Below are 456,530 nucleotides of genomic sequence, written 5' to 3'. Positions count from 1 at the left end.
GTCACCGTCGAGTCGGCCATGGTGTTGCTGTCACCGTTCTCCGAGGTGACGGTGACCTTCAGCCGGTACACGCCCGCCGTCGCGTAACTGTGCTGCACCGACGTGCCCGTGGTCACGGCCGGCTCGGAGCCGTCGCCGAAGTCGACCGTGTACGCGACCACCGGGGACCAGCTCTCCTGGTCGCGGATCTCGATCGTGACCGGCGCGCCGGTCGGCACCCGGTCCGCGCTGGGCTGCAGGAGGACCGACCTCGACGAGGTCGTGTACTCGGCCGCACCCCGGTCGTGGATGCCGTTGCCCGTACCGGAGTTGGCCACGTACGGGTCGTCGATCCGGCGGTAGCCGAACAGGTCGGTCTCCGCCGCGCCGCGGGCAGTGGCGTCCGCGGAGTCGATCGCGGGCGAGCCGGGAGCCGGCTGCAGGCCCAGCTCGGGGACACCCAGCTTCGGGTCGGCGATCAGGTCGTGGGCACCCTGACCGGCGTCCTTGAGGCTGTTGGAGAGCGTGCCCGCCCAGTCGTAGGCCACCGCGCCGTGGCCGTACGGGTCGGCGATGTTGTAGTCGACGGTGGTGCCCGCCCGGGAAGCGTCGGAGACCTTGAGCCGGGAGGTCGGCGTGGTGCAGAGCCCCGAGTTCCTCGCGTTGTACGGGTCCGCCGCCAGGAGGTTGTTCTCGACCACGGCCCCTGAGGAGTCGCCGAGCAGCGCCAGCGAGGGCGAGCAGCCCGCGCTGATGCTGTTGCCGGTGATCACGGTGCCCGGGGCGTCGGTCACGGTGATGCCGCCGGCGTTCCGCTTCTGGGTCACCGCGTTGCCGGTCACCACCGTGCCCTTGACGCCGGCCTCGATGCTGATCGACTGCAGGCCTTCGGTGTACACGATGTTCCGGCTCAGCGTGGTGTCCTCGGAGGCGCCGGTCACCCGGATCGCCGCGGGGGGCGCCTCGGCGGAGCTGCCGCCCCAGATGTAGTTGCCCTCGAAGGTGATCCGCTGCGCGTCGGTGAGCAGCACCGCTTCGGCGGTGGACGCGAACCGGAAGCCGGTCACCTTGATGTCGTGCGCCCCGGTGGCGCTGAACGCGTGGGTCCTGCTGGTGGGAAGCGCGATCACGGGCATGCCGGCCCGGTCGCGGATCGAACCGCCGACGAGGGTGATCGGCTTGTCGGCGGTGCCGGAGCGGTTCAGCTTGACCTGCTCCGGGTAGCTGCCGCGGACTACCCGGACGGTCTGGCCGGGCTGCGCCGCGTCCGCGGCGGCCTGGATGGTGCAGAACGGCTGAGCCGCGGTGCCGGAGCCGTCGTTCGAGCAGTTGGAGCTCTTGGTGTTGTTGACGTAGAGGGTGTCGGCATCGGCCGCGGCGGCCGGGAAGGGCAGGACGACCCCGAGGACGACCGCGGTGGCGGTGCCGAGGCCGGCGAGGTGGTGCTTGCGCACGGTGGACCTCTCTGAGGGTGGGGGCGGAGGCGGAGTGAACGGGGTGGGCCGGTGCCCCCGTCCGGGGAGCACCGGCCCGTTGCGCGGCTGGGTTACGGCTGCGGCTTGGTGAAGTAGCCGAAGAGGTCGGCGATGACGTCGGTGGTGCCCTGGAAGTTGTAGACGTCGAACTGCCCGTTGGCGCCCAGCGGCGTGGTGACGTGGTTCGGGACGATCTGCCCGGCGGCGAAGTTGACGCTGCTGGTGCCGGGGCGCTGCCGCCCGTCGGCCCAGACGGTCAGGTAGCCGCCGCGGTCCGAGCCCGCGCTGGTGACGTTGAGCACCGCACCCGTGGCCCCGGCCGGTGCGCCGGAGGCGACGGCGTGGAACGCGCCGCCGGCGATCGCGCCGGTGCCGTCGGAGCGGGTGTCGGTCAGCCGCTTCGGCGGGACGGGGGTGAACAGGCTGCCGCCGTCCGCCGCGTAGTAGCCGAAGACGTCGGCCACCACGTGGATGGCGCCACCGGTGTTGCAGATGGTCACCGTGCCGTCCGCGTCGATCGGGGCGGTCACCTGGTTGGCGACGGTCTGGCCGGCACGGAAGTTCAGGTTGGAGCTGCTCATGGTGTGACCGACCGTCAGGAACCCGTCCCGGTCGGGCTCGGTGACGGTGACGTTGAGCACCGCCGAGCTCGCCCCTGCCGGGACGCCGGCCTTGCCGCGGATCTGCAGCTTGGTGGCGCAGGCCGAGCTGATCTTCCCCTTCGGGACGCCGATGCCGTATCGGGTGTCCATCAGCCGCGCGGGTGCGAGGGGCGAGTACTGGTGGCCGTACTCCGGGTTGTACTCGCCGAGGGAGTCCACCACCACGTCCACCGAGGCTCCGGTGTGGCCGTTCCAGACGTTGACCGTGCCGTCCGAGCCGACCGGGACGGTCACCAGGTTGGGGACGATCCCGCCCGCGGTGTAGTTGATGTTGGAGCTGGTGGGCCGGTCGGTGCCACCGGGAGCGACGGCGAGGAAGCCGCCGCCGGTCGGCGCGACCGCGGTGACGTTGAGCACCACCGCGCTCGCTGCCGCGCCGGCGGGGACGCCGCCGTTGCCGACCTTGAGCGTGAGCTTCCCGCCCGGGCCGATCTTCGCGGGGTGGCTGCCGGTGCGCGTGTCGGCCACCCGGGTCGGGGAGTACCCGGAGAACAGGCTGGGACGGTAGCCGATGCCGACGGTCTTCGTCAGCGTTCCGGTCTGGCCGCCCGCGTCCGTGGCGGTCACCTTCACCGTGTAGTCGCCCGCCGCGCGGTAGACGTGCGGGACGGCCGGAGTGTGGCTGACGGGGCTGCCGTCGCCGTAGTCGACCGCGTAGTCGGTGATCGGCCAGGGGCTGGTGCTGCCGGTCGTGTCGATGACGTACGAGAGCGGCTTCAGGCAATCGGTGCTGCGTGACGTGGTGCAGGGCGTCGCGGTGAAGGCCACCGAGGGCAGGCCGGGCTCGTTGACCACCGCGAGCCGGTTGCCCTGGAAGGAGTAGGCGTGGCCGTCCTGGTCCGTCTGGGTCAGGGTGACGGTGAACTTCCCGCTCTTCTGGTAGACGTGCTCGGCGCTCGGGGTGGCGGAGGCCACGGGCGCGGTGCCGTCACCGAAGTCGACCGAGTAGCTGACCTTGGTCGGCCAGTTCTGCCGTGCGGGCTTCGCGGTGACGGTGACCTTCAGCGGGTACGGGCCCGGACCGCCGTTGACCGCGGGGGCGAGCAGGCCGAGGCTCTGCAGCTCGAACGCGCCGCGGTCGCGGTGCCCGCTTCCGCTCGCCGCGTCGGCGACCTGCGGGTCGTCGACGATGGGATGGCCGTTGAGGTCGGTGTCCAGGGTGCCGATCGCCTTGGCGTCCGCCGAGTCGATGGCCGGGGAGGTGGTCCCCAGGCCGTCGTAGGAGTAACCGTCCTCGGCGAGCTGAGGATCGCCGAGGAGGTCGGCCGTGCCGGAAGGCGGTCCCTGCTCCGGGCTCAGGAAGGGGGCGATGAACTCGGCCAGCTTCTCCGGGGTCTCGAAGGTCTTGTCGCCCCAGAGGTAGGGGACGGCGCCGCCCGCCGAGTGCAGCAGGTTGTGGGTCAGGTTGGTGGCGACGTACTCGGCGCCGTTCCCCTGCTCGATCGTGATCAGCGGGTCGGTGCAGCCCTCGCCGGTGGTGCCGGTGGTGGTGATGACGTTGTTGTGGATCTGCGAGCCCACCGCGTCACCGGTCAGCCGCACCACGGTGTGGCACTCCTGCTGGAGGGTGTTGTTGGTGACGGCGGTGTACGGGGCGTTGTCGGTCGCGACCGCGACCTTGGCGCTGGAGATGTCGTTGGTGCTGATGACCGCGCGGCTCGAGCCCTCCACCAGTACGGCGGCCTCGGCGCTGTTGATGGCGCTCCGGGTGAGCCTGAAGTCGTCCGAGCCGCCGCTGACCTCGACGGCCCCGCGCTGGTAGGAGGACGGGCTGAAGAACTGTGCCACATGGTCGATCGTGATCCGCGGGGAGTCGACGACGCGTGCCGTCTGTCCGCCGAGGCCGATCCCGAAGTTCCGCACGATGACGTCGTGGACACCGTTGCGGAAGCTGAACGCGGGCGCGCTTCCGGCCTCGATCTGGGCGGTCGTCTCGTCCGACTGCTCGGTCCAGGCCCCGGTGGTGATGGTGATCGGCTTGTCGGTGGTGCCGGAGCTGCGGACCTGTACGGCCTCCGGGTACGCCTGGGTCCACCGTGCGACGTACACCGTCTGCCCGGGCTTGGCGGCGTCGACGGCGTCCTGGATGCGGCAGTAAGGGTGCTCCGCGGTGCCCCCGCCGCCGGTGGAGCACGGGAGGTTCGGATTGACGTAGAGTGTGTCGCCTTCGGCCGCCGATGCGGTCGGAAGGGGCAGGACCGCCCCCAGGACGACCGTGGTGGCGGTGGCGAGGCCGGCGAAGTGACGCAGGCGCAAAGTGGTACCCCCTGGTGAAGTGGCCGATGCCGCCGCCCCTGCGGTCGGACCGGCCGAAGCCTCGCGCATCCTTTCGTGAAGATCTGCACAATGTCACCTGGGAAATTTGCCCGATTCCTGATGGACAGCCAGGTTCTGACCTGCGGCGTTTCCGTCGCCCAGGTTCTGAACGCGTTCAAATGACTGCCGAATCGTTATCTGATGATCCTTCAGAAACCTGCCTGGGGTGGGTCGCTCAGGCCACACCACGTCCGAAGGTCCGCCGGTACGCGGTCGGGGAGGTGCGCATAGCTCGGCCGAAGTGGTGCCGGAAGGTCGCGGCGTTCTCGAAGCCGACGGCGGTGGCGATCTCCTCCACCGTCCCGTCCGGCGATTCCAGCAGCGGCAGGCTGGCGGCGATGCGCTGGGTGATGACCCAGCGCATCGGGCTGGTGCCGTTGCGGGCGGTGAAGTGCCGCAGGTAGGAGCGGTCGGACATCCGGGCGGCCCGGGCCAGCATCGCGACGGTGAGCGGCGAGGCGAGGTGGTCGAGGGCCCACTGCATGCTGCGGGCGATGCCGTCGTCCTCCTCCTCGACGGGCTTGACCGCCGCCTCGATGAACTGGGCCTGCCCGCCGTCCCGGTGCGGCGGTACGACGAAGCGGCGCGCGACGGTGTTGGCCACCTTGGCGCCGTGGTCGCGGCGGACCAGGTGCAGGCACAGGTCGATGCCGGCCGCGCTGCCCGCGCTGGTCAGGACGTTCCCGTTGTCGACGTACAGCACGTCGGGGTTGACCCTCACCAACGGGTAGCGCTGCTGCAGCAGTTCGGCGTACCGCCAGTGGGTGGTGGCCTCACGGTCGTCCAGCAGGCCGGCGGCGGCCAGGGCGAACGCGCCCGAGCAGATCGAGACGATGCGCGCTCCGCGCTCGTACGCCGTGCGCAGGGCGGCGACCAGCCCGGGGGAGATCTCGCCGCTGAAGGTGTTGGGTACGGCGACCACGATCACGGTGTCGGCGGCGGCCAGCTCGTCCAGCCCGTGGCGGGCCGTCATCGAGAAGCCGCCGACCGCGTTGAGCGGCGTGCCCGGCCGGTCGGCGCAGACCTTCAGCCCGTACCAGGGTGCGGCCAGCAGCCCGCTCAGCTCGGGCCGGGCGAGGCCGAACACCTCTACCACCACGCCGAGTTCGAACGGGGCCATGCCGTCGAAGGCGTACACCGCGATGGTGTGCACCGGCTCGGGCCGCTGCCCGATCGTCACGGCCACCGGGCCATCGGCCATCGTCGCCCCCTCCTCATGCTCCTCGTGCTGGCGGAATCTTGGCGAGTGTAGTCGTCCACGCCACTGTCGGCGCCCGGTGTCCGGATTGGACCATCGACTCATCGCAAGGGAGCAGCGCAGCGCCGACAGAAGGAGCCCGAAGATGACCACCCTGACCACCTCCCCGGTGACCGAGATCCCCGCCGCCTCCCCCGAGCGCGCCTTCGCCTTCTTCGCCGAGCGCCTCGGCTGCCAGGCCGACCCGGCGGACGTCTGGTACGCGCTCCGCGACGGCCTGCAGGACTTCACCATCATCGACGTCCGCGCCGAGGGCGCCCACCGCAAGGCCCACCTCCCCGGGGCGATCAGCCTCCCGATCTCCGAGATCACCCCCGAGCGCGTCGCCGAGCTGCCGCCCGGCCTGCTGGTCGTCTACTGCTGGGGCCCGGCCTGCAACGGCTCCACCAAGGGCGCGATGAAGCTCGCCGCGCTCGGCCGCGAGGTCAAGGAGATGATCGGCGGCCTGGAGTACTGGGTCCGCGAGGGCTGGCCCACCGAGGGCCGCCGCCCGATCGACCCCAAGGCCGCCACCCCGGCCGACCTGGGCCTGGTGTGCTGATCTCGCTTGCCAAATAGTTTTTGAATCCACCTGCAACCTCCCGAGGGGTTGGACGTCTATCAGGGTGAGAGCCAGGGGAACCGGCCGGATGGCCGGCGGCTCTCACCACGAATCCGAGTACGTCCGCTCCTTGGGGGGTTGCGCCATGAATGCGTCCGTTATCAACCGTTTTGCCGAGAACGTCACCACCATCGCCCGCCCGGGCCGTTCGAGCTGGGCCCGCCGTGGCTACCGCCTCGCATTGGCCGTCCCGCTGGCGGTCATCACCGCCGCAGGCGCCGTCGGCTGCACCCCCGACAAGGCCGCCGGTACGGCTGCACACGCGGCCCCGGCCCCGGCGCAGAGCGGCTCGGCGACCTTCAGCCCGACACCTACCCGGCCTTCAGCTTCGTGTCGGAGCCGAACTGCGCACTGGAGAAATCCGACCTTGCCGCGAGAACGGCAATGTCTCCTGGAACGGCATCAGCATTCGCTGACTCCCAGGAATGCAGTGCCGATCGGAAGCCGAACGACCGGCTGCCCCGAGGGTGTGGGAGCAGCCGGTCGTCCGGTCGGAAAGGGGGCGGTCAGCCCGTCAGGCGGGCCATCCAGGACTCGACCTCGTCGGCCTGGCGGGGGAGGCCGGCGGAGAGGTTCTCGTTGCCGTCGGCGGTGACGAGGATGTCGTCCTCGATCCGGACGCCGATACCGCGGTACTCCTCGGGGACGGTCAGGTCGTCCTGCTGGAAGTACAGACCGGGCTCGACGGTCAGGACCATGCCGGGCTCCAGCAGCGCGTCGACGTACGACTCGCGGCGCGCCTGCGCGCAGTCGTGCACGTCCAGGCCGAGCATGTGCCCGGTGCCGTGGAGGGTCCAGCGGCGCTGGAGGCCGAGCTCCAGGACCTTCTCGACGTCGTAGACCGAGGCGTCGAGCAGGCCCCAGGCCAGCAGGCGCTCGGCGAGCACGCGCTGCGAGGCGTCGTGGAAGTCGCGGAACCGGCCGCCCGGCTTCACGGCCGCGATGCCGGCCTCCTGCGCGTCGTAGACCGCGTCGTAGATCTTGCGCTGCAGCGCGTTGAAGCGGCCGTTGATCGGCAGGGTGCGGGTGACGTCCGCGGTGTAGAGGGTGTGGGTCTCCACGCCCGCGTCCAGCAGCAGGAGCTCGCCGGGGCGGACGTCGCCGTCGTTGCGGACCCAGTGCAGGGTGGTCGCGTGCGGGCCGGCGGCGCAGATGGAGCCGTAGCCGATGTCGTTGCCCTCGACCCGGGCGCGGCGCCAGAAGGTGCCCTCGATCCAGCGCTCGGAGGTGGCCACGGCCTGGCCCAACTCCCGTACCACGTCGGTGAATCCGTTGACCGTGGAGTCGCAGGCCGCGCGCAGCTGGCCGATCTCCCACTCGTCCTTGACCAGGCGCAGCTCGCTCAGGAACTCCTTGAGCTCGTCGTCCTTCTCCTCCACCAGGACGTCGGTGAGCGCGGCCTCCAGGCCGGCGTCGTACCTGCGCACGATCCGGGTCGGGGCGGGGGCGGCGGCCTTGAGCTCGTCGGCGGCCTTGCGGACGTCGCGGCAGGGCAGGCCGAGCAGCTGCTCGGCCTCGTCCAGGCTGTTGCGGCGGCCGACCCAGAGCTCGCCGTTGCCGTCCAGCCAGAACTCGCCGTTCTCGCGGTTGGAGCGGGGGAGCAGGTAGAGGCTGAACTCGTGGCCGTCGGCCACCGGCTCCGCGACCAGGACGGCGTCCTCGGTCTGGTCGCCGGTGAGGTGGACGTACTCGCTGGCCGCGCGGAAGGAGTACTCGGTGTCGTTGGCGCGGGTGCGCAGGTTCCCGGCCGGGATCACCAGGCGTTCGCCGGGGTACCGGGCGGAGAGCTTGGCGCGCCGGGCCGCGGCGTACGAGGCCTGGGCGATCGGCTGCAGGCCGCGCAGCTCGGTGTCGGCCCAGCCGGACTTCATGGACGTGGCGAGCTCGTCGGAGACCTCGCCGTAGAGGCCGTTCTTCCGCCCCTTGATCGGCTGCTCGGTCTCGCCGTCCGCAGCACCTTCGGGGTTGTCGGCTGCCGCCGGGGTACGGTCCTCGGTCACGTACGTCGCCTCCTTGCGAGTGGTGCCACCCCGGACGCGTCGGATCGCGACGCGCGTGGGCGGCCGTACGTCCCATGGTACGGATGCCCGGCCGAACGATTGATCGGGTGGGTTGCCGGCCGCCCGTTCGAAGGATCACTCGAAGCGCGCGGCCATCAGCACCAGGTCGTCGGTGGCCGCCGCCGAGGCGTCGCCGAGGCAGCCGGCCAGCAGGTGGGCGCAGAGCTGGTCCGGGTCGAGCCGTACGTCGCGCGGGGCGTCCGCGGCGGCCCGGCGCAGCGCGGCCTGCCCGGCGTGCAGGGTGGAGCCGCAGCGGCGGGCCAGCCCCTCGGTGTAGAGGACCAGCAGATCGCCGCGCTCCGCACCGATCTCCACGCCGGGCGCCTCCCAGCAGCTCAGCATGCCGAGCGGGGCGGAGAGCGAGGTCTCGACGAAGTTGGCGCCGTACCTGGTCACCAGCAGCGGCGGGCAGTGCCCGGCCCCGGCCAGCGTGATCCGCCGTTCGTCGGGCTGCACCCAGGCGTAGACGGCGGTGGCGGAGCGGGTCGGCTCGGTGGTCTTGAGCAGCAGTTCCAGATCGCCGAGGACGGAGACCGGGTCCTCGCCCTCCAGCACCGCGTACGCGCGCAGGGCGGCCCGGATCCTGCCCATGGCGGCCGCCGCGCCCGCCGCGGAGCCGGGGCCGGCCCCCGGGCCGTCGCCGGAGACGCTGCCGACGGTCAGTGCGAGTGAGCCGTCCGGCAGCGCGATGGCGTCGTACCAGTCGCTGCCCGCCGAGTGGTCGAGACCGGCGGGTACGCAGCGGGCTGCGAGGCGCAGCCCCGGGACGGTGGGCAGCCGGTCGGGCAGCAGACCGCGCCGCAGTGCCTCGGTGGCCCGGTGGGCACGGTCCGCCTCCAGCTGCTTGGCCAGCAGCGGGGCGGCGAACTCGCAGTAGAGCTGTGCGAGGTGCTGCCGGCGTTCGTCCGGCTCGGCGGGTTCGTCGTAGAACCAGACGGCGGCGCCGAGCGGGCCGTCCTCCTCGGTGGCGAGCGGCAGGGCGATGCAGGCGCCGAGTCCGAGCTGCTCGGCGACCTCGCGGAAGCGCGGGCCGACCGACGGATCGGCGGCCAGGTCGGCGATCAGCAGGCGGCCCGACCGGGAGGGGCGGCTCAGCAGCTCCGCGAACGGGCCGTGCTCGGCCGGTACGGTCTCCAGGGCGCCCAGGCCGGCGCGGTCCAGACCGAGGCCGACGGGCCGGACGGCACCGCGCGCGGTGGTGGTGATCAGGCCCCGGCGGGCGCCGAGCAGCGCGGCGCCGGAGTCGAGCACGGCCTCCAGGGTGGCGGCGAGGGTGCGGGCCCTGGCCAGCTGTTCGGTGTGCTCGTGCAGGCTGGTGAAATCGGACAGCCATCCGGCCAAACGGTCCTGCAGGCTGGTGGAGCGCTCCGCGCCGAGCGCGAGGAAGGCCAGGTCGGGCAGCGTCAGATCTTCGGCCGGCAGCCCGGGTGCGGGCAGACCCGGGGCCGGTAGATCCGGGGCCGACAGCCCGGGGGCCGGCGGACCGGTCCGCGACAGGTCGAGCGGCTTGGCGTCGGTCATGTCCCAACTCCCCACACACTGGTACGTGTCACGCAGGACCCCCAAGACCGCACAAAACGTTTGCTATCTCACTACTCGGCATCAATCCACCACTTGTACACAGGCCGATCGGGGCATGTCCAGATTCGGGAGCGGGCCGGATGGCTGGTTCTCCGAACCGGGGAGGCATGGAAGCGGGGGGCACCGGGCAGAGTTGCTGGGACAGTGCCTGCCGACGGCCCCTCAAGTGGCCGTCCGGATCGTATGCTTCGGCCGCTCTGCGTCCGGCCCGGCCGGATGTCACTCACTCGTACGGTGGAACCAGCAGCTTCTGAGCAGCGTCCATCTGGTCGCATAAGGGATTCTCGTTCCAGGGGCCGACCTTCCAGGGGCCCCTGCCCTCTCATGTCGTGCCTGTCGTTCTTGTCGTGGAGGGTCCACGGCCGTGGCCGTTCACTGTCGTGGTGCCGCCTTGTCGTGGCGGCCCGCGGTCCGACGGCCTGACGGTCCGAGCCCAACGGTCGCGGAAAGGAACGAGCGCTCATGCAACGGACGCGCCCCCGGCGGACATGGCTGCGACGGAGCTGGCTGCGGTGGCCGGGGAGCCGGCGCCGGGTGAGGGCCGCGCTGCTGGGCACCGCCCTGGCGGCGGCCGGACGGGGGTGGCCGGTGGTCCCGGGCGCGTACCCGGTGGCGGGCCCGACCGGGCCGTGCTCCTGCGAGGATCCCAACTGTCCCGTACCCGGCGCCCACCCGCACGATCCGCCCCTGCTGGCGGCCACCACCGATGCGCGGATGGTGAGTTGGTGGTGGGAGCGGCGGAGCCCCGACTCGCCGGTGCTGGTCGCCACCGGCCGTACGGTCTGCGCGGTGAGCCTGCCCGCGGGGGCCGGGGCCCGGGCGCTGGAGTACTTCGCGGTGCTCGGGGTGCGGCTGGGCCCGGTGCTGGCGAGCCCGGGCCGGTACGTGCTGCTGGTCGCCCCGTACAGCCTGGAGGAGCTCGGCGAGCTGCTCGCGGAGCAGCCCTGGGTGCCGGGTTCGCTGCGCTACCACGGGCCCGACGGCTATCTGATGCTGCCGCCCTCGCGGACCGGCGCGGGTGCGGTGCGCTGGGTCCGCCCGCCGGTCGGGGAGGAGCCCTGGCTGCCTCAAGTGGGCGGTCTGCTCGACGCGTTGATCGCGGCGAGCACCGCCGCTCCGGACGACCGCCGACTGGCGTTCTGACCCGGAAAATTGGCGGGAAATGGAAGATCCGGCCGCTGGCGACGGGGGATGCACCAGCGACCGGACTGTTTAAATGCTAACAAAGATCCGTCTCCGCGCCAATTTGTCCACACGGTCCGCCACCTGGGAATATCCTGTGAGCGACCGTAATGTGACGCGGGTCACAATGGGCTTCGGCTAGTTGAGAGTCACCTGACGGTTCACCAGATTGGCGCGGGCCCGACGCTCCTCCGCGGTCAGCGGGGCCGCGCCGGACGAGGCCAGCTCCTTGAGGGTGTCGGCCAGGCGCTCGGCGAACTCCGCGGCGGGCTTCTCGCAGTCCTCCGCCGTCATCTCCGACGGCAGGTCCCAGACCGGCACGGTCAGACCGTGCGCGCGGAACGAGCCGACCAGGCGGGTGTCCGGGCCCAGCGAGGAGCGGTCGGCGGCGGTCAGCCGGGCCAGCGCGTCGAGCAGCTGCTCCTCCGGCACCGTCATGACCCAGCGCAGGTGGTTCTTGTCCGGCGCGGCGCACCAGTACGAGGAGTCCACGCTCGTCAGCTTCTGGGTCGGGATCGCCGAGGCGTTGGCGCGCTCGAGGGAGGCGGCCACCTCGCCGGTGGCGGTCTCGGCGTCCTCCAGCCAGAACTCGAAACCGGTGTGCACGTCGGGCGCGAACCCGGCGCTCACGTCCAGGAGTTCCTGCAGGCGGCGGCCGCCCGGGACGGTCCGGCGGGCCGGTACCGGCGTGCCGGGCTCGGTGGCGAGCGCCAGCTCCAGGGCGTCCGCGAGGTCGCGGCTCAGGTCACCGGAGGACGACTGGGTCTGCAGCCCGAGCAGGATCGAGCCGTCCTGGCGGCGCAGCGCGGGCCAGGCCAGCGGCAGTACGGTCGCCAGGGTCACCGACGGCACCTCGCCGGCCGCACTCGCCGCGACCTCGGGGAGCAGCGTCAGCGGCACCGTCGCGGCGGGCACCAGCTCGCGCAGCGCCACCCAGTCGGCCTCACCGGGCAGCCCCTCGAACGGGCGGTGCACCAGCTCCTGCACGGCGTGGGCGGCCTCGCGGCCGTGACAGGCCTTGTACCGGCGGCCCGAACCGCACGGGCAGTCCTCCCGCGCACCGACGACGGGGATCTCGCCCGCGGTCACGGTGGTGGACTGGCTGCGCTGCGGCGACTTCTTCGCGGCCTTCTTGGCCATGGTGCGGCTCTCCCGGGGACGGTGACGACTTGCTCCGGGCAGCCTACTGAGGTTTCCCCGCCGCGGAGATTCACGCCGCTCGCCTTCGGGCCGATACGGCTAGGCGCTCCTGGCGTCCGGTTCCCGCTGCTCGTGCTGTTCGTGCTGCTCGCGCTGGTCCCGGCGGGCGTGCCGGGCGCGCGCGGGCAGGGCCGCCCACACCGTCACCTGGCCGGGGGCGTCCCGTACGCCCCAGTCGCTCGCCAACTGCCCCACGATGCTCAGGCCGCGCCCGCCCCGGGAGGTCAGCGATGGCCGGGCGGGCAGTGGTCTGGTCACCGCGCCGCCGTCCGTGACCTCCAGGGTGAGCAACCCGTCGCCGTGCATCTGCCAACGGACCAGAATTCCACCGGAATCCGAGTCGTCCTCCTGGGCGCTGCTCGGCCCGCGCCGGTTCGGGGCGTGGGCCCCCACCAGAAGGGCGTCGATCAGTTCCGGGGCCGGCAGCTCGGCCGGTGCGCCCTCGTCGAGCTCCGCCAGCAGGCCGAGCGGGCGCGCGTACCGACAGGAATTGCTGAGCAGTTCGGAGAGGATCAGGACCGCATCGTCGATCACCGTGTCCGGCAGCTTGCGATCGCCCAGATCACGGCGCAGCCGTCGCCGCGCGACACCGACACTGGCCGGGCCGTGCGGCACTGCCATGGTCGATGAGGCCGGCCCAGCCTTTTCAGGCACAGTACGTACCACCATCAACGCCACCCCCGGACCTCCTTCAGCGTTTGCCGAGGGATGGATGCCCCCTGGGAATGCGTCGGAAACGACCGTCGGGCGATCGCACTCGGGCAATTCCCAGCTTCGCAACTCACGGTACGCAATTGGTGATTACTTGCTCACGGACCGTTGTGAAACGGTACGGAATTAGCCATCAGCGGCACTTCGCGCCCCCGGACCCGCGCCCGCGTACGCCAATTGGCCGGAAACCGCAGACGTCCTTCCGCTACGTCCCTCCGCCACCGTCGCCGCTACTGCCGCAGTTACCGGCCCAGTTACCGGCCGAGTTACCGGCCCAGTCGGGTCAGCACGTCGCGCGGGCGGTTGGTGATCAGCGCCTCCACGCCGAGCTCCAGGCAGAGTTCGACGTCGGCGGGGTCGTCCACCGTCCACACGTGCACCCGGTGCCCGGCCCGGCGGAGCGCCGTCACCAGACCCGGGTTGGCGCGGACCAGGTCGATACCGGGCCCGGCGATCCCCGCCCCGCCGGGCAGTGCCTTCGTCCGCCCGAGCAGGGGGAGCCGGCGCTCCAGCAGGTACACGGTGGGGATGGCCGGGGCGGCGCGGCGGATCCGGTGCAGGGAGAGCTCGGAGAAGCTCATGATCCGTACGGAGGACTCCGCTGGCGTGCTCGGCAGCAGGCCGTAGTGGCGCAGCAGGCGCAGCAGTTCGGCCTCGGTCCGGCCCGCGTACCGGGTCGGGTGCTTGGTCTCGATGGCCAGCTCCACCGGCCGGCCGGCGTCCGCGACCAGCTCCAGCAGCTGGGCCAGGGTGAGGATCGGGCTCGGCTCGGGCGCCTGCGGGGACTTCCACGAGCCGAAGTCCAGCTCGCCGAGCTCGGCCAGCGTCATCGCGGACACCGCACCGCGCCCGTCCGAGGTGCGCCGCACCGTACGGTCGTGCACACAGACCAGCTGCCCGTCGGCGGTCAGCCGGACGTCGCACTCCAGACCGTCCGCGCCCTCCTCGACCGCCAGGCGGTAGGCCGCGAGGGTGTGCTCGGGGAGGGCGGCCGAGGAGCCGCGATGGGCGATGACCCGTACGGCGGAGCGGTCGAGAGCGTCCGGCGCCGTCGCGGGGAGGTTGCGGGTGTCCACACCGACAACCCTACGAGGCCCCGGATGGCGCGGAGCCGTCGCCACGGCCAACACGGGGCGAAGAACACCCGGCGCCGGCCGTGGCAACGGCTCAACGGCTCAACGCCGCGTCGAGGTCAGCTCTCCTTGCGGACCAGCGTGAGCGCCCAGGTGACCAGCGCCGGGACGAGGAAGCTGAAGAGCGAGGCCGAGCTCCACTCCTGCGGCGTGAAGTGCACCGCGGACTGGGCGTTCGTCCAGAAGTCGGTCCACCAGCCGGCGATCGCCGTCGGCGCGAGGAACTGGTACGTGGCGAAGCCGAGCACCCAGGGCAGCAGCATCAGCCAGCGGGCCGGGGCGTCCTGCTCCAGGTTCCAGCCCCGGCGGCCGGCGCCGAAGAAGTAGTCCACCGCCAGCACGGCCAGCAGCGGCACGAAGACCGAGCCGATCAGGCCGAGGAACGCGTAGTACGAGTCGCTGAACTCGTGGATCTGCAGCGCGAGCGCCGTGGTCAGCACGCCGATCCCGCCGGTCAGCAGGCGGCGGTCGACCTTCGGGAAGAGGTTGTGGATCGACATCGCGGTCGAGTACACGTTCGCGAAGGACTGGTCGGTCTCGCGCAGCACCAGCACCAGCAGGAAGGCCCAGCCCGCGGCCACGCCGGTGAACGAGGAGAAGATCTTCGACGGGTCGCCCTCGGACTGCAGCAGCGCGATCAGGCCCAGCACGTAGCACCACACCTGGGCCACCGTGTAGCCGGAGAAGGTGCCCCAGAACGAGGCGCCGGGGGTGCGGGAGTGCCGGGTGTAGTCGGCTGCCAGCGGGACGAAGGAGATCGACACCGCGATGATCGCGTCCGTCGCGTGCAGGAAGCCGGTCCAGTTGCCCGCGCCGGGGTCGGGGAAGCCCTGGCGGCCCAGCTGGACGGTGAAGTACACCATCGCCACGCCAACGGCGGCGGCGACGTACTTGCGCAGCACCGCGATCGAGCCCAGCGGCCAGATGGTCAGCACCGTGGTCAGCGCACCCGCCAGCACCACGAACAGCCAGCGCCAGCCCTCGGTGCCGCTCACCGTCTGCGCGCCCATCGCGATCACGGTGAGCTCGTACACGCCCCAGCCGATGCACTGGGCGATGTTCAGCACCGTCGGGACGTACGAGAGCCGGGTGCCGAACAGCCCGCGAAGCACCGCCATCGCCGGGGCGCCGGTCCGGGCGCCGATCACCGCGGCCACGCCCAGCATCGCCGTACCGATGACCGTCCCGACCACGATCGCCGTCACGGCGGCGGTGAAGGACAGCTCGGCGCCAGGGGCGCCCAGCACGGTCGCGGCGCTGGTGAAGCCGATCAGGCTGACGCCCAGGTTGGCCCAGAGCGCGAACTGGTCGCGGATCCCGAGCGTGCGCGGCGGCGCGGTGTCCAGCGTCAGCGGCGCCTCGGGGCGCGCGAGCGCGGCGGTGGACGGATCGGTGAGGGTGGGGGCAGCCGTCATGGCCGATTCTCCCTACGCCGGCATTACCCGGACAGGTTCGAGCGGTCAGCGCTCCCTCGCCGCGACGCTCGGCGGCCCTGCATCGGATGCAGGGCCATGGCGTACGGTCGACCAGCGCACTCTCAGCCTGGACGGTCCAAGCTCCCGCGTGTCAGTTTGGAGCGTCAGGCTAACCGGCCGGGCCGGGAACGCCAAGGCCAGGGGGACGGGCGTCCGCATCGCGGGACCGCCCGGGGGTGCTCCCGGGCGTCCTCCGGGGGGTCCTCCGGGGGGTGCTGAGCGCGCTCTGTCAGGAGTGCGTAAGGATTCTTAAGAGTTCTTCAGAGAGCTCCTTACGGCATCCGAATCACGTATGCGAAAAACTATGGTCCAAGGTCCTGTCAGCTATGGAGGTCGTACGTGAGCACCGAGCACGCGAGTGGGTCCACCGGGCCGGAGGAGGAGCGCTCCTCCTCCGGTCAGGGGGTGGTGGGTCCGGCTCCTGACACCGCGTCGGCTGATGCCCCGCCGGTTGTCGAGTCCGCGCCGACGCTCGCCTTCACCAAGCTGAGCGCTCCGGCCCCCGAGGGCGCTCCGGCGCCCGCCGAGGCTGCGCCCTCCTACCTGGACGCGCCGCCGCCTGCGGCGCCCGCCCCTGCCCCCGCTGCACCTTCGCCTACGCCCACCTATGTGGACGCGCCGCCGCCGGTGCTGCCGCCCGCCGCCCCGGCGGCGGCCAACAACCCCTACGCCGCTCCGGCCCCGGCTCCGGCAGCCGCTGCAGTCCCTCTGGCGGCCGAGGGGCACCACCCGTTCGGCGCAGGCCAGCCGCTCGGCGGCTGGGGCACGCCCCCGGGCGGTGCCGGCGGTTCGGACGTCCCCGGCTACCCGGGCGAGTACCCCGGCGCGCCCAGCCCCGCCCCGGGCCCCGGCCGCAAGCGCGGCGGCCTGATCGCCCTGGTCGCGGCGGTGGCCCTGGTGGCCGGCCTCGCGGGCGGAGCGATCGGCGTCTCCGTGGCCGACCGCGACGGTGGGGCCGGCAGCTCCTCCACCAGCCACACCAGCACCACCGTCACCGCGGGTGACAACCAGAAGGCGATCGACCGTGCGCCGGACTCCGTCGCCGGGATCGCCGGCAAGGCCCTGCCCAGCACCGTCACCATCAAGGCCTCGGGCTCGCAGGAGTCCGGCACGGGTACGGGCTTCGTCTTCGACACCGAGGGCCACATCCTCACCAACAACCACGTGGTCGCCCCGGCGGCCAACGGCGGCAAGCTGACCGTGAAGTTCTCGGACGGCTCCTCGTACCCCGCCTCGGTGGTCGGCCGGGCCCAGGGCTACGACGTGGCCGTGATCAAGCTGGACAACCCGCCGAAGGACAAGCTCGTCCCGCTCCCGCTGGGCGACTCCGACAAGGTCGCGGTCGGCGACGCGACGATCGCCATCGGCGCCCCGTACGGGCTGGAAGGCACCGTCACCACCGGCATCATCAGCGCCAAGGACCGCCCGGTCGCCTCCGGCGACGAGACCGGCGCGCAGTCCTCCTACATGAACGCGCTGCAGACCGACGCCTCGATCAACCCGGGCAACTCCGGTGGCCCGCTGCTCAACGCGAGCGGCGCGGTGATCGGCATCAACTCGGCGATCCAGTCCAACACCAGCGGCAGCACCGGCCGGGCCGGCAGCATCGGCCTCGGCTTCGCCATCCCGATCAACCAGGCCAAGCGCGTCGCCCAGGACCTGATCAAGACCGGCACCCCGGTGTACGCGATCCTCGGCGTGCTGCGCAACGACGACTACAAGGGCGACGGCGCCCAGATCCAGACCAGCTCCGTCCAGGGCACCCCGCCCGTCACCGCGGGCGGCCCCGCCGACCAGGCCGGCCTCAAGCCCGGCGACATCATCACCAAGCTCGGCAATCACCCGATCGACAGCGGCCCGACCCTCGTCAGCGAGATCTGGACCTACAAGCCCGGCGACAAGGTCGAGGTCGAGTACACCCGCGACGGCAAGACCGCCAAGACCACCGTCACCCTCGGCGAACGCAAGGGCGACAACTGATCTCCGACCCGAAACGGTGTGCACCGAACCCCTCCGGACCCGTTAGGCTGGCCTCCGCCTGGAGAGCTGCCCGAGCGGCCTAAGGGAACAGTCTTGAAAACTGTCGTGCGGTGACCCCGCACCGTGGGTTCGAATCCCACGCTCTCCGCCGGAGAACGGCCCCTGACCAGCGAGAACGGTCAGGGGCCGTTGCCATGCCGTGGCACTCGTGACTGCCCGTCAGGCGCTGCGGCCTGTCCAGAGCGCTGCCGCCGACGCGGCTCGTGCGGCACTCGCTGAGGGGGCCGACTTCGTCGTCCGGGATGACGCTCCGGCGCAGTCTGCCCGGCACTACCGGGGCGGAGCTGGTCCACCTCGGCAGGATTCAAGGGGTCGGCAGGACGTACGTCGTGTTTCTGCGCCTTGATCTCAGCCTGTGCGTTGCTTGCCTCTGACAGGGCGTTGGCTCGCGGGCGGTGGAGCGGTTGGCACGTCGCGATACCGGCGATGGGCCGGAACGTTTCCGACGGTACGGGCGTCAGTGGTTGACGATACGTTTTCTCGTACACCGGCCGAACCACACGCCGGCTCCCCGGATCGCCCAGTGGATACCGAGCCCTGCTCGCCTCCCGCGACCGGCGCGACGAACCGCCAACCAGGAGAGACATGAGCCCCCGCTTCCGAAGAGTCCGCCTTGCCGTGTCCGCCGCCCTCGCCGCGGCCGCCATCGGAATGCTGACCGCCCCCGCCGCACAGGCTGACGCCGGCAGCTTCGCCAACCCCGGGTTCGAGGCCGGCGGTGGGAGCTGGAACCAGTTCTCCATGCCTTTCGGCGGAGTTGAGCTGATCAACAGCTCCTCCACCTACCCGGCCCACTCGGGCTACTGGAAGGCAGAGTTGGGAGGTCGCGGCTTCGCCGGCGTGAACCGCGTCTCGCAGCAGGTGACCGTCCCCGCGTACCGGGTTCCGGTGCTCAGCTTCTGGCTGCGCATAGACCCGCAGACGCCGGCCACCATGGGATACCGCGAGCTGATCGTCGAGGCCACCACGCAGGACGGCACCCCGTACCTCCTGACCAGCCGTACCAACAAGGACTCGAACGGCGAGTACCAGAAGGTCACCCTGACGCTGCCCGACGCCTTCTACTCCTCCTCCGAGCAGCGGGTGAACATCTCGTTCATGGCGGTCGAGGACGCCGCCAACAAACTGCCGTTCCTGATCGACGACATGACGATGACTTACAACCTCAAGATCTTCCGCCCCTGGATTCCACCGGTGCTCACGCGCCCGACCATCGGGCTCTGACGTGCGGTGGCCCTGTGCCGTGGGTTCGAATCCCACGCTCTCCGCGGGTGGGGAGAAACGCCAGTGAAGGGCGCCTGAAGTCCGCTCAGCTCCCCGCTTCGGTACGGGTGAAGACATGCGAGCGGCCGATCGGGCTGTGGCAACAACGAAGCCGCTCTCTCCCCGCGGCGCGGCGGAGAGAGCGGCTTCGGCCGGCCCCGGTTACTTGCTGAAGTAGCCGAACAGGTCGGCGATGACGTTCGTCCGGCCCTTGAAGTTGTACACGTCGAACGCACCGTTCTCGCCGAGAGGCGTGGTGACGTGGTTCGGGACGGTCTGGCCCGTACCGAAGTTGAGGTTGCTGGTGCCCGGCTTCGCCGTGCCGTCGGCCCAGACGGTCAGGTAACCGCCCGTGGCGGCACCGGTGCCTGGATGGCAAGTCTTACGCGGTTCGCGTGGTGCGGGATTCGGGCGACTAATTCCGTCAGCCGTCAGCCGTCAGCCGTGGCTGTCGGCGGTGCCACGTCCGAGGAGCAGCCGGATGCATCGGGCGAGCAGGATCACGGCTGCGCGGAGGGCCATGAAGACCGTGGTCAAGGCCAGGACGTGGGCGAGGGTGTCGGCGAGGGAGACGGTGGATGCTGAGGCGCCGAGAGTCCGTGGCAAGGCTGCTACCACCACGACAGCCCCGAACATGAAAGGTAGCCATTCCAGGTGTGATCGCCGCTGCCGCACCATCGTGCTGGGTCTCCGCTGTCGCCACCAGCGAGTCCCCAGGCTGAGGATGAAGCTCAGCGCGATCGCCGTCGCTCCCTCCCAGACGACCGACCACTGACCGGCTTCCTCCACAACGCTCTCCCTCTCTGTGGGCCGAGCCGGCGCCCGTCCTCCGCGTTGGGAGAGCGTACTCGTGGGCGTCGGAGTTCTGTTGAGGGCGTCACCGGCTGGGCGGACCGGCACGGCCGGGTCGGTCAGGCCAGGGCGGGGGTCGGGCGGCCGTGCATGGCTGCCCGGGCGCGGGCGGCGCCTCTGCGGGTGGCTGCGATGAAGCCGGAGGTGTCCGGTGTGGGTTCGACTCCGGCGCAGGGGCGGCAGATGCCGGGGTGCGGGATGGGGGCGCGGCAGTGGGCGCACTCGTGGCGTTCGGGGGCCGGCGGCTTCGGGGTGGGGACGGGTGGCATCTTCGACTGGAGGCGGGAGCGGAGCAGGGCCGCCGCGCAGTGGATCCGGCGTGGCAGGCCGGGTAGGAGGGCCGTGCGGAGGTCTCGTTCGGTGGCGCCGCGGGCCAGCCATTCGGCGGCGAGGGGTGCGAGGGTGGCGGCCTCGGCGACCCCGATCCGCAGGCGCGGTTCCGCGTCGGCGAGTCGGAAGAGCATCCCGGCGGCCTCGGGGGAGTCCACGGGGGAGTCCTCGGGGGAGTCCACCGGGGTGGCCGACGGCTCGGGCGGCTGCGGTGGTGGCGGGGTGAGGCGGGGCGCTTCGGTCGGCGGGAGGGAGGGTTCTTCCCCCTGGTTCTTTACCAAGGGGTGCTGGCCCGGCGTTCCGTCGTCTCGCGGTCCAGGGTCTGCGGTTGCGGGCTCCGGCGTGACCTGCGCGATGTCGAACACGGCGGTGTGGGTGGTGATCTGACCTGTCGTCGGATTCTTCTGGCGCCAGACGTGGAAGTACCCGTGCCGCTTGAGTTCGTCGAAGGCGGTGGCGATGCCCTGTCGCCCATCCGGGTTGTCCTCGGCGAGCGAGCGGATCGTCTCGGGGGAGCCGTCGGGCAGCGAGATCAGGTGGGCCAGCAGGCCGCGGGCTGCGAAGCTGAGGCGGCGGTCCCGCAGGGCGGCGTTGGGCAGGACGGTGAAATCGCGCACGTGCGCGTTACGATGAATCTGCATTGGGAGCCTCTACTCCTGGTGTCGGACCCCGGGGTGTTGGCGCACTGCCGGGGTCAACTATTTCTAAGCGCGGACGGTAGCACACGCACCGTCAGATATGCGTCAACTCCGTTGCAGAACCGGACACATGTGCAGTAGTGGGACAATCGGATCACGGCGTCCCATGCCCACCACGCGGCGGGATTCCGGTTGGTGCACCCACTCGCGCGGTGTTGGAATGAGCGGATGGATCACGATGAAGCACTCGCCCTGTTCGACCGCCAACTCCGCCGGAACGCGCAGGCTGACGGCCCCGGCACCCGCGTCGAGCGGGTCGGCGGCGTAGTACGGCAGGTCGGGGGCGCGAGCCACGACTGGAACGGCATCGTCTGGTCGGACTTGGACCCGGCCACGGCCGACGCCGAGATCGAAGCGCAGGTGCGGTACTTCACCGCACTGGGGCTGGAGTTCGAATGGAAGCTGTACGCGCATGACCGGCCCGCCGACCTCGCCGGGCGGCTGCGGGCGGCCGGGTTCGAGCCCGAACCCCCCGAGACCCTGATGGTGGCCCGGATCAGCGACCTGCACACCGACATCGAACTGCCCGACGGTGTAGGCCTGTACGAGGTGACCGACGCGGCCGGCGTGGATCTGGCGGCGGACGTGTACGAGCACGCCTTCGCCATGAGCGGCGGCCGGCTGCGGCAGCGGATGCACGCCCAACTGGCCGAGAGCCCGGAGACGGTGAGGATGACCCTCGCGATGGCCGGGGACCTGCCGGTGTGCGCGGCACGGATGGAACTGCACCCGGGCACCGAGTTCGCCGGCCTCTGGGGCGGCGGCACCATCGCCTCCTGGCGGGGCAGGGGCATCTACCGCGCCCTGATCGCCCACCGGGTCCGTACGGCCGCCGAACTCGGCTACCGCTACCTGCAGGTGGACGCCTCCGACCAGAGCCGTCCGATCCTCCAGCGCCTCGGGTTCGCCGCCCTGAGCACCACCACCCCCTACCAGTACCAGCCGTAGGGTCCTCCAGCACGGCGGGCGGGAAGGGCGAGGTCACGTGACGAAGTCAGCCCAGCGCGGTTGTCGGTGCTGACGGGGCTGCAGCAGAGTTCGAGCGGCCGTGACGGCGCGAACCCCCCATGCCACAGCACCCTGGAGAGGAGCCCTGAGCCTTCCGATGAGTACTCAGGTACACAGCACGCCCGGCCGGTTCGAGTGGACGGGGCTGGACCGCCGGACCGTCGACGTGGCCAGGGCCCTGGCGGTGGACGCGGTCGAGACGGCGGGCCACGGCCACCCCGGCACGGCGATGAGCCTGGCCCCGGCGGCGTATCTGCTGTTCCAGCGGCTGCTCCGGCACGACCCGGCGGACCCGCAGTGGGCGGGCCGGGACAGGTTCGTGCTGTCCTGCGGGCACTCCAGCCTGACCCTGTACATCCAGCTCTACCTCTCCGGGTACGGGCTGACCCTGGACGACCTCAAGGCGCTGCGCACCGCGGGCAGCCTGACCCCCGCTCACCCGGAGTACGGCCACACGCCGGGCGTGGAGACCACAACCGGTCCGCTGGGCCAGGGATTCGCCAACGCCGTCGGGATGGCCATGGCCGCCCGCCGCGAGCGCGGCCTGTTCGACCCGGACGCGGCGCCGGGCGAGAGCCCCTTCGACCACACCATCTGGGTCTTCGCCTCCGACGGCGACCTGGAGGAGGGGATCAGCCACGAGGTGAGCGCCCTCGCCGGGCACCAGGAGCTCGGCAACCTCGTGGTGCTGTACGACGACAACCACATCTCGATCGAGGACGACACCCAGATCGCCGTCTCCGAGGACGTGCCTGCCCGCTACGCGGCGTACGGCTGGCACGTGCAGCGGGTGGACTGGACGGCCTCCGGCGAGTACGTCGAGGACGTCGAGGAGCTGCACCGGGCGCTGGTCGAGGCCCGGGAGGAGAGCGGCCGGCCCTCCATCATCGCGCTGCGCACGATCATCGGCTGGCCCTCGCCGAACAAGCAGAACAGCGGGAAGATCCACGGTGCCGCGCTCGGCGCGGCGGAGGTCGCCGCGACCAAGCAGGTGCTCGGGCTGGACCCGGAGAAGTCCTTCGACGTGCCGGCGGAGCTGCTGGCGCACGCCCGCCAGGTGGTGGACCGCTCCCGGCGCGACCGCGAGGAGTGGGAGAAGACCTTCCGGGACTGGCGCACGGCAGAGCCGGTGCGGGCGGCCGAGTTCGACCGCATCTCGACCAGGACCCTTCCCGAGCAGTGGAGTTCGGCGCTGCCGGTGTTCCCGGCCGGTGGCGAGATGGCGACCAGGAAGGCCTCCGGCGAGGTGCTCTCGGCGCTGGCGCCGGTGCTCCCGGAGGTGTGGGGCGGCTCGGCCGACCTGGCCGAGAGCAACCTGACGACGATGGCGGGCGAGCCGTCATTCATCCCCGAGGAACTGCAGACCGGCACCTTCAAGGGCCACCGCTACGGCCGCACCCTGCACTTCGGCATCCGCGAGCACGGCATGGGCGGCATCCTCAACGGCATCGCCCTGCACGGCGGTACGCGCCCGTACGGCGGCACCTTCCTGGTGTTCAGCGACTACATGCGCCCCTCCGTGCGGCTGGCCGCGATGATGAAGCTGCCGGTGACGTACGTGTGGACCCATGACTCGATCGGTCTCGGCGAGGACGGCCCGACCCACCAGCCGGTGGAGCACCTGGCGACGCTGCGGGCCATCCCGGGGCTGGACGTGGTCCGGCCCGCCGACGCCAATGAGACGGTGGTCGCCTGGCGGACCATCCTCGAGAACACCGACCGCCCGGCCGGGCTCTGCCTGTCCCGGCAGAACCTGCCGGTGCTGGAGCGTACGGCCGAGTCCGGGCTGGCCGGCGCCGACGGCGTGGCCAAGGGCGGCTACGTCCTGGCCGAGGCGGGCGCCGGGACACCGGAGGTGATCCTGATCGCCACCGGCAGCGAGGTCCCGATCGCGCTGCGGGCCCGGGAGATCCTGGAGGGCGAGGGCACCGCGACGCGGGTGGTCTCCATGCCGTGCGTGGAGTGGTTCGACGAGCAGGACGCCGAGTACCGGGAGTCGGTGCTGCCGCGCGGTGTGCGGGCCCGGGTCTCGGTCGAGGCCGGTTCCTCGCTCGGCTGGTACGCCCTGGTCGGCGAGGCCGGCGAGTCGGTCGGCCTGGACCGCTTCGGCCTCTCCGCGCCGTACCAGACCCTGTACGAGCAGTTCGGGTTCACCCCCGATCGGGTTGCCGCGCAGGCCCGTAAGAGCCTGGAGAAGGCTCGCGCGCGCGACTGACCGAAAGGACGCGGCACCCCGGCGCCGCCCGGTTTCCACCGTCATGACGGAGGGAGACCGGGCGGCGCTTTTCTGTGTCCGAGGAGGCCTCAGAAGATGATGAAGTCAGGCTCCGACTTCTCGGGGTCGGGACATTCTGGCGGAGTGTCGGAAGTTCTTTCCGGGATCATAAAACTCTGACGAATTTTCGTGGTAATTCAAGGAATTGACAGAGTGTTCGATACTTGACGAAGTGGTTCAACGGCCGTTGACCGTCATGTTTCCGCTCCTCAGACTCGTGGAAAAGGTTGCCCCCCGCTCAGGTCGTCGGGCGGAGGAATTCGGTGATCTCGATTTCCGGGCAAGTGAAGAATTCATGACCACGGAGGTTCTGAGTGACTAGCGACGCAATCGCGACGCGACCGGTCCTGGCCGGCCCGGCGCTGGCGGAAAGCGGGATCGGAAGCGAGCTGGAGAGTGGGCTCGACTACTGGAAGTCGCTTCCGGCGCAGCAGCAGCCGGAGTGGGAGGACGCCGAACTCCTCGCCGAGGTGACCGCCGAGCTGGCGGACCGGCCGGGGCTGGTCAGCTCGGGCGAGGTCGCCGAGCTGCGCAGCCTGCTGGCCGAGGTGGCCGCGGGCAACCTCCAGGTGGTGCAGGCCGGTGACTGCGCCGAGGACCCCGCCGAGTGCGAGCCCGGCTACGTCACGCGGAAGGTCGGGCTGCTGGACGCGCTGGCCGGTGTGATGTCCCTGAACGCGCTGCGCCCCGTGATCCGGATCGGCCGGATGGCGGGCCAGTTCGGGAAGCCCCGCTCCCGCCCGACCGAGATCGTCAACGGTGTCGAGCTGCCGGTCTACCGCGGGCACATGGTCAACAGCCCCGAGCCCGACGCCGAGCTGCGCCGGCCGGACCCGCGACGCCTGCTGGCCGGCTACGAGGCCGCGAGCACCGCCCTGGACGCCCTGCGCCTGCGCGCGGCGGCCGAGCTCCCGGCCGCCGGGGCGCCGGTGTGGACCAGCCACGAGGCCCTGCTGCTGGACTACGAGGTGCCGCTGCTCCGCTGCGACGACACCGGCCGTACCTACCTGGCCTCGACCCACCTGCCGTGGATCGGTGACCGGACGCGCCAGCTGGACGGCGCCCATGTGGCCCTGCTGGCCTCGGTGGCCAACCCGGTGGCGTCCAAGGTCGGCCCGAGCATGACGGTCGACGAGCTGCTGGCCCTCTGCGAGCGGCTCGACCCGCACCGCGAGCCCGGACGGCTCACCCTGATCGCCCGGATGGGGGCGGCCACGGTGGCGGAGCGGCTGCCGGCCATGGCGGAGGCGGTCCGGGCGGCCGGACACCCCGTCATCTGGCTCACCGACCCGATGCACGGCAACACGGTCAGCGGGCCCGACGGCCTGAAGACCAGGCTGGTGGAGACGGTGATCCACGAGGTCAAGGAATTCCAGAATGCCGTCATCGCTGCGGGTGCGGTGGCCGGCGGACTTCACCTGGAGACCACCCCGGACGACGTCACGGAATGCGTCCACGATGCGCGGTTCCTGGCGAGCGTGGGCGACAAGTACACGAGTTTCTGCGACCCCCGGCTGAACCCGGCCCAGGCCCTCGAGGTCGCCGCCGCCTGGCGGGGTTAGCGGATACCAGCCCCGACGGACACCGGCCCGGCGCTGCGGATCGGACCGGAGCTGTGAACCGGCCCTTCGCCGTGAATCGGCACATCAGAAATTTTCGGCCCGCAGCGGCCGATCATCCTCGATTTGTGGGGTCGCTATGAATGGGATGGAAAACAAGGTCGCCCTGGTCACCGGTGCGGCCGGCGGAATCGGCGAGGCGGTGGTGCGCGCACTGGCCGAGCGCGGCGTCGCGGTGGCATTGGTCGACCGCAACGCCGATCGGTTGGAGCAGCTCGCCAAGGAGCTGCGCAACGAGGGCGGGCGAGCCGAGGCCTTCCCCGCCGACGTGACGGACAGCGCCGACGTCGAGGCGGTGATCGACGGTGTCGAGCAGCAGCTCGGCCCGATCGACTACCTGGTCAACGGTGCCGGCGTGCTCCGGCTCGGCCAGGCCCGGGCGCTCACCGACCAGGACTGGGCCACCACCTTCGCGGTGAACACCACCGGGGTCTTCTTCGTCTCCCGCGCCGTGGTCAACCGGATGGTGGCGCGGGGCAGTCGAGGCGCGATCGTCACCGTGGCGTCGAACGCGGCGGGGACGGCCCGGGTGGACATGTCCGCGTACTCGGCCTCCAAGGCCGCGGCGACCATGTTCACCAAGTGCCTCGGCCTGGAGGTCTCCAAGTTCGGGATCCGCTGCAACGTGGTGGCCCCGGGCTCGACGGATACGCCGATGCTGACCGCCCTGTGGGAGGACAACAGCGCGGCGCAGGCCTCCATCGAGGGCGTGGCCTCGGCGTTCAGGGTCGGCATCCCGCTGGGACGGATCGCCCAACCGGCCCATATCGCCGACGCCGTGCTGTTCCTGCTGTCCGACCAGGCCGCGCACATCACCATGCACGACCTCACCGTCGACGGCGGCGCGGCGCTGGGCCACTGAGAGCCCCGAGCGCACTCAACGCACCGAGCGCACTCAACGCACCGAGCGCACCGAGCGCACCGAGCGCACCGAGCGCATCGTGCGCGAGGCCAGGGCGCCCTGCCCGGTCATCTTCCAGCTGAGAGGAACACCCGTCATGGGAATCCCGGCCATCACGGCCTACCCGATGCCGGAGCAGGGCGACCTGCCCGAGAACACCGCGCAATGGACCGTCGACCCCGAGCGGGCGGTCCTGCTGATCCACGACATGCAGAAGTACTTCCTGCGGCCGTTCCCGGCCGGTGAGTCGCCGGTGACCGACCTCGTCCGCAACGTCACCCTGCTGCGGGAGCGCTGCGCCGAACTCGGCGTACCGGTCGCGTACACCGCCCAGCCGGGTGGCATGACCCCCCAACAGCGCGGTCTGCTCAACGACTTCTGGGGGCCGGGGATGACCATCGACCCCGAGCACAAGCAGGTGGTCGACCCGGTCCAGCCGGCCGAGGGCGACCTGGTGCTCACCAAGTGGCGGTACAGCGCGTTCCACCGCACCCAACTCCTGGAGTTCATGCGGGAGCAGGGGCGCGACCAGCTGATCGTCTGCGGGGTGTACGCGCACGTGGGCGTCCTGATGACCACCTGCGACGCCTTCACCTTCGACATCCAGCCGTTCCTCGTCGGCGACGCGATCGCCGACTTCTCCCTGGAGTACCACCGCTCGGCCCTGCAGTACGCGGCGGAGCGCTGCGCGATGGCGGTGACCACCAAGACGGTGCTCACCGAGCTCGGTTAGGCCCCAACCGGTTAGGCCCCACACACACTGCGGAGGGAAGCATCATGACGGACAACCCGGGGAGCGATGCACTGCTGGAACGGATCCTGGCGGCCGAGGCTCCCGCGTTCGCCCTGCTGCACCGCCCGGAGACGGGCGCGGCGGACCGGATCGACGTTCTGGTGGGCGAGGTGGCGGAGGTCGAGGCCCTGGCCGACATCCCGCTGCGGGCCGGGGCGGCCGTGACCGGCCGGGCCGAGCACGAGGTGCTGGCGGTAGTGCCCTACCGGCAGATCGCCGAGCGCGGCTTCGCCGCCGCGGACGACGGCTCACCGCTGATCACCCTGACCGTCCGGGAGCAGGGATCCGTCCATGTCGAGGAGGCGCTCGAGCGGCTGCCCGACCTGCGGATCGACCTGGTGGACGGCGACTTCGACGTCGACGACGCGGAGTACGCGCAGACCGTCCGCCGGATCCTGACCGACGAGATCGGCCAGGGCGAGGGCGCCAACTTCGTCATCCGGCGTTCCTTCGTGGCGGACATCTCCGACTACTCGACCGCCGCCGCGCTGACCTTCTTCCGCCGGCTGCTGGAGCGGGAGCGAGGGGCGTACTGGACCTTCGTCATCCACACCGGCACCCGGACCTTCGTCGGGGCCACCCCGGAACGGCACGTCAGCCTCGCCGGCGGCCTCGCGGTGATGAACCCGATCAGCGGCACCTACCGGTACCCCGAGTCCGGCCCCACCCTGGCCGGGGTGCTCTCCTTCCTGGCCGACCCCAAGGAGGCCAACGAGCTCTACATGGTGGTGGACGAAGAGCTCAAGATGCTGGCCAGGATCACCGACGCCGGCGGGCGCGTGACGGGCCCTCACCTGATGGAGATGGCCCGCCTCGCCCACACCGAGTACTTCATCGAGGGGCACACCACCCGGGACGTCCGGGACATCCTCCGGGAGACCATGTTCGCGCCGACGGTGACCGGCAGCCCGCTGGAGAGCGCGGCCAAGGTGATCAGCCGGTACGAGCCGGCCGGCCGCGGCTACTACAGCGGAGTGGTCGCCCTGATCGGCCGGGACGCGGACGGTGGCCGGACGCTCGACTCCTCGATCCTGATCCGGACGGCGGACATCGACGCGGGCGGCCGGATGCGGATCGGGGTGGGCGCCACCCTGGTCCGCGACTCGGACCCGGACTCCGAGGTGGCCGAGACCCGGGCGAAGACAGCCGGGCTGCTCGCCGCCCTCGGCACCCGGGACGCGCCGACGGCCACCGCCGCGGCGCCCGCAGGGTTCGCCGAACACCCCGACGTGCTGGCGGCGTTGGCCCAGCGGAACGTCTCGCTCGCGCCGTTCTGGCTGGAGCGGACCGACACCCGGGTGCGCCCGGTGCCCGAGCTGGCGGGCCGTCGGGTGCTGGTGGTGGACGCCGAGGACACCTTCACCGCGATGTGGGACCACCAGCTGCGGGCGCTCGGACTCGAGGTCACCGTCCGGCGGTTCGACGAGGAGTACACCTTCGACGGGTACGACCTCGTGGTGCTCGGCCCCGGCCCGGGGGACCCGCAGGAGGTGGACCACCCCAAGATCGCCCACCTGCACGGCGCGACCCGGGCGCTGCTGGGGAGCGGCACGCCGTTCCTCTCGGTGTGCCTGAGCCACCAGGTGCTCAGCACGGTCCTCGGCTTCGACCTGGTCCGCCGGGAGCTGCCCAACCAGGGCGTGCAGAAGAAGATCGATCTGTTCGGGCGGACCGAGCTGGTCGGCTTCTACAACACGTTCGCCGGGCGCAGCGACGCCGACCGGGTGGACGTCCCGGCCCTCGGCGGTGTGGTGGAGGTGAGCCGGGACGAGGAGACCGGCCAGATCCACGCGCTGCGCGGTCCCGGCTTCCGCTCGGTGCAGTTCCACCCCGAGTCGGTGCTCAGCCAGGACGGCCTGACCATCATCGGCGAGCTGCTGACCTCCCTGCTGGCCGGCTGATCCTCCCCCCAGCCGGCTTGTCCCGGACGGTCGTGGCGCGGTACCCCCACCCACTCCATGACCGTCCGGGCCCCCGAACTTCCCTAGGAGTCATCATGCGTGCCGTAGTCGTCTGGTGGGATCTGACCGCGTCCGGCCGGAGCATCGAGGAGCTGCGGACCTTCCTCCGGGAGGAGGCAGTCGACCGGTTCGCGGTCTTCCCCGGGCTGGTGCTCAAGACCTGGATCTCCGACCCGGAGACCAACCGCTGGGGTGCGGTCATGCTCTGGGAGTCGGCCGAGGCGGCGGCCCAGCCGATCCCGGCCCGCGCCGCCGAGCTGATCGGCTACCCGCCCACGCACCGCTCGGCCTTCGACGTCGAGGCGGCCGTCGAGGGTGTCCATCAGCTGGCGGGTTTGTCCCGCCTGGGCCTGGCCCTGGCCGATGACCCGGCGGTGGTCGGCCGATGACCAGGGTGTACGTGCTCAACGGGCCGAATCTCGGCCGGCTGGGCAGGCGCGAGCCGGAGGTCTACGGCTCGCTGAGCTATGCCGATCTGGTGGAGCTGTGCCGGCGGACGGCGGAGGAGCTCGGTCTGGCGGCGGAGGTCCGCCAGACCGACAGCGAGGCCGAGTTGATCGGCTGGCTCCACGAGGCGGCGGACGCCCGCCTCCCCGTGGTGATCAACCCGGCGGCGTTCACCCACTACTCCTACGCCGTCCGGGACGCGCTGGCGATGGTGGAGGCCCCGGTCATCGAGGTGCACATCTCCAACCCCCATGCCCGGGAGCCCTTCCGCCACACCTCCGTGGTCTCCCCGGTGGTCACCGGCACCATCGCGGGCCTGGGCCTGGACTCCTACCGGCTGGCGCTGCTGGCACTGGCCGCGCTGCTCGCGAGGGAGTAGGCGGGTTCGGCGGCCTGGGCCGGCCGGGCGGCGGCCTCGGCGGGTGCCTGCGGCAGCGTCCCCCACCGCCGCATCAGCGGCCGCTCGACCCCGATGTGCAGCAGCCAGGCGAGCAGCAGGCTGACGGCGGTGATGAGCAGCACCACGCCGGTGGCCACCGGTGCGCTGTAGTAGCCGTGGTCCATCAACTGCCGCATGTAGAGCAGGACCGGGACGTGCACCAGGTAGAAGGCGAACGAGACCTCCCCCAGCCAACGCATCACCCGCCCCCGCAGCGGCGAGGCCTGGGCGCGGACGTCGGCCGAGGCCGCCGCGGGGATCAGCAGGGCGAGCGGGACGACGGCGGCGGCGCTGAGCCCGTACAGCCACGGCACGGCGAGGGCCGCCAGGTAGCCGGCGCCGGCCAGCGCGGCCGCGGGGAGCAGGCGGAGGTTGATCCAGCGCCCGCTCATCAGGATCCGGGCCATCAGGATGCCGAGGACGAACTCCAGCATCCGTACCGGCGGGAACAGGTAGACGAACCAGTACTGCCCCACGGAGACCGGGAAGCCGTTGGGCATCACGGGCGTGTCGGGGAGCAGTGCCAGGGCGACGGCGGGCAGGCAGACGACCACACCGGCGACCCCGCCCGCCCAGGCCCAGAGCCGGGCGGCGTCGATCCGCCCGATCCAGCGGTTCAGCAGCGGGAAGCAGAGGTAGAAGAAGAGCTCGCAGGAGAGCGACCAACTCGGGATGTTCACGCTGAAGAAGGTGTCGAAGCGGGGCACCCAGGCCTGCAGCAGCAGGAGGTTGGGGAGCCATTCCTTCCAGGTCGCCGTCGCCGAGGCGTAGAGCACCATCGCCAGGGCGAAGGTGGCCAGGTGGTTGGGGTAGAGCTTGACCAGTCGCTGCCACCAGAACTGACGGGGCGTACGGTCCGGACGCGTGCTCCAGGTGAGCACGAATCCGCTGAGGATGAAGAAGAAGGAGACGCCGACCCAGCCGGCCTTGGTGAACACGGCCTCCAGCGCGTGGGCCGTCCCACCGCTGTACGGATTCAGTTCGAGCCTGGTCAACGTCATATGGAACAGGAACACCATCATCGCCGCGATGAAGCGCAATCCGGTGAGTGAGGGCAGCCGCGCACGGGCCGTTGCGATGGCGTGCTGCGATGTCCTGATGGTCATGAAGCGATATCCCCTGTTGTCCGAGTCATTGGAATGAACGAGTGCGGACGTGCAATCGACCTGGCCCCAGAGGAGTGGGGCCAGGCCGGGCTGTGCAGAAAGACGAGCTTCTCCCGGGTCCGGTCGAACAGCGGGCGTGATCTTACGGGATGTCAGAGACAGGCCGGTTGGGCGTCCGTGACCGGGGAGAGCCGGCCGGGTCGAGCGTCGGGATCCGCTCGGGCCTCACCAACCCGGGGAGCAGCAGGGTCCACCAGGCGCGGACGCGTTCGAGCAGATCGGCGCGGTCCGCCAGCACCTGGGAGGTCAGCTGGATGCCGGTGAAGGAGGACGTGATGGTCTCGGCCACCACCGTGGCGTCCAGCCCCGGGAGCATGTCGCCGGCCTCCTCGGCCTGCACCACCAGGGATCGGATCAGCAGGATGCTGGCCTGCCAGGCCTCCGTGTTGGGGTTCTCGAAGGCGCCGTGCTCGATCACCAGCCGGACGGCGGCCCGGATGAACGGGTCGTCCAGGAGCGCGCGGGCGTAGGCCGTGGTCAGGTCGATCACGGGCTGGAAGCCCGGGGCCGAGAGATCCAGGCTCTCCAGCCAGGGGGACTGCTCGGCGACGACCGCGAGGGCGAGCTCCTCCTTCGAGGCGAAGTGGAAGTAGACCGCACCCTTGGTCATGCCGGCGACCGTGAGGATGTCGGCCATGGTGGCGGCCGCGTACCCCTTCCGGTCGAAGACCTCCGCTGCGGCCCGCAGGATCTCCCGCCGGGTCTGTACTGCCCGCGCCTGCTGCGCCATTGCTCTCCTTGAATCGTTAACCAAACCCCACTACAAACCGACCGGATGGTACTCTACTCTTGTTCGAGGCGCCCTGGAGCGCCGGTCGAGCGGGTCCGAGGGACAGGGGAGAGTCCTGGTGACAGAGGGATGGCGTATGTGTCGTCGTAGGCAGCACCACCTAGCGCACAAGAGCTGAAGCACCGCGGGCGACCGACTCGCGGTCATGTCCAGCTCCATCGGCGAGCCGGCGTTTCCGGCCGCCTGATCATGTCCGACCGCCTGTCGGTGGCCGGACTTATTCGTCTCTGGGGGAAGACCATGGGGTCGCTACTGTCGGATGCCGATTGCCTGCTGACCGAGGAGGAGGCGGGCTCGCCCGAGCTCCATCAGCAGACCGTGCCACGCAAGTACGTGCACCGGGCGTCCGTCGCCGAGGTGCTGCTCACCGGGTGGCGGCAGGTGCAGCCCGATCATTTCATCCTGGGCGCTCAGTGGCCCAGGACGCACAGCTTCTACCGCCCGGTCGCCGGGGTGCACGATCCACTGCTGCTCGCCGAGACGATCCGTCAGGCCGGCATGCTGCTGGCCCACGCGGGTTACGGGGTCCCGCTGGACTACCCGTTCCTGCTGTGGGACGTGTCGTACCAGGCGGATCCGGCGCGGATGACGGTCGAACCGACGCCGGTCGACCTGACGATCAGGGCCACCTGCCACGAACTCCGGTTCCGGCGCGGGGTCCTGGCGGGCATGCGCTGCGACACCGACATCTACCGGGACGGAGAGCGCCTCGGCGGCGGCAGCATGCGGCTCGACTGCATGCCGCCCGAGACCTACGCCCGGATCCGCGGGCCGCTCCTGGCTGCTGCCAAGCGCCCGATGGTGCCGGCCCAGGCCGACTACCGGGGCGAGGCCATGGACAGGGTGCTGGAGCCGACGGGGGAGCCGTACCACTGGCGGATCCAGGCCGACCGGCGCCACCCGGTGCTCTTCGACCACCCGGTCGACCACGTCCCCGGCATGGTGCTGGTGGAGGCGATGCGCCAGGCCGCCGGCCGGGTCGCCGGGCGCCGGGTGGTGGCTCCGTTCGGGCTGGACGCCGACTTCGTCCGCTATGCCGAGCTGCACCTGCCCGTGTTCGTCCGGGCCTTCCCGGGGCCGTTGGACGAGAACGGCGGCCGGGTCGTCCGGGTGGTGGCCGAACAGGGCGGCGAGCCGGTGGCCCGCGGCGTGCTCAACGTCCGGCCGATCTCGGCCGAGCCCGGGCAGGGAGGCCGGTATCAGTGACCGCTCTCCGCATTCTGGTCACCGGCGGCACCGGCTTCGTCGGCAGTCAGGTGCTCCGGCTGCTCGACGGCGTCCCCGTACGGCTGCTGACGCACCGTCGGGCATCGGAGGGTTCCGATCGGGCCGAGGTGGTGCAGGGGGACCTCGGCGACGGCGCCTCCCTGCGCGGCCTCTGCACCGGGGTGGACACCGTGGTGCACCTGGCCTCCCAGATCGGCGGCGACCCCGAGCTGTGCCACGAGGTCAACGCCCGGGGGACGAGTGCGCTGCTCGCCGAGGCCGCCCGGGCCGGAGTCCGGCGCTTCATCCACCTGAGCACCACGGCGGTCTACCGGGACGGCGTCCACCGGAACGCGGACGAGCGCCAACTCGCCCTGGAGCCACAGTCGGTGACCAGTCGGAGCAGGCTGCTCGCCGAGCAGCAGGTGCTGGCGGCCGGCGGCATCGTGATCCGGCCGAGTCTGGTCTACGGGACGGGCGACGTCTGGGTCGTCCCGACCCTGGTCGAGCTGATGACCCGAGTGCCGCACTGGATCGACGGCGGCCGGGCCCGGCTCTCCGTGATCGCCGTGGACGACCTCGCCCGGCCGATCGCCGCCCTGGCGAGGGCGCCGTGGGAGCCGGCTTCCGGCGGGCAGGTGTACCACGCCTGCGATCCGGTACCGGTGCTGATGCGGGATCTGGTCACCGTGGTGGCCGAGCAGGTGGGGGCCGCGCTCCCGTCCGGAGAGGTCTCCCTGGCGCAGGCCGGGGAGATGCTCGCCGCGTCCGACGGGACTTCCTGGGGCAGGCGGCTCTCGCTCCTGGCCGTGGACCACTGGTACGAGAGCTCACGGCTGTGGCAGCGGACGGGGTGTACGCCCGGCCCCGGCTTCGCCGCGCGCTTCGCGGATCACGCGCCCTGGTACCGCTCGGCGCTGTCTCCGATGGGCGGGCCCGTCTCCTCGCGGGGCTGAGCGCGGGGAAGCCCCGCCTGCTCCGGCAGGTGGGGGCGGGGGTCGGTTCCGCTGCTTCCGGTGCGGAGCCGGCCCAGCCGCTCGGCCGCCACCATGGAGGGGAGGACCGCCTGCCAGAGACCGACGAGCACCTGCTGGCTCAGCCAGGTCCGGTCCCGGCGGGCCAGGACCTCGATGCCCGCGGTGGTGGCGGCCAGCAGGGTGGCGGTCTCGTCCAGCAGGACGTCGGCCTGCAGGTCCCGCTCGGTGGCCGCTTTCTGCAGCTGACGCCTGATCACCTTGGCCCAGCTCGGATGGGGAGAGGGACATCGGTCCGCGCCGAGCCCGGGTTCGTCGGTGAGCCTGAGCCCGGCGCGGAACACCACGTCGTGGTCGAGCCGGTGGGCCATGCCGTGGCACAGGTCGATCAGGTACTGCAGCGACGGCCCGCCGGGGTGACGCGCCGTCCGGATCACTCCCCTCAGGCCCTCCCTGGACTCGGCCATCACGGCCTCGGCCAGCTGCTCCTTGGAGCCGAAGTGGAAGTACAGCGCTCCCTTGGACACCCCGGCGAGCTGGGTGACCTCGGACAGTCCGGTCATGGCGAAGCCCATGGCGTCGAAGGAGGTGGCCGCGGCCTCGATGAGCAGCTGTCGCGTACGTTCGGCCCGTTCCTGGCGGGGCATCGCTTCTCCCTCGTGACGGGGGGTGGTAGGGGTGCCAGGGCTGGGTCGGGCCTGTGCCGCCGGGGGGAGGCCGACCGCCGGGGCATGCGCATGCGACCGGTGGGGGCGGGCGCAGGTACAGCAGTTGCCTCGCATCCTAACAAACCAACCAAGCGGTATCGACCGTCTTCGACGGATTCGGCCGGGCCGGCGACTATCTGACGAAGTCTTTCAAACCAACCAGTCGGTTCTGTATGGTGATCCTGTCAGTACCTCGCATCTGATCCTCCGCGCCGAGCAGGCGTCCCGGAGGTGTCAGTGGTTGCGATCGCGGAAGAGGGGACGGGGGCTGTGGAAGGTGTCATCGAGAGGGACGTCCCGGAGCACATCTGGGGAGACGTGGCGGACGACTTCGTTACGGAGTTCTCCCGGAAGATGCTGGCCTCGCTGAAGCGTCGCGACCAGCGCGCCCGGGGCGAGTGGTACATCTCCGGGCTGCTGTCCGTACCGGGCCGCAAGTCCATGCGCGCGCTCGCCGCCGTGGCCGGCTACGGCGCGGCCGAGCAGAGCCTGCACCACTTCATCAGCGACTCCTCCTGGTGCTGGGGCCCGGTACGCCAGGCCCTCGCCCGCCACCTGGACCGCGTGCTGCTGCCCCAGGCCTGGGTGCTCAACTCGATGGCCATCCCGAAGGCGGGCGAGCACTCCGTCGGGGTCGAGGAGTCCTTCCGCACCGAGCTCGGCCGGGTCGTCAACAGCCAGCAGGCGTACGGGGTCTGGCTGGCGAGCGAGGACATGAGCGCCCCGGTGAACTGGGGCCTGGTGCTGCCGCCGGACTGGCTCGACAACGAGGAGCGGCGCAAGCGGGCCAAGATCCCCGACGACGTGTCGGCGGCCACCCCGGAGTCGTGCGCGGTCGCCGCCGTGGCCGAGATGTCCGGCCCGGAGTGGGGACTGCGCCGCCGCCCGGCGGTCCTGGACGCGCGCGAGCTCGACGCCGTGGCGCTGATCGAGGAGTTCAACCGCCGCGGCATCCCGTTCGTCATGCGGGTCGGCGGCTCCACCCGGCTCGTCGGCTTCGACGCGAGCCTGCCCGGGCGCGGTGAACGGCTCCTCCAGGCCCAGCAGTTGATCGAGTGGGCCAAGCGCTACTCCCGCCCCGTGGGCTGGGTGGACCCGGACTACTCCATCACCCGCTCGATCCTGGTCAGCGGCACCAGGGTGACCCTGCCCGCGGTCCGCAGGCCCGGTGCCGTCCCGCCGCAGGAGCGGCCGCTGACGCTGGTGGGCGGCTGGTCCGGGGCGAAGGGCAAGCCCGCGGAGCTCTGGCTGTCCAACCTGGTCGAGGTGCCCCCGGTCGCCCTGCTGCGCCTGGGCCGGCTCACCCGCCGGGTCGCCAAGGACTTCTCCGAGGTCAGCGCCAAGGTCGGCATGCGGGACTTCGAGGGCCGTTCGTACGCCGGCTGGCACCGCCACGCCACCCTCTGCTCGGTGGCGCACACGATCTCGGTGCTCTCCACCGCGCGGCGCCAGGGCTTCGACAAGTCGCAGGAGCTCTCCGCCTAGCCGGGTCGTGTCCCGGGCACGGGCGCGCGGAGGGCTCCTCAGCCCGCCCGGCGGGCGAGTTCCGCGCGGCCCGCGCTGCGCATCGCCGCGATCGGCACGTCGGTCCGGCCGGTCATCAACTCGACCTGGCGCACGGCTTGGTGGAGCAGCATCGAGAGGCCGTCCACCACCGGGCTGCCGGCGAATCCGGCGGCCTTGACCAGCCGGGTCGGCCACGCCGCGTGGACCACGTCGAAGACCGCCGCCCGGGCGTGCATGACGGCCGCCGCGTACGCGTCCGCGGCTCCGGCGGGGAGGGTGGAGACGACCAGCCCGGTGCCCGGCAGCAGCTTCTCCAACTCGCGGAAGGTGTGCACCTCGACGGCGATGCCGAGCCGGCCCGCCGCCGCGCCGGCCTCCGCCGCCCGGCTGCGCTCCCGTACCACCAGGGCGGGTTCGCGGACTCCGAGCTCCCGCAGGGCCGCGAGAGCCGAGCAGGCGGTCGCGCCGCCGCCGAGCACCACGGCGGAGCCCGGTGCCTCGATGCCGGCCTCGCGCAGGGCGGTGACCATCCCGTACACATCGGTGTTGTCGCCGAAGCTGCGGCCGTCCCGGAACACCACGGTGTTCACGCCGCCCACGTCCAGGGCGAGGTCCGAGACCTCGTCGATCAGCGGGAGGGCAGCACGCTTGAGCGGCATGGTGAGTGCGAGCCCGGCCCAGGACCGGTCGAGGGAGCCGAGCAGGGCCGGCAGCGCGGTCTCGTCGCAGTCGACCGCCTCGTAGCTCCAGTCCAGCCCCATCGCGGCATAGGCCGCGCGGTGCAGGGTGGGTGAGAGCGAGTGCCCGATCGGGGAGCCGAGCACCGCTGCCCGGCGGACCGCCTGGCGGGGCGGTCCGAACCGGTCCACCGCAGGTGTCTGATCTGCGCGCATGTGGTGGCACTCCTTCTGCGGAGGGGAACGGGTTCCGGTGGTCTGGCCCGCCGTTGTCCCAGGTGCGGAACAGCTTATGTATCCGGTCGCGGTGGCGGTCGATCCCGTCGACACAGAGTCACCTTCGCCACTGACCTGACTGACCCCGTCGATTACTTCGTCATCGATGGGTCTCCGGTGGCGGTCCCCCGGACCTGACATCGTCCCGAATTGGTGTTTGAAGGGGCCTTCACAGATTCTGCACCCTTCCCTCGGGGCTGCTCCGGCTGATCCGGAAAGGCGACCCGAAGTGTCCGTCAACGGTTGGGAAACGGGGATTTGATGCTGTCACGTAGGAATGCTCTGAAGGCCGGTGTGGTCACCGCAGGAACGGTGGGTGGCGCGGGCCTGCTGGTGCCGGCGCTGACCGGGCCGTCCGCGGCCGCGGCGACCGACCCCGCCCCCACCACGGCGCCCGTCATCCCGCAGTTCGCGGTGCCGATGACCGTCCCGCCGGTGCTCGCACCGAGCTCCAGCTCGACCACCACCGACTACTACACGGTGACGATGAAGAAGGCCCTGAAGGAGATCGTCCCCGGGACGCTCACCGAGGTCTGGACCTACAACGGCCAGTACCCCGGGCCGACCATCAAGGCCAGATCCGGCCGGCGCGTCGTGATCAAGCAGATCAACAACCTGGACATGCCCACCTCGGTGCACCTGCACGGCGCCAAGGTCCCGGTGGACAGCGACGGTTCGCCGATGGACACCATCGCCCCCGGCGCCGCCAGGACCTACACCTACCCGAACGACCAGGCCGCGGCGCCGCTCTGGTTCCACGACCACGCCCACCACATGGAGTCGGAGCACGTCTACCGAGGCCTGTCCGCGACGTACCAGCTGAGCGACGACGCCGAGCGCTCGCTCCCGCTGCCCTCGGGCTCCTACGACGTGCCCCTGATCCTGCGGGACGGGCGCTTCGACGAGGCCGGCCGGCTGATCTACGAGATGGAGGACTTCCTCAACCGGAACACCATCCTGGTCAACGGCCGCCCGTGGCCGTACTTCCAGGTCGCCGCCCGCAAGTACCGGTTCCGGATCCTCAACTCGACCAACAACCGGTTCTTCAACCTGCAGCTGGCCGACGGCACCTCGTTCGTCCAGATCGGCTCGGACGGCGGCCTGCTGGAGAAGCCGTACAGCACCACCTCGGTGTGGCTCTCTCCGGGTGAGCGGGCCGACGTCGTCCTCGACTTCTCCCGGTACGCGGTCGGCACCCAGCTCGTGCTGAAGAACGTGGGCCTCCCCGGCCCGCCGGAGACCAACCAGGTCATGCGGTTCGACGTGGTGCGCACCGCCTCGGACTACAGCTCCGTGCCCGACCGCCTCCGTACGCTGCCGACGCCGCCCGTCGCCACCGTCAACCGCTCCTTCACCCTGCGGATGGACGAGGACGGCCGGCCCGGCGCCGCCGCGTACATCAACGACCAGACCTACGACCCGAACCGGATCGACACCCGGATCACCTGGGGCAGCACCGAGGTCTGGACGGTCACCAACGCCAACCAGCTGGCGCCGCACAACTTCCACCTCCACCTGGTGCAGTTCCGGATCCTGGAGCGCAACGGCAAGGCTCCGCAGCCCGGTGAGGCGGGGCTGAAGGACACCGTCAGCCTCCTGGCAGGGGAGACGGTCAAGCTGCTGGTCACCTTCAACAGCTACCGGGGTATCTACCTCTACCACTGCCACATCTTCGACCACGGGGCGATGGGCATGATGGGGACGATGGAGATCGTCTGACCTGCGGGTTCCGGTGCGGGCCAAGTCCGGTGCGGCGCAAGGTGATGAAGTCGCCGTCATCTGGTTGCCGCGCCGGACGGTCCTGCGGAAGAGTCATTCTGACGGGACATCACTGGATCCCGTACAGCCTGATACGTCCGATTGGGAGTTGCGCACGTGACCAACGTCGCCGTCATCTACTACTCGTCCACGGGACACGTCCACAAGCTGGCCCAGGAGGCCGCCCAGGCCGCCGAGAAGGTCGGTGCCGAGGTCCGCCTGCGCAAGGTCGCCGAGCTCGCCCCCGAGGCGGCCATCGCCGGCAACCAGGCCTGGGCCGACCACGTCGCCGCCACCAAGGACGTCGCCGAGGCGACCCTGGAGGACCTGGAGTGGGCCGATGTCATCCTCCTCGGCACCCCCACCCGCTTCGGCCTTCCGGCCGCCCAGCTCAAGCAGTTCATCGACACCACCGGTGGCCTGTGGTACCAGGGCAAGCTGGTGAACAAGGTGGTCTCCTCGTTCACCTCCACCTCCACCGCCCACGGCGGCCAGGAGAGCACCCTGCTGGCGCTGAACAACACCTTCTACCACTGGGGCGCCATCATCGTGGCCCCGGGCTACGCGGACCCCGTCCAGTTCGCCCCGGCCAACGGCAACCCGTACGGCGCGAGCCACGTCTCCAACAACACCAACCCTCCCGGCGAGGAGAACCTCGGCTCGATCGGCTTCCAGGCCCGCCGCGCCGTCGAGATCGCCACCGCGCTGAAGGCCGGTTTCAAGACCGCCTGATCCGCCTCGCTCCACCGCTTTGCAGAATGCTCCGCCAGTGCAGGGGATTCCGGTGTTCCCGGAATCCCCTGCACTGTTTTCGTTCCCTCAGCTGACGAAGTAACAAAAGCGTTGTTGCCCAGGCCGGAACGGCTGCAGCAGAGTCTGTCGAAGAGTTATTCCCGGTCAATTCCGTCGCAGGAGGAAACTGATGACCGCACGATTCGCCGGCAAGGTCGCCCTGGTCACCGGAGGCGGCTCCGGAATCGGCCGGGCCACCGCGCTGGCCTTCGCCCGTGAGGGCGCCACGGTCATGGTGGCCGGGCGAGAACCTCATGAACTGCGCGAGACCGTCGCACTCATCGAGAAGGAGGGCGGCGTCGCGGACTGCGTCCGGGCCGACGTCACCCACGGCATGGACGTGATCAGGCTCGTCAGGACCACCGTCGAGCGGCACGGCGGGCTGCACATCGCCTTCAACAACGCCGGGGTGATGGGCAGGCCCAGCCCGCTCGCCGAGGTCTGCGAGGCGGTCTGGGGCGACATCCTGTCCACCAACCTGACCGGCGTGTGGCTGCTGATGAAGCACGAGATCGCCCACATGAAGGCCAACGGCGGCGGAGTGATCGTCAACACCGCGGCCAACATCGGCATCCACGGCCGGGTCCCGGGCTTCGGCGCCTTCGCGGCCTCGAAGGCCGCCCTGAGCACGCTGACCCGCACCGCCGCGCGCGAGTACATCCGCGAGGGCATCCGGATCAACGCGATCAGCCCCGGCACGGTCGACACCGACCAGGGCCGGCACGAGGGGGAGACCGACGAGCAGCGGGACGCCCGGGTCAAGGCCGGCGTGCCGATCGGCCGGGTCGCCCGTACCGAGGAGATCGCCAACACCGTGCTGTGGCTGGCCGGTGAGGAGTCCAGCTTCGTCGTCGGCCACGACCTCGTCCTGGACGGCGGGGCCACCGCCTGATGGTCGCCAGCCTGCGGCCGGAGCCGGCCACGAGGAGCGCCCGGATACCGGGCTCGAAGAGCATCACCAACCGGGTCCTGCTGCTCGCCGCCGCGGCCGCCGGCCGGACGCGCCTGGTGGACCCGCTGGAGAGCGAGGACACGGTCGCCTTCCGCACGGCGCTGACCGCCCTCGGGGTCGACGTGACCCTGGACGGCGGCGACTGGGAGGTGCACGGCACCGGCCGGGCGCCCTCGGGCCCGGCCCGGATCTGGTGCGCGGACGCCGGCACCGCGGCGCGCTTCCTGCCGGTCCTCGCGGCCGCGGGAGAGGGCGAGTTCCTCTTCGAGGGCTCCGAGCAGCTGACCGCCCGCCCGCTGCACCCGCTGACCGAGGCGCTCGCCGAACTGGGCGCCGAGGTCGAGCCGGGTGCGGGCGGCGGACTCCCGCTCAGGCTGCAGGCCCGGGGCCTGCGCGGCGGCGAGCTGGCGCTGGACTCCTCGACCAGCAGCCAGTACCTGACCGGGCTGCTGCTCTCGGCCCCCCTGATGCGCGAACCGCTGACCGTCTCGGTGGCGGGCCTGGTGAGCCGCCCGTACATCGCGATGACCATCGCGCTGATGCGGCGCTTCGGCGCCCAGGTCTCCACGGACCGGGACGGCAGGCTGCGGGTGGAGCCGGGCGGCTACGCCGGCACGCGGATCCGGATCGAACCGGACGCCTCCACCGCCTCGTACGTCTTCGCGGCGGCCGCGCTGACCGGGACGAGCGTGACGGTGCCCCACCTCGGCACCGGCAGCCTGCAGGGCGACCTGCGCTTCGTCGAGGTGCTGGCGAAGACCGGCGCCCGGGTCGAGGTGACCGAGGACGGCACCACCGTGACCGGCACCGGCCCGCTGCGCGGAGGCTTCGAGGTCGACATGGGCGACATCTCGGACACCTTCATGACGCTCGCGGCCATCGCCCCGCTCGCCGACGCCCCGATCACCGTCCACGGCATCGGTCACGCCCGGCTCAAGGAGTCCGACCGGATCGCCGCGATCGCGGAGAACCTGCGGGCCGCCGGCATCCGGGTGGAGGACGGACCGGACCGGATCACCGTCCACCCGGGCCGGCCCCGGCCGGTGACCATCGCCTGCCACCGCGACCACCGCATCGCCATGGCCTTCTCGGTGCTGGGCCTACGGGTCCCCGGCATCACGCTCGACGACCCGCACTGCGTGGGGAAGACCTTTCCCGGCTTCCACCAGGAACTGCGACGGCTCTTCGGCGAACAGGCCCGCTAGGGCCGACCCCGACAGACAGAGAGAGGAAAGAAGACCCAAGATGGCACGGATACTCATAGCCGGCGGCGGCATCGGCGGGCTGGCGACCGCGCTCAGCGTCTCCCGGCAGGGCCACCAGGTGGTCGTACTGGAGAGCCGCGACAGCTTCACCGAACTCGGCGCCGGGATCCAGCTGGCCCCGAACGCCTTCCACGCCCTGGACCAGCTCGGCGTGGGCGACGCCGTCCGGGAGCGCGCCGTCCACATCGACGAACTGCGCTTCATGGACGGCACCACCGGCGAGAAGGTCGCGAGCATGCCGCTGACCGCCGACTACCGTGAGCGCTTCGGCAACCCGTACGTGGTGGTCCACCGGATCGACCTGTACGCGCCGCTGCTCGAGGCCTGCCGCGCGTCGGAGGCCATCGAGCTGCGGACCGGCGCCACGCTGGAGCGCTACACGCAGAACTCCTCCGGGGTGACCGCCCACCTGGCGTCCGGCGAGGAGGTGCACGGCGCGGCCCTGATCGGCGCCGACGGCATCAACTCCTTCGTGCGCCGGCAGATGATCGGCGACGGCTTCCCCAAGGTCTCCGGGCACACCATCTACCGCTCGGTGATCCCGATGGAGCGCGTGCCCGAGGACCTGCGGTGGAACACCGTGACCCTCTGGGCCGGCCCCAAGTGGCACTTCGTCCACTACCCGATCGGCGGCGGCAGGTACCTCAACCTCGCCGCCACCCGCGACGACGCGGCGACCGAGGCGGTGATCGGCGCACCGGCCGAGAAGGAGCACGTGCTCCAGGAGTTCCCCGAGCTCGGCGACATCCCCCGCCGGCTGCTCGGCCTCGGCGAGGACTGGCGGTCCTGGGTCCTCTGCGACCGCGACCCGGTGGAGACCTGGACCGACGGACGGGTGGTCCTGATCGGCGATGCCGCGCACCCGATGCTGCAGTACGCCGCCCAGGGCGCCTGCCAGGCCCTGGAGGACGCGGTGGTGCTCGGCGATCTCATCGGCACCGACGAGGCCGACTTCGGGCAGCGCTTCGAGAAGTTCAACGGCGAGCGCCGCGAGCGCACCGGTGCGACCCAGCTGCTCGCCCGGGAGATGGGCCGTCAGCTCTACCACCCGGCCGGAGAAGCGGCCGGAGAGCGCAACGCCATGCTCGCCGCGCTGTCCCCGGCGGAGCTGTACGACAAGGTCGAGTGGCTGCACGGCGCGAAGCTCGGCGGCCCTGCGGTGGACGGCGAGGGCCGGTGACCGTGGGCACCTTGCGCTGGCTCACGGCGGGGGAGTCGCACGGCCCCGCACTGGTGGCGACCTTGGAGGGGCTGCCCGCCGGGGTGCCGGTCAGCACCGAGGTGGTGGCGGACGCACTGGCCCGGCGCCGGCTCGGCCACGGCCGGGGCGCCCGGATGAAGTTCGAGCGCGACGAGGTCACCTTCCTGGGCGGGGTCCGGCACGGTCTGACCCTGGGCAGCCCGGTGGCGGTGATGGTCGGCAACACCGAGTGGCCCAAGTGGGACCAGGTGATGTCGGCGGACCCGGTGGACGAGGAGATCCTCGCCGGCCTCGGCCGCAACGCGCCGCTGACCCGGCCGCGTCCGGGCCACGCCGACCTGGCGGGCATGCAGAAGTACGGCTTCGACGACGCCCGCCCCGTCCTGGAGCGGGCCTCCGCCCGGGAGACCGCCGCCCGGGTGGCCCTCGGCGCGGTCGCCAGGTCGTTCCTGTTGGAGGTCGCCGGGATCGAACTCGTCTCGCACGTGGTCGAGTTGGGTGCGGCCAAGGCCCCCGCCGGGGTGCTCCCGAAGCCCGCCGACGCCGAGCGGCTGGATGCCGATCCGGTCCGCTGCCTCGACCCCGGCGCCTCCGCGCGGATGGTCGAGCAGATCGACCGCGCGCACAGGGAGGGCGACACTCTGGGCGGTGTCGTCGAGGTGCTCGCGTACGGGCTGCCGCCGGGGCTGGGTTCGCATGTGCACTGGGACCGCCGGCTGGACGCCCGGCTGGCGGCGGCGCTGATGGGAATCCAGGCGATCAAGGGCGTGGAGATCGGCGACGGCTTCGAACTGGCCCGCGTGCCGGGCTCCCTGGCACACGACGAGATCGAGCCGGGCCCGGAGGGCGTACGGCGCAGGTCGGGCCGGGCGGGCGGCACCGAGGGCGGGCTCTCCACGGGCGAGCCGCTCAGGGTCCGCGCCGCCATGAAGCCCATCGCGACGGTGCCGCGGGCGCTGGCGACCCTGGACGTCCGGACCGGCGAGGTGGCCCAGGCCCATCACCAGCGTTCGGACGTGTGTGCCGTGCCGGCGGCCGGAATCGTCGCCGAGGCAATGGTCGCGCTGGTCCTGGCCGACGCCTTGGTGGAGAAGTTCGGCGGTGACTCGGTGACCGAGACACGGCGCAACGTCTCCTCCTACCTGGACACCCTGGTCGTTCGCTGACCGATCAGGATCGGGCATCCCAGGGGCGCGGGGAACTGCGCGAGATCGGAAGGCAAAGGCCTGCAGTCTTCCGTTTCGCGCAGTTCCCCGCGCCCCTTGTGGTTGGCCCGCTGCCGCACCTTCCGGCGGAGCCATTTGCCGAGCTGACGAAGTATCGGCCGCGCCTTTCCCCGGCATTCCCCACCGCCCAGGATGTCTGCCATGGAGAAGATGACCGAGGCCGAGTGGCGTGCTTTCGTCGCCACCGGCACACGCACCGGCAAGCTCGCGACCGTACGCGCCGACGGCCGTCCCCACATCGCCCCGATCTGGTTCGTGCTGGACGGGGACGACCTGCTGTTCAACACCGGCAAGGGCTCGGTCAAGGGCCGCAACCTGCAGCGGGACCCCCGGGCCACGCTCTGCGCCGACGACGACCGGCCGCCGTTCGCCTTCGTGCTGATCGAGGGCGAGGTCACGATCTCGGAGGAGCCGGCGGACCTCAGGCTCTGGGCGGGCCGGATCGGCGGCCGCTACATGGGCGCGGACCGGGCCGAGGAGTTCGGCGCGCGCAACGGAGTTCCGGGCGAGCTTCTCGTCCGGCTGCACCCCACGAAGGTGATCGCCTCCCGCGGCATCGCCGACTGACGTCAATGGAGAGTGGACACGATGCAGTTCGGGATCTTCACCGTCGGAGACATCTCCGCGGACCCCAACACCGGCAAGGCGCCGACCGAGCAGGAACGGCTCAAGTCGATGGTCGCCATCGCCCTGAAGGCGGAGGAGGTGGGCCTCGACGTCTTCGCGACCGGTGAGCACCACAACCCGCCGTTCGTACCGTCGTCGCCGACGACGCTGCTCGGCTACATCGCCGCGCAGACCGAGCGCATCATCCTCTCCACCTCGACCACCCTGATCACCACGAACGACCCGGTGAAGATCGCCGAGGACTTCGCGCTGCTGCAGCACCTCGCGGACGGCCGGGTCGACCTGATGATGGGCCGGGGCAACACCGCCCCGGTCTACCCGTGGTTCGGCCAGGACATCCGCCAGGGCATTCCGCTGGCGATCGAGAACTACGCACTGCTGCACCAGCTCTGGCGCAACGAGCAGGTGGACTGGCAGGGCCGCTTCCGCACCCCGCTGCAGGGCTTCACCTCGGTGCCCCGCCCGCTCGACGGCGTGCCGCCGTTCGTCTGGCACGGCTCGATCCGCAGCCCGGAGATAGCCGAGCAGGCCGCGTACTACGGCGACGGGTTCTTCGCGAACCACATCTTCTGGCCCAAGGAGCACTTCATGCAGCTCGTCGAGCTGTACCGGACGCGCTTCGCCCACTACGGCCACGGCACCCCGGAGCAGGCGATCGTCGGCCTCGGCGGGCAGTTCTTCGTGCACAGGAACTCGCAGGAGGCGGTCCGCCGGTACCGCCCCTACTTCGACAACGCGCCGGTGTACCGCGGCGGCCCGTCGTTGGAGGAGTACATGGAGCAGACCCCGCTGACGGTCGGCAGCCCGCAGGAGGTCATCGACAAGACCCTGACCTTCCGCGAGAACTTCGGCGACTACCAGCGGCAGCTGTTCGTGATGGACGGCGGCGGTGTGCCGCTGAAGACCGTGCTGGAGCAGCTCGACATCCTCGGCGAGGAGATCCTGCCGGTCCTGCGCAAGGAGTTCGCCTCCGGCCGGCCGGCCTCCGTCCCCGCGGGCCCCACCCACGCGGCCCTGGTCTCGCGGTCCTAGAGGCTCCGCCGGCAGGCGCGGCGCCGGCCACATCAGGGGCGCGGGAACTGCGCGAAACCGGGAGGGCACAGGTCGTCGCCTTCCGATTTCGCGCAGTTCTCCCCCAGCCTTCGGCCGGGAGGTACCCCCACGCGCCCCTCATGTGGCTGCTCTTGGACGACATGAGTGTGCCCCGGCCGCCTGTGGGCGGCCAGGGCACACTCATGGTCTCTCAGCCTCGGATGACGGTCTTGGTCCGCATCAGGAACTCGCCGAGGTAGCCGTCGTGCGGCACCCCCGGCTCCATCCAGTAGGTGGGGTGGTCGCCGAGATGGACGTTCTTGATGCTGGGCTCGCCGACCAGCCGGTCGATCAGCTCCTCGTCGCCGGTGTGGGCGTTCAGCACCAGGGAGTTCCGGAGGGGAGCGATCCCGTCCTCGCGGCTCCAGCGGGCCACCCAGACGCAGGGGAAGGACAGTTCGATGTCCAGCTGCCCGCTGTCCAGACGGTCCAGCTGGTGCACCGCGGGCCGCAGGACGGCGCTGCCGTCGCCGAGTTCCTCGACGATGCCCTCTCCGCCCAGCCAGGCGCGGGTGCCCTTGGCCTGGCTGAGCAGGTACTGCTCGACCGCCCGTGCCGACGCGACCGGCTGCACCGGCAGGACCGCCCGGTCGTCCTCGGGCGGCAGGCTCGGGATGGCGGCCAGACGCTCGGCGATGGCCTCGGCGAGCGGTGCGGGGTCGCCCTCGACCAGCACTGCGGTGGTGTTGATGCACTTGACGCCACCGTGGTGACTGATCGAGTCGACGATGGTGTCCAGGTGCTCCCGCCAGTCGCTGTCGGCGGTGATCAGGACCTTGGAGCGGCCCGGGCCCTGCGCCAGCACGGTGGTGTCGGTGGCGTACTTGCGCACGACCTCGTCACCGCCGTAGACGATGCCGAGATCGGCGCCGGCCAGCACCTCGTCCGCGCCGTCGTGGTCGGTGGGCAGCAGCACGACGTGGTCGTTGCCGAAGCCCGCCGCCCGCAGGGCGGTGACCAGGCGGTGCGGGGTGAACGGCTCGCGCCGGGAGGGCCGGACGGCCACCCGGTAGCCGAGGGCCAGCGCCTCCAGCCAGAGCGCGTGCGGGGCCGGGTGGTTGCCGGCCGCGTGCACGGCGAACACCTCGCCGCGGCGGGTCCAGACCGCGCGGCCGGTACGGGTGAGGGGGTCCCGCCAGTCGGCCACGGCGCCGGTCGGGCGGGCGTGGTAGGCGCTGAAGTGCGCCTTGCGGGCGGCGTTGGCGATCTCGGCCGCCGCCGCCCTGACCGCGGTGACCGACACCCCGGAGACCCGGCTGACGGCGTGCTCGTACTCGGCGAAGGTCAGCCCGTCGACGGTCTCCTCGAGGAAGATCCGGGCGGCCCGGCCGAGGGCGGCGAGCCGCTCCTCGGCCGGCAGGTTGACGGCTTTGTGCAGGGCGGACAGCGCCCGGGTGACGAACAGCTTCGGCACGATGCTGAGTTCGGCGAGGGGAGCGCCCGCGACATCGCTGATGGTGAGCCGCTTGCGGGCGTGGTACGGCCCGCCCGGCCCGAGCGCGTCCAGGGCGATCAGCTCGGCGGTCATCAGTAGACCCCCTCGATGACCGTCTCGTTGTCGAACTCCTTGACCGGCGCGATGTCCGCGATGGCGTCACCCACCTGGCCGTCCAGCGGCCGGATGCGGGTGGCGTAGTCGCGCTCCAGGTTGTTCGGCAGCAGCAGGCTCTTGCCGATGTAGTGCATGACCACCCGGCCGCGCTCGCCGTACTCGACCGGCTCGCCGCTGTCGCCGTCGATCACCCGGTAGGTGATGTACGGCGAGAAGGGGTCGTAGACGCAGGGGTCGTCGTCGGTGAGGCCGGGGCGCTCGGTGACGTGGCCGAGCGTCATGGTGTTGCCGAAGCCGCTGACGAAGACGGTCTCGGGGAACAGCTCGGTGCGGTAGAGGTGGCGGGTGTCGGCGTCCAGCTGGGTGCCGACCCAGATGATCGCCTTCACCTTCTTGCGGACCAGCGCCACCAGTTCGTCGCGCCGGCTCAGCCGCTCCAGCGTCGGCGGGGTGAGGATCAGCACCCCGATGTCCTGGGACTCCAGGGTGAAGGCGAGCTGGTCGACCAGGTGCTCGGTGTAGGCCGCCGCCTCCGCCTTCTCGCCGCGGGCGATCAGCTTCTTGACCCAGCGGGGGTCCACGTCGACGGTGAACGGCAGACCGCCGCGGTCGTGCACCATGCGCTGGAAGGTCTCGCCGACCATGTGCGGGCCGGACGGGACGACCATCAGGTAGTTGAGGTCGCGCGGCACGCCGTGGGCGTCCAACTGCGCACTGCTGTGGGCCAGCAGCAGGTCCAGCCACTCGCGCAGCATCAGGACGCGCTTCGGGGCGCCGGTGGTGCCGCCGCTGTCGTACACGCCGACGATCTCGGGCTTCGGGCCGTAGCCGCGCGGGATGAGGTCCTCGACGGGTACGTCCCGCAGCCGGTTGGCCACGTTGGGGAACTTGGAGAGGTCCTCGAAGGTGCGGATGTCCGCGACCGGGTCGAAGTCCAGGGTCTCTGCCAGTGCCAGCCAGAACGGCGATCCGGTCTCCGGGGAGAAGTGCCAGCGCATGGCTGCGCGCAGGAACTCCTCGGGGTCGGGCCGGGCGCCGTACGGCAGTTCCAGTATCGGATCGGCAGCGGACGACATCGTGCTCCCTTCGGCGGGACCGCGGATCGCGGTCCCGGGTGGTGGTGGCGGCTGGGGTGGGGCGGGTCAGCCCTTCAGGGCGTCCAGGTCGCGGAGGTCCTCCTCGCCGAGGCGCAGCCCGGCGGCGGCGATGTTCTGCTCCAGGTGCGCCAGGGACGAAGTGCCCGGGATGCAGACCAGGTTGGGCGAACGGTGCAGCAGCCAGGCGAGGGCCACCTGGTAGGCGGTGGCGCCGTGGCGCGCGGCGACCGTGTCCAGCGCGTCGTTGCGCAGCGGCGTGGCCAGCGGCACCTTGGCGTCCGCGCCGGCCGGCTTCTCGTGGCGCAGGGTGTACGTGCCGAGCGGGAAGAAGGACATGAAGGCGATGCCGTCGGCGGCGGTCGCCTCCAGCAGGGCGTCGTCGTCCCGGCGAACCACGTTGTACTCGTTCTGCACGCAGACCACCGGGGCGATGGCGCGGGCCTCGGCGAGCTGGGCGGCGGTGATGTTGCTGAGCCCGAGGTGGCGGATCAGGCCCTGCTCGCGCAGCTCGGCCAGGGCGGTGAACGGCTCCTCGATGGAGTCGGTCGGGCCGAGGCCGCCGCCCTCCTCGACGATCCGCAGGTTGACCACGTCGAGCCGCTCAAGGCCGAGGTGGTCCAGGTTGTCGTGCACCGCCTGCACCAGCTCCGCGGGCTTCAGCGCGGCCGGCCAGTCCTTCTCCGGAGTACGGCGGGCGCCGACCTTGGTGACGATCACCAGGTCGTCGGTGTACGGGTGCAGGGCCTCGCGGATGATCCCGTTCACCACGTGCGGGCCGTAGTAGTCGCTGGTGTCGATGTGGTTGACCCCGAGCTCGACCGCCCGGCGGACCACCGCGATCGCCGTGTCACGGTCCTTCGGCGGCCCCCAGACCCCGGGGCCGGCCAGCTGCATCGCGCCGTAACCCATCCGGCGGATCGGCAGATCGCCGCCGAGAAGGAACTCACCGGCGGCACCTGCGTGCACAGCGGTGCCAACGCCGACCGTGGAACCCATGCCGTTTCTCCTTGCGATTTCGGTGACCCGACGGGCCGTGTGAGGCGATTCAAAGGCTTCGGCACGGGTAGCGGCCAAATGCGCGGGGAGATTCTGTCAAGTATTCGCCCGGCTCTACTCCCGGACCGTGAGGGCGAGTTGACGAAATCCCGAATTGTTTTCCGGCCGGTGCTTGACGAATTTCCGGCCTACGCGTTCTTGCCCCGGGCCGGGCGGGCGAGCAGAGTTCGGAGCAGGGGCACGAGGAGCGGAGGCTGCCATGAGTGATCTGACCGACCGGCTGCTGCGGGGGCTGCCGGGGGCGGCGGTCGTGGTGGATCCGGAGGTGACGGCCGCGTACCGCCATGACATGGCGGGGTTCTGCGAGGCGGGTGAGCCGGCCGTGCTGGTGTTCCCCGAGACGGTGGAGCAGGTGCAGCACGTGCTACGGACGGCCACGGAGCTCCGGGTGCCGGTGGTGCCCCAGGGGGCCCGTACCGGGCTGTCCGGCGGGGCCAACGCCGTCGACGACTGCATCGTGCTGTCGATGGTGAAGATGAACCGGATCCTGGAGCTGGACCCGGTGAACCGCATCGCCGTGGTCCAACCCGGCGTGGTGAACGCCGAGTTGTCACGGGCCGCGGCCGAGTACGGGCTGGCGTACCCGCCGGACCCGTCCAGCTGGGAGTCCTGCACCATCGGCGGCAACATCGGCACCGGTGCGGGCGGGCTGTGCTGTGTGAAGTACGGGGTGACCAGCGAGTACGTGTTGGGCCTGGACGTGGTGCTGGCCGACGGGCGGCTGCTGACCACCGGCCGGCGGACGGCCAAGGGCGTGGCCGGCTACGACCTGACCAGGCTGCTGGTCGGCTCGGAGGGGACGCTGGGCGTGGTGGTGCAGGCGGTGCTGGCCCTGCGGCCCGCACCCGCGCCGCAGTTGGCACTGGCCGCGGAGTTTCCGAGTACGGACGCGGCGTGTGCGGCGGTGTGCGAGGTGATGGCGAAGGGCTTCACGCCCTCGCTGATGGAGCTGATGGACGCCACGGTGGTCCGGGCCGTGAACGAGATGGCGCAGATGGGCCTGCCGGCGTCCACCCGGGCACTGCTGCTGGTGGCCTTCGACGGCAAGGACCCGGCCGCCGAGCTGGCGGCTGTGGGGGAGCTGTGCCGGGCGGCCGGTGCGAGCGAGGTGGTGCCGGCCGAGGACCGTGCCGAGTCGGAGCTGCTGCTGCAGGCCCGGCGGCTCTCGCTGCCCGCGCTGGACCGACTGGGCACCACGATGATCGACGACGTCGCGGTGCCGCGCTCCCGGCTGGCCGAGATGCTGCGCGGGGTGGCCGGGATCGCCGCCCGCCAGGGGCTCGTCATCGGTGTGGTCTGCCACGCCGGGGACGGCAACACCCACCCGACCGTCGTCTTCGACGCCGCGGACCCGGACGAGTCGGCGCGGGCGAGGCAGTCCTTCGACGAGATCATGACGCTCGGCCTGGAACTCGGCGGCACCATCACCGGGGAGCACGGTGTCGGCCTGCTCAAGCGCGAGTGGCTGGCCAGGGAACTGGGGCCGGTCGGACTGGACCTCCAGCGGCGGGTGAAGGAGGTCTTCGATCCGCTGGGGATCCTGAATCCCGGTAAGACCCTCTGACGGTCATCAGAAACAACTGTCGTACGTATTCTGCGCGCGGCTGAAAATGTCGACAAGAATGGCTCATTCGACCTCTTCGGGGCGTGAACGGGAATTCCCGCGCCCCGGGTGGTGCGGGTGAGTGCTGCGACACGGCCGGCGCGCCCTCGCGGACGCCGTCCCGGCTGCCGCCGTTCGATGGAACTCCCAGGTGGGCCGCGGTGTGTCTGCTCACGAACCGCGTATTCCCCGACTATGCGAACAGCTCGCAATGTCACGCTAACGGGCGAAAAGCCCCACCGGTGCTGGTGCTTTGTCGATTTGTTGCGGAAGTCTGTTGCCCGGCGTCGCAGCCCGCAGGGGTTCGTCTGGCCGCGAACTCCTGCACGCAGCTCCTGTATTGCGCAGTACCTACCTGGAGGCATTCATGGCTCGCACTCGCACCGCACGACTGGTCGGACTTCTCGCCGCCGCCCCGCTCGCGGCCGGCCTGCTGCTCGCCGGGGCCGGCGCGGCGGCAGCCGACAACGGCGCTCTGGCAGGCGACGGATCCAACAGCAGCGTGGTGTCCAACATCGGCAGCGGCAACATCTTCGGTTCGGTGGACGGCAACTACAACTCGACCCAGCAGACCGCCACCGGTTCCGGTGCCTCGAACCAGAACAACAACCTCCAGGTGAAGGACAACGCGGGGTTCGTCTTCACCGACCAGTCCAACAACAACGTCCACTTCGTGTTCGCGCCCCCCGTCCACTGACGGGCTTCCGCCGACGGCGGGGGCGCCGACGGCGGACGAGATACGGCAGGGAGCGGAAAGGGTCACCACGCTCCGGGCTTTCGTGGGCGGTGCCGGCAACGGCGCCGCCCACAGCCGTCCGCGCTGCTCGCGGCCGAGCGGGTGAAAGCAACCCTTCGCCCCGGCGTGCCCACCGGCCTATTTGATGACAAATCAGTAGCAAGAGAGGATGCGCTTACTAGGTCCGGCGGCCCTCACCGCAGCATCCCTCGTCCTGCTCCTCGCCACCGACCGAGGCCTCCTCGCGCAGGCCGGCGCCGCGCCCGCCCCGAGCCTCGCCCTGGCCCCGGCCGCGGCCACCGCCCCGCTCCCGCCGCCGCGCATCCGGCCCACCGTGCTGCCCGACTCCCCGGCACGCAGGGAGGCACTGCCCCGGAGGGTCTTCACGGGCGCCGGCTTCGACGCCTGCTCGGCCCCGCCCCTCGACACCATGAAGGCCTGGCGCGCCTCGTCCCCGTACGGCGCCGTCGGCATCTACACCAGCGGTGGCCAGCGGGCCTGCGACCAGGCCCGGCTCACGGCCGACTGGGTGCGGAAGGTCCGGGCGATGGGCTGGCAGCTGATCCCCACCCACGTCGGCACGCAGGCGCCGTGCAGCGCCGCGACGCACAAGCCCAAGCGCATCGACCCGGCGGATGCCGTCGCGCAGGGGCGGGCCGAGGCGGCGGAGGCGGTGCTCGGGCTGCGGGCCCTCGGTCTCGGCAGGGGCAGCCCGGTCTACCTGGACATCGAGGCGTACCCCCGGGGCGACGCCGGGTGCAGCAAGGCGGTCGTCGACTTCACCCTCGGCTGGACCCAGGCCCTGCACGGCGCCGGCTACCGCTCGGGCTTCTACTCCAGCTCCGACTCCGGCATCGCCGACCTCGCGGCGGCCGCCCGGGCGGGCAGCTCCCCGATGCCGGACGCGATCTGGTACGCCCGCTGGGACGACCGGTCGGTCACCGACGGGGCCGGCGCCGTCGACGCCGACCAGTGGGTGTACCACCAGCGCATCCACCAGCACCACGGCAACGTCCAGGAGTCGTACGGCGGCGCGGAGCTCACCGTCGACCGGGATCAGCTGGATGCGCTGGTGGCCACCTGAGGGTCACTCACTCGCCGCAATGTGCCGCCTGATTCCACCCGAACGACGGACACCGGGCTTGGGGTCCGGCGCCGTCCGTGGTCCGCTGGCCGGTATGACGACCACCGCAATGCGTCACCTGCTGACGACCGCGTGCCTCACCCTCGCCGCCACCGGCCTGGCGGCCGCCCCGGCCATTCACGGCCCCAAGCTGTCGGCGTCCTCCCTGCTGCTGACCGTCAGCGAGGGCGAGGCCCCGGGCCGGGCGGCCCAGCAGGTCACCCTGGACTGCCCGTCGGGCGGCACCCATGCCCACCCGGGCGCGGCCTGCAGGGCCGTGGCGGCGGCCGGCGGCGACCTCGACCACCTCGCGGGCAGCCCGGAGACGGTCTGCCCGATGATCTACGCCCCGGTCACCGCCTCCGCCGAGGGCGCCTGGCGGGGCCGGAAGATCAGCTGGAAGAAGACCTTCAGCAACGGCTGCGCCCTGCACGCCGCGGCCGCCCCGGTGTTCTGACCGGCCCGGAGACGCCGAAGCGTGACCGGCGCAACGGGGTGCGGGTGCTGACAGTGGCCCCGGCGGGCGGCACAATCAGGCACGGCTACCCATCGGTTACTTCTGGGTAGCCGTGGTCAGGAGAGCCGCCCGGTCAAGGAGGACCCGCGTGTTCAGCACGATGCAGGACGTACCGCTCACCGTCGCCCGAATTCTGATGCACGGGTCCACCATCCACGGCAGCTCCACCGTCACCACCTGGGACGGCACCGGCCCGGTCACCCGTACCTACGCCGAGGTCGGCGCCCGCGCCGGCCGGCTCGCGCACGCGCTGCGCGACGAGCTCGGGGTCACGGGGGACATGCGGGTCGCCACCCTGATGTGGAACAACGCGGAGCACCTGGAGGCGTACCTCGCCGTCCCCTCCATGGGCGCCGTGCTGCACACCCTCAACCTGCGGCTGCCGGCCAACCAGCTGGCCTTCATCATCAACCACGCCGCCGACCACGCGATCATCGTCAACGGCACGGTGCTCCCGCTGCTGGCCGGCGTGCTGCCGCAGCTGAACCCCACCCTCAAGCACCTCGTCGTGGTCGGCGAGGGCGACCGCTCGGTGCTCGACGGCTTCGCCGGCACGGTCCACGAGTACGAGGACCTGATCGCCGGCCGGCCCGCCGACTACCCGTGGCAGACCGACATCGACGAGCGCCAGGCGGCGGCGCTCTGCTACACCTCCGGCACCACCGGTGACCCCAAGGGCGTGCTGTACAGCCACCGTTCGGTCTACCTGCACTGCCTGCAGGTCAACGCGGGGGACACCTTCGCCCTGACCTCCCGTGACACCGCGCTGCCGGTGGTCCCGATGTTCCACGTGAACGCCTGGGGCGTCCCGCACGCGGCCTTCATGTCCGGCGCCAACCTGCTGATGCCGGACCGCCACCTCCAGCCCAAGCCGCTCGCCGAGATGATCGACCGGGTGAAGCCGACCGTCGGCGCCGCCGTCCCGACCATCTGGAACGGTCTGCTGGACGAGCTCGACGCGGGCGACTACGACACCTCCACCCTCCGGATGGTCGTCATCGGCGGCTCGGCCTGCCCGCCCGCCCTGATGCGCGGCTTCGAGGAGCGCCACGGCATCAACGTCGTGCACGCCTGGGGCATGACCGAGACCTCGCCGCTCGGCACGTTCGCGCTCCCGCCGGGCGGTCTGACGGCCGAGCAGGAGTGGCCCTACCGGGTGACCCAGGGCCTCTTCCCGGCCTCGGTCGAGGCCCGCCTCTCCGGCCCCGGCGGCGAGCGGATGCCGCACGACGGCGTCTCGGCCGGCGAGCTGGAGGTGCGCGGGCCGTGGATCGCGGCGGCGTACTTCGGCGGCGCCGGGCAGGACCCGGAGCGGCCCGAGGACAAGTTCAGCGAGGACGGCTGGCTGCGTACCGGCGACGTCGGCACCATCACCGCCGACGGCTACCTGACGCTCACCGACCGCGCCAAGGACGTCATCAAGTCGGGCGGCGAGTGGATCTCCTCGGTCGAGCTGGAGAACCACCTGATGGCCCACCCCGAGGTGGCCGAGGCGGCCGTCGTCGCCGTACCGGACGAGAAGTGGGGCGAGCGGCCGCTGGCCACCGTCGTACTGCGGCCCGGGGCCAAGGCCGGCCTGCGCGAGCTGCGCGCCTTCCTGGCCGAGCGGGTCGCCTCCTGGCAGCTCCCGGAGCGCTGGGCGATCATCGAGTCCGTGCCAAAGACCTCGGTCGGCAAGTTCGACAAGAAGGTCATCCGCGCCGAGTACGCGGCCGACCACCTGGACGTCACGGTCCTCGGCAAGGAGTGACCCCGGCCGGAGGCTGATCGGCCGTGGACGCGGTCACGCCGTCGTCCACGGCCGTCACTGATCAGCGATCGGCGACGGTGTTGCCGGTGACCGTCCCGTTCACGCCGTCGACGGTCACAAGGTGCCGCACCCCGTCGGTGCCCAGCACCTCGAGCTGCCAGGCGCTGCCGCCGCCCTGCTGGCCGACCACCCGCAGCGAGTCGACCTTGCCGCCCGGCACCGCGGCGGCCGCCTTCTCGACCGCCTGGCCGGCCGGCAGCGCGGGCAGCGGGGCGGGCGCGAGGCCCTCCGGCCCGTTGCCCAGACCGGCCCTGGCGCGCTTGCCGGCACCGATCTCCTTCCCGGCGAGCATGCGGTGGTCCTGCCCCTCCCGGCCGCGGCCGTCCCGGCCCTCGGCGGCCGCGTACCCGGGCCGCTTGTCGCCGAACTCGCCGCCGCGCTCGAAGGGGTGGTGCGAGGCGACCGCCGCGACGGCGGCCACCCCGGCGAGTACGACCACCGCGGCGCCGAGCGCCAGCAGGCGGGTCCCCCGGCGGCGGGGCAGGTGCCCGTAGCGCTCCCGGAGCGACCGCTTGGCCGCGGGGAAGCCGGCCTCCTCGGTGCCGGGCTCGGACGGTTCCGGGGTGTGGGGCTGGGTCATCAAGGGCTCCTCGCGCACATCCGGGACGTCCGCCCGGCGGTGCGGCCCAGCATCGCGCCACGGTGCTGAAGCAGACCTGAAGAAAGCTGAAGACCCCTTCAGCCGCCCGCGCCCGAGACCTGCGAGGCTGTACCGGTGCGTCTACTGGTGGTGGAGGACGAGAAGCGCCTCGCGGTGGCCCTGCAGCGTGGTCTCCGCGCCGAGGGCTTCGCCGTCGACCTCGCCCACGACGGCAACGAGGGCCTCTGGCTGGCGAGCGAGCACGACTACGACGTCATCGTGCTCGACATCATGCTCCCGGGCCTCAACGGCTACCGGGTCTGCTCCCGGCTGCGGGCCGCGGGCAACGAGACCCCGATCCTGATGCTCACCGCCAAGGACGGCGAGTACGACGAGGCCGAGGCGCTGGACACCGGGGCCGACGACTTCCTCTCCAAGCCCTTCTCCTACGTGGTGCTGGTGGCCCGGCTGCGCGCCCTGCTCCGGCGGACCGGCCGGAGGCTGCCGCAGACCCTGGAGTTCGGCGACCTCGTCATCGACCCGGCCCGCCACTCCTGCACCCGCGCCGGGGCCGAGGTGCGGCTCACCACCAAGGAGTTCGCCGTCCTCGAGTACCTCGCCCGGCACGCCGGCGAGGTGATACCCAAACGGGAGATCCTGGAACGGGTCTGGGACTCGGCCTACGACGGCGACCTCAACCTGGTCGAGGTCCATGTCAGCGCCGTCCGCCGCAAGATCGACGCGCCCTTCGGCCGCTCGGCGGTCGAGACGATACGCGGCGCCGGTTACCGGCTGGCGGTCGACGGTGGCTAGTTTCCTGCACCTGGTGAGACGTCAACTCCGCAGGGCGTGGCCGGGATCCGTACGGGCCAGGGCCACCGTGGCCGCCACCGCAGTGGTCGCCCTGGCGCTGGCCGCCGGCTCGCTGGCCCTGACCGGCCTGCTGCACGCCAACCTGCTCCGCAACGCCGAGGGAGCAGCGGCGCAGCAGGCCGACACCGTCGCCCAGTTGGCCGCGCAGGGACGCCTGCCCGCCGTGGTCCCGCTGGTGCCCGGCGCCGACTTCATCCAGGTCGTCGACGCCGGGGGCACGGTGATCGCGGCCAGTCCGAACCTGGCCGGCCGGCCGCCCGTCACCCGGGCCAGGTCCGGTGGCCGCCCCGCCCGAAGCGCCACCTGGGACGGCGCCCCGGTCGGCGCGGAGTACCGCCAGCGGGTGGTGGTCGCCGCCACCGACAGCCCCGCCGGGCGGCTCACCGTGTACGCGGGCACCTCGCTGCGCGACGCCGACGCGGCGTACGAGACCACGAGGACGGCCCTCGCCATCGGCGTCCCGCTGCTGCTGCTCACCGTCGCGGCCGTCACCTGGCGGGTGACCGGCCGGGCACTGCTCCCGGTGGAGGCCATCCGCGCCGAGGTCGCCGAGATCACCGGGCACGACCTGCACCGGCGGGTCCCCGTACCGCACACCGAGGACGAGATAGCCCGGCTCGCCGTCACCATGAACGCGACCCTGGACCGCCTGGAGGACGCGGGCATCCGCCAGCGCCGCTTCATCGCCGACGCCTCGCACGAACTGCGCAGTCCGATCACGGTCCTCCGGACCCAGCTCGAGGTCGCCCTGGCCCACCCGGACCCGGCGCTCTGGCCCGACCTGGTCAGCGACGCCCTGGAGGACACCGTCCGGCTCCAGGACCTGGCAGCCGACCTGCTGCTGCTCGCCCGCCTCGACGCCGCCGACCGGGTGCCCACCGAGGCGGTTGACCTGGCCGGTCTCTGCCGCGAGGTGCTGGCCGCCCGGGGCGCCGACCGGATCGCGGTCAGTACCGACCTCGCCCCGGGCGCCACCGTGACCGGCAGCCGGACCTGGCTCTCCCGGCTGCTCACCAACCTCGTCGACAACGCCCAGCGCTACGCGGACCGGCGGATCGAGGTCTCGCTGCGCACCGACCGGACGTCCAGGACCGCCGTCCTGGAGGTCCGCGACGACGGCCCGGGCATCCCGCCCGCCGATCTCGACCGGATCTTCGAACGGTTCACCCGCCTCGACGACGCCCGCAGCCGCGAGCTCGGCGGCACCGGCCTCGGCCTCGCCATCGCCCGCGACATCGCCGCGCACCACGGCGGCACCCTCCGCGCCGAAGCACAGCCGCACGGCGCCCGCCTGGTCGCCCGGCTGCCCCTGACCACGGCGGGCTGACCCCTCACCGGAGCCGCGGCGCGGCCCCTGCCCACCCGACCGGCGGGCTCGCGAGAATGACCGCCATGAGTGAGAACAAGCCACCGGGCAGCGCGGACCAGCACGAGCTGGTCGAGCAGCTGCACCGCCGGCTGGACCGGATCGAGAGCCTGCTCCAACCCGAGCCGGCCCCCGAGGCGCCGGCCTGGCGGGAGCCGACCGAGGGGGAGGAGCGCTGGGCGGTGACCCTGGCGATCCTGCTCGCGGTGGCTCTGCAACTGTTCCTGCCCGCCCGGCTGACGATCAGTCCGCACTGGCTGCTGCCCGCGCTCGAGCTCGCCCTGCTGGTGGCCCTCGCGATCGCGCACCCGCACCGCCACCTCGACCGCAGCTCGCCCCTGCTCCGCTCGCTCAGCCTCAGCCTGGTCGCCGCGATCAGCCTGGCCAACGCCTGGTCGGCGGTGAACCTGGTGCGCGAGCTGCTGCGCGGAGCGGGGGCCACCAGCGCGGTCGCGCTGCTCGCCACGGGCGGAGCGGTGTGGGCGACCAACGTCATCGCCTTCGCGCTCTGGTACTGGGAGTGGGACCGCGGCGGCCCGGCGGCCCGGGCCCTGGGCACCAAGGCCTACCCGGACTTCCTCTTCCCGCAGATGCAGCAGGAGGGCATCGCCTCGCCCGCCTGGCGGCCGTACTTCCTGGACTACTTCTACGTGGCCTTCACCAACGCCACCGCCTTCAGCCCGACCGACACCATGCCGCTCTCCGCCTGGGCCAAGCTGCTGATGATCACTCAGTCGGTGGTGTCGCTGCTCACGGTGCTGCTGGTGGTGGCGCGGGCGGTCGGCATCCTGCAGTAGCGCACCGCCCCGGCAACTCGCTCAGGGGCTCCGCCAGTAGGGTCAGGCAGCCGATCAGCCACAACAGGGGCGCGAGGAGTTGCGCGAGATCGGAAGGTGCGGCGGTGCACTCTCCCGCTTCGCGCAGTTCTCCCCCAGCCTTCGGCCGGGAGGTGCCCCCACGCACCCCTGGATGGTTGGCTGACCTTACGCCCAAGATCGGCTTCAGAACCCGCCGGCCCGGCCGACCGCGCCGACCTCGCCCATCGCGCCGATCCGGCCCAGCAGATCGACGATCCGGGACTGCACGTCCTCGGTCGTCGAGCGCTCGGCGAGGAAGAGCACTGTCTCGCCGGTCCGCAGCCGCGGCAGCTCCTGCGGGTCGAGGTCGACCGAGGTGTAGACGACCAGCGGGGTCCGGTGCAGGCGGTCGTTGGCGCGCAGCCAGTCCAGCAGGCCGACCCGGCGGCGGCGGATCTGCAGCAGGTCCATCACCACCAGGTTGGGCTGCACGCTGCTCGCCCGGGAGACGGCGTCGTTCTCGCTCTCCGCGTGCTCGACGTGCATGCCGCGCCGCTCCAGGCTGCCGATGAGCGCGGCCGCGATGTCCGGGTCGGACTCGACCAGGAGCACCCTGGGTGCGTGGTTCTCGCTGTCGCGCGGCGCGAGGGCCCGCAGCAGCACGGCCGGGTCGGCGCCGAACGCGGCGTCCCGGTTGGCCTGGCCGAGGCCGGCGGTGACCAGCACGGGGACCCGGCTGTTGAGCGCGGCCGTCCGCAGCGACTGCAGGGCGGTGCGGGTGATCGGACCGGTCAGCGGGTCGACGAACAGGGCGGCCGGGTACGCGGCCACCTGGGCGTCCACCTCCTCGCGGGAGCTCACGATCACCGGGCGGTAGCCGCGGTCCTGGAGCGCCTGCTTGGTGGACGGGTCGGGCTCCGGCCAGACCAGCAGGCGGCGCGGACCGCCGTCGACGGTCGGGGTGACCATCGTCGGGTAGTCGGGGGCAGCGGGCTGCTCGGCCGGCTCCTCCGCGCTGGAGCGGGCCAGCTCGGCCATCGGACGCGGAGGCGTACGCGGTTCGACGGGCGCCGGCGCCTCCGAGGCACCGGTCACCGCGGGCAGCGCGGGCCGCTCGGCCGGGACATTCGGCGTCGGTACGGCCTGCGTCGGTACGGGCTGTGCCGCTACGGGCTCGGGCTGCGGGAAGGCGTTCGGGAAGGCGCTGGCGAAGCCGCCGAGCGGGCGCGGCGGGGCGAGCTCGCCGAGACCGCTGCCGACGGGCTGCGGCTGCTCCGACGGCCGTTCGGCGGCCTCGGACGGAGCTGACGGCGGTTCGGGTGCAGGTGCCTTGGCGAGCTCCAGCTCCGCGCCGGGCGCCGGGTCCGCCGCCTGCGGCCCCTCCGCCTGCGCGGGCAGGGCAAGGCGGCGACGCCGTCCGGTCGGCTGGGCCGCGGTGGCGGCCGCATCAGTGCCGGGAGCCGCGGCGGGCTCCGGCGGTGCGGCGGGCAGCGCGTGCTCCAGGCCGGGGTAGACGGGTGTCCCGGGGTCGGGGATGCCGGGGATCGACAGACCGCCGGACGACTCCTCGCTCGCGGGCACCCCACGCCGCCGCCGCTTCGGGCGCCCGGCCTTGTCCTCGGCCGGGGCCGGGGCGGGCTCCGACGGGGCGTCAGCCGGCGGCGCGGCCTGCTCCGGCTCGACCGGACCGAGCGCGATCGGTCCGCGCGGGGCAGGCTGCTCGGCTCCGTCGCCGGCCGTACGCTCCGCCGCCTGCTCCTCGGCCGCCGCGGGTGCCGGCGGCACCTCCGGCAGGTCGGGCAGCATCGCGGTGTCGGTCTCCTTGGGGACGCTGCGCTGCCCCTCGGTCGCGGCCTTCGCCACCGCCGCCGGGTCGAGCGGCAGTTCCACCACGTACGTCGTCCCGGCCCGGCTCGGCAGCTCGTGCCGCTGCAGTACGCCGCCGTGCCGCTCCACGGTGCTGCGCGCTATCGGCAGGTGCACCGGGCCGGCGGTCCGCGAGGGCCCGCGGACCTCGATCCTGGCCACGTCGCCGCGCTGCGCGGCCGCCAGCACGACCATCGGCGCGTCCCCGCCCACCGGGGGCAGTGCGGGCACGCCGAGCGAGGGCGCCTGGCCGGTGCCGGGCGCGTCCAGCGAGAGGGCGACACCGCTGACGTCCGCCACCAGGTGGGCCAGCGCCTGCGCCAGCCGCTCCCGGTCGGCCGTCACCTCGACGGAGGCGGCGTGCACCGAGTACCGGACCCGCCCCGCGCCGACCAGCTCGCCGGCGTGCTCGACGGCGCGCTGAACGACCTTGTCCAGCCCGACCGGGTCGCGCTCGAGATCCTGCCGGCCGGACTCGGCCTCGCTCTCGAAGCGCTGGTGCGCGAGCACCCCGTCTATCAGGGTGCCGAACCGCCGGCACTCGTCCGCGAGCCGGCGCAGCGTCCAGTTGGCCTCGGGCCAGAGCTGCCCGGCCGGGTCGCCGGCCAGTGCGTCGATCCGCCGGTGGAGCGCGGTGAGCGCGCTGCCCAGTTCGCTCTCCAGCACGGCGGTCAGGTGCTCGTTGCGGGCGACCAGCGCCAGTTCCTTCGTACGGTCGGTGAAGGTCATCACCGCACCCACCAGCTGGTCGCCGTCGCGGACCGGCGCGGTGGTCAGGTCGACCGTCACCGGGCGGCCGTCCTTGCGCCAGAGCACCGCGCCGCGCACCCGGTGCTTGCGGCCGGAGAGCAGGGTGTCGAGCAGCGCCGAGCCCTCCAGGGCCAGCGGGCTGCCGTCGGCCTGGGAGTGCTGGATGAGCGGGTGCAGCTCGCGCCCGCCCAGCTCGCTCGCCCGGTAGTCGAGGATGTGCGCGGCCGCCGGGTTGACCAGCACCACGCGGCCTTCGAGGTCCACGCCGAGCACGCCCTCGGCGGCGGCCCGGAGGATCATCTCGGTCTGCTTGTGCTGGCGGCGGAGCTCGGCCTCGACCCCGAGCCGGCCGGAGAGGTCGCGGACGAGGAGCAGCAGCAGGTCGCTGCCGGAGGGGGACGAGCTGCCGTACGGGACGTAGGCGCCCTCGCTCGCGCCGTCGTCGGAGAAGTCGTTGCCGGAGACCTCGACCGGGAAGGCGGTGCCGTCGGTCCGGCGGGCGGTCATCCGGACCGGGCGCTCGAGGCCCTCCGGCTCGCGCGGGGCCGGGCGCATCGAGCCGGGGATCCGGCTCGGGTCGAACTCGGGGAGCAGGTCGAGCACGCCCATCCCGACCAGCGAGGTCCCTGGGGCCTGCAGGCTCTGCACGGCGGCCTGGTTGGCGTCGACGACGGTGCCGTTGCTGTTGACCAGCAACAGCGCATCGGGCAAGGCGTCGAGTATCGCGGCGAGGCGAGCAGCGCCTCGGATCGGCCTGCTGCTCACGTCGACAGGTCTCCTCACGGCTTGCGTCACGGCTTGCGACTCGCGGCTCGCGCTCTCCTCGGGAGACTGGAGTATCTCATTCTTCTTTGCGCTGCGGATGACCCGCCTAGTAACGTTGTCGGTGGTTGGTGTCGGGGCCCCCGGCTGTGGCATCATCACATTCGCACGGAGTGCGCCGCAGGTCGGCGTGGTCCGGGTGGAGGAGGCTTCGCCTAGTCCGGTCTATGGCGCCGCACTGCTAATGCGGTTTGGGCCTTAAAGCCCATCGAGGGTTCAAATCCCTCAGCCTCCGCCTCACGGGAGCCCCGTCGGCAGCATGCCGACGGGGCTCTTGCGTGTCCGGGGTCAATCGATTTCGTCCCACGTCGCAGGTCATGTAATGTTGTCCCCGCACCGCCCCGCAGGCCCAGGCCCACAGGGCGAGCGCTCATAGCTCAACGGATAGAGCACTTGACTACGGATCAAGAGGTTGCAGGTTCGAATCCTGCTGAGCGCACTGCAATCGCGAGGCTCCGGGCTCACGCTCGGGGTCTTGTCGCTTGCTACGCGCAGTACCAAGGGCGCTCATAGCTCAACGGATAGAGCACTTGACTACGGATCAAGAGGTTGCAGGTTCGAATCCTGCTGAGCGCACAGACCGAAGGCCCCGGGCAGCAGCCCGGGGCTTTCGTCGTCCCCGGGGTCACCCCAGCTCGGTGCGGTTGATCCAGGCCACGTCCCGCTGGTCGAGGAACCACTCGGACGAGGTCAGCGGCCGGGCGCGGTTGAAGGTCACCGGCACGGGGTCGTGGCGGATCAGCTCCGGTTCGGCGTGGAGGCCGAGCAGCAGCTCGGCGATCGCGGGGGCGAGGTCGGGCGGCCCGCTGAGGTGGACGTCGTGGCCCGCCCAGCTGTCGCGCCCGTGCAGACCGTCCCGGAGCAGCTGTACCGCCTCCTCCCGGTGGCCGCCCACGGCGGGCGCGGCGAGCAGCACCCCCAGCCAGGCGTGCCGGGCGACCAGCTCCCGTACGGCGGGCAGGTCGTAGTGGTCGGTGTCGTCCCGGGCGGCGAGGAAGACGGTGGCGGGCCGGCCGCCGTCCCGGGCCAGCTGCTCGACCAGCGCCTTGATCTGCGCCCAGCCGGTACCGCCGGCCACCGCGAGCAGGGGCCGTACCGAGCCGGCCGCCAGGACGGCGTCGCCGAGCGGCGGCCCGATCCGCAGCCGCTCGCCCGGCATGACGTCGTTGACCAGGGCGGTGCTCAGCAGCCCGCCCGGCACCCGCCGGACGTGCAGCTCCAGGGTGCCGTCCGGGCGCGGGGCGTTCGCGATCGAGTACGGCCGCCAGACCTGCGGCTGCCGGGGCGAGCAGAGCGAGAGGTACTGTCCGGCGGTGAAGGGGTAGCGGCGGTCGGGCGCCAGGGTGAGCACCACGACGTCGGACGCGGCCCGGTGGCGGACCGTCACCTCGGCCTCCCACCAGGCCGGCGCGTCCGCGGGGACGGCGGCTGCGGCGTCGGTCATGGCCTGCGAGATCACCGTGTACGCCTCGGTCCAGGCCTTCTCGATCTCCGGTGTCCAGTAGTGGCCGGAGAAGTGCCGTACGGCGGCGATCAGGCTCGCCCCGACGGCCGGGTAGTGCTCGGGGGCGGCCTGGAACTTGCGGTGGTCCCGCCCGAGCGCCCGGAGGTAGCCGGTGAGCTGCTCGGGGCTCTCCAGCCGGAGGACGAGCTGGGTCAGCGCGGCGAAGAGCCGGTCGCGCTGCTCGGACATCTCGGCCGGGAAATGCGCGCGGACACCCGGATTGTGGGCGAACAGGTGGGCGTAGAAGTACTTGGCCAGGTGGTCGGCGCGGCGCTCGACGACGGCGAAGCTGGCGCGGACGACCGCTGGGTCGAAGGGCACCGCGGCGTCCTCAGCCGGAGGTCTCGGCCAGCGCCTGGCCCATGGTCTCGGCGACCACTCCGTACACGGCGGTCCAGGAGGCCTCGGTCTCCGGGGTCCACTCCTCGCCGGCGAAGTGCCGCAGCGCGGCCAGCAGGCTGGCGCCGACGGCGGGGAAGTGCGCGGGGAGGGCGCCGTACCCGGCGTGCCGGCGGCCGAGCTCCTGCAGGAGGCCGACCACGGTCTCGGTGTCCTCGAGGTGGGTGACGAGTGCGCCGAGGGCGGACCAGAGCCGGTCCTGCTGCTCACCGAGGTGCTCGGCGAAGAGGCTCCGGACACCCGGGTTGTGCTCGAACAGGTGCCGGTAGAAGTACGCGGCCACCTCGGGACCGTGCGGCTCCAGGGCGGCGAAACTGCTCTTGATGAGAACGGGATTAATCGTCACGGACCCTGACTCTACTGAGCTCCCGCCCAATTCGAACAGAGATCGCTGATGAATGGTCAATCGCACGACAGTAACGATCGGTTGACCACTTCTCCCGATGGCTGAAATGCATCGATCGCCGGCACTTCCTACGCTGCCGTGAGGGTGGCCGCCATTCGGGTGTTACCCGGGCATCGATGTCGGTGTCGCGGTATGACGGACTCCAGATCGTGATTCCCTTTTGTCCGATGTTATGGCCGCGTCAGAACGCCTGCCGACACCGCCCGTTGGCGGCCGACACCGAAGGAGAGCCGGATGAGCCGACAGTTTCCCCATACCGTCATGGTGTCCGCCACCCGCTCGGGCCGGTACGGGCGGAGAGTCCTCGCACGAAGAGCAGCCGCCACGTGCGCAGGAGTCGGTACACGGAGGGGAGTCGGCCGGACGCTGGCCGCCGTATTGGCCACCGGCCTGCTGCTTGGCTGGAATTCGACCGTCGCCCCGATCGCCGCCGATGCACAGCAGACTCCCGACACCTGGACGGGAGAGCGCCGCGCCGTGCTGCCGTCCGGACTGGCCGTCCAACTCGATTTCGCCCCCCTCCCCGGGATCACCGCCGCCGCCGCTCCCGGAAAGCTCGCTGCCCCGACCGGCGGCGGAACCGTCTATGCGGACGGAGTTCACGCCGGCGACCCCGCCGAGACCTTCAAGGTCGCCGAGGACCGCCCTCGCGCGGACGGTTCCTGGCGTACCGCGGGCACCCTGCAGATCTCCTTCTCCCGGGCCGTCCGGAATCCCCGGCTGCACATCAGCGGCCTCGCCTCGCTCGCCACCGGAAAGGGCGGCACCACGGGCACCGTGAGCCGACTGACCGTCACCGGCGGCTCGCCGAGCGCCCCGACGCTGGTCGGCCGTACGGACTGGACCGGCTGGACGGTCGCCGGCAACGCCCTCGGCCCGGTCGGCGAGGGCGAGAACGACGGGTCCTCCGACGGGCTGGGCACGCTCGAACTCTCCGGCACCATCACCACCGCCACCCTCCGGGTCGAGCAGCGCAGCACCGCCCGCGCGGGCAGCACCACCGCCCCGGCGCCGCTGCGCCAGGCGTACACCGTCACCCTGGACGAGGGCCTCGGCACCGCACCGCAGGGGTACGGGAACGTCTCGCACCTGGTCTCGGACCTCTTCCTGGGGCAGGACGGCGTCACCGGCATCGCACGGAAGGTGACGACGGCTCAGGTGGCCCACCCGCTGGTGCCGGCGGCCGTGCCCGGCGTACGGGAGCCGGTCGAGGACGTGCCCGTGGTCGAGCTGGACCACGGCGCCGCCCGCCGCAGGAGCCCCTGGGCCAACCCGGTACCGCCCGGGCTCCAGCCGAGCCGGGGCGAGTACCAGGGCGCCGACCCCACCGTGACGTTCCCGGCAGAGGCGGCGATCGGGCGGTACTTCGACCTCATCGTGCCGGTGAGCCCCGGCAGCGGGCCGGCCACGCTGGCCGGATGGATCGACTTCGACCGCAACGGGCGCTTCGACGCCACCGAGCGGGTGCAGACCGAGGTCCCGGCCGGCGCCACCACGGCAAGGCTGGAGTGGACCGTCCCCGGCAACGCCTCCGCCGGGGAGACCTGGGCCCGGCTGCGGATCGCCCGGGACGCCTCGCAGCTCGTCGGCGCGGGCGGCTTCGCCGACTCGGGAGAGGTGCTCGACCAGCGCATCAAGCTCTCGGTCGGCGCCTCCAAGCCCGAGATCACCGGCCCGGTGGCCGGAGCCGTGGTCGCCGCCGCCCGGCCGGAGATCCGGGGTGACGGCGCCGTCCAGGGGGCGGCCGTCGCGATCGTCGAGGGCGACACCACCCTCTGCCGGGCCACCGCCGGCACCGACGGCAGCTGGTCCTGCCGTCCGGACGCCCCGCTCGGCCCGGGCGCGCACAGCCTCGTCCCGGTCGAGACGACCAAGGGCGGCGTGGTGCTGAAGGGCGACGCCGTCCGGATCACCGTCAAGACCGAACCGCCGGCCGCCCCCGTGCTGACCCTGCCCGAGTACACCAACGACCCCGGCCTGCTGCTCACCGGCACGGCGGACCCGGGCAGCACCGTCTCGGTCACCGACGTGCCCGCCGGGAGCCGGGCGGCCGGGGAGTTGTGCAGTACGGCGGTCGCGGAGGACCGGACCTGGTCCTGCCTCCCGGTGGAGAACCTCGCCGACGGGCGGCACCAGCTCACCGCCGCCGCCGTGGACGGCGCCGGGAACCGGACGGCGGGCAAGCCCGTGCCCCTGGTGGTGGACACCGTGGCGCCCGACAAGCCGGTGCTCGGCTCGCCCGCGGCGGGCGAGACGGTGACGACCGCGAGGCCCCGGCTGACCGGGCGGGCCGAACCGGGCGCGACCGTCACCGTGACCGCCCGCAGCGGGGCGGGGGCGGGGGTCGTGGTCTGCACGGCCGCGGTGGCGGCCGACGGCACCTGGGCCTGCACGGCTGCCCGCGATCTCGCGGAGGGCGAGCACTCGGTGGTCGTCACGGTCACCGACCGGGCGGGCAACGGGACGGCGGGGGAGGGGGTCACCGTACGGGTCAAGCCCACGGCGAGCCCGGCGAGCCCGGCGGGCCCGACTTCGGCCGGTCCGAGTGCCGGTCCGAGTGCCGGTCCGAGTGCCGGTCCGAGCGCCGCGGCGAGTGCGAGTGCGAGTCCCGCTCCGACTCCGAGCGCCTCGGTGAGCGCCACCCCGTCAGGCTCCCCGTCCGCCTCGCCATCCCCGTCCCCGTCGGCGTCGCCGGTGGTCACCCCGTCCGCAAGGCCCTCTCGGACGCCCGAGACCCCGGTGATCCTCCCGATCCTCGTGCCGACGGTCGCCCCGAGCCCGGCACCGTCGACCAGCACCTCCCCCAAGCCGAGTACGAGCGCAAGTGCGTCGCCGACCCCCTCCCCGAGCAAGGCCTCCGCGAAGTCCGTCCCGACCTCGGAGACCCCCGCCGCAGTAGAGGAGCTGGAGCACCGGACGCTTGCCCTCCCTCCCGCGGACACCGATGAGGCAGCAGCAGCCGCCGCGCACCGCTCGGCCACGGACGCCTGGCGCGTCGGCGCCTGCGGCTTCCTCCTCCTGCTCGCAGCCGTCGGTCTGCTGACCCGCCGGATCTTCAGCCGTGGGCCGGGAGGGCGCAGGCGCTGACGGCACGCCCTTCACCCAGTTGTGCGACACACCGACCCCGAGGATCCGTGCATGGACGTCACCCGCGATTCTTCTCCGCGACCCAACTCCTGGCCTCCGGCGCTGCCCGAGCGGCCGCCGGTCGGCGCCACCCAGCTCAGCCGGGTGGTGGCCGACGCCGTCACCAGGCCGCTGGTCAGGGCGTCGGCCATGCCCGCCGAGGACGAGCTCGAGGCCCTCGTCGCCGAGCCCCTCGCGGCCGAGCCACCCGTGGGCCGACCACCCGAGGCCCAGCCCGAGGTGACCCAGCCCCTGGCGACCCAGTCCGCCGCCCGTCGCCCGCCGCGCACCGACCCCGGCCTCCGCGAGCACCGCGCCCGCAGCATCCCCGGCTGGGTCGCGCTGCTCACGCTGCTCACCGCGGTCGCGGCCCTGGTCCTGGTCCTCGCCCGGACCGGGGTGATCCCGCGTATCGCGGCTCTCCCCGACATCCGCACCGGCGCCGCCAGGACGAGGGGCGAACCCGATGTCACCGCCGAGGCGATCGCCATCGCCTGCGCGGCCGGACTGCTGGCCGTCCTCACCATGGCCGGGCTGCTGGTCAACGCGGGCGGCGAGACCCGGGTGCTCACCCGGTGGGGCCGCTACCGGGGCACCGTGCGCCGAAACGGCCTGGCCTGGGTCAACCCGCTGCTGCGCCGGCGCAGGGTCGACGTCCGGCTGCGCCACTGGCGCAGCGACCCGGTCCACGTCACGGACCGTACGGGCACGCCGATCGTGGTCCGGCTGCTGATCGTCTGGCGGGTCAAGGACACCGCCCGGGCCCTGCTCTCCGTCGCCGATCACGAGACCTACCTGCGCGAGCAGGTCCACGCGGTGCTCACCCGCACCGCCGGCGCGCTGCCCTGCGACAGCCACGACGCCCCCGGCCCCACCCTCCGGGACGGCCAGTGGTTCGCCGACGAGCTCACCAGGGCGCTGGCCGCCGAGGTCGCCCCGGCCGGACTGGAGGTCTACTCCGCCCAGCCGCTGACCGTCGACTACGCGCCGGAGGTCGCCGACAGCATGCGCCGCCGCCGGGTCGCCGACCTGGACGCGGGCCTGCGCACCATCCTGGTCGACGACGCGGTCGAGGCGGCCGCCCTCGCCGTACGGCGGCTGGAACGGGTCACCGCCCACGAGCTGGACGAAGCCGCCCGCCGCTCGCTGATGGAACAGCTGCTGATCGCCTTCGTCGCCCCCGCCGGGCGCGTCAACAAGGGCGTCCGCCAGTAGATGAGGCAGCGGGCCAACCACAGGGGCGCGGGGAACTGCGCGAGGCGGAAGGCAACGGCCTGTGCCCTCCCGCCTCGCGCAGTTCCCCGCGCCCCTGGGAGACTCAATCTCAGGCCGAGGCCTCGTCCAGCAGCTTCAGGTCCTCCGCCGACAGCCGCAGCCACGCCGCCGCGAGCAGCGGGGGCAGCTGCTCGACCGTCCGGGCGCTGGCGATCGGCGCGGCGATCGTGGGCTGGGCGGCGAGCCAGGCCAGTGCCACGGTGGCGATTTCGACCCCGTGCGTCTCGGCGACCTTGTCCAGCGCCGCGAGCACCTTCGGGCCCCGCGGGTCCTGCAGGTAGCGGCCGGCACCTTCGGCGCGGGCGCTGTCCACCGCCGCACCCTCCGGCCGGTACTTGCCGGTGAGGAAGCCCGAGGCGAGCGCGAAGTACGGCACCGAGGAGAGCCCGTGCTCCGCGACGACCTCGGCCAGCGGGCCCTCGTACGTCGACCGCGAGACCAGGTTGTAGTGCGGCTGGACGGCCACGTACGCCGCGAGGCCCTCCCCGGCCGAGAAGGTGAGTGACTCAGCGAGCCGCTCGGCGCTGATGTTGGAGGCGGCGATCGCGCGGACCTTGCCCTCCCTGACCAGCTCGTCGAGCGCGGTGATGAACTCCTCGACCGGGGTCTCGAGGTCGTCCCGGTGGGTGTAGAGCAGGTCGATCCGCTCGATGCCGAGCCGGCGCAGGGACGCCTCGGTGGCGGACCTGATGTTCGCCGCCTTCAGCCCGCTCGCCTCGGGGTGCATACCGATCTTGGTGGCGACGACGATCTCGTCGCGGTTGCCCCGGCTGCGCAGCCAGTTGCCGACGATGGTCTCCGACTCGCCGCCGGTGTTGCCCGGGGCCCAGGCCGAGTACATGTCGGCGGTGTCGATGAAGTTGCCCCCGCCGGCCGCGTAGGCGTCGAGCACGGCGAAGGACTGCGCCTCGTCCGCCGTCCAGCCGAAGACATTGCCGCCGAGGGAGAGGGGCGAGACGGCGAGGTCCGAGCTGCCGAGGGTCACCTTGTGGGGAGCGTCACTGCGAATGTCGGTCATGACCGCAGTCAACCGGATCGCTCCGCGTCGCCATTCCGGGTCGCGGGAGGTTTCATGAGCTTGTCGCACGCCCGTTGCACGATGTGAGCAGCGTGTGGAGGGGTCACTCCGGCGGGGGGTCCGGGGTGTCCTCCGAGCGGTCGGGTTGGCTAGAGTCCCTGCCATGGCTGACAACGACTACGACCCCGCCGGCAGCACCCAGATGTTCCGGGCGTTCGTCGACGAGAGCCCCGCGCCCCAGGCCCCGGGCTCCGTCTCCACCTACGGCAGCACCGGTGGCAACCGGACGGGCCTGGTCGTCGGCATCGCCGTCGCCGCGCTCGTCGTGGTGGCCGCGGTGGTCTGGCTCGCCGTCAAGTAACCCGCCGGGAACTCACGGTACGCCTGGCGGCCGGGGCCTCGACGGCTCCGCCGCCGGGCGTCCGGCTTCAGGCCCCCTGGGTGCCTGTCCACCGACCCGAGCCCGACACCTTCACATCCCTCCCGGGAAGCACGCCGGCCGTACGCGCCTGCGGGCCGATCGGGCGTCGACCCGCCCCGCGTTCCGGGCGGCGAGCCGCCCTACACTGATCGCGTCCTGCGCATTTCGTACACCCGTGCCGTACATCCGTGCCCCTGGAGGACACCCCGTGACCCAGCAGCCCACCGAGACCGCTCGCAGCCTCGGCCTCCAGGGTGCGGTCAACGCCCGCGACCTCGGTGGCTACCGGACCGCTGAGGGCCGCACCGTCCGGCACGGTGTCGCCCTGCGCGCGGACGCGCTCAACCGCCTGACCGACGACGACCTCGCCCTGCTCGCCGGCAGCGGGCTGCGCCGGGTCATCGACCTGCGCAGCCTGGACGAGGTCCGGGAGGCCGGTCCGGACCGCATCCCCGGCCTGCCCACGGCGGAGATCTCCGCGGCGGAGTACTCCGCCAGCCCCGTCACCGTCGAGCCCGCGACGCCGGACGGCCTGACCCTGCACCACCTGCCGGTCTTCGCCGCCGACTTCGACATATACGTGGCCCTGCGCAACGCCCTGGCCGACCGGGATGCCGGCAAGCAGCGCGCCCTCCTCGGCGACGGCAAGGCCGAGCGGATGATGCTGAGCCTCTACCGCTGGTTCGTCACCGACCCCGTGGCCCGCGAGCGCTTCGCCACCGTGCTGCGCCTGCTGGCCGCGCCGGACGGCCCGCCGGTGCTCTTCCACTGCTCGGCGGGCAAGGACCGCACCGGCTGGGTGGCCGCCCTGGTGCTGACCGCCCTCGGTGTCGACCGCGAGACCGTCTTCGAGGACTACCTCCTCACCAACAAGCGTTCCGCCGCCCTGATCGAGCGCGTCGTGGACAGCTTCGGCACCCGCGGCCTGATGAAGGAGCCCGCCCTGCTGCTCCCGATCTTCCGCGCGGACCGCGGCTACCTGGAGGCGGCCTTCGAGGAGGTCGCCACCGGGTGGGCGTCCTTCGAGAAGTTCTGGCAGGACGGCCTCGGCCTGGACGACGACATCCTGGACGGCCTGCGCAGCAACCTCCTCCGGGACTGACTACTCGCTGATCAGGCCGGCCCGCAGCTGCGTCAGCGTCTTGGTGAGCAGCCGCGACACGTGCATCTGCGAGATGCCGATCTCCTCGCCGATCTGGGACTGCGTCAGATTGCCGAAGAAGCGCAGCATGATGATCCGCCGCTCGCGCGGCGGCAGCTTGGCCAGCAGCGGCTTGAGCGACTCGCGGTACTCCACGCCCTCCAGCGCCAGGTCCTCGTAGCCGAGCCGCTCGGCGAGCGGGCCGTCGCCGTCCTCCTCGCCGGGGGTGGAGTCCAGCGAGCTGGCGGTGTACGCGTTGCCGACCGCGAGGCCCTCCACCACGTCCTCCTCGCTGACGCCGAGGAAGACGGCCAGCTCGGCGACGGTGGGGGAGCGGTCCAGCTTCTGGGAGAGCTCGTCGCCGGCCTTGGTGAGGGCGAGCCGCAGCTCCTGGAGCCGCCGGGGAACCCGGACCGACCAGCTGGTGTCCCGGAAGAAACGCTTGATCTCGCCGACCACGGTGGGCATCGCGAAGGTCGGGAACTCCACCCCGCGCTCCGGGTCGAAGCGGTCGATCGCCTTGATCAGGCCGATGGTGCCGACCTGGACGATGTCCTCCATCGGCTCGTTGCGGCTGCGGAAGCGCGCGGAGGCGTACCGGACCAGCGGCAGGTTGAGCTCGATCAGGGTGTCGCGGACGTAGGTGTGCTCGGTGCTGCCGGTCTCCAGTGTGGCCAGCCGGTGGAACAGCGACCGGGAGAGCGTCCGGGTGTCCAGAGCCCGGTCCAGGGTCCTGTCCGGAGTCCCGCCGTCCTGCACCGTGCCGACCGCCTTGGCCGGCGGCGCGGCGGACCCGGGACTGTACGTCTGCTGCGCAGGGATCTTCTCGGCGACCGTCGTGGTGCCGTGGATCTCGGCACGGCCCAGCTCTCCGGACATGTGTACCCACCCCCTTGTGACTGACTGTTCAACGGTCACTACCGAGTGGCAGTTCCCGGCTGGCTGACCCTCCAGCTCAATACCGGATCACACGTCCCGGCAAACCCGAACGTCGCAAGATGTCACGCGGTGGTAACGCGTAGCAACCCACCGACCCGGCCCTGGGCGGCCTACTCCTCCCAGGAGTTTCCGGTTCGCAACCGGGTCAGGATTCTGGACAGTAGCCGGGAGACGTGCATCTGGGACATGCCCAGCTCGGTGCTGATCTGGGACTGTGTCAGGTTGGCGAAGAACCGGAGCATGATGATCCGCCGCTCGCGTTCCGGCAGCTGTACCAGCAGGTGCCGCACCATGTCCCGGTGCTCGACGTCGGCCAGCGCCGAGTCCTCGTAGCCGAGCCGGTCCAGCAGCGCCAGCCCGCCCTCGTGTTCCTGTGCGGCCTCCAGCGAGGCGGCGTTGTAGGCCCGCCCGGCGTCCAGGCAGGCCCGTACGTCCTCCTCCGGGATCCGCAGGTTGGCGGCGATCTCCGGCACCTTGGGCGCCCGGCCGTGCGCGATCGTCAGCTCCTCCATCGCGCCGCTCACCTGCACCCACAGCTCCTGCAGCCGGCGCGGGACGTGCATGGTGCGGACGTTGTCGCGGAAGTACCGCTTGATCTCGCCCAGGATGGTCGGCAGCGCGTACGTCGGGAACTGCACACCCCGGTTCGGGTCGAAGCGGTCGATGGCGTTGATCAGGCCGATGGTGCCGACCTGGACGATGTCCTCCATCGGCTCGTTGCGGCTGCGGAACCGCGTCGCGGCGTACCGCACCAGCGGGATGTTGATCTCGATCAGGGCCGCGCGGACGCGCTCCCGCTCGGGGGCGTCGGAGGGCAGCTCCGCGAGCCGTTCGAAGAGCACGCGGGTCAGCGTGCGGACGTCGACCGCGCTGCGCCCGCCGGGCGTGCGCTCCTTCGGCTCGCCCGGTGTCCCGACGGGGGCCGGCTCCTCGGTGGTGTCCGCGGGCTCCACCCGGGGTGACTCCTCCTCGCCGGTCTCCGGCGTGCTGTCCTGTGTCTGCACGGTCACGTCACCCCTCCCAAAGTCGACACCGGTAGTCCGAGCAGCTGCTCGCGGTACGTGGCTCGTGGGACTGGGCTCTCTTCCCGAGCTGGGCTCACCACCTCGCCAGGTCCGGCAAAACCGGTCATAGCATCACAAGTCGTGCGCAGTCCGGGCAAGCACCGCATAGAGGTGTGTTGGGCGGACCGCTGGGAGGACGGCCGGACATGCGACAGCCCCCCGGCTCGCACAAAGCCGGGGGGCCGAAGGGTCGTGCGGGTACGATCGGTAGGCCGACGGAGTGTCAGACCTCGATGTCGGCGATCACCCAGGTGGCGAACTCACGCCACTGTCCGGCGGCGGCCTGATGGGCCGGGTGGCCCAGGTAGGCCTGAAGGGTGTCCCGGTCGTCGACCAGGCTGTTGATCGCATAGTCGTACGCGATGTCGCGGACGGTGGTGTTCCAGCCGCACTCCCACTCGCGCAGCTCCGGGATCAGCGAGCCGAGCTCCTCGAAGGCCTTGGCGCCGGCGAGGGCGCGCTCGTCGTCCTTGGTGACGCCGTCGTTGAGCTTGAACAGGACCAGGTGCCGGATCACGATGCCGCTCCTAGCGGGTGAGGGTGGGTGCGAACCCAGCCACGGTAGCTCTCCTGCACGCGTCCTAGTTCACCAGTCCGGTCATGAACGTCCCGACCGCCTTCGCCGCGTCCGAGATCCCGACGAACCCCGACTGCACCAGCTCGGCCGCCCGGGCCGGGGATGTGATGACCGTGTAGATCACGAAAATGAGCAGGAGGTACATGCCGATCTTCTTCGCCTGCGCCATCGAACCGGCCTGCCTCCCTGCCATGGGGCCGCCCCGTCCCTTGTCCCCGGGCGCGCCTCCGCTCCTGCTCCTGCGCGCAGCTTATCCACCAGACGGCCCAGCGCGTGAGAGACGCGTTCACCCTCGGGGACGAAGGTCCCCACGACAGGGGCCTTTCTCCGGATGCCCGGCCCCGAGGCGTGCAAGAGGATGGTTGTTGTACCGACGGATCTGGCAGGAATCCCGGTACATGGATCCGGAGGCTCCCCGCTGTGGGACCGGACGCCGCGGCTTCCCCCCGACGCGGCACCGGTTGTGGGACCTCCGCGGGGGCGCGGTTCGTCCCCCCGGAGCCGCGCCCCCTCCGAACGGCGCGAACGACGAAGGGCCCGAGCTGAGATCAGCTCGGGCCCTTCGTGATGCTGGCGGTAGCGGTGGGATTCGAACCCACGGTGGAGTTGCCCCCACACACGCTTTCGAGGCGTGCTCCTTTGGCCGCTCGGACACGCTACCGAGGGAGACTCTACCGGACGGGTCGCGCGGTCACGAAATCCGTTCCGGGGGCGAGGGCTCAGCGCTGGGTGTCGAAGAACGCGAGGAGCTGCGCGGAGCACTCCTCGGCGAGGACACCCGGAACCACCTCGGGCCGGTGGTTGAGGCGGCGGTCGCGGATCACGTCGATGAGGGAGCCCGCGGCGCCGGCCTTCTCGTCGTAGGCGCCGTACACCACACGGTCGATCCGGGAGAGCACGATGGCGCCCGCGCACATGGTGCAGGGCTCCAGGGTGACCACCAGGGTGCAGCCGCTCAGCCGCCACTCCCCGACGGCCGCGGCCGCCTCGCGGATGGCCACCACCTCGGCGTGCGCCGTCGGATCGCCGACCGCCTCGCGCTCGTTGTGGCCGCGTCCGAGCACCTCCCCGTCCGGCCCGAGCACGAGTGCCCCGACCGGTACGTCGCCGGTGGCGGGCGCCAGTGCGGCCTCGGCGATGGCGAGGCGCATCAGCTCCGTCCAGCGGTCGCGTACCGGGTCGGGGCGTACGGGGGCCGGGAGGGGAACGATCTGCATGGCACCAGTGTCCGGCACCGGCACGGCCGTTACCGCACCGCCTCCAGCACCTCGCCGCAGCCCAGGGCCTCGGCGATCTCGGCCAGCGCGTCGCCGGGCACCGCGCCCTCGCCGCTCAGGTCCAGCAGATCCGGCGAGGCGAGCCCGAACTCCGTCAGCAGGTCGGAGTCGCCGAGCGGACCGACCGGGACCCCGCCGGGGCCGACGGCGGTGCCGGCGTCCTCCTCGTCCTGATCGCTCTCGTCGGTCTCCGCGTCCTCGTCCTCCAGCTCCGACACCAGGCTGTCGAAGTCGTCGAAGTCGCCGTCGCCGACCCGGTCGACCAGTTCGTCGGTGAGGATCGAGCCGTAGGAGCTGCGGGCGGCGGCGGCGCCGTCCGAGACGAAGATCCGCGGGTCCTCCTCGCCGTCCACGCGGAGGACGGCGAACCACGCGTCCTCCTGTTCGATGAAGACCAGGACGGTGTCGTCGTCCTGGGCGGCCTCGCGGGCCAGGTCGGCCAGGTCGGCCAGGGTTTCGACGTCGTCGAGTTCTGTCTCGCTCACATCCCACCCGCCATCGGTGCGAGCAAGCACTGCAGCGAAGTACGCCACCAGGGACTCTCCCAAGATTGGTCTCGGCTGTAGGCGATCTCGGGCGAACGCGGTCTGGCCGCCCCCGCGCCAGAGGCGGTCCGCTGTTCGGACCGTCCCACCGGCATCGTGACAGAAAGCCCGCCGCTGCGGGGGGTGTTCGGCAGCGCGTCTTTGCAGGTCGTGTCGGAAAGACCGGCCCGGGACCGAGGATGCAGCCGACACGCCGACCGGTACGCCGTCAGATCCGGAAGGTTCGCATTCGCAGGGCCTCGCGCATCCGGCGCTCCTTGGTGCGCCGGGGCTGCACCCGGGCGCGCAGCTCGCGGGCCTCCGCGAGCTCGCGGAGGAAGACGGCTCGCCGTCTGCGGCGCTGCGCCTCGGTCTCGGGTGGGGCCTCGGACTCTTCTGACGAGCCGCCCCCGGGGTCCGGGTTGCTCTTCATACGGTCCGACTTTCCCAGAAGTGTCCGGTTGATACCAGTGGAAAGGTCTCGGTTCGGACTCCCCCGTCCGCCGGTCGTGACGGTCACGGCGGTCGTACGTCTGTGCCGTTGCCCGTTATCGTCGAACCATGCGTCTCCATGTCGTCGACCACCCGCTGGTGGCCCACAAGCTCTCCACCCTGCGCGACGAGCGCACCGACTCGCCGACCTTCCGGCGGCTGACCGACGAGCTCGTCACGCTCCTCGCGTACGAGGCCACCCGGGACGTCCGTACCGACCAGGTGGAGGTCACCACGCCGGTCGCCGTCACCACCGGGACCAGGCTCAGCTACCCGCGCCCGCTGGTGGTGCCGATCCTGCGCGCCGGGCTCGGCATGCTGGACGGCATGACCCGGCTGCTGCCGACCGCCGAGGTCGGGTTCCTGGGCATGGTCCGCAACGAGGAGACCCTGGAGGCGTCCACGTACGCCACCCGGATGCCGGACGACCTCTCCGGCCGTCAGGTCTACGTCCTCGACCCGATGCTGGCCACCGGCGGCACGCTGGTCGCGGCGATCCGGATGCTGATCGAGCGCGGCGCCACGGATGTCACCGCGGTCGTGCTGCTGGCGGCGCCCGAGGGCATCGCGGTGATGGAGAAGGAGCTGACCGGGCTGCCCGTCACCGTGGTGACGGCCGCCGTGGACGAGCGGCTCAACGAGAACGGCTACATCGTGCCCGGCCTCGGCGACGCCGGCGACCGCCTGTACGGCACGGCGGGCTGAACCCACGCAGACCGGAGAGGGGCCCCCGGATTCCGGGGGCCCCTCTCTGCGTGCGTACGGGCCGTGCGGACGGCCGGATCAGCAGCTGCCCGGCGCCGGGGAGGCGGAGGGCGACGGCTTGGTCGCGATCTCCAGTGCGGAGGCCGCCTGGGTCGGGTCGAGCAGCGCGGCGAAGGTGTCGCCGAGCACGAAGTCCACGCTGGCGTCGGTACGGGCGTCCGCTGAGCCGGCGGACCCGGCGACCTGCGAGCCGAGCAGCGTGGCGGCGCCGAGCCCGGCCGGGCCGCTGACCACCTGCACGGTGCCGGGCACCTTCTTGTCGAGCGCGGCGGGGGCGTTGCCGACCTTGCCGATGGTGAAGCCGCGCTTCTTCAGCTCATCCGCCGTCCGGGCCGCCAGGCCGGCCTTGCCGGTGGCGTTGTACACGTTCACCGTGACGGCCTGCGGCTGCGGGATGGCGGTGCTGGTGGCGGCCGCCGCCGGGGAGCCGGAGGCCCCGGGGCCCGAGGCGGGTGCGGCGAGCGGCTTGCCGGAGGTGGTGGCGGCGGGCGTGGCACAGGCCTGGGCCGAGGAGTGCCGGCCCTTGCCGGTGAAGATGTCCACCAACTGCACGCCGCCGAGCCCGATCAGGGCCAGCGCGAGCAACGAGCCGATCAGGGCCAGGATCTTGCGGCTCCTGCGGGGCGGGCGTCCCAGGCGGGGGTACGAGTTGCCGGTGATCCGGTACTGCTTCCCCTTCAACCCCTGGGGAGTCAACATGCTCACAGTCTGTCTCCCCCTCGTGCCAGGGCAGGCTCGGTGACGGGTTGTGGCCAGTGACGACTGCGGCCGGGAGAGCGGAGTCGCCGGACAACTGCGGCCGTATTCAGCAGATTAGTGCCAGACCGCGTGCGAAGGTACTAAATGATCATCATCTGGAGTACGACGGCACTCGAAAGGATGTACCGGCGTCCGGCCGGGCCGTCTCGGAAGGGTGACGGAGGGACCTGGGCGAGGTCATTCCATCTCTAGGACGCGTGCGTGCAGCACCTGGCGCTGCTGCAGGGCAGCCCGCACCGCGCGGTGCAGACCGTCCTCCAGATAGAGGTCGCCGTGCCACTTCACCACGTGGGCGAAGAGGTCCCCGTAGAAGGTGGAGTCCTCGGCCAGGAGGGTTTCGAGGTCCAGTTGCCCCTTGGTGGTCACCAGCTGGTCCAGCCGCACCGGACGCGGCGCGACGTCCGCCCACTGGCGGGTGCTGGTCCGGCCGTGATCCGGGTACGGCCGTCCGTTGCCGATGCGCTTGAAGATCACACGGAAAGCCTACCGTCACGTCGGCCGGGGGCGCAGCAGGCGTGGCCTGGCCTGCGCTTGGCGATTTGAAGCGATTACATGGTGAATGTCGCATTTGCCGATCCGTGCCGCCCTGGGAGCCCGCCGAGATGACCGCTGAGACTCCGTCCGTTCCGGACACCCCGCCCACCGGCGGACCGCCGGCCGGACCGCCGGCCGGACCGCCGGCCGGACCACCCGCGGGCACCCTGCCCGCCGCCACGCCGCCGGCCGTTCAGGAGATCGCCGCAGGCTACGCCTTCACCGGCCCGGCCCTCGATCTCGGCGCGGTCCTGCACGGCAGCACCGCCTACCCCGAGGCGCAGGTCCGGATCCCGCTCGGTGTGCTCAACCGGCACGGCCTGGTCGCCGGGGCGACCGGCACCGGCAAGACCAAGACCCTGCAGCTGATCGCGGAACAGCTCTCGGCCCAGGGCGTCCCGGTCTTCCTCGCCGACATCAAGGGCGACGTCTCCGGGATCTCCCTCCCCGGCACCGCGGGCGACCGCGTCACCACCCGGGCCGCCGAGGTCGGGCAGCGGTGGGTGCCGCAGGGGTGCCCCGCCGAGTTCTACGCGCTCGGCGGCATGGGGGTCGGCATCCCCGTCCGGGCCACCGTCACCAGCTTCGGCCCGCTGCTGCTCTCCAAGGTGCTCGACCTGAACGAGACCCAGGAGGCCTCGCTCGGCCTGGTCTTCCACTACGCCGACCGGAACGGCCTCGAGCTGTACGACCTCAAGGACCTCACCTCGGTCATCGGCTTCCTCACCTCACCCGAGGGCAAGGAGCAGCTCAAGACCGTCGGCGGACTCTCCGCCGCCACGGCGGGGGTGATCCTGCGTTCGCTGACGGTGCTGGACAACGAGGGCGCGGGGGCGTTCTTCGGCGAGCCCGAGTTCGACACCGCCGAGCTGCTGCGCACGGGGGCGGAGGGGCGCGGGGTGGTCTCGGTCCTGGAGCTGCCGGCCGTGCAGGACCGGCCGAGGCTCTTCTCCACCTTCCTGATGTGGCTGCTGGCCGACCTCTACCAGGAGCTGCCGGAGGTCGGCGACCTCGACAGGCCGAAGCTGGTCTTCTTCTTCGACGAGGCCCACCTGCTCTTCAAGGGTGCCTCGAAGGCCTTCCTGGAGGCGATCACCCAGACCGTGCGGCTGATCCGCTCGAAGGGCATCGGGATCTTCTTCGTCACCCAGACGCCGCGGGACGTCCCGGCCGAGGTGCTCGCCCAGCTGGGCAACCGGGTCCAGCACGCGCTGCGCGCCTTCACCCCGGACGACGCCAAGGCGCTCAAGGCGACGGTCTCCACCTTCCCCAGGTCCTCGTACGACCTCGCCGAGGTGCTCACCCAGCTCGGGACGGGCGAGGCCGTGGTCACCGTGCTCTCCGAGAGGGGGGCGCCGACGCCGGTGGCCGCCACCCGGCTGCGGGCGCCGCAGTCGCTGATGGGGCCGGTCGAGGAGACGGCGCTCCGGGCGGCGGTGGACGCCTCGCCGCTGACGGCGCGTTACCGGGACGCGGTCGACCGCGAGTCGGCGTACGAGAAGCTGGCGGCGCGTACGGCGCCACCCGAGAAGGCTGCGGCATCCGAGAGACCTGCGGCTCCCGCGCCGGAGAAGGAGAGCGAGAAGGAGGAGGGCGGGCTGCTCGGGTCGCTGCTGAGCAACCCGGCGCTGAAGTCCTTCGCCCGCTCGGCCGGCACCCAGCTCGGCCGGGAGATCTCCCGCAGCATCTTCGGCACCTCGCGCCGTCGACGCCGGTAGGCGGGCAACCCATCAGGACGGGGTACCCCAAAGGGGCGCGCGGAACTGCGCGAGATCGGAAGGCAGCGACCTGTGCCCTCCCGCTTCGCGCACGCGGTTCATCAAGCAGGGCCTCGCGCCCCTGGGGTTACTCCGCTGCACTGGCAGATGCCCTAACCGGAACGCAGGGCCTCGCCGATCCGGTCGAGGGACGAGAGCCGCATCAGGCCGTAGTTGTAGAACTCGACCTCGGGGACGCCGAGTTCGCGCAGTACCGCGATCTTCGCCGCCAGGTTCGCCGGGCCGTCGCAGTCCTCGGCCATCGGGCGGAGGATCACGGCCATCTCCGCCGGGCGGACGCCGTGCAGAGCGAACGCGGCGATCTTCTCCCGGACGGCCTCCGGGGTCTTCGCGTAGCCGAGCGTCTCGACCTGGTGGGCGGCCTTGGCGAGGGCGGGGAGGTCGATCCCGGAGAGCCAGCCCTTCCCCGGGCCGCCGCCGTCCATGAAGGTCAGCCGCATGCCCAGGTGCGCCGCCGCCTCCGCGACCTCGGCGGCCAGTGAGGTGACGGTGAGTGCGGCGGCGTCGACGTACGCGGCGACCGCACCGCCCGCGAGCTCGTCCAGTGCGGCCGGCGCGGCGGCCCTCCGCTCGTCGGCGAGCCGGGTGCGCAGCTCCTCCCGGACGGCCTGGCCGACCTCGTCGGCCGGTACGCCGGCCGCGGCGGCGTTGGCCCGGCAGTGGGTGCAGAAGCATAGCCCGAGCAGCGCCTCCGTGACCGGGCCGAGCTCCTCGAAGTAGCGCTCGTGGTGGTAGCCGTGGCGCAGGCCGTGGAAGTGCAGCGACTCGGCGCGTACGGCATCCACGCCGTACCGGGCGAACTCGGCCACCAGCGTGGTGGCGTACTCCCTCACCTCCGGGTTGGCCGGGCAGAGCTCGGTCAGGTACCGGTCGCCGAAGGCGTTGGCGGGGGCGCAGTCGGGGTGCTGGAAGCCGAGGCGGTCGTTGTGGCAGAAGACCGTCCAGGCGTGCAGCTTGAGGCCGCGCCGCTGCGCCTGTTCGGCCGCCTCGGCGAAGGGGTCCCGCTCGCCGATCGCGGTGGAGGGCGTCGGGGCCAGCCGACGGCCGGCCCAGCGGGCGGGGTCGGGGCGGAAGTACGCCGCGCCCGGCTCCAGGTAGCGGACCACCCGGCGGGGGTTGTGCGGGAAGACGTCGCGGGCCTCGTGGTAGACGGAGGCCAGGGTGACGCCGCCGACCCCGGCGCGGTCGGTGAGGTTTCCGAAGAAGGTGTCGGCGCCCTCGTCGATCAGATCGGTGGCGAAGGCGAGGACGGACGACTCCACGGGGCGGCTCCGGGGCAGGTGGTGCGGGAGCTGCCCACGCTAGCCCGGCGGTCCGGCATTGGTCTATACCTGAGGCGCCGAGCGGCTACAGCCCCAGGTCGTCCAGCTCCTTGAGCAGCTGCGCCCGGTCGGAGCCCTGCCCGGGCACGGGGGCGGCCGGCGCGGTCTTCCGCTGCCGCTCGCGGAAGATCCAGGCTCCCGCGAGCCCGCCCACCAGACCACCCAGGTGGGCCAGCCAGCTGACGCCCGGGGTGCCGGGGACGGCGGTGGTGAGGATGTAGGCGAAGGACGCGCCCATGACCAGGCCGATCAGGCTGTCGATCAGGTTCCGGTCGATCACGCCGCGCAGCACCACGTAGCCGAAGTAGCCGTAGATCACGCCGCTCGCGCCGACCGTCACCACCTGCTCGCGTTCGAACAGCCAGACGGCCGCGCCGCTGGTCAGCACCACCAGCAGGGTCAGCCCCAGGAACCGCTTGACGCCCCGGTAGGCGGCGAGGAAGCCGAACACGAAGAGCGGCCCCGAGTTGCCCTCCAGGTGCTGCCAGTTGGCGTGCAGGAAGGGCGCCGCGAACACATCGGCCAGCCGGCCCGGGCGGTGGGCCATGATGCCGTGGTCGAGGGAGAGCCGGTAGTCGTCGGTCCAGTTGGCCAGCTGGACCGCCCAGACCACGCAGAGCAGCGCGAACATCACGAAGAACGCCTTGCGCGCCTCGGCGATCATCCGAGCGGGGTCCAGGGTGGTCGTGTCGTCCGCAGCCATGGGGGTGACTCTACGGCGGGCTCCTAGACTGCAGGGTGGATATTCACCACCCGAACCGTTGAAGAAGGTGCTGCGATGAGCGTCCGCCCGCCCCTGCCGTACGAGTTCCTGCCCCAGGTCCCCTCGTTCGAGCTGACCAGCCGTGACCTCAAGGACGGCGCCGAGCTGCCCGACACCTTCGCCTACGGCGGCGGCAACCAGTCGCCGCACCTCGCCTGGTCGGGCTTCCCGGCGGGGACCCGCGGCTTCGCCGTCACCTGCTTCGACCCGGACGCGCCGACCGCCAGCGGCTGGTGGCACTGGCTCGCGGTGAACCTGCCGGCCGACACCACCGAGCTCGCGCGCGGCGCCGGCAGCTCGGACGCGAGCCTCCCGGGCGAGGCCTTCCACGTCCGCAACGACTTCCCCGGCCACAAGTACGACGGCGCCGCCCCGCCGCCCGGCCCGGCGCACCGCTACGTCTTCGCCGTGCACGCCCTGGACGTGCCCGCCCTCGACGTCACCCCGGACACCCCGGCCGGGGTGGTCGGCTTCAACCTGACCTTCCACGCCCTCGGCCGTGCACTGCTCACCGCCGAGTACGCCGCGCGCTGAAGCCGCGCGCTGAAGCCGCGCACCGAAGCCGCACACCGAATTCCGTCCGGAATTCGGATCAGAACCGGCGGATTACACTGTCCGCGGCCGAGCGACACAGCTGAGCAGTACATACGAGGAAGTCAGAGCCGCCATGTCACTGACCGGAAAGCACATTCTCTCGAGCGATCTTTTCGATCGGGACGAGCTGGAGCGGCTCTTCGAACTGGCGGAGGTGCTGGTGCCGGTGGCCCGGGGGGAGCAGGTCACCCGGGCGCTGGAGGGCGCGGTGATGGCCAGCCTCTTCTTCGAGCCCAGCACGCGCACCAGGCTGAGCTGCGAGTCCGCCTTCCTGCGCCTCGGCGGCGCGGTGACCAGCACCACCGGCAGCGAGGTCAGCTCGCTCGCCAAGGGTGAGTCGCTCGCCGACACCAGCCAGGTGATCAGCGGCTACTGCGACCTCGCGGTGATGCGGCACCCCGAGGTGAGCTCCATCCACGAGTTCGCGGCGGTCACCAACATCCCGGTCGTCAACGCCGGCAACGGCGCGGGGGAGCACCCGACCCAGGCGCTGCTCGACATGTTCACCCTGCACCGCGAGTTCGGCCGGCTCGGCAAGAGCATGGACGGCCGCCGGATCGCGCTGATCGGCGACCTGCGCCACGGCCGGGCCCCGCACTCCCTGATGAAGCTGCTCGCGCTCTACGAGGACCTGACCATCGTCTGCATCGCCCCGGAGAGCCTCGGCATGCCGCAGGAACTCCTGGAGCTGGCGGTGAGCCACGGCCACCGGATCGAGGAGAGCCACCGGCCGAGCATCGCGCTCAAGGAAGCCGACGCGGTCTACGCGACCCGCCTGCAGACCGAGCGCTTCGCGGACAAGCCGCTCCCGTACAGCGACGAGTTCCGGGTCGACCGGGCACTGGTCAGCCAGGTCTGCCGGGCCGACGCGGTGATCATGCACCCGCTGCCCCGAGACAGCCGGCCCGGCGCCAACGACCTCGGCGCCGACCTCAACGGCGACCCGCGCCTGGCGGTCTTCCGCCAGTCCGACGCCGGCATCCCGACCCGGATGGCCCTGTTCGCCTCCGTCCTGGGCGTGGCCGACGAGGTGCGCAAGTCGCTGCGCCCCGCGGGCTGGTACCGCCCCGAGTACACCCGGCCGGACGACGCGCCGTTCTACAAGAGCTGACCGCTCGACACCTTGCGGGACTCTATGGGGGAGAGGGCTCGATGACGGAACGACTTGCCGTGGTGTCGGGAGGCGGGACGGGGATCGGCAAGGCGATCGCCCGGGAGCTCGCGGGCTCCGGCTACCGGGTGGTCATCCTCGGGCGGCGGGCCGAGGTCCTGGAACGGGCCCGCGAGGAGATCGACCTGGCCCTGGGCGAGCCCAGGGTGGTGCCCGTCGTCGCCGACCTCACGGACCCCGCGCAGGTGTCCGGGGCGGCGGAGACGATCACCGCCCTGGGCCCCGTCGACGTCCTGGTCAACAACGCCGGAGCCGTGATCACCCCGCCCGCCGACGCCGGCCTCGCCGCGCTCGCGGAATCCTGGCGGCGTGACCTCGACATCAACCTGCTGACGGCCGTCCTGCTCACCACCGCCCTCCTCGACCACCTGCGCCGCCCCGGCGGCCGGCTGATCGTCATCAGCTCGGCGGCCGCCCAGCGCGGCGGAGCCGGTCCGCACTCGGCCGGTTCGTACGCCGCCGCGAAGGCCGCCCTGCACGGCTGGGCCTTCGGCCTCACCCGGCAGCTGGGCCCGGACGGCATCACGGTCAACGTGCTCGCGCCCGGGTACGTGGCCGACACCGAGATCTTCGGGGAGGGCTGGAGCCCGGAGTTCCACGCCGCGAAGATCGCCGACACCCTGGTCGGCCGCGCGGGCACCCCCGAGGACGTCGCGGGGATGGTCGGCTACCTCGCCTCGCCGGCCGCCGGCTACCTCACCGGCCAGGTGATCGGGCTCAACGGCGGTGCGGTGCTCGGGCGGTAGAGGCCGCCAGGCCCGGGTAGGTCTCAGTCGGCGTCCGGCGGGGTCTCCTCCATGAGCCGCTCCGCGATGTCGTCGACCCAGGACTGCGCCCAGGCCCGCAACGCGGCGGTGGCGGCCGGGTCCAGCCCGGCGGCGGCGAACTCGGCGTCGTCGATCCAGTCCGCCCTGGCCAGCCGGGCCTGCAGCTCGGTGAGGTCGAACTCCTCGCGGGCATGGCGGCGGCCGAGTTCCTCCAGCTCGGCGTGGCTCCACCGGTCCGCGGCGGCGTGGACGTCGATCAGGTCCCGGGCGAGCCCTCGGTCGGCGAGCGCCCGGACCTTGGTGCCGATCACGTCCTCGACCGCCAGCACCGGCCCGAACTCGCTCTCCACCGGTGGCCGCCAGAGCGTCTCCTTGAGGATCTCGATCTCGCACTCCTCCCCGGCGTCCGGATCCGCCGCCAGCAGCACCGCCGACAGCGGCTCGGTCTCCAGCTCCCGCACCTGCCAGCCGAGCCGGCCGAGCCCGGTGCGTACGGCCGCCGCGATGTCCGCTATCGGGGTGGCGCTGTCGGTGGCCACGTCGACGTTGCGGGTCGGCCGGTCGGTGAGGCCGTGGAGCTGCACCGCGATCCCGCCGCCGAGGGCCAGTGCGTACGGGGCGCCGACCGCCAGGAGATCGGCGAGCAGCCGCGGGTGCGGGGTGGTTGCCATGGCGTCAGTATTGGGCAGTGGGCGGGGTACGCCCGGTATTGGCGGTGCGAAGTGTCATGGTGCGCGAAGACGTCGAGTCCTCGGCCCTGCGGTCGGTGGGGTACGACCGGGGCGGGCACGTGCTGGAGATCGAGTTCGTGAGCAGCAGCGTCTACCAGTACTCCGGGGTGCCGGGGCGCATTCACCGGGCCCTGATGGCTGCGGCGAGCCACGGGCGGTACTTCAACCAGGCCATCAGGGGGCGCTACACCTACCGCAGGATCACCTGAGCGGAAGGGGTACCCGGTTACCGCGCTGCCTTTGCGGCCCGTTTGGCCTCCTGTTTGTACGCCCGCACCTTGGCGAGCGACTCCGGGCCGGTGATGTCGGCCACCGAGCGGTGGCAGCCCGGCTCGCCGTACGAGCCCGCCGCCTCGCGCCAGCCCTCGGGTGTGACGTCGAACTGCTTGCCGAGAAGTGCCAGGAAGATCTGGGCCTTCTGCTTGCCGAAACCGGGCAGGGCGTTCAGCCGGCCGAGGAGCTCCTTGCCGGTGGCGGCGTCGCGCCACACCGCGGCCGCGTCGCCGTCGTAGTGCTCGACCAGGTCCTGGCAGAGCTGCTGGATCCGCTTGGCCATGGCGCCCGGGTACCGGTGCACGGCCGGCTTCGACGAGAGCAGGGCCACGAACGCCTCGGGGCCGTAGGCGGCGATCTCCCGGGCGTCCAGATCGTCCCGTCCCATCCGCTGGGCGATGGTGTACGGGCCGGAGAACGCCCACTCCATCGGGACCTGCTGTCTGAACCGTACGGACTCACACTCGGGAGTCCGTACCCATGGCTACTGCCACCCTGACCCGCGAAGCCGGGAAGTCCTTGCGCTCTGGCTCCGGCATGAGCGAGAACCTGACCCCTGCCGAAGCTGTCGAGACCCTGCGCGGTCTCAGCTCCATCCGACTGTCCGTCAAGACCGACGAGACCACCAGCCCCGAACGCCAGGAAGAGGCCAACGACCGTGTGGCCGCCCTTCTCAACATCGACTTCGGCACAGGGGATGCCCGCCGAAGCGCCGTAGACCTTGACGTGTCAGCGAGCAAGGTGAGCCCGTTCGATCGGCCCCAGCTCGGTAAGTGGCTTGCGCGTCCGGAAGAATACGACGTGATTGTCTGGTGGCGCTTCGACCGTGCTATTCGGTCCATGAGCGACATGAACGAGCTTGCCAAATGGGCAAGGAAACATCGGAAAATGCTGGTCTTCGCTGAGGGAATCGGCGGCGGACACCAGGTATTCGACTTCCGAAATCCCATGGACCCCATGGCCGAATTCATGCTCATGCTTCTCGCGTTTGCAGCACAGGTCGAATCGCAGAGCATCAAAGACCGCGTGACAGGCGCGAAGGCCGCCATGCGAAAGATGGAATACCGGTGGGCAGGCGGCAGGATTCCCTATGGCTACCAGCCCGAGCAGGTTGAAGAGGGTGACTGGAAGGGCTGGACCCTGGTCCAGGACCCGAAGGCAGTTGCGGTATACCTCTTCATGATCGGGGAAATCCTCAAGGGTCGCGCAGTCAACGCCATTGCCCAGGAACTCACGACACAGCGCATACCGTGCCCCGGCGACCACCAAAGGCTGAAGAAGGTCAAGGCAGGCAGCGCCGAAGAGGCAAAGATCCTTGCGAACCTGAGCCCTTGGCGCCCTGGGACCATTCGGGAACTTCTCGCATCGGAAAACATGATCGGCTGGAAGATGCACCAGAAGAAGCCCGTACGGAAGGACGACGGTTCGCCGGTGCTCATGACGGCCGAGCCGATCCTTACCCGTGAAGAATTCGATCACATCAATGGCATCCTTGACTCGCGAGCCAAGAATCCGGTTCAGCGGAAGGATACGCACGCAATGCTCATGCGAGTAGCGCTGTGCTCCGGATGCGGAAGCCGAATGTACCTGGGCGAAATCGACCCCGAGACCGGAGATGGCCGGTACCGATGCGGTGCAAACACGAGGGGAATGAAGTGCACGGCACAGGGTCTGGTCAAGAGCCTTTGGCTTGAGACCTACGTAACTGAGCTCTTCCTCAGCATGGCCGGACACGTGGAGTTCACAGAGACCCGGACGACACCCGGCTATGACCCTGAGCCCGAACTACGCGCCACCCTGGCCGAGTTCGAGGAACACCAGGAGCAGAAGGGGCGGCAAAAGTCGAAGGCCGCCCTTGCTGCCTGGCAGAAGAGGGCTGATGCACTGGACAACCGCCTTGCGGAGCTGGAGACCGCCGAGAAGGTGGAAGCCAGGACCGAGCGCATTGGAACGGGCCGCACGATCGCGCATGCCTGGCGGGAAGGAGACAGCGAGACGCGCCGCACCATCCTGCTTGAGGCCGGGTGCACGGTGCTGGTGGGCAAGGGCGGACGGGGCAAGCTGTCGCCATCCAACGAAGACCGCACCATGATGCTCGTGCAAGGCGACTTCGACCCATCGCTTGAGGCGGTAGGCGACCCCGCTGAGGACTCCGGCGAGCGGCCAGCCCCGAAGGCCGGTAGCAAGCTCCGCATAGTCGCCCCTGGTGGCGTGTACGAGCTGCCTGCCCGTCAAGACCTTGCCCAGGCCGCCTGACGGCCCCGTACGACCCCGAGACGCCCCGGTACGGCTCTGAGCCTGCCGGGGCTTTCTCGCGCCCGCTAACGGGCACTCAGGGACACGGACGGCAACGTTCAATTGCCCTGCCGCCCGTGCCACGAGCTCAAGAGCCGCGAGGGTCTCCATTCACGGGTGGGTGGCACCGGCTGAAGTGTCGGGGACCTGCCTCGATGATCCGCTACTGGATGACCTCGTAGATCTCCTTGTAGCCAGATGTCGCGTAGCTGTTAAACGTGTTGATCAGCGACTGCACGTTCTCATCCGAACTCGCGAAGAACCCTCGCTCCATGGTGAAGTACTGGTCGAGGCTGTCGAATTCCCATTGGCAGACGACCGTGTCCATGGGGCCAGCGTAGTCGACGTAGATGCGCCGGTTCGTATACCCGGCTTCTTCAAACACCGCAGTGAGGGTCTTGAACGCCGCCACGATCTCCGGCGCTTTCCCTCGTTCGGCTCTGTACACCTCGCGCATCATGTACACGACGCGATCACCTTTCCGTTGCGGGAGACGAATGAATTCCATGGACAGTGGCTGCTACCGCACCGGAGGAAGGCCGATACGGCTGCCGTCGCCATGGTGACAGTCACACTGCTGCGTGGCTTGTACGCCACGCGCAACCTGGTCGCAGAAGTGTCAATCCCCCGTAGCCATGCGTTCAAGCTGTGAGTGGAGGGAGCCAGGGGTTACCGGTGAGGGCGTCGCGGATGGCGCGCATGGCTGAGTGCCCGTGGGCGCGGGCGGTGGTCAGGTAGGAGCGGATGCGTAGGTAGCGGCGGGCGCCTTCGGTGGAAGGGGCTTCTCCGGCTGAGCGGACTCCCTTACGGAGTCCGAGCCTTCCGCTGTGTCCTGCTCGTCAGACATGCTGCTCCCCTCTCCCGGCCGGCTCGGTGGCGACTCGTCCGGATCTTCCCATGACAAAGCGTCAGCAAGCCATGACCGTCAATCATGTCATGTACGCGCTATGTCGCCAGGTGGACCGCTCAGCGGGGCGGGCTCTGACCAGCGGGAATGGTGTTTTGGTGTTTTGGTGCCTGATCTCAATCCCCCTCCGGAAATCACGAGGTAAACCGGTCGGCACTGCAAATCGCCAAACCGCCACACCAGACCGCCCAGGGTGGGAAGTCGTTGCGCTCTAGTTCCCCATGAGAGAGCAGCCGATCGGCCCGACGCTCACACGGGGGGATGCCGGGAAGTCGTTGCGCTCTAGTACGGGTAGAAGGCGGGGAGTTCCGCACACCCCTTCGTGGCTGGTGGTCAGAGAACCCCGCCTTCTGTCCGTCCCGTCCATGCTGCTCTGCCGTCGCGTTACTTCGGGGGAAGTGAGTCGACCTGAGCGCGGGACGTGCGGGGGACCGTATCGCCCATGAGTAACCAGTCCTTCGGGGCTGCCGAAAGGGGTTGAAGCCATACGGTCCCCCGTGCCGCACGCACACCCACCTGACCCAATCGGTAGAGGTGCGCGGTACCGGCCCCCTGGGGCATCGGCCGCAGAGTTCCCGGTCCGAGTCCGGGGGTGGGTACTGACTGGCCACCTACGGACGTCCGTAGGTGAGGGTGTCTCAAGGGGTACGGGGGTCATCCCCGGAAGGGGGGTGTCATGCGTACCCGGTGCCTTGACTGTAGGGGGTGGGCTACCCATGCGGGGCGGTGCGAGCAGCACTACCGGGCTTACGAGTCCGGCCGCACAGTGCAGTCACATCGCAAGCGGCGTGAGGCGATAGCGCGCGGCAGCAATGCAGCGGCTCGTCTGCGGTCTGCGGTCCGCAAGGCTGGGCAAGCGACGTGCGCCACGTGTGGTGGTTGCTTCCTGCCTTCGGGTGTGGACATTGACCACGTGGTCCCGCTGGCGCTCGGTGGTGAGGACGTTGAGACCAACGTTCAGCCCCTCTGCAAGAGCTGTCACAAGGCGAAGACCCGACGGGACTTCGATCACCAGCGTCCGCCGTTCTGACCCTGGCTGGGCGGGGCGGTCCGGAAGTTCCCAGCCTTGCCGCCCAGCGATCCCGGCCCCAGCTCAAAACACGCACGCTAGGTGTGACGCCGTTTTTGGGCCGGTCGATGCCCGCTGAGCTGCAATAACGAACCTGGGGGCATTCGAGAACGACCCCGTTAACGGTGTCTGGGGGTGCCCATGAGCAGGGCTAAGGCCCCCGGAGTGCGCACGGGGAACGCGAACGGTCCGGCCGACGAGACTGCCCCGGTGGTCTACGAAGGCCGTGCGCCCCGCGTACCGGCTCACCTCAAGCGCGTGGGCAAAGAGGTCTGGCGGACCGTCTGGGCTGCCGGTAGCGGGGCGTACAGCCCCGAGACGGACCGGTACATCATCCTGCGGTACGCCGAGCTTCACGACCGGCGCGCGCACCTTCTCGCTTCCGTTGATAACGACGGCCTGATGACGGTCGGGTCCACCGGTCAGCCGGTGGTGCATCCCGCGATGCGGTACGTCGAATCGACGGAGAAGGAACTACGGGCTATTGAGACGGTAATCGGCTTCACGCCGGAAGCCCGGATGCGCCTGGGAATCGTGGCCGCTGAGGCTCGCAGGGTGGCTGCCGGCCCAGAGGACTTCTAACTACATGTGGGGGTGATCGTGGCCGGTATTGATCCGGTGATCGCTCGCCACATCCCCGCTGACGCGCCGTTCCCCTCCGAGGGGTATCGGGTGGCCAACTGGATTGAGAAGTTCTGTTACCTGACTGGCTCGTTCGCCGGTCAGCCGTTCCGACTTCTCCAGTGGCAGCGTGACCTACTCGTTGACGCGTACGAGCTTCGGCAGCTCGCTGACGGCCGGTGGATTCGCAAACACCGCATGGCAGTTGTGTGTATCGCTCGGAAGAACGGCAAGAGCACGATTGCCGCCGCAATCATGCTGTACCACCTGATAGCCGACCGCGCCGATTCTCAGCGGCAGATCATCGCTGCCGCGAACGACCGGAATCAGGCGCGCATGGTGTTCGATGCTGCCAAGCAGATGGTCAACGCTTCGCCGAAGCTGTCGGCCGTCGCCACGGTGCAGCGTGACGTGATCCGCTTCAAGGACTCGACCTATCGAGTCGTCAGCGCGGACGCCGGACGGCAGCAGGGTCTCAACCCGTCGGCCGTCAGCTTGGACGAGTACGCGTTCAGCAAGAATGCCGACCTGTTCGACGCGCTGACGCTGGGCAGTGCCGCCCGCAACCAGCCCATGACCTGGGTGGTCTCGACAGCCGGCCCGGACCCCGACGGCCCGTTCGCGAAGCTCTGCGAACAGGGTGAGCGGGTCAACTCCGGTGAGGCCACTGACCCGACGCTCTTCTACCGGTCATGGGGTCCGCGCCTGGGCGACACCGTTGACCACCTGGACCCCGCTGTGTGGCGCGCGTGCAACCCCTCTTTCGAGATCCTGAACGAAGAGGACTTCCGCGCTGCCGCCCAGCGGAGCACCGAAGCAAGCTTCCGGATCTACCGGCTTTCCCAGTTCGTCCGTGGCGCGTCTACATGGCTGCCTCACGGGCTCTGGGACTCCCTGGCGATAGAGGACACCTTGAGGCCCGGCGACGCCGTTGTCTGCGGTTTTGACGGGAGTTGGAAGGGCGACAGCACAGCGCTTGTCGCCTGCCGGGTGTCGGACCTTCGCGTGTTCGTCCTGGGGCACTGGGAGGCCCCGCCGGATGACGCTCACTGGCGCGTGCCCATGGCTGACGTGCGGGACGCTCTCCGCTCCGCGCTGGACACGTACACGGTGCGCGTCCTGGTCGCCGACCCGTACCGCTGGGAGGAGACGCTAGACAACCTTGAGGCGGAGGGGCACCCGGTTGAGGCGTTCCCGACCAACTCTCTGGCGCGAATGGTTCCGGCAACTCAGGCCGTCTACGACGCGTGCCTTGACGGTCGCCTGTCCCATGACGGCAACCCCGCTCTTGCGCGCCACATCGGGAACGCCGTCCTTCGTGAGGACCACCGGGGCGCCCGGATCACGAAGGAACACGCCGGGTCGCGCCGGAAGATCGACCTAGCAATAGCCATGATCTTGGCCGTCCATGGGGCGGTCATGTTCCGGGACGAGAACCCCGGACTCATTGACTCTCCGATCCTCGCCACCTGGGAGCAGGACGGACAGGTCTTCGCCTTCGGCGGGTCCGCCGAATTCTTCAACGATCTATGACACCCACCTACGGACGTCCGTAGGTGGCACGGGGGGTGTGCCATGGGGTTTTGGCGTGCCCTGTTCCGGGGCTCAAGTTCCGGAAAGTCTGAGTCTCGCGTATGGGATGACGCCACGGGCGAACTGTTCCCGTATCCCGGCCTGGTCGGTCAGTCCGGCCAGCGAGTCAACGCGAGTACTGCACTACAGGTGTCGGCCGTCTTCGGGTGCGTCCGCCTTCTCAGCGAGACGATTGCAACGCTGCCGGTGGCCACCTACTCACGGCGCGGGGGTGCCCGACGGGAAGTCACTTCTCCGACGTGGCTCGACTACCCGACCGCTGAGCCGGGGGGAGTGGGCCGGATCGACCTTCTCTCTCAGGTGGTGCTGTCGCTGCTGCTTGAGGGGAACGCGTATCTCGCGGTTACGTGGGACGGCCCCAACATCGTTGCGATTGAGGTACTGGACCCCTCAAAGGTCCGGGTTCACACGGTCATCATCGACGGCCGGCGACGCAAGATTTTCGACTGTTGGGACGTCGACCGGGACGGCAACGAAGTCGCGTTGGGCTGGTTCACCACTCGGGATATCTTGCACATTCCGGGGATGATGCTGCCGGGTGATTTCACGGGGGTCTCGCCGATCGCCTACGCCCGTGAGTCCATCGGGCTCGCGCTGGCAGCACAGACCTACGGCGCGCGGTTCTTCGCCAATGGCGCCATGCCTGGGGCGGTAGTTGAGGTTCCGGGCGCCATGTCCGAAGAGGGGCTTGCCCGCGCTCGTGAGGCGTGGCGGTTGGCCAACTCCGGTGTGGAGAACGCTCACCGGGTCGCGCTGCTGACCGAAGGCGCCAAGTTCAGCAAGATCGCCATGAGCCCGGACGAGGCTCAGTTCTTGCAGACCCGACAGTTCCAAGTGCCGGAGATTGCAAGGATATTCGGGGTTCCGCCTCATCTGATCAGCGACGCGACCAACTCAACGAGCTGGGGCAGCGGGCTCGCCGAGCAGAACCAGGCGTTCGCGATGTTCAGCCTTCGCCCGTGGCTTGAGCGCATTGAGGCGGGGCTCACCCGGCTTCTCTACGCGGAGTCGGCGAACCGGCAACTCTTCGTGAAGTTCAGCCTTGACGGTATCCAGCGAGGTGCCCCGGCGGAGCGCATGAACATGTACTCCATCGGTTTGCAGCAAGGCATTTACTCCATCGACGAAGTGCGCGGGTGGGAAGACCTTGAGCCCCTGCCGGATGGCCTGGGCGCCGCGCACCGTGTGCCGCTGAACCTCGCTGACGTTGCCGCACCGGACGACGCGCCGAAGGCGATTGAGCCCCCACCTGATCAGCAAAGCCCGGACGACCAGGGCGACGAGAACGAGGGGGAGGCAAGTGAAGACGGAGCGCCGCAACCTGACCAGGCCGGCTGAAATCCGAACCAACGGCGACAGCGTGACCATGCGCGGATACGCCTACCGGTTCAACGAGTTGAGCCACAACCTGGGGGGCTTCCGGGAACGGATTCTCCCCGGTGCGGGCGCGAACTCGCTTCGGACCAACGACGTGTTCGCCACGTTCAACCACGACAACAACAACGTACTCGGCCGTCGGACCGCCGGAACTCTTCGGACCGGTGAGGACGACGAAGGCGGCTGGTACGAGATCGACCTACCGAATACCACGGTAGGCCGCGACCTTGCCGAGCTTCTGCGGCGGGGCGATATCAACGGCAGCTCGTTCACGTTCCGCGTAAAGGCCGATGGTCAGCGTCGGGCTTCCGACGACGACCCGGAGACGGGTCTACCCGTCCGGGAGATCACGGCCATGGACGTGATGGAAGTCGGACCGGTTCTCAACCCGGCGTACCCGACCACGGATGCCGCGCTCCGCTCCATTGAGCTGTGCCTAGGGGTGACGCTCGCGCTCGAAATCGAGAGCGAGACCGAAGAGTTGGCCGAAATCGCCACGGGCGAAGACGAGCCGGACGAGCCGGATTCCGGCGAAGACGAAGCGAAGAAGAACGCGCGTGCACTGGCTCGCGCACTTACGACCACGGGGGGCCGTTACTAATGGACGCTACTACTCTCGCCGCGAACTTTGAGGCCCGTGAGAAGGCCGTCAGCGAGCTTCGGGCGCTGACTGACGAGTTCGCCGGCAAGGACATGGACGCTGACGCTCGGGCGAAGGAGAGTCGCCTACTCGACTCGATCGCCGACTATGACGGTCGGGTGCGTCGGGGCATTGAGGCGGTCAAGTCCTCTGAATCCGTGACTTCCCTCATGGCTGGTCTCAAGGGGACCGGCAGCAAGCGGGAGGCTCAGGAGAAGCTTGACGCGACCGCTGATCAGCTCCGCTCGCTTGAGCTGGGCCAGGCCGCCGACTTCGCGCCCGAGCGCCGCGCGGTGGACACCACGACCGGCAAGAACGTCATCCCGCGCACGCTCTTCGGCCAGCTCCTGGCGGAGGCGGTCTACCGCTCTACCGTCATGCGGAACGGCGCGTCGATCCTGTCCACGTCGTCCGCTGAGCCGCTGGACATCGTGGTCATGACCGGCCGCGCGTCCGCTCAGATCACCGCTGAGAACGGCCAGATTCAGGAGTCCTACCCGACTCAGGTCACGCGCTCTCTCGGTGCCTACAAGTACGCATACGCGTCTGTCGTGTCGTCCGAGCTGATCCAGGATCAGGCGCTGGACCTGGTGGGCTTCCTGGTGGGCGACGCCGGTCCGGCGATCGGTCACGGCATGGGCACTCACTTCCTGGCCGGTGACGGCGTGGGCAAGCCGACCGGCATTCTCAAGGCCGCTCCGGCTGCCACCGCCACGTTCAAGATGCCCGGTGGCACCAACAAGGACACGGGCGTTTCCGACGGCCTGATTGACCTGTTCTACGAGCTTCAGCCCGCCTACCGAAGCAACGCCACCTTCGTTGTCTCGGACAAGATGGCTGCGGTCATGCGCAAGCTCAAGGACGTGAACGGTCAGTACCTCTGGCAGACCGCCCTTGTCGCCGGTCAGCCGGACCTGTTCAACGGTCGCCCCGTTGCTACCGACGTCGCGATGCCGGACAACCAGGTTCTCTTTGGCGACCTGAGCAAGTACAAGATCCGCTTCGCCGGTCCGCTTCGCGTTGAGCGCTCCCTTGACGCGAAGTTCCTGAACGACCAGGTGGTCTACCGGTTCATTCAGCGTGCCGACGGCCTTCTGACCGACCTGCTGTCGGCGAAGGTCCTGACCGTCACCCCGTAAGGGTTCTGATCGGGGGTCACCTACGGACGTCCGTAGGTGGCCCCTTGCCCGGAAAGGGGGTTCATGTCCTACGCAACGGTTGCCGAAGTCCGGGCGCTCGACGGCATGGAAGACGTGGCGCTCTTCCCCGATCAGACGGTAAGTGACGCTCTCGCGTACGCCGTTGAGACGGTCGAGACCTACACGGGTCGCAAGTGGGAGGGGACCGACGCGCCCCCGGAGACGATCCGGTGGTGTGTGCGGACGCTCGCCCGGCAGTACTGCCTAGATCTCGTGTCGCGGGTGCCGGACCGGGCGCTACAGCTTCAATCCGAGTTCGGCTCAATCCAGTTGGCCCAGGCGGGCGGCAACTGGCGTCCGACGAGCCTGCCGGAAGTCAATGCCCAACTGAACAGGTACCGCGTGCGGTTGCCGTTCTTCTTCCTGTAGGGGCTGCCGTGACGCTGATCTTTGAGGCGAAGGTTGCCCTGTTCGACCGGCTCAAGGTGCTCGTTCCCGCTGGGGTGCAATGCACCTTCGCGGACACGGGCAAGGCGGACAGGCGCTCTCAGGTGTGGTTGGGGGAGACCACCGAAGACGACCTTGAGCCTGTCGCCATGCGGGCGGGGGGACGCAAGCCGACGGCCGTGAGCGGGGTTGTGGAAGCTCACGCGCTCGTCATCTCGCCCGGTGGGCCGATCGTGGCGGAGCGGGCCGTTTACGGCCTTCGTGAGCACATCGCCGAAGCCTGCCGCTCCCTCGACCTGGGGGCCGTGCCTGGGCTGATCGACGTACGGCCGGAGTCCGCCCAGGTGGACACGGCGGAGACCACAGACGGCGCGTACAGCGCGCTGACAGTCCGCGTGAGGGTGCGCGGACGAGAAACCTAGGGGGGGCCATGGCGCTAGACGCATCCATTGGTATCGGCGCTGAGTCCGACTACGGAACTGCCGCTACCGCACTGACCGGCTACGAGGGCAAGTCCGATTCGTGGAAGGTGAGTCGGGAGTTCATTGAGTCGGTGGGCTTCCGTGCCGGCCTACAGACCGCCCGCGCCGACCGGCGAACGATCATCAACATGGGCGGGGAAGGCGAGCTTGAGCTAGACCTGTTGGACGTGGGCGCGGGGGACGTGCTCCGGGCGGTGTTCGACAAGCACACCGCGACGGACGCGGGCGGCAAGACGACTCACGTTCTCGAAACCGGCGTGTACTCCGGTGCCCCGTCGTGGACGGCTCAGATGGTCCGCCCGACCGTTGAGGGAACGCGGGTCGCTTACAAGCACATCGGTTGCGTGGCAACGGAGTTCACGCTGACGGCCGATCTCAAGGGGGCCGTCGGGCTCAAGGTCGGCTTCGACTTCCAGGACGTCTCACACACGAAGGTCCCGGCTCAGATCCTCGCCCCGGTCTACCCGGCGAGCGCCCGTGCCTACGACTGGACCCGTACCGCCCTGACGCTCAAGCGGGCAGGTGTGTCGGCCCCGGTTGACGCGTCCAAGCTGGAGATCAAGGCGGACTTGGGGCTCAAGACCGACCGCCGGTTCCTGCGGGGCAGCTCGCTCAAGCGCAAGCCCGTACGGGCCGCTGTGCCGACCTTTGAAGGCTCGTTCGAGGGCGAGTTCACAGACGCGACGCTGCCCCTGTACGAGGCGTTCCTAGCCGGTGAGATCCTGGGCCTGACCATCGACCTTGCGGGGCTCACTCCGGGCACGTCGATGCGCTGGGAGTTCCCGGCAATCCAGCTCACGGGCGAGTCGCCGGAAGCGTCCGTTGACGACGTGACCGCGATGAAGCTGCCCTTCCGGGTGCTCGACCCCGGCGACGGTTCACCGGCCATGCGGGTCACGTACGTTGAGCCGTCCGCGACCCCGCCGGCTCCGCCTTCCGGTGGCTGATTCCGCGTTCACGGTCCGCGTTGAGGGGCTGGACGACTTGAAGCGCGCCTTGCGGCAGCTCAAGGACTCCGACCTGAACAAGCGGGTCCGTGAGGTCAACAAGGCTGCCGCCGAGATCGTGAAACCGGAAGCGCGCAAGACCGCGCCGAGCGGTCACCGGTCCCGCAAGGACTCGAAGAAGTACAAGCCCGGAAAGCTGGAGAAGTCCATCACGGTTCTCGCATCTGCGAACAGCGCTGTGATCAAGGCGGGTTCGGCTTCTCGGGTGCCGTACGCCGGGGCAATTCACTTCGGATTCCCGAAGCGGCACATCAGAGCGAACCGGTTCCTATACCGGGCAATGGCGCGAACCTCCGACGAGGTGTCGGAGACGTACGAACGCGAGATCACCGACGTGATCCGCGAGAAGCTTGAGAGCTAGGAGACACCGAAAATGGCCAAGAACACCGCTGACATGGGCGAGCTTCTTTCCGTCGATATCGACTCCCTGTCCATTGAGGAGATCGAGACGATCGAGGAGATCATTGACGCGCCGCTCGATTCCCTCGCTCAGCCCGGCGTCCGTCGGGGCAAGATGCTCCGCGCTATGGCGGTCGTGATCAAGCGCCGGACCGATCCGACCTTTTCCATTGCGGATGCCGGTCGGCTCCGGATCTCGATTAAGCAGAAGAAGGCGGACCCTTCCGCGCTCAGCGCGTAGTGACGTGCGCTCGTCTGCTGGGGCATTTTCGGGGGCTCACCCTGGCAGACGTGCGCGCTATGCCGCTGAGGGACTTCAACGCTCTGGTGGAGCAGATGACCGACGACATTGAGGCACGGGAGCGGGCTGAGGGGCGCTCTTCCCGTGGTCGGTCGGGTGGGGGAAGTGGCGAGCGGAGAACGCCCGTCATGACATAACGCTCCGTATATTCCGCGGGAGGGATTTAATCAGCACAGAGTCACATTGTCACTCTGTGTCTGCGAAAACTCTCCCGCGGGCTATGCGGACAGTAACGGGGGATCGGGGGCCGGAGAGTGTCGGCTAAGCCGATCAAGATTACCCTTCTGGGGGACATTACCGAGCTGGCGCATTCGCTCGGAGAGGCCGCGAAGGACGTTGACACCTTCGGGAAGAAGGCCGGTGCTCTCGCTCTCGCCGGGGGTGGCGCTGTCGCGGCGGGGCTGACGGAAGGTCTGTCCGAAGCGATGGACCGCGCGAAGGGAAACAACCTTCTCGCCGCTCAGATCGGGGCGACGCCGGAGCAGGCGAAGACGCTCGGAGCGGCAGCGGGCAAGATTTTCGGTGACGGCCTGGGCGAGAGCGTCGAAGAGGTCAACGAGGGATTGAAATCCCTTTGGCAACAGGGGCTTGTACCCGCCGGAGCGACGGCCGATCAGATCGAAGGAATCGGCGCGAAGCTCATGAACGTCTCGAAGGTCATGGGCGAAGACCTCGGCCCGACCGCCAATGCGGCCGGACAGATGGTCAAGACCGGCCTTGCCAAGAACTTTGACGAAGCCATGGATGTGCTCGTTCGCGGAACACAGCTCGGGATCAACAAGAACGAGGATCTTCTAGACACGTTCAACGAGTATTCCGTTCAGTTCAAGAAGGTCGGCATGAGTGCCCCGATGGCCCTGGGGCTCATGAACCAGGCACTCGCTGCGGGCGCCCGTGACTCCGATCTCGCTGCCGACGCAATCAAGGAATTCTCACTTCGCGCTATCGACGGCTCAGCCGGTTCGGCAGCCGCGTACAAGGCGCTCGGCCTTGACGCGAAGAAGATGACGGAGACCATTGCCCAGGGCGGCCCGAAGGCAGCTGAGGCAACACAGCAAGTCTTCGACAAGATGCGGGCGTTGAAGGACCCCGTTGACAAGAACACGGTTGCCGTCGGCCTGTTCGGCACTCAGGCGGAAGACCTGGGCCAGGCCCTGGGCGCGATGAACCCGAGCACCGCCGTTGCCGGTCTGGGGCAGGTGGCCGGCGCGGCTCAGAAGGCAGGTGACACCCTCAACGACAACACGAGCACGCGCCTTGCGGCCTTCGGGCGGCAGGCTCAGCAATACCTGGTTGACCTGACAGCCAACTATGTTCTGCCGATCCTGGAGAAGGTCACCAGTCACTTTCACGACGTGGGCAGCGCGATCGGCGCGGCGGCCGGATTCGTGGATCAGTACCGGGTACCGCTGGGCATCCTGGCGGGCGTCATCACGGTCGTCCTGCTGCCCGCGCTGATCGCCTGGGGCGTGAACGCCACAACGGCGGCCGTTGCCAACGCCGTTGCCTGGGTGACCAGCACCACCACCGCGACGACGAGCGCCGCAAGTCAGGTGCTCGCTCACTGGGCCGTCGTGGGCGGCTGGATCAAGTCGGCTGCCCAGGCCGTCATTTCAGCGGCCCTGGTGGTTGGTAGCTGGATAGCCATGGGTGCGGAAGCACTCGTTCAGGCTGCCCGCATGGCCGCTGCGTGGCTCATCGCCATGGGACCGGTCGGAATCATCATCGCTATCGTGGTCGCCCTGGCCGCGCTGATCTGGGCCAACTGGGACAAGATCAAGCAATGGACCGCCGAAGCCTTCGAGTGGATCTGGCAGAAGATCCAACAGGTCTTCGAGTTCTTGAAGAACCTCTTCCTGAACTTCACCGGACCCGGCCTCATCATCAAACACTGGGACACGATCAAGAACGCCACGGTCGGAGCCTTCCAATACGTGGTTGATTTCATCCGGAGCTCGTTCAACACGGTCGTCAATTTCTTTGTGACGCTGCCTCAGCGCATCCTTGCCATGGCGGGTGCGATCGGCAATGCCGCGATGGATATTGGCTCGCGACTGATCAACGGCATTGGGTCCGGGCTGTCGAAACTCGCGAGTTTTGGCGGGGATATCGGCTCGGCCGTGCTGGACGCCGCGAAGGGCGCGATCAACACCGTGATTGATCTTCTGAACCGCGCGATCCCGGACCGGCTGGGCTGGGGCCCGGTGGCGATCAACCTTCCCGCGAACCCGATCCCGCGCATCCGCGCCATGGGTGGCCCGACGTCCGGCCTGACCCGCGTGGGTGAGCGCGGACCGGAGTGGGTCAACCTGCCGCGCGGATCGACCGTGATTCCCAACCATGCCGGGGGAGTTGGGGGCGGCGTGGTGGTCAACGTGACCAGTCAGGCCGACCCGTTCGCCATTGGGCGCGAAGTCGCCTGGGCGCTTCGGGTCGCGCCACGGTAGGCGCCTACGGACGTCCGTAGGTGCTCAGCTTCAAGAGGGGGACAGCATGGCGGAGTTGGATGAGTGGACGTGCGAGTACGACGGGCTTGTCATCGGCTCGTCCGACTCCGCCCTGTCCCTGGCGCAGGTTGACGGCTTGCTCGCGCTGCCGGAGATTCGGAGTTCGGACCTGGCCCTTGTGCAACGTGACGGACTCTGGCCCGGCGACGACTACCTGAACGGGCGGAGCGTGACCCTGACGGTTGAGGTGTACGGCAAGGACAAGGCGGAGTTCTCAAAGGCCCTGAACGGCCTACAGGCAGCCTTTCGGCCCGGTCGGGCGGAGATTCCCCTGCGGTTCCGGTTCCCTGGGCTCGCGGCGGGCGCCACAGCCTTCGTCAAGGCTCGTCCGCGCAAGCGCTCCGCTCCTCTTGATCTGAACTTCGCCTACGGGGTGTGCAACGTCGCGGTGGAGCTGTACGCCACTGATCCGAGGCTGTACGCCGACGCGCCCCGGAACGTCCGTGTCAGCACGTCCCCGACGCTGCCCGCCCCGGTCACCTACTTCACTCAGCAAGGTGCCATTCCGGCTCGTCCTGTGGTGAATGTGGCAAGCGCCAAGAACCCGGTGCTGATTGACGACGTGACCGGCTATCAGTTCGGTGTGACCTACACGGGGGCGTTCACCGTGGACAGCGCGGCTCAAACGGTCACGACCAGCACGGGGGCCGATATCACCGGGCTCGTCACAGCGGGTTCGGTGTGGCCGGAATACGCGGCAGGGGACCACCGGATCAGGCTCACGAGCGAGGACGCCACCGTTCAGGCGACCGCCGTACTCACCTGGCGCGAAGCCTGGGTGTAGCCGGCCAGGAAGTCCTTGCGCTCTAGGTCCCACTGACAAGGGGGTGCCCATGAGCGCAGCACGGTACACGGTGCTACAGACGGTCTTGAGGACCGGGACGGTAGTCGCCCAACTGCCCGTTACGGGGATCAGCTTCACGGAGACGCTGAACGCCGCTGGGGCGGCTCAGGTCGGCATTCCGCTGTCCTGTCCCCAGGCCGACCCAACAAGCCTGTACGCGGGCGGCAGCGGGCTCGTCGTGACCCGAGACGACGAACCGGTCTGGGGCGGGATTCTGTGGAACCTGGCGGCCGACCTTGCCGCCGGAACCCTGACGCTGGGAGCGTCCGGCTACCACTCGCACTACAAGGGACGGAACCTGGCGGACGGCTTCGCGGTGGTGGACTGGGACATAGCCGACATTCTCAAGGCGTGGCTGAACCGGCCCAACGCCGTAGGAACGGACCTGTCCGCAGTGATGCCGACTGGCCGCAAGCGCACCCGGCAGTGGACGAAGTACGAACTCAAGAACGTCGCGGATTCCGTTGAGGAGCTGGCCGACAACATCGGCGGATACAACTTCCGGTACGAGTCGTACTGGATCGACAGGGGCAAGACCCTGGGCAATCGGTTCCTGATCTCAGACCGGTCCGGTTCCCCGAACCCGCACGTTCTCACGCATCGCGAGAACTGCAATGTCACGAGCGTCACCTACGACTCAACGGCGCTGGCGACAACGGCGTATGCCGTCGGGGCGGACAACGGCGCTGGCGAAAAGCTGGTGGGAATCTCGTCCAACACGGATCTCGGTACGCGCATCCCGACGAAGAACATCGTGACGACGTACAGCGATGTGAAAGAGACTCAGACTCTGATCCTCAAGGCTCAGGCCACGGTGAACGCCGGTATGGCACCTGTGGCCATCCCGTCGCTGACGCTGTACCCGGACATGTTCCGGCCCCAGGACTTCGTGCCTGGAGACGCGTGCACGGTGAGTGCGGACAGTGGCTATGTCGCGCTCAGCCATGACTTCGTGGTGACGGAACGGAAGACCGACGTAGACACCAACGGGCGCGAGACCATCGCTCTCTCACTCGCCAATAAGGAGCTGTTCAGCAATGCCAACCCAAGCTAACGCGCTGCCGCCTTCGCTCGTGAACGAGCTGTCCGACCTGAACCGCCGGCTGACCAGCGTGGAGCGCGCGCCTGCCCCGATCAACACCTTTGACCGGTACCCCTCTTCGGAGTGGGAGCCGATTGACCGGGGCGTTGTGGGTGACAACATCTGGCACGCAATGAGCATCGCCAATGTGACCGGGCTCGTCTTCGACCGAATCGAAACGAAGTTCACCACGTACGGCGTGATCAAGGGGAAGCGGGAGCCCGAAGTCCGCCTTGCCGCCTACCGGCACACCCGTGACGGCAAGAAGCAGATCGTTTCCGCTTCGAATACGTGGCAGCTCAGCGGGGCAGATGACTACTTCCTGACCTCCGGCATGATCCGCTGGATTCACGGAATCCCGTTCGGCTGGAATTATGCGACGGATACCGACGTATACAGCATCGAGTTTCAAGTTCGGTACGCGATAGGTCCGGAAGCGATTCCGGCACGGAAGTATCTGAGCGTCGTTGGCGGCATTGATGACCCGTTTACCGGCCTCGACCTTCCGGAAGTGAAGAAGGACCCAAACGGGCAGTCGTGGCGTGAGCTCATCGTCCGGGACGGCGAGAAGTTCCATTGGGACTGGATCGACGTTGGGCCTACCGATACGGGCAACGCGAAGATCAGCGCAATGCAGTACTGCGTTGGTTTGCCGACTGCCCGCATTCCCGATGCCACGACAGTTGGAACCTTCTCCTACGGCCTTGCGTGGAAGGTTGCGCGCTCCCCCGATCTCAACGAGCAAGTTATGAACCTCTGAGGGGAGACCGTGAACTTTGCAAGCCTGCTGAACGGGGCTGAGATAGTCGTTCCCGTGCTCGTCTTCCTGACCTTCTCGTTGCAGAAGTGGAAGGCCGGGATGCACGACGCGTGGAAGGAAGAGGCGGAAGCCTACCGGGCGCGAGCCGAGCGCCTGGACGAGGAGGTTGCCAAGCTCGTCGCCGAAGTCAAGGCACTCAGGTCTGAGAACGCCGAACTACGCGGTCAGATCAGCGAGCTACTGAACCGCTGACGCAAGCCAAGGGGCCGCCTACGGACGTCCGTAGGCGGTCCTTCACATCGGGGGGCTCATTGTCTACAACACCGCTGAGCCTGCCGGCCAGCATTCCCACGGTCCGCGTGCACGGCCGCTACCTCGGGCCGGACGGACGTCCGCTCGCCGGGACCGTCACGTTCTCCGCTCCGAGCATGCTGACGTTTCCGGCCGCCGATCTGTTCATCGCAGGTCCGGTCGTTGCGACCCTTGACGAGCTGGGCACGTTCTCCATCGCCCTTCCGGCGACCGACGCGCCGAACATGAACCCTTCCGGCTGGGCGTATCTCGTCAAGGAAAACCTGTCCGGAGTGATCGGAGGACGCACCTTTGCGGCGCTGCTGCCGAAGAACGTCCCGGACGTCGACCTTGCCGACATAGCTCCGGCTGATCCGACCACACCCAACTACGTTCCCGTTCCGGGCCCGAAGGGCGATCCGGGTTCCGTCGATTCGGTCAACGGCAAGCATGGGCCGAACGTCGTCCTTGACGCCGACTCCGTGGGCGCTCTGCCGAAGTGGGGCGGAACGCTCACCGGCGAACTCAACATGAGCGGCCCGGCGGGCTCGTACCGAACGCTCAACTTCCAGACCGGCAACGTTGAGCGCTGGGTCTACCAGGTGGACAACGGGGCGGAGTCCGGCGGAGACGCGGGCTCAAACTTCGAGCTGTCCAACTGGAGTGACGCCGGAGCGTGGAAGTCCAGCGTGATCTACGGCGAGCGCTCAACGGGCAATGTCGGAATCGGCACGAGTTCGCTGACGCCGAATGCCAAGGTGACGGTCCGGGGGCCGACCTCGCTCATTCTCCCCACTGGATCAGTGGAAAGGCCGCTCACGGTAAGCGCCGTGGACAAGCCGGGCGTCAATCTCATGGAAGTTCGCTACACCGGCTCAGTCCGCTTCGCTGCCGGAAACGTCTACGCGGACAAGGGAATCCGCATCGGTGACGCTACGGCAGATCTGGGCGGGGGCTCTGGACTGCTCGCGCTCAAGGACGCGTCACCGGCCCCAACTGCCGCATCTGCCGGGGCATCGCTTCTATACAGCGAAGGCGGCATTCTCAAGGTCCGACAGGGGAACAACTCTGTCATCACCCTTGGGCGCGGCATCGCTGACGGGTCGTTGGCAACCGGCCAGTACGCCGGCCAATACCGGGACGGAACATCGGGCCTCTGGCGGTGGGACGGCTCCGCATGGCAGCTCATCGGCGGATGGCAGAGCTATACCCCGACCTGGGGCGGTCTCACGGCGCTTGGCTCTTCCACCTTCAGCGGTCGCTACCGCGTTCTCGGCAAGACCGTAACCGCCGTCGCGTGGCTGAGCTGGGGAACTGGAAGTTCCCTTGGGACCGGGAATATCACCGTGAGCCTTCCCATGGCGGCTGCCGACCCCGGCGTGAGCCCCCTGGGCTGGCAAGGGACCGGCAGGCACGTTGACGGCTCCAATCCATGGAAGAGCCTTCTTCCCGACGTGGAGCGTGCCGCAACGGTCGCCACGGTCTTCGCCGTGAAGCCTGCCGATGGTGGGTGGTATTCGCCTGGGGCGCTGGGCTACCTGTGGGGAGCATCAGGCGCGAGCATGCGCATTCAGGTCACCTATGAGGCTGCCTGACTTACGGATTACGTAATCCGCCAACTTGCCCCGTCCGGGCCAGCTACGCGACCTTGAGCGCCGGAAATACGACCTGCCGATTGGGGCAGTCTCCGGCGTGGTCGCGGCGGGCGTAACCATCGCCAACGCGACCGGCAAGGGATAACCGGTCCGTTCGGGTGACCCCTCGGCCCCCTGGTGGCCATGTTTGCGTCTCGCGCCTCTCGCGATACCTAGGCTCTGGTCATGCGATATCTCGCGACATGCGGAATGTGGGGACTGGACTGGGGCAGCGTGCCTGCGTGGATTAGCGCACTCGCGGTAGGCGTTGCCGTGCGGACATATTATGTGTCACAGCGGGATAGGAAACAGGAACTCGCGTACCAGGTGGGCGTCTGGGCTCAGCATGCCGAGCAAGAAGGCGAGCTCAAATACCAGGTCGTAATTAGCAATGCGAGTCAATATCCGATCTTTGAGGCGAAGGTTTTCGATTCGAAGTCCCGGACTGTGCTCATGGATGTTCCGGTCCTGCTGCCGGGGAGGGAGCAGAGCTCCGAGGCTGCCATTGACAAGGACTCGCTCGTCTCGGCGGATGTGCCGCGAGACATTCTCGTGAACGTAGGCGACAGTATTACCTATACCTGGAAAATCGAACTGCGCACAAATCCTGTCGAGGCGGAATTTCGGGATGCGCGGGGCGCACGCTGGTGCATCACTTCTGATCGAAATAAAATCAAGAAACTGGAAGCCCGGCCGCCCGGGAAATTCCAGTGGAGCCGCACAGATAAAGGCTAGAAATTCGAGCCCCGTCCGGGCTGAACCGGGCGGGGCTTTCGCATGCCCAAACGAGGGGGAGATATGGGAACTGCTGACGCAATGATCAACGCCGCTGCGGGGGATCTGGGCTACAAGGAAGGCCCGGACAACGACACGAAGTTCGGTGAGTGGTACGGGCTGAACTACAACCCGTGGTGCGACATGGCGCAGAGCCGATGGGGCCAGGACAGCGGAAACGCTGACGTGGTCGGCCACTTCGCCTACTGCCCCAGCCACGTGACCTGGTTCCGGGAGCGCGGCCAGTGGCACGGGTCGGACGAGACCGCGCGCCGTGGTGATCTCGTCTTCTACTCCTGGCACAACAACGGCGTTGCCGATCACGTCGGGCTCGTCGTTGAGGACTCAGCACCGGGCGCCGAGCTGCACACCATCGAGGGCAACACGTCTTCGGGCGACGAGGGAAGCCAGGGCAACGGCGATGGTGTGTACCGGCGGGTCCGTGGGCGGGGCAACGTCATGGGCTTCGGCCGACCCGCGTACTCCGGCGGCTCGTCCGGCACGTACACCGTGCAGCCCGGCGACACCCTGTCTGAGATCGGTTCGCGCCTGGGCATCCGCTGGCAGGACATTGCCGCCGCAAGCGGGCTGTCCAACCCGGACGTTCTGTCGGTCGGCCAGGTGCTCACCCTGCCCGGTGGTGGTGGTTCGCCGGCCCCGTCCGGACCGGCCTACCCCGGCGCCCTGACCCGCAAGGGCTCCAAGGGTTCCACGGTCCGACAGATTCAGTCCGCGCTGATCGACAGGGGATACGGCTCGTACCTCGCTCCGTGGGGCGCTGACGGCTCGTTCGGCAACGCCACTGACAGCGGCGTGCGGGCATTCCAGAGTGACCAGGGGATCGACTCCGACGGCATTGTCGGCCCGGTCACCTGGGGTCGGCTCTTCAACTGAGCGTCACGCTCAGTCAATTCCGCGGCGCCCGGCATGTCCGTTTCTGGACGGATTTTCGGCCGTGAGTTCTGTGGGAAAAGTTCACTGATAGTAACAAAGAGAGGGAATCTCATGCAGTTCGTCAAGGCCCATGCCGCCCGAATCTACGCTCTCGCTGTGGCGGTGCTGGCGCTCGTCGCACACTACGTGCCGACTCTCCCGTCTGCTCTCATCCTGGGTGTGGTCGCGGCTGCCCTGGGTGCCGGTGAGGCGGTGCAGCGGATCGCCTTCCCCGGTACCGGCGAGCACCGCGCGGCGGAGTAAGCGGGAAGTCGTTGCGCTCCCCTGGCGGGAGACAGTCCGCCCAGTCAGGGGAGAGCACCGCATGACCTACCCGAACATTGCCCTTGTCGGCCGTGCCCGCTCCGGCAAGGACACGCTTGCCGCCCAGCTCGTCAGCCGGTACGCCTACACCCGGATTGCCTTCGCCGACCCGCTCAGGTCGGTTGCGCTGGCAGCGGACCCGATCGTGAGCGCCGAAGCCGGCCATTTCGGCTACCTGCCGACCCGCCTGTCCGATGTGGTGCGGCGCCACGGGTGGGAGAAGGCCAAGACTGCCGTGCCGGAGGTTCGGCGGACACTCCAGAGGTTCGGCCAGTCCATCCGGGACGTTGACCCCAACTTCTGGGTGAACCTCGCCATGGACCGGCTGGACGTGGCCGAGACATGGGGGCTGCCCGTGGTGGTCACCGACTGCCGGTACGAGAACGAAGCCACCGCCCTTCAGGTGCGGGGCTTCAAGCTCGTCCGGGTGGTCCGCCCCGGATCGCCCGAGACCGGCGGAGGTGCCGCCGAGAAGGCCAACCGAGAGCACGTCAGCGAGACGGAACTAGCGACTTTTCCCGTCGATGCAACCGTGATCAACGCTGGCTCGCTGGCGGATCTGGCCACTCGGGCGGACCTTCTGGCGCGGGTGCCGCACGGCCCAATGGCCTGAGCCAACACGCGAATTGAACCAGCCCCCTGCTTCGGCAGGGGGCTTTTTGCGTGCCCTCACCTACGGACGTCCGTAGGTGCCACGGTCGAGTGAGAAAACGTGTTTTTGTTGCGCGCATCGCGGCGAAGCCCTAGTGTCGTTCTCGCAAGCACCGCACAGGGCGGAGCGGAAGCAGGAGGGGCAACACCGTGGCCGCGAAGGACAGCAAGACCGCGAAGCCGAAGACCGCGCGGGAGAAGAAGGTTGACGAGATCCGGGATGCGATCTCGCGTGCTGCGTCGGTCGTGGCGGAGGGGAACGCCGAGGCGCTGGAGAACCTCACAGCGGAGGTTCACCGGCTGATCGGCGAACTCAGGGGGACCGGCGTCGCTGCCGAGAAGGCCACGCTTCGCAACGAGTTCGAGAAGGCCGTTGCGAAGGCTCAGCGTGCGGCGAAGAAGGCCGCGAAGGCGAAGCCCGTTGAGGCGGTCGTCATCCTGCACACGGTCGACTACCGGACGAACCCTGAGACGGTCAAGCGTGTCGGGGAGACCGCTAAGAAGATCGCCGACGGCTTCGCGATCCAGCGGAAGGCTTCTGATCTCGCCCTTGAGATCGCACAGAGCAACTTCTCTGCCCGTGTGCTGATCGATGACAAGAACGGTGAGCCGGACTGGCAGGCGACCACCGCCCAAGGCAAGCAGATTTCCAAGGACGCGTACGCGGCTGCCGGTCAGGCCCTGGGTGTCGAGAACGACGAGGAAGCCCGCCTTCAGCTCGCCTCACTCGTACGCTCGGTTCAGGACCAGAGCCGCACGGCGGCAGTGCTGTACCACCGTGAGCTGAGCGAGAAGGGCGACCAGCACCCCGACGCCCCGCGCTGGAAGAAGGCAGCGGAAGCGTTCCCGGATGCGAAGCTGGGTGACGCGGTGGTTCAGTTCTACAAGCTGCCGGAGCTGACGAAGGCCGAAGAGCTTCGGGCGAAGCGTGAGCTTGAGGGCGGGAACGGCGGGGACGGCGAAGGCGACGGGGAGAAGGGACATACTCCCCGGTTCTTCGCGAACCTGAGTGCGCTCAAGGACGCTGCCGAGAAGGCTGCCGAGAACGCCCCGAAGCTCAAGGAAGAGACGGACAAGGCGACCGCCCGCGCGGAGCTCAAGACGCTCATGGAGAGCATGGCCGCGATCCTCAAGACGCTCTGACCGATCGGCGCCACCTACGGACGTCCGTAGGTGGCCCGTACAGCCTCGCCCTGGTCTCACCGGCCGGGGCGGGGCCCGTCCCGTAGGAGGAGAAGTGTTCAGAGCGACAGCCCAGAAGCTGGGCGGTCCGCCCGCCGAAGGCCGGACGTTCGAGACGGCCGACATTGCCGCGCACATGCTGTTCATCCTGATCAACGCTGCCGGGTGGACGGACAGCGAGGAGAGCGCGCTAGACGTGCTTCGCTCCGGTGAGCCGCTGGTCTTCAAGCGGTTCGAGTACCGGGTGACGGAAGAGCCTCAGGACGTCCCGTAGTCGCCCTGTGCAGCTACCCCAGCCCCGTTCGGCCCCAGCGGTCGGGCGGGGCTTCTGCGCGTCTGCTGACGGCCGTACAGCGGGTGCGCGGGCTCGGAGTGGTGAAGTGGTGTTTTGGTTCCCCTCTCCAACTCCCCATGAAAACTCCCGAGCTAGACCGGACAGCCCGACAAAGCACCAAACCGCCACCGGCCGCCCTGGGGAAGTCGTTGCGCTCTCCCTCCGTGTGACAGACACACGAGCCCGAAGGGGGCGCACATGGGCGCAGTACGCACTATCCAGCGGGGCGGCAGCAGGTTCTACATCGACCCGGACCGGCCGGAGATCAAGCTACCCGGCGTCACGTCGGTAATCGGCATGCTGCCGAAGCCCTTCCTTGCCTTCTGGTCGGCGAAGCTCACGGCCGAACTCGCGGTTGACTCCCTGCCGTTCGTGGCGCAGATGGCAGAGCGCGACCGGCAAGGGGCCGTTGACTACCTCAAGGGGGCCAGTCGGCGGTACACCAAGATCCGTGCGGACCTGGGCAGCAAGGCGCACGATCTCTTCGAGCGGCTGATCAGGGGCGAGTCCGTCGGCAGGGTGCACCCCGACCTTGAGCCGTACCGGGCGCTCTTCGTGGACTTCCTGGCAGCCGTGAACCCGGAGCTTGTCCGGGCAGAGGACTGCGCGTGGTCGGACTCGTACGGCTATGCCGGCTCGTTTGATGCGATCCTCCGAATCTGGGTGGACGCCGACCGGAAGCCGACCCCGGACCGGAGCGGCGTACCACTCCTGCTCATGGTCGATTGGAAGACGTCGGCCGACACCTACCCGGATGTGGCTCTCCAGATGGCCGCGTACGCCAACGCTGACCGGATCATCTCGCCGGACGGGACGAGCGAGCCCATGCCGGAGCTGGACGGCGCGGCGGTGCTGCACATCACGGCCGATCAGTGGGCGCTCAAGCCCGTCCGGATCGACGCCGACGTGTTCGACATGTTCGTGACGCTCCGGAAGGTCTTCACCTGGGATCGGGAGACCTCAAAGACCGTCATTGGTCGGGCAATTGCGTCGTCCGCTCAGGCGCTCGTCACGGGCACTCAGCGCCGCTCCCGCTAGGCGGGAAGTCACTGCGCTCTAGCGCAAGTAGAAGAGGCGGACGGGCGAGCACACCAGGAGAGACACCTACGGACGTCCGTAGGTGGGCGCCGTGGCCCCGTTCGCCTCTTCTCTCAACAAGCACACACAGGGGGAGAGTTCGCTTTGGCGATTCGCATTTTCGAGACCGACCCGGACGCGCGCCCGAAGGGCAATCAGTTCGCTGATGACGTGGTCGCCCGCTTCCACTCCGGTCGGCAGGTGGACAACATCCCGGTTGCGCTGCCGCACTGGCGGATCACGACCGGCGACCCCGAGGCCGCCCAGGCGGTTGCCCAGCTCTTCGGCGGTACGCCGGTCACCGACGAGGAGAGTGCCGCCGAGAACAACATTGAGGTCCAGACCGGCAAGGCCAAGGTTCTGGTCGTCATTGACGGTCCGGAGTCTGTGACTTCGGACATGAAGCTGTGGAACTCCGGCACGCTCGTGCATCACTGCGACGGTGTCGAGTTCCTGTCCCCGGATGACCTGGTCGGTCGGCCGTGCGGCTGCCCGATCCTCATGGAAGACCGCAAGGCGGCTCACAAGCGGAAGATGGGACCGGGGCCGTCCATCGCAGTCACGTTCAAGCTGGCCGACGATCCGGAGCTTGGGAAGTTCAGGTTCCAGACCGGTAGTTGGAAGCTCGCGGAGGTGCTTCACGAGCTGGACAACTCGCTCTCTCGCGTGGGCGGTCCGGCGCTGGCGGAGCTGACCATTGAACTGGTCGAGTACACCACGAAGAAGGGCCGTGACGTCAGCTACTTCAAGCCGGTCGTCAAGGTGCTCAAGTCGTGGAACGACGCGATTGCCGACCCGAAGTTCTAGCGGTGCCGATTCTAGAACTCTGTGCGGGTTACGGGGGGTTGGGGCGGGCCGTTGAGGCGCTGACCGGTGAGCGTGTGCGGTACGTGGCGGAGATTGACCCGTACGCATCGCTGATCACGGCGGCTCGCTACCCCCGTGCCCCGAACCTGGGGGACATTACTCAGGTTGACTGGTCCGCCCTTGCGGGCCAGGTGGACATCATCACGGCAGGTTTTCCCTGCCAGGACATTTCGAACGCGGGGAAGCGGGTGGGGCTCAATGGCGAGAGGTCGGGTATCTGGTCGAGTGTCCTTGAGTCCGTTCGCGTTCTTCGACCCCGGCTCGTCTTCCTGGAGAACGTTGCCGCTATCCGAAGACGGGGGCTCGCGGAAGTACTCGGGGGACTGGCCACGATCGGGTATGACGCACGATGGTGTTGCTTCCGCGCGTCCGGCACTGGAGCCGCCCACGTGCGCGATAGGTGGTTCTGCATCGCTACCCCTACTGCCGACCCCAACGGCGTCGGACGGATCACGGGGACCGGACTTCGCGAAGGCTGACCGGGACGGAGCCGGCGGGGACGACCTTGTGACCACGGTGGCCCGGCTCTTCGACAAGAACAGGGCTCACAAGCTCTTCAAGACCCCGACGGCGAACCTGGGCAGCAACGGCGCACCGCAGCACCCGGACAAGCGCCGTGCGGGCGGGCACGGCCCGAACCTTGACGACGAGGTGTCGTTCCTGCTGCCGGTCGATCCGGACGAAGCTGAGGAGACGCTGCCAGGGGTGTTCCACTCCCCGAAGGAGTGGTGGGCGGACTACGCCCCAGCCGTTCACCGCTGGGAAGTCATCTTGGGCAGTCCAGCGCCTATCCCCGTTGAGTTCGGTCCGCGCGGGGGACGTCGGCTCGCTGCGGTGTTCGGTGAATGGCTCATGGGGCTCCCACGGGGGTGGGTCACTCACATTCCCGGCCTGAACCGGGCGCGGCAGCTCAAGGCGATCGGCAACGGCGCCATGAGTCAGCAGGCTTTCACGGCCTATCTGCATTTGATGAATCACAAGGAACGGGGGGAAGGCGATGGGTAAGCGAGGAGTCGTCACCGACTATGCGGGCGAAGAGCTGTACGCGGGGGATCTGATTGCCTACGCCGCACGGCAGGGCAATCGGGTGCGCATGAGCGACGCCATCGTGAAGAAGGTGACTGCTCACCTGGTGGACGGCCGACTTCGGCCCATGCTCAAGGTGCAGCCGACCGGTACTGAGTCGGGCTTCACGAAGCGCAAGAGCCTGCGGACCGAATGGATTGCCGCCGAGCACGTGCGGCTAGTCCTGTCCGGCGTGGCGCTGCCGCACTGACAGCCCGGCAAAGGGCCGGATCACTCCAATTCTGGGGCGGTCCGGCCCTTTTCGTGTTTCCACCTACGGACGTCCGTAGGTGCTCTGAGGGGGACGGATGATCAGGACAGTAGAGAGGCAGAGCGCTCCGGCGCTGGGGGATCTACGGGCAATGGGCGAGCGGGACACGGTGGTTATCGTCCCTGGGGCGGAGACTCGCCCGGACTGGGCACGGTACGCGGAAGCCATCGGCGCGGCTGTCGGCCGTGGTGCCGAAGCCAGGTGGTCCCGTGGCTAACCCCAACAAGCAGAAAGGGACCGCCTGGGAGAGCAGTGTGCGCGACTACCTGAACGTGGAGCTGGGCCAGGTGGACGAGTACGGCAGGCTTCTCGACCCGTTCGACGGCATGAACGTCCGGCGACCGGCCCAGGAAGGCGCGCGTGACGTGGGCGACGTGCACGCCGTGCCCTTCGTCCTTGAGGCGAAGGACGTTGCGAAGCCCACCGTTCCAAGTTTCCTGAGGCAAGCGGAAGTTGAGGCCCAACACGCGGGATTCCCGTACGGGGTTGCGGTGGTCAAGGTCCGGCGGGCCAACGTCCGGGCGGGCAAGGTCCACTTCACGGTTCGCACGTGGACACGCGTACGGCTTGCCCTGGGGCTCAAGTCCCGTGATTTCGCGGACCGTTACGGCTTTGGCTTCTCGCTCCGAGGGCTGGACACCGGGCGGTGGTACGCGACCACCGACCTTGAGAGGTTCGCTCGACTACTGGGAGACGTCCGCGCGGCTCGTCGTCACACTCGGTGAGATTCCGCGGTTTCGTCGTGCTGGGGTGAACCTGGGCAGAAACGGACATAGCGACGGCCGCGGAGGTAACGGAAAGTGAGCAAGTCGGGAAGTTCTTGCGCTCAAGGGCAGGTGAGAGAAGGAGTACTCACACATGCACCTGAACGACCTACTTGCCCGCTTCGCCGATGTGCAGGAAGAGGCCGACGGGTACCTTGCCCGCTGCCCCGCACATGCCGACTCCCGCCCGTCCCTTCGGCTCTGGGTCGGGGATGACCGGAAGGTCCGCCTGTCCTGCCGCGCCGGGTGCGACACGGACGCCGTACGTAAGGCCGCACGGCTCAACTGGACAGACCTGTTCGACGTTGAGGGGGACGCGATCACGGTTCCCCGTGGGCGCCCGTCCGTCGTTGGCCCCGGTCCGACTGCCGCACTCGCGATGTACGTTGACCGCACCGCCGCATGGCTGCACGATCCGGCATCCCAGGTCGGGGACCAGGCGCTCACCTACGCTGGCGACCGGTTCGGCGTGGACGACGACCTTGCCCGTGACCTCTCCCTTGGAGCCGACGACGGATTCAGCGTCCCGAACTTCCCTTACCGGTCACGGGCGTTCACCCGCTATCCCCGGCTCACGGTGCCGCTCAGGGACTTCCGTGGGGTGGCCCGTGGTCTACAGGGGCGAGACCTCTCCGGCGGGTGTCCTGGGCGGTGGGTGTCGCTCCGCAATCCCGAAGGGCAGCGCTGGGGGCTGTACGGCGTTTTCCGGGGGCAGGGCGGCTACGGGACCACCATCGTCACGGAAGGCCCAGGCGACGCGCTCACGGCTGTCGCCATGGGGTACGACGCCGTAGCCGTCCGGGGCGCGTCGCTCGCCGGCTCGCCGGAGCTGTGCGAAGAGCTTGCCGCCGGACTCCGGGGCAGTCAGGTAGTGGTCTGCGGAGACAACGACCCTGCCGGACAGGGTTTCACCGCTCGTCTCACTGAGGGACTGGCAGCCCACGGGGTCACGGTCTACGCGCTCACGGTTCCCAATCAGGGCGAAGACCTCACGGACTGGCGAGCACGCGACCCGATCGGCTTCCCCCTCGCACTCCACCGCGCGGTGAAGGAAGCCCGCCCCGCCGGAGACTCCGCCGAAGCACAGGCCCGCGCGGTATCGGCGGAGCTGACTGACCGAACCGGCGCGGGAGTCGTCACCGGGGATCAGGGCATGGAAGCCGCGCGCATCCTCGCCGGACTGATCAGCCGGTACGGAGAGAGCGACGCCATGAACGCTCACGCCCTGGTCGCCTGGACGGACGGCAGGATCAAGTACGCGCCCGGCCTGGGCTACTACGTGTGGTCCGGGAAGACCTGGGAGCGCTCAACGGTCCGTGTGCGGCAGGAGATTCACCGCATGGGCGCCGCGCTCGTCCTGGCCGGCGAGACTCAGAAGGCGCGCGGTTTCACCATGACGTCTCGCATCGACGCTCTCATGACGGAGCTTCGGAGCGTGCCAACCGTCTACGTGGACGCTGCCGACTTCGACGCCCGGCCCGAGTTGCTGTCCTTCAAGAACGGCACGGTCCACCTGCCGACCGGCGAACTCCGCCCGCACGACAAGGCCGACATGCTGACGTACTGCCTTGATCTCGACTACCGGCCGGATGCCGAGTGCCCCAGGTGGGAGAGCTTCACGCGGGAGATCTTCCCAGGGAACCCCGACCTACCCGGCTACCTTCAGCGGCTCGTCGGCTACGGCATCACGGGCAGCACCGATGAACAGTGCTTCGTGGTCGCCTGGGGGAAGGGCGCGAACGGCAAGTCGGTCTTCACGGACACGCTGACCCGTGTGTTCCGTCAGGTCAGCAAGACGACGCCGTTCAGCACCTTTGAGGAAAAGTCGTCCGGTGGTATCCCGAACGATGTTGCCGCGCTCAGGGGCGCACGGCTCGTCATGGCGTCCGAAGGTGAGAGCGGAAAGCCCATGAGTGAGGCGGTGTTGAAGCGCACCACGGGCAAGGACGAGATCAGCGCAAGGTTCCTGCGACAGGAGTTCTTCACCTTCCGCCCGAGCTTCCTGCTGATCCTGGCGACCAACCATAAGCCGCGATTTCGCGGCCAGGACGAGGGGCTTTGGCGAAGGGTCAAGCTCGTGCCGTTCGTCCGGTGGTTCGCTCCGCACGAGCGGGATTACGACCTTGACCGGAAGCTCAGCGCCGAAGCCGAAGGCATTGCCGCCTGGGCGGTCCGGGGGGCTGTCGAGTGGTACCGCGACGGACTCAAGGACCCGAGCGTCATCACGAGCGCGAGCAAGGAATACCGGGAGACCAGTGACGCGCTCGCTGGGTTCTTCCCCGGTGCCCTTGAGCGCGGGACCGACGCCGACGTGATGAACGGGACGGAGGCTTTCAACCACTACTTGGACTGGGCGGAAGCCGAGAACCTGCCCGCCCGAGAGCGTTGGACACGGCGCGCGTTCTACGACGCCATGGAAGAGCGGGGGGTGGCCAGGAAGAAGACCGCAAAGGGGGTCGGGCTGGCCGGCCTTCGACTGCCCGCTGAGACCAGCACGGCACCCGGCATCTTCAAGAGCTGACCGGCCCACCACGGGGCACCTACGGACATCCGTAGGTGCCCCCTTGCGGCGGTATGCGGACCTACCTTCACGACGTGGCGGGCGAGACCGTCACCATTCACGTACCGCAGAACGCGGACGACCTTGCACAGTTCACCCAGTGGGCGCGCGAAGCGTCACGCCGGGGGCCGATCGCGCTGGACACGGAGACCAGCGGCCTTGATATCTTCGCCGATCACTACCGCCTTCGTACGGTCCAGTTCGGGGACCGGTCCGACGCGTGGGTGATCCACTGGGAGCGCGGCGGGCTCTTTCAGTCGGTCGCGCGTCTGGCCCTTGAGAACATCCGGCGATTCCTGATCCACAACGCGCCGTTCGACTGGCTGGTTTTGGATCGCCACGCGGGGGTGTCGGTCGAATCGCTGGCGCCCCGCACCACGGACACCCGGATCAAGGCGACCCTTCTCGACCCGAGGCAGCCCCAGGAAGGCGGGCTAGGAACAGCCCTCAAGCCCCTGTGCGGGTACTACGTCGATCCGTCCGCCCCCGACACTCAGGGGGACCTGACGTCGGTCTTCCGTGGTCTCGGGTTCACGAAGGCAACGGGCTTCGCCCGGATCGACCTTGAGCACCCAACCTACAATCTTTACGCGGGACTTGACGTGATCTACACGGCTCGTCTGGACCCGATCCTCACCAATCAGCTTGCCCATGTCGGGGTACGTGACGCACTCGCCGAGTACGAGCACGAGCTAGCCCGGATCTGCACCATCATGCAACGTCGGGGGCTCGTTCTTGACGAAGAGTTCACGCGCGAGCTTGACGCCACCCTGGCCGAAGAGGCATCCAACTACGCCGAGAAGGCAGCCCGTTACGGTGTCGAATCGGTCAACTCCACCCGGCAGATAGCCGAAGCACTCACGGGCATGGGGGAATTGCTGACGGAGCGCACCGGGGCCGGCGCGGTCAAGGTGGACAAGGCCGTACTTCTCGCGCTCGCTGATCGGGACTTGCAGTGGCAGCGCCTGGGGGCTCGCACTCCAAACCCTTTGGCAGAAGCGGTGCTTCACGCGAAGCGGTCGGGGAAGTGGCGGACGACCTACGCGCAAACCTTCCTTGAGACGGTGGATGCTGACGGCCGTGTGCACCCGTTCATCAACACTCTGGCCGCTCGCACCGGTCGAATGAGCGTGACCCGTCCGGCCGTTCAGACCCTGCCCAGCTCCGATCAGATGATCCGGCGTTGCCTGCTGGCGGACCCCGGACACGTGATGGTGAGCACTGACTTTCAGGCCGTGGAGATGCGCGTCCTGGCCGCTCTCGCCGGGGTCAAGCGGATGATCGAGGGCTTCCTAGCCGGTGAGGACATTCACGCCTTCACGGCTCGTCTGGTCAAGGGCGACGGCGCCACCCCGAAGGACCGGAAGATCTTCAAGGGGGCCGGTTTCGGGAAGGTCTACGGCGGCGGTATCAGCACGATCTCAAGGCAGACCGGAGCGCCAGAAGACGAGATTGCGCGGGCGGTTGCCGCGTACGACCGTCTGTACCCGGAGATCAAGCGGGCTAGCTCTCGCTGGCAGCGCGAAGCGCGCGGGTCGGGAATGGTCTACATCTCGGCTACCGGCCGACGCCTTCCCTTGGATAGGGACCGGAGCTATGCAGTGGTGAACTACGCGTGTCAGTCGGCAGCTCGCGACCTGTTGGGACAGGCAATGCTCAACGCCGAAGAGGCTGGGATCTTGGACGCGATGCGCCTGCCGATTCACGACGAGATCCTTGCATCCGTCCCGAAGGGCGAGGCGCAGGAGTACGCCCGCGAGTTCGAGCGGTGCATGACCATGGATCTCTACGGCGTGCCGATCACCGCTGAGGCGGAGATAGGCGGCCGGTCCTGGGGCTCGCTCTACGGGGCTGACTTCTAGCCAGGCTCTGGCACCTACGGACGTCCGTAGGCGGTCTCAGGTAACGACCGGGTAACGCTCGTCGGCTGGGGTCCTTCCCAGGTATGAGACGAGCGACCCGGCCGTATCGGCTCAGTGTCAGCCCATACCGAAACCGCAGGTCAGAAGATCAAGCGTGTCCGAACCATCGGGTTGGCCAACCCGTCCCGCCATAGCTTCGTATCAGCAACGACGAACGGCGCGAATCCGGGAAGTCCTTGCGCTCAAGGGGATTTGAAACCACATCTCATGGCCCAGGGGGACACTCGTGATCGACCTTACCGAGCAGCAGATTGCCGACGCGAAGAACAACGACCTTGAGGCGGTCACGGCCGTCGTCAAGGCGACCGAAGAGCGGGTGACTCAGCTCGCCGCCCGATACGCGTCCGGAGCCGGCAGGACCGATCCGGAGCTTGTTGAGGACCTGGCCCAGGTCGGCCGGATTGCCGTCTGGGAAGGGCTCGCCCGATTCCGTGGGACGACGGTCGCCGAGTTCTTCGCGTTCATGGACAAGACCGTCAAGGGCGCCATGAGCGACGAGCGCAAGGAAGAGACCCGGCAAGGGGTCAGCCGGGCCGTTGCCGCCGACTTTGAGCGGGCACTCTCGCTGTCCGCCGGAGACCCCTACGAAGCCGAATACCTGGTGACCACCACGGAAGCCATGGGAGCGCGCCGGATGACCTCTGAGACGGCCTACGCGGCTCGTCTGGCATACCAGGGGCTTGAGTACCTTGACGCGCCCGTGAAGGGCAGCGAGAGCGACAACCCCGGCGACTTCGCCACGCTCGCGGACACCATCGTGAGCAAGACCGGCATCCCCGAAGACCTACTTGAGTCCGCCGACTTCGTGTCGGAGCGGCGCAACCAGACCCGCGAGAAGGTTCACGGCACGCTCGGGAAGATGGGCGAGCAGCAGCGCCACGTACTCATGGCGCTGACCGGCATTGCCCCGGTCGGCTACTACGGCACCGACAACGACGACGAGCTTGCCGCCGACATGGGGTTGCCTCGGGCGCGAATGAGCGTCATCCGCAGCAAGGGCAAGGACCGGTTCGCCGCCCTGTGGGTCAAGGCCGCGTGACCCCCTGAGGTTCAGCACCGCAGATGGCGGAACCGTCCAAGTCACCCGGTACGCATGCCGCGTGGAGATGCACCTACAGGCCGCCGACGGCCGCACCGTGGCGAGCGTGGACATGAGCGACCACGACGCCGACGCACTCATTGACGAGCTTTACAACACCACAGACAACTAGCAACAGGAGCAACCGTGTTCACTGTCTCTCGTGAGACGAAGGCCACCCTTGTCACTCAGGCCGGCGGCAAGGTGGTTGGTTGGCACAACGACAAGGAAGCGCGACACGTCAGCATCGCGGTACCTGGCGACCGCGCGAAGCTCACCCCGGTTGAGGCAAGGAACCTCGCAGCGTGGCTGATCGACGCCGCGCGAGAGGCCGAGAAGGTTGAGGGAGACCGTTCGCCGCTCCGCACGGCAACCCTGGGAACTGCCGAACGGGTGGCGCGGTGGTGAAGCTCCGGGAGCGCTGGAGACGAAGGCAGGAAGAGCGCGGTTGGCTGCGACAGTGGCCGTGCTGGTGGCGCCACGGGGAAGGGGGCGGCATGTGAAGCGCCCGGCCTGTGTGAGATACGAGAAGGAGTGGCCACCTACGGACGTCCGTAGGTGGTCCAAGATGGCCCCCGCTACGGCGGGGGCCTTTTTTCGTTTCCCAAAAATGGCATGTTCCGGACACTTGAATACGTGACTGCCCGTCAGAAAATTCCCTAAAATCGCGTGCAACCTTCGGCGGGGATGCGCGTCTCTCTAGGTAAGGTCTCGATTACCGACGATGCGTCAGGTATGTCCTTGTCAAGGCTCTGACCTGCGAACTTTAGGTTCTCTTAAGTCGTGGCCGATTGTCAGTACTTAGGTGTACGTTCAACCAGTTGTCTGGATGCGAAGGAGTGTCCGGCCGAGAGATTGGGGGGTGGCGCGTACGCGCATGTCCAGGGGGAGCAAGCCGACAGTTGAGATCCGTACCGAGATTTTCGCTCGGGTGGCGCGGGGCTTGCGGGCATGGGTGCCTGCCGGTCGCGACTACCCGACAGAGCCTGAATACGTCTACACGGAGGATGAGTTGACCCGCGCGCTTTACGTCTACAGCTCAACTACGGCCAGATTCCTGCCTGTTGAAAGAGAGCGATTCCGGCTCGTCGCACACTCCCTGACGGTCGGGGGAGTGGTCGGCATGCATGAGTGGACTGTCTCGGCTGAGTCCGGCCGGTGGGTACCGACCGGCGCGCCGTGGGTGCTCTGGGATGAGTGGGTGCAGCTCGCGGCTTAGGTTCCCGCGGCGCATGATCATACATTGGAGTGCATATATGCAGTTAAAGGCGCCCCGCCGGCCTGGGGGTTTCAGTGACCGACTGTGAGTGTGGACAGACCCCGGTGAACGCGTCGCCGGGGTCTCTCTGCGTCTCAGGGCGGGCACTCCTGGCGGGGGAGTCTTCGCCATGGCCGACGAGTACCTACCGTGACCCTGGCCCGGCGTCAACTCGTACCGCACGGGTATGAGATAGCAGGGCTACGCTGATTACCACAGGAGTGCGTGTCACGGGAGAGGGCCAATGAGCGACCTATCCGCAGAACTCACGACCGGCGAGCGAATCCGGGCGATCCGGGAGCGTCGGGGCATGACCCGCGCCGTGACGGCCGGGCTGGTCGGCCGGTCGTCGGACTGGCTGAAGAAGATTGAGCTTGGGGAACGAGAGCTTCACGGCGTTCCGATGCTGCTGAAGTTGGCCCAGGTGCTCCACGTGGACGACGTGAAGGTGTTGACCGGCGGGGACATGAGCATCCCGGCGGCCGACATGGGCAAGGTCAGCCATGTGTCCGTTCCGGAGATCCGGAGCGCCATGCACACGGTGAGCTTCCTCCCGGCCCCACCGGAGGTTACGGCCCCGTCAGTACTCAAGGGCAGGGTCGAACAGGCGTGGCGACTCTGGCACACGTCGCCCGAGCAGCGCACGGCAGTTGGTGCGATCCTGCCGGACTTGATCCGGGCCGCACACGCAAGTGTCCGGTACCACCAGGGCAGCGAGCGCCGCACCGCGTATGCGGCCATGGGGGATCTGTACCGCCTGGTGCAACGCATGCTCGCGCACATCTCCGAACCGGAGTTGTACTGGATGGCGCTGGATCGTGCTCGGGACGCCAGCGAGAACGCCGACGAGCCGGTGAGCTTGGCTCTGGGCGCATGGACGGTGAGCATCGGTCAACGTGCGGCAGGCTTCTACGAGGAGGCGGTGAAGACCGCCGAAATGGGCATGGCGTTGGTCCGGCCGATGCTGGAGACCGGCGGGGCTGACGTACTGGCTGCCTATGGTCAGCTCAACCTTCAAGCCGCATGCACCCACGGCCTTGATGGACAGTCGGGGCCTGCTGAGCGGTACCTTGCTGAGGCCGAAGAGACGGCACGGAAGCTCCCGGCTGGGTACTGGCACGCTCAGTCGGCCTTCGCCATGTCCAACGTGGACGTCCACAGCGTCACCATCGGTGTCGGCCTGGTGAAGCCGGGAGAAGCGCTGGCGCGTGCTGAGAGCATCGACCCGGCGTCCATCGGCTCGCTCGAACGCCGGTCTCGTCTGCTGCTGGACATCGCCTACGGGCACCACCTGAAGAAGGAGACGGCGGCAGCAGTCCACTACCTGTCCGAAGCTGTCGGGGTCACCAACGAGGGCGTCAAGTACGTGCCTAACGCCAGGACGCTGGCCGCTGCCCTTGAGCGCAGCGCCAAGGGCCCGCTGAAGGCGTCGGCCGTCGCACTGGCGGAGTCACTGGGAGTGGCCGCGTAGTCATTTTAGGTAGGGGGACAACCAGTCCCCCTCTCGTGTGGTGAGTGCCCGTACCGTCTTTCGGACGTGACGGGCACTCAGCATTTCTCGGGAGGTGGAGTGGTGGCGACGCGCAGAGGGCCGCACAGGCCCATCTATCGGCCCCAGGTTGGGGAGATGGTCCGCGACGGCGCCCACAACGGCGCTCAGGGCGTCTACATGGGCGAGCAGAGCGGCAGGGTCTACCTTCGGCCGAAGGCTGGCGGGGTGGAGTGGGATACCTCTCCCTCTGATATCGAACCACTCTCTCCAGTACCGGAGTTGGTCCCGGTCATGAGGGCAAGCCGTCCCCGTGTCGCCCCAGGCAGGCCATTCGGGGCCCAGGCGCAGTACGCCCCCAATGCATCGGCGTTACCAGCGGAGTTGAGCGCGTGACCGCCCCGGTCTTCTACCGGATTCCGGGTGACGAGCTTCCGGAACCCGAGCCCCTGACTTGGGCGTTGGGCCGATGCTTCTGCTGCCAGCGCCCCAACATCGTTACCGCTGCCCTGACCTTCGACCTGAGAACTGGCACGGGGCCGGCGACGCTGCCGATCTGCCCTGACTGCGTTGGGCGAGCCGCCCGACAGGCTCACAGAGCGGCACTGCGCGCCAAGCTGGCCAATCCGGGGAGCCATCCGACGTGACCGACGACCAGGCCGAGTACCACGAGATGGCAGAACGGGCCCGGAAGGGGCTCCCGGACCCACCGCAGGCGCTCATGGCCTACGCGGTCTCCGTGGCTGGCCTCTTCGCCTTCGTCGCCGCCTTGCTGGCGTCCGCGCTTATGCACTGAACCTCACTGACTGCTGATCACTGGAGAGCGCGTTGCATCCGAACCCCCTCATGCCCAATCCGCCCGCTCGCCGTGTCGGGGGCGTCGTGATCGCCTTCAATGAGGCAGGAGACGTGCTCATGGTCGATCCGAACTACAAGGACGGATGGATCTTGCCCGGAGGCAGCGCCGAAAAGGACGAAGCGCCGAACGAGGCTGCCGCGCGACACCTGCTGATCGAAACCGGGCTCGTGCTCGATCTGTGGGAGCTCGTTGCGGTGGACTACGCACCGGTCGGCGAGTACCCGGAAGGGCTCAACTTCGTCTTCAACGGCGGCATTCTCAAGGCCCGGCAGGTGGACCGGATCAAGACCGGCGAGCACCTGAACGGCCACCGATTCGTGCCCATGACGGAGTTGCACGAGTACGCCCAGCCCTACCAGCGTCAGCGCATCGGGCAGGCGTGGGAAGCCCGACGGGACGGCAAGGGGCTGCCCCTGCTGATCAAGGGCGAGCCGGTCGGCTAACCCCTCCAAGACTCCCGCTCCGGTACTCGTCTACACAACAGGTGGTCTCCCCCACAACGAGCCGGAGCGGGGCACTACCCCGCCCAGTACCGGCAACTATCGGTCAGGCCGGACGGCTGGGATGGGCTGAAACACCCATTTGGGTACGGCAGCTTTCCGTACCCAACCGACAAGAGGAGGAACGCACGTGAGCAAGCCTGTGGACTTCGACCCGGCGTCGCACCCCGGCCTGAACTGGTCGGTGGCGATGGACTCGCACCTTGACGACAAGGTCGAGTGCGGGGCGTTCGCCGAGATGCAGAACGGCATGGTGGCGTTCGCCAACGTCAACAACGAGAACGCCGTGGTCGAGCTGACGCGCGGCGAGATGGCGAAGCTCAAGGCCGCCTTCGCCGCCGGTCAGTACGACCACCTGACCGTCTGACACGCCCCGGATGGGCAGCGACCGCCCCAACGCAACTGGGGCGGTCGCCGCTCCCCACGTTACGAGAAGGGAGAGCCACCGTGCATCAGACAGCCCTTTCAAGGCTGGTCGACAACCCGGACAGCTTCCGCGACGCATGGCCGACGGCCCCCACGGTGTACGAGCGAGACGCCACAGACCTACAGCGGCTCGCCAGCCGGCAGGCAGCCCGCGAAATCCTGGCCGACCCGGATATCCGCCCCGCTGGGTTCGGCATGGTCCGAGACGGCGTGCTTACCGCAGAACGCGCGTCCGCCGACCACCTGACGGACACCCTAGTTCTCAACGGCCTTCACCGGTCGTACCCGCCGATCGTGACGTTCTGCAAGGAACTGTCATCCATGCTCGGCCACCCGGTGACCGGCAATTTCTACCTCACCCCGGCAGGTCGGGCTAAGGGCTTCGGGTGGCACTGGGACTGCCACCACGTCTTCATCGCGCAGACCGAGGGCGCGAAGCTCTGGCGCATCTTCGCCCCGACGTTCCGCAACCCACTCGAACACCACAACTGGTCCAAGATCGGATTCGACCCGGCGGACAAGGAACGGTTCGAGACCAGCGCACCGGACTTCGAAGTCACGTTGCAGGCCGGGCAAGTACTGTTCATCCCTCGGGGATGGGTCCACGCGGGCCAGAGCACCGAAGAGCACAGCCTGCACATCACCTTCGGCGTGCAACTCCTGACCGTTCACTGGGCGCTGCGGAAGCTCCTGGACCTGGGCGAGGACAACGAGGAACTGCGCGAGGCCCTTCCGCCAAACCTCGGGGGACAGGACTTCTTGTCCCTTGCAGGCCGACTGCGGGGAACGCTCGGCGAGTGGCTGTCCGATCAGCCCGACGCGCCTTCCGCGTTGCGCCTGCGCTCAGCACAGCGGCTCTCGGTGCTCAACCAGGAACCCAAATAGAGAGGCCGAGGACGGCTCAGCATGTCGCGGAAGCGCACGACCGGAGGCAAGCACCGCCGAATGTGCCAGTGGTCCGGCTGTCAGCGTTACGCGAACCTCCGGGATCTCGACACCGGCAAGGACTTCTGTCTCACCTGTGCCGTAGCCATGCTGCACGCCGCCGACGACCCAATCACCAACTTCCGTGAGTTCGACGGCTCGACCGCGTACGCCGATGAACTGCGGAAGCGCCCGATCCTCGGCCTGTTCGGTTGGCCCGGCACTATCCCGCCGGACGACGCTGGCCGATAACCTCGGAGTGACGCCGTGCGAGAGGATCAGCCGTGCTCGAACCCGACGACGAGACCGTGTCCGACTGGTACGCCGCGCGGGCCGACGGCAACCGGCCGCCTGGCGTCCGAGACGCACTGACTCTTGACCCGACGGTCCAACGGGGCTGCCTGTTTCAGGACACCCCGCGCCTGGTGGTGGAGTGGGACGGGCAGGCATGGCAGCCGGTAGGCGTCGCCGACACCTACGCCGATGCATATCCGGTGATCGTTCGGCGCGGTTCTGATTTCGCCGCGCCGCAGGAAGACACCCCCGTTGCGTTGCTGCGCAAGGGCAGGGGCCGTCACCGTAGGAGCTGAGGGCTCGTTTGTGCAGACTCGCCCCGCCTGGGACCAACCTGGGCGGGGCTAGTCGCTTTCTTGGGCTGGTCGATCTTCGGGAGCGACTACGAAACTTCCGCGCCCCCACTCCGTGTAGACAAGGCCAACTTCGCGCAGCTCTCGAACAACCCGCCGGGCGGTCTCTCGCGCAATCCCGAACCTCGCGCAGAGCTGGGCTTCGGAAAGGAAGCGCCTCTTGCCCTTGTCGTACGCACCCGCGTTGATCTCCGCGACCACCACCGCAAGCGCCTGCCGGTATGGGGCGGTCGGTGCGTGCGGGTCTCTCTGCTGCTCGGGCATGGCGGAAGCGTAGACAACTGACCGGAAACCGACCACTCAGACAAGCTGTACCAGTCAGACGACCTAGACAAGTTGGCTGAGTCCGAATACGGTCGGACCACAACAACAAAGAGACCCCAGCGACGGCGCCAACCGTCCTGGGGCATGGCCGAAGCTTTAGGGAGCCTCGACATGACCGACCTTACTGCCTGGGCGTGCGCCTGGGTGCTGTGCCTGCTGTTTGCCGGCCTGCTGGCCTGGGTGATCTCCGGTGCCACCGACGAGCCCACGGGCCGACACCGGGCAGGGGACAGGGACATTCGCCCGATCCTTGTGGAGCTTGCCGGACAGCGCCGACCGTCCTGGGACCGTGACGAGTCCGCACCCGTGCGACCGCTCAACACGCTGCCGATGTGCTCCGCTCTCCAGCGCCCCATCCCCGTTCATCTGCTCCGCCGGACGATCGTCCCGAAGCCGCCCATCCTGCGCGGTCACGCCGTCCGAGTGAAGGTGCAGGAAGCCCCCTATGTGGAGATGCCCCCGCCCGCAACCGTCCGCGTGGTGCCCCTGTGGGTGGCCCGGCACGAAGAGCAGCAGCAAGCCATCCGTCGGCGGGCGCTCAACATTCCGGCAAACCAGCCCGACCCCGGCTACACCTACCCCGGTGCCCAGGTGCTCGCTGGGGCGGTGGCGTGATGACGCTCGCTGCCACTGAGAAGCCCACATGCGGCGCGCGCCGTCCCGGATGGGAGAACGGACCAGCCATCGGGATCAACCGCATCCCGTGCGCACTGGACCCGTTCCACCAGGGTGACCACGCGAACGCCTTCGGGCAGTGCTGGCCTCGGATCGAAACGGCTCCCGTGCGGTGCTGCCGCTGTGGTGCCACGACCACGGCGCCCGTTCCTGTGGGCTCCGTGGAGCGTGTAAGCGGTCCGCCGTTCATCCGATGGGCATGCCGACCGTGCACCGTCCGTAAGTCTCGCTAGCACGTCACAGCCCCGTCCGGGCCGATCCGGGCGGGGCACTCTCAGGCCCTTCGACCATTGCTAGTCCGTACGGTTCGGATGGTCGAGCAGCATGCCGACCAGGGCGGCCAGCGGGCTGCGCCCGAGCAGTTCGTCGGCCTCCGGCTGCTGCGCGAGCCGAACGGTGGTGCTCATGGGCTCCTCCTCTCCATCCGTCCACCATTTCAGCAGCGCCGAGGGCCCGGCGCACGCACCACGGGAGCGTGCGCGCGCCGGGCCCTGGGGCCGTGCGGGTGGGTCGGGCGGATCAGCCGCGCCAGGACTCGCCGGCCTCGAAGCCCTGGAGGTCGACGACGGCGTCGACGTACCCGCTGTGGTTGTAGAGCTCGATGCAACCGTCGTACCCCGATCGGCACCCAGGCCAGATTGGGCACGGTCGCTCCCGAGGTGAAGTTGACCACCGAGGTGGCCGGGCGCTTGTCCCCGGAGGCGTAGGCGGTGAGGAAGCCACCGGCGGACGGCCCGGTGGCGGTCACGTTCACCAGCACGGCGCGCGCGGTGTCGGGGACACCGGCCACGCCGCGGACCTTAACGCGTACCGTGCCGTCCGGCCCGATCTGCCCACCGGACCCGGCCCGGGTGTCGAGCACGCGGGTCGGGGTGGTGGTCAGGAACGGATTGGTGGCCCACATGTTGTCGCCGTAGTACGCCTGGACATCGGCGATGACGTGGACGCTTCCGTTGTGGTTGAAGAGTCTGACCGTGCCGTCCGGCTCGATCGGCACCGTGACCTGGTTGGCCACGGTCCGGCCCGCGGCGAAGTTCAGGCTGGAGTTGGTCGGCGGGGGACGCTGGCGTCGTCCACGGTCACCCGGCTGGAGTCCTGAACCAGTACGGCTTCCTGAGCGCCACGAGCATCAACGTGCTTGACGTTGATGTCGTGCACGCCGTCGAGGAAGAAGGCGTGGGTGTAACCCGAGGTCTCGTTGACCGAGACGGGACCGAGGCCCTTGCTCTCCGGCGAAGCCGGTCCCGTGAAGGTGATCGGGGCGCCGGGCTCGCCGGAGCGGGTGAGGTGGACTTCTTCCGCGTACCTTCCGCCGGCGATCTGCACGGTCTGGCCCGGCGTGACGACCTTGGCGGCGGCCGAGATCGTGCAGAAGGGAACGGCCGCGCTGCCGCTCCCGGGAGCCGTGTCCGAGCAGTTCGCGCCGGCCGCGTTGTTGACGTGGAGAGTGCCCGCATCGGCTTGCCCCGCGCCGAAGGCCGCGCTCACGGGCAGGCCGGCGGTGACGGAGAGGACGAGCGCGGTCAGTCCTGCTATGCGTGCTCTGCGCACTGCAAATTCCCCCAGGAGAGATGTTCGATGGCCGCTCGGGTCGCGAATCTCCCTGCTGTCGGGGCCGTTTCGCGCCACGCGGCAGCGTGATCTTGCCAGATCCGTCCCGGCGCGGCCACATTTTCCGCACCCGAAGCACACTCCGCCACACTGTGACGCGCGCCACAGGGAACGTACGGCCGCTCGCGGCACTCTTTCCTCCCGACGCCCCGTCAAGGAGGAAGCCATGCCAACGGCGCACGCCGACCCGCCTGAACTGACCGCGCTCGTACGGTCGGCCCAGCGCGGCGACCGGATGGCGGTCCAGGAGCTGCTGGACCTGCTGACGCCGTACGTCGGGCGGCTGTGCGGGCCGATCGCGCTGCAGGACGGGCCGGACGCGGCGCAGGAGGCGCTGATCGTGGTCTTCCGCAGGCTGGGTCAACTGCGCGAGCCGGCCGCGCTGTTCGGCTGGGTGCGGGTGATCGCCGTCCGGGAGGCGGTGCGGGTCGCACGGGCGGCGGCCCGGGCCGTCCCCGACCCGCTGGAGGACGTCCCGGCGAAGGGTGACCCCCAACTCGCCGCCGACGTACGCGACGTGCTGGAGCGGCTGTCTCCCGCGCACCGGGCCGTGCTGGTGCTGCGCGATCTCGAAGGGCTGGACGAGCACGCGGTCAGTGCGCTGCTCGGGGTGCCCGAGCCCACGGTGCGGACCCGGCTGTTCCGGGCCCGCCGTAACTTCCGGAAGGCGTGGGGACATTGAACGAATCCTGGCCGGTCGCCGAACTCGACGCCGTCCGCAGGCTGCGGGTCGTCGCCCGCACCACGCCGGGCACCAGCTACGCGGAGCACCTGCTCGACGCGCCCTTCGACCGGGTCTGGGCGCTCGCCTCCGACCTCGAACACCAACTTCCCCTGCTGATCACCGACATCAAATCCTTCACGGTGACCTCGGCGGCCGGGGAGCGCCTCGAAGCCCGGGCCCGGAGTCCGTTCGGCCTGCGGGCTCGCTTCGACGTCGTGCTGCGGCCCGGCTGGTGCCTGATGCAGAGCAGGTTCGTGCTCGGGGGCATGGCAGCCGTGCCGGAGGGGGAGGGGACCAGGTTCGCCTTCCTCGGCGGACTGCGCGTCCCCGGCATCCGGCTGGCCGACCGCGCCCTGCACTCGCTGCTGGAGCCGCTGGGCGGCCGGGCGCTCAGGCGGTTCACGGACCAGCTGGGTCCGTGAGGTTCCCGAGGAGGTCGCTGATCGCCATCATCTTCGGCACCTGCTCGTCGGCCAGGAAGTCCAGGACCAGACGGTTCGTCAGCTCCGGCTTCTCCATGGGCAGTGCGTGCGAGGCGCCGGGGACGACGGCCAGTTGGGAGTCCGGCAGGGCGCGCTGGACGGCGGCCGCGTGCTCGATAGTGAGGAGGTCGTCGTCGCCCAGGAGCACCAGCGTCGGGGCGGTGACGCCGGCGAGGTCGCTCACGGCGATCCCGGTCGGGTTGCGCCACAGCGGGGCCATCTTGTCGAAGACCACCCTGAAGTGCTCGGGCCCGTCGGGGGACACGGCCGCGTACAGGTGCTCGAGCATGGGCGGGAGGGTCTCGGGCGTGAACCGTGCCATGAGTTCCCGCCCCTCCGGGGTGGCGCCCTCCAGGCTGACGTACTGCCCGATGAGCACCAGCTTCCGCACCAGCTCCGGTCGGCGCAGGGCGACCAGCAGACCGACCAGGGAGCCGTCACTCCAGCCGACCAGGTGGGCCGAGTCGATGCCGAGGGCCGTCATGAAGGCGATGGTGTCCTGCGCCATCACCTCGTAGGTGATCGGACCCTCGACGTCCGGTGTACGGCCGTGCCCGCGCCGTTCCGGGACGTACACGCGGTACTTCTCGGCGAACACGGGTGTCTGGCCCTCGAAGGTCTCGACCGTGCAGAGGCCGCCGTGCAGCAGGATCAACGCCTCCCCGTCGCCCTCGACCTCGTAGTACGTACGCACTCCGCCGGCGTCGACGTATTCGCGCAGCCGTGCCGGGGCCGTCTGTCCGGTGGTAGTCATGACGACCTCCACCTCCTTCGGTCACTTACCTACGAGCCTAGTGACCGACACGGACCCGGTGCAGCACAGGACTGCCCGAGCCGAGGCCGGGTGTCAGTTGCCGTTGCACCACAGCAGGAGGCAGGTGGGGCGGCCCGTAGGGCTGGGGCTGGGCTGCGGGGAGTGCTGACCCGGCGGGGTGGTCGAGGGCGCGGAGCCGGTGGGGTGCGGGGCGGGGTGACTGCTCGGTGCGGTCACCCGGGCCGTGGAGCCGGCGGAACCGGGGCGTGAGGCCGTGGCGGACGGCGTCGGCCGGGCATGGGCCGTACCGGACGGCGTCGCGCTCGCGCTGGGCGAGGCGCTGGGGGAGTCGGACGCCGCCGTGGCGGCCGGGTCGGGCGCCGTCACCGGAGTACCGGCTCCGTCGGACCCGCCCGAGGACAGCGCCACCGCGCTGAGGCCTCCGACCAGGAGCACGGCCGCGGCCGCGGCGAGCGCGCCCTGCCACCAGGTGAGCCGGCGCGGGCGGTGCTCGGGCTCCTCCTCGTCCTGAGCGAGCTCTGCCTCCGGCTCGGCATCGTCGGGGACCGGTTCGACGGCCGTCGGCGTCTCGGCGGCCTCGGCGGGCTCGACGGCCACCACCGCAGGTATCGCCGCAGGCACCTCGGCCGGCGCCTCAGCAGACACCTCCGCAGTGGCCTCGCACTCCGGGCAGGACTTCGCGCCGTCGAGAGGGCGCCGGCAGGACGAGCAGCTGTCCATGTGATCTTTCCGTACGTGCTGCGCCACCGGACCGGGCCGGTGGTTCTTCTGGGATCACACGGGTCCCGTGTGCCCCCGGAGCCTAATCAGCGTGCCGGTGCGGAGAACAGACATCTTGCGTGAGGTTTCTGGGAAGATCGCACGCCCCCGGTGTGTCGATCGCTAAAATCCGCCCCCTCGTCATGGGCGTCAGGAGCACCAGAAGAGCACACGGGTGCAGGTGGGCGTCGGCGTCGGCGTCGGGCTGGGCGCGGCGGTGCTCGGCTTCGGCGGCGCCGGCGGAGCCGACGACGTGCCACCCCCGCCGGGTGCGGTCGCGGCGGTCACGGGTGCGCTGGCCGAGGCCTGGCCGGAGGTGCTCGGCGAGGCGGAGGCGCCGGCAGAGGTGGACGCGGACGCGGTCGGGCGGCCGGTGCCGGTCCGCTGCGCTCCCGGTGTTCCCTGGGTGCCGGCCCGGGTCTGCCCGGAGGCGGGGTCGGCGATGGCTCCGCCGCCAGGCAGCGCCTGCCCCGACTCGGGCGAGGATGCGGGGGTCATCGCACCGTCCGAGTGGCCCGAGGAGAGGACCGCCGCGCCCAGCCCTCCGATCACCAGACCGGCAAGGGCCAGCACCAGGACTCCGCGCCGCCGCTTCGGCCGGCGCCGGCTGACCTGCTCCCGGCCGACCTGCTCCCGGCTCGCCCGGCTCGCCGCCCGTCCGCCGTGCCCGGGCGAATCCGCGGGGGCTCCGGCCCCCGGCGGGGCCGGCTCGACCTCGGGCGCGTACCGGCCGTCGTCGCTCCACGGTTCCTCGCCGCTCCACGGTTCCTCGCCGCGCCACGGTTCCTCGCCGCGCCACGGCTGCTCGCCCTTCCACGGCTGCTCGGCGGCGTACGCCACCGCCTCGGCCCGGTAGGGCTCGGCGGGCCGGCGGTACTGCGGCGGGGCGCCCAGGGAGCCGTCGGACGCTCCACAGCCGGGGCAGGACAGAGCGCCGTTGAGGTAACGCCGGCAGGACGCGCAGTAGTCCATGTGATCTTTCCGTACGGGCCGTGCCACCGGTCCGGTCGATGGCATCGAGCGAGTCACACACGCCGTCGTGTGCACGCGGAGCCTAAGCAGCACAAGCGCCCGGGGAACAGGTGTTCTCTGTAACGCTTCTGGGAAGATCGGGCGCCGACCGGCAGAGCGGTGCGGTCACGCCATCGGACCCGTTCGGGCGTGTGTTGCTCTGCCGCGCGGGTTCGGCTGCGACCTATCTTCACAAACTAGGACAATCCGTCAGCGGTCTTTCGCCTTGCCGGTCGCAGCCCTGGGAGACCTCATGCCTTCGCCGAGTGACGGGAGCACCGGTACCGCACCGGACGTCCGACCAGGGCTGCTGCTGAGACTCGGCGAGTGGTGTGCTCGCCACTTCGTCGTGGTCATCGTCGTCTGGCTGGCTGCCCTGGGTGTGCTGCACGGGCTGCAGAACACGGTCGGCGGAACCTACGCCGACGACTTCTCATTGCCCGGGACCCAGTCGTACACGGGCCAGCAGGTCCTCAGCGCAAACGCCCCCGGCGCGGGCGGCATCAGCGCCCAGGTCGTCCTGCACGACGCCCAGGGCCCCCTGACGAACGTGCAGACCCAGGTCGGCCAGGCGGTCAACGCCCTGCAGCAGCTCCCGCACGTGCTGTCCGTGCAGAACCCGCTGCCGCCCACGACCGGAGCGCTCTCCTCCGACGGCACCATCGGCTACATCACCGTCCGCTTCGACAGCAATCCCTCCTCCTTCGGCGAGGACTACATCAGCCAGGTCGACACCGCGGTCGCGCCGCTGCGGGCCGCCGGCGTCGAGGTCGAGTACGGCGGACCGCTCGGCGAGCTCGCCAGGCCCGAGACCAAGGACCTGAGCAGCGAGGCCATCGGGTTCATCGTCGCGGTGGTGGTCCTCCTGATCGGGTTCGGCAGCCTCATCGCCGCCGGGCTTCCCCTGGTCAGCGCACTGATCGGGGTGATCGTCGGCCTGAGCTGCCTGAACCTGGTGGCCGCCGCCTTCACCTTCGCCAGCGTGTCGCCGACCCTGGCGACGATGATCGGCCTCGGCGTCGGCATCGACTACGCGCTGTTCCTGATCACCCGTCACCGGCAGCTCGTCATGGACGGCGCCGAGCCTGCGGTGGCGGCGGGCCGGGCGGTGGCCACCAGCGGACGCGCGGTCCTGGTCTCCGGCTGCACGGTCGTCGTCGCCCTCGCGGGCCTGTACGTGTCCAGGGTGAGCTTCATCGGGAAGCTGGGTGCCGCCGCCGCCGTCACGGTGGTCACGGCGGTCCTCGGTGCGCTCACCCTGGTCCCGGCGCTGCTCGGCCTCATCGGACGCCGGATCGACCGCTTCCACGTACGGACCCCCGTCGCGGAGGGCACGAGCGGGCCGGGCGGGGAGGCCCACGGAGGGTGGCACCGGTACGCCAAGCGGGTGGAACACCACCCCTGGTGGTTCCTGGCCGGGGGGTTGGCGGCGGTGGCGATCCTCGCGATCCCCCTGTTCTCCATCCGGCTCGGGCACGTCGGCAACGGGGCGGACCCCACCAGCTTCACCGACCGGCGTGCCTACGACCTCATCAGCGAGGGCTTCGGGCCGGGCGCCAACGGCCCGCTGACCGTCGTCGTCGACCAGACCGATGTCCCGACGGCCGACCGTGCCACGCTCGCCGCCAACGTCCAGAAGGCGCTCACCGGCGGCGTCGGCGCGGCGAGCATCAGCCCGCCCCAGCCCACCAGCAACGGCCAGGTGCTGATCTCCACCGCCATCTCCACCGTCGCGCCGCAGGACGCAGGCACCACCGACCTGTTCAACCACCTCAAGGACGACGTCCTGCCGCAGGCGGTGTCCGGCACAGCCGCCAAGACGTACCTGACCGGGACGACCGCCGCCCAGGTGGACTTCCTGGAGCTCATCTCCAAGCGGCTCCCGGTCATCATCGCCGTGGTGGTCGGCCTGGCCTTCCTGATCATCCTGATCGTCTTCCGCGGCCTCCCGGTTGCTCTGAAGGCCGCCGTGCTCAACCTGCTCTCCATCGCCGCCTCCTACGGCGTTCTGGTCGCGGTCTTCCAATGGGGCTGGGGCGGACCGGCGTTGGGGGTCAACGGCAAGGTCCCGATCGAGAGCTACGTGCCGATGATGATGTTCGCCATCGTCTTCGGCCTGAGCATGGACTACGAGGTCTTCCTGCTCTCCCGGGTCCACGAGGCCTGGAAGCGTACGGGCGACAGCAAGGACAGCGTCGCCCACGGACTGGAGATCACCGCGCGGGTGATCACCTGCGCCGCGCTCATCATGGTCAGCGTCTTCGCGGCCTTCATCCTCAGCGACAACATCGTGGTCAAGATGCTCGGCCTGGGGCTGGCGGTCAGCGTGCTCTTCGACGCCACGATCGTCCGCCTGCTGCTCGTCCCGGCCGTCATGACCCTGCTCGGCGACCACGCATGGTGGCTGCCCCGCTGGCTGGACCGGATCCTGCCCCACATCGACACCGAGGGCGAAGCGGTCCCCGCGCCAATGACGAGACAGCCTGCTGACACAGCCTCAGGACACCGGAGGAATTCGCCATGAGCACCGACCCGAATCCCGTCACCGGCGAGCGTGCCGATCTGCTGGAGACGCTGGCCAAGCACCGGGGTTTCCTGCGCTACACCGTCCGCGATCTCACCGACGAGCAGGCGGTGCTGCGCACCACCGCGAGCGAGCTGTGCCTGGGCGGCCTGATCAAGCATGTGGCCGGGGTCGAGGAGAGGTGGATGCGCTTCGCGGTCGGCGGCGCCGAGGCGATGCGGAGTGAGCCCGTCGACTGGGAGGGCCAGTTCCGGCTGCTCGACGGAGAGACCCTGGCCGGCATGCTCGACGCGTACGAGCAGGTGGCACGCAGGACGGACGAACTCGTGGCGACGCTCGACCTGGACGTGTTCCACCCGCTTCCGGAGGCGCCGTGGTTCGAGCCAGGCGCGCGGTGGTCGGTGCGCCGGGTGCTCCTCCACATCCTTGCCGAGACCGCCCAGCACGCCGGCCACGCCGACATCATCCGCGAGTCGCTGGACGGCGCGAAGACCATGGGATGACGACGCGCCCACCGGCACGGTGTTACCGCGCGAGTCGGCCGGTCACTGGCTAGCGTGAAAAACCGGACCACCTACCGAGTGCGAGGGAGTCAGAGTCATGGCCGCGCAACCTGAGGGCACGCCCTGCTGGGCCGACGCGATGTTCACCGACGTCGAGGGGGCGAAGCGCTTCTACGGTGACGTGCTGGGCTGGACCTTCGGCGAGGCCGCGTCGGAGTTCGGGAACTACACGCAGGCGTACTCCGGCGGCAAGGCGGTGGCCGCCGTCGTCCCCCCGATGCCGGGCCAGGAGGGGCAGGAGAGCCGGTCCGCCTGGTACCTGTACTTCGCGTCGCCCGACGTCGCCGCCACCGCCGCGAAGATCCGCGACGCCGGCGGTCAGATGCTGATGGAACCCGCACAGGTCGGTGACTTCGGCTCGATGCTGCTCGCGAAGGACCCCGGCGGCGTCGCCTTCGGCGTCTGGCAGGCGGGCAGCCACGAGGGCTTCGAGAAGCGCGGCGAGCCGGGCGCGTTCACCTGGGCCGAGGTGTTCACCCGCGAGCCGGCGAAGTCGGACGCCTTCTTCCCGGCCGTCTTCCCGTACAAGGTGAAGCGGATGGAGAGCGACGAGGTCGACTACAAGCTCTTCAACCTGGGGGACGACCCCGTCATGGGGCGGATGACGATGACGGACGACTTCCCGCCCGAGGTCCCGCCCTTCATCGGCGTCTACTTCGCCGTCGACGACTGCGACGCGGTGGTGGCGAAGGTGGCCAAGCACGGAGGCGTTCTCCGGTTCGGGCCGATGGACAGCCCCTTCGGCCGCTTCGCGGCGTTCACCGACCCCCAGGGCGCGGCGTTCTCCGTGATCGACATGACGACGACGGTGGGCGACATGCCCAAGATCTCCGACGCCTCCTGACCGGCGCGGGCCCGCCGAACGAGGGACGGCCCCGGCTGCATCGGCAGCCCGGGCCGTTCCGTCGTCCGGGGCACAACCGCGAGGAGCCCCGTAGTGCCCCGCCTGGAGCAGCAGGACGATGGGGGCATGGGCGGGCGAGAGACGATCGCCACCGACGGGTCGCCGGCCGGACGGGCCCCCACGGGCCTGCGCCGCGACCTGGCGGGCCCGCTGCGCGGGCTGGTGACGGGCCAGTGCCTCGGCCAGTGCGCGGACGGGCTGGCGCAGATCGCCTTCGCACAGTTCGTCCTGTTCGACGTGGGACGCGGTGCCACACCGGGCCGGATCGCCGCCGTCCTGGCGGTGACCCTGCTGCCGTTCAGCGTGGTGGGCCCGTTCGCCGGGGTGTTCCTGGACCGCTTCGACCGCCGGCGGACGCTCATCGCGGTGTCCCTGCTCCGGACCCTGCTGGTCGTCGGCGGCGCCGCCGTGGTGGCGACGAAGGCGACCGCGGCGGCCTATCTGCTGGTCCTGCTGCTGCTCTCCTCGTCCAGGTTGGTGCTCACCGCGAAGGGGGCCGCGCTTCCGCGTACGGTGCCGAAGGACCGGCTGGTCCCGGCGAATGCGCTGTCGGCGGCCGCCGGCACGATTGCGGCGTTCCTCGGGGCGGTGGGCGGCTCGCAGCTCGTCGGGCATTCGGCGGTCGCCGGGTTCCTGCTCGCGGGGGTGCTCTACGCGGTGGCGGCGGCGGTGTTCCACAGCCTGCCGTATCTGGGCGGACGCCACGGCGACCCGGTGCTGCCGCGGGTTCGCCGTACCGCTCGCGACCTGGCCGACGGGGCGAGGGTGGTCGCCCGGACGCCGGCGATCCGGCGGCCGCTGCTCAGTGTCGCGGCGCACCGGATGCTGCTGGGCGCGGGTTTCGTGCTGCTCGTCCTGGTCGCGGACTCCCGGTACGGGCTGAAGACCTCCGGCTACGGGATCGCGCTCGCCGCGACCGGGGTCGCCGCGTTCGCGGGCAGCATCGCGGCCCCGCCGCTCGCCGCCCGGTACGGCGCCCGCGCGCTCCTGCCCGTGGCGTTCCTGGCGGCCGGCGCCGCCGCGTACGTCGGGGGGCTGGTGCCCTCGCTCTGGGCGCTGGTGCCCTGTGTGGGGATGGCGGCCTTCGCCTTCCAGGTCCTGAAGGTCTCCTCCGACGCCCTGATCGGCGGGGCGACGACCGACGGTGTGCGCGGCCGGGTGTTCGCGATCTACGACGTGCTCTACAACGTCGCCTTCGTGCTGGCGGGCCTGGCCATGGTCCCGTGGTGGCACGCGGGGCGGGAGCGCGCGCTGCTGTGGTGGCTGGCGGCCGGGTTCACCGCCGGCTGGCTGGTCCTCGTGCTCGTCGACCGCGGCCGGCGGCCCCGGTGGCCCCGCCGTCGCGCCCGGGGCCGCGCCGGCCGTCGCGTCGGCCGTCGCGCCGACCGTCGGGACGGGCAGGGGAGCCGGCGGCGCGGCCGGGCCACGGCCGTCCTCGCCGGGGCGCTGCCCGCCCTCGCGTACCCCGCTCCGGCCTGGTGGTGGCTGGCCTGGTTCGCCCTCGTCCCGCTGATGCTCGTGGTCCGCTCGGCTCCGACCCGGCGCGAAGGGATGATCCGGGCCTGGTGGGGCCTCGGTGCGTTCGAGGCGGTCACGCAGTACTGGCTGCTGCCGAACATCGGGCCGGGGCTCGCCCTGCTGAGCGTGCTGCTCGGGGCGCTGTGGCTGCCCTGGGGCTGGGCCGTGCACCGGCTGCTCGCGACACCCCTCACCGCTCGGCGCGCCGCTGCCGCGCTGCTGGTCGTGCCCAGCGCCTGGACCTGCGCGGAGGCCGTCCGGTCGTGGCAGAGCCTGGGCGGCCCCTGGGCCCTGCTCGGGGCGACCCAGTGGAACCGGCCGGTGATGCTCGCCTCCGCCGCACTCGGCGGGGTCTGGCTGACGGGCTTCCTGATCGGTGCCGCCAACACGGCGCTCGTCCTGGCCGTGCTCCAGCGCCGCGCCTGGCCACGCGCCGCCGCGCTGCTGACGGCCGCGGCATGTGTGGCGGCCGGCCCCGTCTGGTACGCGCTCCGCCCCGGACTGCCCGCCGCCGGCACGGTGCGCATCGCCGTGGTCCAGCCCGGCGTGATGGACCCGCCGGAGGACCGGCAGGCCTTCGAGGCGGCCGCGACCGCGCAGCTCGCGGGGCAGCGGCCTGATCTGGTGGTGTGGGGCGAGAGCAGCGTCACGTACGAGCCCGGCCGGATCGCCGCGCTCCAGGTGCTGTCCCGGCAGCTGGGTGCCGATCTGCTGGTCAACGGCAGCGCCCCGCAGCCGGGCACCACCGGTGACTACAACGAGTCCGCTCTCATCGGGCCGGGTGGCGTCCTCGGCACCTACGACAAGATCCGGCTGGTGCCCTTCGGCGAGTACATCCCGCTGCGCCCGCTGCTCGGCTGGCTGGCCGAGGTCAGCAGGGCCGCCCCCACCAACCACCTGCGGGGCGACCACACCGTGGTGATGCAGAGCGATGCGCTGACCTTCGCCCCGCTGATCTGCTTCGAATCCGCCTTCCCCGACATGGCCAGGACCGAGGTCGCGCGCGGAGCCCAGCTGCTCGTCTACCAGTCCTCCACCTCGACCTTCCAGGGCAGCTGGGCGCAGCCGCAGCACGCGTCCCTGGCCGCCGTGCGGGCCGTGGAGACCGGCCGGCCCGCGGTGCACTCCGCCCTCACCGGCGTCAGCGCGGTCTTCGGCGCCGACGGGCGGCTGCTGGCCTGGCACCCGGCCTCCTACCGCGGGGCGTTCGTGACCGACGTCCCGCTGGTCTCCGGGGTCACCCCGTACCAGCGCGCCGGCGACTGGATGCTCGCCGTGGCCTTCTCCGCCCTCGCCGCGGCCGCCGGCCAGGCCACCCTGCGCAGCACGGCCCGGCCCGGGGCCACGCGGTAGGCGAACGGCCGCCCTCCGGGGCCGTGCGGTCGTCCGTGCGGGTGACTCCGAGCTGTCGCTGACGGACCGTCACGGGTCCAGCCGTCACGATGATCACAATGCGCAACGTGACTGACAGCTGGTCAGCAGGAGGCTCCATGAAGATCCCCCGAATCATCCGGTCCGGCCGTGCGCCCCGGTGGCCCGCTGCGCTCGCGGTGGCGGTCTGCGCGTCCCTCGTCGCGAGCCCCGCCCTCGCGGCGCCGGCCGGGCCGCACCCGACGGGCCGAACCACCGTCAGCGACCCGGCCCAGTACGTGAATCCGTACGTCGGGACCAAGCAGGGCGCGACCGACTTCGGCAACGGCGGCGGCGCCGGCAACACCTTCCCCGGCGCGACCGCGCCGCTGGGCATGCTCCAGTGGAGCCCGGACACCGTCACGTACCAGCACGGCGGCTACTTCTACGACGACAACCGCATCCGGGGCTTCAGCCTCACCCACATCTCGGGCGCGGGCTGCGGGGACTACGGGAACATCCCGCTGATGCCGGTCCTGGACAAGACCCCGGTCGACCACGCCGTCTTCTCGCACGCCAACGAGTCGGCGTCCCCGGGGTCGTACGCGGTCACCTTCGACAACGGCCTGAAGACCGAGCTGGCCGCCACCCAGCGCTCGGGGATCGCCAGGTTCACCTACCCGGCGGGCCACACCGCGTCCCTCACGCTCGATGCGGGCAAGGCCTTCAACGCCGCCTCCGGCTTGGTGTCCCTCGGCACCGACAGCATCACCGGCTACACCGACAGCGGGGGCTTCTGCGGGGCGGGCAACCGCTACCGGCTCTACTTCTCCGTCACGTTCGACCGGCCGTTCAGCAGCTCGGGCATCTTCGCCGACGGCAAGCTGGACACCACCCTGAAGAGCGCCACGGGCCGGAGCGAGGGTGTCGCACCCCAACCCCCGCGGACGGCCGAGGCCCAGTCCCGCCCGGCGGCCACCAGTGCCCCGGCTCCGCACCCCGACGCCGCACAGGCCGCGTCCGGAGCGCGGGCGCTGGTCTCCTTCGACACCTCGTCCAGCCGCACCGTCACGGCGCGGGTCGGGATCTCCTTCGTCAGCGTCGAGGGAGCCCGGGCGAACCTGAACGCCGAGCAGGGCACCTCCGGATTCGACCAGGTCAGGGACGGGGCCCGGAGCGCCTGGAACGGCATGCTCGGCCGGATCGCCGTCGACGGCGGCAGCACGAAGGACCGGCGGGTCTTCTACACCTCGCTCTACCACTCGCTGCTGCACCCCAGCGTGCTGAGCGACGTGGACGGCCGGTACCCCGGCTTCAACGGGAAGGTGCACACGGCCGGGACCGGGCACGCCCAGTACGCCGACTTCTCGGGCTGGGACGTGTACCGCTCGCAGACCCAGCTGCTGGCCCTGGTAGCCCCCGAGGAGTCCGCGGACATCGCCCAGTCGATCGTCGCGCAGGGAGCCCAGGGCGGCTACTTCGACCGCTGGACCCTGGCGAACGGCGGCACCGGCGTCATGGTCGGAGACCCGCTCCCGGTCATCGCCGCCGGTATTTCCGCCTTCGGCGCCACCGGCTTCGACGCGACCGCTCTGGTCCGGCAGGCGCTCTCCGGGCGCAAGGACGACCGCGAGCGGGCCGGGCACGGGCGGTACGACGACATCGGCTTCGTCCCGGTGGACACCAACGGCGTCTGGGGGGCGGCCGCGACCACCCTCGAGTACACCACCGCCGACTTCGCCGTGGCGCAGCTGGCCGCGCGGATCGGCGACACCGACGCCCACGACACCCTGATGCACCGCTCGGCCAACTGGCGCAGCCTGTTCAACCACGACAGCCACTACATCCAGCCGCGTCGCGCCGACCACACCTGGCCCGGCTTCAGCCCCGACCAGCAGGACCACTACGTCGAGGGCAACGCCGCCCAGTACACCTGGATGGTGCCCTACAACCACCGCGGCCTGTTCGACGCGATGGGCGGCAACGGCACGGTGGCGTCCCGGCTGGACGACTTCTTCGGGAACCTCAACGCCGGACCGGCGAAGCCGCACGCCTACCTGGGCAACGAACCCTCCCTCAACACCCCGTGGGCGTACGCCTACGCCGGCCGCGCCGACCGCGCCCAGGACGTCGTCCGCCGCGCGCTGACCACGCTGTTCTCCGACGCCCCCGCGGGAGAAGTCGGCAACGACGACCTGGGGGAGATGTCCTCCTGGGCGGTCTGGGCCGCGCTGGGCATGTACCCGCAGGTGCCGGGCCGGGCCGAGCTGGTGCTCGCGAGCCCGCAGTTCCCCGCCATCACCATTCACCGGGGCGGCGGTGCGAGCGCTGCCGTCATCGACATCACCGCGCCGGGAGCCTCCGCCACGGTCAAGTACGTCCACGGGCTGAAGGTGGACGGTGAGGACTCCCGCCGCCCGTGGGTGAGCGAGGCCTTCGTGAACGGCGGCGGCAAGCTGGACTACACCCTGGCCTCCGATCCCGACCCCTCCTGGGGCAGCGCCCCCGAGGACGCACCGCCCTCCTTCGACGTCGGCCCGGCGGACCCGGTCACCGGGCCGGTCGCCGGCCTGGCGTCGAAGTGCCTGGACGTGGCGGCGAGCGGAACCGCCGACGGTACGCCGGTCCAGCTGTGGAACTGCAACGGCACCGGCGCCCAGAAGTGGACGGTGGCCGGCGACGGCACACTGCGCGCCTTCGGCAAGTGCCTGGACGTCAGCAACAGCAGGTCCGATGCCGGAGCGCCCGTACAGCTGTGGGGGTGCAACGGCACCGGCGCCCAGCAGTGGTGGCCCCGGGCGGACGGGTCCCTCCTCAACACGCCGTCAGGACGCTGCCTCGACGTCCCCAACAGCAGGACGGCCGACGGCACCCGTCTGCAGATCTGGGACTGCAACGGCACCGGCGCCCAGAGGTGGACGATGCCTCACTGACGGACGTCGACGGCACCGCCGTGCCTCCCAGCGCCCCCCGCGGCTAGGGAGACACGGCGGTGCCGAGCGAGTCGGCGGCCAGGGTCTTCGGGGCGCCCTTCTCGTAGAAGACGTCGAGTTCGGTGACGGTGAAGCCCGCAGTGGTCAGCATGTCGACGATCGGCCGGGTGAGGTGGCACCCGGCGAAGAGCCGTTGCTGGAGGGGATCGAGACGCCACTGCCAGCGGCGGACCGACTCGTCCGGGGCCAGGCCGTGCTCGACGAAGTGCAGCGTCCCTCCCGGCTTGAGGACACGCCGTAGCTCGCGCAGGGCGGCAGCGGCGTCCGGGATGGTGCACAGGGTCCAGGTGGAGAGGGCGGAGTCGTAGCCGTCGTCCGCGAAGGGCAGGGACTGGCCGTCCAGGCCCGCGCGCTGCACGGTGACGGGTGTCGCCGCGAGCCGCTTGCCCGCCAGCTTCCAGCCCACGTCGGAGGGCTCCACCGCGTCGACCCTGGTGACGGCCGCCGGGTAGTAGGGGATGTTGAGCCCCGAGCCGAATCCGATCTCGACGACCTCGCCCGCCAGGCCCTGGCAGACCCGGCGTCGCAGCTCTCCGGCCTCCCCCATCGCACAGGCGACGTTGACGATCCGCGGGACGACCTGTTCGGCGTAGAACCCCATCGCAACCTCCGGCGCTCATGACCAGTCTGGCATCGGGGAGCGTCCGACGCCGACCGCTGGGAATCCGGTCGGGAACAGGGCTTGATCTGGAGCCCACTCCAGCTCCTAGGCTGCGGCGCATGACCGACGTAACGACCGGAGAGGGGGCATGACCATGCGTTACCGCGTTCTCGGTGGTACAGGCATCGAGGTGAGTGCCCACTGCCTCGGGACCATGATGTTCGGCGCGGTCGGCAACCCCGACCACGGCGACTGCATCCGCATCATCCACGCCGCCCTCGACCACGGGATCAACTTCGTCGACACCGCGGACATGTACTCCGCGGGCGAGTCCGAGGAGATCGTGGGCAAGGCGCTCCGGGGGCGGCGTGACGACGTCGTGCTCGCGACCAAGGTGCACTTCAGGATGGGCGAGGGCCCCAACCGGGGCGGCAACTCGCGCCGTTGGATCATCAAGGAGGTCGAGGAGAGCCTGAAGCGCCTGCAGACCGACTGGATCGACCTCTACCAGATCCACCGCCCCGACCACACGACCGACATCGAGGAGACGCTCTCCGTCCTGGGCGACCTCGTCCAGCAGGGGAAGATCCGCGCCTTCGGCTGCTCGACGTTCCCGGCCGAGGAGATCGTCGAGGCGCACCACGTCGCCGAACGCCGTGGTCTCCGGCGCTTCAGGACCGAGCAGCCGCCCTACTCGATCCTCGCCCGGGGGATCGAGGCCTCGGTGCTCCCGGTCTGCCAACGCTACGGGATGGGTGTGCTCACCTGGAGCCCGCTCGCCTCCGGCTTCCTCACCGGCAGGTACCGCAAGGGCGGACCGATCGACCTCTCGACCGGCCGGGCCGCCCTCACACCGGCCCGTTTCGACCCGTCCATCCCCGAGAACGCCGCCAAGCTCGACGTCGTCGAGGAGCTCGTCGAGCTGGCGGCGAGCATCGGCTGCACGCTCCCCGAGCTGGCCGTGGCCTTCCCGGTGGCCCACCCGGGCGTCACCTCGGTGATCATCGGGCCGCGGACCATGGAGCAGCTGGAGGCGTTGCTGAAGGGAGCATCACTCACCCTCGACGACGCGACCCTCGACCGCATCGACGAGATCGTGCCGCCCGGGACCAACCTCTACAGCCCGGACGGCGTCTGGCGCCCGCCGGTCCTGGCCGACACCGCGCGGCGCAGGCGCCCGCTCACGGACCGCGCCGCCCGGCTGTAGGAGGCCTCGCCGAGCACGGAGACCTCTGTACGGACCTCGAGGAGCCCGGACCGCAGCACGGTCCGGGCCTCCTCGGTCCTTCCAGGGCTACGGGAGCCGGACGGCCGGGCGGGCCGAGCCGGCGGGCGCGACTGTGCCGGCGGCCGGCAGCCCGAGGCGTGGTGCGCGCTTGATCAGCGTGATGCCCAGGCAGGCGACGCCCACCGCCATCACCAGCAGTCCCGGCGGGAAGGTGGCGGTCGGGAGTACGCCGCGCAGTGCGACCGGGGTGGCGCCGAGAACGTAGGCCGCGACGGCGCCACGGGGTGCCTGGCCGGCCCGCCACAGCGCGGCGCCGAAGACGACGGCACCGGCCAGGAAGACGATCGACGAGGCCGTGAACATCACGCCGGTCAGACCGCCCACCAGGCTGGTGATCTGTGCCTTGGTCAGTTCGGGGAAGACGAGGTTGAGGATGTACTCCACGCCGAGGAGCCCGGCCATGCCCAGGAAGTTGAGCGTGTACCCGACCGCCCCCAGGGTGCCGGACCGCTGTCGGTCGGCGAGGTAGAGGCCAGTGATGAGGAACAGCCCGAATGCCTCCGCCAGCGGCGCGAGCGCGTGGGTGAAGGCCAGGTCGTCGGGGATCAGCGCGCCGCGCCGGGCGCTGTTGAGCAGCAGGATGGCGGCGGAGATCGCACCCGCCCAGCCGGCGAGTCGGTAGAGGGTTTGCGTGGGCATGGTTCCTCCGGCAGTAGGCGATAACACTTGTAATAACGTATGTCATGGCCTGCTGGTGCAGCTGCTGTGAGGCGGGTCTGTAATGCTTCGGAAAGATGCGGAGAGGGGCGTGTGCGGTGACCGAGGGCGAGGACCTGCGCGGCCAGTTCATCGAGGCCGCGTTGCGGGTGGTCGCCGCCCACGGCCCGGCCGGCCTCACGGTGCGGCGGGTGGCCGAGGAGGCCGGCTCGTCCACCATGGGTGTCTACAGCCGCTTCGGCAGTCGTACGGGGATGCTCCAGGCCCTGTACGAGCGAGCCTTCGACATGCTCCGAGACGCCTTCGGCGCGGTGCCCGCCACCGGAGAAGTCCTCACGGACGTACGCGCCCTGGCGCTGGCCTACCGCCTCTTCGCGCTCCAGAGCCCCACCCGGTACGCCTTCATGTTCGAACAGGCGGTGCCCAACTTCGACCCCGGCCCGGACCTTCGCGTGCGAGCCCTCGAGAGCACCTTCGGGGTCCTGGTCGCCGCAGTCGCGCAGGCCGCCGCGCCTGGTGCCGAGCCGGGCGCGGCCGAGCGGAGCGCGTACCTGATCTGGACGGCCATGCACGGCATGGTGAGCATCGAGCTGACCCACCGGGACCGTACCGAACTGCCCGGCTGGTCCATCGCATCGGACTGGGAGGGCGTCTACCTCGACGGCGTACACGCCGTCTGGAACGGCCTCGCCCTCCCCTGACCGGCACCTGGCACTCCGCCTACGCCGACGGCTCGGCCCTGCCGGACGGCTCCCACCTCAACGCGGTGCCGTTCCGCTCCCTGATACACCGTCGGCCCGCCCGCATCCCCGGAGCGCTCAGTCCCGTGGGTGACCTCGCCAAGGGCATGAAGTTCTCCGAGCAGCTCATCCCCGAGACCGCCGCGTTCGACGACTGGGCCGACGGGACCCGGTTCGAGCTGCCGTTCTTCGTCTTCCACGGTGATCAGGACGTGTTCACCACACCGGAGCTCGCGAGGCGGTACGTCGACGACGTGAAGGCGCCGGTCAAGGCCTTCGCCCTGATCGAGGGCGCAAGCCACTTCGCGGCCTTCCGGCACCCCGAGCAGTTCCTGAACCTGATGCTGACCAAGGTCCGACCCGTGGTCACCGCGTCGGCCTCGGAGCCGTTGTCCTCCTGACTCGGGGGCGCAGGTGTCCTCGGTCCGGCGCACCGCGGAGCCACCCGGCCGGGGTAAGCCCGCTGCGCTGATCCGGTGAACGTCGCGCAGGCGTGTTCCTTTGTGGCGCGGGGCCGGAATTGATGAGGGTCGCAAGGATCTCGTCCACGGAATCGAGGAAGTCATGCCGACCTACGTAGTCCTGGTGAACTGGACGGATCAGGGAATCCGGACGTACCCGGAGACCACCCAGCGGGCCGAGGCCTTCTCCGGGATGGTGGAGAAGCTCGGGGGAAAGGTCGTCAGCCTCTTCTGGACGATCGGCCCCTACGACATCGTGACGGTGGTCGAGGCCCCGGACGATGCGACGATCACCGCCGGACTCCTGCGGGTGTGCGCGCTCGGCAACATCCGGACCACGACGCTGCGGGCGTTCGGCCGGGACGAGATGCAGAGCATCGTCACCAAGGCCACTGCAGGCTGACGTCACCCCCGGAGTACCGTCTGCCCCGAAGCTGGCGACGGGCCGAGGGGGAAGCCATGACGTTCCTGCAGTCGAAGGTGGAGTGCAACGACCTGATACGGGTCGTGATCACCGAATCGCCTGGCTCGCAGCTGCTGAGGGCGACGGTCGAGGAGGTGTACTCGGCACGAGTCTTCGACGTCGGCCCGGGCGCGCAGATCGAATTCATCGGCAAGCCGGCCCACTTCGGACAGGTGGCGCTCGACGTCGGGGAACGCGCCCTCCTCTTCATCTCCCGGATTTCCGGGAGATGGTACGAGGACAGCTGGGCAGGCGACCTGCCGGTCGAAGAGATCGATGGCGCGCTGTACGCGCTCTACCGGCATCCCTATGCGGCGATCCGCGCCTCCGAGGTCGTCCCGGCCGAGCTCCGGGACAGTTGCCGGCCGCATCCGGACCGGTCGACCACCACCTGCTTCGACTTCGCGGTGATGGAGTCCTATCTCAAGGGGCTCATCGCGACTGCCCGGTCAGGGGGCTGAGCGGGCGACCTGGCTGTCCAGGGCGGTGTGGAGCCAGTAGTGGGCGGTGCCCATGTTCGGTTCCGGTGGACCGGACGGTGAGGCGGACAGCTCCTTGGTGAGTTGCCAGTAGCGGGCCATGACGGGATCGGCGGTCTGCGCGAGCACCCCGCTGAGCTGCCGACGGAAGTCGGGGGTGTCCCGCAGGCCGCGCGCGCGGGCATGGGCGGAGACGAAGCAGTCGAGTGCCCCGTCCTCGTGCGGTGGCCGCTGCGCCCGCAGGTTCGCCGAGGCCAGCGCGTACGCCTCGCCGAGACCCTCGTACAGCACGGCCGGGCGGAGGTCCCCCTCGTGGTTGCGGGCTGTGGACCGGCAGTTCTCGGTGTGGCGGAGCGCCTCCGAGGCCAGGGCGTGCAGCCGGGCGAAGGTCAGTACCTGGGCGGGGGTCGGGTCTGCAGGGGGTTGCGGAACCGCCTCGTCGAGGATCGCGGACACCAGCCTCGCCGGCAGCCGGGCCGGCAGCACTCCACGCCAGAAGCGCGCCAGTGCGGCCGTACTGGGCGGGGCGGAGACGGCGCCGATCAGGCGCAGGCGGTCGGGGCGTTCCTCGACGGTGCAGTCCCGGATCAGCTGCAGGGCGGCTTCGCGCCAGCGCAGGGATGCCAGTTGTGAGCCGAGCTCCTTCAACTGCCCCGCGATGGCGTCCTCCAGCGCATCCTCCCGGTCGAGGATGCGGCCCACCTCCGAGACCGGCAGGTCGAGGGTGCGCAGCGAGCGGATCAGGCGGAGCTGGTCGAGCGCCTCGGGACCGTACCGGCGATGGCCCCCGGCGCTGCGGGCGGCCTCGGGAAGCAGTCCGCGATCGGAGTAGAAGCGGACGGTCTTGACGGTCACGCCCGCGTGCTCGGCGAGCTCTCCGATGCTCCACAGGTCGGCAGGGAACAAGACTTGAACCTCCCTCAGGGGGAGTTCCTACCGTACCCGTGAGCGCGGACGGCGGGTGAGGCCGACCGCGCGTACCGAGGTATGCGAGGAGGCGGTCATGACGGCGTTCGTGCTGGTGTCGGAGAGCTTCACCGGCGGTTGGATCTGGCAGGAGGTGGCGGCTCGGCTGCGGGAGTCGGGATCCGAGGTGCACCCGGTGACGCTCACGGGCATGGGGGACGGCCGCGAGCCGGCCGGGCCCGGCACGGACCTGGAGACGCACATCGAGGATCTGCTGCAGGTGATCGACCGGGTGGACGCGCCGGAGGTGGTGATCGTCGGCCACGGCTACGGCATCCACCCGGTCCTGGGCGCGGCCGACCGGCGCCCGGAGCGGATCACCCGCATCGTCTTCCTGGACGCGGGCATGCCCCAGAACGGCGACTCGGCGTTCGCGCTGGTGCCCGACCAGGCGGCCCGCGAACAGCTGCTGAACCCGGCCGCGGACGACTCCCTGATCGCGCCGCCGCTCGGCGAGTGGCAGCGCTGGGGCAGCACCGCCGGCATCTCCGCCGACGGGCTGGCCCGGCTGGACCGCCTTGCCGTACCGCAGCCGTCGGGCACCCTCACCCAGCCGCTGCGGCTGTCGGGGGCGCTCGCCTGGCTGCCGACGACCGGCGTCTTCTGCACCGCCAACGGGATGAACATCGCCATGATCGAGACGCTGGTGGCAGCGGGGCCGCCGCAGTTCCAGGCGCTCGCCGACCCCAGGGTGAGCTTCTTCGAGCTCGAGACCGGGCACTGGCCGATGCTCTCCGCCCCCGACGAGCTGGCCGAGGTGCTGCTCCGAGCGGCCGCGGGCGAGGGTCACCGGGTGAATGCGGTGCCGGCCGAGCGGCCGACCTGGCTCCAACCGTTCCTCATGGACCTGCCGGAGCGTCCTCGCGAGCGGGTGGGACGCGTCGACCTCTACCTGCCGGACACCGACCAGCCGCGTCCGGCGGTGGTGTTCGTCCACGGCGGCCCGGTCTCCCCCGACGTGCAGCCCACGCCTCGAGACTGGCCGACCTACGTCGGCTACGGCCGGTACGCGGCGAGTCTCGGCGTGGTGGGCGTGACGGTGGATCACCGGCTGCACGCCCTGACCGACTACGCGCGTGCCGCCGAGGACGTCGCCGCGGCCGTCGAGCTCGTACGGGCCGATCCGCGCGTCGACGGGGAGCGCGTCGCGCTGTGGTTCTTCTCCGGCGGAGGGCTGTTGTCGGCCGACTGGTTCGCGGCGCCCCCGCCGTGGCTGCGGTGTGTGGCGGCGAACTACCCCGTGCTCGCCCCACTGCCGAGCTGGCGGATGGTGGACTCCCGCTTCCGCCCCGCAGCCGCCGTGAGCTCTGCAGGGGACCTGCCGATCGTGCTGACCCGGGCGGGGTTGGAGCGCGGGGAGATCGCGGCGACGGTCGAGGAGTTCCTGACCGCCGCCGAGGGTTGCAAGGCCGAGGTCGAGGTCATCGACGTGCCGCTCGGCCACCACGGCTTCGAGACGGTCGACCGCACCGAGCAGTCGCGCGACGCCGTGGAGCGCGCGGTGCGATCCGTCCTGGGGCACCTGCAGAGCTGAGCCCTTCCCCCGGACGGCTGTACGGCCGTCCGGGGGAAGGGCTACCGTCGGCGCGTCAGCCGTTCCGCGCGGTCTCCGGGCCGGTGAGCCGTTTGAGCAGCGGGAGTGTCGAGGCGATGATCCCGAGCGACGCGACGATCCCGCCGGCGACGAGCACGAAGTAGACCGCCCCCGGGGACACCAGGTCGTAGTGCATCTGCGACTTGAGGAACAGGTGTGCCGCGAGGAATCCCGTCCCGGTCGCGACCACGGCGACGGACAGCAGCGGGAGGGCGCTCTCCAGTCCGATCACCCGGCGCAGCATGCCGAGCGGGACGCCGGTGAGCCGCAGCATCGCGAACGGGCGTTTGCGGTCGGAGAGTCCGGCGACCACGCTCACCGCCAGGCTGCAGCCGGCGATGGGCAGGGTGGTGAGGATCACCACGTTGGCCAGCTGCCGCCAGCCGGCCAGCTGCTGCTGCAGGCTGGAGCCACGGTCGAGGACCATCCTGCTCGGGTACCGGGGGTACGCCCGCGTCATGAGGGTCCTGGCCTGCTCCATGGCCGCCGTCGAGCCGTCGGTCGTTGTATAGGTGAGCCTGACCGGCAGGTGGGCCAGCTCCTCGGCGGAGATCGGCACGGTGGGCCACTGAGCGTCGCTCGCGGACCGGAGGTCGTAGAAGCGGTACAGCGGGACCGCCGCGACACCGGCGCCGGCCGGGCAGTGACCGAGCACGGCCGTACGAGCGAGGTCGGAGCACAGCACCAGTGCGGGGGCCTGGCCACGCGGGTCCTGGTCGGCCCCGATGCCCGCCGGGTTGGCGTGCACCACCGTCACGCTCTTGACGCCGGGAATCGCGTGCATCTCGGTCATCAGCCGCTCCGGCAGCGCGTCGGCCAACGGCGGGTCCTCGATCCACCCGCCGTGGACCACGGACGAGCGGGTGCCCGGATCTCCGCTGAGCGCACCCCGGTTGACGTTGATCGTCCCGATGATCCCGACGGTCGCACTGGTGACGAACAGGGCCAGCACCAGTCCGCTGACGGACCGGAAGCCCGCCTTCGGGTCGTCCGCGAGCCGTCGCACGGCGATCAGCGTGGCCGGCCGGCCGGTGCGCAGGGCCACCGCCCGGGCGGCGGACATGGTGATCCACGGGCCGGCGGTCACCAGGCCGGCCATGACCAGGAGGAAGCCGGTGAGGTACGCCTGGGTCTGTCCGGCCGTGGTTTCCGGCCGCCGGCCGACGAAGTAGGCGAGTTCACCGATGCCAGCCAGCAGCGGGAGCAGCCGCCAGGCCCTCGGCGGGCGCGGTGTCACCCGCCGGGCGACACCGAGCGGCGAGATGGTGACCCGCCGCAGCGCGAGCCGCGCCGCCACCGCCGCCGCCACCGGCACACCCAGCGCGACCGCCGTGACCTGGCCCGCGGTGAGCGTCAGATCGCCGGCGAAGAAGCGGTCACCGGTGAACGGGACGGTCGCCACCACCGGGCGGAGCAGGAGGAACAGGCCGAAACCGACCACCGCGCCGACGGTGGCGGCCAATGTCGACTCCACCGCCGAGATCAGCGAGACCTGCCCGGGTGTGGCGCCGACCAGCCGCATCGCGGCGTAGCGCTGCTCGCGGCGGGCAGCGGAGAGGCGGGTCGCGGTGCCGATGAAGATGGCCACCGGGAAGATCAGTGCGCCGGCCACGACGGAGAGGATGAGCGTCATGGCGTCGCCGCGTACGCCGTTGCCCGGGCAGTCCGAGCAGGAGATGCCGGGAAACGTGGTGGCGATGGCGGTGACCCGGCTGACCTCGGGCAGGGTTGAGAGCTGGTCAGGGGTACGGCCGATGACGGCGATCAGCGAGTCCGGGGACGGCAGCGCGGCCGAGCCGATCTCCCCGGCCAAGGTGCGGGGGAAGCGGTCGCCGAGCTGGTCGGCCGGGGTGGAGCGGATCAGCTTCGCGAGTGCCGGTGAGGCGTAGTACTCGTCGGGCGCGGGCAGCTTCGCAAGGCCGGGCGGGATCGGGGCGGTCGGGCCGGTCGGGGCGACGTCCACCGAGGTGATCTCCCGGCCGTCGAAGTAGTCCCTGTGGTACCGCCACAGCATGGGGTCGACCGGAGCCGTGGCGGTGTTGGTCACCGAGCCGGAGTTGAGCCACAGCTGCCGGGAGTTGGTCCGGTCGACGGCGTTGATGCTCGCCAGGGTGGACAGCAGCAGGCCGACCCCGATCGCCACGGCGGCCGCGATGATGACCAGCCGGGCCAGAGCCTCTTTCCCGCCGCTCAGGGTGAGGCGGAGAGCGAACCGGATCACGAGGCGATCCGATCCGGTGACAGCGAGGTCGCCCTTCCGTCGCGGACGATCGCCTCGCGGTCGGCGTAGGCGGCCACCCGGGCCTCGTGGGTGACCAGGACGACGGTGGTGCCCTGCTCGCGGGCCGCGCCCACCATCAGGTCCATGACGTGCTCGCCGGTGAGCGAGTCCAGCGCCCCGGTCGGCTCGTCGGCGAACAGCACCTGCGGGCGCGCGACCAGGCCGCGGGCCAGCGCGACCCGCTGCGCCTGACCCCCCGACAGCTCGCCGGACCTGCGCTGCTCCAGCCCGTCGAGGCCGAGCCGCCCGAACCAGGGCCTGGCCTCCTTCAGGGCCGTCGCCCGGCGGGTGCCACCCAGCAACAGGGGTAAGGCGACGTTCTCCTCGGCGGTCAACTCGGGGACGAGCTGGCCGAACTGGAACACGAAACCGAAGCGGTCGCGCCGCAGGGCGCTGCGCTCCGCCTCCGACATGGTGTCGATCCGGCGGCCGTCGAAGTGGACCTCGCCGGAACCGGGGGTGAGGATGCCGGCCAGGCAGTGCAGCAGCGTCGACTTGCCCGAACCGCTCGGGCCCATGACCGCCAGGATCTCGCCGGCGGCCACCGACAGGCCGGCGCCCCGGAGGGCCGGGGTCTCGCCGAAGGAGAGCTCGATGTCGCGCGCCTCGAGGAAGGGGTGCGTACGAGAGGTCATGAGCGCACCGCCTCCGCCAGGGCGTCCAGCCGGGCGGCGGTCAGGTCGATCCACCGCAGGTCGGCTTCGAGATGGAACAGGCCGTGGTCGGCCAGCAGCGCGTCCACCAGCGCACCGGTGCGCCGGAGTTCGGTCAGCTCGCGCATCCGCTTCATGTGGGCGGCGCGCTGGGTGTCGAGGTACTGCTCCGCCGAGCGGCCGAGCATCAGGGCCAGCACGACCTTGGTGAAGAGCACCGTCTGAAGGTTCGGCTCAGCAGGGACCGGCTCGGCGAGCCAGGTCTCGAACTCGGTCACCCCCGCATCGGTGATGACGTAGCGCTTGCGATCGGGCCCGTCGCCCGGCTCCGCCTCGCCCGTCACCACCTTGCCGTCCCGGGCCAACCGGCCGAGCGTGGCGTAGACCTGACCGAACGGCAGGGGCTTGCCCCGGCCGAAGAAGGCGTCGTAGTCGCGCTTGAGGTCGTAGCCGTGGCTCGGCTCCCGCTCAAGCAGCCCCAGAAGGGTCAAAGGAACACTCATGAGACGACCATACACTGAGCGTATACTCGTCGTATATACATGCCGAGTGCAGTGACTTCACCAGGCCCTCGATGTCCTTCTCCTCGGCGGGCCGGTTGAGTGGGTCACCGGGTGAAGGCGCCGACGTTCTCGTGGGCCCACTGCCGGAAGGTGAGGGCGCGCTCGACCTGGAGGCTGTGGCTCGCGAGCGGGTCGTCCTCGGCGCCGGGGCCGACGACCGAGGACAAGTACATCACCGCCGACTGGACGGAGCGCGAAGGTCTGGAGTTCGCCCGCCTCATGCTCGAATACGTCGACTCCCAGAACGCCCTCCGTCACCGCGCCCCGGACAAGGACGCCTCCCGCTGAACCGTCCCGGCCGGCTCTGGGAAAAACCGCTGACATTCCGTTGAAAATGTTGTAACAGTCATCCTGAAATGTATTCAGTGAATAGCTACACGCGTTGACTGCGGCCCTCATATTGGGCCTGACCTGCGGAAACCATTTCTTTAACATTTCCTTAGGCCCATCCATTGACCGCCGTTCACCGGCTCTGGTTTGCTTCAGCCCTGCAGGCGGCGGACCAGCCCCATATGATGACGAGTCCTCAACTCCCTGGTCTGCACCAAGTCGGTTCCGTTCTCCTTGTGCGGAGGGGCGGAGGGTAGCTCGGCGGAATGCTTTTCCGGCTTTCCGCTTCTCTCCGTTGTGCGGATTTCCCGGCGTACTCGTGCGAAATGCCGCCGGCCTGTGTCCATCCAAAGGATCACCCGTCGCTCACCAGCGTCCGGGTGGTCGGCATGAGAGAGGCACCCTCACCCATGGGTAATTCCCCCACCACCCGCCGTGCGAGATTCGGGGCGCTGACCGGCGCCGTCTCACTCGCACTCGCCGTAGGCGGCCTCACCGCCGCGGCAGTCCCCGCGCAGGCCAGCCCCGCGCCGCTCACCTCAGCCGCGCAGGGCGGCCCCAAGAACCCGTACAGCCCGGCGTACCAGCACGGATACCGGCACGGTGTGGTTCCGACCGTCGAGCTGAACACCAAGATGCACGGCTGGGACGCGAGCCACTCGGCCAACGCCGCCACCGGGCAGCAGACGCTGTCCTACGGCGGGGGCGTCGACGGCATCGGCGTCCAGAGCGGCCACTCCAAGGTCTACCTGGTGTTCTACGGAAACCAGTGGGGCACCCAGGGCACCGATGCCAACGGCAACGCGACCTTCACCGGTGACGCGAACGGTGCCGCGGCCGCCACCCAGAACATGTTCAAGGGCATCGGCACCAACAACGAGACGTGGTCGGCCGACCTGACCCAGTGGTGCGACGGCCCGAACGTGGCCACCGGCGCGACCAGTTGCCCCGCGAACGCCAACTTCATCCCGTACCAGGCCGGCGGCGTGCTCTCCGGCGTGTGGTACGACAACGCGGCCGCCTCGCCGAGCTCGGCGACCGGCCACCAACTGGCCGTGGAGGCCGTCAACGCGGCCGCGCACTTCGGCAACACCACGGCCGCCTCGAACCGGAACGCGTACTACGTCATCCTGTCGCCGCACGGCACCAACCCGGACAACTACCAGAGCCCCACCCAGGGTTACTGTGCCTGGCACGACTGGAACGGCGACACCACGCTGAGCGGTGGGGGTGCGGCTTCCTCGCCGTACGGTGACATCGCGTTCAGCAACCAGCCGTACAACATCGACATGGGTGCGGGCTGCGGCGTCGGCTTCATCAACTCGCCCGGCACCCTTGACGGCTGGACCATGACCCTCGGCCACGAGTGGCAGGAGATGATGTCCGACCAGAACCCGGCGGGCGGCTGGACCAACCACACCGGGAGCTCCTACAACGGTCAGGAGAACTCCGACGAGTGCGCCTGGCTGAAGGCGGGCACCACCGGCGGCGCGGCCAACATCACCTTCGCCACCGGCACCTTCGCCGAGCAGGCCAGCTGGTCCAACGACACCAACTCCTGCGCCATCTCGCACGCGATCCTCACCCACGGCAACACGGTCACCGTGACCAGCCCGGGCAACCAGAGCGGCACCGTCGGTACGGCGGCCGGCCTGCAGGTCAGCGCCACGGACTCGGCCTCCGGCCAGACCCTCACCTACTCGGCCACCGGTCTGCCGGCCGGCCTGTCGATCTCGTCCAGCGGCCTGATCTCCGGTACTCCGACCACCGCGGGCACCTCCAACGTCACCGTCACCGCGACGGACGGCACCGGCGCCTCCGGCTCGGCCTCCTTCAGCTGGACGGTCAGCGGCAGCGGCGGCGGCTGCACCGCCTCCCAGCTGCTCGGCAACACCGGCTTCGAGACCGGCTCGGCGGCGCCGTGGACCGCCTCCTCCGGCGTGATCTCCAACTCCGCCTCCGAGGCCGCCCACTCCGGCTCGTGGAAGGCCTGGCTGGACGGCTACGGCAGCACCCACACCGACACCCTCTCGCAGACCGTCACCATCCCGGCCGGCTGCCGGGCCACCCTCTCCTTCTGGCTCCACATCGACACCGCCGAGACCGGCAGCACCGCCTACGACAAGCTGACCGTCCAGGCCGACTCCACCACCCTCGCCACGTACTCCAACGTGAACGCGGCATCGGGCTACGTGCAGAAGACCTTCGACCTCTCCAGCTACGCAGGTCAGACCGTCACCCTGAAGTTCACCGGCACCGAGGACTCCTCGCTGAAGACCAGCTTCGTGATCGACGACACCGCGCTGAACGTCTCCTGACGCTCAACAGCACCTGAACGCACCGGGGTGGGCCGAAAGCCCGCCCCGGTGCCGTAGTTCTCGGGGGATCCGCTCGCCGGCCTCGTGCGTCCGATCCGTGTCGGCCGAGATGCGGGCACTCGGGGGAGGAGATGGAGACACTCATGACCATGAAGAGAATCGCCGCGGTGGGCTTCGCCCTCCTGGGACTGGCCGGATGCGGCTCGACCGCCACGGTCCCGGCCGGCTCCTCCTCGGCGTCGCCGAGCCAGGCGGTGGTCGCCCTGGACGAGCATGCCGACCGCACCACGGTCACCGTCGGCGTCGGCACGACGATCCGGGTCGACCTGCACAGTACGTACTGGTCCGCCGTCGCCAGCTCGGCGCCGCAGCTGGTCCAGCCGACCGGCGCTCCCTCGTCCTCGGCATCCCCGTCCTGCCGCCCGGGGGGCGGCTGCGGCACGGTCAGCAGCACCTTCCTGGCCCGCGCGGCGGGTTCGGCCCAGTTGACCTCGCAGCGCAGCAGCTGCGGGGAGGCGAAGCCCTGCACCTCCGACCAGGGCACGTTCACCGTCACGATCAAGGTCACGGGCTGACTGCGACCACGAAACGACGAAGGCCCCGACGGCGTGGCGACTGCGGTGTCTCTGCGAGCACCAGCTTGGCTCCGAGGCCCGTCCCGACCTCGTCGGCGTGCGCGGACGGCATCGACAGACGCCATCGATGCCGTCCGCGCACGCCCATAGCGGCCGCGGCGTCCACCGCTCCGTCCGTGCCCTCGAACGCGCCGTCTGCGCCTGGGGCGCCAACCGGTTCCTCGACTCACTCGCCGCAGCCCGACGGATCGAGGGCACGTGACACTAGGCCTCGGCCTCGGCCTCAGCCTCGGCCACGGCGATGGCGATGCCGAGGGCCTCGGTGATGTGGGTGGCCGCGGACATGACGCGGGCGGTGCCCACGATGGGCGCGATCGCGACCAGGATGTCCTGCAGCTGCCTCGGTGTGAGGTTGGCCTTGGCGGCCGCGTCGATGTGGGCGAGGTAGGACACCGCTGGTGCGTCCATGGCGGCGAGAGCCGCGATGCGGGTGAGGATGAGCATGTCCGCGGACAGCCCGCATCGCTCGACCGAGTCGAGGGTCATGGCTGCGAGGGTGTCCAGGACAGGGGTGTCGGATGTTGTGGCCATGCTGAACCATCTCCTGGTGATGTGTGCCCGATGTGCACAGGCGGCGGGGCGGCACCCGTTGCGTCGAGCTCCTGCCTTCGACGCTAGGGACCTTCCGGCCCGACTGCATCCCGGCGCTGCCGCGGACCGCGATCACGACCGTGGGTCGGCGGCTTCCCACGGCCGGGACGGGCCGTGACGCCGCAGATCTCGACCGAGACCGAGACCGAGACCGAGCCCGGGACGGCGACGCGACGAAGGCTTCGGGAGGATGCGGCGCGCGGCGATGATTCCTGCCGGCGCATCGAGTCCTTATCAGTGAGGGCCGCGACACCCGCGGGCCACAGACACTGATCAAGGAGTTCGGAATGCCCACGCAGGACATCGCCGGAACGACGGCACTCGTCACCGGAGCGAGCAGGGGGTTCGGCCGCGGCATCGCCGTCGCGCTCTCCCAGGCCGGCGCCCAGGTCGTGGGGGTCGCTCGCGACCGGGCGCAGCTGGAGGACGTCCGGGCGCAGCTCGGCGACACGTTCACCCCGGTGGTCGCGGACGTGACCGACCCCGTTGTGGCCGGTCGCCTGATCGACCGGTACCGGCCGCGCACGCTCGTGCTCAACGCGGGAGCGAGCCCGCTCTCCCGCCCGATCCACCGGCACACCTGGGAGACCTTCAGCCGGAATTGGGAGGTCGACGTCAAGCACGCGTTCCACTGGATCCGTGAGGCTCTGCTCGCCCCCCTCGCTCCCGGCAGCACGGTGATCGCCTTCTCCAGCGGCGCCGCGCTCAACGGCTCGCCGATCAGCGGGGGCTACGCCGGGGCCAAGGCCGCGATCAGGTTCGTCGCCGCGTACGCCGGCGAGGAGTCGCAGCGCGAGGGCCTCGGCATCAGGTTCGTCTCGGTGCTCCCCAAGCTCACCCCGGCCACCGGCCTGGGGGAGGCCGCCGTGGCGGCGTACGCGGCCCGCGCCGGCGTCGACATCCCCACCTTCCTCGACCGGCTCGGAACGACCCTCACCCCCGAGCAGGTCGGCAAGGCCGTCCTCGACCTCGCCGCCGACCCCGGTCACGACCGGGCCGCCTATCTGCTCGCCGCCGAGGGTCTGAGCGCGCTGGGCTGACCCGGAGCGATGAGTTTCGACAGGCCCGCGTGGCCGCTACGGGGACATGCAGCACCTGCACCGACCCGCGGGCCGAAGGAGGCAGGATGACAGGAACAGCGAGTGCGCGATTGGTGCGCCGGACGGACGGGGTGAGGCCGATGGCCGACGACCGCGAGGAGTTCACCCGGCTCACTGCGGTCTATCGGCCGGAGCTGCTGGTGCACTGCTACCGCATGCTCGGATCGATCCACGACGCGGAGGACCTCGTCCAGGAGACGTATCTGCGAGCCTGGCGTGCGTACGACCGCTTCGAGGGCCGGTCCTCGCTGCGCGTCTGGCTCTACCGGATCGCCACCAACGCCTGCCTGACCGCCCTCCGGCACCGAAGCACCCGCCTTCTGCCCTCCGGACTCGCCGGCCCGAGCGAGGATCCGGAGCAGCCGCTCGTCCTCGCCAGGCCCGGCGTCGAGTGGCTGGAGCCGCTCGCCGATCCGGCGGTCATCGCCGCCACCCGCGGCAGCGTCCGGCTCGCGCTGATCAGCGCGCTGCAGCATCTGCCCCCGAGGCAGCGGGCGGTGCTGATCCTCCGCGATGTGCTGGTCTGGCGGGCCTCGGAGGTCGCGGAGCTGCTCGACACCACGACGGCCGCCGTCAACAGCGCCCTCCAGCGCGCCCGATCGCAGCTCGAACGAGAAGCGCCCCGGGAGGAGGAGGTCGCCGAACCCGCCGAGCCGGAGCACCGAAGGCTGATCGACCGGTACGCCACGGCCTTCGAACAGGCCGACATCGACGGCCTGCTGCGGCTGCTGCGCGAGGACGTGGCGCTGGAGATGCCGCCGCACCTGACCTGGTTCCGCGGCCGCGAGGCGGTCGGCCGCTTCATCGGCAGCAGGGTCCTCGGCGGCCCGGGCGTCAACCGGATGGTCCCCACCACGGCGAACGGCCAGCCGGCGTTCGCCGTCTACCGGCGCGAGGAGGACGGGCTCCACCACGCGCACGGCCTCCAGGTGGTCACCGTCACCTCCACCGGCATCGCCCGGATCGTCACCTTCCTGGAGCCGGACCTGCTCACAGCATTCGGCCTGAGCCCGACCCTCTCCCCGCGACGGCCTCCGGCCTGACGGCTGATCACCTCACGCCGCTGCGGTCCGGCTTCCGGACCGCAGAGGGAGCATGCGCGCCAGGCCGCCGACCCGGCCACCCGGCCTGCGGGCGCCCGGTGCCGGTACGTGGTCAAGGGGTCCGGTCGGGGGCCTTCAGGGAGTCGAGCCAGTGGATGAGCCGGGTGCCCTGGCGGGTCATGATGTCCGGGTCGCGCAGGGCGTTGGCCAGGAGTGACATGCCCTGGTAGGCGGAGACCAGGGTGACGGCGAGGTCGTCCGGGTCGGGCAGGTCCAGGGCGCGGAACTGGTGCCCGGCCCAGTCGAGCAGCCGCCGGATCACTGCGCCGGCTTCCGCGTCGAGGGTCCCGTCCGCGCGCTTGTCGAGTTCGACGGCCAGGGTGCCCGTGGGGCAGCCGTAGCGGGCGGCGATGTCGCGCCGGCCGACCCAGGCTTCGATCAGGCCCTTGAGGCGTTCGAGCGGGTCGGACAACTGGTCCAGCCGGCCGGTCAGTTCGTCCAGGTGTGCGGTGTGCTCGGACAGCGCGGCCTGGACCAGTTCGTCCTTGGTCTTGAAGTAGTAGTAGACGTTCCCGACCGGGACGTCGGCCACGCGCGCGATGTCGGCGAGGGTGGTCCGTTCGACGCCCTGCTCGTGCAGCACCTGGGCTGCCGCGGCCGTGAGCCGTCGGCGCTTGTCGGCCGCCCGCGCTGCCCGGGGCTTCACTGAGTCAGTCACCCAACCAACTATAGACAGCACCCCGGAGGTCCGTGTTAGCGTCTTACCAAGTCAGCCAACTAACTCATTTGGGGGATTGCCATGATCGTCGTGACGGGTGCGACCGGCAACATCGGGCGGACGCTGGTGCCGCTGCTGGCCGAGGCGGGCGAGGAGGTCGTGGCCGTCTCGCGCCGGCCGGAGCCCGCCGGGCTTCCGGCGGGCGTCCGGCACGCCCGGGCCGACCTCGGGGACGCCGCGAGCATGCGGCCGGTCCTCGATGGCGCCGATGCCTTCTTCATCCTGCTGGGCGGCGAGCTCAACGGCCGCGGCGAGAGCCCGAAGGCCCTGCTGGAAGCGGCCGAGGCCGCCGGCGTCAAGCGGCTCGTCCTGCTCTCCTCCCAGCTCAACTCCACACGCCCTGAGGCTCTTTCGCACACCCGCCTGCGCGAGTTCGAGGATGCCGTGCGCGCGTCCGGACCGGATTTCACCATCCTTCGCCCGGCCGGTTTCGCCTCCAACGCCTTCGCCTGGGCCGAGGCGGTCCGCACGAAGCGCACGGTCTTCGCCCCGTTCGGAGATGTGGCGCTGCCCGTCATCGACCCGGCGGACATCGCCGAGGTCGCCGCTGCCGCGCTGCGCGACGAAGGCCACGCGGGCCGTACGTACGAGCTGACCGGCCCCGAGGCGATCGGCCCGCGTCGGCAGGCTGCGGTGATCTCCGAGGCTCTGGGCGAGGAGATCGGCTTCAGGGAGCTCTCCCGCGAGGAGGCCCACGCCCACATGGCGCAGTTCATGCCGGAGGAGGTCATCGGCGGCACCCTGGACGTCCTCGGGGTCCCGCTCCCGGCCGAGCAGGTGATCAGCCCCGACGTGGAGAACGTCCTCCACCGTCCGGCCAGGTCCTTCGGCGAATGGGTGGCGCGCAACCTGCCCGCCTTCCGGTAGAACCCGCTCCGGGCGAGCGGCGGACGCCCGAGCGCTCCGGCAGACCGTCCGACGAGACACCCCGCCGCATCCGGTGCGGCGGGGTGTGTCGTCGGACGGTCACGACTTCGGCGCCAGGTAGCGGCGGCCGGGTATCTGCTCGAAGATCAGGTTGGTCCGGGTCTGCGCCACTGCCGGGTGGGTGGTGAGGTGGTCCACGACGAAGTCGCGCAGCGCCTCCGGGCCGGCCACGCCGACGTGCAGCAGGTAGTCGTCCGATCCGGCCATGTGGAACACCGCCATGACGCCGGGCAGGTCAGGGGCCGTGCTCCGGAAGCTCTCGTTCTGCTCGCGGGTGTGCGCCCGCAGCCGAACCGAGATCATCGCCTGCAGCGCCAGCCCGATCGCCGCCGGGTCGACCTCGGTCCGGAAGCCTCGGATGATCCCGCGCTCCCGCAGCGCGCGTACCCGGGCCAGGCAGGTCGAGGCGGCGATGCCCACCGCCTCGGCGAGCGCGTTGTTCGGCGTACGGGCGTTGTCGACGAGGGCGCGCAGGATCGCCTGGTCGATGTCGTCGATGGGCGCCTGCGGCACCTGCGGATAATTCGGCACGCCACCCAGCGTCCCCGCTCATACTGTCGATTCGCAAGAGATCACGGGGACTTTCCGAATGTTCTTCGGAATGCCGTCGCCCGTGCATCGGAAAGTTCCATCCTTGCTGCGAGCGGCCCCGGCCGACCCTCACAGCGAACCCGGAGTGCCGCGTCATGAGCCCCACCATCACCCGTGCCGTCGGTGCGGACGCGGAGCTGGACGGTAGCGACTTCGAGATCCCTGCCGACGGGCTGGCCGACGAGGAGCGCCTGCGCGCCCTCGACCGGATGGACGAGTACCTGACGCGCAAGCGCCGGCACCTGGTCGGCTACCAGGCCACCCAGGACATGGCGGGCAGCGCCCTCGACCTCGCCCGGTTCATGCTGAGCAACATCAACAACCTGGGCGACCCGTTCCATAGCGGCGGCTACAAGCCGAACACCAAGGTCGTCGAACGCGCGGTGCTCGACTACTACGCCAAGCTCTGGCACGCCGAGCGGCCGTACGACCCGGCCGACCCCGAGTCGTACTGGGGCTACATGCTGTCCATGGGCTCGACCGAGGGCAACATGTACGCGCTCTGGAACGCGCGGGACTACCTGGGCGGCTCCAACACCCTCCCCGGCTCCGACGCCCTCCGGCCGGTGGCGTTCTACTCGGAGGACACCCACTACTCCTTCGCCAAGGCGGTCCGGGTACTGGGCGTCGACACCTTCCACGCGGTGGGCCTGGAGAGGTACCCGGACGAGTGTCCGCTGGGCGGCCCCTGGCCCACCGAGGTGCCCTCGCAGCCCGGCCCGTCGGGCAACTCCTCGGACGGCCCCGGCGCCATGGACGTCGACGCGCTGGCGGTGCTGGTGGAGTTCTTCGCCGCGAAGGGGCACCCGATCTTCGTCAACTTCAACCTCGGAAGCACCTTCAAGGGCGCCCACGACGACGTCCGTCAGGCCTGTGAGCGGTTGTTGCCGATCTTTGAGAAGCACGGGCTGATCCAGCGCGAGGTGGTCCATGGCCGGGACCCGAAGACCGGCAGGCCGCTGGTCGAGCTGCGGCGTGGCTTCTGGATCCACGTGGACGGCGCCCTCGGGGCCGGTTACGTACCGTTCCTGCGGATGGCCGCCGAGGACCCGGCGAAGTTCGGCTGGACGCCGGAGGAGAACCTGCCGGAGTTCGACTTCGGTCTCACCCTGCCCACCCGGGAGTTCGGCGACCTCGACATGGTCTCGTCGATCGCCATGAGCGGGCACAAGTGGCCCGGCGTCCCGTGGCCGTGCGGCGTCTTCATGACGAAGGTCAAGTACCAGCGCGACCCGCCGTCCCAGCCGGAATACATCGGCGCACCGGACAGCACCTTCGCGGGATCCCGCAACGGATTCTCACCGCTGATGCTCTGGGACCACCTGTCCCGGCACTCCTACCAGGACCAGGTCGACCGGATCCGCAAGGCCCAGGAGCTGGCCGGCTACCTGGAACACCGACTCCACGCCCTGGAACAGGAGAAGGGCGTCGAGTTGTGGCCGGCCCGTACCCCGGGCTCCATCACCGTGCGGTTCCGCAAGCCCAGCCCGGAGCTGGTGGCCAAGTGGTCGCTGTCCTCCGAGAACGTACTGACCACCCCGGGCGACCAGAGCACCCGCCGCAGCTATGTGCACGTCTTCCTGATGCCCTCGGTCGACCGGGCGAAGCTGGACGCCCTGCTGGACGATCTCGCCGACGACCCGGTCTTCACGGGGTAGCCGTCAACGGCAGGCGTCGCCACCGGGTCAGGGCAGCGAGGCCGGGAGCCCGAAGGACGGGAAGTGCTCGGGGCCGAGGAACGAGGTGATCTCGGCGATGCGATCTCCGCGCATGGTCAGCACGGTGATCGACCAGCCGAGGTGCACGTCGGTGGCGTGGCTCCCGACGTAGAACGCCACGGCGCCGGCTGGCCGTTCGCGCTGGTCGCCAGGTGCCGCCAGCTGGGGCATCTGGTCAGCGGGGCCCGGACGGCGAAGTCGGTCACGGCCTCGATGCCGTGGTACCAGTGCGCCAGCGGCGGCATGGACCAGGTGACGTCCTCGGTCAGCAGTGCCACCAGGGCGTCGGCGTCGCCGCGTTCGAACGCGGAGGAGAACGCGGTGACGGTCTCCCGGAGACGCGCGTCGCCGATCTTCCGCAGCGTCTGCTGCTGGCTGGGGGATGGAACCTTCTCCGCGACGAGTCTGCGGGCCCGCGCCAGGGCGGAGTTCACCGACGTGGTCGAGGTGTCCATCATGGCGGCGATCTCGGCGGCGGAGAAGCCGAGGACGTCGAACAGCAGCAGTGCGGCCCGCGAGGCCGACCGGAGCGGTCGCGCGGCCCGAGATCCTGACCGCAGGCGGACGAACCGCCCTGAGTCACGAGATGACGATGGCCCGGACCGTCATACGGTGCGGGCCATCGTCCAGGCGGTTGCACGTGGCTGAACGGCGCTGAATGAGACCGGAACTGAGACCGTGAATGCCGTCACTTCGACTCAGGCGCCCGTTCGCACGTCGATGCCCAGTAGTTCCTCGAAAGCCCGGTTGCCGCCCGGCGTGATCCTCAGGGCTCGGCCGGAGCCGATCCGCTCCACCCAGTGCAGCTCGAAAGCCCTTCTGTACAACGCCGCGCCCACCGCGCCGGCGAGGTGAGTCCGGCGTTCCGTCCAGTCCAGGCAGCTGCGGATCACCGGCCTGGTGCCGCGCAGGGCGCTCAGGTCGACGCCGAGTTCGGCGAGCCAGGCCTTGCCCGCCTCGGTGACGACGAGACCTGCGTCGTCGGCGACCAGACCGCGGCTCAGGACCGCGTCGGAGACGGCCACACCCAGGTGGCCGGCGAGATGGTCGTAGCAGGTCCGCGCACGCGCCTCGGCACTCGTCCGTGCCGACTCACGCAGGTTCTTCGGTGCCGGGACGACCGAGGGGGCGTACGAGGACAGATCCTCGATCAGGGCCGCCGCCGTCGGGTTCGCCAGCCTGACGTAGCGGTGCCGACCCTGGCGCTCCTCGGCCAGCAGGCCGCCCGCGATCAGACGGGACAGGTGTTCGCTAGCTGTGGACGGCGATACCCGGGCGTGGCGCGCGAGTTCGCCGACGGTCCAGGCCCGTCCGTCGAGCAGGGCCACGCAGAACGCGGCCCGGGTCGGGTCGGCGAGCAGTCCGGCGGTCCGAGCGAGTGACATAGCTTCATCATGCCCTTGGCACAGTTCGGCAGGCGCCGAAGTGTTGCGCGCCTAGCGTTGCGGCCATGACCAGCTCCATGACCAGGTCCGTGCACGAGTTCGACCGGTACGGCGACGTCTGCCTTGCCCTCGCAGACCCATTTCTTGTCCCGGTACCGGCCGATTCCGGCCCTCCCGGCAGCATGGCCTGGCTGCGCGCCACGGTGGCCCGCTTCAGCTCGGACGCCACCCACGCCCGCCGCCGGGCCCTGGTGGAGGCGGACCTGGCCCGCCTCGATCCCGCGGCGCTTCGGCGGGCTGTCGCGTCCGGAGCCGCCGACACGCCCCGCCGACTGGTGGTCCGGACTCTCGCCGAGGGCCTCGGGCTGTCCGCTGCCGACGAGGTCGCGGACGCCGTCACCATCGTGGCCGGGGCCTATTTCGGCGACGATGCCCCCGAGGCCGACGCGGCGGTGGCATGGCTCCTTCCGCGGATGCTGCCCGCCGAGTCCGCGGACCTGGCCGGTTCTGCCGCTCTGCTCGACCCCGGCGCCGACCGGGCGCGGACGGCCGAGGTGACCGACGCGCGGCTGGAGGCCGCCGCCAATCGGATCGGGTTGCTCGTGCAGGCCTGCGATGCCACCGGCCGGCTCATCGAGCACGCCCGACGACCGGCCGACCGTCCTTCGGCCGTCCCCTCCGTCGAGGCCCTGCTGATCGAGACCCTGCGGCACGACCCTCCGGTGCGGGCGATGCGCCGGGTCGCAACCCGTGACACGTGCGTCACCGGGGTCGAGATCACCGAGGGCGACCTGGTGATCCTGGACATCGCCGCTGCCAACCGCGATCCGCAGGTGTTCGCGAATCCCCGGACCTTCGATCCCGAACGGACGGGTCCGCCTCCCCTCACCTTCGGCGTCCGGCCGCGCCTCTGTCCCGGCCGGGACCATGCACTGGCCCTGGCGGCCGGGGTACTGGACCGGGCATCAGCGGACGACATTCCGGCCACCGACGACCGCGACCCCGCTGAGGCCGTCACCGCCATGGTCGGGCATGTCCTGGCCCTCGCCGACACCTGGACGGCCTGGGACGGGGACCCCTTTCCGATCGACGACCGGATCTACACCCCGCACAAGGCGATCCGACGGGTCGCCGACCATCTCCTGGATCACCTGGCGGAGTTGGAGGCACGCGTCGCGGGGGAGAAGACGCAACCCGACCGCTGGCACGCATCGGCGATCACCACCAAGGCCGACCTCGCCCCCTTCACACGGGACGACCTCGACGAGGCGCACAGCCGACTCACTCGGCTCGCCGGGATCTGGGCCAACCGTCTCGGCGCCCTGACGGCCGAGCAGCTCGACTGCTCGCCGGGCGACGGCTGGACGTTCCGTCAGATCGCCTTCCATCTCGCGGAGTCGGCCTACTATGCCGATGCCATCGGCGACCTCACGCCCACCGAGGACGGACACACCTCGTGACCAGCTTCTCCGCACTCCACCACCCCGGCAGGCCGCTGCTGCTCCCCAACGCCTGGGACTGCGCCTCGGCCGCGGCCTTGGCCGAGCAAGGCTTCCCGGCGATCGGCACGACAAGCCTCGGAGTGGCCGCAGCGGCCGGCATGCCCGACGGCATGGCGCTCACCAGGGACGAGACCCTGCTTCTGGCCCGTCGGCTCGGCACGGGGTCGTTCCTGCTGACCGTGGACGCCGAAGGCGGGTTCAGTGATGACCCGTCGGAGGTGGCCGAGTTGGCCCGTTGGCTTGCTGCCGCCGGCGCGGTGGGCATCAATCTCGAGGACGGCAGGGCCGACGGCTCGCTCACACCTGTGGGCCTGCACTCGGCGAAGATCGCGGCGGTGAAGGCCGCCGTGCCGGACCTCTTCGTCAACGCTCGCACCGACACCTACTGGCTGGGCGGCCGTGAGGCCGAGACTGCGCGCCGGCTCCTTGCGTACCAACAGGCAGGCGCGGATGGCGCATTCGTCCCGGGCCTGTCCGACCCACCGGGAATCGCCGCCCTGGTCGGAACCCTCGATGCCCCGTTGAACATTCTCTACTCCCCCTCCGGCCCCACCGTCGCCCAGCTCGCCGAGCTGGGCGTATCCAGGGTGAGCCTCGGCTCCCTCCTGTTCCGACGTGCACTCGGCGCGGCGGTGCGCACTGCCCTGGACATCCGGGCGGGACGGCCCACGAGTAGCGAGACATGGACGTACGCCGCAGCGCAGAACCTCAGTTCCGGAGGTGTGCATGTGTCGTCGTCGGACGTGCCACCGACCACGGCGGACTGATTCGCCGGCCTCGGCCTCGGAGCGGTCAAGCCCGCCGACGGAGGCCGGGCGGCCACCCAGGCACCCGGCAGCTCCGGCGGGATACTCATGGGTTCCTAGCTCAGGGTCTTCAGCGCCGCCGCGTCGTACGGCTTCAGCTCCTCGAACCGGTCACCCAGAACCTTCCTCACCCACTCCGGGTCCTGGAGCAGGGCGCGGCCGACGGCCACCATGTCGAACTCGTCGCGCTCCAGGCGGTCGAGGAGGTTGTCGATGCCCTGGACCGGGGCGCCCTCGCCCATGAAGCCGCGGATGAAGTCTCCGTCGAGGCCGACCGAGCCGACGGTGATGGTGGGCCTGCCGGTGAGCTTCTTGGTCCAGCCCGCGAGGTTCAGCTCCGAGCCCTCGAACTCCGGGAGCCAGTAGCGGCGGGTGGAGGCATGGAAGGCGTCGACGCCGGCCGCGGCGAGCGGGGCCAGGATCGCCTCCAGCTCGTCCGGGGTCTCGGCGAGCCTCGCGTCGTAGGCCTCCTGCTTCCACTGCGAGTAGCGGAAGATCACCGGGAACTCGGGCGAGACGGCCTCGCGGACCGCGGCCACGATCTCGGCCGCGAACTTCGTACGGGCCACGGGGTCGCCGCCGTAGGCGTCGGTCCGGCGGTTCGTCCCCGCCCACAGGAACTGGTCGAGGAGGTAGCCGTGGGCACCGTGCAGTTCGACCCCGTCGAAGCCGATGCGCTCGGCGGCCGCGGCGGCCTCGGCGAAGGCGCCGATGACGTCGTCCAGGTCGCGCCGGGTCATCGCCCTGCCGGTGCCCTCGGTGCCGTCGACGCGGATGCCGGAGGGGCCGACGGCGGGGGCGTCGGCGTAGGGCGGCTCGCCCTGCTTGCGCACCATGCCGATGTGCCACAGCTGCGGCACGATCGTGCCGCCCGCCGCGTGAACGGCCTCGGCGACCTTCGCCCACCCCGCCAGCTGCTCCTCACCGTGGAACCGCGGCACACGGTCACTCTGCCCGGCCGACTCGTGGCCGACGTAGGTCCCCTCGGTGACGATCAGGCCCACACCGGCGGCGGCGCGACGGGCGTAGTACGACCGGACGTCCTCACCGGGGATGCCGCCCGGGGAGAACATGCGCGTCATCGGCGCCATCACGATGCGGTTCGGGACGGTCAGGCCGTTCAGCGCGACCGGCCGGGAGAGGATCTCGGCCGCGCGAGAGGCGGGGGACGCAGTGACGGTCACGGGGGTGCTCCTCGTAAGTACCAGGCGGTATGTGCGCATGCATTGAATGCGTGCAGGTGCCAACCATTCCTGCGGTCACGGCATTTCGCCCGCCCGGCGAGCCGCCCTGTGATCCCGGACACGCGCCGTGGGAGGGCGAGCTCAGGGGTGCCCCTGGGTGTCCTGGGTGCTACCCACGGCCGGGCTCGGCCTCGGCGGGTCGGGCCAGAGCGGTACGCACCTGTTCCCTGAACCAACGTTGTGCGGGGTCGTTGTCGAGTCGGGGGTGCCAGCCCATGGAGATCTCGATGGGCGGCAGGCACAGCGGGATCGGCAGGGTTGCCAGGCCGAGCGCGGCGATCAGGGGTGCGCCGGTTCGGGCCGGGGTCTGGGCCACCAGGTCCGATGCGGCGACGAGGTGGAGCGCGGCGGCGAATGTCGGCATCGCCGCGACCACCCGGCGGCGCAGTCCCCTGGCCTCCAGTGCCTCGTCGAGCGGACCGCGCAGCCGGCCGCGTCGGGAGGTGGTGACGTGCAGGGCGCCGGCCAGGGCGGCCGGGGTGAGCGGGCTCCGGGTGAGGGGGTGTCCGTGCCGGACGACGGTGACCATCTCGTCGGTGAGGAGCGTCTCGACGCGGGTTTCGGGTGCCGGTGCGGTGATCACTCGGATTTCCAGGTCTGCCGTCCCGTCGCGCAGCACGAGGTCGTCGTGGTGATGGCCCTCGGACAGCAGCACGACGGTGACCCCGGGGGCGGACTCCTGGAGACGGGGCAGGAGCCGGGTGGCGAGGGCGATCGAGAGCAGGTCGTCGGCGACGATCGTGAACGTCTGATCCAGCTGCGATGCGTCCACCGGGCGGCCCTCGGCGAACAGCGCGCGCGAGCGGTCGAGGAGGGCCTTGACCTCCTGGTGCACGGCCTCCGCGCGCGGGGTCGGCACCATCGACCGTCCGGACCGGACCAGGATCGGGTCCGAGAACGCGGTGCGGATCCGGGCCAGGGTGCGGCTCATCGCGGGCGCGGACAGGCCGAGCCGGTCGGCGGCGGCCGTGACCGAGCACTCGTCGAGCAGCGCGTCGAGAGCGACGAGGAGATTCAGGTCGATGTCCCGGGTCATGGCGCCCATAGAGCACCCCCTCACCTGCATAATTGCGTCTGCTGCAAAATATCTTTGAGAATAGTGCATTTGCCGTCATGTGACGCCGCTCCTAACGTCGTTCTGGTCCTGACCCGAGACCGGAGGAGACGCCGTGGAAGCGCAGCAGATACCGATTCGGGAGGCCCCCGACGCGTCCTCGTCGGCGCCCGAGGGGCACCCGCGCAGCAGGGAGACACTCGTCCTGACGTCCCTCTGTGCAGGGACGCTGCAGGCGATGGCGGCCGCGATGAACCTCGCGGTCCCCTCGCTCGCCCACAGCGCACTGCACCCGAGCCCGACCGCCCTGGTGTGGATCGTGGACGCCTACCTGATCGCCTTCGCCTGTCTGCTGATCCCGGGCGGCGCGCTGGCGGACCGGCTCGGCCGCAAGGGCGTACTGCTGATGGGGCTCGGCCTGTTCACCGGCGGCAGCGTACTGGCGGCGGCGGCCGGGAACGTGCCGCTGCTGATCGCCGGGCGGCTGGCGGCCGGCGCGGGTGCCGCACTCGCGCTGCCGGTCACCCTGGGACTGCTGATGCTGCTCTTCCCACCGGCCCGCCGCCCGCACGCGGTGGCCACCTGGACCGCGTCGCTGGCCGTCGGAGGGATCCTCGGCAATGTCGTCGGCGGCCTGGTGCTCCAATACCTGCCCTGGCAGGGGCTGTTCATCGTGTTCGGAGCGGCCGGCGCGTTGCTTCTTCTCGCCACGGCACTCCGGGCACCGCGGACGCCTCGGCGCCCGGTACCGCTGGACGCACCCGGCTCGGTGCTGCTGGCAGCAGCGATCGTGGCGCTGATCTACGGACTGATCGAAGGCCGACAGCGCGGCTGGACCTCCGGCTGGGTGCTCGGCTCCTTCGCCACGGCGGCCGTGATCACGGTGGTGTACGTCCTCCTCGGGCTGCGCCGGCGTCACCCCTTGCTGGACCCCCGGGTGTTCACCCGGCGCCCGGTGCGGGCCGGGACGCTCGGAGTGACGGTGGCCTTCGCCGGCGCGTTCGCCATGTTCTACGTCAACGCCCAGTACCTGACGGTTGCTCACGGCTACTCCCTCGCGCTGGCGGGCTGCGCGCTGGCGCCGATTGCGGTCGCGATGACGCTGGCCTCCCGGTCCTCCACCGCACTGGTACGCCGCTGGGGAGCCAAGCGGGTGGTCGCCCTCGGGTTCGCCGCCCTGACCGTCGGCCTCGCGGCCTTCTCCCTGGTCGGCGCGGACACCCCGTACGCGCTGTACATCCTGTGCCCGGCCTTGGCGCTGGCCGGCATCGGTGTGGCGCTGCCCCCGCTGTCCGGTGGCATCTTGGCGGCCCTGCCCGCCGAACGTGCCGGAATGGGCTCCGGGGTCAACGGTGCGGCCCGCGAAGTGGGCAGCGCCCTGGGGGTCGCCGCCATGGGCACCGCGCTGGGCGCGAACGCGGCCGGCAGCGGGGCATCGGCGGCCGCCCTGACCGCGGCCATGGACTCCGGCTTCCGGGCGGTCGCCCTTGCGGTAGCCCTGGCCGCGGTGCTCGTCGTCCGCTGGATCGACTGATCCGGGGTACCAGCACGTCACCGACCCGATGCTCCACGACGTCGGCAAGGAGATCGGCGGCCTGCTCTGGGGTGGGGCTGACAGCAACCCAGAGGCTTCCACCGAAGACGCTTCCTAATGTCGTTGTCAAGCCGTCTCGGTCACTGGGGGTGTGATGTGGTAGCACCGTCGGTCACGGATCAGCGCCCACAGGACATTGACCCGTCGGCGGGCCAGGGCCATCACGGCCTGGACATGCTTCTTCCCCTCGGCGCGCTTCCGGTCGTAGAACACCCGCGAGTTCGGATCACAGCGGATGCTCACCAACGCCGAGGTATAGAAGACCCGTTGGAGCCTGCGGTGGTAGACGGTCGGCCGATGCAGGTTGCCACTGACCTTGCCCGAGTCGCGTGGCGCCGGGGCGACACCGGCGAAGGCCGCCAAAGCGTCCGGCGAGGCGAAGCCATCCAGGCTGCCGCCGACTCCGGCCAGGAACTCGGCGCCGAGCACGGCGCCGATGCCGGGGACGCTCTCGACTATCTCGGCGAGTTCGTGCTCGCGAAACCGGCCCTCGATGAGCTTGTCCATCTCGGTGATCTGCTCGTTGAGGGCCATCACCCCCTCGGCCAGAGTGTGGACCAGCCTGGCGATGGTCTTCTCCCCGGGGACGGAGGTGTGCTGGCGCTGGGCGGCCTCGACGGCCGCTTCGGCCAGGGCTCTGGCATTGCGGACCTTACGGTTGGCCAGCCACTTGGTCAGCCGCGCGACGCCGACGCGGCGGATCGCGGCCGGCGTCTGATGCTCGGTCAGCAGCTTGAGCGGACCGAGGTTGGTCACATCCAGGGCCCGCTCCAGGGACGGGAACATGCTCAGCAGGGTGCCGCGCAGACGGTTGACGGCGCGGGTGCGGTCCTCGACCAGGTCGGCACGGCGGCCGGTCAGCAGCTTGAGCTCGATCGCGGCCTCGTCGCCGGGACGGATGGGCTGCAGATCGCGGCGCATCCTGGCCTGGTCGGCGATCACGTAGGCGTCGCGGGCGTCGGTCTTGCCTTCCCCGCGGTAGCCGTCGGACGCGCGGTTCACCAGGCGGCCGGGGATGTACAGGACCTCCTGGCCGTGGGCGACGAGCAGGCTCAGCAGCAGGGCGGGTTCCCCGCCGGTCATGTCGATCGCCCAGGTCACCTGGTCGCCGCCGGCCAGGGCGAGGACGTCGCCGATCAGCTGCAGCAGCTCGGGCTCGTCGTTGGCGACCCGCCGCGACATCAGGGTCTTGCCCTCGGTGTCCAGGGCCAGGCCGTGGTGGTGGCCTTTGCCGCTGTCGATCCCCGCCCATATCCGGCTCATCGTGCTCCTGACGTGCGTGTTCGTTCTGTTCGTACCACGGACGACCTCGCCGGCATTGCTCTACTCAGCGACTTGCTCGCACTTCCTAATCGGCGGCCGAGTCGTCGTGGGGTGCTGGGCGGCGAAGCGTCGTATGCCACGAGACGGCAGCCGCCTGATAGCCACACCCAGCACCCCTGGGCGACCCAACCTTACGAGTGGCTCGATCAACCCAGCTCAGAAGGTAGAGCCGCCTGAGCCCGAGAGTCCCCACGGACCGACGGTGCCATGGAGGCCCCGATCGCCGAGGAGCGTTCGGGGCCTCCCCCTTACCGGAACTTCAGGAGGCCGGCCGAGCCGGTTGCTCGACGGGCGGGCGCCACAGACGGCTTCTAGCTTGGAGTAAGGAAGCTCAGGTGGCAGGAGGGGAGGGCAGGATGATGGCGCAGGTCGATCACGGGGTGCTGTTCCCCGCTACTCCGAGCCCGTACCGGGTGATCGTGGACGGCGTCGACCTCGATGCCGGCGTCGAAGGTGATCTCGCTACAGGTTCGGCGGTTGCCGTCCGGATCCGCGCCCGTTGGTCGGACCTGTCCAAGTACGACAGGCTCCTGTGCCGGTGACATCCGCGACGACGAAGACAAGGACACGAGCGCGTGAACCTCGCTAAGAGCGCCGACGACACGCTCTCGGCGCATCTGATGCCGCCCCCGCGATGGATGCCGCTGCCAGAAGCTGAGCTGGAAGACGCGATAGTCGACGAGGCATGCCGGGAGCCGAAGCTGCCGATCATCCGCGCCAGGTTCAGCGAGTGGGACAAGACCTTCGCCGGCCCTCGTCTGTGCGTGGCGACCGCCGACCCGCTCACCTTCAAAGGGACTTTGATCCAGTTCAAAGGGACCTTGATCCAGACTGGCACCGACTCCTGCCGGTCGAAGGCCACCGAGAACGAGTACCGGTCCAGCAGGCGGTCGTGATGGCGGGCGGCAAGGAGGGGGGAGGAGCGGGCCAGCCGAGGCGGCCTGACGTGCTGGGGCGTTTGGACGCCGAGCTGGGTCGGATCGACGAGCAGCTCCGGGCCTTGGCGGCTGCCAAGGCCCGGATTCAGGGCTTGTTGGACGCGGTGATGGCCATCACACGGGAGCTGGAGTTGCCCGCAGTGTTGCACCGCATCGTGACCACCGCCATGGAGCTGGTCGGCGCCCGCTATGGGGCACTGGGAGTACTTGACGAGTCCGGTGAGTTTCTGGAGCAGTTCATCGCCGTCGGCCCGTCCGAGCAGGAACGCGCGGCCTTGGCCGAGGTGGGGTTTCCTCGCGGCCTGGGCGTGCTCGGACACCTGATCCGGCACCCGGAGCCGCTTCGGGTCGAGGATATTTCGCTCCATCCGTCCTCGGTCGGGTTCCCGCCCGGCCACCCGCGCATGCGCACCCTGCTGGGCGTCGCCGTCAGCGTCCGCGGCGAAATCTACGGCGACCTCTACCTCTCCGAGCGATGCGACGGACAGCCTTTCGACGTGCGCGATGAGAACATCGTCGTTGCCCTGGCCAGCGCCGCCGGTATCGCGATTGAAAACGTCCGCCTCTTCGAACAGGTTCGTGCCGGATCCGAACAGTTCCAGCGGCTCCTGCTGCCGACACTGCCCGACCTGCGGCCCTTCGCCGCCGCCGCCATCTACCGGCCCGCCGCCGAGCCCAACACTGTTGGCGGGGACTGGTACGACGCCATCCCGCTGCCCGACGGCGCGGTGGCGGTGGTCATCGGCGACGTAGTCGGCCACGATCTGCATGCCGCCGCCGCCATGGCCTCCACTCGCAACATGCTGCGCGCTTTGCTGTTCCACCTGCGTACCCCACCCAGCGCGGTCCTCGCCCAGCTCGATCGCACCCTGCAGGCCATCACCGACAACCCCGTCACCACCACCAGCCTGGCGCGCATCGAACCCGCAGGGGCTGCCTGGAGGCTGCACTGGAGCCTCGCAGGCCACGTCCCCCCGCTGCTGATCACCCCCAGCGGCCGGGCGGAGTACCTGTTCACGGAGCCCGGACTACCACTGAACGTCGACTGCGGGCAGCCCCGCCCCGACCACACCCACCCCTTGCCCTCGAACACCACCGTCGTCTTCTTCACCGACGGCCTTATCGAACACCCCGACCACCCCATCGACGAGAGCCTGAACGAACTCGCCGAACTCGCCACCAGGCACGCCGCCCTGCCCCTGCAGGACTTCGTGCAGGCCCTGGCCGACCACCACCCCAGCGACGGGCACGACGACATGGCCATCCTCGCCCTGCGCACGCCGCGCTGAAGCCGCACAAGCGCACAGCGATACGGCTGGAGGTGGAACCGTCAGGAAAGGGCGCGACACCGCCCCCGGGCGGTCACCTGAAGCAAGTGCGACAGAGCACATTGCGAAGGTCACACAGATGAGCGGCAGTGTGGTGGATCCGGTGGAGGCAGCGGACGATGGACGACGGGGCAAGGCTGAGGGGAAGACTTCCCGATGACTGTTGTGAGCCGCGGCAGGCTCCAGCGCGGTGGCATGACTGCCCTGCAGATCGGTGCCGTCGCCGCGCTGTACTACGCCACGGGCAAGCTGGGGCTGCTCCAGCAGCTCGTGCGCGGTCAGGTCACGCCGCTGTGGCCCCCGACCGGCATCGCCCTGGCCGGCCTGCTCCTCACCGGCCTGCGGGCCTGGCCCGGGATCGCACTCGGCGCCTTCCTGATCAACATCTCACTCGGGCCATCGACCACTGCCGTGATCGCGATCACGGTAGGCAACACACTCGCGCCTCTCTGTTCCTACGCGCTCCTTCGCCGCACCGGGTTCCGTACCCGGATGAACCATTTCCAGGACGCACTCGCGCTGGTCTTCCTCGGCGCGTTCGCCGGCATGCTCATCAGCGCGACGGTGGGCAGTTTCACCCTGCACCTCGCTGGTGCACTGCCCGCCGGTGGGTTCTGGCCCACATGGTGGGTCTGGTGGACCGGCGACGCCATGGGCGTCCTGCTGGTCGCGCCAGTGCTGCTCGCCCTGCGCTCGGCGCACTGGGCGAAGGACGCGCCACCATCCCGATGGGCGGAGGGAGCGCTGCTGGTGGCTGCCACGATCGGCGTCGGTTTCCTCGAGACCACGCCCACACCACTGATCTTCCTTGGCCTTCCGCTGCTGACCTGGGCGGCCTTCCGCTTCCAGCACGCCGCAGCCGCACCCTGCGCGTTGGCGGTAACCACCTTTGCGATCGTCGCCGCCACCCGCAGATCAGGCCCGTTCGCCGGTCACAGCCTGCTCACCAACATGATTGCCCTGCAGGCGTTCAACGGCACCGCCGCGCTGACCGCGCTTCTGCTCTCGGCGGCCATCACCGAGCGAAACCAGACCCAGGCAGAGATCGAACAGGCATGCCGGCGACTCTCCGAGATGGTCAGGAGAGCCGCGCTGAACATCAGCGCCGAACCAACGCTTACCGAAGGCCATGCCGACGAGAAGGACAACGGCGGACAGACCCGACCATGATGGTCCATCTCTGAGTTGGCGCCCCTAGTAGCGCGCGACTGAGGTGGGCAGACGCAGGCCAGTGTGGCCTTGGCAACCAGCTGCAACCAACGACCGATGCCCGGGAAGCGCTCAAGCCCGGCCAAGATCAGGTGCTCGGACTGAAGTAAGCCAGGCGCAACGACCGCACCAACCACCGCACCGTACGTCCATCAAGTGCGAAGGCTGCCACTCGGCGGCAACTACTCAGTGTGATGAGCGCTGGCAGGCTCGGCCCTGCCCCGACACCGCCCGTACGGTCAGCAGTCCGCGGTAGAACGAACCTGCAGAGGCGCCCGAGGGCTAGAGCGACGAGCGAGCGGTGAGGCCCCGAAATCGCAACTGAGACCACGGGACGACGAAGGCCCCGACTGTGTCGGGAGGCCTGGTTGCTGTACTTCGTGAGTCCTCAGACGCCTGCAGGGAGCGTTTGCTCACACCAGATGATCTTGCCGCTCGTGGTCTGTCGCGCACCCCAGCGCTGCGCGAGCTGCGCGACAAGCAGCAGGCCCCGGCCGCCCTCGTCGAACACGCGGGCCCGGCGCAGGTGCGGTGCGGTGCTGCTGCCGTCGGTCACCTCGCAGATCAGCGTGCGGTCGCGGATCAGCCGCAGCTGGATCGGATCGCCGCCGTACCGGATGGCGTTGGTGACGAGCTCGCTGACGACCAGTTCGGTGACGAAAGCCACCTCCTCCAAACCCCATGCCGACAGCCGGCGGACGGCGTCCGCACGGACCCCGGCCACCGCCGCGGGATCGGCGGGCACGTCCCAGGTGGCGACCTGCCCGATGTCGAGGCGCTGGACACGAGCCAGCAGCAGGGCGGCGTCATCGGCGGGGTGGTCCGGAAGCAGCGTCCCGACAATCCTGTCGCACAGGGTGTCCAGCGAGAGTCCCGGGACCGTCAGCGCCTGCTGCAGAGCTTCGAGCCCCGCGTCCATCCCACGCTGTCGGGACTCGACCAGGCCATCGGTGTAGAGGGCGAGCAGGCTCCCCTCGGGCAGTACCGTCTCAACCGCTTCGAAGGGGAGCCCGCCCAGGCCGAGTGGGGGTCCGGCAGGCAGGTCCAGAATGGCCGCAGTGCCGTCAGGCAGGGCGACGGCGGGTGCCGGGTGTCCGGCGCGGGCGAGGCAGCAGTGGCCCGACACCGGGTCGTAGACGGCGTACAGGCAGGTGGCGCCGACTTCTCCGGGTGTGGCGAACTCCGAGTCCGTCTCGGATTCGGCGGCCAGTCGGATGACGAGGTCGTCGAGCTGTGTGAGCAGCTCGTCCGGAGCCAGGTCGACGTCGGCGAGGGTCCGTACAGCGGAGCGCAGTCGGCCCATGGTTGCGGAGGCGTGAATGCCGTGTCCGACCACGTCGCCGACGACGAGCGCCACCCGGGCGCCGGACAGCGGAATCACGTCGAACCAGTCGCCGCCCACCCCCAGCCGGGGATCGGCCGGCAGGTAACGGAAGGCCGCCTCCACTGCGGACTGCTCCGGCAGCCGCCGTGGCAGCAAGCTGTGCTGCAACGTGAGAGCCGCCGTACGCTCGCGATTGAAGCGCCGGGCGTTGTCCAGACAGACGGCCGTCCGGGCGACCAGCTCCTCGGCCAGGACCAGATCATCGGTCTCGAACGGCTCGGGACGCCGGGACCGGACGAAGTCCACCACGCCGAGCGTCGTTCCCCGTGCGATCAGCGGCACCTCGATCCACGAGTGGAACCCGTATGCGCGGCTCTTGGCGAGACGTGCGGGGTCCGCAGCCAGCCACGCGCTGGTGGCCGGGTCCGCCAACTGGAGCAGCTCCGACCGCCCGGTCGCCAGGCAGTGGGCCTGCGGTGATTCCTCCGGGTAGAACGCGACCTCGCCCACCTCGACCGAGGCCTCCGGCGCGCCCGCCCGGACGGACTGGTGCGCCATCCGGCGCAGGACGGCGCCGGTAATCGGTCCCGGCGGAGGCTCGTCTCCGCCCAGCAGGCTCTCCAGGAGGTTGACGCTCACGAAGTCGGCGAGCCGGGGTACCACCACCTCGGCCAGTTCCTGTGCGGTACGCGTGAGGTCGAGGGTGCTGCCGATGCGCGCGCTGCCCTCGTTCAGCAGCTTCAGGCGATCCTGCGCCTCCTCTGCCCGGCCGGCCAGCGCACGAAGCTCGGTGGTGTCCCGCAGCGTCGCCACGCATCCGGCGGGCCCACCGCGGACAGCCGTGGGCCGGAGATTGACGGCCAGCAGGCGGTTCCCGGCCGGATGCACCTCGTCTGTGACGGTGCGCCCGGATGCCAGCAGCGCGGTCATCTCCGGATCGAGCCCCAGTTCGTCGAGAGGCAGGCCCTCCGCGGTCGGGTGCATGCCGAGCAGCTGCCTGGCCTCGTCGTTGGCCAACACCAGCCGCCGGTCCGCGTCCAGGATCAGCACCCCTTCACGGACCGAGTGCAGGACCGCGTCGTGGTGCTCGTACATCCGGGTCATCTCGACGGGGCCCAGGCCATGCGTCTGGCGTCGCAACCGCCTGCTCACCAGCGCCGCTCCGCCTGCAGCGAGGGCCAGCGAGCCCGCTGCAGCACCGATGAGGACCGGCAACCGGCGGTTCGCCTCGGCGCCGACGTCCACGGTCTGAACGCCCGCGGAGACGATTCCGATCACCGCGCCCTGTGCGTCGGTGACGGGTACGAGGGCCCGGACCGCGTTCTGCGGCTCGCCCTCGAAGACCTCGGTGAAGGATTGCCCGGCCGCCGCCCGGGCAATGTCGCCCTGGGCACGCTGGCCGATCAGACCCGGTACGGGGTCGGTGTAACGGATCCCGCTCCGGCTGAGCACGGAGACGAAGTCAACGGCGGAGCCTTGTCGGGCTGCTTCTGCGAGCGGCTGGAGTATCGCTGTGGGATCGGGCGATTGGAGCGCCTGTACGACGCCCGGGGAGTGCGCGAAGCCCGCCGCGACAGCGAGTGACCGGTGGCGGGCATCGGCCTGGGCGTCGTTCGTGGTTTTGAGCACCAGGGCCACCATCGCGGCAGCTGCGATCAGGACGAGGACCGTCAGCTGCCAGACGAACGCCTGGACTGCGACGCTCCGCACGCTGAAGAACGAGGTCGGGTACGCCTTCCCGGACCGGCCGCCGGTGCGACGCGGGGCGGGGCCGTCTTGTCCGGCTTCACGCCCATGGTCGGAGGCCGCGTGACCTCGCCGACGGCCTCGGTGTCTGTCGGCCAACAGGCGGCTCGATCCGCACCAGGGCAGGCGACCCAGTGCCGAAAACCGGCGAAACCCGCGCATGTAATCATTTCTAGCACTCCCTGTCATCGCGAACCGGACGTCTCCGGCCGCGCGGCCGGATTCACGGACACGACCCGCTGTGCCGACCGGCGAGGCGCACTGTTCCGACCCGTGGTGCTGGGTTACCGGTACGACTCGACAGGGGTCAGCGGCCCGGTCTCCGACCTGCCGTCGCGCGAGGACATCGCGCTCAACCCGGACGGCGCGCCGGGCTCCGGGGCAACGCATCCGTGGGCCATCCGGCAGGGCGCCCGGATTTCGACGTTGGACCTTGTGTGGTCGCGCTTCACCGTGCTCGCCGGGCCGCGTTGCGCGGCGTGGACCCCGGCGGCCGCCGAGGATGCCGGCCGGCTCGGGACAGATCGCGCAGACTGCGAACGCAGAAGGCCCGCACCGTTCGAACGGTGCGGGCCTTCCAGCTGCGGAGGATACGAGATTCGAACTCGTGAGGGGTTGCCCCCAACACGCTTTCCAAGCGTTCGTCCGGTCGTCCAGGGATGGTCACAGGCGTCCTGAGCTGCGATGACGTGGAGCGCGTCATCCGTGCTTCGCCCAGGACTACCGAAGTCGGAAGCTGGCATTGATGCACATCTCGAATCCATGGCCGAGGTCCGCAGTCACCTTGCGGATGTCCAATCGGTTGGCCGACGAGGCGGAGGCTGGAGGCTCCGAGGGATCGGTATCGCTCGAGGAGATGGCTGCAATGCTCCGCGCCCACCACGCCTGATCCATGGCCTACGTCACGCGGTTCACGCCGCATGCGGGCCGACAAGACAGCGGTGGGGCTTCCTGACCAGCCTCCTGAGGTCATGAGGGCCCATCCGCTTGCGAGTGCAGCGGCTCCTCCGAGCGGATCGACAACTCCCGAACAAGACAGTCGATACGGCGGTCAGTCCGTGAGTCGGACCCGTCGGAGAAGCCACGTCACATCCTCAGTGTCAGTCCTCGGCGCGCAGGATCCCGAGCAGGCCGTGGTTCTCCTCCTCGATTCCCGCGGCGAACCAGATGGAGTCCTTGCCGCCGGACTTCTCGGTGCCGCGCAGCAGGCCCCAGAGCCCGGGGATCACGATCGGCTTGCCGTTGCGGTCCTTCAGGGTTCCTTCGAAGCGTCCGGTCTTCTCGTCGTAGGCGTTGATGTGGCCGTCGCCGAAGTTGCCGACGAGCAGGTCGCCGGAGAACTTCCCGAAGCCCTTTGGAGCCACTTCGAGGCCCCAGGGCGAGTTGAGCTCGCCCCGGCTCGCGAAGCGCTGGACCAGCTTTCCCTCCGCGCTGTACACGTCGATGAAGCCGTTGCCGGCACCCGGGACGTCGTCCTTCTTCTCATCGTTCTGCAGGGCGTAGGTCACGAAGACCTTCGACCCGATCGTCTTGACGTTGAACGGTGCGAAGCCCTTGGGGAGCTCCGGGTCCTGGAACCGGCCGGCGGACGGCGGCACGAGGTTGAAGCTCGTGTCGAAGACGTCGATGCGCGCATCACGGAAGTTCGCGACGAGGATTCGCGACTCGTCGCACCTGTCGTCCTTGCCGCGCTCCTCGCCCTTCTCGTCCTTCTCGCCCTCGGCGCGTACCAGCGCCAGGCCCTTGAAGACGGCGGTTTCACCATCGCTGTCCTCGTGAGCGACCCGGACCGCCTCCGTCGGGGACACGTCGGGGCTCCATGCGAAGAGGTCGCCGTTCTCCCCGGCGAAGAGGAACCGGGCGGCGCCGCTCTTGCCGAAGCCGCTGAACCGGAAGTCGTCGGTGTCGCTACGCACGACCCCGGTGGGCGAGCCGCCCTCCGGGATCGACACCACCCGCGGCAGGATGTTGACCGGCTGGCCGTCCACGGCCCCGTCGTACGTCGTGGCCTTGTCGGAACCGTTGTCCGAGACCCAAACCTCTCCGGTGTTCGCCGGTGCCAGACCCCAGGGGTTGACCAGGTTCGGGTCCTGCTTCTGCGCCCGGCCCGCGAGGTCGGACACGAGATCGGTCTCCCGGAACCCGTGGTCCGCCTTGCGCGGCGGCTCCACCAGCCCTGGCGGCGTGGCTGCCGACAGGGCGCCGACGGTGCCCAGGGTCAGCGCGGCCGCCAGCAGCCGTTTGGTGAGTGACCGTCGACGGACCGATGCCTGCTGTGCCATGGAGGTGCTCCTCTTCCGTGTGGGACAAACCGGTAGAGGTCATCAGATGTGCCGTAAATCGCATACGCCAGCCGACACGCGACGCTGCCGCACCGCCTCGACCGATCAGGCCGCGCCCAACTGGCCGTACGCGACGGCGTAGCGGACTGCTGTGCCGGCGCGGTCGGCTGCCGCTCACGAGGATGCAGGTCCGGTCCGCGCAGCGCCGTCCGAACGCCTTCTCGAAGCCGACGATCTCGCGCTCGCGGTACACGCTCGCGCGCTCGGCCGTTCTGACGACGACCTGCTCCCACCCTTGGACGAAGGCCCGAACAGATTTGCCAAGGCTCATGTCGTCTCAGGGCCGCTTCGGATCACCTCCGAAGCCTCGCGAGCAACAGGTTGGGATCATGCATCGTGGTGAAGGCCGCGCTGGTGACGTAAACGGTGTCCCCGCACAGGGCCACTGCTGTCGGGTTGGACACACCGTCCTCCCGGGCGAGCACCGTGGTGTGGGCACCATCGGGGGTCACATACACGACCTCCTGCTGAAAGTTCACGGCGGCGATGATGTCGTCGGTGTGCCCGACGAAGGTGAAGTCGTCGATCCCTACGAGGTCTTCGGTCCTGACCTCGATCGGCCCGGCGGATCCGTCGTCGCGGATCGGGACGCGCAGCAGGGTGCCCTTGTCGAGGTTGCTGACCCAGACGGCACCGTGATGGATCTTCAGGCCGTTGGCGCCAATGAAGTTGGTGCGCTCGAGCTCGCTTCCGGTGGCCCACACGGTCGGGGCTTCGCCGTTCAGCGGGACGCGTCGGACGACACCCACGGCCGAGTCGGTGGCATAGAGCACATGATGGCGCTCGTCCAGGGCCAGTCCGTTGAGCAGGGCTTCGGTGGGCAGGGCCACGATGCGCTCTGGGGTGCCACCGGGCTTCAGGCGCCAGATGCCGGTCAGGTCACTGGTTCCGGTGGAATAGGTGAAGTACAGGGTCCCGCTCGGCACCCGGACGATGCCGGCGACAGCCGGGTACCCCACGATGGGGGTGGCTTGGGTCGCCGGAGCGGGCAAGGTGGCCAGGATGTGCACCTCGCCGTCCAGGGTCACATGGGCGATCTGCCGATTGCCGATGAAGGTGAGGTCCGCCGAGCCGTCCGGCTCCAGGGCGATGTTCTCCGGCGTCTGTCCGGCCGCCAGGTCGAAATGTTTGACGATTCGGGGCTCCGACAGCGGCGGTGCGACCGCGACGGCCGGGCTCGAGCCGACCACGGCGAGAGCGAAGCCGGCAGCGACGATGAGGCCCGCGGTGCGGGATACGCGGATCAAGGAATTTCTCCTCTGCTGATCATGCACGGTCGGGCCTTCAGCAGAGCACGGCTGATGGCCGGCTATCCGGCACCAGGCTGCGGTGCTGTGGCGAGATCACCCCGTGGGCGGAGCCTGCTCATTCGGCCGGTCAAGTCGACGACAGCTCACGCGGCATGCGGGTGCACGCAGCCTGTTGGTTCGCGTGTCCGGGCCAGGTACCGGAATCGACCGGTGATGCTTGCCCCGGGCGCATGTTCGTCCCAGTCGCCCCAGGAAGGAGGCGTTTGGTGTCCAGCGAGGACAACAAGAGTCTGGTCCGCCGCTTCTATCGCGAGATCGACGAAGGCAACCTTGACGCGATGGACGAACTGGTGGCCGAGGACTACATCGACCACTCCCCTCCGCCGTTCCCCTCCCAGCCAGGCCGCGAGGGCCTCAAGCAGGCGTTCCGTCTGTTCTGGGAGGCCACCCCCGGCACACACGAGATCGAGGACCAGATCGCCGAGGGCGACAAGGTGGTCACCCGGCTGACAGCTCGAGGCAGGCACGAGGGCGACCTCCCGGGGATCCCCGCCACTGGCAACCGGATGGAGATGACAGCCACGGTGATTCACCGCATCGAGAATGGTCGACTCGCCGAGAAGTGGTCGGACAAGGACAACCTCCGCCTTCTGCAGCAACTCGGGGTGCTCCCACCCCTCGGCGGTCAACCGGAATAGCCGCCGTTCGGAGGATACGAGATTCGAACTCGTGAGGGGTTGCCCCCAACACGCTTTCCAATTCTCCCGAACCCCGTTCAGCGACGTCCGCACACGTTCCGATCTGCGGTCGAGCGGAGCGCCGGGGAGTGGTTGAACCTAGCCGGACGGTGGTGAAGAATCCGCGCGATCCGGTGTCGCCGCAGGTCGGAGGTCATTTTCGGCCCGAAGGCCCAAAGATGGGTCAAGCCCCAGGCCAGAGGCCTGGGGCTTGCTTTTTGTGCGCCCGATTCCCGCTTTCGCGCCATGAGCCGAGATTGCCGGCGCCTGGCCGGCGCGCTACGGCCGCCGCCCGCGGGCGGCGGCAGCCGGTCGGCACCGGCCGAGAAGTGCTCGGCGGGACGACGGGGGGATGAACGCGGCCCCGTCGAAGGGTGGGCCGACCGGCTGCGTGTGGCTACTTGAGCGGCGTGCCGCCCGAGTTGTGGTACGCGATCGTCTTGTTGATCAGGTTTCCGCCGTCGGACTCGACCGCGGTCTGTTCCTGCTGCCCCGCGCCGAACAGGAGGGCGGCGACGTGCGCGTTCGCCACCTGGTCCATGTGCGAGAGGAGCCAGTCGACCTTGTCGTCCTTGTAGTGGTTGCGGGTGTTGTTCTGCGCCATGTTGCCCAGGGGGATCTGCCACAGGACCACCGGCTTGCCCACCGACTCGGCCATCGTCTTGTACCACCCCAGCGCGGCAGTGGCCTTCTGGTCGTTCCAGAAGGTGTCACGGCCGCCGTTCGCCGGCAGCGCGTACCAGGCCGCGTCGCGGTCCACCACATCGGCGACCAGGAAGTCGGCGTTCTTCGCCCCGAGGTCCGAGTAGTCCTTGACGCATGCCTGCATGTTGCTCTGCCAGTCCCAGCAGGTGAGGTGGAACCCGGCGCCCGTGTTCGGCGCGTACTTGTGTGCCATCGCTATCAGGCACTGGGCCAGGCCGACGGCGCTGTTCTCCTGCGATCCGCAGTCCGTCGGATTCGCGGCCTTGACCTGCGCGGCGACCTGGTGCGGATTGCCGAGCGACCGGACGTAACCCCAGAAGTCGGGCTCGATGTCGATCACGTCCTGCGAGTTGCCGATCTTCTGGAGGAAGAAGCGGTAGTCGTTCATGTAGCGGGTGAGCAGGTCGGTCCTGTTGATGGCGATGACCTCGCCCGGACCGTCGCCCTGGCCCGCCAGATCTCCGAGGTCGCGCAGCGAGTACCAGGTCCAGAAGAACTTCTGCGGGCGCGGCTTGCCCTGGTACGTCGCCTTGGCCACGTGGTCGTCGTTCCAGGTCACGTAGAAGCCGGGTGCCGTGGTCTCGCCGCTCCAGCAGCCCCACCAGCTCGACCACGCGGCCTTGCAGAGCGATGCCGAGTAGTAGTCCGACGAGGGCGCGGGCTGGCTGTGCACGTAGGCGTACCGTACGTCGAACGGCGCGGCGTTCGCCGAGGCGTCCTCCATCATGCCGCCGACGAGCACCGTGTTACTGCCCATGAAACGCTTCGCCGAGCTGCCGCCGGCGGCGGTCGGAGACGCCGGCGGCGCCGACGCCGGGCGGGTACCGCTAGGCGTCTGGCTCGCCGGAACGCTGCCGCCCGGCGTGGTGGGCGTGGTGGGCGTGGCGCTGCTGCCGGAGCTCCCCGCGTTCCCGGTGCCGCTGACGGTACCGGCCGGGACGAGCTGCCACTGCTGCTGGGCGCCGTTCCAGTCGTGGTACTGGGCGATGCGGCCCCCGTCGGCCTTGGAGCCGCCCGGGACCTCAACGGCCATGCCACTGAAGCGGTTGGTCAGACGCACGTAGCCGTCCGACGACTTCTCCACGTGGAACTGCTGGTTGGCGCCGTTCAGGTCGCGCCACTGCACCAGCTCGGAGCCCTCGGTCTTCGACCAGTTGTAGTCGTCCAGCACCTTGCCGGAGTTCCGGTTCTGCAGCCGGTAGTTCCCGTCACCCGAGTCGATGAACTTCCACTGCTGATTGGTCCCGCCGTTACGGCTCCACTGCACCAGCGAAGCACCGTCGTACGTGGCGTAGCCGAGGGCGTCCAGCACCTCGCCGCTGTTGCGGTTGACCAGCACGTACCAGGCGTTCGTGTCCACCGTTCCCGCTGAGGCCGTGTTGACCACGACCACGGAGCTGCCCACGACCGCCAGGCCGACGGCCGCCCAGAAACTCCGACGCTGGTACAACCGACGGCCACGATGCGTCTGCCGCCGGCCCAGAACGGCCGAGCGGAACGACGCGCGACCACGGCGGGCGCGGCCGCCGGGCGACGCCTCCGACGACGTGGATGGGCGAGGGAACATGTCGATGCTCTCCTTCAGCCGTTGCCTCTGACCAGACCGCCTGTCCGGACACCACCCAGTTGTCACCGCCCCCGGAAAGGTTGCCCCGGACCGCGAAGATTTTTTTCGGGCACCGCGCGCCGGCTGGCGATCACGTCGTCGGGCGGGGGCGGCGGCCGGCGAGTTCGCGACCAGCCCACCCACCCCAACTGAAACCGCGAAACGGACGCCACGTCACTTACCGCCCTCTGAGACCACGGCATGGCCTCAGGCGCCTCCCCCGGCGGAGTCCATGAGGCGGCTCTCCCAGGCCCAGGCGGCGATCTCGACGCGGTTGCGACGCCGAGTTTGTTCTGGATGGTCGCCAGGTGGCTCTTGACAGTGCTCACGGTGATGAAGAGGGAGACGGCGATCTCCTGGTTGGTGCGACCTCGAGCGATGGCCCGGATCACCTCCGTCTCGCGGGCCGAGAGCGGCTGGGCGGGCCGGGCGACGGATGTCGCAGGGTGGGGGCGAGGTTGCGGAGCAGTCGCAGGGTGACGGGGAGATCAGGGCGTCCCCGGCGTGCGCGGCGCGGACGGCTTCGACGAGCAGTGCGGGGGCGGCGCCCTTGAGGACGAATCCGACCGCCCCGGCGTGCAGTGCGCCGTGGACGTACTCGTCCAGGTCGAAGGTGGTGACGATGACCACCCGGAGCGGGTCCGTGATTCCGGGGCCGTGTCCATCGAACCGCCGGACCAGTTCGGCCAGTTGCTCCGGGCCGCGTGCCGTGGGGGCCGTGGTGGCGACGTCGTCGGTGTCGCGCAGCAGGCCGACCACCCGGCGCATCGCGGCAAGCGCTTCGCCGCCGGCCTCCTCGATACCGGCGAGGGTGGTGTCCAGATTCTCGGGCCGACGCCTGGCCACGATCCGAGCGGCCTGCGTCTGGACGACCATGCCGGTGATGTGGTGGGCGACTACGTCATGCAACTCCCTTACCAGGGCGAGACGTTCCTCCTGACGAACCGCCTCGGTGGTCGCGCGGCGTCGGTGATCCAGGAAGCGCAGGCCGAGCCCGGCACCGAGTGCGAGGATCCAGACCTCGGCCTGTACAGCCTGCTGCTGACCTGGGCGACCGGCCCGATCACCACCGTCCTCAACAACCGCTTCGAACCAGTGCTCTTCGCTTCCCGCAACCTCGCCCCGCTCGGCTGCGCGGCCTTTTCCTTCGTCCTCGGCGCCACCCTGGGCCTGGTCCTGCGCCGCGTCGTCCCGGCCATGGCCGCCACCCTCGCGATCTTCGCTGTCCTCCAGATCGTCGTCCCCGCCCTGATCCGCCCCCACTACCAGGCACCGACCCGCACCTCGGTTCCGCTCACCGCCGAGCTGATCGGCCGCCTCACCAAGATCAGCACCTACGGCGACATCGGCGGCCTGCGCATCCCCGGCGGCCCCTGGGTCGTGGAGACCGGCGCCATCCTCGACTCCTCCGGCAAGGAGGTCGGCCACACTCCCTGGTTCCAGGACTGCATGGACCACAGCTCGCTCTCCGAACTGCCCGTCTGCCTCGCCAAGGGCAACGTCCACGTCGAGATCGCCGAACAGCCGGCCGACCGCTACTGGACCTTCCAGTTCCTGGAGACCGCGTTCTTCGCCACCCTGACGTCGCTCCTGGCCGCCCTCGCCTTCCGGCGGATCCGCAGGCACCCCGCCTGACGGAATCGCCGGAAGCACCCCGGCGGTTCGCCTCCGACACGACGAAGGCCCGGGCCGCGTGATGCGGTCCGGGCCTTCGTGAAGGCGGAGGATACGAGATTCGAACTCGTGAGGGGTTGCCCCCAACACGCTTTCCAATTCTCATGAGCCCTGTCCCCCTAGGTTCATCCCCGTCTTGACCTGCAACGGAGCGAACGGCCCGGCGGCGTCTGAACCTGGCTGGACGGGGGTGAATGAGACCAAAACTGAGACCACGGCGGTGAGTCCTGGCCGGGCGGAGCAGGAGCCGCCGGTGGCGAGGGAACCGAGGGTGATGAGCTCCGGTACGGCCGGAACCGAGCAGCAGCCGCCGTCACTCTGGGCGGTGTCTGGCTGGTCCTAGCGGCCGATGCCGCCGCAGACGCCGGTCTCGGGAGGGGTGAGTTCGACGCGGGTGGCGGCTCGTGGTCGCCTGCCAGGGCGGCGGCCACCGAGCGAACCTGCTCGTAGCTGGTCAGTGCGAGGAAAGTCGGGGCGCGGCCGTATGACTTCATGCCGATGAGGTAGACGCCCTTCTCCGAGTGAGAGAGTTCGGCCGCGCAGTGGGGGTAGACAGTGCCACAGGAGTTTGGGGTCGATCAGTGGGGCTGGCGCGGTCAGCGCAGTCTCCCGCCCGCCCCACCTACGCTGGAGTGGTCGAGCATTCCGTCTACGTCCGCCCCGACTACCGAGGTCGGGGCGTCCTGAGTGCGCTGCTGGCGGCGCTGATCGACTCCACTGAGCCTGGGTCGCCGTAAAGCGCTGGCACGCTGTCACCGCAACGATGCAGCATGCTGTGATGGCCATCGACACCGCCTGGGCGCGCCAGGAGTTCACCAACTTCCTCACCCTGACCGAGCTCTACCACCGGGCGGACCCGCCCGGCATGACTGTGGTCAGCAGTCGACTGTCCAATCGCGGTCCTGCGGCGGAGATCATGGCCAGCGCACAGGTGGTGGAACAGATCCTCGACCGTGTGCTGCCCCGCTGGCGCAGTGAGATTCCGGACAGCCAGAACAGGACGGTGAACCGCTGGGTGCAGCACCGCGAAGCGGTGCAGAGGGCGATGGTCGTGCTCGATCGGGAGGCCGAGGTGCGGGAGAAGCTCGGCGATCACGCGCCGCAGTTGAGCGCGGCGACCCTGCATCCCTGGGCGTGGGAGGGTGCCCGGTCGCTGTGGCAGAGCGGTCACTTCCGCGAGGCGGTCACCGCCGCGGCCCGAAAGGTAAACGCCGAGACCCAGAACAAGGTCGGTCGCCGCGACGTAACCGAGAGCGCCCTGTTCAAGGAGGTCTTTTCGGTGGATGAGCCCAGGCCCGGCCGCCCCCGGCTGCACGCGGTGCCCGATGACGGCAGCAAGACCTTCGGCAGTGTGCAGCGCGGTGTCGCCTCGTTCGCGGAGGGCTGCTTCGCTGCGATCCGCAACCCGAACAGTCACGAGGCCGAACTCTCGGAACTGCCGGAGCACGAGGCCCTCGAGCAGCTGGCCGCGTTCAGCGTCCTGGCCCGCTGGGTGGACACAGCCACCCTCGCCAGCTGATCCCAGCGCAGGGGACCCCGGGACCGGTCACCTTCTGCCGGTGCGATGGGTGACGGTCCAGTGCAGTCGGCAGACCACGGCCTGCAGACTGCACTGTCCGAGCCACCGAGGCCCGAGGCTGTCAGAGGAAGTCGAAGTCGGAGCCACCGTTCTGCTTGTACTCCTCCGTCCAGCGGAACGGACCGAACTTCTTGTACGTGACTCGTCTGAGGTAGCCGGGGCCGGTCTCCTCGATGACTTCCTCGTTGGGCGTGCGTGCATGGGTCACGGCTGCGACGACGTACGCTCCGACCGACCCGGACATCGCGACCAGGAAGGCGTCCCCGCCGGTCGGGAGACCGATGGGGAATCCCGCCTGACCTGAGATCCATTCCCCAAGACGGAGAGCGGCGGGCACCAGCCAGATCACCTCGGCGACGAACACGAAGATCGCGAGTGCCACGGTAGCGCCGACCAGGATGCCCCAGAGGACCTTTCGCCGGGTCGGCTCGCCATAGGCGAATGGTTCCTCCTCCTTGATCAGGCTGCCCAGGCCCGCTCCCACGAAAGCCGTCGCCGTGATCGTCGCGAGAATCACGACGACGAAGGAGACGTAGAGGGCCACGGCGCAGATCGCCAGCGCCAGGAACTTCCCGCCGCCGCTGGGCAGGGTGAAGCCGCTCATCCAGAACGAGGCCGTCCACATGCCGGCCACCCCTCCGATGATCGAGAACAGCAGACCCAGGCTCCGCGACAGCTGCCGGGAGGTCCAGGCCCGGGCGGTGTTGTTCCGTGCCGCTTCTGCTTTCGCCTTCTCGATCTGCTCGTTCAGCTCGGCTGCCTTGGCCTCCGATTCCTGCGCGCGGATGCCAGCTTGCTTGAGCGCCAGCTGATGGATGGGAGAAGTCAGTTCGCCGTCGCCGTCGACTGCGCGGCGCAGGGCCCGATCGGCCAGCTCGGCAGCACGCGGATTGCGGGCCAGTTCGAAGCGCTCACCCTCGGCCGAGGTGACACTCAGCGTCGGTGTCTGGCCCGACACCTGCTCGGGTACCCAGCGGCTGATGAAGCGATACAGCTCGTCGGCGCTGATGAAGCCGTCCTCGTCGAGGTCCGCGTCCCCGGTCCGCAGACCGTGCACGACTGCGGATGTGAACACCGATGCCTGGCCTTCTTGTCTACTGGCGAGGTCGTCCTCGGGTGCGGTCTCGTAGCTGTACTGGAGGGAGGTGGAGGAGGTGATGACGATCCGGCCGCTGCCCTCGAAGGTCCCCTTGAGTTCGACCTCCTCCTGGTCGCCGCGGGTACGCATTCCCTTGTTGAACGCTCCGCTGTAGCAGCAGTCGAGCAGCAGGATGATGCGTCGGCTGCGGCTCTCTTCCATGCGGGCGGCGATGAAGTCCGCTTCGACCGAGGTCGCGGCCAGCGCGTCGAACTTGCTGTCCTTGGTGATGAAGTGCAGTTGATTGCGGCGGTTCTTGCGCCCGTGACAGGACAGGTGCAACAACAGGGTGTCGTCGCTGGTGGCGGAGCTGAAAAACAGCTCGATCGCTATCTTCCATTCCTGCGTCGATGCGTCGGACAGTACGTTCACCTCGAACCCGCCGATCGCCGGATCTCCGAGGACATCGCGCAGTTGCTCAGCGTCGGAGGCCGCGCCGGGCAGAGGGGCGAACCGGGAGTCGTCATATGTCTCGGCGGCCAGCACCAAGGCCCGCTTAGCCATCGGAGTCCTCTGCGCGGCCGGTGGAAGCGAGGTGTGCCAGGAAGGCTTCGACGATCCGACGGCGCTCGGCGGGCGATCCAGCTTCCAGGGCCAGCTCGCTGTCGCCGATCCGGAGGGTGACCGCGCCCGAGGTGCGACGGGCCAGCCAGTCCTGGACCAGCAGAATCAGCGACCGGACGGCGGGTGCTCCGGCCAGGCCCAGGACAATGGAACTGTAGACGGTGACGTCACCGGCACGAGTCCCGTGGGGTGCCGGCGGGGCCGGAGTATGTTCCATGTGCAGCAGAGGGAGCTGGTCGAGTTCCTCGATCAGCGACTCCATTTCGCGTTCAGTCGTCTCCGCGCCGTCCGGATCGCTGAAGACCAGGCCGATCTCTACTGATTCTCGTGCTCGATTCATTCCGCCCCCCTGGGTGTGGCAAATCAAGGTGCGGACAGAGTGCCACAAGGGAGTTGCTCACGAGGGGAGTTCATCGGATCGGACTCGGGTTGCGTTGCTGAGGGCCGCGGGCCGGCACGTAGTGCCTTGCCGTGCGATGCGCTCGGATCGGCAGGTTCTCTGTCGGAAGGCCACCCCGAACACGTCGGGCGTGTCCGTGGACGCTGTCAGACGGCAACGGTGGCGGTGTGGACGAGGCCGAGGTCGGTCAGTCCCTCCGACCGGCAGACGGTGTCGGAGGGGCCGCCGGTCTCGGTCTGCAGGAGTTGGTAGTTAGCGCCGTGAATGTGGCCCCAGTGCATGGCCGCTCGCCACAGGGCCCGGCCGTGGCCGTGTGGCGAGCTGGTCAGGCAGGGCGCCGAAGTACTGCGGCAGCAGGCGGGTGCGGCCGGTGGGGTCGGGCATGGTCTCCATAGGGCCGATCGCGCCGGTGGCCCGGTCTTCGGGGGCAGTGACCAGGAGGGGGCGCGACAGCGCCGGTCTGCATGCGGGAGTGGAGGAAGGCGAAGCCGTCGCCGGCCAGCTTGTCCGCGAAGTCGGCGAACGTCGCCCGCAGGGCCTCCGGGTGGGTATCCAGCGGCCACACGGCGTCCGGTTGGACGGTGGGCCTGTCGGGGGTGAACTCGCGGGCCTGGACGCGGGTGCAGGTCCCGTCGGCGGTGTGGGCCGCCTCGCCGGCGGCTTGGAAGGACAGGACGCGGGCGTTGGCGGCACCGTTACTGTCGGCGAGCTTCGCGGCGAGTTCGGCGGCGCATCGGGATTGTGCCGGACCAATCCCTCTGTGTGGCCGACCGCTGGCCAGCGTTGACTCAGCTCATCCCCGTCGCATCTGCAGTTGAGCACCGCCCGCGCGCTCGGCCTGTTCCCGGTCACCGCCACTTACCTGGCCACTCCGGAATCCGACGAGCTGCCGTCCGGCGTCGAATCCAGTCTCGCCAAGGCTCTGGAACCGCTCGGCATCCCCGCTACCGCGCTGCGCTTCGAGAAGCCATACACACCGCCGATCCCCGCTCGCTGGAACGTGATGATGACGCTCGCGGGAGCCATGGTGCTGATCGTCACACTCCTCGCGGTCTCCGCGTCCGCCCAGGAGCTGCGGCCGCAACTGCGCCTCCTTCGGGTGATCGGCTTCGGTGGCCCGACCCAGCGCGTCGTGTCCGCGACTCAAGCTGCAGTGATCACCGCGCTGTCGCTCGCGTGCGGCCTTGTCTCCGGATTCGTGTTGGCAGGCGCACAACTCTGGCCCAAGAACACTGCGGTCGTGGTCTCCTGGGACACGCTCGGAGTCGCCGTGTGCGCCGTGATCGGCACGGCCTGTGCGGTCGGTTTCCTGATCCGACCTGTCACCGTTTCGCGAGCCCGGGAAGGAGCGCGTGGCCGGAGCACCTCATAGCCAACGGCTGCGGGCCGCCGGACCGGCCTCGGGCCGAGCGAGCGGCTTCGGCGGTGTGGCGATCGGATCACCGATCGCCACACCGCCGAAGCCGGAGGCGCCAGAGCTCAACTGCAACCACGAGACGACGATGGCCCGGACCGCTGAGCGGTCCGGGCCATCGTTTTGCCTGTTCAGGCGAGGCGGAGGATACGAGATTCGAACTCGTGAGGGGTTGCCCCCAACACGCTTTCCAACTGTTCATCCGGGTGTTCGGGGGTGGGCGTGGCCGTCCTGAACTGCGGCGGAGCGGCTGGCTCGCCCAGCATTGGACGCCGCCGTACGGGGGTGAATGCAACCAAAACTGCAACCAGGTCAACTGGCCGTCCAGCCCAGGGGCCTTCTTCCGGACAGGACCTGACTGCCCCGGTAGCTGGCCCGATCGCCGCTATGATCCGGATTCTCGACGACTGGGGGACACGGTGGGGATTTTTCGGCGCAGAGAACGACGGGGCGGGGCGGACATGCCGCGCGACGGGGCGTTGACGCTGCTGTCGGTGGCGGAGGCCACCCGGCTGCGTGCCCTCGTCCACGCGGCCTTCGCGGAGCACAGCCTCGACGTGACCGTCGGACCGGGGAGCGCGACAGCGGGTACGGGGTGGCGCTTCAACCTCGCCAACCTGGCTGCGGTGTGCCACAACGACAGCCGTGCCCCCGGGTCCTGGCCGGCCCTGGTGAATGAACACGTCGCCCGGGTCGTCCGATCGGTGGTCGACCAGCAGACTCCCCAGGCCCTGTCGCGCGAAGAGCTCCTGGCCCGGATCCACCCCCGCCTGGTGACCAGCGATCCCGCGAGCCTGAAGGCCTTCGGGTACGGTCCCCGATCGGTTCCGGGACTGCTGGACGTGCTCGCGCTCGACCTACCGGAGACCGTGGACCTGCTGGCCGAGGACTCCCTCGCCGAGTTGGGCGACCAGGCGGTCCTGTGGGAGCGCGCGTTCCAGAACCTCCGTGCCGTGCACGTTGACCGGCACGAGGTGCTCACGGGCGACAACGGCACCCGATTCGACGTCCTTACGGGCGATTCGTACTTCATCGCGAGTCTTGCCCTGATCCTCGACGAGGTTGTGGGCCGCTACACCGAGGAGCTGCCGTCGCCGCACGGAATCCTGGTCGCGTTGCCGCACCGGCACGCACTCGCCTTCCACGTCGTCCGTGACCTGGGCGTGCTCCCCTCGCTGCACGGCATGGCCCGCTTTGCCGCCGCCGGGTTCGCGGAGTCTCCGGGCGCGCTGACCCACTCGGTGTTCTGGTGGTTCGAGGGCGGCTTCGTTGAGGTCGCCACCCACGGTGGCGCCGATCTGCCGGTCGCCCTCACCCAGGAGGCCGGCGACCTGATGGCCCGGCTCGGGGCCGAATAGCCGGTCGCGCTTGCGGCGGGCTTCTGCTCTTCCTACGCCCGGTGGGTCCAGCCGCGCGGGTCGGGGCGCTCGGTGAGCGATGACGGCCGCTGGCCGCTCTCGCCCGCACCCGCGGACTGCAGGCCGGCGAAACAGCGGCGGAACGCCCCGCGTAATGGGTTGGTCGTCTGCCGCGATGGCCGCCAGGTGCCAGCGCGTGACGTCGGACATCCTCAAGGACGTCGCAGAGCGCCTGGGCAGCCTCATCCGGGAGGTGGCCGAGGACGTCGCCGGGGATGCCGCCGGGGACGACTTGCAGCCCCTTGCAAAGGCCGGTTGAGACTACAGATGAGACTGCGGACGACGAGGGCCCCGACCGCTGAGCGGTCGGGGCCCTCGTTTGCCCTGGTGGGCGGGGCGGAGGATACGAGATTCGAACTCGTGAGGGGTTGCCTCCAACACGCTTTCCAACTGTCCGTCCGGCCGTTCAGGGGCGGGTGTAGGTATCCTGACCTGCGGCGGAGCGGTTCAATAGCCAGGCTCTGAACGGCGCTGGACGGGGGTGAATGCAACCAAAACTGCAACCACGCGCCGGTCGACTCGGACCCGGGTTCACCCTTGTTGGCCCACGGATCGCCGTGAGGGAGCGTCGATGAACTTGACCGCGCCGGAGGGGATTGGTCTCACCCTGCTTGATGAGGTCGACCGGTCCAGGCGCCCGTCACCGGGTGTGCTCGCCCGCCGCAGGTCGACGCAGCTCGTCCAGGGCAAGGCTGACCTGACGCAGCTGTTGCTCCTCCGATCGAGTGAACTGGCAGTACCCAGTGCTTAGCCGAATCGTTACACGGGAAGGCATTGCGAATAATTCGAATGCTTCGGATGCTTCGACTACACTAGGGGACTAGGAGGTGCGACCATGGCAGCTGCCACGGAAGGCCGGAAGATCGCTCCAGGCACGGTCGACGCTCAGAGTGCCGAACGTGCGCTGCGTAGGATCCGTGACTACCTCGCGCACAACACGGACGCCAGTACGGACATCACCATCCTCGGTGAGGTCGGTCCTGATGACCCCCTCGTCCTGCCCCGTCCTACCGTCGAGATGTTCGCAGCGATGCTCGCCGCCCTCGCAAACGGGCAGGGCGTGCAGGTCATGCCTGTAAATGCCATCGTGTCCACCCAGGTTGCCGCCGACATGCTCAACGTCTCCAGGCCCTACCTAATTGGCCTCCTGGAGAAGGGAGACATCCCCTTCGAGCGGGTCGGACGCCATCGCCGCATCAAGTTCAACGATGTCATGGAGTACAAGCGCAGAGACGATCGCGAGCGCAAGGATGCAGCCGACTCTCTCACGGCCTTCGACGAGGAGTTGGGGTTGCTCTGACATGGCCTTCACCGTTCTGTACGACTCCAACGTGCTCTACCCGAACACGGTGCGGGATCTGCTCATCCGGTTGGCCCAGCACGGGATCGTCCAAGCCAAGTGGACTGAACAGATCCTCGACGAGATGGAGGCTGCGCTCCGCCGCAACGACGTTGGAGACGACGAGAAGCGTGCGGAGCTGCGGCGCCGCATGAACGGAGCCGTGCGGGACTGCATCGTTAACGACTACGAGCCTCTGATCGAGGGGCTCAAGCTTCCCGACCCAAACGACCGCCACGTCCTCGCGGCGGCGATCAAGGCAGGCGCGCAAGTGATCGTCACCGATAACAGTAAGGACTTCCCGTCCGAGCGCTTAGCCGAGTGGGACATCGAGCAGAAGACCGCTGACGACTTCGTCATGGACTTGATCGATCTGGACGACCGTGTTGTCTATGGCTGTGTCATGGAGATCGTCAGCAGTCGACGACGGAAGCCAGTCACGTTTGACGACGTGCTGGGCCAACTGGAGAGATCTCAGCTGATCGGATCAGTGAGCATGCTCCGCAGTGGGCCTGTCGAGGGCATCTGACGCGCCGCGTCTCAAGGCCCGCCAGCCAGACGCGGTCGTGCAGTCAGCCGTTTTCCGGTGGATCTCGGCAACTGCAACCAAAACGGCAACCACGGAACGACGAAGGACCCGGCCGCAGTGCGGTCGGGTCCTTCGTCTGCCCTGGCGGGCGGGTGCGGAGGATACGAGATTCGAACTCGTGAGGGGTTGCCCCCAACACGCTTTCCAATTCTGCTGAGCGCTGTCCGGCGGGGTCCATCCATGTTCTGACCTGTGTCTTTCCGGCTGGCGGGTAGCCGCTTGAACCGGCGCGAACGGCGATGAATGAGACCAAAACTGAGACCAGGAACCAGGCCGGAGTCGTGGTGAGACCTGCCCTACCAGGGGCTTCGCGGCTGTCCATGGCCGGGTGCGCTGAGCCCGCGCAGAGCGAGATGTGACCTGCGTTCGTTCGTCGGCTTGAACCCGCAGGCGTCGAAGTAGAACGCCCGTAGGTCGTCCTCGAAATCGGCGTGAAGCCATTCGCAGGCCTATGCGGTTGGGGACGGGGCGTTGGCGGGTCTGCCGGATTCGGGGTCATGCTGGGTGACCGTGGCCGTCCAGCCCTGGTCGAGCAGGAGACAGGCCTGGTCGATGGCGGCGGCGGGGTCGGGGCGGGAGCCGGCGAACGCGAGGATCTCCAGGGTGAACCGGGCGTAGGCGGCGCAGATGAGGTCGCCGTCCGGCCGGCCGGACTGGTCGGCGAGAGCACGGGCCAGAGCGTGCTCGTGACGCAGCCACATCGCGCGGGAGTACTCGCGCAGGGCCGGGGTCTCGTGGATGAGCCGCTGGAAGTCGGCGAAGCGGGGGTCTCGGGTGTGAGCCGAGTCGACGAAGCCGGTGAGGTGGGCGCGCAGAGCGTGGGGGATCGCCTGGCCCGGCGGCCGGTCGGTGACCGCGCGGACCAGGGCGGTCTCGTTGCGGGCGTCCTCGTCGAAGACCAGGGCCTCTTTGCCTTGGGGGAAGTAGTTGAACAGGGTCGACACCGACACGTCGGCTTCCTCGGCGATCTCGCGGACACCCACCTGTTCGTAGCCGCGTTCCAGGAACAGCCGCAGCGCCGTGTCGGCGATCGCCTGGCGGGTGGCGGCCTTCTTGCGTTCGCGCCGCCCGCCCGTTCCTGCGCGGTCGATCGTCTCTGCCATGTCTTCAACCCTACCCGGCATCAGGCAAAGTTGGAACCGTTGTATGTTTGTAGCCGTTGCAGAAACATAGGGCGGTGCCCGACGAGTCCGCGGCACAAGGCCGCGGCCGTGATCTGGCGCCGGCGAAGGGAACACCATGAACTCCGTAGCACCTGCCCAGGCCAGGATCAGCATCATCGGCGCCGGACCCGGCGGACTGACCTGCGCCCGCATCCTCCAACGGCGCGGAATCGCGGTCACCGTCTACGACCGAGACCAGGGCCCCGACGCCCGCAACCAGGGCGGCACCCTGGACCTGCACGCCGACAACGGCCAGATCGCCCTGCGCGAAGCCGGCCTGCTCGACGAGTTCTTCAAGCTGGCCCGCCCCGAAGGGCAGGAAATGCGCCTGATGGACCCGACCGGCACGATGACGTCCCATCAGGTCCCGGAGGCCGGCGAGTTCTTCAAGCCGGAAATCGACCGCGGCCAGCTGCGCGACCTGCTGCTCGACTCCCTGCAACCGGGAACCGTGCGCTGGGGACAGGCCCTCGACACGATCAGCGGGCCCGCCGACGGGCCGCGGCAGCTGCACTTCACCGACGGAACGACCATCGACACCGATCTGGTCATCGGCGCCGACGGCGCCTTCTCCCGGGTACGCCCGGCCGTGTCCCCCGCCGTCCCCCAGTACACCGGGGTGAGCTTCCTGGAGGCCTGGTTCTCCGATGTCGAGAACCGCCACCCCGACATTGCCGAACTGGTCGGCCCGGGCGGCGCCCATGCAGCCGACGGTGACCGCGGCCTGTTCGCCCAGCGCAACAGCGGAGACCACATCCGCGTCTACCTGATCCGGCGGGTCCCGGTCGACTGGATCAGCCAGAGCGGCCTGACCATCGACGACACCGACGCCATCCGCGTCCCGCTTCTCGACGCGTACAACCACTGGTCGCCCCGTATGCGCCAGATGATCACCGACAACGACGGCCCTTACGTCGAGCGCCCGATCTTCGCCCTCCCCGTCCCGCACACCTGGGAGCACAACCCGACCGTGACCCTGCTCGGCGACGCCGCCCACCTGATGCCCCCACTTGGCGTCGGCGTCAACCTCGCCATGCTCGACGCCAGCGAACTCGCCCTCGCTCTGGCCGACTCCGCCACCGTCGACGACGCCATCCGCACCTACGAGAAAACCATGCTCCCCCGCTCCACCGAGACGGCCAAGACCCTCGAAGGCGGCGCCGAGCACCTGCTGTCCGCCGAGATCTCCGACTTCGGCGACCACGGCGACGCCCAGCCCTGAGCCCCCGCCTGCGAGAACAAGAACACCGGGAGAAACCCTGGGGCGGTTGGGTCCCGGGACTGAGTGGTTGGTCTGGATCGGCGACGCCGCCCGCGCCGCCCCGTCCTCAACGGCCAATGGAAGTGATCTTCATTGAGAGGGGCTCAGAAGGAAGCCGATCTGTGCCGAGCTCGAGCGTGTTGCCTCCACAGCGCAGCGGTGACTGTGCGTAGTGGCTGCCATGGGTCGGCTGTCCGTCGGTGTCGTGCCCATCGGCCCAAGGGCCGATCCGGCAGCGCCGCGCCCGCTTCGCTGTGCAGGGCCGGACAGCGGGTTGAGGGCCCTGCTGTCGGACTCGTCGGGCTTCCAGCCGCGCGCAGCCCGGCGGCGGCCCCTCCGGACCCAACCACGGAACGACGAAGGACCCGGCCGCAGTGCGGTCGGGTCCTTCGTCTGCCCAGGTGGGCGGGTGCGGAGGATACGAGATTCGAACTCGTGAGGGGTTGCCCCCAACACGCTTTCCAATTCTGCACGGCACTGTTCGGTTACTGAAGTTGAATGCGTGATGTCGGGCAGTTGTTCCTGATCCTGATCAGGCCTGTGCCTGCGCGGCAGTCGTCGACCAGGTCTGGTCGGTTCTGGATCTCTAGCAGGTGTCGAACCCACCCGGCTTCGACGGCGCAGGGCCAGGCGTTCGAGGGGCGCCGAAAACGAGAGCATCACCTCCGGAGACAAAATATGATCGAGCCGGTCGTCGGGGCGGAAGCCGAGCCGGGCTGTCGGATTCAATTCGAAGGCGCCGGCACTCGCGCCTGACGTTACGTCCGAGTCGAGGAGGAGACAGTTGGCTCTGCGGAAGAAGGGCACCCGCCTGATCACGGTCGATGGCATGGCGTACCGGTGGCGTGTGTCCGGCGGGGCCGGTTGCTGCACAGGGTGCGCGTCGGGGCGGTTCGAGTTCGTGGTTGAGCAGGCCGATCAGAAGGGCGCGGTGTTGATGGCGGCGACATCGGCCTTTCCCGTGGTTCCCTCCATCGTCGGGGCGGGAGTTCGCGCCGCGCTCGATCAGGGGTGGCAGCCGGCGCGAAGGGGATCGGCTTTCCGACTGACCGGGCTGGTGTAGACCATATCCCGGCCGCCGGAGGCCCGCGATCGGAGGGCACGCGTGGCGTCAGCGATCCGGCAACCCGACCGGGGGACCGGGGTTGGGGCCATGGCTGAGGTCAGCGGGCTCTCATTGGCTATGTAGGTTCAGGGGAGTCCTGACCTGCGGTTTTCCTGCAAATGGGAGAGCGGCTGTACGCGGCTGGACGGCGATGAACGAGACCAAAACTGAGACCAGGATCCCTGCCGAAGCACAGACCGGCGCGCTCAGGAAAGCAGCAGGAGTGTGATCGCGGAGGGGCTGGAGAAGTCGGTGGCGAGGGCGTCCATGATGACCTCGTCGCAGACCTGCCCGAGCCAATAGCCGCCTCGTGCAGGGCGCCGACGGTGTGGAAGCCGACCTTCTCCCAGGCGTTCACCCCAGAGGTCGCACCCGAGAGGCGTACGCCGAGCAGGGGCGGCACTTGCCTCTACGCGCTCACCTTCCGTCATGACACCGCTTCCACCTTCACCGGCCTACGGCAGGGCGCCGACCGGGACGATCACGGCCGCGGCTTCGGTCTCGGTGGCGGGGGTCACCGAGATGGCCGGGGTGCGGAACCGGTCGAGGCACATGGGGGCCGCTGCCGGGATCACCAGGTAGAGCAGCAGGACGACGAGCGCCTGTGTGGTTCCGTGGCCGTCGAAGTAGATCGAGTTTCGGAGCAGGATGTAGGCGTTGTGGGGTGGTAGGTACGGGCCGGAACGGGCTGGGCTGCGTGCGGCGGCTGGATCGGTGCTCTATCTCACGCTGGTCGCCCTGATCGCACTGGGCGTCGCCACGGCGAGTTCGGGACGCCGCAGCCGCGATCGGTGCCATGCTCGGGCTGCTCTACCTCCTCCACGTGCTGGCGCACGTCGTCACCGACCGGGCCTGGCAGCGGTATCTGCTGCAACTGGCGCCGATGACGGCCGGGCTCGCCGTCCAACCGACCCGGAACCTGCGGCAGTTGCCGATCGGTCCGTGGCAAGGCAAGGGCGTCCTCGCCGCGTGGGCCGCGGGCGCGCTCCTGGTGGGCGGGTCAGTGCTCCGGGTACGGGACGCGTAACGGGCGGTAGTGCGCGCAGGACCTCGGCCGCGAGGGGTGCCCGCGAGTCCGGCCCCGGTCAGGCGGTGGAAGCGAGCAGGGTGGCCGCGACGACGCGGGCGCGGGCGGCGGCGTCGGGCGTGCGCTCGCGCAGTGCGGTGACGAGAGCCCCGTCTATCAGCAGTGTGAATTGCGCTGCCAACGCTGCGGGTTCGGATGCTCCCGCAGTCGTGAGCAGTGCCTCGACGTATGCGGCCACCTCGGCCTTGTGCTGTGCCGCGACGCGGTGGGCGGGGCTGGTGGGGTCGGCGGTCTCGACCATGGTGTTGATGAACGCGCAGCCGCGGAAGTCCTGGCGGGCGAAGCGTTCGGCAAGTGCGTCGAACACGGCGAGGGGCCCTCCGCCGTGTGTGGTGACGCGTTCCGCGAGCCAGGCACGCCAGCGCTTGTCGCGGTCTTGGAGAACGGCGACGACGAGGTCGTCCTTGCTGGCGAAGTGACGGTAGAAGGATGCCCGGCCGACCCCGGATGTGTTCAGGATCTGCTCCACGCCGACCGCCCTGATGCCTTCGGCGTAGAAGAGTTCCTCGGCGGTGGTCAGCAGGCGCTGCCTGGCGTTGGAGGGCATGCCTCGATCGTAGTCGCTCTTGACCAGGATCGGTACCGATCGGTACCGTTCCTGCATCGACCGAACGGTACCGATCGGTACCGTCTTCTGGAGGAGGCGTTCAGCGATGCCCCGAATTCCCCAGCTCACCGAGGATCCCGGTGGTCTTCTCGACCGTACGAAAGCGCAGCTCGGACGAGTGCCCAACCTGTACGCCGCGATGGCCAACGGCCCGGCCGCACTGGCCGGCTACCTGGCCATGCGGGACGAGTTGACCCGCGGCGCCCTCAGCCCACGGCTGCGCGAGCAGATCGCGCTGTTGATCGCGCAGGAGAACGACTGCACCTACTGCGTCAGCGCCCACAGCCTGCGCGGCAGTCGGATGGGCCTGAGCGAGGCGGAACTGCGGCGCACGCGCGAGGCCGCGGACGATGCCGATCCGCACGCTGACGCGATCCTCTCCTTGACCCGTCAGGTCGTGCGCAGCCGGGGCCGGGTCGAGGACGCCGCGCTCGCCCGGGCCCGTATGGCCGGGGTGACCGACACCGAGCTGGCCGAGGTGGTCGCACACGTCGCACTCAACACGCTGTCGAACTACTTCAACCACCTGGCGCAGCCAGAGCTCGACTTCCCGCAGGTGCAGGCATGAACGCCGACTGGCGCGAGGCGTCCGTCGAACTCGTCGACGGCTACGAGGTGACCGGTCCCGACGGGCGCCCTACCCGCGAGGTCGCGCGGGCCCTGGTCGCGATCGAAGGTGGGTTCGCCCACCTGAACATCCCCGGCACTGGAGTCGTCCAGACGGTCTCGGCCCCCGCCATACGCGTGATCACCTTCCAGCCCAACACGGGCGGCGCACCGCGAGTCTGACCCTCCCCCCAGTGGGGCGCTTCCGGCCGGCACTTGCGCGACGCTGATCGCTACCGGCCTTCCACGGCCACACGTATGCGATCGGCGTGGCCGTGGCCCAGAACGCGCTGCGACGGCAGCGGCCGGTTGTTCCGCGGTCGTCGGACATCGACGCCGTGGCCAAGCTCTGCGGTGATCGCGGCGACTCATGGCTGTCTGACGGTCGCTGTCCGATGACAAGCGGGTAGAAGGCAGCGGGCCACAGAGAAGGCTCGTTGGGACTGCAGATGAGACTGTGAACGAAGAAGGACCCGGCCGCAGTGCGGTCGGGTCCTTCGTCTGCCCTGGCGGGCGGGTGCGGAGGATACGAGATTCGAACTCGTGAGGGGTTGCCCCCAACACGCTTTCCAATTCTCTCGAACCCCGTCCGCCGGGGTTCACACCCGTCCTGACCTGCAGCGGAGCGAACTGCTGGGCAGCGGCCGAACTGCGCTTGCTGGTTACTTGAGCGGCGTGCCGCCCGCGTTGCGGTAGGCGATGGTCTTGTTGATCAGGTTGCCGCCGTCGGTCTCGGGCGTGGTCTGTTCCGTCCAGCCGGCGCCGAACAGGATGCCGCCGACGTGCGCGCTCGCCGCCTGGTCCAGGTGCGAGAAGAACCAGTCGACCTTGTCGTCCTTGTAGTGGTTGGGCGTGTTGTTCTGGGCCATGTTGCCCAGGGGGACCTGCCACAGGACCACCGACTTGCCCGTGGCCTCGGCCATCGTCTTGTAGAACGCGAGCGCGGCGAAGCCCTTCTGGTCGTTCCAGAAGGTGTTCTTGCTGCCGTGGGCGGGCAGCGCGTACCAGCCCGCGTCGCGGTCCGTCACGTCGGTGACCAGGAAGTCGGCGTTCTTCGCCCCGAGGTCCGTGTAGTCCTTGGCGCACTGCGGGGTGTTCTGCTCCCAGTCGAAGCAGGACAGGTGCAAGCCCACGCCGGTGTTCGGCGCGTACTTGTGCCCCATCGAGATCAGGCACTGGGCCAGGCCGGAGGCGCTGTTCTCCTGCGAGCCGCAGTCCGTGGGGTTCGAGGCCTTGACCTGCGCGGCGACCTGGTGCGGGTTGCCGAGCGAGCGGACGTAGCCCCAGAAGTCGGGCTCGAGGTCGATCATGTCCTGCGAGGTGCCGATCTTCTGGAGGAAGAAGCGGTAGTCGTTCAGGTAGCGGGTGAGCAGGTCGGTCCGGTTGATGGCCTGGACCTCGCCCGGGCCGTCGCCCTGGCCCGCCGCGTCTCCGAGGTCGCGCAGCGAGTACCAGGTCCAGAGCTGCTTCTGCGGGCGCGACTTGCCCTGGTAGGTCGCCTTGGCCGCATTGGCGTCCCGGTAGGTCACGAACGTGCCGGGCGCCGTGGTGCTGCCGGTCCAGCAGCCCCACCAGCCCCCCCACCCGTCCTGGCAGCGGGCCGCCGTGTAGTAGTCCGACGAGGGCGCGGGCTGGCTGTGCACGTAGTTGTACCGCACGTCGAACGGCGCGGCGTTCGCCGAGGAGTCGTCCATCGCGCCGCCGATGAGCATCGTTGTGCTGCCCATGAGGGTCTTTGCCGAGCTGCCGCCGCCGGGGGCCGGGGACGCCGGCGGCACGGTGCTCGGAGCCTGGCTCGCCGGAGCGCTGCCGGTCGGCTTGGTGGGCGTGGCGGGCGTGGTGGGCGTGGCGGTGCTGCCGGAGCCGCCCGTGTTGCCGCCGACCGGGACGAGCTGCCACTGCTGCTGGGGGCCGTTCCAGTCGTGGTACTGGGCGAGGTGGCTCCCGTCGGTCTTGGAACCGCCCGGGACCTCGACGGCCTTGCCGTTGAAGCGGTTGATCAGACGCACGTAACCGTCCGACGACTTCTCCAGGTGGAACTGCTGGTTGGCGCCGTTCAGGTCGCGCCACTGCACCAGCGCGGCGCCTTCGGCGTTCGACCAGCCGTAGTCGTCCAGGACCTTGCCGGAGTTACGGTTCTGCAGCCGGTAGTTCCCCTCGCCGGAGTCGACGAACTTCCACTGCTGGTTGGTCCCGCCGGTACGGCTCCACTGCCCCAGCGGAGAACCGTCGTACGTGGCGTAGTCGAGGGCGTCCAGCGACTCGCCGGTGGCGCGGTTGACCAGCGTGTACCAGGCGTTGGTGTCGACGGTTCCCGCCGAGGCCGTGCTGACCACGGCCACGGAGCCGCCAAGGACCGCCAGGCCGACGGCCGCCCAGAAACTCCGACGCTGGTACAGGCGCCGCTTCCTGTGACTTGGGGCGAGGGACATGTCTGCTCTCTTTCAGCCGTTGTCTGTGACAGACCGGGTGTCCGGACACCCCCCAGTTGTCGCCGCCCCCGAAAGGGTTGCCGCGGATCGCAAAGATTTTTTCGGGCACCGCGCGCCGACCGGCGATCCGGCCTCGCTCCGGTAGCGACGCCGCGCAGGGTCCGGACCTGGAGGCGGTCGGGGCCCGGCCGATCGTCTGCGACCTGGAGCGGGTGGACGCGGCGGCCCTGGCGAAACACCTGAAGGGCGCCGACGCGGTGGTGTTCGCCGCGGGGGCCGGACCGAACAGTGGGGCCGCCCGGAAGGAGAGCGTCGACCGGGCCGGTGCGGTGCTGCTGGCGGACGCCGCCGAACTGGCCGGGGCGCGCCGTTATCTGCTGGTCTCCTCGATGGGGCTGGAGCGGGTCGGCGATCCGGAGCTGACCCGGAGTTCGACGCCTACCTGAAGGCGAAGCGGGCCGCCGAGGAGGCGATCAGGGACCGGCCGCTGGATGGACGATCCTGCGTCCCGCCGCCCTCGTCGACACCCCGACCGAGCGGCAGGCGCACCTCGCGCCGCCGCCCAACCGCTTCGGCCAGGTCTCCCGCGACGAGGTGGCGCACGCCGCGCGGTGCGCTGCTTCACCTCGAAACGGCTGACCTGCACGAGGTTGTCGCCGGCCAGGTTGTAGGCGCGCCAATCAGCCCCATCTGTCAGGATCCCGACATAGCGCTGGCCGACCTGTTCGGTCCTGTCCGGACGTAGCCGCCGAGCTGCTTCTCGGCGTCCTTGAGGATCGAGGTGCTTCGGAGGTCCCTCTTGACCTCAATAGCGGTGAAACCGACCTCGACGTCGATGCACCGACCGGGGCCTCCAGGTCGACGCTCAGGTCGTTCTCTTCGAGGTTAAGGTCGCCTTCCAACAGCAGCTGCCGCACATCGGCCTGCAGCGTCGCCTCGGAGCGCATCGGCTTGCGGTCGAGAAGCTGGGCCAGCAGCTTCTTCAAGGTTGCTCTGTGGGGCTGTGGTCATCAGTTGTAGGCGTACCAGGTTGGCTCGACGAACTGCTCATCTCGCTACTTGGAGTGAGCGGGTGCGCGGGTCCGCTGGACGACGCCCCCTCCTTCCGCCTGCCGAGACCGCGGACGTCGAGGTGGGACGCGGCGGTGAACTAGTGCCATTCTGCCGCAGCACCTTCGCGGTGATCAGGAGTTCGGTTGGGCCCGCGCCGACAACTGAGACCAAAACTGAGACCACGAGACGACGAAGGCCCGGACCGCTAAACGGTCCGGGCCTTCGTTTGCCCAGGTGGGCGAGTGCGGAGGATACGAGATTCGAACTCGTGAGGGGTTGCCCCCAACACGCTTTCCAAGCGTGCGCCCTAGGCCACTAGGCGAATCCTCCGTGGGAGAGCTTAGTACATGTTCGGGGGTGCTCGCGACCACCTATCCGCAGGTGGTCGCGGGTGGCTGCCTGCGGATCGTCGACAGGGGGAGGCGGTGCGGCCGGGGTTCTGGATCCGCTACTCTTGGGGCAGCCCCTCGTGTGGCGTTATCTCTCTGAACCCCCCCAGGGCCGGAAGGCAGCAAGGGTAGGAGGGCTCTGGCGGGTGCACGAGGGGTCCTTGCGTTCCCCGGGGGATGACGGGGGCGACGCGTTTGTCGGCGTGTCCCGATATCGTCGGTGGCGTGTCCCTAGCCCTGTACCGCCGCTATCGCCCCGAGACTTTCGCAGAGGTCATCGGGCAGGAGCACGTGACCGCTCCGCTCCAGCAGGCCCTGCGTAACAACAGGGTCAACCACGCCTACCTGTTCAGCGGCCCGCGCGGCTGCGGCAAGACGACGAGTGCCCGCATCCTGGCCCGCTGCCTCAACTGCGCCGAGGGCCCGACGCCCACGCCGTGCGGCGAGTGCCAGTCCTGCCGCGACCTGGCGACCGGCGGGCCCGGCTCGATCGACGTGATCGAGATCGACGCCGCCTCGCACGGTGGTGTGGACGACGCCCGTGAGCTGCGTGAGCGCGCGTTCTTCGCGCCCGTGCACAGCCGGTACAAGATCTTCATTCTGGACGAGGCCCACATGGTGACCTCGGCCGGCTTCAACGCGCTGCTGAAGGTGGTGGAGGAGCCGCCGGAGCACCTCAAGTTCATCTTCGCGACCACGGAGCCGGAGAAGGTGATCGGGACGATCCGGTCCCGTACGCACCACTACCCCTTCCGTCTCGTCCCGCCCGGCACGCTTCGCGACTACCTCGCGGAGGTCTGCGGCCGCGAGGGCATCCAGGTCGAGGACTCGGTGTTCCCGCTGGTCGTACGGGCGGGCGCCGGCTCGGTGCGTGACTCGATGTCGGTGATGGACCAGCTGCTCGCGGGGGCCGGCGAGGGCGGCGTCACGTACCAGATGGCGACGTCGCTGCTCGGGTACACGGACTCGGCGCTGCTGGACGAGGTGGTGGACGCCTTCGCCGCGCACGACGGGGCGACGGTGTTCCAGGTCATCGACCGCGTGGTCGAGGGCGGGCACGACCCGCGGCGCTTCGTCGCGGACCTGCTGGAGCGCCTGCGCGATCTGGTGATCCTGGCCACAGTGCCGGACGCGGGGGAGAAGGGGCTCATCGACGCCCCGGCGGACCGGGTCGCGATCATGCAGGCGCAGGCGGACCGCTTCGGCGCGGCCGAGCTGAGCCGGGCGGCCGACATCGTCAACACCGGCTTGACCGAGATGCGGGGGAACGCGGCGCCCCGGCTGCAGCTGGAGCTGATCTGCGCCCGGGTGATGCTGCCCGGCGCGTACGACGACGAGCTGTCGCTGCAGGCGCGGCTGGACAAGCTGGAGCGGCGCGCGGCGGCAGGTGGTTTCGCGGCGGCCCCGGTGGGCGGTTTCGCGCCGCCCGCATCGCCACTCGCAGCGGCGCCCGGACCCGCACCGGTCCCGGCTCCGGCCGTTCAGATGGCCCCGCCGCCGACCGCCGAGCCGACCCGGGCGCCGTCCCCGGCCCCCGTCCAGGCGCCGTCCCCGGCCCCCGTCCAGGCGCCGCCCGCGGCCCCGGCCGGGCCGGCTCCGGGCGCATGGCCGATCCCGCGCAGCTTCCAGCCGGCCGGCGCAGCGCCCGAACCGACACCACCACCGACCCCGACGCCGGCTCCCGAGCCTGCACCCGCACCCGCCCAGGCACCCGCGCCCGTACCCGCAGCTCCGCAGCCGGCGGCGGCACAGGGCCAGCCCTCCGCCTCCGCCCAGCAGGGTGCGGCGCAGGTCCGGCAGCTGTGGCCGCAGATCCTGGAGGCGGTGAAGAACCGCCGCCGCTTCACCTGGATCCTGCTCAGCCAGAACGGCCAGGTCGCAGGTTTCGACGGCAGCGTGCTGCAGGTCTCCTTCATCAACGCGGGCGCTCGCGACAGCTTCGTCAGCAGCAACAGCGACGACGTGCTCAAGCAGGCCCTCGCCGACGCCCTCGGCGTGGACTGGCGGATCGAGTGCATCGTCGACCCGTCCGGCAGCGGCGGTACGTCCACCCAGTCGCCGCCCCAGAGCGGCGGCGGTTGGGGTGGCGGAGCCTCGCAGGCTCCCCGGTCCGCACCGGTCGTGCAGCAGCCGGCCCCGACGCCCGTCCAGGCGGCCCAGGCCCCTGCGCCGGCGCGGCCGCAGCCGGTGCAGCAGCAGCCCGTTCCCCCGCAAGCCCCGTCCGCTCCGATGGTCGCGCCCGAGGACGACATCCCGGAGGAGGACGACCCGGAGCTGAAGGAGGATGCGTACTCGGGCCAGGAACTGATCATCCGTGAGCTCGGCGCGACCGTCCTCGAGGAGATCCACCACAACGGGTGAGCCCGCCCGGTGGCACGTCACGCGGCGTAGGCTCGTGTGACGTCAGTGAGATGTCCCGTAGGCGAGACGTACAGACGTACGTGCACAGGCAGGAGTGAGCCGTGTTCCCTGGTGGTGGCCAGCCCAATATGCAGCAGCTGCTCAAGCAGGCGCAGAAGATGCAGGAGGAGCTCGCGAAGGCGCAGCGGGAGCTGGCCGAGGCGAAGGTGAGCGGTTCGGCGGGCGGCGGTCTGGTCGAGGCGACGGTGACGGGCGCCGGCGAGCTGGTGGCGCTGACGATCGCGCCCGCCGCCGTCGACCCGGAGGACACCGAGACGCTGGCCGACCTGATTCTGGCCGCAGTCCGGGACGCCAACGCGGCGGCTCAGAAGATCCAGGCCGAGCGGATGGGCCCGCTCACCCAGGGCCTGGGCGGCGGCGGCATCCCGGGGCTCCCGTTCTAGAGGGTCACGAGGGTCACGAGGGTCACGAGGGCCACGAGGGCCAGGGGCTTCAAGAGCTCCAGGAGCTCCGCGAGCTCTGAGAGCTCCCGCAGGGTTGTGTGATTTATGGGTGAGTCGGGCGTCGGACGGTGTGTCCGGCGCCCGATTCGTTGGATGATGGCACCGGAGCAGATGCCCCGGCCTAGGGAACCGAAAGAAGGCGCGACGTTGTACGAGGGCGTGGTTCAGGACCTGATCGACGAACTGGGCAGGCTGCCCGGCGTCGGGCCCAAGAGCGCGCAGCGGATCGCCTTCCACATCCTTCAGGCCGATCCGGTCGACGTCCGCCGCCTGGCGCACGCGCTGCTGGAGGTCAAGGAGAAGGTCCGGTTCTGCGCGGTCTGCGGCAATGTCGCGGAGTCCGAGCAGTGCAGGGTCTGTCTCGACCCGCGGCGCGACCTCGCGGTGATCTGCGTGGTCGAGGAGCCCAAGGACGTGGTGGCGATCGAGCGGACCCGCGAGTTCCGCGGCCGCTACCACGTGCTGGGCGGCGCGATCAGCCCGATCGAGGGGGTCGGCCCGGACGACCTGCGGATCCGTGAGCTGCTGGCGCGGCTGGCGGACGGCTCGGTCACCGAGCTGATCCTGGCCACCGACCCCAACCTGGAGGGGGAGGCGACCGCCACGTACCTGGCCCGGCTGTGCAAGCCGATGGGCCTGAAGGTGACCCGGCTGGCGAGCGGTCTGCCCGTCGGCGGGGACTTGGAGTACGCCGACGAGGTCACCCTCGGCCGGGCCTTCGAAGGGAGACGACTGCTCGATGTCTGACCGTACGCAAAGCAGCACCAGTACCCACAAGCACGAACCCGACGACTTCGCCGTCCAGATCGCCGACTCGGTCGAGAGCTTCGTGCTCGCCGTGACCGAGGTGGCCAAGGGCGACGAGCCGGGGAGCGCGGTCTCGCTGCTCCTGCTGGAGGTCTCCCAGCTGCTGCTGGCGGGTGGTCGGCTGGGCGCCATCGAGGACGTCCTCCCGGACGACCGCTTCGAGCCGGACACCGGCCCGGAGCCGGACGGTGTCGAGCTGCGTGAGCGCCTCGCCGAGCTGCTCGCGCCGATCGACGTCTACCACGAGGTCTTCGACCCGTACGGTCCGCCGGAGAAGCCCAACGCCTTCCGGATCTCGGACGATCTGGCCGGCGTGGTCAGCGAGCTGCAGCACGGGCTGACCCACTACCGCGAGGGGCGGGTCAGCGAGGCGCTCTGGTGGTGGCAGTTCTCGTACCTCTCCAACTGGGGCTCGACCTGCACGGCGGTGCTGCGCGCGCTGCAGTCGCTGATCGCGCACGTGCGGCTGGACAGCCCGATCGGTGCGGCGGCGGACGGGGCGGACACGGACGACGACGGGCTGACGGACGAGCAGCTGGAGCAGCAGGCCGGCGACCTGATGGCCGCCGAACTGGGCCTGCAGCCCCGCCCCTGACCCGCCTCGGGCCGGGCCCGGCCGGGACTGTGACCAAGACGTCAAAAATCTTCCGGATGTGAAAACCGAGGCCTCGTGACCCCGGGCCCGGCAATTTTTCGGGCGTGCCCGGGGTGCCCCGCAGACCTGCCGGTCCGGCTGTCCGACCGATGACCATCAGCCGAAATCGGCGTCTCATCATATGGAATCGGGCAGGAGTCGCACCCCTGCTCGGTAGACTGACGCGGACCGCAGAACCCCCGCTTTCCCGGGGGAAACGACACAAGTCGAGGAGCGCACGTGGGCCTTGTCGTGCAGAAGTACGGCGGCTCATCCGTTGCGGATGCCGAGGGCATCAAGCGCGTAGCCCGCCGAATCGTTGACGCCAAGAAGGCCGGCCATGAGGTCGTCGTCGTGGTGTCCGCGATGGGCGACACGACGGACGAGCTGATCGAACTCGCGGAGCAGGTGTCACCCATCCCTGCCGGCCGTGAGTTCGACATGCTGCTGACCGCTGGAGAGCGGATCTCCATGGCCCTGCTGGCCATGGCGATCAAATCGCTGGGGCACGAGGCCCAGTCGTTCACCGGCAGCCAGGCCGGGGTCATCACCGACCAGGTCCACAACAAGGCGCGCATCATCGACGTGACGCCGGGCCGCATCCGCAGTGCCCTGGACGAGGGCAACATCGCGATCGTGGCCGGCTTCCAGGGGGTGTCGCAGGTCAGCAAGGACATCACCACGCTCGGCCGCGGCGGCTCGGACACCACGGCGGTGGCGCTCGCCGCCGCGCTCAAGGCCGAGGTCTGCGAGATCTACACCGACGTGGACGGTGTCTTCACCGCCGACCCGCGCGTGGTGAAGAAGGCCCGCAAGATCGACTGGATCGGCTTCGAGGACATGCTGGAGCTGGCCTCGTCCGGCTCCAAGGTGCTGCTCGACCGCTGCGTCGAGTACGCCCGGCGCTACGACATCCCGATTCACGTACGCTCGTCGTTCTCCGGACTTCCGGGGACCATTGTCAGCAGCACCAACCCGATCAAGCCCGAAGGGGGCGAGATGGAGCAGGCCATCATCTCCGGAGTCGCCCACGACACGTCGGAGGCGAAGGTCACCGTCGTCGGGGTGCCGGACAAGCCGGGCGAGGCGGCCCGGATCTTCCGCGCCATCGCGGACGCCGAGGTCAACATCGACATGGTGGTGCAGAACGTCTCCGCCGCGTCCACCGGCCTCACCGACATCTCCTTCACCTGCCCGAAGACCGAGGGCCAGAAGGCCATCGACGCGCTGGGCCGGGTCAAGGAGGGCATCGGCTTCGAGTCGCTGCGCTACGACGACGCGATCGGCAAGATCTCCCTGGTCGGCGCCGGTATGCGCTCCAACCCCGGTGTCACCGCGACCTTCTTCGAGGCGCTCTCCGAGGCCGGCGTCAACATCGAGCTGATCTCCACCTCCGAGATCCGCATCTCGGTGGTCACCCGTGGCGAGGACGTCCCCGAGGCCGTCCGCGCCGTCCACAGCGCCTTCGGGCTCGACAGCGACTCCGACGAGGCGGTCGTCTACGGCGGGACCGGGCGATGACCTCCCCGAGGAAGCCGAACCTCGCGGTCGTCGGCGCCACCGGCGCGGTCGGCACCGTGATGCTCGGCATCCTCTCCTCCCGTGAGGACGTCTGGGGCGAGATCCGTCTGATCGCCTCCCCGCGCTCGGCCGGCCGCAAGCTGACCGTGCGCGGCGAGGAGGTCGAGGTCGTGGCGCTCTCCGAGGAGGCGTTCGACGGCATCGACGTGGCGATGTTCGACGTCCCGGACGAGGTCTCCGCCCAGTGGGCGCCGATCGCGGCCGCCAAGGGCGTCATCGCGGTCGACAACTCGGGCGCGTTCCGGATGGACGAGGACGTCCCGCTGGTCGTCCCCGAGGTGAACGCGGCGGCGGCCCGGATCCGGCCGCGCGGCATCATCGCCAACCCGAACTGCACCACGCTCACGATGATGAACGGGCTGGCCGCCCTGCACTCCGAGTACGGGCTCAAGGAGCTGGTGGTCGCCTCGTACCAGGCGGCCTCCGGCGCCGGGCAGCCCGGCGTGGACGCACTGCGCGACCAGATCAAGCAGGTCGCGGGCACCGGCGTCGGCGAGATGGCGGGGGACCTGCGCGCCGTGATCACCGACAACGGGCCGTTCCCGGCGCCGCTGGTGCTGAACGCGGTGCCGTGGGCGGGCTCGCTCAAGGAGGACGGCTGGTCCTCCGAGGAGCTCAAGGTCCGCAACGAGTCGCGCAAGATCCTCGGTCTGCCGGACCTCAAGGTCTCCGCGACCTGCGTCCGCATCCCGGTGATCACCACGCACTCGCTGGCCGTCCACGCGGTCTTCGAGCGCGAGGTCACCCAGGCCCGCGCGCAGGAGATCCTGCGGGACGCCCCGGGCGTCGTGCTGTACGACAACCCGGAGGCCGGCGAGTTCCCGACGCCGAACGACGTGGTCGGCACCGACCCGACCTGGGTCGGCCGGGTGCGCCGCTCGATCGACGACCCGACCGCGCTGGACCTCTTCATCTGCGGCGACAACCTGCGCAAGGGCGCGGCGCTGAACACCGCCCAGATCGCCGAGGTCGTCGCGGCGGAGCTGACGACCGCCTGACGCCTTGCGAGACGACCTGTCAGAATCCCCCTTCGACCCCCTGGAGGGGGATTCTGCATGTGCGGGAGAATGTCCTGCGGGCCGGGCAACCATGACAGGGGATCGAGTGTCCAACACGTGTGGCGAACGTAATGGGGGCAATGCCCATGGCAGCGGTGCCGGTGGTGGGACTGCCGGTGGTGGCACTGCCGCCGCGAGCGGGCCGGCTGGTCGATAACCGGATGGGCACAGCCGCAGCGGACGCGGCGGGAGCCAGCGTCGACCACCTGACCCAGACCTACCAGGCCCACTACCGATCCCTGCTGCGTCTCGCCGCCTTGCTGCTCGACGACCTCTCGTCCTGTGAGGACGTCGTCCAGGAAGCCTTCATCCGGGTGCACGCCGCCCGGCGCCGGGTCCGCGAGCCGGAGAAGACCCTCGCCTACCTGCGCCAGACCGTGGTCAACCTGTCCCGGTCGACGCTTCGACGGCGAATTCTGGGGCTGCGTCTGCTCCCCAAGCCCATGCCTGACATGGCCAGTGCAGAAGAAGGTGCCTACGATGCCTTGGAGCGCGACCAGCTGAAGGCCGCGCTGAGGGGGCTGCAACGCCGTCAGCGGGAGGTGCTGGTACTGCGTTACTACGCGGACATGACGGAGGCGCAGGTCGCCGACACGCTGGGGATCTCCCTCGGCTCGGTGAAGGCGTACGGCTCGCGCGGCCTTGCTGCCCTGCGGGTCCTGATGGAGAGCAGCGAGAGCAGCCATGACTGACGATCACCGCTCCGACGGCCGGCGCTTCGGCGACCGGCACACCGACAGCCAGAGCTCCGCCGCCCACGGCTCCGACGGCCTGATGGAGCGTGAGCTCAGAGCCCTGCTGCACCGGGCCGTGGACGAGGTGCAGCCCGATCCCGCCGCCCTGCACCGCATCCAGCGGGCCGTGCCACGCCGCCGTGCCCGGCAGCGGAACGTCTGGACGGGCGCGGCCGCCGCGGTGCTGCTCACGGCCGCCGCCGTCCCGGCCATCCACGGCGTCCAGCACTTCGACCTGTCCGGCGGCCCGGCCCCGGGCTCCGCCCTGGCGGACGACGACCATGTGGGGACGGCAGGCCCGAACGGGTCCGGGGCCACCGGCAGGCCGCACACCCCCCGCCCGGCCAACCCGGCCACCGCCCCGGCCGGTACGCCGGCCGGCGCCGACACCGCCTCCGTCAGCGGCAGCCTCTCCACCGGGACGGGCGGGGCCTCGGCCGGCACGGCACCCGTACCCGGCTGCGGGCGGGCGGACCTCGGGCAGGCCAGCTCGCACCTCGCGGCGGCGGACGGCAGCGGCAAGGTCTACGGCTGGTTCACGGTACGCAACACCTCCGGGCGAAGCTGCGAGCTGACCGGCGCGGGCACCGTGCTGGTCAGCGCGGCCAGCGGGACCGACCCGTCCAAGGTCAAGGTCGTCGAGCACACGGCCGGCGACCCGGCCGGTGCGCTGCCGGACCCTGCGGGGGCGCCCCGCTCGCTGGTGCTGGCGCCGCAGGCGGGCTACCAGGTGCAGTTCGGCTGGGTGCCGGACGCGCCGTGCGCGAAGTCCGCCGCCCCGAGCGGGCAGTCGGGCAGCGCGCCGACGGCGGGTGGGCAGGCTGCGGGCGCCGACTCGCGGGCGGCCGAGACTTCCACCGTCTCCACCGCCGAGGCCTCGGCCTCACCGACGGGGGGTGCGAGCCCCACCGCGACGCCGACCGGCGAGGCCCCGAGCATCACGCTCGCCCACACCCCGGAGTCGGGCGGCCCGGCCGTCGCCACCGCGGTGGTGAACGGTGCGTGCACCGGCACGGTCTACCGCGCGGCGCCCCAGGAGGTGGCGGCCGCCCAGCCGTCCGGCGCCCCGGCCACGGGCGGGTAGCCGTAGAGGCTTCGCCAGTAGGTGCACGATCATGATTGGGCATCCCAGGGGCGCGGGGAACTGCGCGAGATCGGAAGGCGACGACCTGTGCCCTCCCGATTTCGCGCAGTTCCCCGCGCCCCTGTTCTCGCTGGCGCCGTGCCTACCGGCGGAGCCGCACAGCGGCGACCCCTGCGGCCGGGGTGCGGGGAGCAGTCGTTACCGTGGTGGGTGTGTACCGGTTTCTCCTGACTTCGCGCTGGCTGGGCGGCACCGTCGTCGCCCTGGTGGCCGTCGCGGTCTGCATCTGGCTCGGCTCCTGGCAGCTCGGCCGCTTCGAGGACCGGGTGTCCACCCACCAGGACGCCGCCCGCTCGGCCGCCGCCGCCCCGGGCGAGGCCGTCCCGCTCGGCAGCGTGCTGGCGACCGCGCAGTCCAAGGTGGGCACGGACACGGTCGGCCGGGCCGTCACCGCCACCGGCAGCTACGACCCGGCGCACCAACTGCTCGTCCCCAACCGCACCGTGGACGGCCGGCAGGGCTACTACGTTCTGACCCCGCTCCGCACCGCCGACGGCCGGGCCGTCGCCGTGGTCCGGGGCTGGGCCGCCGGCTCGCCGGGTGCGGCCCCGGCGCCCGCCGTACCGAGCGGCGAGGTGACCGTCACCGGACGGCTGCAGGCACCGGAGACCAGCGGCAGCGGCGGCGCGGTGGCCGGCGGGCTGCCGTCCGGCCAGCTGGGCACGATCAGCCCGGCCGCGCTGGTCAACGTCCTGCCGTACGGGACGTACGACGGCTGGGTGGCCGCCGACGCCGTACCGGCCGGGCTCACCGTGGTGCCCACCGTCCAGCCGCAGGGCGGCAACGGGCTGAGCCTGCGGGCCTTCCAGAATCTCGGCTACACGCTGGAGTGGTTCGTCTTCGCGGGTTTCGTCGTCTTCATGTGGTTCCGCCTGGTGCGCCGCGAGGCGGAGGCGGCCCAGGACCGGGTCCTCGGTCTCGATCCGGCCCTGGACTGAGCCACCGCCACCGCCACCGCCACCCGCGGAGGGCTAACGCTTCGTCGGGGCCGCCGGGATCCTGGGGGTCAGGGAGACCGAGGGCGACGGCGAAGGAACGCCGCACCCGTCCGACCGGCCCGAGCTGGAGTTCGAGTTCGAGTGGTGGTGCACCACCCGCCGCCCCTTGGAACCCTTGGATCCCTTCCCCGACTTGGCGAGCAACTGCGCGGTCAGTACCGGCTCCCCGGCCACTACGGGATCTCCGGCCGGTACCGGCTCGTCAGCCCGCTCGGCCGCCTGCGAGTCTCCGCAGGGGTCCTCGCTCTCGCCCGAGCACGCCGTGGCCGTGAGCAGTACGGCGAGCACGACGCCCGTCGCCAGGGCCCAGCGTCTGATCACCGGGCCCGCCCGAGGTGCCGCAGGGCGAAGTCGATCTCCAGCCGCAGCTGCTTGATCCGCTCCTCGACCACCAGCGAACCGTGCCCGGCGTCGTAGCGGTACACCTCGTGCACCTTGCCCAGCTGCTCCAGCCGCCCGACGTAGTTCTCGATCTGCTGGATCGGGCAGCGCGGGTCGTTCACCCCGGCGCTGATGTAGACGGGCGCCTGCACCTGCTCGACGTAGGTGATCGGCGAGGAGGCCTGCCAGCGCTCGGGAACCTCCTCGGGGGTGCCGCCGAAGAGCGTGCGGTCCAGCGACTTGAGCGCCTCCATCTCGTCGGCGTACGCCGTCAGGTAGTCGGCGACCGGCACCGCGGCCAGGCCGAGCGTCCAACTCCCGCTCTGCACACCGAGCCCGAGCAGCGTCAGGTACCCGCCCCAGGAACCGCCGGAGAGCACCAGCTGCGCCGGGTCGGCGAGCCCGGAGGACACCGCCCAGTCCCGTACCGCGCCGATGTCCTCCAGCTCGATCAGGCCGACCCGCTCGCGCAGCGCGTCCGTCCATGCCTGGCCGTAGCCGGTCGAGCCGCGGTAGTTGACGCGGACCACCGCGAAGCCGTGGTCCAGCCAGGCGGCGGGGCCGGCCGCGAAGGAGTCGCTGTCGTGGTGGGTCGGGCCGCCGTGGACCTCGAAGACGGTCGGGAACGGGCCCTCCCCGTCCGGCCGCTGGACCAGTGCGTGCACCCGGCCGCCCGGGCCCTCCACCCAGACGTCCTCCACCGGCACCGAGCTCGGCGGGACCGGCCCGGGAGCGCGCAGTACCACTGCGCCGGAGGTCGACCGTACCGCCGAGGGCTCGGCGGCCGAGGACCAGAGGAACTCAACCGTCCCGTCCGGCCTGGCCGTTGCCCCGGCGACGGTGCCGCGCGGGGTCTCCAGCCGGGTCAGCTCGCCCTTCTCGAGGTCGTAGGAGAAGAGCTCGCTGCGCGCCTCGTACTCGTGCTCGACCAGCAGCGACCGCGCCCCGGGGCGCCACTGCGCCGACAGGTCGCCCGGGAACTCGCCGCCCCGGTCGTCGCGGAGCAGCAGCTCCGTCTCCTCGCCGGTGAGGACGTCCCAGAGCATCGGCTCCCAGCGGCCCCGGCGCTGATGGGCGACCAGCAGCCGCTGGTCGCCGACCGCGGGGGCGAAGCCCAGGCAGGCCACGCCCCGCGGCTCCGCTCGGCCCGTGACCTCGTCCAGCTCGGCCACCGTCGAGCCGTCCGAGGTGCGGACGATCCGGATCGCCGAGTGCATCGCGTCGCCGTGCTCGGTGTGGTCGATCGCGAGCAGGGCGGAGTCGTAGCTGAGGTCGCCGACGCCGCCGTACTCCTCGTGATGGTAGATCGTCTCGGGCGCCGCCGCGCCGGGCTGGCGCAGGTGAAGGGTGGTGCCGTCGTCGTCCGAGGAGGTGCCGACCACGACCGTGCCGTCCCGGCCCAGGGCCAGGCCCGCCGAGTACGCGGCGGGAACGCCCGGCACCGCCTCCTCGTCCGGCCCGCCGATGAAGGGCTGGCGGCGCCAGACGCCGAACTCGTCGCCGTCGGTGTCGTCGAACCACCAGATCCAGCGGCCGTCCGGGCTCAGCTCGGCGTCCGTGGTGCCGTTCGGCCGGTCGGTCACCTGCCGGTGCCGGTCGGCGGTCCGGTCCCAGGCGTACACCTCGTACGTGCCGGTCGCGTTCGACACGTACAGCGCCCGCTCGGGGGCGTCCTCGGCCCAGTCGGGCAGTGAGACCCGCGCCGCCCGGAACCGCTGCTCCCACGCCGGTACGGCGCTCTTCTCGTCACTCATCCCCCCATCCAACCCGATGGCGGGTGGCGAGCGGAACGCCGCGGACACAGCGGTAGGGCACACGTCGATGCCTTCCGATCTCGCGCACGCAGTTGATCTGGCCGCCGCGCGCCGAGTCGGGACGTTCAGGGGCAAACCGCCGCGCTACTGTGTCCTGACCGCCTGCCCCGGTGGGGTGGCGCACGGCGCAGTTTCCACCGCGAAAGGCTCCCCCGTGAGCACACCGCTCCCGCCGAACGGCTCCTCGGCCCTCAGCTCCCGTGGTGAACCCGGCCCGGGCTCCGGGCGGCGGGGCCGCGACCAGCGCTGGCAGGCGCTCGCGGTCTGCCTGGTGGCCGGCTTCATGACCCTGCTCGACGTCAGCATCGTCAACGTCGCCCTGCCCTCCGTCCGCAACGGCCTTCACCTGTCGGAGAGCGGAGTGCAGTGGGTGCTCTCCGGCTACTCCCTCGCCTTCGGGCTGGCACTCGTCCCGGGCGGGCGGCTCGGTGACGCGCGCAGCCGGCGCGCCGTCTTCATGACCGGTCTCGCCCTCTTCACCGCCGCCAGCGCGGTGGCCGGCGCCGCGCAGAACGAGGCCTGGCTGGTGGGTGCCCGGCTGGTCCAGGGGATGGCGGGCGGTGTCCTGGTCCCGCAGGTCTCCGGCTTCATCCAGCAGCTCTTCCGCGGGCCGGAGCGCGGCCGGGCCTTCGGCATGCTGGGGGCCACCATCGGCATCTCCACCTCGGTCGGACCGCTGCTGGGCGGCCTTCTGATCGAGGCCTTCGGCGCCGGGGAGGGCTGGCGCTGGGTGTTCTACGTCAACCTGCCGATCGGCCTCCTCGCCCTGCCGGCCGCGTACCGGCTGCTGCCCGCGCCCACCCTGCCGCAGGCCGGCGGCGCGCAGCCCAGGCGGAGCGACTTCGACCCGGTCGGGGTCCTCCTGCTGGGCAGCGGCACCCTGCTCCTGCTGCTCCCCTTCGTGCAGCAGCAGTGGCAGAACGACGCCAAATGGCTGCTGGTACCGGTCGCGATGGTCCTGCTGGCCCTGTTCGTCGCCTGGGAGCTCCGCTACGGCCGCCGCCGGGAACCCCTGGTCCGGATGAGCCTGTTCGAGGCCCGGTCGTACTCGCTGGGCGTGCTGCTCTCGCTGGTCTACTTCGCCGGCTTCACGGCGATCTTCTTCATCTTCAGCCTCTACCTGCAGGCCGGCCAGCACTACAGCGCCCTGCTGGCCGGCCTGGCGATCACGCCGTTCGCGCTCGGATCGGGGGTGTCCGCGGCGGTCGGCGGCCGGGTGGTGCACCGCTTCGGCCGGCCGCTGGTGACCTTCGGTCTGGTCCTGGTGGTGCTCGGTCTGACCGGGGCCGCACTCGCCGTCCACCTGTGGTCCGGCCGCCAGGTCGGCTGGGCGACGGCGCTGCCGCTGCTGGTGGCCGGGGTCGGCAGCGGCCTCGTGGTCTCGCCGAACCAGACCCTGACGCTCGGTGAGGTCCCGGTTGTCCGGGCCGGCAGCGCCGGGGGAGTGCTGCAGACCGCGCAGCGGATCGGCTCGGCAATCGGGATCGCGGCCGTGGGGTCGGTGTTCTTCTCCCAGGCCGCGGCCCACCATCAGGACTGGGCCGGGGCCTTCCAGCAGGCCCTGCTGGTGGCGCTCGCCTTCGTCGCGCTGGCCCTGCTGGCGGCGCTGGCCGACCTGTTCGGCGGCCGCGCCCGCCGGGCCCTCGCGGCAGCGAGGCCGTAGCCGATCAGGTTCGGGCAACTACGGGGGCGCGGGGAACTGCGCGAGGCGGAAGGTGCGGCGCCGTCACTTCCGATGTCGCGCACTTCCCCGCGCCCCTCTGGTCGGCCCGCGGCCTCGCCTACCGGCGGAGCACCACCCGCAGGACGTCGCCGAGCACCGCCTCCGCGTCGGCCACAGCCCCGTCCGCCCGCCAGGCCACGAACCCGTCCGGCCGTACCAGGACCGCGCCGTCGGCCTTCGTCCCGTAGGCCTCCGCCCAGTCGCTGCCGGGCTCCGGGGCCAGCTCGTGCTGCGGGTCGCTGCTGATCCGGTACGCCTCCAGGGGGATCCCGAGCCGCCCGGCGAGCCGCTGCGCCGCCGCGTGCCAGGAGCCACCGCCCGGCCCCGTGAGGAGCACCAGGGAGTCCTCGAACAGGTCGAGGGTGGACTGCCGTACTCCTGCCCGGTGCACCCACAGGTGCGGGGCGCGGCTGCCCGGCTCCCCGTTCGCCTCGAAGCGGTCCGGCACGGCCGGCCCGTCCTGGTCCGGGCCGACCACGGCGCCCGCGGGGTAGCGGTAGCCGAGGGCCACGGCGAGGACGTTGCTCTGCCGGCCGGTGCCGGGCACCGCGTCGTAGCCGGGGTGCCTGTGCTCCGCCGAGCGGGCCGAGGCCCGGGCACTGGTGGCGCGCGCCACCGGCTGCCGTTCCTGGCCGTAGGTGTCGAGCAGGCCGGGCCCGGCCCAGCCGTTCAGCACGGCGGCCAGCTTCCAGACCAGGTTGTGCGCGTCCTGGATCCCGGTGTTCGACCCGAAGGCGCCGGTCGGCGACATCTCGTGGGCGGAGTCGCCGGCGAGGAAGACCCGGCCGGAGCCGTAGCGCTCGGCGACCCGTTCGGCGGCATGCCAGGGGGCCTTTCCGGTGATCTCGACCTCCAGGTCGGGCACACCGGTCGCCGCCCTGATGTGGGCCACGCACCGCTCGTCGGTGAACTCCTCCAGCGTCTCGCCCCGGTCCGGGTGCCAGGGGGCGTGGAAGACCCACTGCTCCCGGTTGTCCACCGGCAGCAGGGCGCCGGCGCCCTGCGGGTTCGTCAGGTAGCAGGCGATGAAGCGCCGGTCGCCGACCACGTCGGCGAGCCGCTTGGCCCGGAAGGTGATGCTGACGTTGTGGAACAGGTCGCCGGGCCCGGTCTGCCCGATGCCGAGCCGCTCCCGGACGGGGCTGCGCGGCCCGTCCGCGGCGATGAGGTAGTCGGCGCGGACGGTCTGCTCCTCGCCGCTCTCCCGGCTGCGCAGGACGGTGGTCACCCCGTCGGCGTCCTGCTCGAAGGAGACCAGCTCGGTGCCGAACCGCAGGTCGCCGCCGAGCTCACGGGCCCGGTGCAGGAGTACCGGCTCCAGGTCGTTCTGGCTGCACAGGCACCAGCCGGACGGGCTGAAGCGCGCCAGTGCACCGCCCGGGTCGATCTCCTTGAACAGCCACTCCTGGTCCATCCCGGCGAGCGTCTCGGCCTGCAGGATGCCGTGGTTCTCGGCGAGCACGGAGGCCGCCTCGCGGATCAGCTGCTCCACCCCCGCCACCCGGAACAGTTCCATCGTCCGGACGTTGTTGCCACGGCCGCGCGGGTGGTGCGAAGTGCCCGCGTGCTTCTCGACCAGCAGGTGCTTGACACCGAGCCGGCCCAGGAAGAGCGAGGCGGACAACCCCACCAGTGAGCCGCCCACGATGAGGACCGGCACCCGGTCGTCGACCTTCGAGTTCATCACGTTGCTCCAGTCTCTAGCCCAGCTCCAGAGTCCAGTGAGACGCGCGTTCGCGCTCGGCCGGGAGTGTCATGTCCCGGCTTTTCGCTCGGATGGCTTCCAGCTCTCGCGCCATCCGTGGCGGGACACCACGATCGACCTCAGGCCTCAAGGGCCGGATCCCGGCAGCGGGCGGACTGTTCCGATACGGCGGCGCTGACCGGCCCTCAGGAACCGCAGCCCTCAGGAACCGCGGACCGACAGCTCACGCTGCGTCAGGTCACGCAGACAATCTCCGTGCCCCGGTCCGGCGGCTGTTCGTCCTTCAAGGAGAAGTGGAACATGACGACCCTGACCGAACCCGCATCGCGTCGCCCCGCACTCGCCTCCTCCAGGCTCCGCGTGGTCCTGCTGTGCGACATCATGGACGGCGCGCAGCAGCGCTTCCTGGACGCGTACGAGCAGCTGCGCCACCAGGTGGCCGCCGTGCCCGGCCATGTCAGCGACCAGCTGTGCCAGTCGATCGAGGACCCCTCGCAGTGGCTGATCACCAGTGAGTGGGAGAGCGCGCAGCCGTTCCTGGCCTGGGTGGACAGCGCGGCGCACCGCGCGATGGTGAAGCCCCTGCACGGGTGCGTGCGGGACACCCGTTCGCTGCGCTTCAGCATCATGCGGGAGACCACCGGTACGGAGACCTTCGACGGGCCGGCCCCGGTCACCGACGGCATCGTCCGGCACGCCCTGACCTTCACCGTGAAGCCCGGCAGCGAGAAGGCCGTGGCGCAGATCCTGGCGGGCTACACCTCGCCGGCCGCCCGGGTGGACGGGCACACCCGGCTCTGCCGGACCTCGCTCTTCATGCGCGGCAACCGGGTGGTGCGGGCCGTCGAGGTCTCCGGCGATCTCGGCGCGGCCCTGCGGCACGTGGCGATGCAGCCCGAGGTCCGTTCGGTGGAGGAGGCCATCAACCCGCACCTGGAGGAGGCCCGCGACCTCGGCGATCCGGAGTCGGCGCGCTCGTTCTTCATGCGGGCCGCGCTGCCCTCGGTGCACCACCTGGCCAGGGACGGCGCACCGGCCGAGCTCAGCCGGCACGCGCTGCTGTACCCGGTCCGCATGGGCTGCGGAGCGGCGCTGGCCGGGCTGCTGGCCCGCCAGGACCAGCTGGCGATGGACGAGAAGTCGAACGCGCTCGCGGCGAGCACCATCTTCCAGCGGGAGGACACCGTGGTCCGGCTGGTCGATCTGACGGCTCCGCCGGAGTCGGTGCCCCGCCTGGCGCTCGGCATCGTCGGCCCCCGGGCCGCGGGCGTGCTCAGCCGCCTGGTCGAACTCGGCGGGCACGAGCTGCGCACCGACGCGGCGATCGGCCGCTTCCTCGGTGAGTGCGCGATGAGCCTGGTCACCGACCGCCGCGCGAAGGACGCCTGAGCCGCCTGTGCCCCGGCGGACCCACCGTCCGTCAGGGACCTTCCCTGTAACGCTACTTGGAGGCAGTAACCATGACCACGCAGTTCCCACGCATCGTGCACGTCGACGACGCCGAGCCGAACCGCCGACGCGGCGGCGACCTGCGCGCCATGCTCACACCCACCGCGGTGGGTGCCACCAGCGGGTTCATGGGCCTGGCCATCGTGCAGCCGGGGGAGCGAATCGGCGAGCACTACCACCCGTACTCCGAAGAGTTCGTGTACGTAGTCTGTGGTGACCTCGAGGTGGACCTCGACGGGGTCCCGCACGCCCTCGGCCCCGACCAGGGCCTGATGATCCCCGTGGACATGCGCCACCGGTTCCGCAACGTGGGGAGGACCGAGGCCCGGATGGTGTTCCACCTCGGCCCGCTGGCCCCCAGGCCCGACCTCGGCCACGTGGACACCGAGGAGACGCCGAGGGCCCTGCCCCCGGAACATGCCGAGGTGACCTCGTGACCCGGCGGGTGGCGGTCACCGGGATCGGCATCGTCGCCCCCGGCGGTGTGGGGGTCCCGGCCTTCTGGGACCTGCTCACCGCCGGGCGCACGGCGACCCGGGGCATCACCCTCTTCGACCCCGAGGGGTTCCGCTCCCGGATCGCCGCCGAGTGCGACTTCGACCCGCTGGCCTGCGGCCTGGACGCCGACCAGGTCGCCCGCGCCGACCGGTACGTCCAGTTCGCGCTGGTCGCCGCCGCCGAGGCCGTACGGGACTCGGGGCTGGACGTCCGGGCCGAGGACCCCTGGCGGATCGGCGTCTCGCTGGGCACGGCGGTCGGCGGCACCACCCGGCTCGAGCACGACTACGCCGAGGTCAGCGGCGCGGGCGCGCGCTGGGACGTGGACCACCGCCGGGCCGAGCCCCACCTCCACCGGGCGTTCTCCCCGAGCACGCTCGCGTCCGCGGTGGCGGAGCAGACCGGCGCGCACGGCCCGGTGCAGACGGTCTCGACCGGCTGCACCTCCGGGCTGGACGCGATCGGGTACGCCTTCCACGCGATCGAGGACGGCCGGGCCGACATCTGCGTCGCCGGCGCCTCGGACTCGCCGATCTCCCCGATCACCGTCGCCTGCTTCGACGCGATCAAGGCCACCTCCGAGCGCAACGACGACCCGGCGCACGCCTCCAGGCCCTTCGACGCCAACCGGGACGGCTTCGTGCTGGGCGAGGGCGGCGCCGTCCTCGTCCTGGAGGAGCTGGAGCACGCCCGGCGGCGAGGAGCCCGGGTGTACTGCGAGATCAGCGGCTTCGCCACCTTCGGCAACGCCTACCACATGACCGGGCTGACGCAGGAGGGCCGGGAGATGTCCGAGGCGATCGACCGGGCGCTCGCCCACGCCAGGATCGACAGCTCCGAGATCGACTACGTCAACGCGCACGGCTCCGGCACCAAGCAGAACGACCGGCACGAGACGGCGGCAGTGAAGCGGTCGCTCGGTGCGCACGCGTACGAGACCCCGATGAGCTCGATCAAGTCGATGGTGGGTCACTCGCTGGGCGCGATCGGCGCGATAGAGCTCGTCGCCTGTGCACTGGCCCTGGCCAACGGTGTCGTCCCGCCGACGGCCAACTACGACACGCCGGACCCGGAGTGCGACCTCGACTACGTGCCGAGAACCGCCCGCTCGGTTCCGCTGCGCAACGTCCTCTCGGTCGGCAGCGGCTTCGGCGGCTTCCAGTCCGCGGTGGTGCTCCGCCGCGAGGGGGTGAAGGTATGACGGTCTCCCGACCCGACCGCCGTGCGGTGGTCACCGGGATCGGTGTCGTGGCACCCAACGGGGTCGGCGCCGACGACTTCTGGAAGGCGACCAGGGAGGGCGCCGCCGTGCTCGGGCCGGTGACCCGCGAGGGCTGCGGCGAGCTGCCGCTGCGGATCGCCGGCGAGGTCCGCGGCTTCGATGCGGAGGCAGCGGTCGAGGGGCGCTACCTCGTCCAGACGGACCGGTTCACGCACTACGCGATGGCCGCGGCCGACCTGGCGCTCGAGGACGCCCGCTTCCACGCCGACGAGGGTTCGCCCTTCGCCGTGGGCGTGGTGACCGCCGCCGGCTCCGGCGGCGGCGAGTTCGGCCAGCGCGAGCTGCAGAACCTGTGGGGGCAGGGCCCCCACTTCGTCGGCCCGTACCAGTCCATCGCCTGGTTCTACGCGGCCAGCACCGGCCAGATCTCGATCCGCGGCGGCTTCAAGGGGCCCTGCGCGGTGGTGGCCAGCGACGAGGCCGGCGGTCTCGACGCACTCGCGCACGCCGTCAGGACCATCCGCCGCGGTACCGACACGGTCGTGGTGGGAGCGGCGGAGGCCCCGCTGGCCCCGTACTCGATGGTGTGTCAGCTCGGGTACCGCGAGCTGAGCCTCTCCGAGGACCCCGACCGGGCCTATCTGCCGTTCAGCGCCGAGGCCTGCGGGTTCGTGCCCGCCGAGGGCGGTGCGATGTTCGTGGTCGAGGACGAGGGGGCGGCCCGCAAGCGGGGCGCCCGGATCCGGGCGGTGCTGGCGGGCCACGCCGCGACCTTCACCGGGGCGTCCCGCTGGGAGGAGTCCCGGCACGGGCTCGCCCACGCGATCCGCGGCGCGCTGGAGGAGGCGCACTGCGCCCCCGACGAGATCGACGTGGTCTTCGCCGACGCACTAGGCGTGCCGGAGGCGGACCGCGCCGAGGCCCTCGCGATCGCCGACGCCCTCGGCGAGTACTCCGCCCACGTCCCGATGACCGCTCCCAAGGCGGGCACCGGCCGCTCCTACTGCGGCGCCCCACTGCTCGACACCGCCGCCGCCGTGCTCGCCATGGAGCAGGGGCTGGTGCCGCCGACCCCCAACGTCACCGACGTCTGCCACGGCATCGACCTGGTGACCGGCTTCGCCCGCACCGCCGAACTGAGGACGGCCCTGGTGCTGAGCCGCGGGCTGATGGGCTCCAACGCGGCCCTGGTCCTGCGCCTGGGCGAAGCGTCCTGACCGCCCGTCCCTTCCGACAAAGGAGAACCCTCCGATGAACCCTCCGCTGACGTACGGCGAGCTCGCCTCGCTGATCAAGGTTCGAGCGGGCATCACCATCGACCCCGCGGCGATCGAGCACCCCGACGCGAGCTTCGACGACTTCGGCGTCGACTCGCTCGGCCTGCTCGGCATCGTGGGCGAGCTGGAGAACCGCTACGGAATGCCGATCGCCGCCGGCGCCGAGATGTCCAAGACCCCGCAGCAATTCCTCGATGCCGTCAACGCATCCGTGACGACTGGAGCCTGACATGCCCGGACACACCGACAACGAGATCGTCATCGCGGCACCCGTGGATCTCGTCTGGGAGATCACCAACGACCTGGAGAACTGGCCGAAGCTGTTCAGCGAGTACGCCTCGGTGGAGGTGCTGGACCGCGAGGGTGACCTGACCACCTTCCGTCTGACCATGCACCCCGACGAGAACGGCACGGTCTGGAGCTGGGTCTCCGAGCGCGAGACCGACCGCCCCTCGCTCGCCGTCCGGGCGCGGCGGGTGGAGCCGGGGCCGTTCGAGTTCATGAACATCCGCTGGGAGTACGCCGAGGTGCCCGACGGCACCAGGATGCGCTGGATCCAGGACTTCGCCATGAAGCCGAGCGCCCCGGTCGACGACATCGCCATGACCAACCACATCAACCGCAACTCGCGGACCCAGATGGAGCTGATCAGGGACAAGGTCGAGAAGCAGGCGGGGAGAGGATGACCGCGATGCACCGCGCCCTGATCGTGGCCCGGATGAAGCCCGAGTCGGCCGCCGGCATCGCCGAGGTCTTCGCGGCCTCGGACCGGGGCGAGCTGCCGCACCTGATCGGGGTCACCGGCCGCAGCCTCTTCCAGTTCGGCGACCTCTATCTGCACCTGATCGAGGCCGAGCGGCCGCCCGGACCCGAGGTCGCCAAACTGGCGAAGCACCCGGAGTTCCGCGACATCAGTCAGCAGCTCACCGCCTATGTCCAGGCGTACGACCCCGCCACCTGGCGGGAGCCGAAGGACGCGATGGCCCGCGAGTTCTACCGCTGGGAGCGCGCCGGCACCGCGTGAACGCCACGCGCGGTTCGGGCCCGACGGCATCGATGCCGTCGGGCCCGAACCGTGAGGAGCAGCGGGGCTCAGCCGGCCACGGTGCTGTCGAAGGCGTGCAGGTACGGGTTGACGGGCTGGACGTCCTTGACCAGCAGGCCGGCCTCGGTCATCAGCGCGAGCATGCTCTCCCTGGAGTGCTTCGCGCCGCCGACGTTGAGCAGCAGCAGCAGGTCCATCGCCGTGGTGAACCGCATCGAGGGGCTGTCGTCGACGAGGTTCTCGACGACCACCACCCGGGCGCCCGGGCGGGCGGCCGCGACGACGTTGCGCAGGGTCCGGCGCGTGCTCTCGTCGTCCCACTCCAGGATGTTCTTGATGATGTAGAGGTCGGCCTGGACGGGGATCTCGGACCGGCAGTCGCCCGGCAGGAGCCTGGCCCGGGAGGCCAGCGGGCCGCCCTCGCGGAGCCGGGGATCGGCGTGGGCCACCACCTGGGGCAGGTCGAGCAGCGTCCCGCGCAGCTCGGGGTGCTTCTCCAACAGACTGGCCAGCACATGCCCCTGGCCACCGCCGATGTCGACGACGCTCGACACCCCGTCGAGGGAGAGGAAGCCGGCCAGGTCCTCCGCGGACTGCCGGCTGGAGTGGGTCATCGCCTTGTCGAAGACCCGGGCCGAGTCGGCCGCGTCGTCGTGCAGGTAGTCGAAGAACTCTTTGCCGTACAGGTGGGGGAAGATGTTCCGGCCGGTGCGGACGGCCTCGTCCAGCCGGGGCCAGGCCTCCCAGGTCCACGGCTCGGTGCACCAGAGGGCGATGTAGTGCAGGCTGTTCGGCGCGTCCTCGCGGAGCTGCCGGGACATGTCGGTGTGGGCGTAGCGGTCGTCGTCCGTCTCGGTGAAGACCCCGTAGCAGGACAGCGCCCGGAGCAGTCGGCGCAGCGGCTTGGGCTCGGCGTGGACGGCGGCGGCCAGCTCCTCGACCGTCATCGGCTGCTCGCCCAGGGCGTCCGCGATCTTCAGCGAGGCCGCCGCGCGGACGGCCGCGGCGCAGGCCGCGCCGAAGACCAGCTCGCGCAGCCGCATGGCGGACTGCGGCGAGGCGGGTTGGGAGGTGGTGGGTCGTGCGGTGGTCATCGGGCCACCTTTCTCATGGTGGACGCCCGGGCCCGACGAGGACCCGGTCGGGGATCGGCAGTGGCCGCAGTGGCCGCCGGGGTCAGCAGTGGCCGGCCGGCTCGGAGACGCCGCAGGTGTTCCCTGTGAACGTGTTCCCCGTCCCGGTGTCGCGGTCGGCAAGGTCGGCCGGGCCGTTGCGGAGCACGACGTTGTCCTGGACGGTGATACGGGTGTTGGCGGCGCCCACCAGGCTGCGGAACAGGACGATGCCGCCGGACATCTCCGAGGCGCCGCTGTTGTCCTCCACCCGGTTGCCCGTCACCAGCGTGTCCTCCGCGCCGGTGACGAGGATGCCGGTGCCCTGGATGTACCCGAGCCGGGGGTTGGGCGGGCAGTACTTGTTGTTCTCGTACACGTGGTTCCGGCGGACCGTCAGCGCGCCCGCCCGGGGGACTCCTTCGTCGCCCACGACGAACACGCCGCCGCAGTTGGCCGTCATGGAGTTGTCCTCGACCGAGAGCGCCCGGGCACGTCGGATCACCACGCCGATGCGGTTGCCCGTCAGCCGGTTGCGGGCGATCACCGTGCCGCCGGTGTCGATGGCACCGCCCTCCTCGGTGACCGCGTTCGCGAGGAAGACGCCGGCCTGGCCGTTGTTCCGGGCCTCGTTGCCGAGGATGAGGGCCCGGGTGGACTTCTCCTGGCTGATGCCCTGCTGGCCGTTGTCCTGGACCAGGACGTTCCGTACCTGCAGCCGGTCGGTGCCGGAGGCCGAGATGCCGTTCTTGGTGAAGCCCTCGACGGTCAGCGACTCGATCCGCACGTTGGAGACCGTCCGCTCCGCCGTGCCGGTCACGCAGATCCCGTGGCCGGCCGAGGCGCACGCGTTGCCGGGAGACTCGGCTCCCGGTTCGAGCACGACCGCGTGGCCCGTCCCACGGATGGTCAGATCCGAGACGGTGATCAGCACGCTCTCCCGGTAGGTGCCGGGGAGGAGCTGCACGGTGTCCCCGGGCCTGGCGTGGTCGACCGCATGCTGGATCGACTCTCCGGGGCGGACGAGGTGCCAGGTCGCCGCGTGGGCGGGCGGAGCCGCACCCAGGCTTGCGATAAGAACGGTGGTGACGCCCGCGAGATACCGAGCCGATCGTCTGGGCATGGAGTCGTGACCTGCCTTCGAGGTGCGGTTCGCGGACATGCCGGTATGCACGCCCGCCCCTTCGAAGCTATGGGTGATCCCAGGAGGTCGCCACTCAAGGTAGTCGTCGTGCCACTGAACGTGGCGCCCGGTCGAAGTCCGCCGTCGGTGACAGACTGCTGTCATGGCTGACCCCGTCGCGAGCCGGCCCCACATGCCCGGCTACGGGATCCTGCCCGCGGATCAGGGCACCGGCCTCCTGCCGTGGTCCTGGGCGCTGCGCAGGCTGACCGACTCGCACGACTACTGGGTGTCCTCGGTGCGCCCGGACGGCCGTCCCCACGTGATGCCGGTCTGGGGCGTCTGGTTCGACGACGCGCTCTGGTTCAGCAGCAGTCGGCAGTCGCGCAAGGCCCGCAACCTGGCCGACCACCCCGACTGCGTGCTGACCACGGACAGCCCCCGGGAGCCGGTCGTCCTGGAGGGGCGGGCCGAGGTGGTCACCGATCCGGCCGGGATCGCCGGGTTCCTGGACGAGCTCAACAGGAAGTACCGCACCAACTACGCGGTCGACTTCCTGGATCCGGCGGTCAACTCGACCTTCCGGGTACAGCCGGTCACCGCCTTCGGCCTGGTCCAGGGCGACTTCACCGGCTCCCCGACCCGCTGGACCTTCCCGCCGCGGCCACCCGCTTGATGGCAGGAGGCCCGGCCGGATCGCACCGGCAGAGCCTCCGCGCGGGTCTCAGGGCCCTCAGCCTGCTCCCCCGGTGGGAATCGTGAGCTCGCGGCCGCGGTAGAACGCCTCCCGCTCCTCGAGAACGTAGGGAGCCATGGCCGAACGCCGCGCCGCCTCCGACGCCGAGGATCGCCAGGCATCGCACGATTCCTTGCCGTCCCAGAACGAGACCCCGATGATCTCCTGCCCGTCCTCGGACCAGTACGCATAGGCTCTGCGCAGCCCCTGCGGGTAGGGGGCCGGTCGCCAGGCTCCCTCGAAGTCGTCCAACGCGCCGGGCTTGATACGGCGCGTGGTCATCCAGACGAACTGCTCCTCCATCACGGCCTCCTCAGGACCGACGGCCCCCTGGCGTTCTCTGACCACCGTAGGTGCGCGGAGCGGGTTCCGCCTCTGCGAGCCGGGATGACCGACGGTCACCTACCGCCACTCGAGGACGACGTCTCCCGTGCCGAGCGCCGTGGCGGCGTCCCGGCCGGTGATCTGCTTCGGCTCCGCTCCGGGCGTGAGCTCGGTGACGTACGGCTGCTCGACCTTGCCCTGGACCGAGCGGAACAACAGGCGCTTGCCGTCGGGAGAGATCGCGACGGGGAGGTTCTTGCGGTCGGTCACCGGCAGCAGCAGGCGGCCGGGTTCTTCCTTCGCCGGTGACCGGTCGACGTCGAGGGTCCACAGGTTGGTCTCGTACTCCTGCGGCAGGTGCCCGCCCGGACTGATGGCACAGAGGATCGTGTGGTTGTCGACCCAGCCCGAGGGCTTGCAGTTCGAATCCGGGATCCTGGTGGCGGTCGCGCCGGCCGGCAGGATCCCGTTGGCCGTCACCGGCACGGTGTTCTGGCCCTGCCTGTCGACGAACGCGGCAACTCGCTTCCCGTCCGGGCTGAAGTACACCCGCGAGCCGATCACGCCCCGCAGGGGGCTTCCGCCGAGCGCCAGGTTGAGGTCGTCGATGTAGGGGCGGGCGCCCGTCCACTGCTCGGTGAGCTGGTGGTTGCCGCCGACACTGCGGCCGGCGATGTGCTGCTTGTCGGCGCCGTCGCGGTAGGTGAACCAGACGCTGTCGCCGTCCGGGGCGAACAGGGCGTCCCGCTCCTTCGGGGTGGCGAAGCCGCCACCGTCACCGGTGAGGTCGGTGAACTTCCCCGCGCGGTCGACGTACCCGACGTGGCTGGCACCCGTCCTGGCGTCCGAGGTGACCACGGCGAGCCGCGTGAAGTCCCGGTCGAACAGCCGGCGCACCCTGGGGCCGAAGGCGTCGTCGGACGCGGCCGTGCTGCCGAGCGACTCGGCGTCCGGGAGGTTTCCCGCGCACAGGGAGTAGAGCGCGCTCAGCTCGTTCCCGTCGCGCCCGCTGAGCACGACCTGCGCGGGCAGCGTGAACTCGACCGAGGCCACCTTGGTCCAGCCGCTCGGCTCGTACCCCGTGACCCACACCTTGGCAGGACTCGACGCGGGCACCGTGCAGCCCGCGCTGATGACCAGATCCCGGTCCCGGAAGGCGGAGTCGCCGCTCGCGCCCGGCTTGCCGGCCGAGTCCTGGGCGGCCGAGGTCGCGGGCGCTGCCGGGGAGGCCGGCCCGGTCGAACCGCCGCAGCCTGCCAGCAGCGGTAGTACCAGGGCCGCCGCCGCAGTTGGTGCATACAGTGCCTTCCGGAACCTCATCATTGCCCCCTGTGTCGATGCATCGGGAATCAGCGCCTCGGACCGGCAAACGATCTCAGATCCACCCCGTCCACGACCAGCGAGCCCGCGGGTGAGGGGTCGTCACCGCCCGGCCAACACAGGGTCCAGGACCGGCCGAGGTCGACGGCTTCGACCCGGGCGACGGGGAAGCTGCGCGCGGTCAGTGCGGCGAGGGTGTCGTCGATCCGGGCACCGGAGCGGGTGGCTTCCTCGATGATGTCGAGCACATCCGTACTGTAGCGGCGAGTTGGCTGCGAGCTCGGCCGGCGGTCTCCTGACCGATGCGGCCCGTCGAGCGCCGGAGCGGTCGATGTCCTTTCGTGCCAGGAGCGCTGGCGGTCCCTGCTGGACGGCCAGGTTGCGGTGCTCCGATGCTGTACGGATCAGTCGTCGCAGGCCTGAAGCAGAGCCTCGGCCAGCTCCGTTCTCGCGTACAGAACGTATCGACCGGTGCGGTGGGGGCTGACCAGCCCCGCTGCCCGGAGTGCGGTCAGTTGCTGGGAGACCCCGCCCGCGGTCAACCCGGTGCGGCGGGCCAGGTCGGTGGTGGAGGCTGGGGCGTGCAGCTCGGTCAGGAGCAGCGCGCGGGACCGCCCGAGTACCGCTGCGAGGGCCTCGGGCGTGCGTGTCGCTGTCCGTTCCCACAGCGTGGCGATGCCGCGTGGGGGGTAGCGCACGGTCGGCTGCCAGTTCGGGCTGGTGATCGAGTACACCCGGGGCCAGACGAAGACCGAGGGCACCAGCAGCAGGCCGCGCCCGCCCAGCTCCTTGATGCCGGAGGCCTGTCGGTGGGGCACCTGGAGACTGTCGCTGGTCCAGGTGATGGCGGGATCGAGATCGTTGAGCAGCCGCTGTGCTCCGCCCTCGGCGAGCAGCCTGGCCCGATGGAGCGCGTCTCCTCTCAGCAGCGTCAGCATCCGCGGCCAGTACGGAGCCAGCGCCAGCTCCCAGTAGGCCTCGATGATCCCGGCCAGTTCTGCCAGTCCGGTCTCGGGGTCCGTGCGGAGTGCGTCGAGCCGCGTCGAGCTCGGGGTGCCCAGGCCTGCGAGACCGGACCGGACCCGCTCGGCCGACGTGGCGCGAAGGACCGTCAGCTCCAGATCGAGGTCCGGCTCCGGCACGGAGGGCGGCGGTGCGATGAAGACGGGGATCGTCCTGGGCGGGTCCGGCAGGAGCTCGGAGAGGAGCCGCCAGTCCAGTCCGGATGCCGAGAGCCGTGGTCGGACCTGCTCGACCCAGGGGCGGTAGAGGGCGTTGTCGGCCGAGTCCTTCAGCCTCCTGACACTCGCCATCACCTCCCACAGCGGCGAGATCGCGAACCGGGTGTGCGCCAGGTCGCTGGTGGTGAAGGACAGTTCGAGCACGCCGACCTCCGGTTCACTCGGCATGGCCTTCGGCTGGACCACCGGGATCCTCGACATCGTGCCGCTGCCGATTCAGCTCAGTCTAAATTCGTGGAGCCGACGTGCTGACAGCCCGCATGGTCGCCTCATGACCACAGCCCAGCAGGCGCGGCCCTCCGCTCCGACCTCCGCTCCGACGGCCCAGTCCGCGCCGCCCCGCTCCCTCGTCCGCGACCAGGCCTTCCGGCTGCTGTTCACCGCCGCCGCGGTGAGCAAGCTCGGCAGCGCGGTCGGCTCCCTGGCGATCCCTCTGGTCGCGGTGTCGGCGCTGCACGCATCCCCGGGCCAGGTGGGGCTGTTGGCGACGCTCGGCACACTCTCGTTCCTGGTCGTCGGCCTGCCGGCCGGGGCCTGGGTCGACCGGATGCGCAAGCGCCGCCTCATGATCACTGCCGATCTGGTGCGCACCGTCGTGCTGGCCTCCGTGCCGATCACCTGGGCGCTCGGACACCTCACGATCCACCAGCTCTACGCCGTGGTGCTGCTCTGCGGCACCGCCACGGTGTTCTTCGACGTGGCCTCCTTGAGCCATCTCCCGGACCTGGTCGGTCGGGACCGGCTGACCGAGGCGAACGCCCACCTGGTGACGGCCGACGCGCTCACCCAGGTCGGCGGCCGCGGCGCCGGGGGCTTCCTGCTGTCCGTGGTCGGCGCACCGGCCGCGGTCGCCGTCGACGCGGTCAGCTACCTGTGGTCGGCCGCTTGCCTGCTGAGGGTCCGTCGGGCCGAACGGATCCGGGAGTGCCGAGCCGACACGAATCTCGCGCAGGAGGTCCGTGAGGGCCTGCGCTTCGTCTTCGGTGATCCGATGCTACGGTCCATCGCGCTCGCGGGAGCCTTCACCAACCTGTCGATCCAGCTCTGCCAGACCCTGCTGCCGGTGCTGTTCACCCGCGAGCTGGGCCTGCCCGACTGGGCGCTCGGTCTCTTCTTCGCAGTTGGTGGCCTCGGGATCTTTCTGGGATCGCTCTGCGCCCGTCGCCTGGCGCACCGGTTCGGGGCGGGCCGGGTGCTCTGGATGATGGGGCTGGCGGTGGCCCCGTTCGGGCTGCCCGTCGCACTCGTCGACCGAGGCCCGGCGCTCTGGCTCGCCGCCGTGGCCTGGCTGGTGACGACCTTCAAGGTCGGCATCGACAACGTGCTCAAGGTGAGCTTCCGGCAGGCCCTGACCCCGGACGCGATGCTCGGCCGGATGAACGCCACCATGCGGTTCGTTCTGACCGGAGCGCTCTGCGCTGGCTCGGCCATCGCCGGGCTGCTCGGCCAGTTCGTCGGCGTCCGGGCCGCGCTGCTGGTCGGAGCGGCGGGACTCGCGGTGGTCTGGGTCCCGATCTTCTTCTCGCCACTGCGGACCACCCGCGACCTGCCGAAGTGACCACCTCCCCGGTGGCCGCTGCGACCAGCTCCGGGGCTGCCTGGCCGGGGGCAACGCCGGAGGGCGCACAGCCCCTGGCAACGCGGCACCAACGAGAACACCAACGGCCTCCTTCGCCAGTACTTCCCCAAGGGCACCGACCTGAGCAGGCACAGCCGAAGCGGCCTCGACGCCGTCGCCGCGGCCTTTGACGCTACTACTTGGTCCGGATGACGGGATTTACGCTCGCGCCGTCTTCGACCCGAGCACCGGCGGCAGAGTCGCTTACGCGCCGCCGACCTCGGTGTGCACCGGAACACCCTGCGACACCGGATCGCCACCGCCACTCGTCTGCTCGACGCAGACCTCGACGACCCGGACGTGGCCGGCCACACCTGGCCGGCCCTCCGGGAGAACGGCCTGGCCTGACCGCCTCAGGACGGGTTGAGTACCGAACCCGATCGCGGCTTCAGCGACTGCAGGCAGAGGGTGTACTTCTCGCTGTCCCGCTTGTAGCTGAAGAAACCGTCGGCATTCGGGTACTTCTGGCAGGCGGTGCGGCCGTCGATGGTGTCCTCCTCCCGGCCGACGACCTTTGCCTCGGCCTTCGGGTCGGAGCAGGAGAGCACCTCGACATCCGGGTTGTTGTCGTCGACGCCGGGCAGGACGATCGCGTTGTTGTTGCGGATGCAGTCGCCCACCTTGGCGAACTCGGGGTCACCCCGCTCCACGAGGACGATCAGCGAGATGAGGATCGCCGGGATGAGCGCGCCGAGGATCGTCGGCCGCAGATAGACCGGCTTCCCGGGGTTCATCGGCGGGCGCGGCGCGCCGGGCAGCGGCTCGGCCAGCTTGTTGACCTTCAGGCGCTGCGGGATGTTGATCAGCATGACGATCGGGTTGACGATCATCGACGGGATGCCCCACCAGCCCTGCCAGAGGCTGTCGGAGGTCATGTCGCGGTGCGAGGCGATGCCGCAGGTGCGGCAGTACGGGCCCTGGCGCTTCAGGTACCGCAGGATCACGATGAGGCCCTGATGCCCGCGGAAGTTCGCTTCCACGGCCGGGACGGACCCGCAGTAGCGGCAGCTGAGTTGACCCTCGCCGTAGGCCGGCTGGCTCGGGACCGGGGTGTCGATGGTGGGCTCTGCGGGCGGGGCGCCGTAGGGCACCTCGGCGGGCGGAGTGGAAATGGTGAAGCCCCCGTTGTGATCACGTGTCTGGACGCCGCAACCTATCGGCCGCTCGAACAGCACGGAAGTGTGATCAACATCGGCGGACGGATGGTCACCGAACCGTGATCACAAATGGGGTGATCATCGACGAAACAGCTTGGGCAGCCGGCGGGTCGAGGCGGGCGCGCTCGCGGCCCTGGCGGAAGAAGCCGTCGAGGTCGGTGAGCTCCGCAGCGGCCGGGCGGCGCCGAAGGGGGCGTTTCGGGCTCCGGCGGCACCGGGCGGACTTTCTCGATCGGCGCCGGCTCGCGGGCGCCCGCCCGGTGCGCCTGCCTGCGCGCGCCGTCGTACCGCGCCGGGTGCGGCGGGATCGGCTTGCCGTACTGGTCGTGGCACGGCGCGCCGGCCCGGCAGCGCGGGCACGGCTGCTGGCTCGGCCGGTCGCGCAGGGCGGAGTTCTGGGAGGCAGCGTTGGAGGCGAGGCGGGAGATATCGGCGAGCTCGCCAGTGGCCGTGCTCGACGCTCGCCTGAAGGTGTGTCAGTAATGCCGGATGGGGGAGTGGGCCGGGAGTGACATTCCATGATCCACTCCCAAGGAGGTCCAGACATCAGTCAAGGGCCTGATCCTCACTGAGGATCAGGCCTTTGACCTGGTACTACTGCGTCGGGGTGGCGGGATCTGAACCCACGGCCTCTTCGTCGCGAATTGCAGGCAGCGTGGTCGCTGAGGTCATCTGTGCAGGTCACGGGTGGTGGGAGGGGCGCTGACGGTCACTGCTAGATGGCCTGGTTGCTGTACTTCGCTGCTGTATGGCAGACGCTGTGCCGACGCCTCGCCTTGAAGCTGGTGCATCCCCTCTGATGCCCCATGGGGCGGGGTCAGGCCGCGGTCGCCTCCACCCGTGCGCGGCTTCGGTTCTCCTGCCGCACGACACGCCGGCGCCGGGACGGGATGCCCGCGGTTGGGTTGGCGACGCCCCAGGCCGCGCCCTTGCAGATCAGTTCCTTGTAGAGGGCGGCCACGCGGCCCGTGAGGGCGCGGTCGACCGCTCGGTCGTCGGCGGTGACGAACTGGACCAGGCCCTCCTTGCGGCCGAGGGAGATGCACTGCTGGAAGTAGCGGATGGTGACGCTGGGGACCTTGGTGTCGGTGAGGCGGGCGGCGATGGCGTCGGCGGCCTGCCAGGCCATGGGAACGCCCGAGGCGCAGGACATACGGAGGGGCTTTCCGCCCGGGCCGATCGCCATCGCCGCGTCACCCACGGCGTACACGTCCGGGTGGGAGACCGAGCGCGTCGTGGAGTCGACCACGATCTGGCCGCGGTCGGTGAGCTCCAGGGCGGTGGCATGGGCGATCGGGTGGACGGCGAAGCCGGTGGTCCAGACGGTGACCTCGGCGGGGATGGTCGTGCCGTCGGCCGCCGTCACGCCGTCCGCCTCCACGGCGGTGACCGCCGTGTGTTCGTGGACCTTGATGCCGAGCTTGTCCACCACTGTCCGCAGGTGGGCGCGCCCCTTCTCCGAGAGCCAGTCACCGAGAGCGCCGCGAGCCGCCAGGGCGACATCGAGGTCCGGGCGCGCCTCGGCGATCTCGGTCGCGGCCTCCAGGCCGGTCAGGCCGCCGCCGACCACGACCACGGGCCGACCGGCGTCCAGGGCGGCCAGGCGCTCGCGCAGGCGGAGGGCTCCGGGGCGGCTGGAGACCTCGTGGGCGTGTTCGGCGGTGCCGGGTACGCCCTCGTCGTTCCAGCCGCTGCCGAGGGCGTAGACCAGCGTGTCGTACTCAAGATCCTCCGGTGCGGGGCCGTCCACGGCGGTGATCGTCACCGTCTTGCGGTCCACGTCCACGGCGGTGACCCTCGCAAGCTTCAGTTCCACGCCCGCGCCCGCGAACATCTCGCTGAACGGCCGGGGCGCGAGGTCCTGGCCGGTCGCGAGCTGGTGCAGCCGGACACGCTCGACGAAGTCGGGCTCGGGGTTGACGAGGGTGATGGCGACGTCCTCGCGGTGCAGCCGCTTGGCGAGGCGGCCGGCGGCGATGGCTCCGGTGTAGCCGGCTCCGAGGACGACGATGCGGTGCTGCATGTGCCTGCTCCTGTCTGCGCGGGGTCCGCCGTTGTCTTGCGCGGTTTCGCCCCTTGAACCGGGCAGCCCGGCGTTTCCTGACAGGATCGGGATGTGAAGCACGTCACAGCGTGCGTTGTATCGGATCAGAGGGTGCAGAGCGGGGAATCCCCGTGGTCCGCGGCGGCCCACTGCTCGGTCGCGCGCACGAGCTTGTCGGGGTTGACCTGGCTGCGGACCGCGGCGATGCCCTCCGCGGTGACCTCCAGGCACGTGATCCCGACGACCCGGCCGTCCACGACCGCCACGATGGCGGGCTCGCCGTTGGCGGTCGTGGCGTGGATCTCGGGCGCGCCGCCGACATAGGCCCGCTTGGCCTCGCTGGGCTTGAACAGGCCGCGCAGGAACTTGGCGACCGCGAGCGCGCCCTCGAATGCCTTCGCGCGGGCCGGGACCTTCCCACCGCCGTCGCCGACCGAGACGGCGTCCTGGGTGAGCAGGCGTACGAGGGGTTCGGTACGGCCGCTGGTCGCCGCGGCCAGGAATTCCTCGACGATCCTGCGGGCGGTGGCCTCGTCGATCTCGGTGCGCGCCTTGCCGTCCGCGACGTGCTTCTTGGCCCGGTGGTAGATCTGCTGGCCGGCGGCCTCGCTGATGCCCAGGATCTCGGCGATCTCCCGGTGCGGGTAGTCGAAGGCCTCGCGCAGCACGTACACCGCCCGCTCGTTGGGCGACAGGCGCTCCAGCAGGACGAGAACGGCGTACGACACCGACTCGCGCTGCTCCACGGTGTCGGCCGGGCCGAGCATCGGGTCCCCGGCGAGCAGCGGCTCGGGGAGCCACCGTCCCACGTACGTCTCACGCCGGGCGCGTGCCGAAGTCAGCTGATTGAGGCAGAAGTTGGTGAGGACCTTCGTCAGCCAGGCCTCGGGCACCTCGATTCGGTCGACGTCGGTCGCCTGCCAGCGCAGGAACGTCTCCTGCACGGCGTCCTCCGCCTCACCCGCCGAGCCGAGCAGCCGGTAGGCAATGGCCTCCAGCCGGGGCCTGGCAGCCTCGAACCGGTCCACGTCGCTCATGCTCAGGGCCATGCTCGCGGATCCTACTCGCCCCGTCGGCGGAACGGCGCGATAGCGCTCCCTGGTCGGCATCCAGGTCCGGCCTGGTTGTCCTGCGGCCAGGTGCCGATCGGCACCGGCCCAACCGCTGTGCTCGAGGAGCCAGGGGCGCTGGCTCGGAGCTTGCCATTGTGTCGGTGTGGACCGAGCGCCGGTCTGCGGGACGCGGCCTTGGGGGCTCGTCGGTGAATGTCGCCAGGGTCGTCCGTGGCGGCGCTCGACGCTCTGTTGACGGCGTATCAGCAGGACCGCCGAGACCGTTCCCACTGCAATTTCTCCCGGAAGTCTCCCCATAGGCCCGGGAGAAGCACTCAGGGCCGGTGTTACTGGGTTGGGGTGGCCGGATTTGAACCCACGGCCTTCGTCCCGAAGCAACCCAAGCGCTAGGTCGATCTGGAGGAAGAGTACCGCCGACCTGCGCGGGAAGTCCCTGAACATCCGTGGTTGTTCGCCAAGGTGCGGGGCCGTTGTAGCGCAGTTAGACACTCAGCCTCGTCCGCTGGAGCAGGACCTCGTTCCGAGGCCAGGGCGGGTCTCAGCCGCAGGAGTGCCAACCGGGGGACCAGCTGGCCATGGCCGTGCCGTTGGTGTCCTCGGCGTAGGCGTACTCGGACACACAGGTATTGCGGCCGTCAATCTTCACGGGGCCGGCGTAGCTGGCGTAGTTGCCCCGGTCTCCGCCGAACGGCTGGGTGGTGTCGTTGCGCTGGTTGCTTATGTCGACCGCGGTGTAGGTTTTCGTGCCGACATAGACAGCCTTGACGAACACCGTGCAGTTGTAGGTGCCGTCGAAGTACGTGTAGACGTTGCCGATCTTCTTGCCCTGCCAGCTGTTGCCCAGGTTGCCGTAGACCGTTGCCGAGTAGACCTGGTTGCCTGCGCACCCGTAGGCACCGGCATGAGCGGCAGGAGCAGCTATGACGCCACCCAGCAGCAGGCTGCTGGTGGCAGACACGACAGCGGTGACCTTCTTCAAGTGCATCAGTGTGATCCCTCCCAAATGTGTGTCACGATCTTGGACGACCGCTCGCCGACTCTATAGTCGGTGGCAGTCCTCTCCCACATTTGGGTGGGTGCCGGGGTTGCTCCCACCCACCGGACGGCGATGAGTATTGCTCTGAAGAGGAGCGGTGCACAGCCAACTGACCTGTCGGTATGTCGCATTCGCTCTCGCGGGTGGTGGAGCCTCAAAGGCCGGAGTCAAGCCTGCGAGTGTGCTCTGAGCTTGGGGATCTCGCCAACTGATCGGCACGATAAGGGCCCTGACGTGCAGGCATGTCGCTGCGAGACAGCCCGAACCCGTAGCTCGCGGGTCCGCCGGTGACCGTGATTCACCGCTGGTTCCCGTCCCTTGGGGCACGGATGGGGCACGGCACTTCCCAGCATCAGAAGCCAGCTCGATACCTCCGCCAGTGGTTGATCAGGTAGCCCACTGCTACGGCAATGGCGAACAGACAGCCCACGGCAACCAGGCCGACAATCATCAGCACGGCCCAGACAAGCGACGATTCCATGTCCCCTCCCTGGACCGAGCGTAGCCCCGGTGGATGTGGGGCCACCTACGCGGGTGGCGGAGCCTCAATGACCGAGTCAAGCTGCCAACCGCAGGGCACCCGCCTCCGGAGGGCGGCAGGTGCTCACCCGGTGTGACCTGCGCAGATGCCACCTTGGCCCAGACGGGCGAACTGGCCCGTTGACGACTCTGGTTGACCGTGGCGTACCGCTCGATCTGGCACGACTGTGGCACGAGGCCTATCAACCGCCGTCGCGCCGGTTTCAGCGGATCTCGAACCACGCCGATCCGGTGATGCCCTCGGGGTGGCCGGAGGTGGTGTAGAGCTGGTTTCCACCAAACCACGCCGATCCGGTGATGCCTTGAGGATGGCCAGATGCCGGGTACACGTGCACGACGCCAACGGTAGACGCACTATGTTCACGTGATGCTCTTCGGCGCACCGGATCTGCTGAGCCAGCGTCTCGGGCAGCAAGTGCCCGACCACGCGGGTGGCGGAGTCTCAATGGCCGAAGTCAAGCCTGCGAGTATGCTCTGAAGCTTGGGAATCTCACCAACTACGCTCACTCACATGGTCTCTGACGTGGCATTGTGCACCGATCCGCCCTCTCGCAGCCCGGGGCACCAAGGTCCGCTAACGACCGTCATTTAGCGTCCGACGCCGCCCCATAGGGCACGCGAGAGACACGACTGCCTGGCTCCTCCCGACACGGTGCCATCTCACCGGATCACAGCCCACAGTGCAATCGCCAGACCGATGAGACCGAAGGTCGAGAGCCCACCGATCCAGACGCGATATGAGCGCAAGCGGGCCAGTCCCGATGGGACCAACCCGACCTGCGCCGCCCGGGCAGTAGCTGGCATGTGTACGGTCTCCCAACCAGAGGCTCGCTCGAAGCTCTCAAGCCACTTTGCATCCGCCAACTCGTTCTGCCGGTGACGCAGGAGGAGTTGTGCAGCCATCAGAGCAACCACGACCGAGAGAAGCCCCACCGCGACACGAGCCAGGCGCCCGGTGCCCGGCGCGAGACCGATTGTCATAAGGAAAGCTTGTGCGGTGAGTGCGAGGCCTGGCACCTGCCAGACCATCGTGTCGTAAGTCGTTCGCCGCGCGGCTACTACCTGGTACTGGACCAGACGTTCCTCTGTGGTCATCGGGCCCTCTGCATTCCTGGCCATTCGGCCCCACGTGATAGGTGACCAGCGTACGGCTCCAGCCCTTAACGCGCGGGTGGCGTAGCGGTTTTGGCCGGTGTCCGGCCTGGTCTGGGTCCGAGCATGATCGGGGGGCCGTAAGCTGCTGCGACTCAGTGGCAGCTCTACGAGTTGGACTCGGGGGAACCTCACCGCTGCCCGCCCAAGGACGACTCCTACCGGACGGTGGACTCTCCGGCCTTCCTCTCCGGGCTGCTGGCCGGGCAGGTAGCCCGCGCCGGCACAAAGCCGTGCGACTGCCACGGCCTGCGGTACCTGTTCAGCGGCCACGGCGCCGCGAACGGGGCTGCGCGCCGACCGGGGGCAAAGCTGGTGGACGTGGCTCGCGCCGCCGAGGTCTCCACCGGCACCGTCTCCAACGTCCTCAACCGCCCTCACGCGGTGGCACCCGACAGCCGGGGCCGGGTGGAGAAGGCGATCGCCGATCTTGGCTACATCCGGGCATGGGCGTCAGGGGAGAACGCCGCGCACTGGCGTCGGAACGGCTTTGCCACCTGGTTGTTCCACCCCGCGGCAACCGGCTGGTACCCGAAGAAGTCGCCGGAAGAGGCCCACCCGGTGCCCGTGCTCGCCGACCCGTGGCCGGGCATCCCGGAGCGCGGGCGGGGCGCTGCCGGCCGGGCCGAGGCATGCTGGCTGCCGGTCGCGCGTGGCCTGACGCCGCACGGGCTGCGGCACCCACAAGACGATGATGGACGAGCTCGGCACACCGCCGAAGCTCAAGGACGAGCGGATGGGCCATGAGGACGGATCGGTCCAGGCCTGCTACTCCCACATCACCGCCGAGATGCGCCGCACGCTGATGGACGACCTCACGAGGGTGTGGGAGGAGTCCCTCGCGGTCCGCCGGGAGATGTCGCCGGGCTCGCCCGTGAAGGCGCTCGATGCGTTGCTGAGGCTGGGTCAGTCGTAGGTCGCCGCGCTGCGGAGATCGGAATGCCTATCCCTCGCTGGTGGAGCCACCAACCACCACACCTCCTGGTCCGGTGGTTGGTGGCGTCTCCCACCAGGTGGGCAGCTGGCCCCGCGCCGGCTACCGCCGCCGGTCCGCCAGCACCTCGGCCGACGCTTCCCACTGGTGCGGAACCGGCGGGAGGGACGACGGTGCGCCCGCCCCGTCCTGCTGCAGCGAGACCGTGCGCGTGGGCGCGGGGATCGAGATGCCCTCCGTCCCGTACCGCTGGTGCAGGCGCTTGATGAACTCGTGCTTGATCCGGTACTGGTCGCTGAACTCGCCGACGCCCAGGATCACCGTGAAGTTGATCCTGGAGTCCGCGAACGTGTGGAAACGGACGGCGGCCTCGTGGTCGGGCACGCCACCGCTGATGTCGGCCATCACGCTGTCGACGACGTCGAGGGTGACCCTCTCCACGTGCTCCAGGTCGCTGTCGTAGCCGACCCCGACCTGGACCAGGATCGACAGCTTCTGCTCGGGCTGGGAGTAGTTCGTCATGTTCGTCCGCGCCAGGCGGCCGTTGGGGATGATCACCAGGTTGTTCGACAGGTTGCGCACCACGCTGTTGCGCCAGTTGATGTCGACGACGTACCCCTCCTCCCCGCTGGTGAGCCGGATGTAGTCACCCGGCTGGACCGTCTTCGAGGCGAGGATGTGCACACCCGCGAAGAGGTTGGCGAGGGTGTCCTGCAACGCCAGCGCGACCGCGAGACCGCCCACCCCGAGGGCGGTGACCAGCGGGGCGATGGACACCCCGAGGGTCTCCAGGGCCACGAGGACGCCCATCGACAGCACCACGATGCGGGTGATGTTGACGAAGATGGTTGCGGAAGCCGCGACGCCCGTCCGGGACGCGGCCACCGACTGCACCAGCCCGGCCACCACCCGGGCCGCGCTGAGCGTCGCGATGACGATGAGCACGGCCGTCAGCGACTGGTCGACCAGCCCCCCGATCCGCGCGGTGAGCGGCAGGGCCGAAGCGGCCACCGCGGCCCCGGCGATCACGGCCGCCCAGGGGACGATGGTGCGCAGCGCGTCGACGATGATGTCGTCCCCGCTCCACTTGGTCCTGCTCGCGTGCTTGCCCAGCCACTTCATCAGAGCCCGCAGCACCAGACCGGCGACACAGCCGGAGGCCAGCGCGATGCCGGCCACCACCCAGTCGTGCAGGACCAGGTCCCGGGTCACCGTCCCGCCCCCGCAGCATGGAAGGCGAGGGAACGGGCCGCCGCCGCCGGCCGCCGTACGTGCTGTGTCGTCACCTTGTCGCCTGTCAGGTCGTGTTGTGCGCAGCCGCGTTGGAGCGGATGTACGCATTCCGAACGGACTGCCATCCTGCCCCATGGCCCGGCTGCCGCCACAGCCGGACCCCGGCGTTCCGGCCGCTCGGCCGGCCAGCGGGAGGACGGCGGGAGCACGAGAGGAGCTTCTTGATCTTCGCCCTAATGCCGTAGTCCGTGACCCCGACCGCCTTCGCACTGGCCTCGATGACCGTACGAGCCATGATTACTGCCGCCCGGTGGTGCTTGACGCTCAGGCAGCCGTACGCCTCGCTTGCCATCTCGGCGATCCTCGTCGGGACGGAGTCTGGATAGGTCTTGACCAGCGGCTCCGTGGGGTACCAGCCGCTCGCAATGAAGCGGGTGGTGCTGAGGAGGTTCTCGCGTGCCGCCCCTGGGATCTGCCTCTGGGGCGCCAGGTAGATGCCTTGGGCGAGAGAGACGCCTCGGCAGCCTGGGCACTGGAAGACCGCCCAGCCGATCGCGGCCCGGGGCGAAGTTGGTGGATGTCGCCCGCCGAACCGGCGTCTCAACGGGCACGGTCTCGAACGTGCTGAATCGCCCGGAGTCCGTGCCCGAGTGACACGGATCAAGGTTGGGACGGCCATCTCGGACCTCGGCTACATCCGTGGGGGCTCGTCCCGTGAGCCGGCGGCGCACTGGCGGCGCAACGGCTTCGCGACCTGGCTGTTCCAACCGCTGCCACGGGGTAGTACCCGAAGAAGGCCCCGCAGGAGGCGCACCCGGTTCCGGTGCTGGCTCACCCCTGGCCGGGCATGCCCGCGCGAGGCTGGAACGCCTCCGGACGGGCCGAGGTGTGCTGGCTACCGATCGCGCGGGGGCTCACCCCGCACGGGCTGCGGCATACCCATAAGACGCTCATGGAGGAGTTGGGAACGCCGCCGAAGCTGATGGACGAGCGGATGGGCCATGAGGACGGCTCGGTACAGGCCGGTACTCCCACGTCACTCCGGAGATGCGGAGGCGCCTTCTGGAAGGTTTGACGGGACTCTGGGAGGCCGCGGTGGAGGCTCGACGGAGGATGTCGCCGAGCTCGCCCGTCGCGGGTCTCGACACCCTACTGAGAGAGCGTCAGTAATGGGAGTCCGGGAGTGCATTTTCGAGGGCGCGCCTACCGGGATCGCTGCGGTCGTGGCAGGGCGAGAGTTGGCGCGGAACCTTCTCACTGCGCCACCGCTGGCGCTACTTCAGGAGAAGGTGGCGAGTGCGGCGGCCCACTGGGCCGTGGTGGCGCCAGTGGACGCACAGGGGCCTGTTTCCCGGGTGAGACGGAAGGAGGTGGTGAGGTAGTAGGAGGAGAGTTTGAGGGGCGGTTCGATGACGGTCCATTCGGCGGGGAGGGTCGGCGCGGTGCCCGAGTTGGTGCCGATGGCGGCGACCTGTAGCTGGCCCGCTGTGCAGGGGTTCGGGGTGGGACCGGTGCTGAAGACGGTGCCACCCGCATGGCCAGAGGAGGTGGCCGTCTGGCCGGAGGCGGTCAGGCCGCTGAACTCGTCGACGGCGACGTGGTACTTGCTCGCCTGGGGGTAGGTGATGGTGAGCGAATCTGCGGTGGTGAGAGGGCTGACGCCGAACGCCGCGATGATCATCACTCTGTGCCTTGATGAGTCGGCGACGTCGGCGACAACCCGGTACTGGTTGCGTCGGGTGTCGGTCACGGTGACGGCTCCTGGGCAGGTGCTGGTGAGCATCAGGGTGACGATCAGCGTGTGCTTCTCGGCGACCGTCTCCTTGAACGGCAGGGTGACATGCTCGGCGGTGAGGATCTGCTTGTCGGAGGTGGGACGAGCAATCCACCTTGGAGGACCAGCGCTGGAACCCCGGAGGCCCGGGGCGGCTACGGGGTCCGGCGCGGCGGGTTGGGACGCGATGGCACCTGGTTGACAGAGCGCGTAGTCGCCGACGAGCACGGGTGGCGGCGGTGACGCAAGACGCACCAGCTGAAGGGCAATCAAGGTCATGACAACAGCGAAGGCGGCGCCGGTCGAAAAGGCGACGACAAGATGCCTGCGGCCAAAGCGTTTGCCCTGGTGTACCTCTGCCACCTCGCGGAGGTCGGGCGCGAGGGGTTCGGTGATCGCTTCGCGGGATTGCGTGACTGCGATGCCAGGTGCATCCGCAAGCCCGGTAGTCGCGATCAAGGGGCTGGCGTCCACGCCAGCGGTATCGGCCACGGCCGGCCTGTCGTCGTTGGACTCCCTGTCAGGATCCCTGTCGTACTCCCTGAGCTCGGCGCCCTGGATCCGCTTCCACGCTTCGGCCCACTGCCGTACCTGTGGCGGGGCAACGCCGAGCGCACGCAGGACAGCCGCACACCGATCCAGCCGCGGCAGCCTTGACCGCCTCGCATCGAACAGGAGTGCCAGCGTGCTGCGAGGTATCCCCGTCGCCCGGGCGAGGTCACGCAGCGACGGGTCACCCGCATCCACCCGGAGAAGCCGGAGCCCCTGGAGGAACTCCTCCGCCGTGCGGAACGCCGATGGCTCCGGCCGCCTCGCCACCCGATCCGCCTCTGCCCCCAGCAAGACCGCACCTCCGTTTGTCGCCCCCACAACAAGCCGACACCGTATCGCCCGCCAGGTCAGGAGGACAGAGCTCATCTGGATCTTTCCCTCGGCCTGTCCATGAACGTCCAAGCTGGTCCAAGGTCGTCCAGCCCCTATGGCACCTGGGCTCCGGCCGCTGGCAGCATCTCCTCGGCCGCGCCGCATTAGTGACGACCACGACACGGTAAAGGCACCGGTTGCCGGGATTCTGGGCACGGCATCCGCTGGCCAGGGTCAGATTCGACAGCCCTCAAACCCCCCAAACACCACCGCATCGGAAGAGAACCCCGTGCCAAGAACATCGCTTGCATCTGCGACCGCTTCGCGGACACCGCTGCATACGGTCCGCCGACGAATCGTGTCCGCCCTGACTGTCCTCGCGCACCTCGCCCAGAAAGGAGGGCACACAAGGATGAGGATCAGATCCGCCGCCGCGACGCTCGCCCTGTCCGTATTGGCCCTACTGGTGACCGCCGGCGCCGCGCACGCCGATGATGACGACGGCACCATCTGCGGCTACAACACGGCCGCCTACGGATATCACGTGAAGACGTGCATCCACATGCACGGCCTCGACTTCGGGTCCCCCGCGTTCGACGCGACCACCGAGTACACCGGCGGCAGCACCGACGTCCGATTCTGGGTGTACATCAAACGGTCCGACACCTCCGACACCCTCGCCCAGTACCCCGCGGCCGGGCAGCCCGGCCTCCTCACCGTCAGGGACAGTGCCTCCGGACTCTATTCGGGCAGCACCAACCACCTGGTGGGTGCATGGCCGAGGAGCAACGTCTGGGGGCACTGCTACACCGCCACCACCCTGTTCACCGAGTCCGGCACTTGGCACTGGGGCGGCAACAGCGACAACGGTCATACCGTCGGCTTCTGCATCTAACTCGCATCTAACTCGTCATCCAGCGAAAGGTAACCCCCGGCATGAAGTTCACCGCCAGGATCAAGGCCGCCGTGCTCGGCACCGCCATGCTTGCCGCCAGCACCATTGCAGTCAGCGCACCGGCCGCCCACGCCGCCTCCTGTAACCCCAACCCCGGCGGTTCAGCCCGCTACCCCATCGCCACCATCAACCTGAACACCACATGGGGTTCGATGGGCCAGCTTTACCTCGGCTATATCCCCGACTGCCGACTGGAGTACGCCGAGGCCCACATCACAGAAGGAACCCTGTACGCCTCGGATGCCCACATCTGGATCCAGGACGCGGCCGGGCACCGCTTCGGCCAGAAGGACTGGACCCAAGGTGGCTGGCCGGCCAAGCTCGACTTCAGCAGCCCCGGCTGGTTCACCTCAGCGCTCATCCCCATCGACACCCAGGGTCCGTACTACTACAGCGAAGCCCACTTCACGGTGCACAGCGTGAGTCTCGCGATCGGCAACGATGTCGGCGGGAAATTCACCACCGTATGCCCGCAGAAGGAGTACGTCAGCGGCTTCCACAACTACTACACCGGCGACACCGCTTTCTGGAACTCCCACGACACCTGCTGACGACACAGTCGGCGGCGACGGAGCGATGGGTTGCGCCGGCCCGCACTGCAGCCCGCCGCGAGACCGTCGCCTTCCAGGCGGCTAGGCCGTCAACGTGGTGACGGCTGTTCACAGGTCACTGTGGCGATACTGATCCGGATCTTGGGCGGCCCGACGGGGTGCCAGTGTCGGACGGAAGGACGGGGGCTCCAAGCTGGTGCGGAGCCACGCTCGGGATCTTGCTGAAGGTGCGTCGGATCTCGCCGCTGGGGAGTGATTTTCCAAGATCCACTCCCGGATCACTCCCAACGGGTCCCGGAAACCAGTCAAGGGCCTGATCCTCACTGAGGATCAGGCCCTTGACCTGGCACTACTGGGTCGGGGTGGCGGGATTTGAACCCACGGCCTCTTCGTCCCGAACGAAGCGCGCTACCAAGCTGCGCCACACCCCGGTCCTGCGTTTGTTGCTTCCGTCTCCGGCGCAACGAGTAGAACTCTACCGGACGCGCGCCGAGAGACGAAATCCGATTCCTCGGCCCTCTGACCAGCGGGTTCAGCGGTCGCCCGGGGTCAGGGTCAGCAGGGTGGCCTCGGGCGGGCAGGCGAAGCGGACCGGGGTGTAGCGGTTGGTGCCGCAGCCGGCCGAGACGTGGAGGTACGAGCGGCGCCCGCCCGCGCGGTGCTCGGACAGGCCCTTGACCCGGCGGGTGTCCAGATCGCAGTTGGTGACCAGCGCGCCGTAGAAGGGGACGCAGAGCTGTCCGCCGTGCGTGTGCCCGGCCAGGATCAGCGGGTAGCGGTCGGCCGTGAAGGCGTCGAGCACCCGCAGGTACGGCGCGTGCACCACGGCCAGCGAGAGGTCGGCGTCCTCGGACGGCCCGCCGGCGACCTTGGCGTAGCGGTCCCGCCGGATGTGGGGGTCGTCCAGGCCGGTGAACTCGACGTCCAGCCCGGCCAGCTTCAGGCGGCCGCGGGTGTTGGTGAGGTCCAGCCAGCCCGCCTCGTCGAAGCCGTCGCGCAGCTTCTCCCAGGGGTTGTGGACGGCGCCGACGATGCCGCGTCGCCCGGTGCCGTCCGGGTTGTTCAGGCCGTGCACGCCGCTGCGCAGCGCGCGCAGGTACCGGGTGGGGCTCTTCGGGGTGGGGCCGTAGTAGTCGTTCGACCCGAAGACGTACACGCCGGGGAACTCCATCAGCGGGCCCAGCGCGTCCAGAGTGGCCGGGATCCCGTGCGGGTCGGAGAGGTTGTCCCCGGTGTTCACCACCAGGTCGGGCCGCAGCCCGGCCAGGCTCTGCAGCCAGCGCTGCTTCTTGCCCTGCCCGTTGACCATGTGGATGTCGGACACCTGCAGCACCCGGATCGGCCGCGCGCCCTTGGGCAGGATCGGCACCTCGACCCGGCGCAGCCGGAACGATCGCACCTCGTACCCGGCGGAGTAGGCGAGGCAGGCGGCGCCGGTGGCGGCGATTCCGAGGGGTACGGAGTACAGCGGTCGCATCGGTCCATGGTCGCAGACGCCGGATCGGCAGGTGAAGGCGCCTTGTCCCGACGGAGCTGATGGGCAGTCGGAGGGCGGGACACCGCGATATTGGGGAGCGATCGGGCACCGGAGGTGCGAGGATCGGCCTCATGACAACGCTCAAGGAGCAGCTGCAGGAGGACCTCACGGCTGCGATCAAGGCCCGGGACGAGCTGCGCTCGTCCACGATCCGGCTGACGCTGGCCGCCGTCACCAGCGAGGAGGTGGCCGGCAAGACGAAGCGGGAGCTCTCGGACGACGAGGTGCTGAAGGTGATCGCCCGCGAGGCGAAGAAGCGCCGGGAGGCGGCCGAGGCCTTCGACACGGCGGGCCGGGCCGAGTCGGCCGCGCAGGAGCGGGCCGAGGGCGAGGTGCTGGCGCAGTACCTGCCGAAGCAGCTCTCCGACGAGGAGCTGGCCGCGATCGTGGCCGAGGCGGTGGCGGCGAGCGGGGCGACCGGGCCGCAGGGCATGGGCGCCGTGATGAAGCTGGTGAAGCCGAAGGTCGAGGGCCTGGCCGAGGGCGGCCGGGTGGCCGCTGCGGTGCGGGCCGCGCTGGCGGGCTGAGGCCGGCTGCAGGACGAAGGCGTACGGCTGCAGGACGAAGGCGTACGGCTGCACGACGAAGACGTACGAAAGGAGGGCGCCCCGAGCTGGGGGCGCCCTCCTTTCGTACGGTGCCGTCAGTGGCGGCCGGGCTTGGTGGGCCTGCCGGTGTTCCCGCCGAGGACGCCCGGCGGGAGGGTGAACCCTCCGTTGACCAGGCCCGTGGCCCCGTCGCTGGACGGCGGCGTGGCCGGGTCGGTCGGGGCGTTCGGGTCGACCGGGGCCGGGATGTCGACGGTCGGGAACGTGCTCTTCGGGGTACCTGCGACAGCGTCGTCCATCGCGTCCTTCCAGATCGGGCCGGGGCCGGTGGCGCCGAAGACCGCGTCGAAGTAGCGGCCGCCGATGTGGATGTCCTTCATGGAGACGTAGTCGCCGGGGCCGCCGAGCCAGACGGCGGCGGCGAGCTCGGGGGTGTAGCCGTCGAACCAGGCCGCGTACCGCTTGTCGGTGGTACCGGTCTTGCCCGCGATCATGCGGCCGTCGGCGAGCCCGAGCGAGCTACCCGTGCCCTTCTCGGTCACGCCCTTGAGCAGGGTGTTGATGCCGTCGGCGGTGGTCTGCAACATCGCCTGGGTGCAGTTGGCCTGCGGGACGGGCAGCTTCTTGCCCTCCGCGTCGGTCACCCCGGTGATCGCGACCGGGTTGCAGTAGAGGCCCCTGGCGGCGAAGGCGGCGTAGACGCCGGCCATGGCCAGCGGGCTGACCTCCTGGGTGCCGAGCGTCATCGAGCCGACCTGCTTCAGCGGGGTGCCGTTCGCCAGGTTCTTGATGCCGAGCTTGTTGGCCATCTGCTTCACGGGGCAGAGGCCGATCTCCTGCTCCATCTGGATGAAGTAGGTGTTGACCGACTTCGCCATGGCGATCTGCATCGGGTACGGGCCGACCTCGCTGGGGCTCTCGTTCTGGACCGTCGCGCCCTTGTCGCTCGCGAAACCGCCCCCACAGGTGGAGATCTTGGGGTAGTCCATCTTGTTCGGCGAGTCGTACGTCTGGGTGATCGGGACGCCCGCCTCCAGCGCGGCTGCCGCGGTGATCGGCTTGAACGTCGAACCGGGGGAGAAGCCGTTACCGCCGCCCATGGCGTTGTCGACGTTGAGGTTCAGCACGGTCTGGTGCTGGTTGGGGTCCAGGCCGTAGGGGCGGGTCTGGGCCATCGCCAGGATCTCGCCGGTGCCCGGCTTGATCATGGTCATCGCGGCCGAGACCGAGTCGGTGACGCGCACCCGCCCGGTGACCGCGTCGTAGGCGGCCTTCTGCTTGTCCGGGTCGATGGTGGTGTAGATCTTCAGGCCGCCCTGGCCCCAGAGCTTCTTCCGGTCGGCCGCGGTCTTGCCGAAGACGGGGTCCAGCTTCACCACGTGGCGGACGTAGTCGCAGAAGAAGCCCATCCCCGCCTGGGCGGTGATGCACCCGTTGAGCGGCTCCCGGTACTTGATGCCGAGGGGCGCGGCGAGCGCGTCCTTGGCCTCCTGCGGGGTGATGTGCTTGTACTCGAGCAGCTTGTTGATCACCGTGTCACGCCGGGCCTGCGCGGCCTTCGGGTGCAGGATCGGGTCGTACGCCGTCGGGTTCTGCACCAGGCCGGCCAGCATCGCGGCCTCGGGGATGGTCAGGTCCTTGGCGCTCTTGCTGAAGTAGCGGTTGGACGCGGACTCGATCCCGTAGGCCTGGTGGCCGTAGAAGGTGATGTTCAGGTAGTTGGTGAGGATCTGGTCCTTGCTCAGATCCTCCTCCAGCTTGATGGCGTACTTCAGCTCCTGGACCTTGCGGCCCAGGCTCTTCTTGGTGGCTTCCAGGAAGGCCGCCTGGTCGTCACCGGCCTGCTCGACGAAGACGTTCTTCACGTACTGCTGGGTCAGCGTCGAGGCGCCCTGGGTGGCGGACCCGGCCTCGGCGTTCTTGCCGATCGCGCGCAGCACGCCCTTGAGGTCGATGGCACCGTGCTCGTAGAAGCGGTTGTCCTCGATGTCGACCTGGGCCACCCGGATGATCGGGGCCATCTGGTCCTTGGTGAGGATGGTCCGGTCCCGGTCGAAGACCTTGGCGATCAGGCCGCCCTTGGAGTCGTAGATCGACGACGCCTGTGAGAGCGTCGGCGTCTTGAAGTCGTCCGGGACGTTCTCGAAGCTCTCTGCGGTGTCCTTGGCGGTCAGACCGAGCGCGCCGACGGCGGGCAGCGCCATGCCGGCCACCAGGACCCCGGCCAGCACGCTGATGCCCAGGAACTTGATTCCGAGGCCGGCCTTGTCAAGCGGAGATCCCGCGGGTCGCTGAGGTGCCATGGGAGAACACTACGTCGCCGAATCCTGCACATGGGGGCAGGTGTTCGCCTACGCTTGTCACAAGACTGCGACAGCTTCTCTCTGTTCATCATCATCACTCTTGTGAGTGATGAGGTTTGCCCGAATTGACCTCATCTGTGGTGATTGGCGACCCCCGTCTCCGGCGGCGCCATGGCAGAGCGTGACGAAAGCGGTCGGAAGGGGCCTGGCAAGGCCTGCGACCTGCGATCACTCCAACGAGTGAGATAGCGGGTACCCATAGTCCGATCGGGTCATTTGAGATTGAGCCCGAAGGGGCTGTTGCTTGCTGTCGTTCTTCCGTAACGTCCTCAACTGGCAACGGTGAATATGCCGTTGCCGCCGTGGGGGAGCCTCGATTCGGGAGAGGACGGCGCCGGCATGGGCTGGGTAGACGACTGGAGTGCGCAGGCTGCCTGCCGCACGAGTGATCCGGACGAGCTGTTTGTTCAGGGGGCGGCGCAGAATCGCGCCAAGGCGGTGTGCAGCGGGTGCCCGGTGCGGACCGAGTGCCTGGCCGACGCGCTCGACAACCGGGTGGAGTTCGGTGTGTGGGGTGGCATGACCGAGCGCGAGCGCAGGGCGCTGCTGCGCCGTCGGCCGACGGTGATGTCCTGGCGCAGGCTGCTGGAGACGGCACGTACGGAGTACGAGGAGTCGCTGGCGACCGGCGTCATCCTGACGGACTACGCGCAGGCGGGCTGACCGCCGAGCACAAGGGCGGACCACAGCACCCGGGCGGGCTGACCGCCTGGCAGCCGAGCCCCGTCACACCGCGGTGCCGCCGAGGCGGTGCCCGATCTCGCGCAGGCCTTCCAGGTCGTGCACATCGCCCGGAAGCGCGCCCACCTCGACGATCGGCACATCGGGGTACACCGACACGAAGCGATCCCGGGTGCGCCGCTCCCGGTCCATGATCTGCATCCGCTCGGCGTGCAGCCGCAGCAGCCCGGCCGCCAGCGTCTCGGCGGCCACCGAGGCGGACTGCGAGCCGTTCTCCTCCAGGGCCTCGGCCGCCGCCAGCGCCCGCTCCGCCGTGAGCTGCGGGGCGCCGGTGCCGTGCACCCGGTTGAGCACCAGCCCGGCCAGCGGCATCGCGTCCGCCGCCAGCCGGTCGACGAAGTAGGCCGCCTCGCGCAGCGCGTCCCGCTCCGGCGCGGCCACCACCAGGAACGCCGTGCCGGGGGCCTTGAGCAGCTGGTACGTCCGGTCGGCGCGCTCGCGGAAGCCGCCGAACATCGAGTCCATCGCGCTGACGAAGGTCTGAACGTCCGTCAGCAGCTGGGCGCCGAAGATCTTGCCGAGCGTGCCGGTCAGCAGGCCCATGCCGACGTTCAGGAACTTCATCGCGCTGCGTCCGCCGACCTTGGCCGGCGCGGTCAGTATCCGGATCAGCTTCCCGTCCAGGAAGGAGCCCAGGCGGTTCGGCGCGTCCAGGAAGTCCAGCGCGGAGCGGGACGGCGGGGTGTCGACCACGATCAGGTCCCACTCGTCGGCCGCCCGCAGCTGGCCGAGCTTCTCCATCGCCATGTACTCCTGCGTGCCCGCGAAGCCGGCCGACAGGGACTGGTAGAACGGGTTCTCCATGATCGCCTTGGCCCGCTCGGGCTCGGCGTGGGCCAGCACGACCTCGTCGAAGGTCCGCTTCATGTCGAGCATCATGGCCTGCAGTTCGCCGGACCCGGTGACGCCCTTGACGACCCGTGGAGTGTTGTCCAGCTCGCTCAGCCCCATCGACTGGGCGAGCCGGCGGGCCGGGTCGATGGTGAGCACGACCGCCTTCCGCCCGCGCTCCGCCGCCCGCAGGCCGATCGCGGCGGCGGTGGTGGTCTTGCCGACCCCGCCCGAGCCGCAGCAGACCAGGATCCGGGTCTTCGGGTCGTCGATCAGTGCGTCGATTCCGAGCTCTGCCGTCATGCCGCCCCCTGTCGCTTCAGCTCGCCCGCCAGCCGGTACAGCCCGCCGAGGTCCACACCGCCGCCCAGCAGCGGCAGTTCGTAGGTCGGCAGCTTGAGGTGCTGCAGGTCGGCCCGCTGCTCGCGCTCGAGCTCGACCCGCTCGGCGTGCTCGCGGGCCTGGTCCAGCAGCGGGTCGAGCAGTGGCTCCACCGCCGCCCGTACCGTCGCCGCGGTCCGTGAACGCCCGCCCAGGCCCGCCTCGCCGAGGGCCACGGCGACCTCCTCGCGGTGGTCGCCGTGCACGGCCTCCACGGCGGCGGCGTCCAGGACGGGCGGGCGGACCATGTTCACCAGCACCCCGCCCACCGGCAGCTGCGCCTCACGCAGCTCGGTGACGCCGTCCACCGTCTCCTGCACCGGCATCTCCTCCAGCAGGGTGACCAGGTGCACCGCCGTCTCCGGCGACTTGAGCACCCGCATCACCGCCTGCGCCTGCCCGTGGATCGGCCCGATCCTGGCCAGCCCGGCCACCTCGGAGTTGACGTTCAGGAACCTGGTGATCCGTCCGGTCGGCGGCGCGTCCATCACGATCGCGTCGTACGCCCGCCCGCCGTCGGGGCCCTTGCGGCGGGCCGCCTCGCAGGCCTTGCCGGTCAGCAGGACGTCCCGGACGCCCGGGGCGATGGTGGTCGCGAAGTCGACGAAGCCGACCTTCTGCAGGGCCTTCCCGGCCCGGCCGAGCTTGTAGAACATGTCGAGGTACTCGAGCAGTGCCTGCTCGGTGTCGATCGCGAGGGCGTACACCTCGCCGCTGCCCTTGCCCGGCAGGCCAAGCTGGGCGGGGGAGACGGTGGCGACCTTGCGCTCCTCGTACGGCAGCGCGGCGATGCCGAACAGTTCGGCGATGCCCTGCCGGCCCTCGACCTCGATCAGCAGGGTCCGGCCGCCCTCGGCGGCCAGGGCGAGCGCGAGGGCGGCGGCGACGGTGGTCTTCCCGGTGCCGCCCTTGCCGCTGACCACGTGGAGCCGTACGCCCTCCCAGTCCGGGTCGCGCTCGCTCGGTGGGCCGGGGGTGCTCGCCACGCTCCGTCTCCGTCCGTCTCCGAAAGGCCTGCACCGCGAGGTGCCCTCCCGCGAGGGTAACCAGGGACCGGCCCCGATGCCGGGAGCACCCGGTCACCCGAGCGGATTCATGCCCCCTTTGTGTCCCACCTCACACGCGGACCCCGGGCCCTCGGCTCGTCTAGAGTCACCCCCATGACCAAGTGGGAATACGTCACCGTGCCGCTGCTCGTGCACGCCACCAAGCAGATCCTGGACACCTGGGGCGAGGACGGCTGGGAGCTCGTCCAGGTCGTCCCGGGCCCGAACAACCCCGAGCAGCTGGTTGCCTACCTCAAGCGGGAGAAGAGCTGATGAGCAAGGTTGAGGAGAGGCTGGCCGAGCTCGGTCTGACCCTCCCCGAGGTGGCCGCGCCGGTTGCCGCGTACGTCCCGGCCGTCCGCTCGGGCGAGCATGTCTTCACCTCCGGCCAGCTGCCGATGGTCGCGGGCAAGCTGAAGGACACCGGCAAGGTCGGCGCCGAGGTCACCCCGGAGCAGGCCAAGGCGCTCGCGCAGATCTGCGCGCTCAACGCGCTGGCCGCCGTGAAGTCCGTGATCGGCGACCTCGACAAGATCGAGCAGGTCGTCAAGGTGGTCGGCTTCGTCGCCTCCGCACCCGACTTCACCGGGCAGCCCGGCGTGGTCAACGGCGCCAGCGAGCTGCTCGGCGAGGTGCTGGGCGCGGCCGGCGTGCACGCCCGCAGCGCGGTGGGTGTCGCGGTGCTGCCGCTGGACGCCCCCGTCGAGGTCGAGATCCAGGTCCGGGTCAGCGCCTGATCGGCGCCTCGGTCGGAGCCTCAATTGGTGCCTCAACCGGCGCCAGATCGCCGATTGAGGCAGGTGGGCGGGGTTGGGTCTTCCAACCCCGCCCCTCGCACGCTTAGCATCCGGGCATGGATCACCGAGCAATGCCGCTCCCGATGCCGCCGGCCTGGCCCGCCCGGATCCGCGCGCTCGCGGCCGGCGAGCTGACCCCGCCCGTACCGAAGCCGTCCGCCACCGTGGTGCTGCTGCGGGACGGCGCGGACGGGCCGCAGGCGTACCTGCTGCGCCGTCGCGCCTCGATGGCGTTCGCGGGCGGGATGTACGCCTACCCGGGGGGCGGGGTCGACCCGCGCGACGCGGAGGTCGAGCTCGGCTGGGCCGGGCCGTCCCCGGCGGAGTGGGGCGAGCGGCTCGGGCTGGACGCCGCCACGGCGCAGGCGGTGGTCTGCGCTGCCGTCCGGGAGACCTTCGAGGAGGCCGGCGTCCTGCTGGCGGGCCCGGACGCGGCGACCACGGCGGAGCCCCGGGACTGGACCGCCGAGCGGGCCGCGCTGGAGGCGCACGAGCTCTCCTTCGCCGACTTCCTCCGCAAGCACGAGCTGGTGCTGCGCAGTGACCTGCTGGGCGGCTGGGCGCGCTGGATCACCCCGGAGTTCGAGGAGCGCCGCTACGACACCTGGTTCTTCGTCGCCACCATGCCCGAGGGCCAGCAGGCGGCCCAGCAGGTCGGCGAGGCCGACCGGGTCGCCTGGCTGGCGCCCGCGGAGGCCGTCCGGGGCCGGGAGGAGGGCCGGTACGGCATGCTGCCGCCGACCGTGACGGTCCTGCGCGAGCTGCTGACGGTCCGTACGGCTGCCGAGGCGCTGGCGGCGGCCGCCGACCGCAGGATCGAGCCGATCCTGGGCCGGGCCGTGGTGGCCGGCGATCGAATGACGGTGCGATGGTCGGGGTATGAAGAGCTGACCATCGACGGAACCTACCCGCAGTAAGAGTCACCGAGCTAAGAAGCAGTAAGAATCAGCCGAAGGAAGGACCTCGCCCGATGAACCACAACGACGTGGCTCGCCGGACGGCGCGCACCCTGCCCGCCCGCAGTCTCACCCCTCGTACGCTCGGCCTCCAGGAGGGCCCCACGCTGCCGGACCCGACCGTCCGGGCCCTGGAGCGCCCCCTGCAGGCACGCAGCCTGATCCGTATCAGCGAGGGCGGCCGGTGAGCGGTCTCCTTCCGGGTGACCCCGCCGCCACCGTCGGCGGCGAGGCCACCCCTCGGGCGCTCTGCGTCCTGGCGCCCAACCCCTCGCCGATGACGCTGGACGGCACCAACACCTGGCTGCTCTCCGAGCCGGGCTCCCGGCTCGCCGCCGTGGTCGACCCCGGCCCGCTCGACGAGGGGCACCTGCGCCGTGTCATCGAACTCGCGGAGCAGCAGGGCAAGCGCATCGCGCTGACCCTGCTCACCCACGGCCACCACGACCACGCCGAGGGCGCCGCCCGCTTCGCCGAACTGACCGGCACCGAGGTACGCGCGCTGGACCCGGCGCACCGGCTGGGCTCCGAGGGGCTGCACGGCGGCCAGGTCCTGGACATCGGCGGCCTCGAGCTGCGGGTGATCTCCACCCCGGGCCACACCGCCGACTCGCTGACCTTCCACCTCCCCGCCGACGCCGCGATCCTGACCGGCGACACCGTGCTCGGCCGGGGCACGACCATGGTCGCCCACCCGGACGGGAAGCTCGGCGACTACCTGGACTCGCTGCGCCGCCTGCACACCATGGCGGCCGAGCGCGCCGTGCGGACCGTGCTGCCCGGTCATGGCCCGGTGCTCGCGGACGCGCTCGGCGCCGTCGACTACTACCTCGCCCACCGGGCCAACCGGCTCGCCCAGGTGGAGACCGCCGTCGAGGCGGGTTGCCGGACGGCCGCCGAGGTGGTCGCGCGGGTCTACGCCGACGTGGACAAGGCGCTCTGGCCGGCCGCCGAGCTCTCGGTCCGGGCCCAGCTCAGCTACCTGGAGGACCACGGGTTGATCTGAGGCTGACCGAACGAGCAGACGTCGAAGGGCCCGCAAGCCGTCCACCGGCTCACGGGCCCTTCGTCACGTCCGGGTCAGCGCGACCGGCGCGACAGCCGCTCGACGTCCATCAGGACCACCGCGCGGGCCTCCAGCTTGAGCCAGCCGCGGCCGGCGAAGTCCGCCAGCGCCTTGTTGACCGTCTCGCGGGAGGCGCCGACCAGCTGGGCCAGCTCCTCCTGGGTGAGGTCGTGGGCGACGTGGATGCCCTCCTCGGACTGCACGCCGAAGCGCCGGGAGAGGTCCAGCAGCGCCTTGGCGACACGGCCGGGGACGTCGGAGAAGACCAGGTCCGACATGACGTCGTTGGTCCGGCGCAGACGGCGGGCGATGGCCCGGAGCAGCGCGATCGAGACCTCGGGGCGGGCGTGCAGCCAGGGCTGCAGGTCGCCGTGGCCGAGGCCGAGCAGCTTGACCTCGGTCAGCGCGCTCGCGGTGGCGGTACGCGGTCCGGGGTCGAAGAGCGACAGCTCACCGATCATCTCGCTGGGGCCGAGCACCGCGAGCATGTTCTCGCGCCCGTCCGGCGAGGCCCGGTGCAGCTTGACCTTGCCCTCGGCGACGACGTACAGCCGGTCGCCCGGGTCGCCCTCGTGGAACAGCGACTCGCCACGGGCGAGCGTCACCTCGGTCATGGAGGCACGCAGCTCGCCGGCCTGCTCGTCATCGAGAGCCGCGAACAGCGCGGCACGCCGCAGAACGTCGTCCACGTGCTTCCTCCTGCTGGGTGTGGGGCGGTGCTTCTCGTCAAGACTTCTGGTCAAGACTGCATCACCAAGGATGACGCATGTCGCTCCGATCATATGAGGAGGGGGTCGGGCGAGGAGTACGGTACGGGGCCATTTGTACTCATCGGTGACTTTCGAGGGCCACCGAAGCCTTCTCGAAGGCGGCCGAGAGCCGGTCGACGGCCGAGAGCAGCTGCGCTTCCGTGAGGGTCGCGAAGGACAGCCGGAGGTTGCGCGAGCCGTCCCGTTCGATGCAGAACGGAGCGCCGGGCACGACCGCGACGCCCTCGGCGAGGGCGGTACGGGCCAGGCTGCCGGAGTCGATCCCGGGTGCGGTGACCGTGCACCAGAAGAAGAGGCCGCCGCGCGGGCGCTCGAAGTCCAGCCAGGGCAGCCGGCTCTCGATCAGGCCGGACAGGTGGCCTGCCCGGCCCCGGTAGAAGTCCTGCAGTCGAGCGACGTGCCCGGGCAGGAAGCCGGGGTCGGCGAGCAGCCGGGCCAGGACGTGCTGACCCAGCGTGTTGGTCTGCAGGTCGGCGCACTGCTTGGCGCCCGCGAGTTCGGGGACGAGCGACGCGGGGGCGACGAGTCCGCCCACCCGCAGCCCGGGGCAGAGGGTCTTCGACAGGCTCATCAGCCGCACCACCCGCTCGCTGAGCATGTCGACGGAGGGCTGCCGCGTCCCGTCGAAGGCCAGATCGGCGTAGGGATCGTCCTCGACGATCACGAATCCGAATTTCTCGGCCAGGGCGGCCAGGTGACGTCGTCGGTGGACGGACAGTACCGCGCCGCTGGGATTGTGAAAATGCGGCACAACGTACACGACCTTGCATCGGGCGCCGGCGGTGAGCCGTTCCTCCAGTGCGTCGGTGTCCATGCCGTCCGCGTCGCTGGGTATCGGCAGCAGCCGGGCTCCCGCCCGGCGGAAGGACTGTACGGCGCCGAGGTAGCTGGGGTCGTCGAGCGCCACGACGTCGCCCTCCTCCAGGAGGATGCCGGCGACGAGGTCGAGCCCCTGCTGGCTGCCGCCGGTGACCAGGACGCGGTCCGCGGTCACGGGGGCGCCCGTGGCACTGGCCAGCCGGGCAAGGACCTCGCGCATCGCGGGTACGCCCTCGGTCGGCGAGTACTGCAGCGCGGCGGCCGCCGATTCGGTCAGCACCCGGTCCAAGATCCGGGCCAGTTCCTCCGTCGGGAAGGTGTCCGGAGCCGGCAGACCGCCGGCCATCGAGAGCACGCCCGGTGCGGCTCCGGCCGCGAGGATGTCGCGGATCGCGTCGGAGCGGGCGAAGCGGGTGCGCCGGGCCAGCAGGTCGGTGAGCACGGGCGGGGAGGTCGGCATACGGGGGCTTCTTTCGGGAAGGTGCCGGCGGACGTTCATCGGTGCAGCAGTGGCTCGGCCGGCGCCGCTCGTCCGCACGCCACGAGCTGCTGCTGCACGGACTCCAGGATCATCGTCACCGCGCGGGCGCCGGCGAGGTGGCAGCGCCGGGGCTGCCGGCCGGCGGCGATCGCCCGGGCCATGTCCCGGTACACCTCGCCGCGCAGTTCGGAGGCGGACGCGGCGCGGTGGCCGGCCGGTCCCGCGCCGCCGTCGAGCGCGATCCGGCCGTTCTCGACCAGCAGGCACTGGTCCGCGTCGAGGATCGTCAACCGTTCCGTACGCGCGACGGACTCGGCGGTCACGGCGAAACTCAGGGTGCCCCCGCCGGTGAAGCGGACCACTCCGGCCGCCCGGGTGTCGATGCCCGGTACCAGTTGGCGGGCCCCGGCGAGCTTCACCTCGGCCGGCTCGCCCAGCAGCTGGCAGGCCAGGTCCAGGTAGTGCACCCCGAGGTGGGCGGTGATCCCGCCCAGTGCGAGTGCCGGGTCGTGCCGCCAGGACGCCCGCTGGAAGTACGCGGCGGGGCGGTAGCGGGAGACCTCCAGCAGGGCGGTGGCGGCGGGCTGCCAGGTACGGCCGAGCACCTCCTCGGGCACCCCGAACCGGTGCTGGAGCATCACGCCGACCGGGCGCCCGCTCCGTTCGGACAGCTCCACCAGCAGGTCGAGTTCGGCGGTCGAGGCCGCAGGCGGCTTCTCCAGCAGGACGGCCTTGCCGGCCGCCAGGGCCTGTCGGGCCAGCTCGGCCCGGCCGCCCGGCGGGGTGCACAGGGACACCAGCTGCACCGAGGGGTCCCGGAGCAGCTGCTCCCAGGAGAGGTACCTGGCGGTCCCCGCGGGAGTCCTGGCCGCCGGGTTCTGCTCCAGGACGCCGCGCAGGTCCGCGAAGTCGGCCCGCGCAAGGGCCTGGAGGTGCTGCCGGCCGGCGGCTCCGAAACCGACCAGGGCCACGCCGACTCGCGTCACCCCAGGCCTCCCGGCCGGTCCACTGCCTGCGCCTGCATGCTTTCCCACAATCTCGAGGTGCTCGTCTGCGTCCGTGGCCCCCGCCCGCGCCGCTCGCCGTCCGGGCCATCCTGATCTCCGTGCCGTGATCCCGACCAGCCCTCGCGGTGTGCGGATAGCCGCCACGTCGTCCGGGCGCCAGCCGGGCCCGCCGTCTCAGCATCCGGTCCGAGGCCCGCCCGGAGGGCGGATGGCCGGTGCCCTCGCGGGAAGTTGCTACAGCGCTTTTGCCGGTACGGGGGCGGGGCTTCACCTGCCCGTTCACCTCATAGGATCTTCTAGAATCCCGAACGTTCGGCCGGTGATCGTGAAAGGGGGGGGACGGTGCTGGAAACTCTGGGACTGGACTCGTTGTCGGAAAGGGTGTACCGGGCCATGCTCGCGGAGCCCCCCGTGGGGCTCGGCGAGCTGGCGGTGCGGCTGGCGATCACGGAAGCGGAGCTGCGTACGGCCCTGGACCGACTCAGCGCCCTGGCGCTGGTGAGGCGCAGGGGCGGCCAGGGGGCGGGCTTCCACACGGTCAACCCCGAGGTCGCGATGGAGCTGCTGCTGGCCCGGCAGCAGGCGGAGCTGGCCGCCCAGCAGCAGCGTCTGGAGGCCTCGCGGGCGGCCGCGGCCCAGCTGATCGCCGAGTGCTCGATCCTGGGCAGTCCGCAGCCGACGACGGAATCGGAGCGGCTCCTCGGGGCCGACGCCATCCGGGAGCGGCTGGCCGAGCTCGGCGAGACCGCCGAGGAGGCGGTGATGACCTTCGCCCCCGGCGGCGCGCACACCGAGGAGGACCTGCGGGCCAGTCGCGGGCCCAACGCCGCGCTGTTCGACCGCGGGGTGCAGATGCGGACCATCTACCTGGACAGCATCCGCAACGATCAGCCCACGCTGGACCATGTGGCCTGGCTGAACAGCCGGGGTGGCCGGGTGCGGACGGCGCCGTCCCTGCCTACCCGCATGATCATCATCGATCGCAGGCTCGCCGTACTGCCCCTGGACACCAGCGACGCCCGTGCCGGCGCGGTGATCCTGACCGGTGCCACCGTGGTCTCCGCCCTGTGCGCACTCTTCGAGAGCGTCTGGGCCGGCGCCGTCCCCTTGGGCGACTCGGCCTGCCCGGACCGGCACGGCCTGGCTCCGCAGGAGGCGGAGACCCTGCGGATGCTCGCCGAGGGCATGACCGACGAGGCGATCGCCAAGCGGCTGGGCGTCTCGCCGCGCACCGCCCGGAGGATAGCGGCCGAGCTGATGGAGCGACTGGACGCCCGGAGCCGGTTCCAGGCAGGCGTGCACGCCGTCCAGGACGGCTGGCTGCCGCCCGGTCGCTGAGGCCTGGCCGGAATCGGCCGATCGGGCCGGAATTTGCTGGACGGAACATGCCAAGGACGCTTTCGTCCAGCCTTGATCTCTTCCGGTGACCCCGGCGCCCGCAGAGAGTAGGTCGTGCCGGCCGAACATTCAGACAGCCGGAGAACCACTACTCAGGAGACCTGCCGTGACCCGGTCGCGCTCTTCCCGCCCGTCGTTCCTCGTCAAGATCGCCACCCGTGCCGCGCTGGCGGTGGCCGCGCTCGCGCTGGTGTCCACCGTGGCGGCGCAGGCCGACCCCACCCCCGCCCCCCGTACCCACGTCGCCGCCGTCGCGTCCCTCAACGACCTGACCTGGGGCGGCTGACCCACCGCCGCGAATCTGGGCTCGGTACGGCAGACAGCACTTGGCATCGGAGCGGGGAATGGCGAGGGGAACGGTAGCCCCCGAGGCACTGGAGCAGCGGGTCTACGAGACCGCACTGCGGCAGACCGGCTGGACGGTGAGAGAGGCGGCAGCGCGGCTGGGCGTTGCCGAGTCGGTCGTCGAGGAGGCGCTGGACCGGCTGGAGTCGGTCGGCCTGCTCCGCCCGGCGCCGAGCACACCCAGCGGATACGCCGCGGTGGCCCCCGACGTCGCGCTGACCCGGCTGTTCGCGATGGAGGACCGGCAGCTCGCCCGGCACCAGGAGCAGGTCGCGCACACCCGCGAGGCGATCACCACCGTCATGCGGGACTTCCTGGACCTGCGCGCGCCGCAGCGCAGGACGCTGGAGGTCGAGGCCCTCTCCACCACGGAGCAGGTGGACTCCTTCCTGGACGGCGCGGCCAGCCTGGCCCGGCACGATGCCTGGTGGATGCACGCGGGGAGCATCCCGACCGCCCCGGCCCTCGACGAGATGCTGCTGCGGGACCTGGGAATGCTGGGCGCCGGCATCGAGGTCCGCGCGCTGTTCCTCCACCGCCACGCGCGCGACCCCCTGATGGCGGGTTACCTCAGGGAGCTGTCGCTGGCGGGTGCACAGGTACGGGTGGCCACCCACCTGCCCCAGCGGATGCTGGTCGTCGACCGGGATCTGGCGCTGGTCCCGGTCGACCCCGAGGACAGCGCGCGCGGTGCCCTCGCCGTGCACGGCACCGAACTGGTCCCCACGCTGCGTGCGCTCTACGAGCACTGCTGGACCCTGGCGACCCCCTTCCAGGAGGACGTGGTCGCCGATGCCGGCGCCCCGCAGACGAGCCCGGTGGAGGACGTGCTGATCCGGCTGCTCGCCGAGGGCGTGAAGGACGACGCCATCGCACGCCGCCTGGGCGTCTCCTCCCGGACACTCAGCCGGATGATCTCCGCCCTGCTGGAGCGGCTGGGTGTGCAGACCCGGTTCCAGGCCGCGATCGAGCTGAACCGCCGCGGCCGGCTGGGCAACGCCCCGGCCGGCGAGCGCGCGGCCTGAGCGCCGTGTTCCCACCGTCCGTCAACACCCGTCCGGAGCCCGTCGTGACCGACCTCTGGCTGCTCGACGGCTCCACCGTGGCCGAGGACGACGTCGACGCCCGTACCCTCGGCCCCGCCGAGCGCAAGCGGGCCGCGGGCTTCGTCCACGAGCGTGACCGGGTGCGCTACCTGTTCGCCCACACCGCCCTGCGCCGAGTCCTCGGCCGCCGGGTCGGCGCCGACCCGGCCGAGCTGCGCTTCGACCGCGAGCCCTGCCCCTGCTGCGGCGGTCCGAACGGCCGCCCCCGGCTGGCCGACTCCGCCGTGCCGCACTTCTCCCTCTCCCACGGCGGCGACCTGATCCTGATCGGCATCGCCGACCACCCCATCGGCGTCGACGTCGAGGCCGTGCCCGACGCGCAGGCCGTGGCCGAGCTCGCGGCGGTGTTCCACCCCGCGGAGCAGGCGGATCTGGCGGCGGCCCCGGCCGCTCGCCGGGCCGAGGAGTTCGCCCGGCTGTGGACCCGGAAGGAGGCCTACCTCAAGGGCCTCGGTACCGGCTTCGGCCGCAATCCCGCCGCCGACTACCTCGGCAGCACCGGACGCGCCGCCATGCCCCCCGCCTGGACCATCACCGACCTCCCGGCCGGCCCCGCCCATGCCGCCTCCTTCGCCCTACGGGCCCCGGCGGCCGGCGGCGGTCAGGAGTACCGGCTCTCCCGCTCGCTCGGCCCGGGCGGCGTGAGCGGCAGCCGGGCGCGGGGTCAGCGCACCGGAGCCAGCGAGGGCACGTCGCGGATCCCGAACTCCCTCCGCAGCGCCGACCTCGCGGCCAGATAACCCGGCATGCCGTGCACGCCCGGCCCCGGAGGAGTGGCGGCGGAGCAGAGGTAGACCCCCCGGAGCGGCGTTCGCCAGGGGTCCCAGCGCGGTGTCGGCCGGAACACGGACTGCTTCAGCGTCACGGCCCCGGCGGCGATGTCACCGCCCACGTAGTTCGGGTTGTAGTGCTCCAACTCCGCCGCGCTGATCCCCTGCCGGGCGACCACCGTCTCGGCGAACCCGGGTGCGTACCGCTCGATGCGGGCGGTCACCAGCGCCACCGGGTCGGTGGTGTCGCCGTTCGGCACGTGGGCGTAGGCCCAGACCGGCCGGTACCCGTCGGCGGCCCGGCCCGGGTCCGCCGCGCAGGGATCGACCACCAGGACGAACGGTTCGCCCCCGCGCGCTCCCCGGGCCACCAGGCTCTCCTGACGGAAGATCTCCTGCTGCGTGCCGCCGAGGTGGACCGTACCGGCCCTGCCCACCAGCGGATTGGCCCAGGGGATCGGCTCCGAGACCAGGAAGTCGACCTTCGCGGCCCCCGGCCCGTAGCGGAAGGAGCGCAGGCCCCGCTGGTACGCGCTCGGCAGCACGGGGCCGCCGATCGCCAGAAACTCCTTCGGTCCGACGTCGAGGAAGACGGCCCGCGCACTCCGGAACTCCCGGATGTCGGTCACCCGCTGCCCGGTGACGATCTTTCCGCCGTGGGCCGCCACATCCGCGGCCATGGCCTCGGCGATCCGCACGCTGCCGCCCCGCGGCACCGGCCAGCCCGTACCGTGCGCGAGGTGACCGAGCATCAGGGCCACCGCGGCCGACGAGGGCGTGGGCATCCGGCCGACCACGTGCGCCGCGACGCCCGCGAGCAGCGCGGCTGCCTCGTCCCCGGCGAACTGCCGGGTGGCCAACGGCGTGCCGTGCTCGAGGATCCGCCGGGCCAGCAGGAAGGGCACGGCCGGATCGTCCGGCAGGCTCCGCTGGCCCGAGAGCATGAAGTCCACCAGACCGCGGCTGTGTTCCAGCAGCGGGCGCATCAGCGCACGCCACTTCGGCCCGTCCGGGCCGAGGTGTTCGCAGGTCACGTCGAGGCTGCGGTACGCGAGCCCGGCCCGCCCGCCGTCGAGCGGGTGGGCGTAGCCGATCTCCGGCTGCAGCAACTCCACGCCACGGGCGGGGAGGTCGAACTCCCGGAAGAATCCGGACGCCGCGGCCATCGGGTGGACGGCCGAGCAGATGTCGTGCAGGACGTCCTCGCGGAAGAGCGGCTTGGACCGCAGCCCGCCCCCGATGTCGTCCGCCGCCTCGTACATCTCGACGTGAAGGCCGGCCCGGGCCATGGTGACCGCGGCGGCCAGGCCGTTCGGCCCGGTGCCCACCACGACGACTTCCGCTACCACCGTTGGTCCCCTCCTCGGGGGTTGTCGATCAGGATCGGGCATCCCAGGGGCGCGGGGATCTGCGCGAGATCGGAAGGCAACGGTCTGTACCCTCCCGCCGCGCGCAGTTCTCCCCCAGCCTTCGGCCGGGAGGTGCCCCCACGCGCCCCTGTGGTTACCCCGCTGCCTCACCACTCAGGAGCTGGGCTCGTACACGAAGGGCTGGGTGTGGGTGACGAGCTGGAATCCCCGCTTCCTGAGGGTGGGCTCCGAGGTGGGGAGCGCGTCGACGAACACATGGGTGCGGTTCCGCTCGAGCGCCTCCTTCAGGCGGGCGCCGACGAGGGCCGTGAAAAGCCCCTGCTTCCGGTGCGTGGTCTTGGTCCGCCCGCCGGCCAGCTCGGCGTACTCGCTGCCCTCCTTGAAGTAGACCCGCCCGCACGCGACGGGCTCGCCGTCGACGTAGGCGATGTGGATGCTCATCTCCTCCGGCGCGTCCCGCAGGGCGAGCCCCAGCTGGTGCTTCTCCTCCTCGCTGTTCCGGCGGCCGATCTCGCGGGAGATCTCGGCGTAGTCGGCCAGGCCCTGCTCGTCGTGGACGCGCCTGACCTCGCAGCCGGTGGTCTCGAAGGCCGCCGTCGCCGCCTTGTCCAGGGGCAGCACCAGTACGTTCTCCACGTCGTCGGCCTCGAAGCCGGCGGCGACCAGGCGCTCTCCCAGGTCCGACGGAGCGTCATGGCCGTAGACCTTCCACTCCAGGGTGTAACCGGCGGCGCGGGCCAGGGCCATCTCCTCGCGGATGACGTCCTCGATCTCGGCGTCCGCGCAGTGCGAGAAGACGATCCGGCACTCGGAACGGTCGGCCGAGAACTCCCGTACGACGCCTCCGTGCGAGGCCGGCTCGCCGGAGGCCCTGCGCTCACGGTCGAGGCCCGCCAGGATCTCGGCGGTCACATTCTTCTCGCTCACTTCGGGGACTCCTCTTGAAGCTTCAGGATCTCGACGACCGGGCGGTCCTCCACCATGGCTCCGAGGATAGTTCGGAGCCGGAGCATGAACTGCTGAGCACGCTCGGGCGAGAAGATCTCGCTGTTGTAGGTCACCGCCAGCTCCAGGCTGTCCGAGGAGCGGATGAAGACGAACTGGAGGTCGGCCTCCTTCGAGCGGCGCGGCAGCTCCTGCGGTTCGAAGCTGACGCTCCGTCGGCCGTCGGCTCCGTCGCGGGCCGGGCCGTCCAACTGGTCCATCGCGACCATGACGTCGAAGATCGGGCTCCGGTCGGGGCTCCGCTCCCAGCCGAGCTCCCGCATCGTCCAGCCGTACGGGTAGTCCTCGTGCTGGAAGGCCTGCAGGACGTCGTGCTGGGCGCGGGCCAGCATGCCCCGCACATCGTCCTCGGGCCACAGCCGGAACCGCAGCGGGACGGTGTTGATGTGGAAGCCGATCTGGTCCTCGAGGTCGAGGCGGTTCCTTCCCCGGGTGTACGTCCCCATCGTGACGTCCGTCAGACCGGTCTCGGCGAGCAGCAGCAGGCCGACCGCGCAGCGGGCGACGACGAACTCGGTCACGCCGTTCCCGCTCGCCAGCGCGGCGAACCGCTCGGTGAGCGCCTCGGGGACGGCGAGCCGCAGCCGGGTGCCCGCGAGTGCGGTGACCGGCGGCCTCGGACGGTCCGTGGGCAGCGGTACGACCGAGGAGGCGCCCTCCAGCTCGCGGTGCCAGAACTCCCGGTGCTCCGCCAGGCGCTCCGGCGTCAGCCGCTCGTTGCGCCACGCGGCGACGTCCTTGTACTGGAAGCTCAGCGCCGGCAGAGCGGCGTCGCGGCCGGCCGCCAGGGCTTCGTACAGGGCGTGCCACTCCTGCTGCAGCACCTGGGCGGAGCTGCCGTCGGACACCAGCTGATGCATCGACGTCAGCAGGGCGTAGCCCTCCCCGGTCCGGAGCAGGTCGGCCCGGACGAGAGGCTCGACGGCCGGCTCGAACGGCACCCGGATCCGGCTCTCGACGAACCGCCGGACGGCGCCCTCGGGCTCCTGCGAGAGGTCGTGGACGCTGAACGGCAGGGCGAGGGCGCCCGGCGCGTGGACGATCTGGACCGGCTGGTCCGCCACGGTGTCGAAGGTCGTCCGCATGCTCTCGTGCCGCTCCACCAGGAGCGCGAAGCTGCGCTCCAGCAGGGCGGGGTCCACCTCACCGCGCAGCTCGTACCAGTCGTTGCGGTTGAAGGCGGCCCGCTCCGAGGAGGTCCGCTCGATCTCCAGCAGCAGGTGCTGGGACAGCGCCGGCTCGTACGTCCCGGGACCGCCCAGGCCGGTGATCGGGTCGGCCGTTCCCGCGTCCGCCGTCGCCAGCGCCGCTGCCAGGCCGGCGATCGTGGGCTGGGAGAACAGCGTCTCCAGCCCGAGCTCGACACCGAGTCGGCCGCGTACCCGGGCCAGGACCTGGATGGCGCGCAGCGAGTTGCCGCCCACGTCGAAGAACCGGTCGGTCACCCCGATGCCGTCGAGCCCGAGCACCTCCTCCCAGATCTGCACCAGCGTCCGCTCGGCGTCGGTACGGGGCCGGAGCGCGGAGGTCATCCGGGGCCGGGCGACCTCCAGCGCCTGCAGCGCCTTGCGGTCGACCTTGCCGTTGGACGTCAGCGGCATCTGCCCGATCTCGACGAAGTCGGCCGGCACCATGTGGTGCGGCAGCTCCTGGTGGAGGTGGGCACGGACCCGGCTCACCGAGCCGCCGGGCTCCAGCACGACGTACGCGTAGAGCTGCTTGTCCTTGCCGACGTTCTTGGTGACGACCGCGGCCGTCTTCACCCCGGCGCACTCGTCCACCCGCCGCTCGATCTCGCCCAGATCGATGCGGAAGCCGCGGACCTTCACCTGGCTGTCGGTCCGCCCGAGGTACTCGAGGGTGCCCTCCGGCGTCCAGCGGCCGTTGTCTCCGGTCTTGTACATCCTTCGCTCGGGCTGGAACGGGTCGGTCATGAAGGCCCGCGCGGTCTGCTCGGGCGCGTTGAGGTAGCCCCGGCTCACGCCGATCCCGGACACGTAGATCTCGCCCCTGACGCCCTGCGGGCACACCCGCAGATGCTCGTCCAGCACGTAGATGAGGGTGTTGGGGATGGGGCTGCCGAGCGGCGCGGTGTCGCTCTCGACGGGCTCGCTCATCACGTGGTGGGTCACGTCGTCCGAGGCCTCGGTGGGTCCGTACGCGTTCACCACGGGAATCCCCGGGTACGCGCCGAGCCAGCGGTTGACCTGACGCGGCAGGCAGGCCTCACCGGTGACCATCAGGTACTCGAGGGTGTCGAGCGTGATCGGCCGGTCCGAGCGCTCCCAGGAGTCGAGCATCGCCTCCAGGTAGGAGGGCACGACCTCCAGGACGGTGACCCGCTCGGCCTCGATCCGCTCGGCGAAGCGGAGCGGGTCGAGCTGCAGCGACTCCTCGACGATCACCGTCCGGCCGCCGACGAACAGCGCGGCGAACATCTGCCAGAGCGAGATGTCGAAGCTGTTGGAAGCGTTCTGGACCACCACGCTGCGCTCCGAGAGCGCAAGGTCGGCGATCTTGGCGTGCAGGTGGTTGAGCATCCCGAGGTGCTCGACCATCACGCCCTTGGGCACGCCGGTCGATCCCGAGGTGTAGATCACGTACGAAAGTGACGACTCGTCGGCCGGGAGACCGAGGTCGGCATCGCTCTCCCCGGCCGCCGTCGCGGCGGTCAGCTCGACCGGTCGGCAGCCGTCCGCGAGCGCGACCTGCGCCCGGAGCTCCGGCGGGACCTGCGACGGGTCCAGGGCCGCCACGCGGACCTTCGAGGACTCGAGCATCATGCCCACGAAGGCCGGCGGGTAGCTCGGGTCGACCGGGAGGTAGGCCGCTCCGCACTTCCAGAGCGCCAGGATCGACTCGACCATCAGGACCGACCGGTCCATGACGAGCGCCACGACCTCGCCGGGCCGGACCTGGAGCTGCTCCGAGAAGTACCTCGCGAGCCGGTTCGCCCGGGCGTTGAGCTGCGCATAGGTGCGCTGCTCCGTGGCGGAGGACAGGCAGACGCGCTCGGGCGTGACCGCCGCGAAGCGCTCGACGGCCTGGTGGATCTGGAGCGAGCGGTCGAACTCGAGCTCCCGGTGGCCCAGCGTCCGTACCCGCAGCTGCTCGGGCTCGGGGAGGAGCGGGAGCTGCTCCAGCGGGGCGGTGGGACGGTCCAGCATCGCCTCGAGAAGCCCCGCGAAGGCTTCCCAGAGCCGGTCGATCGCGTGGTCGTCGAACAGCCGGGTGTCGAAGCGGATGGCCGCCTCGAGCGTCTCGGCCTGCTCCGCCAGCATGATGTTGAGCGGGAAGACGCTGGTCTCGAGCGTCACGTCGACCGGGGACACCTGGAGACCGGGGCCCGCCATCGCGCTCAGCGGAGCCTGGCCCGAGCCGGCGAACTGCTCGAACTCGATCAGCACGTTGAACAGGTGCGGGGAGTGCGCCAGCCCGCGCTGCTGCAGCTCCTGGACCAGCTCCTCGTACGGGTAGTCGAGGTGGTGCAGCGCATCGCTGAACGTCCCCCGGACGTGGCCGGACAGCTCACGGAAGCTGCTGCCGGAGTCGACCTTCAGCCGCAGCGGCAGCGTCCGCACCAGCATCCCGACGAGCTGCTCGAGCGACTCGCGGTTCCGGCCGGCGATCGAGGTGCCGAGCACCAGCTCGCCCTGCTCGCTGTACCGGGAGAGGAGCGCGGCGAAGGCGCTCAGCACCGAGGTGAAGGCGGTGCCGCCTTCGGCCCGGGTGAAGGCCTTCAGCCGCTGCCAGAGCGGCTCGGGGAGCGCGTAGCTCCGGTACGCACCGCTGAACGCCGGGCCGCCGACGCCGGTCCGGGTCGGGAGGTCGATGACCGGGGGAGCCGCCTCGAAGGTGCTGAGCCAGTACTCGGCGGCCTGCTCGCGACGGCCCGCCGCCCGCTGGGCGTCCTGCAGGTGGTGCTCGCGGTAGTCGACGGTGATCGGCGGCAGATCGAGGGTGGCGCCCCGGGCGAAGGAGGCGTAGAGCGCCCCCAGGTCGTGGGCGAGGAGTTCGAGCGACCAGCCGTCGGCGACGATGTGGTGGGTGCTGAAGGTCAGCAGGTGCCGGCCGTCGCCGAAGCTCGCCAGCTCGGCCCGCAGCAGCGGACCGTGTGCGAGATCGAACGGGCGGGCGGCGAACTCCCGGACCAGGCCGGTGATTCCGGGCCGGCCGGGCAGCGGTCCGCTGACGGACCGCAGCTCCAGCGGTGCGGTGAAGGCGTGCTTCGGGGCGACCCGCTGCATGAGCTGCTCACCCTCGAAGGTGAACGAGGCCCTGAGCCCGTCGTGCCGTGCCGCCAGTGCGTCGAGCGCGCGCTGCAGGGCGTCGGTGTCCACCGCGCCGGTGAGCTGGAAGGTACGGGTGAGGTTGAAGGCGACCGATCCGCCCTCGAACTGGGAGGCCAGCCAGACGTGCAGCTGGGCGGGGGAGGCCGCGAAGGGCTCTGCCTCGGCCGGCTCCGCGACCGCGGGCTCCTCGACGGCGGGCTCCTCGACGGCCGGCGCCGCGGCGGCCTGTTCGGCGCGTACGGTCTCCTCGACGTGCTGGGCGAGCGCCCGCGGGGTCTCGTGGTCGAAGATGGCGACCACGTCGAGCTCGACACCGAAGACGGTCTGCAGCCGGTTGAGCACCTGGATGCCGCTGATCGAGTCGCCGCCGAGCTCGAAGAACGAGGCCTCGAGGTCCAGCGTGTCCAGGCCGAGGACGTCCTTCCAGACCTCCGTCACGGCGTCGAGGACATCGACCGGACCGGTGTGTTGCTCAGCGCCCGCGGAGTCGGCCGCCGCCTGGGCCGGGCTGATCACGTTGGAGTCGTCCAGCCAGCACCGGATCTTCTGGAACTGGTAGGAGGGGAGCTCGATCCGACGGCCCTGGCCGGCGGTCGTCCCCCAGGTCCAGGTGGTGCCGCCGAGGTACAGGTCCCGCAGGAAGCCGGCGAAGGCATCCGGGCCGTCCGGGACCGCCGCGACGTCGTACCCGGCCCCGCCGCGCTCGGCGAGGGCCCGGGAGACCGTCGAGAGCGGCCCCGCCTCGACGAAGAGCACCCGCTGCTCCCCGGTCAGCTTGGCGAGCAGCCGGTCGACGCGGGCGTCGAGGTCGGTGGCCTCGGCCGCGCGCTCGGCCCGGGCCCGGCGGATGGCCTCGCCCAGCTCGACCCGGCCGGCACCGGCGTCGATCACGTGCTTCCCCGCACCCTCCCCGACGACGTGGCGGAAGTCGAGGCCGATGTGGCGGAGCAGCCCGTGGAACGCGTACTGGAAGGCGAACTGACCGTCCGTCGGGTCGCCCCCGGCGGCACGCTCGCACTCGGTGTACAGCAGGTCGAACCGCGGGTACGCACCGCGGAGGGTCTGCGTCAGCTCGGGGGTCGCATGGCAACGGCCCGACACCAGAAGGGCGGTGACCACGCCGTCCTGCGGGCCGGATGTCACCGGTGCGCCGAGCGCCCGGGACAGCTCCGTGAGGTTGCCGGCCGTCACGGCGTGGCGGTGCGGGTAGTGGCCTCGGCCGCTCACCAGCGTCCGCTGGACGTCCTGGAGCCGGAGCTCGGGGCGGTCGTCGATCCACTGCTTCAGCGCTGCGATGTTCGACTGCAGCGAGGCCGCGCTCCTGGCGGAGACCGGGAACCAGTAGCCGGCTGCGGGCGATTCGGCGGCCTCGGTACGAGCCGGCGCCTCCTCCAGGATCGCGTGGACGTTGGTGCCCATGACCCCGAAGGAACTGACACCGGCCCGGCGCACTCCGGCCGCCGGCTCCCAGGGCTTCAGCTCCTGGGTGACGGACACCGCGGAGTCCGCGAAGTCGATCAGCGGACTGAGGGTCTGCGAGTGGAGGTTGGGGAAGAGGACGCGGTGCCGCAGCGCGAGCACCGCCTTGACCAGGCCGACCAGGCCGGACGCACTCCAGGTGTGCCCGATGTTGCTCTTCACCGACGACAGCTCGCAGAAGTGCTTCTCCGAGGTCACCCGGCCGAACGCGAGATCGATGGCCTCGATCTCGATGGGGTCGCCGAGGCGGGTGGCGGTGCCGTGGGCCTCGATGTACGAGATGGTGGCCGGCTCGATGCCGGCCTTCTCCCAGGCCCGCTCGATCACCTCCGCCTGAGCCGCACTGTCCGGTGCGGTCAGCGTGCTGGACCGCCCGGCGACGTTGTTGGCGGCGATGCCCTTGATGACGGCGTGGACCGGGTCGCCGTCCCGCAGCGCCTGGTCGAGCGGCTTGAGGATCACGGCCGCGACGGCCTCGCCGGAGCCGGTCCCGTCCGCGTCCGCGGAGAAGGTGCGGGTCTTCCCGTCCGCCGACCTGATGCCGAGGTCGAGTCCGTCCTCGTCGGTCTTCGGGTCGCCGAACAGGTTCAGGCTGGTGCCGCAGACCAGCGCCAGCTCCGCATCGCCGAGCACCAGGTCGTTCACCGCGTGATGCACCGCCAGCAGGGCGGAGGAGCACGAGGAGTCCACCATGGCAGCCGGCCCGCGCAGGCCGAAGAACCTCGACAGGCGGCCGGCCATGGCCGACACATGAGTGCCCATCACCATCGTCGGCTCGATCGTCCGGGCCAGCTGCTGGTACACCAGCCTGGTGTCGCCGACGTACACCGAGGTGCGGCTGCCGTGGAGGGCCGCGGGGTCGTAGCCCGCGTTCTCCACCGCCTGGTGGGCCACCTGGAGCAGCAGCCGGTGCTCGGGCGCCATGTTCTGCGCCTCGCCCTTGGAGATGCCGAAGAAGGCGTGGTCGAAGGAGTCGATGTCCTCGATGTACCCGTTCAGCTGGTAGTCCTCGTCGAGGGGCAGCGAGGTACGGCTCCTGCGCGCGGCCGAGAGTTCGCGGACGCTGTCGCGCCCGTCGCGCAGGTTCGCCAGGAACTGCTGGACGTCGTCGGCCTCGGGGAGCCGGACAGCCATCCCGATGACGGCTATGTCGCGCGCCTCGGTCCGGTCGCGGCCCGCGACTGCCGTGGTGTCATCAGAAGTCATGCTCGGAAACCTCGTCTTCGGTGGGGCTGAGGATCGGCTCGACCAGCCGGGCCTGCAGGGCGATCGTCGGGAAGGTGAACAGCTGGGCCACGCGGAAGGTCCGCGGGAAGCTCTCCTCCAGCAGTGCGTAGAGCCTGAGCAGCTTCAGAGAGGTGCCGCCGAGCTCGAAGAAGTTCTGGTTGACGCCCGCCACCGGCCGGCCCAGGACCGTGGCCCAGGCGTCGCGGATCCGGTGCTCGGCGTCGGTCCTGGGAGCCTCGGCCGCCGTCTGCGGCTTGTCCCGGGCGAACAGCGGCTCGGGCAGGGCGGCGCGGTCCGGCTTTCCGTTCGGTGTCGTCGGGATCCGGTCGAGGAGCACGAACTCGGCCGGCACCATCGCCCGCGGCAGCAGGTCGGAGAGGTGCGCGCGCAGCTGGTCGCCGAGTGCCGGGTCCGCGGTGCCGGCCACGACGTACGCGACCAGGTGGATCTCGTTCTGCGGGTCCTTGTGGGCCACTACCAGGCAGGCCGAGACCAGGGGATGCCCGACGAGCGCGTTCTCGATCTCGGCCGGGTGGATACGCACGCCGCTGATCTTGATCTGGTGGTCCCGGCGGCCGACGATCTCCAGCAGCCCGTCGGGACGGAAACGCCCGATGTCGCCGGTGCGGTAGAGCCGGTCCCGGTCGTCGTCACGGTGCGGGTTGCGGACGAAGGAGGCGTCGGTCGCCTCCGGGGCGTCGAGATAGCCGAGCGTCCGGAACGGCGTACGGATGACGATCTCGCCGGGCTCGCCGACGCCGCAGACGACCTCGCCGCGCATGACGATCGCCTGGCACTGCGGCAGTGGTGACCCGACGGGCATGACGGGCGGCAGTGGGCCGTGCGGGACGGGGTAGGCGAACTTCGCCATCGTGGTCTCGGTCGGGCCGTACAGGTTCACGATCTCGCCGCTGTCGGGGAACGTCGACCGCAGGCTCTCCACCAGCGAGGCCTTCAGCGGCTCGCCCGCGAGGAAGGTCCACCGCAGGTCGGGCAGCCGGGATCCCGAGGGAGCGTCGAGCAGCCAGGACTGCATCACGGTGGGCGCCGCGTGCAGCACGGTCACCCGCTCGCGCTCCAGCCAGCCGAAGATCGCCTTCCCGCCCAGCACGTCCGACGGCTCCGGGACGACCAGAGTCCCGCCCGACACCAGCGCCAGGAAGGTGTCACGCAGCATCACGTCGAAGGAGGCGCTGGTCAGCTGGGCGCAGCGGTCCTCCTCGGTGATGGCGAAGGTGCTGCTCTGCCAGCGCAGGAAGTGGCTGAGCGAGCCGTGCCGGCCGAGCACGCCGCGCGGCGTCCCGGTCGTGCCGGAGGTGAAGAAGAGGTACGCCGGCGCCTGCGAGGACACGGGCGCGAGCGCCGCCGGCACGGCGGGGTCCGCCGCGGCGGACAGCAGCAGACCGGTCCGGGCGTCGGTGCGGACCGTCGGCAGACCCGAGGTGATCGGGTCGTCCTCGGTGCTCTCCTCGTCCTCGGCCCGTACGAACATCCGGGGCCGGCCGATCGTCAGCAGGTGCCTGCGCCGTCCCTCGGGCAGGGCGGGGTCGACCGGGAAGACGGTCGCGCCGCTCCTCAGCACGCCGAGCAGACCGGTCACGAAGCCGATGCCGCGCGGCCCGGTCACGCCGATCACGTCACCCGGCCCACAGCCCTGCCCGACCAGGTACCGGGCGATGGCCTCGCTGCGCCGGACCAGCTCGCCGTAGGAGATGGCGTCCGCGCCCTGCGTGATGGCGATGCGGTCGGGCGCGGCCGAGGCGCGCTCCGCGATCAGCTCGGTCACCGGCGGCTGCTCGGGCTCGGGGAGAGCCTGCGTCAGATCGGCGGCCACGGCCGCGGTGCCGGGCACGGCCAGCGAGTAGGAGGCGATGGAGTCGTCCGGAGCCTCGGCGGCCTGCTCGAGCACGAACCGCAGCTGCTCGAGCATCGCCTGCGCCCTGGCGGGGGAGAACAGGTCGGGCCGGTGGACCAGCTCGATGTGCATGCCCTCGTCCCGGTCGCTCACGTAGAACGAGAGCGGGAACTTGGCCTCGGGCTCGAAGAGGTGGTCGTCGAACTCGACCGAGACACCCTCGATCGAGACCTCCTCGCGCAGGGCGCCCAGGTAGTTCAGCAGGACGTTGAAGACCGGGGTCCGGTCGAGGTGGCGGACCGGGTTCAGCCGCTCGACGAGCAGCTCGAACGGGGCGGCCTGGTGCTCGTACGCCTCGCGGATGCCCGTGCTGACCCGCTCCAGCAGCTCGGTGAAGGCGGGGCTGCCGGAGAGGTCGGTGCGCAGGGCCAGCGTGTTGAGGAAGAGGCCGACGATCCCCTCCAGCTCGACGCTCTGACGGTTCGCCACCGGGAAGCCCACGACGAGGTCCTGCTGGTCGCTCAGGCGGGAGAGGACGAGGTTCAGGGCGGACATGGTGATCTCGAACGAGGTCGTCGAGGTGCGGTCGGCGAGCTCCCGCAGCTTCCGGAAGGTCGCCGCCGGGACCGTCGTGGACGCCCGTCCGCTCGCCGTGCGGTCGATCCCGGGCTCGGGAACGTCGGTCGGCAGCTCCAGCGAGGGGCCGTCCGTGAGCCGGTCCAGCCAGTACCGCAGATCGCCGTCGACGGCCTCCTGGTGGTCGGGGTGCCGCACCGCCTCCGCGTAGTCGATGTACTGCACGGGCAGCGGGGGCAGCTCCGCGGCCGGCTCGCCGAGGTGCCGCATGTACAGCGCGGACAGCTCGCGCATCAGCAGGCGGAGCGACCACCCGTCCCCGGCGATGTGGTGCAGGGTGACGAGCAACTGGTGCTCGGCGTCGCCGATCCGGTACAGGGCGACCCGCAGCGGCGACTCCTCCCGCAGGCGGAACGGCTTCGCGTCGTCCTCCCGCACCGCACGCGCGGCCGCTTCCCGTGCCGCCTCCGGGGCCAGCGCCGTGAGGTCGCGGATCTCGAAGGCGAGCGGAAGGTCGGTACGGGGAACCTGGAAGGTCTGCTCGCCCGCGTCGACGAAGGTCACCCGCAGCATCTCGTGCCGCTCCACCAGGCTCTGCACGGCCTGCCGGAGCACCTCGGGGTCGAGCGGACCGTCGAGCTTGGCCAGCACGCGGATGTTGTACGCCGAGCTCTCCGGGTCGAGCATGTGCAGGAACCACATGCGTTCCTGGGCGAAGGAGAGCGTGTGCCGTTCGGTCCGCGGACGGGGCGTCAGCTCGGCCGGCAGGGCCGTGCGCGCCGCCGGTGACTCGGTGATCAGCCGGGCCTGCTCGGCGACCGTCCGGTGCTTGAAGACCGCGGCGACCGTCATCGGGAGACCGAAGGTCCGGCTGATCCGCGAGCTCAGCTGGAGTGCGCTGAGGGAGTGGCCGCCCACCACGAAGAAGTCGTCGGTGACGCCGAGCCGGCCGACCGGGAGCAGCGACTGCCAGATGTCGAGGAGGTCCTGCTCCAGCTGCGTACGAGGCGGTACGTACTCGGTGGTCGCGACCTGGGCCCCGGCCAGGGCGACCAGGGCCTTCCGGTCCACCTTGCCGTTCCGGGTGACGGGGATCGACTCGGTCTGCACGTAGTGCGAGGGGACCATGTACCGGGGGAGGCGCAGCGCCAGGCCGTCCCGCAGCCGGTCGGCGGGCGGGCATGCCGGGCCCTCCACGTACGCGCACAGGAAGTCCCCGCCCGTCCGGTCGCGCTGCAGCAGGACGACGGCCCGTTCGACGCCCGGCTGGTCGCGCAGGGCCTGCTCGATCTCGCCGAGCTCGATCCGGAAGCCGCGTACCTTGACCTGCCCGTCCCGGCGCCCGAGGTAGAGGATCTCGCCGTCGGGGAGCCAGCGCGCGAGGTCTCCTGTGCGGTACATCCGGTCACCGGGGCGGAAGGGGTCGGCGGTGAAGCGCTCGGCGGTCAGCTCCGGTCGGTTCAGGTAGCCGCGGGCCACCTGGACACCCGCGATGCACAGCTCACCGGTCACGCCGACGGGGCACGGCTCGTCGTCCTCGCCGAGGATGTAGAGCCGGTTGTTCGGTGCCGGGCGCCCGATCGTGACGGGCCCTGGGCCGTCCTCGACCCGCAGCAGGGTCACGTCCACCGTCGCCTCGGTGGGGCCGTAGTAGTTGAAGAGCCGGGCCGGCCGGCCCTCGGTGGCGGCGAGGAACTTCCGGGCCAGGTCGCGGTCGAGCTCCTCACCGCTGCAGATGCACCGGCGCACCCCGGCGAAGCCGTCGTCGACCGCGGCCAGGTACTGGCTCAGCATCGACGGTACGAAGTGGAGCGTGGTGACGCCGTGGCGCTCGATGGTGTCCCGGATCGCCGCCGGGTCCGACTCGCCGCCCGGGCGCAGCATCACCTGCCGGGCGCCGATCAGGCCCGGCAGGAGCAGCTCCCAGACGGAAACGTCGAAGACGTAGGGGGTCTTCTGGAGGATGACGTCGGTCTCGTCGAGACCCAGGTCGTCGATCATCCAGCGCAGCCGGTTGACGATGCCGCGGTGCTCGATGAGCACGCCCTTCGGCATCCCCGTGGAGCCGGAGGTGTAGATGCAGTAGCCGGGGTCGTCCGGCCCCGCGAGCGGCGGCGGGTTGTCCTCGCGCGGCGAGAGCGAGCCCGGGGAGGCGATGTCGAGGACCGCCCGGGACGGGCCGAGCGTCGAGCGGGTGTCCGGGTCGCGTACCAGGACGAGCCTGCTGCCGCTGTCGTCGAGGATCGCCTCGAGCCGCTCGACCGGGTCCTTGGTGCTGAGCGGCAGGTAGGTGCCGCCGGCCTTGAGGACACCGAGGATCGCGACCATCAGCTCGACCGAGCGGTCCATCAGGACCGTGACCAGGGTCCCCGGGCCCACCCCGTGGTCCTCCCGCAGCGTCCAGGCGAGGGCGTTGGCCCTCGCGTTGAGCTGGGCGAAGGTCAGCGTCCGCAGGTCGTCCGTGGTCGCCGGGCTGTCGGGCGTGCGCCGGACCTGCTGCTCGAAGAGCTGGGGGACGGGCGTGTCGAGCTCGTACGCGGTGTCCGTCCGGTTGAACCCGGCCAGGACCTGCTCGCGCTCACGGGCGGTCAGCAGCGGCAGCGTCTCGACGGGCCGGTCCGGAAGCTGGGCGACGGCCTTCAGCAGCGTCCCGAAGTGCTCCAGCAGCCGTTCGATGCGGTCCGCGTCGAAGAGCTCGGTCGAGTACTCCACCGAGGCCTGCAGCCCGGTGGACGTCTCCTTGAAGAACAGCGTGAGGTCCATCTTGCTGTGGGCGTTGGGTACGTCGAGGTGCCGGATCCGGAGTCCGTCCACCGACTCGGTCGGGCTGCCCCAGCCCTGGTCAGCGAGGACCATGACGTCGAAGAGGGCGTTGCGGTTGGCGTCGGTGGCGACGCCCGCGTCCCGGACCACGCGGTCGAAGGGGTACTCGTGGTGCCGGAGACCGTCGAGGAGGGTGGACTGCACCGCCCGCAGCAGACCCCGGAAGCTCATACCGGGCTCGACGGTGTCCCGCAGCGCCAGGCTGTTGAGGTAGTAGCCGATCTGGTCGTAGAGCTCGGGGACGGGACGCGCCAGCGCGGAGGTGCCCAGCGCGAAGTCCCGCTGGCCGGTGTACCGGTGGAGCTGTACCCGCAGCAGCGCGCACAGACCCGCGTAGAGCGTCGCCTGCTCCTCGCGGCAGAGGGCCTTGAGTGCGTCGAGTGCGTCGAGCGGGAAGGTCCTGCGGGCGACCTCGCCGGCGAAGGTGCGCACCGCGGGGCGGGGGCGGTCGGTCGGCAGGTCGAGCGGCTCCGGGCCGCCGTCGAACTTCTCCAGCCAGTACCGGCGGGACTCATCGAAGGCCCCCTCCTCCAGGAGGCGCTGCTGCCAGCACGCGTAGTCCTTGTACTGGAGCTCCGGGGCCGGCGAGGAGGGCTGCCCACCGCGGGCGTACACGGCGTACGCGGAGGCGATCTGGTCGATCAGCACCGTGAGCGACCAGCCGTCGACCGCGATGTGATGGGCCGACACCACGAGAATGTGCTCGGTCGTCGACCGCTCGATCAGCAGCACGCGGAGCAGCCGGCCGGAGGAGAGGTCGAAGTCGAGTGCGACGAACTCGCCGATCCGGCCCTCCACCTCCTCGCCCTCGGCCACGGCCTCGACCCGCCAGTCGAGCGTGCGGTCCTCGCCGACCCGCTGCACGGGAGTGCCGTCCACCTCGCCGAAGACGGTGCACAGGGACTCGTGCCGCGACAGCAGGTCCTCGAACGCGCGGCGCAGGGCCGCGGTGTCCAGCTCTCCCGTCAACTCGTAGACGGCCGGCACCGTGTACGCCGCGTGCGACGCGCCGGTCTGCGCGACCAGCCACATCGCCAGCTGGCCCGACGAGAGCGGATACCACTCCGCCGAGGGCGCAGGCCCGATCCCGGTCGGGTTCTTCCCGCTGTCCACGCTCACAACATCCTCATTTCCAAGTAACGATCAGGGCCGTGTCGACGGGGCTCGTCGGACGGATTCCTCGGACAGACCGGCCCGGCCGATCACCACCCCGCCCGAGTCGGTCCGGCACACCAGATCGAGGCGCTCGTACTGCTGCCAGTCGGGCAGCGCGTTCCTGACGACGGGCGCCACCGTCCGCAGGAACCGGGTGGCGGGGTACTCCCGGTCGGCCGTGTCCGGGTCGAGACACCCGGCCGGTCGGGCGGCGACGTCGGCGATGGCGATGTTGCGCACCACCTTCGAGTACTGGGACCAGCGCACGACCTTCTTCGCCACCCCGTGCTCGTGCAGCAGGTGGAACAGGCGTTTCGGCTCTCCGTCGCCCACCGGGGTGATCCAGATGTCCTCCATGACCTCCTCCCCCACCCACGCGCGCTGCCAGGCCGCATGGCGGCCACGCCTCGCCCGTACGGCACGGGAGTGCAGTTCCTCCCGGGCCGGCAGCCGTACCGCCCCGGCGGCCGGCCCGTTGGAGTACATCGGCACGCTGGTGAAGGGCCACTGCTCCGACTCCCGCAGCAGCACCAGGACGAGTGCCGCGCAGGCGAGGAGCCCGACCGCCGTGAACACCGCCCCGCCGAGCCCGCTGCCGTCGGCCTCGGGAGCCTCGCCCTGCTGCCGTCCGGAGACCGCGGCCAGGATCCAGGGCCAGTCGAGCAGCAGCAGGTAGCACCACATCTGCACCCAGTACGCCGGCATCATCACCAGGAGGATGCAGATGTGCAGGCAGGCCCAGGCCAGGATCAGCGGCATCCGCAGCGAGGAGCTCGCGATGGCGGCCGGCGCGGACAGCTCGACGACCAGCGTCGACCAGGCCAGGTAGCGGCAGAGCTGCGGGCTGTCGACCAGCAGCCGCGACAGCCGTGGCCAGCGGGCGGCCACCGCCGACTCCTCGAGGTAGTACCGCAGTGCGCTGCCGTCCAGCCAGCCGTGCCGGCCGTACCTGAGCTTCGCGAAACCGCCGGCGAAGATGGTGTACGCCAGGAACACGAGCAGCAGCAGGGGTGCGAAGCCGGACTCGAGGACCGAGTGCTCGGGTACCAGCAGCGGCCAGTGCGTGTGCCGGGCCAGGAACCCGTCGAGCGAGTAGTCGTACGAGACCGAGAAGCTCATGCAGAGGAGCGCGTAGAGCGCCGAGTGCGTGGAGTGGTTGGAACCGAGCGCCCCGGCGTTGACCTTGTGGAGGAATGCGAAGCCGAGAAAGGTCAGGATCCCCGAGACCGGCTGCAGGAACCCGACCGTCGCCGCAGTCCAGGCGACGACCGTCAGAACGGCGACGACGGAGAGCTTCCTCGGCCCGACCCAACGGAGCCCGAGCATGCGCATGGCCCCGACCGGGGTGTAGAAGGCCGGCTCGGTCCCGGCGATGACCTTCGCGGAGTGCAGCGGTGAGGGATGGTCGACGATGCAGAGAATCAGCAGTCCCGCGTAGAAGACGGCTCGCAGTGCACCGGAAATCGGCGGCATTTCGTTGAGCCACCAGTACGTGATCATGGCAGTCCACCTCGAGGAATCCCAGTCGGGTCAACGACTGGGCGACGGCAGGGAAATCACCAGCGACGCGTCTCGGCGAAGAAGTCGGGGACGGCGATCGCGGTGCCGGCACTACGTGCGCGGCTGTGGACGAAGGCGCCGACCGCGAGGTCGAGGACGCCCAGGCCGAACGGGGAGAAGACGACCGGCAGGTCCGTCGGCAGCGACACCTCACCGCTCAGGACCCCGGCGAGCGTGCCGGTCACGAAGTCCCGGGCACCGGTGGCCTGTTCGGCCAGGTGCGGGGAGGTGTTGGCCTTCATGCAGTGCTCGACGTCGTCGAGGATGTTGGCCGCTGCGAGGATCACCTCGGGAGTGAGGTCGCGCAGTGACAGGTTGAGGACGACCTGGCCCGGCTTGAACGGGGTGTCCACGTAGGGCACACCGGCCGTGGTGGTGAACACCACGGTGTCGGCCGCCAGGGCTTCCGCCAGATCGGCCGTGAACTCGGCTGCCTGGCCCAGGTCCTGGCGCAGGTGCTCGACGAGCGAGTTCCCGGACTCCTCGTGAAGGTCGTGGACGAGGTAGGCGTCGGGCCGGCAACCGGCCGCCTGCAGGTAGTCGCAGACGTTGCGGGCGATGATGCCCGCGCCGACAACGGCGATCTTCGTGCCCTGGTAGCCGCCCGGCCGGAGCGCGGTGGCCGCCACCGCCGCGGATGCGGCGGTGCGGGCCGAGCTGATGGTGGCCGCCTCCAGACAGGCGATCGGGTAGCCGGTCTCGTAGTCGTTGAGGAGGAGGACGGCCGAGGCCCGGGGTATGCCGGCGGAGGTGTTGGCCGGGAAGCTCGAGATCCACTTGATGCCGGCGAGCTGGACGTCCGCACCCAGGAAGGCGGGCAGGGCGATGATCCGGGAGTCGGGCTTGTCCGGGAACCGGAGGAAGTAGCTGTCCGGATTCACCGACTCCCCGGCCTCGTGGTTCAGATAGGTGCGCCGGACGATCTCGATGACCGCGCTGCGGTCCTCCTGCAGGATCTCGTGGACTACCGGCCCGGGGACCATGTCGAAGTCGAACACAGGGTGGTTCCTCATTCTTCTCAGCGGGATCTGCGGGATCTGCGGGATCAGCGGGAGACGTACGGCAGGGGCTGCAGAGCTTCGGGGCCGAAGTTCTCCAGGACCCAGCCGTCGTCGTAGAGGGTGCTCAGGTAGCGATCGCCCATGTCGGCGGAGATGCAGGCGGACCGCAGGGTCCGGTCGGGGTCGTGCTGCTCCAGCCACTGCATCGCGCCGCTGACCACCGTCCCGGTGGACCCGCCGAAGAGCAGTCCGCGCGAGGCGAGCGTGCGGCAGGCCCGGACGGTGTCCAGCTCGGAGACCTGGATCAGGTCGTCGAAGACGGTCAGGTCGAGCAGTGGCGGCGTGACGCTGGCGCCCAGCCCCGGGATCATCCGAGGCTCCGGCGGGAGCCCGAAGCTGACGGAGCCGACCGCGTCGATGGCGACGACCCGGGCGGTGCTGCCGCTGTCCCGGAAGTAGCGGGCGCACCCCATCGCGGTGCCGCCGGTACCCACACCGACGAACAGCACGTCGAGGTCCGGGAAGTGCTTGAGGATCACCGGGGCGGTGCCCTCGTAGTGGGCTCCCCAGTTCGCCTCGTTGGTGTACTGGTTCAGCCAGATGTAGCGGTCGTCCGCGGCGCACTGCCGGCGCACCCAGTCCAGCCGCGCCTTCAGGAATCCGCCCTCGGGGTCGGGTTCCTCGATCACGACCAGCTCGGTGCCGAGCGCCCGCATGGTGGCAGCGGTGATCTCGTTGCACCGCTGGTCGGTGACGCAGGTGAACCGCAGGCCCTTGTTGGCCGCGATGACGCTGAGCGCCACGCCCAGGTTGCCGGAGGACGACTCGATCAGGACGGAGTCCTCGTTGATCAGTGAGGCTCGCTCGGCAGCGGCAATCATCGACGCGGCTGCCCGCAGCTTGATCGAGCCGCCGAAATTCATTCCTTCGCACTTCACATGGAGTGACCGGCCGAGCAGCGGCTTCAGATCGACGAATAGGTCGGATTCGGTCAGTTCCTGTGGCGCCGAGATGATTGCCACTGTGCTCCTTCGTGCTTCGATTGGGCGGTCCCGTGATGTCTCATGGGTCGAACCATGGGTGTTGCGCGCTCGGGGAGTTCCTCACAGCGCCGGGACGCCGGACTCCTCCCGGCTGCGGGTCACGGTCACCACGAGATCGGCGGCGGCGAGGACGTCCGCGTTGTGCGAGACCACGATCCAGGCGGCCGGCCACTGCTTCGGCAGGGTCTGCCAGATGGCGCGGGCGGTCGGACCGTCCAGCGAGGAGTCACCGTCGTCGACGACGTAGACCTCGGCGGGACGGCACAGCATCCGCGCGAGAGCGAGCCGCTGGCGCTGCCCTCCGGACAGCTGGCCGGCCGCGCCGGAGTCGAGGTAGGTGTCGAGGCCCTGGGGGAGTTCGGCCGAACCCGGACGCAGGTGCACGGCCGCCATGGCCTTGTCGATCTGCTCGGGCGTGATGTCCTCGCCGCCGAGCACGAGGTTCTCGCGGACCGTGCCGTTCACGAACCTGGACTGCTGGCGCGCATGGCCGACCTGCGGCGAGCTGAGCCAGGCCGGATTCCCGGTGACGTCCGTCCCGTTCCACCGGACGCTGCCCAGCACACCGGGCTGCAGGGCCAGCAGGCTGCGGATCACCGTGCTCTTGCCGGACCCGATCTCCCCGGTGATCGCGACGAGTTGGCCGGGCCGCACGCTGAAGCTGACGGGGTGCGGGGCCGACACGCCGTCCGGGGCGACACAGGTCAGCTCCGTCACCGTCAGCTCCCGGAGCGGCTCGGACCGGTCGGCGGACGCCGTGGGCGGCTCGCCGCCGCTCGCCAGCTCCGCGAGCCGGCCGTACGACACCTTCCCGCCCTGGTAGCGCGCCAGGATCTTGCCGAAGAAGTACATCTGCTGGCCCAGCCAGCTCGCGTAGGTCAGGAAGAGCACCAGCTTGCCCACGGTGAAGTCACCGCTCGCGATCCGGATGCTCGCCGTGAGGAGCACCAGGGCGGTGCCGACCATGACCAGGTTGCGGAACAGGTCGGAGAGCAGGTCCAGATACACCTGGTGGCGCAGCTGCACCTTGCGGCGCTCCGCGAAGCGCTGCTCGAGCGCGGCCAGCCGGCCGTCGACCGCCCCCGAGAGCCGCAGGTCGCGGATGCCGGTCAGGGCATCGGTGATCTCGGTGCCGATCCGGCCCTGCTGGGCGCGGGTCTCCGCCTGCAGGAGGGCCACCCGGTTCTTGAGGACGGTCGAGGCCCACAGCCCGCCGAGCAGCAGGACCAGCGGAATCGTCATGACGAGGTCGCTGTAGGCGAGTACGCCGACGGCCACCACCAGGAGCACCGACCGGTAGATGAGGTCCGTGGTCCACTCGAGCAGACCACCGATCTCGTCGCTGTCGTCGCGCAGGCGGTTGAGGATCTCGCCGTTGCTGCGTACGGCGGCCTGTGCACTCGGGCGGCCCAGCAGCCGTCCCAGGACCTGCACCTTGATCCAGGCACTGGTCTGGAAGATCAGCGTGAAGGTCAGCTGGAGGCCGCCCCAGAGAACCGCCGCCCGGAGCGCCATCAGGCCGACGGCGGCGCCCAGCAGCCACCAAGTCCCGTCGCCGACGGGCGGTTTGTCCGCCTGGTAGAGAATGTCGGAGATCAGTGCGCCGACGATCAGCGGTATGCCGTAGATCAGGCTCCAGGCGCCCATCGCGGCGAGGTAGAGGAACTTGAGCCGACTGCCTGCGCGGTGAAGGAAGCGGCTGAACGGCACGGTGCCGATCTCCGGTCCTCGATCGGTGTTCACCGGGTTCCTCCTTCGTGCGCGGCGACGATTTCCACAACTCGTCCGCTCTTCATGGCCATGACCTCGTCGACGCCGCGGAGCGTGCCCAGCCGGTGCTCGACCATGACGACCGTGCGGTCGCGCATGACCGTGTCCAGCAGCGCCGACCAGCTCCGCTCCGTCTCCGGGTCGAACCGGGACGTGCCCTCGTCCACGATGAGCAGGCTGTACGGGCGGATCAGCGCGCGGGCACCGGCCAGCACCTGCATCTCGCCCTCCGACAGCGCACGGGCTCCCGCACCGACACGCGTCTCAAGACCGTCGGGAAGCTCACGCACCCAGCCGGCGGCGTTGAGCTGCTCCAGGACCTCCCAGACGCGTTCCCGGGGGATGTCCTCGTCGAAGAGCGTGACGTTCTCGCGGACGGTGGCGGTGAAGACGTGAGCGCGCTGGCTCAGCACGGTCACCCGGCGGGCGAACTCCGCCGGCGGCAGCTGGTGGACGTCCACCCCGCCGATCAGCACCCGGCCCTGGTCGGGACCCGCCAGCCCGCAGAGCAGGTTGATGACCGTGCTCTTGCCCGAGCCGGTCGGGCCGACGATCCCGAGGCTGCGACCGGGGGCGACGGTGAAGGACACGTCGCTGAGGACCGGTACGTCGCCGTAGCCGAACGTGACCTTCTCGAAGGCGACCTCCAGCGGGCCCTCCGGCAGCGTCACCGCGGCCCTCTCGGAGGCCGACTCCGAGGCCTCTTCGGCAGGGTGGGACTCGAGCGAGCGCGAGGCCATCGTCAGCACGGCCATCATCTGCTGCATCTGACCGGCCTGCGAGGACATCTCCTCGAGCGGCCTCTGCAGCAGGTCCACGTACAGGTAGATCATGGTCAGCGTGCCGATGGAGATGGTGCCCTGCTGCAGGTTGTGCAGACCGAGTCCGAACCCGAGACCGAAGGCCACGGCGAAGCAGAGCTGAGTCAGCGGCCAGAAGGCCCGGCCACTGATGTACGCACGGCGCTCCGTGTTGAACAGGGCCGCCAGATTGGTCCGGGTCCGCTCGGTGGCCCAGGTGGACTCGCCCAGCAGCACCAGGTCGTCGCGTGCGGCCAGCGAGTCCCCGACGAAGCCGAAGAGCTTGGCCTGCTGCTCGCGGGCGAGCTCCCAGCGCTTCACCGACCGGCGGGAGAGCCGCGACATCAGGAAGCACACCCCGATCACGAGCACCGAGATGCCGATGCCCGCGGCGGGGACCACGATGAACATCGCCGTGACCGTGCCGAGCACGACCGCGACATTGCTGATCAACCCGAAGCCGGACTCGGAGATGGCCTTGCCGACGATGTCGGCGTTGCCCTCCACCTTCTCCAGCACCTCGCCGACCGGGCGGCTCTCCACGTCGAGCACCGGCCGCTCGACCGCCGCGTGGCGCAGCAGCCGCATCCGGAGGCTGTCGGCGACGCGCCAGCCGGCCTGCACGGCCAGGTAGCCGGCGCCGATCCGGGAGGCGCCGCCGACGAGCGCGACAACCAGGTACCACACGGCCACCATCACCAGCAGCGACTGCGAGCTGCCGACGGTGGCGCGGTCCACGAAGTACTGCACCAGCAGGGGCCCGGCCAGGGTGGCCAGCACGCTGACGGTCAGTACGCCCAGTGCACCGGCCGCGACCGGCCTGACGGGGCGGGACTCCTTCCACAGGAGGCGGCTGGCTGAGGCACGCGTCTCGTTCATATGACGGGTGCTCCAGGGAATTTCAGCGACATTGCTAGTCTCCCGACGTTTCGTCGATGCTGGTGGGGCTTTCGGAAATGCCCAGGGCTGTTCGCGGTCAGTGGGACCTGCCGGGGTTCAATCAATGGTCGGCCCGGCGGGAATTCAGGTCCATGGAATTCGGCGTCGTGGACCGGACATGGCGCCATTGCGCCAACGGCCTTACCCGTCCCGGATTTCGGACCAGGTCAGTGGCAGCAGACGCTGCTGCACCAGCTCGACGACCGCGGTCTGCTGTGCGGAGAGGTAGAAGTGGCCTCCGGGGAAGACCCGGAGATCGAAGGAGCCGGAGGTGTGGTCGGCCCAGGCGCGGGCCTCGTCGAGGTCCACCCGGGGGTCGCTGTCGCCGGTCAGGGCGACGACCGGGCAGAGCAGCTTCGGCCGGGGCCGGTAGCGGTACGTCTCGACCGCCCGGTAGTCGCTGCGGATCGCCGGAAGGATCATCTGCAGCACCTCCGGGTCGGCCAGCAGCTCGGCGTCGGTGCCGTCCAGCGCCAACAGTTCGGCCACCAGGCCCTCGTCCGTGAAGGTGTGGACGCTCTCCATCGCGCGGTGGCGGGAGGGAGCCCGCCGGCCGGAGACGAACAGCTGGGGCACCGCGATGCCGAGCTCCTCCAGCCTGCTCGCGATCTCGAAGGCCAGCATGGCGCCCATGCTGTGCCCGAAGAGGGCGAGCGGGCGATCCGCCTCGGCCGCCAGCGCGTCCGTGATGCGGTCGGCCAGGAGGTTGATGTCCGCGACGGCGGGCTCCTGGTGGCGTTCCTGGCGGCCCGGATACTGGACCGCCAGGACCTCCACCGCCGCCGGGAACGCGCGGGAGAACGGGAAGTAGAAGCTTGCCGACCCGCCTGCGTGGGGCAGGCACACGAGCCGGACGCCGGCGTCCGGCGATGGGTGGAAGCGGCGCAGCCACGGGTCGGCGCCGACGGTCGTTCTCATGGGTCGTGCAGCCCTTTCGGACGATCGGACGGTCAGACGAGCGGCGAGAAGAAGAAGGTGTCGCGTCTGCTGAACTGCCCCGCCGGGGTGAGGCGGAAGAAGTCGGCGAAGCGCAGACTCGTCTCCCGGTCGTCGTGCAGCACTCCGTTGAACTCGCCGTGCACGGCGACGCAGTCGCCGGATTCGACCACGGTCGTCAGCGTGTGACGCCCTTCCCGGATCACCCGCTGCACGCGGTAGAAGTGCTCCAACTGGGCTCGTCCGACCAGCGGTTCGTAGCCGGGGCGGTGGTACTCGGCGCTGTCGGCGAAGAGCTCCACCAGGGCCCGGACGGCACCGGAGTCGACGAGTTCGTAGTACTCGCGAACGCGCTGGATCTGCGGTGACTCCAGGGCCGGCTCAACTGCCTGCATCTGCATTCCTCTCCTCGTGCCGGGCGAGCTCCGACAGGTCGGCGAGTGCCGTACGCAACTCGCCGGTGAGCCGGTGGACCTGGGCCTCGCTGATGCCGTCCTCGCGCCAGAGGATGACGATGTGCCACGAGCCGTCGGGGGCCGGGATGGCCTCCAGCATGAGTTCGATGGCGGTCCTCGGCGGGCGCACCCGGACCGGTTCGAGGGCCACGTCGCCGCCGAGGCTTCCCCGTGGGGGTTCGCCCTGGAGGACGACGAAGGCCTGGAACCAGGGGTGCCGGTCCCGGGCCGGGGCGAACTGGCGCACCAGCTCGTCGAACGGCGTGTTCACGTGCTTCAGCGTCGAGACGGCGCGGGTGACCGCCTGATCGAGCAGATCGGCCGGTTCGCCGTCCTTCGGCGCGGACAGGTTCACGACGAACGGGTTGACGAAGTACCCGATCACCGCCTCGAGAGCGGGATCGAACCTGCCCGCGGTGACGGAACCCAGCGAGAGCTCCGTGGTGTCGAAGCTGCGCGCGAGCGCCCGCGCGGCTCCGGCCAGGAGCGCGGCGAGGGCCGGGCCGCCGCGCTGCGCGGATGCCCGCGACAGCCTGCGGACCGTCTCCGCGTCGATCTCCAGCACCGTCTCCAGCCGGCGGGTCTCCGTCGTGCCGGCCGAGGACCCGGCTCCGGAGGGAGCGGGCAGGAAGGGGGGCGGGGTCGTCTCCAACTCCTGGCGCCAGAACGGCACGTCGCTCTGCGCCCAGTGGCTCAGGCGGGTCGCCTCCCAGCTGCTGTACCGGCCGTAGGACAGCCCGCGAGCCGTCGGGTTCGCCTCGCCCGACAGCCGTGCCTGGTAGGCGCGCTGCAGCTCCGTCACCAGGACGGACTCCGACCAGCCGTCGAAGGCGATGTGGTGCACCTGCAGGCAGAGCAGGTGCCGGTCCTCCGCGAGTCGGCACAGCCGGAGGCGGAGCGGGACTTCGTCCTCGAGCGAGAACGGCCTCTGCCACCAGTCGGCCGTCACCGACTCCGCCAGGGCCTGCAGCCCCGGGCCGTCAGCCCCCGGGGGAGGGCCGACGTGCTCCACGGCGACCGTCGCGGCGTCAGGCGGGAGCACCTGCTGGACGGGCGCCTCGTCGAGCCAGGGGTAGGTCGTGCGGAGCGCGGGGTGGAGCCTGACGACGTCGTTCAGTGCCGCGTCCAGCACGTCCGGCTTCAGCGGGCCGGTCAGCGCGTAGGCCAGCACGATCACGTTGTCGGCGGCCCCGGGAGACGTCATCTCCGCGAGCCAGAAGCGCTGCTGGGCGTGCGACAGCGGTGCGGACGCATCGCCGTCGCCGTCCGCCGAGGGCAGCTCCTCGGCCGGAGCCGCCGAGTCCGTGCAGAAGGCGCTGATCGTCTCGACGGTACGCAGCCGGTAGATGTCCGAGGCCGTCAGGCGGGATCCGAAGTACGCACCGAGGCGGGCCGCCAGCCTGATGACGTCGAGCGAGTTCGCCCCCGCCTGGACCAGGTCGTCCCGCTCGCCGAGCTGCGGAAGTCCCAGCAGCTCGCGCACCTGGCGGAGCGCCGCGGCCTCCCCGGACGGGTGCGGTTCGGAGCCAGCTGCCGGTGCGGCCGGTGCCTGCGGTCCGTCGACGAACTGCTCGCGGAGCAGCAGGGCGACCGCCTTGCGGTCGGTCTTGCCCGTGGTGCTGAGCGGCAGCTGGGCGACATGGTGGAGAAGCGTCGGAACCATGGCGTCGAGCAGGGTCCGGGCCGCGAAGGCGCGCAGCTGCCCGGCCTCGAGCGGGCGGCGGTGGGTCGTCGCGTACACCGTGGCGAGCTGGACGCGGCCGGGCGCCGTCTCCACCGGCAGGACACAGGACGCGGCGACCTCGGGGTGGGACTCCAGCACGGCCTCGACCTCGCCGGACTCGATCCGGATGCCGCGGATCTTGAACTGGTGGTCGGCCCGCCCGCGGTACCGGAACAGGCCCTCCGGGTCGAGGACCGCCAGGTCGCCCGTCCGGTAGAAGCGCATGCCCTCGGCCGAGAAGAACCGGCGCGCGGTCTCCTCGGGGTTGCCGGCGTACCCGAGCGCGACCCCGTCGCCACCGATCGCGAGCTCCCCGGTCTCCCCGGGCCCGACCGGCTGCCCGTCGGGGCCGAGGAGGAGCACGGTGGTCCGCGGCACCGGGGTGCCGATCGGGATCTCCGTACTGCCGTCGGCCACGTCGACGGGCCGGATGACGTGGTTGGTGGCGAAGATGGTGCCCTCGGCGGGCCCGTACCCGTTGACCATGTGCAGACCGGGGAACCTGGACAGGACCCGGCGTGCGTTGGACACGGACACCCGCTCTCCGCCGACGAGCAGCAGGCGGAGCTTGCCGAAGATCTCGATCCGCTCCTCGGCCATCACGTTGAAGAGCGAGCTGGTCAGCCAGAGGCTGTTGACGCCCTGCCGGACGGCCCCGTCGAGGGCCTCCGCGTCCAGGGCGGTGACGGCCTGGTCCAGCAGGACGCACCGGCCGCCGTTCAGGAGCGGCGCCCAGAGCTCCAGGGACAGCCCGTCCCAGGGGAGCGGAGCCGCCTGGAGGAAGACCGAGTCCTGGTCCAGCGGGATGGTCGGGCAGTTGACCAGGGTGCGGATCGTGCCCCGGTGCGGGGAGAGCACGCCCTTGGGCTTGCCGGTGGATCCCGAGGTGTAGAAGACGCTCGCCGCCCGGGTGCCGTCCTGCTGCACCTCGGGGGCGGCCGCCTCACGTCCCCGGACCAGCAGGGAGGCGAAGGGGACGGAGCGGACCTCCTCGCCGGCGGTCCACCCGGACGCGTCGGTGATGAACAGGGCCGTTCCGGTGCCCCGCACGGTGTCGGCGATGCGCCCCTGCGGCCACTCCGGATCCACCGCCACATAGGCGGCGCCCGCCCGCAGGACGCCGAGCAGCGCCACCACCAGCTCCGGCGAGCGTGCCATGCGGACGGCGACGTGCTGGCCCGCCGCGACACCGAGCTCGCGCAGCGCCGCCGCGACCACGGTGGCCTGCTCGACCAACTCGCCGTAGCTGACGGTGCGTTCTGCCTGCTGGACGGCCACGGCGTTCGGTCGCCGCTCCGCGTGGAGGGCCACGACACGCTCGATGCGCTCACCGAAGACGTAGGGGCTCTGGCTGGGAGGGAGGGTCATCAGGCCACTTCCACCGGGAGCCGGGTGACGCCGAGGATGAAGTTCGAGCGCAGGCGGCGGACTTCACCGGAGAGCTTGAACGTCAGTCCGGAGGAGATGAGCAGCTCGAAGAGCAGGGACAGCTCGGCCTGGGCGATGGGAGCACCGATGCAGCGGTGGAGTCCGGCGCCGTAGGACAGGTGGCGGTTGGGGTTGCGGGCGATGTCGAAGCGGTGCGAGTCGGGGAACTTGCTCTCGTCGCGGTTCGCGGAGTAGTTCCACAGGGTGACCGATTCACCCGACTTGATCTCGATGCCGCCGCGTGTGATGTCGCGCGTCGCCACCCGCTGCACATAGGCGTTGGTGGAACTCCACCGCAGCATCTCCTCGACCGCGGTGCCCAGCAGCTGCGGCGAGTCGTGCAGGAGCCGGTACTGCTCGGGGTTCTCCATCAGTGCGAGAAGGCCGGTGCACGCGGTGTAGGACGAGGTCTCGTTGCCGCCGACGGCGACGTTCATGCAGTTGTAGAAGATCTCCTCCTCGGTCAGCTTCCGCCCGTTGACCTCGGCCTGGACGAGAATGCTGACCAGATCGTCCCCGGGGTTCCTGCGGCGCTCGGTGACGATGTCGGCGAAGAACTCGAAGACCTCGGCCTGGAGCCAGGCCAGCCGCAGCCGGGCATCGCCGCCGGTGTCCACGAAGATCTCGTCGCGGTAGCCGACCATGCGACGGGTCAGCCCGATGAGGTGGTGGGCGTCCTCATGGCCGATCCCCATGATCACCATGAGCGCGCCGGCCGGCAGCTCCGTCGCGATCAGGGTGGCGAAGTCGCAGCCGCCGTCGGCGCGGGTCTTCGCGATGGCCTGCTCGACGAGCTCGGACACCTGCCCGGCGACGCGCTTCGCCACGGTCGCGGACATCGCCGGGTGGATCGCCTGCTTGAGCATCCGGTGCCTGGGCAGGTCGGTGGAGACCAGCATCTGGCCGGCGGAGGTGTCCTCGTCGCTACGGAGCGAGCCGCCCACGATGGCACCGCGGGCCGAGCCGAAGACCTCGTGGTTGCGGTAGGCCCACTGCACGTCCTCGTACGTGCTCAGGGCCCAGAACTGGCTGCCGTCGGCGCCGTCGTTCCAGTAGATCGGCGCCTCGGCACGCAGGGTCCTGAAGGCCTCGGTGTGGTCTCCGCGGACGAACAGGTCGACGTCGGTGAGGTCGATGGGAGTCTGCAGGCTCATGCGGTCTCGGTACCTTCCCGGGATGCGTCGATCGCCGCCGCGAGGTCCTTGAGGACGGTGTTGTCGAGCAGTACCGGGAACTTGAGGCTGACACCCAGCTCGCGGTTGATCCGGTGGTGCATCCGGAACGCCAGCAGCGAGTGGCCGCCCAGGCCGAAGAAGTCCTCGTCCCTGCCCACGCGTTCGGTGCTGAGCAGGTTCTCCCAGAGCGAGACCAGGAACCGCTCGGTGTCGGTCTGCGGTGCGGCGTAAGCCTCCTCGCGCTCGAGGTGCTTGGCCAGGAGGGCCCGCAGGGCGTCCAGGTCGCGCTTGCCGTGTGCGGTGGCCGGGATCTGGGACTGCACGATGAACTGGCTGGGCACCATGAAGTCGGGCAGGTCCTTCTCGGCCCGCTCGCGCAGCTCCTTGACGCTGAGCGCGTCCTCGATCACGACGAACGCGACCAGCCGCCGGTCGTTGCCCTCGCCGTCGGGCAGCACCACGGCCTCCTGGACCTCGGGGTAGCGGCGCAGTCCGCGCTCGACCTCGCCCGGCTCGACCCGGTAGCCACGGATCTTCACCTGGTTGTCGGCACGGCCGACGAACACCAGCACGCCGTCCTCGCGCTCGCGCACCAGGTCCCCGGTGCGGTACAGCCGGGCGTCGCCGTTCTCGGCGGGCAGCGTGAGGAAGCGCTCGTCGGTCAGGTCGGCGCGGTCCTGGTAACCACGGGCCACGCCGGGGCCGCTGACGAACAGTTCGCCGATCTCCCCCACGGGGACGGGCTGGAGCTCCGGAGACAGGATCCGGACCGACACGCCGTCGAGGGGGCGGCCGATCGGGATGACGTCGGACTCCGCGTCCTCGAGCGTCACGCGGTGGGCGGTGCAGGCGGTGGTGATCTCGGCCGGCCCGTAGAGGTTGTACAGGCTGCCCTTGAACTGCCCGGTCAGCAGCGCGCGGCAGGCGGACGGCAGGATCACGTCGCCGCCGGCCTGCAGGATGCGCAGGGAGGAGAACGCGTCGCGGTCCTCGCGGACGACATGGTTGACGACCATGGTGGGGACCAGCATCGCGGTGATCCCGTACTTCTTCATCTGCCGCTGGAAGTCCGCGGCCAGCAGGTCAGGCACCGGCGGCAGTACGACCGACTGGGCGCCGTGGGCGAAGGTGCTCCAGATCTCGAAGTGGAAGGCGTCGAAGGAGACGCTCGAGATCTGCCCGGTGCGGTCCTCGGGCTCGAGGGTGGGAAGGCTCGGGTTGCGGGCGAACGAGACCAGGTTGCGGTGCTCGAGGACGATCGCCTTGGGCTCGCCGGAGGAACCGGAGGTGAACAGCACGCTGGCCGCACTGGACGGCTCGACGATGCCCTCGCTCGGAGTGCCGTCGAAGCCCGCGCGGTCGGCCAGCGGGATGACCGTCGCCGACAGCGCGCTCAGCCGGTCCTCCCAGCCGGCCTCGGTGAGGATGGCCTTGGCACCGCTCCGGCTCAGCATGAGATCGCGGCGGGTGTCCGGGTAGCGGGTGTCCACCGCGACGTAGGCGGCGCCGGACTTCAGGATTCCCAGGACCGCGACGAAGAGATCGACGGACCGGCTGACGTAGAGGCCGACACGGTCCTCGGTGCCGACGCCGTGGCTGCGGAGCAGAGCGCTGACGGCGTCGGACTCCCGGTCCAGCTGAGCGTACGTCAGCGTCCGCGTGTCGTCGCTGACGGCCGGGCGGTCGGGGTAGCGCTCCACTGAGCGGCTGAAGAGCTCCGTAAGTGTGCCGACGGCTGGCATTGTTGTCACAGCTTTCTCCCGGTGCTCCGTGCGAGTCGTGTACTGCTGGATTGCTGGCTCAGGGCGCCGATTAATTCACCGCTGAAGGCTTCTCCGTCAGAGAAGGCCGAGAATTATCTCCACCCCGAAACGTCGAGGCCGCGGAATTACCGAGTAGTGTTTATCGATCGGCGCGGCCGACAAAAGAAACCCTAACGAGCTGCGGAAAGGGCGTCGACGGTCGCCGGAGTCGGCCAGCAGCCATGGCAAGGAGTGGTCAGCGGCCCGGGCGTTCTCAGGATGTGAGACACGGTCGCCGGGGCGGAGTCACCGGACGGTGCGGCATGTCATGCGTGAAGGGCCCGTCGGGTCTGCGGCGGTGGAGTCGTCGCAGACCCGACGGGCCCGGTGGATGCGCGGGTGCTCAGCGCAGTTGGTCGAAGTGGCGGTGCATGGTCACGACGGGTTCGGACGAGCTCCGGGGGCTGACCGCCGGGCCCCGCGGGGCGGCTGCCGCTTCGCGGTTCAGGACGGCCAAGACCTCGGCGGCCAGAGCGTCTGCCCGATCGTGGATGACGGAAGTCGGTTCCTGGGATGCCCGTAGGTCGTCCAGCTGACGGTGGATGGCGTCCAACTGGCCCTTCGCGCGGGTGCTGAGGCTGAACGGTTGCGGGGTGGAGACGATGAACTGGTAGGCACCGGCCAGGGTTTGGCATCCGGTGCAGTGATCGTTCACGGCATGGCCGAGGTTGGTGGCATTGAGGTGGACGTCCGCTCCGGCCATGGTGACGATCTGGAAGGACAGGGCGACGGACCGGCACGGTCTGAGGGGTGAGCAGCCGGCCGAGACGGCGGTGGCCCGGTTGTCCACGCCGGCGCCGACCACGGAGCCGAGTTCGTGGATGGCAAAGGTGTCCTGGTACCGGTCGGGGTGAGCACGATTGGCGTGGGTGTACGCGCGGTTCGCCACCACGGCGACGTCACGGCTGATGTGCGACAAGGACGGCGCTGCGCCGGCGGGGACGGCGACGGTGAGCGCGGCCAGGCACACGGTTGTCAGCAGGCCGCAGCGCTTGGCCTTCCGGCTGACGGCCTCGCGGCGGACGATCGAGCTGCGGTACGACGCGCGGTGGTTCACGGAGATCTCCAGGTTGGTTCGACGGTCGAAGGTGTGGTGGGCGGCTCGGCGGACGCGTCCCCCTTCGCCGCCCGGGCGACGGACCGGCCCAGCAGCCGCACGGTCCGAACCGCGAGGTAGAGGGCTCCGGCCAGTGGACAGAGCAGCATGAGGCTTCCGAGGACGCCGACGATCCCGTCGGGGAGCTGCCCGTCCGCGAAGGCCGCGCCGGTGCCGGTGACCTGTTCGGTGAGCGAGCGCAGGGCGGTGTCCAGGATCCGCGGCAGATTCCACAGGAAGTAACCGAGTTCGCCGACGAGCAGCGGGACCATGGTCAGGACCCACACGGTGACGACGACGCGGGCGGAGCGTTTCAGGTCCGAGATCTCAGGCCTGACGGGGCGTCCGGGCAGCATGCTCAGGAGGATGGGTCTGATCTTGCCGAAGAGGTCCGGAACGCCGGCGAGGTCACCGAGGATGAAGTACCCGTCCAGGCGGACGGCAGGCATGAGCTGCTCGAGGACCTCGATGTGCGCGACGAGGACCGCGGTGAGGAAGAGCTGCTCCCCGGTGAGGACGTAGGCCCCGGCCAGGCCCAGCATGAAGACGACGTTGAAGTAGACGCCACCGAGGTCGGTTCGGAGGCGGCCGGCGCGGCCGATCCGGTAGACGTCGGTCACGTCGGTGTAGAGGGACGGCCAGAGGATGTACAGGCCGCAGCCGATGCAACCCGGTTTCGCGCCCCCGTAGGCGCAGGCCGAGGCGTGTCCGAACTCGTGGAAGAGCAGAGAAGCTACCGTGAGTGCGAGCACGACGAGGAGGAGAATGGGTTGGTCCAGCACGTGCAGGACGGGTCCCATCGCTCCGTAGAAGCCGAACAGCCAGACGTCCAGGGCGACGGCGGCCAGAAGTACGGCGGCCACCACCGGGGCATGGTGCAGCCAGGTCAGCGACCGGGTGATCCGGGCGACCTGACGTTCGCTCAGGAGAGTGCGGCGACCGGCGAGGCCGAGCAGCAGGTCGGAGCGCGGGCCGTCGACGTGGTCGCCGTCCTGGCCGGGGGGAACGGTGATCCCCATCGGCTGAAGCTTGTTGCCGATGAGGTAGCCGACGTTGTCGGCACTGACCTCCCGGCCGTAGCGGGCGCTGACCCGGTGCGCGATGGTCTCGGTGTCCCGGACGCCGTCGATGGAACTCGCCACGAGGTGCAGCAGTCGCGACAGCTGGACGACCTGACCGTCACCGCGGCGGGCGAGGTACCGGGGCTCGATGAATCCGCCACCCTGGTACTCCCCGTGCAGCCGGAGCCCGGCGCTCAGGCGCGGAATCGGGAACAGAAGCGCCGCTCGACGGTCGTCCGCCGCGACCTGCTCGTCCTCAGCCACCGTGGTCCCCGTCCTTCCTCGAGCGCGGACCGCGCCAGGGCGGGCGCGGTCCGCGGAACGTGCGAGCTGTTACCGCTGGTGGATGCTGATCGACTGCTGGGCCTCGGACTGCGCGAGCGCCCACGGCGAGTGGTCGTTCACGGCCCACGACTCGTTGTGCGCGTCGACGTACGCGACGTTGACGTGGACCTTCACGAACTTCAGCCGGCCCAGCGCCTCGCGGCTCGGCAGGAGCTCCACGGACTCGGCGTTGAGTTCGGCGATGTTCATGCTCATGGCAATGCCTCTCTGTCGGGGCCGAGTCATCTCGGCCCTGTCCAATCTCATCGGACGAACTGTCCGACGAGATTGGACGCTAGCCGTCGCAAGGGTGCATCGCAAGCGCAGACGCGACTACTTTCCGCAATCACTCGGTTGCGGTGAGGAATCGCCAGGTGAGGCGCGTGATCGTCGGCCAGGGGCGGCTGATCACCGTAGAATCGACTCGCCCAGATGGGTTCCACCTGGCCCGACAGCAGGAAGCAACCATCCAGTGGTCAATGCACTGCAGCAGATGATGAGACACCGACTGGACGAGCAGGGCTGGTCCTACGGTGACGTCGCCCGGCGCGGAGAGATCCCCCGCTCCACCGTCCACCACCTGGCGACCTCCGAACGCCTGGTCCGGATGCCGCAGCCCGCCACGCTGGAAGGCCTGGCCCGCGGCCTGAACCTGCCGCTGGACGCCGTACGTCGCGCCGCGGCCGAATCCTGCGGGATCTACCTCTATGCGGACGGCGCCTCCGAGACGGCACCCGACCCCGAGGTGGCAACGCTCATCGCCAGCCTGCAGCAGCTCTCCCCGGCCGACCGCAGGCATGTCGCGGCCCTCGTCGAGTCCCTCCTGAAGCGCGTGGCCGAATCCGGCTGATCGGGAGATCGGGGCTATCGTCTTCTCTTACCCGAGGCCCGTGTGAGCCGCACGAGCCTCCGGCACGTGCTGTGCTCGTCGTTGACGGAGGGGATGTGCTTGTCGTCCACGGTGGCTCGAACACCGTCGTCGTCCGCGATCAGACCGGACGCCCCGTCGTCATGCTCTCCGGCGAGCGGCCCGAAGCCCTCACCTCCGCCATACTGGCGGGCCTGCTCGATCTCGCCGCCGCCGTGCTGACCGCAGGCGAGCTGGAGCGCCTCGAACGCCGACTCGCAGCTCTGCGGAACGGAGGCACGGTCAAGAGCACGCGTCTTGAGATCGAGGGCGTGGTCCTCACCCTCTATGGCGACGGCGCCTGACCCTCGACCGCTTCACGAGCTGCTCAACGCGCGAGGAATCCGTAGGACACGGCCTGTCCTCGACCATTTCCGACCGGGTGAATCAGCTCCGAGCGGTTGACCCGTCCGGCCGCCCGGGTTCTTCCGGAACTGTGGTGCTCGGCAATACCTTCGGGGTGGCGAGCACGACGAGAAGGACCGCCTCAGCTCACGGCCTTCTTGATGAGCTCGCCGATCCGCGCCTCATCGGCGGCGGTCAACTCCGCCAGGGCGTAGGTGGTCGGCCACATGGTGCCTTCGTCGAGCTTCGCCTGGTCGCTGAAGCCGAGCGTGGCGTACCTGGACTTGAACTTCTGTGCGCTCTGGAAGAAGCAGACGACCTTGCCGTCCTTGGCGTACGCGGGCATCCCGTACCAGAGCTTCGGCGAGAGGGCCGGTGCGCCGGCCTTGACGATCTCGTGCAGCCGCTCGGCGAGGACGCGGTCCGCCTCCTCCATCTCGGCGATCTTCGCGAGCACCTCGCTCTCCGGATCCGCCTTGGCCGCGCGCGGGCTGCGGCGCGCGGACGCCTTCAGCTCCCGGGCGCGCTCCTTCATCGCGCCCCGCTCCTCATCCGTGAAGCCGTCGTACTTCTCGTCGACCGGGCCGGTGCTCTTGGCGGACGTCTGCGTGCTCGTCATGGCAGGTTTCCTCTCTTGCAAGGCTTGATCGGGGCAATCTCGTGCCAGGGATCCGCCGCGGCGGCGGCTTCTTCGAAACTGATCGGTTGTTGCCCGGGGAGAACGTGGAGAGCCCTTCCTCCAGGGGAGGGCTCCGTCGGTCATCGGTCATTTCACCGAGGCCGCGGCGGCCAGGCCGGGCAGGTAGCAGCGGCAGTCAGGGCGCCGGTGTCAGCGATGCGGCCTCCCACGCGAACCCGTCCGGGTCGGCGAAGGAGCCGGCATCGCTGCCGATCACGAGCCGGTGCGAACCGGTGCCGTCGACCGGGACGCCGACGTCCTTGGCAAGGGCACGGTGCCCGTACAAGGCCAGCTTGACGGGGCTCGACCCGGTGGCGAACTCGACGTACTTGCTGCCGAAGCTCTTCGCCACGGCGAGGCCGCGGTCAACGTAGAACCGCTTGCTCGCGGCCACGTCCGCGGCTCCCAGCAGGAGCACGATCTCGTCGATCTGCAGGGTGGCCGGGCCGGTGTCCTTCTTCGCCGACGTCGCGACCTTCCAGATCGTCCCGTCCGGGGCCTGTACGACGCCGCCGTAGCCCCAGAACGACTTCTTGGCAGGCTTCAGCGGCGTGGCACCGGCGTCGAGGGCGGCGCCGATGAGGCCGTTGACGGTGGCCGGCTGGGACACCGTGAGCGACAGCGCGAACCCGCGGAAGCCGGTCGTCGGCGCCTCCGAGGCCCGCAGGCGCACCTGGGTGCCGAGACCGAAGGCGGTGTAGAAGCGGTTGGCGGCCGTGGGGTCGGCCACCTCGAGGGTGAGGGATTCGATGGAAGTCATAGCAATCACGCTAGTTGCGGCTCGGTCGCCGGCGCTTCTCGATTCCTGACCGGTCTGGTCACCTGCTTCGCGACGCACGACGGCATCCCCGCCGCAGCGTCCGCCGCCCGCCGCTGGTAGGTGCTGGGCGGCATGCCGACCAGCTCGGTGAAGCGGGTGCTGAAGGTGCCCAGCGACGAGCAGCCGACCGCGAAGCAGACCTCGGTGACATTGAGGTCGCCACGACGCAGCAGCGCCATCGCGCGCTCGATGCGACGCGTCATCAGATAGGCGTACGGCGACTCGCCGTAGGCCAGGCGGAACTGGCGGCTGAGGTGACCGGCCGACATGTTCGCGCCGCGGGCGAGCGCCTCGACGTTCAGCGGCTGCGCGTACTCCCGGTCGATCCGGTCGCGGACGCGGCGCAGTCGTGCGAGGTCGCTCCGGCGCTGCGCCGCGGTGAGTGCCTGCATCCATGCAGGATGACACATGAGAGAACTCCTTCATCGATGTCCGCGAGCACCGGGTTACATGCCGAGGCAGGCGGCGGGGTGCACGCCGGTGAGTGTGGAGCGGGCGGCGGCGAGGTGAGGCCGGTGGTCGGCTCGCCCGCGACGTGGACGCCGCGTCTCTCGGCCATGTGGGTGGCCGACTTGAGCCGCTGCCGCTCGCCGCCGCACAGCGTGATGAGAGGCCGGGCGAGGCTGAAGCCTTGTGGGCGGCCGGCGTGCATTCTTTGCAGGTGGTCGCGACGCCGGCTATCAGGCCGGAGCGGTTACTGAACGGCTCAGCGAAGCTCCTGGATGCGCACCAGGTTGCCCGCGGGATCGCGGAAGGCGCAGTCGCGGATGCCGTACGGCTGCTCGGTCGGCTCCTGGACGACCTCGGCGTCGCCGGCCTGCAGCTTCTCGAAGGTGCCGTCGAGGTCCCGGGTGGCCAGCAGGATCCAGCCGTAGGTGCCCTTGGCCATCATCTCGAGGATGGTGCGGCGCTCGTCCTCGGTGACCCCGGGGTCGGCGGCCGGCGGCGCCAGGAGGATGGACGTGCCGGGCTGGCCGACGGGCCCGACCGTGATCCAGCGCATCGTGCCGTGTCCGACGTCGCTGCGGACCTCGAAGCCGAGGGCGTCGCGGTAGAAGGCCAGGGCGGCGTCCGGGTCGTCATGCGGGAGGAAGCTCGTGTGAATGCTGATGTCCATGGCTGCCACGGTAGTTGCGACTCGGCGGCCGGCGCTTCTCGATTCCTGATCTGTCCGGCCCACCTGCTTCGCCACGCACGACGCCGGGATCCAGCACCACACCGCCGGCACCGCACCGGCCCAGCCGCAGCAAGGTCCCGTGTTCGAACTGCGAGGCCCTCGCGCCTGTGCGATCCATTCGGTGCTCCTCAGGTCGATCACGCAGCCAGATGAGATCCCCCCTGAGGACGAGGCCCGTGGGCGTAGCCTTCGTGCATGGCAGAGAGCAAGGTCCGGAAGGCAGCGGCGCCGGCCGTGAAGGCGAGGAAGCCGGAGTCGCAGTTGGCGATGGTGCGGCGGGCGCGGAAGATCAACCGTGCGTTGGCGGAGCTGTATCCGTACGCGCATCCGGAGCTGGACTTCGACAACCCCTTCCAGCTGCTGGTGGCCACGGTGCTGTCCGCGCAGACCACCGACCTGCGGGTGAACCAGACGACGCCCGGGCTGTTCGCGAAGTACCCGACGCCGGAGGACATGGCGGCGGCGGTGCCGGAGGAGCTGGAGGAGATCATCCGGCCGACCGGGTTCTTCCGGAACAAGGCGAAGTCGCTGCTCGGGCTTTCGGCGGCGATCCGGGACCGGTACGACGGTGAGGTGCCCGGCCGGCTGGAGGACCTGGTGACACTGCCCGGCGTCGGCCGGAAGACCGCCAATGTGGTGCTCGGCAATGCCTTCGGGGTGCCGGGGATCACCGTCGACACGCACTTCGGGCGGCTCGCGCGGCGCTTCGGGTGGACGGCGGAGGAGGATCCGGAGAAGGTCGAGGCGGCCGTCGCGGAGATCTTCCCGAAGTCCGAGTGGACGATGCTCTCGCACCGCGTGGTCTTCCACGGCCGCCGGATCTGCCACTCCCGCAAGCCCGCCTGCGGTGCCTGCCCGATCGCCTCGCTCTGCCCCTCGTACGGGGAGGGGGAGACCGATCCCGAGAAGGCGCGGACCTTGCTGAAGTACGAGATGGGCGGGCAGCCGGGGCAGCGGCTCAGGCCGCCCGCGGATTACCCGGGAGAGGCCGCCGCGAGGGCGACGGCCGCCGAACACGAGGGGGCTGTGCCGGATATGGCGGACGTGGAGGTGGCCGAGTGACGGGCGGCGTGGCAGTGGTCGAGCGGGACGGGTTGCCGGAGTGGCTGCTGCCGGTGCGGGCGGCAGCGGAGACCGTACTGCCGGAGCAGCTCAGCCGGTTCCTGCCGCCGGCCGAGGGCGGCAGGCGCTCGGCCGTGCTGATGCTGTTCGGGGAGGGGCCGGCCGGGCCGGACCTGCTGCTGATCGAGCGGGCGCGTTCGCTGCGCTCGCACGCCGGTCAGCCGTCCTTCCCCGGTGGTGCGCTGGACCCGGAGGACGGTGACCCGGAGGGCGCCGGTCCGGTGGCGGCGGCGCTGCGCGAGGCGGAGGAGGAGACCGGCCTCGACCCGACAGGGGTCCAGGTCTTCGCCACGCTGCCCTCGCTCTACATCCCGGTGAGCGAGTTCGTGGTCACCCCGGTGCTCGGCTGGTGGCGCCGGGAGACACCGGTCGCGCCGGTCGACCTCGCGGAGACCGGCGCGGTGTTCCGGGTGCCGCTCGCCGAGCTGACCGACCCGGCCAACCGTGCGAGGCTCAAGCACCCGTCGGGCTTCGTCGGCCCGGCTTTCGAGGTGGCGGGCCGGCTGGTCTGGGGCTTCACGGCGGGCGTGATCGACCGGGTGCTCCACTACAGCGGCCTGGAACGTCCGTGGGACACCAGCCGTACCCTGAGCCTTTCCGAGGAGGCCCTCGGCCTCTCGTACCGCGGTGCCCCGAGCGCCAAAGCCTGACCGGCGGCGACGGCCGGACGACGGTTACCCGGGGCCGGTGCCCTCCGAGGGCGAGCACGTGGGAGGGTATCGGGGTGAATGTCCTGGATCTGCTGCTGATCGCCGCTGCGGTGGGCTTTGCCGTGTCCGGGTACCGGCAGGGCTTCGTGGTGGGTGTGCTGTCCGTTCTGGGCTTCCTCGGGGGCGGGCTGATCGCGGTGCAGCTGCTGCCGCTGCTGCTCCGCCACCTCAGCCCGGGCACCATGGCCTCCGTCGTCGCCGTCGTGGTGGTGATCGTGTTCGCGGCGGTGGGGCAGGCCGTCACCACCCACTTCGGCTGGAAGCTGCGCGGCCGTATCGGCCGCGGCCGGGCCAAGACCCTGGACGCGGTCGGCGGCTCGGTGGTCAACGTGATCTCGATGCTGCTGGTCGCCTGGCTGATCGGCTCCGCGCTGGCCGGCACTTCGCTGCCGACCATCTCCAAGCAGGTCCGCACCTCCACGGTGCTGGGCGGTGTGCAGGGCGCGTTGCCGGCCGACGCGCCCAACTGGTTCTCGGACTTCACCAAGGTGCTGGCCCGCAACGGCTTCCCCCAGGTCTTCAACCCCTTCGAGCACGAGCCGATCACCGAGGTCGAGGCGCCGGACCCGACCCTCGCGGGGAGCCCGGCGGTGGCCAGGGCGAGGCAGAGCATGGTCAAGGTGGTGGGCACCGCCACCGCCTGCGGCAAGACCCTGGAGGGCAGCGGCTTCGTGTTCGCCCCGCACCGGGTGATGACCAACGCCCACGTGGTCGGGGGTGTCGACGAGCCGACGGTCCAGATCGGCGGCACCGGCCAGCTGTACGACGCGACCGTGGTCCGCTACGACTGGCAGCGCGACATCGCCGTCCTGGACGTCCCGAAGCTGAACGCCCCCGCGCTGAACTTCGCCGCCGACGCCCGTACCAACGACAGCGCGATCGTCGCGGGCTTCCCCGAGAACGGCGCCTTCAACGTCCAGCCCGCCCGTATCCGCGGCCGTATCCAGGCCAACGGGCCGGACATCTACCACCGCGGCCAGGTCGTCCGCGACGTCTACTCCGTCCGCTCACTGGTCCGCCAGGGCAACAGCGGAGGACCGCTGCTCAGCCCGGACGGCCGGGTGTACGGGGTGGTGTTCGCCAAGTCCCTGGACAGTTCGGACACCGGCTACGTGCTGACCGCCGCAGAGGTCCGCGAGGACGCGCAGCTGGGCTCGACGGCGACCGCGCGGGTGGACACCGAGGGCTGCGCGCTCTGAGGCCTGCTGCGGTCCGAGGGTGGGCGGGGCTTGTGGGTGGGGCTTGTGGCTGGGGCTTGCTGGGGCGCGAACCTCAGGCGTCACGCCTCACGTCGGAGCCGTGCGCCCACCCACCGGGCGCGTCGGCCGAGAATGCGCGGGATGCCCATCCGATGCGCCCCTGAGCGCCGCTGCCGCCCCTCCCCGTCGTACGGCCAGTCGGGCTGCTGGGACACGTGCTGGGAGAGGTGCTGCGAGCTGCTGCTGCGGCGACGTCGGCGCGGGACAGCATCGCGGTGGGGCATCCAGGTCATACCGGATGGATGCCCGTGGGCCGAGGAGAGTAACCGCACCGCCATGGCTCAATTGGCCTATGCGATTGTCATATGAGCGTCCATTAGGAGTCCTGGCGGCAGTCTGATCGCCGATCTGACCGCCGACCTGACGGGCGACCTGACCCTCGAACCGATGGGCGAGCCGGTGCAGGCTCGCCGTCAGCCCGTTGATCAGCCCTTGTGCTCCTGCACCCAGCCGATCAGCTCCGTGGAGAACCGCTCCGGCGCCTCCTCGTGCGGGAAGTGCCCGACCCCGGGCAGCAGCCGCCACCGGTACGGCGCCTCGACGTACTCGCCCGCGCCGAGTGCGGTGTGCGCCAGCAGCACCGGGTCGGCGGCCCCCTGGATGTGCAGGGTGGGGGCGGTGACCGGCTTCTTCATCCGGCGGGCGAACTGGATCCCGTCCGGGCGGGCCATCGAGCGCAGCAGCCAGCGGTACGGCTCGATCGAGCAGTGCGCGGTGCTGGGGATCTGGATGGCCTGCCGGTACGCGGCGAGTGCCTCGGGCTCCAGCTGGTTCGGGCCCGTCCAGGCGGTCAGGTACTCGGCGACCAGGGCCGCGTCGTCCGCGACCAGCCGGCGCTCCGGTATCCATGGCCGCTGGAAGCCCAGGACGTGGTCGAAGGCCGCCATCTGGCGACGGTCCGTCAGCAGCGCCCGGCGCAGGTGGCGCGGGTGCGCGGCGGAGACCACCGTCAGGCTCTGGATCACCGAGGGCCGCATCACAGCCGCCACCCAGGCCAGCGAACCGCCGGTGGCGTGCCCGACCAGGTGCGCCCGGCGCTCGCCGAGCGAGCGGATCACACCGGTGATGTCCAGCGCCAGGTTGCCCGGGTCGTACCCGCGCGGCGTACGGTCGCTTCCTCCCATACCGCGCAGGTCGAGCGCGACGGCCCGGAAGCCGGCCTCGGCGAGCGCGGTCAGCTGGTGCCGCCAGGCCCACCAGTACTCGGGCCAGCCGTGCACCAGGAGGACCAGCGGTCCCTCGCCGACCTCGGCGATGTGGAAGCGGGCCCCGTTGGCAGCGAGGTCGCGGTGAATCCACGGCCCGCTCGAGCGGACGTTCCAGGCGGTCTCGGCGGGCCGGGGGTCGGCGGCCGGAACGGCGGGTACGGGCTTCTGGTCCAACGGCATACCGAGAGCCTGTCATACCCGGACCGAGAACACGTCCCCGGCACTCGCCTTGCCCGTGAACGGTGCGCTACGGGCGGGTTGCGCGTGCCTTGGGAACCGGTGTCCGGGGCCTGCTCGCGTGCCGGGCCGTTCGTTCCCCGAGAACTACGGCCGGCGGCCGAGGGCCCGGTCGATCTCCTCCTGGGTGGCCGGGCGCGGCCGGGCGTTCTTCAGTACGTCCGCCGTCGCCTGAGCGCCCTCGATGGTGCGGTGCGGCTTCTCGATCTTCTTGAACGAGCGCAGCGCCAGCAGTCCGAGGATCGCGGCCAGCAGCAGGTAGGCGCCGGCCACGATCAGGAAGGACCAGCCGAGGGTCAGGCCCAGGGCCTGCAGCCCGTACGCGGACGCGAAGCTCAGCATCGGGATGGAGGCCAGCGCCACCACGCCCGCAACGGTCAGTGAGACGCCACCGGAGACCCCGCGCTTGACGTCCTGTCGGATCTCGGCCTTGGCCAGCGCGATCTCGTCGTGCACCAACGCGGACAGGTCGGCGGTGGCCGCGGCGAACAGCTGCCCCACCGAACGCTCGCCCTCGTAGGGCGCCCGGCCGTTGCTGGACGGGTCTGCGACTCCTGTGGGCATCAGCGGTTCTCCTTCGCACGACTTCTGGTTGGTCGACAGCTCAGAATCATGCCTCTACCGGACAGTCAGGCACCACTCCGGGGGCGCTCCCGGGTGGCACGGGACCCTCCTGGCCGAAGCAGCACGGCCGGAGCAGCATGGCCGAGGGAGTGGGCGAGGGGGCGTCAGTGGCCCTGCTGCTGGTACACGTCCGGGATGCCGTCGCCGTCGGAGTCCCGGTCCTCCTCCTCGCACAGCTGCCGGTAGTGCAGGTTGCGCAGCTTGAGCAGCACCGTGGCGACCAACGCGCAGAGCACCGAGCCGACCAGTACGGCGGTCTTGGCGGTGTCCGCGAGCGCCGCGTCCTCCGGGAAGGCGAGCTCGCTGATCAGCAGGGAGACCGTGAAGCCGATACCGGCCAGGGTGGAGACGGCGAACACGTCGGCCCATTTGAGCTGAGGATTCAGCTCGGCCCGGGTGAAGCGGGCGGCCAGCCAGGTGCCTCCGAAGATGCCGACGGTCTTGCCGATCAGCAGGCCCAGGATGATGCCGAGCGGCGTGGCCTGGGTGAACACGTCCGCCAGTGCTGGGCCGGAGATCGTCACCCCCGCTGCGAACAGCGCGAAGACCGGCACCGCGAGGCCGGCCGAGAGCGGGCGGACCAGGTGCTCGATGTGCTCGCCGGGTGATTGCTTCTCGTCGCCGACCGTGTGGCAGCGCAGCAGCAGGCCCATCGCAACGCCGGCCACCGTGGCGTGCACCCCGCTCTCGTGCATCAGCGCCCAGATCACGAACGCCAGCGGCACGTACAGGTACCACCCGTGGACCCCGCGCCGGTGCAGGTACCAGAAGAGGACCAGACCGGCGAGGGAGAGCCCGAGGGCCCAGAACTTGATGCCCGAGCTGTAGAAGACGGCGATGATCAGGATCGCGATCAGGTCGTCCACGACGGCGAGGGTGAGCAGGAACGCCCTCAGCGCGGAGGGCAGATGACTGCCCACCACGGCCAGCACGCCGAGTGCGAAGGCGATGTCGGTCGCGGTCGGGATGGCCCAGCCGCCCGGGTGTCCGCCGGCTCCGCTGTTCGCGACCGCGTACACGATCGCGGGCAGCGCGACCCCGGAGACCGCGGCGACCACGGGCAGCAGTGCGGCGCTGGGGGTGCGCAGCTCGCCCGCCACGAACTCGCGCTTGAGCTCGATCCCGGCCACGAAGAAGAAGATCGTCAGGGCCCCGTCCTTGGCCCAGGCCTCCAGACTCAGGTCGAGGTGCAGCGGCGATGACGGGCCGATGGTCCAGTCGAGCACGGTCTCGTACGCGTGTGGCCAGGCGTTCGCCCAGACGAGTGCCACGACGGTGGCGACCAGCAGCAGGATGCCGCCCACGGTCTCGGTGCGCAGTGCGTCGGTGATGAAGGTGCGCTCGGGGAGTGAGAGCCGTCCGAGGAACTGGCGGCGCTCGGTGGGCGGCGGGGTGGCCACGACGGGGGACCTCCAAGGCGGGGAACGGCAGGTGGATGCACCGGTGGTGCGGTGCCGACCAGACTTCCCGGCGCGCCTCAGAATCCTTGTTGCGCTTTTGGCAGTCTACCGGGCACTTCGGCGCGACCGGCTTGTCGCATTTTATGGTGATCTTGCCTGGTTCGAAGGTCTGGCCTGTCACGCGCCGAGGTAGCGCAGCACCGCCAGGACTCGGCGGTGGTCGGCCGCCGAGACCGGCAGGTCCAGCTTGAGGAAGATGTTCGCCACGTGCTTCTCGACCGCCCGCTCGGTCACCACCAGCTCCGCCGCGATCGCCGAGTTGGACCGCCCCTCGGCCATCAGCCCGAGCACCTCGCGCTCCCGGGGGCTGAGCCCGGCCACCGTGCTGCGGCTGGGGCTCGCACCGACCAGCTGGGTGACCACCTCCGGGTCCAGCGCGGTGCCGCCCGCCGCCACCCGCTCCAGCGCGTCCACGAAGTCCCGGGTGTCCAGCACCCGCTCCTTCAGCAGGTAGCCGACCCCGGCCGAGCCGCCGGCCAGCAGGCGACTGGCGTACTGGGTCTCCACGTACTGGGAGAAGATCAGGACGGCCAGGCCCGGCTGGGCGGCCCGTAGCTCGATCGCGGCGCGCAGGCCCTCGTCGGTGTGGGTGGGCGGCATCCGGATGTCCGAGACCACCACGTCGGGGCGGTGCACGGCGACGGCGGCCCTGAGCTGATGCGCGTCGGGAACGGCGGCGGCTACATCATGACCCTCGTCCTCCAGCAGCTGCACCAGACCGGCTCGCAGGATCGCCGTGTCCTCCGCCACCACCACTCGCATGGGCCGCACTCCTGTCGGGTCGTCAGATCATTGTTTCCTCGAGTCACAGTCTGCCGGGAAGATCTACGGTCACCGTGGTCGGCCCACCGGGCGGACTGTCCACGGCCACTACGCCGTCCACCGTACGGACGCGCTCCGCCAGCCCGCGCAGGCCGCTGCCGGCGCCGTCCAGCCGCGCCCCGCCACGGCCGTCGTCCGAGACCACCAGCCGCAGGCCGTCCCCGAAACCGATCACGGTCACGGCGACCTGGCTCGCCCCGCTGTGCTTGCCCGCGTTGGCCAGCAGCTCGGCGGCGGCGAAGTACAGAATCGTCTCCACCGAGGCAGGTGGCCGGTGCGCCAGCTCGACCCGTACGCCGGCCGGGACCGCCGAGCGCGCCGCCAGGGTGGTGAGTGCAGGCGCGAGGCCCGAGTCGAGTGCGGGCGGGTGGATGCCGCGTACCAACTCGCGCAGCTCCTGGATGATCTCCTTGGTCTCCTGCCGGGACTCCCGGAGCAGCTCCTGCGCCTTGCCGGCGTCGCCCTTGGACAACCGGCTCTCCGCCCGGCCGAGCCGCATCCCGAGGGCGACCAGCCGCGCCTGCGGACCGTCGTGCAGATCGCGCTCGATCCGACGCAGGGTGGCTGCCGCCTCGTTGATCGCATGCTCCCGGGTCTCGGCCAGCTGAGCCAGCCGCAGGGACGTCCGGGACGGTCCGAGCAGCCTGGGCAGCAGCAGGCGGTCGAGGGCCAGTGGCGCTCGGGAGACCCAGGGCGCGGCCAGCAGCAGCAGTACGCCGGCAACGCTCACGGCCATCGCGCGCGGCCAGGTGTCGAAGTAGAAGCCGTTCAGCTGCAGGCCGTAGACGTGCTCCACGCCACGCGAGTCCACCTCCCGGGACGGCTCCAGCTGCCAGAGCAACGGGTAGAGCAGGAACAGCAGCCCGTACACCCACCAGGCGAAGCCGAACGCGAACTCGACCACGCCGAGCGGTGCCCGCAGCGCCAGGTAGCCGACGGTGCGCCAGGCGGCCGGATCGGCCAGGTAGTAGCCCATGAATCCGAACAGGCCGGGGGAGCGGACCGGGCGGGGCGGTGTGTCGATCTCCAGCCGCAGCAGCGTGCGGGCCAGCGAGCGGTGCAGCTGCCCGAAGGCCCGGTCCAGGCCGACCAGCAGCGCGAGCAGCGGCATGATCAGGAAGCCGGCCGAGAGCAGCCCGAGCACGATGGTCAGCAGCACCGCCGCCAGGCCCAGCACCGCGAGCGGCAGGCTCAGCATCGAGTAGAGCAGCTCGCGCCAGGCACGCGACGTGAACGGCTCCCGCAACACCCGCCTGACAGTCATGGGCAGAGTCTCCCGCATGGCTGCTCAGACGTTCCGCGTGTTGAGCGACCACCGGGCGGCGGTGAACAGCGCGGCCGCCCAGGCGAGCAGTATCAGGAACCCGCCGGGCGGAGAGTACACATCGCTCGCATTGTGCCCACTGCCCATCATCACGGCGCTGTTGGCAGGCAGGGCCCGCGCGATGTGCGCCCCGGCCTCGCCCGGGAGCAGGCCGAGCACCCCCGGCAGGACGAATTTGGAAGGCATGGCTCAACCGTGCCGTCCGGGGGCGCCCCCGGACGAGGGCGCTGCCACCCCTTCTTCGGGGTGTGGCCAGCACGAACCCGGCGGTGGTGCGGGCACGCGTTCGCCGCGCGCGGTGCCTGGTCAGGCGCTCGCTCGGCCGTGCGCCGACCAGGCCGTGCGCTCTCTGGGCCGTGCGCCGACCAGGTCGTGCGCCCGCCCGGACGGCTTCGGCCGGATACGAACGAATTGGGCCGACCGTATGGTCGGGGGCATGCGTCGCTCCTTCCCGGGCGACGCCTTTTCTCGATCCGGAGGCATCTCATGCCCAGTCAGCTACCCGCTCACATACAGCTGGGAGGCGAGGGCGCCCAGACCGCCCCGCCCCTGTTGTCCGCACCCTTCCCGGTCGTCTCTCCCGAGCTGATCCGGACGGGCAAAGGGCTCCGCCGCCGTGAGCCGGCGGCTCCGACGTAACGGCCTCGGCCCGTCCCACCGCGTGCGGTCGGCACAGGGCGGGACGGGCCGGTCAGAGCTCCGGTCGTCGGCGTCCGGTCAGTCCTCGCTGCCCGCGGACGGCAGCTGGGACTGGATCAGGTTCATCACCGAGGAGTCGGCCAGCGTGGTGGTGTCACCCACCTCGCGGCCCTCCGCGATGTCACGGAGCAGGCGGCGCATGATCTTGCCGGAACGGGTCTTCGGCAGCTCGCTGACCACCTTGATCTGCTTCGGCTTGGCGATCGGGCCGAGCGTCCGGCCGACGTGGTCGCGCAGCTCGGCGACCAGCTCCTCGCTGTCCGTCGCGGTGCCGCGCAGGATCACGAAGGCGACGATCGCCTGACCCGTGGTGGCGTCGGTGGCGCCGACCACCGCCGACTCGGCGACGGCCGGGTGCCCGACCAGCGCCGACTCCACCTCGGTGGTCGAGATGTTGTGGCCGGAGACCAGCATCACGTCGTCCACCCGGCCGAGCAGCCAGATGTCGCCGTCCTCGTCCTTCTTGGCGCCGTCACCGGCGAAATAACGGCCCTCGAAGCGCGACCAGTAGGTGTCGATGTAGCGCTGGTCGTCGCCCCAGATGGTGCGGAGCATGGACGGCCACGGCTCGGTGAGCACCAGGTACCCGCCGGAGCCGTTCGCCACCTCGCGGGCCTCGTCGTCGACGACGGTGGCCGCGATGCCGGGGAGCGCGCGCTGGGCGGAGCCCGGCTTGGTCTCGGTGACACCGGGAAGCGGGCTGATCATGATGGCGCCGGTCTCGGTCTGCCACCAGGTGTCCACGATCGGGGTCTTCCCGGCGCCGATGTGCTCGCGGTACCAGATCCAGGCCTCGGGGTTGATCGGCTCGCCGACACTGCCCAGCAGGCGCAGGCTCGACAGGTCGAACTTGGCCGGGATGTCGTCGCCCCACTTCATGAAGGTGCGGATCGCGGTGGGGGCGGTGTACAGGATGGTGACGCCGTACTTCTGGATGACCTCCCAGAAGCGGCCCTGGTGCGGGGTGTCGGGGGTGCCCTCGTAGATCACCTGGGTGGCGCCGTTGGAGAGCGGGCCGTAGACGATGTACGAGTGGCCGGTCACCCAGCCGATGTCGGCGGTGCACCAGAAGACGTCGGTCTCCGGCTTGAGGTCGAAGACCGCGTGGTGGGTGTAGCTGGCCTGGGTCAGGTAGCCGCCGGAGGTGTGCAGGATGCCCTTGGGCTTCCCGGTGGTGCCGGAGGTGTAGAGGATGAAGAGCGGGTGCTCGGCGTCGTGCGCCTCGGGGGTGTGCTCGGTGGACTGACGCTCGGTGATCTCGTGCCACCAGACGTCGCGGCCCTCGGTCCAGGAGATCTCCTGGCCGGTGCGGCGGATCACCAGGACGTGCTCGACCCGGTCGACTCGCGCGATCGCCTCGTCGACGGCCGGCTTGAGTGCGGTCGGCTTGCCACGGCGGTAGCCGCCGTCGGCGGTGATGACCAGCTTGGCGTCGGCGTCCTCGATGCGGGAGGCCAGTGCCTCGGCGGAGAAGCCACCGAAGACCACCGAGTGGGTGGCGCCGATCCGGGCGCAGGCCAGGATGGCCACGACGGCCTCGGCGATCATCGGGAGGTAGACCGCCACCCGGTCGCCCTTGGTCACACCGAGCTCCAGCAGGGCGTTGGCAGCCTGCGAGACCTCGTCCTTGAGCTGGGCATAGGTGATCGAGCGGCTGTCGCCGGGCTCACCCTCGAAGTGGATCGCCACGCGGTCGCCGTTGCCGGCCTCGACGTGCCGGTCGACGCAGTTGTACGCCACGTTGAGCTTGCCGTCGGCGAACCACTTGGCGAACGGCGGGTTCGACCAGTCCAGGGTCTCGGTGGGCTCGACGGCCCAGCTGAGACGGCGGGCCTGCTCGGCCCAGAAACCGAGACGGTCCTCGGAGGCCTGTGCGTACGCGGCCGCGGTCACGTTGGCGGCAGCGGCGAGCTCCGCGGGCGGGGCGAAGCGCCGCTCTTCCTTGAGCAGGTTGGCCAGGCTCTCGTTGCTCAACGCGCACTCCTCATCGAGTCTCTTCTGCCGGGCGATCCCGTGCGGAGGGATTGTCCCGTGTGTCCCAGCGCACAGCTCACCAGGCGAACGGGCATGTTGACAAGAGGCGCCGGAAAATTGGTGTAGACCTTTGACTCGGTCGGGCGCCTGGGCGGACGCGCGAGGCATCCGCCCAGGCACGTGCTGTTGCCGCGAGCCTTGACGAGTCGTCCGAGCGGTACTCCACTGACAGCACGGGTCCGCTGCCGCCTCGCAGCCCGCCTGCCGTGCACTGCTCCCAGTCCAGCTCCGTTCTTGCATGGGGGGCCGGCCATGCCCGGAACTTCTGAGACCTCCCCCGCCCCTCCTGGGGCTCCCCTCCCCGGCGACTTCGCCGTGGTCCGCATGGGCGGCCACGTCGGCCGCCTGATCAGGTTCGGCCAGTGGATCAACGGCGATGGCTTCGCCGACTATGAGCACGCCTTCGTCCATGTCGGCGACGGTGAGCTGGTGGAGGCTCAGCCGGGCGGCGCCGAACTCCGGCCCGTCACCGTCTACGACGGCCGGCCGACCCTCTGGTCGACCGGCCGCATCACGCTCACCGAGGAGCAGCGCAGCGCCGTCGTCGCGGCAGCCCGTGGCTACATCGGGGTCCCGTACAGCGTGGCCGACTACTTCGCGCTGGCCGCCCACCGCTTCCATCTGCCGGTCGGGCCGCTGATCAAGGGCTATGTGGCGTCGACCAAACATATGATCTTCTCGCAACTCGTGGACCAGTGCTACCAGGACGCCGGAGTCCGGCTCTTCGCCGACGGTCGCTGGCCGGGGTACGTCACACCGGCCGACCTCGCCGAGCTCCTCCGTCCCTGAGGGTGCCTCAGGCGCATGCAGCGTCCGCTCCTCGATGTCGCCGGGCCCGGCCCTTCCCGCCGGGCCCGGCCCTTCCCGCCGGGCCCGGCGACATCGGAGTGCGCGAACTCAGGAGCGGCCTACGCCGATTCAGGCGGCCAACGGCCGATCCTCGCGCTGCTCCTCCGACACGGACCGGAACTGCCCGCTGTCCCGGTCCAGGACGTACGCCTGGGCGGTGGCGAAGTCGAAGTACATGCCGACCAGGCGGAGGGTGCCCGTGGCGACCCGGCGCTCCACCGCCGGATTCGCCAGCAACTGGTCCAGCTGCTGGACCACGTTGGTGATGCAGAGCTGCTCCACCAGATCGACCGTCGCCCGGCCCGCGAACTCGGCGGGCGCCCGTCGCAGCCGGGCCAGCGACCCGCGTCCGTTCCGCAGCCAGCGCGCGAGCGCGGTGGGCGGCCCTGGCAGGTCATGGACGCCGTCCAGAAGGGCCTTCATCGCCCCGCACCCGGAGTGCCCGCACACGGTGATGCTGCGCACCTCCAGCACCTCGACTGCGTACTGCACGGCCGCGGCCACCGAGTCGTCGGCCGCGCCGGGCTCGTGCGGCGCCGGCACCAGGTTGCCGACGTTCCGGACGGTGAACAGGTCGCCCGGCCCGCTGTTGGTGATCATGCTGGTGACCAGCCGCGAGTCCGCACACGTCAGGAAGAGCTGGGAAGGCGTCTGCCCCTCGCGGGCCAGCCTGGCCAGCTCCTGGCGGACCAGCGGTGCGGTGTGCTGCTGGAAGCCGCGGACTCCGTCGAGCAGCCGCCCGTGCGGATCGTCGGCGCCCTGCTCGATGCAGTGATGACCGCCCCAGGGCGTCCAGGCGCGGCACCGGTGCGGGCCGGGGGAGCTGCCGGACCGTACGGTGCCGTCGGGATCCAGCACCTCGTCGTCATGGCGTTCCGTCAGCATCGAGACCCGGCCGCCGGCGGCCTGGTGCCCGACCCGCCAGGCATGTACCTGCTCGAATGCCGCATGGTCGAGGAACGAGCCGTCGTGGCAGACCGTCACTCGGGCCCCGGGCGGGATGAGGGCCAACGACCGGTTGAGCCGTGGGACGGCTGCGAAGGTCAGCGGGCCATGAGTGCGCACCGTGTACGAGCCGTCGGCCTCGGCCAGGACGTCGACATGGGCGCGAGTCAGCCGGTACAGCGCCAACAGGACGGCCACCGAGCCGCCGAGCACCACACCCAGGGGCACGCCCAGGAGGACGACACCCAGCACCGTGGCCAGGTAGACCGGGAACTCCCGGTGCCGGTGCACCTGCCGGATGTGCGCGAAGCTGACCATCTGGATGCCGACCACCAGGACGAGTGCGGCCAGCGCGGCCAGCGGGATCCGTCGCAGCCCGCCGGTCAGGGCGAGTGCGGCCAGCAGCACCCACAGCCCGTGCAGGACGGAGGACCAGCGGCTGACCGCCCCGGCCCGGACGTTGGCCGAGCTGCGGACGGCGCCACCGGCCACCGGCAGGCCGCCCAGGAGCCCGGTCAGGACGTTGGCGGCGCCCTGCCCGCGCAGCTCGCGGTCCAGATCACCTGGGCCGTGGGTCATCCGGTCCACCGCGACGGCGGACAGCAGTGACTCCACGCTCGCCACGGCCGTCACCGTCAGCACGGCGGCGAGCAGCGTGGGCCAGGACCGGACGAACAGCTCGCCGCCGGGCGCCGTGGCGAGGCTGTGCTGCCCCCAGGAGGGCAGCTCCACCCGGGCGAGCCGGAGGTCGAGGAGGAGGGAGAGCGCGGTGGCTGCCGCGACGGCCAGCAGCGCGGCGGGGATCCGGGCCAGCTGGGTGCCGATGCGCCGGGCCGGGCCGGGCAGTCGGCCGAGCCTGGGCCAGCCGCAGAGGATCGCGATGGCTACCGCTCCGACGGTGAGGGCGGGGAGGTGTGGGCCGGAGATTTGCCCGGGCAGGGCGACCAGATTGGCCAGCGCCGAGCTCTGCGGCGAGCCGCCGAGTACCACGTGCAGTTGGGCGATCGCGATCGTCAGCCCGACGCCTGCGAGCATCCCGTGCACCACGGCGGGCGAGACGGCGAGCGCGGTCCGGGCGACTCGAAGCGAGCCGAGGAGGAGTTGCAGAAGGCCGGCGGCGACCGTGACGGCGCAGGAGACCTGCCAGCCGTACTGGGCGATCAGCCCGGCGGTGATCACCGTCAGGGCGGCGGACGGGCCGCTGACCTGGAGCGGTGTGCCGCCCAGGGCACCCGCCACCAGGCCGCCGACTGCGGCGGCCACCAGGCCGGCGGTGAGGGGCGCGCCGGTGGCCAGGGCGATGCCGAGCGAGAACGGGACGGCGATCAGGAAGACCACCAGAGAGGCCGGCAGATCGTGGACGATGAGCGCCCGGCGCGAGGCCGGCTTCGAGGCGCCTGCCGATGAGCCGTGAGCGGAGCCTTCGATCGCACCTTCGATCGTGCACCCGGCGGCGGTACCAGTAGCGGTAGCAGCAGCGGGGCCTGTGGCCGTGGGCGGCGCGTGGTCGGTGGTGTCCGAGGCGATGGGGGCGCTGGAGATGTCGAGGGTCATGTCTTCCCGTCTTTCCGGGGGAACGAACGCAGTCAGGTCCGGCGGTGCAGCTCGGGGTCGGATCGGCTGTCGTGGGTCGCGACGGTGTGGCGGGATGGCGTGGGCGCAGCGGGGGCGTGTCACGTGCGGCCCATGGACCATCAAGAATCAAGAATCGGTAAACTGAGAGTAATGAGATCTTTGCACAGCGTGAAATAGGGCGACAGGCCGGAGGTCTGGATTCACCCCTATGGGTGGTAGTCGAACCGTCCGGGAATGCACAGCAAGCGGGCCGGTGGCCCCCCTCCTGGGAGGTCACCGGCCCGCTTCCCGCAGCCTGGTCAGACGTGCGCGGCGTCCAGCTCGTCGGCGCCGAGCACGAAGCCCTCGTCCACCTGGGTTGCGAGATCGATGCCCAGCTTCGCGTTGCCCCAGCTCTCCGCGTTGCGCAGATGGAAGTGGACGGCCTGCCGGGTGTAGCGCCGGGGGTCGCGCGCGCCGTAGGCCTCGTCCGCCTGGTTCCTGAGCTGTTCCAGGACGGCGCGGTTGGCGGGCTCCAGCGTTCGCAGTGCCGGCTCGGCGCCCTGCTCGAGGCGGCGCACCCAATCGGAGTGGCCGAAGGTGGTCAGCAGATCCTCGCCCACCTCGCGCCGCAGGAAGGCCAGGTCGTCGGGGCCCTGGACCTTGTTGCCCACCACGCGGAGCGCCACGCCGAAGTCGCGGGCGTACTCCTTGTACTGCCGGTACACGGAGACGCCCTTGCGGGTCGGCTCGACCACCAGGAAGGTCAGGTCGAAGCGGGTGAAGAGGCCGGAGGCAAAGGAGTCGGAGCCGGCCGTCATGTCGGTCACCACGTACTCCTCCCGGCCGTCGACCAGATGGTTCAACAGCAGCTCGACCGCGCCGACCTTGGAGTGGTAGCAGGCGACGCCCAGGTCGTCCTCGGTGAAGGCGCCGGTGGCCAGCAGGCGTACGGACCCCTCGTCGAGCGCGATCGGCCGGGCGCAGGCGGCGTACACCGGGTTCTCCTCGACGATCCGCAGCAGGCGTGATCCACGGCCGGGCGGGGTGGTCTTGATCATCTCCTCGGCGGACCTGATCAGCGGGTTGCTGCCGCGCAGGTACTCCTTGATCTGCGGGAGGTGGGCGCCGAGGGAAGGCAGTGCCGCGGCCTGATCATCGGTCAGTCCAAGGGCTGGGCCCAGGTGTTGGTTGATATCGGCGTCGACGGCGATGACGGGGCATCCGGCGGCGGCCAGATGGCGGATGAACAGGGCGGACAGCGTGGTCTTGCCGCTGCCGCCCTTGCCGACGAAGGCGATCTTCATCTGAGACTCCGGCTCTCGCTCCAGCGTCCAACTGCCGCTGGATTGTTGTTGGAAATCGTTATCGTCACCGATAGTGGCCATGCTATCGGTGGTTTGGGGTGTCGCATGTGCGGGAACCGTGGATTGCCTCTAAAGGGTGATGTCGGGGTTGCTGTGTGGGTCATGCCGGGGGAGTCATTACTCTCGGGTAGGTGAGCACTGGAACAGATCCCCTCGCCCCGCTGGCCGAGCTGCCCGGCGTGCCCGAGGCCGTCGCAGAGGTACGCAGGGCCGTCGACCGGCTGTACGGGCACCGCGTGATGCGCCGCCGCGCCGCCGAGGTGACCTCGGAGGCGGCCCTACGCGGGGCCAGGGCCTCCGCCGCCCTGGACGGGGCCGACTGGCCGCTGGAGGAGGTGCGACGGCGCAGTGACTTCGGGGCCGATGCCGAGGCCCGCACGGTGGGCGGCGCGCTGCGGATCTCGGCCGAGGCCGGCCAGCTGCTCAGCGTCTGGCGGCACTCGCCGCTGCAGGTGCTGGCCCGGCTGCACCTGCTGGCGGTCGGCGACGCGGCCGAATCGGCCGGTCGGCCGCGGCACGGGAGCGAGGACGCCGAAGCGCTCTTCCCGCTCGAGCTGAAGGCCGCCGAGGGCATGGCCGCCGCCGGTGGCGCGGAGGCGACGGCGCTCCCGCCCGCGCCGCCGGCCGACGAGGCCGCCGCGCGGCTGGACCAGCTCGCCCAGCTGCTGGCATCCCGGACGGAGGGTGGCGCGACCGGCACTCCGGCCCTGGTGGTGGCTGCCGTGGTGCACGGTGAGCTGCTGGCGCTGCGCCCGTTCGGCTCCCACAACGGTGTGATCGCGCGGGCCGCCCAGCGCATCGTCCTGATCGCGGAGGGGCTCGACCCGAAGGCGATCTGCCCGGCCGAGGTCGGGCTGGCGGAGCTGGGTACGGCCGCGTACCGCGTCGCGCTGCAGGGCTATCTCAGTGGCACGGCGGACGGCATGGCGGCCTGGATCTCGCACTGCGGCCAGGCACTTCGGCTCGGGGTCCGGGAGAGCACCGCGGTCTGCGAGGCCATGCAGCGGGGCATGGTCTGACCGCGCGGGTCACTCCCGCGCGCTGCGGCGGCGGAAGCCGGTCGGGTCGGGCACGTGGACACGACGGCTCGGTGGACGCGATGGGCCGACAGGCAGGTTGCGCCGACCGGCAGTCGACCGGCAGGCGACAGGTACGCCGACCGGCAGTCGGCGGACAGAGAGATGCGGCGACGCCTGATCATGCTGGGCGCCGCCGCTGGTACAGGTACCGGGTTACCAAGCATGCACCGGAAGTGCCCATCAGGTGGGGATCCTGCCCGTTCACCTGGTGCGGCGGCCCGACAGCGGGTCGGCTGCATGTGGGTGCTCAGTTATCTGTACGCGGTCCGTGGGGCCTGAACTGCGTTGTCGGTTTGACCTCTTCGGGTCCTGACCGGGTCTCGCGGGCCGTAACTCATTTCTATCGCGATTTGACGTAAAGCGGAACCCGAAACGAGAAGTCTTTACCTTTTGTCCGTTTCGGCCATGTTTAAGCGAGAGGCGCGAGGGTTCCCAGGGGCCCCAGAGGCCTGCGTCGCTTGGCGGCGTACCAGAGGACCCCGGCGGTCAGCAGGGCGGTGCCGACCGCGACGGTGAGGACCACGGAGCGGCTGGGGGCGGAGAACTCCGGTAGCCGGCGGTGGAGTTCCACCGGACGGTCGAAGACCAGCACCGGCCACTCGCGAGCCACCGCCTCCTTGCGCAGTGCGCGGTCCGGGTTGACCGCCGACGGGTGGCCGACCGCCTCGAGCAGCGGCAGATCGGTCGCGGAGTCGCTGTAGGCATAGCAGTTGGCGAGGTCGTAGCCCTCGGTCGCGGCCAGCTCCCGGATCGCGGCCGCCTTGTTCTCCGCATAGGCGTAGTACTCGATCTCGCCGGTGTAGCGGCCGTCCTCGATCTTCAGCCGGGTCGCGATGACATGGTCCGCGCCGAGCAGTTCGCCGATGGGCTCCACCACTTCGGAACCGGAGCTGCTGACGATCACCACGTCGCGGCCGGCCGCGTGGTGCTGCTCGATCAGCGATGCGGCCTCGTCGTAGATGATCGGGTCGATCAGGCCGTGGAGGGTCTCGGCGACGATGTCGCGGACCTGCTGGACGTTCCAGCCCCGGGTGAGCGCGGAGAGGTACTCGCGCATCTTCTCCATCTGGTCGTGGTCCGCGCCGCCGACCAGGAAGACGAACTGCGCGTACGCGCTCTTCAGTACGGCCCGACGGTTGATCAGGCCGCCCTGGTAGAAGGGGCGGCTGAACGCAAGCGCGCTCGACTTGGCGATGATCGTCTTGTCGAGGTCGAAAAAGGCGGCGGTGCGCGCTGCTCCGTACGGGTTGCGAGGGGCGCCGACGGGCGTCGGCTCGGTGTCGTCCGGCGCGGAACCGCGTGCGGAGTTCCGGCCGTGGTCGGCGATGTCGGCGTTCTCGGTGGTGTCCACGGGAAGAGAGGATAGAGGGCCGGGCAAAACACCCCGCCATTCGGCGTACTCGTGGGCGCGCGGGTTTGTGTTTCTGGGCTGTCGGGTACACCATGGAAGTCACGGATCGTTCGCGACCGTGCTAACCCGGTCCGGCTCCTCCCCCCCGAGTCGGGCCGTGGATAGACGACCCCCGCTCTCCCCCCCGGCGGGGGTCGTCGCACGTCCAGGGCCATTTTCCGGGCCTTCTGGGCCTTGGGGTGGGGCTCGCCGCCAGAACTTGACAAGGTCGGCGCCTTCGCACCGAGCCGCGGCTGATCGGGACTGATCCATCACTCTCCGTGTTCGATGACCGAGTGTGGCGGATGGCCGGACGGGCCCTCGGAGTGGATCTCCCGTTGTGCCACGGGTAGTGATCCCGTTCTTCTCGACAGTGCTGTCGGCGTCAATTCTTTGACCATTAGCCCCCCGCGCGAGTGAACAAAGTTATCCACAGCCCCGAGTTGTCCACAGGGAATCGGAAGGGGGCTGACGGATTCCGCCGCCGCCCTCACCTTGGTGTCCGGGCAGTCGCCTCTCTTCCGGGAGAGCCGCGGCTGACGCCGTGCCAGCAGGCGCGGGCCGAGCAGGCGGGCCCGGCGTCTGGACAGCGCCTCACCGGGGGAGACAGCCATGTCGACACCGACCACCGATCGCCAGCCTGCCGACCAGGCGGCCCCGTCGGGCCCGCTCATCGTGACCGAGGACGCGGCACTCGCCGAGCACCTCCTGCGGCTCTGCGCCGCCGCCGGTACCGACCCTCAGCTGCTCTGCGGTGCCCCGCCGCCGCAGGGGCTGTGGGAGAGCGCTCCGCTCGTACTGGTCGGGGACGACCTGGCCGAGCGCTGCGCGGGCCTGAGCCGCCGGGCAGGCGTGCTGCTGCTGGGCCTCGACCTCGATGACTGCGAGGTCTGGGTCAGGGCCGTCCAACTCGGCGCCGAGCACGTGCTCTTCCTGCCGGACGCCCAGGCGTGGCTGCTGGACCGGATCGCGGACGCGGCCGAGGGGGTCGGCCCGCCGGCGTTGACGGTGGCCGTGCTCGGCGGCCGTGGCGGGGCCGGGGCGTCGACCCTGGCCTGCGCCCTCGCGGTCACCGCAGCCCGCTCCGGCCACCGGACCATGCTCATCGACGCGGATCCGCTGGGCGGCGGGCTGGACGTGCTGCTCGGCGGCGAGAGCGCCGCAGGCCTGCGCTGGCCGGATCTGGCCGGCTCCCGGGGCCGGGTCAGTGGCGCCGAGCTCGCCAAGGCGCTGCCGGTGCTGCACCACCTGACCGCACTCTCCTGGGATCGGGGCAACACGCTCGCCGTGCCGCCCGAAGCCATGCGGAGCGTGCTGGCGGCCGCCCGCAGACGAGGCGGCCTGGTCGTCCTCGACCTTCCCCGACATCTCGACGCAGCCGCCGGACAGGCCCTCGAACAGGCCGATACCGGGTTGCTGGTGGTGCCCGCCGAGCTGCGCGCGATGGCGGCGGCCGACCGCGTCGCCGCCGCGGCCCGGATGCGGCTATCGGACCTACGGGCGGTGGTCCGGGTGCCGGGCCCGGCCGGTCTGGCGGGCGCGGAGATCGCCCGAGGGCTGCGCCTGCGGCTGGCCGGAGAGCTGCCGCAGGAGCCCGGGCTGACCATCGACGTCGAACGCGGATCACCGCCCGGCATCCGGGAGAGGGGCCCGCTCGCGCGCTTCTGCAGCAGTTTTCTGGACGAGGCCATGCCGCCGGTGCCGGCGGTGGAAGGAGGTGTGCTGTGACGGACCGTCTGCGCAGACCGGCCCGAGCGGGCGAGGCCACGAGTACCGCCGGGCCGCACCGCCGGCCCCTGGGGTCGCGACGGCCTGGTGCCCGCCCCGGGGCGGGCCGGGTGCCACAGGGCCCGCTCACCGCGGACGAGGCGGCTCGTGACCGGGTGGCGGAGGAGCGGGCCGCGGCGCTGATCGACGCCGTGCGGCTTCGCCTCGCCGAGGCGGGCGCCGCGCCCACCACCGGTTCCCTGGCGGCCGCGCTCAGGGCCGCCAGGCCGCCGCTCGGCGGCGACGACGTCCTCGACGCGGTACGCGCGCTCCGCTCCGAGCTGGTCGGGGCCGGTCCGCTGGACCGCCTGCTCGGCGAGCCGGATGTGACGGACGTCCTGGTCAACGGTCCTGACGAGGTGTGGGTCGACCGTGGGGGCGGGCTGCAGCGAGCGCCGGACATCCGCTTCCCGGACGCCAACGCGGTACGGCATCTTGCGCACCGTCTCGCCACGGCGGCCGGCCGACGGCTGGACGACGCCAGGCCCTGGGTGGACGCCAGACTCCCGGACGGTACCCGCCTGCACGCCGTGCTTCCGCCGATCGTCGCCGGATGCACCCACATCTCGCTGCGGACCTGTCGATCGAGGCCGTTCACCCTCGACGAGCTCGTGGCGGGCGGCGCCCTGCCTCCCGTCGGAGCCGAGCTGCTCGCGGGCGTGCTGCGGGCCAGGCTGTCCCTGTTGATCAGCGGGGGCACCGGCACCGGGAAGACCACTTTGCTCGCAGCGCTGCTCGGGCTGGTCGGGCCGGGCGAGCGGATCGTCCTGGCCGAGGATTCGGCCGAGCTCCGGCCCGACCATCCGCACGTGGTGCGGCTGCAGAGCCGACCGCCGAACCAGGAGGGGCTGGGCGAGCTCACCCTTCGGGACCTGGTCCGGCAGGCGCTGCGGATGCGGCCCGACCGACTGGTCGTCGGGGAGGTCCGGGGCGCGGAGGTGGTCGACCTGCTGTCCGCGCTCAACACGGGCCACGAGGGCGGCTGTGGGACGGTCCACGCCAACACCGCCGCGGACGTCCCGGCGCGCCTGGAGGCCTTGGGCTCGCTTGCCGGGCTGGACCGGCTCTCGCTGCACAGCCAGCTGCGGGCAGCGCTGGACGTGGTCGTGCACCTCGTCCGCGACGCGGGGACGGGGCTGCGCCGGGTGGCCGAACTCCACCTGCTCGCCGGTGATGAGAGGGGACTCGCGGTGACCGTCCCCGCGATGACCTTCACCGCCGCCGGCGGCTGTGTGCCCGGCCCTGGCTGGGGCCGGCTGCGGCAGCGCTGCGCGGTCCGGGGGATCGACCTGCCCGGCGGACTGCGATGAGCGGGCGGCAGGCGGAGGCGCTCTGGGCCTTGCTGCTCTGCGGGGTGGCCGCGGCGGCCTGGCGGCTTCTGCAGTCGGCGACGAAGGGCCTGCCATGAGCCGAACCGAACCGGCCGCGATGGCTACTGAAGGCGTTGTGAAGGCGAGAGGGGACAGCGGTGACGTGGCATCAGATGCCGTTGGCGTTGGCGGTCGGCCTCAGTGGGGCCATGGCGGGACTCTGGCGGAGGCGCGGGCGGAGATCGCGGGCGGACCGGCGTACCCGAGCGCTCTTCGCCGAGTCCGCCGGCCGAGGGGCCGGTACCCGGCTGCGCATTTGGCTCGCGGGGCTCCGGGCGGCACGGCCGTTCTGGCTGGTACCAGAACTGCTGCTCCTGCCCCTCGGGTTGGCCCTCGCCCAGGCCAGTCGGTCGCCGGTGCCGCTGATCGTGGTGGCAACGGGCGTGGTGCCGGCGCGGCGGTGGCGGGACCGCCGTCGGCTGGCGGTCGAGGCCCGGCGTAGGGCCTCCGCAGTGATCGAACTCTGCGCAGGGCTGGCGGCAGAGCTGCGCAGCGGCGCCACCCCTGCGCAGGCCCTGTACACCCTGACCGCCCGGACCACCGTCCTCTGGAGTGGTCTCGGGGCCGAGCCGACCGCCCGGCTGGCGGCCGGCCGGTACGGCGGGGACATCCCCGCGGCTCTGCGGTCCGTCGCCGAACTCCCCGGCGGCCGTGGCGCCGCAGCCGTCGCCGCCTGCTGGGAGGTCACCGCCGGGAGCGGCACCGGGCTGGCTGCCGGGCTGGACCAACTGGCCGAGGCGCTGCGGGCCGAGCGCGCCCTGACCGAGGAGATCGCGGGCGAGCTGGCCGCTCCTCGGACGACCATCGCCGTCCTCGCCGCGCTGCCGCTGATCGGGCTGCTGCTCGGCGCGGCGCTCGGGGCGGAGCCCGTACATGTTCTGCTGCACACCCCGGCGGGGCTGGTCTGTCTGCTGGTGGGTGCGCTGCTGGAGGCGGCCGGCCTGGTGTGGACGGCGCGGATCGTACGGGCGGCGGAGGATGTGCCGGACGAGCGGCCGTTGAGCGCGACCGGAGGCGGGTGCGGGCTCTCACGGCTTCGGGTCGGCCGCGTGGAGCCGGCGTGGTGACCGCGGCACTGGTGTTGCCGGTCGTGGTGGTCGGGGCTGTGACGGAGGCGCTGGAGGCCGGTCGGCGACGAGCGGTCAGGCGCCGGATTAACCGCTGCGCGGTGTCCGGCGGTCGCCCGGAGCGGCGGCGAAGGAGGCGAGCGCCGGCCGCCAGGATGGTGGGCGCTGAGAGGCTGGGCCGACTGGCGGCGTCCGAGTGGTCGGTACCGGTCGTGGCCGGGCTCGGTGCGGCGGCGCTGGTCGGAGGCCCAGCGGGCCTGTTGGCCGGAGTGCTGTTGGGCGCCGCTGCGCGCAGGTGGCTGCCGCGGGTGCAGTCACCGGCCGCCCGGCGCGCCGCGCTGGAGCAGGAGCGGCTGACCCGCCAGCTGCCGCTGACGGCCGAACTACTCGCCGGCTGCCTCGGGTCCTGCTCATCGCCGGCCGTAGCGGCGGCGGCAGTGGCCGGGAGCGTGGGCTCGCCGATGAGTGAGCGGCTCGCCGGAGTGGCGGCCGAGTTGGCCCTGGGTGCGCCTCCGGAGGGCTGCTGGGAGCGGCTCGGCGCGGACTGTCCGCCCCTGGCCCCGCTGGCCCGCTGCCTCGTCCGGACCACCGTCAGCGGAGCCCCTCCGGCGGCCCCGCTCGCCGGGCTGGCACACGCCCAGCGGGCCACGGCGAGCCGGGCCGCCCATGCGCGGGTACGGCGGGCCGGAGTGCTCGCCACAGCTCCGCTCGGGATCTGCTTCCTGCCCGCGTTCATCCTGATCGGCGTCGTACCGGTGGTGATGGGGCTGACCACCCTCTTCGCCCCGCGCATCTGACCAGGCCACCTGAATCCTCGAATCCCTGAAGGAGATCCGCCATGACCGCTACCGCCGCGCCTGCTACCGCCATGACCCCTACCGCCGCGACCGCTACCGCCATGCGGGCCGGCGCCGGCCTCCGCCGGGTCCTCGCACTCTGTCGACGGCGGTCGAGCTGGCTCTCCGTCAGACTCACGCGACTGCGCGGAGATCGCAGCGACGCGGGGATGACGACGGCCGAGTACGCCGTCGGCACGGTGGCCGCCTGCGCCTTCGCCGCGATCCTCTACCGGGTGGTGACCGGCGGCACCGTCTCGGGTGCCTTGAGCGAACTCCTGGAACGGGCGCTCCATGCCGTCTGAGCGTCGCTACCGGTCCGACGGTGGGTTCGTGACGGCCGAGACCGCCGTGGCCCTGCCGGCGCTGGTACTCCTCGCCGCGATGCTGATCTGGGGCGTCGTCGCAGCGGCAGCCGAGATCCGGTGCGTGGACGCGGCCCGGGTCGGGGCTCGGGCCGCCGCCCGCGGCGATGCGGACGCGGCCGCCCTGGCTCAGGCGGCTGCCCCGGCCGGAGCAGCCGTGCAGGTGGCCCAGGACGGCGACACCGTACGGGTGACGGTGGAAGCGCCGTGCTCAGGGCCGGGGCGCCTCGGGGCGGTGCTGTCCCTCCGGTTGAGCGCCTCCGCGGTCGCGGCACGAGAGGACGTCATCGGCGAGGACGGGGGTGGTGGCTGATGGCCGCCTTGAGGCAGAGGACGTCCGCCGCCCCTCCCGACCAGGGTTCGGCAACGGTGTGGCTGGTGGCACTGGCCATGCTCGGCTGCGCGGTCTTCGCGGTGAGCCTTGCCGTCGGGTCGGTGGTGGCCGCCCGGCACCGTGCCGAGTCGGCCGCGGACCTGGCCGCGCTCGCCGCCGCCGACCACCTGCTGCTGGACCCCGACGGCGGCTGCGGGAGAGCGGCGCGGATCGCGGGCGAGCATCGGGCCTCGCTGGTCTCCTGCTCGGTGGACCAGGGCGCCGACGCGGTGGAGGTGGTGGTCGAGGTGCCGACGGGCGGTCTGCCGATCCCGGTGGGTCCGGCCAGGGCCCGATCCCGGGCCGGACCGGTCTGGGCCTGGGGTACCGACGAGCTGGAGGCCGCCCCCGTTCCGGTCCCTACCGTCCTGCTGGCCCTGCCACACCCGCCGGTCCCTACCGTCCTGCTGGCCCTGCCACACCCGCCGGTCCCTACCGTCCTGCCGGTCCCGCCACACCCGCCGGTCCCTACCGTCCTGCCGGCCCCGCCACACCCGCCGGTCCCGCCCATCCCCCCGCCTCAGGTCGCAGACCTGCCCGGGGCACCCGCCAACAGCACGTCCAGCAGCCGGACCGCCGCCGCCTTGTCCAGCGGATCGTTGCCGTTCCCGCACTTGGGTGACTGCACGCAGGAGGGGCACCCGCGCTCGCACTCGCATGCCGCGATGGCGTCCCGGGTCGCCGCCAGCCATTGCTCCGCCCGCTGGAAGCCCCGCTCGGCGAAGCCGGCGCCACCCGAGTGGCCGTCGTACACGAAGACGGTAGGCAGCATGGTGTCGGGATGGAGCGGCACCGAGACACCGCCGATGTCCCAGCGGTCGCAGGTGGCGAACAGCGGAAGTAGTCCGATCGAGGCGTGCTCCGCCGCATGGGCCGCTCCCGGCAGCTGGTCGAACGGGACCTCGGCATCGAGGAGTTGGTCCTCGGTGACGGTCCACCAGACGGCCCGGGTGCGGAGCGTCCGGGGTGGCAGGTCGAGCTTGGTCTCGCCGAGGATCTCGCCGGTGGAGATCCGCTTCCGCAGATACCCGACCACCTGGTTGACCACTTCCACCGAGCCGAAGCTGAGCCGGGCCTCACCCCAGTCGACGGTGGTGTCGGTGGAGAGCACCGAGATGGAGGTGATGTCCCGGGCGGACGTCGTGTAGGGCGGGTCGGCGGGCTCGACCAGCGCGACCGAGGTCTCCAGGTCCAGGTCCTGTACGAGGTACGTACGCCCCTGGTGCAGATGGACCGCGCCGGTGTGCACGGTGGTGTGTGCGGCGGCCGCGTCGACGGTGCCGAGCAGCCTTCCGGTCGGGCCCTCGACGATCTGGACCGGGTTGCCGCCGGCACCGCGCAGGTCCACCGCATCGGCGGCCCGCTCGCGCCGGGTCCAGTACCAGGAGCCGTCGGCGCGCCGCCGTAGCAGGCCGCGCTGCTCCAGAACCGGGAGCAACTGCCCGGTGGACGGCCCGAAGAGCTCCAGATCGCTGTCGGTGAGCGGGAGTTCGGCGGCGGCCGCGCACAGGTGCGGGGCCAGGACGTGCGGGTTGTCCGGGTCGAGCACGGTGGCCTCGACGGGAGTGGCGAACAGGGCCTCCGGGTGGTGCACCAGATAGGTGTCCAGCGGGTCGTCCCGGGCGATCAGTACCGCCAGCGCGCCCTGGGCCTCCCGTCCGGCCCGTCCGGCCTGCTGCCAGAGGGAGGCGCGGGTGCCCGGGTAGCCGGCCATCAGTACGGCGTCGAGACCCGACACGTCGACCCCGAGTTCGAGAGCGGAGGTGGAGGCGAGCCCGAGCAGGCGTCCCGAGTGCAGGTCGCGCTCGATCGACCGCCGCTCCTCCGCGAGGTAGCCGCCCCGGTACGCGGCGACCCGGGCTGCCAGCGGCGAGCCCAGCTGATCCTGGGCCTGCAGTGCGACCAGCTCCGCCGCCCGGCGGGAGCGGACGAAGACGACCGTCCGGGTGCCCGTCTCGACCAGCTCGGTGAGCAGGTATCCGGCCTCGGCCGTTGCGGTCCGGCGCACCGGGGCGCCGTGCTCGCCGACGTTCTCGGTGAGCGGTGGCTCCCAGAGGGCGAAGACCAGCGGGCCGCGCGGCGAGGCGTCCTCCGTCACGGCCACGGCCGGCAGCCCGGTGAGCCGCTGCGCGGTGGCCGCAGGGTCGGCGGTGGTGGCCGAGGCGAGCAGGAAGGTGGGCGTGGAGCCGTATCGGGCACAGAGCCGGCGCAGTCGGCGCAGCACCTGGGCGACGTGCGAGCCGAACACGCCGCGATAGCTGTGGCATTCGTCGATGACGACGTACTTGAGCGCCTTGAGGAAGGAGGCCCAGCGGGCATGGGCGGGGAGGATCCCCCGGTGCAGCATGTCCGGGTTGGTGAGCACGTACGAGGCGTACTGGCGGACCCACTCGCGTTCCTCGGGCGGCGTGTCGCCGTCGTAGAGGGCGGCGCGGACACGGCCGGGCACGAGTTCGGCGGCGCGGCGCCGCTGGTCGGCGGCCAGGGCCTTGGTCGGCGCCAGGTAGAGCGCGGTGGCGCCGCGCCCGTTCCGGGCCTCGGTTCCCTCCAGCAGTTCGCTGAGGACGGGCGCCAGATAGCCCAACGACTTGCCCGAGGCGGTACCTGTGGCAATCACCATGGTTTGGCCCGTCCTGGCCAGTTTCATGGCCTCGGCCTGGTGGGCCCACGGCTGCTCGACCCCGAGGGCCTGCGCGGATGCCACGACCTCCGGCCGGATGCCCGCCGGCCAGGGGGCGTAGCGGGCCTGACGGGCAGGCAGATGCTCCGTATGGGTGAGGCGATCGGATCGGCCCCGGCCGGCGGACAGAGCGGCGAGCAGGGCCTCGGGCGGGCGTTGGCGGGGCGGCATGAGGACCCAGTGTGTCACCGGAGGGACGGAGAATCGCTCCAAGCCATCGTGCGGGCATGGTCACAGGTGGTTGAATGAAGCCGTGACGGCCGCATGGCCGAGGGTCGCAACGCCGAGGCTCACCACGCCGTGGCGTGTCGTGCCCGGCCTGCGACCCAGCGGTGGCGGCCGCCCGGCCGAGGATCGCAATGACGTAGCAAGGCAAGGTGCTGGAGGTTCCGTGGACCTGTCCCTGTCGACCCGCACTGTCGGTGACCGTACGGTCGTCGAGGTTGGCGGCGAGATCGATGTGTACACCGCCCCCAAGCTGCGCGAGCAGCTGGTCGAGCTCGTCAACGACGGCAACTACCACCTGGTTGTCGACATGGAGGGCGTGGACTTCCTCGACTCGACCGGTCTGGGTGTCCTGGTGGGTGGCCTGAAGCGAGTCCGTGCACACGAGGGCTCCCTGCGCCTGGTGTGCAACCAGGAGCGCATTCTGAAGATTTTCCGGATCACCGGCCTCACCAAGGTCTTCCCTATCCACACCTCGGTGGAAGACGCCGTCGCGGCAACCGACTGATTCACCTTCAGCACGCCGATTCCCGGTACCGCGCGTAGGCACGTGGAGCGTACGCACGTGGACACGACGCAGGTACCACGACGTCGGCGTACCGGCGGGGCCGCCCGGCCCCGCCGGTCTGCGAGGGGCCGGCATCGCCCCAGCGCCTCCGCGAGGCGTGGGGGAGTAACCCCGGAGGGGGAGACATGGCAACCGTCGAACTTCGATTCAGCGCGCTGCCCGAGCACGTGCGCACCGCCCGGCTGGTGGCCGCGGCGGTGGCCAGACGCGCCGGGGTCGACGAGTCGGTGCTCGACGAGGTGCGGCTCGCGGTCGGCGAGGCCTGTTCGCGTGCGGTGGCCCTGCACCAGCGCGGCGGCCTGGACGGCGCAGTACGGGTCGCGCTGACCGATCAGGAGAAGCGTTTCCTCATCGAGGTCGAGGACGAGGTCGGCTCGGTGGGGCAGCCTGCGGCTGATTCCGGGGAAGGCGACGACGCCGACGAGGATGCCCTGGGCCTCGCGGTGATCACCGGCCTGGTGGAGGACCTGGAGGTCACCACCGGCGCAGGGGGCGGCGGCCTGATCCGCATGAGCTGGCCGGTGTCGACGGCTGCCGTGGGCGCCTGACGCCGCCGCGGTCCCGCTGTCACCATCCCGCCCGGTCGGCGAAATCCCGCCCGCTCGGCGAACACTGGTTGACAAAATGTTGAATATGGCGGTTCCCTGCTCTCGGCGCGACCGGTTCGATTCGATTCGGTTCGACTCGGTTCTGTTCGAGAGAAGGACACCCCCATGCGGATACGCATCCTGTGGCCGGCCGGTCAGACGACGGCCACGTTGAGCGCGACGCCCACCGCCGAGGCGCTCTGGGAGGTCCTGCCGGTCAGTTCGTCGGCCAGCACCTGGGGCGAGGAGGTCTACTTCGAGACCCCGGTGAGCGTTTCCCGGGAAGACGGTGCGCAGCAGGTCGTGGAGCCCGGCACGGTGGCCTTCTGGACGGACGGCGACAGCCTGGCCCTGCCCTTCGGCCCCACCCCGATCTCGCGCGGGGACGAGTGCCGGCTGGCCAGCCCGTGCAACATCCTCGGCGCGCTGGACGGTGACCCGCAGGTGCTGCGGACCGTCCGCAGCGGGGATGCCATCAGGGTCGAGCGGGCGTAGCTCACGGCGCCGGAGCCCGGTACGCGCCTGCGGGCCGGCCGGGCGGCCGTGTAGGTTCGCAGGTCGATGACCGCAATCGAAAGGGCTCCCCGGTGAAGAAGCGACTGCTGACCGTACCCGCGATGGGTGCGCTGCTGGCGTTCGGCGCCGTGGCGTGCGGCGGCGACAACACCGAGCAGCTCAGCAGCTGGGCGAAGAGGGTCTGCGAGGCCGCCCAGGCTCCGATCACACAGTCCCAGGCGGCGCTGGCCGACACCGGGAAGGTCCAGCAGGGCGAATCCCCGGCGGATCTCCAGAAGCGGCTCTCGACCGACCTCGGGGCGCTGGCCAAGACCAACCAGCAGCTCGCCGACGCGATCGACAAGGCGGGCGCGCCGAAGGTCGACAGCGGCGACCAGGTGCAGCAGGGCGCGGTGGGCGAGCTCAAGCAGGCGGCGCAGGGCTACCTGGACGTCCAGAAGAAGCTCAACGCGCTGCCCAACGGCGACCAGGCGAGGTTCGCGGACGGCCTGCGGAGCGTCGGTGACCAGGTGCAGCGCCTGGCCCAGCAGTCGACGGAGGCTCTGAACAAGATCCAGAGCGGCGATCTCGGCACGGCGATGGCCAAGCAGCCCGGCTGCAAGGCCGGGGCTGCAGCGCCCGCGGCCACCGGGACGTCGGCCGCCACGCCGGCGCCCGCGGAGACCGCGGGCGGTAGCGCGTCGCCGTCGGCCGCTGCCCCCGGCTCGTCGGCCCCGGCCCCGGCCGCCTCCTCCGGCGCGCCGTCCGCCAAGTCGTCCGGCTCGCGATCGGCCTCTCCCTCGGCCTCCCCGTCGAAGAGCTGAGACCCCGCCTCCGGAGGTGAGACCCCGCCTCCGGAGGTGAGATTCCGCCTCCGGAGGTGAGGTGCCGCGTCCGCGAGACAATGGCCGGGTGACCAGTAGCCCCGCTCTTGACCTCACCCACCTCGCGAAGCTCCGCGAGGCCCTGCTCGCCGCCTCCTACACCGCCGACGGATGCCTCGACCTGCTCGGGTCCACCGGCTACGCCGCGCTGGCCCGGAGCGAGGCGGTGCCCGCGCTGCGGGCCACCCGGGGCGGGAGCCCGTTGGAGACGCTGGTGCGGCTCTTCCTGCTGCAGCAGCCCGTCCCGTACACCGCAGCGGCTGCCGCTCTGCCGGTCGAGGACTGCCTGATGGACGGCTGGCTGAGCCAGGACGGAAGCCAGGTGCGGGCCACCGTGGACGTCCGCCCGTACGCCAACGAGGTCGCGGGCCTGCCCAGTGCGGATGCCTGGGTGGTGTCGGACCTCGGCTGTGCGGTCGGGGGTGCGGGCGGAATCGGCTCGGGAGAGACCGCGCAGGGCGTGGCCCGCAGGGAGCTGGTGCTGGGGGTCGGCGGTGCGTCCACCACGCTCGCCAACCTGGCCGTGCGCCGGCCTGTGCGGCAGGCGCTGGACCTCGGCTCCGGATCCGGCGTACAGGCGCTGCACGCCGCACGCCACGCGCAGCGGGTCACCGCCACGGACCTCAACCCGCGCGCCCTGCACTTCACCCGGCTGACCCTCGCCCTCTCGGGCTTCGAGAACACCGAGGTGGCCGAGGGCAGCCTCTTCGAGCCCGTGGCGGACCGGAAGTTCGACCTGATCGTCTCCAACCCGCCGTTCGTGATCTCGCCCGGCAGCCGCTTCACCTACCGCGACGGCGGGATGGCCGGTGACGACCTCTGCCGCAGCCTGGTCCGCGGCGCCGCCGCGCACCTGGAGCCGGGCGGCTACTGCCATCTGCTGGCCAACTGGCAGCACGTCAAGGGTGAGGACTGGCACGACCGGCTGGCGGGCTGGGTGGCCGGCACCGGACTGGACGCCTGGGTGGTGCAGCGCGAGGTCCAGGATGTCGCGCAGTACGCCGAGTTGTGGCTGCGTGACGGCGGGGACCACCGCAGCCCGGGCTCGGACTACCAGGCCCGCTACAACGACTGGCTGGACGCCTTCGAGGCGGCGGAGGTGGAGGGGATCGGCTTTGGCTGGATCACCCTGCGGGCCGGGGGCTCCGATCAGCCGACCGTACGGGTCGAGGAGTGGCCGCATCCCGTCGAGCAGCCGCTCGGCCCGCACATCGAGGACTGGTTCGCGCGGCAGGACTTCCTGCGGGCGCACGACGACGCGGCGCTGCTGGCCTCGCGCTATGTGCTCGCCGACGAGGTGGTGCAGGAACAGGTCGGGGCGCCGGGCGCCGAGGACCCCGAGCACGTGATTCTCCGTCACAACCGCGGAATGCGGCGGGCGACCAAGGTCGACACGGTCGGCGCGGGCTTCGTCGGGGTGTGCGACGGCACGCTCACCGCAGGGGAGATCGTCGACGCCATCGCCCAACTGCTGGGCGAGGACCGGGTCATGCTGCGTGACCGGGTGCCGGAGTCGCTGCGGATGCTCACCGAGCAGGGCTTTGTGAACCCGGTGCTGTGACGCTGGCCCCCGAGGCCCCCGAGGCCCCCGAGGCCCCCGAGGCCCCCGAGGCCCCCGAGGCCCCCGGCCGTGACCGGGAGCCTCGGGGCAGCAGGTTTACGGGTGGTACAGCTCCGAGATGTGGGTGATGTGCCCGACGGAGTCCACGGTGATGTCGTAGTTGCCGCCGAAGCAGCTGTACGGCTGGGCGACCTCGCGGTGCTGGGCACAGTCGTTGACGTGCTGGATCAACTGCGGGACGGAGACGGCGCGCTGGGAGACGGTGCTGTCGAGGGTGACCAGCTCGGCGGTGGCTCCGGCGGCGAGCTGGTAGGTGGCGGAGGCGCCGACCGGCTCGTAGTAGCCGTCGTTATCCACGTTCGGGCCGCAGACGAACTTCGTCGCGGTCGCGGTGAGTTGGGTCGAACCCGCTGCGCCGCTGACGACGTTGAGCACCTTGTGACCGGGGTGCTGGGCGGCGGCCGTACAGTCCCCGGAGGGTGCCTTCGAGGTGGAGGGCTTGGCGGTGACGGGGGGCTTCGGCTTGCCCGTGGTGGGCTTCGTGCCGGTGGGCGTGGTGCTCGCGGATGCCGAGACGGTGGCCGAGGGAGTGCCGGAGGCGGACGGACCCGCGCCCGTGTCCCCGTCCCCGTCGCACGCGGTGAGGGTGAGGGTGGCCGTGGCGAGCAGGGCCACGGTGGCGAGCAGTCGGCGAGCAGACATGGTGAAATCCCCCTGAGTTCGGTCCGGTTGGCGAGCGCCGGTGGGCACGCGCGGCGTCCGGCACAGGCCTACACGGCGGTACCGGAGCTCGGGGTTGCCGCTGTTGCACGGTTGTGACGGCTGGGCCCGATCAGGGTGTCGCCGGGGGCGCCGCCGGGGTGCCTTGCAGGTGCCGGCGTCCAGCGGCAGCCCCGACGGCATGCCCTGGGCTCAGGGGTGGAAGAGCTCCGAGATGTGGGTGATCTGCCCGGCGGAGTCCACGGTGATCTCGTAGTTGTTGCCGAAGCAGCTGAACGGCTCGGCGACGGCGCCCCGGTCGGTGCAGTCGTTGGCGTGCTCGATCAGTCGGCTGAACGGCACCGTCAGATTGGCGCCCACACCCCGGAGGGTGGCCAGATCGGCGGTGATCTCGGTGACGGCCGAGTACCGCACCGTCGGTCCGGTGGGCGTGTACGCGCCTCCGCTGGGTGTGTTCGGGCCGCAGCTGAACTTGGTGGCGCTGGCCATGAGTTGCTCGGCGGCCACATCGCCCGAGACGACGTGGATCACCTTGTGCCCGGGAAGGTCGGTCCGGGGGGTACAGCCCCCGCCGCCCGCCGGCGCAGAGCCGGACGCCGATGCCGGGACGGATGCCGCTGCCGAGGCCGATGTGGAAGGCGAGGCCGAGGCGGAGGCGGTCGACGCGGTGGGCGAGTCCGAGACCGTCACGGACGAGCTTGCCGTCGCGGCGCCCTTGGAACCGCACGCGGTCAGGGTGAGGGCGGTGGCGGCGAGCAGCGCGGCAGTGACCGGCAGTCGGCGAGCGGGCATGGTTGAGGTTCCCCCTGGAATCTGTGCAGTTGTGAGCGGCCGTTGTGCGGCACCCCGTCAGGTCTACCCGGGGGTGGCGTCGGCCGACAGCCCTCGTTGCCGAGCTGTGACACCGGCGGCGTCCTGGCAGGTCTGCGGCGTGGCTGTTCACCCGTCTGTCCCCCCGGCGTTCCCTACCGTACTTCGAACGTCAGTCCCGGGTTGTCCGCGGGCTGCAACGCTCCCGTCCACAAGGCTGTGGACAGGGCGAGGGCGGGGAGACGAACTGTGGAGACGCCGACGGCGATGGCAGCGGGGATCGTTCTCACCCTCTTCGGCAGCGCGCTGCTGCTCTGGTGCGCCGTCGAATTGCGCCTTCGCCACCACCTGCGCCGACACGGCGTGCCCGTCACCGCGCGGGTCGTCGCGGACGGCGACCCGTACGGAGAGCCCTACGGCGACACGTACGGCGAACTCGACACCGCCCCGCTGCTCGCCTACTCCGTCCTGCCCTCCGTCGGACGCCCGGCGGGCCGGGGCGAGGCCGAGGCCGGCCGCGGCGAGACGGTGCTCGCCCGCCCCCGCGGACACACCCCGCTGCGCCGCCCGGCCGGACTGGCGCCCGGGGCCGTGGTCCGGGTCGCGTACGACGCCCGGCGCCCGAGCCGCGTGGTGATCGCGGCGGGCGACACCACCCCGGCGCTGCCCAGCGACATCTTCTGGACACTGCTCGGTACCAGTGCGCTGGCCGGCGGCCTGAGCCTGCTGAGCGAGGTTCTCGCCGGCTGAGCCGGCCCTCGAGCCACCCCCGAGGCGCCCCCCGGGGCGGACGCGAGTACGCCCCGCACCCCGGCTCCCGCTGCGCGGGGGCACCCCGCAGCAGCTCAGAACCCGCCTCCCGGCCTGATTCACCGTCAGTAAATCGGCCTTTCGCCCATCGCCCCCGCCGCCCCGCGACGCGGCCGAATCCCGCCCCTGAGACACCCCGCCACCCCCTTCCGGCGGCGTGAATGCCCCCGGCTGCGCAGCGAAAAGGCACGGCATCGGGTTACCGTTCGAGTGGCGTCGGTCGGCCTAGCCGGTGAAAAAGCGGGATCCGTCCGTTTGACAAGGGTGGCCAGGGTACGGTCACACTCCGCTGGTGGGGCCGTCGCACAGCGGCAGCCCAGGACGGTGGCTGGTCGGGCGGAACCCCTCCCTCACCGGCCGCGCCGCAAACACGTAACGACCGGGAGAGAAGAGCGAAGGTGTCCCCGAGCAGCGAGACCGCGCACGGCAAGCGACTCGTCATTGTCGAGTCGCCGGCCAAGGCGAAGACGATCAAGGGCTACCTCGGCCCCGGCTACATCGTCGAGGCCAGCGTCGGGCACATCCGCGACCTGCCCGGCACGGCCGCCGAGGTCCCGGACCAGTACACCGGCGAGGTGCGCCGCCTCGGGGTCGACGTCGACCACGACTTCGCGCCGATCTACGTGGTCAACGCGGACAAGAAGGCCCAGGTCACCAAGCTCAAGTCGCTGCTCAAGGAGTCCGACGAGCTCTTCCTCGCCACCGATGAGGACCGCGAGGGCGAGGCCATCGCGTGGCACCTGCAGGAAGTGCTCAAGCCCAAGGTGCCGGTCAAGCGGATGGTCTTCCACGAGATCACCAAGGCCGCCATCCAGGAGGCCGTCGCCAACCCGCGCGAGCTCAACCAGCGCCTGGTCGACGCCCAGGAGACCCGCCGCATCCTCGACCGCCTCTACGGCTACGAGGTCTCGCCGGTCCTGTGGAAGAAGGTCATGCCGAAGCTCTCGGCAGGCCGCGTCCAGTCCGTCGCGACCCGGCTCGTGGTCGAGCGCGAGCGCGAGCGGATCGCCTTCCGCACCGCCTCGTACTGGGACCTGACCGGCACCTTCTCCACCGGCCGTACGCCTGCCGACGCCGCAAACCCGGAGAGCTTCGGCGCCCGCCTGGCCGCCGTCGACGGCAAGCGGATCGCCAGCGGCCGTGACTTCGGCCCGGACGGCAAGATCAAGACGGCCAACACCCTGCACCTGGACGAGCAGGCCGCCCGCGCGCTGGCCGCCGCCCTCGAGCAGACGGCTTTCAGCGTCCGCAGTGTCGAGTCCAAGCCCTACCGCCGCTCGCCGTACGCGCCGTTCCGCACCACCACGCTGCAGCAGGAGGCCAGCCGCAAGCTGGGCTTCGGCGCGAAGCGGACCATGCAGGTGGCCCAGAAGCTGTACGAGAACGGCTTCATCACCTATATGCGTACCGACTCGACTACGCTCTCGGACACCGCGATCGCGGCCGCCCGCGCCCAGGTCACCCAGCTGTACGGGGCCTCCTACCTGCCGGACGCGCCGCGCACCTACGCGTCCAAGGTCAAGAACGCCCAGGAGGCGCACGAGGCGATCCGCCCCTCCGGCGACCGTTTCCGCACGCCCGCCGAGACCGGGCTGCACGGTGACGAGTTCCGGCTCTACGAGCTGATCTGGATGCGCACCGTCGCCTCCCAGATGAAGGACGCCGTCGGGCAGTCCGTGACCGTCAAGGTCGGCGGGCGGGCCGCGACCGGCCAGGACGTGGAGTTCTCCGCGTCCGGCAAGATCATCACCTTCCACGGCTTCCTCAAGGCCTATGTCGAGGGCGCCGACGATCCGAACGCCGAGCTGGACGACCGCGAGCGCCGCCTGCCCCAGGTCACCGAGGGCGACCCGCTGGCCGCCGAGCAGCTGAACCCCGAGGGCCACTCCACCAAGCCGCCGGCCCGCTACACCGAGGCCTCGCTGGTCAAGGAGCTGGAGGACCGGGAGATCGGCCGCCCGTCGACGTACGCGTCGATCATCGACACGATCATCAACCGGAAGTACGTCTTCAAGAAGGGCACGGCGCTCGTCCCGTCCTTCCTCTCCTTCGCCGTCGTCAACCTGCTGGAGAAGCACTTCGGCCGACTGGTCGACTACGACTTCACCGCCAGGATGGAGGACGACCTCGACCGGATCGCCGCCGGTGAGGCGCAGTCCGTGCCGTGGCTGAAGCGCTTCTACTTCGGTGAGGTCGAGGGTGAGGGCGTCGCCACCGGCGGTGCCGCCGACGCGGGCAACGGCGACGGTGACCACCTCGGCGGCCTCAAGGAGCTGGTGACGGACCTCGGGGCGATCGACGCCCGCGAGATCAGCTCCTTCCCGCTCAACGAGGAGATCACCCTGCGGGTCGGCCGCTACGGCCCGTACGTCGAGAAGGCCTCGCCCGTCGAGGGCGAGCCCGGCCAGCGCGCCGACATCCCGGACGAGCTGCCGCCGGACGAGCTGACCGTCGAGCTGGCCGAGGAGCTGCTGGCCAAGCCCAGCGGCGACTTCGAGCTCGGCCACGACCCGGAGACCGGCAACATGCTGGTCGCCAAGGACGGCCGCTACGGCCCGTACGTCACCGAGATCCTGCCCGAGGGCACGCCGAAGACCGGCAAGAACGCGGTCAAGCCGCGCACCGCCTCCCTCTTCAAGACGATGTCCCTGGACACCGTCACGCTGCAGGACGCCCTCAAGCTGCTCTCGCTTCCCCGGGTGGTCGGCACCGACGCCGAGGGCGTGGAGATCACTGCGCAGAACGGCCGCTACGGCCCGTACCTCAAGAAGGGCACCGACTCGCGCTCGCTGACCAGCGAGGACCAGCTGTTCACGGTCACCCTCGACGAGGCCCTGGCCATCTACGCCCAGCCCAAGCAGCGCGGCCGGGCGGCGGCCGCCCCGCCGCTCAAGGAGCTGGGGAACGACCCGGTCAGCGAGCGCCCGGTGGTCGTCAAGGACGGCCGCTTCGGCCCGTACGTGACCGACGGCGAGACCAATGCGACGCTGCGCAAGGACGACGACGTCGAGACCATCACGCCGGAGCGCGGCTACGAGCTGCTCGCCGAGAAGCGGGCCCGCGGGCCGGTGAAGAAGGCGGCCAAGAAGGCCCCGGCGAAGAAGGCGACGGCCACCAAGGCCACGGCGGCCAAGAAGACGGCCGCGAAGAAGACCGCCGCCAAGAAGACGACGGCCACCGCCAAGAAGACGACCGCCAAGAAGGTGGCCGCCAAGAAGACGGCGGCGGCTCCCGACGAGAGCTGATCCTCCAGGTCACCGCGGGCCCGCGCCGACAGGTGCGGGCCCGCGGTGCGTCACAACCGTGTCATGACAGCGTTCCGGAGCCCCCTACCCCCCTTTTGTAGCAAGCCCCGACCGCTACCCTGACCGTATGACGAGCGAGGAGCAGCCCACCCCCACGAGCACCGGCGCACCAGATCTCCCCGAGGTCGCCCCGGCCGGGACTCCCGGCGAGCGGGCCCGCGCGCTGCTGCGGCTTCGCCCGTACCGGAGGCTGTGGACGGCGCAGCTGGTCGGCGGCACCGGGGACCGGCTCGGACTGCTGGTACTGCTCGCGCTGACCTGGGTAGCCGCCGTGGTCGGCGGTCAGTTCGGCCACGGCTACCGGGCGGAGGCCCTCGCGATCGCGGCCGTCTTCGCGGCCCGGCTGCTCGCGACCCTGATCTTCGGCGCGGCGCTGCTCGGCCCGGTGCACAACCTGGTCGGCACCAAGCTGGACCGCCGCTGGACGCTCGTCGGCGCCGACGTCTTCCGCGCCGTGCTGATCGGCATCGCGCCGTGGTGGCTCACCTGGGCCGACGACTCGGCCGTCTACCTGCTGCTCGGCACGGCCTTCCTGACCGGCGCCGCCGAGCGGGTCTGGACGGTCGCCAAGGGCGCCGCCGTCCCGGCCCTGCTGCCCGCCGCGAACCCCTACGCGCCGCCGTCCGAGCAGCGTCCGTCCGCCGCCAACCTCGACTCGGTGCGCACGCTGGACCTGCGGACCGGCTGGGCGACCATCCCGCTCGCGGCCGCCGTGCTGGTCGGGCTGACCCTCCTCAACAACATCTTCGCCGCGCTCGGCTCGCACTGGCTGCGGGCGAACCAGGTCACCTCGGCCGGTGTCGGCGCGGCCGTGCTGTTCACCGCGTCCGCCGTGCTGATCTTCCTGCAGGAGCTGCCCGCCGGGACGTCCGCCGTGCCGCGCTCGCCGCTGCAGGGCCTGCGAGCCCCCACGGACGCCACGCCCGGCCCGGCCATGAGCAAGGGCCGCACCGGCTCCGCCCCCTACTTCACATTCTCCGTGGCCGCCGCGTACGCCTCGATGGCCGGCGTCGCCGCGCTCGCGCTGCTGACCGCCGTCGACCACCGGGCCGGCCCGATCGGCTACGGCCTGCTGGTGCTCGCCGCCGCCGGTGCGCCGGCGCTCGGCGTCCGGCTGAGCCGGGTCACGCTGCCCGCGCTCTCGCGCCGCCGACTGCTCGCGCTCTCCCTGCTCACGGCGGGCGTGGCGCTGATCCTGGCCGGGCTGGTGCTGGACTTCGTCCTGGTGCTGCTGCTCACCGTGCTGGCCGGGCTGGCCGCCGGGGTCGTCATCGCCACCGGCCGTACGCTGCTCGCCCAGGAGGTCGAGGAGGCCCGGCTGCCGAGGGTGACCGAGCACCTGTACGCGGTGCTGAGGGCCGTGGTGGCGAGCGCGCTGATCGTCGTACCGCTGATCGCCGCCGCGTACGGCGAGGTCGAGTACGGGCAGGTCAAGCCCGGCAGCTTCACCTTCATCCACGGCGGGGCCGCGCTCGCCATCGCCACCGCCGGGCTGCTGACGCTGGTGCTGGCCGCCGTGGTGCTGCTCAAGACCGACGACCAGCGGGGCAGCGTCCCGCTCGGCCGTGAGCTGGTGCAGTCGCTGCGCGGGGCGGCCGCCATGCCCCCGCACCGCACCAGCGGCACCGGCTTCTTCATCGCCCTGGAGGGCGGCGACGGCGCCGGGAAGTCCACCCAGGCCAACGCACTGGCGGAGTGGATCCGCAGCAAGGGCCACGAGGTGGTGCTCACCCGCGAGCCCGGCGGCAGCCCGATCGGGCAGCGGCTGCGCGCGCTCGTCCTGGACGTCGGCAACACCGGTCTCTCGCACCGCGCCGAGGCGCTGATCTACGCGGCCGACCGGGCCGAGCACGTGGAGAACGTGATCCGTCCCGCGCTGGAGCGCGGCGCGGTGGTGATCACCGACCGGTACATGGACTCCTCGATCGCCTACCAGGGCGCGGGCCGCGACCTGGCCGCCACCGAGGTGGCGCGTATCTCACGCTGGGCCACCGGCGGTCTGGTGCCCGACCTGACGGTCGTGCTGGACGTCGACCCGAACGCGGCGCGCGAACGCTTCACCGAGGCGCTGGACCGGCTCGAGTCCGAGCCGACCGAGTTCCACTCCCGGGTCCGGGCCGGCTTCCTCGCCCTGGCCGCCGCCGACCCGGCGCGCTACCTGGTGGTGGACGGCGGCCAGCAGCCCGCCTTCGTGACCACCGCGATCCGCCACCGGCTCGACCGCGAGCTGCCGCTCTCCGGCCAGGAGAAGGCCGCGCAGGTCGAGCAGGAGCGCCTCGCCCGCGAGGAGGCCGCCCGGCGGGCCGCCGAGGAGGCCCGGCAGAAGGCCGAGGCCGAGGCGGCCGAGCGCAAGCGGCTCGAACTGCTGGAGCAGCTCCGCGCCGAGCAGGCCGAGAAGGACCGGCTGGCCAAGCTGGAGGCCGAGCGGGCCGCCGCCGAGGCGGCGCGCAAGGCGGCCGAGGAGGCCAGGCTCAAGGCGGAGGCCGAGGCGAAGAAGCGTGCCGAGGAGGAGGCCGTCCGGCGGGCTGAGGAGGAGGCGCGGCGCAAGGCCGAGGCGGCCGAGCAGGAGCGGCTGGCGGCCGAGGCCGCGGCGCAGGCCGAGTTCCAGCGGCAGCGCGACCTCCAGCGCGCCGAGCAGCGCCGACGGGCCGAGGAGGCTCTGCAGCGGGCGGAGGAGGCCCGGCTGAAGGCGGAGGCCGAGGCGGCGGAGGCCGCCGCTGCTGCCACTGCGGCTGCTGATGCTGCCGAGAGCAACACGACGACCATGGAGCTGCCGCAGGTCGCCGACACCGAGGACGCGACGCAGGAGATCTCCGAGCGCGACCGGCAGGCTGCCGTGCGGGCGGCCGAGGCGGCGAAGGCCGCTCCGGCCGACGAGACGGCCGTGCTGCCCAAGGTCCCTGCGGCCGACGAGACGGCCGTGCTGCCCAAGGTCCCCGCCGCCGACGAGACGGCGGTGCTGCCCCGGGTCGAGGACGCCGCGGTGAAGCCCGCCGAGGTCACTCGCGAGCTGCCGGTCGTGGAGCCGCGACAGCGTCCTTCCTGGGCGGAGGAGACGCCGATGGACGACCTCCCGAGCCTGACCGACACGCTGCTCGGCTCCCGCGAGGAGTGGGCCCAGTGGCAGCAGGAGGAGCCGGGCACCCCGGACGACCCGCGCGGCAAGGGTCGCAAGCGCCGGGGTGGACGCGACTAGGCCCTGTCCGACAACAGTTCGGATCCGTGACGTATCGGGCTTGTGCGGACAACCCGGGCGACGGACGGGCATCGCGCTCTGAGAGACTGCGATGCCCGTTCTGCCGTCTGCTCGTCTGCTGAGGGAACCCAACGCTCGTGACCGTCACCGACCCCGGCTCCCGCGTTGACACCACCCCTGCCGTGAAGCGCGCGGAGCGCCCGGAGCCTCCGGCCCGGGGCGGGCGGCTCGCCGTGCTGGATGGGCTGCGCTTCCTGGCCGTCCTGCTCGTGGTGCTCTACCACTACGTGGCGTTCGGCTCCGACTGGGGACGGCCGCGCGCCGAGGCCTTCCCCGTGCTGTACCTGCCGGCCTCGTACGGCTGGCTCGGGGTGCAGCTGTTCTTCCTGATCAGCGGCTTCGTGATCTGCCTGAGCTGCTGGGGCCGCTCGCTCTCGGACTTCTTCACCTCGCGCGTGGTCCGGCTCTTCCCCGCGTACTGGTTCGCCGTGGCGGCCACCACCCTGGTGGTGGCGCTGGTCCCGGGGGCCACCGTGCCCCGGTCCTGGCCGGACGTGCTGACCAACCTCACCATGCTGGAGTACCCCTTCGGCGCCCCGTACGTCGACGGCGTGTACTGGAGCCTCTGGGTGGAGGCCCGGTTCTACCTGATCTTCGCGGTGGTGGTCTGGCTCGGGCTGTCGTACCGGAAGGTGCTGGCCTTCTGCTTCCTCTGGGCGGCCGCCGGGGTGCTCGCGTACGGCCTGCCCGGCGTTCCGCTGCTGCAGGCGCTGGCGATGCCGGAGTACTGCTGGTTCTTCATCGGCGGGATGGCCTTCCACCTGATGCGGCGGTTCGGCCCCGATCTGCTGCTCTGGCTGCTGGTCGGCTTCTCCTTCCTGGCGGGCGTCCGGGCCACCCAGCCGACCTACCGCTTCGTCGCCGCGAACTCGGCGTACGCGCTGCCGGAGTGGGGCGTGACCGCGCTGCTGGCGGTGTTCTACCTGCTCATGGCCGGTGTCGCGCTGGACTGGTTCCGCCGGATCGACTGGCGCTGGCTCTCCACCGCCGGAGCCGTCACCTACCCGCTCTACCTGCTGCACGAGTACATCGGGTGGGAGGCGATCGAGAAACTCCGGTACGACGTGAACCCGTGGGTGCTGGCGGGCTCGCTGCTGGTCCTGATGCTCGCGGCCTCCTGGGCGGTGAACCGGTACGTCGAGCAGCCCCTCTCGCGCTGGATGAAGGGGCAGTTGCGGCGCTCCTTCGAGCGGATGCGGACCGTGGACCGGGAGGCCGCCCTGCCCCGGCCGAGATCGGAGCCCCGGCCGGGATCCGATGTCGGCGCCCGGCGTTAGGCTCGACCGGGACGAAGGACCCCTCCTGCCCGCTGGCGGCAAGGAGGGCGTGGCGGTGGCGGCAGGGAGTGCGGCGTGAGTGTGTGGGACGACCTGGTCGGCCAGGATCGGGTGGTCGAGCAGCTGACCGCCGCTGCCCGGGCCGCGCGGGCCACCGCGGCCGCAGGCCGTACCGGCGCGCCCGCGGAGGGCAACGCCTCGCTGATGACGCACGCCTGGCTGTTCACCGGCCCGCCCGGCGCCGGGCAGATCACCGCCGCAAGGGCCTTCGCCGCCGCGCTGCAGTGCACCAGCCCGGACCTCGACCTGGGCGGGGTGCCCGGCTGCGGGTTCTGCGACGGCTGCCACACCGTGCTCTCCGGAAGCCACGCGGACGTGAAGTACGTCCGCACCGACGGCCTGTCGATCGGCGTCGGCGACATGCGCGACCTGGTGCTGCGTGCCTCCAGCTACCCGACCGGGGGCCGCTGGTCGGTGATCCTGGTCGACGCCGCCCACCGGCTCACCGAGGCGGCGGCGAACGCGCTGCTCAAGGGCGTCGAGGAGCCCTCGCCGCGCACCGTCTGGCTGCTCTGCGCGCCCTCTGTGCAGGACGTGCTGCCCACCATCCGCTCCCGCTGCCGCCTGCTGGTGCTGCGCACGCCCGCCGCCGAGGCGGTCGCCGACATGCTGATGCGGCGCGACGGCGTCGAGCCGGAGACCGCCCGGCTCGCGGCGCTGGCCGGGCAGGGCGACGTCGAGCGCGCCCGGCGCCTCGCCGTCGACGACCAGGCCCGCGCCCGGCGCCTCGACGTGCTGCGCATCCCGCTGGAGGTCGGCGACATCGGCGGCTGCCTGGCCGCCGCCCAGCGGCTGGTCGACACCGCCAAGGCCGACGCCGAGGCGCTCGCCGAGACCCAGGACGCCAAGGAGACCGACGATCTGAAGGCCGCCTACGGCGCGGCCGAGGGCAGCCGGGCACCGCGCGGCATGGCGGGCGCGGTGAAGGAGCTGGAGAAGCGCCAGAAGAGCCGGGCCACCCGGACGAGGCGCGAGACGCTCGGTGTCGCACTGCTCGACCTCCTCGGCTTCTACCGCGACGTGCTGGCCGTGCAGCTCGGCTCCACCGGCGCCCTGGCCAACGAGGACCAGCGCCCGGCGCTCGCCAAGGTCGCCGCGGGCGGCACACCGGAGAACACGCTGCGCCGCATCGAGGCCGTGCTGGCCTGCCGTCAGGCGCTGGACCGCAACGTGGACCCGCTGCTGGCCGTCGAGGCAATGACCGTGGCACTCCGGGCGGGCTGACCGCCGGGGCCGGTTGACGCTCCGTTACGTCACTCGTTGGAGTGAACGTCGGACGCCGCCCGGGAGCCCCACGCACCCCTGGGCGGATCGTCTTGCACCCTGTGGACCGAGTACGCCGTGGTCCGAGCCGCTGTGGTCGGGCTTGACCGGTACCGGTTCTCCCGAGGTGGTGCGTCCCATGCTCCGTCCGCTCCTCGTCGTACCCCTCCTGGTGGCGGCCGTCGCCGGAAGCTGGCTGGCCAGGGCCGCACTGGCCCGCTGGCGGGACCTGCGGTCGGCGCAGACGTACGAGCTGGCCGCCGAGCAGCGGCCGCTGCTGCTCCGGGCGGGCGGAGCGGTGGTCTGCGGGATGTGTGTGACGGCACTGATGGTGGTCCTGGCGCTGGACGGGCGGGGGACGGGCTCCGTCCAGCAGGCCCGCGCGGCGGCCGAGACCGCGCCGGCCCCCGCCTCGCCCGCCGCCGCACCCTCGCCGGCCCGGGCGGCCGCACCACCCGTGACGCCCTCGTCCTCCCCCGAGATCACCCCCGTGGTCACCAAGTTCTCGACCGTCGGGCGCCCCGCAGGCGGCGAGTTGCTGGAGGGCGCGGTGGCCGGGCCGGACGGGCGGCCGCGCGCCGTCCGGGTCTGGCTGCCCGCCGAGTACCGGGCGGACCAGAAGGCCCGCTTCCCGGTGATCGTGCTGCACGCGGGCGGTGCCAGGAAGACCGCCGACGCCGAGCTCCCCGACGTCTTCGAAGGGATCTCCTCCGCCGTGAAGCTCGGCAAGGCGCGCCCCTTCGTGGTGGTCGCCCCGCAGTCGCCCAGCGGCACCGCGCACCCCTGCGAACTGGTCGCCGCCGCTCCGCAGGCCGTGGCGGACGATGCCGCGCTGCGGACCGCCGTCGGCGCCGCCTTCCGCACCCTGCCGGCCGGGCCGGGCGGATGGGGTGTGCTCGGTATCGACGGGGGTGCTCCGTGCGCGGCCGCCGCCGGACTGACCCGCCCCGACCTCTACGGCGCGGCCGCCGCCGTCTCCGGCCGCTACGACGCGCCCGCCCTCGCAGCAGCCGGCACCGAGGCCCCCGGGTCCGCCGCCGCCCGCCTGCTGCTGGCCGCCGCCAAGGGCGACACGGACGGCCTGGCCGCCGCCCGCAAGCTGCAGACCGCTCTGCACGACGGCAAGGGGCGGGCCGCCAGGGCGGACGTACGGATCTCGGACGTGGTGCAGGACTACTCGCCCGACCGGGAGCGGCTGCGGCTGGTCAGGATCGCGGTGCAGTACCTGGCGGAGACCCTCGCCCGGCCGTCGTGACCTCGATTGCCCGGTGATCTCGGCTGCGTCGGTTGCCAGTCCCGGCCGCTGCGGGCCGCTACGCTCAGCTCAGCCGGTCGCTGATCAGTGACGGGCTCCGCCGGCCGGTCGGCCGGTGCCCGAGGGGAGAGAGAACCAGCATGCGAGCTGTCCGGCAGACCCGCTTCGTGCCCGCCGCCGTGGCCGCCGCCGCAATGCTCCTGGCCGGGTGCTCCTCAGGCACCGGGCCGTCCGCCGCCCCCACGACCTCTGCGACCTCGTCCTCCTCGTCCTCGGACGGCGTCCCGGCCGTGGCCGCCCCGCTGGCACCGCTCCCCACCGCGATCCCGGCGGCGCTGGCCACGTACTACGCCCAGAAGCTCAGCTGGAACTCCTGCGACGAGGAGTTCGAGTGCACCACCTTCAAGGTCCCGCTCGACTACGAGCACCCCGGCAGCGGCGAGCTCACGCTGAGCGCGGCCCGTAAGCGCGCCACCGGCGGGGTCGACCGGCTGGGCTCGCTGGTGCTCAACCCCGGGGGCCCCGGCGGTTCGGCCGTCGAGTACGTGGAGAGCGTCGCCAAGGGCTACGACTCCGGGGTCCGTGCCGCGTACGACCTGGTCGGTCTGGACCCGCGCGGGGTCGGCCGCAGCAGCCCCGTGACCTGTCTCGGCGGCGACCGGATGGACGCCTACACCGCGATCGACATCACCCCCGACGACCAGGCGGAGAAGGACGCCTTGGTGGCGGCCGACAAGGAGTTCGCGGCCGCCTGCCAGCAGAAGTCGGGCACCTTCCTGGGCCACGTCAGCACCGTCGAGTCGGCCCGTGACATGGATGTGCTGCGCGCCCTGCTGGGCGACGACAAGCTGCACTACCTGGGCAAGTCGTACGGCACCTTCCTCGGCGCCACCTACGCCGGGCTCTACCCCTCCCGGGTCGGCCGGATGGTGCTGGACGGCGCCATGGACCCCTCGCTCGACGCGATGGCCGGCAACAAGGCCCAGGCCGGCGGCTTCGAGACGGCCTGGGCCGCATTCGCGAAGGACTGCGTCAAGCGCGACGACTGCCCGCTCGGCACCAACGAGAAGCAGGCCGGCGAGCAGCTCGACGCCCTGTTCAAGCAGCTCGACGCGAAGCCGCTGACGACCGACTCCAGCCGGAGGCTGACCGAGTCCCAGGCCACCACCGGCGTCATCCAGGCGATGTACGCGGAGTTCCTCTGGCCGCAGCTGCGCACCGCGCTCACCACCGCCAAGGCGGGGGACGGCACCGGGCTGCTCAAGCTCTCCGACGACTACTACGAGCGCTCCTCGGACGGCACGTACCCCAACCTGATGTTCGCGAACATGGCGGTCAACTGCCTCGACCTGCCCGCGCCCTTCGCCACCCCGGACGAGGCCGCGCGCGCGGTGCCGGACTTCGAGAAGACCTCCCCGCACTTCGGCCGCGACATGGCCTGGATGGCACTGGCCTGCGCGTACTGGCCGGTCAGGCCGACCGGTGTGCCGCACACCGTCCGGGCCGCCGGAGCGGCCCCGATCGTGGTGGTCGGCACCACCCGCGACCCGGCGACGCCGTACGCGTGGTCGCAGTCGCTCGCCACCCAGCTGGACTCCGGCCGCCTGCTCACCTACGAGGGGGACGGGCACACCGCGTACGGGCGGCGCAACGGCTGCATCGACGGCGCCGTCAACCGCTACCTGCTGGGCGGGGACGCACCGGCCACGGGGACGCGCTGCGCGAAGTAATTTCCGCTTCAACAGCTGCCGGACAGATAGGTACGATGATGCGCCCACCTGTCATTGGAGCTGCATCGTGCTCGGAGTCAACGACCTGACCACGTACATCCTCGGCGCCCTGGTCATCATCCTGCTGCCCGGCCCGAACTCGCTGTACGTCCTCTCCGTCGCCGCCCGCAAGGGCGTCCGCACCGGCTACCGCGCCGCCGCGGGCGTCTTCGTGGGGGACTTCACACTGATCAGCCTGACCTCACTCGGGGCGGCCTCGCTGCTCAAGGCCAATCCGGCGGTCTTCGCGGTGGTGAAGTTCGGCGGTGCGGCGTACCTGCTCTGGATCGGCATCGGCATGCTCCGCGCGGCCCGCCAGCTCTGGCGCGAGCGGCAGGCCGGCCTTGAGCCCGCTGCCGCCGAGGCCGCGCCTCCGGCTGTCGAGAACCCCTTCCGGCGGGCGCTGGTGATCAGCCTGCTCAACCCGAAGGCGATCCTCTTCCTGCTGTCATTCTTCACGCAGTTCGTCGACGCGTCCTACGGTCAGCCGGTGCTGTCCTTCGCGCTGCTGGGCGGCATCCTGCAGACCTTCAGCATGCTCTACCTCTCCATGCTGATCTTCGCGGGCACCACCCTCGCCGCCGCCTTCCGCCGCCGCAAGCGCCTCTCCGCAGGCCTCACCAGCGGCGTTGCCGTCCTCTTCGCCGGCTTCGCCGCCAAGCTCGCCGTCTCCTCCGCCTGAGGCCGGTACGGATCACCGCTCGAAAGTGTGTAGACTGGCGCGCGTTGCCGATGCGATGCTCGACCCCAGGGACGGGCACCGAACCCGGCAACGGTGCCGCTTTAGCTCAGTTGGCCAGAGCAACGCACTCGTAATGCGTAGGTCTCGGGTTCGAATCCCGAAAGCGGCTCAGAAAGCCCCAGGTCACCCAAGGTGACCTGGGGCTCTTTGTCTTTGTGAGCTGTCCCGGGTCGGGAGATGAAGGCGTCGCCGACGCTCAGGATGTGGCACAGACCGGGATCTGAGGGTCGTCGTGTGTGCGGACGGACGGCAGCCAGGCGTGGCCTTCGGGGATGTCGTCGAGCTGGACGCGGAACCAGCGGGGGGTGCCGATGCCGGTCTCGTCCTCCACCCGGTCCCCGTCGTTGACGACGCAATCGGTGGTGAGCACGTCGGCGTGCCACACCCGGTGGCCGACGACGTTGTCTGCGTCGTACTTGCGGTGGGGGTCGCGGGCCAGGCCCAGGCTGCAGGCACGCATCCGCTCGGACTGGTCCTTGCAGGAGCCGTCGATGTTGAACACGCGAACCTGCGCCGTGGTGGGCCGGTTCTGATCGCCGCCGACGGACGGCCAGAGCAGGGCGGCGGCGATCCCGGCCGCCGTGAGCAGCGCACCGGCTGCCAGGAGGATTGCCCGGGGCCGCCATCGCGCCCTGGCTTGCGTGCCCTCCGCCGCCGCCCGGATCCGAGGCAGCAGCGACTCCATCGTGTGGGCGGCGCGGACAGAGGGGTCCGCCGCAAGGCAGTCGGCGAGGATCGCGTGCCAGGCCGGGGAGAGCTCCGGGGCCAGGCGCAACCGGGTGCGTCCGGCGCCGTACTCGTGGACGGCGGCCGCGCGGGCGGCGGGCGTGGCACCGGGAAAGGCGAAGGAGCCGCCGGTGAGCAGCTGATGGGCGGTCACGCCGAATGCCCAGACGTCCAGGCTCGGGCGAGTGGGGACGCCTCGCTCGCTCAGCTGCTCGGTCCGGCGCTCCGGCGGCAGGTAGTCCGGCGAGCCCATCGGCGGGGCGTAGCCGTGGGTGCCCTCGATACGGGCAGCGAGGCCGAAGTCCGCCAGACGGATGGTGCCGTCGGCCATCAGCAGGATGTTGCCGGGCTTGAGGTCGCCGTGGATCCAGCCGGAGGCGTGCAGGTGGGCGAGTGCTTCGCCGATCTGGACCAGGAGAGTTCCCGGGGCCGGCGTGGGAGGTCCCGGCTTCGCGGGGGTATCGGCATCGGCTTCCGTGCTGCCGGTGCCGGTTGAGGATGTCGGGGATTGGGCGAGGAGGTCGAGCAGGCTCCGGTCCGCGCGTTCCATGATGAGTACCACCGCGCCGTCCACTGCTGGCAGTTCCGGGTCGCTGACGACGGCGGTGTCGTACACCCGGATCAGGTGCGGGTGGGCGTCCGATCGGCTGAAGGCGACCTCGCGGTCGGCCGTCTCGGCCAGTTCCCTGGCCTGGCGCGGGGCCAGTCCGGAGGTGGACAGGAACTTGAGGGCGGCCTCCGTCGGCTCGCCCTCCGCAGCGGCCCCGCAGCGACGGGCAGCGTACACGCTGCCCCAGCTCCCGGCTGCGATGAAATCGGTGATTTCCCAGTCGCCCACCCGGTAGCCGGGCGGGACTGTCGCTTCCTTGGCCGGCCCGGCGGAGAAGGTCTCGGGTTGCGCGGTCATGAGGTCTCCGAAGTGCTCTTGGGTCGGGGCGGCAGCAGACCGAGGTGCTCCTCGCGGACCAGCCCGAACCTGAGGGCCAGTGACACCACCGCCTCGCGCTTACCGTCCATCCGCGGTCCGTGCGCATCCGTCCGGCGGACGCGCAGCTTGTTGCGGGCCAGGTAGTCGAGGTGGAAGCTGGCGGCCTGTTCGGTCAGCTCCCCGCACGAGGGATGGAGACGTAGTCGCTCCACCACCTGGCGGGTGGTCGGGATGCCTGCCGCGGGCAGGTCGCGCAGCCGCGGCTCGCACAGCGCGACCAGGACGAGGAAGTAGGTCGCGGACTCGTCCAGGGAGAAGGCCGAGAGCGTCGCCGAGCCCGAGAGCTCCGGCGGGTGGGCGGCCTCATGGTAGGTGTGGGCCGGGGCATAGACGTGGAAGGCCTGGGCCGGGCCGCGGGTGGGCAGGACGACGCGGGCGAACTCGAATGGCACCGGGGCGCCGAGCCTGCGCGGCGCCACCCGGATGTACTCGCCTGCTCCCTCCGGGTTCTCCACGAGGTAGCTGTGGACCGTACTGAAGTTGCTCAACTGCCAGTGGTCCTCGGTGGCCGTGATCTCCCCGGCGAGCCGGGGCACTGCGGGATCGGCAAGGGTGATCTCCACCATGAGACTGGTTGAGCCCCGGCCGAATCGGGCGCCTTCCCCCGGCCCGAGTTCCACAATGATCCGCCCTCGTCCGTCGGCTGCCGGGGCATGCACCAACACACTGTTCATCTCCACCCCCTCCGCGCTCCCCTGCTCCACCCGGCGAGGGAAGGCGGCGCAGACCCTACCAGTGTCGGTACTCAGTCAACTACGCAATAAGGGAAGGCCGGCATCGACGGAAGGAAGCCGGCTGCCGAGTCAGGGCGTGGCCGTCCCTCGAAACCCTAGAACCTTGCAGGTGGTGGGGTGGCAGGTACTCGGATTGACTCTGACCGCAACGCAGTTCCGAGTACGGGAATCACCAGCCACGTCCAAGGAGAAGCCATGAATCACTCGCCCCTCATCCGCCGTGTGGCCGCCCTCGCGCTGCCCGTGTTCGCCGCATCGGTGATCGGTCTGGCCGGACCCGCGTCCGCGACCTCCGGCTCGTCGAGTTACGGCTTCACCAACGGCGCCACGCTGACCTCGAACATCTGGCTGCAGACCTGGGCGAACTCCAGTGGCTGCTCCGACTACTCGACGTCGGTCGTGATCTCCGGCGGATGGAACCCGGCCGCCGGCAATGACTGGGTGCGCAACCGGACCAGCTTCCAGGCCTGGGGCCTGGGAGCAAGCCTGGACGCGTTCGGCCAGAGCGCCAAGGAGGTGTCCCAGGAGTGGACCAACAACAACGGCTCACGGGGCACCTACATGTCGGGCCAGATGTGCGAGAACTGGCTGACGGCCGGTGTCAGCGGCAAGACGGCCGGCACCGCGTACTACAACGGTCAGACCGTCAGCACCATCGCGTCGCTGTGACCCGTGGCGCGCTCGAGTGATCCGGGGGGCCGCGGCCGTCGGCTGCGGCCCCCGCTCAGAGGACGCGTGCTCGGCTTCCTGCTGGGCTTGGTCCTGACCGTGACCGGAGTGATCACAAGCACTGCGATAACGCGTCATCACGCGGAGGAGGTGGAGTCGGGGCAACTGGTCAGCGAAATCCGGTCGCTCATCGGCGACAACGGGCTCTTCATCCGACCGGGCCTGTCCGCCGATGGTGGTCCGTCCTGGCAGGCGAGCGCCTATGGGCTCGGTGTCGCGCGCGCGGCAGGACACCCCCGGCCCCTGCCGAACCCGGACATCCTGGCGGGCTCGCTCGCTGAGGCCATCGCCGACGATCCGATCTGGGGGCGCTGGTACGGAGTCCAGGTCGAGAACAGCACCGGCACCAGGATTCCCGGGGCATGGGCCGCAGACGTCCTGGAGAACCTCAGGCTGCCCGACGACCCCAGCATTCGGATCGCCACGATCGCGGCCCTCGCTGACATCGTCTCGGCCAAGTCAGTGCCCAGAACCGCCCGGGACACTGCCACACTCACGGCCCAACTGGCCTCTGCGGTACCGCAGGTCCACAGCCCCTACTCCCGGTGCCGGGCATTGGACGCTGCCGAAGAACTCGGTATCGACTCCTCCGGTTGGGACATGGCACCCGCTCCCACCGGCTTCGGGAAGCCCGGCGACGCCGAGGCTCTCATGGACGCCTACGGGACGCTGTGCGTCGCCGTCCACCAGCACCGGGCGGTCAGCCCCCAGCTCCAACAAGAGGTGCGCCGGTGGCTCGCACCGCAGCTCGACTTCGACCCGGCCGGCTTCGAACTTCAGGCGTACTACGCTGCGCGCGGCTGGATTCTGGCCGGGGGCTCCCCGGAGCAACTGCACCCGCTGGAAGGCTCCTTGAGCAGGCGAGCCGACGGCACGTCCGGACTTCTCAGGGAGAGGGTGCGTCGCCTGGGAACCCTGGAGAACACCTACTACGCCGCGCGACTCGCGCCAGCGGCCTTTCCCAGGCTCGCGGGGGCCCGCACGACACAGGCCATCCACGACATGCTGCCCACCACGCGCGAGCACAACGACACGGCGGGCCTGCTGACGAGCGCAGTCGTCCTGCGGATCGCGGGCCGACCCGATGAGGGCCTCGAGTCCGAAGCGACCGGGCTTGCGCTGCGGGAGCTGGCGCGCGGAGTAGACCCACGGACCGCCCCCCTGGCCGGACACCTGGTCGAGCTACTGGAGGAGCTCGGTGTGCCCATCCCACGACTCGAAATCCGCACCACGTCCCCGCACGATCGGGAAGGCCGGTACCTCGCCTGGACCGCTCTCGCCATGGCCGGCTTCTCAGCCGACCCCGGCGGCTTGCGAAGCGCGTCCGCCCAGTCGGTCGTGGACGCCCGCCGGGCGGTTGCCGATCCCGGCGCACTCTCGGTCAAGGAAGTGGCGGCGGCCCAGCGGGTGTTGGGGGACGGCCGAGGCGGCGGTCCCGCTTCCGAAGCCCTTCGAAGCTGGACGGGCGCTCTCCAGGGCTGCTCCGGTTTCCGGGCGCTGTACCGGCCGGCCTCCACAGAGAGTGCCTGCACCCTTGAAGCCACATGGGAGATCCTCTCCACCGGACTGGCCGCACCGGACTCTCGCAAGATCACAAGCTAAGACCTCATAGGTTCCGCGTCCGCCGGGGTCACGGTCCAATGGAGACCGCCGACCCGGCCTGCGGTGCGGCAGATCTTTTCAACCCAGAAGGGACGTGTTCCTCTTGACACCCGTACGAGAACGCCGACTCGGTATCCGCCGTTCGATCGCAGTGCTGTTCGGTGCCGCTGCGCTGGTCGGAGTGGCCGTCGCACCGGCCTCCGCAGGCTCTGGAGTGTCGCCCTGCCGCAGCGCCTGTGACGGCCAGGACCCCAGTAGCTACGTGCACTACGGCCAGACCTGCGCGGCGGACGCGCAGACCATCGACACGCATTACGTTCAGGGCCGGACTGTTCAACTCCGCTACAGCAACCGGTGCGAGACCTCCTGGGCCCGCGTCTACGGGGCCGACTTCCCGGATGTCATCCGGGTGCAGAACATTGACACCTATCAGATCCAGAACCGCGAGCTCAGGCAGGGCGAGCACGAGGCATGGACTCCGATGGTCGACGACAGCGGTTCGAGGAGCAAAGCCTGCTGGTGGGTCGGATGGGCCACCAACAACAACGAGTGCACCAGCGCGTACTGATCCGCGGCAAGACGTACCCCGGTGCGGTTGGGCGCGGGGCTTGGCGCAAGAATGCGGCCACACTTCGATCCAAGGGGGGATTGAACCCATGCGCAGACCCCGCGCTCTCGGCGTCTCGGTCGCGGTCCTGACCGGCGTACTGGGCCTACCGGCCCCAGCCGCCTCGGCCGTACCGGACAACCTGTACGTCAACAACGCCCTCGGTTCCAACTGCTCCGACACCGGAGCCGGCACCCAGGCTCAGCCCTACTGCACGATCAGCGCCGCCGCGGCCGTGGTCCAGCCGGGACAGACCGTTCAGGTGTCCGGCGCCGGCTATTCGGACTCCGTGAACATCACCCGGTCCGGCACCAAGGACGCACCGATCACCTTCGTCGGGTCGGGCAATGCCGTCGGCCTCGGGTCCGAGACCACACCGGCCTTCACCGTCAGTGGTGCCCACGACGTGGTGATCCGCGGCTTCAACACCCACTCGGGGATCGCGGTCCAGGACTCTTCCGGCGTCCTCATCGACGGCAACGTGGCCTGGTCCCGGATCAAGCCCGCCCGCCCGTGGCTCGCCATCACCGGTACAAGCGCCAATGTGACCGTCCTGCACAACCAACTGAGGAGCACCAACGGCGTCTCCGTCGGTGCGGGCGTGACCGGGACGACGATCAGCGGCAACTCCGTGTCCTGGTCGTTCGGCACCGCGGCCATCGCCGTGGACGGTGCGCCGAACACGACCATCACCAACAACACCGTTGCCGTGGGCTGCGGCCCGGGCATCATGGTGACCGGCGCAGCCACCGGCCTCGGCCTGTACAACAACGTCGTGACCGGGCACGACAGCATGAACGCGTTCGGCTCTCCTTGCCCGTCCAAGACCGCCACCGAGATCCAGGTGGCCGCCGAGGCGACCCAGGGCAGCCGCGCGGACTACAACCTGGTCTGGCCGAAGAACTCCGGCCTGGCCTATTCCTGGGGCGGGCAGTCGTACGGGACGCCCGCACTGCTGAACGCCGCGACCGGGCAGGGCACGCACGACCTGCTCGCCGACCCGCACTACGCCGGGCCGAACTTCGGGATTCCGCTGGACTGCCAGCTGCTGGCCGACGGCACCCCCGACAAGAGCACCTGCTCACCGGCCATCGACTCGGCCGACCCGACCGCGCCCGGCGTACCCAGCACGGACATCCGCGGTCTCCCGATCGTCCGGGACCCGCTGGTCGACCACTCCGGTGCCGGGAACCTGGACCGCGGCGCGTTCGAGCTGCAGGACTACCTGCAGGACAACGTCGAGCTGAGCTCCAACTACGCCGACGCCCCGTCCGGTTCGGAACTCACCTTCACCGCCACCGCGCACAGCCAGTGGCTCTCCACGGTGACCTACCGCTTCGACTTCGGCGACGGCACCTCGGCCACCACCACCGGCACCCCCACGGCCACCCACACCTACACCGCACCCTGTGACTGCAAGGCGAGCGTGACCGTCACCGCCGAGGGCGGCAAGCAGACCGCCGCCGGCGCGCCGGTGAGCCTGACGATCACCACTCCCGGCCCGCTGGCCGCGCACTTCAGCGCGACGGCGAAGCTCGACGACCACCCGCTCACCGTCGCGGTCGACTCCCGGGCGACCGTCTCGTCCGCACCGGTGGCCAAGTTCACCTTCGACTACGGCGACGGGACGACGACGAGCGGCCCCTGGCCCACCAGCACGCACTCCTACAAGCGGCCCGGTGACTACCTGATCACCGTGACGGCTCAGGACGCCAAGGGCCAGACCTCGAGCACCTCGCAGTACTTCGTCGCCGCGTACGCTCCTTCGACGTACACGGCCGTCGCCCCGACGCGCCTGCTGGACACCCGCACCAGCTCGGGGCCGCTGCACGGCGGCGGGGCTCTCGTCCTCAATATCCCCAACCCCGCCAACGCGGAGGCGGTGGTCCTGAACATCACTGCGACCAACGTCAGCAGTGACACCTTCCTGACCGTCTGGCCGGACGGCCAGGCCCGGCCGTACTCCTCCAACCTCAACGCCAAGGCCGGTCAGACCGTCGCCAACCTGGTCACCGTGCCGGTCGGCTCCGACGGTTCGGTGCAGATCTTCAACCACTCCGGCAACGCCGACGTGGTGGCCGACTTCGTCGGGTACTACCAGCCCGACGGCGGGCAGAAGTTCACCCCGTCCGGCCCCTCGCGGCTGCTGGACACCCGTCCGGCCGGCAGTCTCGCTCCCGCCGAGGTCCGCAGTGTGCAGGTGGCCGGGAAGTCCGGAGTCCCCGCCAACGCCAGTGCGGTGGTGCTCAATCTGACCGCCACCGAGCCGACCGCCTCCGGCTACCTCACCGCCTACCCGCACGGTGGTGCCACACCGAAGGCCTCCAGCATCAACTTCCGCCCCGGCCAGACGGTGGCGAACCAGGCGATCGTGCCGATCGGCCAGGACGGCAAGATCGACCTCTACAACTTCGCGGGCAACACCCAGGTGGTCGCGGACGTCTTCGGCTACTACAGCCCGGACAGCCAGGGCGTGTTCACGCCCGTCAGTCCGGTCCGGCTGACCGACACCCGCTACGGCAGCTTCCCTCGCCCGCTCCCCGGCGGCGGCAAGCTGCCGGTCCAGGTCACCGGCAGCTTCGACGTGGTCCCGATGAACGCGACGGCGGCGGTGCTGAACGTCACGGCCACCGAGACCACGGCCTACGGGTACCTGAGCGTCGTGCCCGGCGGCGACCCTCACCCGGGCGCGACGTCGAACCTCAACTTCGGCCCGGGGCAGACCGTTCCCAACCACGTCATCACCCCGCTCGGCACCAACGGCCAGGCGGACATCTACAACTTCGCCGGCAACACCCACGTGATCGCCGACCTGTTCGGCTACTTCACCAAGGGCTGAGCACCCGAAGCCCTGCCCCCCTGGGGGCAGGGCTTGTCGGTGCGTCAGACCAGTACGGGCTCCGGCTGCTCGGCCTCTTCCGCCGGAGTCTCGTGCCGTGCGGCGCGCTTCGGCAGCGCGAACATCAGGGCGAAGACCGTCACCAGCCCGGCGGCCACCCACCAGAGCGACTGGTTGAAGGCGTCCACGAAGACCGGACCCATGGCCTGCCGCTCCGGGTCGGCGGCGTCCACGACGGTGAAGAAGGCCACCGAGGAGAGCCCGAGGCCGAGCGCGATGCCCAGCTGCTGGGTCGTGTTGATCAGTCCGGAGGCGGAGCCGGAGTGTTCGCGCGGCACCTCGGAGAGCACCGAGTCGGTCAGCGGGGCGACGATCAGGCCCATCCCGGCACCCATCACGACCATCGGCAGCGTCATCTGCCACGGGTGGATCCCGGTGCCGTAGTGCGCGGCCTCCGCGAGGTAGATCAGGGTGCCTGCCGCCATCACCAGCGCGCCCGCCTGCAGTACCTTGCGTCCGAAGCGCGGCACCAGCTTCTGCACGGACAGCCCGGCGGCGACGGAGACCCCGAGGGAGAACGGCACACCGGTCAGGCCCGCCCGCAGCGGGCTCCAGCCGAGGCCGAGCTGCATGTAGAGCGTCCAGACCAGGAAGAAGATGCCCGAGACGATCCCGAAGGTCAGCTGGACGCCGATGCCCGCAGCGAAGCTCTTCACCCGGAACAGCGCCAGCTCGACCAGCGGCGAGCCGTCCCGCCGGGTCTTGGCCCGCTCGTACGCGACGAAGAGGACGAACACAGGCAGGGAGGCGGCCATCGAGACGAAGCCCCAGAGCGGCCAGCCCGACTCCCGGCCCTGGGTGAGCGGGTAGAGCAGCATCAGCAGGCCGGCGGTGGCCAGCGCCATGCCGACCAGGTCGAGGCGGAGCGCCTGCGGGGCGCGGGACTCGGTGACGTACCGGCTGCCGAGGACCAGTCCGGCGATGCCGATCGGCAGGTTGACCAGGAAGATCGGCCGCCAGCTGAGGCCGAAGAGGTCCCACTCGGTGAGCAGCGCCCCGAGCAGCGGGCCGAGCATGGCCCCCAGCCCGACCATCGCGCCGAACATCCCGAAGACCTTGCCGCGCTCGTGGGCCGGGAAGGTGGCGTGGATGATGGACAGCACCTGAGGAACCATCAGCGCGGCCGTGGCGCCCTGCAGGATGCGGGCCGCGACCAGCATGTCCGGGCCCGAGGCCAGGCCGCACAGCGCGGAGGCGGCCGTGAACCCGCCGATCCCCAGCAGGAACAGCCGCTTGCGGCCGTAGATGTCCCCGAGCCGCCCGCCGGTGATCAGACCGACGGCGAAGGCGAGCGCGTACCCGGCGGTGATCCACTGCAGCGCGCTGAACGAGGCGCCCGTCTCCCGCTGGATGCTGGGCATCGCGATGTTGACGATCGTGACGTCGACCAGGTCCATCAGGCTGGCGGTCATCACCACGGCCAGGGCCAGCCAGCGGCGGCGGTCGGGGGCGTCCTGGACGGATTGCATGGGTTCTCCCGGGATCGGTCGTACTGGCGAACGCCTCCGACGGTAGAGTCCATCTAGGTCAGAACCTGTCCGCTGTCTGCGGCATGCTGAGACCTATGACCGACACCCCGGCACGGCTGCTGAAGCTGCTCTCCCTGCTGCAGACCCCACGCGAATGGCCAGGCAGTGAACTGGCCGGGCGGCTGGAGGTCAGCCCGCGTACGATCCGCCGCGACATCGAGCGGCTGCGCGACCTCGGCTACCCGGTCGAGGCGACCAAGGGCGCGATCGGCGGCTACCGCCTGGTCGCGGGCGCGGCGATGCCGCCGCTGCTGCTCGACGACGAGGAGGCCGTGGCCATCGCGGTCGGGTTGCGGGCGGCGGCGGGGCAGGCCGTCGAGGGGATCGAGGAGGCGTCCGTACGGGCGCTCGCCAAGCTGGTCCAGGTCCTGCCCGCCCGGCTGCGGCACCGTGTCGGCTCCCTGAACGCGGCCACCGTGCCGCTGCTGGCCGGCGGCGGGCCACGGGTGGACCCGGAGGTGCTCACCGTGCTGGCCGCCGCGGTCGCCGGCCGCGAGCGGCTGCGCTTCGGCTACCGGGCCGGTGACGGGGCCGAGACCAGGCGGCTGGTCGAGCCGCACCGCTTGGTGGCGGCCGGGCGGCGCTGGTACCTGGTCGCGTACGACAACGAGCGGGACGACTGGCGGATCTTCCGCGTCGACCGGATCGGCGACCCGCTGCCGACGGGCTCCCGGGCGGCGCCGCGTGAGCTGCCCGCCGAGGACGCCGCCGCGTACGTCGCCGGCAAGCTCTCCGGCCTGACGCCCAGCTACCGGGCGGTGGTGACGCTGCACGTACCGGCGGAGCAGATGGCGGCCCGGCTGGGTACCGCCGCCGGGGAGCTCGAGCCGGTCGACGAGCACCGCTGCCGGCTCCGTACCCGGGCCGACTCGCTGGAGTGGCTTGCGCTCCGACTGGCCACCCTGGGCTGCGAGTTCGAGGTGCACGAACCCCCGGAGCTGACCGCCTACCTGCGCGAGCTGGCCGGCCGCGTCACCCGCGCGGCGGGCGTCCGCCAGTAGGTGCACCAATCAGGATCGGGCATCTCAGGGGTGCGGGAACTGCGCGAGGCGGGAGGGCACAGGCCGTTGCCTTCCGATCTCGCGCAGTTCTCCCCCAGCCTTCGGCCGGGAGGTGCCCCCACGCGCCCCTGTGGTTGGCCCGCTGCCTACCCACTCACTTCCCGAGGGACGCGGCGCCCGCCTGGGCGTACTTCTCGTCGAGGTCGCCGCTGGGCGCGCCGGCCACGCCGATGCCCGCGATCGGGGCGCCCTTGTCGGCGACCGGGGCGCCGCTGGCCAGGAACAGCGTGCCGGGGATGTCCTTCAGGTTGGGAGCCTGGGCGAGCCGCTTGGCCAGCTCCGAGGTGGGCGCGTTCCAGGAGACGGCGGTGAACGCCTTGCGCTGGGCCGACTCGTACGACTGCGGGCCGGCGCCGTCGCCGCGCAGGGTGACCACGGTGGTCCCGTTGCGGTCGACAACGGCGACCGAGACGTGCTGGTTCTCCTTCTCGGCAGCGTGCAGGGCGGCCTCGGCGGCCCGGGTGGCGGCGTCGATGCTGAGGTGCGTGCTGGTCAGGGTGTCCGGCTTCCTGGCCTCGGCGGTCTGCGCGACGTCACCGTCGCCCTTCGGCGCGGCGGTGGCGGTCATCGCGCCGAAGGTGCCGGCGCCCAGTGCGGCGAGGGCGACTGCGCCGGTGAGTACCCGGGTGCGAACGGTCGTCTTCTTCATGGGAGTTGCTCCTGCTCGGATCGGCGCCGGAAGCACGCTGCTCCCGCTCTGCTTCGATCCTCGGCCCTGAACCGGGCCCGCCGGGTCGACGCGACGGCCGACTCCGGGGTCAACCGATCGGCTGACCCCCGACGGCCCGCCCGGGCTCCCCCGGGGCCGGGCAACACGCCGACGGCCGGGCGAGGGTACCCGGCGGGGCTGCCGGAGTCGGATACTTCTAAGAGTCACCTGGGCCCAGCTGGGGCTCCGAGCAGCAGGGACGGACGCCATGCGCCAGAACCCCGAGAATCCCGAGTTCCCCGAGGACTTCGACGACTTCGCCGAGGAGGAGTCCCCCGTCGTCGTGGAAACGGAGGACGAGGACCGCGAGATCGAGAACCACCCTGGCGACGACTACGAGCAGTTCCGCCGGCGCCGCGCCCTCGGCTCCGACGACTCGAACGACGCGGACGCCGCCGAGCAGACCCGGGTGGTCGAGCTCGACGAGGACGAGTACCGGTAGACCGGGGGTCTAGAGCGCCTTGCGGCGCTGTAGCCAGGCGAAGGCGGCCCACCCGGGCAGGGCCGGAAGCAGGAAGATCAGCAGCCGGAACAGCATCACCGCCGCGAACGCCGTGCCGTGGTCCATCGACCCGGTACGGGCCAGCGCCTCGGTGAGCAGCCCCTCGACCGCGCCCGCGCCGCCCGGGGTCGGAACGGCCGACGCGGCCGCGTTCCCCGCCAGGAAGGTGACGGCGACCGGCGCGAACTGCGGCTGCTGCCCGACGGCCAGTACACAGCAGTACAGGCAGAGCACGAAGGCCATCGACACCAGGAGCTGCCCCGCCACCCCGGCGGCCAGCTTGCCCGGCTGCTGGAGCAGGTCCAGCAGCCGGGGCAGTACCTCGGCCCGCAGCGGCCGCAGCAGCGCGGCGAGCCGGCGGCGCACCCAGGGGACGGCCACGGCCGAGAGGACGAGGGTGGTGGTGGCCGCCAGCCCGGCCCCCAGGACCAGCGGGTCCGGCAGCGCGGAGCCCGGGCCAAGACCCAACAGGCTGCAGAAGAAGGCCAGTTGCAGCATATGCAGGACGAGCCCGAGCAGCTGGGAGGCGCCCACGCTGGACAGTGCCTGGGCGGTCGGGATGCCGCTGCACTGCAGGAAGCGGGTGTTCAGCGCCACCCCGCCGACGCCGCCGGGCGACACCAACTTGGCGAACGAGCCCGCCAGTTGGGCGGCCAGTGCGCGGCGGAAGCTCAACCGCTCGGGCACGAAGCCGACGAACCCGAGGGTGGCGGCGAGATAGCTGGCCGCGGCGGCCAGCACGGCGGCGCCCAGCCAGGCAGGGTCCGCGTCGGCGACGGCCGTGATCGGGTTGGTGTCGGAGCTGAACAGGTACTGCAGCAGCAGATACCCGGCGAGCAGCCCGGCCGCGAAGGTGACCAGGGTGCGCGGCCGCAGCCGCTCCAGCCGGACGGGCTGCACCGGCGCCTGCGGCCGGCTGCGCAGTATCTCCTCGCGGATGGCGCCGAGCAGCTCGGGGCGCTCCTTCAGTGCCGCCCGGGTGCCGCGCGACAGGGCGATCGGCTGCAGCATCGGCAGCGCCCCGCCGACCACGGCCGGGCCGAGCACCGCCACACCGGTCGCGACCGCCCGCTCGGCGCCGCACTGCAGGGCGAGCGTGCTGAGCATCCCGGCGACGTCCAGGCGCAGCAGCAGCTCCCCGGCCGCGATCTCGCCGTCCGCCAGGCCCACCAGGTGCACCGTGCCGTCCGTGCCGACCAGTACGAACTCCGGTGAGAGCGCGCGGTGGGCTATCTGCCGGCGCTGCAGGAGGTGCAGCTGCCGCCAGGCGTCGGTGAGCAGCGCGTCCGTCAGCTCCTCCTCGGGGAGTTCCGCGAGGGGCCGTCCCGGCAGGAAGTCGTACGCCACCACGGCCGCGTCCGGGCCGAGTTCGGCGGCGGCGGCGAGTCGGCGGGTGCGGACTCCGGCGGCCGTGGCCGCGTACGCGAGCAGGGCTTCGTGTTCGAGGCCGGTGCGCAGGGAGCGCAGGCCGTGGGCGCGCGGTGCGGTACGCAGTCGCAGCAGCAGCCAGAGGCGGTGGAACAGGCCGGTCGCCTGCGCCTGGCGGTCGAGCAGCAGGACGTCCAGGTCGGGCCGGTCGTCGTGCTGGGTGACCAGGTAGCGGCTGGGGCCGGTCTGCCTGGCCAGGTGCGGGCGTACGCCGGCCTGGCCGAGGGTCAGCAGCACCTGCTCGGGCGTCGGCCGGTGGGTGGGCGTGCCGACGGCGTATACGGCGCCGTGGGCGGTGGCCCAGCCGAGCAGCAGGGCCAGCAGCAGCGAGAGCGGGGTCGCGTAGCCGGTGATCAGGCCGGACAGCCCGGCGGTGGTGAGGGCGGCGGCCAGGGCCGTCCGCCAGCGCGGCAGGCCCGCCAGGCCGACCGCCGTCATGAAGGCGAGGACGGGTGCCAGGTGGCCGTAGACGGGGTCGGTGCGGCCGTGGCCGTCGGGCGCCGCGTGGGTCAGCGCGGTGAGCCCGCCGACGAGCAGGTCGAGCCCGAGCGAGAGCCCGTATGCGATCACGGCGGCGAGCACCCCGTCGGCGACCCGCAGCCTGCTGCGCCGGGCGAGCCGGTCGACCGCGAAGGCGAGCGGTACCAGCAGCAGGGCGACGGCGGAGAGCGCCCCCGCCAGGCGGCCGGGGGGCCAGGGCACCAGGCCCGCACCCTCCGCCACGTCGGCGTCCAGGCCGCCGGCCGTGCCCTGGGCGCAGGCGGCGAGCAACAGGGTGAGACCCAGGGCGGCGAACCCGAGCAGGCAGCGGATCAGCGAGGCCGGGTGCCGTACGCGCCCGTCCGTGCGGGCCGTACGCACCTGAGTCAGCTTGTCATCCTGTATCACCGTGACCACGCGGCATGCTCCCATATGCGGCGTCCGGCGGGCAGGGCTGCTGGGAGGCACCGGGATTTCGCCAAAAGGTTAGAATCCGGACATAACAGCCCGTGCGCCCGCATTGCCACGCACCCCGGCGAGGTGAGCGGCCGCCGAAGGGAGGTCGATGATGACCAAGCGATCGATGGGCAAGATGACCAAACTCCGTCGCGGCACCCAGGAACTCCTCGAACGCCGCGGCATGGCAGCCGACCCGGGCCCGCTGGCCCCCCAGCTCCACACGGACGGCCCTAGGGCGGGGCAGTCCGGGCCGTACTTCGGCGACGCGGTCTTCAGCCACGGCGGACGCCGTTCGTCCGCCGCCGCGACCCCGGCCACCGGCCCGGCCCACCATGCCGAGCTCCCGGGGCACCGCCACCGGGGCGCGGAGAAGCACTCCGCCCACTGACCTCGGCCACCACGCCGTGCGGGGTGGCGCCCGGAGAGGCGCCGCCCCGTTCGGCCTGCCGGGCGCAGCTCGGCTCACCCGGCGTCAACGCCTTCGCACCGACCCGATCTTGACCCTGCTCCGCCCGTGGGCGGCCGGTTCGGGCCATGGAGTTTCGGCCGGCGTGCGAGAGTTGGCACCTCCACCGGAAAGGACCGCCATGTCGGACAGCCCCCTGCTCCAGACCCGCGACGAGTGGCTCGCCTCGCTGCCCCGCGTCTATGCCGCCGCCGGCTGCCTGATCAGCGACCCGGAGGGGCGGGTGCTGATCGTCAAGGCCGGCTACCGGGAGCACTGGCAGTTCGTCGGCGGGACGATCGACGTGGGGGAGAACCCCCAGGAGTGCGCGACGCGCGAGCTCCAGGAGGAGACCGGCATCGTCAACGAGGCCGGTGAGCTGCTCGCCGTCGCCTGGACCCACCCCTCGGCCGAACTCGAGCACCCGGCCGTCCACTTCCTCTTCGACCTCGGCACCATCCCCACCGACACCCCGATCACCCTCCCGCCCGGCGAACTCGACGCCTACCGCTGGGCCACCCCCGACGAGGCGCTCACCCTCCTCGGCCCCAGCCGCTCCCTGCGCCTCACCGCCGGCCTCGCCGCCCGCTCCGACGGCCGCACCCGCATCGTGACCAGCCCCAACTCGGGCTTCTGACAGCGTGGAGCAGGTGAGGCAGCGGGCCAACCACAGGGGCGCGGGGAACTGCGCGAGGCGGTAGGGCACAGGCCGTTGCCTTCCGATCTCGCGCAGTTCCCCGCGCCCCTGGGATGCCCAATACTGGCGGGGCCTCTAGGCCGGTTTGCGCCAGGCGTACGCCGCGGAGACCGGGTGACTGCGCAGGCGTTCCCACTTCGGCTTGAGGGCGATCCAGCGGTCGTCCACCACCGACTCGTTCATCTCGGCGAGCTGCCAGCCCGCGGCCAGCCCGGCCGTGAGGTGGTCGCTGACCAGGTGGACGTGGGTGGTGATGGCGATGGACTCGCCGGCCGCGCTGGTGAAGTGCGTGGGCATGCCGGCCGCCATGATGAAGTACGGGTGCAGCCCGACCAGGACGAAGAGCGCGCCCGGCCGCGCCAGGCGGAAGGCCTCGCGGTAGAGGGGGCCGAGCTCGGCCAGGTGCTCGTCCACCAGGGAGGAGATCACCAGGTCGTACGCCTCGCCCGGCAGGCCGCTCGCGGCCAGGTCGGCCTCCACCAGCCGGTCGTGGGCTCCCTTGGCGCGGGCGACGGCGAGCATCTCGGGCGTGAGGTCCACCCCGTCCACCGCCGCCACGCCCTGTCGCCGCAGCCAGGCGCCGGTGCGGCCCGTCCCGCAGCCGAGATCGGCGGCCCGCCGTACCGACGGCCAGTCTGGTACGGCCAGCCGGGCCAGGACGTCGACGTCCATCGCGTCCTCGACGGTCTGTTCGTAACTCTCCACCCACTGGCCGTAGCCCGTGCGGACATCCACCATGGGATAGCCGCGCGAGTCGAAATCCGCGAATTGCACCATACTGCGCAGTATCCGCAGCCGGGCGGGCGAGCCGCCATCAAATATCGGGAGCACGGCAGATGCAGATCCTGGAGTTTCCGGAGGCCGAGGTGCCGTCCGAACTCCGCGCGCAGGTCTGGGCGTTGCAGGAGCAGGCATGGCCGAGCTGCGGCTCCGACCCGGGGCTGAGCCACGACCCGGCGCTGCGGCCGTACTCGATGCTGCTGGTGGACGGCGGCCGGGTGCTCGCCGCCCTGGACGTCCTCGGCAAGGAGCTCGTCCACGCGGGCGCCACCTACCGGGCCCGTGGCCTGAGCACCGTCGTCACCGATCGCGCGTACCAGGGCCGGGGCCACGGCAGGCAGTTGGTGGCGGCGGCGCGCCGCAGGATCGAGGCCGGCGGTGCCGACCTCGGCCTGTTCACCTGTGACCGCCCGTTGCAGGGGTTCTACGAGAGCGCGGGCTGGCAGCCGCTCCCCGGCACCGTGCTGATCGGCGGTACGGCCGAGGACCCGTTCCCGAGCGACCGGCCCGGCTTCGACAAGGTGGCCATGGCGGCGTTCTGCTCCGATCGCGCCAGGGCGGCCCGGGAGAGCTTCCGGCACACCCGGATCGCCCTGTACCCGGGCTCGATCGACCGGCTCTGGTAGCCGGCGTCAGCCGACCAGCCGGGCCCGGACGGCGGCCAGGTCGCCCGCAGGCAGGTAGGCGTCCGGGTCGAAGGCGGCGAGGGTGGCCAGCAGGGCGGCCTCGGCGGTGGTGCCCTCGCCGGCGAGCACGGCCTCGATCGCCTGCTCCTGGTCCGGGTGGCCGAGCATGGCCCACAGCGGGCGCAGGTTGGGCGCGCTGAGCAGGTAGTCGGCCGCGACGTCGGCGGGCGTGACCCGCGCCGCCGCGAGCAGCACGAGCGCGGCCAGGCCGGTGCGGTCGCGCCCGGCGCCGCAGTGCACCACGACGGCTCCCGGCTGCGCCCGGGCGACGGCCGAGACCACCGCGGTGACGGCGTGCGCGCAGTGGTCGAGGTAGGGCGAGAAGGAGAGCGGGGTGCCGTCCAGCCCGCCGAACCGCTCCCACCACTCGGCCCCGGCCAGCCGGTCGAGCGGCACCCGGAGCAGGTCTATGCCCTCGGGGCGCGGGAGCAGCGGCCGGTAGTCCTGCTCGTCCCGCAGGTCCACCACCGTGCGCACGCCGTACGCCTGGAGGGCCGCCCAGCCCTCGGCGGTGAGCCGGTCGAGGTTGTCGGCGCGGACCACGGCGCCCGGGCGGGTGCGGCGGCCGTCGGCGGTGGTCAGCCCCCCGAGGTCCCGTACGTTGAGGCAGCCGTCCCAGACCAGGCTGCGGCCGGTTATCAGATCGTCCGTCATATGAAGCTCCCCCTTTGGACAGAGGACGCTCCGCCCCCTTGAGATCAAGACTCCTGGGGGCCCGCCGATGGTTCCGCCGGTTCCGCGAACTCGGCGAACGCACGGGCGACGGCGGCGAACACCCGGTCGGTGAACGCCCGGTGGTCGGCCGCGACGGCGTCGGCCGGCTCCCCGGCGAGGATGCGGCGCGCGGTCGCGGTGAACACGGTGCGACAGGCCGTCATACCGAGGGCGGCGGCGAACCTGGCCTCCTCCTCGCCGGGGAGCCGACCGGGCTCCTCGGCGATCAGCCGGGCCAGGTGGTCCTCCAGTTGCTCCAGCGCCTCCCGGGCGTACGCGCGCAGGGCGGGCGAGTCGAGCACCGTCCGCCAGAAGGCCGGCATGGTGTCGCCGATCCCGGACAGCGGGTGGCGGCGCTCGGCCAGGTCGAGGACCAGGGCGTGCAGCGCGTCCAGCGGGCTCCGGCCGGGAGCGCGGCCGCGGATCGCGGTGGTGACGAGCTCGATGGCCTCCGGGACCCGGTCGAGGAGCAGCTCCTCCTTGCGCGGGAAGTAGTTGAAGACGGTCATCTTCGAGACCTCGGCCGCCTCGGCCACCTCGGCGACGGAGACCTCGTCGAAGCCGCGCGCGATGAAGAGGGCCGTGGCCGCCTCGGAGATGCGCAGCCGGGTCTGCTGCTTCTTGCGCTCGCGGAGGGAGGGCTGGGATTCCATGCGGAAAACTATACCCACCATAAACTTGTACCGGGTACAGTTTTCTCCATGGACACTGACGTGGTGATCGCGGGGGCGGGTCCGGTTGGGCTGCTCCTCGCCTGTGAACTCAAGCTGGCCAGCGCGAACGCACTGGTCGTCGAACGGCTCGCGGAGCCGGATCTGACCGTCAAAGCCGGAGCGGTGAACGTCGCCACCGCCCGCGCCTTCGACCGGCGGGGACTGCTCCCGCAGCTGGCGGCGGCCCAGGACCGGATGCTGGAGCGCGTCCGGGCCTTCTTCCAGCAGCAGCCGCAGCCCGCCGCGGGCCCGCGCCGCTTCCCGAAGTACGGCGCCCACTTCGGCGGCCTCATGCTCGACCCGACGCTGATCGACGAGACCGTACCCGAGCTGACCGGCCTCGGGCCCGCCGCCGACGTGCTCGCCGTCCCCCAGCAGGAGGTCGAGGCCGTGCTGACGGCCTGGGCCGCCCAGCTGGGCGTCGAGGTGCGCCGGGGCGTGGAACTGGTCGGCTTCGAGCAGGACGGGGCCGGCGTGACCGTCCGGCTCGCCGAGGGGCCACCGCTGCGGGCCGGCTGGCTGGTCGGGGCCGACGGCGGGCGCAGCACCGTACGCAAGCTGGCCGGCTTCGCCTTCCCGGGGACCGACCCGCAGATCACCGGCCACCAGGCGATGGCCGAGTTCACCGGGGCGGAGAAGCTCAGGCCCGGGTGGAACGCCACCGACACCGGCATCTACGTGACCGGCCCGATGCCCGGCCGCATCCTGACCGTCCGGTTCGACGGGCCGCCGGCGGACCGCAGCGCCCCGATCACGGCCGAGGAGCTGACCGCCGCCATCCGCAGGGTGACCGGGGAGGAGGTCACCGTGACGGCCGTCCACAGCGCCACCCGCTTCACCGACAACGCCCGGCAGGCCGCCGATTACCGGCAGGGCAGGGTGCTGCTGGCGGGCGACGCCGCGCACGTCCACTCGCCGTTCGGCGGGCAGGGGCTCAACCTCGGCATCGGCGACGCGGTCAACCTCGGCTGGAAGCTGGCGGCCGTGGTCCGGGGTACCGCCCCGGAAGGCCTGCTCGACACCTACACCGCCGAGCGGCACCCCGTCGGGGCGGCCGTCCTCGACTGGACTCGCGCGCAGATCGCCCTGATGCGCCCGCAGCCGCAGGAGCGCGCGCTGCGCGCGGTCTTCGCGGACCTGCTGGCGACCGAGACCGGCAGCACGTACATGGCCAAGTGCCTCTCGGGCGTCCTCCAGCGGGTCGCCCCGGTCGGGGGGCACCCGCTGGTCGGTGCGGCCGCCCCGGAGCTGGAGTTCGCCGACGGCACCCGCCTCGCCGACCACTGCCGGCCCGGTGGGGGACTGCTGCTGACGCTCACCCCGGACGCTCCGCAGGCGCGGGGTTACGACGGCCGGGTCCGTACGGTCGCCGCCGAGTGCCCGTCCCGCCCGGAACTGGCCGCCCTCCTGGTCCGCCCGGACGGCTTCGTCGCCTGGGCCGCCGACGCCCCGGACACCCCGGGCCTGCCGGAAGCCCTCACCGCCTGGTTCGGCGCACCGGCCGAGGCCCGGTAGTCAGGCGGCCGGGAAGGTCCAGAGTGCGCGGCCGAGGGTGTCGAGGCATCGGACGCGTCGGAAGCGTTCGTCGTCGGCGGAGAGGAAGCCCTCGGCCGCGCCCGCCAGGACCTCCCTGGCCACGGGGTCGGACCTGCTCCAGGCGCCGGTCAGGACGAGGGTCCTGTCGGCCAGCTCGGCGCGCTGTATGCGGGCGACGGCCCCCGTCAGCAGGGCGGCGTTGACGTCCTCCAGCTCGGCGGGGGAGAGGTACGTCTCGGCGCCCTCCGCGGCGGCCAGCCGGCGTACGAGTTCCGGCAGCCCGTAGTGGCGGACGGCCGCCACCGAGTCCTCGACGGCGACCAGCCAGCGGGGGCCGGGGGCGACCTCCCACCACACCTCGCCGCCGACCGGCAGCAGCTCCCCGATCCGGGCGTGCCAGACCTCCAGGCCGGTCGGCGCGTTCGGGTTCGGGCGCAGCGCCCGCCCGGTCCAGGCGTCCTTGGGGGTCAGGCTGAGGTTGACGGTGTAGCGGACGGCCCGGTCGTCGACGCCGGCGAGTTCGACGCCGAGCAGGGCCCAGTGGTCCTCGTCGGGGAGGCTGAAGGAGTGCCGCCAGCCCGTGAAGCCCAGCGCCCGCAGGGCCGGGGCGAAGTGCTCGCGGATCCCCTCGGCGAAGAGCTGCTGGGCGGTCGTCATCACGTCATCCCTGGTGCATGGGGGGAGTGGCAGTCGGCCTGCGGCAGCGGCGGCGGGAGGCGTCCGACCCGGGCGTACGGCGGGTGGGCAGGGTGACTGCTCCGGTCGTCTCAAACGTATGACCGGAGCACCTTTGTCGGCTGCGGGCGAATGGCAGCGACTGTCATGACATTCGTCCTGGTCGATGGGGCATTTCGGCCTGCGGCGGCCTATCCGGCCCCTACGGGCCGAGGGCTGTCCGGCATGCCCCATGATGTGACGGGTGCACAGTGCAGAACCTCAGGGGACGGGCGCCGACAACACCGTCGGCAGCCCGATAGCGCCGGGCCGCCCGAGACCAGCGGGCCACCCGGCACCGACCGACCACCCGGCGCCACCCGGCCGGGTGCCGCCGGTCGTACCGCCCGGCCGGCAGCCGGACGACCAGCCGGACGGTGGGCCGGATCTCGCCGCAGCCGTCCGGGCCGCCCAGGGCGGGGACGAGGAGGCCTTCCGGCTCCTCTTCCGGGCCGTCCAGCCGGGCCTGCTCCGCTACCTGCGCGTCCTGGTGGGCGGAGGGACGGAGGACGCCGAGGACATCGCCTCCGAGACCTGGCTGCAGATCGCCCGCGACCTGTGCTCCTTCACCGGGGACGCGGACGGCTTCCGGGGCTGGGCCGCCACCATCGCCCGTAACCGCGCGATGGACCACCTGCGCCGGGTGCGCCGCCGCCCGGCCGCCGACCTCCCGTTCGAGTACCTCGCCGAGCTGGCCGCCGCCGAGGACACCGCGGGCACCGCCCTCGCCTCCGTCGGCACCTCCGACGCCCTGGCGCTGATCGCCAGGCTGCCGCGGGACCAGGCCGAGGCCGTGCTGCTCCGGGTGGTGCTCGGGCTGGACGCGGAGAGCGCCGCCCGGGTGCTGGGCAAGCGGTCCGGCAGTGTCCGGATGGCCGCGCACCGGGGCCTGCGCAAGCTCGCCAAGCTGCTGGAACAGACCGGCGGAGCCGCCGTCGGCGTACCTCGTCAGGGGACGGCGGAAAAAAATTCTCCGCAAGGTGTGACACAACCCAGGGCCGCGACGCTGAAGGACATGAGATGAGCACCAACCGATCCCGTCGGATCGACCGCGACACGGCCGAGCAGCTGCTCGGCGGTGCTGCAGTCGGCACGTCGGCCGGTCAGGCCCCCCTCACCGGTCACGCCGCCCTTGCCGGGTTGCTCGCCGCCGCCGCTGCCCCCGCAGCCGGGGACGGTGAACTCCCCGGGGAGCAGGAGGCACTGGCCGCGTTCCGGGAGGCCCGCCGAAACCCCGCCCCACAGCTCCGGAGACGAACGATGGCAGACACCGCGCTGGCGCGGGCCTTCAGTGCGAAGGCCGTCGCCGTTGCGTTTGCTGCCACCGCGCTGGGAGGTGTGGCATTCGCGGCCGGCACCGGAAACCTTCCTGCCGCCCTGGGCGGCGGTGGTCGGGCCGAGGACGCCCCCGTGGCCGTGCACAGCGCCTCCGGAGGGCCGTCCACGGCCTCCGGGAAGCGTGGCCTCGGCGGTACCGGCGTGCCGGAGCCTTCGGGCACCGCGACCGCAGGCCCCTCGGCCGGTCCGGGCCAGTCGGGAACGGCGACCGGCCAGGCGACCGGTCCGGGCGACAGCGAGGCGGCGCAGCTGCTCGGGCTCTGCCGCACGTTCTCCCAGCGGGTGGCGGCCGGCGGCAAGCCCAAGCTCCTGCTCGCCGAGCCCCTGCTCGCCCCCCTGCTGAAGGCGGCGGGCAGTGCGGAGCGTGTCGACGGCTACTGCACGGCCGCCATCGCACGGTCCAAGGAGGGGGACTCGACCGGTACGCCGTCCGCGGACCCCACCAAGGACGGCTCGACGAAGCTCCCGGTCCCGCTCCCGAGCAAACCGGAGCGGACCGCCAAGGCCAGTCAGTCGCCCAGCGACGGCGGCAAACAGGACGGTGGCACCGCGAGGTAACCACCCCAGAGACTCCGGACGGACGGTGGGCAAACCCCCCGGGCCCATCGTCCGTCCGGTGAACCAGACAGGTACCGAGACAGGAAGCAGGACCGGTACCTGTGCAGTACCCGGCAGCACCTCCCAAGCTCCGGGCGGCCGGTGGGCTCCCCCGTGTCCACCGACCGCCCGGCTCGAAAGCTCCGGGTGGGTAGGCGGACTCCCCCGGGTCCACCCGCCCATCCGGATCGCCCCGGCCGCCGCCGGTGGCAGCATCCGAGCTCCGGGCGGCCGGTGGGCCCCCTGTACCCACCGTCCGCCCGGCGTCGGACTGTCCGGGCGCGGAACGGGGCCGACAGGACGAGTGGGACCACGAAGGTGATCGACGACACGGCGCGGATCGACGCGGTGCATCCCGACGGCCCGGTGCGGCTCGATCCGGCGCGCCTCGGCGACCCGGTCCGCATCGACCGGAGGTCCGTCCGTCCGCCGCAGAACGCCCCGGTCTTCGTGGACACCTCCGGACGCCGCCAGCGCCGCGTCCGCCGGATCGGTTGGCTCCTCGCCGTCCCCGCCGCCGGGTACCTCGCCCTGCTGGTCAGCAGCGTGCTCGGCGGCCCCAGCATCAACGCCCCGTTCCTCCCGCAGCAGACCGCCGACCGGCCCAGGGTCACGCCGACCGTCCTGCAGACGGCCGACCCACAGGCGTCCAAGCCGGTCACCCCGCCCGCCGCGCGGCCGGCCGGCACCGCCCGCCGCACGCCCGGCGCAGCCGCCACCCAGGCCGCCCCCACCACCCTCGCGCCGAGCACCACCCCGAGCGCCACCACCGCGGGCCCGGGCCACGGACGCCCGTCCGCGGCACCCGACCACAAGCCCACCAAGAGCCCCTGAACCCCCTGATCCGAGCCGAGGACCAGTGACCACGCCAGTCCGTACCCCCTCCCGCCGCAGCCGCAAGGGCACGCGCGGCCGCCGCGGCATGGTCCGCCAGGTACCGCTGCGCACCCACTGGCTGATGCTCACCGTGCTGGTCCTCACCCTCTCCGCCGCGCTCCTGCTGCAGGGCTACACCCAGCACATGTACGGCCACGCCGCCGACGGCGCCGTCCCGGCAGAGGGCAGCAACCAGAACGTCCCCGCCGGGGTCCGCGAGGGCGGCCCGGTGATCGACGGAGCCTCGGACCGTACAGCCGCGCCCGGCGCCAAGACCCTCGCGCTCACCTTCGACGACGGCCCTGACCCGCAGTGGACCCCGCAGATCCTGGACGTGCTGCGCCGCAACCAGGTGCACGCGACCTTCTTCGTGGTCGGCACCCAGGTCGCCGCCAACCCCGGGCTGACCAGGCGGATCCTCGCCGAGGGCCACCAGATCGGCATCCACACCTTCACCCACGCCGACCTCGCCCACGCCGCCCCCTGGCGGCGCTCGCTGGAGCTGCGCGAGTCCCAGCTGGCCCTGGCCGGGGCGACCGGTCAGACCAGCTCCCTGCTGCGGCCGCCGTACTCCTCCTCCACCGACGCCCTCACGGACGCCGACTGGCAGGCCGTCCAGCAGGCCGGCCGTGAGGGCTATCTCACCGTCCTCACCACCCTGGACAGCGAGGACTGGCGCCGCCCGGGCGTCGAGCAGATCGTCGCCAACGCGACCCCCAAGGGAGCCGGCGGGCAGATCCTGCTGATGCACGACGCGGGCGGTGACCGAAGCCAGACCGCCGCCGCGCTCGAGCAGCTGCTGCCCCGCCTCAAGGCGAGCGGCTACCGCTTCGAGACCGTCGGCGACGCCGTCCGGCTGCCTCGCCCCGTGCGGCCCGCCGAGGCCGCCGACCACTGGCAGGGCCTGGCCGTGATCGGCGCCCTGACGGCCAGCGACTGGGCGCTCACCCTGCTCGGCTGGCTGCTGTACGCGGCGGGTGCCGTCAGCGTGCTGCGGGCGATCGCGGTCGTGGTGGCCGCGCGCAGGCACAAGAAGGTCCGCGACCGGCCCTGGGGCCCGCCCGTGACCGAGCCGGTCAGCATCATCGTCCCCGCCTACAACGAACGCGCGGGCATCGAGGCCGCCGTCCGCTCGCTGCTCGCCTCCGACCACCCGGTCGAGGTGATCGTGGTCGACGACGGCTCCACCGACGGGACCGCCGACCTGGTCGAATCCCTGAACCTCCCCTTCGTCCGGGTGATCCGCCAGCAGAACGCGGGCAAGCCGGCAGCGCTCAACGCGGGCATCGCCGCCGCCCGCGCCGAGCTGCTGGTGATGGTCGACGGCGACACCGTCTTCGAGCGGGATGCCGTACGGATGCTGGTCCAGCCCTTCGCCGACCGCCGGGTCGGCGCCGTCTCCGGCAACGCCAAGGTCGTCAACCGGGGCGGACTGCTCGGCCGGTGGCAGCACATCGAGTACGTGGTCGGTTTCAACCTGGACCGCCGCCTCTTCGACCTCGCCGAGTGCATGCCCACCGTCCCCGGCGCGGTCGGCGCCTTCCGCCGCTCCGCCCTGCTGCGCATCGGCGGGGTCGGCGAGAGCACGCTGGCCGAGGACACCGACCTGACCATGGCGCTCTGCCGGGCCGGCTGGCGGGTCGTCTACGAGGAGCGGGCCAAGGCCTGGACGGAGGCCCCGGCCTCCCTCGGCGCCCTGTGGCGGCAGCGCTACCGCTGGTGCTACGGCACCCTGCAGGCGATGTGGAAGCACCGCGGCGCCCTGCGCCAGGGCGGCCAGGCCGGCAAGCTGGGCCGCCGCGGCCTCGGCTACCTGCTGCTGTTCCAGGTGCTGCTGCCGCTGCTGGCCCCGGTGGTCGACGTCTTCGCGCTGTACGGCCTGGTCTTCCTCGACCCGGTACGGATCGTCGGCCTCTGGGCCGCCTTCCTTGCGCTGCAGACCGCGATGGGCGTGTACGCCTTCCGGCTGGACGGCGAGCGGCTCGGCCCGCTCTGGAGTCTGCCGCTGCAGCAGTTCGTCTACCGCCAGCTGATCTACCTGGTGGTCATCCAGTCCGTCTGCACCGCGCTCGCGGGCTCCCGGCTGCGCTGGCAGCGGATGCAGCGGTACGGCACTCTCCAGGTCCCGCCGCAGGTGCCGCGGGGGCCGCAGTGAGCTGCGCGTTCTCCGTTCTGGTCCGGCGCCGGGCAGCGGTGGCCCTCCGGGCGTTCTCCGCCGGGTGCCGGCGCCCCTTTCGGCCGGTGAGTCGGTGGCCCCGGCGCGCGGCGGCTATCGTGCACAGGTGCACGAGGCGACCCGAAGCCTCCGGCCGAGGTATCCGAGGGGAGTGACGCCAGATGATCGGACGCGCGTTGAACGGGCGTTACGTGCTGGAGGAGATACTCGGCGTCGGCGGTATGGCGACGGTCTACCGCGGTCACGACCGGGTGCTCGGCCGCCCCGTCGCGGTCAAGGTGCTCAACGGCGGCCTCGCCGACGACCCGCACTTCGCCGAGCGCTTCGGCCGGGAGGCCCAGCACGCCGCGATGCTGGTGCACCCGCGCATCGTGATGGTCTTCGACTCGGGCGTCGACCAGGGATCCCCGTACATCGTCATGGAGCTGGTGCACGGCCGGTCGCTCAGCCGGTTGCTGGCCGAGACGCCGGGCCTGCCGGTCGAGCGGGCCGTCGGGATCGCCGCGGCCGTCTGCGAGGCGCTGGAGGTCGCGCACGCCGCGGGCCTGGTGCACCGGGACATCAAGCCCGGCAACATCATGATCACCCCTGACGGCGGTGTGAAGGTCGTCGACTTCGGCATCGCCCGGGTGAGCTCGTCCAGCTCGCGGCTGACCCAGCCGGCCACCGTGCTCGGCACGGCGGCGTACCTCTCGCCCGAGCAGGCCACCGCCGCCGAGGTGGACGGCCGCGCGGACCTCTACGCCGTCGGCTGCGTGCTGGTCGAGATGCTCACCGGGGAGCCGCCGTTCACGGCCGACGCACCCGTGGCGATCGCCTTCAAACACGTCAGCGAGCAGCCCGCACCGGTCTCGGCGCGGCGCCCGGACGTGCCGGCGGGCCTGGACGCAGCCGTGCTGCGGCTGCTCGCCAAGAACCCGGCGGAGCGTCCGGCCGACGCGGGCAGCGCCCGGGCCGAACTCCTCGCCGCCGTACCGGTCGCCGCCGCCACCGACCGCACCACCGAGCTGCTGGCGGCCACCCAGGCGCTGCCCCCGATCGCCGCGCCCCCGGCCGGGCCTTATGCGGACCCGCAGCGGACCTCCGTCCTGCCGCCCCTCGCGCCGCTGCCGCCGTCCTTCGGGCCGCAGACCTCGATGCCGCATACCTCGATGATGGAGCCGATCCGGCCGGACCGGCGCCGCCCGCTGGTGCTCGCCGGGGTCGGTGTGGCCGTGGTGGCGGGGGCGGCGGCCATCGCCGCATTCGCGCTGAGCGGCCCCGGTGGCGGGGCCCGGGCCGGGGTTTCCACCCCGACCGTCGCGGCCTCCGCCTCCGCGTCGCCGTCCGCATCGGAGAGCCCGAGCACCCTGCCGACGCCCACCGCCAAGCCCGGCCCGGCCGGGGCCCTCGCCGCGCTCCGGGCCGCCGTCGCCCAGGCGCAGATCACCAAGGAGCGGGACAGACAGGCCGATCTGCTCGGCCTGCTGGACGACGCCTCCGGCGCCCTCGCCGACCACCAGCCGCAGGTTGCCGAGCAGACTCTGCGGAACGCCCAGAAGGTGGTCCGGGACTTGGCCAAGAAGCATGCGATCGACAACGGCACCAGTCAGAACTGGCAGAACCGGCTCGGCTCGCTGATCAACACCCTGCACGCGCAGCAGCCGACGCGGGACTCCAACGCCGGCAACTGACGCACGCTCAGCGCGGCGGTCGGCGCCGGGTGGCCGCCCGGTCGGCGAAGCGCATGCGCAGCCGGCGGGTGATCGCGGTGGCGCCGGCCGTCAGGAAGACCAGCGTGTAGAGGATCTGCACCATCACCACCTCCCGGGCGTGTTGCCCGCTGGGGTAGATGTCCCCGTAGCCGACGGTCGACATGGTGATCACGGTGAAGTACAGCGCGTCGACCCGGGTCTGCAGGCCGTTGAACTGGCCGGGATCCCGGGCCAGCGCCAGATAGGCGGTGGCGAAGACGACCAGCGAGAAGCAGCTCAGCAGCAGGATCACCACCCCGGGCCGCCCGGGAACGTCCAGCAGCTCCTGGCCGATCTTCCGCAGCAGCAGCACGGCCACCACCGCCAGAGCCAGTCCGAAGGTGACCCAGCTCAGCACCGGATGCTCGGGGCCGAACACGCCCATCGGGAGGGTGAAGAAGGCCACCAGCAGTGCGATGGGCCCGAGCAGCATCAACCCCAACCCCCACAGGTCGCGTCCGGACGGCTGGGACGGCTGGGGTGGCTCGAACGGCTCCACGGGTTCCATCGGGTCTCTGGGGACGGCCACGCACCCATCCTCCGGCAGCCGCCGGGAAGCCGCCGGGGGCTGCTACGCCATCCGAGCGTCCGTCAGTTCGCGGCCGCAGCCACCGAGCCACGGACTCACCGGCCGGCCGGGTCGGACTCGGAAACGACCGAGCCCCCGCCCAGTCAGCTGACGGGGCGGAGGCTCGGGGTGAGATTCGCGCGGCGTGAGTCCGGCAGAGGCGACTCAGGCGCTGGTGGCCGACTTGGTGGTCTCGGCCGCCGGGGTGACGGTGGTCGGGCTGACCGCCGGGCGGGGCTGGTCGGCCGGGGTCGACGAAGCCGTGGTGTTCTGGGCTGCACCCTCCGCCGGGGCGTCGTCCTCGCGCAGGGCCTTGGTCTCGGCCTTGAGGATGCGCATGGACTTGCCGAGCCCGCGCGCCATCTCGGGCAGCTTCTTCGAGCCGAAAAGCAGGATGATGACAGCCAGCACCACCAGGAGGTGCCAGGGCTCCAGACCGTTACGCAGCATCCCTGACCACCGGTCCCTTCGGAATTCTCGCCGTTTCAAGGCCGGGCGAGCTTGCCCGACCCGGCCCAGTATGCCTGGCCGAAGCTGCGAACGTATACACCGGCCGGGAAACGGTGGTCAAAAACCAGGTGCTCAGCCGCAGGGTGCCGGGCATATGGTCTGGACCACTAATCGCCGGGCGGGCCGAGCAGCACGCACCAGCAGGAGGCCGCGGCGACCAGCGCCATCAGCACCACCACGGCCCGCAGCGGCGCTGCCCGGATGGGCTCCGGAGCGTGCCCGGGAAGCTCCAGCCGACGGCGCCGGTGCAGGCCGTGCGCGCACAGGACGCAGGCGGCAGCGACCAGCAGGGCGCCCAGAACGGTCAGCCCCGGCTGACGGTTCACCAGACCGGTGCGCAGCACCAGCCCGGCGTTGACGGTCAGCACCAGAGCGGTGCGGCTCCACGCCAGCAGGGTGCGTTCGGGCTGCAGGCCCCGGTCGCGCGGGGCGGGGAGCCGGTTCACCGGGCGGACCCGATGATCAGGATGGTGAAGGCGGCGGCGGTCACCACCACGCAGACGGAGACGACCAGCAGGACGTTGGTGTGCGGGAGCCGCCCGCCCTCGCGCATCGCCCGTTCGACCTGCGACCAGCGGCGGTAGGCGGCCGCACCGAGGGCCGCCCCGCCGAGGGCGAAGGCCACTCCGAGAGCGGCCCGTACGGGGCTGGGCGCCAGGCCTGGCGCCAACTGGTCGATGGCGATCGCGCCGGCCAGCAGGGCCAGGGCGGTCCGGATCCACGCCAGGAAGGTCCGCTCGTTGGCGAGGGAGAACCGGTAGTCGGGGTCCTCGTGCTCTCGGCGCCAGGAGGGTTCCGGCATGGGGGCGGGCCTCCTGCGCGGGCGGGGTCGGCTGTCTGCGACTTTAGGGGCGGGGGAGGGGCGGCGCGCGTCGAGAGCCCCGGCCGACAGCTGCTTGGGTTCTAGCGGCTGTCGCAACACCCCAGCCCAAGGGGTGCGATGGACTTCAAGATCCGCAAGAACCGAACGATGGCCCAGGGACCCCGGAGGCTGGTCCGTGAGCGAGCGGAATACTTCCGGCTCGTGGATCAGGGCTATAGCAACAGGGAAGCGTCACGGCGTGTGGGCGTCCACGATCGAACCGGCCGCGAGTGGCGCAACGGCCGGACGGACCCCAGCAGGTTCAGGCCGCCCGCTCGATCAGAGCGGGTGGCCTGTCCCGGGCTGCCGGGCCGTTACCTGAGCCAGGACGAACGCATCCACATCGCCGACCGGCTCCGGGAGAAGGCCGCCATCCGCGCGATCGCGGCCGAGCTGGGCCGCAGCCCGTCCACGATCAGCCGGGAGATACGCCGTAACAGCACGGTGGACCCCCGCGGCCGGCAGCACTACCGTCCCCACGCCGCCCACGCCCGTGCCGACGCTCGCAGGCCGCGACCCAAACCCGGCAAGATCGGCCAGAACCCGGAGCTACGGGACTTCATCCAGGACCGCCTGGACAAGCGGTGGAGTCCGGAGCAGATCTGCCAGGCTCTGCGGGACACCTTTCCCGAGCGGCCGGAGATGCACGTGGCCCACGAGACGGTCTACCAGGCCCTCTACGTCCAAGGCCGGGGCGAGTTGCGCCGCGAACTGGCCTGCGCCCTGCGTACCGGACGCGCCCGCCGCGTCCCCCACCGCCAGGCCGCCGCGCGCAGGCCCAGGTTCGCCACCCCGATGGTCATGATCAGCGAACGGCCGGCTGAGGCCGAAGACAGGGCGGTGCCCGGGCACTGGGAGGGCGACCTGATCATCGGCAAGGACGGCGCCTCGGCGATCGGAACGCTGGTCGAGCGCGCCACCCGCTACGTGATGCTCCTTCACCTGCCTCACGGCCGCACCGCCGAACACGTCCGCGACGCCCTCGTCGAAACCGTCCAGACCCTGCCCGGACACCTGGTGCGCTCCCTGACCTGGGACCAGGGCGCCGAGATGGCCGCCCACGGCTCGTTCACCATCGCCACCGGCATCCCGGTCTACTTCTGTGACCCGGCCAGCCCCTGGCAACGCGGCTCGAACGAGAACACCAACGGCCTGCTCCGCCAGTACTTCCCCAAGGGCACCGACCTGTCCGCCCACAGCACCGAGGACCTGACCGCCGTCGCCGCCGAACTCAACGGCCGACCACGCAAAACGCTCGGCTGGGAAACCCCAGCCGAGCGCCTGCATAAACTGCTCGCGGCCTGAACAACCGACCACGTGTTGCAACGACCCCTAGAAACCGCCCTGTCGGCCGGGGCTCTCGGTGACTCGCGCGCTCGACGGCGCCGGACGGGCCTCGCCGTACGTCCTCCGGCGCAGCCGCTGAGGAGCTCGCTCAGGCGCCGGCGGCGACCGGCAGCACCTCTTCCTCGGCCTTCGCGGCTCCACCCGCCACCGGCAGGTGCTTCATCAGCCGGTACGCCGCCATCGCTCCGCCGATCATGCAGACCAGCCCGACCACCGCGGCCACGTGCATCCCGTCCGCGAAGGCCGCCCGGGTGGCCTCCAGCAGCTGCTCGCCCAGTCGGCCCGGCAGCTGCGAGGCCACCGTGACCGCCCCGCCGAGGGTGTCGTTCGCGGCCCGGGCGGCGTCCGCCGGCAACTCGGCCGGGACCTGGCCGTCCAGCTTCGCCTTGTAGATCGCGGCGCCCGCCGCGCCGAGGATCGCGATGCCCAGCGAGCTGCCCAGCTCACTCGCCGTCTCCGAGGTGGCCGAGGCGGCGCCGGCCTGTTCGGCCGGGGCGGCCGAGACGACCATCTCGGCGGTCAGCATCATGGTGCCCACCGTCCCGGCGGCCAGGACGCCCGCCGCCGTGAGGATCAGCGCCAGCGGCGAGTCCGGGCCGACCTGCGTCATGGTCGCGAAGCCCGCCGCGCCGGTCAGGAAGCCCCCGGTCATCAGATAGGCCGGCCGAACGCGGCCCGCCAGTGCTCCGGAGATCCCGACCGCCGCGCCGACGCCGACGCTCGGCACCAGCGCCCAGAGCGAGGCGGTGAGCGGGCTGAAGCCCTTGACCAGCTGGAGGTACTGCGAGGTGAAGAGGGTGAAGCCCATCATCGCGAACATCGCGATGGTGTTGACGGTGATCGCGCCGCTGAAGGCGCGGATGCGGAACAGGCTCAGGTCGATCAGCGGGTGGGCGGCGGTGCGCAGCCGGACCACGAGCCCGGCCCCGACGGCCAGTCCGGCCGCGACGGCCAGCGCCGGCAGCAGGCGCCAGCCGTCCACCGAGAGCGTCTTGATGCCGTAGACGACCGGCAGCACGGCGGCGATCGACAGCCCGGCGCCCAGCACGTCGAAGCTGCCGGACTGCGGCGAGCGGTACTCGGGCAGCAGGAACGGCGCGGTGAGCAGCACCAGGGCCATCACCGGGACGGCGCTCAGGAACGCCGAGCCCCACCAGAAGTGGTCGAGCATCAGCCCGCCGGCCACCGGGCCGAGCGTCGCGCCGGCCATCATGGCCCCGCCCCAGGCGCCCATCGCGGCCTGACGCTGCTTCTGGTCGTGGAACATGTTGCGGATCAGCGCCAGCGTCGAGGGCATCAGTGTCGCCCCGGTGATGCCGAGGAGTGCCCGGGCGGCGATCAGCTGCGCGGCGCCGTCCGCCGAGGCGGCCAGCAGCGAGGCCGCCGCGAAGCCGGTCGCCCCCGCCATCAGCAGCTTGCGGCGGCCGATCCGGTCGCCCAGCGAGCCCATCGGGATCAGCAGCCCGGCCAGCAGGAACGAGTACATGTCCATGATCCAGAGCTGCTGGGTGCCGCTCGGCCTGAGATCCGTGCTGATGAACGGGACGGCGAAGAACAGGATGCCCATGTCCATGGAGATGACGAGGGTCGGGAGCAGGAGGACGGCGAGGCCGGTCCATTCGCGTCGGCCGGCGAGGCCGTTGGTTGCGGTCATGAGGAAGACGGTACGCACGTGTCAGACGCTTGTCTAGTACAAGCGTGTAAGTCGGCTGTGCGAGACGATCGTCTGGATCCTGGCGTACTCTCGGAGCATGGGAAATCGAGAAGACCTGCTGGCCGGGGCCAAGCGCTGCCTGTTCGAGAAGGGCTACGGGCGCACCACCGCCCGCGACATCGCCTCCGCCGCGGGCGTCAGCCTGGCCGCCATCGGCTACCACTTCGGTTCCAAGGAGGCGCTGCTCAACTCGGCGATGCTGGAGGCCGTGGGGGAGTGGGGCGAGGCGGTCGAAACGGCGGTCGCGTCGGCGGTCGACAGCTCGGCGAGCCCCGAGGAGCGGTTCGTCGAGACCTGGGACGGCGTACGGAAGACCTTCGTCGAGTACCGGGGCCTGTGGTCGGCGCAGTACGAGGCGATCGCGCAGATCGACCATGCACCCGAGCTGAAGGAGGCCCTCGGCGGCGTCCAGCGGATGGCCCGACTGGGGCTCGCCGCGATGTTCCAGGGGCTGAAGGAGGTACCGGACACCGAGGACGAGCTGGCCCTCGGGACCTTCTACCAGGCGCTGCTGGCGGGCCTCGCCGTGCAGTGGCTGGTCGCACCGGAGCAGGCGCCCTCCGGGCGGGACTTCCTCCGGGGGCTGGAGCTGGCCTCCGGCCGGGTGCTGGGCGCCGCGCGCGCGGAGGTCGGTCCGTAGCGGCGCTCGGCCGGACGGCTCAGTTGGTCACGGCGGTCAGCAGTACGACCGAGTCCTCGTGGGCGAGCAGTCCGTGCCGCTCCTGCGGGATCGGGTGCAGCTGACCCGCCACCAGCTCCTGCCGCCGGCCCGCGATGGTCAGCGACACCCGCCCGCGCAGCACCTGGAGGCTCGCGGCCGTCGGTGCGTTGTGCTCGTCCAGCGCGGAGCCCGCGGTCAGCGCGATGATGGTCTGCCGCAGCACACCGTCGTGGACCAGCAGGTGCGCGCTGCGCCCGTGCGGGCTGGCGGCGGCCTTCGCGGCGTGCTCGTCGGCGAGCGCCACGAGATCGACGTGTACGGGATCGGCCATCGCGTCCTCCTGGAGAGAGACCCCCGCCCGTGACCCTAGGCGGGCGCGTGCGGTTCGCGCGCGCTGGACCCGGCGCCCGGGTTACCGCGGGCCGTGGCCCGTCCCCCGGGTAGGCGTGCTCGGGGTGCGAGCCGTCCGGGGCTCGCCGATGGTTGTTCTATGGCGACCAATCAGAAGTTCAGCGGGTTCCAGGTGAACCGCAGCATGCTCATCACCGGCTCGGCGCTCACCGGGCTCGGCGCCCTGATCGGCCTGACCGGCACGATGATCGTCGGTGTCGCGCTGGCCTCGGCGGGCCGGGAGTGGGTCCACCACATGGACACTCCCCCCACCGAGCTGGCGGCCCGGACGATGCACCAGGCCAAGGTGGCCTCGATGGCCGGTCTGGAGGCCTGGCGGAGTCAGGGCAACGGCTCGAGCGGCTGACCGGACGGGGACGCGCTGCCGCCCGGGTCAGCCGGGTGGCAGGAGCGTCACGACCTCCTCGCGCAGTGCCCGCTTGAGGATCTTCCCGGTGGGGTTGCGCGGCAGCTGAGCCGTGCGCAGGAGCAGGTGCGCGGGCACCTTGAACGCCGCCAGCCGGGCGGCCACATGGGCACGCAGCCCGTCCGGGTCCACCGTGGCGCCGGGCTGGAGCACGACCACGGCAGCCACCTCCTCGCCGAGGACGGGGTGCGGGACGCCCAGCACGGCGGCGTCCGCGACCTCCGGGTGGTCGAAGAGCACGCCCTCCACCTCGACGCAGTACACGTTCTCGCCGCCCCGGATCACCATGTCCTTGAGCCGGTCGACGATGTAGACCTCGCCGTCCCGGACACGGGCCAGGTCGCCGGTGCGGAACCAGCCGTCGGCGAAGGCGGCCGCGGTGGCCTCCGGGTTGTTGCGGTAGCCGCGGAAGAGCGGCTGGCCTCGCAGCCAGAGTTCGCCGACCTCGCCCTCGGGCAGTGCCAGGCCGTCCGGGCCGGCGATCCGGAGCTCCAGTGCGGGGCAGGGGCGCCCGATGCTGTCGGGGTGCTCGAGGTAGCGGGCGCCGACGTTGGCGATCACGCCGCCGCAGGTCTCAGTGAGGCCGTACCCGTTGCGCGCCTCGACCCGGCCGCCGAAGCGGCGGGTGATCCGGCGGGCCAGTTCGGGCGGTGCGGCGGACCCGCCGGTGCTGATCATGGTGAGAGTCGGCAGCGGCGCCGCACCGGCCTCGGCCGCGTCCAGCAGGCCGAGCGCGGTGGCGGGGACGCCGACGTACATGGTGACCCGGTGCCGGTCGATCAGCCGGAGCGCCTCGGCCGCGTCCCACTTGCGCATCAGGACGGCGCTGCCGCCGTTCGCCATCAGGGCGAACATCGTGGTGAAGGCCGCGACATGGAAGAACGGGAAGGTCATCAGCGCGGTCTGCGGCCTGATCCGGCCGAGCTCGCCGCCCGCGCAGAGCACCGAGGTGGCGGCGAAGTAGCGCGGATTGCTCGCGGCCGCGCACCACGCGGCATGGGTGGCGACCACTCCCTTGGGGTGTCCGGTGGTTCCCGAGGTGTAGAGCACCGTCGCGTCGTCCTCCGGATCGATCGCGGGCTCGGGTGCGGCCGGGCCGGGCGCGGGGAGGTCCTCGAAGCGGTCGTGGTGGGACGGGACCCCGACGGTCAGCAGCGGTGTGCCGTGCGCCGCGAGCCAGGGCGTCATCCGCCCGGCGCGCTCGGCATCCGCCACGACCAGGCCGGGCGTGCAGTCGTCCAGCGCGTACGCCAGCTCCTCGGCCTCCCACCAGGCGTTCAGCGGGACGGCGATCACCCCGGCCAGGTGGCAGGCCCAGAAGGCGACCTGCCACTCGGGCAGGTTGCGCATCGCGATCACCACCCGGTCGCCGCGCTGCAGGCCGTAGGTCTCCCGGTAGCGGTGGGCGAGGCCGGCGGCGGCCGCGTAGTGCTCCGCGAAGGTGTAGCTGCCGGACTCGGCCACGAGGAACGGGCGGTCGCCGTGGGCACGGGTGCTCTCCAGGAGCTCCCGCAGTGTGCGCGGGGCGCGGAGGTAGCGGGGGCCGCGCGGGGTGGGCTCGACCTCGAAGGGCATGCCGGGCGCCCTGAGCGCCGCCTGGACGCGGGTGACCACGGCAAGGGAGTCGGGGGACTGCGAGGCGGTTGTCATGACGTCCTCGGGTGCGGCTGCCGGTGAGGTGTCGGTGGTGGTGGGTGGCAGCGGGCCGCTTGGGGGAGCGGCCCGCCGCCTACGCGCGGCGGACGAAGGTGGGGGTACCACCGCGCGAGCACTGGCCTTACAGCCCCAGGGACTTGGCGATGATGGTCTTCATGACCTCGCTGGTGCCGCCGTAGATCCGGAAGACCCGGTTGTCGGTGTAGAGGCGGGCGATCGGGTACTCCAGGATGTAGCCGTAACCGCCGTGCAGCTGCAGGCACTTGTCGATGACGACGGACGCCGACTCGGTGCAGAACAGCTTGGCCGCCGCCGCGTCCGCCACCGTCAACTCGCCGTGCTGGTACAGCTCCAGGGCCCGGTCCACCATCGACTGCTGGGCGACCACCTGCGCCTCGCAGTCGGCCAGGGTGAACTTGGTGTTCTGGAACTCGGCCACCGCCTGCCCGAAGACCTTGCGGTCCTTGACGTACTGCACCGCGAAGCGCACGGCGGCCGCGGCGGAGGCGTACGCGCCGACGGCGATCGCCAGGCGCTCCTGCACCAGGTTGTGGGTCAGGTAGCTGAAGGCCTTGCCCTCCTCGCCGAGCAGGTCCTCGACGGGCACCTTGACGTCGCTGAAGGACAGCTCGGCGGTGTCGGAGGTGCGCAGGCCGATCTTCTGCAGCTTGCGGCCGACGGCGTAGCCCTCGGACGTGGTGTCCACGCAGAGGATCGAGAGGCCCGCCCGACGGTCGGCCGGGTCGTACGGCGCGGTGCGGCAGACCACCAGCACCAGGTCGGCCAGCACGCCGCCGGTGATGAAGGTCTTGGCGCCGTTGAGGACGTAGTGCGTACCGTCCTCGGAGAGCTTGGCGGTGGTGCTGATGCCCGCGAGGTCGGAGCCGGCGCCGGGCTCGGTCATCGCGATGGCCGTCATGATGTCGCCCGAGACGAAGCCGGGCAGCCAGCGCTGCTTCTGCTCCTCGTTGGCGTACTCGAGCAGGTACGGGAGCACCAGGCCGGTGTGCACCCCGGAGGAGCCGAAGGTCACGCCCGCCCGGGCGCACTCCTCGGTGACGACGGCCTGGTACTTGAAGCCGCTCTCGCCCGCGCCGCCGTACTCCTCGGGGACCTCGATGCCGTAGACGCCGAGCGCGCCGAGCTTGCGGTAGAAGTCGCGCGGCGGGTGGCCTGAGGCCTCCCAGCTCTCGTAGACCGGGACGACCTCCTTGGCGATGAAGTCCCGGATGGTCTCCCGGAAGGCCTCGTGGTCCTCGTTGAACACGGTGCGGCGCACGGCGGCGCTCCCTTCGTGGTGCCCGTTGATCGCCTGACAAGTTAATCGCCGGTAGCTTCCGCTGTCCAGCATGTGCGGCGCGTTCTCTCGGGTTGATCACCCCTTGATACGGCCGTGACGGACCGGACAAGTGAATGCTTGCTACCCTGGGCCGGTAGTCGTGGGCAGGCTGACGGCAGGGGACGACAGGTGTCGACAGAGCGGGGTGTGGTGCGGCGGCCACCCGGGCGCAAGGCGCAGATCCTCGCCGCGGCGAGCGGGCAGTTCCATCGGCGGGGCTACCACCAGGTCTCGATGGCGGAGGTCGCGGCCGAGGTGGGCATCACCGCACCCGCCCTCTACCGGCACTTCCGCAGCAAGCCCCAACTTCTGCGGCAGGCCGTCGATTTCGACCTGGCGGCGCTCGGTTCGGCGGTCCGCTCCGGCTCCTTCGGCCCGCCGGCGCTCTGTGCGGCGCTCGCCGCCGTCGCCATCGACCATCGCGCCTTCGGCACGCTCTGGCAGCGCGACGCCCGGCTGCTGCCCGCCGTCCAGCGCGCCGAGTTGCGCCGCGGGCTGCGCGGGGAGGTCCGCGAGATGGCCCGGGTGCTGGTCGCCGCCCGTCCCGAACTCTCCCCGGCCGACGCCGAGTTGCTCTGCTGGTCGCTGCTCTCGGCGTACGGCAGCCTGTCGTACCACACCTTCGCTCCGCCCCGCCGTCGCTTCGAGCGGCTGCTCCAACAGATCGGCGGCGACCTGCTCGCGGCCTCGCTCACCGGCGCTCCGCAGCCGCCGGCCGTACCCCAACTCTCTTACGGGGTCTCGGAGTCGCGGCGGGAGGAGCTGCTGGTCGCGGCCGTCCGGCTGTTCCACGAGCGGGGCTTCGACAACGTCAGCACCGACCAGCTCGGCGCCGCCGTCGGCATCGCCGGGCCCAGTGTGTACAAGCACTTCGACACCAAGGCCGAGCTGCTCGCCGCAGCGCTGGTCCGCAGCCGGGAGCGGCTCTGGCACGAGGTCGAGGCAGCGATCGCGGGCGGTGGCAGCCGGTCGAACGGCGGCCCGGCCGCGGCGTTGGCCGCCGGGCTGCGCGCGTACGTGGACTTCGCGCTGCGCCACAGCCACTACCTGGGCGCGATGCTCAGTGAGACCGAGCGGCTCGCCGAGCCGGACCGCAAGGCCGCCGTCGACTTCCGGCGGGACTTCCTGCGCACCTGGGTCGGGCTGCTCCAGCAGATCCGCCCCGAGTACGAGAACGCCGAGGCCCGGATCCGCGTCCACGCGATGTTCGCGCTGGTGAACGACGGCGTACGGAACCGCCCCGGATGCCACCGGCCCGATCTGACGCAGTGCCTGATCGCACTGAGCCGGGCCGTCCTCGGACTGTCCTGAGGACATGCCCGTGGGGCAGGCCGGAGAGGCCTGCCCCACGGGCGTTCCGGGCGGCGGCTCAGTAGAGCACGAAGGGGTAGTAGACCTTGTCCGAGAGGTTGCCGTTGCCCTGAGCGGTGCCGATGCCACCGGAGTTGCCGGCCACGCCGAGGCTGTTGTTCTGGTTGCTGCCGCCGGAGCCGGTGGCCGTCTGCTGGGAGGCGTTGCCGTTGCCGTGGACGCTGCCGACGATGTTTCCGGAGCCGATGTTGCTCACCAAGCTGCTGTTGGAGTTGTGTTCGGCGCCTGCGCCGTTGTCCGCCTGGGCGGTGCCGATGCCCGCCAGGAGGAAGCCCCCGAGGGCGGTGACGGCGGCGACTGCGCGAATACGGGACACGGTGGTCTCCCTGCTAACTGGTGCGAAAGTGGCGCGCCGAGGGGTGGCCGCCCCGCGCTGCGCCGGTTCCTGACGTCGCATGAGAAGCATTCCCCGGTCGGCCTATTGACTACAATGGATCACCTGCCGGTTCGCTCGAAGGTGTCACCCGGATGGAATAGTCGCCGAACGACGGACGTCACAGGAAGGCACGCGGCAAGGCCGAAATCCCCCCGAACGGCGGCGATTTCCCCCACCCGGCAGCGCAGGTGGGGGCGTCAATCCCTGGTTAACCTATCGCGCCCCTGGGGCTGCCCGCCGCCTCGCCCTTAATTGCTTCTGAAATCGCTGGTCGCCCGATTGTCGTACTGGCACACTGAGGCCTCATGTCTGAAGGTCTCCAGCCCGGCCGGGTACCCGAGCAGAATCTGCGGACGACCGAGGTCGATCTCGGTGGTCTGGTCAGTGTGCTCGCCACCCACCTGTACTCCACCCCCCTGGTCGCGCTGCGCGAACTCGTCCAGAACGCCCACGACTCACACACCCGTCGCAGGCTGGAGGACCCCGGCAGCACAGCCGAGGCGAGCATCCGGGTCCGGGGCGACGCCGCCCGCCGGGCCATCGCCATCGAGGACACCGGCGCGGGGCTGACCGAGCCCGAGATCCATGCCTACCTGGCCACCGTCGGCACCGGCTACACCCGCCTGCTGCGCGAGGTCACCGGCAACCAGGAGCTGATCGGCGCCTTCGGCCTCGGCTTCCTCTCCGCCTTCTCGGTCGCCGACGAGGTCACCGTCACCACCACCTCGCACCGCGAGCCGGCCCTCGGCCACCGCTACCGCAGCCGTGGCGGCGAGCAGTACAGCGTCGAGCCCACCGACCCGCGCCCGACCCCCGGCACCGTGGTCGAGCTGCTGCTCAAGGCCGAACACGCCCACCTCGCCGACGAGTACGCGCTGCGCGAGGTGCTCGCCCGCTACTGCGTCCTGCTGCCGATCCCCGTGTACGTCGGCGACGACGAGAAGCCCGTCAACGACGTCCCGGTGCCGTGGCGCCAGGAGGTGCCCGGGCACCTGTACACCGCCCGGATGAGCTTCGCCGCCGCCTTCGGCCGCCGCTTCGAGCCGCTCACCGCCTTCCCGGTCGACCCCGTCGAAGGCGCGACGGACGCCGTCGGCCTGCTCTGGGTCCAGGACGGCGGCACCTACGGCAGCAGCGACAACCGCGACCTCTCGGTCTACCTACGCGGCATGCTGCTCTCCGAGGACGCCCGGGACCTGCTGCCCAGCTGGGCCGGCTTCATCGGCGGCGTCGTCGAATCCACCCGGCTCACCCCCACCGCCAGCCGCGAGGACCTCCAGCGCGACGACCACTACCGCGCCCTCCAGCAGGCCCTCACGGACGCGATCGTGGACGGCCTGTACGAGACCGCGCGGCTGCACCCCACGGCCTGGCGCCGCATCCTGGCCCGGCACGGCCAGGACCTGCTCGGCGCCGCCCTCTGCGACGACCGGCTCTTCACCCTGCTCGCCGACGACGTCCCCGTCCCCACCTCGCAGGGCGACCTGACGGCCGGTGCGCTGCGCGCCGCGGGCGGCGGAGCCGTGCACGTCGCCCTCGGCAGCGGCGGCGGCTTCGAGGAGATGCTCTACCGGGCCATGCAGGTCCCGATCGCGCGCGGTGACCGCTACGCCGTGCTGCCCTTCCTGCGCCGCTACGCCCAGCTGCGGGACTGCCGGCTGGTGGAACTCGGCAGCGAGAGCGGCAACCGGGAGCTGTTCCGCGACCCCGAACAGCCGCTGTCCGCCGAGGAGACCGCCTGGCTGGGGGCAGCCCTCGCCGACGACGGCGAGCAGCTCGTCCCGGCCCGCTTCGACCCGCCCGGCCTGCCGCTGGTCCTGGTGCCGGACCGCGAGGCCGAGCTCAAGGCCCGGATCGAGGACGACCAGGCCGACGCGCGCATCCCGTCCGCCGCCCTTCGGCTGGCCCGGGCCTTCACCGCCCGTACCGACGGCACGGTCAAGGCGCGGCTCTACCTCAATCTCGCCTCGCCCGCCGTGCGGCAGCTGCTCGCCGCCTACCGCGCCGGGCACACCGGCAGCGCCACGGCCGCCGGGCTGCTGCGCTCGCTGAAGGTGATCATGGCGGCGGCCTCGGGCTCCGCCGCCGGTGACCTGACCGCCGCGCTCGAGGGCGTCGGCACCGCCGTGGCGGCCCTCACCGCGGCCGTCCCGGACGGACTGTCAGCGGTGCCGGACACACTGTCCGCACGCGATCAGCAGGGGGAGCAGGCGAAATGAGTACGGACATCTGGGCCTGGGTGCACGACACCCACGAGACGCTGGCCGAGTCCGGGCAGCACCGGCTGGCCACCGCGCTGGCCGAGATCGCCGGCCACGCCGTCGAGGGCCGCAACGAGCAGCTGGACGCGATGTACCCCGAGGCGCTGGCCTCCGCCCGGGCGCTCGGCCTGCCCTGGGTGGAGGTCTTCCTGCGCCACTGGCGCCTGCAGAACCTGCTGAACAAGCGCCACCAGGGCGAGGCCGCGATGGGCGAGGCGGTCTCGCTGCTGGAGTTCGCGCACCGCGAGGAGACGGCCTCCTGCCCGCAGTCCGTGTGCGCCGTGCAGGACTTCACCATCTGCCACGCCAACATCGACGGCCCCGGCTACGTGCCGGAGCGGCTCGCCGTGCTGGAGGAGACGCTCGCCAGGGTCGAGCCGGCCCGCGCCTGCTTCGACTGCCTCTCCCGCGAGTACGCCGACACTCTGGAGGACGACGGCCGCGCCGAGGCCGCGCTGGCCCACCTCGACCGCGCCCAGTCCCGGATCCAGGCCGCCGGGGAGCAGGTCTCGCTGGCCTTCGGCCACAGCCGGGCCTCCGCCCTGTACCGGCTCGGCCGCTACCAGGACGCCCTGGCCGCCTACGACACCGCCGAGCTGGCGTACGTCACCGCCCGGCACAAGCTGGACGACGACGACCGCCGCAAGCTCGCCGTCGGACGGGCCGTCATGCTGGCCGCCCTCGGCCGCCCCGAACTCGCGCTGGGGCAGCTGCCCGCTGCCGGGGAGGCCGAGGAGTTCCCGGACATCCGCCACCGCTGGGCCACCGCCGTGGAGGCCCTGGTTGCCGCCGGGGCGTACGAGAACGACACCGAGCTGGGCGTCCGGCTCGCGCACTGGGTGGGCTACCTCGACGCGGCCGGCTCCCACCGCCCTTGCCTGGACCTGCTGGTGATCGCCGGGCGGCTCGCCGTCCGGCGCGGAGCCCGTACGGTCGCGCTCACGCTGGCGGCCGCCGGGGAACGCAAGCTCACGCAGCTGCGGCGCACCGACGGCGTGGCCGAGCGGGTCGCCGAGCTGCGTGCCGAGGCCGAGGCCCTGCCCGTACCGGCCCTGCCGGTGCCCGTCGCCGAGCTGCCGGAGTGGCTGGCCGGACAGCAGATCCCGGCGGAGGCTGCGGCCGACCTGTTCGCCGCCGCCCGCGCCGAGGCCCCGTCGACCGCCGTGGTGGTCAACCTGGCCGGTGTGCTCGGCAGCCTCGGCCACACCCGAGCCGCCGCCGACCTGCTCTGGGAGCAGCTGGAGGAGGACGGCCGGCACGAGCACCTGATCGGCATGCTCTCCCAGATGCTGATCGAGGCGGGGGACGGCGAGGGCGTCAAGCGCCTGGCGGACCGGCTGATGCCCACCAACCCCGCCGACGCCCACTGGGCGCGCGCCCGCTGGGCCGCCGCCGAGGGCCGCTGGGCGGAGGTCGGCGAGCACTGCGCCGCCCTGGTCGCGGAGGAGCCCGATCGCATCAACCCGCGCCGACTCGGCGCCGCCGCAGCGACCAGGCTGGGCGACCATGCCACGGCCCAGCAGCTGTACGAGGAACTGCTGGAGCACGCGCTGCCCGTCGAGGGCACGCCCCCGGACCAGCAGTACCGGACGGTCCAGGAGCCCGACCTCTGGCACCTCATCACCGCCGCCACGGCCAACCGGGACTGGGCGGCCGTGCGAGCGGTCGGAGCCAGGATCGGCATCGACTTCGAGACCGACAGCGGGCCGGTGGACGAGGAGTGGCAGCTCATCACCGTCCGCGCCACCCGGACCAACGGCGCCACCGCCGACCTCCCGGCCGTGCGCACCGGCCCGGCCACCGCGCGCATCCTGCCCGTACTCGGGGAGGACGTGCCGCTCAACCACCGGGACACCGTGGTCTTCGGCCCGGCGCTGCTGAACGAGCCGCCGGCCGAGGGCGAGGCGGACGGCTGGCGGCCGGCCTTCGAGCTGCTCACCCTGCTCGACCCGGCCGGGTACACCACCTACTGGCTGGACGGAGCCTGGCCCGGCACCGAGGAGTGGGTGGCGCTGCGGGAGGCGCTCGGCGAGACCGAGTACGGACTCTGGGCCTACAGCGGAGGCGAGTACGCGATCAACGACCCCGCTGAGGAGACCGAATCCCTGCCCGGCGTCTACGCGGCCCTCGGGGTGCCGCCGACGGCCTCCGCCGCCGAGGCCGATGCGCTGCTGCTCCGCCTGACGAAGCACTGGGAGCACCCGCTCAGCTGGCTCGACCTGGCCGAGGCGGCCGGGGCCGACGCCGACCGGCACCGGGGGATCGTCGAGCGCTACGGGCTCTGAGGCGGTCTGCCAGTGGCACGCACCGGAGCCAGTTCCACTGTCCAGGGGCGCGTGGGGGCACCTCCCGGCCGAAGGCTGGGGGAGAACTGCGCGAGATCGGAAGGCACCGGCCCGCAGCCCTCCCGCTTCGCGCAGTTCTCCCCCGCGCCCTTGTGGCGGTGGTCGTACTCGCACGGGGCAGCGACCGCACATGTGCGTTCGGGCGTTCGATCAGGCAAGGTGGGACGCAATATCACCACGGTGGCCGGGCGCCACCAGGGGCGGCGAGGAGTGGCAGTGCCTAAGCGGGGCCGGGGCCGATCGGGCGGCGGCAAGAAGGTCAGGGGCGGCAGGCCCGCCCGGCCCGCGCCCAAACCGGTGCCGCCGCGCGAGGCTTCGCTCACCGAAGGCCTGCTCGGATCCGCCGCGCCGCCGGTCGAGCAGCCCACCGCCATCCCGCTGGCCTCGCCGCCGGTCGAGACCGAGGGCCTGCTCCGGCCCGGCGAGCCGGCCGACGCGGTGCCGTCGGCGTTGGCCTGGCCCACCGGCGTCTCCGAGGACACGCTGAGCCCCGAGGACTGGCGCGCCGTCGGATTCAGCCTCGGCCCGCCCACCGGCACGGCCGACTCGACGCTCAGCCAGGGCGCCCCCGGCGCGGCCCCCTGGCCCGACCGGATGCGTACCCTGCTGCGTACCCCCATGGCCGAGCGGCCGGCGTACGAGCGCACCCAGCGCGAGCAGAAGGCCGAGGCGACGGTCAAGAACGTCCCGCGCGTGCTCGACCTGACGCTCAGGATCGGTGAACTGCTGCTGGCCAGCGGCGAGGCCGCCGAGGACGTCGAGGCCGCGATGCTGGGAATCGCCCACGCGTACCGGCTCGATCACTGCGAGCCCCAGGTCACCTTCACCCTGATCGGGATCTCGTACCAGCCCTCGCTGGTCGAGCCCCCCGTCACCGCGGACCGCGTGGTGCGCCGCCGGACCTCCGACTACACCCGGCTGGCCGCCGTCTACCGGCTGGTGGCCGACATCACCGCGGAGAAGCTCTCCGTCAACGACGCCTACCGCCGCCTCGCCGAGATCCGCCGCAACCGGCACCCGTACCCGACCTGGCTGCTCGCCCTCGCCACCGGCCTGCTGGCGGGAGCCGCCACCTTCCTGGTCGGCGGGCGGCTCGACGCCAAGGCCTGGCTGGTCTTCGCCAACGCCTTCGTCGCCGCGATCCTCGGCGACCGGCTCGCCTCGCTGATCGCCCGGCGGGGGCTGCCCGAGTTCTACCAGTTCGTCATAGCGGCGATGCCGGCCGCCGCCTCCGGCATCATCCTGTCGCTGAACCCGCACCTGGGGCTGCGCGGATCGGTGGTCATCACCGGTGGCCTCTTCGCCCTGCTGCCCGGCCGGGCCCTGGTGGCCGCCGTGCAGGACGGCCTCACCGGCTTCTACATCACCGCTGCCGCCCGGCTGCTGGAGGTGCTGTACCTGGTCGCCGGCATCGTGATCGGCGTGATGCTGATCCTCTACGCCGGGCTGAGCATCCACGCCAAACTCAACCCCGGTGAGAGTCTGATCGGGGTCAGGCACCCGCCCGTCCAGCTGGTCGCCGCGATGGTGCTCACCCTCGCCTTCGCCATGCTGCTGCAGACCGACAGCAGAAAGCTTCCGTTCGTCACCCTCAACAGCGCCATCGGCTGGTCCACCTACGGCGTGCTCACCGACGCCGGGACGTCCGCGGTGGTGTCCACCGGCATCGCCGCCGGTCTGGTCGGCCTGTTCGGCCAGCTGATGGCCCGTTACCGCAACGCCTCCTCGCTGCCGTACGTCACGGCGGCACTCGGTCCGTTGATGCCCGGCTCGGCGATCTACCTCGGCATGCTCGCCTTCACCCAGAACCAGCCCGACGTCGGTCTGATCTCGGTGGGCCGGGCGGCCGCCCTGGCCCTGGCACTGGCGGTCGGGGTGAACCTCGGAGGCGAGGTCGCACGACTCTTCATGAAGCTTCCCGGCACGCTCCGGGGCACCAGGCCCGCCGGGGCCGAGGAACGTCCCGCGCCCTACCTGCTGGCACCGCGCCGCGCGGCCAAGCGCACCCGGGGGTTCTGACCACGCGTTAGCCGGGCGAGGCCCGGAGCACCACGGAACGAAGGTACGACCCATGCACCTCGAGCAGCTGAGTCTGGCCACCCTGCTGGACGGCTACCGCACGCACATCGTCGCTGCTCACAAGCAGCCGCTGTTCCTGCTGCTGGTGGGGTTCATCTGCTCCTTCGTCGGCATCCGCTTCAGCGTCCGGATGATCCGGGCCAAGGTCCGCTGGTGGCCGGGCAACATCACCCCCGGCGGCTTGCACATCCACCACATGGTGTTCGGGCTCGGTTTCCTGCTGGCCGGTGGCATCGGGGTGATCGCTACCAACGGGGGGCACCCGTGGATCGACTGGTGCGGTCTCAGCTTCGGGATCGGCTGCGGGCTGGTCCTGGACGAGTTCGCGCTGATCCTGCACCTGGACGACGTGTACTGGAGCGAACAGGGCCGCAAGTCGGTGGACGCGGTGATCCTCGGCATCCTGTTCACCGCGCTGCTGCTCACCGGCTACGTCCCGCTCGGCGTCGTCCCCGGGCAGACCTCACCCGAGGGCTCCGGCCAGTGGGGGCTGGTGGCGGTGATCGCGGTGAACGCACTGGTCTCGATCGTCGCCCTGGTCAAGGGCAAGGTCTGGACGGGCCTGCTCGGCATCATGGTGCCCGGCCTGTCCTGGATCGGCGCCGTCCGGCTGGCCCGGCCGGGCAGCCCCTGGGCGCGCTGGCGGTACGCCACCCGGCCGCGCCGTCGCGCACGCGCGCTCCGGCGTGAGCGCATGCTGCACCGGCGCGCGGACCGCGCCCGGACCTGGCTCTTCGACCTGATCGCCGGCGCGCCCGACAAGGTACCGGCCCACCACACCGCCACTCACCGGGTCGCCGAACGCATGGCGGCCCGAGCCACCGCCCACCTCGACGCCCACGCCGCCCGCGGGCTGGCCCGCCGCTCCGCCCGGCTCGCCGACCGCCGCGCCGCTTCGTCGGGGCGGGCCGAGGCCCTCGCCCCCGGCCGCACCTCCGGGCAGCCCGCCGGGCCCGATCCCGAGCGGCACGGCCAGGCGCAGCAGCGCCGCCGCACGGTCCAGGCCGGGCGCAGCCGTACCTACGCGGTACGGGCGTCCGTCGGGCCGGCCGCCGTCGCGCCCCCGGCCGGGACCGGCCCCGAGCCCCGCGCCCCGTACCGGCACCCCCGGATCCCGCACCCTCAGCTGCGCCGCTCCGTTCCCCGCTGAGCGGCGCCCTGCGGGGGAGCCGGTGGACCTGACATCTCACCCGCACGGACGCGCGGGGATGGCGCCGGCTAGTTGCCGCGTTTGAGAATATTACGGCGAGTGACTGAATTGTCACCTGATGGGATATTTGGCTGATCGTCAGACCTTGGGAGAGGGCACCCCCCGTGGCACGCAGATTCCTGCCGACGCTCCTGCTGGCTCTCTCCGGAGTGTTCGGGCTGATCCCGGCGGCCGAGGCCGTGCCGCTCCCGTCCCGGCTGACCGCTCCCGCCGACGACCCGTACCCCTCCGCCGAGGACATCGCCCGGGCCCGGGCCGAGAGCGATGCCCGGGCCGTGGACACCAACGCGATCGAGGCCCGGCTGACGGCCGCCCAGGCCGAGCTGGAGCAGAACGGCCGGGCCGCCGAACAGGCGGTGGAGGCCTACAACGGTGCGCAGGCCCGGCTGGCCAAGGCCCGTACCGAGGCGGCCACCGCGGCGCAGCTCTCCGCCGTGGCCGAGGCAGGCCGCGCCGAGGCCGCCGAGCGGGCCGCCCAGCTCGCCGCCGAGACCTACCGCCAGGGCACCAGCCCCGAACTCTCCGCGATCAACGCCCTGTTGGGCGCCAAGGGCCCGCGCGCGGTCGGCGAGCAGGCCAACGCCGTCGGCGTGGTCGGCGCGCGCACCAAGGACATCCTGGACGCGGCCACCTCCACCGCGGCCGCGGCCTCCCGTGCCGCGGGCGCCGCCCGGGCCGCCGAGCAGGAGGCGCAGCGGGCCGCCGAAGCCGTACGCGTGGCCAAGGAGCAGGCACAGACCCGGCTCGCGGCCCAGCAGACGCAGGTCGCCGAGATCGGCAGGCGCCGCGAGCAGCTGTTGGCGGAGCTGGCCGCAGCGCGTAACACCACCCTTGAACTGGAGCGGCAGCGGCGCGAGGCGCTGGAGGCGATCGCGGCCCGGGAGGCCGAGGAGGCGGCCCGTGCCGCAGCTGCTGCGGCGGCGGCAGCGCCCAGCGCCTCCGACGTGTCCGCGGACAGCTCCTGGTCCGCGAGTGGCGCGGAGGCCGCGCTCGCCTTCGCCCGCTCCAAGATCGGCCTGCCCTACATCTGGGGCGGCGAGGGCCCGGAAGGCTACGACTGCTCGGGCCTGACCATGATGGCCTGGCGCAAGGCCGGCAAGAACCTCACCCACTTCGCCGCCGACCAGTACACCGAGTCCACCCCCATCTCCTACCGCCAGCTGCGCCCCGGAGACCTGATCTTCTGGACCCACACTCCCGGCCGCGCCGCCGACATCTACCACGTGGCCATCTACCTCGGCGACGACCAGATGATCGAGGCCCCCCGCCCCGGCACGGACATCAAAGAGGCCAGCCTCTGGATCATGGGCCGCCCCGACTTCTACGCCCGGCCGTAGGCGTGCTTCGCGGGCACCCCCTGCCCGGTGGAAAACCGGGTGCCGTGGCGGGAGGGGCCGTCGTACCGTGGCTGGATGGGCAAGGACGTACATGGTCGGACCGGCCAGGACATCGATATCCGGTACATCACCGAGGATGAGATCCCCCTCTGGGACCGCGCCGTCGCGCGTGGTTTCATGCGGCCGCACGTCGCGGACGGCAGTGAGTTCCGCCGCCTGCAGTTCGAGCCGGGGCGGTGGTTCGGCGCCTTCGACGAGTCCGACGGCGGGCGCTGCGTCGCGACCTTCCGCAGCTTCGACACGGAGCTGACGGTGCCCGGCGGTGCGACCTTCCAGGTGGATGCCATCACCGGTGTGACCGTCAACGCCACCCACCGCCGCCGCGGTCTGCTCACCACGATGATGAGCCGGGACCTCGAGGCCGCCCGCGAGCGGGGCAGTGCCGCCGCCATCCTGATCGCCGCCGAGTACAACATCTACGGCCGGTACGGCTTCGGCCCGGCGACCCGGGGGAACGGCTGGAACATCGACCTGGCGCGGGCGGGCGGTCTTCGCGCCGGCCTGCCCGAGACGCCCGGCGGCCGGATCGACTTCGTCACCATGGAAGAGGTCCGCAAGTTCGGCCCGGAGCTGCACGAGCGCTGGCGGCTGACCCAGCCGGGTGCGATCGGGCGCACGCCGCTCTGGTGGAGGTTGCAGACGGGCGAGGTCACGCTGCCCGGCTTCGACTGGAAGGAGCCCTTCGCCGCCCTGCACCGGGACGCCGAGGGCGACGTCACCGGCCTGATCGTCTACCGCGTCGACGACAACTGGGACGGCGGCTACCCCAACTGCACCCTCACCGTGGCGAGCTTCCTCGCCCTCGACCGGGCCACCGCCACCGCGCTCTGGCGGTTCGCCTTGTCGGTGGACTGGGTGCGCAAGGTCGTCGTCGAGTACCTCGGCCAGGACGACCCGCTGCCGCTGCTGCTGAACGACCCGCGCGGTGCGACACCGCACGCGGAGGACTACGACTTCATGTGGCTGCGGCTGCTCGACGTGCCCGCCGCCTTCGGCGCCCGTACGTACGGCGCGCCCGGGCGCGTGGTGCTGCAGGTCAGCGACCCGGCCGGGTACGCCGAGGGCCGCTGGGCGCTGGAGGCGGCGGCCGACGGCACCGGCCGTTGCACCGCCACCGACGACGCGCCCGACCTCGAGCTCGGCGTCTCCGAGCTCGGCTCGCTGTACCTGGGCGCCGAGACGGTCTCCAGGTTGGCCGCTGCCTCGCTGGTCACCGAGCTGCGGCCGGGAGCGGCCGCCGATGCCGACCTGCTGCTGCGGACTCCGCTGAGGGCGTTCAACCCTGACGGCTTCTGAGCCGAAGGGCCGGGTGCTCCCGGCCGTCGGGCCCTACGGCTTCGCCGTGCGCCCTATGGTCGGGAGCACGAAGTCCTGGATCAGCCCCTTCGCGTCCCGGACCAGCGGCCGGAAGATCCGGTAGCGCGACAGGTTGACCACCTTCGCCACCAGCGGGGTGCAGCGCTCCACGAAGGCGCGTGTGCGCTCGGTGTCCTCGGTGCGGTCGAAGACCCAGTACAGGACGACGACCATCAGGTGGAGCCAGAGCAGATCGGGCAGCAGCTCGACCAGCTCGGCGTCCAGCTTGGGCGCCAACTCCGAGCCGCTCAGCACCTCGTGGAAGAGCTGGACGGCCGTCGCGCGGGCCGGGTGGGACTCGTTGGAGAACGGGCTGAGCGGGCTGTCCGGGTCGGCCGCCGTGCGGAAGAACTGCGAGGCGAACTCGTGGTACGGCGCCGCGCAGTCGACCCAGGAGGTCAGCGCGATCTCCAGGCGTTCGGCGAAGTCCCGCTTCCCGGCCATCCTGGCCCGGGCGTCGACGGCGTGCTCGTACGTCATCCGGTCGTAGAAGCCCTGGATCAGGTACTCCTTGGACGCGAAGTAGTAGTACGCGTTGCCGACCGAGACGCCGGCCTCGGTCGCGATCGCCCGCATCGTCGTCTTGTCGTACCCGCGCTCCTGGAAGAGGCGCATCGCCGTCTCCAGGATCAGCGCGCGGGTCTGCTCGCTCTTGTCGGTCTTGGGCAGCGCGCGGCCGCCGCGGACCTCACCGGCCAGGGGTACGAGCTGCTTGGCGCCCGTATCCCCGGTACCGGTCAGTTCCGCGGCGGCCTGCTCGAGAGAGCTCGGCTGCTCGTCGGTCGGGTTGTTCTCGCCGTTCGTCGTTGCCACGTCTTCCACGGTCCTTGAGCCTAGCCGGAGACGGAGCAGGTCCCGCCGTCACAGCCGAGGTCCGGCCAACCGCCGTCGGCCTCGCCGTCCGCCGCGGGCCACGCCGGACCGGGTGCCCCCTCCGCACCCGGTACGACGCGCCCGGCCCCCGTGACCGCGCGGTACTTGCTGGCGGCGAAGGCCGCCGCCCTGGCGAGCGGCAGACCCGCCGGTGTGCCCAGCCGGTGCGCCAGCGGCCGGTGTTCGGCCAGGGCCCACAGGCAGGTGACGAAGGCGGGCGCGCCTCGCCACACCTCGCCGGTGTCGGCGACCACCGTGATCTCGCCGAGCGAGGCGTCATGGTCCAGGCCGGGGAAGCGTTCGCGGGCCTCGGGAGAGGCGACCGCGACGAACTCCAGCGGTACCAGCTGGCGCTGTCCGCGCAGCCAGGCGGTGAGGTGCCGGCAGAGCAGGCAGGCCGGGTCGTGCAGCACCGTGAGCAGCCGGACGGCGGGTGCCGCCGCCTCGTCGGCGTGATGGTCGGACCTCACGGCCGGCGCTCTCAGGCCTGGCTCGGGCTGATCCGGGCCTGCGGCCCGACCGGCGGCCGGTGCTGCTTGTCCAGCGCCCCCCGGCGGCGGATCTTGTTGAGCACGTACACGTTGCCGAGGTGCATCACGCCGAGCAGCAGGAGCACCGTGCCGAGCTTGTACGAGAGGGCGTTGAAGACCCCCTGGATCCCCTCGACCTGGGTGTCGCTGCGCATCCACAGGGCGACGAAACCGAGGTTGATCAGGTAGAAGCCGACCACCAGCAGGTGGTTGACGGCATCGGCGAGCTTCTCGTCCCCGGCGAAGACGTCGGCCAGGAATATCCGGCCGTTCTTGCTCAGGGTGCGGGCCACCCAGACCGTGACGCCGGTGGCGATCGGCAGGTAGAAGGCGTAGCTGACGACTGTGTAGTCCATCGGACCACTCCGTTTCGAACGTGTTCAAAACCTTGTGGGCATGACTGTAGGGGTACTTTTGAACGCGTTCAAGTCGCGGGTGTGGGACGCTCGTCACATGGACCGACAGATCGTCATCAGGACCGGCGCCGCCGCCGATGCGGAGGCCGTCGCAGCCCTGCACGCCGTGAGCTGGCGGACGGCGTACGAAGGGATCGTCCCGGCCGAGGCGCTCGGTGACGGCCTGTCGGAGGAGCGCCGCGAGCTCTGGGCGATCCGGCTCACCGCCGACTACGGCGAGCCCGCCAACACCCCCGTCCTGCTGATCGCGGAGACGGAGGGGGAGGAGGGACCGGTGGGCTTCGCCTATCTGGTCCCCGAGCCGGACGGGCGGGTCCTGCTGGACAACCTGCACGTCCGCCCCGGCCTCACCGGTGCAGGCATCGGCGGGCTGCTGCTCCGGGCCGCCCTGGAGCGTACGCGTGAGGCCCCGCTGTACCTGGAGGTGCTGTGTGCCAACACCCGGGCGGTCGCCTTCTACGAGCGCGAGGGCGGCGTGCGCACCGATGAGCGCGAGGGCGTCTTCCCGGGCGGGTTCACCCTGCCCGAGTACGAGTACACCTGGCCCCCGGCGGCTACCGGTGGTCGTACACCGTCACCGGCACCCCACGGGCCGTCAGCCGCGCAGTGACCAGCGGCTCCACTGCCGGCCGCCGGTGGGCCGTGGGCAGCCGATCGGGATCGGGTAACCACAGGGGCGCGTGGGGGTACCTCCCGGCCGAAGGCTGGGGGAGAACTGCGCGAGATCGGAAGACGACGACCTGTGCCCTACCGCCTCGAGCAGTCCCCACGCGCCCCTGTGGTTGGCCCGCTGCTTCTAGGCGGCAACGCTGGAAGGTGCCGCGACAACTGCTGTCCGTGCCTGCGTCCGCAGGCGGCCGATGCCCGCCGCCGTGATCAGCAGGGCCAGTCCGGCCGCGCCGGCGGGGACCAGGTAGCCCGTGCCCGGGGTGGCGTGCTGGGCGATGGTGCCGCCGAGGGCGGAACCGGTCGAGATGCCGATCAGGATGGCCGAGATCGCGACGGACATGCCCTCGTTCAACTGCCGGGCGGGAAGCAGCTCCTGGATCATGGTCATCCCGGTCACCATGGTCGGAGCAGTCCCCGAACCGGCGACCAGGAGCGCAACGGCCAGGACGGCCGGGCCCGCGCCCGACAGCCCGGCGGCCAGCGGGAGCAGCAGCAGCCCCGCCATCGCGGCCGCCGCGGCCAGCAGCCGGACGGCCGGGGAGCGGCGTGCCCGTACCAGCCCGAAGACCAGCCCGGAACCGCACGAACCCGCCGCCACCAGCGCCAACAGCGCACCGGCCAGCGGCTTCTGGCCGAGCGAGTCGGTGTACGCGATGGTGGTGACCTCCATCGACCCGAAGGTCACGCCGGTCGCCAGGAAGGCCAGCACCATCACCCGCAGCCCGCCGGACCGAAGCGCCCCGCCGGTGCCCGGGACGGCGGGCAGGACCGGCGGTTCGGTACGGCGCTGCGCGGCGAACAGCAGCACGCCGACGGAGGCGAGCAGCCCGGCGACCAGCAGTGCGGCCTCCGGGAAGAGCGCGGTGCAGAGCAGCATCGCCAGCACCGGGCCGGCCATGAAGCAGAGCTCGTCCAGCGCCTGTTCGAAGGAGGTGGCCAGCTGCCGGGACTCCGGGTCGTCCCGGTAGAGGTGTGCCCAGCGGGCCCGGGCCATGCCGCCGACGTTGGGAAGCACGGAGGAGGCCGCACAGCAGACGAAGAGCGTCCAGGTGGGCGCGCCGTAACGGGTGCAGAGCAGCAGCGCGGCGAACGGGACGGCGAAGAAGGGCACGCTCGGTATCGCCACCCTGGCCTGCCCGTACCGGTCCACCAGCCGTCCGAGCAGCGGCATGCCGAGCGCGACCGCCACCACCCCGGCGGCGGAGACGGCCCCGGCCAGGGCGTACGAGTCCCGGCGGGTGGCGATCATCACCACGGTGCCCACACCGGTCATCGAGAAGGCGAGGCGGCTGAGCAGCCCGGCCAGGGTGAAGGCGATGGTGCCGGGGGCGGTGAAGATGCGGCGGTACGAGGCGAACACGGGGCTCCAGAACGGGCGAGGGGTGGATGCCCCCAGCCTCGTGGTGGCGGGCCCGACTGGTCCAACACCTGTTCGGGAGGATTGACGCGGTTGTGTTGTTAGTCTGCTCGTTATGCCCCGTGACCTGCACCCGCGCCTGCTGCGCGGCTTCGTGGCGACCGCCGAGACCCTGCACTTCGGCCGGGCGGCCGAGCGGCTGCACGTGGCCCAACAGGCGCTGAGCCGCGACATCCAGGCGCTGGAGCGGACGCTCGGCAGCGCGTTGTTCGCCCGGACCACCCGCAGCGTCACCCTCACCCCGGCCGGGGAGCGGCTGCTGTCCAAGGCGCGACGGCTGCTTGCCCTGCATGACGAGATCGTGGCGGGCGTGGACGGCCGGGCGCTGCTGCTGGATCTGAACAGTGATGTCACCGGCCCGGATCTGACCGCCGTCCGAATTCTGTCGGCCGCCCGTGAGGCCTTTCCCGAGGGGGAGTTGCTGGCGCGGTTCCACGGGGGCCTGGCGGCCGCGGCCGTGGAGCTGCTGGCGCATCGGCTGGATGTCTCGTTCGGGCGCTTCGCCGGCCTGCCGGCCCGGGTGCAGTCCCAACTCGTGCATCTGCCACTTCGGTTGGAGCCGATGGCGGTGATCGTGCCGCTCGGGCACCCGCTGGCGGGCCGGCCGGCGATTCCGCTCGCCGAACTGGGGGGCCACCCCGTCGACATCTGCGCGGGCAATCCGGCGACCACGGAGTGGGCCGACCTCGGGGCGAGGCTCCTACGGGCCCACGGGCTGTCGGCCGCACCGCCGTTCAGCCCGCCGGTGGGCGTGGACGAGACGGCGCACTACATCGCGCGGCACGGCGACCCGATGCTGACCACCACGGGCGGTCCCGCCATCCCCGGCACCGTCACCGTGCCGCTGGTCGAGCCGGTGCCGGTCAGCCTGCTGGGGCTGGTGCACCGGCCGGGGCTACGGCATCCGGGCCTGACGGCGCTGCGGAGTGCGGCGGCCGAACTCGGCGCACGGGAAGGCTGGTTGAGGCGCCCTGCGGGCAGCTGGCTGCCGGACGAGGACGCTTCCCTGCTGGGCGGTTAGGTGGGGTGGGTGCCCCGGGCGCGCGAGCGCCCCTGCCGTCGGGGGGTCGGCAGGGGCAGCGCGCGTTCCAGCGGGTTCTACGGGGTGGAACCCGGGTTGACCGGGTGGAGCGGGGTCAGGCGCTCTTGACGGCGGAGATGTCGAAGCTGAGCCGGACCTTCTCGCCGATCAGCACGCCGCCGGTCTCCAGCGCGGCGTTGTAGGTCAGGCCCCAGGCGGTGCGGTCGATGGTGGCCGAGCCCTCGAAGCCGACCCGCTCGGCGCCGTACACGTCGGTCGCGCTGCCGGTGAAGTCCAGGTCGAGGATGACCTGGCGGGTGGTGCCCTTGATGGTCAGGTCGCCCGTCATCCGGTACGAGTCGCCGCGCAGGCGCTCGGCGGAGGTGCTGCGGAAGGTGATCTCCGGGTAGGTCTCGGCGGCGAAGAAGTCGCCGGTCCGCAGGTGCTCGTCGCGCTGGGCCTGGTTGGTGTCGATGCTGGCGACCTTGATGACCAGCTCGGCGGAGGACTCGGCCGGGTTGGTGCCGTCCAGCTGCAGCTTGCCCTCGTACTCGGTGAACTCGCCGCGGACGTTGGTCACCATCGCGTGGCGTACGGCGAACCCGATCTGGCTGTGGGTCGGGTCGATCGAGTAGACGCCGCTGAGGTGTGCCAGGTCGGCGCCCGTGGGGGCGACGGCGACGGCGGTGGTGTCGGTGGACTTGCTGCGGTTGAAGATACCCATGGCTCCTCCTGAGGGTTCGAAGCCGTTTGTTTAGGCTTCAACTTGATGGCTCCACCATAACTCCGTTTCGTTCAATGTTCAACCAAGAGCCTCTGTGCAATCTGCTTCGGGTCCGGTGGGGGCTGCCCCGGGAGCGCGGGGCAGCCCCCACCGGACCCCGGCGGCTCAGCCCTGGGTGGCGGCGATCAGCTCGTAGGAGGTCCGGCCGTCGAGGGTCTCCCGGATGATGTCCGCATGCCCGGCGTGGCGTGCCACCTCCTCGATCAGGTGCAGCAGGATCCAGCGCGCCGTACGCCGGCTGTTCGGCGGGAACCAGGGCTGGTCCGGCAGCGGGGCGTCGACCTCCAGGCTCGGCAGGCCGCGGACGATCTCCTCGGTCTCGGCCGCGATGGCCTCGTACTCCTTGAGCCAGCCGGCCAGCGACTCGCCCTCCAGCAGTCGGTGCTCGTCCGCCCACGCACTCGCGTCCGCGGGGCCGCCGGCGGCCCGGCCCATCAGCGTGTCGACGATCCAGAAGCGCTCGCACCGCGCCACGTGCTTGACCAGCCCGGCCAGGGTCAGGCTGCTCGCGCTGGGGGTGGCGACCGCCTGCTCCTCCGTGAGGCCGAACGCCGCTCGACGGATCGAGGCGCGCTGCGCCTCCAGGAAGGCCAGCAGGCCGTCGCGCTCGCCGCTCTCCGCGCGCACCAGGGTCGGCATGTCAGTCACCTCTCGTTGGGGTTTCCCGCTTCGGTACGACCGACGCTATCCAGCAATTAGGTCAGGTTCGTTCCTCAATCAGCGCCCTCGATAGGGTGAATCGAGTCGGCGCCGCTCAGGCACCGCGCTCCGGGAGGCCCACCTCATGTACGCCCTGCACGCCCTCTGGCGGGCCGACGGCCGCCTGGCGCTGTGGGCCGAGGACGCGCAGGCGTACGGCACCGCCCGCGCGCCCGGCGCGCGCCCCGAGGGCCGGGCGGCTGCGCACCCGTACGCCTGCAGTGCCGGTATCGTCGCGCGTCTGCTGGCCGGGATCGGCCCCGGCCTCGGCTGGCTGGCGGAGCAGGCGCCCGAGCGGTGGAGCACCCTGGTGCTCCCCAGTCGCGACGCAGCGCCGGCGCCGTCCCCGCAACTGCCCGTTGGCGCGACCGGCCGGGGTGTCGCGCTCGCCCCCTGGCGGGTGCCCGTGCTGCTCTTCGCCCCGGCCGAGGCCGCCCAACTGCTCGGTGAACTCTTCGACCCGCACTGGTCGGTGGCCACCGTCGAGCTCCCCGGCACCGGCCCCGCCGAGGTCGCTTACGGCGCCTCGCTGCGCTGGCTGACCGCCGTCCACGACCTCGCCTGGCGGCTCGTCGACCAGGGGCGGGTGCTGCCCGTGGTGCGGGACGAGGACGGCGTCCCGTACGCCCGCTGGCAGCCCGCGCCGGACCCGGCCGCCCGCCGGGAGGCCGCGGCGCTCGCCGCCGGCTGCCCGCCGGTCTGCCGCGCCGAGCAACGGCCGGGGGCGGGCGCCCGTAGTGCGGACGCCCTGCTCGCCGAGCTGCTGGACGTCCTGGTCGACTGCGAGACCCGCACCGCTCTCGACGGCACGCCGTCACCCCTGCGTACGGAGCCGGCGAACGCCGCCGAGGCCTGGCTGGCAGCCCTCCACTCAGCCGACGGGCGGGTAGCGACCGGCCATGCCTCGATCGGGGCCCTCACCGAACTCCAGGAGCAGCTCGCTGCCTGGTACGCCGGCGCACCCGATCCCGACAGCCCGCTCCGGCTCTGCTTCCGGCTCTCCGAGCCGCTCGGTCCCTCCGCAGACGACCCCGAGGGCGGGGTGTCCGACGACGGCTGGCGCCTGGACTTCCTGCTCCAGGCCGTCGACCAGCCGTCCCTCCTGGTCGCCGCCGAAGACCTCTGGGCGGGCGGCGCGGCACTCGCCGCGCTCAGCCGCAAAGCCGGAGACCCCATCGAGTGGTACACCGCCGAACTGGCCCGCGCCGCCCTGCGCCGCCCCGAACTGAGGCCCGCCCTCCGCAGCTCCCACCCCGCCGGCCTCGACCTCGACCGCGCCGGAGCGCTCTCCTTCCTCCGGGAGGCCGCGCCGGCCCTCGCCGAAGCGGGCTTCGGCGTGCTGCTCCCCGCCTGGTGGCAGCGCCGGCCGCGTCTCGGCCTTGCGCTGACGGTCGCCCGCACGCCCGCCCCCGGTGCGGTCGAACGGGCCGCTCAGGTCGACCGGGATGCGATCGTGGCCTTCCACTGGCAGGCCGCACTGGGCGAGCTGACGCTCACTCTGCAGGAACTGGCCGACCTCGGCGCCGCCCAGCAGGGACTGGTCCGGCTGCGCGGCCGGTGGGTCGAGGTGGACGCCGCGCAGATCGCCGCCGCACTGGCCTTCCTGGCCCGTCAGGGCACCGGGTCGATGCCGACGACGGACGTGCTGCGCCTAGCGCTCGACCCCGGTGCGCGCGTCGCCGGCCTGCCCGTCAGAGGCGTGAGCGCGGCCGGCCCGCTCGGTGACCTGCTGGCGGGCCGGGCGGGCGAACGTACCCCGCCGCCTGCCCTGCCCGAGGGCTTCGGGACCACCCTGCGCCCGTACCAGGAGGGGGGGTTGGCCTGGCTGCACGCCCTCTCCCGGCTCGGCCTCGGCGCCGTGCTGGCGGATGACATGGGCCTGGGCAAGACCGTACAGGCGCTCGCCCTGATCGCCGCGGAACAGGCCGCGGCTGCTGCCGGCCAGGCTGAAGGCGGGCCCACCCTGCTGGTCTGCCCGATGTCGCTGGTCGGCAACTGGCAGCGGGAGGCGGAGAGGTTCGCCCCGATGCTGCGGGTGCACGTCCACCACGGCGCGGAGCGCGAGCCGCTGGCCGACGGCGCCGATCTGGTGATCACGACCTACGGGCTGGTCCAGCGGGACGTCGAGGAGCTGCGCCGGATCTCCTGGCGGCGGGTGATCGCCGACGAGGCGCAGTTCATCAAGAACACCGCCACCGCCCAGTCGAGGGCCGTCCGTTCACTCCCCGCCACCCACCGCATCGCCCTCACCGGCACCCCCGTCGAGAACCGCCTCTCCGAGCTGCATGCCGTCCTGGACTTCGCCAACCCCGGGCTCTTCGGCTCGGCGGAGTCCTTCAAGGAGCGCTACGGCATCCCGGTGGAGCAGAACGGGAGCTCCTCGGCGACCTCCCGACTCCGCAGGCTCACCGGCCCGTTCATCCTGCGGCGACTGAAGAGCGATCCGGCGATCGCGGCCGAGTTGCCCGCCAAGCAGGAGATCACCGTCTGGTGCAACCTCACCGCCGAGCAGGCCGGTCTCTACCAGGCCGTGGTGGCCGATCTGCTCCAGCGCGTCCAGGGCATCCGCGGGGTCGAACGCAAGGGGACGGTGCTGGCCGCGATCGGCAAGCTCAAGCAGGTGTGCAACCATCCCGCCCAACTGCTTCACGACCGCTCGGAGTTGGCGGACCGTTCGGGCAAGGTCGCCCGCCTGGAGGAGATCCTGGCGGAGGCGCTGGCGGAGGGCGACCGGACCTTGGTCTTCACCCAGTACGCCGAGTTCGGTGCGATGCTCCAACCTCACCTGACCGAGCGGCTCGGGGAGGAGGTGCTCTACCTGCACGGGGGCGTGCCGAAGCGCCGGCGCGAGGAGTTGGTGGCCCGCTTCCAGGCGCCCGGCGGCCCCCGGGTCTTCCTGCTCTCGCTCAAGGCAGGCGGCACCGGGCTCAACCTCACCGCGGCCAACCAGGTGATCCACCTGGACCGTTGGTGGAACCCGGCCGTCGAGGACCAGGCCACCGACCGCGCCTTCCGGATCGGGCAGCGTCGGGACGTCCAGGTGCGGCGATTCGTGTGCGTCGGCACCGTGGAGGAACGGATCGCGCAGCTGATCGAGTCGAAGCGGGCGCTCGCGGAGGCCGTCGTGGGGGAGGGTGAGCAGTGGCTCGGCGAGCTCACCGGCGATTCACTGCGGGAGCTGGTGGCGCTCTCGGCCGACGCGGTCGGGGAGGACGAGGGAGAGTGAACCCCATGACCGACGAACGACCGCTCGCCGACCGCCTGGAGGACTTCTGGGACGGTGAGTTCACTCTCCAGGCCGACCCGGCTGCCGCCGCGGCGCCGGCCTCCGCCACGGCACTCGATGAACTCGGCCCCGCCGGTATCCGGATCGGCGGGCGAGACCTTGCCGTCCTGCTGGCGCCCGCCTATCGGAGACCGGCCGGGCCGGCCGACTGACCGGGCCGGCCGACTGACCGGTGGAGCTCCGTCCTGACCGGTCAGGGCTGCGCCCGGTGGTGACGGCAGGGCCGGGGTCAGTGGCCGAGGAGTCCGGCGAGGTCGTGTCCCAGGTTTCCGATCTTGGTGAGGTCCCCGAGGTCGGTGATGGCCCCGACGGGGATGCTGTAGGTGTGGTCCTGGCGGGAGGGGGCCGGGTCTGCGGGGGTGTCGGCCGCAGCAGCCGTCGTGGTGGCCGCCAGCGCGGCGGTGGCGAGCAGGGCGCCGGTGAGGGCGATTCGGATGGCGGTGCGCATCGGGGCCTCCGTGGGTAGGGGTGCTGCCCTGATCAACCGTTGGTGGCAGGTCCGGTCACGGGTGGCTGCCCGCCGACACGCGGTTGCTGCTGCTAGCAAGCTGCTTGCAATTGCAAGCAGACCTGGTGCAGACTGCTGATATGGCCTCACTGAACGTCGGCTCGCTCGGCGAGTACATCCGCGAGCAGCGGCGGAATGCACAGTTCTCGCTGCGGCAGCTGGCGGAGGCCGCTGGTGTGTCCAACCCGTACCTGAGCCAGATCGAGCGCGGGCTGCGCAAGCCGAGCGCGGAGATCCTGCAGCAGATCGCGAAGGCGCTGCGGATCTCGGCCGAGACGCTGTACGTGCAGGCCGGGATTCTCGAGGAGCGGCGGGGCGAGGGGCTCGAACTGCGGGCCTCGATCCTGGCTGATCCACTGATCAACGAGCAGCAGAAGCAGGCGCTGCTCGCGGTGTACGACGCGTTCCTCAAGGAGAACAAGGAGAGCGCGTCGGCGGACCGGACGACGGCCGCACCTGCCGACAACGACTGAACACCTGGTGCCCGCCCGCCCGGGCGAGCACCGGCCAGACTCACGACAGGCCCGTCGCCGGGCTGTTGACGCATAGGGAGGACCGGTCATGCCGATCACCGACGAGATCAAGAAGACCCTCAGCGACCCGACCCCGCTGTACGCCCTCGCGGGTGCCGGTGACCTCGCGTACGAGAAGCTGCGCGAGGTGCCGGGCAAGGTCGAGGCGCTCGCGGGTGACCGCAAGGGCACCCAGGAGAAGGCCGCGGCCCGGCTGCAGGAGGCGCAGGCCCGCCTGGTCGAGGCGCAGGCGAAGGTGACCGAGTCGGTCACCACGCTGCCGACCGACTTCAAGGTGCTCCAGGAGAAGGCGCAGGGCTTCGCGCTGCAGCAGGTGGGCCGGGCCGCTGAGCTCGCGGTCAAGGCGAAGGAGGTCTACGACGAGCTGGCCGTGCGCGGCAAGGCGGTCGTGGACAAGGCCTCCGGCGCGGACGAGCCGTCCGCCGACGTCTCCGTGGTTCCGGTCTTCACCGAGCAGGCCGTGGAGGCGGAGATCGTTGAGATCGTGGCGATCGAGGACGAGCCCGCTGCTGAGAAGTCCGCCGTCGGGGAGCCTGCTGCCGAGGCCTCTCCCGCGCCGGCGAAGAAGACCACGCGGGCGCGGAAGACCACGACCGCGAAGTAGCCCACGGCCGCGAAGTAGTCCACGGCCGCGAACTGGCCCACGGCTGCCAAGTAGCCCGGGCACAACCGCACAAGCCGGTACGTTGTCCGGTGTGTCGGTGGTCGGCCGTGCCACGAGGGGCAACCGTGTTGCCGAAGCCGTAGTAAGGAGACAGCAGTGGTGCAGATCCTGCTCTTCGACGTCCTGAACCCCCTCTGGTGGTTGGCCATGGCGATGGTGGGCTTCAAGCTGTTCGCCTTCGTCGACGCCGCGACCCGCCGCGAGGACGCCTACCGGGCGGCGGACAAGAAGACGAAGCAGTTCTGGCTGATCGTCCTCGGGCTCGCGCTCGGGCTCGATCTTCTCCTCGGGGCGAGCGTCTTCGGCATACTGGCGCTGGTCGGCCTGGTGGCCGCGATCGTCTACATGGTGGACGTCCGGCCCGCGATCAAGCAGCTGACGGACGGCCGTGGCGGCGGCAACAAGCGGAACATGGGGCCGTACGGCCCCTGGTGACAGCTGGCGCTCAGCGCGAGCGGCGATGACAGGAGCGGCATCCCCGAAAGGGGTGCCGCTCCTGTCGCGCATTCGGGGTGGAGCCCCGGGGCTCACCCCATGATGAGCGGAGCGGGATTGCGCTCCAGCAGCAGCACGGCGACGTCGTCCGTCAGCGCACCGCCGTTCAGCTCCTCGACCTCGGCGATGGCGCTGTCCACCAGCCGCCCCCGGGTGAGGCCGGTGGCCTGGTGGTCGCCGATCAGTTCGACCAGCCCGTCCTGGCCGAGGCGGCGCGACCCGGCGCCGACCCGCCCTTCGACCAGGCCGTCCGTGTAGAGGAGCAGGCTCCAGCCCGGCTGGAGCTCCAGCCGCTGGGGCGGCCAGACGGCCTGGCCGTCGTCACACGGGAGCAGCCCGAGTGCCGGGCCGGCCTGCTCGGCGGGGATCAGGACGGGCGGACCCTCCGGCCGGAGCAGCAACGGCGCCGGATGGCCGGCCAGGTAGACCTCGGCGTACTCGACCGGCCTCCTTCCCGGTGCCGCCGGACCGTCGACGGCTGAGGCCTCGACGGCAGGTCCCGCAGCCCCTGCAGGGTCGGAGGAGAGGACGAGCATGCAGAGCGTGGCGAAGATCTCGTCGCTGCGCCGCTCGTGCTCCAGAACGTGCTGCAGGGTGGTGAGCAGCGCCTGGCCGGTGAGCCCGGCGAAGACCAGGGTGCGCCACGCTATCCGCAGCGCCACGCCGAGGGCGGCCTCGTCGGGGCCGTGGCCGCAGACGTCGCCGATCACCACGTGCACGGTGCCGTCGTCGGTCCGGACGGCGTCGTAGAAGTCTCCGCCGAGCAGCGCCCGGCGGCGGCCGGGGCGGTAGCGGCGGGTGAAGGCCAGCCCGGCACCGTCGAGGAGCGGGGTGGGGAGCAGATGGCGCTGCAGGCGGGCGTTCTCCTGGCCGCGGAGTTCGGCCTCGACCAGGCGGCGCTGTGACTCGTCGGCCCGCTTGCGCTCGACCGCGTAGCGCAGGGCCCGGGCCAGCAGCGGCCCGTCCGTCTCGTGCTTGACCAGGAAGTCCTGGGCGCCCGCGGCGACGGCGGCTGCGCCGAGCTCGGCGCCGGCGGCGTCGGTGAGGACCACGACGGCGGTGTGCGGGGCGCGGCGCAGCAGCTCGCGGAGCCCGTCCAGTCCGTCCGGCCCGTCGGCGCCGTTGGAACCGCCTGCGCCGCCGGCGCCGTTGGATTCTCCAGCGGCCTGGGCGGCCGGGAGGTGCCCCCATTCGGGCTGCGACAGGTCGCTCGGAGCCGCGAGGTCGAGGAGCACGCAGCTGAAGTCGACACCGCGCGGGCGGCCCCGTCGCGCGGCCGGCAGTGCGGGGGAGAGCTGGGCGGCGGCCTGTTCGATGCCGCCGGCCCAGTGAAGTTCGACGGGGGCGCCGCTGTCGGCGACCAAGCGCTCGATCAACGCGGCGTCGGAGATGTCGTTCTCGATCACCAGCAGGCGGAACGGCGTCTCGGCGGCAGGGACGGCCCGTCCGCTCGCGGTCGTCCTCGGGTGCGGTATCGGGCTGGACTCCGTGCCCGCCCGGTCGGTGCTGCTTCGCCCGGCGGCCTCCCGGACGGAGCGGGCTGCGCGGTCTGTTCGGTCGGCCGGGAACTCGGACGTGCGGTCGCCGGAGGGGCCGACGGCGCTCACGGCGCGGTCGGCGAGCACTCCGGCTGCAGCGCCGGGCCGGTACGCGGCACCCGGTGCCCGCCCGTCTCCCGTTGCGGGCATTGGTCGATCCTTCCTTTCCCCGACTGGGCAACGGCCGAGGTCCGCGCGCAGTGCCCGCCTGGCCCCGTGTGTCGGGGAGCTTCTCGCGACCATAACGTGATCTCCGGGGATTTCTCTGACTGACCGGCGCCGGTGTGGTTTTTGCCACGCTCCCGGCGGGCCGGGTGGTTATGGTGAGCGCCTGGTGGACGGTATGTGACGGGAGCGCAGTTTCGGTGACGCGGATCACGCTGGTCGAGGGTGACATCACGGAGCAGCGGGTGGACGTGGTGGTGAACGCCGCCAATTCGTCACTTCTGGGCGGCGGTGGGGTGGATGGTGCCATCCACCGCAAGGGCGGCCCGGAGATCCTCGCGGACTGCCGCAGGCTGCGCGCCTCGCGTTACGGCAAGGGCCTGCCGACCGGTCAGGCCGTCGCCACGACGGCCGGCCGGCTGCCGGCCCGTTGGGTGGTTCACACGGTGGGGCCGGTCTACCTGGCGGAGGAGTACGAGCAGCGCGCTGAGCTGATGGCCTCCTGTTATCGGGAATCCCTGCGCGTGGCAGGCGAGTTGGGGGCGCGGACAGTGGCGTTCCCGGCGATCTCGACAGGGGTGTACGGGTGGCCGTTGGAGGACGCGGCGCGGATCGCCCTCACGACCGTCGCCGAGGCCGGCGGCGCGGGTGCTGGTGCGAAGGGTGCTGGTGCGACAGGAGCGGGTGTCGAGGAGGTCCGGTTCGTGCTGTTCGGTGCGGAGGCGTACGAGGTGTTCGAACGGGTGCAGCGCTCACTGGGGCAGAGGAGCTGACGGTGGCTCAGGTGCCGTCCAGTTCGTGCGACCGACCCTATGGTGGCGTGACGGGGCGTCAACGCGCCAGAGATATTCGATAACTCGTTCGAGTGAATCTGGAGACTCGCTCACCGGGAGCCCTACGGCGCGAGCGCACTCCACGGCACCGTGACCTCACCCTGACGCCAGCGCCCCCTGGCGTCGACCAGCGGCCAACTCGCCGCCAGCGCCGTGCACGCCGCCACCCACCGCTGCCGCGCCCCGAACGCTCCGTACGGCGCCGCGGCCGACCAGGCCCGGTCGAAGTCGGTCAGGAAGGCGTGCACCGCCCGCCCCGGCACGTTGTGGTGGATGAGCGCCTTCGGCAGCCGTTCCGCCAGGTCGGAGGGCTGGCCAAGGCCGCCCAGCCGCGCCGCGAAGGTCACCGTCCGCGGCCCCTCGGGGCCGAGCGCGACCCACACGTGCCGTCGCCCGATCTCGTCACAGGTGCCCTCGACCAGCAGCCCGTCCGGCGCCAGCCGCCCGCAGAGCCGCTCCCAGACCGCGGCCACCGCCGCCTCCTCGTACTGCCGCAGCACGTTCGCCGCCCTGATCAGCAGGGGCGCGGCCCCGCCGTCCAGCGGCACCTCGAATCCTCCGCGCCGGAACGTCAGCAGCGGCGGTTCGGCGTACGGCAGCGCCGCCGTGACCCGCTCGGGCTCGATCTCGATACCCACCACCCGTACGTCCGCCCGCACCTCGCGCAGCCGGGTGGACAGTTCGACCGCCGTCCACGGCGCGGCCCCGTAGCCGAGGTCCACGGCCACCGGCGCATGCTCGGGCGAGCGAAGAGCCGGACCGAGGGTGTGCGCGATCCAGCGGTCCATCCGGCGCAGCCGGTTGGTGTTGGTGGTGCCGCGGGTGACCGTTCCGACCGGACGGGCGGACCGCCCGCGGGCAGGTGAGGGGTCGAACGAGGCGGCCATGCCCCGCAGCCTACGTGGCCCGGACCGCCTCATCTCATGCACTGAGACGGGAATACCGGCCTCCGGCCCATGGGTTGTCACACTGGACGAATGCCCATCCGGAGCCGGTGCTTCCGGCGGGGCAGGCGCAGCAAGGCGTAACAAAGCAAGGCGTAACACAGCAGTCGGGGAGCAAGAGGAGGCTTCAGCCAGGTGACCCAGCACCCCGTACGGACGGCTCGCCGTGCTCAGATCACTCTCACGCCCGCCCGCGGGCGTCTGCAGGCCATCGTCGGCGGCCGGGCCCGCCGTCCCCGCCGGATCGCCATGCTGAGCGTCCACACCTCCCCGTTGCACCAGCCGGGCACGGGCGACGCCGGCGGTATGAACGTCTACATCGTCGAGCTCGCCAAGCGCCTGGCCGAGCTCAACGTCGAGGTCGAGGTCTTCACCCGGGCCGTCACCTCCGACGACGCCCCCGTGGTCGAGCTCGCCCCCGGTGTGCTGGTCCGCCACGTCACGGCCGGGCCGTACGAGGGCCTGCTCAAGGAGGACCTGCCGGCCCAGCTGTGCGCCTTCACGCACGGAGTGCTGCGCACCGAGGCCGGGCACCGCCCGGGCCACTACGACCTGGTCCACTCGCACTACTGGCTCTCCGGCCAGGTCGGCTGGCTGGCCGCCCAGCGCTGGGGCGTCCCGCTGGTGCACACCATGCACACCATGGCCAAGGTCAAGAACGCCGCACTGGCCGAGGGCGACACCCCTGAGCCGGCCGCCCGGGTGATCGGCGAGAGCCAGGTGGTCGAGGCCGCAGACCGGCTGATCGCCAACACCGCCGAGGAGGCGGGCGAGCTCTCGCACCACTACTCCGCGCGCCAGGATCAGCTCGCCGTCGTCCACCCGGGCGTCAACCTCGACGTCTTCCGGCCGGGGGACCAGGCGGCCGCCCGGGCGAGGCTCGGCCTGCCCCAGGACGCCGCAGTGCTGCTCTTCGCCGGCCGGATACAGCCGCTCAAGGCGCCCGACGTGCTGCTCAGGGCCGTCGCCGTGCTGCTGGAGCGCGAGCCCGGCCTGCGCGACCGGCTGGTGGTCCCGATCGTGGGCGGCCCCTCCGGCACCGGCCTGGCCAAGCCGGAGAGCCTGCACAAGCTCTCCGCCCAGCTCGGCATCTCGGACGTGGTCCGCTTCCACCCGCCGGTCGGCCAGGCAGAGCTCGCCGAGTGGTACCGGGCCGCGACGGCGCTGGTCATGCCCTCGTACAGCGAGTCGTTCGGGCTGGTGGCACTGGAGGCGCAGGCCTGCGGCACACCGGTGGTCGCGGCAGCGGTCGGCGGCCTCCCGGTGGCCGTCCGGGACGGTGTCACCGGCACCCTGGTCCACGGTCACGACCCGTACGACTGGGCGCACGCCCTGCACCCCTACGCCACCGAGCCCACCCTGGTGCGCCGCCAGGGCGAGGCGGCGGCGCTGCACGCTACCGGCTTCGGCTGGGGCACGGCCGCCGCCGCGACGGCCGACGTGTACGCGGGCGCGCTCCACCAGCCCGTCGGCCGGCTGAGCGCCTCACGGCTGAGGCTCGCCTGACGCGGTCACCGTATGAGGACTGGACGACTCGCGCGGTAGCCCGGCTGCGAAGCCGCACTACCGCCGAGTAACGTCTCCCCCATGGCAACCCGTACGAAGGACGACGCCCTCGGCCTCCTGCGCAGCGCGCTCGACGAGGCCGGCGTGGCCTGGGAGCCCGCCGTGACCGACCCGTACACGCTGGTCGCGACGCTGCCGGGCACCCGAAAGCTCGCCACCAACTGCGCGCTACGGGTCGGCGACCACACCCTCTCGGTGAACGCCTTCGTGATCCGGCGCCCGGACGAGAACCACGAGGGCGTCTACCGCTGGCTGCTGGAGCGCAACACCCGCCTGTTCGGCGTCGCGTACGCGATCGACTCGCTCGGCGACGTCTATTTGGCGGGCCGCCTGCCGCTGGAGGCGCTGACCCCCGACGCCGTCGACCGGCTGCTCGGCACCGTGCTAGAGGGAGCCGACGAGCCCTTCAACACCCTGCTCGAACTCGGCTTCGCCTCGGCGATCCGCCGGGAGTGGGAGTGGCGCACCAAGCGCGGCGAGTCCACCCGCAACCTCGAAGCCTTCGGCCACCTGGCCGGGCCCGGGCCCCAGGCGCCTTAGCCTCAGGACTCCACGGCCCCGGGACTCCAGCCTCAGGACTCCACCGCCACCCGATCCTCCGGGGCAACGGGCTCCGTCGTTGCCGGCCGACGCCCGAGCAGCAGGAATCCCGCACCCGCCGCCGTCCCGCACACCGCGCAGGCGCCCCACACGACTCCTCCGCCGGCGTACTGCAGCAGGAAGCCGCCCGCCGCCGGGCCGAGGAAGGACGCCAGCGACCAGGAGAGCGAGTACACGCCCTGGTACCGCCCGCGTGCGTGGGTCGGCGACAGTTCGGCGATCAGGCCCATCATGGTGGGCGCGTTCATGATCTCGCCGATCGTCCAGACCGCCACCGTGACGGCGTAGAGGAGCGCGGAGGAGCCCGCCAGCGCGGTCAGCCCGAACCCCCAGCCGGTCAGCAGGGCACTCGCGACCAGCAGCGACGTCCGGCTGCGCCGCTGCATCAGCCGGGTCAGCGGCAGCTGGAGCAGCACGATCAGCACGCCGTTCACGCTGGCCACGAGGCCGAACTGGGTGGCGGAGATGCCCGCCTGCCCCATGTCGACGGCCAGCGTGGTGTTGCCCTGCTGGTAGACCAGGGCCAGCAGCAGATTGAGCGCGACCACGGCCATGAAGCGGCTGTCCCGGAAGACCGTGCCCAGGCCGACCTCGGGCTCGTCCCCTTCGGGAACGCCGGGCGCGCCGGGCGCGCTGCCGGTCGGCTTGGTCTCCGGGATCGTGACGAAGACCACTGCCGCGCAGAGCAGCGTGCTCAGCGCGTCCAGCAGGAAGAGCGTCAGATAGCCGTGGGTGGCGATCAGCCCGGCGGCCGCCGCCGAGACGCCGAAGCCGATGTTGATCGCCCAGTAGTTCAGGGAGAAGGCCCGTACCCGGTTCTCGGCCGGCACGATGTCCGCGATGATCGCGGAGATGGCGGGCCGGGACGCGTTGTTCGTCAGCCCGACCAGGAAGGCGACCGCGGCGATGGCCACCGGCCCGTCCGTGAAGCCGAGCACCGCGGTGAAGACGGCTGTGGACAGCTGGGCGGCCACCAGCGTCGGTCGCCGCCCGATCCGGTCGGTCAGCACGCCCGCACCGACGGCCGCAATGGCCGCCCCCAGGCCGAAAAGGGCCGCGACCAGGCCCGCGTACGAGGCGGAGTAGCCGCGGTCGGCGGTCAGATAGAGGGCCAGGAAAGTGACCACGAAGCCCCCGAGCCGGTTCACCAGCGTCGAGGTCCAGAGCCACCAGAACTCACGCGGGAGGCCGCCGACCGTCTCCGAGAGAGTCGAGCGGAGGCGGTCGCGGACGGGCGCGGGCATGGGGGCTCCGGGGTGGCAGAGGTCCGCGGAGCGGGGCAGGGGAGACCGCTCAGCGAGACGGTAAGAGGCTCAAATGACGAGCACACATTACCGACGCCCTATCGGCCCGGCCAGCGGTTATTCGCCTCGATTAAGCTGTGGGCCATGGCTGACACGACCTACCGACTCATCCTGCTCCGTCACGGCGAGAGCCAGTGGAACCAGAAGAACCTCTTCACCGGCTGGGTCGACGTCGACCTCAACGAGAAGGGCGAGAAGGAAGCCGCACGCGGTGGCGAACTGCTCGCCGCCGAGGGCCTCTTCCCCGACGTGGTGCACACCTCCCTGCTGCGCCGTGCGATCCGCACCTCCCAGATCGCCCTGGACAAGGCCGACCGGCACTGGATCCCGGTCAGCCGCAGCTGGCGGCTGAACGAGCGCCACTACGGCGCCCTGCAGGGCAAGGACAAGGCCCAGACCCTCGCCGAGTTCGGTGAGGAGCAGTTCCAGCTCTGGCGCCGCTCGTACGACACCCCGCCGCCGGTGCTCGCCGACGACAACGAGTACTCGCAGGCCGGTGACGCCCGCTACGCCGACATCCCGAGCGAGCTGCGTCCGCGCACCGAGTGCCTCAAGGACGTCGTCGACCGCATGCTGCCGTACTGGTACGACGCGATCGTCCCGGACCTGGCCGCCGGCAAGACCGTCCTGGTCACCGCGCACGGCAACAGCCTGCGCGCCCTGGTCAAGCACCTGGACGGCATCTCCGACGAGGACATCGCCGGCCTGAACATCCCCACCGGCATCCCGCTGGTGTACGAGCTGGACGCGGACTTCAAGCCGCTCGCCAAGGGCGGCCGCTACCTGGACGCCGAGGCGGCCGCGGCCGCGATCGAGGCCGTCAAGAATCAGGGCAAGAAGTAAGGCTCCGAGAGCCTGGAGGTCCCGCTCCCTCGCGTGGGGGAGCGGGACCTTTTCTGTGTCAACTAGCTTGGCCCGCATAGTGGTTCAGACCATTGACGCGCGCACCCGACGCTCCTAGCGTATGAGGCCGGACCTGGCGCGGGCACGCCAAGAAACCCCCACCGGCCCGTGCTCTGCGTACTCCGACCACCCCCCATGCGCTCGCCCGTGGGCGAGCGGCGGAAGGAGCACCATGCGCAAGCGTCGTATCCTCGCGGCGGTCGCGGCGGCCCTGGCCGTCCCGCTCGCCACCGCGCTTCCCGCCCAGTCGCACGGCTGGATCTCCACCCCGCCGAGCCGCGCCGCCCTGTGTGCGGCCGGGACGGTCGCCGACTGCGGCGACATCCAGTGGGAGCCGCAGAGCGTCGAGGGCCCCAAGGGCTTCCCGGCGCTCGGCCCTGCCGACGGCACCCTCTGCGCCGGCGGGAACAGCAGGTTCGCCCAGCTCGACGACCCGCGCGGCGGGAACTGGCCGGCCACCAAGGTGACGGAAGGTCAGAGGCTCACCTTCACCTGGAAGTTCACGGCGCGGCACGCGACCACGTCGTTCCGCTACTTCCTCACCAAGCCCGGCTACAACGCCGCCACCAAGCTGACCCGCAGCAACCTGGACACCACGCCGTTCCTCACCGTTCCCTACAACGGAGCCCGGCCGCCGAGCACCCTCAGCCACACCGCGACCCTCCCGGCCGGCCGGAGCGGGCACCAGCTGGTGCTTGCGGTCTGGGAGATCGCCGACACCGGGAACGCCTTCTACTCCTGCATCGACGTGACCTTCTGACCGGTCGGCCGGACCGGCGGGAAACAACCGTCGGCCGGGCGCCCCTGCCAGGAACAGGGGCGCCCGGCCGACGGCGGTTGCCGGTGGATCAGTGGCCGCCGCAGCAGCCTCCGCTGGCGCCGCCGCACTGGCACGGCGCGCCGGCCTGGCAGCCACAGCCGCAGCCGGGGCCGCACCCGCAGCCTGCGGCGAGGATCGGCAGCAGCGCAGGTGCGGGTGGCTCGGTGGCGCTCGCGGGTGGGTTGGTCGGGGTCAGGGTTGCCTTCATGGTGCTGGGCCCTCCTCGTTCCGGGCACACGTCGGTGTGCCTACCCCTTGAGTGAAGCCCCGCCGATGACGGGGCGTCAACGGGCGCGCGGGTGCGGGCGCACGACACCTCGTGCGCCCCCGACCCCGCTCCGAACCCCCAGCCCGCTCCGCCGCCCGCCTACTCGGCCGAGGCGGACTCCGCCGCGGCGACAAAGTCGCCCGCGTGCTCACCGGTCACCAGGAACACCACGCGCTTGGCCACCGACACCGCGTGGTCGGCGAAACGCTCGTAGTACCGGCCGACCAGGGTCACGTCCACGGCCGTCTCGATGCCGTGCTGCCAGCGGTCGTCCAGCAGGTGCGAGAACAGCTCGCGGTGCAGCGCGTCGATCGCGTCGTCGTCCCGCTCCAGCTCCAGCGCGGCGTCCACGTCCTTGGTGGCGATCACCTGGCCGGCCTTGGACACCAGGCGCTGGGCGAGCTGTCCCATCTCCAGGACGATCGGGTGCAGGTCGTTCGGCACCGCGGTCTCGGGGAAGCGCAGTCTGGCCACCTTGGCGACGTGCCGGGCCAGGTCGCCACAGCGCTCCAGGTCGGCGCTCATCCGCAGCGAGGTGACCACGATCCGCAGGTCGGTCGCGACCGGCTGCTGGCGGGCCAGCAGGTCGATCGCCCGGTTCTCCAGGTCGTGGTGCAGGGCGTTGACCTTGTCGTCCGCGGCGATCACGCTCTCCGCCAGCGCCAGGTCGGCGTCGAGCAGCGCGGTGGTGGCCCGGCCCATGGCCGAACCGACCAGCCGGGCCATCTCGACCAGGCCGTCGCTGATCGAGTCGAGTTCCTCGTGGTACGCGTCGCGCATGCTGCTCTCTCTCCTCAGTAGCTGTGTCGGTGGCGGTGCCGACCGGCCCCTCCGCACTCCCGTGCGGACGGCCGCTGCTGGTGGCGCGAATCGTACGCGCGCCCAGGAGCCCACGGCAGGTGTACGCCGCCGGCCCCAACCCCACACGGGCTGCACCAGCCACACTGGGCCGTCCGAGCGACCACGCACGACCCCTGCAGTGAACCGGTGGAAACCTGAAGGTGAATTCTCGGCAACGCGCGGCCGATCCCTTGATCGCACCCTGGGGGCAGGCCGACGCGATGCGCTTACGCTGGCCACATGGACGTGAATGTGGCCGCCGCCGCTGCCTGCGCCATAGCCGGGCTCGGCGTCGGTCTCACGGCCGCCATCGCCTTCCGCTGGAGCGAGCGCGAGCAGGCCAGGGGTAGCAGCGGCAGCAAGACGGGTAAGAACGGCAAGGGCAGCAGGACTGCCGCCAGCAGCGTGCCGGCGCAGGAGCCTCCGCTCCCGCCCGGCGTGGACACCGTGCTCTCGGTGCTCCGCTCCTGCGCGATCGTGCTGGGCGAGGGCGACGAGGTGGTCAAGGCCAGCTCCGCCGCGTACGCGATGGGCCTGGTCAGGGGTGGTGCGATGGCCGTCGAGCAGATGCTCTCGCTGGCTCGGGCCACCCGCCGCGACGGCGAGATCCGCCAGGTCGAGCTGGAGGTGCCCCGGCCGGGTGTCGCCCGTGCCGCCGAGCCGCTCGCGGTCTCGGTACGCGTCGCCCCACTGGGCTCCCGTCTGGTCCTCGTCCTGGTCGAGGACCTCACCGAGCGCCGCCGGGTCGAGGCCGTCCGCCGGGACTTCGTGGCCAACGTCAGCCACGAGCTCAAGACCCCGGTCGGTGCGCTCTCCCTTCTCTCGGAGGCCGTCGCCGACGCCTCCGACGACCCCGAGGCCGTTCAGCGCTTCGCGGGCCGGATGCAGATCGAGGCCACCCGCCTCGCCAGCCTGGTCCAGGAGATCATCGACCTGTCCCGGGTCCAGGACGACCAGCTGATGATCGACCCGGAGCCCGTCCCGGTCGACGAGCTGATCGCCGAGGCCATCGACCGCTGCCGCCAGCCGGCCGCCGCCAAGCAGATCCACATCGCCGCGGGCGGCATCGGCGGCCTCTACCTGCACGGCAACCGGGGCCAGCTGGCCGCCGCGCTCGGTAACCTGGTCGAGAACGCCGTCAACTACAGCCCGCCCCGGACCAGGGTGGCCATCGCCACCCGCCGGATCTCCAGCGCCGCCGCCCTCGGCGAGGCCGACGGCGAGCTGATCGAGATCTCGGTGACGGACCAGGGCATCGGCATCTCCGAGAAGGACCGCGAGCGGATCTTCGAGCGCTTCTACCGCGTGGACCCGGCCCGCTCCCGGGCCACCGGCGGAACCGGCCTCGGCCTCTCCATCGTCAAACACGTGGCCGCCTCGCACGGCGGCACCGTGTCGGTATGGAGCGTCGAGGGCCAGGGCTCCACCTTCACCGTACGGCTCCCCGCCGGGCAGGCCCCGACGGAACGTCAGCCGGAACTCCCCCTGACCGCATCCACATCAGCCGCAAACCCCCATCCTGCCCCGGAGGCCCGATCGTGACCCGAGTACTGGTGGTCGAGGACGAGGAGTCGTTCAGCGACGCCCTCTCGTACATGCTCCGCAAGGAGGGCTTCGAGGTGGCGATCGCCGCCACCGGCCCCGACGCGCTGGAGCAGTTCGAACGCAATGGCGCCGACCTGGTGCTGCTCGACCTGATGCTCCCCGGCCTGCCCGGCACCGAGGTCTGCCGCCAGCTCCGGGTCCGGTCCAACGTCCCGGTGATCATGGTCACGGCCAAGGACAGCGAGATCGACAAGGTGGTCGGCCTGGAGATAGGGGCGGACGACTACGTCACCAAGCCCTACTCCACCCGCGAGCTGGTCGCCCGGATCCGGGCGGTGCTGCGCCGCCGGGGCGAGGACGGCAACGGCAACGCGGACGGCGGCGGCCCCGGCGCGCTCGAGGCCGGCCCGGTCCGGATGGACGTCGACCGGCACGTGGTCACGGTGGACGGCGCCAAGGTCGACCTGCCGCTCAAGGAGTTCGACCTGCTCGAGATGCTGCTGCGCAACGCGGGCCGGGTGCTGACCCGGATGCAGCTGATCGACCGGGTCTGGGGCGCCGACTACGTCGGTGACACCAAGACCCTGGACGTCCACGTCAAGCGCCTGCGGGCGAAGATCGAGCCGGACCCGGGCGCGCCGCGCTACCTGGTCACCGTGCGTGGCCTCGGCTACAAGTTCGAGCCGTAAACCGCCGGCGGTAAGCGGCGGAGCGTGCGAAGGGCCCCTGCCGGGCAGGGGCCCTTCGCACATCCACGTCAGTGCGTGGCCGTGGCGGAGGCGCTCGCCGAGCCGCTCGCGGTAGCACCGGCCGAGGCCGAGGTGGAAGCCGAGGCCGTGGCGGACGCCGAGGCGGAGGCCGACGGCGCGACCGAGGCCGTGGCCGACGGCAGAGCCGTCACCTCGGAGCCGCCCGGGCCGTAGGCCGCGTAAGGACCCTTGGCCGGAAGGACCTGGGCCTGGGTGCCGACCTTGCCGGCCTTGGCGAAGGAGAAGGAGGTCGGAGCGAAACCGCCGACCGTCAGGGCCGCCGAGCTCAGGTGCGCGACCGGCTGGCCCTCACCGCCGAGCAGCACCGAGCCGCCCGCCGGGATGACGATCTCCGACAGCGGAGCGCCCTTGTCGGTGGTGAAGGTCGCGGTGGAGCCCTCGCCCACGGTGATGGACTGCAGGGTCTCGGGCGAGGTGCCCGAGTTGCTGATGTTGACCGTGACGTTCGCCGGGCCGGTCTGTTCGGCGGCGGTGTCGGCCTTGGTCACCACCACGATGTTGTTGAGCTTGAGGTCGTTACCGATCGACGTCGACGCGTTGTCCGGCGTGACCGCCAGCGTGTCGGGAGTGTTCCCGGCGGCGCAGGCGGACAGCGGGACGATCGCGGCGAGGACGAGGGCGGCGATGGCGCCGCGTCGAAGGCTGCGGCTCACGGCGGCGGCTTCTCCTTGGATCACGTGTCGGGTGGTCAGGGCTCAGATTACCGACCGCACTTATCCGCTTCTCACGGGGTGGCCCCGTGTCGCGTACCGACTGAAACTGCCGAGCCTTGCCGCCCACGAACGACACACCCGGCGGACCCCGTGCCGTGCGAGGTTCCGGAGTGGGACCGGAGCCGGGCCGGGCGCGGGAACGGACCAAGATCGGATCACGAACCGGTCACGGCCGGATATGCGGCGAAAACTCAAGATCCAATCATGGTTTCGGCAGTGTTGCCACAGGTTTCGTCGGGTGCACGCACCGCCTCCGACCTGCGAGAAGCCTTCGTCGAACACCGGTCGCAGCACGTCATGGGGGTGCTTGTCAAGCCCCGAGACCCGCCCTGACCTGCGAAAACGCCCTTCGGGTGCGCCGAAAAGCGTGTTATTCTGGAAAGCCACGGAAGGGGTCCTGTCACATGACGTTCAAGGTTGGCGACACGGTGGTCTACCCCCATCACGGGGCCGCGCTGATCGAGGCCATCGAAATTCGCCAGATCAAAGGTGTGGACAAGACCTACCTGGTGCTGAAGGTGCAGCAGGGAGACTTGACGCTGCGCGTGCCCGCCGAGAACGCAGAGTTCGTCGGCGTGCGTGACGTAGTCGGCCAGGAGGGTCTGGACCGGGTCTTCGAGGTGCTGCGTGCACCGTACACCGAGGAGCCCACCAACTGGTCCCGCCGCTACAAGGCGAACCTCGAGAAGCTCGCTTCTGGTGACGTTATCAAGGTCGCCGAGGTTGTGCGCGACCTTTGGCGTCGCGAGCGTGAGCGCGGTCTGTCGGCCGGTGAGAAGCGGATGCTCGCCAAGGCGCGGCAGATCCTGGTCAGCGAACTCGCGCTGGCCGAGAACACCAACGAGGACAAGGCGGAGACGCTGCTCGACGAGGTCCTGGCCTCCTAGGCCCGATCCTCCCGGTCAGTCCGCAATGCCACAGCGCCCGATGTTGGTGCGTCATCACGGTCACGTACGTGCCCGGGTGATGCAGCAGCACCTCGGGCGCTTCGGCGTGTCCGGACGGTTCGGCATGTCCGGGTGCTTCGCCGCCTCGGCACGGCGCTTCGCCGTCTCGGCTCGGTTCGGCATGTCTGCACGGCAGGCGTCGCCGTACCGAGGATCGTGGACGGCGGCCGGTCCGGCGGGGTCGGTGCCTGGCCGTGCCTGGTCCACGCGGTTCACAGCAGGGTTGCAGAGGTCCACGGGCTAGCAGTTGGAAGGGATCCGTGCCGTGCACCCGTCGTGCACGCCATGGCCATACCCACTTCGCCGAAGGAGCGAAACCTGAACGCCACAGCAGCAGTCGCAGCAGCCGTCGTCCCCGCCGCCGGGCGGGGCGAGCGGCTCGGGCCGGGAGCCCCGAAGGCCCTGCGCGAACTCGGCGGGGTGCCCCTGCTGGTGCACGCCGTACGGGCGTTGGCGCGCAGCCGGGCCGTGGGCCTGGTGGTCGTCGCGGCTCCGCCGGACGGCGTGGCCGAGGTGGCCGCGCTGCTCGACAACCACGGGCTGGACGGCAAGGACATCCGGGTGGTGGCCGGCGGGGCGACCAGGCAGGAGTCGGTGCGCCTGGGCCTGGCGGCGATCCCGGCCGAGGTCGAGATCGTCCTGGTGCACGACGCGGCCCGCCCGCTGGTCCCGGTGGAGGTGGTGGACGCCGTCGCCGCGGCCGTCCGCGCCGGCGCCGAGGCCGTGGTGCCCGCCGTGCCGCTGGCCGACACGGTGAAGCGGGTCGAGCCGCAGGCCGGCGGCGGGCCCGAGCCAGTGGTGGACACGCCCGACCGGGCCACGCTGCGTGCAGTGCAGACCCCGCAGGGGTTCCGCCGCGAGGTCCTGCACGAGGTGCACGAGAAGGCCCTCGCCGAGGAGGCCTCCGGCGGTCTTCCGCCGGTCACCGACGATGCCGGGCTGGTCGAGCGATTCGGCGGCCGGGTGGTCGTGGTGCCCGGTCACGAGGAGGCTTTCAAGGTGACCCGCCCGCTGGACCTCGTCCTCGCCGAGGCCGTACTCGCCCGACGGAGGGCCTCCGATGGTTTCTGACCCGCTGGTCCCCCGCATCGGCATCGGCACCGATGTGCACGCCTTCGAGGCCGGCCGACCGCTCTGGGTCGCCGGTCTGGAGTGGCCGGACTCCGAGTTCGGCCTGGCCGGGCACTCGGACGCCGACGTCGCGGCGCACGCGGCCTGTGATGCGCTGTTCTCCGCCGCCGGGGTCGGTGACCTGGGCGCACACTTCGGCACCGACCGGCCCGAGTGGTCCGGCGCGTCCGGCGTGAAGCTGCTCACCGAGGCGGCCCGGATCGTCCGGGAGGCGGGTTTCGAGATCGGAAACGTCTCCGTTCAGGTGATTGGGGTGCGCCCGAAGGTCGGCAAGCGCCGGGCCGAGGCGCAGGCGGTGCTCTCCGCGGCGGTCGGTGCCCCGGTCTCCGTCTCGGGCACCACCACCGACGGACTGGGCCTGACCGGCCGGGGCGAGGGGCTGGCCGCGCTCGCGACGGCGCTGGTGTACGAACGGCGTTAGCCGAAGCGGAACATCCGGCGGGCGTCGGCCGTGGATATGGCCAAAGATGTGACGGCCCCCGTCCCCGAAAGGTGGCGGGGCACCCCCTGCCGCCCACTACGCTTGACGCTGTGAGCCTTCGCCTGTACGACACCAGCACCCGCCAGGTACGCGACTTCGTCCCGCTTGTACCGGGCTGTGTCTCGATGTACCTGTGTGGCGCGACCGTCCAGGCGGCCCCGCACATCGGACACATCCGGTCCAACCTCAACTTCGACGTGATGCGCCGGTGGTTCCTCTACCGCGGCTACAACGTCACCTTCGTCCGCAACGTCACCGACATCGACGACAAGGTGATCGCCAAGGAGCGCGAGCTCGGCACCCCGTGGTGGCAGATCGCGTACGAGAACGAGCGCGCCTTCAACGACGGCTACTCGGCGCTCGGCTGCCTGCCGCCGTCGGTGGAGCCGCGGGCCACCGGGCACATCCCCGAGATGATCGAGATGATGCAGCACCTCATCTCGAAGGGGCACGCCTACGAGTCCGAGGGCAACGTCTACTTCGCCGTCACCACGTTCCCGCAGTATCTCGGGCTCTCCAACCAGCGGTTGGAGAACCTCCTGCAGCCGGAGAGCGCCGGCGAGACCGGCAAGCGCGACAAGCGCGACTTCGCGATGTGGAAGCGGGCCAAGGAGGGTGAGCCCAGCTGGGACACCCCGTGGGGCCGAGGCCGTCCGGGCTGGCACCTGGAGTGCTCGGCGATGGCGCACAAGTACCTGGGCAAGGCCTTCGACATCCACGGCGGCGGGCTCGACCTGATCTTCCCGCACCACGAGAACGAGATCGCCCAGTCCAAGGCCTTCGGCGACGACTTCGCGAACTTCTGGGTGCACAACGCCTGGGTCACCATGAGCGGCGAGAAGATGAGCAAGTCGCTCGGCAACTCGGTGCTGATCTCCGAGATGGTGCAGCGCTGGCGCCCGATCGTGCTCCGCTACTACCTGGCCGCCCCGCACTACCGCTCGATGATCGAGTACAGCGAGGAGTCGCTGCGCGAGGCCGAGACCGGGTTCGCCCGGATCGAGGGCTTCATCCAGCGCGTGGTCGAACGCTGCGGCGCGGTCGACGCGGCGCCCGAGGTGCCGCTCGCCTTCGCCGAGGCGATGGACGACGACCTGGGTGTGCCGCAGGCGCTCGCGGTCGTGCACACCGCCGTCCGGCAGGGCAACAGCGCGCTGACGGCGGACGACAAGGAGAACGCGGTAGCGCGTCTGGCCGAGGTCCGTGCGATGCTCGGAGTACTGGGTCTCGACCCGCTCGACGAGCAGTGGGCCGGCGCCGACCGTGGTGACGACCTCCACGGCGTGGTCGACTCACTGGTCCAGCTGGTGCTGGAGCAGCGGCAGGCGGCTCGGGCCCGCAAGGACTTCGCCACCTCGGACGCCATCCGCGACCAGCTCACCCTGGCCGGACTGTCGATCGAGGACACCCCGTCCGGCTCCCGCTGGACGATCAACAAGTAGCGAGCAACCAACCAGTAACCCCTTGTGGTGAGGGGTGAGGGTGGGCCGTACCGGACCCGGTGCGGCCCTCCCGCATGACGCAGAGCATGTCGAAGACGGAATCGCCGTCGGGCGTGCGAGACAGAAGGAAGTACAGCCATGGCCGGCAACAGCGCACGCAGGAACCGACGCAACCCCGGATCGAAGAAGGGCGCGAGTGTCGGGACCGGCGGCCACAGCCGGAAGGCACTCCAGGGCAAGGGCCCGACCCCGCCCGGCGAGGCCCGCAAGGGTCACCCCAAGCAGCGCCAGGCGAACGCCGCGCTGAAGCGCGAGCGGGACGCCAAGGCCCGGGCCGGCATGCGCCGGGCCGGTGGCGGCGGCCGTGGCGGGCGCGGTGGCGCCGGCGCGGCCGAGCTGGTCTTCGGCCGCAACTCGACGGTGGAGGCGCTGCGCGGCGGCGTGCCCGCCACCGCGCTGTACGTCCAGCAGTTCATCGACATGGACGACCGCGTGCGCGAGGCCCTCCAGGCGGCGAACGAGCGGGCCATCCCGCTGATGGAGGCCCCGCGCCAGCAGCTGGACAACATGACCGGCCAGATGAACCACCAGGGCCTGGTGCTCCAGGTCCCGCCGTACGAGTACGCGCACCCCGAGGACCTGCTGGCGGACGCCGCGGACAACGCCGAGGACGCGCTGGTGATCGCGCTGGACGGGGTCACCGACTCCCGGAACCTGGGTGCCGTGGTCCGCTCCGCCGCCGCCTTCGGCGCACACGGCGTGGTGATCCCCGAGCGCCGGGCGGCCGGGATGACCGCGGGTGCCTGGAAGACCTCCTCCGGCGCGGCGGCCCGGCTGCCCGTGGCCCGTGCCACCAACATGACCCGCGCGCTGGAGGCGTACCAGAAGGCGGGCCTGACCGTGGTCGGCCTGGCCGCCGACGGCGAGGCCGAGATCGGCGACCTGGAGGCGCTGGCCGGTCCGGTCGTCATCGTGGCCGGCAGTGAGGGCAAGGGCCTGTCCCGGCTGGTCTCGGAGACCTGCGACATCCGCGTGCGGATCCCGATGCCGGGTGCCACCGAGTCGCTGAACGCCGGTGTCGCGGCGGGCATCGTGCTGTACGAGGCGGCGCGCCTGCGCGCCAAGCGCGGCTAGCACCTCCGCGCAGCTGGGACCCTCCGAAGGGCCCAAGTCGTCAGCAATTGTGAATGAACCGATCGGGCCTGTTCAGGCCCGATCGGTTTACTCATGATCACTTCAATACGCGCCGAGAATCCACCCGGGAGAGTGTCCTAACCGGCCGTCACCCGGTTAGACGGGTGTGGACACCAGAACACCTCGGCGCTTCGGGCAGGGCGGCACGGCGGGGATAGATTCCGACCCCGGCCTCAACACGATCAAGGTGCCGTCCGACCCGGCCAAGCTCAGCAGCACGCAGGCCAGCTTCCGGGTCAGACTCGCCGCCCCGGTGGCCCCGCTGATCGACACCCCGGCCGGAGCGGCATTCGGCGACCCGTACGGCATGCAGAGCTTCGTCTCCCGGCCGATGGTCACCCCGCAGGTCGTGGTGGCCGGCTCGGCCGTCCCGGCGCTCGCCGGGGTGGGCGCGGCGGCCGGCTCGGTCGCGGGCACCGCCCCGCGCCGCAAGGGGCGGGTCACGGCGGTGACCTGGACGGGCCAGGCGGCGCCCGGCGATGTGGCGGCCACTCAGCTGCTGGACGCCGTACGCCTCAACACCGTCCCCGCGCCCGCCGGTGCGCCTGGCGCGGCGGACGACACCCAGCAGCTGCCGCAGTACGGCAAGGCCGTGCCCAGGCAGCCCGGCTCGCCGGACCGGCCGATGGCCGAGGGCTGGAGCCCGAGTGGCGAGCTGCCCGAGATCTCGGCCATGGCGGCCGGCGAGTCCAGGCACGCCTGGTACCCCGGCCGGAAGGTCGACCTCGGCCTGGTGCTGCTGCCGCTGCGCGTGGTGCTCGGCTCGCTCGCCGTGTACGCCGGCTTCAGCAAGCTCTGCGACCCGGTGTACTTCGACGGCGGCGACCGTGGCTCGATGATGCGCTGGCTCGCCTCGCTGCACCCCTGGCGGGTCGCCCAGCCGCTGCTCGACTTCGCCATGGCACACCCCGTCGGGGCCGGGCTCGGTGTCGCGTTCACCCAGATCGTGGTCGGCGTGCTGACGATCCTCGGCCTCTGGCAGCGGGTCGCGGCGGGTGCGGCGATGATGCTCTCCGCCGCGCTGCTCTTCACGGTCAGCTGGCGGTCCGTGCCGGTCTACGACACCCCCGACCTGATCTTCCTGGCGGCCTGGAGCCCGCTGCTGATCGCTGGCGCGCCGTTCGCCTCGCTGGACGGCCGGATCGCCCTGGAGGCCTGGCGCAGGTACGGCTCCGCCGCGCCCGCCGCGCTGCGCCGACGGGTGCTCAGGCGGGGATCGGTGGTCACCGCGGTGGTGGTCGGGCTGACCCTGCTGCTCGGCTCGATGCTGGGCGCCGCGGTCCGTACGGGTGGCCGGCCGAACCCCGCGCCGAGCAAGCCGCCGACCGACTACGGCTCCCCGGTGTGGCCCGGCAACGGCCCGTCGCCCTCGCCGACGCCGAGCACCTCGCCCTCGCCCAGCGTCTCTCACTCGACGTCCCCGTCGCCCTCGCCGAGCAAGAGCGGGAAGGCCTCCTCGACCAGGTCGGAGAAGAGCACGGCCGGCTCCAGCGGTACCCCGGGCGGCTCGACCAGCGGCTCCTCGGGCCACAGCGGGTCGGGCAGCTCCTCGCCGAGGCCGAGCTCCAGCGGGGGCTCCGGCCTGATCGGCGGGGTGCTCGGCAGCGGTCCGCTGCTGGACCTCGGGATGGACCGGGGCGGCCGGGAGGAGAGCACCACGGCGTGAGCCTCTGACGGTTCGACGGAACGGCAGGAAGCCCTCTCACCGAGAGGGCTTCCTGCCGTTCCGCGCTTCGGGTGCTGCGCTACGCGATACTCCGGCTGCGCTAAGCGATGGTGGTGCGGCCCGCACCGGAGGCCAGCTCCTTGGCCGCCTCCGTGAGGTCCTTCGCGGTGTCGATGGCCCGCCAGTAGCAGCCCTGCGGCAGCTGGTAGCCGGCCAGCCGCTTGCTGCGGGCGAGCTGCGGGAAGGTGGTGCGCTCGTGGTCCCCGACGTCGGGCAGCAGCGCCCGGAACTCCGGGGAGAAGACGTACAGGCCCGCGTTGATGAGGAAGGGGGAGGGCGGGGACTCGATGAAGTCCAGCACGTTCCCGAACTGGTCGGTCTCCACGGCGCCCCAGGGGATCCGGGGCCGCGCCAGCGCCAGCGTCGCGATGGCGTCCCGCTCGTGGTGGAAGGCGGCCATGTCGCGGAGGCTGAAGCGCGTCCAGATGTCGCCGTTGGTGGCGTACCAGGGCTCGTCCGGGCGAGGGAGGGCCTGCGAGGCGTACTTGAGGCCGCCTCCGCGCCCGAGCGGCTCGGTCTCGACGACCGTGCGGACGTCGAGCGGGAGATCGGCCTTGTCGAGCCACTCCTGCAGCACCTCGGCCAGGTGGCCGCAGGAGATCACGACATCGGTGACGCCCTCCTCGGCGAGCCAGGCCAGCTGGTGCCCGACGATCGGGGTGCCCGTACCCGGAATCTCGACCAGCGGCTTGGGCCGGTCGTCGGTGTACGGGCGCAGCCGGGAACCCTGCCCGCCGGCCAGGATGACGGCCTGCGTGACGACGGGGGCTGCGGGCTGGGGGCGGTGGCTGGTGGAGTCAGCGGTCATAGCGAGAACAATAGGGTCCACGTGTCGTGGACCCCATGCTTCCCCGCTTCCCGGGTATCTCCGTGGGCCGGTAATCGTCCCCTGGTCCCCGCGAGCGTCAGCCGACGACGCCGGAGGCGAAGGACCCGTCGCAGACCGGGCGGGCGAAGGAGCGGGCCCGCTGGGCGTCGCCCTGGTACTTGCGGACGGCCGCCTTGCCGAGCTCGGAGGCGAGCGAGCTGCAGTACGGGGTCAGCGTGGGCTTCTCCCGCATGGTGCGCTCCAGCAGGTCGAGCGCGGTGCCCGGGTTGTGGTTGCGCAGCTCTTCCATCAGGTCGACGCGGAGGGCGTCCTGCGGCGCGAGCCCCTGGGTGTTGGTGCTCGCGGCGGAGCGGCCGATGGTCCCGTCCCCGCTGGACGCCGCGACCACCTGCTGGTCCAGCCCGGTCGGAGGGGCCCACGGGACGCGGGTGACGGCGAGCGTGCCGGTGGTCACCAGGATCACGGGCAGAGTGAGGGCAACGGTCTGGCCGATGCGGCGTACAAGCTGTTTCACGCTCAGGAGCGTAGCGCTGGGTTGGGTTTGAGTTGCACTCCGTTACCCCAACGAGTGAGTCGTGTCCTGGTTCGTCCCTTCGGCGTGTTGACGCGGGGACGCGAACGGGCCCTCGTCGGGGGGAATCCGACGAGGGCCCGGCAAGCTCGGGGGAGTTGTCGACTTGTCGACGGGACTGCCGTCAGGCGCTCAGACGGGCACCCGAGGAGGTCGAGAAGACGTGGGTCTCGCCGCCGGTCGGGACCACGTGGATGGTCTCGCCCTTCTGCGGGATCTGGCGGCCGTGGACGCGCACGACGATGTCCTTGTCGTCGCCGCTGATCTTGGTGGTGCCGTAGACGAAGCCGTCCGCGCCGAGCTCCTCGACCACGTTGACGGTGACCGCGACGCCGTCGATGCCGCCCGCCGGGACGATCTCGAAGTGCTCCGGGCGGATGCCGACGGTCACGGTCTTGTCGGTGCCCGCGCCGGCCAGCTCCTCGCGGGAGATGTTGATGACCGAGCCGCCGAACTTCACGCCGCCGTCGACCAGCGGGACCTCGACCAGGTTCATCGCGGGCGAGCCGATGAAGCCGGCCACGAAGAGGTTGGCCGGGCGGTCGTACATGTTGCGCGGGGTGTCGACCTGCTGGAGGAGGCCGTCCTTGAGGACCGCGACGCGGTCGCCCATCGTCATGGCCTCGACCTGGTCGTGGGTCACGTAGACGGTGGTGATGCCCAGGCGGCGCTGCAGGCTCGCGATCTGGGTACGGGTGGAGACGCGGAGCTTGGCGTCCAGGTTGGACAGCGGCTCGTCCATCAGGAAGACCTGGGGCTCGCGGACGATCGCGCGGCCCATCGCGACTCGCTGGCGCTGGCCGCCGGAGAGCGCCTTCGGCTTGCGGTCCAGGTAGTCGGTGAGGTCGAGGATCTTCGCGGCCTCTTCGACCTTGGTGCGGATCTCCGCCTTGTTGACGCCCGCGATCTTGAGCGCGAAGCCCATGTTGTCCGCGACGGTCATGTGCGGGTACAGCGCGTAGTTCTGGAACACCATGGCGATGTCCCGGTCCTTCGGCGGCAGGTGGGTGACGTCGCGGTCGCCGATGCGGATGGCGCCGCCGTTGACGTCCTCCAGGCCGGCCAGCATGCGGAGGCTGGTGGACTTGCCGCAGCCGGAGGGGCCGACCAGGACGAGGAACTCGCCGTCCTCGACGTGCAGCTCCAGGGCGTCCACGGCGGGCTTGGTGCCGCCCGGGTAGAGACGCGTCGCCTTGTCGAACGTGACAGAAGCCATGACTGTGTTCTCCTTCACCGGCAGGAACGTGCCGGACGATCCGAGTAAAGGGTCTGTTTTTCGGCGGCCGGTTCGCGTGTACGGATGGTCTGAACCACTCCACGAACCCACCTCGGGCGACGGTACCCGGACGTTCATCTGCTTGTCAGCCCCCAGGGTGGCCGAATTCGGCATCGGTCCGGTCACAACCGGGGCACCCGGCCCAAACCGGACGATTCGGCCCCGGCCTCCGCGTCTGCGCGATATCTGCCGCCACCACACCGTCCCCGCCCGGTAGACTTCCCCCGGTGCCGCCGTGGTCCGCCGCGGACGGCTACCGCGCCTCCTTAGCTCAGCTGGCCAGAGCAACGCACTTGTAATGCGTAGGTCGTCGGTTCGACTCCGACAGGGGGCTCAGGACTTGAAGAGCAGCAGAGCCCCGCACCGGGTCGGTGCGGGGCTCTGCTGCTGTTTGGCGCGGGAAGCCTGCGGGGTCAGGCCGGCTGGGCGGCGTTGATGCGGGCGACGGCTTCGGCGGCGGTGACGACCTCGCCGAAGTGGGGGAAGTTGTGGCTCACCGAGAGGTCGTGTTCCTCGGGGGTGAGGGCGGCCATGGCGTCGCCGGCGAAGAGCAGGCGGTAGCCGTGGTCGCGGGCGGCGCGGGCGGTGGACTCGACGCCGAGGTTGGTGGTGATGCCGGCGAGCACCAGGGTGGTGATGCCGCGCTGCTTCAACTGGGCGTGCAGGGTGCCGTCGTGGAAGCCGCCGAAGGTTCGCTTGGTGACCAGGAGGTCGGTGCTGTCGAGCAGGTCGTCCACGAGTTCGCTGCCCGGCGGCTGCTCGTCCACGTCGGGACGGTGCACCTGGACGACGGCGACGGTTGCGCCCGCCTTGCGGTAGGCCTGAGCGAGGCTGCGCGAGACCTCGACCACCTCGGCACCCGTCCGCGGGGTCAGCGGCAGCGCCGCGATGCGGGTCTGGAGGTCGATGAGGACGAGTGCCGTGCGCTGGGGGTCGAGTGCGGTCACGGCCTCCACAGTACACAGCCGATGAGAGGCCGTCAGATCGGTGTGCGAGGTCGGCGGGGTCCGGCCTCGCGCACCGACGGCGGGGTCACGCCTCGGGGACGGTCTCGATGGCGAGAGTGGCCCGGACGTGGGCGATGGAGCGCTCCAGCTGCGCGTCGTCGTCGGCGCTGAGCAGGACGGCGGCGGGCCGGTCGGCCGAGCAGGTGGTCGGGCGGACCGTGTCGCCGGGCCGTACGCCGACGAAGACCCGGGCCACGCCGGGGTGTTCGCGGACCTCGGCGAGCCCGGTCACCGCGGTGACCCGCCCGGGCCGGGCCAGCGGGAAGAGGCTGGCGCTGCGGCCGTGCGGCACAGCCCGTTCGACGGCGGGCACCGGCATCCCGAGCGCGAGCCGGACGAGCGCCTCGTACATGTCCAGGCCGTGGACCAGCCCGACCGCGTCCATGATGGAGTCGCCGGGGGTCCGTACCGCGACCTCCATGATCACCGGGCCGGCCGAGGTCATCCGGAACTCCAGGTGGGCGATCCCGGTGTCCAGGCCCAGCGCGGCCACCACGTCGCGGCCGAGCTGCTGCCCTGCCCGCTCGACATGGGCGGGCGCGCCGCCGACCCGGTGCGCCGTCTCCACGAAGTGGGGCGGCCCGGTGGTCTCCTTCGCGGTGATGTTGCCGAGCAGGACCTTGCCCTCCCGGACCAGGCCCTCCCAGCTGTACTCCGGCCCACGGGCGGCGGACTCGACCAGCAGGCGGCCGTCGTGTGCCCGGTGCTCGACGGCCTCGGCGTACGCCGCCCGGTCGCGGACCAGCTCCACACCCGAACTCCCGGAGCCGCCCAGCGGTTTGAGCACCACCGGGAACCGGGCACCGGCCCACTCGCCGGCCTCGGCGAGTGAGTCGGCGACCAGGAACTCGGGCTGCGGCAGGCCTGCCGAGGAGAAGCGCGCCCGCTGCAGTGCCTTGTTGCGGGAGACGACGGCGGCGCCGAGCCCGGGCCCCGGCAGCCCCAGGTAGTGACCGACCAGGGCGGCGGCCATCACCTGGTGCTCGCCGAGGCCGAGGACGCCGTCGGGGGCCCGCTCGGCGGCTGCGGCGAGCGCGGCGTCGGCCCACTGCTCCTCGGCCGTGCCGGGCACCAGCTGGACCCCGTCGACCAGGTCGCGGAGCGGTTCGGCGCGCTCGGCGGTCTCCACCAGCCGTACACCGACCTGCAGCCGCTTGGCCGCGATCAGGTACGGCAGGCCGAGGTCGCCGATGCCGACCAGGAGCAGTTCCGTCATCTCGTCCTCCTCGGGCCCGGTCCGCCCGCGCGGGCGGACCGGGGTCGTCGATCGTGGTGCGGGGTCAGCTCTTGGCGGCGAGCTTCGGGGCGTCCTCCGAGGACTCCGAGGACTCCGAGGACTCGGACGACTCAGGGGCTGCCTCCGACGAAGCCTCCGACGAAGCCTCCGGCTCCGGCGACTTGTTCAGGCCGAGCTCCTCGGCGAACGAGGTCTTCCGGTAGGCGAGGTACATGAACAGGCCGGGCACCGCCGCGACCAGCGTCATGATGATCACGACCGGCCGGTAGGAGCCGGCGGCCAGCATGGCGCCGGCCACGGCGGCACCGGCGGGGCTGGTGCTGTTCATCAGGGTGCGCATGAAGGTCATCGTCCGGCCACGGACCTCGGCCGGGATCCGGACCATGCGGACCACCTGCGAGGAGACGGTCATCGGAGCGGAGAGCATGTCCGAGAGGACCAGGCCGATCAGCACCACCGGCAGCTTGAGGATGAGCAGCAGCCCCAGCGAGGCGCCGGCGAAGATCTGGAGCAGGCCGATCCGGCCCATCTGGCGGTCAGACGGCTTCAGCGCACCGGCGATCAGCGAGCCGATCAGACCGGCGCCGTTGGCGGCGCCGAGCAGCAGGCCGAGGGTGTGGGCACCGCCGGGGAGGGCGTTGTGGGCGAGCCAGGGGTTGGTGACCCGGAGCATGCCCATGGCGCAGTTGAAGAGCGCGAAGCCCACGGTGATGCTGAGCAGGACCCGGTCGGCGCGCAGCAGCGCGATGACCGGCCCCCAACCCCAGTTGCCCGAGCCGGACTTGGCCTTCTTCCCGGCCGACCCGGCGGCGGCGCCCGGCTGCGGAGCGGGAGCCGGAGCGGGCTCGGGGCGGGCCAGCGAGGTGCGGATCGCCGCGATGGCGAGGGCGAAGATCAGGTAGCTGCCCGCGTCGAGGGCCAGGACGGCCTCGCCGCCGATCACCGGGATGAGCAGACCACCGATCGCCGGGCCGGCGAAGCCCGCCGCGCCGTACGCGATGGTCTCCAGGGCGGCGGCCGGCTGCAGCTGCTCCTTGGGGACCAGCTCGGGCACGATGGTCGGCACCGCGCCCAGCGGGACGATCTTCAGCAGACCGTAGCTGCCCGCGACCACGTAGAGCTGCCAGAGGGCGACGTCGCCCACCAGCGCAACCAGCGGCACGCTCGCCACCAGGACGCCGCGGATCACCGAGTCGGTGATCAGGACGGCGCGGCGGGAGAAGCGGTCGAGCAGCGGGCCGACGATCGCACCGCCGAGGATGACCGGCATCGTGTAGCAGATGGCGAGCACGCTGAGTGCGCCCGCGCCGGCCTTGGAGATGGCGAGCCAGGAGAGGGCGGTCCAGGTGGCGCCGTCGCCTATCAGGTTCAGGACGGAGGCCGACCAGAGCAGCCGGTAGTCCCGCAGGCGCAGGACGGACAGATAGGACTTCATCGGGTTCTTCTCGTTTCGGGTGACGGGCGGGGGGAGCGGTGTGGACGGGACGAGGAAGCGGTGTACGGGGTCAGCTGCGGTCGGTGGAGTCCGCCCAGGCCTCCGCCACGATCCGGGCGGCCTCGGCGGCCCGGGTGCGGATGAAGTAGTGGCCGCCGTCGGGGAGTTCGTGCAGTCGCAGGTCGGGGGCGACGAGCTTCCACTCGGTGTGGATCCGCGGGTACTCGGCGGTGGTGCTGTCGTCGGCGGCGGCGACGAAGCTCAGCGGTGCGCGCAGCGCCGGCCGGTCCTGCTCCGCCCGGACCGCGAGCAGGTACCGGTGCGAGCTCTCGACGTCGTGACGGAAGAGGGTGGCGATGGCCTTGGCCCGGCTGAGGTCGAGACCGTCGTCGATGCTGTAGCCGGTCCGCTCGATCAGCCAGTCCACGATGTCCTGGTCGGACATCCCGTGCAGCAGGTCGATCTGCTCCTGGGTCTCGTCGGCCGGGTTGAGGAGCTTGCCGCCGATGACCAGGTGTCGCAGGTCACGGTCGTCCTGCTCCAGCTGCCGGGCCGCCTCCACCGCGATGGCCGCGCCGCCGCAGTGCCCCCAGAGCAGGACGGGCCCGTCGGTCCGCTCGGCGATCTCGCGGGCGACCAGGCGCCCGGTGGTGGCCACGTCGCGGCAGGGCTCGTCAGGGCGCAGCAGGTCGTGGCCGGGAAGTTCGACGGCGTACACCGCGATGCGGTCGTCGAGGGCCGCCAGCTCCTGGGCCAGCGGGACGAAGGCGGCCGCGTGCCCGGCTGCGTACGGGAAGCAGACCAGCGTCGCCACCGGGTCCTCCTGCGCCGGGGTGAGCAGCTGCAGGTGCGAGGTCGTGTCGGTGTCGCGGGACGAGGACTCGGCCGCGGCGGCGGCCAGCCGGTCGAGTTCCGGGTAACGCATGACGTCGACCAGGGAGACCGAGCCGTCGAGCAGCAGGCCGACCCGGAGCGCGGCGAGGGAGTTCCCGCCCAGGTCGAAGAAGCTGTCCTGGGCCCCGATCCGGCCGACCGGGATACCGAGCACCTGCGACCAGGCCTCGGCGATCCGCCGCTGACCCGGGGTCAGGCTGCCGCCCTCGCGGGGCTTTGCGGCCACGGCCGGGGCCGGCTCCTCGGCCGTACGTCCCTCGGGGAGCAGGCGGGCGTCCTCGGGGGCGAGCGCGAGGTCGGCGCTGACCGACGGGCCGTCGGGGTCGGCCGTCATCAGCTCCAGCACCTTGAGGTAGTAGCCGCCCATCCGGTCCACCTGCTCGGAGTTGAGGACGTCGGCGTGGTGGTGCAGGCTCAGGCGCACGTTGTCGTCGAAGAAGTGCCGGGAGAACTCGGCCCGGAGCACGAACTCGGTCTCCGCCTGCACCTGGACGTCCAGCAGGGCGAACTCGGGGAGCTGCTTGAGCTCCTTGAGCAGGTAGAAGTGGGTGAAGTTGAAGACCGTCTCGAAGAGCGGCCGCTGGGTGCCCAGGTCCTGCTTCATCCGGGCCATCGGGTAGCGGCGGTGCGGCAGCAGGTCGATCTCGGCCCCGTACACCGAGCGGATCAGCTCACGCCACGATCCGCCGGTCAGCGGGATCCGGAACGGCACGGTGTTGAGGAACATCCCGATCGAACGGTCGGCGCCCTCCAACTCCGGCCGGCCGCTGTGCTCGTAGCCGCTGAGCACGTCGCGCGAGCCGGCCAGCAGGCCGAGGACCCGCATATGGGCCGCGAGCAGCACGTTCTTGACCGGGACGCCCACCTCGTCGGCAAGGCGGACGATCCGCTCGGACAGCTCGTGCGAGATCGGCACCGGGCGGATGCCGACGGCGAACTCCTCCTGGTCGGGGGTCTCCGGGCGCGGTATCTCCGTCCCCTCGACGCCGTCCAGGAGGCCGGCCCAGAACGCCCGGGCCTCCTCCGAGCCGAGTGCCCGCTGCTCCAGGCCCACGTGGTTGCGCAGGTGGTCGCCGGGCGCCTCGGGCAGCGGGCGACCGTCCCGCAGGCGGTAGTAGATGTCGAAGAGCCGGGTGTGGACGAGGTTGATGCTCCAGCCGTCCAGCGCCGAGTTGTGCAGGCTGATGTTGTAGCGGTACAGGTCGTCGCGGAGCACCTGGACGTGCAGGCTGATCAGCCCGGGCTCCTCCCAGCGGAACCGCCGGCCGCGCTCCTCCTTGACCCACTGCTCGAACCAGGCCTGCTGCGCGTCGGGCGTGCGGCCGCGCAGGTCGGTCACGGTCAGCGGCAGCGGTACGGTGCTGCGCACGATCTGCAGGGCCTCGCTGAAGCCGACCAGGTGGAAGGTGGTGCGCAGGATCGGTGCCTGCTCGACCAGGATGCGGACGGCCTCCGCGAACACCTCCGGGTCGAACGGGCTGGTGATCAGGTAGCTGATGATGTCGTGGTACTGCGCGGTGCCCCGGGTGATCTCGCTCTGGAAGATCAGGCCGGCCTGCAGCATGGACATCGGGTAGGCGTCCTCGGCGTCCGCCGGGAGCAGGGCCCGGTCGGCGTCGGGGACCAGCGAGAACGGCGCGAACTCCTGCGACTCGGTGGCGGTCCTCTGCGCACCGGAGTCGAGCATCGCCGCGAGCTCGGCGACCGTCGGGTGCTGGAAGAACTGCTGGAAGCTGAAGTCCAGGCCGAAGGACCTGGCCCGGGCGAGCACGCTGACGAAGTGGATCGAGTTGCCGCCGAGGGCGAAGAAGGAGTCGTGGACGCCCACCTTCTCCTCGCCCAGCACCTCACGCCAGATCTCCGCGAGCCGCTCCTCGGTCGGCGTCGAGGGCGCGGTGTACGCGGCTCCGGCCGTCTGGCCGGTGGCGGGCGGCTCCGGCAGGGCCCTGCGGTCCAGCTTGCCGTTGGGCGTGACCGGGAGCGCGTCGATCCGGACGATCCGGGCGGGCACCATGTGCTCCGGCAGGATGCCGCGCAGGTGCTCCTTCAGCTCCTTCTCGTCCGGCCCCTCCTGAGCGGGGCCCCTCTGGCCAAGCGTCACATAGCCGTACAGGTAGACCTGCTCGTCGGCGGCGCGGTGCGGGACGACGACGGCCTCGGCGACCGCCGGGTGGCGGCGCAGCTGCTCCTCGATCTCGCCGGGCTCGATCCGGAAGCCGCGGACCTTCACCTGGTTGTCGATCCGGCCCAGGTACTCGACCGTCCCGTCCGGCAGCCAGCGCGCCAGGTCACCGGTGCGGTAGATGCGCTGCTCGCCCTCGAAGGGGTTCTCGACGAACTTCTCGGCGGTCAGCTCCGGGCGGCCCAGGTACTCGCGGGCCAGCCCGACGCCGGCGATGCACAGCTCGCCGGGGATGCCGACCGGCTGCGGCCGGAGCCGGTGGTCGACGATGTGCAGGCGGATGTTGTCGATCGGCGCGCCGATCGGCACCCGGCGCGGCTCGACGCCCACCGGCAGCGCGTGGTGCGAGACGTCGACGGTGGCCTCGGTGGGCCCGTACAGGTTGATCAGGCGGGTCCCCGCGGCGGAGGTGAGCAGCTCGCCGAAGCGGGCCGCGAGGTGCGGCGGCAGGGCCTCGCCGCTCGCGAAGACCTGGCGCAGGCCGGCCAGCGCCCCGGTGGCGCCGAGGCTGCGGGCGTAGTCGAGGAAGACCGCGAGCATGGACGGCACGAAGTGCAGGGTGGTGACGCCGTGCCGCTTCACCGCCTCGATGATCGCCTCGGGGTTCTTCTCGGCGCCCGGGGGCAGCAGGCAGACCGCCGCGCCCTCGAAGCCCCACCAGAACAGCTCCCAGACGGAGACGTCGAAGGAGATCGAGGTCTTCTGCAGGATGACGTCGCCGGGGGCCACCGGGTACGCCTTCTGCATCCACGTGATGCGGTTGACCGCGGAGCGGTGCTCGACGGCGACGCCCTTGGGGTTGCCGGTCGAGCCCGAGGTGTAGATGACGTAGGCGAGGTCGGTGGAGCTGCCGGCCACGGCGGGCGAGGACGCGTCCTCCGCGTAGGACGCCTCGTCGTCGAGGTCGACGGCCTCGACCTCCCAGGGCACCAGCTCCAGCGAGCTCCGGCGGGCCAGGGCGAGCTTCGCCCCGCTGTCCTGCAGGAGGTAGTGGATGCGGTCCTCGGGGTAGGTGGGGTCGACCGGCAGGTAGGCGCCGCCGGCCTTCAGCACCGCGTACACGGCGACCAGCATCTCCAGCGAGCGCTCGGCGACCACCGGGACCAGCACATCGGTGCCGACCCCGCGGTCGACGAGGGTGCGCGCGAGACGGTTGGCGCGGGCGTCGAGCTCGGCGTACGTCACCGTGCGGTCGTCCAGCACGACGGCGGTCGCGTCCGGCGTGGCCAGAGCCCGGCGCTCGAACAGCTCGTGGATGCGGACGGTGTCCTCGAACGGCGCGGCCGTGTCGTTGATCTCGGCCAGCCGGCGCAGGTCCTCGTCGGTGGTGAGCTCGACGTCGGCGAGGGCGGTGTCCGGCGCGGCGGTCCAGCGGTCGAGCAGCAGCCGGAAGTGCCGGGCGATCCGCTGCGCGCTCGCGGCCTCGTACCGGGCGGGGTCGCAGCTGACGGTCAGCCGCAGTCCGCCGTCCGTCCGGTCGAACTCCAGCAGGACGGGGGCGGTGAGGCCGGCGTGCAGCCCGTCCAGACGCAGTGCGGTGTCGAAGAACGGGTTGCCGCCGTCCGGTGCGGTGAGCCCGGCCTCGGCCGCGATCAGGTCCAGCGGGTAGTCCCGGTGCTCCAGCGCGCCGAGCACCGCCTCACGGACCCGGGCGAGGGCCGTCCGCAGGTCGGTGGAAGCGTCGAGCTCGCAGGAGAGCGGCAGGGCAGCGGTCAGCGGTTCGCCCTCGGCCAGGTCACCGGCCGGCACCGGCTGGCCGAGGGTCACCTCCTCGGAGCCCGTGCTGCGGTGCAGCAGCCCGGCGAGCGCCGTGGCCAGCAGGACGTGCAGGGCGTCGGCGCTGCCCTTGCTCGTCCGGTCCAGCCGCTCGGTCAGCTCCGCGCCGAGCGGCTCCTCGGCGACGGCTGCGGCGGCGACGGAGGCCGGGTGGTCCGCCGGGAAGGCCGTACGGGTCCAACCGGGCTGCACCACGCCCTTCCAGTAGGCGGTGCCGAGGGGGCGCTGGGCTGCTGCGATCTTCCGCTGCCCGGAGTTCACGCTGGCGTACATGGTGTCCTTTCGGAGCGGTCCGGAGCTGGTCCCGGACCCGGGGTCGGTGCCGTGGGACGTCGCAGGTCGACGCGGCGTCACAGGTCGAACTCGATGTCGACGGTGCGGGGAATCCGGGGCTTGGGGGTGTGCCCGAGAAGGCCGGCGACCGGGGTGTCCGGCGCCGCCAGGGCGCCGTCGACGATCCTGAGGAGGACATCGCGGAAGATCTCCGCGGTGGCCTGGTCGAACAGGTCGGTGCTGTAGGCCCAGACCGCCCCGATGCTGTCCGCCGCCTCGAAGAAGTGCAGGTTCAGGTCGAACATGGTGTGGGTGGTGGCGGTGTCGGCGGGCTGCACCGTGCCGCCCAGGAACGACTGGGTGTCGGTCCCGGCGGGCTGCAGGGCGATCATGGCGTCGAAGAGCGGGTTGCGGCTGTAGTCGCGTTCGCCGGCCACCTGCTCGACGAGCGCGTCGAAGGGGTGGTCCTGGTGACGGAAGACCTCCACCACCTGCTCGCCGGTCGAGCGCAGGTACACCTCGAAGGGGTCGTCGGGGTCGATCCGGCTGCGCAGGCAGACGGTGTTGGCGAACATGCCCGGCAGCTCGGCGAGGTCCGGCAGGCTCCGCCCGGCCGCCGGGATTCCCGCGACGACGTCGTACGAGCCGGTGACCGCGGCCAGGAACAGTGCGTGCACCGCGGCCAGGAAGCTGAAGGTGGTGACCCGGCGGCTCGTGACCAGGGCGCGCAGGGCGGCCGTCCGGCCGGCTCCGAGGTCGAAGGCCAGCCGGTCGCCCGCGGTGCCGCGGGTCGCGGGCCGGCCGCGGTCCGTCGGCAGATCCGCGCCGACCGGCGGCTCGGCGAAGACGTCCAGCCAGAAGGGCTCCTGACGGCTGCGCACCTCCTCGCGCCCGGTCGCCTCCCACCAGTGCGCGTAGTCCCGGTACCGGTGCTTCGGCTCGGGCAGCGGCCGGCCCTCGTACAGGGCGGCGAGCTCGGCCAGCAGCACCTGGACGGCGGTGCCGTCCGCGATGATGTGGTGGAGGTCGAGGAGGAGCCGGGAGCCCTCCCCGTCGGGGTGCAACGCGGCCCGCAGCAGCGGCGGTTCGGCCAGGTCGAACGGGCGCAGGAACTCCATGACGGACGGCGCGGGCCCCGCACCCCGCCCCAGCTCGAACGGGACGGCGGGCAGGACGCGCTGCCTGACCTCGGTCCCGTTGTGCTCGAACGCGGTCCGCAGCACCTCGTGACGGTCGATCAGCGACCGGAACGCCCGCTCCAGCCGGTCCGCATCGACGCCCCGAGGGAGGTAGGCGACCAGCGGGATGTGGTACGAGGTGGCCGTCGCGTCCTTCAACTGCTCGACGTAGAGCCGCTTCTGCTGCGGCGGCACGGGATAGTCGGGCTGCTCCGGCGCGCGCGGAAGCTCGCGCGGCGCCCGGTCGGCCGGGCTGTCGCAGGCCACCCGCACCAGCCGGGCCACCTCCTCGATGGTGGGGTGGGAGAGCAGCAGCGCAGCCGAGAACTCGATGCCGAAGGCGCGCTGGATCCCGCTGCCGAGGATGGCCGCGGTGAGCGAGCTCGCGCCCAGGTCGAAGAAGTCGTCGTGGACGCCCACCGAGTCCAGGCCGAGCGCCTGCTGCCAGAGCCCGACCAGGACGGCCTCGGTCTCGTCGCGTGCGCGGGTCCGGGACGTGTCGGAGTGCCCGGGGTGCGTGGGCTCCGGCAGCGCGGAGCGGTCGACCTTGCCGTTGCGGTTGAGCGGCAGCGCGTCCAGCAGCACGATGTGCGCGGGGACGAGGTGGGCCGGCAGCCGTCGGGCCAGCGCTTCGCGCAGCTCCCGGGTGTCCAGGTCCTCGCCCGAAGTCACGTACGCGCACAGGTACTTCTCGCCGCCCTCGGCCCGCTGGTGGGCGACCACCACGGCCTCCTGGACGCCCGGCTCCCGGAGGACCTGCTGGGCCACCTCGCCGGGTTCGACGCGGAAGCCGCGGATCTTCACCTGGTCGTCCACCCGGCCGAGGAACTCGAGGGTGCCGTCGGGCAGCCGTCGTACCAGGTCGCCGGTGCGGTAGAGCCGTTCGCCGCCCCCGAAGGACGCCTGGACGAACGCCCGGGCGTCCAGCTCGGGCCGTCCGAGGTAGCCGCTGGTCAGGCCGTCGCCGCCGACCAGCAGCTCGCCGGGAATGCCGAGCGCCTGCGCGCCGCCGTCGATGTCCACCACATGAGCGGTCGAGTTGGCGATGGGCAGGCCGATCGGGATGCGGTCGTCGAGCGGCAGGGTGACGTGGTGGGTGGTGGAGAAGGTGGTGTTCTCGGTCGGGCCGTACCCGTTGACCACCCGCAGGCCTGGGCAGGCGGCCAGCACCCGGCCGATGTGCGGTACGGACAGGGCGTCACCGCCGACCAGGAGTTCGCGCAGGGGGCGGAAGAGCAGCGCGTCCTGCTCGACCAGTTGGTTGAAGAGCGGCGCGGTCAGCCACATCGTGGTGATCGAGCGGGCGGCGACGGCGCGGCCCAGGGCGGCCGCGTCGAGGATGGTCGCGTCGTCGGTCAGGTGCAGGGTGCCGCCGTTCAGCAGCGAGCCCCAGATCTCGAAGGTGGCGGCGTCGAAGGCCAGCGCGCCGGTCTGCAGGATGCGGGTGTCCGACCCGAACTGCGCGAAGTTGCTGCCACGGACCAGCCGGACCACGTTGCGGTGGCTGATCGGGACGCCCTTGGGCCGGCCGGTGGTGCCCGAGGTGTACATCACGTACGCCCGGGCCTCGGCGTCGCCGGGGGTCTCGACGGCGTCCTCGGTGCTGTCTGCGGCGCTGTCCGCGGCGGTCTCCCAGGAGAGCACCGGGACGCCGGCGGCCGCCGCCGCGCTCCGCCCGGCGTCCGCGGCGAGCATCAGCCCGGCGGCGCTGTCCGCCACGACGAACCGCACCCGGTCCGCCGGGTAGCCGGGCTCGACCGGGACGTAGCAGGCCCCGGCGCGGAGGATGGCCAGGGTCGCCACGACCATGCCCGGCGTGCGCTCGGCACACAGCGCGACCGAGCTGCCAGGGCCGACACCGTGGCGGCGCAGCCGCGCTGCCAGCCGGGCCGAACGGCGGTCCAGCTCGGCGTAGTCGAGGACCGTCCCGTCGGCGCCCACCACCGCAGGACGGCCCGGGGCCGCGGCGACCTGCTCGGCGAAGAGGGCGGGGATGCTGCGGTCCCGGGGGTACGGGACGGCGGTGGCGTTGCAGGTGTCCAGGAACGCCTGCTCCTCGGCGGTGAGCAGGGAGGTGTCCGCGACGAGCTGCGACGGCCGGGCGATGACGGCGTTCAGGACCGCCACCACGTGCCGCAGGACCGTCTCGGCGAGCAGCGGATCGGCGGCGTCGGCGTGCACCAGCGCGTCGAGCCGGACGGTGCCGCCCTCCCGCCGGGCCGACACCGCCAGGTCGAACGGGACGGCTCCGTGCGCGGTGGTCTCCCGGAAGAGTGCGGCCGCGTCCTCGATGTCCTCGGCCACCACGACGGTCTGCGGCTCGACCTCGTCCCCCCGGCGGGTCACGGCCCGGCCGGGAGCGGCCGTGCGGGCGGTCTGCCGGACGAACTCCCCGAGGGTCAGCCCGGGGTCGATCCCGATCACGTACGGCTCCGCGCCGGCCGCCCCCGCGAGCAGCCGGCCGACCGTCACCTCCGCACGGCCGGTGTACCTGCGGAGCACCAGGGCCAGGGCGGCCGGCAGCAGGGCACCGTCGTCCGGCCCGGCGGGCGGCAGCGGGAGGGTACGCACGGAGCGGTGCAGCGAGCACGACGCGTCCCCGGCGCACGGGCGCGCGCCGGGGAGATCCAGCGGATCCTCGGGCGTTCGGGCAGGCGTGGTGAACGTGCTCACTGCGATCGGCTCCTCAGGTAGGGCGTGCGGGCACAGCGGTGCGGCGGGGTGCGCCGGACCGCAGGGGGCACCACGCGGGCCGTCCTGGGTTCCAGGCGGGCGCGGCGTGTGAGGGGGTGAAGAGAGTGGCGGGACGAGGGAGTGTCAGGAAGGGTCAGTAGGCGTACGTCGCGACCAGGGCCCGGTCGATCTCGGCGACGGTCCGCAGCAGGTCCTGGTGGTCGGCCGCGGTGCCGTAGACGACACCGAGACAGCTCTGCGTCCCGCCGCGCCAGTCGAGCGCGCTGCCGGCGGCCGCCCGCCACTCGACGAACTGCACGCCGGGCACCGCGGCGACCAGCTCGGTGCCGTCCAGGGTGAGGACGCGGGTGGCGTCGGCCGGGGCCACCAGGTAGCGGCGGTAGGCCAGCCGGCTGAAGGCCGGGGGCTCGACCCGCGCGTCCAGCCCGACGGCGGCGCGGAGTGCGGCGCGCAGCAGGCCGGTGCCGGAGGAGCGGGTCAGGACGTCGTTGACGTAGCCGCCGATCCGGCCGTTGACCTCGATGATCCGCGGACCGTCGGCGGTCAGCTTGAGTTCCGTGTGGGTGACCCCGACGGTGACCCCGAGCGCGGTCACCGCCTGCCCGGCGAGGTCCGTACAGCGCCGCGCCAGCTCGGCGGGCAGGGTGGCCGGCAGGAACTGGCCGACCTCGCGGAACGGCTCGGCGAGCGGGAACTTCCCGGTCACGCAGACGTGCTGGACCTCGCCGTGCTGGACCAGGGACTCGACCGAGACGTAGTCGCCCCAGTCGCCACCCGCACCGGCCGGGTCCCCGACGAGGAGCTCCTCGACGACGAACTCCTCGGCAGGCCCGGTGTGTTCGGGGATCCCGGCGAGTGCCGTCCGGAGCTCCTCGGGGGTCTCCACCCGGTACGTGGCGCGGCTGCCCGCCCCCTGGCGGGGCTTGAGCACGGCGGGCAGCCCGACCGTTGCCACGGCCTCGGCCGCATCCTCCGGGCCGTGCACCACCAGACACCGGGTGACCTGCACGCCGGCGGCGGACAGGGCCTCCCGCTGGAGGTACTTGTCGGTCAGCCGGGCGGCCGTCGTGGGGTGGTGGAAGGGCAGGCCGCACCGCTGCGCCAGCTCGGCGGTCTCCAGGATCGCGTACTCGCTGAAGGTGGTGAGGCCGTCGGGCCGCAGCTCGGCGAGCGTGTGGGCGGTACGTCCGAGGTCGTCGTCGATCTCGACGACGTCGGCGTACTTCCGTATCTCGGGGAGGATTTCGGCGACATGGGGTCGTGCCGGGTCGCACAGGAAGACCGTCCGGCAGACGCCGCGGGCCGCCGCCAGGATCTCGGCCGGTCCGGCCGATCCCAGGTCGTAGAGGATTGCCGCGAGCGGGAGCTCCGTCCCGGACGTGCCGGCGGAACGGCGCGGGTGGCGGGCCGTCTCAGAAGGCATGGCAGAGAGATCCGTTTCTCGGTACATGGTGCGTGTGCGGCGGTGGTTCGCCGACCGGGCTCCGGACGGCTGCGGAGCCCGGCGGGCTGCGGACTGCCCGGCGGATCAGCCCCAGCCGAGGTCCTCCGCGATCGGGGTACCGAGGGCGGCCGGCTGGACGGTGGCGGCGGCCCGGGTGTGCCCGGCCGGTGCGGTGGAGCCCTGAGGGCCCGCACACGCGAGCGCCGCCACGGCGGCCGCTGCGAAAATTCCGGGCAGGGAGAAGTGGCGGATTCGCGCAGACATCAGTACGTACCTGTCGGGTCGGTGCAGCGCCATTCGCGCTGTCGGATGACCCCACTATGCAGATCTCGGGCGCGGACATGACGAACTGTGAGGGATCATATTTTCGAATGGCGTAAACATGAGGGTGGATGAAGGTGAGCAAGGTGGACATCGAGGGCTTTTCGGGCTTTCCTGAACTCGATGAAACATGCATGAGAATCTACGAATTCACGGCACGTCACGATGAAGTTCGCGCTCCAGAGCTGCCGGCGGCGCTGAAGCTGCCCGACCGGACGGTCGGCAGCGCGGTGCAGAGCCTCCTCGCCCTTCGCCTGCTGCGCAAGGTGGCCGGAGACCCCCAGCGGCTCGCCGTCGCCTCTCCCGCCTTCGTCGGGGCGGAGGTGCTGGCCCCGGAGCTCCGCAGGCTGACCGAACGCCAGAAGAGCCTCGCGAGGCTGCAGGCGGACCTGGCAGGCCTGATGCCCTTCTATGCGGAGAGCCCGGCAGGACGGCTCCGCCGCCAGGCCGTGGAACCGCTGCCCGACCTCGAGACGGTCCGGCAGGTGCTGACCGACCTCGCCGCAGGCTGCCGGTCCGAGGTGCTGACCTCCCAGCCGGGCGGGCCCCGCGCGGAGGAGGTGCTCAACGAGCAGGTCGCCCGGACGGACGGCCTGCTGAGGCGGGGTGTCCGGATGCGTACCCTCTATCAGCACACCGCCCAGTTCAGCCCGGGGACCGTCGAGCACGTGCGCCGGGTCACCGAGCTCGGTGCCGAGGTGCGTACGGTGAGCGACGCCTTCATGCGCCTGATCGTCTTCGACGGGGAGACCGCCGTCATCGCCCTGCGTGACAATTCGCTGGGGGCGGCGCTGGTCCAGGATCCGAGTGTGGTGGATTTCGCGGTGGCTTCTTTCGAAAGGGCTTGGGCCGCTGCGGTCAATTTCCCGGTCGCCTATGACAGGGGTCATGTGATTTCCACGTCCAGCGACGTGAAGCTCTCGATCATGCGGCTTCTGGTCGAGGGATACGGCGAGAAATTCATTGCCGGCCGCCTGGGAATGTCCCTGCGGACCTGCCAGCGGCACACCGCGGAGATCATGCAGCAGATCGGCGCGCGCAATCGCATGCACGCGGGCTACCTGATCCACGCGAAGGGGCTCCTGGCCCAGGGCGAGGGGTGAGCCGTCCCGCCGGCCCGCGGCTCGCGTGTCGCTGGACTCCTGCCGGAGTCCCGGACGGGCGTCCACCGAGTGGCGCTCGCGTGCGGGAGTGTTCGGCCTGTGAAGCGATGGCCGCTATTTCTCCGCATTTCGGTGCGGGTGGCGGTCTATCGTCCGTACTTCGGTCGCGAACGGTCGCGAACCGTATCGGACGGTATCGGGTGGGTGCTGCGCGGTCGCGTCGCGGCGGGGCTCGGAGTGTCCGGAGCCCGGCCGGGCCGCGGTTGCGCTGCGTGGCGTGAAGGTCAGATGCCCAGGTGCAGGGCGCGGGCGGCGGCGTGGTCCAGCAGCTGGTGGATGTCGGCCTGCCGGGTGGTCGGCGCGTCGTTGTACTCGTCGGGGGAGCTGACGGGCCGTCCGGTGGTGTGCAGCACCTCCATCACCTGGACCCTGGCGCGGCGGGCGCTGTCCGGGGTGCCGTAGCCGTGGGCGAGGACGGCGGCCTGGGCGCCGAGGAGGCAGACCCGGCCGGTCGTGTCCCACATGGCGCCCTGCAGCCATCCGTGGAAGGTGAGGTACCGCGAGGTCAGCCGCAGGTGGTCGGCGACGCTCACCGGTGCGGGGGCGGCGGGACGGCGGAGGATCCGGTCGAGGAGCGTCGGGCCGGGCATCGGGTAGCCGGCGTTCCAGGGCTGGAGGGCGCGCCCGAGCGGGCAGACGTACGGGACGAGGGGGCGGGCCGGGGCCGGGAGGGAGGCCAGGTACGCCGCGATCTCGGCGACCAGGCCGGAGTCTTCGGCGGTCAGTAAGCGGTGCTCGGGCGACGGGGTCCTGACCGGCATGGCGGGCTCCTTGATGGGGTATGTCCTGGTTTGCTCTCCCTATCGTTGATAACCCGAAACGGTGCCCGCCGCCGCGCAAGCGGCGCGCGAGGCGGGCGGACGTGTCGGGGCCGGAGTGTGGGCGGCAGCGGTGGGCGGCGGGCCGTCGGCGGTCGTACGGTGGACGGGGGCCCACTGTGAGGAGGCCGCGATGCCTGGTTCTGTCACGATCGGCCACACGGACGCGCTGGTGATGCTCAGCCACGACGACGCGAAGCGGCTGTCGACGGTGCTGCGGGAGATGTCGGACCTGCTGGGGCAGTCAGGCCCCAACCGGCTCAGCGATGCGCAGGTCAGCGCACTGTGCGAGGGGAAGGCGCACCCCCGGGACGAGTTCACGGAGTGGTCCCGGCGGGTCGGCGAGTACCTGAAGGCGCACCTCTGACATCTGCTCGCCGGTGACCTCGGCCAGGGCGGTGGCGGTATCGGCCGCTCTGGTCGGGGGCGTGCCCGCCCGGCTGGCTGCGGACGGCCTTGGGCGGGACAGTGCGGCGGAGTAGCGTGCGGAGCATGTCGATCTCCTGGGTCACCGTCGGCACGCCGCTCCCCAGCGGGCCGATATGCCTCGCCGTCACCGCGCTCGGGGTCGCCGCGGTCTCGTACTCGGGGGAGTCGGTGGGCGGCGTGCGGGTCGGGACGCCGCAGTGCACGGACGAGGAGAAGGCCGGACTGGTCACGGCCCGCCTCGGGGAGTACTTCGCGGGCCGCAGGCGGGAGCTGGAGCTGCCGATCGACTGGCGGTTCGCGACCGGCCCGCACCGTACGGTGCTGCAGACGCTGCTGGCGCGGGTCCCGTACGGCGCGACCATCACGTACGGCGAACTCGCAGCCCGCAGCGGGGTGTTCGACGAATTGCAGGACGCGGGCGGGGTGGCCGCGCGGACGGTGGGGCAGATGATGGGGGCCAACCCGCTCGCCCTGCTGGTGCCCTGCCACCGGGTGGTCGCCTCGGACGGGCTCGGCGGCTTCGGCGGCGGCCCGCGCGGGCTGGAGACCAAGCGCTGGCTGCTCACCCTCGAGGGCGTGCTTCCGCCGACCTTGGACTGGAACGGCCCGGCCTGACGTCCCCGGCCCGGGGGCCGGAGACGTCGGAGCCGGCTCCGTCACACCAGTTCGGCCGCCATCGGGGCGAGCCCGGCCGGGGCGCGGTGCTCCCGCGCGCCCGGCACCTGGCGGGGCAGTACGGGCTGCACTCCCGACACCAGGGTGTAGTCGCTGCCCAGCAGTTCGAGTGACGGCAGCAGCGCCGGGGTCTCGCCGAGCGCCAGCTGCACGGCCGCCCAGGGCAGGTTGAGCCCGCAGAGCCGGAGCTGGTGCAGGCCGCCGGACGGCCGGGTGTTGATGTCCAGCAGCACCGGGGCGCCCCGGTGGTGCCGGAACTGGACGTTGGACAGGTAGGCCACCCCGAAGGTCTCGATCAGCAGCCGGGTCGGCTCCAGGTAGCCCGGATCGGTGGTGAAGCTCCGACGACGGTGCTGCTTGGTGCGTCCGACCGAGGCCAGCAGCCGGCCGCCGGGGTCGGCGAGGCAGTCCACGGACACCTCGGGGCCCTCCAGGTACGGCATCACCAGCAGGTCGGCCGGGTCCTCGGCAGCCTCCAACGCCGCAGCCACCGCGTCGAGTTGGACGCTCGCACTGGGGAACCCGGCCAACTGGCGCAGACTGAACGGCTCGCGGGTGAGCACCCGGAACCCCTCGCCCCCGGCCCCCGAGGCCGGCTTGAGGCAGGCCTTCGTACCGTCCGCCTCCAACTCCTGGACCGCGGCGAGCAGTTCGTCGGCCGTCCGGACGTGGTACCACGGCGGGACGGGCAGCCCGATCGCGTCCATCGCGGCGTAGCCGTCGACCTTGCTCTCGAAGACCGCGATGGCCGAGGCGGGCGGGCAGACCAGTGCCGTGCCTATCGCCTCGAAGTCCCTGCGGCGCAAGGAGATCGCCAGCTGGCAGAGCCGGGGAAGGAAGACGTCGATGCGGTGCCGGGCGCAGTACTCCAGGGCGAATTCGACATACGCCTCCGGGGAGAGTCCGTCGGGTTCGAGCGAGCCGAAGTCGGCGGCGGCGAGCACGGGGGAATCCGGATCCACATGGGTGGCATGGACTTCCACCGGGCGCGGAGCGTCGCGCAACAGGTCGATGAAGAAGACATTCTCGGCATAGGTACGGTTCAGCCAGACGCGTACGGGGGCGCTCACGGAGGTCTCCCTGGAAAAGGGGGTGGAACGGCGGGGAGGGCGTCCGTTGCGATGACATCTCTCGGGTACCCGGGCGCGGGTGCGGGCACGCGAAGCTTGTCGGCCGGCCATCGTTTGGACCGCGCCCTGTGGTGGCACCTTAGCGGTCGCCGCGGTCCGGGTGAACGGGGGGTGGGGGCTCGCCTCCGGCCTTCCCGCTGCGACCCCGCCGGGAGGGCGGTCGGCGGCGCCCGCGTCGCCTCAACCAAGCTTGCCAGAACGGGAGTTGACGCCATGTTGCAGGCATGTTCCAAGCCTGGCCGGCGCGTTGCGATGATGTGAAATCTCGGGTGCACGCCCCGAGCCGGGCCGGACGGTGGCTGTTCGAGCTCCCCGTGGCCATGACATGCGGAATTCCCAGATCCTCGAGTGAACTGTCGAATTGTTATCGATCAGCTGAGCCAGTCGTACTAATAATTCAACTCTTTCGACCACTCGAATGAGTGATTGCAGGTTAGGCCGAATGGCGACAGCATGATTGTGCAAGGCGAAACTTCAGGTGCTCATGCGGAGGGTTCCTCTCTATGTCGACCGAAACCAACGTTGGTATTCCTGCGCAGGGTGGGCAGCCGCAAACTCGGCAGCAGTCGAGTCTCGGAACCGCCGGTGCGAGGAATCTCGCGACCACCACCAAGTCCGAGCCTCAGATGCAGGGCATCAGCTCGCGCTGGCTGCTTCGGATGCTGCCCTGGGTACAGGTCGCCGGCGGCACGTACCGGGTCAACCGCCGCCTGACGTACGCGGTGGGGCGCGGCCGGGTGAGCTTCGTCAAGACGGGTTCGGAGGTGCGGATCGTCCCGCCGTCGCTGCGCGAGGTGCCGGTGCTGCGCGGCTTCGAGGACGATGCCCTGCTGGCGGAGCTGGCGGGCCGGTTCACCCAGCGGGAGTTCGCGGCGGGCGAGGTGATCGTCGAGGCCGGGCAGCCGATCGAGGAGGTGTACCTCATCGCGCACGGCAAGGTGAACAGGGTCGGCACCGGAAAGTACGGCGAGACCGCGGTGCTCGGCGTGCTGGCCGACGGCGACCATCTGGGCGACGAGGCCCTGCTGCAGGCCGACGCACTCTGGGACTACTCGGTCAAGGCGGCCACCGCCGGCACCGTGCTGGCGCTGCCCTGGCCCGCGTTCCAGGAGTTGGCCGACCGCTCCGAGGCGCTGCGCGAGCAGATCATCGCCCACCTCGCCGACTCCCAGCAGTCGCAGAACAAGCACGGCGAGGCCGAGATCGAGCTGGCAGCCGGCCACGAGGGCGAGCATGAACTGCCCGGCACCTATGTCGACTACGAACTCGAGCCCCGCGAGTACGAGCTGAGTGTGGCTCAGACCGTGCTCCAGGTGCACAGCCGGGTCGCCGACCTCTACAACCAGCCGATGAACCAGATCGAGCAGCAGCTGCGGCTGACGATCGAGGCGCTCCGCGAGCGCCAGGAGTACGAGCTGGTCAACAACCCGGACTTCGGCCTGCTCCAGAACGCCGAGTACGACCAGCGCATCCACACCCACTCCGGCCCGCCCACCCCGGACGACATGGACGAGCTGCTGAGCCGCCGCCGGGGCACCAAGATGTTCCTGGCCCACCCCAAGGCGATCGCGGCCTTCGGCCGGGAGTGCAGCAGGCGGGGCCTCTACCCGGACGCCACCGAGGTGCAGGGTCACCACGTCCCGGCCTGGCGCGGGGTGCCGCTCTTCCCCTGCAACAAGATCCCGATCGTGGACGGCCACACCAGCTCGATCCTCGCGCTGCGTACCGGCGAGGACAACCAGGGCGTCATCGGCCTGCACCAGACGGGCATCCCGGACGAGTACCAGCCGAGCCTCTCGGTCCGGTTCATGGGGATCAATGAGAAGGCGATCATCTCCTACCTCGTTAGCGCCTACTACTCCGCCGCCATCCTGGTGCCCGACGCGATCGGTGTGCTGGAGAACGTCGACGTCGCCCGGCCGCGTGACTGACCGGTCCGAACCGGACCGGATTCGGTCCACACGCTGATCGCCGGGCATGGCCGGCGGGGCCGAGGCCGGGCGAGGCGAAACGCTTCCTCGGCCGCCCGCCGGTGAATGCCCCGCCGGTCGGACCAGAACAGTGCGAGCAGAGCCCGGCCCGGATCCGGACCGGTCGTACGGCCCGGCGGGGCCTCGTCAGGGGGCCCCGCCGACGGCCGACCATCTGGGGGAGGAGCACACATGGGGATCTTCACGCTGGAGCGGGACGACCGGGAGGGACACGCGGAGTACCGGGGCCGGATCCCGGCACCCGGAGGCGTGCCCGGTCAGGAGAGCGAGGCCGTCGACGTCCTGGACCGCACCCGGGCGGTGGTCGACCCGGCCATGCGGGGAGCCGTCGGCACCCTGCCCGAGGCGATGCGCCGGATCGCGGGCTACCACTTCGGGTGGTGGGAGGCGGACGGCGTGCCGTCCGCCGCGGGCTCGGCCGCGGGCACCGGCAAGGCGATCCGCCCGGCCCTGGTGCTGGCGGCGACCCAGGCCGTGGGGGGCCGCCCGGCCGAGGCCGTCAGGGCGGCGGCCGCGGTCGAGCTGGTGCACAACTTCACGCTGCTGCACGACGACGTCATCGACCGGGACCAGACCCGCCGTCACCGCCCCACCGCGTGGAAGGTCTTCGGCACCACCGAGGCCATCCTGGTGGGCGACGCGATGCACTCGCTCGCCCTGCGCACCCTCGCGGAGGACGGCCATCCGGCCGCCCCGGCGGCCGTCCGCCGCCTCGCCGACTGTGTGGTCGAACTCTGCGCCGGCCAGCAGAGCGACTGCGCCTTCGAGCTGCGCAGCGACGTCTCCCTGGCCGAGTGCCTGGCGATGGCCGAGGCCAAGACCGGCGCCCTGCTCGGCTGCGCCTGCGCCGTGGGCGCGCTCTACGCGGGGGCGGACGAGAGCGCGGCGAGCGCGATGGACGCGTTCGGCCGGGAGATCGGCCTGGCCTTCCAGCTGATCGACGACCTGATCGGGATCTGGGGCGACCCCTCGGTGACCGGGAAGCCGGTCGGCGCGGATCTCGCGGCCCGCAAGAAGTCGCTGCCGGTGGTCTTCGCCCTGGGCTCCGGTACGGCCGGGGGCGCCGAGCTCGCCGGCCTCTACGCACTCGAACGTCCGCTGACCGCAGAGGAGTTGCTGCGGGCCGCCGCCGCGGTCGAGGCGGCGGGCGGCCGGGCCTGGGCGCAGGGGGAGTCCTGCGAGCGGATGGCCGCGGCGATCGACCATCTCGCCGACGCCGTACCGGACCCGGCGGCCGCCGACGACCTGCTGGCCCTGGCCGAGCTGGTCACCCGGCGCACCCGCTGAACCCTTCCGTCACACCTCTCGCCACACCTGGGCCTCGTCAGAGGCTGTCCCAACTGCAAGGAAGCACCGAATGAGTTGGTTGGACATCGGAATCCTGGTCGCCGTCCTGGCGGTCATCGCGGCAGGGCTGTACGGCCTGCAGCGCTACGTCCCACACCCGGTACGGGAGGTCCACAACGATGTTGCGGGCTTCATCTTCGCCGCTGTGGGAGTGCTCTACGCCGTGCTGCTGGCCTTCGTGGTGATCGCCGTCTGGGAGAACAACGACGCCGCCCGCAAGACCACCTTCAAGGAGGCCGACTCCCTGGCGGGCGTCTACTGGATCTCCCGGGAGCTGCCAGCCCCGCTCGGCCCCGAGCTGGAGCGACGCACCCTCGACTACGCCCGCATGGTCAAGGACACCGAGTGGCCGCTGATGGCCGAGCACAAGAGCAGCCCGGAGGCGACGGACCTGGTCTACAAGATGCGCGCGGACGTCTTCTCCATCACGCCGGCCACGGACCAGCAGCAGGTCCTCTACGAGCACGCGGTCACGCACCTGGAGAGCCTCGCCTCGGAGCGCCGTGAGCGGCTCAACCAGGTGGACGAGGAGGTGCCGCCGCTGCTCTGGGTCGCCCTGATCGCAGGCGCCGTCCTGACCGTCGGCTTCACCTTCCTCTTCGGGCTCTCCAACACCTTCTCGCACGCCCTGATGGTGCTGGCCCTGACCGGCTTGGTGGTGATCTCGCTGATCGTGATCAAGGAGATGGACTTCCCGTTCACGGGGGTGACGGCGGTCAAACCCACGGCCTTCGACGTCTTCCTCCACCGGTTGCCACCGCCACGCTGACCTGTCGTCGGGCCGTGAGGCGCCGGGGGGCTGCCAGCCCCCCGGCGCCTTGCGTCATGCCGCGGTACCGGCCAGCAGCTTCTGCTCCTTCTCGGGGTCGATCCCGAGCTCGGTCGTCCCCTGGAGGTACGGCTTCGTCGCGGGCCCCCGCTCCTGCAGCCAGGCCCAGGTGTCGCGCACGGTCTCGGCGAACGGCCGGCAGCGCAGGCCGGCGGCCTCTGCGCGGGAGGTGTCCGCGAGCCAGATACCGGCCCAGTCGGGCAGGCCGGGCGCCCAGAGCGGAAGCTCCGTCCAGGGCTGCACATCCGCGGCCAGCAGCGCCTCGTCGCCGACCGGGACGAGTTCGGCCGTGCTGCCGGTGGCCTCGGCACACGCGGTGAGCAGCCCGCCGAAGGTGGTGGAGGCACGCGGAGCGGTGGTGACGTACCGGCCGCTCTCGCCCCGCTCCAGCAGGTCCAGCCCGAAGGCCGCGAAGTCGCGCGCGTCTATCAGCTGCAGGGCGCGGTCCGGGTCGCCGGGTGCGACCACCTTCCCGCCCCGGGCCATCCGCTCCAGCCACCAGGGCAGCCGGCCGACGTTCTCGTACGGGCCGATGATCAGGCCGCAGTTGAGGATCAGCGAGTCGTCGGCACCGAACTGCTCCAGCAGCGCGCGCTCGCACCCGGCCTTGAGGTGGTTGCCCGGAGGCTGGTCGGCCGGGGTGTCGGCCGGGCAGGGGTGGGTGGCGGAGTTCTCGTCCACCGGCAGGGCGGGCCAGTCGGTGAAGGCGTGGACGGAGGAGACGAAGGTGTAGTGGTCGGCGTGCGGACGCAGCAGCCGGGCGGCGAGCGCGACGGCGTACGGCTGCTGGCCGGCGCTGTCCACGACCGCGTCCCAGTGCCGGCCGGCGGTCAGCCGCTCCAGGTCGGCGGGGTTGTTGCGGTCGCCCCGGACGGCTTCCACGCCGGGCTGGTCGGGGCCGCTGATGCCGCGGTTGAAGGTGGTGACCTGGTGGCCGCGGCGCAGCGCTTCGGAGACGTAGGCGCGGCCGAGGAAGGACGAGCCGCCGATGACGAGGATCTTCATATCGGCAGCCTCACCCCGATGCCGGGGGCGGACACCGGGGTTCGCTCTGGGCACATGGCTGTTCGCTTCCGGCGGACCGGCACGGCAGGCGCACGTCCGGCACCCCGCCTCGAGGTGCCGACCGGGCGACCGGCACATAGCATCCCCTTCGTACCGTTATGTCCGAATGTCATGCAGGACTGACCAGGCGTTGGGGAGATCGACAGCATGGGCAACCCGGCCCTCGTGGACCCTGAGACGATCCGCACCACCGCGGCCGAGGCGTGGATCTGGGGCTTCGCCCTGCTGGAGAACTACCGCACCCTGTACCCGCAGGCCATCGACGAGGCGGACCCGCGTCACGTCGGCGGCTTCGGCGTGTTCCGTCACTACCCGCAACCCTTCACGCCGGCCAACACCGACGTGGTGACCCCCAACAACGACACCCCGTACTCCTGGGCCTGGCTGGACCTGCGGGCCGAGCCCTGGGTGGTCGAGGTCCCGGCGACGGACCGGTACCACGTCCTTCCCGTCCACGACCTCGACACCTCCTACGTCGGGTTCATCGGGTCCAGGACCACCGGCTCGGAGGCCGGCCGCTACCTGATCGCAGGCCCGGGCTTCACCGGCGACTGGGGGCAGGGCTTCGACGGCGTGCTCCGCGCCGACACCGACCTGGTGGGCATCCTCGGGCGGACCTACCTGGCAGGCCCGGAGGACGTGCCCGCCCTGCAGCGGGTCCAGGAGCAGTACGTCCTCAAGCCGCTCAGCGCCCACCTCGGCACCCCGGCGCCGCCCGCCGCCCACGACCCGGTCTGGCCGGTCTGGCGCGAGGAGGTCCTGGACACCCTGGAGTTCTTCGTCTTCCTGGACTTCCTGCTCGGCTTCTTCCCCGTCCTGCCCGCCGAGGCCGACCTGCGGAGGCGGCTGGCCGAGCTGGGCGTGGGCGCCGGCGACTTCGAACCCGCCGCGCTCCCCCTGGAGGTCCGGGAGGCCATGCAGCTGGGCATCGCGGACGGCCGCGCCGAGCTGGAGCGGGCGGCCGCCGATGCCGCCGCGACCACCGGGTCCGCCGGGTTCTTCGGCACGCGGGCCCAGCTCGGCGGGGACTACCTCAAGCGCGCGGTCGGCGTCCAGAAGGGCCTCTACGGCCTCCCCGAGGAGGAGGCCTGGTACGGCGGCTGGATCGTCGACAGCGAGGGCAACCGGCCGCCCGACGCCTCGCAGCACGACTACGTCCTCCGCTTCCCAGCCGGGCAGCTTCCGCCGGCCAGGTTCTTCTGGTCCGCCACCATGTACGCGCTCCCCGAGCTGCAGCTGGTGGACAACCCGCTGCAGCGGTACTCGATCGGCGACCGTACGCCGGGCCTGGTGTACGAGCGGGACGGCGGTCTCACCCTGTACGTCCAGCACAAGCGCCCCGCCGACGCCGAGCACTCCGCCAACTGGCTGCCCGCACCCGAAGGTCCGTTCAGCGTGATCATCCGCGTCTACGGCCCGGACCAGGCCGTCCTCGACGGCCGGTGGACCCTCCCGGCGCTCACCCCGAGGTGAGCCGCGCGGGGAGCCCCGGCGGGCCCCGCCGGGAGCCGGCCGCCCCGAAGTCCCTCCCGGGAAGGAAACCGCATGCCTGATGCCGCTCTGGAGGCGCTCGCCGCCGACGCGTACGTCTATGGCTGCCCGATGGTCTCCGGCCTCGCCATGGTGGAGGCCTTCCTCGAGCGCGGCATGGGCAGCATCCCGGCTGCCGACTTCAACCGGTTCGGGCACTCCGTGCAGCTCGCCGGAGCGGACGCCGAGTTCGTCTCCGTGAACAACGACACGGTCTACTCGACCGCCCAGCTCGACCTCTCCGGGGGCCCGCTGGTGCTGCACGTCCCGGACACCGAGGGCGCCTACTACGTGCTGCAGTTCGTCGACGCCTGGACCAACGACTTCGCGTACATCGGCCGCCGGGCCACCGGCACCGCCGAGCAGACCTGGCTGATCGTCCCGCCGCACTGGCACGGCACACCCGCT

406 protein-coding genes, 9 tRNA genes, 1 other RNA gene and 11 pseudogenes (2 of these 427 cut by a window edge) are annotated in these 456,530 nt (G+C 71.0%); 249 read left to right on the top strand and 178 right to left on the bottom strand.

The window, feature by feature from the left end:
• The 3 genes from FB465_RS17330 to FB465_RS17320 all read right to left on the bottom strand — a co-directional run.
• Positions 1-1,433: the 5' portion of a PKD domain-containing protein gene (locus tag FB465_RS17330; RefSeq protein ID WP_145791752.1), read on the bottom strand. It extends 1,384 nt beyond the left edge of the window; the window shows 1,433 of its 2,817 coding nt (coding positions 1-1,433); it begins with the start codon at positions 1,431-1,433; the stop codon falls past the left edge of the window.
• A gap of 92 nt (positions 1,434-1,525) precedes the next feature.
• On the bottom strand, positions 1,526-4,372 hold the full coding sequence (locus FB465_RS17325) for a PKD domain-containing protein (protein WP_170290620.1): 2,847 nt from the start codon (positions 4,370-4,372) through the stop codon (positions 1,526-1,528).
• Positions 4,373-4,607: 235 nt separating this feature from the next.
• Positions 4,608-5,633, bottom strand: a complete 1,026-nt coding sequence (locus FB465_RS17320; protein ID WP_145791749.1) for a helix-turn-helix domain-containing protein — start codon at positions 5,631-5,633, stop codon at positions 4,608-4,610.
• 142 nt (positions 5,634-5,775) lie between these two features.
• On the opposite strand from FB465_RS17320, the gene FB465_RS17315 reads away from it, so the two are divergent.
• Entirely contained in the window at positions 5,776-6,231 is a 456-nt protein-coding gene (locus tag FB465_RS17315; RefSeq protein ID WP_145791748.1) for a rhodanese-like domain-containing protein, read from the top strand.
• A 566-nt stretch (positions 6,232-6,797) separates the two neighbouring features.
• Here FB465_RS17315 and FB465_RS17310 read toward each other — a convergent pair.
• Together FB465_RS17310 and FB465_RS17305 are read right to left on the bottom strand one after the other, a co-directional pair.
• Positions 6,798-8,291, bottom strand: coding sequence for an aminopeptidase P family protein (locus FB465_RS17310; protein ID WP_145791746.1), 1,494 nt, complete (start codon positions 8,289-8,291; stop codon positions 6,798-6,800).
• 135 nt (positions 8,292-8,426) lie between these two features.
• On the bottom strand, positions 8,427-9,872 hold the full coding sequence (locus FB465_RS17305) for a PP2C family protein-serine/threonine phosphatase (protein WP_145791744.1): 1,446 nt from the start codon (positions 9,870-9,872) through the stop codon (positions 8,427-8,429).
• A 522-nt stretch (positions 9,873-10,394) separates the two neighbouring features.
• On the opposite strand from FB465_RS17305, the gene FB465_RS17300 reads away from it, so the two are divergent.
• Entirely contained in the window at positions 10,395-11,075 is a 681-nt protein-coding gene (locus FB465_RS17300) for a bifunctional DNA primase/polymerase (RefSeq protein WP_145791742.1), read from the top strand.
• Positions 11,076-11,252: 177 nt separating this feature from the next.
• On the opposite strand, the gene FB465_RS17295 is transcribed toward FB465_RS17300, so the two are convergent.
• From FB465_RS17295 to FB465_RS17280, 4 genes are all read right to left on the bottom strand, one after another.
• Positions 11,253-12,254, bottom strand: a complete 1,002-nt coding sequence (locus FB465_RS17295; protein WP_145791741.1) for a DUF5926 family protein — start codon at positions 12,252-12,254, stop codon at positions 11,253-11,255.
• 99 nt (positions 12,255-12,353) lie between these two features.
• The gene (locus FB465_RS17290) at positions 12,354-12,935 is read right to left on the bottom strand and encodes an ATP-binding protein (RefSeq protein WP_246192697.1); all 582 of its coding nucleotides are present in this window, start codon (positions 12,933-12,935) and stop codon (positions 12,354-12,356) included.
• Between the two features lie 356 nt (positions 12,936-13,291).
• On the bottom strand, positions 13,292-14,101 hold the full coding sequence (locus tag FB465_RS17285) for a glycerophosphodiester phosphodiesterase (protein ID WP_145791737.1): 810 nt from the start codon (positions 14,099-14,101) through the stop codon (positions 13,292-13,294).
• A gap of 116 nt (positions 14,102-14,217) precedes the next feature.
• Positions 14,218-15,573: a purine-cytosine permease family protein gene (locus tag FB465_RS17280; RefSeq protein WP_145791736.1), complete on the bottom strand. Its 1,356-nt coding sequence runs from the start codon at positions 15,571-15,573 to the stop codon at positions 14,218-14,220.
• Between the two features lie 399 nt (positions 15,574-15,972).
• Here FB465_RS17280 and FB465_RS17275 point away from each other — a divergent pair, with 399 nt between their 5' ends.
• The 3 genes from FB465_RS17275 to FB465_RS17265 all read left to right on the top strand — a co-directional run bounded on the left by FB465_RS17275 (position 15,973) and on the right by FB465_RS17265 (position 18,897).
• Entirely contained in the window at positions 15,973-17,613 is a 1,641-nt protein-coding gene (locus tag FB465_RS17275) for a S1C family serine protease (protein ID WP_145791734.1), read from the top strand.
• 60 nt (positions 17,614-17,673) lie between these two features.
• Positions 17,674-17,761: transfer RNA gene (locus tag FB465_RS17270), tRNA-Ser, on the top strand.
• Between the two features lie 497 nt (positions 17,762-18,258).
• Positions 18,259-18,897 carry a hypothetical protein gene (locus FB465_RS17265; RefSeq protein WP_145791732.1) on the top strand — a complete coding sequence of 213 codons (639 nt, stop codon included), beginning with the start codon at positions 18,259-18,261 and terminating at the stop codon, positions 18,895-18,897.
• 477 nt (positions 18,898-19,374) lie between these two features.
• Here FB465_RS17265 and FB465_RS35850 read toward each other — a convergent pair whose 3' ends face one another.
• Together FB465_RS35850 and FB465_RS17260 are read right to left on the bottom strand one after the other, a co-directional pair.
• Entirely contained in the window at positions 19,375-19,542 is a 168-nt protein-coding gene (locus FB465_RS35850; protein ID WP_170290619.1) for a hypothetical protein, read from the bottom strand.
• Between the two features lie 305 nt (positions 19,543-19,847).
• The gene (locus tag FB465_RS17260) at positions 19,848-20,759 is read right to left on the bottom strand and encodes a hypothetical protein (RefSeq protein WP_145791730.1); all 912 of its coding nucleotides are present in this window, start codon (positions 20,757-20,759) and stop codon (positions 19,848-19,850) included.
• A 225-nt stretch (positions 20,760-20,984) separates the two neighbouring features.
• Here FB465_RS17260 and FB465_RS17255 point away from each other — a divergent pair, with 225 nt between their 5' ends.
• The 8 genes from FB465_RS17255 to aroQ all read left to right on the top strand — a co-directional run bounded on the left by FB465_RS17255 (position 20,985) and on the right by aroQ (position 30,199).
• A complete protein-coding gene (locus tag FB465_RS17255; protein ID WP_145791728.1) occupies positions 20,985-21,764 on the top strand; it encodes a GNAT family N-acetyltransferase in 780 nt (259 codons plus the stop codon).
• Between the two features lie 157 nt (positions 21,765-21,921).
• Entirely contained in the window at positions 21,922-24,039 is a 2,118-nt protein-coding gene (gene tkt, locus FB465_RS17250; RefSeq protein ID WP_145791727.1) for a transketolase, read from the top strand.
• Between the two features lie 374 nt (positions 24,040-24,413).
• Positions 24,414-25,661: a 3-deoxy-7-phosphoheptulonate synthase gene (locus tag FB465_RS17245; RefSeq protein WP_145791725.1), complete on the top strand. Its 1,248-nt coding sequence runs from the start codon at positions 24,414-24,416 to the stop codon at positions 25,659-25,661.
• A gap of 145 nt (positions 25,662-25,806) precedes the next feature.
• Positions 25,807-26,580, top strand: a complete 774-nt coding sequence (locus FB465_RS17240) for a 2,3-dihydro-2,3-dihydroxybenzoate dehydrogenase (RefSeq protein WP_145797401.1) — start codon at positions 25,807-25,809, stop codon at positions 26,578-26,580.
• 136 nt (positions 26,581-26,716) lie between these two features.
• The gene (locus FB465_RS17235) at positions 26,717-27,352 is read left to right on the top strand and encodes an isochorismatase family protein (protein ID WP_145791723.1); all 636 of its coding nucleotides are present in this window, start codon (positions 26,717-26,719) and stop codon (positions 27,350-27,352) included.
• Between the two features lie 44 nt (positions 27,353-27,396).
• On the top strand, positions 27,397-29,313 hold the full coding sequence (locus tag FB465_RS17230) for an anthranilate synthase family protein (protein WP_145791721.1): 1,917 nt from the start codon (positions 27,397-27,399) through the stop codon (positions 29,311-29,313).
• Positions 29,314-29,408: 95 nt separating this feature from the next.
• Entirely contained in the window at positions 29,409-29,762 is a 354-nt protein-coding gene (locus tag FB465_RS17225) for a hypothetical protein (protein WP_145791719.1), read from the top strand.
• Positions 29,759-30,199, top strand: a complete 441-nt coding sequence (gene aroQ, locus FB465_RS17220; protein ID WP_145791717.1) for a type II 3-dehydroquinate dehydratase — start codon at positions 29,759-29,761, stop codon at positions 30,197-30,199. Before FB465_RS17225 ends, aroQ begins: the two co-directional genes overlap by 4 nt.
• On the opposite strand, the gene FB465_RS17215 is transcribed toward aroQ, so the two are convergent.
• Entirely contained in the window at positions 30,151-31,365 is a 1,215-nt protein-coding gene (locus tag FB465_RS17215) for an acyltransferase family protein (protein WP_145791716.1), read from the bottom strand. The two genes, aroQ and FB465_RS17215, sit on opposite strands and share 49 nt — an antisense overlap.
• 142 nt (positions 31,366-31,507) lie before the next feature.
• On the bottom strand, positions 31,508-32,155 hold the full coding sequence (locus tag FB465_RS17210) for a ScbR family autoregulator-binding transcription factor (RefSeq protein WP_145791714.1): 648 nt from the start codon (positions 32,153-32,155) through the stop codon (positions 31,508-31,510).
• Positions 32,156-32,455: 300 nt separating this feature from the next.
• Between FB465_RS17210 and FB465_RS17205 the strand changes: the two genes are divergently transcribed.
• Both FB465_RS17205 and FB465_RS17200 read left to right on the top strand, forming a co-directional pair.
• Positions 32,456-33,421: a ScbA/BarX family gamma-butyrolactone biosynthesis protein gene (locus FB465_RS17205; RefSeq protein WP_170290618.1), complete on the top strand. Its 966-nt coding sequence runs from the start codon at positions 32,456-32,458 to the stop codon at positions 33,419-33,421.
• The gene (locus FB465_RS17200; protein WP_145791711.1) at positions 33,418-34,377 is read left to right on the top strand and encodes an NAD-dependent epimerase/dehydratase family protein; all 960 of its coding nucleotides are present in this window, start codon (positions 33,418-33,420) and stop codon (positions 34,375-34,377) included. Before FB465_RS17205 ends, FB465_RS17200 begins: the two co-directional genes overlap by 4 nt.
• Here the strand turns inward: FB465_RS17200 and FB465_RS17195 are convergent.
• Positions 34,314-35,042: a ScbR family autoregulator-binding transcription factor gene (locus tag FB465_RS17195; protein ID WP_170290617.1), complete on the bottom strand. Its 729-nt coding sequence runs from the start codon at positions 35,040-35,042 to the stop codon at positions 34,314-34,316. The two genes, FB465_RS17200 and FB465_RS17195, sit on opposite strands and share 64 nt — an antisense overlap.
• A gap of 330 nt (positions 35,043-35,372) precedes the next feature.
• Here FB465_RS17195 and FB465_RS17190 point away from each other — a divergent pair, with 330 nt between their 5' ends.
• Positions 35,373-36,587 (top strand): IS701 family transposase, encoded by a 1,215-nt coding sequence (locus FB465_RS17190; RefSeq protein ID WP_246192696.1) that lies wholly within the window; start codon positions 35,373-35,375, stop codon positions 36,585-36,587.
• Positions 36,588-36,625: 38 nt separating this feature from the next.
• Here the strand turns inward: FB465_RS17190 and FB465_RS17185 are convergent, their stop codons facing one another.
• A complete protein-coding gene (locus tag FB465_RS17185) occupies positions 36,626-37,501 on the bottom strand; it encodes a shikimate dehydrogenase (protein ID WP_145791706.1) in 876 nt (291 codons plus the stop codon).
• Positions 37,502-37,822: 321 nt separating this feature from the next.
• Between FB465_RS17185 and FB465_RS17180 the strand changes: the two genes are divergently transcribed.
• The 8 genes from FB465_RS17180 (at position 37,823) to FB465_RS17145 (ending at position 46,414) form a co-directional block, all read left to right on the top strand.
• Entirely contained in the window at positions 37,823-39,280 is a 1,458-nt protein-coding gene (locus FB465_RS17180) for a multicopper oxidase family protein (protein WP_145791705.1), read from the top strand.
• Positions 39,281-39,436: 156 nt separating this feature from the next.
• Positions 39,437-40,051 (top strand): NAD(P)H:quinone oxidoreductase, encoded by a 615-nt coding sequence (gene wrbA / locus FB465_RS17175; protein WP_145791703.1) that lies wholly within the window; start codon positions 39,437-39,439, stop codon positions 40,049-40,051.
• Between the two features lie 190 nt (positions 40,052-40,241).
• A complete protein-coding gene (locus tag FB465_RS17170; RefSeq protein WP_145791700.1) occupies positions 40,242-41,003 on the top strand; it encodes an SDR family oxidoreductase in 762 nt (253 codons plus the stop codon).
• Positions 41,003-42,268 carry a 3-phosphoshikimate 1-carboxyvinyltransferase gene (gene aroA / locus FB465_RS17165; protein ID WP_145791698.1) on the top strand — a complete coding sequence of 422 codons (1,266 nt, stop codon included), beginning with the start codon at positions 41,003-41,005 and terminating at the stop codon, positions 42,266-42,268. Before FB465_RS17170 ends, aroA begins: the two co-directional genes overlap by 1 nt.
• A 40-nt stretch (positions 42,269-42,308) precedes the next feature.
• Positions 42,309-43,508, top strand: a complete 1,200-nt coding sequence (locus FB465_RS17160) for a 3-hydroxybenzoate 6-monooxygenase (protein WP_145791697.1) — start codon at positions 42,309-42,311, stop codon at positions 43,506-43,508.
• Between the two features lie 2 nt (positions 43,509-43,510).
• Complete coding sequence (aroC, locus tag FB465_RS17155) at positions 43,511-44,695, top strand: chorismate synthase (protein WP_145797399.1); 1,185 nt, start codon at positions 43,511-43,513, stop codon at positions 44,693-44,695.
• 201 nt (positions 44,696-44,896) lie between these two features.
• Entirely contained in the window at positions 44,897-45,322 is a 426-nt protein-coding gene (locus FB465_RS17150) for a PPOX class F420-dependent oxidoreductase (protein WP_246192695.1), read from the top strand.
• Between the two features lie 21 nt (positions 45,323-45,343).
• On the top strand, positions 45,344-46,414 hold the full coding sequence (locus FB465_RS17145) for an LLM class flavin-dependent oxidoreductase (protein ID WP_145791693.1): 1,071 nt from the start codon (positions 45,344-45,346) through the stop codon (positions 46,412-46,414).
• A gap of 211 nt (positions 46,415-46,625) precedes the next feature.
• On the opposite strand, the gene FB465_RS17140 is transcribed toward FB465_RS17145, so the two are convergent.
• From FB465_RS17140 to FB465_RS17130, 3 genes are all read right to left on the bottom strand, one after another.
• A complete protein-coding gene (locus FB465_RS17140) occupies positions 46,626-48,002 on the bottom strand; it encodes an aldehyde dehydrogenase family protein (protein WP_145791691.1) in 1,377 nt (458 codons plus the stop codon).
• Positions 48,002-49,102 carry an AMP-binding protein gene (locus FB465_RS17135; RefSeq protein ID WP_145791690.1) on the bottom strand — a complete coding sequence of 367 codons (1,101 nt, stop codon included), beginning with the start codon at positions 49,100-49,102 and terminating at the stop codon, positions 48,002-48,004. The genes FB465_RS17140 and FB465_RS17135 overlap by 1 nt, the downstream gene beginning before the upstream one ends.
• Positions 49,103-49,168: 66 nt before the next feature.
• Complete coding sequence (locus tag FB465_RS17130) at positions 49,169-50,119, bottom strand: oxidoreductase (RefSeq protein ID WP_145791689.1); 951 nt, start codon at positions 50,117-50,119, stop codon at positions 49,169-49,171.
• A gap of 259 nt (positions 50,120-50,378) precedes the next feature.
• Here FB465_RS17130 and FB465_RS17125 point away from each other — a divergent pair, with 259 nt between their 5' ends.
• The 5 genes from FB465_RS17125 to FB465_RS17105 all read left to right on the top strand — a co-directional run bounded on the left by FB465_RS17125 (position 50,379) and on the right by FB465_RS17105 (position 55,908).
• Positions 50,379-51,743 carry an FAD-binding oxidoreductase gene (locus FB465_RS17125; protein ID WP_145791687.1) on the top strand — a complete coding sequence of 455 codons (1,365 nt, stop codon included), beginning with the start codon at positions 50,379-50,381 and terminating at the stop codon, positions 51,741-51,743.
• A 406-nt stretch (positions 51,744-52,149) separates the two neighbouring features.
• The gene (locus FB465_RS17120) at positions 52,150-52,479 is read left to right on the top strand and encodes a hypothetical protein (protein WP_145791686.1); all 330 of its coding nucleotides are present in this window, start codon (positions 52,150-52,152) and stop codon (positions 52,477-52,479) included.
• 208 nt (positions 52,480-52,687) lie between these two features.
• Entirely contained in the window at positions 52,688-53,602 is a 915-nt protein-coding gene (locus FB465_RS17115) for a DUF1906 domain-containing protein (protein WP_145791684.1), read from the top strand.
• Between the two features lie 94 nt (positions 53,603-53,696).
• Positions 53,697-54,098: an SSI family serine proteinase inhibitor gene (locus tag FB465_RS17110; RefSeq protein WP_145791682.1), complete on the top strand. Its 402-nt coding sequence runs from the start codon at positions 53,697-53,699 to the stop codon at positions 54,096-54,098.
• A 148-nt stretch (positions 54,099-54,246) separates the two neighbouring features.
• Positions 54,247-55,908, top strand: a complete 1,662-nt coding sequence (locus FB465_RS17105; protein ID WP_145791680.1) for a long-chain fatty acid--CoA ligase — start codon at positions 54,247-54,249, stop codon at positions 55,906-55,908.
• A 61-nt stretch (positions 55,909-55,969) separates the two neighbouring features.
• On the opposite strand, the gene FB465_RS17100 is transcribed toward FB465_RS17105, so the two are convergent.
• Complete coding sequence (locus FB465_RS17100) at positions 55,970-56,548, bottom strand: PepSY domain-containing protein (RefSeq protein ID WP_145791679.1); 579 nt, start codon at positions 56,546-56,548, stop codon at positions 55,970-55,972.
• Positions 56,549-56,683: 135 nt separating this feature from the next.
• Between FB465_RS17100 and FB465_RS17095 the strand changes: the two genes are divergently transcribed.
• The 3 genes from FB465_RS17095 (at position 56,684) to FB465_RS17085 (ending at position 59,584) form a co-directional block, all read left to right on the top strand.
• Positions 56,684-57,361, top strand: coding sequence for a response regulator transcription factor (locus FB465_RS17095; RefSeq protein ID WP_145791677.1), 678 nt, complete (start codon positions 56,684-56,686; stop codon positions 57,359-57,361).
• A 13-nt stretch (positions 57,362-57,374) separates the two neighbouring features.
• Entirely contained in the window at positions 57,375-58,748 is a 1,374-nt protein-coding gene (locus FB465_RS17090; RefSeq protein ID WP_246192694.1) for a sensor histidine kinase, read from the top strand.
• 65 nt (positions 58,749-58,813) lie between these two features.
• Entirely contained in the window at positions 58,814-59,584 is a 771-nt protein-coding gene (locus FB465_RS17085) for a hypothetical protein (RefSeq protein ID WP_211785805.1), read from the top strand.
• Between the two features lie 204 nt (positions 59,585-59,788).
• Here FB465_RS17085 and FB465_RS17080 read toward each other — a convergent pair whose 3' ends face one another.
• A complete protein-coding gene (locus tag FB465_RS17080) occupies positions 59,789-62,965 on the bottom strand; it encodes a PAS domain-containing protein (protein ID WP_246192693.1) in 3,177 nt (1,058 codons plus the stop codon).
• Positions 62,966-63,166: 201 nt separating this feature from the next.
• On the opposite strand from FB465_RS17080, the gene FB465_RS17075 reads away from it, so the two are divergent.
• The 3 genes from FB465_RS17075 to FB465_RS17065 all read left to right on the top strand — a co-directional run bounded on the left by FB465_RS17075 (position 63,167) and on the right by FB465_RS17065 (position 63,598).
• Positions 63,167-63,257: transfer RNA gene (locus FB465_RS17075), tRNA-Ser, on the top strand.
• Positions 63,258-63,388: 131 nt separating this feature from the next.
• Positions 63,389-63,461, top strand: a tRNA-Arg gene (locus FB465_RS17070).
• A 64-nt stretch (positions 63,462-63,525) separates the two neighbouring features.
• Positions 63,526-63,598: transfer RNA gene (locus FB465_RS17065), tRNA-Arg, on the top strand.
• 49 nt (positions 63,599-63,647) lie between these two features.
• On the opposite strand, the gene FB465_RS17060 is transcribed toward FB465_RS17065, so the two are convergent.
• Together FB465_RS17060 and FB465_RS17055 are read right to left on the bottom strand one after the other, a co-directional pair.
• Positions 63,648-64,847, bottom strand: coding sequence for a globin domain-containing protein (locus FB465_RS17060; protein ID WP_145791673.1), 1,200 nt, complete (start codon positions 64,845-64,847; stop codon positions 63,648-63,650).
• A 10-nt stretch (positions 64,848-64,857) separates the two neighbouring features.
• Positions 64,858-65,271, bottom strand: a complete 414-nt coding sequence (locus tag FB465_RS17055) for a globin domain-containing protein (protein ID WP_170290616.1) — start codon at positions 65,269-65,271, stop codon at positions 64,858-64,860.
• 438 nt (positions 65,272-65,709) lie between these two features.
• Between FB465_RS17055 and FB465_RS17050 the strand changes: the two genes are divergently transcribed.
• Both FB465_RS17050 and FB465_RS17045 read left to right on the top strand, forming a co-directional pair.
• Complete coding sequence (locus tag FB465_RS17050) at positions 65,710-68,418, top strand: Ig-like domain-containing protein (protein ID WP_170290615.1); 2,709 nt, start codon at positions 65,710-65,712, stop codon at positions 68,416-68,418.
• 51 nt (positions 68,419-68,469) lie between these two features.
• A complete protein-coding gene (locus FB465_RS17045; RefSeq protein WP_145791668.1) occupies positions 68,470-69,672 on the top strand; it encodes an SPFH domain-containing protein in 1,203 nt (400 codons plus the stop codon).
• Between the two features lie 109 nt (positions 69,673-69,781).
• On the opposite strand, the gene FB465_RS17040 is transcribed toward FB465_RS17045, so the two are convergent.
• A complete protein-coding gene (locus tag FB465_RS17040) occupies positions 69,782-70,750 on the bottom strand; it encodes an aldo/keto reductase (RefSeq protein ID WP_145791666.1) in 969 nt (322 codons plus the stop codon).
• A 163-nt stretch (positions 70,751-70,913) separates the two neighbouring features.
• Between FB465_RS17040 and FB465_RS17035 the strand changes: the two genes are divergently transcribed.
• On the top strand, positions 70,914-71,111 hold the full coding sequence (locus FB465_RS17035) for a hypothetical protein (RefSeq protein ID WP_145791664.1): 198 nt from the start codon (positions 70,914-70,916) through the stop codon (positions 71,109-71,111).
• A gap of 268 nt (positions 71,112-71,379) precedes the next feature.
• Complete coding sequence (locus FB465_RS17030) at positions 71,380-72,273, top strand: tyrosine-protein phosphatase (RefSeq protein ID WP_170290614.1); 894 nt, start codon at positions 71,380-71,382, stop codon at positions 72,271-72,273.
• Here the strand turns inward: FB465_RS17030 and FB465_RS17025 are convergent, their stop codons facing one another.
• The 8 genes from FB465_RS17025 to FB465_RS16990 form a co-directional block, all read right to left on the bottom strand.
• Positions 72,274-73,191 carry an RNA polymerase sigma factor SigF gene (locus FB465_RS17025; RefSeq protein WP_145791661.1) on the bottom strand — a complete coding sequence of 306 codons (918 nt, stop codon included), beginning with the start codon at positions 73,189-73,191 and terminating at the stop codon, positions 72,274-72,276.
• A gap of 170 nt (positions 73,192-73,361) precedes the next feature.
• Complete coding sequence (locus FB465_RS17020) at positions 73,362-74,261, bottom strand: RNA polymerase sigma factor SigF (protein ID WP_145791659.1); 900 nt, start codon at positions 74,259-74,261, stop codon at positions 73,362-73,364.
• Positions 74,262-74,538: 277 nt separating this feature from the next.
• Entirely contained in the window at positions 74,539-74,832 is a 294-nt protein-coding gene (locus FB465_RS17015) for a Dabb family protein (protein ID WP_145791658.1), read from the bottom strand.
• 64 nt (positions 74,833-74,896) lie between these two features.
• Complete coding sequence (locus tag FB465_RS17010; RefSeq protein WP_145791656.1) at positions 74,897-75,085, bottom strand: hypothetical protein; 189 nt, start codon at positions 75,083-75,085, stop codon at positions 74,897-74,899.
• Between the two features lie 378 nt (positions 75,086-75,463).
• Positions 75,464-75,553: transfer RNA gene (locus tag FB465_RS17005), tRNA-Ser, on the bottom strand.
• A gap of 58 nt (positions 75,554-75,611) precedes the next feature.
• A complete protein-coding gene (gene tadA / locus FB465_RS17000; protein ID WP_145791654.1) occupies positions 75,612-76,109 on the bottom strand; it encodes a tRNA adenosine(34) deaminase TadA in 498 nt (165 codons plus the stop codon).
• Between the two features lie 29 nt (positions 76,110-76,138).
• Complete coding sequence (locus FB465_RS16995) at positions 76,139-76,654, bottom strand: tRNA adenosine deaminase-associated protein (protein ID WP_246192692.1); 516 nt, start codon at positions 76,652-76,654, stop codon at positions 76,139-76,141.
• 268 nt (positions 76,655-76,922) lie between these two features.
• Positions 76,923-77,126, bottom strand: coding sequence for a hypothetical protein (locus tag FB465_RS16990; protein ID WP_145791651.1), 204 nt, complete (start codon positions 77,124-77,126; stop codon positions 76,923-76,925).
• Between the two features lie 128 nt (positions 77,127-77,254).
• Between FB465_RS16990 and upp the strand changes: the two genes are divergently transcribed.
• A complete protein-coding gene (gene upp, locus FB465_RS16985) occupies positions 77,255-77,890 on the top strand; it encodes a uracil phosphoribosyltransferase (RefSeq protein WP_145791649.1) in 636 nt (211 codons plus the stop codon).
• 78 nt (positions 77,891-77,968) lie between these two features.
• Here upp and FB465_RS16980 read toward each other — a convergent pair whose 3' ends face one another.
• The gene (locus FB465_RS16980) at positions 77,969-78,649 is read right to left on the bottom strand and encodes a LytR C-terminal domain-containing protein (RefSeq protein ID WP_145791648.1); all 681 of its coding nucleotides are present in this window, start codon (positions 78,647-78,649) and stop codon (positions 77,969-77,971) included.
• Between the two features lie 237 nt (positions 78,650-78,886).
• Positions 78,887-79,183 carry a type II toxin-antitoxin system VapB family antitoxin gene (locus FB465_RS16975; RefSeq protein WP_030061387.1) on the bottom strand — a complete coding sequence of 99 codons (297 nt, stop codon included), beginning with the start codon at positions 79,181-79,183 and terminating at the stop codon, positions 78,887-78,889.
• A 128-nt stretch (positions 79,184-79,311) separates the two neighbouring features.
• On the opposite strand from FB465_RS16975, the gene FB465_RS16970 reads away from it, so the two are divergent.
• Complete coding sequence (locus FB465_RS16970; RefSeq protein WP_145791646.1) at positions 79,312-80,961, top strand: helicase HerA-like domain-containing protein; 1,650 nt, start codon at positions 79,312-79,314, stop codon at positions 80,959-80,961.
• A 152-nt stretch (positions 80,962-81,113) separates the two neighbouring features.
• Here FB465_RS16970 and FB465_RS16965 read toward each other — a convergent pair whose 3' ends face one another.
• Both FB465_RS16965 and FB465_RS16960 read right to left on the bottom strand, forming a co-directional pair.
• A complete protein-coding gene (locus FB465_RS16965) occupies positions 81,114-82,283 on the bottom strand; it encodes a glycoside hydrolase family protein (protein ID WP_145791645.1) in 1,170 nt (389 codons plus the stop codon).
• Positions 82,284-82,368: 85 nt separating this feature from the next.
• Complete coding sequence (locus FB465_RS16960; RefSeq protein WP_145791643.1) at positions 82,369-83,046, bottom strand: rhomboid family intramembrane serine protease; 678 nt, start codon at positions 83,044-83,046, stop codon at positions 82,369-82,371.
• A 75-nt stretch (positions 83,047-83,121) separates the two neighbouring features.
• Between FB465_RS16960 and FB465_RS35845 the strand changes: the two genes are divergently transcribed.
• From FB465_RS35845 to FB465_RS16950, 3 genes are all read left to right on the top strand, one after another.
• Positions 83,122-83,640 (top strand): YbhB/YbcL family Raf kinase inhibitor-like protein, encoded by a 519-nt coding sequence (locus FB465_RS35845; protein WP_170290613.1) that lies wholly within the window; start codon positions 83,122-83,124, stop codon positions 83,638-83,640.
• 133 nt (positions 83,641-83,773) lie between these two features.
• A complete protein-coding gene (gene pyrB / locus FB465_RS35840) occupies positions 83,774-84,811 on the top strand; it encodes an aspartate carbamoyltransferase (protein ID WP_170290612.1) in 1,038 nt (345 codons plus the stop codon).
• Between the two features lie 41 nt (positions 84,812-84,852).
• Entirely contained in the window at positions 84,853-85,617 is a 765-nt protein-coding gene (locus FB465_RS16950; RefSeq protein WP_145791641.1) for an SDR family NAD(P)-dependent oxidoreductase, read from the top strand.
• Between the two features lie 23 nt (positions 85,618-85,640).
• On the opposite strand, the gene FB465_RS16945 is transcribed toward FB465_RS16950, so the two are convergent.
• Positions 85,641-86,309 carry a nucleotidyl transferase AbiEii/AbiGii toxin family protein gene (locus FB465_RS16945; RefSeq protein WP_145791640.1) on the bottom strand — a complete coding sequence of 223 codons (669 nt, stop codon included), beginning with the start codon at positions 86,307-86,309 and terminating at the stop codon, positions 85,641-85,643.
• A gap of 56 nt (positions 86,310-86,365) precedes the next feature.
• Here FB465_RS16945 and FB465_RS16940 point away from each other — a divergent pair, with 56 nt between their 5' ends.
• Positions 86,366-86,578, top strand: a complete 213-nt coding sequence (locus tag FB465_RS16940; RefSeq protein ID WP_145791638.1) for a KTSC domain-containing protein — start codon at positions 86,366-86,368, stop codon at positions 86,576-86,578.
• A 17-nt stretch (positions 86,579-86,595) separates the two neighbouring features.
• Here the strand turns inward: FB465_RS16940 and FB465_RS16935 are convergent.
• Positions 86,596-87,084: pseudogene (locus FB465_RS16935) on the bottom strand (HhH-GPD-type base excision DNA repair protein); the annotation flags it as partial.
• A gap of 38 nt (positions 87,085-87,122) precedes the next feature.
• Here FB465_RS16935 and FB465_RS16930 point away from each other — a divergent pair.
• Entirely contained in the window at positions 87,123-88,898 is a 1,776-nt protein-coding gene (locus FB465_RS16930; RefSeq protein WP_246192691.1) for a recombinase family protein, read from the top strand.
• A gap of 202 nt (positions 88,899-89,100) precedes the next feature.
• Here FB465_RS16930 and FB465_RS16925 read toward each other — a convergent pair whose 3' ends face one another.
• A complete protein-coding gene (locus tag FB465_RS16925) occupies positions 89,101-89,403 on the bottom strand; it encodes a hypothetical protein (protein WP_145791634.1) in 303 nt (100 codons plus the stop codon).
• Positions 89,404-90,520: 1,117 nt separating this feature from the next.
• On the opposite strand from FB465_RS16925, the gene FB465_RS16920 reads away from it, so the two are divergent.
• The 40 genes from FB465_RS16920 (at position 90,521) to FB465_RS16725 (ending at position 125,884) form a co-directional block, all read left to right on the top strand.
• The gene (locus FB465_RS16920; RefSeq protein WP_145791632.1) at positions 90,521-90,874 is read left to right on the top strand and encodes an HNH endonuclease; all 354 of its coding nucleotides are present in this window, start codon (positions 90,521-90,523) and stop codon (positions 90,872-90,874) included.
• A gap of 249 nt (positions 90,875-91,123) precedes the next feature.
• A complete protein-coding gene (locus FB465_RS16915) occupies positions 91,124-91,495 on the top strand; it encodes a phage terminase small subunit P27 family (RefSeq protein WP_211785803.1) in 372 nt (123 codons plus the stop codon).
• Positions 91,496-91,501: 6 nt separating this feature from the next.
• Positions 91,502-93,067: a terminase large subunit domain-containing protein gene (locus tag FB465_RS16910; protein WP_211785802.1), complete on the top strand. Its 1,566-nt coding sequence runs from the start codon at positions 91,502-91,504 to the stop codon at positions 93,065-93,067.
• 42 nt (positions 93,068-93,109) lie between these two features.
• Complete coding sequence (locus FB465_RS16905; RefSeq protein ID WP_145791628.1) at positions 93,110-94,465, top strand: phage portal protein; 1,356 nt, start codon at positions 93,110-93,112, stop codon at positions 94,463-94,465.
• Entirely contained in the window at positions 94,428-95,105 is a 678-nt protein-coding gene (locus FB465_RS16900; protein WP_211785800.1) for an HK97 family phage prohead protease, read from the top strand. The genes FB465_RS16905 and FB465_RS16900 overlap by 38 nt, the downstream gene beginning before the upstream one ends.
• On the top strand, positions 95,105-96,283 hold the full coding sequence (locus tag FB465_RS16895) for a phage major capsid protein (protein WP_145791627.1): 1,179 nt from the start codon (positions 95,105-95,107) through the stop codon (positions 96,281-96,283). Before FB465_RS16900 ends, FB465_RS16895 begins: the two co-directional genes overlap by 1 nt.
• A gap of 63 nt (positions 96,284-96,346) precedes the next feature.
• A complete protein-coding gene (locus FB465_RS16890; protein ID WP_145791625.1) occupies positions 96,347-96,712 on the top strand; it encodes a hypothetical protein in 366 nt (121 codons plus the stop codon).
• Between the two features lie 8 nt (positions 96,713-96,720).
• Positions 96,721-97,152, top strand: a complete 432-nt coding sequence (locus FB465_RS16885) for a hypothetical protein (protein WP_145791623.1) — start codon at positions 96,721-96,723, stop codon at positions 97,150-97,152.
• 8 nt (positions 97,153-97,160) lie between these two features.
• Positions 97,161-98,159: a phage tail tube protein gene (locus FB465_RS16880; RefSeq protein ID WP_145791622.1), complete on the top strand. Its 999-nt coding sequence runs from the start codon at positions 97,161-97,163 to the stop codon at positions 98,157-98,159.
• The gene (locus FB465_RS16875; protein ID WP_145791620.1) at positions 98,152-98,580 is read left to right on the top strand and encodes an HK97-gp10 family putative phage morphogenesis protein; all 429 of its coding nucleotides are present in this window, start codon (positions 98,152-98,154) and stop codon (positions 98,578-98,580) included. The genes FB465_RS16880 and FB465_RS16875 overlap by 8 nt, the downstream gene beginning before the upstream one ends.
• 12 nt (positions 98,581-98,592) lie before the next feature.
• Positions 98,593-98,859: a hypothetical protein gene (locus FB465_RS16870; protein ID WP_145791618.1), complete on the top strand. Its 267-nt coding sequence runs from the start codon at positions 98,593-98,595 to the stop codon at positions 98,857-98,859.
• 314 nt (positions 98,860-99,173) lie between these two features.
• Positions 99,174-101,366 (top strand): phage tail tape measure protein, encoded by a 2,193-nt coding sequence (locus FB465_RS16865; protein ID WP_145791616.1) that lies wholly within the window; start codon positions 99,174-99,176, stop codon positions 101,364-101,366.
• Positions 101,367-101,412: 46 nt separating this feature from the next.
• Positions 101,413-102,210, top strand: coding sequence for a hypothetical protein (locus FB465_RS16860; RefSeq protein ID WP_145791615.1), 798 nt, complete (start codon positions 101,413-101,415; stop codon positions 102,208-102,210).
• A 49-nt stretch (positions 102,211-102,259) separates the two neighbouring features.
• Complete coding sequence (locus FB465_RS16855) at positions 102,260-103,324, top strand: hypothetical protein (RefSeq protein ID WP_145791613.1); 1,065 nt, start codon at positions 102,260-102,262, stop codon at positions 103,322-103,324.
• A complete protein-coding gene (locus tag FB465_RS16850; protein WP_145791611.1) occupies positions 103,308-104,111 on the top strand; it encodes a hypothetical protein in 804 nt (267 codons plus the stop codon). The genes FB465_RS16855 and FB465_RS16850 overlap by 17 nt, the downstream gene beginning before the upstream one ends.
• A 9-nt stretch (positions 104,112-104,120) precedes the next feature.
• Complete coding sequence (locus FB465_RS16845; RefSeq protein WP_145791609.1) at positions 104,121-104,363, top strand: hypothetical protein; 243 nt, start codon at positions 104,121-104,123, stop codon at positions 104,361-104,363.
• A gap of 176 nt (positions 104,364-104,539) precedes the next feature.
• A complete protein-coding gene (locus FB465_RS16840; RefSeq protein ID WP_145791608.1) occupies positions 104,540-105,997 on the top strand; it encodes a hypothetical protein in 1,458 nt (485 codons plus the stop codon).
• 225 nt (positions 105,998-106,222) lie between these two features.
• On the top strand, positions 106,223-106,771 hold the full coding sequence (locus FB465_RS16835; RefSeq protein WP_145791606.1) for a hypothetical protein: 549 nt from the start codon (positions 106,223-106,225) through the stop codon (positions 106,769-106,771).
• 63 nt (positions 106,772-106,834) lie between these two features.
• Positions 106,835-107,704, top strand: a complete 870-nt coding sequence (locus tag FB465_RS16830) for a PGRP and LysM peptidoglycan-binding domain-containing protein (RefSeq protein WP_170290611.1) — start codon at positions 106,835-106,837, stop codon at positions 107,702-107,704.
• A 111-nt stretch (positions 107,705-107,815) separates the two neighbouring features.
• Positions 107,816-108,007 carry a hypothetical protein gene (locus tag FB465_RS16825; protein WP_145791602.1) on the top strand — a complete coding sequence of 64 codons (192 nt, stop codon included), beginning with the start codon at positions 107,816-107,818 and terminating at the stop codon, positions 108,005-108,007.
• A gap of 61 nt (positions 108,008-108,068) precedes the next feature.
• The gene (locus FB465_RS16820; protein ID WP_145791601.1) at positions 108,069-108,680 is read left to right on the top strand and encodes a deoxynucleotide monophosphate kinase family protein; all 612 of its coding nucleotides are present in this window, start codon (positions 108,069-108,071) and stop codon (positions 108,678-108,680) included.
• A 188-nt stretch (positions 108,681-108,868) separates the two neighbouring features.
• Complete coding sequence (locus FB465_RS16815; RefSeq protein WP_145791599.1) at positions 108,869-109,861, top strand: hypothetical protein; 993 nt, start codon at positions 108,869-108,871, stop codon at positions 109,859-109,861.
• A 94-nt stretch (positions 109,862-109,955) separates the two neighbouring features.
• Positions 109,956-110,174, top strand: a complete 219-nt coding sequence (locus tag FB465_RS16810; RefSeq protein ID WP_145791598.1) for a hypothetical protein — start codon at positions 109,956-109,958, stop codon at positions 110,172-110,174.
• A 258-nt stretch (positions 110,175-110,432) separates the two neighbouring features.
• Positions 110,433-111,272 carry a hypothetical protein gene (locus FB465_RS16805; RefSeq protein ID WP_145791596.1) on the top strand — a complete coding sequence of 280 codons (840 nt, stop codon included), beginning with the start codon at positions 110,433-110,435 and terminating at the stop codon, positions 111,270-111,272.
• A 144-nt stretch (positions 111,273-111,416) separates the two neighbouring features.
• Positions 111,417-112,118 (top strand): recombination directionality factor, encoded by a 702-nt coding sequence (locus FB465_RS16800; RefSeq protein WP_145791595.1) that lies wholly within the window; start codon positions 111,417-111,419, stop codon positions 112,116-112,118.
• The gene (locus FB465_RS16795) at positions 112,085-112,657 is read left to right on the top strand and encodes a DNA cytosine methyltransferase (protein ID WP_342791811.1); all 573 of its coding nucleotides are present in this window, start codon (positions 112,085-112,087) and stop codon (positions 112,655-112,657) included. Before FB465_RS16800 ends, FB465_RS16795 begins: the two co-directional genes overlap by 34 nt.
• Positions 112,658-112,685: 28 nt before the next feature.
• Entirely contained in the window at positions 112,686-113,183 is a 498-nt protein-coding gene (locus FB465_RS16790) for a DNA (cytosine-5-)-methyltransferase (RefSeq protein WP_145791593.1), read from the top strand.
• Positions 113,176-113,454 (top strand): hypothetical protein, encoded by a 279-nt coding sequence (locus FB465_RS16785; protein WP_145791591.1) that lies wholly within the window; start codon positions 113,176-113,178, stop codon positions 113,452-113,454. Before FB465_RS16790 ends, FB465_RS16785 begins: the two co-directional genes overlap by 8 nt.
• A gap of 269 nt (positions 113,455-113,723) precedes the next feature.
• The gene (locus FB465_RS16775; RefSeq protein WP_145791588.1) at positions 113,724-114,239 is read left to right on the top strand and encodes a hypothetical protein; all 516 of its coding nucleotides are present in this window, start codon (positions 113,724-113,726) and stop codon (positions 114,237-114,239) included.
• A gap of 133 nt (positions 114,240-114,372) precedes the next feature.
• Positions 114,373-116,799, top strand: a complete 2,427-nt coding sequence (locus tag FB465_RS16770; protein ID WP_145791587.1) for a phage/plasmid primase, P4 family — start codon at positions 114,373-114,375, stop codon at positions 116,797-116,799.
• Positions 116,800-116,873: 74 nt separating this feature from the next.
• Positions 116,874-118,700: a DNA polymerase gene (locus tag FB465_RS16765; RefSeq protein WP_211785799.1), complete on the top strand. Its 1,827-nt coding sequence runs from the start codon at positions 116,874-116,876 to the stop codon at positions 118,698-118,700.
• Positions 118,701-118,986: 286 nt separating this feature from the next.
• The gene (locus tag FB465_RS16760) at positions 118,987-119,799 is read left to right on the top strand and encodes a sigma factor (RefSeq protein ID WP_170290610.1); all 813 of its coding nucleotides are present in this window, start codon (positions 118,987-118,989) and stop codon (positions 119,797-119,799) included.
• A 186-nt stretch (positions 119,800-119,985) separates the two neighbouring features.
• A complete protein-coding gene (locus tag FB465_RS16755; protein WP_145791582.1) occupies positions 119,986-120,246 on the top strand; it encodes a hypothetical protein in 261 nt (86 codons plus the stop codon).
• A 1,094-nt stretch (positions 120,247-121,340) separates the two neighbouring features.
• A complete protein-coding gene (locus tag FB465_RS16750; protein WP_145791580.1) occupies positions 121,341-122,567 on the top strand; it encodes a helix-turn-helix domain-containing protein in 1,227 nt (408 codons plus the stop codon).
• Between the two features lie 661 nt (positions 122,568-123,228).
• Positions 123,229-123,381, top strand: coding sequence for a hypothetical protein (locus tag FB465_RS35835; protein ID WP_170290609.1), 153 nt, complete (start codon positions 123,229-123,231; stop codon positions 123,379-123,381).
• A gap of 50 nt (positions 123,382-123,431) precedes the next feature.
• Entirely contained in the window at positions 123,432-123,887 is a 456-nt protein-coding gene (locus FB465_RS16745; protein ID WP_145791579.1) for an NUDIX domain-containing protein, read from the top strand.
• 187 nt (positions 123,888-124,074) lie between these two features.
• Positions 124,075-124,311, top strand: coding sequence for a hypothetical protein (locus FB465_RS16740; protein WP_145791577.1), 237 nt, complete (start codon positions 124,075-124,077; stop codon positions 124,309-124,311).
• Between the two features lie 80 nt (positions 124,312-124,391).
• Positions 124,392-125,255, top strand: a complete 864-nt coding sequence (locus tag FB465_RS16735; RefSeq protein WP_145791575.1) for a JmjC domain-containing protein — start codon at positions 124,392-124,394, stop codon at positions 125,253-125,255.
• A 21-nt stretch (positions 125,256-125,276) separates the two neighbouring features.
• Entirely contained in the window at positions 125,277-125,546 is a 270-nt protein-coding gene (locus FB465_RS16730; protein ID WP_145791573.1) for a hypothetical protein, read from the top strand.
• A gap of 32 nt (positions 125,547-125,578) precedes the next feature.
• Entirely contained in the window at positions 125,579-125,884 is a 306-nt protein-coding gene (locus FB465_RS16725; RefSeq protein ID WP_145791572.1) for a DUF6087 family protein, read from the top strand.
• 48 nt (positions 125,885-125,932) lie between these two features.
• On the opposite strand, the gene FB465_RS16720 is transcribed toward FB465_RS16725, so the two are convergent.
• On the bottom strand, positions 125,933-126,205 hold the full coding sequence (locus FB465_RS16720) for a GntR family transcriptional regulator (RefSeq protein ID WP_145791570.1): 273 nt from the start codon (positions 126,203-126,205) through the stop codon (positions 125,933-125,935).
• A 171-nt stretch (positions 126,206-126,376) separates the two neighbouring features.
• Here FB465_RS16720 and FB465_RS16715 point away from each other — a divergent pair, with 171 nt between their 5' ends.
• Positions 126,377-126,880 carry a hypothetical protein gene (locus FB465_RS16715; protein WP_145791568.1) on the top strand — a complete coding sequence of 168 codons (504 nt, stop codon included), beginning with the start codon at positions 126,377-126,379 and terminating at the stop codon, positions 126,878-126,880.
• A gap of 374 nt (positions 126,881-127,254) precedes the next feature.
• Here the strand turns inward: FB465_RS16715 and FB465_RS16710 are convergent.
• From FB465_RS16710 to FB465_RS16700, 3 genes and pseudogenes are all read right to left on the bottom strand, one after another.
• Positions 127,255-127,347, bottom strand: a pseudogene (locus tag FB465_RS16710) (HhH-GPD-type base excision DNA repair protein); the annotation flags it as partial.
• A gap of 29 nt (positions 127,348-127,376) precedes the next feature.
• Positions 127,377-127,955: a hypothetical protein gene (locus FB465_RS16705; RefSeq protein ID WP_145791566.1), complete on the bottom strand. Its 579-nt coding sequence runs from the start codon at positions 127,953-127,955 to the stop codon at positions 127,377-127,379.
• Between the two features lie 20 nt (positions 127,956-127,975).
• Positions 127,976-128,491 carry a right-handed parallel beta-helix repeat-containing protein gene (locus FB465_RS16700; protein ID WP_145791564.1) on the bottom strand — a complete coding sequence of 172 codons (516 nt, stop codon included), beginning with the start codon at positions 128,489-128,491 and terminating at the stop codon, positions 127,976-127,978.
• Positions 128,492-128,717: 226 nt separating this feature from the next.
• On the opposite strand from FB465_RS16700, the gene FB465_RS16695 reads away from it, so the two are divergent.
• The gene (locus FB465_RS16695; protein ID WP_145791563.1) at positions 128,718-129,233 is read left to right on the top strand and encodes an RNA polymerase sigma factor; all 516 of its coding nucleotides are present in this window, start codon (positions 128,718-128,720) and stop codon (positions 129,231-129,233) included.
• On the top strand, positions 129,230-129,697 hold the full coding sequence (locus tag FB465_RS16690) for a hypothetical protein (protein WP_145791561.1): 468 nt from the start codon (positions 129,230-129,232) through the stop codon (positions 129,695-129,697). Before FB465_RS16695 ends, FB465_RS16690 begins: the two co-directional genes overlap by 4 nt.
• On the opposite strand, the gene FB465_RS16685 is transcribed toward FB465_RS16690, so the two are convergent.
• The 3 genes from FB465_RS16685 to FB465_RS35830 all read right to left on the bottom strand — a co-directional run bounded on the left by FB465_RS16685 (position 129,675) and on the right by FB465_RS35830 (position 132,263).
• The gene (locus FB465_RS16685) at positions 129,675-130,511 is read right to left on the bottom strand and encodes an alpha/beta fold hydrolase (RefSeq protein ID WP_145791560.1); all 837 of its coding nucleotides are present in this window, start codon (positions 130,509-130,511) and stop codon (positions 129,675-129,677) included. The two genes, FB465_RS16690 and FB465_RS16685, sit on opposite strands and share 23 nt — an antisense overlap.
• Positions 130,512-130,604: 93 nt before the next feature.
• Positions 130,605-131,177 carry a hypothetical protein gene (locus FB465_RS16680; protein ID WP_145791558.1) on the bottom strand — a complete coding sequence of 191 codons (573 nt, stop codon included), beginning with the start codon at positions 131,175-131,177 and terminating at the stop codon, positions 130,605-130,607.
• Positions 131,178-131,441: 264 nt separating this feature from the next.
• Positions 131,442-132,263 carry an SCO2400 family protein gene (locus FB465_RS35830; RefSeq protein ID WP_170290608.1) on the bottom strand — a complete coding sequence of 274 codons (822 nt, stop codon included), beginning with the start codon at positions 132,261-132,263 and terminating at the stop codon, positions 131,442-131,444.
• Positions 132,264-132,555: 292 nt separating this feature from the next.
• Between FB465_RS35830 and FB465_RS16670 the strand changes: the two genes are divergently transcribed.
• The 5 genes from FB465_RS16670 (at position 132,556) to FB465_RS16650 (ending at position 142,094) form a co-directional block, all read left to right on the top strand.
• Positions 132,556-134,826: an MMPL family transporter gene (locus FB465_RS16670; RefSeq protein ID WP_145791556.1), complete on the top strand. Its 2,271-nt coding sequence runs from the start codon at positions 132,556-132,558 to the stop codon at positions 134,824-134,826.
• Complete coding sequence (locus tag FB465_RS16665; RefSeq protein WP_145791555.1) at positions 134,823-135,329, top strand: DinB family protein; 507 nt, start codon at positions 134,823-134,825, stop codon at positions 135,327-135,329. Before FB465_RS16670 ends, FB465_RS16665 begins: the two co-directional genes overlap by 4 nt.
• Positions 135,330-135,426: 97 nt before the next feature.
• The gene (locus tag FB465_RS16660; RefSeq protein ID WP_145791553.1) at positions 135,427-136,233 is read left to right on the top strand and encodes a VOC family protein; all 807 of its coding nucleotides are present in this window, start codon (positions 135,427-135,429) and stop codon (positions 136,231-136,233) included.
• Positions 136,234-136,326: 93 nt separating this feature from the next.
• Positions 136,327-139,164, top strand: a complete 2,838-nt coding sequence (gene lnt, locus FB465_RS16655) for an apolipoprotein N-acyltransferase (RefSeq protein ID WP_145791551.1) — start codon at positions 136,327-136,329, stop codon at positions 139,162-139,164.
• 137 nt (positions 139,165-139,301) lie between these two features.
• Positions 139,302-142,094 carry a lectin gene (locus tag FB465_RS16650; RefSeq protein WP_145791549.1) on the top strand — a complete coding sequence of 931 codons (2,793 nt, stop codon included), beginning with the start codon at positions 139,302-139,304 and terminating at the stop codon, positions 142,092-142,094.
• Between the two features lie 43 nt (positions 142,095-142,137).
• Here the strand turns inward: FB465_RS16650 and FB465_RS16645 are convergent, their stop codons facing one another.
• Positions 142,138-142,755: a class I SAM-dependent methyltransferase gene (locus FB465_RS16645; protein WP_145791548.1), complete on the bottom strand. Its 618-nt coding sequence runs from the start codon at positions 142,753-142,755 to the stop codon at positions 142,138-142,140.
• Between the two features lie 154 nt (positions 142,756-142,909).
• Here FB465_RS16645 and FB465_RS16640 point away from each other — a divergent pair, with 154 nt between their 5' ends.
• Entirely contained in the window at positions 142,910-143,962 is a 1,053-nt protein-coding gene (locus tag FB465_RS16640) for an aldo/keto reductase (protein ID WP_145797392.1), read from the top strand.
• 87 nt (positions 143,963-144,049) lie between these two features.
• Here the strand turns inward: FB465_RS16640 and FB465_RS16635 are convergent, their stop codons facing one another.
• Positions 144,050-144,682, bottom strand: a complete 633-nt coding sequence (locus tag FB465_RS16635) for a hypothetical protein (RefSeq protein ID WP_145791546.1) — start codon at positions 144,680-144,682, stop codon at positions 144,050-144,052.
• Between the two features lie 116 nt (positions 144,683-144,798).
• On the opposite strand from FB465_RS16635, the gene FB465_RS16630 reads away from it, so the two are divergent.
• The 4 genes from FB465_RS16630 to FB465_RS16615 all read left to right on the top strand — a co-directional run bounded on the left by FB465_RS16630 (position 144,799) and on the right by FB465_RS16615 (position 146,825).
• Positions 144,799-145,401 (top strand): TetR/AcrR family transcriptional regulator, encoded by a 603-nt coding sequence (locus FB465_RS16630; RefSeq protein ID WP_211785798.1) that lies wholly within the window; start codon positions 144,799-144,801, stop codon positions 145,399-145,401.
• 125 nt (positions 145,402-145,526) lie between these two features.
• Positions 145,527-145,841 carry an alpha/beta fold hydrolase gene (locus FB465_RS16625; protein WP_145791543.1) on the top strand — a complete coding sequence of 105 codons (315 nt, stop codon included), beginning with the start codon at positions 145,527-145,529 and terminating at the stop codon, positions 145,839-145,841.
• Positions 145,842-146,004: 163 nt separating this feature from the next.
• Positions 146,005-146,304, top strand: coding sequence for a GYD domain-containing protein (locus tag FB465_RS16620; RefSeq protein ID WP_145791541.1), 300 nt, complete (start codon positions 146,005-146,007; stop codon positions 146,302-146,304).
• A gap of 56 nt (positions 146,305-146,360) precedes the next feature.
• Positions 146,361-146,825, top strand: coding sequence for a hypothetical protein (locus FB465_RS16615; protein ID WP_145791540.1), 465 nt, complete (start codon positions 146,361-146,363; stop codon positions 146,823-146,825).
• On the opposite strand, the gene FB465_RS16610 is transcribed toward FB465_RS16615, so the two are convergent.
• Positions 146,814-147,749: a helix-turn-helix domain-containing protein gene (locus FB465_RS16610; protein ID WP_246192689.1), complete on the bottom strand. Its 936-nt coding sequence runs from the start codon at positions 147,747-147,749 to the stop codon at positions 146,814-146,816. The two genes, FB465_RS16615 and FB465_RS16610, sit on opposite strands and share 12 nt — an antisense overlap.
• A 97-nt stretch (positions 147,750-147,846) precedes the next feature.
• On the opposite strand from FB465_RS16610, the gene FB465_RS16605 reads away from it, so the two are divergent.
• A complete protein-coding gene (locus FB465_RS16605; RefSeq protein WP_145791538.1) occupies positions 147,847-149,343 on the top strand; it encodes an alpha/beta hydrolase in 1,497 nt (498 codons plus the stop codon).
• Between the two features lie 55 nt (positions 149,344-149,398).
• Here the strand turns inward: FB465_RS16605 and FB465_RS16600 are convergent, their stop codons facing one another.
• From FB465_RS16600 to FB465_RS37530, 4 genes are all read right to left on the bottom strand, one after another.
• Positions 149,399-151,624 (bottom strand): FtsX-like permease family protein, encoded by a 2,226-nt coding sequence (locus FB465_RS16600; RefSeq protein WP_145791536.1) that lies wholly within the window; start codon positions 151,622-151,624, stop codon positions 149,399-149,401.
• On the bottom strand, positions 151,621-152,319 hold the full coding sequence (locus FB465_RS16595) for an ABC transporter ATP-binding protein (protein WP_145791535.1): 699 nt from the start codon (positions 152,317-152,319) through the stop codon (positions 151,621-151,623). The genes FB465_RS16600 and FB465_RS16595 overlap by 4 nt, the downstream gene beginning before the upstream one ends.
• Positions 152,316-152,840 carry a PadR family transcriptional regulator gene (locus tag FB465_RS16590; protein ID WP_145791533.1) on the bottom strand — a complete coding sequence of 175 codons (525 nt, stop codon included), beginning with the start codon at positions 152,838-152,840 and terminating at the stop codon, positions 152,316-152,318. Before FB465_RS16590 ends, FB465_RS16595 begins: the two co-directional genes overlap by 4 nt.
• A 104-nt stretch (positions 152,841-152,944) precedes the next feature.
• On the bottom strand, positions 152,945-153,073 hold the full coding sequence (locus FB465_RS37530) for a hypothetical protein (RefSeq protein ID WP_281292348.1): 129 nt from the start codon (positions 153,071-153,073) through the stop codon (positions 152,945-152,947).
• 567 nt (positions 153,074-153,640) lie between these two features.
• Between FB465_RS37530 and FB465_RS36995 the strand changes: the two genes are divergently transcribed.
• From FB465_RS36995 to FB465_RS37525, 3 genes are all read left to right on the top strand, one after another.
• Positions 153,641-155,548 carry a putative Ig domain-containing protein gene (locus FB465_RS36995; RefSeq protein ID WP_246192688.1) on the top strand — a complete coding sequence of 636 codons (1,908 nt, stop codon included), beginning with the start codon at positions 153,641-153,643 and terminating at the stop codon, positions 155,546-155,548.
• A gap of 143 nt (positions 155,549-155,691) precedes the next feature.
• On the top strand, positions 155,692-156,123 hold the full coding sequence (locus tag FB465_RS16570; RefSeq protein WP_145791531.1) for a hypothetical protein: 432 nt from the start codon (positions 155,692-155,694) through the stop codon (positions 156,121-156,123).
• Positions 156,124-156,250: 127 nt separating this feature from the next.
• A complete protein-coding gene (locus tag FB465_RS37525) occupies positions 156,251-156,385 on the top strand; it encodes a hypothetical protein (RefSeq protein ID WP_281292347.1) in 135 nt (44 codons plus the stop codon).
• Between the two features lie 2 nt (positions 156,386-156,387).
• Here the strand turns inward: FB465_RS37525 and FB465_RS16565 are convergent, their stop codons facing one another.
• Positions 156,388-156,714, bottom strand: a complete 327-nt coding sequence (locus FB465_RS16565; protein ID WP_145791529.1) for a carboxymuconolactone decarboxylase family protein — start codon at positions 156,712-156,714, stop codon at positions 156,388-156,390.
• A gap of 347 nt (positions 156,715-157,061) precedes the next feature.
• Here FB465_RS16565 and FB465_RS16560 point away from each other — a divergent pair, with 347 nt between their 5' ends.
• Together FB465_RS16560 and FB465_RS16555 are read left to right on the top strand one after the other, a co-directional pair.
• Complete coding sequence (locus tag FB465_RS16560) at positions 157,062-157,814, top strand: SDR family oxidoreductase (RefSeq protein WP_145791526.1); 753 nt, start codon at positions 157,062-157,064, stop codon at positions 157,812-157,814.
• An 86-nt stretch (positions 157,815-157,900) separates the two neighbouring features.
• A complete protein-coding gene (locus FB465_RS16555) occupies positions 157,901-158,917 on the top strand; it encodes a sigma-70 family RNA polymerase sigma factor (RefSeq protein WP_425461182.1) in 1,017 nt (338 codons plus the stop codon).
• A 112-nt stretch (positions 158,918-159,029) separates the two neighbouring features.
• Here FB465_RS16555 and FB465_RS16550 read toward each other — a convergent pair whose 3' ends face one another.
• A complete protein-coding gene (locus tag FB465_RS16550) occupies positions 159,030-159,635 on the bottom strand; it encodes a TetR/AcrR family transcriptional regulator (RefSeq protein WP_145791522.1) in 606 nt (201 codons plus the stop codon).
• Between the two features lie 81 nt (positions 159,636-159,716).
• Here FB465_RS16550 and FB465_RS16545 point away from each other — a divergent pair, with 81 nt between their 5' ends.
• A complete protein-coding gene (locus tag FB465_RS16545) occupies positions 159,717-160,562 on the top strand; it encodes an SDR family oxidoreductase (protein WP_145791520.1) in 846 nt (281 codons plus the stop codon).
• 99 nt (positions 160,563-160,661) lie between these two features.
• On the opposite strand, the gene FB465_RS16540 is transcribed toward FB465_RS16545, so the two are convergent.
• Positions 160,662-161,153, bottom strand: a complete 492-nt coding sequence (locus tag FB465_RS16540; protein ID WP_246192687.1) for an Lrp/AsnC family transcriptional regulator — start codon at positions 161,151-161,153, stop codon at positions 160,662-160,664.
• 155 nt (positions 161,154-161,308) lie between these two features.
• Here FB465_RS16540 and FB465_RS16535 point away from each other — a divergent pair, with 155 nt between their 5' ends.
• Complete coding sequence (locus FB465_RS16535; protein ID WP_145791516.1) at positions 161,309-162,871, top strand: PLP-dependent aminotransferase family protein; 1,563 nt, start codon at positions 161,309-161,311, stop codon at positions 162,869-162,871.
• Between the two features lie 116 nt (positions 162,872-162,987).
• Here the strand turns inward: FB465_RS16535 and FB465_RS16530 are convergent, their stop codons facing one another.
• Both FB465_RS16530 and FB465_RS16525 read right to left on the bottom strand, forming a co-directional pair.
• Complete coding sequence (locus FB465_RS16530; protein WP_211785979.1) at positions 162,988-163,491, bottom strand: sigma factor-like helix-turn-helix DNA-binding protein; 504 nt, start codon at positions 163,489-163,491, stop codon at positions 162,988-162,990.
• Between the two features lie 138 nt (positions 163,492-163,629).
• Complete coding sequence (locus FB465_RS16525; protein ID WP_145791514.1) at positions 163,630-164,316, bottom strand: ArsR/SmtB family transcription factor; 687 nt, start codon at positions 164,314-164,316, stop codon at positions 163,630-163,632.
• A gap of 65 nt (positions 164,317-164,381) precedes the next feature.
• Here FB465_RS16525 and FB465_RS37715 point away from each other — a divergent pair, with 65 nt between their 5' ends.
• A complete protein-coding gene (locus tag FB465_RS37715) occupies positions 164,382-165,776 on the top strand; it encodes a cytochrome P450 (protein ID WP_342791810.1) in 1,395 nt (464 codons plus the stop codon).
• A complete protein-coding gene (locus FB465_RS16510) occupies positions 165,773-166,585 on the top strand; it encodes an isocitrate lyase/PEP mutase family protein (protein WP_145791513.1) in 813 nt (270 codons plus the stop codon). The genes FB465_RS37715 and FB465_RS16510 overlap by 4 nt, the downstream gene beginning before the upstream one ends.
• Positions 166,586-166,680: 95 nt before the next feature.
• On the opposite strand, the gene FB465_RS16505 is transcribed toward FB465_RS16510, so the two are convergent.
• Together FB465_RS16505 and FB465_RS16500 are read right to left on the bottom strand one after the other, a co-directional pair.
• A complete protein-coding gene (locus FB465_RS16505) occupies positions 166,681-167,808 on the bottom strand; it encodes an NADH:flavin oxidoreductase (protein WP_145791511.1) in 1,128 nt (375 codons plus the stop codon).
• A gap of 169 nt (positions 167,809-167,977) precedes the next feature.
• Positions 167,978-168,913: a LysR family transcriptional regulator gene (locus tag FB465_RS16500; RefSeq protein ID WP_342791809.1), complete on the bottom strand. Its 936-nt coding sequence runs from the start codon at positions 168,911-168,913 to the stop codon at positions 167,978-167,980.
• Between the two features lie 124 nt (positions 168,914-169,037).
• Here FB465_RS16500 and FB465_RS16495 point away from each other — a divergent pair, with 124 nt between their 5' ends.
• Entirely contained in the window at positions 169,038-170,456 is a 1,419-nt protein-coding gene (locus FB465_RS16495; protein WP_145791509.1) for an MFS transporter, read from the top strand.
• A gap of 126 nt (positions 170,457-170,582) precedes the next feature.
• Here the strand turns inward: FB465_RS16495 and FB465_RS16490 are convergent, their stop codons facing one another.
• A complete protein-coding gene (locus FB465_RS16490) occupies positions 170,583-171,779 on the bottom strand; it encodes an IS110 family RNA-guided transposase (protein WP_145791507.1) in 1,197 nt (398 codons plus the stop codon).
• A 419-nt stretch (positions 171,780-172,198) separates the two neighbouring features.
• Here FB465_RS16490 and FB465_RS16485 point away from each other — a divergent pair, with 419 nt between their 5' ends.
• From FB465_RS16485 to FB465_RS16470, 4 genes are all read left to right on the top strand, one after another.
• Entirely contained in the window at positions 172,199-172,381 is a 183-nt protein-coding gene (locus FB465_RS16485; protein WP_170290607.1) for a hypothetical protein, read from the top strand.
• Between the two features lie 33 nt (positions 172,382-172,414).
• Positions 172,415-172,735, top strand: a complete 321-nt coding sequence (locus tag FB465_RS16480) for a hypothetical protein (protein WP_145791503.1) — start codon at positions 172,415-172,417, stop codon at positions 172,733-172,735.
• On the top strand, positions 172,735-174,066 hold the full coding sequence (locus FB465_RS16475) for a PP2C family protein-serine/threonine phosphatase (protein WP_145791501.1): 1,332 nt from the start codon (positions 172,735-172,737) through the stop codon (positions 174,064-174,066). Before FB465_RS16480 ends, FB465_RS16475 begins: the two co-directional genes overlap by 1 nt.
• A 234-nt stretch (positions 174,067-174,300) precedes the next feature.
• Complete coding sequence (locus FB465_RS16470; RefSeq protein ID WP_246192685.1) at positions 174,301-175,275, top strand: MASE1 domain-containing protein; 975 nt, start codon at positions 174,301-174,303, stop codon at positions 175,273-175,275.
• A 427-nt stretch (positions 175,276-175,702) separates the two neighbouring features.
• On the opposite strand, the gene FB465_RS16465 is transcribed toward FB465_RS16470, so the two are convergent.
• On the bottom strand, positions 175,703-178,279 hold the full coding sequence (locus tag FB465_RS16465) for a SpoIIE family protein phosphatase (RefSeq protein ID WP_425461250.1): 2,577 nt from the start codon (positions 178,277-178,279) through the stop codon (positions 175,703-175,705).
• A 901-nt stretch (positions 178,280-179,180) separates the two neighbouring features.
• Here FB465_RS16465 and FB465_RS37945 point away from each other — a divergent pair.
• Positions 179,181-179,273, top strand: a pseudogene (locus tag FB465_RS37945) (prevent-host-death family protein); the annotation flags it as partial.
• 211 nt (positions 179,274-179,484) lie between these two features.
• Here the strand turns inward: FB465_RS37945 and FB465_RS16455 are convergent.
• Complete coding sequence (locus tag FB465_RS16455) at positions 179,485-180,666, bottom strand: TIGR03118 family protein (RefSeq protein ID WP_145791496.1); 1,182 nt, start codon at positions 180,664-180,666, stop codon at positions 179,485-179,487.
• Between the two features lie 353 nt (positions 180,667-181,019).
• The gene (locus FB465_RS16450; protein WP_246192683.1) at positions 181,020-182,000 is read right to left on the bottom strand and encodes an SMP-30/gluconolactonase/LRE family protein; all 981 of its coding nucleotides are present in this window, start codon (positions 181,998-182,000) and stop codon (positions 181,020-181,022) included.
• 242 nt (positions 182,001-182,242) lie between these two features.
• Here FB465_RS16450 and FB465_RS16445 point away from each other — a divergent pair, with 242 nt between their 5' ends.
• Positions 182,243-182,674, top strand: a complete 432-nt coding sequence (locus tag FB465_RS16445) for an ester cyclase (protein WP_145791492.1) — start codon at positions 182,243-182,245, stop codon at positions 182,672-182,674.
• 436 nt (positions 182,675-183,110) lie between these two features.
• Here the strand turns inward: FB465_RS16445 and FB465_RS16440 are convergent, their stop codons facing one another.
• The 3 genes and pseudogenes from FB465_RS16440 to FB465_RS36980 all read right to left on the bottom strand — a co-directional run.
• Entirely contained in the window at positions 183,111-184,868 is a 1,758-nt protein-coding gene (locus FB465_RS16440; RefSeq protein ID WP_246192682.1) for an RICIN domain-containing protein, read from the bottom strand.
• 179 nt (positions 184,869-185,047) lie between these two features.
• Positions 185,048-185,416, bottom strand: a complete 369-nt coding sequence (locus FB465_RS36985; RefSeq protein WP_246192681.1) for a response regulator transcription factor — start codon at positions 185,414-185,416, stop codon at positions 185,048-185,050.
• Positions 185,417-185,816: 400 nt separating this feature from the next.
• Positions 185,817-185,900 (bottom strand): annotated as a pseudogene (locus FB465_RS36980) (hypothetical protein); the annotation flags it as partial.
• A 27-nt stretch (positions 185,901-185,927) separates the two neighbouring features.
• On the opposite strand from FB465_RS36980, the gene FB465_RS16430 reads away from it, so the two are divergent.
• Positions 185,928-186,659 (top strand): hypothetical protein, encoded by a 732-nt coding sequence (locus FB465_RS16430; RefSeq protein WP_145791488.1) that lies wholly within the window; start codon positions 185,928-185,930, stop codon positions 186,657-186,659.
• Between the two features lie 273 nt (positions 186,660-186,932).
• On the opposite strand, the pseudogene FB465_RS36975 reads toward FB465_RS16430, so the two are convergent.
• Positions 186,933-187,310 (bottom strand): annotated as a pseudogene (locus tag FB465_RS36975) (flavoprotein); the annotation flags it as partial.
• 2 nt (positions 187,311-187,312) lie between these two features.
• Here FB465_RS36975 and FB465_RS36305 point away from each other — a divergent pair.
• Both FB465_RS36305 and FB465_RS16420 read left to right on the top strand, forming a co-directional pair.
• Positions 187,313-187,420 (top strand): annotated as a pseudogene (locus FB465_RS36305) (N-acetyltransferase family protein); the annotation flags it as partial.
• A gap of 56 nt (positions 187,421-187,476) precedes the next feature.
• On the top strand, positions 187,477-188,217 hold the full coding sequence (locus FB465_RS16420; protein ID WP_145791483.1) for a TIGR02391 family protein: 741 nt from the start codon (positions 187,477-187,479) through the stop codon (positions 188,215-188,217).
• Between the two features lie 121 nt (positions 188,218-188,338).
• Here FB465_RS16420 and FB465_RS16415 read toward each other — a convergent pair whose 3' ends face one another.
• The 3 genes from FB465_RS16415 to FB465_RS37520 form a co-directional block, all read right to left on the bottom strand.
• On the bottom strand, positions 188,339-189,919 hold the full coding sequence (locus tag FB465_RS16415; protein WP_145791481.1) for a caspase family protein: 1,581 nt from the start codon (positions 189,917-189,919) through the stop codon (positions 188,339-188,341).
• Positions 189,912-190,319 carry an effector-associated constant component EACC1 gene (locus tag FB465_RS16410; protein ID WP_145791479.1) on the bottom strand — a complete coding sequence of 136 codons (408 nt, stop codon included), beginning with the start codon at positions 190,317-190,319 and terminating at the stop codon, positions 189,912-189,914. Before FB465_RS16410 ends, FB465_RS16415 begins: the two co-directional genes overlap by 8 nt.
• Before the next feature lie 206 nt (positions 190,320-190,525).
• Positions 190,526-190,660 (bottom strand): hypothetical protein, encoded by a 135-nt coding sequence (locus tag FB465_RS37520; protein WP_281292346.1) that lies wholly within the window; start codon positions 190,658-190,660, stop codon positions 190,526-190,528.
• Positions 190,661-191,193: 533 nt separating this feature from the next.
• Between FB465_RS37520 and FB465_RS16400 the strand changes: the two genes are divergently transcribed.
• The 5 genes from FB465_RS16400 (at position 191,194) to FB465_RS16385 (ending at position 195,079) form a co-directional block, all read left to right on the top strand.
• A complete protein-coding gene (locus tag FB465_RS16400) occupies positions 191,194-191,751 on the top strand; it encodes an FtsX-like permease family protein (RefSeq protein ID WP_145791476.1) in 558 nt (185 codons plus the stop codon).
• Between the two features lie 503 nt (positions 191,752-192,254).
• Positions 192,255-193,151 (top strand): hypothetical protein, encoded by an 897-nt coding sequence (locus FB465_RS16395; protein ID WP_145791474.1) that lies wholly within the window; start codon positions 192,255-192,257, stop codon positions 193,149-193,151.
• Positions 193,152-193,347: 196 nt separating this feature from the next.
• A complete protein-coding gene (locus FB465_RS37515) occupies positions 193,348-193,470 on the top strand; it encodes a hypothetical protein (protein ID WP_281292345.1) in 123 nt (40 codons plus the stop codon).
• A gap of 576 nt (positions 193,471-194,046) precedes the next feature.
• The gene (locus tag FB465_RS16390; protein WP_145791472.1) at positions 194,047-194,511 is read left to right on the top strand and encodes a helix-turn-helix domain-containing protein; all 465 of its coding nucleotides are present in this window, start codon (positions 194,047-194,049) and stop codon (positions 194,509-194,511) included.
• 1 nt (position 194,512) lies between these two features.
• A complete protein-coding gene (locus FB465_RS16385; RefSeq protein WP_145791470.1) occupies positions 194,513-195,079 on the top strand; it encodes a PIN domain-containing protein in 567 nt (188 codons plus the stop codon).
• Between the two features lie 509 nt (positions 195,080-195,588).
• Here FB465_RS16385 and FB465_RS16375 read toward each other — a convergent pair.
• Positions 195,589-196,242 carry a TetR/AcrR family transcriptional regulator gene (locus FB465_RS16375; protein ID WP_170290606.1) on the bottom strand — a complete coding sequence of 218 codons (654 nt, stop codon included), beginning with the start codon at positions 196,240-196,242 and terminating at the stop codon, positions 195,589-195,591.
• A 136-nt stretch (positions 196,243-196,378) separates the two neighbouring features.
• Between FB465_RS16375 and FB465_RS16370 the strand changes: the two genes are divergently transcribed.
• The 3 genes from FB465_RS16370 (at position 196,379) to FB465_RS16360 (ending at position 199,695) form a co-directional block, all read left to right on the top strand.
• The gene (locus FB465_RS16370; protein ID WP_145791468.1) at positions 196,379-197,524 is read left to right on the top strand and encodes an FAD-dependent oxidoreductase; all 1,146 of its coding nucleotides are present in this window, start codon (positions 196,379-196,381) and stop codon (positions 197,522-197,524) included.
• A gap of 823 nt (positions 197,525-198,347) precedes the next feature.
• Positions 198,348-198,626: a hypothetical protein gene (locus tag FB465_RS16365; RefSeq protein ID WP_145791466.1), complete on the top strand. Its 279-nt coding sequence runs from the start codon at positions 198,348-198,350 to the stop codon at positions 198,624-198,626.
• A gap of 838 nt (positions 198,627-199,464) precedes the next feature.
• Complete coding sequence (locus FB465_RS16360) at positions 199,465-199,695, top strand: hypothetical protein (RefSeq protein ID WP_145791465.1); 231 nt, start codon at positions 199,465-199,467, stop codon at positions 199,693-199,695.
• Between the two features lie 58 nt (positions 199,696-199,753).
• On the opposite strand, the gene FB465_RS16355 is transcribed toward FB465_RS16360, so the two are convergent.
• Entirely contained in the window at positions 199,754-200,302 is a 549-nt protein-coding gene (locus FB465_RS16355; protein ID WP_145791463.1) for a TetR/AcrR family transcriptional regulator, read from the bottom strand.
• 106 nt (positions 200,303-200,408) lie between these two features.
• Between FB465_RS16355 and FB465_RS16350 the strand changes: the two genes are divergently transcribed.
• Positions 200,409-200,930 carry a carboxymuconolactone decarboxylase family protein gene (locus FB465_RS16350; protein WP_145791462.1) on the top strand — a complete coding sequence of 174 codons (522 nt, stop codon included), beginning with the start codon at positions 200,409-200,411 and terminating at the stop codon, positions 200,928-200,930.
• On the top strand, positions 200,927-201,151 hold the full coding sequence (locus tag FB465_RS16345; RefSeq protein ID WP_145791460.1) for a hypothetical protein: 225 nt from the start codon (positions 200,927-200,929) through the stop codon (positions 201,149-201,151). The genes FB465_RS16350 and FB465_RS16345 overlap by 4 nt, the downstream gene beginning before the upstream one ends.
• A 479-nt stretch (positions 201,152-201,630) precedes the next feature.
• Here FB465_RS16345 and FB465_RS16335 read toward each other — a convergent pair whose 3' ends face one another.
• Positions 201,631-203,400: an RICIN domain-containing protein gene (locus FB465_RS16335; protein WP_145791458.1), complete on the bottom strand. Its 1,770-nt coding sequence runs from the start codon at positions 203,398-203,400 to the stop codon at positions 201,631-201,633.
• A gap of 77 nt (positions 203,401-203,477) precedes the next feature.
• On the opposite strand from FB465_RS16335, the gene FB465_RS36965 reads away from it, so the two are divergent.
• Positions 203,478-203,846, top strand: coding sequence for an NAD(P)H-binding protein (locus FB465_RS36965; protein WP_246192680.1), 369 nt, complete (start codon positions 203,478-203,480; stop codon positions 203,844-203,846).
• 852 nt (positions 203,847-204,698) lie between these two features.
• Here FB465_RS36965 and FB465_RS16325 read toward each other — a convergent pair.
• Positions 204,699-204,783: transfer RNA gene (locus FB465_RS16325), tRNA-Ser, on the bottom strand.
• Between the two features lie 128 nt (positions 204,784-204,911).
• On the opposite strand from FB465_RS16325, the gene ffs reads away from it, so the two are divergent.
• From ffs to FB465_RS16275, 10 genes are all read left to right on the top strand, one after another.
• Positions 204,912-205,008: signal recognition particle sRNA small type (gene ffs, locus FB465_RS16320), an RNA gene on the top strand.
• Between the two features lie 59 nt (positions 205,009-205,067).
• Entirely contained in the window at positions 205,068-207,203 is a 2,136-nt protein-coding gene (locus tag FB465_RS16315) for a DNA polymerase III subunit gamma and tau (RefSeq protein ID WP_145791456.1), read from the top strand.
• Between the two features lie 101 nt (positions 207,204-207,304).
• On the top strand, positions 207,305-207,646 hold the full coding sequence (locus FB465_RS16310; protein ID WP_145791454.1) for a YbaB/EbfC family nucleoid-associated protein: 342 nt from the start codon (positions 207,305-207,307) through the stop codon (positions 207,644-207,646).
• A 207-nt stretch (positions 207,647-207,853) separates the two neighbouring features.
• On the top strand, positions 207,854-208,453 hold the full coding sequence (gene recR / locus FB465_RS16305) for a recombination mediator RecR (protein WP_145791452.1): 600 nt from the start codon (positions 207,854-207,856) through the stop codon (positions 208,451-208,453).
• Complete coding sequence (locus FB465_RS16300) at positions 208,446-209,108, top strand: DUF5063 domain-containing protein (protein WP_145791451.1); 663 nt, start codon at positions 208,446-208,448, stop codon at positions 209,106-209,108. Before recR ends, FB465_RS16300 begins: the two co-directional genes overlap by 8 nt.
• A gap of 279 nt (positions 209,109-209,387) precedes the next feature.
• Positions 209,388-210,668 carry an aspartate kinase gene (locus FB465_RS16295; RefSeq protein WP_145791449.1) on the top strand — a complete coding sequence of 427 codons (1,281 nt, stop codon included), beginning with the start codon at positions 209,388-209,390 and terminating at the stop codon, positions 210,666-210,668.
• Positions 210,665-211,726 carry an aspartate-semialdehyde dehydrogenase gene (locus tag FB465_RS16290; protein WP_145791447.1) on the top strand — a complete coding sequence of 354 codons (1,062 nt, stop codon included), beginning with the start codon at positions 210,665-210,667 and terminating at the stop codon, positions 211,724-211,726. The genes FB465_RS16295 and FB465_RS16290 overlap by 4 nt, the downstream gene beginning before the upstream one ends.
• Positions 211,727-211,872: 146 nt before the next feature.
• Positions 211,873-212,478, top strand: coding sequence for a SigE family RNA polymerase sigma factor (locus FB465_RS16285; RefSeq protein ID WP_170290605.1), 606 nt, complete (start codon positions 211,873-211,875; stop codon positions 212,476-212,478).
• Positions 212,471-213,604, top strand: a complete 1,134-nt coding sequence (locus FB465_RS35825) for a hypothetical protein (protein WP_170290604.1) — start codon at positions 212,471-212,473, stop codon at positions 213,602-213,604. The genes FB465_RS16285 and FB465_RS35825 overlap by 8 nt, the downstream gene beginning before the upstream one ends.
• Positions 213,605-213,816: 212 nt before the next feature.
• The gene (locus tag FB465_RS16275) at positions 213,817-214,602 is read left to right on the top strand and encodes an SURF1 family protein (RefSeq protein WP_145791445.1); all 786 of its coding nucleotides are present in this window, start codon (positions 213,817-213,819) and stop codon (positions 214,600-214,602) included.
• Between the two features lie 33 nt (positions 214,603-214,635).
• Here FB465_RS16275 and FB465_RS16270 read toward each other — a convergent pair whose 3' ends face one another.
• Both FB465_RS16270 and FB465_RS16265 read right to left on the bottom strand, forming a co-directional pair.
• Entirely contained in the window at positions 214,636-214,983 is a 348-nt protein-coding gene (locus tag FB465_RS16270; RefSeq protein WP_145791443.1) for a hypothetical protein, read from the bottom strand.
• Complete coding sequence (locus tag FB465_RS16265) at positions 214,980-216,797, bottom strand: S9 family peptidase (RefSeq protein ID WP_145791442.1); 1,818 nt, start codon at positions 216,795-216,797, stop codon at positions 214,980-214,982. Before FB465_RS16265 ends, FB465_RS16270 begins: the two co-directional genes overlap by 4 nt.
• 214 nt (positions 216,798-217,011) lie before the next feature.
• Between FB465_RS16265 and FB465_RS16260 the strand changes: the two genes are divergently transcribed.
• Positions 217,012-218,520 carry an MFS transporter gene (locus FB465_RS16260; RefSeq protein WP_246192679.1) on the top strand — a complete coding sequence of 503 codons (1,509 nt, stop codon included), beginning with the start codon at positions 217,012-217,014 and terminating at the stop codon, positions 218,518-218,520.
• Between the two features lie 118 nt (positions 218,521-218,638).
• Here the strand turns inward: FB465_RS16260 and FB465_RS16255 are convergent, their stop codons facing one another.
• Positions 218,639-220,264, bottom strand: a complete 1,626-nt coding sequence (locus FB465_RS16255) for an FAD-dependent oxidoreductase (protein WP_145791438.1) — start codon at positions 220,262-220,264, stop codon at positions 218,639-218,641.
• Positions 220,265-220,585: 321 nt separating this feature from the next.
• On the opposite strand from FB465_RS16255, the gene FB465_RS16250 reads away from it, so the two are divergent.
• From FB465_RS16250 to FB465_RS16220, 7 genes are all read left to right on the top strand, one after another.
• Positions 220,586-221,674, top strand: a complete 1,089-nt coding sequence (locus FB465_RS16250) for a SchA/CurD-like domain-containing protein (RefSeq protein WP_145791436.1) — start codon at positions 220,586-220,588, stop codon at positions 221,672-221,674.
• A gap of 71 nt (positions 221,675-221,745) precedes the next feature.
• Positions 221,746-222,171, top strand: a complete 426-nt coding sequence (locus FB465_RS16245; RefSeq protein WP_145791434.1) for a cupin domain-containing protein — start codon at positions 221,746-221,748, stop codon at positions 222,169-222,171.
• On the top strand, positions 222,168-223,433 hold the full coding sequence (locus tag FB465_RS16240; RefSeq protein WP_145791433.1) for a beta-ketoacyl-[acyl-carrier-protein] synthase family protein: 1,266 nt from the start codon (positions 222,168-222,170) through the stop codon (positions 223,431-223,433). The genes FB465_RS16245 and FB465_RS16240 overlap by 4 nt, the downstream gene beginning before the upstream one ends.
• Positions 223,430-224,671: a ketosynthase chain-length factor gene (locus tag FB465_RS16235; protein ID WP_145791430.1), complete on the top strand. Its 1,242-nt coding sequence runs from the start codon at positions 223,430-223,432 to the stop codon at positions 224,669-224,671. Before FB465_RS16240 ends, FB465_RS16235 begins: the two co-directional genes overlap by 4 nt.
• Positions 224,672-224,705: 34 nt before the next feature.
• Complete coding sequence (locus FB465_RS16230) at positions 224,706-224,960, top strand: acyl carrier protein (protein WP_145791428.1); 255 nt, start codon at positions 224,706-224,708, stop codon at positions 224,958-224,960.
• 1 nt (position 224,961) lies between these two features.
• The gene (locus FB465_RS16225) at positions 224,962-225,417 is read left to right on the top strand and encodes an SRPBCC family protein (protein ID WP_145791426.1); all 456 of its coding nucleotides are present in this window, start codon (positions 224,962-224,964) and stop codon (positions 225,415-225,417) included.
• A 5-nt stretch (positions 225,418-225,422) separates the two neighbouring features.
• The gene (locus tag FB465_RS16220; RefSeq protein WP_145797387.1) at positions 225,423-225,755 is read left to right on the top strand and encodes a TcmI family type II polyketide cyclase; all 333 of its coding nucleotides are present in this window, start codon (positions 225,423-225,425) and stop codon (positions 225,753-225,755) included.
• 68 nt (positions 225,756-225,823) lie between these two features.
• Here the strand turns inward: FB465_RS16220 and FB465_RS16215 are convergent, their stop codons facing one another.
• Together FB465_RS16215 and FB465_RS16210 are read right to left on the bottom strand one after the other, a co-directional pair.
• Positions 225,824-226,870 carry a methyltransferase gene (locus FB465_RS16215; RefSeq protein ID WP_145791424.1) on the bottom strand — a complete coding sequence of 349 codons (1,047 nt, stop codon included), beginning with the start codon at positions 226,868-226,870 and terminating at the stop codon, positions 225,824-225,826.
• 82 nt (positions 226,871-226,952) lie between these two features.
• Complete coding sequence (locus FB465_RS16210) at positions 226,953-228,011, bottom strand: right-handed parallel beta-helix repeat-containing protein (RefSeq protein ID WP_145791423.1); 1,059 nt, start codon at positions 228,009-228,011, stop codon at positions 226,953-226,955.
• 163 nt (positions 228,012-228,174) lie between these two features.
• On the opposite strand from FB465_RS16210, the gene FB465_RS16205 reads away from it, so the two are divergent.
• Positions 228,175-228,687, top strand: coding sequence for a pyridoxamine 5'-phosphate oxidase family protein (locus FB465_RS16205; protein ID WP_145791420.1), 513 nt, complete (start codon positions 228,175-228,177; stop codon positions 228,685-228,687).
• A gap of 57 nt (positions 228,688-228,744) precedes the next feature.
• Here the strand turns inward: FB465_RS16205 and FB465_RS16200 are convergent, their stop codons facing one another.
• The 4 genes from FB465_RS16200 to FB465_RS16185 form a co-directional block, all read right to left on the bottom strand.
• Positions 228,745-229,050 (bottom strand): hypothetical protein, encoded by a 306-nt coding sequence (locus FB465_RS16200; protein ID WP_145791419.1) that lies wholly within the window; start codon positions 229,048-229,050, stop codon positions 228,745-228,747.
• 99 nt (positions 229,051-229,149) lie between these two features.
• Positions 229,150-230,391, bottom strand: a complete 1,242-nt coding sequence (locus FB465_RS16195; protein WP_170290603.1) for a TolB-like translocation protein — start codon at positions 230,389-230,391, stop codon at positions 229,150-229,152.
• 29 nt (positions 230,392-230,420) lie between these two features.
• Positions 230,421-230,639, bottom strand: a complete 219-nt coding sequence (locus FB465_RS16190) for a hypothetical protein (protein ID WP_145791415.1) — start codon at positions 230,637-230,639, stop codon at positions 230,421-230,423.
• A 156-nt stretch (positions 230,640-230,795) separates the two neighbouring features.
• Complete coding sequence (locus tag FB465_RS16185; protein WP_145791413.1) at positions 230,796-231,800, bottom strand: ArsR/SmtB family transcription factor; 1,005 nt, start codon at positions 231,798-231,800, stop codon at positions 230,796-230,798.
• A 103-nt stretch (positions 231,801-231,903) separates the two neighbouring features.
• On the opposite strand from FB465_RS16185, the gene FB465_RS16180 reads away from it, so the two are divergent.
• The 3 genes and pseudogenes from FB465_RS16180 to FB465_RS16175 all read left to right on the top strand — a co-directional run.
• Entirely contained in the window at positions 231,904-233,190 is a 1,287-nt protein-coding gene (locus FB465_RS16180) for an MFS transporter (RefSeq protein WP_145791411.1), read from the top strand.
• A gap of 66 nt (positions 233,191-233,256) precedes the next feature.
• Positions 233,257-233,370 (top strand): annotated as a pseudogene (locus FB465_RS36960) (IS30 family transposase); the annotation flags it as partial.
• A 96-nt stretch (positions 233,371-233,466) separates the two neighbouring features.
• Positions 233,467-233,598 (top strand): annotated as a pseudogene (locus FB465_RS16175) (helix-turn-helix domain-containing protein); the annotation flags it as partial.
• Between the two features lie 5 nt (positions 233,599-233,603).
• Here FB465_RS16175 and FB465_RS16170 read toward each other — a convergent pair.
• From FB465_RS16170 to FB465_RS16145, 7 genes are all read right to left on the bottom strand, one after another.
• Positions 233,604-234,341, bottom strand: coding sequence for an LppU/SCO3897 family protein (locus tag FB465_RS16170; protein WP_145791408.1), 738 nt, complete (start codon positions 234,339-234,341; stop codon positions 233,604-233,606).
• Positions 234,342-235,224: 883 nt separating this feature from the next.
• The gene (locus FB465_RS16160) at positions 235,225-236,430 is read right to left on the bottom strand and encodes an NAD(P)/FAD-dependent oxidoreductase (RefSeq protein WP_145791404.1); all 1,206 of its coding nucleotides are present in this window, start codon (positions 236,428-236,430) and stop codon (positions 235,225-235,227) included.
• Positions 236,431-236,555: 125 nt separating this feature from the next.
• Entirely contained in the window at positions 236,556-237,500 is a 945-nt protein-coding gene (locus FB465_RS16155) for an RNA polymerase sigma-70 factor (protein ID WP_145791402.1), read from the bottom strand.
• 562 nt (positions 237,501-238,062) lie between these two features.
• A complete protein-coding gene (locus FB465_RS16150; RefSeq protein WP_145791400.1) occupies positions 238,063-238,509 on the bottom strand; it encodes a hypothetical protein in 447 nt (148 codons plus the stop codon).
• Between the two features lie 403 nt (positions 238,510-238,912).
• The gene (locus FB465_RS37510) at positions 238,913-239,041 is read right to left on the bottom strand and encodes a hypothetical protein (protein WP_281292344.1); all 129 of its coding nucleotides are present in this window, start codon (positions 239,039-239,041) and stop codon (positions 238,913-238,915) included.
• A 262-nt stretch (positions 239,042-239,303) separates the two neighbouring features.
• A complete protein-coding gene (locus FB465_RS37505; RefSeq protein ID WP_281292343.1) occupies positions 239,304-239,435 on the bottom strand; it encodes a hypothetical protein in 132 nt (43 codons plus the stop codon).
• Between the two features lie 325 nt (positions 239,436-239,760).
• Positions 239,761-240,195: a hypothetical protein gene (locus FB465_RS16145; protein WP_145791399.1), complete on the bottom strand. Its 435-nt coding sequence runs from the start codon at positions 240,193-240,195 to the stop codon at positions 239,761-239,763.
• A gap of 153 nt (positions 240,196-240,348) precedes the next feature.
• Here FB465_RS16145 and FB465_RS16140 point away from each other — a divergent pair.
• Positions 240,349-241,168 (top strand): annotated as a pseudogene (locus tag FB465_RS16140) (LacI family DNA-binding transcriptional regulator); the annotation flags it as partial.
• 120 nt (positions 241,169-241,288) lie between these two features.
• Here the strand turns inward: FB465_RS16140 and FB465_RS16135 are convergent.
• On the bottom strand, positions 241,289-242,398 hold the full coding sequence (locus FB465_RS16135; protein ID WP_145791397.1) for a mechanosensitive ion channel family protein: 1,110 nt from the start codon (positions 242,396-242,398) through the stop codon (positions 241,289-241,291).
• 567 nt (positions 242,399-242,965) lie between these two features.
• Here FB465_RS16135 and FB465_RS16130 point away from each other — a divergent pair.
• Positions 242,966-243,589: pseudogene (locus FB465_RS16130) on the top strand (LacI family DNA-binding transcriptional regulator); the annotation flags it as partial.
• A gap of 109 nt (positions 243,590-243,698) precedes the next feature.
• Here the strand turns inward: FB465_RS16130 and FB465_RS16125 are convergent.
• Complete coding sequence (locus FB465_RS16125) at positions 243,699-245,111, bottom strand: helix-turn-helix domain-containing protein (protein ID WP_145791395.1); 1,413 nt, start codon at positions 245,109-245,111, stop codon at positions 243,699-243,701.
• A gap of 358 nt (positions 245,112-245,469) precedes the next feature.
• On the opposite strand from FB465_RS16125, the gene FB465_RS16120 reads away from it, so the two are divergent.
• Positions 245,470-245,952 (top strand): hypothetical protein, encoded by a 483-nt coding sequence (locus FB465_RS16120; protein WP_145791393.1) that lies wholly within the window; start codon positions 245,470-245,472, stop codon positions 245,950-245,952.
• A 41-nt stretch (positions 245,953-245,993) separates the two neighbouring features.
• Positions 245,994-246,563, top strand: a complete 570-nt coding sequence (locus FB465_RS16115) for a hypothetical protein (RefSeq protein ID WP_145791391.1) — start codon at positions 245,994-245,996, stop codon at positions 246,561-246,563.
• A gap of 357 nt (positions 246,564-246,920) precedes the next feature.
• Here FB465_RS16115 and FB465_RS16110 read toward each other — a convergent pair.
• Both FB465_RS16110 and FB465_RS16105 read right to left on the bottom strand, forming a co-directional pair.
• Positions 246,921-246,994, bottom strand: a tRNA-Pro gene (locus FB465_RS16110).
• A gap of 101 nt (positions 246,995-247,095) precedes the next feature.
• Positions 247,096-248,040 (bottom strand): metallophosphoesterase, encoded by a 945-nt coding sequence (locus tag FB465_RS16105; RefSeq protein WP_145791389.1) that lies wholly within the window; start codon positions 248,038-248,040, stop codon positions 247,096-247,098.
• Positions 248,041-248,171: 131 nt separating this feature from the next.
• Between FB465_RS16105 and FB465_RS16100 the strand changes: the two genes are divergently transcribed.
• Positions 248,172-248,627 carry a GatB/YqeY domain-containing protein gene (locus FB465_RS16100; RefSeq protein WP_145791388.1) on the top strand — a complete coding sequence of 152 codons (456 nt, stop codon included), beginning with the start codon at positions 248,172-248,174 and terminating at the stop codon, positions 248,625-248,627.
• A 116-nt stretch (positions 248,628-248,743) separates the two neighbouring features.
• Here the strand turns inward: FB465_RS16100 and FB465_RS16095 are convergent, their stop codons facing one another.
• Positions 248,744-250,951 (bottom strand): transglycosylase domain-containing protein, encoded by a 2,208-nt coding sequence (locus FB465_RS16095; protein WP_145791385.1) that lies wholly within the window; start codon positions 250,949-250,951, stop codon positions 248,744-248,746.
• 399 nt (positions 250,952-251,350) lie between these two features.
• Between FB465_RS16095 and FB465_RS16090 the strand changes: the two genes are divergently transcribed.
• Positions 251,351-251,674: a WhiB family transcriptional regulator gene (locus FB465_RS16090; RefSeq protein WP_033333275.1), complete on the top strand. Its 324-nt coding sequence runs from the start codon at positions 251,351-251,353 to the stop codon at positions 251,672-251,674.
• A gap of 63 nt (positions 251,675-251,737) precedes the next feature.
• Here the strand turns inward: FB465_RS16090 and bagB are convergent, their stop codons facing one another.
• Complete coding sequence (gene bagB, locus FB465_RS16085) at positions 251,738-252,886, bottom strand: ATPase BagB (RefSeq protein WP_145791384.1); 1,149 nt, start codon at positions 252,884-252,886, stop codon at positions 251,738-251,740.
• Complete coding sequence (bagA, locus tag FB465_RS16080) at positions 252,883-253,950, bottom strand: ATPase BagA (RefSeq protein WP_145791382.1); 1,068 nt, start codon at positions 253,948-253,950, stop codon at positions 252,883-252,885. The genes bagB and bagA overlap by 4 nt, the downstream gene beginning before the upstream one ends.
• A gap of 174 nt (positions 253,951-254,124) precedes the next feature.
• Between bagA and sp36 the strand changes: the two genes are divergently transcribed.
• The 5 genes from sp36 (at position 254,125) to FB465_RS16060 (ending at position 256,769) form a co-directional block, all read left to right on the top strand.
• Positions 254,125-254,283 (top strand): Sp36 family protein, encoded by a 159-nt coding sequence (sp36, locus tag FB465_RS16075; RefSeq protein WP_095874066.1) that lies wholly within the window; start codon positions 254,125-254,127, stop codon positions 254,281-254,283.
• On the top strand, positions 254,283-254,747 hold the full coding sequence (locus FB465_RS16070; RefSeq protein WP_145791381.1) for a RidA family protein: 465 nt from the start codon (positions 254,283-254,285) through the stop codon (positions 254,745-254,747). Before sp36 ends, FB465_RS16070 begins: the two co-directional genes overlap by 1 nt.
• 116 nt (positions 254,748-254,863) lie before the next feature.
• Positions 254,864-255,724, top strand: a complete 861-nt coding sequence (locus FB465_RS16065) for an NUDIX hydrolase (protein WP_246192678.1) — start codon at positions 254,864-254,866, stop codon at positions 255,722-255,724.
• 53 nt (positions 255,725-255,777) lie between these two features.
• Positions 255,778-255,951: a hypothetical protein gene (locus FB465_RS35820; protein ID WP_170290602.1), complete on the top strand. Its 174-nt coding sequence runs from the start codon at positions 255,778-255,780 to the stop codon at positions 255,949-255,951.
• Positions 255,948-256,769, top strand: coding sequence for an MBL fold metallo-hydrolase (locus tag FB465_RS16060; protein ID WP_145791379.1), 822 nt, complete (start codon positions 255,948-255,950; stop codon positions 256,767-256,769). The genes FB465_RS35820 and FB465_RS16060 overlap by 4 nt, the downstream gene beginning before the upstream one ends.
• Positions 256,770-256,843: 74 nt before the next feature.
• Here FB465_RS16060 and FB465_RS16055 read toward each other — a convergent pair whose 3' ends face one another.
• The 3 genes from FB465_RS16055 to FB465_RS16045 all read right to left on the bottom strand — a co-directional run bounded on the left by FB465_RS16055 (position 256,844) and on the right by FB465_RS16045 (position 259,885).
• Entirely contained in the window at positions 256,844-257,518 is a 675-nt protein-coding gene (locus FB465_RS16055) for a Crp/Fnr family transcriptional regulator (protein WP_030240972.1), read from the bottom strand.
• Between the two features lie 139 nt (positions 257,519-257,657).
• The gene (locus FB465_RS16050; protein ID WP_145791377.1) at positions 257,658-258,878 is read right to left on the bottom strand and encodes an aminotransferase-like domain-containing protein; all 1,221 of its coding nucleotides are present in this window, start codon (positions 258,876-258,878) and stop codon (positions 257,658-257,660) included.
• A gap of 35 nt (positions 258,879-258,913) precedes the next feature.
• Positions 258,914-259,885 carry a Gfo/Idh/MocA family protein gene (locus tag FB465_RS16045; protein WP_170290601.1) on the bottom strand — a complete coding sequence of 324 codons (972 nt, stop codon included), beginning with the start codon at positions 259,883-259,885 and terminating at the stop codon, positions 258,914-258,916.
• Between the two features lie 414 nt (positions 259,886-260,299).
• On the opposite strand from FB465_RS16045, the gene FB465_RS16040 reads away from it, so the two are divergent.
• The 4 genes from FB465_RS16040 (at position 260,300) to FB465_RS16025 (ending at position 263,495) form a co-directional block, all read left to right on the top strand.
• Positions 260,300-261,244, top strand: coding sequence for a LuxR C-terminal-related transcriptional regulator (locus tag FB465_RS16040; RefSeq protein ID WP_425461181.1), 945 nt, complete (start codon positions 260,300-260,302; stop codon positions 261,242-261,244).
• A gap of 166 nt (positions 261,245-261,410) precedes the next feature.
• Positions 261,411-261,590: a hypothetical protein gene (locus FB465_RS16035; protein WP_145791372.1), complete on the top strand. Its 180-nt coding sequence runs from the start codon at positions 261,411-261,413 to the stop codon at positions 261,588-261,590.
• A gap of 58 nt (positions 261,591-261,648) precedes the next feature.
• The gene (locus FB465_RS16030) at positions 261,649-262,674 is read left to right on the top strand and encodes a helix-turn-helix domain-containing protein (protein ID WP_145791370.1); all 1,026 of its coding nucleotides are present in this window, start codon (positions 261,649-261,651) and stop codon (positions 262,672-262,674) included.
• Positions 262,675-262,718: 44 nt separating this feature from the next.
• The gene (locus tag FB465_RS16025; RefSeq protein WP_170290600.1) at positions 262,719-263,495 is read left to right on the top strand and encodes a 4'-phosphopantetheinyl transferase family protein; all 777 of its coding nucleotides are present in this window, start codon (positions 262,719-262,721) and stop codon (positions 263,493-263,495) included.
• Here FB465_RS16025 and FB465_RS16020 read toward each other — a convergent pair.
• From FB465_RS16020 to FB465_RS15940, 17 genes are all read right to left on the bottom strand, one after another.
• Positions 263,420-264,874, bottom strand: coding sequence for a phytoene desaturase family protein (locus FB465_RS16020; RefSeq protein ID WP_281292342.1), 1,455 nt, complete (start codon positions 264,872-264,874; stop codon positions 263,420-263,422). The genes FB465_RS16025 and FB465_RS16020 overlap by 76 nt on opposite strands.
• 174 nt (positions 264,875-265,048) lie before the next feature.
• Positions 265,049-265,822 carry a GNAT family N-acetyltransferase gene (locus FB465_RS16015; protein WP_211785796.1) on the bottom strand — a complete coding sequence of 258 codons (774 nt, stop codon included), beginning with the start codon at positions 265,820-265,822 and terminating at the stop codon, positions 265,049-265,051.
• On the bottom strand, positions 265,819-272,877 hold the full coding sequence (locus FB465_RS16010; RefSeq protein WP_145791367.1) for a non-ribosomal peptide synthetase: 7,059 nt from the start codon (positions 272,875-272,877) through the stop codon (positions 265,819-265,821). The genes FB465_RS16015 and FB465_RS16010 overlap by 4 nt, the downstream gene beginning before the upstream one ends.
• Positions 272,867-279,271 carry a non-ribosomal peptide synthetase gene (locus FB465_RS16005; RefSeq protein WP_145791365.1) on the bottom strand — a complete coding sequence of 2,135 codons (6,405 nt, stop codon included), beginning with the start codon at positions 279,269-279,271 and terminating at the stop codon, positions 272,867-272,869. Before FB465_RS16005 ends, FB465_RS16010 begins: the two co-directional genes overlap by 11 nt.
• A 24-nt stretch (positions 279,272-279,295) precedes the next feature.
• Positions 279,296-280,807, bottom strand: coding sequence for a hypothetical protein (locus tag FB465_RS16000; RefSeq protein ID WP_145791364.1), 1,512 nt, complete (start codon positions 280,805-280,807; stop codon positions 279,296-279,298).
• 56 nt (positions 280,808-280,863) lie between these two features.
• On the bottom strand, positions 280,864-281,865 hold the full coding sequence (gene sbnB / locus FB465_RS15995; protein WP_145797383.1) for a 2,3-diaminopropionate biosynthesis protein SbnB: 1,002 nt from the start codon (positions 281,863-281,865) through the stop codon (positions 280,864-280,866).
• A 47-nt stretch (positions 281,866-281,912) separates the two neighbouring features.
• The gene (sbnA, locus tag FB465_RS15990; RefSeq protein WP_145791362.1) at positions 281,913-282,890 is read right to left on the bottom strand and encodes a 2,3-diaminopropionate biosynthesis protein SbnA; all 978 of its coding nucleotides are present in this window, start codon (positions 282,888-282,890) and stop codon (positions 281,913-281,915) included.
• Between the two features lie 81 nt (positions 282,891-282,971).
• Positions 282,972-284,654, bottom strand: a complete 1,683-nt coding sequence (locus tag FB465_RS15985) for an ATP-binding cassette domain-containing protein (RefSeq protein WP_246192677.1) — start codon at positions 284,652-284,654, stop codon at positions 282,972-282,974.
• The gene (locus tag FB465_RS15980; RefSeq protein WP_145791360.1) at positions 284,651-286,360 is read right to left on the bottom strand and encodes an ABC transporter ATP-binding protein; all 1,710 of its coding nucleotides are present in this window, start codon (positions 286,358-286,360) and stop codon (positions 284,651-284,653) included. Before FB465_RS15980 ends, FB465_RS15985 begins: the two co-directional genes overlap by 4 nt.
• A gap of 201 nt (positions 286,361-286,561) precedes the next feature.
• Complete coding sequence (locus FB465_RS15975; protein WP_145791359.1) at positions 286,562-287,338, bottom strand: thioesterase II family protein; 777 nt, start codon at positions 287,336-287,338, stop codon at positions 286,562-286,564.
• Between the two features lie 32 nt (positions 287,339-287,370).
• On the bottom strand, positions 287,371-287,751 hold the full coding sequence (locus tag FB465_RS15970; protein ID WP_145791357.1) for a nuclear transport factor 2 family protein: 381 nt from the start codon (positions 287,749-287,751) through the stop codon (positions 287,371-287,373).
• Positions 287,738-290,902, bottom strand: coding sequence for a non-ribosomal peptide synthetase (locus FB465_RS15965; protein WP_145791356.1), 3,165 nt, complete (start codon positions 290,900-290,902; stop codon positions 287,738-287,740). Before FB465_RS15965 ends, FB465_RS15970 begins: the two co-directional genes overlap by 14 nt.
• Positions 290,902-292,116 carry a cytochrome P450 gene (locus tag FB465_RS15960; RefSeq protein ID WP_145791354.1) on the bottom strand — a complete coding sequence of 405 codons (1,215 nt, stop codon included), beginning with the start codon at positions 292,114-292,116 and terminating at the stop codon, positions 290,902-290,904. Before FB465_RS15960 ends, FB465_RS15965 begins: the two co-directional genes overlap by 1 nt.
• A complete protein-coding gene (locus tag FB465_RS15955; RefSeq protein ID WP_246193230.1) occupies positions 292,113-293,879 on the bottom strand; it encodes a non-ribosomal peptide synthetase in 1,767 nt (588 codons plus the stop codon). Before FB465_RS15955 ends, FB465_RS15960 begins: the two co-directional genes overlap by 4 nt.
• A 403-nt stretch (positions 293,880-294,282) precedes the next feature.
• Positions 294,283-294,996, bottom strand: a complete 714-nt coding sequence (locus FB465_RS15950; protein WP_246192676.1) for a hypothetical protein — start codon at positions 294,994-294,996, stop codon at positions 294,283-294,285.
• Positions 294,993-296,360 (bottom strand): hypothetical protein, encoded by a 1,368-nt coding sequence (locus FB465_RS15945; protein ID WP_211785794.1) that lies wholly within the window; start codon positions 296,358-296,360, stop codon positions 294,993-294,995. The genes FB465_RS15950 and FB465_RS15945 overlap by 4 nt, the downstream gene beginning before the upstream one ends.
• A gap of 69 nt (positions 296,361-296,429) precedes the next feature.
• Positions 296,430-296,630 (bottom strand): hypothetical protein, encoded by a 201-nt coding sequence (locus tag FB465_RS15940; protein ID WP_145797380.1) that lies wholly within the window; start codon positions 296,628-296,630, stop codon positions 296,430-296,432.
• A 283-nt stretch (positions 296,631-296,913) separates the two neighbouring features.
• On the opposite strand from FB465_RS15940, the gene FB465_RS15935 reads away from it, so the two are divergent.
• Positions 296,914-297,270 carry a helix-turn-helix domain-containing protein gene (locus tag FB465_RS15935; RefSeq protein ID WP_246192675.1) on the top strand — a complete coding sequence of 119 codons (357 nt, stop codon included), beginning with the start codon at positions 296,914-296,916 and terminating at the stop codon, positions 297,268-297,270.
• A 95-nt stretch (positions 297,271-297,365) separates the two neighbouring features.
• Positions 297,366-297,632: a hypothetical protein gene (locus FB465_RS15930; RefSeq protein ID WP_246192674.1), complete on the top strand. Its 267-nt coding sequence runs from the start codon at positions 297,366-297,368 to the stop codon at positions 297,630-297,632.
• A 182-nt stretch (positions 297,633-297,814) separates the two neighbouring features.
• On the opposite strand, the gene FB465_RS15925 is transcribed toward FB465_RS15930, so the two are convergent.
• The 4 genes from FB465_RS15925 to FB465_RS15905 form a co-directional block, all read right to left on the bottom strand.
• On the bottom strand, positions 297,815-298,291 hold the full coding sequence (locus tag FB465_RS15925) for an iron chaperone (protein ID WP_145791347.1): 477 nt from the start codon (positions 298,289-298,291) through the stop codon (positions 297,815-297,817).
• A 196-nt stretch (positions 298,292-298,487) separates the two neighbouring features.
• Positions 298,488-299,111, bottom strand: a complete 624-nt coding sequence (locus tag FB465_RS15920; RefSeq protein ID WP_145791345.1) for a VOC family protein — start codon at positions 299,109-299,111, stop codon at positions 298,488-298,490.
• A gap of 5 nt (positions 299,112-299,116) precedes the next feature.
• On the bottom strand, positions 299,117-299,581 hold the full coding sequence (locus FB465_RS15915; protein ID WP_211785793.1) for a helix-turn-helix transcriptional regulator: 465 nt from the start codon (positions 299,579-299,581) through the stop codon (positions 299,117-299,119).
• Positions 299,582-299,877: 296 nt separating this feature from the next.
• Complete coding sequence (locus FB465_RS15905) at positions 299,878-300,288, bottom strand: VOC family protein (protein WP_145791339.1); 411 nt, start codon at positions 300,286-300,288, stop codon at positions 299,878-299,880.
• Between the two features lie 255 nt (positions 300,289-300,543).
• Here FB465_RS15905 and nth point away from each other — a divergent pair, with 255 nt between their 5' ends.
• From nth to FB465_RS15890, 3 genes are all read left to right on the top strand, one after another.
• A complete protein-coding gene (gene nth / locus FB465_RS15900; RefSeq protein WP_145791337.1) occupies positions 300,544-301,410 on the top strand; it encodes an endonuclease III in 867 nt (288 codons plus the stop codon).
• Positions 301,407-302,120 (top strand): NUDIX hydrolase, encoded by a 714-nt coding sequence (locus FB465_RS15895; RefSeq protein WP_145791336.1) that lies wholly within the window; start codon positions 301,407-301,409, stop codon positions 302,118-302,120. The genes nth and FB465_RS15895 overlap by 4 nt, the downstream gene beginning before the upstream one ends.
• Before the next feature lie 74 nt (positions 302,121-302,194).
• A complete protein-coding gene (locus tag FB465_RS15890; RefSeq protein ID WP_145791334.1) occupies positions 302,195-303,379 on the top strand; it encodes a MarP family serine protease in 1,185 nt (394 codons plus the stop codon).
• A gap of 485 nt (positions 303,380-303,864) precedes the next feature.
• Here FB465_RS15890 and FB465_RS15885 read toward each other — a convergent pair whose 3' ends face one another.
• The 7 genes from FB465_RS15885 to acs form a co-directional block, all read right to left on the bottom strand.
• Positions 303,865-304,827: an alpha/beta fold hydrolase gene (locus FB465_RS15885; protein WP_145791332.1), complete on the bottom strand. Its 963-nt coding sequence runs from the start codon at positions 304,825-304,827 to the stop codon at positions 303,865-303,867.
• Between the two features lie 144 nt (positions 304,828-304,971).
• The gene (locus FB465_RS15880) at positions 304,972-305,448 is read right to left on the bottom strand and encodes a phage holin family protein (protein ID WP_145791330.1); all 477 of its coding nucleotides are present in this window, start codon (positions 305,446-305,448) and stop codon (positions 304,972-304,974) included.
• Positions 305,449-305,612: 164 nt separating this feature from the next.
• Positions 305,613-306,908 (bottom strand): Na+/H+ antiporter NhaA, encoded by a 1,296-nt coding sequence (nhaA, locus tag FB465_RS15875; RefSeq protein ID WP_145791328.1) that lies wholly within the window; start codon positions 306,906-306,908, stop codon positions 305,613-305,615.
• A gap of 177 nt (positions 306,909-307,085) precedes the next feature.
• Positions 307,086-307,730, bottom strand: a complete 645-nt coding sequence (locus FB465_RS15870; RefSeq protein WP_145791326.1) for a response regulator — start codon at positions 307,728-307,730, stop codon at positions 307,086-307,088.
• Between the two features lie 43 nt (positions 307,731-307,773).
• Positions 307,774-309,054: a sensor histidine kinase gene (locus tag FB465_RS15865; protein WP_170290599.1), complete on the bottom strand. Its 1,281-nt coding sequence runs from the start codon at positions 309,052-309,054 to the stop codon at positions 307,774-307,776.
• A 24-nt stretch (positions 309,055-309,078) separates the two neighbouring features.
• Positions 309,079-309,300 carry a hypothetical protein gene (locus FB465_RS15860; protein ID WP_145791322.1) on the bottom strand — a complete coding sequence of 74 codons (222 nt, stop codon included), beginning with the start codon at positions 309,298-309,300 and terminating at the stop codon, positions 309,079-309,081.
• 531 nt (positions 309,301-309,831) lie between these two features.
• Complete coding sequence (acs, locus tag FB465_RS15855; RefSeq protein ID WP_145791320.1) at positions 309,832-311,787, bottom strand: acetate--CoA ligase; 1,956 nt, start codon at positions 311,785-311,787, stop codon at positions 309,832-309,834.
• A 312-nt stretch (positions 311,788-312,099) separates the two neighbouring features.
• Between acs and FB465_RS15850 the strand changes: the two genes are divergently transcribed.
• Complete coding sequence (locus FB465_RS15850) at positions 312,100-312,636, top strand: hypothetical protein (protein ID WP_145791318.1); 537 nt, start codon at positions 312,100-312,102, stop codon at positions 312,634-312,636.
• Between the two features lie 129 nt (positions 312,637-312,765).
• Here FB465_RS15850 and FB465_RS15845 read toward each other — a convergent pair whose 3' ends face one another.
• Both FB465_RS15845 and FB465_RS15840 read right to left on the bottom strand, forming a co-directional pair.
• Entirely contained in the window at positions 312,766-315,195 is a 2,430-nt protein-coding gene (locus tag FB465_RS15845) for a SulP family inorganic anion transporter (protein WP_246192673.1), read from the bottom strand.
• A 320-nt stretch (positions 315,196-315,515) separates the two neighbouring features.
• Positions 315,516-316,502, bottom strand: coding sequence for an ATP-binding protein (locus FB465_RS15840; protein ID WP_145791316.1), 987 nt, complete (start codon positions 316,500-316,502; stop codon positions 315,516-315,518).
• A 191-nt stretch (positions 316,503-316,693) separates the two neighbouring features.
• On the opposite strand from FB465_RS15840, the gene FB465_RS15835 reads away from it, so the two are divergent.
• Positions 316,694-317,581 (top strand): Fic family protein, encoded by an 888-nt coding sequence (locus tag FB465_RS15835; RefSeq protein WP_145791314.1) that lies wholly within the window; start codon positions 316,694-316,696, stop codon positions 317,579-317,581.
• Positions 317,582-318,050: 469 nt separating this feature from the next.
• On the opposite strand, the gene FB465_RS15830 is transcribed toward FB465_RS15835, so the two are convergent.
• Positions 318,051-318,992 (bottom strand): HAD family hydrolase, encoded by a 942-nt coding sequence (locus tag FB465_RS15830; protein ID WP_281292341.1) that lies wholly within the window; start codon positions 318,990-318,992, stop codon positions 318,051-318,053.
• A gap of 651 nt (positions 318,993-319,643) precedes the next feature.
• Between FB465_RS15830 and ssd the strand changes: the two genes are divergently transcribed.
• The 7 genes and pseudogenes from ssd to FB465_RS36955 form a co-directional block, all read left to right on the top strand.
• Positions 319,644-320,759 carry a septum site-determining protein Ssd gene (ssd, locus tag FB465_RS15825; protein ID WP_145791312.1) on the top strand — a complete coding sequence of 372 codons (1,116 nt, stop codon included), beginning with the start codon at positions 319,644-319,646 and terminating at the stop codon, positions 320,757-320,759.
• A gap of 110 nt (positions 320,760-320,869) precedes the next feature.
• Positions 320,870-322,108, top strand: a complete 1,239-nt coding sequence (locus tag FB465_RS15820; RefSeq protein WP_211785977.1) for a TadA family conjugal transfer-associated ATPase — start codon at positions 320,870-320,872, stop codon at positions 322,106-322,108.
• Between the two features lie 158 nt (positions 322,109-322,266).
• The gene (locus tag FB465_RS15815) at positions 322,267-323,235 is read left to right on the top strand and encodes a type II secretion system F family protein (protein ID WP_145791311.1); all 969 of its coding nucleotides are present in this window, start codon (positions 322,267-322,269) and stop codon (positions 323,233-323,235) included.
• A 158-nt stretch (positions 323,236-323,393) separates the two neighbouring features.
• Positions 323,394-324,032 (top strand): type II secretion system F family protein, encoded by a 639-nt coding sequence (locus FB465_RS15810; RefSeq protein WP_170290598.1) that lies wholly within the window; start codon positions 323,394-323,396, stop codon positions 324,030-324,032.
• Between the two features lie 41 nt (positions 324,033-324,073).
• Complete coding sequence (locus tag FB465_RS15805) at positions 324,074-324,376, top strand: DUF4244 domain-containing protein (RefSeq protein ID WP_425461180.1); 303 nt, start codon at positions 324,074-324,076, stop codon at positions 324,374-324,376.
• Positions 324,377-324,404: 28 nt separating this feature from the next.
• Positions 324,405-324,749 carry a TadE family type IV pilus minor pilin gene (locus tag FB465_RS15800; RefSeq protein ID WP_342791806.1) on the top strand — a complete coding sequence of 115 codons (345 nt, stop codon included), beginning with the start codon at positions 324,405-324,407 and terminating at the stop codon, positions 324,747-324,749.
• Positions 324,749-325,060, top strand: a pseudogene (locus tag FB465_RS36955) (Rv3654c family TadE-like protein); the annotation flags it as partial. The gene FB465_RS15800 and the pseudogene FB465_RS36955, both read left to right, overlap by 1 nt.
• A gap of 269 nt (positions 325,061-325,329) precedes the next feature.
• Here FB465_RS36955 and FB465_RS15790 read toward each other — a convergent pair.
• Positions 325,330-327,660, bottom strand: coding sequence for a DEAD/DEAH box helicase (locus tag FB465_RS15790; RefSeq protein WP_145791304.1), 2,331 nt, complete (start codon positions 327,658-327,660; stop codon positions 325,330-325,332).
• Between the two features lie 220 nt (positions 327,661-327,880).
• On the opposite strand from FB465_RS15790, the gene bldG reads away from it, so the two are divergent.
• From bldG to FB465_RS15765, 5 genes are all read left to right on the top strand, one after another.
• Positions 327,881-328,222, top strand: a complete 342-nt coding sequence (bldG, locus tag FB465_RS15785) for an anti-sigma factor antagonist BldG (RefSeq protein WP_144382955.1) — start codon at positions 327,881-327,883, stop codon at positions 328,220-328,222.
• Between the two features lie 185 nt (positions 328,223-328,407).
• Positions 328,408-328,830 carry an ATP-binding protein gene (locus FB465_RS15780; RefSeq protein ID WP_145791302.1) on the top strand — a complete coding sequence of 141 codons (423 nt, stop codon included), beginning with the start codon at positions 328,408-328,410 and terminating at the stop codon, positions 328,828-328,830.
• Between the two features lie 165 nt (positions 328,831-328,995).
• On the top strand, positions 328,996-329,364 hold the full coding sequence (locus FB465_RS15775; RefSeq protein ID WP_145791300.1) for a cyclophilin-like fold protein: 369 nt from the start codon (positions 328,996-328,998) through the stop codon (positions 329,362-329,364).
• A 92-nt stretch (positions 329,365-329,456) separates the two neighbouring features.
• Positions 329,457-330,188 carry a hypothetical protein gene (locus tag FB465_RS15770; RefSeq protein ID WP_145791298.1) on the top strand — a complete coding sequence of 244 codons (732 nt, stop codon included), beginning with the start codon at positions 329,457-329,459 and terminating at the stop codon, positions 330,186-330,188.
• Positions 330,189-330,276: 88 nt separating this feature from the next.
• Positions 330,277-331,809 (top strand): DUF7059 domain-containing protein, encoded by a 1,533-nt coding sequence (locus tag FB465_RS15765; protein ID WP_145791296.1) that lies wholly within the window; start codon positions 330,277-330,279, stop codon positions 331,807-331,809.
• Positions 331,810-331,905: 96 nt separating this feature from the next.
• Here the strand turns inward: FB465_RS15765 and FB465_RS15760 are convergent, their stop codons facing one another.
• Positions 331,906-332,511, bottom strand: coding sequence for a hypothetical protein (locus tag FB465_RS15760; RefSeq protein ID WP_145791294.1), 606 nt, complete (start codon positions 332,509-332,511; stop codon positions 331,906-331,908).
• A 210-nt stretch (positions 332,512-332,721) separates the two neighbouring features.
• A complete protein-coding gene (locus FB465_RS15755) occupies positions 332,722-333,321 on the bottom strand; it encodes a hypothetical protein (protein WP_145791292.1) in 600 nt (199 codons plus the stop codon).
• Between the two features lie 267 nt (positions 333,322-333,588).
• On the opposite strand from FB465_RS15755, the gene FB465_RS15750 reads away from it, so the two are divergent.
• The 9 genes from FB465_RS15750 to FB465_RS15710 all read left to right on the top strand — a co-directional run bounded on the left by FB465_RS15750 (position 333,589) and on the right by FB465_RS15710 (position 347,185).
• Positions 333,589-334,089 (top strand): DUF3592 domain-containing protein, encoded by a 501-nt coding sequence (locus tag FB465_RS15750; protein ID WP_145791290.1) that lies wholly within the window; start codon positions 333,589-333,591, stop codon positions 334,087-334,089.
• Between the two features lie 458 nt (positions 334,090-334,547).
• Positions 334,548-337,394 carry a type I DNA topoisomerase gene (gene topA, locus FB465_RS15745; RefSeq protein WP_145791288.1) on the top strand — a complete coding sequence of 949 codons (2,847 nt, stop codon included), beginning with the start codon at positions 334,548-334,550 and terminating at the stop codon, positions 337,392-337,394.
• 127 nt (positions 337,395-337,521) lie between these two features.
• On the top strand, positions 337,522-340,650 hold the full coding sequence (gene tmk, locus FB465_RS15740; protein WP_145791287.1) for a dTMP kinase: 3,129 nt from the start codon (positions 337,522-337,524) through the stop codon (positions 340,648-340,650).
• 137 nt (positions 340,651-340,787) lie between these two features.
• Entirely contained in the window at positions 340,788-341,987 is a 1,200-nt protein-coding gene (locus tag FB465_RS15735; RefSeq protein WP_145791285.1) for an acyltransferase family protein, read from the top strand.
• 75 nt (positions 341,988-342,062) lie between these two features.
• The gene (locus FB465_RS15730; RefSeq protein ID WP_145791283.1) at positions 342,063-343,271 is read left to right on the top strand and encodes a DNA polymerase III subunit delta'; all 1,209 of its coding nucleotides are present in this window, start codon (positions 342,063-342,065) and stop codon (positions 343,269-343,271) included.
• 178 nt (positions 343,272-343,449) lie between these two features.
• Positions 343,450-344,565: an alpha/beta hydrolase gene (locus FB465_RS15725; RefSeq protein ID WP_145791281.1), complete on the top strand. Its 1,116-nt coding sequence runs from the start codon at positions 343,450-343,452 to the stop codon at positions 344,563-344,565.
• Between the two features lie 140 nt (positions 344,566-344,705).
• Complete coding sequence (locus tag FB465_RS15720; protein ID WP_145791279.1) at positions 344,706-346,295, top strand: alpha/beta hydrolase; 1,590 nt, start codon at positions 344,706-344,708, stop codon at positions 346,293-346,295.
• A gap of 67 nt (positions 346,296-346,362) precedes the next feature.
• Positions 346,363-347,016: a leucine efflux protein LeuE gene (gene leuE, locus FB465_RS15715; RefSeq protein WP_145791277.1), complete on the top strand. Its 654-nt coding sequence runs from the start codon at positions 346,363-346,365 to the stop codon at positions 347,014-347,016.
• A gap of 95 nt (positions 347,017-347,111) precedes the next feature.
• Positions 347,112-347,185: transfer RNA gene (locus tag FB465_RS15710), tRNA-Thr, on the top strand.
• A gap of 87 nt (positions 347,186-347,272) precedes the next feature.
• Here FB465_RS15710 and FB465_RS15705 read toward each other — a convergent pair.
• Positions 347,273-348,709: a protein kinase domain-containing protein gene (locus FB465_RS15705; RefSeq protein WP_145791275.1), complete on the bottom strand. Its 1,437-nt coding sequence runs from the start codon at positions 348,707-348,709 to the stop codon at positions 347,273-347,275.
• Entirely contained in the window at positions 348,706-349,464 is a 759-nt protein-coding gene (locus FB465_RS15700) for a serine/threonine protein kinase (RefSeq protein WP_211785792.1), read from the bottom strand. Before FB465_RS15700 ends, FB465_RS15705 begins: the two co-directional genes overlap by 4 nt.
• A gap of 255 nt (positions 349,465-349,719) precedes the next feature.
• Here FB465_RS15700 and FB465_RS15695 point away from each other — a divergent pair, with 255 nt between their 5' ends.
• From FB465_RS15695 to FB465_RS15680, 4 genes are all read left to right on the top strand, one after another.
• Positions 349,720-350,193, top strand: coding sequence for a hypothetical protein (locus FB465_RS15695; RefSeq protein WP_145791273.1), 474 nt, complete (start codon positions 349,720-349,722; stop codon positions 350,191-350,193).
• 150 nt (positions 350,194-350,343) lie between these two features.
• Complete coding sequence (locus FB465_RS15690; protein ID WP_145791272.1) at positions 350,344-351,855, top strand: hypothetical protein; 1,512 nt, start codon at positions 350,344-350,346, stop codon at positions 351,853-351,855.
• 103 nt (positions 351,856-351,958) lie between these two features.
• Positions 351,959-352,423 carry a DUF2690 domain-containing protein gene (locus FB465_RS15685; protein WP_170290597.1) on the top strand — a complete coding sequence of 155 codons (465 nt, stop codon included), beginning with the start codon at positions 351,959-351,961 and terminating at the stop codon, positions 352,421-352,423.
• Between the two features lie 88 nt (positions 352,424-352,511).
• Positions 352,512-355,301, top strand: a complete 2,790-nt coding sequence (locus FB465_RS15680; protein ID WP_170290596.1) for a PKD domain-containing protein — start codon at positions 352,512-352,514, stop codon at positions 355,299-355,301.
• A gap of 44 nt (positions 355,302-355,345) precedes the next feature.
• Here FB465_RS15680 and FB465_RS15675 read toward each other — a convergent pair whose 3' ends face one another.
• On the bottom strand, positions 355,346-356,830 hold the full coding sequence (locus FB465_RS15675) for an MFS transporter (RefSeq protein WP_145791268.1): 1,485 nt from the start codon (positions 356,828-356,830) through the stop codon (positions 355,346-355,348).
• A gap of 95 nt (positions 356,831-356,925) precedes the next feature.
• Here FB465_RS15675 and FB465_RS15670 point away from each other — a divergent pair, with 95 nt between their 5' ends.
• Complete coding sequence (locus FB465_RS15670; protein ID WP_145791266.1) at positions 356,926-357,891, top strand: helix-turn-helix transcriptional regulator; 966 nt, start codon at positions 356,926-356,928, stop codon at positions 357,889-357,891.
• A 154-nt stretch (positions 357,892-358,045) separates the two neighbouring features.
• Here FB465_RS15670 and FB465_RS15665 read toward each other — a convergent pair whose 3' ends face one another.
• On the bottom strand, positions 358,046-358,600 hold the full coding sequence (locus FB465_RS15665) for a GlcG/HbpS family heme-binding protein (RefSeq protein WP_145791264.1): 555 nt from the start codon (positions 358,598-358,600) through the stop codon (positions 358,046-358,048).
• A 268-nt stretch (positions 358,601-358,868) separates the two neighbouring features.
• On the opposite strand from FB465_RS15665, the gene FB465_RS15660 reads away from it, so the two are divergent.
• Complete coding sequence (locus FB465_RS15660) at positions 358,869-359,102, top strand: hypothetical protein (RefSeq protein ID WP_145791263.1); 234 nt, start codon at positions 358,869-358,871, stop codon at positions 359,100-359,102.
• Positions 359,103-359,111: 9 nt separating this feature from the next.
• Here the strand turns inward: FB465_RS15660 and FB465_RS15655 are convergent, their stop codons facing one another.
• Positions 359,112-361,451: a lysylphosphatidylglycerol synthase transmembrane domain-containing protein gene (locus tag FB465_RS15655; RefSeq protein WP_145791262.1), complete on the bottom strand. Its 2,340-nt coding sequence runs from the start codon at positions 361,449-361,451 to the stop codon at positions 359,112-359,114.
• A 187-nt stretch (positions 361,452-361,638) separates the two neighbouring features.
• On the opposite strand from FB465_RS15655, the gene FB465_RS15650 reads away from it, so the two are divergent.
• A complete protein-coding gene (locus FB465_RS15650) occupies positions 361,639-361,917 on the top strand; it encodes a hypothetical protein (RefSeq protein ID WP_145791260.1) in 279 nt (92 codons plus the stop codon).
• Positions 361,918-362,116: 199 nt separating this feature from the next.
• Positions 362,117-362,611, top strand: a complete 495-nt coding sequence (locus FB465_RS15645; RefSeq protein WP_170290595.1) for an NUDIX domain-containing protein — start codon at positions 362,117-362,119, stop codon at positions 362,609-362,611.
• A gap of 135 nt (positions 362,612-362,746) precedes the next feature.
• Here FB465_RS15645 and FB465_RS15640 read toward each other — a convergent pair whose 3' ends face one another.
• Positions 362,747-363,448, bottom strand: coding sequence for a class I SAM-dependent DNA methyltransferase (locus tag FB465_RS15640; RefSeq protein WP_145791256.1), 702 nt, complete (start codon positions 363,446-363,448; stop codon positions 362,747-362,749).
• A gap of 59 nt (positions 363,449-363,507) precedes the next feature.
• Here FB465_RS15640 and FB465_RS15635 point away from each other — a divergent pair, with 59 nt between their 5' ends.
• Positions 363,508-364,077 carry a GNAT family N-acetyltransferase gene (locus FB465_RS15635; protein WP_145791254.1) on the top strand — a complete coding sequence of 190 codons (570 nt, stop codon included), beginning with the start codon at positions 363,508-363,510 and terminating at the stop codon, positions 364,075-364,077.
• 6 nt (positions 364,078-364,083) lie between these two features.
• Here FB465_RS15635 and FB465_RS15630 read toward each other — a convergent pair whose 3' ends face one another.
• Together FB465_RS15630 and FB465_RS15625 are read right to left on the bottom strand one after the other, a co-directional pair.
• Positions 364,084-364,791, bottom strand: a complete 708-nt coding sequence (locus FB465_RS15630; RefSeq protein WP_145791253.1) for a tyrosine-protein phosphatase — start codon at positions 364,789-364,791, stop codon at positions 364,084-364,086.
• Between the two features lie 44 nt (positions 364,792-364,835).
• On the bottom strand, positions 364,836-365,504 hold the full coding sequence (locus FB465_RS15625; protein WP_145791251.1) for a TetR/AcrR family transcriptional regulator: 669 nt from the start codon (positions 365,502-365,504) through the stop codon (positions 364,836-364,838).
• Positions 365,505-365,552: 48 nt separating this feature from the next.
• Between FB465_RS15625 and FB465_RS15620 the strand changes: the two genes are divergently transcribed.
• Positions 365,553-367,079, top strand: coding sequence for an FAD-dependent monooxygenase (locus FB465_RS15620; RefSeq protein ID WP_145791249.1), 1,527 nt, complete (start codon positions 365,553-365,555; stop codon positions 367,077-367,079).
• Here FB465_RS15620 and FB465_RS15615 read toward each other — a convergent pair whose 3' ends face one another.
• The gene (locus FB465_RS15615; protein ID WP_145791247.1) at positions 367,080-367,757 is read right to left on the bottom strand and encodes a DUF4304 domain-containing protein; all 678 of its coding nucleotides are present in this window, start codon (positions 367,755-367,757) and stop codon (positions 367,080-367,082) included. It abuts the gene before it with no gap.
• A gap of 385 nt (positions 367,758-368,142) precedes the next feature.
• Between FB465_RS15615 and FB465_RS15610 the strand changes: the two genes are divergently transcribed.
• The 5 genes from FB465_RS15610 (at position 368,143) to FB465_RS15590 (ending at position 374,474) form a co-directional block, all read left to right on the top strand.
• The gene (locus FB465_RS15610) at positions 368,143-368,838 is read left to right on the top strand and encodes an RNA polymerase sigma factor (protein ID WP_145797373.1); all 696 of its coding nucleotides are present in this window, start codon (positions 368,143-368,145) and stop codon (positions 368,836-368,838) included.
• Positions 368,835-369,710, top strand: coding sequence for a hypothetical protein (locus FB465_RS15605; RefSeq protein WP_145791245.1), 876 nt, complete (start codon positions 368,835-368,837; stop codon positions 369,708-369,710). Before FB465_RS15610 ends, FB465_RS15605 begins: the two co-directional genes overlap by 4 nt.
• Before the next feature lie 357 nt (positions 369,711-370,067).
• On the top strand, positions 370,068-370,583 hold the full coding sequence (locus FB465_RS15600) for a hypothetical protein (RefSeq protein ID WP_145791243.1): 516 nt from the start codon (positions 370,068-370,070) through the stop codon (positions 370,581-370,583).
• Between the two features lie 88 nt (positions 370,584-370,671).
• Positions 370,672-372,780: a bifunctional polysaccharide deacetylase/glycosyltransferase family 2 protein gene (locus FB465_RS15595; protein WP_211785976.1), complete on the top strand. Its 2,109-nt coding sequence runs from the start codon at positions 370,672-370,674 to the stop codon at positions 372,778-372,780.
• A gap of 182 nt (positions 372,781-372,962) precedes the next feature.
• Complete coding sequence (locus tag FB465_RS15590; protein WP_145791242.1) at positions 372,963-374,474, top strand: protein kinase domain-containing protein; 1,512 nt, start codon at positions 372,963-372,965, stop codon at positions 374,472-374,474.
• A gap of 7 nt (positions 374,475-374,481) precedes the next feature.
• Here the strand turns inward: FB465_RS15590 and FB465_RS15585 are convergent, their stop codons facing one another.
• From FB465_RS15585 to FB465_RS15570, 4 genes are all read right to left on the bottom strand, one after another.
• Positions 374,482-374,967, bottom strand: a complete 486-nt coding sequence (locus tag FB465_RS15585; protein WP_145797371.1) for a potassium channel family protein — start codon at positions 374,965-374,967, stop codon at positions 374,482-374,484.
• Between the two features lie 300 nt (positions 374,968-375,267).
• Positions 375,268-375,552 (bottom strand): Sec-independent protein translocase subunit TatA, encoded by a 285-nt coding sequence (tatA, locus tag FB465_RS15580; protein WP_145791240.1) that lies wholly within the window; start codon positions 375,550-375,552, stop codon positions 375,268-375,270.
• Positions 375,553-375,719: 167 nt separating this feature from the next.
• Complete coding sequence (locus FB465_RS15575) at positions 375,720-376,058, bottom strand: DUF202 domain-containing protein (protein WP_145791239.1); 339 nt, start codon at positions 376,056-376,058, stop codon at positions 375,720-375,722.
• Positions 376,055-376,414, bottom strand: coding sequence for a YidH family protein (locus FB465_RS15570; protein WP_145791237.1), 360 nt, complete (start codon positions 376,412-376,414; stop codon positions 376,055-376,057). The genes FB465_RS15575 and FB465_RS15570 overlap by 4 nt, the downstream gene beginning before the upstream one ends.
• 138 nt (positions 376,415-376,552) lie before the next feature.
• Here FB465_RS15570 and FB465_RS15565 point away from each other — a divergent pair, with 138 nt between their 5' ends.
• Positions 376,553-377,779: an IS30 family transposase gene (locus FB465_RS15565; protein ID WP_145791236.1), complete on the top strand. Its 1,227-nt coding sequence runs from the start codon at positions 376,553-376,555 to the stop codon at positions 377,777-377,779.
• A gap of 130 nt (positions 377,780-377,909) precedes the next feature.
• On the opposite strand, the gene FB465_RS15560 is transcribed toward FB465_RS15565, so the two are convergent.
• Positions 377,910-379,475, bottom strand: a complete 1,566-nt coding sequence (locus FB465_RS15560; protein WP_145791234.1) for an MFS transporter — start codon at positions 379,473-379,475, stop codon at positions 377,910-377,912.
• A gap of 97 nt (positions 379,476-379,572) precedes the next feature.
• Here FB465_RS15560 and FB465_RS37500 point away from each other — a divergent pair, with 97 nt between their 5' ends.
• Positions 379,573-380,175 (top strand): TetR/AcrR family transcriptional regulator, encoded by a 603-nt coding sequence (locus tag FB465_RS37500; protein ID WP_145791232.1) that lies wholly within the window; start codon positions 379,573-379,575, stop codon positions 380,173-380,175.
• Between the two features lie 19 nt (positions 380,176-380,194).
• Here FB465_RS37500 and FB465_RS15550 read toward each other — a convergent pair whose 3' ends face one another.
• A complete protein-coding gene (locus FB465_RS15550; protein WP_145791231.1) occupies positions 380,195-380,527 on the bottom strand; it encodes a cupin domain-containing protein in 333 nt (110 codons plus the stop codon).
• A gap of 159 nt (positions 380,528-380,686) precedes the next feature.
• On the opposite strand from FB465_RS15550, the gene FB465_RS15545 reads away from it, so the two are divergent.
• Positions 380,687-380,953, top strand: coding sequence for a hypothetical protein (locus FB465_RS15545; protein WP_145791229.1), 267 nt, complete (start codon positions 380,687-380,689; stop codon positions 380,951-380,953).
• A gap of 27 nt (positions 380,954-380,980) precedes the next feature.
• Here FB465_RS15545 and FB465_RS15540 read toward each other — a convergent pair whose 3' ends face one another.
• Both FB465_RS15540 and FB465_RS15535 read right to left on the bottom strand, forming a co-directional pair.
• Positions 380,981-382,663, bottom strand: coding sequence for a class I adenylate-forming enzyme family protein (locus FB465_RS15540; protein ID WP_145791227.1), 1,683 nt, complete (start codon positions 382,661-382,663; stop codon positions 380,981-380,983).
• 127 nt (positions 382,664-382,790) lie between these two features.
• Positions 382,791-383,948: an acyl-CoA dehydrogenase family protein gene (locus tag FB465_RS15535; protein WP_145791225.1), complete on the bottom strand. Its 1,158-nt coding sequence runs from the start codon at positions 383,946-383,948 to the stop codon at positions 382,791-382,793.
• A 189-nt stretch (positions 383,949-384,137) separates the two neighbouring features.
• Between FB465_RS15535 and FB465_RS15530 the strand changes: the two genes are divergently transcribed.
• Positions 384,138-385,319 carry a TetR/AcrR family transcriptional regulator gene (locus FB465_RS15530; RefSeq protein ID WP_170290594.1) on the top strand — a complete coding sequence of 394 codons (1,182 nt, stop codon included), beginning with the start codon at positions 384,138-384,140 and terminating at the stop codon, positions 385,317-385,319.
• A 58-nt stretch (positions 385,320-385,377) separates the two neighbouring features.
• On the opposite strand, the gene FB465_RS15525 is transcribed toward FB465_RS15530, so the two are convergent.
• On the bottom strand, positions 385,378-385,695 hold the full coding sequence (locus tag FB465_RS15525) for a hypothetical protein (RefSeq protein ID WP_145791222.1): 318 nt from the start codon (positions 385,693-385,695) through the stop codon (positions 385,378-385,380).
• A gap of 365 nt (positions 385,696-386,060) precedes the next feature.
• Between FB465_RS15525 and FB465_RS15520 the strand changes: the two genes are divergently transcribed.
• From FB465_RS15520 to FB465_RS15495, 6 genes are all read left to right on the top strand, one after another.
• Positions 386,061-387,974 carry an ATP-binding protein gene (locus FB465_RS15520; protein ID WP_145791220.1) on the top strand — a complete coding sequence of 638 codons (1,914 nt, stop codon included), beginning with the start codon at positions 386,061-386,063 and terminating at the stop codon, positions 387,972-387,974.
• Complete coding sequence (locus FB465_RS15515; protein ID WP_145791218.1) at positions 387,971-390,301, top strand: ATP-binding protein; 2,331 nt, start codon at positions 387,971-387,973, stop codon at positions 390,299-390,301. Before FB465_RS15520 ends, FB465_RS15515 begins: the two co-directional genes overlap by 4 nt.
• A 276-nt stretch (positions 390,302-390,577) precedes the next feature.
• Positions 390,578-392,380, top strand: a complete 1,803-nt coding sequence (locus FB465_RS15510) for a threonine/serine exporter family protein (protein WP_246192672.1) — start codon at positions 390,578-390,580, stop codon at positions 392,378-392,380.
• Positions 392,381-392,432: 52 nt separating this feature from the next.
• Entirely contained in the window at positions 392,433-393,590 is a 1,158-nt protein-coding gene (locus FB465_RS15505; RefSeq protein ID WP_246192671.1) for a hypothetical protein, read from the top strand.
• A gap of 164 nt (positions 393,591-393,754) precedes the next feature.
• Positions 393,755-394,987 carry a C40 family peptidase gene (locus FB465_RS15500; protein WP_145791216.1) on the top strand — a complete coding sequence of 411 codons (1,233 nt, stop codon included), beginning with the start codon at positions 393,755-393,757 and terminating at the stop codon, positions 394,985-394,987.
• A 75-nt stretch (positions 394,988-395,062) separates the two neighbouring features.
• On the top strand, positions 395,063-396,343 hold the full coding sequence (locus tag FB465_RS15495) for a GNAT family N-acetyltransferase (protein WP_145791215.1): 1,281 nt from the start codon (positions 395,063-395,065) through the stop codon (positions 396,341-396,343).
• A 33-nt stretch (positions 396,344-396,376) separates the two neighbouring features.
• Here the strand turns inward: FB465_RS15495 and FB465_RS15490 are convergent, their stop codons facing one another.
• Genes FB465_RS15490 through FB465_RS15480 form a run of 3 tightly spaced genes read right to left on the bottom strand, consistent with a single transcriptional unit; the run spans position 396,377 to position 398,162 of the window.
• Positions 396,377-397,216, bottom strand: a complete 840-nt coding sequence (locus FB465_RS15490; protein WP_246192670.1) for a TetR/AcrR family transcriptional regulator — start codon at positions 397,214-397,216, stop codon at positions 396,377-396,379.
• A 20-nt stretch (positions 397,217-397,236) separates the two neighbouring features.
• A complete protein-coding gene (locus tag FB465_RS15485) occupies positions 397,237-397,746 on the bottom strand; it encodes a thiol-disulfide oxidoreductase DCC family protein (RefSeq protein WP_211785789.1) in 510 nt (169 codons plus the stop codon).
• Positions 397,747-397,757: 11 nt separating this feature from the next.
• Complete coding sequence (locus FB465_RS15480; RefSeq protein ID WP_145791213.1) at positions 397,758-398,162, bottom strand: hypothetical protein; 405 nt, start codon at positions 398,160-398,162, stop codon at positions 397,758-397,760.
• A gap of 97 nt (positions 398,163-398,259) precedes the next feature.
• Here FB465_RS15480 and FB465_RS15475 point away from each other — a divergent pair, with 97 nt between their 5' ends.
• The gene (locus FB465_RS15475; RefSeq protein ID WP_211785788.1) at positions 398,260-398,832 is read left to right on the top strand and encodes a GNAT family N-acetyltransferase; all 573 of its coding nucleotides are present in this window, start codon (positions 398,260-398,262) and stop codon (positions 398,830-398,832) included.
• Positions 398,833-399,018: 186 nt separating this feature from the next.
• Here the strand turns inward: FB465_RS15475 and FB465_RS15470 are convergent, their stop codons facing one another.
• Positions 399,019-400,251: an MFS transporter gene (locus tag FB465_RS15470; RefSeq protein ID WP_145791211.1), complete on the bottom strand. Its 1,233-nt coding sequence runs from the start codon at positions 400,249-400,251 to the stop codon at positions 399,019-399,021.
• A 112-nt stretch (positions 400,252-400,363) separates the two neighbouring features.
• Between FB465_RS15470 and FB465_RS15465 the strand changes: the two genes are divergently transcribed.
• Positions 400,364-401,329, top strand: a complete 966-nt coding sequence (locus FB465_RS15465; RefSeq protein WP_145791209.1) for a LysR family transcriptional regulator — start codon at positions 400,364-400,366, stop codon at positions 401,327-401,329.
• 115 nt (positions 401,330-401,444) lie between these two features.
• On the opposite strand, the gene FB465_RS15460 is transcribed toward FB465_RS15465, so the two are convergent.
• Both FB465_RS15460 and FB465_RS15455 read right to left on the bottom strand, forming a co-directional pair.
• The gene (locus FB465_RS15460) at positions 401,445-402,053 is read right to left on the bottom strand and encodes a YceI family protein (protein ID WP_145791208.1); all 609 of its coding nucleotides are present in this window, start codon (positions 402,051-402,053) and stop codon (positions 401,445-401,447) included.
• Between the two features lie 165 nt (positions 402,054-402,218).
• Positions 402,219-402,752 carry a DinB family protein gene (locus FB465_RS15455; RefSeq protein WP_145791205.1) on the bottom strand — a complete coding sequence of 178 codons (534 nt, stop codon included), beginning with the start codon at positions 402,750-402,752 and terminating at the stop codon, positions 402,219-402,221.
• 145 nt (positions 402,753-402,897) lie between these two features.
• On the opposite strand from FB465_RS15455, the gene FB465_RS15450 reads away from it, so the two are divergent.
• Positions 402,898-406,038 carry a DEAD/DEAH box helicase gene (locus FB465_RS15450; protein WP_145791204.1) on the top strand — a complete coding sequence of 1,047 codons (3,141 nt, stop codon included), beginning with the start codon at positions 402,898-402,900 and terminating at the stop codon, positions 406,036-406,038.
• A gap of 5 nt (positions 406,039-406,043) precedes the next feature.
• Positions 406,044-406,250: a hypothetical protein gene (locus tag FB465_RS15445; RefSeq protein ID WP_145791202.1), complete on the top strand. Its 207-nt coding sequence runs from the start codon at positions 406,044-406,046 to the stop codon at positions 406,248-406,250.
• Positions 406,251-406,327: 77 nt separating this feature from the next.
• On the opposite strand, the gene FB465_RS15440 is transcribed toward FB465_RS15445, so the two are convergent.
• A complete protein-coding gene (locus FB465_RS15440) occupies positions 406,328-406,546 on the bottom strand; it encodes a hypothetical protein (protein ID WP_145791200.1) in 219 nt (72 codons plus the stop codon).
• Positions 406,547-406,686: 140 nt separating this feature from the next.
• Between FB465_RS15440 and FB465_RS15435 the strand changes: the two genes are divergently transcribed.
• The 3 genes from FB465_RS15435 to FB465_RS15425 all read left to right on the top strand — a co-directional run bounded on the left by FB465_RS15435 (position 406,687) and on the right by FB465_RS15425 (position 408,238).
• The gene (locus FB465_RS15435) at positions 406,687-407,079 is read left to right on the top strand and encodes a helix-turn-helix domain-containing protein (RefSeq protein WP_145791198.1); all 393 of its coding nucleotides are present in this window, start codon (positions 406,687-406,689) and stop codon (positions 407,077-407,079) included.
• An 88-nt stretch (positions 407,080-407,167) separates the two neighbouring features.
• A complete protein-coding gene (locus FB465_RS15430) occupies positions 407,168-407,743 on the top strand; it encodes a hypothetical protein (RefSeq protein ID WP_145791196.1) in 576 nt (191 codons plus the stop codon).
• A 165-nt stretch (positions 407,744-407,908) separates the two neighbouring features.
• Complete coding sequence (locus FB465_RS15425; RefSeq protein ID WP_425461249.1) at positions 407,909-408,238, top strand: DUF2516 family protein; 330 nt, start codon at positions 407,909-407,911, stop codon at positions 408,236-408,238.
• A 92-nt stretch (positions 408,239-408,330) separates the two neighbouring features.
• On the opposite strand, the gene FB465_RS15420 is transcribed toward FB465_RS15425, so the two are convergent.
• Entirely contained in the window at positions 408,331-409,986 is a 1,656-nt protein-coding gene (locus tag FB465_RS15420) for a PP2C family protein-serine/threonine phosphatase (RefSeq protein ID WP_145791195.1), read from the bottom strand.
• A gap of 215 nt (positions 409,987-410,201) precedes the next feature.
• Between FB465_RS15420 and FB465_RS15415 the strand changes: the two genes are divergently transcribed.
• Entirely contained in the window at positions 410,202-410,774 is a 573-nt protein-coding gene (locus tag FB465_RS15415) for an O-acetyl-ADP-ribose deacetylase (protein ID WP_145791193.1), read from the top strand.
• A 122-nt stretch (positions 410,775-410,896) separates the two neighbouring features.
• On the opposite strand, the gene FB465_RS15410 is transcribed toward FB465_RS15415, so the two are convergent.
• A complete protein-coding gene (locus FB465_RS15410; RefSeq protein WP_145791191.1) occupies positions 410,897-411,721 on the bottom strand; it encodes a class I SAM-dependent methyltransferase in 825 nt (274 codons plus the stop codon).
• A 192-nt stretch (positions 411,722-411,913) separates the two neighbouring features.
• Here FB465_RS15410 and mshA point away from each other — a divergent pair, with 192 nt between their 5' ends.
• On the top strand, positions 411,914-413,284 hold the full coding sequence (gene mshA, locus FB465_RS15405; protein ID WP_425461179.1) for a D-inositol-3-phosphate glycosyltransferase: 1,371 nt from the start codon (positions 411,914-411,916) through the stop codon (positions 413,282-413,284).
• 81 nt (positions 413,285-413,365) lie between these two features.
• A complete protein-coding gene (locus tag FB465_RS15400; RefSeq protein ID WP_145791189.1) occupies positions 413,366-413,884 on the top strand; it encodes a type III secretion system chaperone family protein in 519 nt (172 codons plus the stop codon).
• Between the two features lie 32 nt (positions 413,885-413,916).
• Here FB465_RS15400 and FB465_RS15395 read toward each other — a convergent pair whose 3' ends face one another.
• Entirely contained in the window at positions 413,917-415,188 is a 1,272-nt protein-coding gene (locus FB465_RS15395) for an MDR family MFS transporter (RefSeq protein WP_145791187.1), read from the bottom strand.
• Positions 415,189-415,332: 144 nt separating this feature from the next.
• Here FB465_RS15395 and FB465_RS15390 point away from each other — a divergent pair, with 144 nt between their 5' ends.
• The gene (locus FB465_RS15390) at positions 415,333-416,091 is read left to right on the top strand and encodes a phosphoglyceromutase (protein WP_145791186.1); all 759 of its coding nucleotides are present in this window, start codon (positions 415,333-415,335) and stop codon (positions 416,089-416,091) included.
• A gap of 232 nt (positions 416,092-416,323) precedes the next feature.
• Positions 416,324-416,911 (top strand): lytic polysaccharide monooxygenase auxiliary activity family 9 protein, encoded by a 588-nt coding sequence (locus FB465_RS15385; protein ID WP_145791184.1) that lies wholly within the window; start codon positions 416,324-416,326, stop codon positions 416,909-416,911.
• An 88-nt stretch (positions 416,912-416,999) separates the two neighbouring features.
• Here the strand turns inward: FB465_RS15385 and FB465_RS15380 are convergent, their stop codons facing one another.
• Together FB465_RS15380 and phoU are read right to left on the bottom strand one after the other, a co-directional pair.
• Positions 417,000-417,179, bottom strand: a complete 180-nt coding sequence (locus FB465_RS15380) for a hypothetical protein (protein ID WP_145791183.1) — start codon at positions 417,177-417,179, stop codon at positions 417,000-417,002.
• 159 nt (positions 417,180-417,338) lie between these two features.
• On the bottom strand, positions 417,339-418,019 hold the full coding sequence (gene phoU, locus FB465_RS15375; RefSeq protein WP_145791181.1) for a phosphate signaling complex protein PhoU: 681 nt from the start codon (positions 418,017-418,019) through the stop codon (positions 417,339-417,341).
• Positions 418,020-418,319: 300 nt separating this feature from the next.
• Here phoU and FB465_RS15370 point away from each other — a divergent pair, with 300 nt between their 5' ends.
• Together FB465_RS15370 and phoP are read left to right on the top strand one after the other, a co-directional pair.
• Positions 418,320-419,621, top strand: coding sequence for a sensor histidine kinase (locus FB465_RS15370; protein WP_145791179.1), 1,302 nt, complete (start codon positions 418,320-418,322; stop codon positions 419,619-419,621).
• A complete protein-coding gene (gene phoP / locus FB465_RS15365) occupies positions 419,618-420,313 on the top strand; it encodes a two-component system response regulator PhoP (RefSeq protein ID WP_145791177.1) in 696 nt (231 codons plus the stop codon). The genes FB465_RS15370 and phoP overlap by 4 nt, the downstream gene beginning before the upstream one ends.
• A 68-nt stretch (positions 420,314-420,381) precedes the next feature.
• Here phoP and FB465_RS15360 read toward each other — a convergent pair whose 3' ends face one another.
• Positions 420,382-421,047 carry a DUF461 domain-containing protein gene (locus FB465_RS15360; RefSeq protein ID WP_145791176.1) on the bottom strand — a complete coding sequence of 222 codons (666 nt, stop codon included), beginning with the start codon at positions 421,045-421,047 and terminating at the stop codon, positions 420,382-420,384.
• Positions 421,048-421,511: 464 nt separating this feature from the next.
• Between FB465_RS15360 and FB465_RS15350 the strand changes: the two genes are divergently transcribed.
• The 6 genes from FB465_RS15350 to FB465_RS15325 all read left to right on the top strand — a co-directional run bounded on the left by FB465_RS15350 (position 421,512) and on the right by FB465_RS15325 (position 427,968).
• On the top strand, positions 421,512-421,994 hold the full coding sequence (locus FB465_RS15350) for a CarD family transcriptional regulator (protein ID WP_030244332.1): 483 nt from the start codon (positions 421,512-421,514) through the stop codon (positions 421,992-421,994).
• Between the two features lie 345 nt (positions 421,995-422,339).
• A complete protein-coding gene (ispD, locus tag FB465_RS15345) occupies positions 422,340-423,125 on the top strand; it encodes a 2-C-methyl-D-erythritol 4-phosphate cytidylyltransferase (RefSeq protein WP_145791174.1) in 786 nt (261 codons plus the stop codon).
• Positions 423,115-423,606, top strand: coding sequence for a 2-C-methyl-D-erythritol 2,4-cyclodiphosphate synthase (ispF, locus tag FB465_RS15340; protein WP_145791173.1), 492 nt, complete (start codon positions 423,115-423,117; stop codon positions 423,604-423,606). Before ispD ends, ispF begins: the two co-directional genes overlap by 11 nt.
• Positions 423,607-423,716: 110 nt before the next feature.
• The gene (gene cysS, locus FB465_RS15335; RefSeq protein WP_145791171.1) at positions 423,717-425,108 is read left to right on the top strand and encodes a cysteine--tRNA ligase; all 1,392 of its coding nucleotides are present in this window, start codon (positions 423,717-423,719) and stop codon (positions 425,106-425,108) included.
• A gap of 138 nt (positions 425,109-425,246) precedes the next feature.
• Positions 425,247-426,242 carry a 23S rRNA (guanosine(2251)-2'-O)-methyltransferase RlmB gene (gene rlmB, locus FB465_RS15330; protein ID WP_145791169.1) on the top strand — a complete coding sequence of 332 codons (996 nt, stop codon included), beginning with the start codon at positions 425,247-425,249 and terminating at the stop codon, positions 426,240-426,242.
• Positions 426,243-426,408: 166 nt separating this feature from the next.
• On the top strand, positions 426,409-427,968 hold the full coding sequence (locus FB465_RS15325) for a DoxX family protein (protein WP_145791167.1): 1,560 nt from the start codon (positions 426,409-426,411) through the stop codon (positions 427,966-427,968).
• Between the two features lie 100 nt (positions 427,969-428,068).
• Here FB465_RS15325 and FB465_RS15320 read toward each other — a convergent pair whose 3' ends face one another.
• From FB465_RS15320 to FB465_RS15310, 3 genes are all read right to left on the bottom strand, one after another.
• The gene (locus FB465_RS15320) at positions 428,069-428,836 is read right to left on the bottom strand and encodes a nucleotidyltransferase family protein (protein ID WP_145791165.1); all 768 of its coding nucleotides are present in this window, start codon (positions 428,834-428,836) and stop codon (positions 428,069-428,071) included.
• Positions 428,837-428,933: 97 nt separating this feature from the next.
• A complete protein-coding gene (locus FB465_RS15315) occupies positions 428,934-429,371 on the bottom strand; it encodes a hypothetical protein (RefSeq protein ID WP_145791163.1) in 438 nt (145 codons plus the stop codon).
• A 181-nt stretch (positions 429,372-429,552) separates the two neighbouring features.
• Positions 429,553-430,644, bottom strand: coding sequence for an ABC transporter ATP-binding protein (locus FB465_RS15310; protein WP_145791161.1), 1,092 nt, complete (start codon positions 430,642-430,644; stop codon positions 429,553-429,555).
• A gap of 320 nt (positions 430,645-430,964) precedes the next feature.
• Here FB465_RS15310 and FB465_RS15305 point away from each other — a divergent pair.
• Positions 430,965-431,038: transfer RNA gene (locus FB465_RS15305), tRNA-Thr, on the top strand.
• A 79-nt stretch (positions 431,039-431,117) separates the two neighbouring features.
• Here the strand turns inward: FB465_RS15305 and FB465_RS15300 are convergent.
• The 7 genes from FB465_RS15300 to FB465_RS15270 form a co-directional block, all read right to left on the bottom strand.
• On the bottom strand, positions 431,118-431,651 hold the full coding sequence (locus tag FB465_RS15300) for an isochorismatase family protein (RefSeq protein ID WP_145791160.1): 534 nt from the start codon (positions 431,649-431,651) through the stop codon (positions 431,118-431,120).
• 85 nt (positions 431,652-431,736) lie between these two features.
• A complete protein-coding gene (locus tag FB465_RS15295; protein WP_145791157.1) occupies positions 431,737-432,927 on the bottom strand; it encodes an ATP-grasp domain-containing protein in 1,191 nt (396 codons plus the stop codon).
• Between the two features lie 64 nt (positions 432,928-432,991).
• Positions 432,992-434,383: an MFS transporter gene (locus tag FB465_RS15290; RefSeq protein WP_145791156.1), complete on the bottom strand. Its 1,392-nt coding sequence runs from the start codon at positions 434,381-434,383 to the stop codon at positions 432,992-432,994.
• Between the two features lie 70 nt (positions 434,384-434,453).
• Complete coding sequence (locus tag FB465_RS15285; protein WP_145791154.1) at positions 434,454-439,508, bottom strand: non-ribosomal peptide synthetase; 5,055 nt, start codon at positions 439,506-439,508, stop codon at positions 434,454-434,456.
• A gap of 77 nt (positions 439,509-439,585) precedes the next feature.
• The gene (locus FB465_RS15280) at positions 439,586-443,359 is read right to left on the bottom strand and encodes a non-ribosomal peptide synthetase (protein ID WP_145791153.1); all 3,774 of its coding nucleotides are present in this window, start codon (positions 443,357-443,359) and stop codon (positions 439,586-439,588) included.
• A 154-nt stretch (positions 443,360-443,513) separates the two neighbouring features.
• Entirely contained in the window at positions 443,514-444,803 is a 1,290-nt protein-coding gene (locus FB465_RS15275) for an ATP-grasp domain-containing protein (RefSeq protein ID WP_170290593.1), read from the bottom strand.
• A gap of 105 nt (positions 444,804-444,908) precedes the next feature.
• Complete coding sequence (locus tag FB465_RS15270; RefSeq protein ID WP_145791149.1) at positions 444,909-445,088, bottom strand: hypothetical protein; 180 nt, start codon at positions 445,086-445,088, stop codon at positions 444,909-444,911.
• A 128-nt stretch (positions 445,089-445,216) separates the two neighbouring features.
• Between FB465_RS15270 and FB465_RS15265 the strand changes: the two genes are divergently transcribed.
• Positions 445,217-446,248: a LuxR C-terminal-related transcriptional regulator gene (locus FB465_RS15265; protein ID WP_145791148.1), complete on the top strand. Its 1,032-nt coding sequence runs from the start codon at positions 445,217-445,219 to the stop codon at positions 446,246-446,248.
• Positions 446,249-446,532: 284 nt separating this feature from the next.
• Here the strand turns inward: FB465_RS15265 and FB465_RS15260 are convergent, their stop codons facing one another.
• Positions 446,533-447,069: a DUF6197 family protein gene (locus tag FB465_RS15260; protein WP_145791146.1), complete on the bottom strand. Its 537-nt coding sequence runs from the start codon at positions 447,067-447,069 to the stop codon at positions 446,533-446,535.
• A 190-nt stretch (positions 447,070-447,259) separates the two neighbouring features.
• Here FB465_RS15260 and FB465_RS15255 point away from each other — a divergent pair, with 190 nt between their 5' ends.
• Together FB465_RS15255 and FB465_RS15250 are read left to right on the top strand one after the other, a co-directional pair.
• Positions 447,260-447,493: a hypothetical protein gene (locus FB465_RS15255; protein WP_145791144.1), complete on the top strand. Its 234-nt coding sequence runs from the start codon at positions 447,260-447,262 to the stop codon at positions 447,491-447,493.
• Positions 447,494-447,618: 125 nt separating this feature from the next.
• On the top strand, positions 447,619-448,170 hold the full coding sequence (locus FB465_RS15250; protein ID WP_145791142.1) for a methylated-DNA--[protein]-cysteine S-methyltransferase: 552 nt from the start codon (positions 447,619-447,621) through the stop codon (positions 448,168-448,170).
• Between the two features lie 41 nt (positions 448,171-448,211).
• On the opposite strand, the gene FB465_RS15245 is transcribed toward FB465_RS15250, so the two are convergent.
• Positions 448,212-449,300 carry an ATP-grasp domain-containing protein gene (locus FB465_RS15245; RefSeq protein ID WP_145791140.1) on the bottom strand — a complete coding sequence of 363 codons (1,089 nt, stop codon included), beginning with the start codon at positions 449,298-449,300 and terminating at the stop codon, positions 448,212-448,214.
• Positions 449,301-449,863: 563 nt separating this feature from the next.
• On the opposite strand from FB465_RS15245, the gene FB465_RS15240 reads away from it, so the two are divergent.
• From FB465_RS15240 to FB465_RS15230, 3 genes are all read left to right on the top strand, one after another.
• Positions 449,864-451,291 (top strand): family 2B encapsulin nanocompartment shell protein, encoded by a 1,428-nt coding sequence (locus tag FB465_RS15240; protein WP_145791138.1) that lies wholly within the window; start codon positions 449,864-449,866, stop codon positions 451,289-451,291.
• A 231-nt stretch (positions 451,292-451,522) separates the two neighbouring features.
• Positions 451,523-452,638: a family 2 encapsulin nanocompartment cargo protein polyprenyl transferase gene (locus tag FB465_RS15235; protein WP_145791136.1), complete on the top strand. Its 1,116-nt coding sequence runs from the start codon at positions 451,523-451,525 to the stop codon at positions 452,636-452,638.
• Positions 452,639-452,708: 70 nt separating this feature from the next.
• Entirely contained in the window at positions 452,709-453,467 is a 759-nt protein-coding gene (locus FB465_RS15230; protein WP_145791133.1) for a bestrophin-like domain, read from the top strand.
• 54 nt (positions 453,468-453,521) lie between these two features.
• Here FB465_RS15230 and FB465_RS15225 read toward each other — a convergent pair whose 3' ends face one another.
• Positions 453,522-454,532 (bottom strand): NAD-dependent epimerase/dehydratase family protein, encoded by a 1,011-nt coding sequence (locus FB465_RS15225; protein ID WP_145791132.1) that lies wholly within the window; start codon positions 454,530-454,532, stop codon positions 453,522-453,524.
• Between the two features lie 207 nt (positions 454,533-454,739).
• Here FB465_RS15225 and FB465_RS15220 point away from each other — a divergent pair, with 207 nt between their 5' ends.
• Together FB465_RS15220 and FB465_RS15215 are read left to right on the top strand one after the other, a co-directional pair.
• Positions 454,740-456,065: a DUF1254 domain-containing protein gene (locus FB465_RS15220; protein ID WP_246192669.1), complete on the top strand. Its 1,326-nt coding sequence runs from the start codon at positions 454,740-454,742 to the stop codon at positions 456,063-456,065.
• A 72-nt stretch (positions 456,066-456,137) separates the two neighbouring features.
• A protein-coding gene (locus FB465_RS15215) for a DUF1254 domain-containing protein (protein ID WP_145791128.1) crosses the window boundary here: on the top strand, positions 456,138-456,530 show its 5' end (the start). It continues 942 nt past the right edge of the window; only the first 393 of its 1,335 coding nucleotides appear in the window; it begins with the start codon at positions 456,138-456,140; the stop codon falls past the right edge of the window.

The organism is Kitasatospora atroaurantiaca (genome assembly GCF_007828955.1).
GTDB lineage: Bacteria > Actinomycetota > Actinomycetes > Streptomycetales > Streptomycetaceae > Kitasatospora > Kitasatospora atroaurantiaca.
This window is presented reverse-complemented; position numbering and strand designations above follow the sequence as displayed.

What these genes read in the sequence shown, in the direction of transcription:
- FB465_RS17320 (WP_145791749.1), bottom strand. Translation starts at nt 5,633, where the DNA reads ATGGCCGATGGCCCGGTGGCCGTGACGATCGGGCAGCGGCCCGAGCCG.
- FB465_RS17315 (WP_145791748.1), top strand. Translation starts at nt 5,776, where the DNA reads ATGACCACCCTGACCACCTCCCCGGTGACCGAGATCCCCGCCGCCTCC.
- FB465_RS17305 (WP_145791744.1), bottom strand. Translation starts at nt 9,872, where the DNA reads ATGACCGACGCCAAGCCGCTCGACCTGTCGCGGACCGGTCCGCCGGCC.
- FB465_RS17300 (WP_145791742.1), top strand. Translation starts at nt 10,395, where the DNA reads ATGCAACGGACGCGCCCCCGGCGGACATGGCTGCGACGGAGCTGGCTG.
- FB465_RS17295 (WP_145791741.1), bottom strand. Translation starts at nt 12,254, where the DNA reads ATGGCCAAGAAGGCCGCGAAGAAGTCGCCGCAGCGCAGCCAGTCCACC.
- FB465_RS17290 (WP_246192697.1), bottom strand. Translation starts at nt 12,935, where the DNA reads ATGGCAGTGCCGCACGGCCCGGCCAGTGTCGGTGTCGCGCGGCGACGG.
- FB465_RS17280 (WP_145791736.1), bottom strand. Translation starts at nt 15,573, where the DNA reads ATGACGGCTGCCCCCACCCTCACCGATCCGTCCACCGCCGCGCTCGCG.
- FB465_RS17265 (WP_145791732.1), top strand. Translation starts at nt 18,259, where the DNA reads ATGAGCCCCCGCTTCCGAAGAGTCCGCCTTGCCGTGTCCGCCGCCCTC.
- FB465_RS17260 (WP_145791730.1), bottom strand. Translation starts at nt 20,759, where the DNA reads ATGCAGATTCATCGTAACGCGCACGTGCGCGATTTCACCGTCCTGCCC.
- FB465_RS17255 (WP_145791728.1), top strand. Translation starts at nt 20,985, where the DNA reads ATGGATCACGATGAAGCACTCGCCCTGTTCGACCGCCAACTCCGCCGG.
- tkt (WP_145791727.1), top strand. Translation starts at nt 21,922, where the DNA reads ATGAGTACTCAGGTACACAGCACGCCCGGCCGGTTCGAGTGGACGGGG.
- FB465_RS17240 (WP_145797401.1), top strand. Translation starts at nt 25,807, where the DNA reads ATGGAAAACAAGGTCGCCCTGGTCACCGGTGCGGCCGGCGGAATCGGC.
- FB465_RS17235 (WP_145791723.1), top strand. Translation starts at nt 26,717, where the DNA reads ATGGGAATCCCGGCCATCACGGCCTACCCGATGCCGGAGCAGGGCGAC.
- FB465_RS17230 (WP_145791721.1), top strand. Translation starts at nt 27,397, where the DNA reads ATGACGGACAACCCGGGGAGCGATGCACTGCTGGAACGGATCCTGGCG.
- FB465_RS17225 (WP_145791719.1), top strand. Translation starts at nt 29,409, where the DNA reads ATGCGTGCCGTAGTCGTCTGGTGGGATCTGACCGCGTCCGGCCGGAGC.
- aroQ (WP_145791717.1), top strand. Translation starts at nt 29,759, where the DNA reads ATGACCAGGGTGTACGTGCTCAACGGGCCGAATCTCGGCCGGCTGGGC.
- FB465_RS17215 (WP_145791716.1), bottom strand. Translation starts at nt 31,365, where the DNA reads ATGACCATCAGGACATCGCAGCACGCCATCGCAACGGCCCGTGCGCGG.
- FB465_RS17210 (WP_145791714.1), bottom strand. Translation starts at nt 32,155, where the DNA reads ATGGCGCAGCAGGCGCGGGCAGTACAGACCCGGCGGGAGATCCTGCGG.
- FB465_RS17205 (WP_170290618.1), top strand. Translation starts at nt 32,456, where the DNA reads ATGGGGTCGCTACTGTCGGATGCCGATTGCCTGCTGACCGAGGAGGAG.
- FB465_RS17195 (WP_170290617.1), bottom strand. Translation starts at nt 35,042, where the DNA reads ATGCCCCGCCAGGAACGGGCCGAACGTACGCGACAGCTGCTCATCGAG.
- FB465_RS17185 (WP_145791706.1), bottom strand. Translation starts at nt 37,501, where the DNA reads ATGCGCGCAGATCAGACACCTGCGGTGGACCGGTTCGGACCGCCCCGC.
- FB465_RS17180 (WP_145791705.1), top strand. Translation starts at nt 37,823, where the DNA reads ATGCTGTCACGTAGGAATGCTCTGAAGGCCGGTGTGGTCACCGCAGGA.
- FB465_RS17170 (WP_145791700.1), top strand. Translation starts at nt 40,242, where the DNA reads ATGACCGCACGATTCGCCGGCAAGGTCGCCCTGGTCACCGGAGGCGGC.
- aroA (WP_145791698.1), top strand. Translation starts at nt 41,003, where the DNA reads ATGGTCGCCAGCCTGCGGCCGGAGCCGGCCACGAGGAGCGCCCGGATA.
- FB465_RS17160 (WP_145791697.1), top strand. Translation starts at nt 42,309, where the DNA reads ATGGCACGGATACTCATAGCCGGCGGCGGCATCGGCGGGCTGGCGACC.
- FB465_RS17150 (WP_246192695.1), top strand. Translation starts at nt 44,897, where the DNA reads ATGGAGAAGATGACCGAGGCCGAGTGGCGTGCTTTCGTCGCCACCGGC.
- FB465_RS17145 (WP_145791693.1), top strand. Translation starts at nt 45,344, where the DNA reads ATGCAGTTCGGGATCTTCACCGTCGGAGACATCTCCGCGGACCCCAAC.
- FB465_RS17140 (WP_145791691.1), bottom strand. Translation starts at nt 48,002, where the DNA reads ATGACCGCCGAGCTGATCGCCCTGGACGCGCTCGGGCCGGGCGGGCCG.
- FB465_RS17135 (WP_145791690.1), bottom strand. Translation starts at nt 49,102, where the DNA reads ATGTCGTCCGCTGCCGATCCGATACTGGAACTGCCGTACGGCGCCCGG.
- FB465_RS17130 (WP_145791689.1), bottom strand. Translation starts at nt 50,119, where the DNA reads ATGGGTTCCACGGTCGGCGTTGGCACCGCTGTGCACGCAGGTGCCGCC.
- FB465_RS17125 (WP_145791687.1), top strand. Translation starts at nt 50,379, where the DNA reads ATGAGTGATCTGACCGACCGGCTGCTGCGGGGGCTGCCGGGGGCGGCG.
- FB465_RS17120 (WP_145791686.1), top strand. Translation starts at nt 52,150, where the DNA reads ATGGCTCGCACTCGCACCGCACGACTGGTCGGACTTCTCGCCGCCGCC.
- FB465_RS17115 (WP_145791684.1), top strand. Translation starts at nt 52,688, where the DNA reads ATGCGCTTACTAGGTCCGGCGGCCCTCACCGCAGCATCCCTCGTCCTG.
- FB465_RS17110 (WP_145791682.1), top strand. Translation starts at nt 53,697, where the DNA reads ATGACGACCACCGCAATGCGTCACCTGCTGACGACCGCGTGCCTCACC.
- FB465_RS17100 (WP_145791679.1), bottom strand. Translation starts at nt 56,548, where the DNA reads ATGACCCAGCCCCACACCCCGGAACCGTCCGAGCCCGGCACCGAGGAG.
- FB465_RS17085 (WP_211785805.1), top strand. Translation starts at nt 58,814, where the DNA reads ATGAGTGAGAACAAGCCACCGGGCAGCGCGGACCAGCACGAGCTGGTC.
- FB465_RS17045 (WP_145791668.1), top strand. Translation starts at nt 68,470, where the DNA reads ATGGACGTCACCCGCGATTCTTCTCCGCGACCCAACTCCTGGCCTCCG.
- FB465_RS17040 (WP_145791666.1), bottom strand. Translation starts at nt 70,750, where the DNA reads ATGACCGACATTCGCAGTGACGCTCCCCACAAGGTGACCCTCGGCAGC.
- FB465_RS17035 (WP_145791664.1), top strand. Translation starts at nt 70,914, where the DNA reads ATGGCTGACAACGACTACGACCCCGCCGGCAGCACCCAGATGTTCCGG.
- FB465_RS17025 (WP_145791661.1), bottom strand. Translation starts at nt 73,191, where the DNA reads ATGTCCGGAGAGCTGGGCCGTGCCGAGATCCACGGCACCACGACGGTC.
- FB465_RS17010 (WP_145791656.1), bottom strand. Translation starts at nt 75,085, where the DNA reads ATGGCAGGGAGGCAGGCCGGTTCGATGGCGCAGGCGAAGAAGATCGGC.
- tadA (WP_145791654.1), bottom strand. Translation starts at nt 76,109, where the DNA reads ATGCAGATCGTTCCCCTCCCGGCCCCCGTACGCCCCGACCCGGTACGC.
- FB465_RS16990 (WP_145791651.1), bottom strand. Translation starts at nt 77,126, where the DNA reads ATGAAGAGCAACCCGGACCCCGGGGGCGGCTCGTCAGAAGAGTCCGAG.
- upp (WP_145791649.1), top strand. Translation starts at nt 77,255, where the DNA reads ATGCGTCTCCATGTCGTCGACCACCCGCTGGTGGCCCACAAGCTCTCC.
- FB465_RS16980 (WP_145791648.1), bottom strand. Translation starts at nt 78,649, where the DNA reads ATGTTGACTCCCCAGGGGTTGAAGGGGAAGCAGTACCGGATCACCGGC.
- FB465_RS16970 (WP_145791646.1), top strand. Translation starts at nt 79,312, where the DNA reads ATGACCGCTGAGACTCCGTCCGTTCCGGACACCCCGCCCACCGGCGGA.
- FB465_RS16960 (WP_145791643.1), bottom strand. Translation starts at nt 83,046, where the DNA reads ATGGCTGCGGACGACACGACCACCCTGGACCCCGCTCGGATGATCGCC.
- FB465_RS35845 (WP_170290613.1), top strand. Translation starts at nt 83,122, where the DNA reads ATGAGCGTCCGCCCGCCCCTGCCGTACGAGTTCCTGCCCCAGGTCCCC.
- pyrB (WP_170290612.1), top strand. Translation starts at nt 83,774, where the DNA reads ATGTCACTGACCGGAAAGCACATTCTCTCGAGCGATCTTTTCGATCGG.
- FB465_RS16950 (WP_145791641.1), top strand. Translation starts at nt 84,853, where the DNA reads ATGACGGAACGACTTGCCGTGGTGTCGGGAGGCGGGACGGGGATCGGC.
- FB465_RS16945 (WP_145791640.1), bottom strand. Translation starts at nt 86,309, where the DNA reads ATGGCAACCACCCCGCACCCGCGGCTGCTCGCCGATCTCCTGGCGGTC.
- FB465_RS16940 (WP_145791638.1), top strand. Translation starts at nt 86,366, where the DNA reads ATGGTGCGCGAAGACGTCGAGTCCTCGGCCCTGCGGTCGGTGGGGTAC.
- FB465_RS16930 (WP_246192691.1), top strand. Translation starts at nt 87,123, where the DNA reads ATGGCTACTGCCACCCTGACCCGCGAAGCCGGGAAGTCCTTGCGCTCT.
- FB465_RS16920 (WP_145791632.1), top strand. Translation starts at nt 90,521, where the DNA reads ATGCGTACCCGGTGCCTTGACTGTAGGGGGTGGGCTACCCATGCGGGG.
- FB465_RS16905 (WP_145791628.1), top strand. Translation starts at nt 93,110, where the DNA reads ATGGGGTTTTGGCGTGCCCTGTTCCGGGGCTCAAGTTCCGGAAAGTCT.
- FB465_RS16895 (WP_145791627.1), top strand. Translation starts at nt 95,105, where the DNA reads ATGGACGCTACTACTCTCGCCGCGAACTTTGAGGCCCGTGAGAAGGCC.
- FB465_RS16890 (WP_145791625.1), top strand. Translation starts at nt 96,347, where the DNA reads ATGTCCTACGCAACGGTTGCCGAAGTCCGGGCGCTCGACGGCATGGAA.
- FB465_RS16880 (WP_145791622.1), top strand. Translation starts at nt 97,161, where the DNA reads ATGGCGCTAGACGCATCCATTGGTATCGGCGCTGAGTCCGACTACGGA.
- FB465_RS16870 (WP_145791618.1), top strand. Translation starts at nt 98,593, where the DNA reads ATGGCCAAGAACACCGCTGACATGGGCGAGCTTCTTTCCGTCGATATC.
- FB465_RS16860 (WP_145791615.1), top strand. Translation starts at nt 101,413, where the DNA reads ATGGCGGAGTTGGATGAGTGGACGTGCGAGTACGACGGGCTTGTCATC.
- FB465_RS16855 (WP_145791613.1), top strand. Translation starts at nt 102,260, where the DNA reads ATGAGCGCAGCACGGTACACGGTGCTACAGACGGTCTTGAGGACCGGG.
- FB465_RS16850 (WP_145791611.1), top strand. Translation starts at nt 103,308, where the DNA reads ATGCCAACCCAAGCTAACGCGCTGCCGCCTTCGCTCGTGAACGAGCTG.
- FB465_RS16840 (WP_145791608.1), top strand. Translation starts at nt 104,540, where the DNA reads ATGCTGACGTTTCCGGCCGCCGATCTGTTCATCGCAGGTCCGGTCGTT.
- FB465_RS16835 (WP_145791606.1), top strand. Translation starts at nt 106,223, where the DNA reads ATGCGATATCTCGCGACATGCGGAATGTGGGGACTGGACTGGGGCAGC.
- FB465_RS16830 (WP_170290611.1), top strand. Translation starts at nt 106,835, where the DNA reads ATGGGAACTGCTGACGCAATGATCAACGCCGCTGCGGGGGATCTGGGC.
- FB465_RS16825 (WP_145791602.1), top strand. Translation starts at nt 107,816, where the DNA reads ATGCAGTTCGTCAAGGCCCATGCCGCCCGAATCTACGCTCTCGCTGTG.
- FB465_RS16820 (WP_145791601.1), top strand. Translation starts at nt 108,069, where the DNA reads ATGACCTACCCGAACATTGCCCTTGTCGGCCGTGCCCGCTCCGGCAAG.
- FB465_RS16805 (WP_145791596.1), top strand. Translation starts at nt 110,433, where the DNA reads ATGGGCGCAGTACGCACTATCCAGCGGGGCGGCAGCAGGTTCTACATC.
- FB465_RS16785 (WP_145791591.1), top strand. Translation starts at nt 113,176, where the DNA reads ATGGGTAAGCGAGGAGTCGTCACCGACTATGCGGGCGAAGAGCTGTAC.
- FB465_RS16770 (WP_145791587.1), top strand. Translation starts at nt 114,373, where the DNA reads ATGCACCTGAACGACCTACTTGCCCGCTTCGCCGATGTGCAGGAAGAG.
- FB465_RS16750 (WP_145791580.1), top strand. Translation starts at nt 121,341, where the DNA reads ATGAGCGACCTATCCGCAGAACTCACGACCGGCGAGCGAATCCGGGCG.
- FB465_RS16745 (WP_145791579.1), top strand. Translation starts at nt 123,432, where the DNA reads ATGCCCAATCCGCCCGCTCGCCGTGTCGGGGGCGTCGTGATCGCCTTC.
- FB465_RS16730 (WP_145791573.1), top strand. Translation starts at nt 125,277, where the DNA reads ATGTCGCGGAAGCGCACGACCGGAGGCAAGCACCGCCGAATGTGCCAG.
- FB465_RS16720 (WP_145791570.1), bottom strand. Translation starts at nt 126,205, where the DNA reads ATGCCCGAGCAGCAGAGAGACCCGCACGCACCGACCGCCCCATACCGG.
- FB465_RS16715 (WP_145791568.1), top strand. Translation starts at nt 126,377, where the DNA reads ATGACCGACCTTACTGCCTGGGCGTGCGCCTGGGTGCTGTGCCTGCTG.
- FB465_RS16695 (WP_145791563.1), top strand. Translation starts at nt 128,718, where the DNA reads ATGCCAACGGCGCACGCCGACCCGCCTGAACTGACCGCGCTCGTACGG.
- FB465_RS16685 (WP_145791560.1), bottom strand. Translation starts at nt 130,511, where the DNA reads ATGACTACCACCGGACAGACGGCCCCGGCACGGCTGCGCGAATACGTC.
- FB465_RS35830 (WP_170290608.1), bottom strand. Translation starts at nt 132,263, where the DNA reads ATGGACTACTGCGCGTCCTGCCGGCGTTACCTCAACGGCGCTCTGTCC.
- FB465_RS16670 (WP_145791556.1), top strand. Translation starts at nt 132,556, where the DNA reads ATGCCTTCGCCGAGTGACGGGAGCACCGGTACCGCACCGGACGTCCGA.
- FB465_RS16665 (WP_145791555.1), top strand. Translation starts at nt 134,823, where the DNA reads ATGAGCACCGACCCGAATCCCGTCACCGGCGAGCGTGCCGATCTGCTG.
- FB465_RS16660 (WP_145791553.1), top strand. Translation starts at nt 135,427, where the DNA reads ATGGCCGCGCAACCTGAGGGCACGCCCTGCTGGGCCGACGCGATGTTC.
- FB465_RS16650 (WP_145791549.1), top strand. Translation starts at nt 139,302, where the DNA reads ATGAAGATCCCCCGAATCATCCGGTCCGGCCGTGCGCCCCGGTGGCCC.
- FB465_RS16645 (WP_145791548.1), bottom strand. Translation starts at nt 142,755, where the DNA reads ATGGGGTTCTACGCCGAACAGGTCGTCCCGCGGATCGTCAACGTCGCC.
- FB465_RS16640 (WP_145797392.1), top strand. Translation starts at nt 142,910, where the DNA reads ATGCGTTACCGCGTTCTCGGTGGTACAGGCATCGAGGTGAGTGCCCAC.
- FB465_RS16635 (WP_145791546.1), bottom strand. Translation starts at nt 144,682, where the DNA reads ATGCCCACGCAAACCCTCTACCGACTCGCCGGCTGGGCGGGTGCGATC.
- FB465_RS16620 (WP_145791541.1), top strand. Translation starts at nt 146,005, where the DNA reads ATGCCGACCTACGTAGTCCTGGTGAACTGGACGGATCAGGGAATCCGG.
- FB465_RS16615 (WP_145791540.1), top strand. Translation starts at nt 146,361, where the DNA reads ATGACGTTCCTGCAGTCGAAGGTGGAGTGCAACGACCTGATACGGGTC.
- FB465_RS16605 (WP_145791538.1), top strand. Translation starts at nt 147,847, where the DNA reads ATGACGGCGTTCGTGCTGGTGTCGGAGAGCTTCACCGGCGGTTGGATC.
- FB465_RS16595 (WP_145791535.1), bottom strand. Translation starts at nt 152,319, where the DNA reads ATGACCTCTCGTACGCACCCCTTCCTCGAGGCGCGCGACATCGAGCTC.
- FB465_RS16590 (WP_145791533.1), bottom strand. Translation starts at nt 152,840, where the DNA reads ATGAGTGTTCCTTTGACCCTTCTGGGGCTGCTTGAGCGGGAGCCGAGC.
- FB465_RS37530 (WP_281292348.1), bottom strand. Translation starts at nt 153,073, where the DNA reads ATGTACTTGTCCTCGGTCGTCGGCCCCGGCGCCGAGGACGACCCGCTC.
- FB465_RS36995 (WP_246192688.1), top strand. Translation starts at nt 153,641, where the DNA reads ATGGGTAATTCCCCCACCACCCGCCGTGCGAGATTCGGGGCGCTGACC.
- FB465_RS16570 (WP_145791531.1), top strand. Translation starts at nt 155,692, where the DNA reads ATGACCATGAAGAGAATCGCCGCGGTGGGCTTCGCCCTCCTGGGACTG.
- FB465_RS37525 (WP_281292347.1), top strand. Translation starts at nt 156,251, where the DNA reads ATGCCGTCCGCGCACGCCCATAGCGGCCGCGGCGTCCACCGCTCCGTC.
- FB465_RS16565 (WP_145791529.1), bottom strand. Translation starts at nt 156,714, where the DNA reads ATGGCCACAACATCCGACACCCCTGTCCTGGACACCCTCGCAGCCATG.
- FB465_RS16560 (WP_145791526.1), top strand. Translation starts at nt 157,062, where the DNA reads ATGCCCACGCAGGACATCGCCGGAACGACGGCACTCGTCACCGGAGCG.
- FB465_RS16555 (WP_425461182.1), top strand. Translation starts at nt 157,901, where the DNA reads ATGACAGGAACAGCGAGTGCGCGATTGGTGCGCCGGACGGACGGGGTG.
- FB465_RS16545 (WP_145791520.1), top strand. Translation starts at nt 159,717, where the DNA reads ATGATCGTCGTGACGGGTGCGACCGGCAACATCGGGCGGACGCTGGTG.
- FB465_RS16535 (WP_145791516.1), top strand. Translation starts at nt 161,309, where the DNA reads ATGAGCCCCACCATCACCCGTGCCGTCGGTGCGGACGCGGAGCTGGAC.
- FB465_RS16525 (WP_145791514.1), bottom strand. Translation starts at nt 164,316, where the DNA reads ATGTCACTCGCTCGGACCGCCGGACTGCTCGCCGACCCGACCCGGGCC.
- FB465_RS37715 (WP_342791810.1), top strand. Translation starts at nt 164,382, where the DNA reads ATGACCAGCTCCATGACCAGGTCCGTGCACGAGTTCGACCGGTACGGC.
- FB465_RS16500 (WP_342791809.1), bottom strand. Translation starts at nt 168,913, where the DNA reads ATGGGCGCCATGACCCGGGACATCGACCTGAATCTCCTCGTCGCTCTC.
- FB465_RS16490 (WP_145791507.1), bottom strand. Translation starts at nt 171,779, where the DNA reads ATGAGCCGGATATGGGCGGGGATCGACAGCGGCAAAGGCCACCACCAC.
- FB465_RS16485 (WP_170290607.1), top strand. Translation starts at nt 172,199, where the DNA reads ATGGCGCAGGTCGATCACGGGGTGCTGTTCCCCGCTACTCCGAGCCCG.
- FB465_RS16475 (WP_145791501.1), top strand. Translation starts at nt 172,735, where the DNA reads ATGGCGGGCGGCAAGGAGGGGGGAGGAGCGGGCCAGCCGAGGCGGCCT.
- FB465_RS16470 (WP_246192685.1), top strand. Translation starts at nt 174,301, where the DNA reads ATGACTGCCCTGCAGATCGGTGCCGTCGCCGCGCTGTACTACGCCACG.
- FB465_RS16465 (WP_425461250.1), bottom strand. Translation starts at nt 178,279, where the DNA reads ATGGTGGCCCTGGTGCTCAAAACCACGAACGACGCCCAGGCCGATGCC.
- FB465_RS16455 (WP_145791496.1), bottom strand. Translation starts at nt 180,666, where the DNA reads ATGGCACAGCAGGCATCGGTCCGTCGACGGTCACTCACCAAACGGCTG.
- FB465_RS16430 (WP_145791488.1), top strand. Translation starts at nt 185,928, where the DNA reads ATGCAACTCCCTTACCAGGGCGAGACGTTCCTCCTGACGAACCGCCTC.
- FB465_RS16420 (WP_145791483.1), top strand. Translation starts at nt 187,477, where the DNA reads ATGGCCATCGACACCGCCTGGGCGCGCCAGGAGTTCACCAACTTCCTC.
- FB465_RS16415 (WP_145791481.1), bottom strand. Translation starts at nt 189,919, where the DNA reads ATGGCTAAGCGGGCCTTGGTGCTGGCCGCCGAGACATATGACGACTCC.
- FB465_RS16410 (WP_145791479.1), bottom strand. Translation starts at nt 190,319, where the DNA reads ATGAATCGAGCACGAGAATCAGTAGAGATCGGCCTGGTCTTCAGCGAT.
- FB465_RS37520 (WP_281292346.1), bottom strand. Translation starts at nt 190,660, where the DNA reads ATGCACTGGGGCCACATTCACGGCGCTAACTACCAACTCCTGCAGACC.
- FB465_RS16395 (WP_145791474.1), top strand. Translation starts at nt 192,255, where the DNA reads ATGCCGCGCGACGGGGCGTTGACGCTGCTGTCGGTGGCGGAGGCCACC.
- FB465_RS16390 (WP_145791472.1), top strand. Translation starts at nt 194,047, where the DNA reads ATGGCAGCTGCCACGGAAGGCCGGAAGATCGCTCCAGGCACGGTCGAC.
- FB465_RS16385 (WP_145791470.1), top strand. Translation starts at nt 194,513, where the DNA reads ATGGCCTTCACCGTTCTGTACGACTCCAACGTGCTCTACCCGAACACG.
- FB465_RS16375 (WP_170290606.1), bottom strand. Translation starts at nt 196,242, where the DNA reads ATGGCAGAGACGATCGACCGCGCAGGAACGGGCGGGCGGCGCGAACGC.
- FB465_RS16370 (WP_145791468.1), top strand. Translation starts at nt 196,379, where the DNA reads ATGAACTCCGTAGCACCTGCCCAGGCCAGGATCAGCATCATCGGCGCC.
- FB465_RS16360 (WP_145791465.1), top strand. Translation starts at nt 199,465, where the DNA reads ATGCTCGGGCTGCTCTACCTCCTCCACGTGCTGGCGCACGTCGTCACC.
- FB465_RS16355 (WP_145791463.1), bottom strand. Translation starts at nt 200,302, where the DNA reads ATGCCCTCCAACGCCAGGCAGCGCCTGCTGACCACCGCCGAGGAACTC.
- FB465_RS16350 (WP_145791462.1), top strand. Translation starts at nt 200,409, where the DNA reads ATGCCCCGAATTCCCCAGCTCACCGAGGATCCCGGTGGTCTTCTCGAC.
- FB465_RS16345 (WP_145791460.1), top strand. Translation starts at nt 200,927, where the DNA reads ATGAACGCCGACTGGCGCGAGGCGTCCGTCGAACTCGTCGACGGCTAC.
- FB465_RS16335 (WP_145791458.1), bottom strand. Translation starts at nt 203,400, where the DNA reads ATGTCCCTCGCCCCAAGTCACAGGAAGCGGCGCCTGTACCAGCGTCGG.
- FB465_RS16300 (WP_145791451.1), top strand. Translation starts at nt 208,446, where the DNA reads ATGTCTGACCGTACGCAAAGCAGCACCAGTACCCACAAGCACGAACCC.
- FB465_RS16290 (WP_145791447.1), top strand. Translation starts at nt 210,665, where the DNA reads ATGACCTCCCCGAGGAAGCCGAACCTCGCGGTCGTCGGCGCCACCGGC.
- FB465_RS16285 (WP_170290605.1), top strand. Translation starts at nt 211,873, where the DNA reads ATGGCAGCGGTGCCGGTGGTGGGACTGCCGGTGGTGGCACTGCCGCCG.
- FB465_RS35825 (WP_170290604.1), top strand. Translation starts at nt 212,471, where the DNA reads ATGACTGACGATCACCGCTCCGACGGCCGGCGCTTCGGCGACCGGCAC.
- FB465_RS16265 (WP_145791442.1), bottom strand. Translation starts at nt 216,797, where the DNA reads ATGAGTGACGAGAAGAGCGCCGTACCGGCGTGGGAGCAGCGGTTCCGG.
- FB465_RS16255 (WP_145791438.1), bottom strand. Translation starts at nt 220,264, where the DNA reads ATGAACTCGAAGGTCGACGACCGGGTGCCGGTCCTCATCGTGGGCGGC.
- FB465_RS16250 (WP_145791436.1), top strand. Translation starts at nt 220,586, where the DNA reads ATGACGACCCTGACCGAACCCGCATCGCGTCGCCCCGCACTCGCCTCC.
- FB465_RS16245 (WP_145791434.1), top strand. Translation starts at nt 221,746, where the DNA reads ATGACCACGCAGTTCCCACGCATCGTGCACGTCGACGACGCCGAGCCG.
- FB465_RS16235 (WP_145791430.1), top strand. Translation starts at nt 223,430, where the DNA reads ATGACGGTCTCCCGACCCGACCGCCGTGCGGTGGTCACCGGGATCGGT.
- FB465_RS16230 (WP_145791428.1), top strand. Translation starts at nt 224,706, where the DNA reads ATGAACCCTCCGCTGACGTACGGCGAGCTCGCCTCGCTGATCAAGGTT.
- FB465_RS16225 (WP_145791426.1), top strand. Translation starts at nt 224,962, where the DNA reads ATGCCCGGACACACCGACAACGAGATCGTCATCGCGGCACCCGTGGAT.
- FB465_RS16220 (WP_145797387.1), top strand. Translation starts at nt 225,423, where the DNA reads ATGCACCGCGCCCTGATCGTGGCCCGGATGAAGCCCGAGTCGGCCGCC.
- FB465_RS16215 (WP_145791424.1), bottom strand. Translation starts at nt 226,870, where the DNA reads ATGACCACCGCACGACCCACCACCTCCCAACCCGCCTCGCCGCAGTCC.
- FB465_RS16210 (WP_145791423.1), bottom strand. Translation starts at nt 228,011, where the DNA reads ATGCCCAGACGATCGGCTCGGTATCTCGCGGGCGTCACCACCGTTCTT.
- FB465_RS16205 (WP_145791420.1), top strand. Translation starts at nt 228,175, where the DNA reads ATGGCTGACCCCGTCGCGAGCCGGCCCCACATGCCCGGCTACGGGATC.
- FB465_RS16200 (WP_145791419.1), bottom strand. Translation starts at nt 229,050, where the DNA reads ATGGAGGAGCAGTTCGTCTGGATGACCACGCGCCGTATCAAGCCCGGC.
- FB465_RS16195 (WP_170290603.1), bottom strand. Translation starts at nt 230,391, where the DNA reads ATGAGGTTCCGGAAGGCACTGTATGCACCAACTGCGGCGGCGGCCCTG.
- FB465_RS16185 (WP_145791413.1), bottom strand. Translation starts at nt 231,800, where the DNA reads ATGCCGAGTGAACCGGAGGTCGGCGTGCTCGAACTGTCCTTCACCACC.
- FB465_RS16180 (WP_145791411.1), top strand. Translation starts at nt 231,904, where the DNA reads ATGACCACAGCCCAGCAGGCGCGGCCCTCCGCTCCGACCTCCGCTCCG.
- FB465_RS16160 (WP_145791404.1), bottom strand. Translation starts at nt 236,430, where the DNA reads ATGCAGCACCGCATCGTCGTCCTCGGAGCCGGCTACACCGGAGCCATC.
- FB465_RS16155 (WP_145791402.1), bottom strand. Translation starts at nt 237,500, where the DNA reads ATGGCCCTGAGCATGAGCGACGTGGACCGGTTCGAGGCTGCCAGGCCC.
- FB465_RS16150 (WP_145791400.1), bottom strand. Translation starts at nt 238,509, where the DNA reads ATGCACTTGAAGAAGGTCACCGCTGTCGTGTCTGCCACCAGCAGCCTG.
- FB465_RS37510 (WP_281292344.1), bottom strand. Translation starts at nt 239,041, where the DNA reads ATGGAATCGTCGCTTGTCTGGGCCGTGCTGATGATTGTCGGCCTGGTT.
- FB465_RS16145 (WP_145791399.1), bottom strand. Translation starts at nt 240,195, where the DNA reads ATGACCACAGAGGAACGTCTGGTCCAGTACCAGGTAGTAGCCGCGCGG.
- FB465_RS16125 (WP_145791395.1), bottom strand. Translation starts at nt 245,111, where the DNA reads ATGAGCTCTGTCCTCCTGACCTGGCGGGCGATACGGTGTCGGCTTGTT.
- FB465_RS16120 (WP_145791393.1), top strand. Translation starts at nt 245,470, where the DNA reads ATGAGGATCAGATCCGCCGCCGCGACGCTCGCCCTGTCCGTATTGGCC.
- FB465_RS16115 (WP_145791391.1), top strand. Translation starts at nt 245,994, where the DNA reads ATGAAGTTCACCGCCAGGATCAAGGCCGCCGTGCTCGGCACCGCCATG.
- FB465_RS16105 (WP_145791389.1), bottom strand. Translation starts at nt 248,040, where the DNA reads ATGCGACCGCTGTACTCCGTACCCCTCGGAATCGCCGCCACCGGCGCC.
- FB465_RS16100 (WP_145791388.1), top strand. Translation starts at nt 248,172, where the DNA reads ATGACAACGCTCAAGGAGCAGCTGCAGGAGGACCTCACGGCTGCGATC.
- FB465_RS16095 (WP_145791385.1), bottom strand. Translation starts at nt 250,951, where the DNA reads ATGGCACCTCAGCGACCCGCGGGATCTCCGCTTGACAAGGCCGGCCTC.
- FB465_RS16090 (WP_033333275.1), top strand. Translation starts at nt 251,351, where the DNA reads ATGGGCTGGGTAGACGACTGGAGTGCGCAGGCTGCCTGCCGCACGAGT.
- bagB (WP_145791384.1), bottom strand. Translation starts at nt 252,886, where the DNA reads ATGACGGCAGAGCTCGGAATCGACGCACTGATCGACGACCCGAAGACC.
- sp36 (WP_095874066.1), top strand. Translation starts at nt 254,125, where the DNA reads ATGACCAAGTGGGAATACGTCACCGTGCCGCTGCTCGTGCACGCCACC.
- FB465_RS16070 (WP_145791381.1), top strand. Translation starts at nt 254,283, where the DNA reads ATGAGCAAGGTTGAGGAGAGGCTGGCCGAGCTCGGTCTGACCCTCCCC.
- FB465_RS16065 (WP_246192678.1), top strand. Translation starts at nt 254,864, where the DNA reads ATGGATCACCGAGCAATGCCGCTCCCGATGCCGCCGGCCTGGCCCGCC.
- FB465_RS35820 (WP_170290602.1), top strand. Translation starts at nt 255,778, where the DNA reads ATGAACCACAACGACGTGGCTCGCCGGACGGCGCGCACCCTGCCCGCC.
- FB465_RS16050 (WP_145791377.1), bottom strand. Translation starts at nt 258,878, where the DNA reads ATGCCGACCTCCCCGCCCGTGCTCACCGACCTGCTGGCCCGGCGCACC.
- FB465_RS16040 (WP_425461181.1), top strand. Translation starts at nt 260,300, where the DNA reads ATGCTCGCGGAGCCCCCCGTGGGGCTCGGCGAGCTGGCGGTGCGGCTG.
- FB465_RS16030 (WP_145791370.1), top strand. Translation starts at nt 261,649, where the DNA reads ATGGCGAGGGGAACGGTAGCCCCCGAGGCACTGGAGCAGCGGGTCTAC.
- FB465_RS16010 (WP_145791367.1), bottom strand. Translation starts at nt 272,877, where the DNA reads ATGACTTCTGATGACACCACGGCAGTCGCGGGCCGCGACCGGACCGAG.
- FB465_RS16000 (WP_145791364.1), bottom strand. Translation starts at nt 280,807, where the DNA reads ATGATCACGTACTGGTGGCTCAACGAAATGCCGCCGATTTCCGGTGCA.
- FB465_RS15980 (WP_145791360.1), bottom strand. Translation starts at nt 286,360, where the DNA reads ATGAACGAGACGCGTGCCTCAGCCAGCCGCCTCCTGTGGAAGGAGTCC.
- FB465_RS15975 (WP_145791359.1), bottom strand. Translation starts at nt 287,338, where the DNA reads ATGAGAACGACCGTCGGCGCCGACCCGTGGCTGCGCCGCTTCCACCCA.
- FB465_RS15970 (WP_145791357.1), bottom strand. Translation starts at nt 287,751, where the DNA reads ATGCAGGCAGTTGAGCCGGCCCTGGAGTCACCGCAGATCCAGCGCGTT.
- FB465_RS15965 (WP_145791356.1), bottom strand. Translation starts at nt 290,902, where the DNA reads ATGACCCTCCCTCCCAGCCAGAGCCCCTACGTCTTCGGTGAGCGCATC.
- FB465_RS15960 (WP_145791354.1), bottom strand. Translation starts at nt 292,116, where the DNA reads ATGAGCCTGCAGACTCCCATCGACCTCACCGACGTCGACCTGTTCGTC.
- FB465_RS15955 (WP_246193230.1), bottom strand. Translation starts at nt 293,879, where the DNA reads ATGCCAGCCGTCGGCACACTTACGGAGCTCTTCAGCCGCTCAGTGGAG.
- FB465_RS15940 (WP_145797380.1), bottom strand. Translation starts at nt 296,630, where the DNA reads ATGAACATCGCCGAACTCAACGCCGAGTCCGTGGAGCTCCTGCCGAGC.
- FB465_RS15935 (WP_246192675.1), top strand. Translation starts at nt 296,914, where the DNA reads ATGATGAGACACCGACTGGACGAGCAGGGCTGGTCCTACGGTGACGTC.
- FB465_RS15925 (WP_145791347.1), bottom strand. Translation starts at nt 298,291, where the DNA reads ATGACGAGCACGCAGACGTCCGCCAAGAGCACCGGCCCGGTCGACGAG.
- FB465_RS15920 (WP_145791345.1), bottom strand. Translation starts at nt 299,111, where the DNA reads ATGACTTCCATCGAATCCCTCACCCTCGAGGTGGCCGACCCCACGGCC.
- FB465_RS15915 (WP_211785793.1), bottom strand. Translation starts at nt 299,581, where the DNA reads ATGTGTCATCCTGCATGGATGCAGGCACTCACCGCGGCGCAGCGCCGG.
- FB465_RS15905 (WP_145791339.1), bottom strand. Translation starts at nt 300,288, where the DNA reads ATGGACATCAGCATTCACACGAGCTTCCTCCCGCATGACGACCCGGAC.
- nth (WP_145791337.1), top strand. Translation starts at nt 300,544, where the DNA reads ATGGCAGAGAGCAAGGTCCGGAAGGCAGCGGCGCCGGCCGTGAAGGCG.
- FB465_RS15885 (WP_145791332.1), bottom strand. Translation starts at nt 304,827, where the DNA reads ATGCCGTTGGACCAGAAGCCCGTACCCGCCGTTCCGGCCGCCGACCCC.
- FB465_RS15880 (WP_145791330.1), bottom strand. Translation starts at nt 305,448, where the DNA reads ATGCCCACAGGAGTCGCAGACCCGTCCAGCAACGGCCGGGCGCCCTAC.
- FB465_RS15870 (WP_145791326.1), bottom strand. Translation starts at nt 307,730, where the DNA reads ATGCGAGTGGTGGTGGCGGAGGACACGGCGATCCTGCGAGCCGGTCTG.
- FB465_RS15865 (WP_170290599.1), bottom strand. Translation starts at nt 309,054, where the DNA reads ATGACTGTCAGGCGGGTGTTGCGGGAGCCGTTCACGTCGCGTGCCTGG.
- FB465_RS15860 (WP_145791322.1), bottom strand. Translation starts at nt 309,300, where the DNA reads ATGCCTTCCAAATTCGTCCTGCCGGGGGTGCTCGGCCTGCTCCCGGGC.
- FB465_RS15850 (WP_145791318.1), top strand. Translation starts at nt 312,100, where the DNA reads ATGCCCGGAACTTCTGAGACCTCCCCCGCCCCTCCTGGGGCTCCCCTC.
- FB465_RS15845 (WP_246192673.1), bottom strand. Translation starts at nt 315,195, where the DNA reads ATGACCCTCGACATCTCCAGCGCCCCCATCGCCTCGGACACCACCGAC.
- FB465_RS15840 (WP_145791316.1), bottom strand. Translation starts at nt 316,502, where the DNA reads ATGAAGATCGCCTTCGTCGGCAAGGGCGGCAGCGGCAAGACCACGCTG.
- ssd (WP_145791312.1), top strand. Translation starts at nt 319,644, where the DNA reads ATGTCGACACCGACCACCGATCGCCAGCCTGCCGACCAGGCGGCCCCG.
- FB465_RS15805 (WP_425461180.1), top strand. Translation starts at nt 324,074, where the DNA reads ATGACCGCTACCGCCGCGCCTGCTACCGCCATGACCCCTACCGCCGCG.
- FB465_RS15790 (WP_145791304.1), bottom strand. Translation starts at nt 327,660, where the DNA reads ATGCCGCCCCGCCAACGCCCGCCCGAGGCCCTGCTCGCCGCTCTGTCC.
- FB465_RS15780 (WP_145791302.1), top strand. Translation starts at nt 328,408, where the DNA reads ATGGCAACCGTCGAACTTCGATTCAGCGCGCTGCCCGAGCACGTGCGC.
- FB465_RS15775 (WP_145791300.1), top strand. Translation starts at nt 328,996, where the DNA reads ATGCGGATACGCATCCTGTGGCCGGCCGGTCAGACGACGGCCACGTTG.
- FB465_RS15760 (WP_145791294.1), bottom strand. Translation starts at nt 332,511, where the DNA reads ATGTCTGCTCGCCGACTGCTCGCCACCGTGGCCCTGCTCGCCACGGCC.
- FB465_RS15755 (WP_145791292.1), bottom strand. Translation starts at nt 333,321, where the DNA reads ATGCCCGCTCGCCGACTGCCGGTCACTGCCGCGCTGCTCGCCGCCACC.
- tmk (WP_145791287.1), top strand. Translation starts at nt 337,522, where the DNA reads ATGACGAGCGAGGAGCAGCCCACCCCCACGAGCACCGGCGCACCAGAT.
- FB465_RS15725 (WP_145791281.1), top strand. Translation starts at nt 343,450, where the DNA reads ATGCTCCGTCCGCTCCTCGTCGTACCCCTCCTGGTGGCGGCCGTCGCC.
- FB465_RS15720 (WP_145791279.1), top strand. Translation starts at nt 344,706, where the DNA reads ATGCGAGCTGTCCGGCAGACCCGCTTCGTGCCCGCCGCCGTGGCCGCC.
- FB465_RS15705 (WP_145791275.1), bottom strand. Translation starts at nt 348,709, where the DNA reads ATGACCGCGCAACCCGAGACCTTCTCCGCCGGGCCGGCCAAGGAAGCG.
- FB465_RS15700 (WP_211785792.1), bottom strand. Translation starts at nt 349,464, where the DNA reads ATGAACAGTGTGTTGGTGCATGCCCCGGCAGCCGACGGACGAGGGCGG.
- FB465_RS15695 (WP_145791273.1), top strand. Translation starts at nt 349,720, where the DNA reads ATGAATCACTCGCCCCTCATCCGCCGTGTGGCCGCCCTCGCGCTGCCC.
- FB465_RS15680 (WP_170290596.1), top strand. Translation starts at nt 352,512, where the DNA reads ATGCGCAGACCCCGCGCTCTCGGCGTCTCGGTCGCGGTCCTGACCGGC.
- FB465_RS15675 (WP_145791268.1), bottom strand. Translation starts at nt 356,830, where the DNA reads ATGCAATCCGTCCAGGACGCCCCCGACCGCCGCCGCTGGCTGGCCCTG.
- FB465_RS15670 (WP_145791266.1), top strand. Translation starts at nt 356,926, where the DNA reads ATGACCGACACCCCGGCACGGCTGCTGAAGCTGCTCTCCCTGCTGCAG.
- FB465_RS15665 (WP_145791264.1), bottom strand. Translation starts at nt 358,600, where the DNA reads ATGAAGAAGACGACCGTTCGCACCCGGGTACTCACCGGCGCAGTCGCC.
- FB465_RS15660 (WP_145791263.1), top strand. Translation starts at nt 358,869, where the DNA reads ATGCGCCAGAACCCCGAGAATCCCGAGTTCCCCGAGGACTTCGACGAC.
- FB465_RS15650 (WP_145791260.1), top strand. Translation starts at nt 361,639, where the DNA reads ATGACCAAGCGATCGATGGGCAAGATGACCAAACTCCGTCGCGGCACC.
- FB465_RS15645 (WP_170290595.1), top strand. Translation starts at nt 362,117, where the DNA reads ATGTCGGACAGCCCCCTGCTCCAGACCCGCGACGAGTGGCTCGCCTCG.
- FB465_RS15640 (WP_145791256.1), bottom strand. Translation starts at nt 363,448, where the DNA reads ATGGTGCAATTCGCGGATTTCGACTCGCGCGGCTATCCCATGGTGGAT.
- FB465_RS15635 (WP_145791254.1), top strand. Translation starts at nt 363,508, where the DNA reads ATGCAGATCCTGGAGTTTCCGGAGGCCGAGGTGCCGTCCGAACTCCGC.
- FB465_RS15630 (WP_145791253.1), bottom strand. Translation starts at nt 364,791, where the DNA reads ATGACGGACGATCTGATAACCGGCCGCAGCCTGGTCTGGGACGGCTGC.
- FB465_RS15625 (WP_145791251.1), bottom strand. Translation starts at nt 365,504, where the DNA reads ATGGAATCCCAGCCCTCCCTCCGCGAGCGCAAGAAGCAGCAGACCCGG.
- FB465_RS15620 (WP_145791249.1), top strand. Translation starts at nt 365,553, where the DNA reads ATGGACACTGACGTGGTGATCGCGGGGGCGGGTCCGGTTGGGCTGCTC.
- FB465_RS15615 (WP_145791247.1), bottom strand. Translation starts at nt 367,757, where the DNA reads ATGACGACCGCCCAGCAGCTCTTCGCCGAGGGGATCCGCGAGCACTTC.
- FB465_RS15605 (WP_145791245.1), top strand. Translation starts at nt 368,835, where the DNA reads ATGAGCACCAACCGATCCCGTCGGATCGACCGCGACACGGCCGAGCAG.
- FB465_RS15595 (WP_211785976.1), top strand. Translation starts at nt 370,672, where the DNA reads ATGGTCCGCCAGGTACCGCTGCGCACCCACTGGCTGATGCTCACCGTG.
- FB465_RS15590 (WP_145791242.1), top strand. Translation starts at nt 372,963, where the DNA reads ATGATCGGACGCGCGTTGAACGGGCGTTACGTGCTGGAGGAGATACTC.
- FB465_RS15585 (WP_145797371.1), bottom strand. Translation starts at nt 374,967, where the DNA reads ATGCTGCTCGGGCCCATCGCACTGCTGGTGGCCTTCTTCACCCTCCCG.
- tatA (WP_145791240.1), bottom strand. Translation starts at nt 375,552, where the DNA reads ATGCTGCGTAACGGTCTGGAGCCCTGGCACCTCCTGGTGGTGCTGGCT.
- FB465_RS15570 (WP_145791237.1), bottom strand. Translation starts at nt 376,414, where the DNA reads ATGCCGGAACCCTCCTGGCGCCGAGAGCACGAGGACCCCGACTACCGG.
- FB465_RS15565 (WP_145791236.1), top strand. Translation starts at nt 376,553, where the DNA reads ATGGACTTCAAGATCCGCAAGAACCGAACGATGGCCCAGGGACCCCGG.
- FB465_RS15560 (WP_145791234.1), bottom strand. Translation starts at nt 379,475, where the DNA reads ATGACCGCAACCAACGGCCTCGCCGGCCGACGCGAATGGACCGGCCTC.
- FB465_RS37500 (WP_145791232.1), top strand. Translation starts at nt 379,573, where the DNA reads ATGGGAAATCGAGAAGACCTGCTGGCCGGGGCCAAGCGCTGCCTGTTC.
- FB465_RS15550 (WP_145791231.1), bottom strand. Translation starts at nt 380,527, where the DNA reads ATGGCCGATCCCGTACACGTCGATCTCGTGGCGCTCGCCGACGAGCAC.
- FB465_RS15545 (WP_145791229.1), top strand. Translation starts at nt 380,687, where the DNA reads ATGGCGACCAATCAGAAGTTCAGCGGGTTCCAGGTGAACCGCAGCATG.
- FB465_RS15540 (WP_145791227.1), bottom strand. Translation starts at nt 382,663, where the DNA reads ATGACAACCGCCTCGCAGTCCCCCGACTCCCTTGCCGTGGTCACCCGC.
- FB465_RS15520 (WP_145791220.1), top strand. Translation starts at nt 386,061, where the DNA reads ATGTCTGAAGGTCTCCAGCCCGGCCGGGTACCCGAGCAGAATCTGCGG.
- FB465_RS15515 (WP_145791218.1), top strand. Translation starts at nt 387,971, where the DNA reads ATGAGTACGGACATCTGGGCCTGGGTGCACGACACCCACGAGACGCTG.
- FB465_RS15505 (WP_246192671.1), top strand. Translation starts at nt 392,433, where the DNA reads ATGCACCTCGAGCAGCTGAGTCTGGCCACCCTGCTGGACGGCTACCGC.
- FB465_RS15495 (WP_145791215.1), top strand. Translation starts at nt 395,063, where the DNA reads ATGGGCAAGGACGTACATGGTCGGACCGGCCAGGACATCGATATCCGG.
- FB465_RS15480 (WP_145791213.1), bottom strand. Translation starts at nt 398,162, where the DNA reads ATGGACTACACAGTCGTCAGCTACGCCTTCTACCTGCCGATCGCCACC.
- FB465_RS15475 (WP_211785788.1), top strand. Translation starts at nt 398,260, where the DNA reads ATGGACCGACAGATCGTCATCAGGACCGGCGCCGCCGCCGATGCGGAG.
- FB465_RS15465 (WP_145791209.1), top strand. Translation starts at nt 400,364, where the DNA reads ATGCCCCGTGACCTGCACCCGCGCCTGCTGCGCGGCTTCGTGGCGACC.
- FB465_RS15460 (WP_145791208.1), bottom strand. Translation starts at nt 402,053, where the DNA reads ATGGGTATCTTCAACCGCAGCAAGTCCACCGACACCACCGCCGTCGCC.
- FB465_RS15455 (WP_145791205.1), bottom strand. Translation starts at nt 402,752, where the DNA reads ATGCCGACCCTGGTGCGCGCGGAGAGCGGCGAGCGCGACGGCCTGCTG.
- FB465_RS15450 (WP_145791204.1), top strand. Translation starts at nt 402,898, where the DNA reads ATGTACGCCCTGCACGCCCTCTGGCGGGCCGACGGCCGCCTGGCGCTG.
- FB465_RS15445 (WP_145791202.1), top strand. Translation starts at nt 406,044, where the DNA reads ATGACCGACGAACGACCGCTCGCCGACCGCCTGGAGGACTTCTGGGAC.
- FB465_RS15440 (WP_145791200.1), bottom strand. Translation starts at nt 406,546, where the DNA reads ATGCGCACCGCCATCCGAATCGCCCTCACCGGCGCCCTGCTCGCCACC.
- FB465_RS15435 (WP_145791198.1), top strand. Translation starts at nt 406,687, where the DNA reads ATGGCCTCACTGAACGTCGGCTCGCTCGGCGAGTACATCCGCGAGCAG.
- FB465_RS15430 (WP_145791196.1), top strand. Translation starts at nt 407,168, where the DNA reads ATGCCGATCACCGACGAGATCAAGAAGACCCTCAGCGACCCGACCCCG.
- FB465_RS15420 (WP_145791195.1), bottom strand. Translation starts at nt 409,986, where the DNA reads ATGCCCGCAACGGGAGACGGGCGGGCACCGGGTGCCGCGTACCGGCCC.
- FB465_RS15410 (WP_145791191.1), bottom strand. Translation starts at nt 411,721, where the DNA reads ATGGCCGCCTCGTTCGACCCCTCACCTGCCCGCGGGCGGTCCGCCCGT.
- FB465_RS15400 (WP_145791189.1), top strand. Translation starts at nt 413,366, where the DNA reads ATGGCAACCCGTACGAAGGACGACGCCCTCGGCCTCCTGCGCAGCGCG.
- FB465_RS15395 (WP_145791187.1), bottom strand. Translation starts at nt 415,188, where the DNA reads ATGCCCGCGCCCGTCCGCGACCGCCTCCGCTCGACTCTCTCGGAGACG.
- FB465_RS15390 (WP_145791186.1), top strand. Translation starts at nt 415,333, where the DNA reads ATGGCTGACACGACCTACCGACTCATCCTGCTCCGTCACGGCGAGAGC.
- FB465_RS15385 (WP_145791184.1), top strand. Translation starts at nt 416,324, where the DNA reads ATGCGCAAGCGTCGTATCCTCGCGGCGGTCGCGGCGGCCCTGGCCGTC.
- FB465_RS15380 (WP_145791183.1), bottom strand. Translation starts at nt 417,179, where the DNA reads ATGAAGGCAACCCTGACCCCGACCAACCCACCCGCGAGCGCCACCGAG.
- phoU (WP_145791181.1), bottom strand. Translation starts at nt 418,019, where the DNA reads ATGCGCGACGCGTACCACGAGGAACTCGACTCGATCAGCGACGGCCTG.
- FB465_RS15370 (WP_145791179.1), top strand. Translation starts at nt 418,320, where the DNA reads ATGGACGTGAATGTGGCCGCCGCCGCTGCCTGCGCCATAGCCGGGCTC.
- FB465_RS15350 (WP_030244332.1), top strand. Translation starts at nt 421,512, where the DNA reads ATGACGTTCAAGGTTGGCGACACGGTGGTCTACCCCCATCACGGGGCC.
- ispD (WP_145791174.1), top strand. Translation starts at nt 422,340, where the DNA reads ATGGCCATACCCACTTCGCCGAAGGAGCGAAACCTGAACGCCACAGCA.
- ispF (WP_145791173.1), top strand. Translation starts at nt 423,115, where the DNA reads ATGGTTTCTGACCCGCTGGTCCCCCGCATCGGCATCGGCACCGATGTG.
- rlmB (WP_145791169.1), top strand. Translation starts at nt 425,247, where the DNA reads ATGGCCGGCAACAGCGCACGCAGGAACCGACGCAACCCCGGATCGAAG.
- FB465_RS15320 (WP_145791165.1), bottom strand. Translation starts at nt 428,836, where the DNA reads ATGACCGCTGACTCCACCAGCCACCGCCCCCAGCCCGCAGCCCCCGTC.
- FB465_RS15310 (WP_145791161.1), bottom strand. Translation starts at nt 430,644, where the DNA reads ATGGCTTCTGTCACGTTCGACAAGGCGACGCGTCTCTACCCGGGCGGC.
- FB465_RS15295 (WP_145791157.1), bottom strand. Translation starts at nt 432,927, where the DNA reads ATGACGGAACTGCTCCTGGTCGGCATCGGCGACCTCGGCCTGCCGTAC.
- FB465_RS15290 (WP_145791156.1), bottom strand. Translation starts at nt 434,383, where the DNA reads ATGAAGTCCTATCTGTCCGTCCTGCGCCTGCGGGACTACCGGCTGCTC.
- FB465_RS15285 (WP_145791154.1), bottom strand. Translation starts at nt 439,508, where the DNA reads ATGTACGCCAGCGTGAACTCCGGGCAGCGGAAGATCGCAGCAGCCCAG.
- FB465_RS15275 (WP_170290593.1), bottom strand. Translation starts at nt 444,803, where the DNA reads ATGCCTTCTGAGACGGCCCGCCACCCGCGCCGTTCCGCCGGCACGTCC.
- FB465_RS15270 (WP_145791149.1), bottom strand. Translation starts at nt 445,088, where the DNA reads ATGTCTGCGCGAATCCGCCACTTCTCCCTGCCCGGAATTTTCGCAGCG.
- FB465_RS15265 (WP_145791148.1), top strand. Translation starts at nt 445,217, where the DNA reads ATGAAGGTGAGCAAGGTGGACATCGAGGGCTTTTCGGGCTTTCCTGAA.
- FB465_RS15260 (WP_145791146.1), bottom strand. Translation starts at nt 447,069, where the DNA reads ATGCCGGTCAGGACCCCGTCGCCCGAGCACCGCTTACTGACCGCCGAA.
- FB465_RS15255 (WP_145791144.1), top strand. Translation starts at nt 447,260, where the DNA reads ATGCCTGGTTCTGTCACGATCGGCCACACGGACGCGCTGGTGATGCTC.
- FB465_RS15250 (WP_145791142.1), top strand. Translation starts at nt 447,619, where the DNA reads ATGTCGATCTCCTGGGTCACCGTCGGCACGCCGCTCCCCAGCGGGCCG.
- FB465_RS15240 (WP_145791138.1), top strand. Translation starts at nt 449,864, where the DNA reads ATGTCGACCGAAACCAACGTTGGTATTCCTGCGCAGGGTGGGCAGCCG.
- FB465_RS15235 (WP_145791136.1), top strand. Translation starts at nt 451,523, where the DNA reads ATGGGGATCTTCACGCTGGAGCGGGACGACCGGGAGGGACACGCGGAG.
- FB465_RS15230 (WP_145791133.1), top strand. Translation starts at nt 452,709, where the DNA reads ATGAGTTGGTTGGACATCGGAATCCTGGTCGCCGTCCTGGCGGTCATC.
- FB465_RS15225 (WP_145791132.1), bottom strand. Translation starts at nt 454,532, where the DNA reads ATGAAGATCCTCGTCATCGGCGGCTCGTCCTTCCTCGGCCGCGCCTAC.
- FB465_RS15220 (WP_246192669.1), top strand. Translation starts at nt 454,740, where the DNA reads ATGGGCAACCCGGCCCTCGTGGACCCTGAGACGATCCGCACCACCGCG.